This is a genomic window from Pseudomonas petrae, from assembly GCF_021728295.1.
Classification (GTDB): Bacteria; Pseudomonadota; Gammaproteobacteria; order Pseudomonadales; family Pseudomonadaceae; genus Aquipseudomonas; species Aquipseudomonas petrae.
Genome location: NZ_JAKJXE010000002.1, coordinates 171457 through 525710 on the forward strand (window position 1 = coordinate 171457; position 354254 = coordinate 525710).

278 protein-coding genes, 3 tRNA genes, 8 pseudogenes and 1 riboswitch are annotated in these 354254 nt (G+C 61.2%); of the genes and pseudogenes, 135 read left to right on the top strand and 154 right to left on the bottom strand.

Annotated features, from left to right (window positions below):
* Positions 1-229 precede the first annotated feature (229 nt).
* Together L4G42_RS04335 and pgm are read left to right on the top strand one after the other, a co-directional pair.
* The gene (locus L4G42_RS04335) at positions 230-2503 is read left to right on the top strand and encodes an ATP-dependent DNA helicase (protein ID WP_419789338.1); all 2274 of its coding nucleotides are present in this window, start codon (positions 230-232) and stop codon (positions 2501-2503) included.
* A gap of 170 nt (positions 2504-2673) precedes the next feature.
* Positions 2674-4317, top strand: a complete 1644-nt coding sequence (pgm, locus tag L4G42_RS04340) for a phosphoglucomutase (alpha-D-glucose-1,6-bisphosphate-dependent) (protein WP_237252701.1) — start codon at positions 2674-2676, stop codon at positions 4315-4317.
* Positions 4318-5188: 871 nt separating this feature from the next.
* Here the strand turns inward: pgm and L4G42_RS04345 are convergent.
* A complete protein-coding gene (locus L4G42_RS04345; protein WP_237252703.1) occupies positions 5189-5884 on the bottom strand; it encodes a pirin family protein in 696 nt (231 codons plus the stop codon).
* A gap of 382 nt (positions 5885-6266) precedes the next feature.
* On the opposite strand from L4G42_RS04345, the gene L4G42_RS04350 reads away from it, so the two are divergent.
* The gene (locus L4G42_RS04350; protein WP_419789339.1) at positions 6267-8675 is read left to right on the top strand and encodes a UvrD-helicase domain-containing protein; all 2409 of its coding nucleotides are present in this window, start codon (positions 6267-6269) and stop codon (positions 8673-8675) included.
* Positions 8676-8693: 18 nt separating this feature from the next.
* Here the strand turns inward: L4G42_RS04350 and L4G42_RS04355 are convergent, their stop codons facing one another.
* Positions 8694-8957, bottom strand: a complete 264-nt coding sequence (locus L4G42_RS04355; RefSeq protein ID WP_265385837.1) for a DUF1652 domain-containing protein — start codon at positions 8955-8957, stop codon at positions 8694-8696.
* Between the two features lie 408 nt (positions 8958-9365).
* On the opposite strand from L4G42_RS04355, the gene L4G42_RS04360 reads away from it, so the two are divergent.
* Positions 9366-10991, top strand: a complete 1626-nt coding sequence (locus L4G42_RS04360; protein WP_237260581.1) for a methyl-accepting chemotaxis protein — start codon at positions 9366-9368, stop codon at positions 10989-10991.
* Between the two features lie 340 nt (positions 10992-11331).
* Here L4G42_RS04360 and L4G42_RS04365 read toward each other — a convergent pair whose 3' ends face one another.
* From L4G42_RS04365 to L4G42_RS04395, 7 genes are all read right to left on the bottom strand, one after another.
* Positions 11332-12312 carry a 2-hydroxyacid dehydrogenase gene (locus L4G42_RS04365; RefSeq protein ID WP_237252708.1) on the bottom strand — a complete coding sequence of 327 codons (981 nt, stop codon included), beginning with the start codon at positions 12310-12312 and terminating at the stop codon, positions 11332-11334.
* Positions 12313-12327: 15 nt separating this feature from the next.
* A complete protein-coding gene (locus tag L4G42_RS04370) occupies positions 12328-13644 on the bottom strand; it encodes an MFS transporter (protein ID WP_237252710.1) in 1317 nt (438 codons plus the stop codon).
* Positions 13645-13714: 70 nt separating this feature from the next.
* On the bottom strand, positions 13715-14680 hold the full coding sequence (locus tag L4G42_RS04375) for a sugar kinase (RefSeq protein WP_237252712.1): 966 nt from the start codon (positions 14678-14680) through the stop codon (positions 13715-13717).
* Positions 14673-15494 carry a sugar phosphate isomerase/epimerase family protein gene (locus L4G42_RS04380; RefSeq protein WP_237252714.1) on the bottom strand — a complete coding sequence of 274 codons (822 nt, stop codon included), beginning with the start codon at positions 15492-15494 and terminating at the stop codon, positions 14673-14675. The genes L4G42_RS04375 and L4G42_RS04380 overlap by 8 nt, the downstream gene beginning before the upstream one ends.
* 107 nt (positions 15495-15601) lie before the next feature.
* Entirely contained in the window at positions 15602-16585 is a 984-nt protein-coding gene (locus tag L4G42_RS04385) for a LacI family DNA-binding transcriptional regulator (protein WP_237252731.1), read from the bottom strand.
* A gap of 891 nt (positions 16586-17476) precedes the next feature.
* On the bottom strand, positions 17477-18349 hold the full coding sequence (locus L4G42_RS04390) for an ABC transporter permease (RefSeq protein ID WP_237254743.1): 873 nt from the start codon (positions 18347-18349) through the stop codon (positions 17477-17479).
* Positions 18346-19332, bottom strand: a complete 987-nt coding sequence (locus tag L4G42_RS04395; RefSeq protein ID WP_237254744.1) for an aliphatic sulfonate ABC transporter substrate-binding protein — start codon at positions 19330-19332, stop codon at positions 18346-18348. The genes L4G42_RS04390 and L4G42_RS04395 overlap by 4 nt, the downstream gene beginning before the upstream one ends.
* Before the next feature lie 448 nt (positions 19333-19780).
* Between L4G42_RS04395 and L4G42_RS04400 the strand changes: the two genes are divergently transcribed.
* From L4G42_RS04400 to L4G42_RS04435, 8 genes are all read left to right on the top strand, one after another.
* Positions 19781-20461 carry a hypothetical protein gene (locus L4G42_RS04400; protein WP_237254745.1) on the top strand — a complete coding sequence of 227 codons (681 nt, stop codon included), beginning with the start codon at positions 19781-19783 and terminating at the stop codon, positions 20459-20461.
* Positions 20462-20833: 372 nt separating this feature from the next.
* The gene (locus L4G42_RS04405) at positions 20834-21754 is read left to right on the top strand and encodes a DNA-3-methyladenine glycosylase family protein (protein ID WP_237259545.1); all 921 of its coding nucleotides are present in this window, start codon (positions 20834-20836) and stop codon (positions 21752-21754) included.
* Between the two features lie 152 nt (positions 21755-21906).
* The gene (locus L4G42_RS04410) at positions 21907-22446 is read left to right on the top strand and encodes a methylated-DNA--[protein]-cysteine S-methyltransferase (protein ID WP_237254747.1); all 540 of its coding nucleotides are present in this window, start codon (positions 21907-21909) and stop codon (positions 22444-22446) included.
* 82 nt (positions 22447-22528) lie between these two features.
* A complete protein-coding gene (locus tag L4G42_RS04415; RefSeq protein ID WP_237254749.1) occupies positions 22529-23332 on the top strand; it encodes an isocitrate lyase/PEP mutase family protein in 804 nt (267 codons plus the stop codon).
* A gap of 121 nt (positions 23333-23453) precedes the next feature.
* Positions 23454-24071 (top strand): transcriptional repressor LexA, encoded by a 618-nt coding sequence (gene lexA / locus L4G42_RS04420; protein WP_237254750.1) that lies wholly within the window; start codon positions 23454-23456, stop codon positions 24069-24071.
* Positions 24071-24688 carry a translesion DNA synthesis-associated protein ImuA gene (gene imuA, locus L4G42_RS04425; RefSeq protein WP_237254765.1) on the top strand — a complete coding sequence of 206 codons (618 nt, stop codon included), beginning with the start codon at positions 24071-24073 and terminating at the stop codon, positions 24686-24688. Before lexA ends, imuA begins: the two co-directional genes overlap by 1 nt.
* Positions 24689-24695: 7 nt before the next feature.
* Positions 24696-26123, top strand: a complete 1428-nt coding sequence (locus L4G42_RS04430; RefSeq protein WP_237254752.1) for a Y-family DNA polymerase — start codon at positions 24696-24698, stop codon at positions 26121-26123.
* A complete protein-coding gene (locus tag L4G42_RS04435; RefSeq protein ID WP_237254753.1) occupies positions 26120-29221 on the top strand; it encodes an error-prone DNA polymerase in 3102 nt (1033 codons plus the stop codon). The genes L4G42_RS04430 and L4G42_RS04435 overlap by 4 nt, the downstream gene beginning before the upstream one ends.
* 56 nt (positions 29222-29277) lie before the next feature.
* Here L4G42_RS04435 and iolG read toward each other — a convergent pair whose 3' ends face one another.
* Both iolG and L4G42_RS04445 read right to left on the bottom strand, forming a co-directional pair.
* Positions 29278-30276, bottom strand: a complete 999-nt coding sequence (gene iolG, locus L4G42_RS04440) for an inositol 2-dehydrogenase (protein ID WP_237259543.1) — start codon at positions 30274-30276, stop codon at positions 29278-29280.
* A gap of 58 nt (positions 30277-30334) precedes the next feature.
* Complete coding sequence (locus L4G42_RS04445) at positions 30335-31360, bottom strand: LacI family DNA-binding transcriptional regulator (protein WP_237259542.1); 1026 nt, start codon at positions 31358-31360, stop codon at positions 30335-30337.
* A gap of 217 nt (positions 31361-31577) precedes the next feature.
* Here L4G42_RS04445 and L4G42_RS04450 point away from each other — a divergent pair, with 217 nt between their 5' ends.
* Complete coding sequence (locus L4G42_RS04450; protein ID WP_237260583.1) at positions 31578-32429, top strand: urea carboxylase-associated family protein; 852 nt, start codon at positions 31578-31580, stop codon at positions 32427-32429.
* 54 nt (positions 32430-32483) lie between these two features.
* Here L4G42_RS04450 and L4G42_RS04455 read toward each other — a convergent pair whose 3' ends face one another.
* Positions 32484-32885, bottom strand: a complete 402-nt coding sequence (locus tag L4G42_RS04455; protein ID WP_237254759.1) for a hypothetical protein — start codon at positions 32883-32885, stop codon at positions 32484-32486.
* A gap of 301 nt (positions 32886-33186) precedes the next feature.
* Here L4G42_RS04455 and L4G42_RS04460 point away from each other — a divergent pair, with 301 nt between their 5' ends.
* From L4G42_RS04460 to L4G42_RS04470, 3 genes are all read left to right on the top strand, one after another.
* Positions 33187-34197: a zinc-binding alcohol dehydrogenase family protein gene (locus L4G42_RS04460; RefSeq protein WP_237259540.1), complete on the top strand. Its 1011-nt coding sequence runs from the start codon at positions 33187-33189 to the stop codon at positions 34195-34197.
* Positions 34198-34208: 11 nt separating this feature from the next.
* The gene (locus L4G42_RS04465) at positions 34209-35348 is read left to right on the top strand and encodes a mannitol dehydrogenase family protein (RefSeq protein WP_237254761.1); all 1140 of its coding nucleotides are present in this window, start codon (positions 34209-34211) and stop codon (positions 35346-35348) included.
* Between the two features lie 332 nt (positions 35349-35680).
* The gene (locus L4G42_RS04470) at positions 35681-36388 is read left to right on the top strand and encodes a FadR/GntR family transcriptional regulator (RefSeq protein ID WP_237259539.1); all 708 of its coding nucleotides are present in this window, start codon (positions 35681-35683) and stop codon (positions 36386-36388) included.
* A 249-nt stretch (positions 36389-36637) separates the two neighbouring features.
* Here the strand turns inward: L4G42_RS04470 and uxuA are convergent, their stop codons facing one another.
* Positions 36638-37681 carry a mannonate dehydratase gene (uxuA, locus tag L4G42_RS04475; RefSeq protein WP_237259538.1) on the bottom strand — a complete coding sequence of 348 codons (1044 nt, stop codon included), beginning with the start codon at positions 37679-37681 and terminating at the stop codon, positions 36638-36640.
* A 338-nt stretch (positions 37682-38019) separates the two neighbouring features.
* On the opposite strand from uxuA, the gene L4G42_RS04480 reads away from it, so the two are divergent.
* Positions 38020-39309: an MFS transporter gene (locus tag L4G42_RS04480; protein ID WP_237254764.1), complete on the top strand. Its 1290-nt coding sequence runs from the start codon at positions 38020-38022 to the stop codon at positions 39307-39309.
* Between the two features lie 426 nt (positions 39310-39735).
* On the opposite strand, the gene L4G42_RS04485 is transcribed toward L4G42_RS04480, so the two are convergent.
* The 5 genes from L4G42_RS04485 to L4G42_RS04505 all read right to left on the bottom strand — a co-directional run bounded on the left by L4G42_RS04485 (position 39736) and on the right by L4G42_RS04505 (position 44934).
* Positions 39736-40530, bottom strand: coding sequence for an ABC transporter ATP-binding protein (locus L4G42_RS04485; protein ID WP_237254438.1), 795 nt, complete (start codon positions 40528-40530; stop codon positions 39736-39738).
* A complete protein-coding gene (locus tag L4G42_RS04490; protein WP_237254439.1) occupies positions 40527-41558 on the bottom strand; it encodes a FecCD family ABC transporter permease in 1032 nt (343 codons plus the stop codon). Before L4G42_RS04490 ends, L4G42_RS04485 begins: the two co-directional genes overlap by 4 nt.
* Positions 41559-41569: 11 nt before the next feature.
* A complete protein-coding gene (locus L4G42_RS04495; protein WP_237254440.1) occupies positions 41570-42571 on the bottom strand; it encodes an ABC transporter substrate-binding protein in 1002 nt (333 codons plus the stop codon).
* A 143-nt stretch (positions 42572-42714) separates the two neighbouring features.
* A riboswitch (cobalamin riboswitch) is annotated at positions 42715-42911 on the bottom strand.
* 244 nt (positions 42912-43155) lie between these two features.
* A complete protein-coding gene (locus tag L4G42_RS04500; RefSeq protein WP_237259536.1) occupies positions 43156-43878 on the bottom strand; it encodes an aspartate/glutamate racemase family protein in 723 nt (240 codons plus the stop codon).
* 60 nt (positions 43879-43938) lie between these two features.
* Complete coding sequence (locus L4G42_RS04505; RefSeq protein WP_237254442.1) at positions 43939-44934, bottom strand: aldo/keto reductase; 996 nt, start codon at positions 44932-44934, stop codon at positions 43939-43941.
* 276 nt (positions 44935-45210) lie between these two features.
* Between L4G42_RS04505 and L4G42_RS04510 the strand changes: the two genes are divergently transcribed.
* Positions 45211-45768 carry an ATP-dependent Clp protease proteolytic subunit gene (locus L4G42_RS04510; protein ID WP_237254443.1) on the top strand — a complete coding sequence of 186 codons (558 nt, stop codon included), beginning with the start codon at positions 45211-45213 and terminating at the stop codon, positions 45766-45768.
* Positions 45769-46130: 362 nt separating this feature from the next.
* On the opposite strand, the gene L4G42_RS04515 is transcribed toward L4G42_RS04510, so the two are convergent.
* The 8 genes and pseudogenes from L4G42_RS04515 to L4G42_RS04545 all read right to left on the bottom strand — a co-directional run bounded on the left by L4G42_RS04515 (position 46131) and on the right by L4G42_RS04545 (position 53486).
* The gene (locus L4G42_RS04515) at positions 46131-46313 is read right to left on the bottom strand and encodes a con-10 family general stress protein (RefSeq protein WP_237254444.1); all 183 of its coding nucleotides are present in this window, start codon (positions 46311-46313) and stop codon (positions 46131-46133) included.
* A gap of 129 nt (positions 46314-46442) precedes the next feature.
* A complete protein-coding gene (locus L4G42_RS04520) occupies positions 46443-47192 on the bottom strand; it encodes an endonuclease/exonuclease/phosphatase family protein (RefSeq protein WP_272903939.1) in 750 nt (249 codons plus the stop codon).
* 268 nt (positions 47193-47460) lie between these two features.
* Positions 47461-48687 carry an MFS transporter gene (locus L4G42_RS04525; RefSeq protein ID WP_237254446.1) on the bottom strand — a complete coding sequence of 409 codons (1227 nt, stop codon included), beginning with the start codon at positions 48685-48687 and terminating at the stop codon, positions 47461-47463.
* A 290-nt stretch (positions 48688-48977) separates the two neighbouring features.
* Positions 48978-50564 carry an ABC-F family ATPase gene (locus tag L4G42_RS04530; protein ID WP_237254447.1) on the bottom strand — a complete coding sequence of 529 codons (1587 nt, stop codon included), beginning with the start codon at positions 50562-50564 and terminating at the stop codon, positions 48978-48980.
* Between the two features lie 329 nt (positions 50565-50893).
* On the bottom strand, positions 50894-51427 hold the full coding sequence (locus tag L4G42_RS04535; RefSeq protein ID WP_237254448.1) for a GAF domain-containing protein: 534 nt from the start codon (positions 51425-51427) through the stop codon (positions 50894-50896).
* Positions 51428-51577: 150 nt separating this feature from the next.
* Positions 51578-52132, bottom strand: a complete 555-nt coding sequence (locus tag L4G42_RS26215) for a methyl-accepting chemotaxis protein (protein ID WP_419789340.1) — start codon at positions 52130-52132, stop codon at positions 51578-51580.
* Positions 52115-52888 (bottom strand): annotated as a pseudogene (locus L4G42_RS26220) (PAS domain-containing protein); the annotation flags it as partial. The gene L4G42_RS26215 and the pseudogene L4G42_RS26220, both read right to left, overlap by 18 nt.
* Positions 52889-53117: 229 nt before the next feature.
* Entirely contained in the window at positions 53118-53486 is a 369-nt protein-coding gene (locus tag L4G42_RS04545) for an NUDIX hydrolase (protein ID WP_237254450.1), read from the bottom strand.
* A gap of 583 nt (positions 53487-54069) precedes the next feature.
* Between L4G42_RS04545 and L4G42_RS04550 the strand changes: the two genes are divergently transcribed.
* From L4G42_RS04550 to kdgK, 8 genes are all read left to right on the top strand, one after another.
* The gene (locus L4G42_RS04550) at positions 54070-54930 is read left to right on the top strand and encodes a transporter substrate-binding domain-containing protein (RefSeq protein ID WP_237254451.1); all 861 of its coding nucleotides are present in this window, start codon (positions 54070-54072) and stop codon (positions 54928-54930) included.
* A gap of 75 nt (positions 54931-55005) precedes the next feature.
* A complete protein-coding gene (locus L4G42_RS04555) occupies positions 55006-55668 on the top strand; it encodes an amino acid ABC transporter permease (RefSeq protein ID WP_237254452.1) in 663 nt (220 codons plus the stop codon).
* A gap of 12 nt (positions 55669-55680) precedes the next feature.
* Positions 55681-56343 (top strand): amino acid ABC transporter permease, encoded by a 663-nt coding sequence (locus L4G42_RS04560; RefSeq protein WP_237260585.1) that lies wholly within the window; start codon positions 55681-55683, stop codon positions 56341-56343.
* Entirely contained in the window at positions 56340-57131 is a 792-nt protein-coding gene (locus L4G42_RS04565; RefSeq protein WP_237254454.1) for an amino acid ABC transporter ATP-binding protein, read from the top strand. The genes L4G42_RS04560 and L4G42_RS04565 overlap by 4 nt, the downstream gene beginning before the upstream one ends.
* 23 nt (positions 57132-57154) lie before the next feature.
* Entirely contained in the window at positions 57155-57544 is a 390-nt protein-coding gene (locus L4G42_RS04570; RefSeq protein ID WP_237254455.1) for a RidA family protein, read from the top strand.
* Between the two features lie 92 nt (positions 57545-57636).
* On the top strand, positions 57637-58401 hold the full coding sequence (locus tag L4G42_RS04575) for an IclR family transcriptional regulator (RefSeq protein ID WP_237254493.1): 765 nt from the start codon (positions 57637-57639) through the stop codon (positions 58399-58401).
* A 76-nt stretch (positions 58402-58477) separates the two neighbouring features.
* The gene (locus L4G42_RS04580; protein ID WP_237254456.1) at positions 58478-59695 is read left to right on the top strand and encodes an amino acid deaminase; all 1218 of its coding nucleotides are present in this window, start codon (positions 58478-58480) and stop codon (positions 59693-59695) included.
* Between the two features lie 12 nt (positions 59696-59707).
* Positions 59708-60649 (top strand): 2-dehydro-3-deoxygluconokinase, encoded by a 942-nt coding sequence (gene kdgK, locus L4G42_RS04585; RefSeq protein ID WP_237254457.1) that lies wholly within the window; start codon positions 59708-59710, stop codon positions 60647-60649.
* 204 nt (positions 60650-60853) lie between these two features.
* Here kdgK and L4G42_RS04590 read toward each other — a convergent pair whose 3' ends face one another.
* Positions 60854-61129, bottom strand: a complete 276-nt coding sequence (locus L4G42_RS04590; RefSeq protein ID WP_237254458.1) for a peptidylprolyl isomerase — start codon at positions 61127-61129, stop codon at positions 60854-60856.
* Between the two features lie 234 nt (positions 61130-61363).
* On the opposite strand from L4G42_RS04590, the gene L4G42_RS04595 reads away from it, so the two are divergent.
* Positions 61364-62530 carry a PilT/PilU family type 4a pilus ATPase gene (locus tag L4G42_RS04595; RefSeq protein ID WP_237254459.1) on the top strand — a complete coding sequence of 389 codons (1167 nt, stop codon included), beginning with the start codon at positions 61364-61366 and terminating at the stop codon, positions 62528-62530.
* A gap of 183 nt (positions 62531-62713) precedes the next feature.
* On the opposite strand, the gene L4G42_RS04600 is transcribed toward L4G42_RS04595, so the two are convergent.
* The 11 genes from L4G42_RS04600 to L4G42_RS04650 all read right to left on the bottom strand — a co-directional run bounded on the left by L4G42_RS04600 (position 62714) and on the right by L4G42_RS04650 (position 75862).
* Positions 62714-63484: a 3-hydroxybutyrate dehydrogenase gene (locus tag L4G42_RS04600; RefSeq protein ID WP_237254460.1), complete on the bottom strand. Its 771-nt coding sequence runs from the start codon at positions 63482-63484 to the stop codon at positions 62714-62716.
* Positions 63485-63494: 10 nt separating this feature from the next.
* Positions 63495-64886, bottom strand: a complete 1392-nt coding sequence (locus L4G42_RS04605) for a GntP family permease (RefSeq protein WP_237254461.1) — start codon at positions 64884-64886, stop codon at positions 63495-63497.
* A gap of 257 nt (positions 64887-65143) precedes the next feature.
* Positions 65144-66559: a sigma-54 interaction domain-containing protein gene (locus tag L4G42_RS04610; RefSeq protein WP_237254462.1), complete on the bottom strand. Its 1416-nt coding sequence runs from the start codon at positions 66557-66559 to the stop codon at positions 65144-65146.
* A 63-nt stretch (positions 66560-66622) separates the two neighbouring features.
* Positions 66623-68206, bottom strand: coding sequence for an ABC transporter ATP-binding protein (locus L4G42_RS04615; protein ID WP_237254463.1), 1584 nt, complete (start codon positions 68204-68206; stop codon positions 66623-66625).
* A gap of 1 nt (position 68207) precedes the next feature.
* Positions 68208-69230, bottom strand: a complete 1023-nt coding sequence (locus L4G42_RS04620) for an ABC transporter permease (protein WP_237259532.1) — start codon at positions 69228-69230, stop codon at positions 68208-68210.
* Entirely contained in the window at positions 69230-70294 is a 1065-nt protein-coding gene (locus tag L4G42_RS04625) for a microcin C ABC transporter permease YejB (RefSeq protein WP_237254465.1), read from the bottom strand. Before L4G42_RS04625 ends, L4G42_RS04620 begins: the two co-directional genes overlap by 1 nt.
* Positions 70294-72162 (bottom strand): extracellular solute-binding protein, encoded by a 1869-nt coding sequence (locus tag L4G42_RS04630; RefSeq protein WP_237260587.1) that lies wholly within the window; start codon positions 72160-72162, stop codon positions 70294-70296. The genes L4G42_RS04625 and L4G42_RS04630 overlap by 1 nt, the downstream gene beginning before the upstream one ends.
* Positions 72163-72372: 210 nt before the next feature.
* On the bottom strand, positions 72373-72654 hold the full coding sequence (locus tag L4G42_RS04635; protein WP_027898593.1) for a peptidylprolyl isomerase: 282 nt from the start codon (positions 72652-72654) through the stop codon (positions 72373-72375).
* 107 nt (positions 72655-72761) lie between these two features.
* A complete protein-coding gene (locus L4G42_RS04640) occupies positions 72762-73643 on the bottom strand; it encodes an esterase/lipase family protein (RefSeq protein ID WP_237254467.1) in 882 nt (293 codons plus the stop codon).
* A gap of 313 nt (positions 73644-73956) precedes the next feature.
* Entirely contained in the window at positions 73957-75042 is a 1086-nt protein-coding gene (locus L4G42_RS04645; RefSeq protein ID WP_237254468.1) for a 3-deoxy-7-phosphoheptulonate synthase, read from the bottom strand.
* Positions 75043-75631: 589 nt separating this feature from the next.
* Complete coding sequence (locus tag L4G42_RS04650) at positions 75632-75862, bottom strand: DNA-binding protein (protein WP_237254469.1); 231 nt, start codon at positions 75860-75862, stop codon at positions 75632-75634.
* An 81-nt stretch (positions 75863-75943) separates the two neighbouring features.
* Between L4G42_RS04650 and L4G42_RS04655 the strand changes: the two genes are divergently transcribed.
* The 6 genes from L4G42_RS04655 (at position 75944) to L4G42_RS04680 (ending at position 79804) form a co-directional block, all read left to right on the top strand.
* A complete protein-coding gene (locus L4G42_RS04655) occupies positions 75944-76294 on the top strand; it encodes a helix-turn-helix domain-containing protein (protein ID WP_237259530.1) in 351 nt (116 codons plus the stop codon).
* Between the two features lie 192 nt (positions 76295-76486).
* A complete protein-coding gene (gene gacA, locus L4G42_RS04660; RefSeq protein ID WP_065990451.1) occupies positions 76487-77131 on the top strand; it encodes a response regulator transcription factor GacA in 645 nt (214 codons plus the stop codon).
* The gene (uvrC, locus tag L4G42_RS04665) at positions 77132-78955 is read left to right on the top strand and encodes an excinuclease ABC subunit UvrC (protein ID WP_237254471.1); all 1824 of its coding nucleotides are present in this window, start codon (positions 77132-77134) and stop codon (positions 78953-78955) included.
* Between the two features lie 32 nt (positions 78956-78987).
* Positions 78988-79548 carry a CDP-diacylglycerol--glycerol-3-phosphate 3-phosphatidyltransferase gene (gene pgsA / locus L4G42_RS04670; protein ID WP_065990459.1) on the top strand — a complete coding sequence of 187 codons (561 nt, stop codon included), beginning with the start codon at positions 78988-78990 and terminating at the stop codon, positions 79546-79548.
* A gap of 61 nt (positions 79549-79609) precedes the next feature.
* A tRNA-Gly gene (locus L4G42_RS04675) sits at positions 79610-79685 on the top strand.
* 45 nt (positions 79686-79730) lie between these two features.
* Positions 79731-79804 (top strand) — tRNA-Cys (locus L4G42_RS04680).
* A 173-nt stretch (positions 79805-79977) separates the two neighbouring features.
* Here the strand turns inward: L4G42_RS04680 and sodC are convergent.
* Complete coding sequence (gene sodC, locus L4G42_RS04685) at positions 79978-80496, bottom strand: superoxide dismutase [Cu-Zn] SodC (RefSeq protein WP_237254472.1); 519 nt, start codon at positions 80494-80496, stop codon at positions 79978-79980.
* A 233-nt stretch (positions 80497-80729) separates the two neighbouring features.
* Here sodC and L4G42_RS04690 point away from each other — a divergent pair.
* Positions 80730-80816, top strand: a tRNA-Leu gene (locus tag L4G42_RS04690).
* 67 nt (positions 80817-80883) lie between these two features.
* On the opposite strand, the gene L4G42_RS04695 is transcribed toward L4G42_RS04690, so the two are convergent.
* The 7 genes from L4G42_RS04695 to L4G42_RS04725 form a co-directional block, all read right to left on the bottom strand.
* Entirely contained in the window at positions 80884-83550 is a 2667-nt protein-coding gene (locus tag L4G42_RS04695; protein WP_237254473.1) for an excinuclease ABC subunit UvrA, read from the bottom strand.
* 36 nt (positions 83551-83586) lie between these two features.
* Complete coding sequence (locus tag L4G42_RS04700; protein ID WP_237254474.1) at positions 83587-83760, bottom strand: hypothetical protein; 174 nt, start codon at positions 83758-83760, stop codon at positions 83587-83589.
* Positions 83757-84827: a DNA topoisomerase IB gene (locus L4G42_RS04705; RefSeq protein WP_237254475.1), complete on the bottom strand. Its 1071-nt coding sequence runs from the start codon at positions 84825-84827 to the stop codon at positions 83757-83759. The genes L4G42_RS04700 and L4G42_RS04705 overlap by 4 nt, the downstream gene beginning before the upstream one ends.
* A 103-nt stretch (positions 84828-84930) precedes the next feature.
* The gene (modC, locus tag L4G42_RS04710; protein ID WP_237254476.1) at positions 84931-86019 is read right to left on the bottom strand and encodes a molybdenum ABC transporter ATP-binding protein; all 1089 of its coding nucleotides are present in this window, start codon (positions 86017-86019) and stop codon (positions 84931-84933) included.
* Entirely contained in the window at positions 86016-86702 is a 687-nt protein-coding gene (gene modB, locus L4G42_RS04715; RefSeq protein WP_237254477.1) for a molybdate ABC transporter permease subunit, read from the bottom strand. The genes modC and modB overlap by 4 nt, the downstream gene beginning before the upstream one ends.
* Positions 86703-87470 carry a molybdate ABC transporter substrate-binding protein gene (gene modA, locus L4G42_RS04720; RefSeq protein WP_237254478.1) on the bottom strand — a complete coding sequence of 256 codons (768 nt, stop codon included), beginning with the start codon at positions 87468-87470 and terminating at the stop codon, positions 86703-86705.
* A 151-nt stretch (positions 87471-87621) separates the two neighbouring features.
* The gene (locus tag L4G42_RS04725) at positions 87622-88698 is read right to left on the bottom strand and encodes an NAD(P)H-dependent flavin oxidoreductase (RefSeq protein ID WP_237254479.1); all 1077 of its coding nucleotides are present in this window, start codon (positions 88696-88698) and stop codon (positions 87622-87624) included.
* Between the two features lie 92 nt (positions 88699-88790).
* Between L4G42_RS04725 and acuR the strand changes: the two genes are divergently transcribed.
* Together acuR and acuI are read left to right on the top strand one after the other, a co-directional pair.
* Positions 88791-89429, top strand: coding sequence for an acrylate utilization transcriptional regulator AcuR (gene acuR / locus L4G42_RS04730; RefSeq protein WP_237254480.1), 639 nt, complete (start codon positions 88791-88793; stop codon positions 89427-89429).
* 49 nt (positions 89430-89478) lie between these two features.
* Positions 89479-90462, top strand: coding sequence for an acrylyl-CoA reductase (NADPH) (gene acuI, locus L4G42_RS04735; RefSeq protein ID WP_237254481.1), 984 nt, complete (start codon positions 89479-89481; stop codon positions 90460-90462).
* Here the strand turns inward: acuI and L4G42_RS04740 are convergent, their stop codons facing one another.
* The 7 genes and pseudogenes from L4G42_RS04740 to L4G42_RS26230 all read right to left on the bottom strand — a co-directional run.
* Positions 90463-90906 carry an RES family NAD+ phosphorylase gene (locus tag L4G42_RS04740; protein ID WP_237254482.1) on the bottom strand — a complete coding sequence of 148 codons (444 nt, stop codon included), beginning with the start codon at positions 90904-90906 and terminating at the stop codon, positions 90463-90465.
* Entirely contained in the window at positions 90906-91355 is a 450-nt protein-coding gene (gene parS / locus L4G42_RS04745; RefSeq protein WP_237254483.1) for a type II RES/Xre toxin-antitoxin system antitoxin, read from the bottom strand. Before parS ends, L4G42_RS04740 begins: the two co-directional genes overlap by 1 nt.
* A 145-nt stretch (positions 91356-91500) precedes the next feature.
* Positions 91501-92622, bottom strand: a complete 1122-nt coding sequence (gene ada, locus L4G42_RS04750) for a bifunctional DNA-binding transcriptional regulator/O6-methylguanine-DNA methyltransferase Ada (RefSeq protein ID WP_237260588.1) — start codon at positions 92620-92622, stop codon at positions 91501-91503.
* Between the two features lie 109 nt (positions 92623-92731).
* On the bottom strand, positions 92732-93607 hold the full coding sequence (copD, locus tag L4G42_RS04755) for a copper homeostasis membrane protein CopD (protein WP_237260590.1): 876 nt from the start codon (positions 93605-93607) through the stop codon (positions 92732-92734).
* A gap of 4 nt (positions 93608-93611) precedes the next feature.
* A complete protein-coding gene (gene copC, locus L4G42_RS04760; RefSeq protein WP_237254486.1) occupies positions 93612-93998 on the bottom strand; it encodes a copper homeostasis periplasmic binding protein CopC in 387 nt (128 codons plus the stop codon).
* 233 nt (positions 93999-94231) lie between these two features.
* Positions 94232-94750: pseudogene (locus L4G42_RS26225) on the bottom strand (methyl-accepting chemotaxis protein); the annotation flags it as partial.
* A 609-nt stretch (positions 94751-95359) separates the two neighbouring features.
* Positions 95360-95869 (bottom strand): annotated as a pseudogene (locus L4G42_RS26230) (MCP four helix bundle domain-containing protein); the annotation flags it as partial.
* A 641-nt stretch (positions 95870-96510) separates the two neighbouring features.
* Between L4G42_RS26230 and L4G42_RS04770 the strand changes: the two are divergent.
* Complete coding sequence (locus tag L4G42_RS04770; RefSeq protein ID WP_237254488.1) at positions 96511-97833, top strand: OprD family porin; 1323 nt, start codon at positions 96511-96513, stop codon at positions 97831-97833.
* A 239-nt stretch (positions 97834-98072) separates the two neighbouring features.
* Here the strand turns inward: L4G42_RS04770 and L4G42_RS04775 are convergent, their stop codons facing one another.
* The 3 genes from L4G42_RS04775 to gcl all read right to left on the bottom strand — a co-directional run bounded on the left by L4G42_RS04775 (position 98073) and on the right by gcl (position 101795).
* The gene (locus L4G42_RS04775; protein WP_237254489.1) at positions 98073-98975 is read right to left on the bottom strand and encodes a 2-hydroxy-3-oxopropionate reductase; all 903 of its coding nucleotides are present in this window, start codon (positions 98973-98975) and stop codon (positions 98073-98075) included.
* A gap of 223 nt (positions 98976-99198) precedes the next feature.
* Positions 99199-99981 carry a hydroxypyruvate isomerase gene (gene hyi, locus L4G42_RS04780; RefSeq protein WP_237254490.1) on the bottom strand — a complete coding sequence of 261 codons (783 nt, stop codon included), beginning with the start codon at positions 99979-99981 and terminating at the stop codon, positions 99199-99201.
* Positions 99982-100019: 38 nt separating this feature from the next.
* Positions 100020-101795, bottom strand: coding sequence for a glyoxylate carboligase (gene gcl / locus L4G42_RS04785; RefSeq protein WP_237254491.1), 1776 nt, complete (start codon positions 101793-101795; stop codon positions 100020-100022).
* A gap of 108 nt (positions 101796-101903) precedes the next feature.
* On the opposite strand from gcl, the gene L4G42_RS04790 reads away from it, so the two are divergent.
* Complete coding sequence (locus L4G42_RS04790; protein WP_237254492.1) at positions 101904-102812, top strand: LysR family transcriptional regulator; 909 nt, start codon at positions 101904-101906, stop codon at positions 102810-102812.
* 363 nt (positions 102813-103175) lie between these two features.
* On the opposite strand, the gene L4G42_RS04795 is transcribed toward L4G42_RS04790, so the two are convergent.
* The 3 genes from L4G42_RS04795 to L4G42_RS04805 all read right to left on the bottom strand — a co-directional run bounded on the left by L4G42_RS04795 (position 103176) and on the right by L4G42_RS04805 (position 105426).
* Positions 103176-103940, bottom strand: a complete 765-nt coding sequence (locus L4G42_RS04795; RefSeq protein ID WP_237259528.1) for a 2-keto-4-pentenoate hydratase — start codon at positions 103938-103940, stop codon at positions 103176-103178.
* 136 nt (positions 103941-104076) lie between these two features.
* Complete coding sequence (locus tag L4G42_RS04800) at positions 104077-104355, bottom strand: DUF2790 domain-containing protein (RefSeq protein ID WP_237252003.1); 279 nt, start codon at positions 104353-104355, stop codon at positions 104077-104079.
* A 159-nt stretch (positions 104356-104514) separates the two neighbouring features.
* Entirely contained in the window at positions 104515-105426 is a 912-nt protein-coding gene (locus L4G42_RS04805) for a LysR family transcriptional regulator (protein WP_237252004.1), read from the bottom strand.
* Positions 105427-105650: 224 nt separating this feature from the next.
* On the opposite strand from L4G42_RS04805, the gene L4G42_RS04810 reads away from it, so the two are divergent.
* The 7 genes from L4G42_RS04810 (at position 105651) to L4G42_RS04840 (ending at position 112690) form a co-directional block, all read left to right on the top strand.
* Positions 105651-106538 carry a DMT family transporter gene (locus L4G42_RS04810; protein ID WP_122537176.1) on the top strand — a complete coding sequence of 296 codons (888 nt, stop codon included), beginning with the start codon at positions 105651-105653 and terminating at the stop codon, positions 106536-106538.
* A gap of 121 nt (positions 106539-106659) precedes the next feature.
* On the top strand, positions 106660-107361 hold the full coding sequence (locus L4G42_RS04815) for a TetR/AcrR family transcriptional regulator (RefSeq protein ID WP_237252005.1): 702 nt from the start codon (positions 106660-106662) through the stop codon (positions 107359-107361).
* Positions 107362-107401: 40 nt separating this feature from the next.
* Positions 107402-108796 (top strand): DHA2 family efflux MFS transporter permease subunit, encoded by a 1395-nt coding sequence (locus L4G42_RS04820; protein ID WP_237259527.1) that lies wholly within the window; start codon positions 107402-107404, stop codon positions 108794-108796.
* 142 nt (positions 108797-108938) lie between these two features.
* On the top strand, positions 108939-109706 hold the full coding sequence (locus L4G42_RS04825; RefSeq protein ID WP_237252007.1) for an SDR family NAD(P)-dependent oxidoreductase: 768 nt from the start codon (positions 108939-108941) through the stop codon (positions 109704-109706).
* A 37-nt stretch (positions 109707-109743) separates the two neighbouring features.
* Entirely contained in the window at positions 109744-110934 is a 1191-nt protein-coding gene (locus L4G42_RS04830; RefSeq protein WP_237252132.1) for an acetyl-CoA C-acyltransferase, read from the top strand.
* An 85-nt stretch (positions 110935-111019) separates the two neighbouring features.
* Positions 111020-111793, top strand: a complete 774-nt coding sequence (locus tag L4G42_RS04835; RefSeq protein WP_237252008.1) for an enoyl-CoA hydratase — start codon at positions 111020-111022, stop codon at positions 111791-111793.
* 192 nt (positions 111794-111985) lie between these two features.
* The gene (locus tag L4G42_RS04840; RefSeq protein WP_237252009.1) at positions 111986-112690 is read left to right on the top strand and encodes a YebC/PmpR family DNA-binding transcriptional regulator; all 705 of its coding nucleotides are present in this window, start codon (positions 111986-111988) and stop codon (positions 112688-112690) included.
* Between the two features lie 893 nt (positions 112691-113583).
* Here L4G42_RS04840 and L4G42_RS04845 read toward each other — a convergent pair.
* Positions 113584-114867 (bottom strand): leucine-rich repeat-containing protein kinase family protein, encoded by a 1284-nt coding sequence (locus tag L4G42_RS04845; protein ID WP_237252010.1) that lies wholly within the window; start codon positions 114865-114867, stop codon positions 113584-113586.
* A gap of 91 nt (positions 114868-114958) precedes the next feature.
* The gene (locus L4G42_RS04850; RefSeq protein ID WP_122624928.1) at positions 114959-115507 is read right to left on the bottom strand and encodes a TetR/AcrR family transcriptional regulator; all 549 of its coding nucleotides are present in this window, start codon (positions 115505-115507) and stop codon (positions 114959-114961) included.
* A gap of 105 nt (positions 115508-115612) precedes the next feature.
* Between L4G42_RS04850 and L4G42_RS04855 the strand changes: the two genes are divergently transcribed.
* A complete protein-coding gene (locus tag L4G42_RS04855; RefSeq protein WP_237252011.1) occupies positions 115613-116818 on the top strand; it encodes an MFS transporter in 1206 nt (401 codons plus the stop codon).
* 6 nt (positions 116819-116824) lie between these two features.
* Here L4G42_RS04855 and tspO read toward each other — a convergent pair whose 3' ends face one another.
* Both tspO and L4G42_RS04865 read right to left on the bottom strand, forming a co-directional pair.
* Positions 116825-117265 carry a tryptophan-rich sensory protein TspO gene (gene tspO / locus L4G42_RS04860; protein ID WP_237252012.1) on the bottom strand — a complete coding sequence of 147 codons (441 nt, stop codon included), beginning with the start codon at positions 117263-117265 and terminating at the stop codon, positions 116825-116827.
* A gap of 98 nt (positions 117266-117363) precedes the next feature.
* Positions 117364-118299: an aromatic alcohol reductase gene (locus L4G42_RS04865; RefSeq protein ID WP_237260592.1), complete on the bottom strand. Its 936-nt coding sequence runs from the start codon at positions 118297-118299 to the stop codon at positions 117364-117366.
* 47 nt (positions 118300-118346) lie between these two features.
* On the opposite strand from L4G42_RS04865, the gene L4G42_RS04870 reads away from it, so the two are divergent.
* Positions 118347-118796: a winged helix-turn-helix transcriptional regulator gene (locus tag L4G42_RS04870; protein ID WP_237252014.1), complete on the top strand. Its 450-nt coding sequence runs from the start codon at positions 118347-118349 to the stop codon at positions 118794-118796.
* A gap of 85 nt (positions 118797-118881) precedes the next feature.
* Here the strand turns inward: L4G42_RS04870 and L4G42_RS04875 are convergent, their stop codons facing one another.
* The 5 genes from L4G42_RS04875 to L4G42_RS04895 form a co-directional block, all read right to left on the bottom strand.
* The gene (locus tag L4G42_RS04875) at positions 118882-119130 is read right to left on the bottom strand and encodes a hypothetical protein (protein ID WP_237252015.1); all 249 of its coding nucleotides are present in this window, start codon (positions 119128-119130) and stop codon (positions 118882-118884) included.
* Between the two features lie 87 nt (positions 119131-119217).
* Complete coding sequence (locus L4G42_RS04880) at positions 119218-120240, bottom strand: sensor histidine kinase (RefSeq protein ID WP_237252016.1); 1023 nt, start codon at positions 120238-120240, stop codon at positions 119218-119220.
* A complete protein-coding gene (locus L4G42_RS04885) occupies positions 120233-121735 on the bottom strand; it encodes a DUF7125 family protein (RefSeq protein WP_237259398.1) in 1503 nt (500 codons plus the stop codon). The genes L4G42_RS04880 and L4G42_RS04885 overlap by 8 nt, the downstream gene beginning before the upstream one ends.
* On the bottom strand, positions 121732-122166 hold the full coding sequence (locus tag L4G42_RS04890) for a hypothetical protein (protein WP_237259399.1): 435 nt from the start codon (positions 122164-122166) through the stop codon (positions 121732-121734). The genes L4G42_RS04885 and L4G42_RS04890 overlap by 4 nt, the downstream gene beginning before the upstream one ends.
* Before the next feature lie 487 nt (positions 122167-122653).
* Positions 122654-123718, bottom strand: a complete 1065-nt coding sequence (locus L4G42_RS04895; protein WP_237259400.1) for an aldo/keto reductase — start codon at positions 123716-123718, stop codon at positions 122654-122656.
* A 161-nt stretch (positions 123719-123879) separates the two neighbouring features.
* Here L4G42_RS04895 and L4G42_RS04900 point away from each other — a divergent pair, with 161 nt between their 5' ends.
* From L4G42_RS04900 to L4G42_RS04940, 9 genes are all read left to right on the top strand, one after another.
* Complete coding sequence (locus L4G42_RS04900) at positions 123880-124779, top strand: AraC family transcriptional regulator (RefSeq protein WP_237252020.1); 900 nt, start codon at positions 123880-123882, stop codon at positions 124777-124779.
* A 148-nt stretch (positions 124780-124927) separates the two neighbouring features.
* Positions 124928-126202: a lactate dehydrogenase gene (locus L4G42_RS04905; protein WP_237260594.1), complete on the top strand. Its 1275-nt coding sequence runs from the start codon at positions 124928-124930 to the stop codon at positions 126200-126202.
* Between the two features lie 123 nt (positions 126203-126325).
* The gene (locus L4G42_RS04910) at positions 126326-126523 is read left to right on the top strand and encodes a hypothetical protein (protein ID WP_237260596.1); all 198 of its coding nucleotides are present in this window, start codon (positions 126326-126328) and stop codon (positions 126521-126523) included.
* Between the two features lie 880 nt (positions 126524-127403).
* Positions 127404-128567: an ATP-grasp domain-containing protein gene (locus L4G42_RS04915; RefSeq protein WP_237252022.1), complete on the top strand. Its 1164-nt coding sequence runs from the start codon at positions 127404-127406 to the stop codon at positions 128565-128567.
* A 24-nt stretch (positions 128568-128591) separates the two neighbouring features.
* Positions 128592-129677, top strand: a complete 1086-nt coding sequence (locus L4G42_RS04920) for an AraC family ligand binding domain-containing protein (protein WP_237252023.1) — start codon at positions 128592-128594, stop codon at positions 129675-129677.
* 5 nt (positions 129678-129682) lie between these two features.
* Positions 129683-133057 carry an ATP-binding cassette domain-containing protein gene (locus L4G42_RS04925; protein ID WP_237259401.1) on the top strand — a complete coding sequence of 1125 codons (3375 nt, stop codon included), beginning with the start codon at positions 129683-129685 and terminating at the stop codon, positions 133055-133057.
* Between the two features lie 37 nt (positions 133058-133094).
* The gene (locus L4G42_RS04930; RefSeq protein ID WP_237252025.1) at positions 133095-134030 is read left to right on the top strand and encodes a hypothetical protein; all 936 of its coding nucleotides are present in this window, start codon (positions 133095-133097) and stop codon (positions 134028-134030) included.
* Between the two features lie 12 nt (positions 134031-134042).
* A complete protein-coding gene (locus L4G42_RS04935) occupies positions 134043-134930 on the top strand; it encodes a phytanoyl-CoA dioxygenase family protein (RefSeq protein ID WP_237259402.1) in 888 nt (295 codons plus the stop codon).
* A gap of 51 nt (positions 134931-134981) precedes the next feature.
* Entirely contained in the window at positions 134982-135830 is an 849-nt protein-coding gene (locus L4G42_RS04940; protein WP_237259403.1) for an aminotransferase class IV, read from the top strand.
* Positions 135831-136077: 247 nt separating this feature from the next.
* On the opposite strand, the pseudogene L4G42_RS04945 reads toward L4G42_RS04940, so the two are convergent.
* Positions 136078-136281: pseudogene (locus L4G42_RS04945) on the bottom strand (IS630 family transposase); the annotation flags it as partial.
* A gap of 134 nt (positions 136282-136415) precedes the next feature.
* Between L4G42_RS04945 and L4G42_RS04950 the strand changes: the two are divergent.
* Positions 136416-137501: a catalase family peroxidase gene (locus tag L4G42_RS04950; RefSeq protein ID WP_237260598.1), complete on the top strand. Its 1086-nt coding sequence runs from the start codon at positions 136416-136418 to the stop codon at positions 137499-137501.
* Positions 137498-138043 (top strand): cytochrome b, encoded by a 546-nt coding sequence (locus L4G42_RS04955; protein ID WP_237252029.1) that lies wholly within the window; start codon positions 137498-137500, stop codon positions 138041-138043. The genes L4G42_RS04950 and L4G42_RS04955 overlap by 4 nt, the downstream gene beginning before the upstream one ends.
* 92 nt (positions 138044-138135) lie before the next feature.
* On the opposite strand, the gene L4G42_RS04960 is transcribed toward L4G42_RS04955, so the two are convergent.
* The 3 genes from L4G42_RS04960 to L4G42_RS04970 form a co-directional block, all read right to left on the bottom strand.
* Entirely contained in the window at positions 138136-139278 is a 1143-nt protein-coding gene (locus L4G42_RS04960; protein ID WP_237252030.1) for a M14 family metallopeptidase, read from the bottom strand.
* A gap of 155 nt (positions 139279-139433) precedes the next feature.
* The gene (locus L4G42_RS04965; protein ID WP_419789331.1) at positions 139434-139973 is read right to left on the bottom strand and encodes a DUF4880 domain-containing protein; all 540 of its coding nucleotides are present in this window, start codon (positions 139971-139973) and stop codon (positions 139434-139436) included.
* A 447-nt stretch (positions 139974-140420) separates the two neighbouring features.
* A complete protein-coding gene (locus L4G42_RS04970; protein WP_065990584.1) occupies positions 140421-140888 on the bottom strand; it encodes an Lrp/AsnC family transcriptional regulator in 468 nt (155 codons plus the stop codon).
* Positions 140889-141099: 211 nt separating this feature from the next.
* Between L4G42_RS04970 and L4G42_RS04975 the strand changes: the two genes are divergently transcribed.
* A complete protein-coding gene (locus L4G42_RS04975; protein ID WP_237259405.1) occupies positions 141100-144585 on the top strand; it encodes an indolepyruvate ferredoxin oxidoreductase family protein in 3486 nt (1161 codons plus the stop codon).
* 515 nt (positions 144586-145100) lie between these two features.
* Here L4G42_RS04975 and L4G42_RS04980 read toward each other — a convergent pair.
* The 7 genes from L4G42_RS04980 to L4G42_RS05010 all read right to left on the bottom strand — a co-directional run bounded on the left by L4G42_RS04980 (position 145101) and on the right by L4G42_RS05010 (position 154070).
* Complete coding sequence (locus L4G42_RS04980; protein ID WP_237260600.1) at positions 145101-147077, bottom strand: acetyl/propionyl/methylcrotonyl-CoA carboxylase subunit alpha; 1977 nt, start codon at positions 147075-147077, stop codon at positions 145101-145103.
* Complete coding sequence (locus tag L4G42_RS04985) at positions 147077-147898, bottom strand: gamma-carboxygeranoyl-CoA hydratase (RefSeq protein WP_237252033.1); 822 nt, start codon at positions 147896-147898, stop codon at positions 147077-147079. The genes L4G42_RS04980 and L4G42_RS04985 overlap by 1 nt, the downstream gene beginning before the upstream one ends.
* A gap of 17 nt (positions 147899-147915) precedes the next feature.
* Complete coding sequence (locus tag L4G42_RS04990) at positions 147916-149523, bottom strand: carboxyl transferase domain-containing protein (protein ID WP_237252034.1); 1608 nt, start codon at positions 149521-149523, stop codon at positions 147916-147918.
* Positions 149524-149539: 16 nt separating this feature from the next.
* Positions 149540-150703 (bottom strand): isovaleryl-CoA dehydrogenase, encoded by a 1164-nt coding sequence (locus L4G42_RS04995; RefSeq protein ID WP_237252035.1) that lies wholly within the window; start codon positions 150701-150703, stop codon positions 149540-149542.
* A 689-nt stretch (positions 150704-151392) separates the two neighbouring features.
* The gene (locus L4G42_RS05000; protein ID WP_237259407.1) at positions 151393-152292 is read right to left on the bottom strand and encodes a hydroxymethylglutaryl-CoA lyase; all 900 of its coding nucleotides are present in this window, start codon (positions 152290-152292) and stop codon (positions 151393-151395) included.
* A 54-nt stretch (positions 152293-152346) separates the two neighbouring features.
* Positions 152347-152727, bottom strand: coding sequence for a MerR family transcriptional regulator (locus tag L4G42_RS05005; protein ID WP_237252037.1), 381 nt, complete (start codon positions 152725-152727; stop codon positions 152347-152349).
* Between the two features lie 395 nt (positions 152728-153122).
* Complete coding sequence (locus tag L4G42_RS05010) at positions 153123-154070, bottom strand: LysR family transcriptional regulator (protein WP_237252038.1); 948 nt, start codon at positions 154068-154070, stop codon at positions 153123-153125.
* 157 nt (positions 154071-154227) lie between these two features.
* Here L4G42_RS05010 and L4G42_RS05015 point away from each other — a divergent pair, with 157 nt between their 5' ends.
* The gene (locus tag L4G42_RS05015) at positions 154228-155460 is read left to right on the top strand and encodes an acyl-CoA dehydrogenase (protein ID WP_237252039.1); all 1233 of its coding nucleotides are present in this window, start codon (positions 154228-154230) and stop codon (positions 155458-155460) included.
* 68 nt (positions 155461-155528) lie between these two features.
* Here the strand turns inward: L4G42_RS05015 and L4G42_RS05020 are convergent, their stop codons facing one another.
* Both L4G42_RS05020 and xthA read right to left on the bottom strand, forming a co-directional pair.
* Complete coding sequence (locus L4G42_RS05020) at positions 155529-156875, bottom strand: substrate-binding domain-containing protein (protein ID WP_237252040.1); 1347 nt, start codon at positions 156873-156875, stop codon at positions 155529-155531.
* Positions 156876-157153: 278 nt separating this feature from the next.
* On the bottom strand, positions 157154-157966 hold the full coding sequence (gene xthA / locus L4G42_RS05025; RefSeq protein ID WP_237252041.1) for an exodeoxyribonuclease III: 813 nt from the start codon (positions 157964-157966) through the stop codon (positions 157154-157156).
* A gap of 221 nt (positions 157967-158187) precedes the next feature.
* Between xthA and L4G42_RS05030 the strand changes: the two genes are divergently transcribed.
* From L4G42_RS05030 to L4G42_RS05040, 3 genes are all read left to right on the top strand, one after another.
* On the top strand, positions 158188-158838 hold the full coding sequence (locus tag L4G42_RS05030) for a GNAT family N-acetyltransferase (RefSeq protein WP_237252042.1): 651 nt from the start codon (positions 158188-158190) through the stop codon (positions 158836-158838).
* A gap of 66 nt (positions 158839-158904) precedes the next feature.
* Positions 158905-160635 carry an autotransporter assembly complex protein TamA gene (locus L4G42_RS05035; protein WP_237252043.1) on the top strand — a complete coding sequence of 577 codons (1731 nt, stop codon included), beginning with the start codon at positions 158905-158907 and terminating at the stop codon, positions 160633-160635.
* 32 nt (positions 160636-160667) lie between these two features.
* Positions 160668-164324: a translocation/assembly module TamB domain-containing protein gene (locus tag L4G42_RS05040; protein WP_419789341.1), complete on the top strand. Its 3657-nt coding sequence runs from the start codon at positions 160668-160670 to the stop codon at positions 164322-164324.
* Between the two features lie 112 nt (positions 164325-164436).
* On the opposite strand, the gene L4G42_RS05045 is transcribed toward L4G42_RS05040, so the two are convergent.
* A complete protein-coding gene (locus L4G42_RS05045) occupies positions 164437-165432 on the bottom strand; it encodes an aldo/keto reductase (RefSeq protein ID WP_237259408.1) in 996 nt (331 codons plus the stop codon).
* Between the two features lie 126 nt (positions 165433-165558).
* Here L4G42_RS05045 and L4G42_RS05050 point away from each other — a divergent pair, with 126 nt between their 5' ends.
* From L4G42_RS05050 to L4G42_RS05085, 8 genes are all read left to right on the top strand, one after another.
* Positions 165559-166488 (top strand): LysR family transcriptional regulator, encoded by a 930-nt coding sequence (locus L4G42_RS05050; RefSeq protein WP_237260603.1) that lies wholly within the window; start codon positions 165559-165561, stop codon positions 166486-166488.
* An 88-nt stretch (positions 166489-166576) separates the two neighbouring features.
* On the top strand, positions 166577-167077 hold the full coding sequence (gene tpx / locus L4G42_RS05055) for a thiol peroxidase (RefSeq protein WP_237252046.1): 501 nt from the start codon (positions 166577-166579) through the stop codon (positions 167075-167077).
* A 199-nt stretch (positions 167078-167276) separates the two neighbouring features.
* Positions 167277-168617 (top strand): MdtA/MuxA family multidrug efflux RND transporter periplasmic adaptor subunit, encoded by a 1341-nt coding sequence (locus L4G42_RS05060; protein WP_237252135.1) that lies wholly within the window; start codon positions 167277-167279, stop codon positions 168615-168617.
* A complete protein-coding gene (locus L4G42_RS05065; RefSeq protein WP_237252047.1) occupies positions 168614-171709 on the top strand; it encodes an MdtB/MuxB family multidrug efflux RND transporter permease subunit in 3096 nt (1031 codons plus the stop codon). The genes L4G42_RS05060 and L4G42_RS05065 overlap by 4 nt, the downstream gene beginning before the upstream one ends.
* 112 nt (positions 171710-171821) lie before the next feature.
* Positions 171822-174929 carry an efflux RND transporter permease subunit gene (locus L4G42_RS05070; protein ID WP_237252048.1) on the top strand — a complete coding sequence of 1036 codons (3108 nt, stop codon included), beginning with the start codon at positions 171822-171824 and terminating at the stop codon, positions 174927-174929.
* Between the two features lie 8 nt (positions 174930-174937).
* Positions 174938-176416, top strand: coding sequence for an efflux transporter outer membrane subunit (locus tag L4G42_RS05075; protein ID WP_237252136.1), 1479 nt, complete (start codon positions 174938-174940; stop codon positions 176414-176416).
* A 127-nt stretch (positions 176417-176543) separates the two neighbouring features.
* Positions 176544-178634: a putative bifunctional diguanylate cyclase/phosphodiesterase gene (locus L4G42_RS05080; RefSeq protein ID WP_237259410.1), complete on the top strand. Its 2091-nt coding sequence runs from the start codon at positions 176544-176546 to the stop codon at positions 178632-178634.
* 48 nt (positions 178635-178682) lie between these two features.
* Complete coding sequence (locus L4G42_RS05085) at positions 178683-179429, top strand: SDR family oxidoreductase (protein ID WP_237259411.1); 747 nt, start codon at positions 178683-178685, stop codon at positions 179427-179429.
* A gap of 293 nt (positions 179430-179722) precedes the next feature.
* Here the strand turns inward: L4G42_RS05085 and mapR are convergent, their stop codons facing one another.
* Positions 179723-181162, bottom strand: coding sequence for a GntR family transcriptional regulator MpaR (mapR, locus tag L4G42_RS05090; protein WP_237252051.1), 1440 nt, complete (start codon positions 181160-181162; stop codon positions 179723-179725).
* Between the two features lie 234 nt (positions 181163-181396).
* Between mapR and L4G42_RS05095 the strand changes: the two genes are divergently transcribed.
* A complete protein-coding gene (locus L4G42_RS05095; protein WP_237259412.1) occupies positions 181397-181942 on the top strand; it encodes an MgtC/SapB family protein in 546 nt (181 codons plus the stop codon).
* Between the two features lie 226 nt (positions 181943-182168).
* Here L4G42_RS05095 and L4G42_RS05100 read toward each other — a convergent pair whose 3' ends face one another.
* Positions 182169-182345 carry a hypothetical protein gene (locus L4G42_RS05100; RefSeq protein ID WP_237252053.1) on the bottom strand — a complete coding sequence of 59 codons (177 nt, stop codon included), beginning with the start codon at positions 182343-182345 and terminating at the stop codon, positions 182169-182171.
* A 341-nt stretch (positions 182346-182686) separates the two neighbouring features.
* On the opposite strand from L4G42_RS05100, the gene L4G42_RS05105 reads away from it, so the two are divergent.
* The 3 genes from L4G42_RS05105 to glgB are packed head-to-tail and all read left to right on the top strand — an operon-like array spanning position 182687 to position 190312.
* Positions 182687-184723, top strand: coding sequence for an alpha-1,4-glucan--maltose-1-phosphate maltosyltransferase (locus L4G42_RS05105; protein WP_237259413.1), 2037 nt, complete (start codon positions 182687-182689; stop codon positions 184721-184723).
* Positions 184724-184739: 16 nt separating this feature from the next.
* Positions 184740-188060, top strand: coding sequence for a maltose alpha-D-glucosyltransferase (gene treS / locus L4G42_RS05110; RefSeq protein ID WP_237252055.1), 3321 nt, complete (start codon positions 184740-184742; stop codon positions 188058-188060).
* Between the two features lie 2 nt (positions 188061-188062).
* Positions 188063-190312 carry a 1,4-alpha-glucan branching protein GlgB gene (gene glgB / locus L4G42_RS05115; protein WP_237252056.1) on the top strand — a complete coding sequence of 750 codons (2250 nt, stop codon included), beginning with the start codon at positions 188063-188065 and terminating at the stop codon, positions 190310-190312.
* A gap of 221 nt (positions 190313-190533) precedes the next feature.
* Here the strand turns inward: glgB and L4G42_RS05120 are convergent, their stop codons facing one another.
* A complete protein-coding gene (locus tag L4G42_RS05120; RefSeq protein ID WP_237252057.1) occupies positions 190534-190725 on the bottom strand; it encodes a hypothetical protein in 192 nt (63 codons plus the stop codon).
* On the opposite strand from L4G42_RS05120, the gene L4G42_RS05125 reads away from it, so the two are divergent.
* The 3 genes from L4G42_RS05125 to L4G42_RS05135 all read left to right on the top strand — a co-directional run bounded on the left by L4G42_RS05125 (position 190724) and on the right by L4G42_RS05135 (position 195040).
* Positions 190724-191407: a TIGR04211 family SH3 domain-containing protein gene (locus L4G42_RS05125; protein ID WP_237259414.1), complete on the top strand. Its 684-nt coding sequence runs from the start codon at positions 190724-190726 to the stop codon at positions 191405-191407. The two genes, L4G42_RS05120 and L4G42_RS05125, sit on opposite strands and share 2 nt — an antisense overlap.
* Before the next feature lie 526 nt (positions 191408-191933).
* Positions 191934-193661: a gamma-glutamyltransferase gene (gene ggt / locus L4G42_RS05130; protein ID WP_237252059.1), complete on the top strand. Its 1728-nt coding sequence runs from the start codon at positions 191934-191936 to the stop codon at positions 193659-193661.
* Positions 193662-193855: 194 nt separating this feature from the next.
* Positions 193856-195040 carry an acetyltransferase domain-containing protein gene (locus tag L4G42_RS05135; protein WP_237259415.1) on the top strand — a complete coding sequence of 395 codons (1185 nt, stop codon included), beginning with the start codon at positions 193856-193858 and terminating at the stop codon, positions 195038-195040.
* A gap of 37 nt (positions 195041-195077) precedes the next feature.
* On the opposite strand, the gene L4G42_RS05140 is transcribed toward L4G42_RS05135, so the two are convergent.
* Positions 195078-196220 (bottom strand): MalY/PatB family protein, encoded by a 1143-nt coding sequence (locus L4G42_RS05140; protein ID WP_237252061.1) that lies wholly within the window; start codon positions 196218-196220, stop codon positions 195078-195080.
* Between the two features lie 387 nt (positions 196221-196607).
* Here L4G42_RS05140 and L4G42_RS05145 point away from each other — a divergent pair, with 387 nt between their 5' ends.
* From L4G42_RS05145 to L4G42_RS05180, 8 genes are all read left to right on the top strand, one after another.
* Positions 196608-196850 carry a DUF2931 family protein gene (locus L4G42_RS05145; RefSeq protein WP_237252062.1) on the top strand — a complete coding sequence of 81 codons (243 nt, stop codon included), beginning with the start codon at positions 196608-196610 and terminating at the stop codon, positions 196848-196850.
* A 217-nt stretch (positions 196851-197067) separates the two neighbouring features.
* Complete coding sequence (locus L4G42_RS05150; RefSeq protein WP_237252063.1) at positions 197068-197331, top strand: PAAR domain-containing protein; 264 nt, start codon at positions 197068-197070, stop codon at positions 197329-197331.
* A gap of 367 nt (positions 197332-197698) precedes the next feature.
* A complete protein-coding gene (locus L4G42_RS05155) occupies positions 197699-198583 on the top strand; it encodes a manganese catalase family protein (protein WP_237252064.1) in 885 nt (294 codons plus the stop codon).
* Positions 198584-198661: 78 nt separating this feature from the next.
* The gene (locus L4G42_RS05160) at positions 198662-198868 is read left to right on the top strand and encodes a hypothetical protein (protein WP_237252065.1); all 207 of its coding nucleotides are present in this window, start codon (positions 198662-198664) and stop codon (positions 198866-198868) included.
* A gap of 271 nt (positions 198869-199139) precedes the next feature.
* A complete protein-coding gene (locus L4G42_RS05165) occupies positions 199140-200528 on the top strand; it encodes an ATPase domain-containing protein (RefSeq protein WP_237252066.1) in 1389 nt (462 codons plus the stop codon).
* 92 nt (positions 200529-200620) lie between these two features.
* The gene (locus L4G42_RS05170; protein WP_237252067.1) at positions 200621-200986 is read left to right on the top strand and encodes a response regulator; all 366 of its coding nucleotides are present in this window, start codon (positions 200621-200623) and stop codon (positions 200984-200986) included.
* 99 nt (positions 200987-201085) lie between these two features.
* Positions 201086-201427: a hypothetical protein gene (locus L4G42_RS05175; protein WP_237252068.1), complete on the top strand. Its 342-nt coding sequence runs from the start codon at positions 201086-201088 to the stop codon at positions 201425-201427.
* Positions 201428-201526: 99 nt separating this feature from the next.
* Positions 201527-201700, top strand: coding sequence for a hypothetical protein (locus L4G42_RS05180; protein WP_237252069.1), 174 nt, complete (start codon positions 201527-201529; stop codon positions 201698-201700).
* 27 nt (positions 201701-201727) lie between these two features.
* Here L4G42_RS05180 and L4G42_RS05185 read toward each other — a convergent pair whose 3' ends face one another.
* The 3 genes from L4G42_RS05185 to L4G42_RS05195 all read right to left on the bottom strand — a co-directional run bounded on the left by L4G42_RS05185 (position 201728) and on the right by L4G42_RS05195 (position 204369).
* On the bottom strand, positions 201728-202573 hold the full coding sequence (locus L4G42_RS05185) for an alpha/beta fold hydrolase (RefSeq protein ID WP_237259473.1): 846 nt from the start codon (positions 202571-202573) through the stop codon (positions 201728-201730).
* A gap of 257 nt (positions 202574-202830) precedes the next feature.
* The gene (locus L4G42_RS05190) at positions 202831-203199 is read right to left on the bottom strand and encodes a histone-like nucleoid-structuring protein, MvaT/MvaU family (RefSeq protein ID WP_074883334.1); all 369 of its coding nucleotides are present in this window, start codon (positions 203197-203199) and stop codon (positions 202831-202833) included.
* Between the two features lie 204 nt (positions 203200-203403).
* Complete coding sequence (locus tag L4G42_RS05195) at positions 203404-204369, bottom strand: tyrosine-type recombinase/integrase (protein ID WP_237252071.1); 966 nt, start codon at positions 204367-204369, stop codon at positions 203404-203406.
* A gap of 180 nt (positions 204370-204549) precedes the next feature.
* Between L4G42_RS05195 and L4G42_RS05200 the strand changes: the two genes are divergently transcribed.
* From L4G42_RS05200 to L4G42_RS05215, 4 genes are all read left to right on the top strand, one after another.
* The gene (locus L4G42_RS05200; RefSeq protein ID WP_237260605.1) at positions 204550-205557 is read left to right on the top strand and encodes a DNA-binding protein; all 1008 of its coding nucleotides are present in this window, start codon (positions 204550-204552) and stop codon (positions 205555-205557) included.
* A 33-nt stretch (positions 205558-205590) separates the two neighbouring features.
* Entirely contained in the window at positions 205591-208188 is a 2598-nt protein-coding gene (locus L4G42_RS05205) for a bifunctional diguanylate cyclase/phosphodiesterase (RefSeq protein ID WP_237252073.1), read from the top strand.
* 79 nt (positions 208189-208267) lie between these two features.
* Positions 208268-209623: an MATE family efflux transporter gene (locus L4G42_RS05210; protein WP_237259417.1), complete on the top strand. Its 1356-nt coding sequence runs from the start codon at positions 208268-208270 to the stop codon at positions 209621-209623.
* Between the two features lie 55 nt (positions 209624-209678).
* On the top strand, positions 209679-210329 hold the full coding sequence (locus L4G42_RS05215) for a TetR/AcrR family transcriptional regulator (protein WP_237252075.1): 651 nt from the start codon (positions 209679-209681) through the stop codon (positions 210327-210329).
* A gap of 51 nt (positions 210330-210380) precedes the next feature.
* Here the strand turns inward: L4G42_RS05215 and L4G42_RS05220 are convergent, their stop codons facing one another.
* Positions 210381-213074: a glycoside hydrolase family 3 protein gene (locus tag L4G42_RS05220; protein ID WP_237252137.1), complete on the bottom strand. Its 2694-nt coding sequence runs from the start codon at positions 213072-213074 to the stop codon at positions 210381-210383.
* Positions 213075-213130: 56 nt separating this feature from the next.
* Positions 213131-213370 (bottom strand): hypothetical protein, encoded by a 240-nt coding sequence (locus L4G42_RS05225; RefSeq protein WP_237252076.1) that lies wholly within the window; start codon positions 213368-213370, stop codon positions 213131-213133.
* 848 nt (positions 213371-214218) lie between these two features.
* Here L4G42_RS05225 and L4G42_RS05230 point away from each other — a divergent pair.
* Entirely contained in the window at positions 214219-216591 is a 2373-nt protein-coding gene (locus L4G42_RS05230) for a membrane-bound PQQ-dependent dehydrogenase, glucose/quinate/shikimate family (protein ID WP_237252077.1), read from the top strand.
* A gap of 449 nt (positions 216592-217040) precedes the next feature.
* Here the strand turns inward: L4G42_RS05230 and L4G42_RS05235 are convergent, their stop codons facing one another.
* Both L4G42_RS05235 and L4G42_RS05240 read right to left on the bottom strand, forming a co-directional pair.
* Positions 217041-217283, bottom strand: coding sequence for a hypothetical protein (locus tag L4G42_RS05235; protein ID WP_237252078.1), 243 nt, complete (start codon positions 217281-217283; stop codon positions 217041-217043).
* A gap of 421 nt (positions 217284-217704) precedes the next feature.
* Positions 217705-218604 carry a LysR family transcriptional regulator gene (locus tag L4G42_RS05240; protein ID WP_237252079.1) on the bottom strand — a complete coding sequence of 300 codons (900 nt, stop codon included), beginning with the start codon at positions 218602-218604 and terminating at the stop codon, positions 217705-217707.
* Between the two features lie 97 nt (positions 218605-218701).
* Between L4G42_RS05240 and L4G42_RS05245 the strand changes: the two genes are divergently transcribed.
* Complete coding sequence (locus L4G42_RS05245) at positions 218702-219715, top strand: zinc-dependent alcohol dehydrogenase family protein (protein ID WP_237259418.1); 1014 nt, start codon at positions 218702-218704, stop codon at positions 219713-219715.
* Between the two features lie 21 nt (positions 219716-219736).
* On the opposite strand, the gene L4G42_RS05250 is transcribed toward L4G42_RS05245, so the two are convergent.
* Positions 219737-221041 (bottom strand): tyrosine-type recombinase/integrase, encoded by a 1305-nt coding sequence (locus L4G42_RS05250; RefSeq protein ID WP_237260607.1) that lies wholly within the window; start codon positions 221039-221041, stop codon positions 219737-219739.
* A gap of 1271 nt (positions 221042-222312) precedes the next feature.
* Here L4G42_RS05250 and L4G42_RS05255 point away from each other — a divergent pair.
* The gene (locus tag L4G42_RS05255) at positions 222313-222855 is read left to right on the top strand and encodes an NMCC_0638 family (lipo)protein (RefSeq protein ID WP_237252082.1); all 543 of its coding nucleotides are present in this window, start codon (positions 222313-222315) and stop codon (positions 222853-222855) included.
* Between the two features lie 85 nt (positions 222856-222940).
* Here L4G42_RS05255 and L4G42_RS05260 read toward each other — a convergent pair whose 3' ends face one another.
* On the bottom strand, positions 222941-223417 hold the full coding sequence (locus tag L4G42_RS05260) for a hypothetical protein (protein WP_237252083.1): 477 nt from the start codon (positions 223415-223417) through the stop codon (positions 222941-222943).
* 324 nt (positions 223418-223741) lie between these two features.
* Positions 223742-224632, bottom strand: a complete 891-nt coding sequence (locus L4G42_RS05265) for a LysR family transcriptional regulator (protein WP_237252084.1) — start codon at positions 224630-224632, stop codon at positions 223742-223744.
* Positions 224633-224740: 108 nt separating this feature from the next.
* Here L4G42_RS05265 and L4G42_RS05270 point away from each other — a divergent pair, with 108 nt between their 5' ends.
* From L4G42_RS05270 to L4G42_RS05295, 6 genes and pseudogenes are all read left to right on the top strand, one after another.
* Positions 224741-225529 (top strand): class II aldolase/adducin family protein, encoded by a 789-nt coding sequence (locus tag L4G42_RS05270; protein WP_237252085.1) that lies wholly within the window; start codon positions 224741-224743, stop codon positions 225527-225529.
* Positions 225530-225541: 12 nt separating this feature from the next.
* The gene (locus L4G42_RS05275; RefSeq protein ID WP_237252086.1) at positions 225542-226129 is read left to right on the top strand and encodes an HD domain-containing protein; all 588 of its coding nucleotides are present in this window, start codon (positions 225542-225544) and stop codon (positions 226127-226129) included.
* A gap of 107 nt (positions 226130-226236) precedes the next feature.
* Positions 226237-227109, top strand: coding sequence for a bile acid:sodium symporter family protein (locus L4G42_RS05280; protein ID WP_237252087.1), 873 nt, complete (start codon positions 226237-226239; stop codon positions 227107-227109).
* 219 nt (positions 227110-227328) lie between these two features.
* A complete protein-coding gene (locus L4G42_RS05285; protein WP_237260609.1) occupies positions 227329-228735 on the top strand; it encodes a glycerophosphodiester phosphodiesterase family protein in 1407 nt (468 codons plus the stop codon).
* Positions 228736-228756: 21 nt separating this feature from the next.
* Positions 228757-228879, top strand: a pseudogene (locus L4G42_RS05290) (EamA family transporter); the annotation flags it as partial.
* A 224-nt stretch (positions 228880-229103) separates the two neighbouring features.
* Positions 229104-229541 (top strand): GNAT family N-acetyltransferase, encoded by a 438-nt coding sequence (locus tag L4G42_RS05295; RefSeq protein WP_237252089.1) that lies wholly within the window; start codon positions 229104-229106, stop codon positions 229539-229541.
* A gap of 5 nt (positions 229542-229546) precedes the next feature.
* Here L4G42_RS05295 and L4G42_RS05300 read toward each other — a convergent pair whose 3' ends face one another.
* On the bottom strand, positions 229547-230074 hold the full coding sequence (locus L4G42_RS05300) for a hypothetical protein (RefSeq protein ID WP_237259420.1): 528 nt from the start codon (positions 230072-230074) through the stop codon (positions 229547-229549).
* Positions 230075-230212: 138 nt separating this feature from the next.
* Positions 230213-230749 carry an Lrp/AsnC family transcriptional regulator gene (locus L4G42_RS05305; RefSeq protein ID WP_272905097.1) on the bottom strand — a complete coding sequence of 179 codons (537 nt, stop codon included), beginning with the start codon at positions 230747-230749 and terminating at the stop codon, positions 230213-230215.
* Between the two features lie 68 nt (positions 230750-230817).
* Between L4G42_RS05305 and L4G42_RS05310 the strand changes: the two genes are divergently transcribed.
* Positions 230818-231438 carry a LysE family translocator gene (locus tag L4G42_RS05310; protein ID WP_237252091.1) on the top strand — a complete coding sequence of 207 codons (621 nt, stop codon included), beginning with the start codon at positions 230818-230820 and terminating at the stop codon, positions 231436-231438.
* 383 nt (positions 231439-231821) lie between these two features.
* On the opposite strand, the gene L4G42_RS05315 is transcribed toward L4G42_RS05310, so the two are convergent.
* Positions 231822-232652 carry an oxidoreductase gene (locus tag L4G42_RS05315; protein WP_237252092.1) on the bottom strand — a complete coding sequence of 277 codons (831 nt, stop codon included), beginning with the start codon at positions 232650-232652 and terminating at the stop codon, positions 231822-231824.
* A gap of 130 nt (positions 232653-232782) precedes the next feature.
* On the opposite strand from L4G42_RS05315, the gene L4G42_RS05320 reads away from it, so the two are divergent.
* Positions 232783-233685, top strand: coding sequence for a LysR family transcriptional regulator (locus L4G42_RS05320; RefSeq protein WP_237252093.1), 903 nt, complete (start codon positions 232783-232785; stop codon positions 233683-233685).
* A 134-nt stretch (positions 233686-233819) separates the two neighbouring features.
* Here L4G42_RS05320 and L4G42_RS05325 read toward each other — a convergent pair whose 3' ends face one another.
* On the bottom strand, positions 233820-234773 hold the full coding sequence (locus L4G42_RS05325; RefSeq protein WP_237260613.1) for a GlxA family transcriptional regulator: 954 nt from the start codon (positions 234771-234773) through the stop codon (positions 233820-233822).
* Between the two features lie 163 nt (positions 234774-234936).
* Between L4G42_RS05325 and L4G42_RS05330 the strand changes: the two genes are divergently transcribed.
* The 4 genes from L4G42_RS05330 to L4G42_RS05345 all read left to right on the top strand — a co-directional run bounded on the left by L4G42_RS05330 (position 234937) and on the right by L4G42_RS05345 (position 236982).
* Positions 234937-235290, top strand: a complete 354-nt coding sequence (locus L4G42_RS05330; RefSeq protein ID WP_237252095.1) for a DUF3817 domain-containing protein — start codon at positions 234937-234939, stop codon at positions 235288-235290.
* Complete coding sequence (locus L4G42_RS05335) at positions 235287-235724, top strand: CopD family protein (protein ID WP_237252096.1); 438 nt, start codon at positions 235287-235289, stop codon at positions 235722-235724. The genes L4G42_RS05330 and L4G42_RS05335 overlap by 4 nt, the downstream gene beginning before the upstream one ends.
* 95 nt (positions 235725-235819) lie before the next feature.
* The gene (locus tag L4G42_RS05340; protein WP_237252097.1) at positions 235820-236554 is read left to right on the top strand and encodes an SDR family NAD(P)-dependent oxidoreductase; all 735 of its coding nucleotides are present in this window, start codon (positions 235820-235822) and stop codon (positions 236552-236554) included.
* A 137-nt stretch (positions 236555-236691) separates the two neighbouring features.
* On the top strand, positions 236692-236982 hold the full coding sequence (locus tag L4G42_RS05345) for a c-type cytochrome (RefSeq protein WP_419789342.1): 291 nt from the start codon (positions 236692-236694) through the stop codon (positions 236980-236982).
* 50 nt (positions 236983-237032) lie between these two features.
* Here L4G42_RS05345 and pdxR read toward each other — a convergent pair whose 3' ends face one another.
* Positions 237033-238457, bottom strand: coding sequence for a MocR-like pyridoxine biosynthesis transcription factor PdxR (gene pdxR, locus L4G42_RS05350; protein ID WP_419789332.1), 1425 nt, complete (start codon positions 238455-238457; stop codon positions 237033-237035).
* A 287-nt stretch (positions 238458-238744) separates the two neighbouring features.
* Between pdxR and L4G42_RS05355 the strand changes: the two genes are divergently transcribed.
* Entirely contained in the window at positions 238745-239821 is a 1077-nt protein-coding gene (locus tag L4G42_RS05355; protein WP_237252099.1) for a hypothetical protein, read from the top strand.
* A gap of 119 nt (positions 239822-239940) precedes the next feature.
* Here L4G42_RS05355 and L4G42_RS05360 read toward each other — a convergent pair whose 3' ends face one another.
* The 4 genes from L4G42_RS05360 to L4G42_RS05375 form a co-directional block, all read right to left on the bottom strand.
* Positions 239941-240492 carry a RidA family protein gene (locus L4G42_RS05360; protein WP_237260615.1) on the bottom strand — a complete coding sequence of 184 codons (552 nt, stop codon included), beginning with the start codon at positions 240490-240492 and terminating at the stop codon, positions 239941-239943.
* A 92-nt stretch (positions 240493-240584) separates the two neighbouring features.
* Complete coding sequence (locus L4G42_RS05365) at positions 240585-241169, bottom strand: helix-turn-helix domain-containing protein (protein WP_237252101.1); 585 nt, start codon at positions 241167-241169, stop codon at positions 240585-240587.
* 154 nt (positions 241170-241323) lie between these two features.
* On the bottom strand, positions 241324-244512 hold the full coding sequence (locus L4G42_RS05370) for an efflux RND transporter permease subunit (protein ID WP_237252102.1): 3189 nt from the start codon (positions 244510-244512) through the stop codon (positions 241324-241326).
* Positions 244513-244524: 12 nt separating this feature from the next.
* Entirely contained in the window at positions 244525-245658 is a 1134-nt protein-coding gene (locus L4G42_RS05375) for an efflux RND transporter periplasmic adaptor subunit (protein WP_419789343.1), read from the bottom strand.
* A 514-nt stretch (positions 245659-246172) separates the two neighbouring features.
* Between L4G42_RS05375 and L4G42_RS05380 the strand changes: the two genes are divergently transcribed.
* Positions 246173-247135: a LysR family transcriptional regulator gene (locus L4G42_RS05380; protein WP_237259422.1), complete on the top strand. Its 963-nt coding sequence runs from the start codon at positions 246173-246175 to the stop codon at positions 247133-247135.
* 142 nt (positions 247136-247277) lie between these two features.
* Here the strand turns inward: L4G42_RS05380 and L4G42_RS05385 are convergent, their stop codons facing one another.
* From L4G42_RS05385 to L4G42_RS05400, 4 genes are all read right to left on the bottom strand, one after another.
* Positions 247278-248057, bottom strand: a complete 780-nt coding sequence (locus tag L4G42_RS05385; RefSeq protein WP_237252105.1) for an IclR family transcriptional regulator — start codon at positions 248055-248057, stop codon at positions 247278-247280.
* A gap of 118 nt (positions 248058-248175) precedes the next feature.
* Positions 248176-249495 (bottom strand): MFS transporter, encoded by a 1320-nt coding sequence (locus tag L4G42_RS05390; protein WP_237259423.1) that lies wholly within the window; start codon positions 249493-249495, stop codon positions 248176-248178.
* An 87-nt stretch (positions 249496-249582) separates the two neighbouring features.
* The gene (locus L4G42_RS05395; RefSeq protein ID WP_237252107.1) at positions 249583-250782 is read right to left on the bottom strand and encodes a CaiB/BaiF CoA transferase family protein; all 1200 of its coding nucleotides are present in this window, start codon (positions 250780-250782) and stop codon (positions 249583-249585) included.
* A complete protein-coding gene (locus L4G42_RS05400; RefSeq protein ID WP_237252108.1) occupies positions 250779-251720 on the bottom strand; it encodes a hydroxymethylglutaryl-CoA lyase in 942 nt (313 codons plus the stop codon). The genes L4G42_RS05395 and L4G42_RS05400 overlap by 4 nt, the downstream gene beginning before the upstream one ends.
* 327 nt (positions 251721-252047) lie before the next feature.
* On the opposite strand from L4G42_RS05400, the gene L4G42_RS05405 reads away from it, so the two are divergent.
* Positions 252048-252974 carry an SMP-30/gluconolactonase/LRE family protein gene (locus tag L4G42_RS05405; RefSeq protein ID WP_237252109.1) on the top strand — a complete coding sequence of 309 codons (927 nt, stop codon included), beginning with the start codon at positions 252048-252050 and terminating at the stop codon, positions 252972-252974.
* A 105-nt stretch (positions 252975-253079) separates the two neighbouring features.
* Positions 253080-254366 (top strand): CitMHS family transporter, encoded by a 1287-nt coding sequence (locus tag L4G42_RS05410; RefSeq protein WP_237252110.1) that lies wholly within the window; start codon positions 253080-253082, stop codon positions 254364-254366.
* Between the two features lie 90 nt (positions 254367-254456).
* Here L4G42_RS05410 and L4G42_RS05415 read toward each other — a convergent pair whose 3' ends face one another.
* Positions 254457-255404 (bottom strand): LysR family transcriptional regulator, encoded by a 948-nt coding sequence (locus L4G42_RS05415; protein WP_237252111.1) that lies wholly within the window; start codon positions 255402-255404, stop codon positions 254457-254459.
* Positions 255405-255507: 103 nt separating this feature from the next.
* Here L4G42_RS05415 and araD1 point away from each other — a divergent pair, with 103 nt between their 5' ends.
* From araD1 to L4G42_RS05435, 4 genes and pseudogenes are all read left to right on the top strand, one after another.
* Positions 255508-256506 (top strand): AraD1 family protein, encoded by a 999-nt coding sequence (gene araD1 / locus L4G42_RS05420; RefSeq protein WP_237252112.1) that lies wholly within the window; start codon positions 255508-255510, stop codon positions 256504-256506.
* Between the two features lie 69 nt (positions 256507-256575).
* Positions 256576-257894: pseudogene (locus L4G42_RS05425) on the top strand (MFS transporter).
* Between the two features lie 54 nt (positions 257895-257948).
* Positions 257949-259505 carry a UxaA family hydrolase gene (locus L4G42_RS05430; RefSeq protein WP_237252113.1) on the top strand — a complete coding sequence of 519 codons (1557 nt, stop codon included), beginning with the start codon at positions 257949-257951 and terminating at the stop codon, positions 259503-259505.
* 124 nt (positions 259506-259629) lie between these two features.
* On the top strand, positions 259630-261210 hold the full coding sequence (locus L4G42_RS05435; RefSeq protein ID WP_237252114.1) for an aldehyde dehydrogenase (NADP(+)): 1581 nt from the start codon (positions 259630-259632) through the stop codon (positions 261208-261210).
* 122 nt (positions 261211-261332) lie between these two features.
* Here L4G42_RS05435 and L4G42_RS05440 read toward each other — a convergent pair whose 3' ends face one another.
* Positions 261333-262817 (bottom strand): chemotaxis protein CheW, encoded by a 1485-nt coding sequence (locus L4G42_RS05440; protein WP_237252115.1) that lies wholly within the window; start codon positions 262815-262817, stop codon positions 261333-261335.
* Positions 262814-264580, bottom strand: a complete 1767-nt coding sequence (locus L4G42_RS05445; protein ID WP_237252116.1) for a methyl-accepting chemotaxis protein — start codon at positions 264578-264580, stop codon at positions 262814-262816. Before L4G42_RS05445 ends, L4G42_RS05440 begins: the two co-directional genes overlap by 4 nt.
* 547 nt (positions 264581-265127) lie before the next feature.
* Between L4G42_RS05445 and L4G42_RS05450 the strand changes: the two genes are divergently transcribed.
* On the top strand, positions 265128-267383 hold the full coding sequence (locus tag L4G42_RS05450; protein WP_237252117.1) for a putative bifunctional diguanylate cyclase/phosphodiesterase: 2256 nt from the start codon (positions 265128-265130) through the stop codon (positions 267381-267383).
* 105 nt (positions 267384-267488) lie between these two features.
* On the opposite strand, the gene L4G42_RS05455 is transcribed toward L4G42_RS05450, so the two are convergent.
* Positions 267489-268097, bottom strand: a complete 609-nt coding sequence (locus L4G42_RS05455; protein WP_237252118.1) for a dTMP kinase — start codon at positions 268095-268097, stop codon at positions 267489-267491.
* A 123-nt stretch (positions 268098-268220) separates the two neighbouring features.
* Entirely contained in the window at positions 268221-268766 is a 546-nt protein-coding gene (locus L4G42_RS05460; RefSeq protein WP_237259426.1) for a glutathione peroxidase, read from the bottom strand.
* Between the two features lie 287 nt (positions 268767-269053).
* On the opposite strand from L4G42_RS05460, the gene L4G42_RS05465 reads away from it, so the two are divergent.
* Together L4G42_RS05465 and L4G42_RS05470 are read left to right on the top strand one after the other, a co-directional pair.
* Complete coding sequence (locus tag L4G42_RS05465) at positions 269054-270637, top strand: putative bifunctional diguanylate cyclase/phosphodiesterase (RefSeq protein WP_237252120.1); 1584 nt, start codon at positions 269054-269056, stop codon at positions 270635-270637.
* Positions 270638-270824: 187 nt separating this feature from the next.
* The gene (locus tag L4G42_RS05470; RefSeq protein ID WP_108119258.1) at positions 270825-270986 is read left to right on the top strand and encodes a hypothetical protein; all 162 of its coding nucleotides are present in this window, start codon (positions 270825-270827) and stop codon (positions 270984-270986) included.
* A 288-nt stretch (positions 270987-271274) separates the two neighbouring features.
* Here L4G42_RS05470 and L4G42_RS05475 read toward each other — a convergent pair whose 3' ends face one another.
* Positions 271275-272204 (bottom strand): helix-turn-helix domain-containing protein, encoded by a 930-nt coding sequence (locus L4G42_RS05475; RefSeq protein ID WP_237252121.1) that lies wholly within the window; start codon positions 272202-272204, stop codon positions 271275-271277.
* A gap of 295 nt (positions 272205-272499) precedes the next feature.
* Between L4G42_RS05475 and L4G42_RS05480 the strand changes: the two genes are divergently transcribed.
* The 3 genes from L4G42_RS05480 to L4G42_RS05490 all read left to right on the top strand — a co-directional run bounded on the left by L4G42_RS05480 (position 272500) and on the right by L4G42_RS05490 (position 275596).
* Positions 272500-273813: an ABC transporter substrate-binding protein gene (locus tag L4G42_RS05480; RefSeq protein ID WP_237252122.1), complete on the top strand. Its 1314-nt coding sequence runs from the start codon at positions 272500-272502 to the stop codon at positions 273811-273813.
* 54 nt (positions 273814-273867) lie between these two features.
* On the top strand, positions 273868-274641 hold the full coding sequence (locus L4G42_RS05485) for an L-iditol 2-dehydrogenase (RefSeq protein WP_237252123.1): 774 nt from the start codon (positions 273868-273870) through the stop codon (positions 274639-274641).
* A gap of 172 nt (positions 274642-274813) precedes the next feature.
* On the top strand, positions 274814-275596 hold the full coding sequence (locus L4G42_RS05490; RefSeq protein WP_237252124.1) for a YkgJ family cysteine cluster protein: 783 nt from the start codon (positions 274814-274816) through the stop codon (positions 275594-275596).
* Between the two features lie 49 nt (positions 275597-275645).
* On the opposite strand, the gene L4G42_RS05495 is transcribed toward L4G42_RS05490, so the two are convergent.
* On the bottom strand, positions 275646-276602 hold the full coding sequence (locus L4G42_RS05495) for a threonine dehydratase (protein WP_237252125.1): 957 nt from the start codon (positions 276600-276602) through the stop codon (positions 275646-275648).
* Positions 276603-276699: 97 nt separating this feature from the next.
* Here L4G42_RS05495 and L4G42_RS05500 point away from each other — a divergent pair, with 97 nt between their 5' ends.
* On the top strand, positions 276700-277518 hold the full coding sequence (locus L4G42_RS05500; RefSeq protein WP_237252139.1) for an AraC family transcriptional regulator: 819 nt from the start codon (positions 276700-276702) through the stop codon (positions 277516-277518).
* A gap of 12 nt (positions 277519-277530) precedes the next feature.
* On the opposite strand, the gene L4G42_RS05505 is transcribed toward L4G42_RS05500, so the two are convergent.
* Positions 277531-278157, bottom strand: a complete 627-nt coding sequence (locus tag L4G42_RS05505; RefSeq protein ID WP_237260618.1) for a glutathione S-transferase family protein — start codon at positions 278155-278157, stop codon at positions 277531-277533.
* 17 nt (positions 278158-278174) lie between these two features.
* Positions 278175-278390 (bottom strand): DUF6434 domain-containing protein, encoded by a 216-nt coding sequence (locus tag L4G42_RS05510; RefSeq protein ID WP_237252127.1) that lies wholly within the window; start codon positions 278388-278390, stop codon positions 278175-278177.
* Between the two features lie 175 nt (positions 278391-278565).
* Between L4G42_RS05510 and L4G42_RS05515 the strand changes: the two genes are divergently transcribed.
* The 3 genes from L4G42_RS05515 to moaA all read left to right on the top strand — a co-directional run bounded on the left by L4G42_RS05515 (position 278566) and on the right by moaA (position 282134).
* Entirely contained in the window at positions 278566-279915 is a 1350-nt protein-coding gene (locus tag L4G42_RS05515) for a cation:proton antiporter (RefSeq protein ID WP_237259427.1), read from the top strand.
* 317 nt (positions 279916-280232) lie between these two features.
* Positions 280233-281060 (top strand): formate/nitrite transporter family protein, encoded by an 828-nt coding sequence (locus L4G42_RS05520; RefSeq protein ID WP_237252129.1) that lies wholly within the window; start codon positions 280233-280235, stop codon positions 281058-281060.
* Between the two features lie 75 nt (positions 281061-281135).
* Positions 281136-282134: a GTP 3',8-cyclase MoaA gene (gene moaA / locus L4G42_RS05525; protein WP_237252130.1), complete on the top strand. Its 999-nt coding sequence runs from the start codon at positions 281136-281138 to the stop codon at positions 282132-282134.
* An 88-nt stretch (positions 282135-282222) separates the two neighbouring features.
* Here moaA and L4G42_RS05530 read toward each other — a convergent pair whose 3' ends face one another.
* The 27 genes and pseudogenes from L4G42_RS05530 to mrdA all read right to left on the bottom strand — a co-directional run bounded on the left by L4G42_RS05530 (position 282223) and on the right by mrdA (position 311858).
* Positions 282223-283044 (bottom strand): alpha/beta fold hydrolase, encoded by an 822-nt coding sequence (locus L4G42_RS05530; RefSeq protein ID WP_237252131.1) that lies wholly within the window; start codon positions 283042-283044, stop codon positions 282223-282225.
* 860 nt (positions 283045-283904) lie between these two features.
* Positions 283905-284750, bottom strand: coding sequence for a methyl-accepting chemotaxis protein (locus tag L4G42_RS26235; protein WP_419789344.1), 846 nt, complete (start codon positions 284748-284750; stop codon positions 283905-283907).
* A gap of 12 nt (positions 284751-284762) precedes the next feature.
* Positions 284763-285911: pseudogene (locus tag L4G42_RS26240) on the bottom strand (cache domain-containing protein); the annotation flags it as partial.
* 138 nt (positions 285912-286049) lie between these two features.
* Positions 286050-286799 (bottom strand): phosphonate metabolism protein PhnP, encoded by a 750-nt coding sequence (gene phnP / locus L4G42_RS05540; RefSeq protein ID WP_237251027.1) that lies wholly within the window; start codon positions 286797-286799, stop codon positions 286050-286052.
* The gene (phnN, locus tag L4G42_RS05545) at positions 286790-287356 is read right to left on the bottom strand and encodes a phosphonate metabolism protein/1,5-bisphosphokinase (PRPP-forming) PhnN (protein WP_237251026.1); all 567 of its coding nucleotides are present in this window, start codon (positions 287354-287356) and stop codon (positions 286790-286792) included. Before phnN ends, phnP begins: the two co-directional genes overlap by 10 nt.
* Positions 287356-288531 (bottom strand): alpha-D-ribose 1-methylphosphonate 5-triphosphate diphosphatase, encoded by a 1176-nt coding sequence (locus tag L4G42_RS05550; protein ID WP_237251025.1) that lies wholly within the window; start codon positions 288529-288531, stop codon positions 287356-287358. Before L4G42_RS05550 ends, phnN begins: the two co-directional genes overlap by 1 nt.
* Positions 288525-289274 (bottom strand): phosphonate C-P lyase system protein PhnL, encoded by a 750-nt coding sequence (gene phnL / locus L4G42_RS05555; protein WP_237251024.1) that lies wholly within the window; start codon positions 289272-289274, stop codon positions 288525-288527. Before phnL ends, L4G42_RS05550 begins: the two co-directional genes overlap by 7 nt.
* 22 nt (positions 289275-289296) lie before the next feature.
* Positions 289297-290127, bottom strand: a complete 831-nt coding sequence (gene phnK / locus L4G42_RS05560) for a phosphonate C-P lyase system protein PhnK (RefSeq protein ID WP_237251023.1) — start codon at positions 290125-290127, stop codon at positions 289297-289299.
* Positions 290124-291017, bottom strand: coding sequence for an alpha-D-ribose 1-methylphosphonate 5-phosphate C-P-lyase PhnJ (locus L4G42_RS05565; protein ID WP_237251022.1), 894 nt, complete (start codon positions 291015-291017; stop codon positions 290124-290126). Before L4G42_RS05565 ends, phnK begins: the two co-directional genes overlap by 4 nt.
* A complete protein-coding gene (locus tag L4G42_RS05570; RefSeq protein WP_237251021.1) occupies positions 291014-292087 on the bottom strand; it encodes a carbon-phosphorus lyase complex subunit in 1074 nt (357 codons plus the stop codon). Before L4G42_RS05570 ends, L4G42_RS05565 begins: the two co-directional genes overlap by 4 nt.
* Positions 292087-292704 carry a phosphonate C-P lyase system protein PhnH gene (gene phnH / locus L4G42_RS05575; protein ID WP_237251047.1) on the bottom strand — a complete coding sequence of 206 codons (618 nt, stop codon included), beginning with the start codon at positions 292702-292704 and terminating at the stop codon, positions 292087-292089. The genes L4G42_RS05570 and phnH overlap by 1 nt, the downstream gene beginning before the upstream one ends.
* A 26-nt stretch (positions 292705-292730) precedes the next feature.
* A complete protein-coding gene (gene phnG, locus L4G42_RS05580; RefSeq protein ID WP_237251020.1) occupies positions 292731-293213 on the bottom strand; it encodes a phosphonate C-P lyase system protein PhnG in 483 nt (160 codons plus the stop codon).
* A 14-nt stretch (positions 293214-293227) separates the two neighbouring features.
* Positions 293228-293947, bottom strand: a complete 720-nt coding sequence (phnF, locus tag L4G42_RS05585; RefSeq protein ID WP_237251019.1) for a phosphonate metabolism transcriptional regulator PhnF — start codon at positions 293945-293947, stop codon at positions 293228-293230.
* 39 nt (positions 293948-293986) lie between these two features.
* Positions 293987-294775: a phosphonate ABC transporter, permease protein PhnE gene (phnE, locus tag L4G42_RS05590; protein ID WP_074887601.1), complete on the bottom strand. Its 789-nt coding sequence runs from the start codon at positions 294773-294775 to the stop codon at positions 293987-293989.
* A gap of 90 nt (positions 294776-294865) precedes the next feature.
* Entirely contained in the window at positions 294866-295870 is a 1005-nt protein-coding gene (phnD, locus tag L4G42_RS05595; protein ID WP_237251018.1) for a phosphonate ABC transporter substrate-binding protein, read from the bottom strand.
* 62 nt (positions 295871-295932) lie between these two features.
* A complete protein-coding gene (gene phnC / locus L4G42_RS05600; protein WP_237259428.1) occupies positions 295933-296766 on the bottom strand; it encodes a phosphonate ABC transporter ATP-binding protein in 834 nt (277 codons plus the stop codon).
* Positions 296767-297772: 1006 nt separating this feature from the next.
* On the bottom strand, positions 297773-298537 hold the full coding sequence (locus L4G42_RS26245; protein ID WP_419789345.1) for a methyl-accepting chemotaxis protein: 765 nt from the start codon (positions 298535-298537) through the stop codon (positions 297773-297775).
* 93 nt (positions 298538-298630) lie between these two features.
* Positions 298631-299665 (bottom strand): annotated as a pseudogene (locus L4G42_RS26250) (HAMP domain-containing protein); the annotation flags it as partial.
* Between the two features lie 483 nt (positions 299666-300148).
* A complete protein-coding gene (locus L4G42_RS05610) occupies positions 300149-301132 on the bottom strand; it encodes an oligopeptide/dipeptide ABC transporter ATP-binding protein (protein ID WP_237251015.1) in 984 nt (327 codons plus the stop codon).
* Positions 301129-302169 (bottom strand): ABC transporter ATP-binding protein, encoded by a 1041-nt coding sequence (locus L4G42_RS05615; RefSeq protein WP_237251014.1) that lies wholly within the window; start codon positions 302167-302169, stop codon positions 301129-301131. Before L4G42_RS05615 ends, L4G42_RS05610 begins: the two co-directional genes overlap by 4 nt.
* Positions 302166-303065, bottom strand: a complete 900-nt coding sequence (ddpC, locus tag L4G42_RS05620) for a D,D-dipeptide ABC transporter permease (RefSeq protein WP_237251013.1) — start codon at positions 303063-303065, stop codon at positions 302166-302168. The genes L4G42_RS05615 and ddpC overlap by 4 nt, the downstream gene beginning before the upstream one ends.
* Position 303066: 1 nt before the next feature.
* The gene (locus L4G42_RS05625) at positions 303067-304083 is read right to left on the bottom strand and encodes an ABC transporter permease (protein WP_237259429.1); all 1017 of its coding nucleotides are present in this window, start codon (positions 304081-304083) and stop codon (positions 303067-303069) included.
* 122 nt (positions 304084-304205) lie between these two features.
* Entirely contained in the window at positions 304206-305762 is a 1557-nt protein-coding gene (locus L4G42_RS05630; RefSeq protein ID WP_237251011.1) for an ABC transporter substrate-binding protein, read from the bottom strand.
* A 224-nt stretch (positions 305763-305986) separates the two neighbouring features.
* Positions 305987-306541, bottom strand: coding sequence for a D-alanyl-D-alanine dipeptidase (gene ddpX / locus L4G42_RS05635; RefSeq protein WP_237251010.1), 555 nt, complete (start codon positions 306539-306541; stop codon positions 305987-305989).
* A 178-nt stretch (positions 306542-306719) separates the two neighbouring features.
* On the bottom strand, positions 306720-307571 hold the full coding sequence (locus L4G42_RS05640; protein ID WP_237251009.1) for a MurR/RpiR family transcriptional regulator: 852 nt from the start codon (positions 307569-307571) through the stop codon (positions 306720-306722).
* A gap of 495 nt (positions 307572-308066) precedes the next feature.
* Entirely contained in the window at positions 308067-309788 is a 1722-nt protein-coding gene (poxB, locus tag L4G42_RS05645; RefSeq protein WP_237251008.1) for a ubiquinone-dependent pyruvate dehydrogenase, read from the bottom strand.
* 135 nt (positions 309789-309923) lie between these two features.
* The gene (mrdA, locus tag L4G42_RS05650) at positions 309924-311858 is read right to left on the bottom strand and encodes a penicillin-binding protein 2 (protein ID WP_237251007.1); all 1935 of its coding nucleotides are present in this window, start codon (positions 311856-311858) and stop codon (positions 309924-309926) included.
* A gap of 524 nt (positions 311859-312382) precedes the next feature.
* Here mrdA and L4G42_RS05655 point away from each other — a divergent pair.
* From L4G42_RS05655 to L4G42_RS05670, 4 genes are all read left to right on the top strand, one after another.
* Positions 312383-313129, top strand: a complete 747-nt coding sequence (locus tag L4G42_RS05655) for a gluconate 2-dehydrogenase subunit 3 family protein (protein ID WP_237259430.1) — start codon at positions 312383-312385, stop codon at positions 313127-313129.
* A 6-nt stretch (positions 313130-313135) separates the two neighbouring features.
* On the top strand, positions 313136-314899 hold the full coding sequence (locus tag L4G42_RS05660) for a GMC family oxidoreductase (RefSeq protein WP_237259431.1): 1764 nt from the start codon (positions 313136-313138) through the stop codon (positions 314897-314899).
* Positions 314896-316122: a c-type cytochrome gene (locus L4G42_RS05665; protein ID WP_237251004.1), complete on the top strand. Its 1227-nt coding sequence runs from the start codon at positions 314896-314898 to the stop codon at positions 316120-316122. Before L4G42_RS05660 ends, L4G42_RS05665 begins: the two co-directional genes overlap by 4 nt.
* Positions 316123-316794: 672 nt before the next feature.
* The gene (locus L4G42_RS05670; protein WP_237251003.1) at positions 316795-317925 is read left to right on the top strand and encodes an SMP-30/gluconolactonase/LRE family protein; all 1131 of its coding nucleotides are present in this window, start codon (positions 316795-316797) and stop codon (positions 317923-317925) included.
* 91 nt (positions 317926-318016) lie between these two features.
* On the opposite strand, the gene L4G42_RS05675 is transcribed toward L4G42_RS05670, so the two are convergent.
* From L4G42_RS05675 to L4G42_RS05700, 7 genes are all read right to left on the bottom strand, one after another.
* The gene (locus tag L4G42_RS05675) at positions 318017-318358 is read right to left on the bottom strand and encodes a hypothetical protein (RefSeq protein WP_237251002.1); all 342 of its coding nucleotides are present in this window, start codon (positions 318356-318358) and stop codon (positions 318017-318019) included.
* A complete protein-coding gene (locus L4G42_RS26255) occupies positions 318355-319845 on the bottom strand; it encodes an RHS repeat-associated core domain-containing protein (protein WP_419789333.1) in 1491 nt (496 codons plus the stop codon). The genes L4G42_RS05675 and L4G42_RS26255 overlap by 4 nt, the downstream gene beginning before the upstream one ends.
* A 66-nt stretch (positions 319846-319911) precedes the next feature.
* On the bottom strand, positions 319912-322998 hold the full coding sequence (locus L4G42_RS05680; protein ID WP_419789334.1) for a DUF6531 domain-containing protein: 3087 nt from the start codon (positions 322996-322998) through the stop codon (positions 319912-319914).
* A gap of 8 nt (positions 322999-323006) precedes the next feature.
* Positions 323007-325847, bottom strand: a complete 2841-nt coding sequence (locus L4G42_RS05685) for a type VI secretion system Vgr family protein (RefSeq protein WP_237251046.1) — start codon at positions 325845-325847, stop codon at positions 323007-323009.
* 502 nt (positions 325848-326349) lie between these two features.
* Positions 326350-327699 carry an APC family permease gene (locus L4G42_RS05690; protein ID WP_237251000.1) on the bottom strand — a complete coding sequence of 450 codons (1350 nt, stop codon included), beginning with the start codon at positions 327697-327699 and terminating at the stop codon, positions 326350-326352.
* 136 nt (positions 327700-327835) lie between these two features.
* Entirely contained in the window at positions 327836-328060 is a 225-nt protein-coding gene (locus L4G42_RS05695) for a DUF6555 family protein (protein WP_237250999.1), read from the bottom strand.
* A 670-nt stretch (positions 328061-328730) separates the two neighbouring features.
* Entirely contained in the window at positions 328731-329012 is a 282-nt protein-coding gene (locus L4G42_RS05700; RefSeq protein WP_237250998.1) for a hypothetical protein, read from the bottom strand.
* Between the two features lie 430 nt (positions 329013-329442).
* Here L4G42_RS05700 and L4G42_RS05705 point away from each other — a divergent pair, with 430 nt between their 5' ends.
* Entirely contained in the window at positions 329443-331398 is a 1956-nt protein-coding gene (locus tag L4G42_RS05705; RefSeq protein ID WP_237260620.1) for a putative bifunctional diguanylate cyclase/phosphodiesterase, read from the top strand.
* 65 nt (positions 331399-331463) lie between these two features.
* Here L4G42_RS05705 and L4G42_RS26260 read toward each other — a convergent pair whose 3' ends face one another.
* Positions 331464-331955: a helix-turn-helix domain-containing protein gene (locus L4G42_RS26260; RefSeq protein ID WP_419789335.1), complete on the bottom strand. Its 492-nt coding sequence runs from the start codon at positions 331953-331955 to the stop codon at positions 331464-331466.
* Between the two features lie 621 nt (positions 331956-332576).
* Between L4G42_RS26260 and L4G42_RS05715 the strand changes: the two genes are divergently transcribed.
* The 4 genes from L4G42_RS05715 (at position 332577) to L4G42_RS05730 (ending at position 350401) form a co-directional block, all read left to right on the top strand.
* Entirely contained in the window at positions 332577-345440 is a 12864-nt protein-coding gene (locus L4G42_RS05715; protein WP_272905092.1) for a BapA/Bap/LapF family large adhesin, read from the top strand.
* A 175-nt stretch (positions 345441-345615) separates the two neighbouring features.
* Entirely contained in the window at positions 345616-347040 is a 1425-nt protein-coding gene (locus tag L4G42_RS05720; protein WP_272905098.1) for a TolC family outer membrane protein, read from the top strand.
* A complete protein-coding gene (locus L4G42_RS05725; RefSeq protein ID WP_237250994.1) occupies positions 347037-349196 on the top strand; it encodes a type I secretion system permease/ATPase in 2160 nt (719 codons plus the stop codon). The genes L4G42_RS05720 and L4G42_RS05725 overlap by 4 nt, the downstream gene beginning before the upstream one ends.
* Positions 349193-350401: a beta-barrel domain-containing protein gene (locus L4G42_RS05730; protein WP_237250993.1), complete on the top strand. Its 1209-nt coding sequence runs from the start codon at positions 349193-349195 to the stop codon at positions 350399-350401. Before L4G42_RS05725 ends, L4G42_RS05730 begins: the two co-directional genes overlap by 4 nt.
* Here the strand turns inward: L4G42_RS05730 and L4G42_RS05735 are convergent, their stop codons facing one another.
* Positions 350402-350998 (bottom strand): trypsin-like peptidase domain-containing protein, encoded by a 597-nt coding sequence (locus L4G42_RS05735; protein ID WP_237250992.1) that lies wholly within the window; start codon positions 350996-350998, stop codon positions 350402-350404.
* A 404-nt stretch (positions 350999-351402) separates the two neighbouring features.
* Between L4G42_RS05735 and proP the strand changes: the two genes are divergently transcribed.
* From proP to L4G42_RS05750, 3 genes are all read left to right on the top strand, one after another.
* Positions 351403-352905 (top strand): glycine betaine/L-proline transporter ProP, encoded by a 1503-nt coding sequence (gene proP, locus L4G42_RS05740; RefSeq protein ID WP_237250991.1) that lies wholly within the window; start codon positions 351403-351405, stop codon positions 352903-352905.
* Positions 352906-353223: 318 nt separating this feature from the next.
* Positions 353224-353466, top strand: coding sequence for a hypothetical protein (locus L4G42_RS05745; RefSeq protein WP_237250990.1), 243 nt, complete (start codon positions 353224-353226; stop codon positions 353464-353466).
* A 94-nt stretch (positions 353467-353560) separates the two neighbouring features.
* Positions 353561-354235, top strand: a complete 675-nt coding sequence (locus L4G42_RS05750) for an HAD family hydrolase (protein WP_237251045.1) — start codon at positions 353561-353563, stop codon at positions 354233-354235.
* Positions 354236-354254: the final 19 nt, after the last annotated feature.

Here is a 354254-nt window from a genome sequence, read left to right on the forward strand (position 1 = left end):
TGAAACCAGCTCCAGACTGTACGCGTCGATCGTTCCCACGCTCTGCGTGGGAATGCATCCCGTGGCGCTCCGCGCCGAAATCTGTCCGCCAATCCATTTCCGTTTGCCTCGACCGCATTGAGCTGTTATCTGTACGTCCGTCCAGTGTTCCGAACGACGGCCAGCCCTTTCAGTGACTTCCATTTCCAGCATTTCCTCCGATACCCGCGCAGCTTCTGTCGAGCCTGCGGTGGTGGCGGCTGTCGATCCGGAATCGGGGTATCGGGTTGCGGTGCGGGAGTTGTGTGAGTTCACAGCGAAGGCGGGGGATCTGGATTTGCGGTTTACGCCCTCGCCGACGGCGCAGGAGGGGATTGCCGGGCATCGGACGGTGGCGGCGCGGCGTGGGCCTCAGTATCAGCCTGAGGTGGCGTTGAGCGGGGTGTTTCATGAGCTGAGGATTCGGGGCAGGGCGGATGGCTACGATGCTGCGCTGAACCAGCTTGAGGAGATCAAGACCTACCGCGGCGATCTGAGCAGTCTGCCCGCCAACCACCGGCAGCTGCACTGGGCCCAGGCGAAGGTGTATGGCTGGCTGCTTTGCCAGCAGTTGCAGCTGGCCGAGGTGAATCTTGCGCTGGTCTATTTCAACATCATCAGCGAGCAGGAAACCCTCATTCAGCAGCGTTTCACCGCGGCCGAACTGCAGGCGTTTTTCGAAACTCAGGCGGGCATCTTTCTGCAGTGGGCGCGGCAGGAACTGGCCCACCGCGATGCCCGCGACCGTGGGCTCAGCGCTTTGAAGTTTCCCCACGCCGGTTTTCGCACCGGGCAGCGGGCGTTGGCCGAGTCGGTGTACAAGGCGGTCAGCACCGGGCGCTGTTTGATGGCCCAGGCGCCCACCGGCATTGGCAAGACCATCGGCACGGTGTTCCCGATGCTCAAGGCCGCACCGACGCGCAAGCTGGACAAGGTGTTTTTCCTGACCGCCAAGACACCGGGACGCAAGCTGGCGCTGGATGCGCTGAGCGTGATCGGGCGAAGTGCTCCGCAGCTGAGCCTGCGCGTGCTGGAAATGGTCGCCCGGGACAAGGCCTGCGAATACCCGGACAAGGCGTGCAACGGCGATTCATGCCCGCTCGCCAAAGGTTTTTATGACCGGCTACCGGCGGCGCGCAGCCAGGCAATGATCAAACCATGGCTCGATCAGGCGGGAATGCGTGAGGTCGCGCTGCATCACCAGGTCTGTCCGTATTACCTGAGCCAGGAGCTGGCGCGCTGGTCGGACGTGGTGATCGCCGACTACAACTACTATTTCGACCTCAGCGGCATGCTGTTCGGGCTCAGTCAGTTCAATCAGTGGCGCGTCGCGGTGCTGGTGGACGAGGCGCATAACATGGTTGAGCGGGCGCGGTCGATGTACAGCGCGACCCTGGATCAGCACAGCATGAATCAGGTTCGGCAGAGCGCGCCGGAGCTGGTAAAAAAAGCCTTGCAGCGGCTCAACCGCGACTGGAATGCGCTGCACCAGGAGCAAGTCGCGCCATATCAGGCCTACGCCGCTACACCCGCCAAATTTCTCAACAGCCTCAATTTGTGCATCACGGCGTTTGGCGATTACTTCAACGAGCACCCCCACGCGGCCAACGGCGAGCTGCAAAGCTTCTATTTCGAGGCGATCCAGTTCGGTCGTATCGCCGAGCTGTTCGACGAGCACTTCCTCTTCGACATCAGCAAGCGCGAGCTCGGCAGCAAGTCGCTGTCCCGGCTGTGCCTGCGCAACGTCGTGCCGGCCGGTTTCGTGCGTCCGCGCCTGACCGCCGCGATCAGCGCGGTGCTGTTTTCCGCGACACTCAATCCACGGCATTTCTACCGTGACCTGCTGGGCCTGCCCGACACCACGGCGTGGGTCGACGTCGAGTCGCCGTTTCAACGCTCGCAGCTGGACGTCGAAATCGTCAGCCGCATTTCCACCCGCTACACCCATCGGCAGGCCTCGCTGGCGCCCATCGTCGAGTTGATGGCGCGGCAGTTCGAGGCGCGGCCGGGCAATTATCTGGCGTTTTTCAGCAGTTTCGATTATCTCCAGCAAGTCGCCGAGTTGATGGAGCGCAGCCATCCGGCCGTGACGGTGTGGAAGCAGTCCCGGGGCATGGCCGAGGCAGAACGGCAGGCCTTTCTCGAGCGCTTTACGCCGGCCAGTCAGGGCATCGGTTTTGCGGTGCTGGGCGGGGCGTTCGGCGAGGGCATCGACCTGCCGGGCGCGCGGTTGATCGGGGCGTTCATCGCCACCTTGGGGCTGGCGCAGGTCAACCCGGTCAACGAGCAACTCAAACAGCGCATGAGCCTGTTATTCGGCGCAGGTTACGACTACACCTATCTCTACCCCGGCATGCAGAAAGTGGTGCAGGCGGCCGGCCGAGTGATTCGAGGTCTGGACGATCGCGGCGTGGTGGTGCTGATCGACGATCGCTTCGCTGAGCGCAAGATTCAACAGCTGTTACCGGCGTGGTGGCAGCTATGATGTGGGTCAGCTAAATGTCTCAAGGTGTTACGGATCGATAGCCGCGCGCCACGGTCCAACTGCCAGTAAACTGCCGCGCTAATTGCATTTCAGGCTTTCAGGCTGTTTCCCGCTTGGTCGGGACCTTTTCTTTTTGTCATTTCCCTGTTTTTCATCCACGGAGGTTTCGCATGAGTATCAGTCCATTCGCGGGCAAACTGGCGCCTGCAGAATTGCTGGTCGATCTTCCTCGTCTGGTGACGGCCTATTACACCGGCCAGCCCGACGCGTCAGTGGCGACCCAGCGTGTTGCCTTCGGTACCTCCGGGCACCGCGGCAGCTCTTTCGAATTAAGCTTCAACGAGTGGCACGTGCTGGCCATCAGTCAGGCGATCTGCCTGTACCGCCAAGCCAACGGCATCGACGGCCCGCTGTTTCTCGGCGCCGACACCCACGCCCTGTCGACCCCGGCTGCCGCTTCTGCGCTGGAAGTGCTGGCGGCCAATGGCGTCAACGTGATGATTTCCGAGGGTGATGAATACACCCCGACGCCGGCGATCTCCCACGCCATCATTTGCTACAACCGCGGGCGCACTTCGGGCCTGGCCGACGGCATTGTCATCACGCCTTCGCACAACCCGCCGGAAAGTGGCGGCTTCAAGTACAACCCGCCCAACGGCGGCCCGGCTGATTCCCACATCACCAAGTGGATCGAGAACAAAGCCAACGAATTGCTTGCCGAGCGCATCGTCAACGTCCACCGCATCACCCACGAAAAAGCCCTGCGCGCCGACACCACCCATCGCCACGATTACATCAACACCTACGTGGCGGACCTGAAAAACGTCATCGACATGGACGCCATTCGGGGCGCCAACCTGCACTTGGGCGTTGATCCGCTGGGCGGGGCGGGCGTGCGTTACTGGTCGGCCATCGGTGAGCACTACGGCCTGAATCTGGAAGTGGTGAACAAGTTCGTCGATCCGACCTTCCGCTTCATGAGCGTGGACTGGGACGGCAAGATCCGCATGGACCCGTCATCTAACTTCGCGATGCAGAGCCTGATCGGTTTGAAGGATCGCTTCCAGGTGGCATTCGCCTGCGACCCGGACCACGATCGGCACGGCATTGTCACGCCGACCGGTGGCCTGTTGGCGCCGAACAATTATCTGGCGGTGTCTATCGATTACCTGTTTCAGAACCGTCCCGACTGGCGCACGGATGCGGCCGTCGGCAAGACCGTGGTCAGCAGCGGGATGATTGATCGCGTGACCCAGCGTCTGGGCCGCCGCCTGTACGAAGTGCCGGTGGGCTTCAAGTTCTTCGCTGAGGGTTTGTTCGAAGGCTCCTTGGGCTTTGGCGGTGAGGAAAGCGCCGGTGCGTCGTTCCTGCGTCGCGACGGGACGGTCTGGACGACGGACAAGGATGGTTTGATTCCGGCACTGTTGGCAGCGGAAATCCGCGCGCGCAAAGGCCGTGACCCGAGCGAGATGTACAAGGCGTTGACCGATGAGCTGGGCGAACCGGTGTCGACCCGCGTCGAGGCGAAAGCCAATTTCGAGCAGAAGGCGCTGTTGAGCAAGCTGTCGCCGGAGCAGGTGAAGTCGACGGAGCTGGCGGGTGAGAAGATTGAGAGCATCCTGAGCAAGGCGCCGGGCAATGATCAGGCGATTGGTGGCCTTAAGGTCATTACCGAGAATGGCTGGTTCGCCGCGCGGCCGTCGGGGACTGAGGATATCTACAAGATCTATGCCGAGAGCTTCAAGGGCGAGGAGCATCTGAAGCGTTTGGTGGCTGAGGCGCAGGTGCTAGTGGATGGCGCGATAGCGCCTTGAAGCTTTGTGTCGACCCTCGGTATTGGGTTCGCCTGAAATCCGGGTCGGCCTGATGCTCGGGGTACGAAGATCAAGAGCGTCTGCCTAAGGGCAGACATTTCGCCTTCGGCGACTTACTTTTGAAAAGCACCAAAAGTAAGCAAAAGTGCCTGCTCTCGGTTGGGCCATTCCTTCGTCAGGGTTCCCTCACTCCGACGACGCTCCGTGGGCCCGCGCCGAACGGACATCCCTGTCCTGACGGCGCTCTCGCGGCATCCATGCCGCTCGGCCCACTGCGCGTCGTCTGCGTTCGGCCTGCACCCAAGTCGCGATTTGTGCTGTCTGGACTACCGCGTAGAAGATCAACTGCAACAGCAAAAGCTTCCCGGCTAAAGCCGGTCCTACAGTCAGCGCCAATCCCACTGATTGCACGCGTTGCTTTTGTAGGACTGGCTTTAGCCGGGAAGAGGCCGGTTCGTTCACCATCAATTTCGCGGCGTGCCCACTGACGTCTTCCCGGCTAAAGCCGGTCACACTGAATACACGGGGTGTTCTGTAGGACCGGCTTCAGCCGGGAAGCCTTTGATCTGCTTTTGCTCTTGATCTTCAAACACAAGAAGCTCAGACGACACCAAACGCGACTTTGGTGCAGGCTGAACGCAGGTTTCGCGGAGTGGGCCGAGCCGCATGGATGCGGCGAGAGCGCCGTCAGGACAGGGATGTCCGTTCGGCGCGGGCCCACGGAGCGGGACCGGAGTGAGGGAATTCCGACGAAGGAGGAACCAAACCAGGAGCAAGCACCCTTGGTTACTTGGGGTGCTTTTCCAAGTAACTCGCCGAAGGCGAAACGTCTGCCCTCAGGCAGACGCTCTTGACTTACCGCTCTTAAAGATCAGGCAACATCCACCAACACAATCTCGCTGTCTTCGATGGCCGTCACCCGCAACACACGCTCATCCTCAACCGCCACACCATCCCGCGCTTCAGCACGTACGCCGTTGACCTCGATGACGCCCGTCGCAGGCACCATATACGCCCGGCGGCCCGCATCCAGCACGTACTCAGCCGTCTCACCGGCCTTCAGATTCGCCGCCACCAACCGGGCATTTGCCCGAATCCGCAGCTCGATGTCATCGTCCGCCTTGCCACTCGCCAGCGTCACGAAGCCTTCGCGATCGCCCTTCGGGAACGGCTTGGCACCCCAGGACGGCGGAGCACCGACCTCGTCCGGCATGATCCATATCTGGAAAATTCGCGTCTCCTTCGACTCCAGATTGTATTCACTGTGCGCCACACCCGTGCCGGCGCTCATCACCTGCACATCGCCCGCTTCGGTACGGCCACGGTTGCCCAGGCTGTCCTCGTGAGTAATGGCACCCTCACGTACATAGGTAATGATTTCCATGTCCCGGTGCGGGTGACGCGGGAAGCCGGTGCCGGCTTCGATCACATCATCGTTCCATACCCGCAGCTGGCCCCAGTTCATCCGGCTCTCGTCGTAATAGCTGGCGAACGAGAAATGGTGATGGGCGTTCAGCCAGCCGTGGTCTGCGCCGCCAAGGGATTTGAAAGGTCGAAGTTGCAGCATGATCAGTTCCTCCGTAGCAGGGCCGGGCCTGTGGCAGGGCGCCGCTGGTGATGACTTGTCAGTCGATGGAGCAATGTTCTATCAACTAAGTATCGATAAAAAGCGTAAGTTCTGCATGAATGCAATCGGTTAATTCGATACGTACCCGTTTATGCAGGCTATAAACACTCTGCCCTTTGTCGGCTAACTCCCTGACAGCAAAGCATTTCACTGGAGCTGAAAGACGAATGGGGCGACCATAGGCACCCTGTCGATAATGCCGATACCCGGAGCCCGCGTGCCGCACGATTTTTCCGCCGAGCTACCCAACGAGCCAAACCAACTGCCTCCCGACCTGAATACCCCTGAACGCTTGCCGTTCTTTAAGCGGCTCGTTGCCCGCATGATGGGCGGCGGCTTGTCACGCATGCAGGCGCAGCACGTGCCGTCCTGGCACCAGGGCCACGCCGATGGCTACCTCAACGGCCATGCCGAAGGCATGAACGAAGGCTACGCCGAGGGTCATCTGGATGGCATCGAAGAAGGCCGTCAGGTGCTGGTGATTCGCGACACCCGGCCCCTTGAACACCGTGGCCCGAGGGTTGACGACCACCTGTTCGACGACTGGCGCCTGCCACTGACCAACGAGCTGAAAAAACGCATCAAGGCGGACGTCGCCGAGAAACTGCCCGCCCACGCGCAACCGACCGCCGCGCAGTGGAAGATGATTTTCAGCGACACGCCCTCGACCTATGTAATTGCCGGCGCCGGGGCGGGCAAGTCGACGTCTCTGGTGTTGCGCGTGCTGTTGCTCAACCACTACCTGGGCTTCGAGCTGGACTCGATGACCGTGGTGACCTTCACCCGCGAGTCGCGCAAGGATTTCATCAACAAACTCATCGAGATCATGGCGCTGTGGGGCCATGAACTGACCCTGCGTCAGGCCCGCGAGGTGGTGCGCACTTTCCATTCGCGAATCCTGCCGCTGGTGCGCAGCCTGCCGGGTTTCGAGCAATTGCAGGCCTTCGAGAACCTCAGCAGCCAGTCCGGCCAGCTGTTCGACGACAGCGCCGACAGCAACCCCTTCGACCTGCGCATCAATGACGCTCAGCGCCAACAGTTGAATCTGTGTTACCGCGATTTGTACGCCACCAATCCGCGCTTTCGTGAAGTCATGGCGCCCCTGTACCGGCAGTCCCTGCAATTGAAGGAGCTGGACCGCGATCACCCGGACGTGCAGAAGCGCATCACCGTGATGGGCCTGTCGTCCAAGCGCGACGAGGAGCTGTGCGACGTCATCGAAGACCTGTGGATTCGCGCTGGCGCATGGCCGATTCAGGGCGTCGAGCCGATGCGGCAGACCGTCGAAGTCAGCGGACTGACCTTTCACGTCCACGGTTATGCGGCCGAGCTGGATGCGTGGATCGTCCTCGGTTTCGACCCCAGCGAAGACCAACACCTGCGCCGCCCGGACGCCAAGTTGCCGGTGTGGGCTGAATGGGTGATCAAGCGCACCTTGTTTCAGGCGTTCTGCCGCAAGCCGGTCATCTGGCTGGAAAACTACCAGGCCTCGCGCGGCATGATGCAGTCATTGTCCGGCGCGGCAGTGGCCGGGCCGGGGTTCGATTACAAAGTCAAAGGCGAGCTGAGCGCGGCGCCGCTGCTGGACTGTTTTGTGGCCGCTGCCAGTTTCATCGAAAACCTCGGGCTGGACGTGCCGGAGGCGGTGGCGCAAATGAGCTTTTCGGATCAGGACCCCGACCGGTTTTTCTTTGAAGCGTTGAGCCTGTTCTGGAAAGCGTTCGAGAACCACCTGCTGGATCAATCGCCGCCGGTAATGACCTACAACCGGATGTTCTCGCTGTTCGGTGAAAACTCGCCGGAGAACCTCAAGCTGGTCAGCGATGCCGGGCTGCGACCGCTGGCGCATTTGATGATCGATGAGTTCCAGGACGTCTCGCCGCAGATTGTCTCGTGGATCCGCGCCAGTCTGCGCGAGATCCGCAGTCGCGGCCCGGCGCTGCATGTCGGGCGCGGCGCCCAGCGTTCATCGCTGCTGTGCGTGGGCGATGACTGGCAATCGATCTACGGCTGGCGCGGCAGTTCGCCGAAATTCTTCATGGAATTTCCCAAGGAGTTTTCCTCGCCCGCGACCACCAAGGTCATGCTCAGCGATAACTTTCGCAGCCACCAGCACATCATCGACGCCGCCGAACACATCGTGCGTGCCGCGCCGGCGATCAGCGGCAAGAAGGCCCGCGCCAGCGGCCCGGTGCAGGAGCTGCTGCCGGTGACTGTGCTGGACCGCGACGATGACCGATTGCTGGCCAGCCTGACCGAGCATTACCACGCCGGCGACTCGGTGCTGTTGCTGTACCGCAAGGGCAGCGAACGAAGCCGTTTGCCGGAAGCCTTACAGGCCCTCGCCGATGCCGACTACAGATTGCCGCCCCAGGAACGTCGCCTGAAGCAGCTGACCTACCACAGCGCCAAGGGCCTACAGGCCGACGCGGTATTTCTGCTGGGCGATTGTCAGCATCTGACGCAGTCGCCGTACAAGAATCAGGTCTATCAGCTGGCCGGTCTGGGTCGGGAAGGGGATCTGGAAGCGTTCGACAACGCGCAGAAAGATGAAGTATTGCGTCTGGCCTATGTGGCCATCACCCGCGCCGTTCGCCACTGCTACTGGTTCATCGACGCTTCGGGTACCGACGATGCAAGCATTCCGCGTGCCTCGGCGCGGGTTGCAGGAGACAAGGCATTTTTCGACGATCGCCGAGGCGCTGCTTCATTCAGCACTTCAGTCGAATAGGGCAGGACGCCCAGGTGCTCAGGCCCGATTGAGGTACAGCGAGCGCCTTGGGATGAAGGTCTCGACCTCCAGTTCAATGGCCTCGATGATACGTTCCACGTCCGCCGCGTTCATCACGGTGGCGCACGGAATGGCGGCGATGGCGATCACCGTCTCGCCGCTGGCCCTGTCGAACAGTCGGGCCACCATGCTGCCGGGCGCATCCATGTTGGCTTCGAAGCCCACCGGATGAAAATGCCAGCGCATCAGCTGACAGGCGTTCGGGAACGTCACTTTATTCATGAACCCACCTCGTTCAATCGAGCACTTCACAAGCTCCGCAGGGTAGGAAAACGGCAGGTCTGTTCAGGCTTCGGCAGCGATCGACACGTCGCTTGAGCAAGCCTGGCCCGCAGACCACGAGTCAGGTAAAGGTAGCACCGCGTTCTGACAGTGTCGGTAAATAAATCCCGCCCAATCGAGAATTTCATGTTCCGTTGATCTTTGTCATGAAACGCTTATATCCCGGTGCATGCTTGAACAAGGGCTGAATCGTTATAGCTGTCTAAAAGCTCTGGTACAAAGTTAGTTAGCAGAAATATATGTCGCTAAACGCTTAAAGTTGCCGCATGAAAGTTAATGGGCGGCCGATAGCACGGCAAGCGTCAATAAAAAGCTCGACGCAGCATCAGCCTTCCAGAGAGATCATCCATGTCGATAAGAAACATGAACATTGCGCCTCGCGCATTCCTGGGGTTCGCGTTCATTGCCGCACTGGTCATTGGCTTGAGCGTTTTCTCAGTCACCCGGATGGCGGTCATTCGCCAGGCCACCATCGACATGGAGTCCAACCAATTGCCCAGCATCGCCAGTCTGAGCGAGATGCTGGAGAACACTTTGCGGTTACGCATCACCTCCTTCCGCACCCTGGTGAACCGTGAGCCGGCGTCGCTGCGTGAAACCGAGGCGCGCATCGCCGAGCTGATCGGCAAGTTGCAGAACGCCAGGAAAACCTACGCAGCGCTGCCCGCGGACGGCGATGAGCTAACGGTGTACAACCAGTTTGAAGCGACACTCGCAACGTTCCTCGATGTCCAGGCCAAGGTGCTGGATTTGTCGCGTCAGGACAAGACTGACGACATGCGCGCGATGATCAACACCCGTATGAAAGAGGCCACCAACCTCATGGGTGTTCAGATCAATCAGCTGATTGCCATCAACAAGAAAGGCGCCAGTGATGCAGCGGCTGTTTCCAGGCAGCAATATGACAGCGCGAATATCGGCATCATCGCTGTTTCGGTGGTCGCGGTTCTGCTGACGATCCTGCTGGCGTGGCTGCTCACCCGCAGTATCGTCAACCCGCTCACCCGCGCGGTTCGCGCTGCAGAAGAGATTGCGTCGGGTGATCTGACCCGTCCTATCGACGTCGACGGCAAGGACGAAGCGGCGCAGCTGTTGCGTGCCCTGGTGACGATGCAGCGCAACCTGCGTCAGACCATCGAGCTGATTTCCGGCTCGTCCACGCAGCTGGCGTCGGCGGCTGAAGAGCTGAGCGCGGTGACAGAAGAGTCCTCGCGCGGTTTGCAGCAGCAGAACAACGAAATCGAGCAGGCGGCAACGGCGGTCAATGAAATGACCGCCGCAGTCGAGGAGGTCGCACGCAACGCGGTGTCGACGTCCGAAGCATCGAAGCAGTCCAACCAGACCGCGCGGCAGGGCCGTGATCGGGTGATCGAGACGGTGAAGTCGATTCAGGACATGACCCAGCAGATCCAGGCCACTTCCGGGTTGGTCGAAGGCCTGGCTGCCCAGGGCCGTGACATCGGCAAGGTGCTCGATGTGATTCGCTCGATCGCCGAGCAGACCAACCTGTTGGCGCTTAACGCCGCCATCGAGGCTGCGCGTGCGGGGGAGGCGGGTCGCGGGTTTGCCGTGGTTGCCGACGAAGTTCGCGCGCTGGCCCACCGCACCGCGCAGTCGACCACAGAAATTGAACAGATGGTTGCCGGTATTCAGACGCGCACCGGCGATGCCGTGCAATCCATGTCGCGCAACACCGACAGCACCCGCACCACGCTCAGCCTGGCCAGTTCGGCGGGTGATGCACTGGAGTTGATCACTGAAGCCATTTCGCAGATCAACGAACGCAACCTGGTGATCGCCAGTGCATCGGAAGAACAGGCGCAGGTGTCGAGGGAAGTGGACCGCAATCTGGTCAACATCCGAGACCTCGCCGCGCAAACGGCGGCGGGCGCGAACCAGACCAGCGCGGCCAGCCATGAGCTGTCGCGACTGGCGGTGGATCTGAAAGCGATGGTGGCGCGGTTTGTGATTTAACAAATACCTCGGACGCCGGCTCCTACGGATTTTGTGTGCACCGACGATTGCGTGCGTTGCCGAGATCCATTGTAGGAGCGCGCTTGCGCGCGATTGCGATCTGCCAGCGGCAGCCATTTAGCCTGACCCACCGCGTTCGCCAGCAAGCCGGCTCCGGGTTGAATCTTCGGCTCACCATTTCACTGCGTCGAACGCAGATTATCCTGTAGGAGCAATCGGAGGTTACGACGGTCGCGAAGGCGGCGGGCCTGTGACATCGGCGTTGTTTGACCCAATGCTTTCGCGGGCAAGCGCGCTCCTACAGTTTTGGGCCGTGCTCAAACCGGCTCGGTCTGGGTTTTCAACCGCGCCAGACAGCGGGGTTGACCAGGTCCTTCGGTCGCTCGCCCGCCAGTGCCGCCAGCAGGTTGTCCACGGCACAGCGGGCCATGGCCTCGCGGGTCTCGTGGGTCGCCGAGCCCATGTGAGGTGTCGCCACCACGTTGTCCATCTTCAACAGCGGCGAGTCCGGGCTCACGGGTTCCTGCTCAAAAACATCCAGACCCGCCGCGCGAATCTGGCCGTTCTGCAGCGCGGCAATCAGCGCCTGCTCGTCCACCACCTTGCCCCGGGCGATGTTGATGAATATCGTCTCAGGGCGCATCTGCGCGAACTGCTCGGCACCGATCAGCCCCTCGGTTTCAGCGGTCAGCGGCACGGTCAGGCAGACGAAATCAGCCTCGCGCAGCAGGTCTTCCAGGCTGCGATAGCGTGCACCAAACCGCGCTTCCACCGCCGCCTTCGGTGAGTGGCTGTGATAGAGCACCGGCATCCCGAAACCGAAATGGCCCCGTTGCGCCACCGCCTCGCCAATCCGGCCCATGCCGATGATGCCCAGCGTCTTGCCATGCACGTCGGAACCAAAATGCTGCGGCCCGATGTTCTGCTTCCACTGGCCGTCGCGGACCATGTTCGCCAGCTCCACCACCCGGCGCGCCGTGGCCATGATCAGTGCGAAACCGGTGTCAGCAGTGGTTTCGGTCAGCACATCCGGCGTGTTGGTGAGCAGAATGCCGCGACGCGTCAGGTAGTCGATGTCGTAGTTGTCGACGCCCACCGAGACGCTGGACACCGCTTTGAGCTTCGGCGCCAGGTCCAGCAATTCGGCGTCCAGCTTCACGCTCGCGCCCAGCAAGGCATCGGCGTGGGGCAGGGCGTCGCGCAGGCGGGCCAGTCCGTCGCTGGATTTCGGATCATTGATCAGCGTGACCTCGGCCTGGGCTTGCAGGCGTTGCATCAACGGGGCCGAGAGTTTCTTGTAGAGCACAACATGGGTCGTCATCAAAAGGGTTCCCGATCAGGAATGGGCAGGTGCAGGACCAACGCCGGGTTTGTCACTCAGGGGCCGGGCCTTGCTGTCCGGCTTGAGCATCAGCGTCAGCACCACCGACACCAGCAGCGCGCCGCTCATGAACAGGTATGAAGCGCTCAGGGTGCCGGTCACGCCGTTGAGGTATCCAACGAGGTAGGAGCCGGCGAACGAACCGAGTGCCCCGAGGCTGTTGATCAATGCCATGGCGCCGCCCGCGACGTTGGCGGGTAGGATTTCCGGGACGATGGCGAAGAACGGACCATAGGGCGCGTACATGCAGGCGCCGGCAATGACCAGCAGCGAGTACGACCACCAGAAATGTTCGGTGCCCAGCGCGTACGAGCCGTAGAACGCGACGGCGGCCAACAGCAGCGGTGGCCAGACAAACGCTTTGCGCTTCTGGGTTTTGTCGGACGCCCACGACACCAGCACCATGCCGATCACGGCCGCCAGATACGGCAGGGCCGAAAGCCAGCCGGCTTCGACCATGTCCATCTGCATGCCTTTCTTGATGATCGTCGGCAGCCACAGCACGAACCCGTAAACGCCGATGCTCCAGCAGAAATACTGCGCGGCCAGCAGCAGGACGCGCGGGGAGCGGAAGGCTTCGGCGTAGTTTTTAACCGGCTTGATGCCGACCTGTTCGGCGTCGAGGCGCGCCTGCAGTTCGGTCTTTTCTTCAGCGGTCAGCCACTTGGCCTGGGCCGGACGCTCGTCCACCAGACGCCACCAGATAAACGCCCAGATCACCGCCGGCAGGCCTTCGACGATGAACATCCAGCGCCAGCTGAAGTGCGCCACCAGATAGCCGGACACCACCGACATCCACAGCATCGTCACCGGGTTGCCGAGGATCAGCACGGTGTTGGCGCGCGAGCGTTCGGCCTTGGTGAACCAGTAGCAGAGGTACACCAGCATCGCTGGCATCACCGCCGCTTCGACCACGCCGAGCATGAAGCGGATGCCGATCAGCATGTAGGCGTTGGAGACGATGCCGGTCAACGTCGCCAGGCCGCCCCAAAGGATCAGGCTGACGAAGATGAGTTTCTTGACGCTCTTCTTCTGCGCATAGATCGCGCCGGGCACCTGGAAGAAGAAGTAACCGAGGAAGAACAACGCACCAAGCAAGGACGACATGCCCGGCGTAATGTGCAGGTCTTCGGCCATCCCCGACGCGGCGGCGAAGCCGTAGTTGGCGCGGTCCAGGTACGCCAGGCTGTAGGTGATGAAGACGATGGGCATGATCAATAGCCAGCGACGTTTGAGGCCGGCGTGTTTCACGGATTCGAGCAGCTTTTCCATTTCAGGCTCCCTGAGCATGTTGTTTTTGTCGCAGCAGGTGATGGAGGTTCGGTGTGTGTAAAAGCGAGGTTCAGGCGCTCTGTCGTCGCACGCCTCCCGAGACGTTGGCGGCATCGAGTGCGGCGCGGGTGGGCAGGCCTTCCATGTCGCCACGGCTTTGCACGGCCTGGCTACCGACCCAGTTGCCCCGGGCAGTGGCCTGTTCGAACCCGAGGTTTTCCAGCAGCGCGCTGATCACGCCGACCGCAAAACCGTCGCCTGCACCCACCGTGTCGACCACGTTGGCCACCGGCACGCCGGGCAAGAACGCCTCATTGAGCTGGGTGCGGTAATACGCGCCCTTGGCGCCGAGTTTGATGATCACTGCCTCAACGCCCATGTCCAGGTAGAAGCGGGCGATGTCGGCCGGGGTGTCGAAACCGGTGAGCAATTCACCCTCGGCCAGCCCCGGCATGACCCAGTGGGCGTGGCTGGCGAGGTGGTTCACTTCGCGGATCATCGTCGCCTGGCTCGACCACAGTGAAGGCCGCAGATTGGGGTCGAACGACACGCTGCGACCGGCCTCGCGCATTTGCGTCATCAACACATGGGAAAGCTCGCGGCAGGTGTCGGACAGCGCCGCCGGAATCCCCGTGGCGTGCAGATGTCTGGCCTTCAGCAGCTCAGGAACGATGTCGTTGACCGACAGATGACTGGCCGCCGAGCCGCGACGGAAGTACTCGACCACCGGGTCGGCGCCTTCCAGCTCCAGGGATTTGAACTGAAATCCGGTGGGGTGCGCGGCGTCCACGGTGACGTGAGCGCAGTCGACGCCTTCCTGTCGCAGGCTGTCGGTGACGAAGCGGCCCATGGAGTCGTTGCCGACCCGGCTCAGCCAAGCGACCTTGAAGCCCAGCCGCGACAGGCCGATCGCCACGTTACTGTCTGCGCCGGCGATGCGTTTCTCGAAGTGACGCACCTGCGCCAGGTCCCCGGTTTGCTCGGCCACCAGCATGGTCATGGTTTCACCGAAGGACAGAATATCGATCTCAGACATGGCTCAGCGCCTCCGTTTCCGTCCCGCTGGCGTGAGTGGATCGCGACTGGCCAAGGCGGGCGAGCAGGGCAACCTGTTCGCGGGTCACTTCCAGCAGGTTGTCGCCTTGCAGCGGGTATTCAACGGCGCGGGGCAGGTTCACCGGCATGTGCTTGATGAGCTGCTCCCACTCTTGCAGATCCGCCGGCGCGGGCGGCACGGCGATGAGCTTGCCAGTCGCGTTCCTGGTGATCGCCTTGCAGTGCAGGTATTCGACGTAACGACCCAACTGCTGGGCGGCGTCGCTGGCGGATTGTTCCTGCCAGCGCCAGTTGCCGATGTCGAAGGTCATGCCGATGGGCATTTGCAGCGCGGTGATCTGCGCGAAGAACTGCACGAAGGGCTCGATGCGGCCGCCCTGTTCAGTCTGGTCGTTTTCCACCAGCAAATGAACGTCGTATGGCGCCAGGCGATCGGCCAGCGCGGCAACATCGCAGTGCTCGTCAAAATGCCCCAGCGACACTTTGAGCCAGAACGCACCGCACGCGGTGGCGCGTTCAAGGGTCGGTCGAAGATCGGGGTTCGGTTGGCTGTTGCCTTCGAGCCACAACTCAAGGGGCGCCGAGTACAGGCATTCCAGACCTTTAGCCTGAATGGCGCGGGCGAGTGCAGGGAAGTCCTGGTCATCGACGCTGTGGCTGAACAGCTCTTCGCGCAACTCGATGCGCTTGACGCCGGCATCGACGAGCAGAGGGATGAAACTGGCCTGGCCTTGCGCACGTACACGATCGGCACCGAAGGCGCCAAGGCTGATGGCAACGGATGGTAGGGTCATTATTATTGTCCTCTGAAACCGGTTACATTTTTGTTCGAACGAGCGAACCGGGTAAAAGTTCGCGTCGGGGTGCAGGGTCTGACCTGCGGTATCTGTGTCTTCGGGCGTCAGGTCTGTCGTCGGGTCGAGCCACGCGCGATCAACTGCGCGGGGAAGTCGTACAGACGCACCGGCTCCTGATCCCCGCGCAGTCGATTGAGCAGGCACTCGAAGGCGGTGATGCCCATCTCATGGGTGGGTTGCGCGAGGGAGGTGATGCCGCTGCCGACGAGTGGGTACCAGTCCAGCTCGTCGAGGGCGATCAGGCCGATGTCGTTGAACAGGTGGCAGCCCAGCTCATGCAATTGACGGGTGGTGATCAGGGTGGCGACGCCGTTGGCGGTGAACAGCGCTTTCGGGCCGTGCCCTTGTTGAGCGAGGAAGTGGCGCAACCGATCGCGCAACGGCTCGCCGGTTTCGCAGACCTGCCCACGCATGTCGGCGCGCAGGGTGATCAGTTGGTTGAAAGCGTCGACCCGCTCGATCCGCGAACTGGTGCCGTCCTGGGGTTCGGTGACCATGAGCACGTCGCGATAACCGGCGTCATGCAGATGATCCAGCGCCTGTCGGACCGCCGCGACGTTGTCGAGGCCGACGAGATCGCTGTGCAGTTCATCGACCTTGCGGTCCACCAGCACCATCGGCAGTTCGCTGTGCAGTTCGCGCAGTTCGTCGAGGTGATGCCCGAGGGTGTTCACGATCAGGCCTTCGATGTTGTACGAGCGCAGGGCCGCGAGGTGCAGGCGTTCCTGTTCGTCGTCGCGGTCGGTGTTGCACACGACGAGGCTGTAGCCGTGCTTGCGGCAGGCCGTTTCGACGCCGTGCATGACGGCGATGGAGTAGGGGTTGCGGATGTCGGCGACGAGCATGCCGATCAGACGGGTGCGACCGCGTTTAAGGCCGCGGGCCATCTGGTTGGGGCGATAGCCGAGGGTGTCGATGGCCTGTTCGATGCGTTTGGCGATGGCTTCGGACAGCAGTTGGCGGTCATCGCCGATGAACCGCGAGACGCTGGCCTTGGAGACGCCGGCGAGGTCGGCGACGTCGTTCATGGTGACGCGGGTGCGCGTCGGGGTGGAAATGCTATTCACGGCCTGACCCTTATTGGATTTATCAGCAGGCTTATGGGGAGAGCTATTTGGCTCTGAAACCGGTTTCAGGAAACACCAGATTGTGGGGTGGCGTCAATACGCGGTTAAGGGCATCTGCCTAACGGCAGATTGTTTCGCCTTCGGCGAGTTACTTGGAAAAGCACCCCAAGTAACCAAGGGTGCTTGCTCCTGGTTGGGCCCCTCCTGCGTCGGGGTTCCTTCACTCCGGTCCCGCTCCGTGGGCCCGCTGCCATCCGCCATCCATGGCGGGGGGCAGCTCTCGCCGCATCCATGCGGCTCGGCCCAGGGAGCGAAACCTGCGTTCAGCCTGCACCCAAGTCGCGGTTGGTGTCGTCTGGGCTTTTTGCTTATGAAGATCAAAAGCAAAAGCTTCCCGGCTGAAGCCGGTCCTACGGTGGGTACGGGGTGCTTTTAGTGGGACCGGCTTTAGCCGGGAATGGACGCAGAGCGTCCTGGTATGCATACCCACGCGGAGCGTGGGCACGATCATTACGCGAGAGCACGCGGTCCAATCGTAGGACCGGCTTCAGCCGGGAAGCTGTTGATCTTGATCTTCATACACAGTTAGCCCAGACGACACCCATCGCGACTTTAGTGCAGGCCGAACGCAGACGACGCGGAGTGGGCCGAGCGGCATGGATGCCGCGAGAGCGCCGTCAGGACATGGATGTCCGTTCGGCGCGGGCCCACGGAGCGTCGTCGGAGTGAGGGAACCCGACGAAGTCGGGCCAAGCCGAGAGCAGGCACTTTTGGTTACTTTTAGTGCTTTTTAAAAGTAACTCGCCGAAGGCGAAACCCGAGGCCGTTAGGCCGACGCCCTTGATCTTGATCTTAGCCCTTAAAAGTATCCCGCCAGGCCAAAAACCGCCGTTCCAGCATCGCCAACACCCCATCGGTCAACTTGCCCAACACCGCCAACACAATGATCGCCGCCAGCACAATGTCGGGCCGCGACGTCTCGCGCCCATCACTGAGCAAATAACCCAGCCCCTTCGTCGCGGCGATCAACTCCGCCGCCACCAGAAACATCCACGCCAGACTCAACCCCGAACGCAAACCGGTGAACAAACCGGGCAGGGCGGCGGGCAAAAACACATGCACAATCATCTGCCGCTGACTGAAGCGATACATCGTCCCGACCTCCACCAGCTTGCGATCGATGTTGCGAATAGCCGCAACGCCGTTCAGGTACACCGGAAAAAACGCCCCGATGGCAATCAGCACAATCTTGGAGGTCTCGCCGATCCCCAGCCACAGCAGCAACAGCGGCACCCAGGCCAGGCTCGGAATCGAACGCAGGCCGGCGAACGTCGGCTCCAGATACGCTTCCGCCTCGCGGCTGAGCCCGACCCACGCCGCAAACACCAGCGCCAGACCCGCGCCGATCACGAACCCCGACAGCACCCGCGTCAGACTGGCGCCGATGTGTTTCCACAGCGCGCCGTCCGCCAGGTCCGTCAACGTCGTGGCGATCTCGCTGGGCGCCGGCATCTGGTAGGACTGCACCCAGCCCACGCGTACGGCGATTTCCAGCATCAGCAAAATGGACATCGGTACGGCAAGCCCCTTCAACCGGGTCCGCCAATGCCCTCGTGCTCGCCGCACAACCGGTGGCGCGTCCGATGCCTCTTCCTGCAACACCTGCGCCCTGGCGCTGCTTCCGATACCGCCGCCACTGGCTTCGCTGCCCCGGGCATTGCTCATGGCTTGGTGACGACCGCGTTGCCGAAGCCTGGGTCGATCAATTGGTCGATGACCTGGTCGACGTTCGTGCCTTTGCGCACCAGCTCTTCGGAAACCAGAATCGGCGCGGCGGCCTTCGATGCGGTGACGTCCTTGTCGGTCAGCAGCGGGTTGCCGAGGTCAGTGCGGGTCAGCTGCAATTTAGCGACATCCAGCGGCAGGCCTGACTCGGTGGCGAGCAATTGCGCCAGCTCATCCGGATTTTTCAGCGACCATTCCCGGGCTTTTTCGTACGCGCCAAGGACGGTTTTGATCGCTTCCGGGTGCTCCTTCGCATAGCGCTCAGTCACGCTGACGACGCCGTAACTGTTGAAGTCCTTGTTGCGATACAGCAAGCGCGAGCCGGCCTGGATCTCGCTCGCCGCCATGTGCGGATCGAGTCCGGCCCAAGCGTCCACGTCGCCTTTTTCCAGCGCGATACGGCCGTCCGGATGCTGCAGATGCAAGAGTTCGACGTCGTCCTTGGTCAGCTTCGCCTGCTGCAAGGCGCGCAGGGTAAACAGGTAAGGGTCGGTGCCTTTGGTGGCGGCGATTTTCTTGCCCTTGAGGTCAGCGACGCTCTGCAGGGTCGAGTCCTTGCGCACCACCAGCGCTGTCCATTCGGCGCGGCTGTAGACATAAACCGATTTGATCGGACTGCCGTTGGCCCGCGCCAGCACCGCAGAGAGACTGGCAGAGGAGGCGAAGTCGACGCCGCCGCTGTTGAGGTATTCCAGCGAGCGGTTGCTGCCTTGGCTAAACACCCAGCTGACTTTGCTTTCTGGCAGCGCTTTTTCCAGCCAGCCAAAATGCTTGAGCACCAGACTGACCGGCGAGTAGTAGGCGTAATCCACGTGGACTTCGGCCGGTGGCGCCTCGGCAGCCTGGGCCAGCGGTTGTAACGTGAGTGCGAGTGCGCCGGCGATTCGTTTGAAGGAGGTGGGCAGACGGGAAAATGCGGTCATGGGTAAGTGTCCAATCAAGAGGCGGAAGCTGCGCACGGCTGCTTATGACGAAATCAGCAGTCGGAGCGAATCGGCCTGCTAAAAAGGAATATTGCAGGCTTTGTGCCAGTGGCTCTTGCGCCCATGGAGATGCGGATTTACGGGAGTTCATGGCCTTTGATGCTGTCCACGACACAGCACTCTGCTGATCAGATGTTGCTGGGCAAACAGTCGCACCCCCGGTAGGAAATCTCTGCACAAGCCCCTTTCCGAAACCCCACGTATCTGACCGTTCGGCGATTAATTCGGTAAATCAGGTGGTTGCGTGCAACCTCTTGAGCATTTACTCATCTGATGGGCATTCGTTATACGGAAATATTCGCTCGGCATACTGCACCGAGCCGCACGCTGACAAGGACGTTGCATCGGGCGTCACGCCCATCACGAACCATCAGAATTCCATGCCGATATGAGCCTTTCAACACCTCCTCTGTGGTCCCGCGCGATGCAGCGCATAACCTATTTTCTGTTCCCGATCCTGCTGATCGCTTCCGCCATTTTCTGGTTCGCCGCCGGCAAGGGTGTTCACGCCGAGGCCAAGAACGGCACCCAGACTCTGGTGTTTCTGCGCCACGCCGAGAAGCCCGAAACCGGCCTGGGTCAGCTGAACTGCCAGGGCCTCAATCGCGCCATTGACCTGTCCACGGTGCTGCCCAACACCTTCGGCAAAGCCGACTTCATTTTCGCGGCGAACCCCAGCCGCCATGTGGAAGAGGGCGAGCACGATCATTCCTACAGCTACCTTCGCCCGCTCATGACCGTCGGCCCCAGCGCGATCAAGCTGGGCCTGCCGGTCAATATCGACTTCGCCGCGAACGACACCGGTGATCTGGCCGATGAGCTGATGCGTGATAAATACCACGACGCCACCATCTACACCGCCTGGTCCCACGGGTACTTGCCGGAGCTGATCAACAAAGTCGCCCAGGAGGCGTCGGGTGAGAAGGTCAAACTGGTCAATGACTGGGTCGCCGAGGACTTCGATTCCGTGCTGGTCCTGACCCTCAAGTGGAACGACGGCAAAGCCACATTGCAGTACGAAAACTACAAGCAGAACCTCGACGGCGGTCCAGTGGGCTGCCCGAGCTGATGGAGATGCCCCCGATCCCATGGTAGGACCGGCTTCAGCCGGGAGAGGCCAGTGTGCTCACCCTCGATTCTGCGGTGTGGCGACTGACGCATTCCCGGCTAAAGCCGGTCCCACAAGTGATCTCGGTCGATGAGTAGGACCGGCTTCAGCCGGGAAGAGGCCAGCGTGCTCACCCTCAATCCTGCGGAGTGACGACTGACGCATTCCCGGCTAAAGCCGGTCCTACAGTTAGAGCGCGATCCCATGTAGGACCGGCTTCAGCCGGGAAGAGGCCGGTGTGCTCACCCTCAATATGCGTTCCAGCCCGAAAAATTTGTGCGCCTCCATCGATTACGCTAGCGTCAGCCGACCCTGACTGCCGGCGGTTTCTCCATGGTGCAATCTCTCCAGCCCCACGCCTCGCGCCTGATCCCTTTCAATCCGCCGTTAGACTGGCAGCGCATGCTCGATTTCTTCGCGGCGCGGATGACCGCGGGCGTGGAGGCAGTGGTCGATGGTGTGTACATGCGCAACATCGACTTCAAGGGCAGGCACGGTGCCTTGACGGTAGAGCTGGCGCCGGACGGGCAGCATCTGCTGGCGACCGCCCACGGCGAGGTGAGCCAGTACATTGATGAGCTGATTGTGCCGGTTTCACACATGTTCGATCTGTACGCCGAACCTCAAATGATCGACAAAGCCCTCTCGCAAGATCCGTGGCTGGCGTCGCTGGTGCAGCGTCGTCCGGGGTTGCGCGTGCCGGGGGCGTTTTCCGGGTTCGAGCTGGCGGTGCGCACGGTCGTCGGGCAGCAGGTCAGCGTCAAGGGTGCGACCACGATTGTCGGTCGCCTCGTCCAGCGCGCCGGCGTTCAGGTCAGCGCGGGTCTGCATGAACAATTGGCCTGGCGATTCCCGACGCCAGACGCCCTGGCGCAGGCGAACCTGGACAAGATCGGCATGCCCGGCAAGCGCGTCGAAACCCTGCAGCGTCTCGCAGCGGCGGTGGCCAGTGGCGAGCTGTCCCTTGACGTTCGCCATGGCGACATCGGCGATTTGCGGCAACAGTTGCTGGCCATGCCCGGCATTGGGCCCTGGACCGTCGAATACATCGCCATGCGCGCCTGGCGTGACCCGGACGCCTGGCCCGCCGCCGATCTGGTGCTCATGAATCTGATGACCCTGCAGGAGCCGACCCTGCTGCGCCTCCCGCAGCACAAGGTGCGGGCCGAAGCCTGGAAACCCTGGCGCGCCTATGCGGCGATGCACATCTGGAATTCCGCGGCGGATGCAGCGGGCAAGCAGAAGGGCGGTTGACTCGCGAGTTTGAGCGCAAGAACCGGGTGGTTCGGGGAGTGCGCGCGAGTAGTATGTCGGCATTCGACCCGCGCCCGGACGATCTCGGATGATCCCGGGGCGCAGTTCTCCAGAAGAACAGCCAGAGCAAACGCCACAGCAGGAGCCAGACGATGACCTTCACCTACCGTTTCATCGATTCTCCGGTCGGTCAGCTGAAACTGATCGCCAAGGGCCCGCGTCTGGCCGCCGTGCTGTGGGAAAACGACCGCCCGAATCGCGTCCTGCTCGGGGCGATGAGCGAAGATGCCGGCAGCGCTATTCTTGACCGAACCGAGCGCCAGCTCGCCGAATACTTTGCCGGTCGCCGTCAGTGCTTCGAGCTTGAACTCGAATTTCATGGCACAGCATTTCAGCAGAAAGTCTGGCAGGCCTTGCTGAATATTCCCTTCGGCGAAACCCGCAGTTATCTCGACATAGCCCTGCAGATCGGCAACCCCGCCGCCGTGCGCGCAGTCGGTGCCGCCAATGGCAAGAACCCGATTTCCATCATCGCCCCGTGCCACCGGGTGATCGGCAGCTCCGGTGCGCTTACCGGTTTTGCCGGTGGCCTCGACGCCAAGCACCTGCTGCTGACGCTTGAGGGCTATCAGCCCGCACTGCGGGGCAAGCGCGTCATGGCCGGGGCTTCGACCCAGGCGTCACTGTTCTAGACTGGCCCCCACATAGACGCACACGCACCCGCACACCCTGAAAGTAACGATCCGCACAGAAACCGAATCAATGGAGATGATCATGCCCGGTTCCGCTCAGACGTTTCGCTCACTGCACCACCAATCCACCGTTTTGCGCCTGCCCAATGCCTGGGATGCGGGCAGCGCTCGACTGTTCGAAAGCCTCGGCGCCACGGCTATCGCGACCACCAGCGCCGGGGTCGCCTGGGCGCAGGGCTATGCCGATGGCCGTGTGTTTCCGGTCGACATTGCAGTAAGCGTCGCGGCCAGCATCGCACGGCTGATCAACGTGCCGCTGTCGGTCGACATCGAAAACGGCTATTCGGACGACCCGCAAACCGTCGCGGAAAACGTCAAGCGGATGCTGGATATCGGCGCGGCCGGCATCAATATCGAGGACGGTTCCGATGCGCCGGAGCTGCTCGCCCGCAAGATCGAGGCGATCAAAAGCATGGCGGCCCGCAACGGGCTGGACGTTTTTATAAACGCCCGCACCGACGTATACCTGGCGAATCTGGTCGCTGATGAGTTGCGCCTGGAAGAAACCCTGAATCGCGGCCAGTTGTACCGGCAAGCAGGGGCGGATGGCCTGTTCGTCGCAGCCCTGGTAGACGTCGAGCAGATCCAGGCCGTCGTTGCAGGCATCGATCTGCCCATCAATCTGCTGGCGCGACAGGGACTGCCTGCCGCCGATGCGTTGGCCGAGTTGGGCGTGCGCCGTTTGAGCGCCGGGTCGAGCATCGCGCAGACCTTATGGGGTCAGGCCGAGCAACTGGCGCGGGGCTTTCTGCAGGATGGCCGCTCTGAAGCCGTCACGGAGACCAGCCTGGGCTATCCGCAGATCCAGGCGTTGTTTGACCGCTAGAGAGCGCTCATCGAAGGCAATGAAATAAGGGGTGGCGATTCTCGGAATTCGCCGCTCTGTTACAAAAATTGCGGGGGGATCGACAAGAGGCGCTAGCCAGGTTTAGTCGAGAAGAGTACAAATGTGCTCCATGACGACCCTATCCCCCAAACGCGCTGCCATCCTCACGTTCATTCGAGATCGCATCGCCCAGAACGGCCAGCCTCCCAGCCTGGCTGAAATTTCCGAAGCCTTCGGTTTTGCTTCCCGCAGTGTCGCGCGCAAGCACATCGTGGCCCTGACCGACGCCGGCTTGATCGAAGTTGTCGCCAATCAGGCCCGCGGCATCCGGCTGGTGGACACCCGTCCCCGGCCGCAGATGCTCGACATTCCCGTGCTCGGTCGGGTGGCCGCCGGTGCGCCCATCGGCCCCGACCTCGACAACCACGACACCTTCACCCTGGACAGCCGCACCTTCATGCGCGTCCCGGATTACCTGTTGCGGGTGAGCGGGGACTCGATGATCGACGACGGCATCTTCGATGGCGATCTGGTGGGCATCCTGCAAAGCGCCGAGGCCCGCGACGGGCAGATCATCGTGGCCCGGCTGGACGGCGAAGTGACCATCAAGCGCCTTGAGCGCGGCGATGACCAGCTGCGCTTGCTGCCGCGCAACCCTGCTTATCAACCGATCATTGTGCGGCCCGATCAGGACTTCGCCATCGAAGGCGTGTTCTGTGGCCTGGTGCGCCGGGAATGATGGGCGCGGTAGTCAGCCTCGACGCGCTGCTGGACGAGCGACGCATCTGGAAGGGGCGGCAGCAGGTTGCTTCGGTTGCCGCCCAGCCCACCGGCCATGCGGCCCTCGATGCGGCGTTGCCCATGGGTGGCTGGCCGCCTGCGGCGATGACCGAAGTGCTGGTGGCCGCCAACGGCAGTGGTGAACTGCGGCTGATGTGGCCGACTCTGGCGCGGCTCGCTGACAGCGGCGAGCGCATCGTGCTGGTTGCGCCTCCCTATCTACCCTATGCCCAGGCCTGGCAGATGGCGGGCATTGACCTGAGACAGTTGTCCATCATTCACGCCAACGAGCGCGATGCCTTGTGGGCCGTCGAGCAATGCCTGCGTTCGGGCAGTTGCGGCGCGGTGTTGTGCTGGCCGACCAAGGTCGACGACCGTGCCTTGCGTCGGTTGCAGGTGGCCGCCGAAACCGGGGAAACCCTGGCCTTTGCCTGCCGCGGGAATGAGGCGGCGGCCAATCCGTCTCCGGCCGCGTTGCGGATTGCCATCGACGTGCGCCCCAGTCAGTTGCGGGTGCTCAAGTGTCGCGGCGGGCTGGCGCCTTCTTCCCCCGTTCCGTTCACTGCTGACGCTTGAGGTTGCCATGCTCTGGGCCTGTGTCCTCCTGCCGCAGCTGGCGCTGGACGGCGTCATGCGTCGTCGCGAAAACCCTGAAGAACCGCTGGCGCTGATCAGCGGCACGGCGCAGCGCCGGGTGCTGCAGACGGTCAATCCGGCGGCCCGCGCGATGGGCCTGCGTGCCGGCCAGTCGTTGACCGCAGCCCACGCCATGACCCGAGAATTCGCCACCGTCGAATACGACCCGGACGAAACCGAGCGTTGGCATCGGTTGCTGGCGGCCTGGGCCTACCGTTTCAGTTCCCATGTCAGCCTCAAATACCCGCGCGTGCTGTTGATGGAGGTCGAATCCAGCTTCGGCCTGTTCGGGCCGTGGCCGGTGTTCGAGGCGCGACTGCGTCAAGAGCTGACCGAACTGGGCTTTACCCACCGCATCGTCGCGGCGCCCAATCCGCTGGCGGCCCGCATGCTCGCCAACGCCCATGATGGTCTCGCCGTGACCGATGGCGACACACTGCATGAGGTGCTGGCGCAGATGCCGGTCAACCGCATCGGCCTGCCGACCGAAGTGGCCACTGCGCTGGCGCGCATGGGCCTGCATCGCGTACGACAGGTTCAGGCGTTGCCCCGTGACACTTTGGCCCGGCGTTTCCCGGCGGCCGTGCTGCAACACCTCGACACGCTGTTCGGGCGCAGGCCCATGGGGCTGGAGTGTTATGTGCCGCCGGACCGTTTCGATACTCGCATCGAGCTGAATTTCGACGTCGAATCCCATCAGGCGCTGCTGTTCCCGCTCAAGCGCATGATCGCCGACCTGGCGGTGTTTCTGGCCGGACGCGACAGCGGCGTGCAACGTTTCGTGATTCATCTGGAGCACGTGCCGAGCGTGGGCAGCGTTGCCCCGGACACGCAGATCCCCGTCGGCCTGCTCAGCGCCGAGCGAGAAGCCAACATGCTGTTCGAGCTGGCACGGGGGCGTCTGGAGCAAGCCGAAGTGCCGTCGCCGGTACGCGCGTTGAGATTGCAGGCCAAGGACCTGCCGGCTTTCGTGCCCACCCACCGCGAGCTGTTCGACGACCGTCCGCAACAGACCATGCCCTGGGAGCAACTGCGCGAGCGCCTGCGTGCACGGCTTGGGGATGAAGCGGTCGCCGGCCTGGGCTTCAATGCCGACCATCGTCCGGAACACGCCTCGCTGCCCGCTTGCCCGAACAAGCCACTGGCGCTGACCCATAAAGTGCCGCGCCCCGGCTGGCTGTTGCCCGAGCCCGAATTGCTGACAGAGCCCGGTCTGCGCGTATTGGCCGGGCCGGAGCGCATCGAGTCGGGCTGGTGGGACGGCGGCGACGTGCGCCGCGACTATTACCTCGTCGAAACCCGCAACGGCCAGCGCGGCTGGGCGTACCGCAGCGTCGGCGACAGCAGCCTGTTGCTGCACGGCTGGTTCGCATGAGCGGGGGATACGCCGAGTTGCATTGCCTGTCGAACTTCAGCTTTCAGCGCGGGGCGTCGAGTGCGAAGGAGCTGTTCGAGCGGGCCAAACTTCATGGCTATCAAGCGCTGGCGATCACCGATGAATGCACCCTGGCGGGCATTGTGCGGGCATGGCAGGCGGCGAAGGAATGTGAGCTGCCGCTGATCATCGGCAGCGAAATCACCGTCGAGAACGGGCCGAAAATCGTCTTGCTGGTGGAGAATCTCGCCGGCTACCAGGCCTTGTGTCGCTTGATCACCCAAGGTCGGCGCCGCAGCAAGAAAGGCGAATACCGCTTGCTGCACGAGGACTTTCAGCCGCCGCTCACGGGGCTTTTGGCGTTGTGGCAACCGGATCTTGATCAGGACGTCCCGACACGGCGGGAACAAGGCGCCTGGCTGCGCGGGATCTTTCAGCAGAATCTGTGGCTGAGCGTCGAGTTGCACTGCGGTCCGGATGATCGAAGGCGCCTCAACACCTTGCTCGGTATGGCGCGGGCCATGGCGATTCCTGCCGTCGCCAGCGGCGACGTGCACATGCACGCCCGCGGTCGTCGGGCTTTGCAGGACACCATGGCCGCCGTCCGCCATCACACCACCGTGGCGGAGGCAGGGCATCGGCTGTTTGCCAACGGCGAGCGGCATTTGCGACCGGTGTCGGCGCTGGGCGAGCTGTATCCGGCGAGCCTGCTGATTGAAACTGTGAACATCGCCCGGCGCTGCACCTTCGACCTCAGTGAGTTGCGCTACGAATACCCCCATGAACTGGTGCCGCCTGACCAGTCCCCCAGCAGCTGGCTGCGGCATCTGACCGAGCAGGGCGCCAGTCGGCGCTGGCCTCACGGCGTACCGGAGGTCGCCCGCAGCAACATCGAAAAAGAGCTGAAAGTCATCGCTGCCAAGCGTTACGAGAGTTACTTCCTCACGGTGCATGACATTGTCAGCTTCGCCCGCGAGCAGCACATCCTTTGCCAGGGCCGAGGCTCGGCGGCCAACTCAACGGTGTGTTTCGCCCTGGGCATCACCGAGCTGGACCCGTCAAAAAGCAATCTGCTGTTCGAGCGTTTCATCTCCGAAGAGCGCGACGAGCCCCCGGACATCGACGTCGATTTCGAGCACGAACGGCGCGAGGAAGTGCTGCAATACGTGTTCCGTCGATACGGCCGGGGCAGGGCGGCGCTCACTGCGGTTGCCAGTACGTACCACGGTGCGGGAGCCATCCGGGATGTGGCGCGCGTCCTCGGTTTGCCGCCCGACCAGATCAACGCCCTGGCCGACTGCTTCAGCCGCTGGACCGACAGCATGCCGCCCGCCGAACGCCTGCGCGAATGTGGCTTTGAGCCCGAGAGCCCGATTCTGCGACGGGTGCTGACGTTGACCGGCGAACTCATCGGCTTCCCCCGACATCTGTCCCAGCACCCCGGCGGCTTTGTGATTTCCGAGCATCCGCTGGAAACCCTGGTGCCCGTGGAAAACGCCGCCATGGCGGACCGCACCATCATTCAGTGGGACAAGGACGACCTCGATCTGGTGGGCCTGCTCAAGGTCGATATTCTGGCGTTGGGCATGCTCAGCGCGCTGCGCCGGACCTTCGATCTGGTCAGGGGTTATCGCGGTTACGACCTGACCATCGCGACCATCCCCGCCGAGGACAAACCGACCTACGACATGATCACCCGCGCCGACACCATCGGCGTGTTCCAGATCGAGTCACGGGCACAGATGTCCATGCTGCCGCGCTTGAAACCCAACACCTTCTATGACCTGGTGATCGAGGTGGCCATCGTCCGGCCCGGGCCGATTCAGGGCGGCATGGTGCACCCGTACCTGCGCCGCAAGAACGGCGAAGAGGAAGTCACGTACCCGTCCGAAGAACTGAAAGTGGTGTTCGAGCGCACCCTTGGCGTGCCGCTGTTTCAGGAGCAGGTCATGCAACTGGCGATCGTCGCCGCCGATTACTCCCCCGGGGAGGCGGACCAACTTCGCCGTTCCATGGCCGCCTGGAAACGCCATGGCGGTCTTGGGCCCCATCGCATTCGCCTCAGCGAGCGCATGAAGGAAAAGGGCTACCCGGACGAGTTCATCCAGCGCATTTTCGAGCAGATCAAAGGCTTCGGCAGTTACGGCTTCCCGGAATCCCACGCCGCCAGCTTCGCCTTGCTGACCTACGCCAGTTGCTGGCTCAAATGCCACGAGCCGGCGGCCTTTACCTGCGCGCTCATCAACAGCTGGCCGATGGGCTTTTACAGTCCGGATCAATTGCTCCAGGACGCCCGCCGCCACCAGATCGACGTGCACCCGGTGGACGTGCGTTACAGCGGTTGGGACTGTTCGCTGGAGCCGGTGGCCGGCCGGGAATACAACCAGAACCTGGCGATCCGCATGGGCCTGCGCATGATTCGCGGGTTCCGCGAGGAGGACGCCAAGCGCATCGAACAGGCGCGCGGCGTACGTGATTTCAAGGACGTGGCCGACGTGTGCATTCGCGCCGAACTGGACAATCGGGCGCGTGCTGGGCTGGCCGATTCCGGTGCGCTGCGGGGTCTGGTCGGGCATCGGCATCGGGCGCGCTGGGAGATCGCCGGCGTCGAGATGCAACGGCCGTTGTTCGGCGACGACTGTTTTGGCGAAGAGGCTCAGGTCGCGCTGCCGTTGCCGAGTGTTGCCCAGGACCTTGCAGCTGATTACGACACCCTCGGCACGACACTCGGCCCGCACCCGCTGGCCTTGCTGCGGCATAAACTTGCGGCGAAGCGTTTTCGCAGTTCAAAGGATTTGCTGGATGAAGAGCACGGCCGCAGTTTCAGCGTGGCCGGGCTTGTCGTCGGTCGACAACGGCCCGGCACCGCCAGCGGCGTGACGTTTGTAACCCTGGAAGACGAACACGGAATGATCAACGTCGTGGTCTGGCGTGATCTGGCCGAGCGTCAACGCAAGGTGTTGGTGGGGTCGCAGTTGATGCAGGTGTTCGGCAAGTTCGAATTCCAGAAGGGCGTGCGCCACGTCATCGCCCAGCGATTGTTCGACCTCACCCCAATGCTCACCGGGCTTGATGTGCGCAGTCGGGATTTCAAGTGATGCGCATGGCGTTCAGCTTGCCCGCACCCAGGTACGGGTGATGAACACCGCGGGATTCAGATCTCCACCTTCACAGCCCGCCCGGTCTTGATCGACTCAATGGCGCAGTTAGCCAGATGCAAGGCTCTCAACCCGTCGCGGGCGTTGGTGGGCAGGGGGTCGTTGGCGCGCACCGCGTCGATGAACTGGTTCAGCTCGATGCGATACGAAGCGGCATAGCGCTCGAGGAAGAAATTCTCCAGAGGCTCACGCACTTCGGTTTGCGTGGCGCTGTAGCTGCGCACGGTGCTTGGGCGATGGTTGTCGTTGAGGATCATCCCCTTGGAACCGAACACTTCCAGGCGCTGGTCATAGCCGTACACGGCTTCGCGGCAGCAATTGATGTGGCACTGTTTGCCGGAGGCGGTTCGCAGCAAGACCATCACGCTGTCGTAGTCGTCGATCTGCGCGAGCGCGGGCTCCACCAGGCGGCTGGCGATGGCGATCACTTCGATGGGTTCTTCGCCGAGCAGCGTGCGCGCGGTGTCGAAATCATGGATGGTCATGTCGCGGAAGATGCCGCCGGAGTGGGTCAGGTATTCCACCGGCGCCAACCCCGGATCCCGGCTGGTGATGACCACTTGTCGCACCTCGCCGATGTCCCCGCGGGCGATGGCTTTGCGCATCTGCAGGGTGTCCGGGTCGAAACGACGGTTGAAACCGAGCATCACCTTACCGTTCAGGCGCTCGATCTCATCCACTGCGCGGGCGGCTTTGGCGAAGTCAAGGTCAATGGGTTTTTCGCACAGCACCGGTTTACCCAGTTTCACCGCCCGCAGCATCAGGTCGATGTGCGTGTCGGTCGGCGTGCCGATGACAATCGCATCCACATCGTCCCGGGCAATGGCCTCGGCGCAATCGTAGGCCGCGGCGCAACCCAGCTTGCCGGCCAGCGTGTCGACGCCTTCGCGCCATGGGTCAGCGATCACCGACAATTGCACGTTGGGGTTGGCGGCCACGTTGGCCGCGTGAATGTTGGCGATACGGCCTGCGCCGAGGACAGCGATGCGTAGCATGGGTGGATCTCCGGGATTGTTGTTATGGGGTGATCGGCGTAACGGGTGCGGCTGTACATCAATGCGTCAGGTTGAATGGCGTGACCACTTGCACGTGGGAAACGGGAATCGGCACCGCCTTCCACAGGCGATGAAACTGCAGAATGTGCAGAAACGCGTTGCGGGCGTCGACTTGCAGGTTGTGATCGATGATCGCGGCAATCTTTTCTTCCGCCAGCAGTTGCCGGTTTTCCTGATCGAGGTCGTGCCCGATGAATACATCAAGGGGACGATTGAGTGCGGCGAAGGCTTCGACGATCGCGCGGTTGCCGCCGCCGACGCTGTAAATGGCCTTGATCGACGGATTGGCCTGCAGCGCCTGGGTCACTTTTTCAAAAGTCGGCTCATGCACCCCGAAACCTCCGCTGACGTCGACGACGCGCAGATGCGCCGCACGGCTGCGCAGCCAGGTGCGGGAACCCATTTCCCGCTCTTCCTCGCCACGAAACAGCTCACTGCTGATCACCACGGCCACGTCTTGCGCCGCAGCGTCCAGCCAGCGGGACATCAGGTACGCCGCCGTTTGCCCGGCAGTGCGATTGTCCATGCCGATGTAACCGATGCGCTCACTCTGAGGCAGATCGGAAACAAACGTCACCACCGGCACACCCGCCGCCGTCGCCTGATTCACTGCTTCGTTGATCGGCACCTCATCCGCCGCCTTGATGATCAGGCCCTGACTGCCTTTTTCGACGCAACGCAGAATCAGGTCGTGCATCTGCTGCGTGCCGATGGACTGATACAGGTGAAAACGCGGAAAGATACGAAATGGCGCCAGACTGCCGAGCTGCGCAAGAATCGCCTCCTGCACCGCGTCGCTGAAGCGTTTGGGGGTGTGCAGGATAACGTCGATATGAAAGGTGCGGCCCACCGCAGGCCCGGACTTTTCCTGGGCTTCGAGTTCTTCGAGGGCTTGATGAATGCGGCGGTGGGTCTGGTAATGAACGCTGCCGCGCTGATGCAGGACGCGATCGACCGTCGCCTTGCTCACGCCGGCCTGAGTCGCGATCTGCTTGATGGAAAAACGTCTGGCGCGGTCGAGCATGTGAATCCCCTGGCGCCTCTGGATGAGGTCTTGTTGAGGTCGATTCGGGGCCTCGGTGAGGCTGTCGCAATGCTAATCGCTGTTCTATTGCTTGTACAGATGGAAATTAAATTCCAAATAACGGATTGTGGTTCTGCGTGTTGAACGACTCAAAGCGCTTGGCACGGGCTGTGCTGTGCTCAATTCGTCAGATGACAATCATTCGCCAGGAGCACCCATGTACAAAGACTATCCCGCGGCTTATCAGGTCAGCAAAGGCTCGGCTCTGCAGGTCGACACGGCGTTTTATCAGCGCATTCGCGAGGCGCAGGACAGCCGCACCCTGGTCGAGCAGTTCGAAATACCGATCCGCACCGGGCGGGCGTGGAAGGTCAAGGCCGGTCAGGTGTTCCGTGTGACCACACCGGTGGGCCCGCAAGTGGGCGACTTCAACGTCTGGAGCGCCGATGATCCGCGCGAGCGCATGTGGGCCGCGCGCACCCGGCAATTGCAGGGCGCCCACGTCACCACCCACGACCGGTTGTGGTCGAACCTGCCGTTCCTGCGGCCGATGGTCACCATCACCGACGACAGCCTCGCCAGTTACGGCATCGACGAGCACGGCGGTCGGCTGCATGACCTGCTCGGCACCCGCTGCGATCCCTACGTGAACAAGATGCTCACCGGCGAAGACTTTCACCACCACTGCCATTCGAATCTGACCCGCGCCGTGTTGCCCCATGGCCTGACCGAGTTTGACGTGCACGACGTGCTGAATATCTTCCAGTGCACCGGCTTGAACCACGATGACCTGTATTTCATGAAAGCCTGCCCGGCCAAGCAGGGCGATTACCTGGAGTTCCTCGCCGAGATTGACCTGCTCTGCGCATTATCGACATGCCCCGGTGGTGACCTTTCATTGCCAATGTGGGGGCCTGATGCCCAGGACCCGCTGACCGTTTGCAGGCCGTTGGGCGTCGAGATCTACGACATTGATGCGGCGTTGCTGCAAGGCTGGGAGCAACCCAAACGCGCGGCGTACAACGGTCTGCACGGGTTGAAGATCGACAAGGCTGACTGGGAGAAGTAAGGCCGGACTTTTTGTGATGTTTCAGTGAGAGGTCGCGCAGCCATCTCAACGGGTTCAGACATCTCGAAACAAGTCGTGGGCGTTGAGCAGGCGCCAGGCGATTTCGGGATTCTTTTCCAGCCCGCGGCGGATGGCGGCGGGGATCGCGGCGCGAGTCTTGCGGCACATGCCGGGCAGTTCAGCGATGTCGATGACCATGCCACGCATGCTGCGCACTTCGTTGAAGCCCGGCGCGATGTCCAGGCGGATGCCGAGCTGGTCAAACATCCGCGTTTGCAGGCGCTGCAGATCTTCCACACTGGCGATATTTTCCAGGCGTTCGAGCAGGCGCTTCTCTTCCTGACGGGTCAGGCGAAGGATGCGCACGTCCGCCCCGTCCAGCTCCAACAGTCGGTCGCGGTCGCATTGACAGGCGCCGGGCGGGCAGGGCGAGCGGATGGGCAATGGGGAAGTCATGGGCTCCGATCATAACCATGGGCTGTGGGGATTTATAGCCGTGGAGCGGGCAATCGCGGCGAAAACTTGAACGGCTAATTTGGTAAGGCCAATGGTATGTTTATGTAATTGGTCTTGCCAATGGTCGGGCAGCTGTGTAGCTTTTTCCTGCAGCGCCGCACGTGTCATCGCCCAAGCCACGGCAACTGCGGCCCGCGCTTCCAGAATCCATCCGCCACCTCACAACAACAAGATCACTGCCCGGTATCCTGCGGCTCTGGCCGTTTCAGCGGCGCCGGCGTGCCTGGTCTGGAGAGAGAAGATGCTCACCGTCGTCTGCGAAAAACCCGGTTCCCTGCTGGCCCTCGACCGTCCGAAACCCGAACGCGCACCCGGCGAGACGCTGGTCCGCATCAAGCGGGTCGGGGTCTGTGGCACTGATCTGCATATCTTTAACGGCAATCAGCCGTTCCTCGAATACCCCCGGGTCATGGGCCACGAATTCTCCGGCATCGTCGAGCAAAGCGAGGCGGGCAGTGGGCTTGAGCCTGGCGACGTGGTGTACGTGATGCCGTACCTGTCCTGTGGCGACTGCATCGCCTGTCGCCAGGGCAAGACCAATTGCTGCGTGCGCATTCAAGTGCTGGGCGTCCACCGCGACGGCGCGTTCACTGAATACCTGAGCCTGCCCCACGGCTTCGTGCTCAAGGCCGACGGGGTCACGCTGGATCAGGCGGCCATGATCGAATTTCTGTCCATTGGCGCCCACGCGGTGCGGCGCTCGGACGTGCAATCCGGCCAGCGCGCGTTGGTGGTCGGCACCGGCCCGATTGGCATGGCGGTGGCGATTTTCTCCCGCCTGCGTGGGGCGAAAGTCACCGTGCTCGACACCCGCGAGGACCGCCTGACGTTTTGCAAGCAGCACCTGCAGATTGACTCGGCCGTGCTGATCGGCGAAGACGACAAACAGCAACTGGAGCAACTGACCCAGGGCGAATTCTTCGATGTGGTGTACGACGCCACCGGCAACGCCAAGGCCATGGAGCGCGGTTTCGAGTTCATCGCCCACGGCGGCAAATACGTGCTCGTGTCCATCGTTCGCGACACCATCAGCTTCTCCGATCCCGAATTCCACAAGCGCGAAGCGACGTTGATGGGCAGCCGCAACGCCACCGTCGAAGACTTCCGCTACGTCGAGCAATGCCTGCGCGACGGCCTGATCCCTGACGCTGCGCTCAACACCCACCGCATGGCCCTGAGCGAGGTGACCGAGCGCTTCACCACGTTGCTCGACCCTGCCCAGCGCGTCGTCAAAGCCATCGTCGAATGCTAGGAGACGCGGGCATGCGTGCAACCCCATTCACCCCCATTTTGCAGTTCGGCACCAGCCGTTTTCTTCAGGCCCATGCCGATCTGTTCATTTCCCAGGCCCTGGAAAAGGGCGAAGCGCTGGGCAGAATCACCGTCGTGCAAACCACTGGCAGTGCCGACAGCGCGCAGCGGGTGCAGGCGCTGGCCAGTGGCGTGGGATATCCGGTGCGCATTCAGGGCGCGGAAAACGGTCGCACGGTGGATGAAGAGCATTGGTCCACATCGATTGCCGGGGCGCTGCAAGCCGGCCCCGACTGGGCGTTGATTCGTCAGGCGATACGGCACGACGTGCAGGTGGTGATTTCAAACACCGGCGACACAGGCTACGTGCTGGATCCGGCAGACACGGCGTCTTGCCTGGCCGCCGAAGTGCCGGCGCCCCGCAGTTTTCCGGCGAAACTGCTGGTGTTGCTCCATGACCGCTGGCAGGCGAACCCTGATGCGCCGTTGTCGCTGTTCCCCTGTGAGCTGGTTTCACGCAACGGCGATGTGCTGCGCGACCTGATCATCGAGCTGGCGGCAGAGTGGGGCATCGACACCGGGTTTGCCCACTACCTGCGCGACACGTGTCGCTGGGCGAATTCCCTGGTTGATCGCATCGTCTCGCAGCCCATTCAGCCGGTGGGTGCCATTGCCGAGCCGTACGCGATTTGGGCGATTGAACGTCAGTCGGGGCTGGTGCTGCCGTGTACGCACCCTTGTGTGGTCGTGACGGATCAACTTGAGCAGTACGAGCAGTTCAAATTGTTCATGCTCAATCTCGGGCACACCTGGCTGGCCGAGCGATGGTTGAAGGATGGCCGGGCTGAGGGTGAAACGGTGTTTCAGGCGATGAACGACCCGTTGCTGCGCGGGAGCCTGGAGAACGTGTGGGAACGGGAGGTGCTGCCGGTGTTTGCGGCGAAGGGCCAACGGGATCCGGCGCGGGATTATCTGGCCAGCGTTCGCGACCGTTTTCTCAACCCGTTTTTGCAGCACCGGATTGCTGACATCGCGCAGAACCACGAGGAGAAGAAACGCCGCAGGTTCTTGCCGGTGGTGGAGATGGGGCGGGTGATTGCGGGGTTGGAGCAGCCGAAGCTTGAGGGTGCGTTGGCGGTGATTCCCGACTGACACACCACGCAATAAATAGTGGGACTGGCTTTAGCCGGGAAGGCGTCAATTGGCACACCGCAAAATTGAGGGTGAACGCACTGGCCTCTTCCCGGCTAAAGCCGGTCCCACTAAACATCGCCTCCGTGGCGGTGACGCAGAGCGTCAGGGGATGTGTCCCACGCGGGGCGTGGGAACAATCATACCGCGCACTCATAGTGGGACCGGCTTTAGCCGGGAAGGCGTCGGTAGCCACACCGCAAAATTGAAGTTGCTCACCGACTGCAAGGCCACGCCACAAGGCGCCCCAACGCCTGTGATATCCTCCGGCGCATCCTGATGGAACGTGATTGATGACCGCGCCAAGCCCTGCACCCGAACGCCGCCTTTACCAGATCACCGCCGACCGATTGCGCGAGCACATTCGCAAGCATGGCATCGCCCCCGGCGCGCGGCTGCCTCCCGAGCGCGATCTGGCGCAGTTGCTCGGCGTCTCTCGTCCGTCCTTGCGCGAAGCCTTGATCGCCCTTGAAATCGAAGGCAGCGTCGAAATCCGCATGGGTTCCGGCATTTACGTCTGTGAGCACCTGCTGGGCGTCAAAGGCAAAACCCGCACGCTGGGGGAAAGCCCGTCAGAGCTGATGCAGGCCCGGGCGTTGATCGAAGGTGAGAGCGTGATGTTGGCCTGCCTGCACAGCAGCAAGGCCGATTTTCGCTACCTGCAGGGGTGCATCGACAAGATGCGCGAGGGTGCGCTCAAAGGGGTGCCGGCGCTGGACGACGACCGCAAATTCCACCAGCGGCTGGCGAAAATGAGCGGCAACTCGACCCTGGTGCGCATCATCACCTCGTTGTTCGAAGAGCGCTACAGCCCGCTCACTGCCCATGTCAGCGAACATTCCGAAACCCGCGAAACCTGGGCCATGGCCGTGGCCGAGCACGAAGCCATCCTGCACGCCGTTCAGACCCGCGACCTGATCGGCGCCCAGACCGCCATGCGTGAACACCTGCGCAGGTCCGAAGCGCGCTGGCTGGACGGGATGGATGCGGAACTGCGTTAGAGCGAGTGGCTTCGGCGAGGCCCTTGGCGCTTCGTGACACCCCAGGCCCCTGCGCCCTCTGGCTTGACGCTAAAGGCCTGTGAACCGCATGAAACTGTAGGAGCGCGCTTGCCCGCGAACGCGTGGGTACAGACCCTGGAGATGCGTCGGATGTACCTACGATTTCGCGGGCAAGCGCGCTCCTACAGGTCGTGGTGCGTCAGAGGGCGGTTTCCGATCCCGGATATCAAGCCCCATAAGCTACGAGCCTCACGCCATCGTCTTGCGAATCCCTTCCCATAAGCCGTTCAGGTACACCGCCCCCAGCGCCCGGTCGTACAAGCCGTAGCCAGGTTTACCGGTTTCGCCCCAGATCATCCGCCCGTGGTCAGGGCGGTAATAACCCTCGAAACCGGTCTCGACGTAGGCCTTGACGATCTCGGCCATGTCCAGCGAGCCGTCTTCGGAGCGGTGTGCGGTTTCGTAAAAGTCACCGGCTTCGTTGACCTTCACATTGCGCAGATGGGCGAAGTGAATGCGTCCCTGACCGCCGAATTCCCGCACCAGCGAGGGGATGTCATTGCCCAGGTCGGCGCCGAGGGAGCCTGAACACAGCGTCAACCCGTTGGCCGGGTCATCGACCATCGCCAGAATGTGCGCCAGGTCCTCGCGATTCTTCACCACCCGTGGCATGCCAAACATCGAGCGCGGCGGGTCGTCCGGGTGCAGGGCCATCTTGATGCCTGCGTCTTTTGCCACCGGAATGATGCGCTCTAGAAAATACGCCAGTCGCTCGCGCAAAGTAGCCTCGTCGACCTGCGCATATTCATTGATCAGCGCGCGCAGGACTTCCGGCTCGTAGCTGACGTCCCAGCCGGGCAGGTTGATGCCGTCGTCGAGATTCGCCTGCTCGATCACCGCCACGTCGAACGCCAGGGTGGTCGAACCGTCGGGCAGCTCCATGGCCAGGGTCGAGCGCGTCCAGTCGAACACCGGCATAAAGTTGTAGCAGACCACCTTGATCCCGCAGGCCGCCAGGTTGCGCAGGGTCTGGCCGTAGTTGTGGATCAACTGATCGCGGGAAGGCAAGCCACGCTTGATGTCTTCGTGGACCGGCACGCTCTCGATGACCTCCAGCTCAAGACCGTGGGCATTCACCTTAGCCTTGAGGGCGGCGATCTTGTCCAGCGGCCAGACCTCGCCCACCGGGATGTCGTAGATGGCAGAGACCACGCCGGTCATGCCGGGGATCTGGCGGATGTAGGGCAGGGTGACGGGATCACTGTCGCCGTACCAACGGAAGGTCATCTTCATTGCGCAGTCCTTGTTGTTATGGGGGGCAGGCCGCTCAAGGTCGCGAGTGATTCATTGAAAGCTGCCCGAGCGAGGTTTGCGCAGCAGCATAGATTGGTCAGGCCAAATTATGCAAATCCCGACCGTCGAGCCATAAATCGACAAATAACTCGCCTTTCCGATTTCCCTAACCCGGTTTGCGGGTCTAGTATCGGCTGCATTCGGATATTTGGTCAGGCCAATTCTGCGGTTCTCGAAGGAGGCTTTATCCCTCGGTGAACAGCGTGTGAATCAGGGGCTGGGCGCTAGACGAAGCTCTAACGACGTCTTACTCATAAAAATAATTAGGAGGACTCGCCATGCAGAAAGGGCGCTGGTTGGTAATTTTTCTGTGCTTCCTCGCGGTGGCCATCAACTACATCGACAGGGCCAACCTCGCTGTTGCCGCCCCCTACATCCAGAAAGAGCTCGCCCTGGGCTCAGGGCAAATGGGACTGCTGCTCAGCGGTTTCTTCTGGACCTACGCACTCATGCAGATGCCGTTTGGCTGGTTCGTCGACAAGGTCGGCGCGCGCATCGCGCTGCCCCTCGCGGTGGCCTGGTGGTCGCTGTTCACGGCGGCAACGGCGGCGGCCGGCAGCCTGGCGTCGATGTTCGGTTGCCGGCTGATGCTCGGGGTGGGCGAGGCGGGGGCGTATCCGTCCTGCGCAAAAATCGTCAGCCAGTGGTTCGACGTCAAGGAGCGCGGCTTTGCCACCAGCATCTTCGACAGCGGTTCACGGGTCGGCTCGGCGCTGTCCATCCCGCTGGTGGCGTTGATCATTGAACTCTGGGGCTGGCGCGCGTCGTTCATCATCACCGGCGCGGTGGGCCTGATCTGGGTCGTGGGCTGGTTCCTGATCTACAAAGAGCCCCAGGCCGTTGCTGCCATCGAGCAGCATGAGGCGGGCAAGGCGGCGACCCTCGCGGCACGTCCGAAAGTGAAATGGGCGTCGCTGTTTCGCCACCGCACGTTGTGGGGAATGATGTTGGGCTTCTTCTGCCTGAACTTCGTGATCTATTTCTTCATCACCTGGTTCCCGACCTACTTGGTGACCGAGCGCGGTTTCTCGCTGAAATCACTCGGGACCCTGGGCACCATTCCGGCGGTAGCGTCCATCGTCGGCGGCTGGATTGGCGGACTGACCTCCGACGCGCTGTATCGCCGGGGCTGGAGCCTGACCGCTGCGCGCAAGACCTGCATCGTCGGCGGCATGCTGATGTCGTCGAGCATTTCCCTGTCGGTGTTCGTCGAGGGCACTTACGCGATGCTCGGATTTTTCAGCCTGGCCTATGCGAGCCTGGCGTTCGCCGGCGCGAGTATCTGGTGCCTGCCGGCTGACGTTGCGCCTTCGCCTGCCCACGTGGCGTCGATTGGCGGCATTCAGAACTTCGCGTCGAACACCGCCGGCATCTTCATCACCACCTTCACCGGCTTCATGCTGGTGATCGGCAACGGCTCGTTCACCGCGCCGCTGCTCACCGCCGGGGCGTTTGCCCTGCTGGGGGCGTTCAGCTATCTGTTCATTGTCGGCAAGATCGAGCCGTTTTCGACCACGCCGGAGGATGCCGCGCCTCTGGATACGCCAGCGGTCGCACAGCGCACCTGAGTGTTGAGTCGGATCCGGGCATCACTTTTGCGGTGTGCCCACTGACGCTTTCCCGGCTAAAGCCGGTCCTACGGTGTGCGCACGATGTGTAGGACCGGCTTCAGCCGGGAAGCTTTTGATCTGCTCTTGATCTTCCTGCGCAGAAGGTCCAGACACCGCCAATCGCGACTTTGGTGCAGGCTGAACGCAGGTCTTGCGGAGTGGGCCGAGCGGCATGGATGCCGCGAGAGCCGCCCCCGCCATGGATGGCGGATGGCGGCGGGCCCACGGAGCGAGGCCGGAGTGAGGGCATTCCGACGGAGGAGGAACCAAGCCAGGAGCAAGCACCCTTGGTTACTTGGGGATGGTGCGACTTTCGACTTTTCCAAGTCACTCGCCGAAGGCGAAACAGTCGGCCCCCAGGCAGACGCTCTTGATCTTGATCTATCAAACAGACCCCGCGCGCAGCCGCAATAGACGAGCCCCGTCAAACGGATCAACCAACCAGTGCCCCCGCACCCCGAAAACCTGCGCCAGCCGCTCCGGCGTCAGCACATCAAAGGGCGAACCCAACGCCACTAACCGCCCCCCGTCCATCACCGCCAGACGATCACACCCCAACGCCTGATTCAAATCATGCAACGCCACCACCGTCGTCACCGGCAAATCCTGCACCAACCGCAAAATCGACAACTGCTGCTGAATATCCAGATGATTCGTCGGCTCATCCAGCAACAACACCTGCGGCCGTTGCGCCAGTGCCCGCGCAATATGCCCGCGCTGCTGCTCCCCACCCGACAACGTATGCCACGGCCTATGCGCCAAGTGCTGCAAACTCACGTCCGCAATCGCCTGCGCCACAATCCGGTCATCAATCTCGCCCCACGGCGCCAGCGCCGACAGCCACGGCGTACGCCCCAACTCAACCGCCTGCAACAGACTGATCGAATCGCCGGTCTGCGCATGCTGCTCCACCACCGCCAACTGCCGCGCAATGTCCCGCCGGCTCAGCGCCGACAAGCGCTTCCCGCCCAAGCGAACTTCGCCCTGAGACGGCGTCTGAATCCCCGCCAGCAACTTCAACAGCGTCGACTTCCCCGACCCATTGGGCCCGACGATCCCCAGGTTTTCCCCCGGCCGAATCGCCAGACTCACCCCACTGAGCAGTTGCGCGCCCTTGACCGAATAACTCAGGTCACTGCCTTCGAGCATGGCGCCGTGCACCTCCTGACGGGCGTTCATCGAGGACGATTCCCACGGACCAGAATCATGGCAAACACCGGCGCGCCCACCAGCGCAGTGATCACCCCGATCGGCAACACCTGACCCTTGATCAACGTGCGCGACAGAACATCGGCGGCGATCATGAACAGCGCGCCGATCAGGGCGCTCAAGGGCAACAACCGGGCATGGCGCACGCCGGCCATCAGACGCACCGCATGGGGAATCACCAGCCCGACGAAGCCGATGGAGCCAACGATCGACACCATCACCGCCGTCATCAGCGCGGCGGTGAGGATCAGCACGGCCTGCACCCGGCGCACCGGAATGCCCAGCGACGCAGCCGAATCGCTGCCAAATGTGAACGCATCGAGTGCTCGCCGATGCCACAGGCACACCAGCAAACCGAGCACCACGACCGGCACCGACAGCGCCACCGACGACCAGCGCACGCCGCTGAGATTGCCCAGCAACCAGAACATGATCCCGCGGGCCTGCTCGGCATTCGCCGACTTGGTGATCAGGAATGACGTCAGGGCGTTGAACAACTGGGACCCGGCGATGCCCGCCAGGATGATCTGGCCGGCAGCGGTCTGTCCCCGAGAGGAGCGGGCGAGCAGGGCGACCAGCGAGAAAGCGGCGATCGCCCCGGCAAACGCGCCGGTGGACAGGGAGATCGTCCCGGCACCGATGCCGATGATTGCCACCAGCACCGCGCCGGTCGAAGCGCCGGCGGAGATACCCAGCAAGTAGGGATCGGCCAGCGGGTTGCGCAGCAGCGACTGCAGGACCACGCCCGACACCGCCAGCCCTGCGCCGCAGGTGGCGGCAACGATGGCCCGGGTCAGGCGGTAATTCCAGACGATGCCCTCGTCGATAGGGTCGAGGGGATAGCCTGCGGCCCACAGCTTGTTCGCCAGCACCTGAACGATCACCGGCAGGCTGATCGACGTCTCGCCGATCGCCACGCCCGCCAGCACCGCCAGCGCCAGCAACGCGATGGCCCAGGCGCCATGGCCGAATATTCGGGGGACGTTCGACCGGGGCATTCTGACTGACGTCATTGCGCGTGAGTGGCCTGAGCCAGTTGTTCGATGCCGTCAAACAGCCGCACGCTGGACTCCATGGCGCTGGCGTCCATGATCACGATGCGATTGTTTTTCACCGCATCCATATTGCGCGTGACCGGGTCAGAGCGGAGAAAGGCCAGCTTCTTCTCGTGATCGTCAGCCGGGAAGCGGCGACGGTCCATGCGCGCGATGACCAGCACGGTCGGGTTGGCCTTGGCGATGGTTTCCCAGCCCACGGTCGGCCATTCCTCGTCGGAGTCGATGACGTTACGCATGCCAAGGGTGTCGAGCATGAAGTTGGGGATGCCCTTGCGCCCGGCAACGTACGGATCGACGTTGAGGTCCGGGCTGGAAAACCAGAACACCGCCGAGACGGGCGGGTTGGCATGGGTTTTCGCCTGCGCCACAGCTCGGGCCAGCCGGGTCTGGTAATCCGCGATCAGTTGCTCGCCACGGTCCTGTACGTTGAAGATCTGCGCCAGTTGCCGCAGGCTTTTGTACAGCGCGTCGATGCGGAAGGCTTCGAGGCGCGTGCCATCGGCGCCGACCCGGTTGTTCTTGCCCTCGCAGTCGGACGGCAGGATGTAGGTCGGGATGCCCAAGTCGCGAAACTGCTCGCGGGTGCCGACGGCGCCCTGTGGCCCGACCATCCACTCAAACTGCACCGGCACGAAGTCCGGGCGTTTGCCGATCACCGATTCGAAGCTTGGCGCGTTGTCGGCCAGACGCTCGATGCTGTCGTTGAGGGTTTGGTACTGGGGCAGGACGGGGTTGAACCACAGCGACGTGCCCACGACGTTCGGGCCCAGGCCCAGCGCATACAGCATCTCGGTGGCGGCCTGGCCAATGGTCACGGTTTTCTGCGGGACGTGGGTGAAGGTCAGCGCCTCGCCGCAGTTGTCCACGGTCAACGGGTAAACCGTCGAAGCAGCGAGAGCGGCGGTGGGCAATGTCAGGGTGACGAGCAGGGCAGCGAGGCGGCGCAGCGGCATGAACAGCGATCTCCAGAAAGCCTGAATGCTTGGCGAAGCAGGCGCTGGAAAGTCCATCCCGACACACGCCCCGGAAAAAAGGGCGAGCTCATGGTGCGCGCACGACACGCGAACGGGAGTCCTTCCCCGGACACCCCGCCGGTGAATGAATATGCTGGCCGGCAGGTCTCCTGACTGGCGCTTCATCACCGTGCTTCGGCCTTCCCGGGGTCACCCAGTGGCAAACAGGAAGCAGGGCTCAGCGCCTACAGTTGCGGGGACAGTTCCATTTCAGCGCGAAGTCACGCGCCCGTGGATTCCCTATTAATTCCGAGTGGAAACCGGCGGCGGGGATACTAAACGATTCGGCGGGTGGAGGCGAATGCGCTGGCGGGAAGGAACCCTGCGCGGACCAGGCCTGATAGGTCGTCAATGCGAGCATATGCACAGACCCGGCATCTTACGCGATCTGCAGGAGCCGGCTTGCTGGCGAATGCGTGGTGTCAGGCGACAGAAAGGTAACTGACCCGACGCGTTCGCCAGCAAGCCGGCTCCTACAGGGCGCCTGCAGCCATTGATTCGCGTCCTGCCCTTGAAGCGCCGACCTACAACGTGAATGGCCAGCCGACAATCCTCTTCGGCCGTGGCGTCGCGTAGGTCCGCACTTTCGACGTCTTCAATCCCAGACGCACCAGCGATTCGGCCAGTGCCACCGCTGCGGTGACGCCATCCACCACCGGCACGCCGGCGCGTTCGCGGATGAGTTGATCCAGCCCGGCCATGCCGCCGCAGCCCAGGCAGATCACTTCGGCCTTGTCCCGGGTCACTGCTTCGATGGCTTGCTCAACGATAGCCTCGACCGCACGCTCCGGCGATTCCTCCAGCTCCAGGACGCTCATGCCACTGGCTCGCACCGACGCGCAGCGCTCATACACGCCGGCCAGCTTCAGACGATCTTCGATCAGCGGCACCGTGCGGTCTAGCGTGGTGACCACCGCGTATTTATGCCCCAGCAACATCGCCAGGCTCGCCGCCGCTTCGGTGATGTCCACCACCGGCACGTCGAGCAATTCCTGCAAGCCCTCGCGGCCATGCTCGCCGTAGCCGGCTTGAATCACCGCGTCATAGGGCCCTTCGTAGGACATCACCCGGTCCATTACCGCGATGGCGGCCAGATAACTCTCGAAGTTGCCTTCCACCGACTCGGCGCCGAAGCGCGGGGTCAGGCCGATGATCTCGGTGCCGGGCGAGGCCACGCTGCGGGCCTGCTCGGCGATGGTCTCGGTCATGGATTCGGTGGTGTTGACGTTGACGATCAGAATTCGCATGGACAGATCTCGTGCGGGAAACAAGGCCGGGCGTCTGGCCCGGCGTCGTCGCGCACGATATCAGTCTTTCATCGGCACGGGCGCCTGCAGGGCGATGAAGCCCTGATCGCGCAGGGCTCGCCAAAAGCCATCCGGCACCTGTGCGTTGAGCGCGGTGACGTCTTCGATGATCCGCGAAGGGCGGCTGGCACCTGGAATCACTGCAGCCACCAGCGGATTGGCGAGGACGAACTGCAGCGCTGCCGACTTGATATCGACCTGATACTGCCGAGCGATTTCCTGAATGTGCGCGACCTTGTCGAGCATCGCCTGCGACGCCTCCTGGTATTCGAAATGCTTGCCGCCCACCAACACGCCGGAGCTGTACGGCCCACCAACGACGAACTCGGCGTTGTGCTGGCGGGCCTTGTCGAACAACCGTTGCAGCGGCTGGTCATGGTCGAGCAGCGAATAACGGCCGGCGAGCAGGAAGCCATCGGGCTGGGCTTCTTCCAGGTCCAGCGTCAGTTCGCACGGCTCGACGCGGTTGACGCCCAGGCCCCAGGCCTTGATCACGCCTTCTTCGCGCAGGCGGGTGAGGGCACGGAAAGCGCCGGTGCGGGCGATGTTGAAGTGCTCGATCCAGGCATCGCCATGGGCGTCCTGCGCGACGTCATGGACAAACACGATGTCCAGTCGATCGGTGTTCAGCCGTTTTAAACTCGCTTCAATGGAACGCAGCGTGGCGTCGGCGGAGTAGTCGGTGACGATCTTGTTTTTCAGGCCCTCGGCGAACAGACCACTGCGGGTTTCGGTGTCGATCTCATCGGAAATCAGCCGGCCGACTTTGGTGCTCAGGGTGTACTGGTCTCGGGGGACGCCAGCGAGTGCCTTGCCCAGACGCTGCTCGGACAAGCCCGCGCCGTAGACAGGTGCAGTGTCGAAATAGCGGATGCCCTGGTCCCAGGCGGATTGAACAGTGGCCGCGGCTTCCTCTTCGTCGATGGTGCGAAACATATTGCCCAGCGGTGCGGAGCCGAAGCCGAGGCGGCCAATGATCTTGTCGTGCAGACTCATGGAAAGTGTCCTGTGCGGTGGGGCGTGTTTGGATGTGCAGGCTGCATGGCGCCGCGTTCGCTTGATAAAACCAGCGCGATGAAACCCGCGAAGCTTCTTTACTGACTGTTGATTGCCGCAGGGGTTCTTCGGAATGCGCGTCGGTGTGCTTTCACATGCTCGGCGAGCGGCTATCCTCAGCCCATGCAAATCTGGCAACCTGCGATCTCTCTGTGGGCGCGGCTTTAGCCGGGAAGAGGCCCGTGAGTACGCCATCCATGTCCAGCGAGGCCGCCGATGAGCGAGCACATCATTCATTTCCACTGCGGGGTCGATCAGGCCAGCACCGAGCATTTTCGGGATCGCTGCCTGGAAGCCCTTGGCAAAGGCGCGACCGGGTTGCTGCTGAATCTGTCGACCGCCGGCGGCAGCACCGCGCTGGGGTTCACGCTTTACAACTTCCTGAAATCCCTGAAAGTGCCGATCCGCGCATTGAACAGCGGCAACATCGAATCCATGGGCATCGTGATCTACCTGGCGGCTCAAGAGCGGATCGTCTGCCCCCACTCGCGTTTTCTGATCCATCCCATGAGCTGGTACTTCAACCAGAGCTCGGTGGACCACTCACGCATGCGCGAATACCTGCGCAGCCTGGACAACGACCTGCAGCGCTACGTGAATATCTATCAGAGCGAGACTGTGAGCGCCGTGCACCCGCTGGACATCGGGCGCTGCCTGTCAGCAGAGGAGAAGGTGATCCGCGCCGAAGATTCGCTGGCGTGCGGCATTGCCCATCGTGTCGAGCAACTGCAGTTTGCCGAGGACGCCGTGCACTGGACCGTCAGCGCCAGCTAAGCTCAACCCATTGAACCGGGTCGTTGTTGACCCCCGTTGACGCCATTTTTGGCCACATTGAAACGAGAGGTAACTGCCATGCAATCCCATACACCGGACGCTGCACCTGTCGCGCCGCACCCAGCGCCTCAGCCGGGACCTGAAGACACAGAACCCGACGCGGCCGATATGGATCCGGGCAATGAAGACCCGGGCTCCCTGCCAGATCGGGACGCGACTGTGCCGCTGATCGATCCGAATAAATGAGGGAAGGGTTCCGAAAGAAAGCCTGCTTTGGAGCCGCCGATGTCGCCTGACTGAACGCGGCCGAAACAAAAGAGCGAGAGCCTTGGCCCTCGCTCGCTTCACTCACCCGCACGTCATTACGACTTGCCGCCTGAGCCGCCTTTCTTGCCGGCGCCGCTCGCGCCTGCACCCGACTCTTTCTTCATATCGCTTCCCGCATTGCCACTGCCTGAAGCCTGTCCGCCTTTCTTGCCGGCTTCGGACGCTTTCTCTTTATCATTCGCAAAATTGCCAGGGTTCGACTTTCCGGTGTTAGCCATGATCGCAGACCTCTTGTTATTGAGAAGGCGAGACACCTGCCTCGCCTTAATTGTGAGGGGTCGTTCACGCAATGGTTTAACCCATCACTTGGCTTGCAGACCAACGGCGGTGTTGATGAATGCCCGCTGTTACATATGCACTTCGACCGCCAGCGGCAGGTGATCGGACAAATGCGTCCACGGCCGCGTGCCGAGGATTTTCGGATGGTGGCTGGTGGCGTTGCGCAGGTAGATGCGGTCCAGGCGCAGCATCGGGAAGCGCGCCGGGTACGTCTTCGCCAGCCGCCCCTGATTGCGCTCGAAGACCTCGTGGAGGTAGCCGCAGCGCTGCAGACGCTTGTTGCCCTGCAGTTGCCAGTCGTTGAAATCGCCGGCGATCACCACCGGTGCGTCTTCGGGCAGGGAGTCGAGCAGGTCGCAGAGCAGATTCAGCTGCAACTGGCGGTGGCTCTCCAGCAGGCTGAGGTGCACGCAAATCGCGTGCACCTCGGCATGCCCCGGCACTTGCAGCACGCAATGCAGCAAGCCGCGGCGCTCCGGCCCGGTGATCGAAATGTCCAGGTTGCGGTAATGCAGGATCGGGTATTTGGACAGCAGCGCGTTGCCGTGGTGGCCGTCGGGGTAGACCGCGTTGCGACCGTAGGCGAAGTCCGTCCACATGCTGTCGGCGAGAAATTCGTAGTGCGGCGTGTCGGGCCAGTCTTCGTACTTGGCGGCGTGGCGGTCATGGCCGCCGAGGACTTCCTGGAGAAACACCAGATCGGCACCGGTGCTGCGCACGGCTTCACGCAACTCCGGCAGGATAAAACGCCGGTTCAGTGCGGTGAAGCCCTTGTGGGTGTTCACGGTCAGCACGCGCAGTTTGTGGACTTCGCGCAACGTGGCCGGGTCCGGAGGGGTAGCGTTCGAGCCAGCGGGATCGGGGGTCACGCCCTCACTCCTGTTCGGGGGATGTGCTATTCCGACCGGGACGCGAGGCCGCAGTTCAGCTTTTAGGTGGGACGGGCTCTAGCCGGGGGATTTCAACAGCCAGTGAGAGCTGTTGCAGAGTCGCCGGCCTCTTCCCGGCTGAAGCCGGTCCTACTGAATCAACGCGGGCGCTCTGTGGGACCGGCTTCAGCCGGGAAGATTTTATACCGCGCGGGCGCTACACCCGCGTGTCGACCGGCGCCCTGCGCGACAGCACCACCGCCAGCGTCAATGCCGCCACGGACAACAACGCGGCAAAGAAGAAAATCCAGCCATAGCCCATGCCCAGTGCCACGGCGCCCATCAGCGGCCCGGCAATGGCCAGCGCCAGGTCGAAGAACACCGCATAAGCGCTGAGCCCGGCACCGCGGCTGCTGTTGGGCACCTGTTTGATGGCTTCGACGCCCAGCGCCGGGTACACCAGCGACAAACCAAACCCGGTCAGCCCCGCGCCGATCAGGGCGAAGGTGGTGTCGGGTGCCAGCCACAGCATTAACAGACCAAGGGTTTCCACCGAGATGCAGACGATCGCCGAGCGAAAGCCGCCGAAGCGGTTGATCGCATTGATGAACAGCAGGCGCGCGACGATGAAGCAGATGCCGAACACCGTCAGGCACCAGGCTGCGCCTTCCCAGCCACGGGCCACGTAAAACAATGTGATGAACGTCGTCAGGGTGCCGTAACCGATGGAGGATAGGGTCAGGCTCAGGCCAAACGGCGCCACCCGGCCGAACACCGAGAAGAACGGCAGGCGCTCGCCGCGCACCACCGGGATCGCCGGTTTCTTGCGAATCAATAGCAGCGCCCCGGCCGCCAGCACGAACAGCACCACGCCCAGGCTGGCAAAGCCCAGCGCACCGACCATCACCACCCCGAGCGGCGCGCCGATCGCGATGGCGCCGTAAGAAGCGATGCCGTTCCAGGAAATCGAGCGGGCCGTGTGCTCCGAACCGACCTGGCCGATGCACCAACTGATGGTGCCGACGCCGATCAAACCTTGGGACGCGCCGAGGAACAGCCGGGCAATGATCAGGATCGTCAGGCTGACCCCGGCGAAACGCTCCAGCAGGATTGCCGCCAACGTCAGCACGCCGCTCAACGCGATGCCGGACAGCCCGTAAACGATGGCGCGCTTAGTGCCGATGGTGTCGCAGATGCGTCCGGCCACCGGGCGGCTCAACAGCGTCGCCAGGTACTGCGCGCCGATCACCAGCCCCGCGACCACCGCGCTGAATCCCAATTGGTTATGCACGTAGCCGGGCATCACCGCGATGGGCAGGCCGATGCACAGGAAGGCGATAAAGGTGTAGACGACGATGGAGACGATTTGCAGCGTGATCGCCATCGAACTGGCGTCGCTGACAGGCGTATTGGCAGGCGTATCGGGCGGCAGGGCGGCAGACATGGGGACTCTTCGCTGGAGCGGTGGGAGTGCCGCATCATCGCCCGAGAGGTGGGGAAATGAAAGCAGGCTAACGGTTTTATCCGGGGTCAGATAGCGCCCGGACTTGCCCCTTCCCGGCCAAAGCCGGTCCTACTCAGGCATACGCATGCAGTCAGTGGGACCGGCTTCAGCCGGGAAGAGGCCAATTCTGCTGACCCTTCATGGGCGGCAATAGATGCGCACAAAAAAGCCCCGTCACACTGGACGGGGCTTCTTGTTTTCAGCATCACTCTGTCAGGCCATGGCCCTGATCAGAACGCGACGCCCTGGCTGCGCAGGTAATCGTCGTAGGTGCCGCTGAAGTCGGTCACGCCACTTGGGCTCAGCTCGATGATGCGGGTGGCCAGGGACGATACGAATTCGCGGTCGTGGCTGACGAAGATCAGCGTGCCGGGGTAGTTCTCCAGCGCCAGGTTCAGCGCCTCGATCGATTCCATGTCCAGGTGGTTGGTCGGTTCGTCCATGATCAGCACGTTCGGCTTCTGCAGGATCAGCTTGCCGAACAGCATGCGGCCTTGCTCACCACCGGAAATGACCTTGACCGACTTTAGGATCTCGTCGTTGGAGAACAGCATCCGGCCCAGGGTGCCACGAATGACTTGCTCACCTTGAGTCCATTGCCCCATCCAGTCGAACAGGGTGACATCGTCTTCGAAGTCGTGTGCGTGGTCCTGGGCGTAGTAACCCAGCTCTGCCGCATCGGTCCACTTGATCGTGCCGGCATCCGGGGTCAGTTCATTGACCAAGGTGCGCAGCAGGGTGGTTTTACCGATACCGTTCGGGCCGATGATCGCCACGCGCTCGCCCGCTTCAACCTGGAAGCTGAAGTTCTTGAACAGCGGCTTGCCGTCGAAGCCTTTGGCCATTTGGTCAATGATGACCGCCTGACGGTGCAGCTTCTTGGTCTGATCAAAGCGGATGAACGGGCTCACGCGGCTCGAAGGCTTGACCTCGGCCAGCTGGATCTTGTCGATCGCCTTGGCGCGGGAGGTGGCCTGCTTGGCTTTCGAGGCGTTGGCCGAGAAGCGGCTGACGAACGACTGCAGCTCGGAGATCTGTGCTTTCTTCTTGGCGTTGTCCGACAGCAACTGCTCGCGGGACTGGGTCGCCACGGTCATGTACTCGTCGTAGTTGCCCGGGAACAGACGCAGTTCGCCGTAATCCAGGTCAGCCATGTGGGTGCACACGCTGTTGAGGAAGTGACGGTCGTGAGAAATGATGATCATCAGGCTGGAGCGCTGGGTCAGGATGTTTTCCAGCCAGCGAATCGTGTTGATGTCCAGGTGGTTGGTCGGTTCGTCGAGCAACAGCACTTCAGGATCGGAGAACAATGCCTGGGCCAGCAGCACGCGCAGTTTCCAGCCCGGCGACACTTCGCTCATCGGCCCGTTGTGCTGCTCGATGCCAATGCCCAGACCGAGCAACAACTCGCCAGCACGGGACTCGGCGGTGTAGCCGTCCATTTCAGCGAATTCGGTTTCCAGCTCGGCAACGGCCATGCCGTCTTCTTCGGTCATTTCCGGCAGCGAGTAGATGCGATCGCGCTCGGCCTTGACCTTCCACAGCTCTTCGTGACCCATGATCACGGTGTCGATGACGGAGAAGTCTTCGTAGGCGAACTGGTCCTGGCGCAATTTACCCAGACGCACGTTCGGCTCGAGCATCACCTGGCCGCCGGACGGCTCCAGATCGCCGCCGAGGATCTTCATGAAGGTGGACTTGCCACAGCCATTGGCGCCGATGAGGCCATAGCGATTGCCACCGCCGAATTTGACCGAAACGTTCTCGAACAGCGGCTTGGCGCCAAACTGCATGGTGATGTTAGCTGTGGAAATCAATTGCTTATCCTGGATTGTTGACAAGGGGCTGACTGGCGATGGCCTTCGACGCCTGGTGGCGATTGCTCGTGATCCAACCAGCAGCCTGCACGTCACCGGTGACGGCGACATGACCTGATGAAGATGGGTGAACGGGAGCAGCGTCCGATACGGCTTCAGCGGATGACCGAGATGCATCGGCCACGCTTGCTGTACGGGAGAAGACGCACAGGTTTGGGCAGTGCGCCACGACCCCACGAAAGGCTCAAGGGGCGCATGCGAATTCAAGGCGCGGCAGTGTAACACCGTCTTGGTTATCCACCTACCGCCGCTCGCCGGTGAGGATCACCTTATTGGGCGTGCTCGACCTGAGTCCTGACTTTGTTCACCGTAGAGTAATGGGAGAACACGATGCAGCCGATCAGCCGGGAGAACAGGCCCAGGGTTTCGACGAGGTCAGGGTTTTCGAAGGTGCTGGCCTTGGAGTCGAGCAGGCACAGCGCGCCGAACAGCTGGCCATCGGGCAGGGTGATCGGTACGCCGATGTAGCTCTCGATGGCATATTGCTTGACCACCGGGCGACCCGCATAGCGCTCGCTTTTGCTGATGCTGGGGATGATCAGCGCCTTCGGGTTTTCGATCAGCTCGTTGCACAGGGTCGTTTCCAGCTCCAGGACTTCGCCTTCCTGGATACCGATATGAATCTCGTCATAGACCGCGCAGGCGACCCACTCGGCGTCGGTGAACTTGGCAATGCCGGCGAAGCGCATGCCGGTCAGCCGGGTCACGAGCCTGAGGATATTCGTCGTCGCTTCAACCTCGGCGATCGCCGAACGCTCTGCAATGGTCAGCAAGTCCGGGCAGAGCAGGGAATCCAAAGCCATTGTCGGCTCCATATCGATGTGTAGGTGGCGTACCGGCCGGGGCCATGTATACGGCGCAGATTAGCATTTTGTACTGCAACCGTATCCGCCGCTCGGCATGCTGCGACCATTTGCCATGGGGCGGTGTTCAAAAAGCAGGAGCCGATGCCGTCAGAGCTGGTGGGCGAATCGCTGCACCGCCCCCACGACCTGCCGCGCACCTTCCTGAATTTCCACGATCACGCTGCCGGCCTGGTTGGCCAGCGACAGGCCCTGCTCGGCCTGAATCCGCGTGCTGCCCATGTCCTTGACCACGTCATCCACCAGCTTCTGGTTCTGCTGCACCACCGCGACAATTTCCTCTGTAGCCGTGCTGGTGCGACCGGCCAGCTGACGCACTTCATCGGCCACCACGGCAAAGCCACGGCCTTGTTCACCGGCGCGGGCCGCTTCGATGGCGGCATTGAGCGCCAGCAAGTTGGTCTGCTGGGCGATGCCGCCGATGGTTTGCACGATGGTGCTGATCAGTAGCGACTGCTTGCCCAGCGCTTCCATGCCATGGGAGGCGGAAAGCATCTGGTCGGCGATGCCGTTCATGGTTTCCACGGTGTGGTTGATCACCGCCGCGCCGCGCTGCGCCGACACATCGGTGCGCTGGGAAATCTCGAATGCCGTGCCCGCCGCGATGCTGATGTCCGCCTCGCGGCGTACCTGATCAGTGATCACGGTGGCGAATTTCACCACTTTATAAAGCTCGCCCTGGGTATCGTGCACCGGGTTGTACGTCGCTTCGAGCCAGACCTCTTCGCCCCGGCTATTGATGCGCTTGAACCGGTCGGCCACGAACTCGCCGTTGTTGAGGCGTTTCCAGAAGGTTTTGTAGTCTTCGGTGGCGGCAAACTTCGGGTCACAGAACAGGCTGTGGTGCTTGCCGAGTATCTGATCCTGGCTGTAGCCCATTTCCTTGAGGAAGGACTGGTTGGCTTTCAGCACGTGGCCGCCGAGGTCAAATTCGATGACCGCTGTCGAGCGCAGCAGCGCGTTGATGAACGACTCGTTTTCCCGGGCCTTGTTGATTTCGGTGGTGACGTTGGTGGCCAGGCATTTGAGCGCGACGAGACGACCCTGCTCATCTTTCAATGGCGACCAGGTGGCGTGAATCCAGATCAGCGAGCCGCTTTTGCTGATGAAACGGTAGTCGTCGGTCACTGCCGTGCCGCTGGTGGCTGCCGCCTTGAAGTTGCGGAAGCACGGCAGGGTCGCCACATAGGGAGGGACGAACGCGGCCATGGGCTTGCCGACCAGTTCTTCGTGGGAGTAACCGATCGCTGCGCAGAACTTGCCGTTCGCGTCCGTGATGCGCAGGTCGGAATCCACCGTCAGCGACAGCATTTCCTGCATGAGAGCGTCGTGAAAATTTTTGAGCGCCACCAGCTCCGAGCTCAGTGTGGCCACCTGCTTTTTGACTTTGGAATTAAACATCTGCCGCTCCTTGGATAGCCTTTGCTTGATGTCGGCGTTCGAATGCCGAAATTAAGCCCGGTCGTCAGAATGTTTATAGATCATGAGGGGCAGAAGGAGGGCGCTGACAAGGAATTCTGGACAAGAAAAAGCCCGCGATGGGGGGTGCGGGCTTAAAGTCAGTCTTGGAGGAGCAAATGAAGCGTACCGCCCCCGATGTGAAAAACCTGTGAACGCCTCTCAACCACACTTAATAAATAGCCTGGGTCAGAAAGGCCTTCACGATGGACTTTGCCGCAGGGCTGACTTTCTGATCGCCCAGTTCTTTACGGGTGAACCACTTGCAGTCGGCAATTTCGTTCTGGGGGGCAGGGGTGGCGATCATCGTGACCGACACTTCGAACACGTGATGCAGCACGGTGCCGCCTTCAAACCGGCTGATGTACGCCAGATCTTCCAGGATCAGCCCGGTCTCTTCACGTAATTCGCGGGCGGCGGCCTGCGCAGGCGATTCGTCGGCTTCGACCTTGCCGCCCGGCAGGTTCCAGCGGGCCTTGGACTTGCGCACGTAGAGAATCTGGTCGTCTCTGCGGCAGATGACTGTGGCTCGTTGTTTCATTGGCGTTCCTCCACCGTACAACCCGTAAAAACGCCTGCCGTCCATGCATGTTCACGCGGTTGTCATAAAAGCTTCATAAAAACGTTTGAAGCAGTAAGGGTGCCAATGTTCCCTTGACGCTAATAAATCGGCCGGTGTCAGGAAAACCATAGCTGGATTGGGGGGAGTTTCGGGGTAACCGGCCCAACGGCGAGTTGTTCCCCCTCGGGGTGCAATGCCGATACTGCCCAAAATGCCACTACTTACCTGACGCGCTGCTTAGGGTTTTTACCAGGCGGATCGTGCCCCTGGCGCGATGAACGGTTCATCGGTGTAACGCCGTCATGCGCGTTATTGGCGCAGGGCGCACACCGATGGGGCCCAATTCCCACCGCGTGGGGTGATCCGTAGCGCTGGATTCTGTCGGCCCGCGCGAGGTTTCGACCTGGGCGCACCTGCCCTTGACCCATGTTATTGAAAACACCGGTGATTCTTGCGGCTTCTTTTACCGCCTGACTCTGTGGCACACTTTCTGCTGTCCATTCCGTTGTGGCAAGCAACGTTCCGCTATAGCGGAATTAATACAACCGGCGGAGTTTCTCTCATGCGGCGCGGATCCCTTTCTTTGAAAGCTTGTGCATTGGCCCTGATAACGGCAGCGACGTTTGCAACGACGGCGTACGCAGCCGACAGCGCATCGGCCAGCAAACTGGACAGCGTCCTGCAGCGCGGCCATTTGATCGTGGGCACGGGGAGCACGAATGCCCCTTGGCACTTCCAGGGGGCAGACGGCAAGTTGCAGGGTTTTGATATCGACATCGCGCGCATCGTCGCCAAAGGGCTGTTCAATGACCCGAGCAAAGTCGAGTTCGTCGTGCAGTCCTCCGATGCGCGAATCCCGAACCTGCTGACCGACAAAGTCGACATGAGCTGCCAGTTCATCACCGTCACCGCCAGCCGCGCCCAGCAGGTGGCATTTACCCTGCCTTACTACCGCGAAGGCGTCGCGCTGCTGTTGCCGACCAACAGCAAGTACAAGGAAATCGACGACCTGAAAGGCGCCGGCGATGGCGTCACCGTTGCCGTGCTGCAAAACGTCTACGCCGAAGAGCTGGTGCATCAGGCGCTGCCCAAGGCGAAGGTCGACCAGTACGACAGCGTCGACCTGATGTACCAGGCCATCAACTCCGGTCGTGCCGATGCGGCCGCCACCGATCAGTCGTCGGTGAAATACCTGATGGTGCAGAACCCCGGACGCTATCGCTCGCCCGCGTTCGCCTGGAGCCCGCAAACCTACGCGTGCGCCGTCAAGCGTGGCGATCAGGACTGGCTGAACTTCGTCAACACCGCCCTGCATGAAGCCATGACCGGGGTTGAGTTCCCGATGTATGCCGAGTCGTTCAAGAAATGGTTCGGCGTGGACCTGCCGACCCCTGCGATCGGTTTCCCGATGGAATACAAATAACCCGCGCCGCTTGCGTCGCTCACTGAAGGGGGCGGGGACGGCCGTGGTGCCGTCCCGTCCCGGGTACTGCTGACCATGAATTATCAGCTGAATTTTGCAGCGGTCTGGCGGGATTTCCCCAGTCTGCTGGCGGGGTTGGGGCTTGGCCTGGAACTGGCGCTGATCTCCATCGCCATCGGTTGCGTCATCGGCATGCTGGCGGCGTTCGCGATGCTGTCGCGCTACCGTGCCCTGCGCATCGTGGCGTCGATTTACGTCACCGTCGTGCGCAACACGCCGATTCTGGTGCTGATCCTGTTGATCTACTTTGCCCTGCCAGGGCTGGGCATTCGGCTGGACAAGATCCCGTCGTTCATCGTCACCCTGTCGCTGTATGCCGGGGCGTACCTGACCGAAGTGTTCCGCGCCGGGCTGCTGAGCATTCACAAGGGTCAGCGCGAAGCGGGGCTGGCGATCGGCCTCGGTGAATGGCAGGTGCGTGCGTACATCGTGGTTCCGGTGATGCTGCGCAACGTGCTGCCGGCGCTGTCGAACAACTTCATTTCGCTGTTCAAGGACACGTCCCTGGCCGCTGCCATCGCAGTGCCGGAGCTGACCTATTACGCGCGCAAGATCAACGTCGAGAGCTACCGGGTGATTGAAACCTGGCTGGTGACCACGGCGCTGTACGTCGCGGCCTGTTACCTGATTGCCACGCTGCTGCGTTACCTCGAGCAGCGCCTGGCGATTCGCCGCTAGGAGGCCCGGACCATGTACGAACAACCCAGTTGGTTGCATGAATTGTGGATCGCCCGGGAGGCGCTGTGGGCGGGGTTTCTCACCAGCGTGCAGTGCGCGGGCCTTGCGATCGTATTCGGGACGGTGATCGGCGTGTTCGCCGGGCTGATCCTGACCTACGGCAAATGGTGGGCGCGCCTGCCGTTTCGCGCCTACGTCGATCTGATTCGCGGCACGCCCGTGTTTGTCCTGGTGCTGGCCTGTTTTTATATGGCGCCGGCGCTGGGCTGGCAGATCGGCGCGTTCCAGGCCGGTGCGCTGGGGCTGACGCTGTTTTGCGGCTCCCACGTTGCCGAGATCGTGCGCGGTGCGTTGCAGGCCATCCCGCGCGGGCAGCTGGAAGCCGGCAAGGCCATCGGCCTGACGTACCCCCAGTCCCTCGGTTATGTGCTGCTGCCCCAGGCATTGCGGCAGATATTGCCGACCTGGGTCAATTCATCGACGGAGATCGTCAAGGCCTCGACCCTGCTCTCGGTGATCGGCGTGGCCGAGCTGCTGCTCAGTACTCAGCAGGTCATCGCGCGCAACTTCATGACCCTTGAGTTTTACCTGTTCGCCGGCTTTCTCTTCTTCGTCATCAACTACGCCATCGAGCTTCTTGGGCGGCAAATCGAAAAACGGGTGGCCCTGCCATGACACAGACTCAAACCGCGACTGCCGCCCCGGCTCTGTTGAGCATCGAAGGGCTGCACAAATCTTATGGCCCGGTCGAAGTGCTCAAGGGCGTCGACCTGAAGATGAACAAGGGCAATGTGGTCACGCTGATCGGCTCCAGCGGCTCGGGTAAAACCACGCTGTTGCGTTGCGTCAATCTGCTGGAAGAGTTTCAGGGCGGGCACATTCGCCTGGAAGGCCAGGACATCGGCTACAGCGACGTCAGTGGCAAGCGCGTGCGCCATCCGGAGAAGCTCATTGCCCAGCACCGGGCGATGACCGGAATGGCGTTTCAGCAGTTCAACCTGTTCCCGCACTTGACCGCTCTGCAGAACGTAACCCTCGGTTTGCTCAAAGTGAAGAAGCTGCCCAAGGATCAAGCCATCGCCCTGGCCGATAAGTGGCTGGAGCGCGTCGGTCTGCTGGAGCGGCGCAATCACTTTCCCGGCCAGTTGTCCGGTGGCCAGCAGCAGCGCGTGGCGATTGCCCGCGCCATTGCCATGAACCCCAGCCTGATGCTGTTCGACGAGGTCACGTCGGCGCTGGACCCGGAGCTGGTCGGTGAGGTGCTCAGCGTGGTCAAGGGCCTGGCGGAAGAGGGCATGACCATGCTGCTGGTGACCCACGAGATGCGCTTCGCCTATGAGGTGTCCGATCAGATCGTGTTCATGAACCAGGGCCGCATCGAAGAGCAGGGCCCGCCCAAGGCATTATTCGAACAACCCAAGTCAGCGCGTCTGGCTGAATTCCTCAAGAACATTCGTTTTTAAGACGCCAATAAAAGGAGATTTTCATGAGCATTACTCGTTACGGTGCCGGCAGTACCGCAGGTGGCGGCCAGCCACGTCCATTCGCCCGCGCCGTCGAAGCCGATGGCTGGCTGCATGTGTCGGGCCAAGTGCCGGCCGAAAACGGTGAAATCATCAACGGCGGGATCGTCGAGCAGACCCACAAGACGATGCAGAATCTGGTGGCGATCCTGACCGAGGCCGGCTATGGCCTGGAAGACGTGGTGCGCGTCGGCGTGTGGCTGGAAGACCCCCGTGATTTCTGGAGCTTCAACAAGGTCTTCGGCGAGTACTTTTCCCCGGAACACGCGCCGGCCCGCGCCTGCGTGCAGGCCAACATGATGGTCGACTGCAAGGTCGAGATCGATTGCATTGCGTATAAGAAGAAGGCTTAAGTAAGGTCAGGCACGCGCTCCTACAGCCAGGGCCGTGCATGTGAATTGCGTGCCTATTTCAGGAAACAGCCGCCTCAATGGACAACCCCACCATGACCGAAGACACCATCAAACGCCGGGCCCGTGGTTTGGACCGGGCGTTCGATATTCTCGATTTTCTCAAGGAAACCGGCACGCCGTTGCGGCCCAATGAGATCGCCAGCGGCATCGGCAGCCCGAAATCGACGGTGTATGAGCTGGTCAGTTCGCTGCTGGAGCGGCGCATTCTCGAGACTGTCGGCAAAGACGGTCACGTGTACCTGGGCCGGCAGCTGTACTTCCTCGGGCAGGCGCATCTGCGCCATTTCGACTTCACCCGCGAGGCCGAAGTCAGCCTGGGTGAAATCGTCGAGCAGACCCGGGAAACCGCGCAGATGTGCCTGCTCAATGGCCGCAAATACACCGTCGCGCTGATGAAAGAGGGCGCGCGGCATTTTCGTATTTCATCGGACATTGGCGAGGACGCGCCGATCCCGTGGACGGCCTCGGGGCGTCTGCTGCTCGGGCACCTTACGGATCAGGCGATCATCGACCTGATCGACGACGAGGATTTCATCCTTCCGGACGGCAAGCGCCTGCCGATCGAGACGTTTCTGGCCGAGATCCGCAAGGCCCACGACGAAGGCTTTTTTTCCTTCGACAGCATCGCCGACACCTTCACCCATTGCTTCGCCGCCCCGGTGCGGGACAAGCAGGGCATCTGCATCGCGACCCTGTGCATCGTCGCCCCGCGCGCCGACGCCACCGCCCATTACGCGCATTACCGGCGCGTGTTGATCGACAGCGCCAACGGCCTGGCCCGGCGGGTCATCGAATAGCGTCAGCCACGCGCACGCCTCCTGCGCAAACCTGCAGGTGCGTGACGCACACGAACAAAAATTCAGGAGAACAGAGATGAGCATTGCCGCGATTGAAAAAGGCGCCACGCAACCCGGCGACCACCTGGTGCGCGACGTCAGTCTGCCCGCGCTGGTCATCCACGACACGGCGCTGCAGCACAACCTGCGCTGGATGCAGAAGTTCGTCAGCGACAGCGGCGCCGAACTGGCACCCCACGGCAAGACCAGCATGGTCCCGGCGTTGTTTCTGCGGCAGTTGCAGCACGGCGCGTGGGGCATGACCCTCGCCACGGCGGTGCAGACTCGCGCGGCCTATGCCCATGGCGTGCGTCGGGTGCTGATGGCCAACCAGTTGGTCGGCGCGCCGAACATGGCGATCATTGCCGAGATGCTCAGCGACGGGATGTTCGACTTTCACTGCATGGTCGACCACCCGGACAACGTCAAGGCGCTGGGCGAGTTCTTCGCCGCCAGGGGCCTGAACCTGAATGTGATGATCGAGTACGGCGTGGTCGGTGGACGCTGCGGCTGCCGCAGTGAAGCCGAAGTCATGGCTTTGGCCGACGCCATCGCTGCGCAACCGGCGCTGAAGCTGACCGGCATCGAAGGCTACGAGGGCGTGATTCATGGCGACCAGGCCGTGAGCGGCATTCGCGCGTTCGCCACGTCGCTGGTGCGCCTGGCCGTGACGCTGCAGGACAAGGGCGCGTTTGCGCTGGATCGCCCGATCGTCACAGCCTCGGGTTCGGCCTGGTACGACCTGATCGCCGAAGAATTCGACAAGCAGCAGGTGCGCGAGCGCTTCCTGAGTGTGTTGCGTCCCGGCAGTTACGTGGTCCACGACCACGGCATCTACAAAGACGCGCAGTGCTGCGTGCTCGACCGCCGTCACGACCTGAGCGAGGGTTTACAGCCAGCGATGGAAGTCTGGGCCCATGTGCAATCAATGCCGGAGCCGGGTTTTGCGGTGATCGCCATGGGCAAGCGCGACGTGGCATTCGATGCCGGCATGCCCAACCCGATCAAGCGCTACTCCCCAGATGCAGCCCCGGGCGCAGTGCCGGCGAATGGCGAGGATGTCAGTGCGTGCAAAGTGACGGCAGTGATGGACCAGCATGCGTTTATGACCGTGGCGCCAGGATGCGAGTTGAAGGTCGGCGATATCATTTCGTTCGGCACCTCGCACCCGTGCCTGACCTTCGACAAATGGCGCACGGGGTGCCTGGTCGGCGATGATCTGCGCGTCATCGAATCCTTCGATACCTGCTTCTGACAGGAGTCTGCCATGAGTGAAATGGTCAGTCACAGCTATCCGCGCGTTGCGCTGATCGGCGAATGCATGATCGAGTTGCAACAGCACGCCAACGGCACGCTCAAGCAGAGCTTCGGCGGCGACACGCTGAACACCGCGGTGTACCTGTCGCGCCTGCTGGGTTCGGCGGCGCAGGTGGATTACGTCACGGCGCTGGGCGACGACAGTTTCAGCGACGCCATGTGCCAGGTCTGGACGGATGAGGGCATTGGTCTGAGTCGGGTGCAGCGTCTGCCGGGGCGGCTACCGGGTCTGTATTGCATTCAGACCGATGCCAACGGCGAGCGGCGTTTTCTCTACTGGCGCAACGAGGCGGCGGTGCGCGAATGCTTCACCACGCCAGCGGCCGAGCCGGTGCTGGCCGCGCTGCCGGATTACGACGTGCTGTATTTCAGCGGCATCACCCTGGCGGTTCTGGGTGAGGTGGGCAGGGCGCGGTTGTTGTCGACCCTTGGCGATGCCCGGGACCGTGGCGCGCGGGTGGTGTTCGACAACAATTACCGGCCGCGCTTGTGGCGCAGCGTTGAGCAAGCGCGGCAGGCGTATCGCGCGGTCATGCATGAGGTGGATCTGGCGCTGCTGACCGAGGAGGACGAGCAGGCGCTGTTCGACTACACCGACGGCGAGCAGATTTTGCAGACCTATCGGGACCTGGGTGTCAGCGAGGTGGTGGTCAAGCGCGGTGCGCAGAGCTGTCTCGTCAGTGTCGACGACCGCCGTTATGAAGTGCCTGCGCATACCGTGCAGAAAGTCATCGACACCACGGCGGCGGGGGATTCTTTCAGCGCTGCCTATCTGGCGCGGCGTCTGCGCGGGGGCAGTCCAAAAGATGCGGCCGACGCCGGGCATCGGTTGGCGAGCCTGGTGATTCAGCACCCCGGCGCGTTGATCCCGCGCAGCGTGATGCCGGTCTGAAGAAGCTCATTGCGTCCACGCGTACTCTGTGGGACCGGCTTTAGCCGGGAAGGCGTCGGGTGTCACACCGAGAATTTGAGGGTGCCCGAACTGGCCTCTTCCCGGCTAAAGCCGGTCCCACTAACGGATCGCGGACATCGTGTAGGACCGGCCTCAGCCGGGAAAGGGACCGTGAGATCGCTGCAAGGGTTTCGGCTGTACCCCTCAATCCCGATAAAACACCTGCACCAGGTGATACCCGAACTTGCTCTTGACCGGGCCATGCACAACCCGCAACGGCTTTTTGAAGATCACCTGGTCAATTGCGCCGACCATCTGGCCCGGCCGCACTTCGCCCAGATCGCCGCCGCGCTTGCCGCTCGGGCAGGTCGAGTATTTCTTCGCCAGCACGTCGAACGCCTCGCCCTTGGCAATGCGCTGCTTCAGTTGCTCGGCTTCTTCAGCGGTCTTGACCAGAATGTGGCGGGCTTGAGCTTTCATGATGTGCCGGACGTCTCGATAAAAAAGCCGCGCATTATGCCTTTGCTGCGAGATTTCGGGTAATTTCCCACCCCGTGACCGGACGAACGTGCGGATCGGCACTGAGACAGGCCTGACCCGGCTCGTCAAACAGGCCTGACCCGGCCAGTTAAACGACCCGAACGTTGAAACCGGCGGAAGGTCGACACACTGTAGGCCTGCAGTCTCCTCAAACCTCTTGTGCGGTGTTGCCTTATGGATTTTCCGGCGTTGTTGAAGGTGCTTGCCACCCAGGATGGATCGGACCTTTACCTGTCCACGGGCGCGCCCCCCTGCGCCAAGTTCAATGGCGTGCTCAAGCCGCTGGGCACTGAAGCGTTCAAACCCGGCGACGTCGGCCTGATCGCCAACGCCATCATGGACGCCGAGCAGCGCGTGGATTTCGAACGCGATCTGGAAATGAACCTGGCGTTTTCCCTGTCCGGTGTCGGACGTTTCCGGATCAACATCTTCAAGCAGCGCAACGAGGTGTCGATCGTGGCGCGCAACATCAAACTCGACATCCCCAAATTCGAAGACCTGCACCTGCCGCCGGTGCTGCTCGATGTGATCATGGAAAAGCACGGCCTGGTGCTGTTCGTCGGCGCCACCGGTTCGGGTAAGTCGACCTCGCTGGCCGCACTGATCGACCACCGCAACCGCCACGCCAGCGGCCACATCATCACCATCGAAGACCCGGTGGAGTTCATCCATAAACACAAGCGCTCGATCATCAATCAGCGCGAGGTGGGGGTCGATACCCGGAGCTTCCACGCGGCGCTGAAGAACACCCTGCGTCAGGCGCCGGACGTGATCCTGATCGGCGAAATCCGCGACCGCGAGACCATGGAGCACGCGCTGGCGTTCGCCGACACCGGCCACCTGGCGATCTCGACGTTGCACGCCAACAACGCCAACCAGGCGCTGGACCGTATCATCAACTTCTTCCCCGAAGAGCGCCGGCCTCAGCTGCTGCATGACCTGGGCAACAACCTCAAGGCGTTCGTCTCGCAGCGACTGGTCAAGACCACCGACGGTAAACGCCGTGCGGCAGTGGAGGTGATGCTGGGCACGCCGACGATTCGTGACCTGATCCACCGCAACGAGCTGACCGAGCTCAAGGGCATCATGGAGAAGTCCACCAACCTGGGCATGCAGACCTTCGACAACGCGCTGTATGACTTGGCCGTGGAGGGGGCGATCACCGAAGAAGAAGCCCTGAAGAATGCCGATTCGGCCAACAACGTGCGCCTGCGGTTGAAATTGCACAGTGAGGACGGGCCATCGACCATCGCCACTGCGCCACGGGCACCGCAACCGGCCGCGCAGGTGAATGTGAAGGATTGGGGGCTGGTAGACGAGCGGGACGAGCCGGGGAGTTGAGGTGTCCTCGGCGATGATGTCGCGGTGTCATCGATGGCGCCTTCCCGGCTAAAGCCGGTCCTACAGATACCCGCGTACCCTGGTAGGACCGGCTTTAGCCGGGAAGAGGCCCGTTTGAGCAACACACATTCAGAGGTGTAGCGACCGACGCTTTCCCGGCTAAAGCCAGTCCTACTGGATGACCTACCGCGCCAGCCATCCCCCGTCGATATTCCACGCCGCGCCACGCACCTGCGCGCCCGCTTCACTGCACAGAAACAGCGTCAACTCCCCCAACTGCGAAGGGGTTACGAACTCCAGCGACGGCTGCTTCTCCGCCAGCAAGTCATGCTTGGCCTGTTCCAGGTCACCGGTCACGGCGGCACGATCATCAATCTGCTTCTGCACCAGCGGCGTCAGCACCCAACCCGGGCAGATGGCATTACAGGTGACGTTACTGGCCGCCGTCTCCAGGCCGACCACTTTGGTCAAGCCGATGACGCCGTGCTTGGCCGCCACATACGCCGCCTTGCCCGTCGAACCCACCAGGCCATGCACCGAAGCAATGTTCACGATTCGCCCCCAGCCCTTGGCACGCATGCCCGGCAGGCACAACCGCGTGCTGTGGAACACCGACGACAGGTTGATGGCAATGATCTTGTCCCAGCTCTCCACCGGGAAATCCTCCACCGCGTCGACGTGCTGAATCCCTGCGTTGTTGACCAGGATGTCGACGCCGCCAAATTCCCGCTCGGCGTAGGCGATCATGTCGGCGATCTGCGCGACATCGCTGACGTCCGCCGGGTGGTGGCCGACGTTGCCGCCGTACTGCTTGACCTGCTCGATTACCGCCGACGCATCGCCGAAACCGTTGAGCACCAGATTTGCGCCGGCCTTGGCCAGCGTCAGCGCGATGCCCAGGCCGATGCCGCTGGTGGAACCGGTGACCAGTGCGGTTTTGCCTTGCAGACTCATGTTCAATTCCTCATACGATGCCGGTTGCATAGAAAACGCCGATCACCACGAACACCGCCAGTGTCTTGATGATGGTGATGCCGAAGATGTCCTTGTAGGCCTCACGGTGGGTCAGGCCGGTGACCGCCAGCAGGGTGATGACCGCGCCGTTGTGCGGGAGCGTGTCCATGCCGCCGCTGGCCATGGCCGCGACGCGGTGCAACACCTCCAGCGGAATGTTCGCCGCGTGGGCCGCCGCGATGAAGCTGTCGGACATCGCCGCCAGGGCAATGCTCATGCCCCCGGACGCCGACCCGGTGATGCCGGCGAGCAGCGTCACGGTAATCGCTTCATTGACCAGCGGATTGGGAATGCTCTTCAGTCCATCGGCCAGCACCAGGAATCCGGGCAACGAAGCAATCACAGCGCCAAAACCGTATTCCGACGCCGTGTTCATCGCCGCCAGCAGTGCACCGCTGACCGCACCCTTGCTGCCCTCGGCCAGCTTCGATTTCACCGTCCTGAAGGCGAACAACAGCACAAAGACAATGCCCACCAGCAACGCCGCTTCCACAGCCCAGATCGCGGTGATCTTGGCGATGTCGGTCTGCACCGGCGTCGCCATACCCGGCAGCGCCAGGGTGTGGGTCTTGCCGTACCACTGGGGAATCCACTGGGTGAACAGCAGGTTCATGACCCCCACCAGCAACAGCGGCGCCAACGCGATCCACGGGTTGGGCAGCGCGATATCGGCCGGGGTGTCCGGCTCGTTGCGCAGTTCGGTGCCATAGCCTTCGCCCGCGCGTTGGGCCCGGTTGCGCTGGCGCTGCAGAAACAGCATGCCGACGCTGAACACGAACGCCGTGCCGATCAGACCCAGCCACGGCGCAGCCCACGCCGTGGTATTGAAGAAAGTCGAGGGGATGATGTTCTGGATCTGAGGGGTGCCGGGCAGGGCGTCCATGGTGAAGGAGAACGCGCCAAGGGCGATGGTCGCGGGAATCAGCCGCTTGGGAATGTTGCTCTGGCGAAACATCTCGGCCGCGAACGGATAGACCGCAAACACCACCACGAACAGCGACACGCCGCCATATGTCAGCAGCGCGCAGACCAGCACGATCACCAGCATCGCCTGCCGGGTGCCAAGCAGGCGAATGGCAGCCGCGACGATGGAGCGCGAGAAACCCGACAGCTCGATCAGCTTGCCGAACACGGCGCCGAGCAGAAAGACCGGGAAGTAGAGTTTGACGAAGCCGACCATCTTGTCCATGAACACGCCGGTGAAAGCGGGCGCTACGGCAGAGGGATCGGTGAGCAGTACGGCGCCGAGCGCCGCGATGGGCGCAAAGAGGATGACGCTGTAACCCCGGTATGCAGCCAGCATCAGCAGCGTAAGCGCCGCTAAAGCGATGATCACACTCATCGAGTGTCTCCTGTTGTTTTTGTTTTAGGTGCGGCGACGCCGCGCAACAGAAGGTATAGCTACTTTCATGCCATTACGCTAACTGACTGATTTAAAAGCGATTTAGCTAAATTTTTTGAAAGGTAGGGTCTGACGGGTCCCGACAATGAGACTGTCATATAACAACCGGGGCAACTAAACACCGACAGTTAGTGATCGAAACAGCTCTAGAACGGGCATTGGCGAGGAAGATCCCGGATCGTGGACAGTCAGTCCCGTTATTGAGACTCGGCGATCCCCAGCGCCGCCATCTTTTTGTACAGCGTCGAACGGCCCAGCCCCAGCTGCCGAGCTGCGAGAATCACGTTGCCCGCACATTGCGCCAGCTTCGCCTGGATTAACTCCCGGTCGAAATGCTGCCGCGCCTCGCTGTAGGTCTGATCATTGGACGCCGACGATCCCGGGGACGGCGCACTGGCGACCGGCACCAGAGTGCCGATGGCGGCGCGGATGTCGCTGGGGTTGAGTTGCAAGTCGTCGCTGAGCAGCGCCGCACGCTCCAGCACGTTGCGCAGCTCACGAATATTGCCCGGCCATGCATGTTGAGCAAGGGTCGCCAAGGCAGCAGGCACCAGTTCGTGCTGGCTGCGCAGGTCCTCGAGAATGGCTTCGGTCAGCGCCGGGATGTCATCCAGACGCTCGCGCAAAGGCGGCACTTCGATGGGCAACACGCTCAGTCGGTAATACAGGTCAGCGCGAAACTCACCACGCTTGATCGCCGCTTCGAGGTCCGTGGAGGTTGCGGCGATCAGGCGCACATCGCTTTTGATCATCTCGTTGGAGCCCACCGGCTCGTACTCTTTTTCCTGCAGCACCCGCAGCAGCTTGCTCTGCAGCGGCAGCGGCATGTCGCCGATTTCATCGAGAAACAGCGTACCGCCCTCCGCCAGGTGCAATTTGCCGTGGCGCCCCTTGCGGTCGGCGCCGGTAAAAGCGCCAGGGGCGGTGCCGAAGAATTCCGCCTCAAGCAGCGCCTCGGGAATCGCGGCGCTGTTGATGCTGATGAAGGGTTTGTGCGCCCGTGGCGAGCTGTTGTGCACGGCGTGGGCGAGCAGCTCCTTGCCGGTGCCGGTTTCACCGAGCAGCAACACCGGGGAATCGGTACTGGCGCTGCGACGCGCGCGGCGTTTGACTTCCAGGCTGGCGGCGCTGGTGCCGATGAAGTTGGCAAAGCTGTATTTGGCCTGACGGGCGCGCAGCAGCGAGCGGGTCGACGCCAGCTCCTGCTGCATGCTCGAATAGCGCTTGAGCAGCGGCGACAGCGCGTGCAGCTCATCGAACAGGGCAAAGCCGATGGCGCCGATCACCGCGCCGCCGTCGTCATGAATCGGCAGGCGCATGACCACCAGCGGGTCCTTTGCCGTGTCCATCATGTCCAGCAGGATCGGCTGGCCGTTGCTCGCCACCTGACGCAGCAGGCTGCCGGGAATCACCTGTTCACACGGCTGACCGACCGCGCGGCTCGGATCTTCGAGGCCAAAGCGGCGTGCGTAACGCTCGTTGATCCACACGATGCGCGCGTCGCGGTCGACGATGACCGTGCCTTCGCTGGACTGCTCGATGATCTCGAAGAGCGAACGGATCGCCAGTCGCCGAACGCGTCGGTAATCCTTCAGGCTCTCACTGTCTTTCATGTGCGGTTCCATCCATCCTGTTCTTCGGCATCTGGCCGCACAGACTACTGGTTCGGACGAGCTTCAATTGAAACCGGGGTGCGCCGCCGCCAGCAGTTCCCGGGTGTAGGGGTGCTGCGGCGCATCGAATACGTCGTGGCTCGCGCCGCGCTCGACCACCTTGCCGTCCTTGACCACGATCAGGTCATGGGCCAGCGCCTTGACCACGGCCAGATCGTGGCTGATGAACAGGTAGGTCAGGCCGTGCCGTTCCTGCAATTGACGCAACAACGCCACGACCTGTTTCTGCACGGTGCGATCCAGCGCAGACGTCGGTTCGTCGAGCAATATCAAGGCAGGTTTGAGCACAAGGGCGCGGGCAATGGCGATGCGTTGCCGCTGCCCACCGGAAAACTCATGGGGGTAACGGTGCCGGCTTGACGGGTCGATGCCGACTTCCTCCAGCGCGCGAATCACTTCAGCCTCACAGCTGGCCTTGTCCAGGTCGCTGTGAACTTCCAGGCCCTCGCTGATGATCTGTGCCACCGACATGCGCGGGCTGAGGCTGCCGTAAGGGTCCTGGAAAACCACCTGCATCTGCTTGCGCCATGGGCGCATCTGCTTTTGATTCAGGCTGTCCAGCGCATGACCCTTGAAGCGGATACTGCCACGGGATTCCAGCAAGCGCAGGATGGCCTGACCAAGTGTCGACTTTCCCGATCCGGATTCGCCAACGATGCCCAGGGTTTTGCCCCGCTCGATGCTCAGGCTGATGTCATCGACGGCTTTCAGGTATTCGTGATGCCGGTTGAAAATCCCGCCGCCGAGGGAGAACCAGACGCGCAGATTATCGACCTCCAGGACCTTCTCGCGGGTGTCCCGGGGCAACGGCTCGCCCGCCGGTTCCGCGTCCAGCAGCAAGCGGCTGTAAGGGTGTTGCGGGTTCTTGAACAACAGCTGGCAATTGGACTGCTCGACGATTTCCCCGGCGCGCATCACGCACACCCGCTGGGCGATGCTGTGCACCAGATTCAGGTCGTGGCTGATCAGCAACAGCGACATGTTCAGCCGTTGCTGCAGCTGTTTGAGCAACAGCAGGATCTTGCGCTGCACCGTCACATCCAGCGCCGTGGTCGGCTCATCGGCAATCAGCAGCTCCGGCTCGCAGGCCAGCGCCATGGCGATCATCACCCGCTGGCGCTGGCCGCCGGACAATTCATGGGGATAGGCCTTCAAACGCTTTTTCGGGTGCTGAATGCCAACCAACTCAAGCAGCTCGATGATCCGTGCCTGGGCCGCCTTGCCCGCCAGCCCCTTGTGCAGCAACAAGGTCTCGCCGATTTGCCGGGACACCGTGTGCAGCGGGTTGAGCGAGGTCATCGGCTCCTGAAAGATCATCGCGATCTGATTGCCCCGCAACTCGCGCATGACGTTGCCATCGGCGCCGAGCAACTCTTTGCCGCGATAACGAATGCTGCCGGTGCTCAGTGTGCCGGCCTGGGGCAGCAGTTGCAGGATCGAGTGCGCGGTCACCGATTTGCCCGAGCCCGACTCGCCGACCAATGCCAGGCACTCGCCGGCCGGGATGTCCAGGCTCAGGTGCTTGACCACGGTGTCGCCGTTGAACGACACCGAGAGGTCGCGGATTTCGATCAGGTTTTCGGACATCTCAGGACCTCGGGTCGAAGGCATCCCGCAGGGCCTCGCCAATAAACACCAGCAGCGACAGTATCAGCGCCAGCGTGAAAAATGCTGTGAAGCCCAGCCACGGCGCCTGCAGGTTCTGTTTGCCCTGGGCAATCAGCTCGCCCAGGGACGCGCTGCCGGCGGGCATGCCGAAGCCGAGGAAATCCAGCGCGGTGAGCGTGGAAATCGCCCCAGTAAGAATGAAAGGCAGGTAACTCAGGGTGGCGTTCATCGCGTTGGGCAGAATGTGCCGCAGGATGACCTTGCGATCACTCAGCCCCAGCGCGCGCGCGGCCTTGACGTATTCAAGGTTGCGCCCACGCAGGAATTCAGCGCGCACCACGTCCACCAGCGCCAGCCACGAAAACAGCGCCATGATCCCCAGCAGCCACCAGAAATTCGGCTCGACGAAGCCCGACAGAATGATCAGCAGGTACAACACCGGCAGACCTGACCAGACTTCCAGCAGGCGCTGGCCGATCAAATCCACCCAGCCGCCGTAATAGCCCTGCAATGCGCCGGCGGCGATGCCGATCAGCGCACTGACAAAGGTCAGCGCCAAGGCAAACAGGATCGACACTCGCGCGCCAAATATCACCCGGGCCAGCACGTCCCGGGCCTGATCGTCGGTGCCCAGCCAGTTGATCGAGGAGGGCGGGCTCGGCGCGGGTTTGTTCAGGTCATAGTTGGGTGTGTCATCGCTGAACGGGATGGGCGGAAACAGCATCCAGCCATCACCCTTACTGATCAGCTGGCGCACGTAATCGCTGCGGTAGTCCGGCTGAAAAGGCAACTGGCCGCCGAATTCCTGCTCGGTGTGGCGCTTGAACGCGGGGAAGTACAGCCCATGCTGATAACTCAGCACCAGGGGTTTGTCGTTGGCAATCAGCTCGCCGCACAGGCTGAGCACGAACAGCCCGCAGAACAGCCACAACGACCACCAGCCGCGACGGTTATTGCGAAAACGCTCGAAGCGACGGCGTGCCACCGGAGACAATCTGCGCATCACGCATTCCTCGCGCTGAAGTCGATTCGGGGGTCAACCAGGGTGTAGCAGATGTCCCCGACCAGCTTTATCAGCAACCCGAACAGCGTGAAGATGAACAGCGAGCCAAACACCACCGGATAGTCTCGCGACACAGCGGCTTCGTAGCTCATGCGGCCGAGGCCGTCGAGGGAGAAGATCACTTCGATCATCAACGAACCGGCAAAGAATACGCTGATGAACGCCTGGGGAATCCCGGCCACGATCAGCAACATGGCGTTGCGGAACACATGGCCGTAGAGCACCCGTCGCTCGCTCAGACCTTTGGCCCGGGCGGTCACCACGTACTGGCGGGTGACTTCGTTCAAGAAGGAGTTTTTGGTCAGAATGGTCAGCGTCGCAAAGCCGCCAATCACCAGCGACGTTACTGGCAACACCAGGTGCCAGAAGTAGTCGGCGATCTTGCCCAGGGTGCTCAGCTCATCAAAGTTCTCGGACACCAGCCCGCGCACCGGGAACCAGCTCAAAGACGTGCCTCCCGCGAACAGCACCACCAACAGCATAGCGAACAGAAAGGCCGGCATCGCATAGCCGATGATGATTGCCGTGCTGCTCCAGATGTCGAAGTGGCTGCCGTGCTTGACCGCCTTGCGGATGCCCAGCGGGATCGACACCAGATAGGTGATCAGCGTCGCCCACAGTCCCAGCGAGATGGACACCGGCATTTTCTGCAGGATCAGGTCCGTGACCTTGGCGCCGCGAAAGAAGCTGTTACCGAAATCCAGTTGCGCGTAGTTCTTCAGCATCAGCCACAGGCGCTCATGCAGGGGTTTGTCGAAACCGTATTGGTGCTCGATTTCCTTGATCAGCTTGGGATCGAGTCCCCGACTGGCCCGTGACTGACCGACGTTCATGGTTTCGGTGTGGCCGGCGCCGATGGTGCCGCCGGCCACGCCTTGCAGCTTGGCGATGGCTTGCTCGACCGGCCCGCCGGGCGCGGCCTGCACGATGAAGAAGTTGACCAGCAGAATGCACAAAAGCGTCGGAATGATCAGCAGCAGGCGCCTCATCAGGTAGCCGAGCATTACTTGACCTCCGAGGGAATGGCCGAGGCGCCCCGTTGTTGGGCGAACTGTTCGTTGGTCAGGGCCTGGGGGCTGACTTCCCACCACGTGTCGATGGCCTCACTGTTGCTGGCCTGCACCTTGGGAATGCCGAAGCGGTTCCACCACACCGTAGAAGAACCGGGTGGGTAATAATTGGGAATCCAGTAGAAGCCCCACTGCAGCACCCGGTCCAGGGCATGGGCGTAATCGATCATCGCCGGCTTGCTGTCGGCTTTGGCCAGGCCTTCGATCAGGGTGTCGACGGCCGGGTCGCGCAAGACCATGTAGTTGCTGGAGCCGGAATCGGTGGCGACTTTCGAGCCGAAATTGTTGTACAGCTCCATGCCGGGGGAGGTCGAGACGCCGTAGCCGGTGACGATCATGTCGTAATCCCGGGCCATGACCCGGTTCAGGTACTGCGCCGAGTCGATGCGGCGGATTTCGAAATCGATGCCGATCTGCGCCAGATTGCGCTTATACGGCAAGAGGATTTTCTCGAAGCCGCTCTGGCCGTTGAGAAAGGTAAAACTTAACGGTTCGCCCTGGGCGTTGACCAGCTTGTCGCCCTGAGGCATCCAGCCTGCTTCTTCGAGCAACGCCAGGGCTTGCAGTTGTTTGTCACGAATGAAGCCGCTGCCATCGGTTTTCGGGGTCTGGAATACCGTGGTGAACACTTCCGGCGGAACCTGACCGCGCAGCGGCTCGAGGATCTTCAGCTCGGACGCGGTGGGCAAGGCCGTTGCCGCCAGGTCACTGTTGGAGAAGTAGCTGTTCTGGCGCACATAAACGTTGCGCATCATCTGTTTGTTGGTCCATTCGAAGTCCCACAGCATTGCCAGCGCCTGACGCACGCGGCGGTCCTGAAACTTCGGGCGATCAAGATTGAAGACGAAACCCTGAGAGCTCTGCACCGCGCCCTTGGCCAGATGGGCGCGTTGCAGACGGCCCTCGGTCAATGCGGGACTGTCATAGCCGATCGAGTAACCGGTGGCGGAATATTCGCGGTTGTAGTCGTAACCGCCGCCGCGCAGCACCTGACGGGCGACGTCGGTGTCGCCGAAATACTCGACGCTGAAGTGATCGAAATTATAAATGCCGCGATTGACCGGCAGGTCCTTGCCCCACCAGTCCGGGTTGCGTTCGAAGGTGATGCTGCGCCCGGGGTCGACCTTGCCAATGCGATACGGGCCGCTGCCCACCGGAATCTCGAAGCCGCCGCCGTTGGCGAAGTCGCGGTCCTTCCACCAATGCTCGGGAAACACCGGCAACGAGGCCAGATCCAGCGGCAGGGTGCGGCTTTCACTGCTTTTGAAATCAAACCGGATTTGCGTCGGCGACTCGACTTCAACGCCTTTGACGTCCTGAAACTCGGTTCGGTACGACAGGCTGCCCTGGGTCATCAGCAGGTTATAGGTGTAGCGCACGTCTTCGGCGGTGATGGCCGAGCCGTCGGAGAATTTGGCCTTGGGACTCAGGTAGAAACGCAATGACATGCCGTCAGGGGCGCGCTCCATTTTTTCTGCGATCAGGCCATACACGGTGTAGGGCTCGTCCAGCGACCTGACCGCCAGCGGCGAGTACAGCAAGCCATTGACCTGGGCGACGCCGGTGCCTTTGTCGAGGTACGGCATGATGTGATCGAACTGACCGATTTCCTGCGCCGAGCGGCGCATGTTGCCGCCTTTTGGGGCATCGGCATTCACGTAATCGAAATGACCGAAGGTCGCCGGGTAGCGTGGCGCCTCGCCGTAAACGGTCAACGCGTGTTGAGGGGCGGCGGACAAAACCTGAAAACCTGAAAGGAGGACGAATGTTGCGACCATCAACGATGACAAAACAAAACGCATTGCACGAATCCTGACTGACATTGGCGACCAATATCAGGGTTGAAGGTCATGACGGCGCGGGTGGCCGGTCCGGTTTTTATTAATTACCCCGCAGGCAAGGTACCGCAAAGCCGGGGTCTTTGTAACCGGACAATACTGCGCTGGAGCAAGGATCCGATAAACAAACGGCCCGCTTTCAAGGGCGGGCCGTTCGTGCAGCAGCGCGGAGGATCAGTCCTGACGGCTGGTCACTTCCAGGAGGTGATAACCGAACTGGGTTTTCACCGGGCCCTGGACAACGTTCACCGGTGCGCTGAACACCACGGTGTCGAATTCCTTGACCATTTGACCCGGGCCGAAGGAGCCGAGGTCACCGCCTTGACGGCTGGACGGGCAGCTGGAATTGGATTTTGCGACTTCGGCAAAATCAGCGCCGCCTTCGATCTGCGCTTTGAGTTCGTTGCATTTCTCTTCGCTGGATACGAGGATGTGGCGGGCAGTGGCTTTAGCCATTTGGATGACTCCTGTGAAAAAAAAGAAACGAGCGTACCGGAATAAGGGCCGCGTTTCCCGAGAAAGTTCAGGTTCGTGCGCAGCCTCGTGACGGATGACATCGTCGCTCAAAGACCTTTACTGAACAGCAGAGCGGCATGGTCCACGTACAGCTTCACCGGATCGACGTGCTTGCGCACCAGACCGGCGCTCTGGTTGATCGAGTCCACATGGTCCATCGGGTAGTCGGAGCAGATCACCTTGCCCAGGTGGGAGCTGAAGCGGCCGACCAGGCCGTCATTGGACGCGGCTTCCTTCTCGAACAGCAGCGCGTAACTGCGCAGCGCCAGGTGCAACGGATCCATGGCATTGCGGCCTTCGGAAAACAGTGAACCGTCGATGCAGCCGCTCCAGGAATAATAGTGAACGCCGTTGACCCGTTCAGCCCCTTCGCCGCCCCACGTCGATGGCAGCCCTTGGGAAAACTTGCGGTTGAACGCCGCTACGCCTTCGGTCGTCAGCGCATCCAGGGCCTGAATCGGGTCTTGAGGCAGCGTCGAGTTGCCACTCAGCAGCGCAAGGAAGTGGGCGAAACCTGCGGTCAGTCGTGAGGCCACGGCCTCAGGCATTTGCCCTGGCGTCAGCGCCCGACGTACCCGGTCGGCCACCTCCGAGCCGTGATTGGGGCCGCTCACGGAAGTGACCGACGCGACGATATCCGGGCGCAACGCAGCGGCATAGCGGGAGGTCAGCGCGCCCTGGCTGTGTCCGATCAGGTTGACTTTCAGGTAGCCGGTGCGGCGCAGGAAGCGTTCGATCTGATCAATCAATTGCTCCCCGCGGGTTTCGTTATCGTGGACGCCGGACAGCGCCGGCACATGAACCCTGCAGCCGGCTTGCTCCAGGGCCTGAGGGATGGCATGGAACATGTCCACGTTGCCGATACGGTCAAAGCCGAACAGGCCGTGGATCAGCAAAATGGGGTACTTGGAGGTGACTTCCTTGTACATGTCGATCATTCCCTGGATGGCAAAGAGGGATCGAGCTTAACCAGCGGAAGTCATGCGCAGAGGGCCCGGCGGAGTATGGCGATGCGCCGGTTGATGTAGGTTTTGGAGGGCGTTCAACCGCTCCAGACCTTGCGTGCCGGGGAGGCTGGAAAAGGCGCTGGCGTTGCGGTGCAAATGCGCCGGGTGCGCGCGGCGGTTTCCCACGATCGGCGTCTTCGGAGTCACGGGCCGCCGCTGACAGCGACGACATGAATAAGGGAAGCCGGGGACACGACTGGCACCGGCTTCCCGTTTGCGAAAGTTGCTGCAACAGTTACCTGTAGCGCAGTTTGTCCACGGCCTCGCGCAGCAGCCGCTCGGTGGACTCCCAACCCAGGCACGCGTCCGTCACCGACACGCCGTATTTAAGATTGGCACTCAACGGCTGACAGCCTTCGAACAAATGGCTCTCCAACATCATGCCGATCAGCGTCCGGTCACCGGCCAGTCGTTGCTGCAGCACGTCGTTGAATACGGCCGGCTGGCGCAGCGGATCCTTGCCGCTGTTGGCGTGACTGCAATCAACCATGATGCGCGCGGCCATGCGGTGCTTCGCCAGGCTGGCATTCACCGCTGCAACGCTCGCGGCGTCGTGGTTCGGCCCGCCATGACCGCCGCGCAGCACGATGTGGGTGTCAGGATTGCCCGACGTCTCGATAATCGCCGGGCGACCCTGCGGATCCATGCCGAAATGCCGGTGGGCGTGGGCCGCCGAGCGTATGGCGTCGCAGGCCACGGAAATGCCGCCGTCGGTGCCGTTCTTGAAGCCGGTGGGCACGCCGAGGCCGCTGGCCATTTCCCGGTGGATCTGCGATTCGGTTGTTCTTGCGCCAATGGCCACCCAACTCAACACGTCATCGAAGTAACCCGCCGCCATCGGTTGCAACAACTCCGTGGCGACCGGCAGGCCGAGCCGGACCATTTCACGCATCAACTGCCGTGACAGGGCCAAGCCCTCGGCCATGTCGTCACTGCCATCAAGGGCGGGATCGTACGCCAGGCCTTTCCAGCCAACCGTGGTGCGCGGCTTTTCGACGTAGGCGCGCATCACCAGCAGCATCTGGTCGCTGACCTCAGCGGCCAGACGCGCCAGGCGCTCGGCGTATTCGAGTGCGGCGTCGGGATCGTGGATCGAGCACGGGCCGACAACGACCAGCAGGCGCGAATCTTCACCGTTGAGAATGGCGCGAATCGACTGCCGGTGGGCGGCGACCTGTGCGGTCATGGCAGCGTCCAGCGGCAGCTGATGTTTCAGCGCAAACGGCGTGGGCAGGCGTTTCGGGGCAGGGCGGCTGTCATTCAGGGTGACGCCGCTGGCCGGCAAATCAATGAGGGTGTTGCTGACGACGGGCGAATTCATGTGCGGGCTTCCTGGTCGGCGGGCATTCCCGCGCGGACCTACTGGGGTGTTCGACAATTGGCCGGTATGGCTGTGAGTAGGGCGTTGCCACCTGTCAGTGACCGATCGGAGGCGGCAGGCTGTCCCGAACGGAGGTTGCTAAATCGCCAGGCGAAGTCGGTGTCGTTGCGGTAATAGTGGTTGTGGTTCATGTGCGGTTCCTCGAATCAATCAGTCAGAAATGTGTGGCCCAGAAAAACAAAACCCCCGGTCGGGAAGCCGACCGGGGGTGAGAGTTATCTCTGGTGGGCGTCCCGAAGTTCAGGGCGCCGTTTGGGTATCAGGCGCGCCAGTGGCTAAACCAATACCCATAAAAATAAGAAGCAGGAGCGGTAGACGCCGTCGCATTCCAGGCAGCCGCACGCCCAGCCAGACGTGAACCGTCGGCGGCGCTGAACAACTGAGTGGAAAGGGAAGGCAACATGGTCTGTCTCCGTGGAATGCCGCCGAGCTTACTTCAGACCCGTCGGGTTCTTCAATTGGAAATTGCAATGGAAGCGATTGGGGACAGCCTGCCTATAATCAACGCTTAAAACTGCAGAAGGCTGATTCAGTCCTCGGGCACTTCCGAAGACCCGGCTTCAGGCGGTATCACCCCGATCTTCATTCCCAGCAGCACCGCGACTTTGTGCGACTCACCCCGGCGCCCCTTCTTTCGCCCGGACAACACTTGATAGGTCGTCGCGGGGTCCACGTTGTGCTCCCTAGCAAACTCTTGAACCGATTTGCCCTGCTGTTCCAGCCAAGCCTTGGCTTGTGCGGCGGTACGGATTCCGGGCATAGTTCAAAACCGTTCAAGTTCGTTCAAATTATTTCGATTCTATCACTCAAAAGAGTGATGTCAACAAGGCTATGCATCCAAATGAGTGGAATAAGTGCCCGAATTAGGGAAGAGCGCGAGCGCTTGGGGCTCTCACAACGCGCATTCGGTGAAATCGGTGGCGTGGAAGCCAACGCGCAGGGCAAGTACGAAAACGGCGAGCGCACCCCCAAGGCCGATTATCTGGCCCGTGTCGCCCATCGCGGTGTAGACGTGCTGTACGTGTTGACGGGGGCCCGCACGCCGGTGCCCATCGTCGGCCTGAGCGAGAACGAGGAGTGGATGGTGGGCAGTTACCGCAGCCTGGGAAAGGAGGAACAGGACGCCATCTGCCGGTTAACCACTACTCTGGCGGAATACCAAAGCAGCTATGCCCCGGACAAGAAGCTATAAGGCAATCCGAGAGATGCAGCGGTCGGACGTTTAAAGATTTTTATCAAGTTTCGCGGTCGATGGTGATAGCTTGTCGGCAGTGTTGTAGATCATCTGGTACACATGCACAAGCAGTGCTCCAGAGCAGGTCGCTTACTTTCTTTTTGCTAACGTGGCGAGCAGTCGTCATGAATTGTTCGGTGAGGTGTCTGCTTGATTAGGGTGTTGGTTGTCGATGACCATGATCTGGTTCGGACAGGTATCACGCGCATGTTGGCCGACATCGAAGGCTTGCAGGTGGTGGGGCAGGCCGAGTCCGGCGAAGAGTCGTTGCAGAAGGCCCGCGAGCTGAAACCCGACGTCGTGCTGATGGACGTGAAGATGCCGGGCATCGGTGGACTGGAAGCCACGCGCAAGCTCATCCGCAGCCACCCCGACATGAAGGTGGTGGCGGTCACGGTGTGCGAAGAAGACCCTTTCCCTACACGCCTGCTGCAAGCGGGCGCGGCGGGATACATGACCAAGGGCGCCGGTCTGACCGAGATGGTTCAGGCCATTCGCCTGGTGTTTGCAGGGCAGCGCTACATCAGCCCGCAGATCGCCCAGCAACTGGCGCTCAAGTCGTTCCAGCCGCAGACCAGCAATTCGCCGTTCGACCTCTTGTCCGAGCGGGAAATCCAGATTGCCCTTATGATTGTCGGCTGCCAGAAAGTGCAGACGATTTCCGACAAGCTCTGCCTGTCCCCCAAAACCGTGAATACCTACCGGTACCGCATATTCGAGAAGCTGTCGATTAGCAGTGACGTGGAGCTGGCCCTGCTGGCCGTTCGTCACGGCATGGTCGACGCCAGCGCATAAATGACCCAACCGTTTGATCCCAGTGCTTTTCTGTCCACCTGCAGTGGCCGCCCCGGCGTATATCGGATGTTCGATATCGACGGCAAGCTGCTGTACGTCGGCAAGGCCAAGAATTTAAAGAAGCGCCTCGCCAGCTATTTCCGCAAGACCGGCCACGCCCCGAAAACCGGTGCATTGGTCGCGCGGATCGCTCAGGTTGAAACCACCATCACCGCCAACGAAACCGAGGCGTTGCTGCTGGAACAAACCCTGATCAAGGAGTCGCGTCCGCCGTACAACATCCTGTTGCGTGACGACAAGTCCTACCCTTACGTGCACCTGTCCGACGGCGAATTTCCCCGGCTGAGCATTCATCGTGGTGCCAAAAAAGCCAAAGGCCGTTATTTCGGCCCTTACCCCAGCGCGGGTGCGATTCGCGAAAGCCTGAGCATTCTGCAGAAGACCTTCCACGTTCGTCAGTGCGAAGACAGTTTCTACAAGAACCGCACGCGGCCTTGCCTGCAGTACCAGATCAAGCGCTGCAAGGCGCCCTGCGTGAACCTTGTCGAGCCGCAGATCTACAACGATGACGTACGTCACTCGGTGATGTTCCTCGAAGGCCGCAGCAATGCCCTTACCGACGAACTCAATGCGCTGATGGAAAAGGCAGCGATGAACCTCGATTTCGAGCACGCCGCCGAGCTGCGTGATCAGATCGGCCTGCTGCGTCGCGTGCAGGACCAGCAGAGCATGGACGGCGGCACCGGCGACGTCGATGTGGTGGCGGCGTTCGTCAACCCGGGCGGCGCCTGCGTGCACCTGATCAGCGTGCGCGGCGGGCGGGTGTTGGGCAGCAAGAACTTCTTCCCGCAGGTCGGGATCGAGGAGGAAGTGGGCGAAGTCATGTCCGCGTTCCTGGCGCAGTATTTCCTGGGCGGCGGCGAGCGCGAATTGCCGGGCGAAGTCATCGTCAACGTGGTCAATGAGGACTTCCCGGCGCTGATCGACGCGATCGATGCTTCACGGGGCCGCGAAATCATCATCAGCCATCGGGTGCGTGGCACCCGCGCGCGCTGGCAGCAACTCGCCGTGACCAATGCCGAGCAGGCACTGATGGCGCGGCTCGCCAATCGTCAGCACGTCACTGCGCGATTTGAAGCCTTGGCTCAAGTGCTCAAACTCGATGAGCCGCCGCAGCGCCTGGAATGCTATGACATCAGCCATTCCAGTGGCGAAGCGACGGTGGCGTCGTGCGTGGTGTTCGGTCCCGAGGGCCCGATCAAGTCGGATTACCGCCGCTACAACATCGAAGGCATCACGGCGGGGGACGACTACGCCGCCATGCACCAGGCACTCACCCGTCGCTTCAGCCGAATCAAGGACGGCGAGGGCAAATTGCCGGACATCCTGTTGGTGGACGGCGGCAAGGGCCAGTTGAGCATGGCCCGCGATGTGATGAATGAGCTTGCCGTGCCGGACCTGATTTTGCTGGGTGTCGCGAAAGGGGCCACGCGCAAGGCCGGCTTCGAGACGCTTTATCTGAACGATGCCGCCCACGAATTCACGCTCAAGGGCGACTCGCCGGCGCTGCACCTGATCCAGCAGATCCGAGACGAAGCTCACCGGTTTGCCATCACCGGGCACCGTGCGCGACGCGGTAAAACACGCCGAACTTCAACCCTGGAAGGGGTGGCAGGCGTGGGCCCGACCCGGCGTCGCGATTTGCTCAAGCACTTCGGCGGCCTTCAGGAATTGTCCCGGGCCAGCATCGAAGAAATTGCCAAGGCGCCAGGAATCAGCAAAAAGCTCGCAGAGTCGATTTATGCAAACCTGCACAGCGAGTAGAATGCTCGCTCACCTCGTAGCCAGTTGTGCCGATGAATATCCCTAATCTGATCACCGTATTACGTGTCCTGCTGATTCCGATCTTCATTCTGTTGTTCTATCTGCCGTACCACTGGAGCTACATGGCGGCCAGTTCGGTATTCGCCCTGGCAGCCGCGACCGACTGGCTGGACGGATACCTGGCAAGACGCCTTGAGCAAAGCACACCGTTCGGGGCGTTTCTCGACCCAGTGGCTGACAAACTGATGGTGGCCGTTGCGCTGGTGTTGCTGGTACAGGCTCACGCCAACCTCTGGCTGACGCTGCCGGCCGCAGTGATCATCGGCCGCGAGATCGTCATCTCTGCCCTGCGCGAGTGGATGGCCGAGCTGGGTGCGCGCGCGCAAGTGGCCGTGTCGAACTTGGGCAAATGGAAAACCGCTGCGCAAATGCTTGCGCTGGTCATCCTGCTGGCCAACCCGCCGGCGTTTACCTTCTGGGTTGTGTTGGGTTACGTGCTGTTGATGATCGCGGCAGGCCTGACCCTGTGGTCGATGGTGCAATACCTCCGGGCCGCATGGCCGCATCTGCGCACGACCACGGATGAAAAATAAGTATTTTTAAATCAAGGGGTTGACGGGGTCATTTGAGTGTATAGAATGGCGCCCACACAAAGCGGGAATAGCTCAGTTGGTAGAGCACGACCTTGCCAAGGTCGGGGTCGCGAGTTCGAGTCTCGTTTCCCGCTCCAGTTTGTATGCGTTTAGCGGTAGTGGTTGGATCGCTGAGCGTTTGAGGCCGAGTAGCAAAATGGTTATGCCGCGGATTGCAAATCCGCTTACGCCGGTTCGATTCCGACCTCGGCCTCCACATTTAAAGCCCGTAAGATCAACGTCTTACGGGCTTTTTTGTGGGTGGCAAAATGGTCAGAGTTTCCGCAACTCTGACCATCGCTCCCGCAACCCTCTGTGAAGCGATAGCTCACATCCCAAGCCACTGTTCTCTTTCACCGGTTCAGCTGCCCCAGGCAAGTTTGAGTGCCGTCATATAACACCGCATGCCATGCGATCACCGCCACCGCCCAATGGCATAGGCATATCTGAGTGGTTGTCGCCGCCGACATGGATCATGAGCGCGTGACCTTTGACGTCGGAAATCTTCTTCAGGCGTGGTGCGAGCACAGGATATTCCGCAACCCCATCGGCGTTGACGTAAACCGCCGGCAGGTCACCCAAGTGGCCCTCGCCATAGGGGCCCAGATGCTTGCCGGTGCGCGCCGGGTCAAAGTGGCCGCCCGCCGCCAGTGCCGCGACCTTTTTGCCGTCTTTCATGCCTGGGTCACAACTCGGATTTTCATGAACGTGAAAACCGTGCATCCCGGCGGGTAAAGATTTTAGCTGGGGGGTCAACACCAGCCCGTAAGGTGTCTCGCTGATGGTCACCTCGCCAATAGGCTGCGGGGCGCCGTCAGCGCTCACGAGGTTCATCGGGACATTGAGCGATGCCGCCTGAGCGCTTACCGAAAATGCTCCAATCAGACCAAGCCACAAAGCGGATTTCATAGACACCTCATTTAGTTTTACAAAAGAAAGTAGCAAGACATCTGCGACAGCGAGTCACCCTGGTACTGGGAGAGAGCATAGACAGGCTATCAGCTTGCGACGACAAACAAACGTAACCAATTGAATCCGAAAGCTTTGAACTTGCCTCCACGGCTGGGGATGTATATATTCCCCACTCTTGTCAGCTGGCCTCGCGACATGGCTCGCGAAGGTCAAGGTTGATATGTGCTACCGCCCTGATGGTGAAATTGGTAGACACACCGGACTTAAAATCCGTCGTCCGAAAGGATGTGCCGGTTCGACTCCGGCTCGGGGCACCAATCAGAAAAAGGCACTTAAGGGCAACCTCAAGTGCCTTTTCCGTTTCAACACCCCCGCAGAACATCCTCAGCCCCGCAAAACCTTGCGCAAAAACGGCGCCGTCCGGCTCTCCGCCACATCCGCAACCTCCTCCGGTGTCCCGCACGCCACAACATTGCCGCCCTTGTCCCCAGCCCCCGGGCCGATGTCGATCACCCAGTCACTTTGCGCAACCACGCGCATTTCATGCTCCACCACAATCACGCTGTGCCCTGCATCCACCAATGCATTGAGCTGCGTCAGCAGCCGATCCACGTCGGTGGGGTGCAGGCCCGTGGTCGGCTCGTCGAGCACGTACAACGTGGCGCCGCGCTGGCTGCGCTGCAGCTCCGTCGCCAGTTTGATGCGCTGGGCCTCGCCGCCGGAGAGTTCGGTGGCAGGCTGGCCAAGTCGAAGATAACCCAGACCAATGTCACGCAGCACTGTCAGCGAGCGCAGCACGCCGGATTGTTCGGCGAACACGTCCACCGCTTGTTCAACCGTCAGCTGCAACACCTCGGCAATGCTCAACCCGTTCCAGCGAATGGCCAGGGTGTCCGGGTTGTAGCGCGCGCCGTGGCAGGTCGGGCAGGGCGCGTAGACGCTGGGCATGAACAGCAATTCAACGCTGACGAACCCTTCGCCTTCGCACACCGGGCAGCGGCCTTTGGCGACGTTGAACGAGAACTGTCCTGCGTCGTAACCGGCCTTCTGCGCGTCGGGCGTTGCGGCGAACAGTTTGCGCACGTTGTCGAACAGGCCGGTGTAGGTCGCAAGGTTGGAGCGCGGGGTGCGGCCGATGGGTTTCTGGTCGACCTGCACCAGCCGCTTGATCGCGCTCAGTCCGCCGGCGATATGCCCGCCGGTGGGTTGCGGCGCATCGTCTTCCAGACTGGACTCTTCCGCGTCGACCTCCGCGACAGGCCGTCCCAATTGCGCGCCCACCAGCTCCAGCAATGCCTGGCTGACCAGACTGGATTTGCCCGAGCCGGAGATGCCGGTCACCGATGTGAAGCAGCCCAGCGGAAATTCAGCGCTCAGTCCGTTGAGGTTGTTGCGGGTGATGCCTTCCAGGCGCAGCCAATCGGTCGGCTGCCTCCTTGTAGCGCTGAGTTCGGTGTGCTCGGCGAACAGATGCCGGCGCGTTTGCGACGCTTCGATTTCGGCCAGGCCTGCGGGAGGGCCGCTGTACAGCACGTGACCGCCATGCTCGCCGGCGGCAGGGCCGACGTCGATCAGCCAGTCGGCGCGGCGCATGGTTTCCAGATCGTGCTCGACGACGAACAGCGAGTTGCCGGATGCCTTGAGCTGCTGCAACGCCGTGAACAGCGCTTCGCTGTCCGCCGGGTGCAGGCCCGCAGAAGGCTCGTCCAGCACGTAGATCACGCCGAACAGCTGCGAGCCTAATTGCGTCGCCAGGCGCAGGCGCTGAAGTTCACCGGACGACAGTGACGGCGTGCTGCGATCCAGCGCCAGGTAACCGAGCCCCAGATCGGTGAGGGTGCTGACCCGCGCCAACAGATCCTGAGCAATGCGCTGAGCGGCGAGGCGCTTCTCGACGGACAGGTTCGGTGTCGCACGCACATCGGGGGCTGCGTCGTGGGCCGAACCGCCTGCGGTGACCCGCTTGTTTTTCGCTATTGCCCTCTGCTCGCGATCAAGTACAGCGGTTTCGCGATCCTCATCAGCGAAGACGCCCGCTGCCACCGGACGCAAGACTTCGGCCAGCCGCAACAGCGGCATCTGCGACAGCTCGCCGATATCGAGGCCGGCGAAGGTTACCGAGAGGGCTTCGCGCTTCAGGCGTTTACCGGCGCACAGCGGGCACGGGCTGCCGCGCATGAACCGCGAGACGCGCTGCTTCATCAGCGCGCTCTGCGAATGGGCGAAGGTATGCTGCACATAACGTCGGGCACCGGTGAAGGTGCCCTGATAGCTCGGCTCGACCTTCCGCTTGATCGCCAGTCGGGTTTCTTCCGGGGTCAGGCCTGCGTAAACCGGTGCGGTGGGCTGTTCGTCGGTGAACAGAATCCAGTCGCGGTCTCTTTTAGGCAGGTCGCGCCAGGGGGTGTCGACGTCGTAGCCCAGGGTAACGAGGATGTCGCGCTGGTTCTGGCCGCCCCAGGCCAAGGGCCAGGAAGCGATCGCGCGCTGGCGGATGGTCAGCGAATCGTCCGGCACCATCAGCTCTTCCGGGATCTCATAGACCCGACCCAGGCCGTGGCACTCGGGGCAGGCGCCCTGGGGCAGGTTGGGCGAGAAGTCTTCGGCGTAGAGCATTGGCTGTCCCGGCGGATAAGTGCCGGCGCGGGAATAGAGCATGCGGATCAGGCTGGACAGGGTGGTCACGCTGCCGACCGAGGAACGCGTGCTCGGCGTGCCGCGTTGTTGCTGCAGCGCGACGGCTGGCGGCAGACCTTCGATAGAGTCAACGTCGGGCACGCCCACCTGATCGATGAGGCGTCGGGCGTAGGGTGCGACGGATTCGAAATAGCGCCGCTGGGCTTCCGCATAGAGCGTGGAAAAGGCCAGTGAGGACTTGCCCGAGCCCGAGACGCCGGTGAACACCACCAGCGCGTCGCGGGGTATGTCGACGTCCACGTCCTTGAGGTTGTGCTCGCGTGCACCGCGAACCCGGACGAATCCGGGGCGGTTGGCATCTACGGTGAAGGAAGAAGGGCGGGCGTCGTCTGGCAGGTGTGGCGGTGTGGTCATGGGTGAGGCCTTTGAATCCTGAAGTACAAAACGGGTTTACTCCGCGAGGGGCACCTTGGGGGTGTGCCCGGCGTCGTCGTGATCGCCGCCGGTCAGCGGCTCGTCTTCACGCACGTCGTCCGTGCGCTCGCGGTCATCGGCGACGTCAGCGGGGCGTGCGTCCGGGTCATTGAGTTTTTCGCCGGGAATATGAGCGCCGTGGGTGGTCATGCTGTTTCTCCTGTCAGTTCTTCGGATGCTTCACGAATGACCTCGGCGGCCTGCAGGCCCTGGAGGAAACCGGCCAGAGCCACTTCTTCAATACGCAGGCCTTTGCGCTGGCGGATGCGCGGCAGCTTGGCCAGTTCGCCCATCGCGAAGGCTTCCAGCACGGCCGGGTGGATGTAGCATTTGCGGCAGACGGCCGGGGTGTTGCCCAGCAAGCGCGCGACTTCCTTGACCATGGACACGACGTGTTTCTTCGCGTCCGCTTCCGGCTCCCAGTGCAGCTTGCGCAGTGTGGCCAATGCCATGGCGCTGCCGGCCCACGTGCGGTAGTCCTTGGCGGTGAAGTCAGCGCCGGTCAGTGTGTGCAGGTACTGGTTGATGTCCGACGAGCTCACGTGATGGCGCTGGCCGTCGTCATCCAGATACTGGAAGAGGTTCTGGCCGGGCAATTCCATGCAGCGTTTGATGATGTTCGCCAGGCGCCGGTCGGTGACGCTAAGCCGGTGCTCGACGCCGCTCTTGCCGCGAAACTCGAAGTAGATCTTGCTGCCCTTCACGTCGACGTGTTTGTTGCGCAACGTGGTCAGGCCATAAGAGCGGTTGTCCCGGGCATATTGGCTGTTGCCGATACGGATGAGCGTCTGGTCCAGTAGCGACAGCACCGCCGCCATGACCTTCTCGCGGCCCATCCCGGGTTTGGCCAGCTGCGTTTCCAGCTGTTTGCGCACTTTCGGCAGCGCCTGGCCGAAGGCGATCATCCGCGAGTATTTATTCTCGTCGCGAATCTCGCGCCAGCGCGGGTGATAGCGGTACTGCTTTCGCCCGCGGGCGTCGCGGCCGGTAGCCTGCAGATGGCCTTTGCGGTCGGCGCAGATCCACACGTCGGTATACGCCGGCGGGATCACCAGCGCATTGATGCGCTTGATCTCGTCCTCGTCGCGAATGCGTTGGCCGTCGGTGTCGAAATAGGCGAACTTGCCGCGCAGGATCTTGCGGGTAAATCCGGGCTGGCTGTCGTCGACGTAGTGCAGATCTTTGGGCAGGTCTTCGCTGTGGATTGTGTCCGGCATGAAAGGCAGTCCTGAATGCGGGTCTTTCTGCATTGACCGTTGCACTGCGCAGTCGTGCCGAATAAATGCGTGCCTGATGAATGCGATGCGTGATTGATCTGGCCTAGGCCAGCAATGCCACCGACTTGATCTGCGCCCATAGCTGTTGTCCGGCTGCCAATTGCAACTGATCCCTGGAATACCGGGTGATCCGCGCCAGCAGCGGCGAGCCGTCGACATCGAGGCGGACCAGCACGTGGGCGGTGTTGTCGGCAGCGATCTCTTCGATGACGGTCACCGGCAGGCGATTGAGGATGCTGCTTTGAGCGTCGGGTTGCAGGCTGAGGCTCACATCCCGCGCCTGCACCTTCAGGCGCAGCGGCTTGCCGGGGAGCAACGCGGAGTGGGCGACACGGATACTGAGTTCGCTGCGTGGCAGTTGAACGGTAATGAGTTGATAAGCCGCGTCGTAAGTTAGAACGCTTCCCTCTATCACCACGCCCGCGTCGTCGCCCATCGCCAGCGGCAGATCCAGTCGCGCCAGCGTTTCGCCGATGGGGCCGCTGGCCAGCGCTTTGCCGTCACTGAGCAGCACCAGATGGTCGGCCAGTCTGGCCACTTCATCCTGGGCGTGACTCACGTAAATCACCGGTATGTCCAGCTCGTCGTGCAGGCGTTCGAGGTACGGCAGGATTTCGCTTTTGCGTTGCGCGTCCAGCGCCGCCAGGGGTTCGTCCATCAGCAGCAGGCGCGGGCTGGTCAGCAACGCGCGGGCGATGCCGACCCGCTGACGCTCGCCGCCGGACAGTTTGTCGGGCGCGCGGCTGAGCAAATGATCGATGCCCAACAGCGAGGTCGCCTGCTGCAACGTAATGCGCCTGTCGCGCTCGGGGATGCGCTTGAGGCCGAAGCGCAGATTGCCCTCGACGTCGAGGTGCGGAAACAGGCTCGGTTCCTGGAATACGTATCCCAGAGAGCGTTTGTGCGGGGGGAGAAACACGTTGTTGGCGCTGTCCTGCCAGACCTCGCCGTTGACGCTGACCAAACCGCTGGCGGACTTTTCCAGCCCGGCCATGCAGCGCAGGCAGGTGGTCTTGCCCGAACCGGAATGACCGTAGAGCGCAGTGACGCCACGACCGGGCAGGGTCAGGTCGACGTCGAGGGCGAACTCGGCAAACGCCAACTTCAAGCGAACATCGATCGTCGAATTCATGCGCCGCTCCACGTCGAACGGGCCTTGCCGCTGGAGTACAGCGCCAGCAGCACCACAAAGGAAAACACCAGCATCGCCCCGGCCAGCCAATGGGCCTGGGCGTATTCCATGGATTCGACGTGGTTGTAGATTTGCGTGGACACGACCCGGGTTTTCTCCGGGATGTTACCACCGATCATCAGCACCACGCCAAACTCACCCACAGTATGAGCGAAACCCAGAATCGCCCCGGTAATAAAGCCAGGGCGCGCCAGCGGCAGGATGACTGAGAAGAACGTGTCCCAAGGGCCTGCGCGCAACGTGGCCGCCACTTCAAGGGGGCGAGGGCCGATGGCGGCGAAGGCGTTTTGCAAGGGCTGCACCACGAACGGCAGGGAATACAGCACCGAGCCGATCACCAACCCGGTGAAACTGAACGTCAGCGTGCCAAGCCCCAGGTGCTGGGTCAGCTGCCCGATCGCGCCGTTCGGGCCGAGCAATAACAGCAGGTAAAAGCCGATCACCGTGGGCGGCAACACCAGAGGCAAGGCCACCACCGCGCCAACCGGGCCTTTCAGCCATGAGCGTGTGCGCGACAACCACAGCGCGATGGGCGTGCCGACGATCAGCAGAATCACGGTGGTCAGGGACGCCAGTTTCAGCGTCAGCCAGATGGCCGCCAGGTCAGCACTGCCCAGCAGCATTTACAGCTGGTACCCGTAGGACTTGATGATCGCGGCGGCTTTCGGGCCTTTGAGGTATTCCATCAGCGCCTTGGCGGCGGCGTTGTCTTTGCCCTTATTGAGGATCACGGCGTCCTGCTTGATCGACTCATGCAAGTTGGCGGGCACGATCCAGGCCGAGCCGCCAGTCAGCTTGCCGTCCTTGAACACTTGGGAGAGGGCGACGAAACCCAGCTCGGCGTTGCCGGTCTGCACGAACTGATAGGCCTGGGCGATGCTCTGGCCTTCGACGATCTTGCTGTTGGTCGCCTCGGTCAGGCCTAGTTTGTCCAGGGTCTGAGTGGCAGCGAGGCCGTAAGGTGCGGCTTTCGGGTTGGCAATCGAAAGGTGTTCGAACTTGCCGTCCTTGAGCACTTGGCCTTTGTCGTCGACGTAGCCGTCCTTGGCCGACCACAGCGCCAGGGTGCCCAGCGCGTAGGTGAAGCGCGAGCCTTTCACGGTCTCGTTTTCGCTCTCGAGTTTTGCCGGAGTGGTGTCATCGGCGGCGAGGAACACTTCGAACGGCGCGCCATTTTTGATCTGGGTGTAGAACTGGCCCGTCGCGCCGAAAGAAGCGACCAGCGTGTGACCGGTGTCTTTTTCGAAGTCCTTGGCGATGGCCTGGATCGGCGCCGTGAAATTGGCCGCGACGGCCACTTGAACCTCATCGGCGAACGCTGTGCCCGAAGACAGCGCCGCCAAGGCGATGACCAGCGAGGTGAGGGTGAAGCGATTTGAAACTGCGCGCATGGAACGGCTCCGGGGTAGCGAACTGAATGAGGAAGAACGCCAACCGGACGCCGGTCAAACGCTATGCAGCGAAATATATAGCGACTCTTCTCCGCGCGGAAGCCGGATCTTGCCGCGCTCTGTTTTTAAATCGGCGGCTTATATCACCGGCTTAGCGCCCGCCCAGCCGCTCAAGGGCGCCGATGGCCAGCGTTCGCGTGAGTTCTTCCGCCAACAGCGAGTGCTTGATGCCCACTGCCTGACCCGCCCAGAGATTCATGAAGCCGTCGTCTCCGCGGGCTTCGGCCTTGCTGCGCAGCGGCATCAGCGCACCGCCCGCCGTGGGGAAGGCGGGCGCGGCATCGGCCATGGGCCCGATGTCACGCATGATGCGGTTGACGATGCCACGGGCCGGGCGGCCGGTGAAAATATTGGTGACGGCGGTGTGGCTGTCCTGCGCGCGGCTCAATGCCGCCTGATGCAGCGCCGAAGTCTTGGCTTCCGGGGTGAAAAGATAGGCTGTGCCGATCTGAACCGCGGCCGCGCCGAGCATGAACGCAGCGGCAATACCGCGACTGTCGGCAATGCCGCCGGCCGCGATGACCGGAATCGTCACGGCATCGACAATCTGCGGCACCAGCGCCATCGTTCCGACCTGGGTGTGCAACTGATCGCTGAGGAACATCCCACGATGGCCGCCGGCCTCGTAGCCCATGGCGATGATCGCATCGCAACCCCGTGCTTCGAGCCACACGGCTTCTTCAACGGTGGTGGCCGAGGAGAGCACCTTCGCACCCGCGGCCTTTACCCGCTCCAACAAGTCTGCGTCGGGGAGGCCGAAGTGAAAACTGACCACTTCCGGCCGCAGCTCTTCGATCAAGACGCACGCCGCCTCGTCGAACGGCGCGCGGTTGGAGGTGGGCGTGGGTGCATCGAAGTCTGCGCCCAGTTCGTCGTAATAGGGCTTGAGCAGGTTTTTCCAGTCTGCGTCGGTCTGTGGGTCCGGTTCCGGATTCTGATGGCAGAAGAAATTCAGGTTAAGCGGCGCATGGGTGCCCGCGCGTATCCGTGCCATCTCTTCACGGATCTGCGCGCGGGTCAGCATGGCGCAGGGCAGCGAGGGCAGGCCACCGGCTTTGCCGACCGCGACGGCCATCGCCGAGCCGGACGCACCGGCCATGGGCGCTTGGAGGATGGGCAGTTCGATGTCCAGCAGTTTGAGCAGGCGGGTGTCGGGCCAGGCGATCATCGGCAGAGTCTCCATAGCGAAAAGGCAGCTGAAAAGCAGCACATGCAAAGATGCGGTTGATTTAATAGACGCTCGGTCTAATATGCAACCCCATGAACGACATCATTGCAAGGCCCAGACGTCCCGGCCGACCACCCAAAGTGGCACGCCCCGATGACTTCGACACCCGCGAGGCGCTGATCCGCTGCGGGGTCGAGGTGCTGACCGAACAGGGCTTCATGGCCACTGGCATTGACGGCATCCTCAAGCGCGTCGGCGTGCCCAAGGGCTCCTTCTATCACTACTTCGCCAGCAAAGAGGTGTTCGGCCTCGCGGTGCTGGGCAGCTATGCCGGCTACTTCGCCCGGCGCCTGGATCGCTGGCTGCTCGATGAAAAGCTCTCGCCGCTGGAGCGGCTGGCCGGGTTCGTTCAGGAATCGAAGGTCAATATCGCCCGCCACGATTTTCGGCGCGGCTGTCTGGTCGGCAACATGGGCCAGGAAGTGAGCGTACTGCCAGCGGGTTTCCGCGAGGCACTGGAAAAGGTTTTTCTCGATTGGCAGGCGCGCCTGACGGTGTGCTTTCAGGCGGCGATTGCGGCAGGCGAACTGCCGGTGCGCACCGACTGTTCAGAGCTGGCGGCGTATTTCTGGATTGGCTGGGAGGGCGCTGTGCTGCGGGCTCGACTGGTGCAGAACGAGCAGCCGCTCAATACTTTCATCATCGGATTTCTGCGCGGATTGCCGCGCTGATGTTTTCAGGTCTGGTTATAGACGAGCGGTCTAAATAGGAGTGAACGGCATGTTCAAGGGCATCCTGATCAACAAAGACGACAACGGCTACCGCGCTGAGCTGACGGACATCGACGACAGTCAGTTGCCCGACGGCGACGTCACTGTGCGCGTCAGCCACAGCACGCTGAATTACAAGGACGGCCTGGCGATCACTGGCAAAGGCCCGATCGTGCGGCAGTTTCCGATGGTGCCCGGGGTGGATCTGGCCGGCACGGTCGAGGACAGCAACGATCCGGACTTCAAACCTGGCGATCACGTGCTCCTCAACGGCTGGGGTGTCGGCGAAGGGCACTGGGGCGGGCTGGCGCAGAGGGCGCGGTTGCAGGGCAAATGGCTGATCCCGCTGCCGAGCGCCTTTACACCGGCGCAGGCCATGGCCATTGGTACGGCGGGATACACCGCGATGCTGGCGATCATGGCACTGGAAAAAAACGGCGTGACGCCGGACAAGGGCGATGTGCTGGTGACCGGGGCCAACGGCGGTGTCGGCAGCTTCGCCATCGCACTGCTGGCGAAACTCGGCTATCGCGTTGTGGCCTCCACCGGCCGCTTGAGCGAAAGCGAATACCTGACGTCCCTCGGCGCTACGCAAATCATCGACCGCGCTACCCTCGCCGAGCCCGGCCGCCCGCTGGCCAAAGAGCGCTGGGCCGGGGCGATCGATTCGGTGGGCAGTCACACCCTCGCCAACATCTGCGCCAGTACCCGCTATTGGGGCACGGTCGCGGCCTGCGGTCTGGCCCAGGGGATGGACTTTCCGGCATCGGTGGCGCCGTTCATTCTGCGCGGCGTGACGCTGGCCGGCATCGACAGTGTCATGCGCCCGCGCCAGGACCGCCTCGACGCCTGGGCGCGCCTGGCTCGCGATCTGGATGTGTCGCTGCTGCCGTTGATCAACCGCGAGATCGGCCTGAGTGAAGTGATTGAAACCGCGCACCTGCTTATGGATGGTCACGTGCGCGGGAGAATCGTGGTCGACACCCAGCGCTGATCAGCCGCAGGTGAAAGGACGCACGTCGAGCACCCTGACCTGCGTCATGGCGGGGTGCCGAGGATTGAGCAGCAGGTTGCGCGTGTGGGTGATGGTTGCGGAGGGCACGATCAGCCCGAGTTGCTCGCGCCGCTCCAGCCAGGCGCTGCCGAAATCCATGCTGGGCCGGTCCGCCGGCGTGACGTCCCAGCCGGGCGGCAATTGGGTGAGAGCAGGCTGCCAATACAGCGCCGGGTCATCCGGCAACTGCAGGTGAACGATCTGGAAACCCGGCTGCGGCAGGCTCGCGCATTGAATGAGCGTGTCCAGCGCGCAGCCTGACGCGCTCAGCGCCAGGTAGACCGCAGGCTGGTCGGCATGATTCCAGCGCCCGCCGAACTTCGCGGCGCCCATGCCGGACAGATCGTTCGCGGCACTGTCCTTGCTGATCCTCCAGGCCTGCATCAGACAACCCCGCCATGCTGCAAGGCGCTGAGCACCCGGCGTGCCTGGCGCGCGCCGATTTCGGTTTCGCACAGGGCGATGGGCGTCTGGCCGTTGAGTGCGCGGTTGGGGGCGACCATCCAGCGGCGGGCGGTGTTCTGGTCTTCGAAGAGTTCGGCGGCGTGGGTGGCGAGGGCGGCAACCCGGTCAAGGCGTTCGGAGCCGACAATGTCCAGCGGCCGTTGCTGACGCTGGCGGCGTTCCAGGGTGGAGACCGAGGTCGCCAGCAAGGCTTCGAGCTGGCTGTTGCTGAGGCGGAAGGCGTTGCGCAGCACCTTGACCCAACCGGGCGGGAAGCCCGAGCGGATGTAGTCCAGCCGTTCGGTTTCGTTGCGAGCATTGAGCTGGTCGGCGATCAACCAGAATGAGGGGGCGGTGTCGGTTATCGCAGCTTGAAGAGTCGAAGGCACGTCCATGCTCCTTGTGAGATCCGGTGCAGCGACCTTACGCCGCTGTCAGGGTTTCTCAAGCGAGAAGCTGTTACCGGCGTTTGCATGCCTGGCGCTTTTTGCATGCCCGGCTTCATGTGTAGGACCGGCTTTAGCCGGGAAGCTTCTAGCGGGTCTTTGCGACGTTCGCTGCCGGACCGGATGCGTGCTCCGCTGCTCGACCCTCGCGATCAAGAAGCGCGCGCTTGCGCTCCACACCCCAACGATAACCCGACAACGCGCCATCACTGCGCACCACCCGATGACAGGGAATTGCCACGGCAAGGTGGTTCGCCGCGCAGGCCAGGGCGACCGCGCGGCTGGCGGTCGGCGCGCCGATCCGTTGGGCGATTTGCGCGTAGCTCGCGGTCGTGCCCGGCGGGATCTGCGCCAGGGCCTGCCAGACCCGCTGCTGAAAGGCGGTGCCTTGCAAATCCAGCGGCAGGTTCAGGCCCAGCTTCGGCGCCTCGATAAAACCCACCACCTCAGCCATCAGCCGCTCGAAGTGGGCATCGCCGCCGATCAGCGTGGCGCTGTGAAACTGATCCTGCAGGTCTTGCACCAATCGATTGGGGTCATCGCCGAGCAGAATGGCGCACACGCCGCGCGGACTTTGAGCCACCAGAATCGCGCCGAGAAAGCATTCGCCGACGGCAAAACGAATCTCCAGCGACGCGCCGCCCTTGCGGTAGTCCGTGGGGCTCATGCCCAACAGTCCGGCGCTGGCTTCGTAAAAACGGCTGTTGGAATTGAAACCGCCGTCGTACAGGGCGTCGGTGATGCGCCCGCTGTCGGTCAGTTTGCGGCGTACCTTGTCGGCGCGGTGGGCGTTGGCGTAGCCCTTGGGCGTCAGGCCGGTGACGGCTTTGAAGACGCGGTGGAAATGCCAGGGGCTCATGCGGGCGTGGACGGCCAGTTCAGCGAGGGTGGGCAGCCATTCGGCCTCGGCGATCAGTCGGCAGGCTGCTTCGACCACGGCCGCATGCTGCTCAGCCAGACCGGTGCGGTCGCCGGCAGCGCGTTTGCTCGGGCGAAACCCGGCGGCCTCGGCCTCAGCGGCACTGTCAAAGAACACCACGTTTTCCGCGCGTGGCAAGCGTGCGCTGCTGCTGGGGCGGCAGTAGACGCCCGTCGTGCGCACGCCGTAGACGAACTGCCCGTCGGCGCTGGCGTCCCGGGATAACACGGCGCTCCAGCGCGGGTCGAGTTCGACGCTTTCGGAGGACTGATTGCTCGGCTGGCGGCTCATGTTCGGCGGCTCTCTGACTGTTTACTGACCTGTACGTTAACCGCCGCGATGGAAGGCGACACTCCGAGTCTTGCGTTCAAACTCTTGTGCTCAGCGTCTCGCATTCAAATCAGGCCAGCATCGGCGGCAAGGTGCCGAGCAACGACACCGCCGCCAGTGCGCCAGCGCCAAACAGGCATTCCAGAGACACGCTCAGCCTCAGGCGTGCCAAAGGCAGATCAGCGCCATGGGCCAGTTGCCGGTTCAGCGCCGCCAGCACCAACATGCCCCCAACCATTGATACTTTGACGGCGAGCACCAGGCCGAACCCGGCAAAGGCAGGCTCAGGCCAGAACCCGCCGCTGAGTGCACGAACATTGATCAGGCCCGTGGCGATGATGAGCGCCACCAGCCCGTAGCCGATGCCGCTGAAACGCCGCAATACCGCTACGAGGTCGACGCCATGATCAGCCCTCATTAGCAGGGCCAGCATCAACAACCCGCCGAGCCAGGTACCGACGCCGAGCAGGTGCAGCATCTGGTTGAGGATCAGCAGCTGGCCTTTCAGCCCATCGAACATTGCGCCGTGACCGACCGGCGCCAGCGTCAGCAGCAACAGCGCGTTGAGGGTCAGCAGCGCGCGTGGCCTCACCCGGCGATTGAGGATGACAACCAGCGCGTTCAGCAGCAGATGAACGACCCACACGTGACCGAACCAGGTACCGCTCAGCACCAGCCTGACGGTAGACGCATCGATCGCGCTGCTCCAGTCGCTGCTCAGGTAAGCAGCCGTCAGCATCAGCCACGCCAGCGCGCTCGCCAGGGCGCTCGCCAGGGCGATGGCGGCGAGCCAGCCGAGCACTCGACTCAGGCGAGGTCCCGCCGGGCTGGCCTCAAAAGGCAGCAGGTGCCGGGCAAACAACAGGCTGCGGAACGCGCCGACCCCGAACAGCAACAGCACTGCGCCGAAGTGGATGAAGCGGCACAGGATCAGTCCTTCATGCATGGGTTTATGGCGTCACCTGAAAGCGGTAGGTGCCTTCGCTCTTGTGGGTGTCCACCGACACGGCGTGCCATTCCACTTTGTATGTGCCCGGCACCATCGGCATGGCCGGGGTTACGATCAGGACTTTCTGGTCATTGGGGTCGGTTTGGACGTTGCGGGTCTGGATGATTTCAGTCGGCGTATCGGGCGCGTCCAGGCTGATCACCACCTTGGTGAACGTGTCTTCGACGCCTTCGGAGAAGGTCAGGCGCAGCTCTTTGGGCGCGCTCACTTCGCTGTCGGCAGCGGGCTGCTGGCTTTCCAGATGGGCGTGGGCAAAGGCAGCAGTGGAGGTCAGACAGGCCAGCAGGGACAGGCAGGAGAGGGCGTGCTTGAAACGGTGGGCAGACATCGGCGGGACCTTTGCTTGGGCGGCAGTTGCAGCGAATGGATGACGGAATCGACGACGGTCGACTCGGGATGATCGGATCGCTACTAGACCAGAAAGTGCAGAAGGACTCCAGCGATTAAGCCGGGCGCGCCGTCAGGATCGAGACGTCGTTGGAGGGGGAAACAAGGCGGCGGGGTGATGCAGTGATGATGCAGTGAAAGGCTGCGCCGCCTGTGCGACGCAGCCCTGCGCGGTTAGACCTTGAAGAAGCTCACGCGGTCGGTGAGCACGTCGGCCAGGGTCGACAGCTCGCGACTGGAGCGGGCGACCTGATTGGAGCCGACGGCGGTCTCCAGTGCCGAATCGTGGATGCGATTGATGTTGACGCTGACGTCATCGGCCACCGCCCGTTGTTGCGCGGCGGCGCTGGCGATCTGCGCATTCATGTCGTTGAGCGCGCCGACTTCGTGGCGGATTTTCACCAGCGCGGTTTGCGCTTCGTGGGTCTGCTCGACCGTCCGTTGGGCCATTTCGCGGCTTTCGCGCATCAGGTCGGCGGTCTTCACCGCTCCGGTTTGCAACTGAGCGACCATGTCGCGGATTTCCTGGGTCGACTCCTGAGTGCGGTTGGCCAGGGAGCGAACCTCGTCGGCGACCACGGCGAAACCGCGGCCCGCCTCACCGGCGCGGGCGGCCTCGATGGCGGCGTTGAGCGCCAGCAGGTTGGTGCGTTCGGCGATGGAGTTGATCACCGCCACCACGTTTTCGATGGCGCGGCTGTCGCTGGACACCTGGCCCACCGAATCAGCGGCGCTTTCCAGCTTGCGCGCCAACTGGTCCATCGCCTGGGCGGTGCTTTCGACCATGCGCTTGCCGTTCTCGACTTCATGATCGGCCGTCTGGGTCGCATTTGCCGCTTGATCGGCGTAGCCCGCAACTTCTTTTACGGTGCTGGCCATCTGGTTGATCGCCGTGGCCATCTGCTGGGTTTCGCTGGCTTGCAGACGCATCTGCTCGCTGTTGCTGTCGGAACTGGACAGCAGTTGTGCGGAAGAGTGGGTCAACGCCGCCGCGGCCGAACGCACCTCGGTGATGGTCGCCGACAAGTGCAGATTGGTCGCCTTGAGCGCCCCCATCACGCTGTCGGGATAGGTCGTCTCGATCTTGTCGGTCAGCTCGCCGGCCGCCAGACGACGGATAGATGCCGCCACCTGGTGGGGTTCGGCGCCGAGGGTCGACTTGAGGCCGCGGATGATCAGCAGCGACGCAATGATCCCCAACACCACGGCGATGCCGGTGGACAACAGCATCAGCGAGGCGAACTGCGCGGCCGTCACCCGTACCGAACTGATGTGCCCGCCAATGGACGCTTCTTCCAGGTCGATCAGTGCGTTGATGCGCGCGAGCCAGTCTTTGTAGGCGCCGGACACTTGCTCCATCAGCAGCGTCTGGGCCTGGTCGATTTCACCTTGCTGGCGTAGCTTCAGCAGTGTTTCGGTGGCGCTCAGCGCAGTGCGTTCCGCTGCTTTGATGTTGGCCAGCAGCTCTTGCTCACGGGGCGACGCGCCCTTGGTTTGATAGATGCGGTCCATGGGCGCGGCGGACGCCTGATAAAGGCCGTCAAGACGCTCGATGTCACGCAGGTGTGTGGCCAACCCGGCATCGTTGCGCACCAGCACGGCATCGCGCAGGGCAATCGCCCGGTCATGCACGCTGCCGCGGAAATTGATCGCGTAACGCTGTTTGACGGTGGCGTCCTCACTGACGTCGGTCAGGGCGGACTCTATCAACCCGACCCGGTTAACGCCGACCAGTGTGACGAGGATCATCAGCGCGAGGACAAGCCCGAAGCCCAATCCCAGGCGCTTGGCAATTGAAAGATCTTTGAACATAAAGTGCACCTGAATTGAAGGCGTCCGTGATATTAGAACGCTATTACCTGGTGCGCTTTATATCGGAGTTTCCATGGCGTCGCTTAAGTATTTTCACTATTAATGCAATAGGGACCGTTGGTGCTTTCAAAGAGAACTTTTCAGCCGTAGTGCGTTCTTGAGAAGTTCCGCAAGTGGTGGATAAATGACGGGCATAAAAAAAGCCACCGCACTGACGTGAGGTGGCTAAAAGTCTTACCAAAGGAATGATGAAGCGGAGCATGATTCGATTGCCTGATGCTGCGGAGTCATCCGGCAATTGATTCGTGTTCTTCATCGCCGACGACGGTAACACCGGCCGAAAGTTTTCGACTATTACGAAGATTGATAGTGACTATCAAAACTCGTTGGGAAACCCGTTGGTCGGATAGTGCTACAAGATTATCGCCCTTCAACTGGGTGGTATGCCGCCAGTAGAACGTGTATCAACAATAATCAATGTGCTCCTTTGGCTGGAACGGCCGTCCAGTCACTGGCATGTGTGTTTTGTTTCCATCTGCCGCAACGCCCGCTCCAGCGCTGAATCGTCGTGTGAACTTGAGACAGTGCCCCACATGCAGAGGGGCGCACGCGCTGGGCCTTAATCGAGACAGGGGATAACAATGACTTTCGTGAAATGGAATCTGATGACGCTGGCGGTTTCGCTGGGTGTCAGTCAATTGGCAACGGCAGCGGTTGTCAGTGATCAATCGGAGGCCAAGGGCTTCGTCGACGACAGCAGTCTGACTGTTCACCTGAAGAACTATTATTTCAACCGGGACAACAAGAACGGCAAGGACGACAGCAAGGACTGGACCCAGGGCGTGCTGGGTAATTTCAGTTCCGGCTTCACCCAGGGCACTGTGGGTTTTGGCGTTGATGCCTACGGTTATTGGGGCCTGAAGCTGGATGGCGGCGGCGGGACCACCGGCACCGGCAACCTGCCGGTGGACAGCCATGGCAATCCGCAGGATGAATACGGCACGGCCGGCGGGGCGCTGAAGATGCGCATCTCGAAAACCGAATTACGCTACGGCAATCTGCAACCCCAGGCGCCGGTGTTTGCAGCGGGCGGCTCGCGGCTGTTTCCGCAAACCGCAACTGGCTTTAACGTGCTGAGCAGCGACATCGCCAATCTGGAACTCGACGGCGGCCACTTCACCGGCAGCAACGGCCCGGTCACGACCAACAATGATCACGGCATCTGGGCGGCGTATGCCAACGTCGAAGCCAGCAGCATTGATTACGCCGGCGGTAAATACGCGCTGTCCGATAATCTTTCGGTGAGCCTGTATGGCTCGGACCTCAAGGACGTCTGGCATCAGTACTACGCCAATGCCAACTACACACTGCCGATCTCTGATCAGCAGTCATTGAACTTCGACTTCAATATCTACCGCACCAACGACAGCGGCGCCGCCAAGGCGGGTGATATCAGCAACACGACCTGGTCGCTGGCGGCTGCTTATTCATTCCTGACCGCCCATACGTTGACCCTGGCGTATCAGAAAGTGCATGGCGACACGCCGTTCGATTATGTGGCCTTTGGTAATAACGGCGCGGGCGACACCGGCGATTCGATACTGCTGGCCAACTCGGTTCAGTACTCCGACTTCAACGGCCCGGGCGAAAAGTCCTGGCAGGCGCGCTATGACCTGAACATGGCGAGTTACGGCGCGCCGGGGCTGAGTTTCATGGTTCGTTATATCCACGGTGACGATATTGATGGATCCCATATTCCGTCGAACAGCACTTACACCGGTTATGGCGATGACGGCGACCATCATGAGACCAACCTGGAAGCGAAGTATGTCGTGCAGTCCGGCCCGGCCAAGGACTTGTCCCTGCGCATGCGTCAGGCCTGGCACACCGCCAACGGCGATCAGCCTGATGGTGACGTGAAGGAGTTTCGTTTGATTGCTGACTACCCGATCAATATCTTCTGATCGCGTCCCGCATAGTCGCAGAGACTCCGCAGTAAAAAAGCCAGGCTGTCCGAGAGGAGGCCTGGCTTTTTATTGCGTGATTGCTGCCCCTGATGTGTCAACAGGACGGGCCTCTTCCCGGCTGAAGCCGGTCCCACAGGTGCACGCCTTGCGTACCCGCTGACTGCACGCGATGCCGTTAGTGGGACCGGCTTCAGCCGGGAAGGGGCCGGCACGGGCAGCACATCTCACCGCGCGAGTCAGTCAGGCCGGTGATCACCGCGAATCGAAAAATTCGCCATGTGCTCCAGGCCTTTGATCAAGCCCGAGTGATCCCAGCCGCTGCCGCCCAGTGACGCGCAGGTGCTGAACACTTGCTGTGCATTGGCGGTATTGGGCAGGTTCAGCCCCAACTCCCGTGCGCCTTCAAGGGCCAGGTTCAGATCCTTCTGATGCAGCGCGATCCTGAAGCCCGGGTTGAACGTCCCTTTGATCATCCGCTCGCCATGCACTTCGAGAATCTTCGACGAGGCAAAGCCACCCATCAATGCTTCGCGTACCTTGGCGGGATCAGCGCCGTTTTTCGAGGCAAACAGCAAGGCTTCGGCCACCGCCTGAATGTTCAGCGCGACGATGATCTGGTTGGCGACCTTGGCGGTCTGGCCGTCACCGTTGCCGCCGACCAGGGTGATGTTCTTGCCCATGGTCTGGAACAGGGGCAGGGCGCGTTCGAATGTCGCCTGCTCGCCGCCGACCATGATGCTCAGCGTCGCCGCCTTGGCGCCGACTTCGCCGCCCGACACTGGCGCGTCGAGGTACTGCGCGCCGGTGGCGTTGATTTTCTCGGCGAACGCTTTGGTTGCCGAAGGAGAGATCGAGCTCATGTCGATGACCACTTTGCCGGAACCGGTGCCTTCGCTCAGACCGTTTTCGCCGAACAGCACGTCGTTGACCTGCGGGGTGTCGGGCAGCATGACGATGACGAATTCCGCCTCTTGCGCCACTTCCCGCGGGTTGGCCAGCACCGTGGCGCCGCCGTCCACCAATGACGCGGGCGGGGCAATGAAATGCCGGGAAAGAATCAATTGATGACCTGCTTTCTGCAGGTTTTCTGCCATGGGCAGGCCCATGATGCCGGTGCCGATAAAACCGATGTTAGCCATGAGATGTAACCTCTTTGTGATGTCTTGTGCGGTCTCCTGTAGGCGCGTGGCTTGACCCGCGATCGACCGGGAACCGGTCGTACATCAACCCGCGATGTACGTCTGGCACACCGCGCTATCAGATTTCACTGCTGCTGCGCAGCAGATCGCGGGACAAGCCACGCTCCTACAGGGTTTGCATTCCGGGCAATGCCAGGTTGGGTTTCGGATCAGGTATCGGGTATCAAACCAAGTTGTGGGCCTTCATCCACCCAAGCCCCGCCTCGGTCGTGGTCAGCGGCTTGTACTCGCAGCCGATCCAGCCGCGATAACCCAACCGGTCCAGGTGCTTGAACAAAAAGCCGTAGTTGATTTCGCCGGTGCCCGGTTCATGACGCCCCGGGTTGTCCGCCAGTTGCACGTGACGGATCGCCGGCAGGTGGTTTTCGAGGGTGCGGGCCAGGTCGCCTTCCATGATTTGCATGTGGTAGATGTCGTATTGCAGGGACAGGTTGCGGCTGCCGACTTTCTCGCGAATCGCCAGCGCCTGGGCGGTGGTGTTCAGGTAGAACCCCGGAATGTCCAGGGTGTTGATCATTTCCATGACCAGATCGATGCCCTGGGCTTGCAGGCGGTCGGCGGCGTATTTGAGGTTGTCGACGAAGGTCTTTTCGATCAGCCCGTCGTCGAACCCCTCGGGCTTGATCCCCGCCAGGCAGTTGATCTGTGTGTTGCCCAGGACCTTGGCATAGGCAATGGCCAGGTCGACGCCGGCATAGAACTCCTCAACCCGATCAGGGTGACAGGCGATGCCGCGCTCACCCTTGGCCCAGTCGCCTGCCGGCAAGTTGAACAGCACTTGAGTCAGCCGGTTGCGGTCCAGCTCGGCCTTGATCTGCGCAGAGCTGAAGTCATACGGAAACAGGTATTCGACACCGCTGAAACCGGCGTTGGCGGCGGCTTCGAAGCGCTGCAAAAACTCAAGTTCAGTGAACAGCATCGACAGGTTGGCGCATAAACGTGGCATGACGTACTCCTTGTTCGTGTTCGGGATGACCGGCGCGATCAGTCCAGCAGGCTGATGGCGGTGGGGGCGTCGGCGCGGCTCTCGGCCAGGGACTCGAATTCGTTGATGGCGTTGATCTCGGTGCCCATCGCAATGTTGGTGACGCGCTCGAGGATGATTTCCACCACCACCGGCACGCGGTACTGCTGCATCAGGCGGGTGGCTTCGGCGAAGGCTGCCTGCAGGTGCGCCGGGTCAAGCACGCGGATCGCCTTGCAGCCAAGACCTTCGGCAACCGCAACGTGATCGACGCCATAGCCTTCCAGCTCAGGCGCGTTGATGTTGTCGAACGCCAGCTGCACGCAGTAATCGATGTCGAAGTTGCGCTGGGCCTGACGGATAAGCCCGAGGTACGAGTTGTTCACCACCACGTGGATGTACGGCAGCTTGAACTGCGCACCGACGGCCAGTTCTTCGATCATGAACTGAAAGTCGTAATCCCCGGACAGCGCAACGACATGGCGGCTCGGGTCAGCCTTCACCACGCCCAGCGCCGCCGGAATGGTCCAGCCTAACGGCCCGGCCTGTCCGCAGTTGATCCAGTGACGGGGCTTGTAGACGTGGAGGAATTGCGCGCCGGCGATCTGCGACAGGCCGATGGTGCTGATGTAGCAGGTGTCCTTGCCGAAATACTGATTCATCTCCTCGTACACCCGCTGCGGCTTGACCGGGATGTTGTCGTAATGGGTCTTGCGCTGCAGCGTGCGCTTGCGTTCCTGGCAGCTGGCAAGCCATTCGCTACGGTTCTTCAGCTTGCCGGCGGTGTGCCACTCGCGCGCCACTTCGATGAACATCGCCAGCGCTGCGCCGGCGTCGGAAACGATGCCCAGATCCGGCGTCAGCACGCGGCCGATCTGCGTTGGCTCGATGTCGACGTGGATGAACGTGCGCCCTTCGCTGTACACCGACACGGTGCCGGTGTGGCGGTTGGCCCAGCGGTTGCCGATGCCGAGCACCAGGTCGGACTCCAGCATCGTCGCGTTGCCGTAGCGGTGAGAGGTCTGCAGCCCCACCATGCCGGCCATTTGCGGGTGATCATCGGGGATCGTGCCCCAGCCCATCAGCGTCGGGATCACCGGAATACCGGTCAGCTCGGCGAACTCCACCAGCGCGTCCGACGCATCGGCATTGATGATGCCGCCACCGGCCACGATCAGCGGACGCTCCGAAGCGTTAAGCATCGCCAGGGCTTTTTCGATCTGCTTGCGGCTGGCCTGGGGTTTGACCACCGGCAGCGGTTCGTAGGCGTCGATGTCGAATTCGATCTCGGCCATCTGCACGTCGAACGGCAGGTCTATCAACACGGGGCCGGGCCGGCCGCTGCGCATCAACTGAAAGGCCTTCTGGAACACATACGGCACCTGGCCGGGTTCCATGACCGTGGTCGCCCATTTGGCGACCGGCGCGGCGATGCTGGCGATATCGACGGCCTGGAAGTCTTCCTTGTGCATCCGTGCACGCGGCGCCTGGCCGGTGATGCACAGAATCGGAATCGAGTCGGCGGAGGCTGAGTAGAGACCGGTGATCATGTCGGTGCCCGCAGGTCCCGACGTGCCGATGCACACACCGATGTTGCCGGCGATGGCGCGGGTATAACCCTCGGCCATGTGCGAGGCGCCTTCGACGTGGCGCGCCAGCACGTGGTCAATGCCGCCGAGTTTCTTGAATGCGGCGTACAGCGGGTTGATCGCGGCGCCCGGAATACCGAAGGCGGTGTCGACGCCTTCGCGACGCATCACCAGAACGGCGGCTTCGATGGCTCTCATGACGGTCATTTGTTAGTCTCCTGAACTCGATAGTTTTTGTACGTAAACAGCCTGATTTGAATCCGATGTTTTGTGAATGGCTGTTTTTATCGGTTCTATCGGTATCTGGAGTATCGAATGGATCGCTATACAGAATTGCGCAGCTACGTTCTGGTTGCCACACGTGGCAGTTTTGCCGCCGCTGCGCTGGTGGAAGGCGTGACGCCGGTGATCATGGGCCGGCGATTGAGCGCGCTGGAGGATCGGCTGGGCGTAAAGCTGATTCATCGCTCAACGCGAGGCCTGACCCTGACCGATGCCGGCGAGTCGTATCTGGAGAACGCCAAGCTGGTGTTGCAGTCGTTCGAGGAACTGGACGCCAGCATCAGCGAGAACGAAAGCAGCGTGCGCGGGCATCTGGTGGTTTCGGCGCCGGCGGGGTTTGGCCGTCAGCACGTGGCGCCCCATGCGCCAGAATTTCAGGCGCGGTTCCCGGATTTGCAGCTGTCATTCAACCTCACTGACAACGTGGTGGACCTGGTGCGTGAGGGCTATGACATGAGCATCCGCATCGGCGAAGTGCTGGACCCGAACTACGTCGCCATCAAGCTGTACGCCAACAAACGCGTGGTCTGTGGCTCTCCGGCCTATTTCGCCGAGCACGGATTTCCCCAGGTGCTTGAGGACCTGGCGCGGCACAATTGCCTGTCGTTCAACCTGCAGGGCGGGCAGCATCGCGGCTGGACGTTTCAGCGCGAGGGCAAGCCGGTGGCGATCAAGGTCGTGGGCAATCTGTATTGCAACGATGGCGAACTGTTGTATGACTGGGCCAAGCGCGGCCTGGGCCTGAGCTGGCGCTCGACGTGGGAGATTCAGAACGAAGTGGAAAGCGGCGCGCTGGTCACCGTGCTGGACGAATTCGCCTTGCCCAGCTACGACATCCAGGGCGTGTACCCGCAACAGCATTACCTGCCGGCGAAAGTGCGGTTCTTCATCGCGTTTTTGAAAGAGGTGTACAACCGGCCGGGGTATTGGCGGCAGGGGTAAGCCGTAATCCCCGCAGCAGATAATTCAAACGCTTCCCAGCTAAAGCCGGTCCTACAGGTCGTGCGCGGTCGGTAGGACCGGCTTCAGCCGGGAACAGGCCAGAAAGCGCACGATGCTTTTAGTGGGACCGGCTTTAGCCGGGAAGGGGCCGTAACTGGCGCTAAAGATAAGTTGGATGCACCGACGTCTTCCCGGCTAAAGCCGGTCCCACAACTCCGCGCACGCCGCAGCGAGGTGCAGCAACGCAAATTCCCAGTGGGACCGGCTTTAGCCGGGAAGGGGCCGTAACTGGCGCTGAAGATAGGTTGGATGCACCGACGTCTTCCCGGCTGAAGCCGGTCCCACCAATGGCGAGCGAGGCGGTTAAATCAACTCCACCGACACCACCGGCAGCCCACGAATCTCGCCAACCGCCAGGCCCGGCCCGCTGGTCTTGTACATGCCCGTATAGGAACCGGTGGTAATCACCATCTCCGGCGTCACGATCAACCCATTCTGCGTGTGGTGATTGACCAGCCACGGCAGCAAACGCCGAGGGTCACCCGCCGGATTCGCCCCATCCCCCGGCACGATATCCTCGTCGCCATAGGTAAAGCTCAGCGCAGGCTCGACGAACGGAAAGCTGGCGTCGTAATCAATAAACTCACCAATAATCAGCGCCCCATGATTGAGCAGGTCGCCCAAGGCCAACAGCGGCTCTATCTTCGGCCAGGCGGCGAACCGGCTCGACACCACTTCAATGGTCGCGCCCATCGTCTTGATACTGCTCAGCACTTCTTCATCCGAATACGCCTCATCGCGAGGGGTGAACTCGCGGCCGAGACGAAAGGCAATTTCCAGCTCCAGAATCGGCGAGGGGTAGTCGACGCACTCCACCTGACTGCCGCTGGCGAAAATACCGTCGTCCGGCAGCAGCGCGCCATTGATCGGCCCGGTCGGAGACTTGGCGCCGACCTTCCAGCCGCCGACAGACGTCTCGCGCAGACGCAGAATCTCGCGCTGCAGCGCATAGGCACTGGCTGCATCGGCGGGGACGTATTCAGGACGGATTTCGGTGATTTTCTGACCGGCGCCCATGGCGGCAACGATCAATTCGGCAGTGTTCGCTGGGTGAGACGATGGATTCACGCGGGTCTTCCTTCAGGCGATTGATGGAAAGCGCCCCGGTTCCGTTGCTGATCAGGCGAGGAACGGCGGAGCCAGCGTGACTACTCTAACCCTATTTCAGCCGGTCGGCAGAGGCGGGGGTTCATGCCGTAATCAATCAACCGTGCTCGCACGCATCGCCCAGGCGGGTGTATTCCAGCTTGTGGGCCACGCCTTTGCTGTCGACGTATTCCATCTTCGCCTTGACCGGCGCGCAGGGATTGTCGGAGTTGTTGGCACTGGTGACGCGCACCACTTTGGCGATGTCCAGGTCTTCGCTGTAATCGTATTGAGCGGTTTGCTCGGCCGTCGCAGCGGGCGCAGAGGATGTGGCGGGCTCGTTGGCAGACGCAAACAGGCTAACCAGGGAAAGGGCGACAAAGAGGGGGAATTTCATGATGGCGTGCTCGCATCCAGGTGACGTGCGAGCGCGCAGGAGAGTGGCTCGCTGATGGAGCCATCTTAGGCAGCGGGCTGCAGCGGCAGAAATGGTGGCTGTCGATAGCGCCCATCATTGCAGCTGATGAAGTCGTAGTCGCCCCTCGGCTCAACCATCTCAGCCCGGCCCGGCGCTGTACGCCAGGTCCGCGCGCAAACGCTGAACGCAGAAATCAACGAACGAGCGCACCTTGGATGACCCCCGTCGCCCCTCGACGTAGACCACGTAAACCGGCATCGGCGTGACCTCGAAGTCTTCGAGCACCGAGCACAACGTGCCCGCCTGCAAGTGTCGGCGAACCTGATACGACGGCACCTGGGTCAGGCCCCAGCCATCAATGGCGGCATGAATGGACGCAGTGAACGACGTCATCGACAGTCGCGACTGCACCTTTACTTCCTGGTGCTGGCCTTCGATGCGGAAGGTCCACGCGGGGCTGCGGCCGATGATCATCACGGAAACGGTCTCGCGCTCCATGAGTTCGCGGGGATGCTGCGGCGTGCCGTGGGCAGCGAGATAAGCGGGGGAGGCGCAGACCATGCGCCGGACGGTGCCGACCTGAATGGCAGTCATCGATGAGTCTGGCAACTCGCCGATGCGCACCGAGACGTCGATGCCTTCTTCCAGCTGCCCGGCAATCCGGTCCATCAACAGGCCACGGATCTGCACCTGGGGATGCTGACTCAGGTAGTCGGTCATGACCGGCGTGACGTGCAGGTCGCCGAACACTTGCGGCGCGGTAATGGTCAGCAACCCGCGCGGCGTCGCATGAATGCCGGCGGCGGCGCTTTCGGCCTCGTGCAGATCGGCCAGCAAGCGCCGGCAGTCGTCGGCGAAGCGCACGCCGGCTTCGGTCAGGCGCAACTGCCGGGTAGTGCGCACGATCAGCAAGGTGCCGAGCCGCGCTTCCAGCTGCGCGACGGCCCGGGTGACAGTGGCCGTGGACACGTTCAGGTTGCGCGACACCGCCGCGAAGCTGGGGCCTTCGGCGACGGCGGCGAAAAGGGTCATTTCCTGAATGCGGTCCACTGAGCGTCCGTTTTCGAGCCAACGAGAGCGGCAGTCTGCGGCAAATCCGGGCGAGCGGAAAGGTCTGATCCAGGCAGTCAGAAAAACACCCGGGCGGTCATGTTTGCTTGGTGCTCCGGCGACGCCTTCTATATTCTTGCTGACGCTGGACTCCTCGAACCAAAGGCCGGCGCTCGACACGGCAAGGGCCAGACCCGCATTCACGCAAGGCCAAAGGAACGCAGATGAGCACCACCAGCACGCCGCTCTCCGGCGTCAACCAGCCATTGAAGGGCATCGCACTGATTCTGTTTGCGACCTTTCTTTTTTCCAGTCATGACACGCTGTCCAAATACCTCTCCGGCATCTACCCGATCATGATGGTGGTCTGGGTGCGCTATGTGGTGCACACCGGGCTGATGGCGTGCATTTTCATGCCGTCGTCGGGCCTGCGCGTGCTGCGCACCAAGCGCCCGGGCTTGCAGGCGTTGCGCGCGGTGTGCCTGCTGGGCACGAGCCTGCTGTTCACCAGCGGCCTGATGTTCATCCCGATCGCCGAGGCGACGGCGGTCAACTTTCTCGCGCCGCTGCTGGTCACGGCGCTGTCGGTGCCGCTGCTCAAAGAGACCGTCAGCCGCGGTCAATGGATCGCCGTGCTGGTGGGCTTCAGCGGGGTACTGGTCATCGTGCATCCCGGCGGCGAGCTGTTTCGGCCGGCGGTGTTACTGCCGCTGGGCTCGGCGTTCTGTTTCGCCTGCTACCAGTTGCTGACCCGTCTGGTCGCGGCCCATGACAGCCCGACGACCAGCAACTTTTTTGCCGGGCTGTTCAACAGCCTGTTGATGAGCGCCATCGTGCCGTTCTTCTGGCAGTCACCGGAGTGGAAGCACATTCCGTTCATGCTGGCGCTGGGCACCTGCGGCATGGTCGCGCACCTGATGCTGACCCAGGCCTTCCGCTTTGCCGCGCCGGCCATGCTGGCGCCGTTCGGTTATTGCCAGATCGTCTTCGCCGGGTTGTGGGGCTACATCGTGTTCAACCACTCGCCATCCCTCGCCGCACAAGCCGGCATCGCGATCATCTGCCTCAGCGGCCTGGCGGCTGCGTGGCAACAGCGCAAGAAGGGTGGGTGAGGCGTTGAGCCGATGGTTGTAGAAGGCGCAGGCGCTCTGCAATCCCGCCGCTTGCGTAGCGCTTCCGTAACCCGTCGGGGCGGCCCATAATCCACTCCTCCACCGTGGTCGTGAGCCCCGCATGAAAACCGTCGACGACAGTCTCGCTGAAGCGCCCGCAGATACGCGCCCGAACTTAGATGTCCTGCTAGAGTCACCCCGCAAGAGCCGCAAGAACAATCCGGAGAAAACCCGCGAGGACATCCTTCAGGCGGCCGTCGCCGAGTTTGTGTCCCAGGGGCTTTCCGGCGCGCGGGTGGATGCGATCGCCGAGCGCACGCAAACCTCGAAGCGGATGATCTATTACTACTTCAACAGCAAAGAGCAGCTCTACACCGAGGTGCTGGAGAAGCTGTACGGCGACATCCGCAACACCGAGAGCAGTCTCAAGCTGGACGTGCTCGCACCTGAAGAAGCGGTCAGGCGGCTGGTGGAATTCACCTTCGATCACCACGACCGCAACGTCGATTTCGTTCGCATCGTCTGCATCGAAAACATTCACAACGGCGCCAACGTCAAACAGTCCCCGACCATCCGCGAGCTGAGCCGGAACGTCTTGCAGGCGCTGGACGACACCTTGCGGCGCGGTGAGCGGGACGGCGTGTTCCGCCCAGGCGTACAGGCCGTTGACCTGCACATGCTGATGAGTTCGTTCTGTTTCTATCGCGTGTCGAACCGCCATACCTTTTCCGAGATTTTCCAGATCGACCTCGAGGAGGAAGCGGTCAAGGCCCGGCAGAAGGCGATGATCTGTGACGCGGTGATGCGTTACCTGCTGCCGTAATCGGGCGAGCTCCACGCCACGCTTGCCTGAGGACCAAACGATGTCGCAACGCCAATCCACGCTGATCGCCTTGTTGGTGGCCGTCACCTTTTTCATGGAAAACCTCGACGCCACGGTGATCGCCACGGCCATGCCGGAAATGGCCAGAACCTTCGGTGTCGCAGCGGTGGATCTCAACATCGGCATGAGCGCCTACATGCTGGCGATCGCCGCGTTCATTCCCCTCAGTGGCTGGCTGGCCGACCGACTCGGTTCACGACGGGTGTTCGGCGGCGCGATCGTGCTGTTCACGGTGGCTTCGATGTTGTGTGGCATCAGCGACAGTCTGGAAACCTTCGTTGCCGCCCGGGTGCTGCAAGGCATGAGCGGCGCGATGATGGTCCCGGTCGGGCGCCTTGCGGTCATGCGCGCCACTGAAAAGAAGGACCTGGTGCGGGCGATTTCGCTGATCACCTGGCCCGGACTGGTGGCGCCGATTCTTGGGCCGCCGCTGGGCGGTTTCATCGTGACCCATGCGTCATGGCCATGGATTTTCTACCTCAACCTGCCACTCGGCGTCATGGCACTCATCGCCACGTTGGTGCTCATTCCCAGGCGCAACGAAGTCAGCACCCGGCCGTTCGACCTGAAAGGTTTCCTGCTGCTGGGCGTGGCCTGCACCGCGCTGTTGTTCGGGATGGAACGGCTGGGGCAGGGCCATGGCAGTCAGTGGCCGGGCCTTGGGGTAACAGCACTCGGCGTGGTCAGCGGCGCACTGGCATGGCGACACATGCGCCGGCATCCGCAGCCGCTGATGAACGTCGCGGTGGTGCACATCCGCACCTTCAGCGTCAGTCTGCTGGGCGGCTCGGTGTTTCGGATCGCCATCAGCACATTGCCGTTCCTGCTGCCGCTGATGTTTCAGCTGGGCTTTGGCCTGTCCGCGTTCGACGCCGGGCTGCTGGTGCTGGGGGTGTTTGCGGGCAACCTGGCGATGAAGCCCTTTACCAGCGTGATCATGCAGCGCTGGGGCTTTCGTCAGGTGCTGTTGGTCAACGGTTGCATCGGTGTGGCGGCGATTGCGGCCTGCGCGCTGCTCGATCAGGCCATGGGCTGGCCGATGATTCTGCTGATCCTGTTCATCGGCGGTCTGTCCCGCTCCATGCAGTTCACCGCCTTCAATACCCTCGGTTTCGCCGACGTGCCCAAGCCGCAGATGAGCGATGCGTCGACGATGTTCAGCATGTGCTTCCAGTTGAGCATGGGCCTGGGCGTCGCGATTGCTGCGTTGCTGTTGCGTGGCGCGATGGTCCTGCATGGCAACGACGGGCACGCGGTAACCGCTGATTTCCAGCTGACGTTTATTGGCGTCGCGGTAATCGCGGCGTTGGCGCTGCTGGACAACCGCCGGGTGTCGGCCCAGGCCGGCGCGGCGCTGCTGCAACCCAAGGCCTGACCCGCTGGCAACCCACTAGCAAGCGTGAAGCGCCACTGGCCAAAACCACCAGGCGTTCTGCGCGCTTTGACTATTGCCCATCGGCGCGGCAGAGCGGAGTATTTCGCCACTCCAACAATAAAAGTGTAAGGACGACACAATCATGCAGATCGAAGGCAAGGTATTTCTGGTCAGTGGCGGCGCGTCCGGGCTGGGTGCGGCCACCGCGCAGATGCTCATCGACGCAGGGGCCAGCGTGATGCTGGTGGACGTCAACGCCGAGGCGCTCGCGGCTCACGTGGCAAAACTGGGCGGCAATGCCCGCGCCAGCGTCAGCGACATCACCCAGGAGAGCGCGGTTCAGGCCGCAGTGGATGCGACGCTGAGTGCGTTTGGCCAGATCAATGGCGTCATCAACTGCGCCGGCATCGTCGGCGCCGAGAAAATCCTCGGCAAAGAAGGTCCCCACGGCCTCGACAGTTTCAGTCGGGTGATCAACGTCAACCTCATCGGCAGCTTCAACCTGCTGCGGCTCGCCGCCGTGGCCATCGCCGAAAGCGCGGCCGACGCCGGCGGCGAGCGTGGCGTCATCATTAACACTGCATCGGTTGCCGCCTACGACGGCCAGATCGGCCAGGCGGCGTACGCGGCCTCCAAGGGCGCCATCGTCAGCCTGACCTTGCCCGCCGCCCGTGAACTGGCGCGCTACGGCATCCGCGTCATGACCATCGCTCCGGGCATTTTCGAAACCCCGATGATGGCCGGCATGACCCCGCAGGTGCGCGAAAGCCTGTCCGCCGGCGTGCCATTCCCGCCACGCCTGGGCAAGCCCGAGGAATACGCCGCGCTGGCGCGCCACATCATCGAAAACAGCATGCTCAACGGCGAGGTGATCCGGCTGGACGGTGCCTTGCGTATGGCCGCTCGCTAATCGAGGAAACTCCATCATGTCTTTGAACAAACGCCAGATGTCGAACGACGACCCCGTGGTGATCGTGAGCGCTGCGCGCACGCCCATGGGCGCCTTTCAGGGCGATCTCAAAAGCCTGACCGCGCCGCAACTGGGCGCCGCCGCCATCCGCGCCGCGGTCGAACGCGCGGGCATCGATGCCGCGCAGGTCGATGAAGTGCTGTTTGGGTGTGTATTGCCAGCCGGATTGGGACAGGCGCCGGCGCGTCAGGCTGCCTTGGGCGCCGGGCTCAGCGACGCCACGACCTGCACCACCCTGAACAAGATGTGCGGGTCGGGCATGCAGGCGGCCATCCTCGGCCACGACATGCTGCTGGCCGGCAGCGCTGACGTGGTCATCGCCGGCGGCATGGAGAGCATGTCCAACGCACCGTATCTGCTGGAGAAAGCCCGCAGCGGTTTCCGCATGGGCCACGGACAGATCATCGATCACATGTTTCTCGACGGCCTCGAAGATGCCTACGACCGAGGTCGACTGATGGGCACGTTTGCCGAGGAGTGCGCCGGGCTCGAAGGTTTCAGTCGAGAGGCTCAAGACGGTTTTGCGGTCGCCTCGCTGACCCGGGCGCAGGAGGCCATGAAGCGCGGCTGGTTCGACGCTGAAATCGTGCCGGTGGAAGTCACGGTCGGCAAGGAGCGCAAGACCATTCACCAGGACGAACAGCCGCCCAAGGCGAAGCTGGACAAGATTCCGCAGCTGAAACCGGCGTTCCGCGAGGGCGGCACGGTGACGGCAGCCAACTCAAGCTCGATCTCCGACGGCGCGGCGGCCTTGACCCTCATGCGCCAGTCCGAAGCCCGGCGACGAGGGCTCACGCCGCTGGCGGTCATCCATGGCCACGCCGCTTATGCCAATGAGCCCGGGTTGTTTCCAACCGCGCCGGTGGGCGCCATCGACAAGCTGATGAGCAAGACCGGCTGGTCACTGGCCGAGGTTGACCTGTTCGAAATCAACGAAGCGTTCGCCGTCGTCGCGCTGGTCACCATGGCCCGCCTGGAACTGCCCCATCACAAGGTCAACGTCCATGGCGGCGCCTGCGCATTAGGCCATCCCATTGGCGCATCAGGGGCAAGGATTCTGGTGACATTGCTGTCGGCGTTGAAGCAGCGAGGACTGAAGCGAGGGGTCGCGGCCATCTGCATCGGCGGCGGCGAAGCAACCGCCATGGCAGTCGAGCTTGTCGTTTAATATCAATGGCTTGCGCTATGTTTCGCATCTTAAATCTGCGACAACGAGTGACTGGTTGTCGCAATAAGAAAAGGTCTATAAAACAATGAGTTACACAACAATCCTCAAAGAAATCAGAGGTCGGGTTGCGCTCTTGACCCTCAATCGTCCAGAGGCGCTTAACGCCTTGAATGCGCAGCTCATCAGCGAACTCAATCACGCCCTTGATGAACTGGAGCGCGATCCTGGCATCGGCTGCGTCGTCCTGACCGGCTCGGCAAAAGCGTTCGCCGCCGGGGCCGACATCAAGGAAATGGCCGAGTTGAAATACCCACAGATCTACCTGGATGACCTGTTCAGCGACAGCGATCGTGTGGCCAACCGCCGCAAGCCCATCATTGCTGCCGTCTCGGGCTTTGCCCTGGGCGGCGGCTGCGAGCTGGCGCTGATGTGCGACTTCATTCTGGCGGCCGACAACGCCCGCTTCGGTCAGCCGGAAATCAAGCTGGGCGTGCTGCCGGGCATGGGCGGCACTCAGCGTCTGACCCGCGCGGTGGGCAAGGCCAAGGCCATGGAGATGTGCCTGACCGGTCGCATGATCGACGCTGTCGAGGCAGAGCGTGCCGGGTTGGTCGCGCGCATCGTGCCTCAGGAACAGTTGCTGGATGAGGCGCTGAAAGTCGCGGCCGGCATTGCGGCGAAGTCGTTGCCGGCGGCCATGATGGTCAAGGAAAGCGTCAACCGCGCCTTTGAAGTCAGCCTGGCCGAAGGGATTCGTTTCGAGCGCCGGGTTTTTCATGCAGCATTCGCCAGCGAAGACCAGAAGGAAGGCATGGCGGCGTTCATCGAGAAGCGCGACCCGGCGTTCAAGCATCGCTGATTCAGGTCAGGGCGGTGGCGCGTCTCAGGGGTGTCTTCTGGCTCCGGCGTGTATAAAATGCGCCGGTCGCCGCGGTTCACCCCCGGCCTGTCATTATCGATCACCCTATTTTCAGCGTTTATCGTCATCGGCCCGGCGTGCAAGTCGCGACGGATCCGAGCGATTTATCGCCACCGGAACAAGAGAGCAATCATGGGCGCACAGTGGAAGGTCAAACACAAAGAAGCGGCAGCCAACGCCAAGGGGCGTATTTTCGGCAAGCTGTCCAAGGAAATCATGATTGCCGCGCGCTCCGGCGCTGACCCCGACATGAACGCGCGCCTGCGTCTGGTGGTCGAGCAGGCGAAGAAAGCCTCGATGCCGCGCGAGACCCTCGAACGCGCCATCAAGAAAGGCGCCGGGTTGCTCGGCGAGCACGTTCACTTCGAAAAGCTCACCTACGAAGGCTTCGCGCCGCACAAAGTCCCAGTCATCGTTGAATGCCTGACCGATAACATCAACCGTACCGTGTCCGAGATCCGCGTGCTGTTCCGCAAGGGCCAACTGGGCGCCGAAGGTTCGATCACCTGGGATTTCGACCACTTGGGCATGATCGACGCCGTCGCCGCTAAAGACGATGCAGATGCCGAAGAAGCCGCCATCGAAGCCGGCGCCCAGGACGTTGAACAAGGCGATGAAGGCGTTGTGACGTTTTACACCGACACCACCGACCTCGACGCCGTGTGCAAGGCGCTGCCTGAGTTCGGCTTCACCGTTGAATCCGCCAAGATCGGCTATCGCCCGAAAAACCCGGTTGAAGGCCTGAGTGAAGAGCAGATGGCCGAGGTAGAAGCCTTCCTAGAAGCGATCGACAGCCACGATGACGTGCAAAACGTGTACGTCGGTCTGGCGGGCTGACGCTGACTGGCCATTGTAGGACCGGCTTTAGCCGGGAAGGCGTCAGTGAGCACACTTCGAAATTGAGGGTGCCCGCGCTGGCCTGTTCCCGGCTATAGCCGGTCCCACTGAATGATCGCGAGCACAGGGTAGGACCGGCGTTAGCCGGGAAAGCCTCTTGCGTCACACCGCGAAATTGAGGGTGCCCGCGCTGGCCTGTTCCCGGCTAAAGCCGGTCCCACTGAATGATCGTAAGCACAGGGTAGGACCGGCTTTAGCCGGGAAAGCTTCTCGCGTCACACCGCGAGATTGAGGGTGCTCACGCTGGCCTCTTCCCGGCTAAAGCCGGTCCCACTGAATGATCGCGAGCACAGGGTAGGACCGGCTTTAGCCGGGAATGCGTCGGTGGGCACACTTCGAAATTGAGGGTGTCCGCGCTGGCCTCTTCCCGGCTAAAGCCGGTCCTACTGAATGATCGCGAGCACAGGGTAGGACCGGCTTTAGCCGGGAAGGCGTCGCTGAGCACACTTCGAAATTGAGGGCGCTCACGCTGGCCTCTTCCCGGCTAAAGCCGGTCCCACTGAATGATCGCGAGCACAGGGTAGGACCGGCGTTAGCCGGGAAGGCGTCGGTGAGCACACTTCGAAATTGAGGGTGCTCACGCTGGCCTCTTCCCGGCTAAAGCCGGTCCCACTGAATGATCGCGAGCACAGCGTAGGACCGGCTTTAGCCGGGAATGCGTCGGTGGGCACACTTCGAAATTGAGGGTGTCCGCGCTGGCCTCTTCCCGGCTGAAGCCGGTCCTACATTTGCGCGGCGTCCTAATGACAGGGTCTCACTGACACGCCGCAGGCTTAGTGGGACCGGCTTTAGCCGGGAAGGGGCCAGACGTCACACCCCAAAATCTCCAGGGGTCAAAACTGTCGCTCAACCTCCGCGAACCCAGGCCGCTGCATCACATCCGCTTGCACGCACCGCTGCTCCAACTCCCGCAGGCCGGCAGTCTCCACATCGTTTGCCTCGCAACCGTCCAGCAATTCCCCCAGCAATACCCCGAACGCCCGCACTTCAATACGTTCCAGCCTGCGTCCCGTTTCTTCATCCGGGTAGAACGCCGCCGCGCCGAAATCTCCCAGCAGGCTATCCCCACCCTCGTTCCAGAGGATGTTGTGGCCGTACAGGTCACCGTGGTTGATGCCGTGGGCGTGCAAATGTGCGCACGCCGCTGCGATCCCGGCGGCCATGCGCTTCACGGTCGCAACGCTCAGCCGGGTACCGGCATACGTGTCACGGGTGCAGGATTCCAGGGTCGGCGGGCGTGCGAGGGTCACGAACGAGGGAGAAATCAGCGCCATCACCAGACCGCGAGCACCCTGCGGGTGATCCTGAATCTGCCCGAGCACCGGAATCAGATGAGCATGACGCCCGGCCGCAATGCACGCCTGCATTTCGTTAAGCGGTGAGCCGTCGCTGGTGACATCGCCTTTGTACAGCTTCACTGCAACGTCCAGCGCCGACGCGTCGTCATCCGCGCGCAACTGCGCCTGCTGAATCACCCCGGAAGCGCCTTCGCCCAGCACCTGTTGCAGCGCCAGTTGCGGCCAGGGAATCTGCCGGATCGGCTCTTCGGTGTGGATGTCGTTCAGCGGATTGCCGGCAAACGCCAGCCACGCGAGGGCGGGCATTTCCAGTAGCCAGCGCGGCAGTTCGTGGATCTCGTTGACCGCGACCCGCACCAATTCCAGGCGCTTGCAGCGGGCCAGTGATTCCGGCAGTTGCCGCAGCCGGTTGCCCGCGAGCATCAGCTTTTGCAGCTGCGCGCAGTCGCCGATGGCGTCAGGCAGGGTCTCGATGCGGTTGTCGGTCAGCACCAGCGAACGCAGCGCTGGCGGCAACGCGTTGGCCGGCACATCGACGATCTCGCAGGCTTTGAAGCCGACGAAGAACAGCTGCTCGCACTGGCCCAGGCACTCCGGTAGCCGGGTAAACGGATTGTTGGAGCAGAACAGGATTTTCAGGCGCTTGAGACGGTGCAGGTCGTCGGGCAATTCGGTCAGCCGGTTGCCGCTGAGGTCCAGCACTTCCAGCGAATCGGCGAGGCTGAAAATCTCCTCGGGAAATTCGCCGAGGGCGTCGCTGAGATTGAGCCGCGTGATGCCTGCCAGTTTGCCGGCACGCAGGTCTGCAAGGGTGTGCATGGGGGGAAGGGCGCCTGTGATCAATGAGCGCGCATGATACCCAGTCGTCGGGGCCGGTGCTCGGTTGGTCGCGAGCACGACGGGCGGCGGATCAGCTCAGGCAGCGATCCAGCAATTGATGCATGCGCTCAAGGGACGGCGCCGATTCGGCGTACAGAATGCGGTAGACCATGGGCGCGACGACCGCATCGACCAGTTCGTCGGCCGAAGGGCTCTGTTCACCGCGTTCCCGGGCGCGGTCGATGATGATTTGCAGTTGATCGCGGACCATGTTCAGGCACTTGCCCGAGCACAAGGTCGCGCTGCTGGCGACCACGTCGCGCATCATTTCGCGGCCCGGCGCCGAATTGGTTTCTTCGAGGTAGACCTCGACCCAGGTGCGCAGGTCATCGCGCAGGTTGCCGCAATCCACCGGCTCATCGGGGCGCAACCGCTCGACAGCGGCGTCCGCCAGCAATGAGGTCAGGTCGCCCCAGCGGCGGTAAATGGTTGACGGCGTGACACCGGCACGGGCCGCAATCATGGGCACGCTGAGGGCCGAACGCTCTTGCTCCTGGAGCAGATCGCGAACCGCTGCGTGAATAGATGTCTGCACCCGGGCACTGCGGCCGCCGGTGCGAATGCCTTCTTTGATAGCCATGGTGCGGACCCTAACACAAAGTAGTTGCTTTAAGCAGACGCTGCTCGCACACTCTTAACGCTAATTAGTAGCTTTTGTGGCGTGCTTTTTCGGGAGAGTGTACTCGTGTCTGATTCTTTGCAGAACCCGCAAGTCGATGGTCGGGGGCGCAGCCACTTGGGATTTCTGGCCTTCGTGCTGCTGTGCTTCTTCGCCGCGTCCAGTGCGCCCACGCCGCTCTACCACCTCTATCAACAGGCGTGGGGCTTTTCCTCGGCGCTGTTGACGGTGATTTTTGCTGTTTACGCCCTGAGCCTGTTGGCCACGCTGCTGGTGTTCGGCTCGCTGTCGGATTACCTCGGCCGCCGCCCGGTGATATTTATCGGGCTGCTGCTGGAGATCGTCTCGATGCTGCTGTTCATCGCCGCCACCGATGTCAGCTGGCTGATCGTCGCGCGGGTGCTGCAAGGCGTGGCGACGGGCATCGCCACCAGCGCGTTGGGTGCCGCGATGCTCGACAGCGATGCGCAGCAGGGTCCGCTGCTCAGCAGCATCACGCCGATGTTCGGCATGGCACTGGGCGCGCTCGGCACCAGTGCGCTGGTGGAATACGCGCCGCTGCCAATGGGCCTCGCCTATGGCTTGCTCCTCGCGGCGTTCATGGGTCAGGCGGTGTATCTGTTGCGGGTCGCTGAAACGGTGACGCTGCAGCCGGGCGTGATGAAAACCCTGCGGCCGCGGCTCGCCGTACCTGCGCAGGCGAGGGGGACGTTGTTGCTGGTGCTGCCCGCCGACATCGCCGCCTGGGCACTGGGCGGATTCTTCCTGTCGCTGGCACCGTCGCTGCTGACTGCCGCCACCGGTTCGACCTCGGTGCTCAACGGCGGCTTTGCCGTGGCAGCGCTGACCATCAGCGGCGCGATTTCGATTCATAACCTGCGTCTGCGCGCGCCCCGTCTGGCGTTACTGGTGGGCTGCAGTTTTCTGGCGATCGGGGTTTCAGTGATTCTGGCGGCGGTGAATCTGGGCTGGCTGTGGCTGTTCTTCACCGGAACCGTGGTGGCGGGGATCGGCTTTGGTGCGAGTTTTCTTGGTGCCATGCGCCTGTTGCTGCCGTTGGCCCACGCCCACGAACGGGGTGCGCTGATGGCGGCCTTTCTGGCCCTGAGTTATCTGGCGTTCTGCATTCCGGCGCTGGTGGCCGGTGTATCGATCAAAACGGCGGGGCTGGTGACCACCACCAATGTTTACGGTGGGGTGGTGGTCTTGCTGGCGGTGTCGGCGCTGGCCGGTCTGCTGATTCAGCCAGCCGGGCGGGCCAGGGCCGCCTGATCCGCCTTACCGGTTGTGACGCAGAATCGAGAAATTCAGTGCCGCCGCCACGGTCAGCCAGACCAGATAGGGGAACAGGATCAGCCCGGTGATCAGGTCCAGCTGGATCCCCAGCATGACCATGGCGGCAACCACCAGCCACAGCAGGGAGATGATGATCATGCCCGCCATGATCCGGTGGGCGCCGAAGAACACCGGCGTCCACAGCGTATTCAAGGCAATCTGCGCGGCCCACAACGCCAGCACGGTCTGGCTGCCGGGGATCAGGGTCAGGCGATAACCGGCCCAGGCCAGCAGCAGATAAATCGTCGTCCAGGCCACTGGAAACAGCCAGTTGGGCGGGGTGAAACGTGGCTTTTGCAGCGACGCGTACCAGCTGCCCGGTTTGAAGAGGATGCCGGTGCTGGCCGCCGCGCCGCAGGCGATGAGGAAGATGTAGAAAGTCATGTGGGGTCCTTTGCTGAAACCATTCGAAGTGCAGGCCGTGGGGCCGTCTCGGCATTGGATACGTCTGCGCCGGAAAAATCCGTATGAGCGCACAGAGATTAACCGCGAGCCAGATGTGCCCGTGCCCAACCCTCGGCATCAGTGACCGCAATGCCTTGCTGATCATTGAACGTCTGCGTCACGTCCCATGCCACGCCGCGCCCCATGGCGAACACTGCGCGGTATTTGCGCAGGTTGTCGTCGGGCATCTCCTCAAGGGCCGCCAGCAACTGCGGCACGCTGGACGCTCGGCGCTCGAACGTCCGTCCGGTGACGCGCTCAAGCAGATCGGCCAGATCGGCGTAGGTCAGGGTCTCGCCAGCGGTGTACACCACCTGATTGATGAAGCGCGGGCTGTGCAGGACGATGGCGGCGGTCAGGGTGCCGATGTCTTCCGGTGTCGTCACCGTGACCGCCGTGTCCAGGCTGCCCAGTGCATTGACCCGCCCGCCAGGCAGATCAACCACCCCGAACGCCGGATCGAACAGGAAGCTGGTAAACATGCCGGTGGAAATGATCAGCCATTCGGTTCGGGACTGAGTGCGCAGCAAGTCGCGCACATCCAGTTGCTCGTCGAACAGGTCTTGCGGGCTGCCACGCCCAACCACGTCGTAGTCGACCCCGAACTGCCAGGGGATGTAGCGTTTGACTCCCGAGGCGAGGGCGGCCTGCGTCAGCTTGCGCTGGGTGCCCCGGCCGGCGCCAAAGCCCACGCAACTGATCACCGTGTCGAAACGGCCGAGTACCGCAGCAAGTTCATCCACCGAGGCGTCGGCAATGTCAGCCACTTCAATGGCCGCGCCGAGGGACCTGATCGCGGCGATTTCCTTTTGCTTTTCCGGGGAGGCGCTTTCGACACTGGGCTGGCGCAACAGCACGCTGATGCTCGCCGATTCGTCAGCACGCACGGCCAGGCCGCGCAATACGGCAAGGCCCAGTTCGCCGGCGCCCAGGACCAGAATGTGTTGTTTGACGTTTGAAATATCAGCCTGCATGGTAAGCCCCTGTTTGACGCACTTAACGTGAGGCTGGGGATCTTGTCATGGACATCGGCGGGCAAAAAGTAGGCACAGTGGTGATACCGAGCGGCCTGGATGCGCAGGACATCGTGCGACGTTCGCAGAATGCCTGTCGTGCGCTCAGCGACGATGAAGACGGGCTCAAGCGCGATATCCTCGGCCACTCCGGCAACCGGTGGTCACTGGGCGTGGTCCATGCGCTGGGCGTGACCAGCCCGTTGCGCCACGCCGAGCTGCGGCGCCAGCTGCATGGCGTCACCCAACGCATGCTGACCCACACACTCCGCCAGCTGGAACGCGACGGGCTGATCAGTCGTCATGACTTCGGCGAGAAGCCATTGCGCGTCGAGTACGCGCTGACCGAACTGGGCATGGGCTTGCTGGTGCAGATGATTCCGCTGTGGACCTGGGTGGTCGAGCAGGCGGAAGGCTTTACAGCGGCGCGTCGACGGTACGACGCGGCGATGGTATGACGCAACGTATGACGCAACGTATGACGCAACGGTATGACACCGCACCGGTGTGACGTGCCAGCGAGGGAGACGGCGAGCAGTCCGGTCAGGATTGATCCGCCAGTTGGCCAAGACGTTCTTGCACGGCGTCGTCGAAGATCATGTAAAGCGTTTCTACATCTGCCGGGCGCAGACGTTTGCTGGTCTCCAGGCTAAGGATGAAACTGATCTCCATGGCGGCCTCGCGTTCGAGGTCTTCCCTGGTGGTGGCGGCGTTCAACGCGCGCACCAGATCATCGATCGGGCCTTGGATGGGTTTGGGAAGCCGAAGTGCAGCGATTCGCTCTTGGGGCATTGCTCAGTCCTGGGGGTGTCGGGTTTTGCGGCGAACCGAAAGGCGTAAAGCCCTGGAGCCTGGGATCGGGGGCGTATTGTGGCCGAGTTACGACGCAGATCCCACCAGCGGAAACAAAATAGTGAAATGACAGCCCTTGCCTGTGCCCTCGCTGTGGGCGGTAACGCTGCCGCCATGGGCTTCCACCAGTTGCCGAACCACGGTCAGACCGATGCCAAGGCCCGAGCCATTGAAGCCGATGGCCTGGGTGTCCTGCACATAAGCATCGAAGATCACCGGCAATGCCTGGGCTGAAATGCCGATGCCGTTGTCGGAGATGACGACCTTCAAGCCTTCGGCAACCGCCTCGGCGCACAGCGCGATCTTGCCGCCGCACGGCGTGTATTTGGCCGAGTTGGTCAGCACGTTGGTGAAAATCTGCACGATCCTGATGCGGTCGCCGTTGACCGACATGGGCGTGTCGGGAAGGCTCACGTCCATATGCAGGTTTTTCTTGTGCATCATCGGTGCGCAGGCTTCAACGGCCTCCTGGATGATCTCGAGGATGTCCACCTCGGCGCAGGTCAGACGCAATTTGCCGCTGCTCGCCCGGGCGACATCGAGCAAGTCTTCGACCATGCGCGACAAATGCTGCACCTGGCCCTCGATCATCGCGCGCATTTCCGGCAGTTTGTCGCTGGAAGCGCGCACCATGCGCTCGGCGATCAGGCTGATCGGCGTCAGGGGGTTGCGCATTTCATGGGCGACCGACGCCATGGCCGTGCGTTGCTGAGACAGGGCCAGTTCGGCCTGTGCCTGCAGCGTTTGCGCGTGGAGCGCGGAGATCACCAGATGCTGGTTGGCTTCGCGCAGCTCCTGAGAGCCGTCGGCGTGTGCACTGGCAGCGGGTGCTTGCGCCTGCGCCGCCAACGCCGCCAGCACCAGTTTCTGATTGGCTTCCACCAGCAATTCAATGTGCAGGCCAATGCCGGCAGAGGCTTCAGCCTCAAACAGCTCTCGGCGCAGGGACGCCAGGTGCGCCAGGACCTGTTTCTTGTTTTGAGCGAGCAGCTCGAATTCGCGGTCGGCGTCTGCGCCCCCGGCTTCGTCCTTGCCGTGGAACTCACTCATGAAAACCTGCTCGCCGGACGTCCTCTCCAGCGCCGGTAAACCCTGGCGTCAGGCGCGTCGGGCGCCCGCCCAACAGCCCTTCCTGATTGTGCGGGCGGGTGCCTATCTGCAAGCCGTTGTCGTCAATACTGTACAGCCGCAACTCGTCCGAGTGAGCGCTGGCCCGGACCTTGACCACCGCCATGATGCGCTGCAAGCGGCTGTCGAGCTCAATGTAGCGCTGGACGATGATGGCATCGGTAAGAAAGGCCGTGCCGTAAGGGCTGAAGCGCAGATCCGTGTAGCGGTCTTCCAGTTCCGAGGTCATCAACACACTGACCCCGGTGCTGGTCAACGCATTGACCATGCGCGACAGGGATTCGCGGAAGTCTTCGCGAAACGCAGGGGCCACGGCCAGTTCGAACCCGGACAGCGAGTCAATGACCACCCGCGTCGCGTCCAGCCTGCGAATTTCGCTGAGCAACTGCTGAACGATCTCATCGATGGACAGGTCCGGCACGCGTCGGTCGACGACACCCACTTTGTCCATTTGCACCAGTCGCGTGAGTGCGGCGTTACGCAAATGATTGGGTCGCTGCTCGAAGACCGCGATCACGCCCGTTTCGCCGTTGCGCGCACCCTCTTCGAGAAAGGCCGCCGCCAGCATGCTCTTGCCGGAGCCTGAAGGACCGGCCACCAGCAATGAATAGCCCTGGGGCAGGCCGCCGCCGAGCATGTCGTCCAGGTGAGGCACGCCCATCTTCAGCCGCTGCTGCGGGCTGCCGTGGATGGGCTCGGCGCGATCCTGAAGAGTGACCGAGGCCGGCGGAAACACCGTAATGCCCGAGTCGGCGATGCGGAAGGTATGCAGCCCGGGCAGCGTTGGCTGGCCGCGCATCTTCATGATCTCCATCTTGCGCACCATGGAGTTGCGCTGAACGCTCTGGCGCAGCCAGATCAGCCCATCGGCGACGGTGAAGACCGGGTTGCTGTCGAGTTCGTTGAAATACTCGCCCAGCAGGAAGGTCGTCGCCTGCCAAGTGGTCATCAACATGCCCAGCTGTTGCACGAACTGCGGCAGGTTGTTGTTGGGGCTGCCGCCGCTTTCGCTGGCCAGCACGACAGAGCGGAACGAGTCGACGAACACCAGGGCGGGGGTGTGGGTTTCCACTTCGGCGACGATGCGCCGCAAGACTTCATCCAGGTCACCGGCGAGGGCGTCGTCCGCCAGATTGACGTAGCGGATCGAGCGGTTCACCGCTTCTTCGTCGAAAAAGCTGAACTGCTGCTGGTAGCGCAGCATTTTCAGCGGCGGCTCGCCAAGCACCGTGAAGAAAATCGCCGGACGCTCCGGCGTCGCCAATGCGAACATCATCTGATGGGCCAGCGTGGTCTTGCCGCAGCCTGGCGGGCCGGCGATGAGGTTGAAGGAAAACTCCGGCAGGCCGCCACCCAGAATCTCGTCGAATCCCGGTACGCCTGTTGCCAGACGGTTGATTGTGACTTTGGTACTCATCGTGAAGTGTCCTGGGCAGGCGGGCCGCTGAAAGAATGTTCCCACACGTCCAGCAGCAGTCGTGCAGCGAGTAATGGGCCGATCAGAGTGGCAAGTAACGTGTAAAAGGTGTTCAGAACTTCCTGGCTGAAAAAGAGCGCGTCGTCTATCGATTGTTCGGCCAGTAACGCTCTCAATTCTTGAATATCCATGCCCACCACCAGCAGCGTATAGGGGACCCCAAGCAGCGGGTGCTTCGACATGCAGAGGTGAAGGCTGCGGCGATGCAGGGCGGCAACACCTTTAGGACCGATGATGGGAGTCAGGGAGATATTAATGTCCTCGAACATCGAGGTAATGGCTTCAGCGACCTGAGAAACTTCAGCGCTGCCGTTTACCCGACGGGCCAGGCATGCAGCGATTCGCTGGCCTGCTTCGCTTTCAGTAAACATGGGATTAAGTTCTGGTAGGTGTCGGTGGATACTACACCTTCTCGCCAGACCGAACGGAAGCATTTAGTGCACGGCGCTTTAAATGGGTAGTCGGCACGCCTGTCTCCCGGACATGAGTCCAAGCGCTCTGGAAGCCGTGAGATTCAATGTGATCCTGAGTCTGATTGTTAACAATAAACGGTTAGTTCTTTTCCGATGCCTGGCTTTAACGGCAGCCACTTCTGCGTGCCCGTGCGCCATTTGTCAAATAGTCATCACGGCACCGTATCCATATGAGGTAGGAACGTTAAAGTTCCTTAATAACTATTCAAGTGAGTGAGTCGGTAGGGAAGTTGTTGTAGCGCGGGCGAGTGCTCGTTGCTTGATGGCGAATAAGTAAGGGCGAAAACAATCAACTGAATTGTTTATAGATGCGTTCGGATATCAAAAGCGCGTTTCGATGTGCTGACAGTTCGCCCCCTCTTTGCAAGGGGGCGATCGCTTGTATTTATTTCCGCAGCGTGGCGCCGCCGAATATCAGTTGCTGAACCATCGGCTGGTTGACGAAACGGGCCGGGAATATCGGCTCCGGCGTGCTGGCTCGGTCCAGCCGGGCAATCTGTTCAGCATCAAGGTGCAAAGCGAGGGCGCCCAGGTTGTCCTGGGCCTGGGCCAGCGTTCTCGCCCCCATGACCGGCGCGACGACGGCCGGGTTCAGCAGTGTCCACGCCAGAGCCACCTGGGAGGGCGTGGCGCCTATGTCATGGGCGACGTCGACCACGGTGCTGGCGATCTGCAAGGCGCGTTCATTCATATGGCCCGACGAGCTGATCACGCCCTTGCGGGTCGGGGATACGCCGGCTTCGCTCGCTTGCTGCAAATCTTCCCGGGTGTATTTGCCGGTCAGAATGCCGCCGCCCAACGGCGACCACGGCAACACGCCAAGGCCCATCGCCTGGGCCATGGGCATCAGCTCATGCTCGACACTGCGTTCGACCAGGCTGTATTCGATTTGCAGCGCCACCAGCGGCGCCCAGCCCCTGAGGGTGGCAAGAGTCTGCAGCTCGGCGACTTTCCACGCCGGGGTGTTGCAGATGCCGAGGTAAAGCACCTTGCCGGCGCGCACCAGATCATCCAGCGCACGCATGACTTCTTCGGCAGACGTGGTGAAATCCCACGCATGCAGATAGAGCAGTTCGATGCGATCGGTGTCCAGCTGCTTCAAGCTGGTCTCCACCGAACGGGTGAGATTCATCCGGTGATTGCCGCCGGAGTTGGGATCGCCCGGGTCGCGGGCCATGGTGTACTTGGTGGCGACCACCAGACGGTCACGTTTGTGCTTGAGAAACTGACCGAGGATGCGCTCGGACGCGCCGTTGGTGTAGTTGACCGCGGTGTCGATGAAGTTGCCGCCGTGGTCAACGTAGGTGTCGAAAATCTGCCGGGCCTCGGCTTCATCGGAACCCCAGCCCCAGTCGGAGCCGAAGGTCATGGTGCCGAGGGAGAGGGGCGAGACGCGCATACCCGATCGTCCGAGCAGGCGGTAGTGGTCGAGTGCGTTGAGAGTGGGCATGATGGCTTCCTTGATTGGTGGGTGCGAAGGCTTCAAGGCCTCAGTCTGCCGAATACGGTGAACCAGCCCGTAGCCGGATCGTCCCGCGCTCTTGCACGATTATCCGGGCCGACGGTTCTTCGTCTTCCTTTGCACCTTCACTTACCAACAGGGGAGCGACCATGACCTCGTTGCAAACACTGGTTGATCTCATCAGCCGCCATGCATCGGTGGACGGCCTGCATCCGACCGCCATTCCGGGCGTAAGCCTGGCGCGCGCCGCTGCGCCGACCCTGCCGATGCCGGTGGTCTACGAACCGACGCTGTGCCTGATCGCCCAGGGTCGCAAGCGCGTGATCGCCGGCGGCAGGTCCTATGTCTATGACGCCGCCAGCTATTTGGTGGCCTCCATCGACATTCCGGTCATGGGCTCGGTGATCGAAGCCAGCGAGCGCGAGCCGTATCTGTGCCTGGTGCTCAACCTGGACATGACCGCCCTGAGCGACCTGGCGCTGCGACACCCGGCCCCCGCCGACCGAAGCGCCTTGCCGGCGGCCGGTATCGAACTCAACGACACCAGCCCCGAGCTGTTTGACGCAGCGGCGCGGCTTGCCCGGCTGCTGGACACGCCCGAGCACATCGGCGAACTCGCCCCGCTGGCTGTTCGCGAGATTCTCTACCGGTTGCTGACCGGCAGCGGCCACGCCGTGCTCCGGCAACTGGCCAACGCTGACAGCCGTCTTCGGCAGATTGCCAAGGCCATCGCCTGGCTGCGGGGTCATTACACAGAACGTTGCCGGATCGAAGACCTTGCCGACGTGGCTGGCATGAGCCGCTCGACCTTTCACACGCACTTCAAAGCGGTGACGGCCATGAGCCCGCTGGCGTTTCGCAGCCAGCTTCGACTGCAGGAAGCGCGACGGCTGATGGTGGCGCACGCCGTTGATGCGGCAGGCGCGGGCTACCAAGTGGGGTATGAAAGTCCGTCGCAATTCAGCCGTGATTACCGGCGCCTGTTCGGTGTGCCACCGGCAGAGGATGCGCGACGTCTGCGTCGGGAGGCGCCGGTGGAGGTGTCCTGAGTTGATTCAAGGTTCTCACGTCGAGAGGCTCTGCCCGGGGCGTTCACTGTGTCGCGGGAATGCCCCGGGTTTGTATCGCTCAAGTTACAAAAGCGTCCGCCGACACCCTGTTCAGGAAGCCTATTACTCACTTGAACAGGGAAGTGCGATGTCAGCGATTGCTTCGGTCACCTCATCCGCCCAGTTGATGCCGGTGGTCAAGCCGGCGGCCACCGTCGCGCTGAATGACAACGCCGTTGCTGGCGCCACCAGCGCCACGCCGTCGTCTGTCGTCATGCTCGGCGAGGACAACAAGGTCAGCGCCCCGTTGGTCTACAACGTGCGCGGCCTGATGGCAGATGCCAACGTCCCTCCGGCCTGGGAGTACACCCGGCAGGACAAGGTCTCGCTGGCGATGATGGGCAATTTCAGCACCTCCGCCACAGCAGGTCGCTTTCAAGGCCTGGGCGCGACCTTGCTCAGTCAATTGGCCCAGACCGGCCAGAATATTTCCCAATCGGTGCTGCGTTCTTCGACCGGCAAAGCACTGGAGCCTGCAGAGCTCGCTGCCGCCCAGGACCGCCTGCACAGTAACCCGGCCAACAGCATCAGCCTGACGCTGAAAACCGCCAGCGGCAAAACCATCGAGCTGAGCCTTTCCAGTCAGGACGACGGTCTGGCGGTGCAGGCCCAGATAAGCGGCGGCAAGCTCAGCGACGACGAGCTGATCGCGCTGAACGCCATGGCGGACGGCTTTCAGTCGGCTATCGACGGCCTGACCTCCAGGCCGCCAACGCTGAAGCTCGACGCCCTGACCCATTTCGACGCCAAGGCCTTCGCCTCCGTTGATTTGAAAACCAGTTTCAAACTCGAAGACGGCAGCGCCCAGACCCTGGAACTGCACGCCGATGCCGACCAGCGTTCGGTGCGCATGAGTGGCGCGCTGGGCAATCTCGATCTTTCGGTGGACCTGAAAAACGCGGCCATTCGTGGTGACAGCGGCCAGCAGGCCAAGGCGCTTGAGGGCTATGTCAGCCAGATCGAGGCGGCGCGCAAACGCGGTGACGGCGACGCGCAACTGCTGTCGATGTTCGAGGACGCGTTCAAAACGCTGCACAGCCAGTATCCGGACACCCGCGTGTCATCAGCGCCGCAGACGGTCAGTTCTATCGAACTGACCGACACCGATCACGGTTTGTTGACCGGTCTGGGCGACTTCAGCGCGTCGGTCAGCGAGAAGAGCGTCGAAGGCAATCCGGCCCGCCCCGGCGAACTGGACACCTTCGCCTACACCTTGTCGCAAACAACGCAGTCCAAAGGCCGCGATCAGTTGAATCGCACCATCGTTCAGGACCAGCAATCCCAGCTCACGGCCAGTTATCACAAGCCGCTGCCAGGCGGGCAAAAGCTGGCATTGAGCACTGATCCCACCACGCAGAATTAACTGTATTACCAGGTCAGCGATCAGGCGAGCAGCAAAGCCACCATCGGTTATAAAAAAGGTGAGCTGGTCGATGCGACGCTGAGCCAGTCGGCCAGTCAGTCGACGCGTATTGCCAAATACGTGATGGGCCGCCTGGAAAAAGACACCCACACGCCGATCTCCACCTCCAAAACCCAGAATTTCCTCAGCGTCCTGCAGCAGGCCTTGCAGCAGGACAAACAAGCCAGACAGGGCCGCGGGGCCTCGACCCTGAAAGATACCCTGGCCGGGATTCACGCCAAGGTGCTGCTGCAGAGCGAGCCGTCGAAGTTGAATGGCTGATAGCGGTATCGCCTCGGGTTTTGCAGCGCGCCGTCCGACGCATTCCCGGCTAGAGAAGGTCCTGTCGAGATAAAGGAGAGTCAGGAAATATACCTATAGCCGCATTAGCCAGTGTGCTCTGAGCAGAGTTCAGAATTCAGAGTTCCGCATATATAGCGATTGGTGCAGCATCTGTTGCGGGGCTGGCGGATCCTTCTGTAGCGTTTGTGCCTCGGTGACCAGTCGCTATTGTCGCGGTCCAGCCGGGTCAGATCGCCCCGCCTGACCAATAGGTTCTGCTGCACATGGTGTATATCGGGTTGCAGGCGCTGAACCTGGGAATCGTGACGGGGTTGTTGCTTGTCTACGGGCAATTGATCCTTACAGTTGTATCGACTTACCGCTTGATTCTGTCTAGCCCCCCAGCAATAACCTTCAACTCTTCTCCTGTATTGACATTCAGAAACGACCGTGAAATTATCAGTCGTCAGGTAGGATCCTGCACATTGCAGACAATAAAATATAAATGCACAAAGGATTGTCATGTTTTATACCGCCCCTATGAATGCGTGTACTGCTGCGCTGCATTTTCACTCAGATCACTCCTCGCCTCATCAGTCTCCCTCAACACGGTTAAGACGATATTTATCATTGCGTCCTCCGCATCTGCCAATTGTTCGTCGGCTGATGATCGCTCGATACACTCAAAAAAGCCTACCACATAATTTTCATGTTGTGCGCGTACCTGTAGTCGTTCGTTTCGTCGCCGAAACGCGTAAGGTTTATTTGCCAACATGAATCAGTGTCGAAGCATCACTTAACTCGCGCGCCGTTAACGGGTGTCACACTATTCCCTGCACGCTCGACCCTTCTGGGTGGAGTGATTTATTGAAGGTATATTATGAAGAATATCGTGATGATCGGCGGACATGATGAAACTTTTATGCACTATGGTGGCTTAGGTTTTGATTTCACGGTCTTGCAACTGGCTGACTCCGTCGGTCCCAACCTCAAGGCACTGACCGATAAGATTCACCTTGTCAGTGATTTCTCCGAAGCCACCGTGCTTGAAAAAATGGATGAAATCTTAACGACTCAACCTGTTGATTTTATTTTTTCATTCACCGAAGACGGGTTGCTGCCGGCGGCACGCGCCAGCCAGCGTTATGCGATTGCAGGCATGGATTTCGACACATGCGAAACGTGTATCGATAAGGCCTTGATGCGCACCAGACTTGAAGACACCGAATTCGCCGTCAATAGTGAAACCTGCCGAACTCGCGCCGACGTCGAACGTTTTTTCAACCGCCATGCAGGCGCAATCGTCCTGAAAGACCCGAAGGGCTCAGGGAGCGAAAACGTCTTCATCATTAAGGACCCACTGTCTCTGCAGCGTACGCTAGAAGGACTGCCTCAGGAAAATTTTGTCATGCTGGCGGAAGAGTTTCTGAACGGTCGGGAAGTGAGCGTCGAAACACTGACCATCGATTCGCAACACCGTGTCCTGGCGGTCACCAACAAACAGCTCTACCAAACATCCCTTGCAGAAGAGCAGCACATTATCTCACCAGACAATCTCGACAGTGACACGTTCAAGCAACTGAGTCGTTATTGTGAGCGCTTATTAATGGCTATCAACCATACACACGGTCCTTGCCATATTGAGGTCACCATCGCGGATGGGCATTTTCATCTGATAGAGATCAATAATCGAGTGGGTGGCGATTACATTGGGCTGCTGGTTGAACTCACGACGGGCGTTGACCTGTTCAGGGAAACATTGCAGTTCCACAGCTGTGCCGTCGAAAACAACAGTTTAGAACAATCGGTACATTACGAGTTCGCTGGCTCTCATCTTTTTTACGAGCCGCTGGATACAGAGCTTCTCAAGGACTGCTTGCGGGAAGTGGATATTATCAGGTTGGTCATGGGCGAGGCCAATCCACCGCTGGGTAGGCCACACACCAATGATGACAAAGTCGGACTGGTGGTTATCGCCAGCCATGACCGAAAAAAGTTTTACACCGCTATCGATCGTCTGAATCAACTAAGTTTTGCACGCTAACTATTAACAAATGGAGCAGCAGATATGGAAGTCATTTCCCGCAACGATATCGAAACCCTCAACAGCGTTATGGTGAATGGCACCTCTCACGATTTGGGCGTTGTAAAGATATTCTCCCAGCATCCTGCGCTTGCTGAGTTCATTCCGTCCCAAAGTGAGCTGGCTATTAGTTGGGTTCGGCTCGAGAAGGATCAGGAACTGTCGGTTCATCAACATCCCGAAGCGAGCCTGATTCTGATTTGTGACGGTACCGGGATGACCCTGGGGGCGACCGAACGCGGTATTGAAGCTGGTGATATGGTGTTGGTGCCGCCCCATTCTTTGCATGGTTTCAAAGGCACTCTAGAGGGTTTCTGGGCGCTGTCCATCCAATTTAATGGCAAGGCCCTGTACGAAGACACCACACGACCGAACGTCGTCTTCAAACCTCAGGAAAAAGATACTGCGAAGCCCGCTGATGCGCTGATGCGCGATAACGAGGGTTATCTGGAAAGCTTTAAGATCAGCCGACTGGTGTCGCTGGTCAATTCGCCTTTGATCGATCAACCGGATGTGCGCGAAAAACTTCTCGATTGCCTGCAGACCTGGTCTGACATGTTTCAAGACCTGCTGCATATCCGAGTGGCGATGACCCGTGATCCTGCGCACAAGAAAATCGCTATTGAACATTTGGTGGAAGAACTGGGGCATAACAACAACCTGCGCAATCAGCGTGATACCCACCATTCGCCCGTCTCGGATGCCGCCTTTCATTCCATCATGGAATGGTTCAGGCATCAGATGCTCTACAAAAGCGACATGGTCAAGACGCTGTTGATGCATGTAGTACTGGAAGGCAGCGGTGAGATATTTCATAGCGAGGCCGCTCGGGTATTCGCCAGCATGCCTCACTTCCAGGAACACGGTGAAGATGATGGGAGCCACGTCAGCATGGGCGTGGAACTGTTGAACCAGGCGTCGCCAACGGAAATAGAAGAGCTGCGTGAAACCCTGAACGAGGGTTGGAACATGATCATCCTGCTGTGCGATCGATTTGCCGATATCGCCTGTTCGGATCACCTGATGCGCGCAACACCTACCGCTCCTCAACCTGCGCCGGTATATAGCTGATCCTCATGAAGATTGCAGAAATCCTGAAGACGATCCTGTGGTTTCGGACACCTGAGCCTGAACGAAATCGAGATGCACATTCCGTTCACGCTCACCGCTGGCAACGCTGGTGCAAAGCGGTCATACATGATGCGCGGAGAAGCAGAAAAGGACGGCTGCATATCAGGATTTTTGCAGCCCTCAAACGGGAAATGATGTTGGCACTGGTGGCGATCGGGGTGCATACCGCGGCGGCGTTTGGCGCCGCAATCACCCTCAAATCACTGCTGACGCAACTCATGCAGAGTGACTCGCCAGCTCTTTCGAACATCACGCAGGGCGCCACCTGCCTGGCGCTGACTTACTGCGCCTGGCTGGCACTCAACCACACATTCTTTCTGGCTGAGCTGGTCGGTGTCGGCAGTCGTTCTTATGTGGAACAACGGATTTTACTAAAAAGGACTGCTGCACAGAACGACGCTTTCCCACTCAGCCTTACTACATTGTTTGATCGTGAAGCGGCACGTGTCGAATCATCATGGTCAGGATTGGTGACGATCATCCTGGCGCTCGCAACGGTCATCTTCACGTCCACGTTTTTCTTTTTTGCCTTGGGTGTCAGTGCAGTGGCCGCGTTGGCCGTGATTGCCGGCAGTTCACTGACCGTTTTCTGGATTGCCCAGCGATTGAGCATGACCTATGAACAGCTTTCTTTGAACTCCACTCAGCGCATAGAAATAGGGGCATTCGCAACAAAAAATCGGCGCCAGGTCTGGCTGAAAAACTGGAATGCCGAGTTCATTCGGGACTATGCCACCAAACGAAACCTTGAAGAAGCCTCGCTAAAACACGCTGCCCGTCTGGTAGCAGGGATTAGCCTGATCTCGACAATGACGCCTATCGCCGCGCTGTTGAGCTCGGCGCTGTTGCAACTGGTCTACTTGGGCCGCGTCGATGCGCCAGGGGTGCTTGCGGCCATCGCACTGATCGGTGGACTAAGATCGGTCGCCAATATCATCCCGGACATTGTGCAAAGCATCTCTCAAGGGTTTGTCGGTCACAGGCATATAGAGCAGTACCTTGATGGCAGCGAGCCCGGTACACCCCCTCCCGAAATGCCAACAATGCCTTCCACCAAGGCAAAACATATCGCTATCGTCGGTGCCGCAGGCAGTGGCAAGACGTCCCTGCTGAGGAGATGTGCGCAACGTTTTCCAGAGGCTTCCGGCCAGGCAATCTTCATTCCGGACGAACCGTGGATATTTGGCGGAGGTCTTGGCGAAAACGTGAGCCTGTATCGCCGCGACTTATCAGACGAAGAAGTGCGAAACGCCATCGCCTTTGCACGCTTGCCCGAGCAGTTTTACCTCGATTACCTCAATGAACGGAGCCATGGCAGGAATACCCAGTGGGACGTTTCGAGAGGTCAGGGGAAACGCATCGAACTGGTCCGAGCTTTGGTGGCACAGCCAGATTGGATCTACATTGATCAGCCAACCTCAGGGCTAGACGAAACGCTAGCTGCGGAATTGTTGAGTTCACTGCTGCAAGGCCCGTGGCGCGACACCAATGTGATGTTCGTCACGGACAAACCCGAAGAGAAAGACGCCGCCGAGGAAGTCTGGACTGTCTCTGACGGCACGATCACGGGCGTGCAAATCCCTCATGGGGCCCCGTGCTCTCGACTTGCCGCCGCATCGACTGAAATTCCTGTTTCTGTCTGGTCGGCGACGCAGGCAGATAGCTCGACGGCAAACGACCCGACAGAGCAGCCTCACGTCAGCTCCAGGTCAATGATGAGCAGCCTTATTGGTTTTGGTATCGGGACCAGTACGCTGATTGCCTTCACCTTGCTGGCGCTCAAGGAAGTGTTGACCATTGCCGGCGACTACCTTATCGCCAGCGGTCATCTGAGCACTCACCTGCAGGCATCGTTGATCGGACTGGCGGGCGTTTTAGTTGCGAGTGCATTACTGTCAATTTTCGGGGCGTTAATGACGGTCAGGAAAGGTATTGAGGCGGCGTCAGCACAATGCATCCGCTACTTTTCTCATCTTATGAACCCTAGCCTGGATGAGTGCCTGAGCCAGGAAATCAACCGCGACAGCCAAAACAAGTTGACATGGGACCAGCGGCGCGTCGATGAAGTGTTGCCCGTCCTGTTACTGGAAACCATCAGCGCGGCAACCTTGCTTTTCATTACCACGGGCTACGTCGTCCTCAACAGCATCTACGTACTGTTCCCGTTGACTCTAATCGGCCTTTGTTACTGGCGGGGGGCAAGACGCTCCGGCGAGTTGCTGGAAAGGTCCAATATCCGGGAAATCGACGCGACCTCCGTGTTGTTTTCACGCGTTCAAGCGCTGAACTGGGATGGCGGCCGATTTGAAAGCAGCATGAGCAATTCAAGTATCCTCGCCTGGTTGAGCGCCAGCCTGTCCGCTCGGGCATTCGCTTCTTTGGACAACGCCGCGACGCGGCGCTGGTACAGCTACAAACTGGACCTGATGGGTTTTTTTTTCCTGTCCGGTATCGTGGCTGCAACGATTTACTTTCACACCACCGGCACAACCACCATTGCTACCGTGCTGGCAGTGAGTCTCTCCTACAGCCTGATTGCGATCTTTGCCCGCTTGGGCAGATGTGCGGTGGAACTGCGGCAAGTCCTCGACAGTGCCGATCGCCTGGTGGTTGGCGCCTTCCCGGCGACAGCGCCAAAACGCCAACAGGCTGGTGAAAAAGCGCCACTGGTGTCGTTTTCAAACGTCACTTTTATTAACCCGCGCAGCGGAACAACGGTGCTCGAACAATTCGACCAGGTGTTTCATAAGCATGATGTGGTTGTGATCACGGGGGCGAGCGGCGTTGGTAAGTCAACCTTTGCCAATCTTGTGGTGGGCAGCTTGCTGCCAAGTCTGGGGGAGGTCTCTACACTGGGTGGCACTGATGGGTATCTGGCACGACAACATACCGAAGAGGTGCAGTTACTGACATCCAGTCCGATATTCAAACCGGGGTTGTTGGTCGAACATTTCAATAGCCCGTCACGTGAAGCGCTCTATCAGAGAGTGGCGTATCTTGGACTTTCGGATATTATCGAGCGCTTGCCGGATGGTTTCAATCAACAGGTTCCCTGGAGTGGTGAAATACATCTGAGCAAGTCGGAACTTCAGCGACTCGCGCTGCTTGACCTGACTATCAATACCCCGGCCATTGCCATACTCGACGAGGCGACATCGGAGCTAAGCAATGCCGAAGAACTGCAACTCATCAAGAAAGTGATTACTGCGCTGCCGCAAACCTTATTTTTCATCATCACGCACAACCCTGAACTTTCCATGCTGGGAAACAAGAACTTCAATTTCAACCATGAAAAGCGCATGGTTGAAAAAATAGCATAAGCACATCCCCACAAGCCGTTAGATAAGGATCGTTACTATGGAGCTGCACGCGCAGCGGGATGCATTTTGTATCAGTTATGGCGTCTCTCACCCACAACTGCCCTTGAGCGAGATTGCCCACTGGGAAGCAACGCTTAAAGGGACGGTGGATCAGCACAGCGCCCTGCATCAGGAACAGGCCTATGTGGCGCCCGGTTTTTTTTACCTGCCGGTCACCGCGCAGCCAGAGCCGGCGTTCTTGAATCGATTGATACAAGACGCACATACCGCCGACTGGCTATTGGTACCCTCCTTGGAAAAGACCGGCAGATCGCTGCGCCAGCAATACGAAACAGACATCATCCCGGTGCCCTTCATGCAGGTCGCGTATCTGCGCGTTGAGGGGAAACTTGACGATTGCCTGCTCGCGACTATGGGCAGAAAGTCGTATAAAGAAATGGTACGCCTGACCCGGAGGGCTGAGGAATTTTGCCATACGGAAGTGTATCGCCTTAGCGAGTTGCCTGAAGACAGCAACGTACTGAAGGCTTTTTCAACGCTGCAGTCGTTCAACGTGGAAAAATATCAGCACGTCAGGAATTTATACTCACTCGAGGCGATGCAGGCGCTGGCACGCTCAACAGAAGGTTCAAAGTACTACATAAAAATGAACTACGAAAAAGTAAGCAATGTGCCTGTCTATGGCTCCCTGAGCTACGCGGATGAGCGATGCAATGTTTTTTCCCAATTGGTACAAGGTCAAAATCGCAGCCATGTGCCGCAGGGGATTAACTTGTATGTCAGCGATTACTACCAGCTGTACCGAGTGGCTGACGAACTGGGATACAAAATCAGTTGTCTGGGTCGCGGCGCCATTGATATAAAAAAACGTATGGGTTCCAACCGGGTGGTCGACCTGGAAAACTGGCTAATCCCCATCAGAACGAGTCAGCAAAAACAAATGCATGATTTCTCAACCAAGAGAGACAGCTAACAAGGAGTTATTATGTCTTTTTTTGATATAGGTCGGCAGCTCGATAGCGAACATGTCATAGAGAATGGCACCACGATACTGGATTATCCAACGTCGACCTTTGACCTGTCCGGGACACTTCAGCAGACGCTGGTCGATGTCTACAATCTCAGGAATGATTTTTCGCTGAACAAGATTCATGAATGCCTTAGTCGGGAAAAAATCAGTCAGCACCTAGAGGACTCCGGCCATTGGCATGACCCACTACAAACACTGGGTGCGCCCATGATCGAAGCGTACTATAAATTTGTTAATTGGCTTAGCCAACACCTGGGTTTCGATTTCGTGTTCGAACATAACCCGTTAGTTCGGTACCACATCCCCGGGAAACTGGATGATCGTTACAGGCTTCCGGACGGTGAATTATTCACCCACCACTCGGACACCCTGTTGGGTGACTACTTCCAGCAAATCAACATGTGGTTGCCATTTTGCGACGTCAAGAATACAGCGGCACTCAGCGTTTGCTCGAAGCACGCCAGCATCCACACCCTAAAATCTTTCGCCCAAACGCAGGAATACAGATACGACCAATACAAGGACAGCCGGGTCGCTTTTTTCGATTATGCAAGGCAACGGCCACAATTGATCTCAGAGCTTCAGACGGACGCCATGCCAGTCAACCTTCGTTATGGCCAGTGTCTGATGTTCGATCCTCGGGTATTACACGGGACCGCAGAGAACACTGAGAACATGACGCGCGTGAGCATGGACTTCAGGATTCTCCCCGTTGACGACTACGAGTCCATCCTCAAAGAGCTTGAGCTTCAAGGTGGACGTCCGAACAGTTACGAAGGCGAAGGCTTGGTCAAGGGCGAGTTCTACAATGCACTGACTGCACGTGAAGTCGTCACTTACTGAACCCCCGCGTTGCCACAAAGACTACGTTAATCATCAACTAGGGAATGGACCATGACTACGGCGATCGCGTGGCTGGACGGCCAATACTTCCAGGCGGATCAGATGACTTTTTCGCCTGACACTCACTCGCTTTCTTATGCCTCATCGGTGTACGAGGGCATGCGCAGTTACGGCGCAAACATTTTCAAATGCGAGGAACATCTGCAACGTCTGCAACAGTCGGCGCAGTTGTTTAAACACGAGTTGCGCTACAGTAACGCCATGCTGACCGACGTTTGCAATGAACTTCTGGTGCGCAACGAATTTGTAGACGCTTACATCAAAATCGTCGTGTTCTATGACAACGCCGACGTGAGCTTCATGGGGCGTGGCTGTCGCACCAAAGTGGTGATATTTGTCCTGCCATTCGCACCCAAGTCCGCCACCACACCTTACCGTCTGACGATTGCCAATTGGCGCCGAGCTCCCGCTCACTGTCACCCCTATCAGGCGAAGAACTCGTCCACGTATGCGCTCAGCTTCTTGAGCTTTCGTGACAAAAGTGACGCATTCGACGATGTGCTGTTCCTTTCGACGACTGACACCGTCTGCGAGTCGAGTGGATCCAACATCTTTTTTGTAAAGGGAAACCAACTCATTACGCCGACCACCGAAATGGCCTTGGCAGGTATTACCCGTCGCGTCATCATTGAAGAACTGTCTCACACACTGGATTTGCAGGTTGTGCAACGCGATATCTCCTGCTCGGAACTGGGCCACTTTGACAGCGCCTTTCTATGTGGCACCGCCATGGAAATCAACGAGGTCTGCCAAATTGATGACGTCGTTTATGAAAGGAGTTCATGCGTCGCATGGCTGGTCGCGGAATACAAAAAAAACGTGATGCGCGCCTCGTGCTAACCGGCTGGGGGAGCCTATTCAACGTTTTTTATCGGGCGCCAAATATCGAGGACTTACACGTATGCTCGAATCCAGGGGCCTCCCTCGAAGAGAAATATTTTCGCTCAGCCCCTCAATGAAGCCACGTTCAGGGGGGTAGGGCACTTGGGTCGAAACCGGTATCGCCAGCGATTGACTCAGCACCAGCGTAGGCCTTTGATCACAGTGTCATCGGCAATTAGGTGATGCTGTTCAATGCTTGATTCAGCTACTTCGAGTTTGATGTTCTCGAACTATTCCACCCATTAGCCTGTGGGGCCATTGCCCCACGGGCTCGCTGTGTTTTGCTCAAAATATCCTTTCCGTTTGTGATCCAACGGTAGCGCGTCCCTTGCTCATTTCGTAGGACCAGGATCGTGGTAATAGAGCTATCCGGTACGCGGACCGAACTGAAACTGCCGTTACGCCGGTACGCCGAGGTACTGAGAAAAAAGGCGCTGGCGTCGATAGATGCCAAGAAATTGCCTATAAACAATGGAGAGCGACGAGGCGCTCGTCCTACACCATCCGCTGTTTCCCAGAGGCTAGAAGCCCGGAGTGTCATCGATGATCGACCGTGAACCACCGTATCCCCGTAAACCCCCGTTGAGCACGTCCGCGAAACTGGCGGGTCTGGCCGGCATCGGCCTGGTCGTACTGGTCGCCGCCGGCGCGTTTGCCTACGTCAATGGCAGCCTCGACCCGCAGCGACTGACGCCAGCGCGCGTCGTTGACGTGTTCGAGCGCAACAACGGTGTTCACCCCGGTTACCGCCGTAACCACCCGAAAGGCATCTGCGTCGCCGGCTACTTCGAGAGCAATGGCGCCGCTGCCAGCCTGTCCAAAGCTGAAGTATTCGCCAGCGGGCGCACGCCGGTGATCGGCCGTCTGGCCGTGCCCACCGGCAATCCGTATTCTCCCGACAGCGCCGCGCCCCTGCGCAGTTTCGCCGTGCAGTTCACCCAGCCCAATGGCCAGCAGTGGCGCACCGGCATGAACAGCATGCCGGTGTTTCCGGTCGGGACGCCCGAGGCCTTCATCGATCTGCAAATTGCCACCGGGCCTGACCCCAAGACCGGCAAGCCCGACCCTGCAAAACCCCCGGCGTTTTTCGCCGCGCACCCGGAAGCCCAGCCGTTTCTGGCCTGGGTCAAGACCGCCAAGCCTTCGGCCAGCTTCGTCACCGAGACCTACAACAGCGTCAACGCCTTCGTGCTGGTGGACGCCGGCGGCAAGCGTCAGGCGGTGCGCTGGAGTCTGGTGCCGGAATCCACCGATACGGCACCGGCGCCGGATGCCAAGGACTATCTGGACAAGGACCTCAGCGAAAAACTTGCCAGCGGACCCCAGCGCTGGAAGCTGGTACTGACGCTGGCCAACCCTCAGGACCCGACCAACGATGCGTCCAAAGCCTGGTCCGGCGAGCACAAGACCGTGGACGCCGGGACCCTGGTGGTTAATTCCGACAGCCCGCAACTGAATGGCGACTGCCGCGACATCAATTACGACCCGCTGATCCTGCCCAGTGGCATTGAAGGCTCGGATGACCCGCTGCTCGCCGCGCGCTCGGCAGCCTACGCCGCGTCATACATGCGTCGCACCGGTGAAGTCGATCAGTTGAAAGCCGAGCCCGCCCAGGAGAAACAGCCATGAGTACGCCCGTCAAGCATTTCGCCCCACTGGCGCGCCTGCTGCACTGGCTGATGGCGCTGATGGTCATCGCCATGCTGTTCATCGGCGCCGGCATGGTGGCCTCGGTGTCCGAGCGCCACGAGTGGCTGCTGAATCTGCACAAGCCATTGGGCATCGCGATTCTGCTGCTGGTCATCGTCAGGATCATCGTCCGTGTCACCACCCAAACGCCGCCGTTACCCGCTGACTTGCCGGCGGTGCAGGCGCTGGCCGCCAAGCTGTCGCATTACGTGCTGTATGCGTTGATGCTGGCGATGCCGCTGATTGGCTGGGCGATGATTTCAGCCGCCGGGGATCCGGTCATGCTCGGCAGCTCGGTGCGCCTGCCGTCCATCGTCGGCGCCAACCCGGAAACCTTCGCGCTGCTGCGCAAAGCCCACGCCTACCTGGCGTACCTGTTCTTCCTGACGATTATGGCGCATCTGGCCGCTGCGCTGTTTCACGGCTGGGTGAGGAGGGATGAAGTGCTGGACAGCATGTTGCGGGGGAAATCGCGGGGTTAATGCCTGTCGTCACCGCGATTGACGCCATCGCCAGCGGGCACAAACCCGCTGGCGATGGCGTTTCTGCAGGATGATAAATGTCAGCTCACGCCTCAGCGCAGCACTGACACCATCCGCCCCAGCGTGGTCAGCACATCGCGGGCCAGCTGTTTCGAGCGCTGGCCTGACCAGCCGGTGACGATATCAGGTGCGTCATCGTTGTCCTTGAACGGCATTTCCAGCGTCAGCGACAGGCACTTGTAGCGCTCGCCGACGCTGTTGCACGCCAGGTTCATGTTGGCCTTGCCCGGCGCCGATTTCGGATAGCCGTATTGGCTCTGGAAGTCCCGGGTCAAGCCACCCAGCCGCGCGCGGAAATCAGCTTCCAGTTGCGCTTGCTCGTCGGTGTACCCCGGATTGCCTTCGCAGGCGGCGGTGAAGACGTAGGGGATTTCCTCATCGCCGTGCACGTCGAGGAACATGTCCACGCCGTATTTTTCCATCTGCGCTTTGACGAAGAACACTTCCGGGCTGAGCTCGGGTGTCGCGTCCTGCCAGGCGCGGTTCAGGTCCTTGCCTTGGGCGTTGGTGCGCAGATGCCCGTGGAACGAGCCATCGGGGTTCATGTGTGGCACCAGATACAGGTCCGCCGAGGCCAGCAAGGCCTGCAACTCGGGGTCGTTTTCCTGCAGCCGTTCGATGATGCCTTCCATGAACCACTCGGCCATGTGCTCGCCGGGGTGCTGCTGCGCGATGATCCAGATGTTGCGCTTGCCCGCCGCGCCGTCGCCCTTGCGCAGCAGCGGAATGTCACGGCCTTCGACACTCTTGCCGGTGGCCAGCAGCTCGGTGCCGGCCTTGCTCAGCGCCTGATCCACCAGCCAGTCGTGGCGCTCGCGGCTGTAGGGTTCGAAGTAGGCGAACCACACCTGGGTTTCGCTGGGCGTCAGCTCGAAGTTCAACGCCTTGCCGTCGAACTGGCTCGGCACGCGGAACCAAGTGTTCTGATCGTAGGAGGCCACTGCGTTGTAGCCGGTCCAGGCGCGGTTGTAGCTCGACTCGCCGGCGTTGCTCAGGCTGAAGCCGTGGGGCTCGCCGATGTGCAGGCCGTCAACCTTGAAGTGGAACCATTGGAAATGCGGGCTTCGGGTGTCCGGGCGTATCGCCAGCTGCACCGCTTTGGGGTTGCTGGCGTCGAGCACGACGATGTTACCGCTGTCGAAGTCGGCGGAGAGGGTAAGGACGGTTTGAGTCACGGGAAAGTCCTGGTTGCGTGATTGCTAACACGAGGCCATCGGGAAGCAATCAAGACCTGGGCTGATTGCCTCGCTGGGCTGTTATGACAATTACTTTACACGCATCAGGTCGAAGGACGGCGACAGAATATTTCGCCAAAGAGTCAGGGCCGGCTTTAGCTGTAAGCCTCGGCGGTGACCAGCAGGCCGCACAGCAGCATCGTCACCAGCAGCCAGCCGAAATAAACGCGCGGTCTGCGCCGATGCCAGCCGCTGGCGCCCAGAATGGCGGCGGGTGCATACAGCGTGCGCCAGAACTGCTCGCTGTTCTGAAACGCCGCCAGGTGTCGGGGATCGGCATCGAGCCAGTGACGGAACTCGATGCGCTGACTGGCCGTGGCCTGGGGGCTTTGCAGGTGCACGTACCAGCGCAGGGCCTGAAGCAGAATCTCCCGGGCCGGATCATGTTCGGCGGGTTCGCTGACGCAACGCTCAAGCGCCGCGATCATGCAGCGTTCGACGGTGCTGGCATCCACGTCAAGCAGTTGGGCGATATCGGTGTAGGAAAGGTCGTCGAGGCGGCTCAGCAGAAACACCTGCTGAACCCTGCGCGGCAGTCGCTGCAGCCGGCGTCGGTACAGGTCGGTTTCGGCGCTTGCGCCCAGCGTAGGCGCAAGGGCGGAGGCGGTCATCAACGAGTCGAGCGGCTGAGTCATGGCGTCTTGCTCACTGTTTGAATAGCGGCGGTCGCGGAAAACAATGGGGTGTGTTCGGATTTTTTGGAAGCTTTTACTGAATGTGTCAGTTTTTGACAGCAGCGACGGTTCATCGCTCGATCCATTTGCTATGATGCGCGCCATCGAAAGACAGATCACTGTCGAACCTTCTTCATTAGCCTGAAGACGCAACACCCGGCCGAACCCAGACCCGAAAAGGGCATAAAAAAAAGACCCGGCAATAAGCCGGGTCAAAAACCGTGATTAGCCTGATGAGGAGATAATCCGAAAGCCGACCTAAGGCTTCTGGGTTACCAACCAGTCTCGCGACCGGTTGCGCTCAATAATAATCATTCCCATTTGAGAGTCAATGCTTTTTTCGCGCCCCAGTGAAAATAGCTTTTGCCCGTGGGCGGTTCCTGCTTCGCCTCTCAGTCAATCGGCATATCAGTCGATCGGCAATTCTGTCGTGCGCTTCACCACACTCATTGCAATGTTCGAATGCGCCTCCTGCACATGGGGGCTTTGCAACAGGTGGTCGCGCAAAAAGCGCTCGTAGCTGGCGATGTCCTGCACCACCACCTTGAGCAGGAAATCCATGTCCCCGGCCATGGTGTAGCACTCCAGCACTTCGCGAAATCCGGTGATCGCCTCCTCGAACTCCGTCAGGTACTTGCGCCCGTGCCCGGACAGCTTGACGTCGACGAACACGGTCATGGTCAGCCCGAGTTTGGCCGGGTTGAGCAGGGCGACCTTGCGCTCGATGATGCCTTCTTCTTCCAGACGATTGATGCGCCGCCAGCAGGGCGATTGCGAGAGTTCGACGCGCTCGGCGATCTCGGCGGCGGAGAGATTGGCGTCGTGCTGCAACAGACGGAGAATCTTGCGATCGATGGGGCTGAGCTTAACCTGCATGAATTGACCCTTTTTTATTCTTGAATGGGAACGGGCATGCACGATATGAGCAGATTCTCGCCAATTTAGGAAGAAAAAGCCTGCGCCGGGCAGGCAGTATTTTGTCTGTGACCGTTGGGCTGAACCGTCCTGGCGGCGAGGCGCTGGCAAGGCTGCAAAAGCCGTTGGCGCCGCATTCAAAACGCACTAATAAAAACAAAGGAGTGCCTGAATGTCCCTGGCTGATATTCGTCTGGACGATAAGTACCGACTCGCAACCGGCAATCTGTACCTGACCGGAACCCAGGCGCTGACCCGCCTGCCGATGCTGCAGAAACAGCGCGACGAAGCCCGCGGGCTCAACACCGCCGGGTTTATCTCCGGCTACCGTGGCTCGCCGTTGGGCAACCTCGACAAGAGCCTGTGGGACGCCAAGGATTATCTCCAGCAGAACGCCATTCATTTCCAGCCCGGCGTAAACGAAGAACTCGCCGCCACGGCGGTCTGGGGCAGTCAGCAAGTCAATCTGTTCCCCCACGGCAAATACGACGGCGTCTTCGCCCTCTGGTACGGCAAAGGCCCGGGCGTTGATCGCTGCGGCGATGTGTTCAAGCACGGCAACTCGGCCGGCGTCGCCGAAAATGGGGGCGTGCTGATCCTCGCTGGCGACGACCATGGCTGCAAATCCTCAACCATCGCGCACCAGAGCGAACACGCCTTCATCGCCTCGATGATCCCGGTGCTGAACCCCAGCAACGTCCAGGAAATCCTTGATTACGGCATCATCGGCTGGGAGCTTTCACGCTACAGCGGTTGCTGGATGGCGATGAAGACCATCGCCGAAAACGTCGATTCCTCGGCCGTGGTCGAAGTCGATCCGCTGCGCATCCAGACGCACATCCCGGAAGACTTCCAGATTCCCGAAGGCGGCCTGCACATTCGCTGGCCCGATCCGCCGCTCGCCCAAGAGGCGCGGCTCAATACTTACAAAATCTACGCCGCCCGCGCGTTCGCCCGGGCCAATAACCTCAACAAGGTGGTCATCGATTCGCCGCAGCCGCGCCTGGGCATCATCACCACCGGCAAGTCGTACCTCGACGTGCGTCAGGCCCTGGAAGAACTGGGTATCGACGAGGACCTGTGCGCTTCGGTGGGCATTCGTGTGCTGAAGGTTGGCATGAGCTGGCCGCTGGAGCCGGTGTCGGTGCACGGCTTCGCTGAAGGGCTGGATGAAATCCTTGTGGTCGAGGAAAAACGCAGCGTGATCGAGGATCAGCTCACCGGGCAGCTATACAACTGGCCGGTGGATCAGCGTCCTCGTGTGGTCGGTGAATTCGATGAAGAGGGCCGTTCGCTGTTGCCCAACCTGGCCGAACTGACGCCGGCGATGATTGCCCGGGTCATCGCCAAACGCCTTGCGCCGATCTACAGCAGCCCGAAAATCGACGCGCGCCTGCAGTTTCTGGCCGACAAGGAAAAGGCCCTTGCTGCGCCGCTGTTCAACACCCAGCGCACCCCGCATTTCTGCTCGGGCTGCCCGCACAACACCTCGACCCGCGTACCGGAAGGCAGTCGCGCCCTGGCCGGTATCGGCTGTCATTACATGACCATCTGGATGGACCGGGAAACCGAGACCTTCACCCAGATGGGCGGCGAGGGCGTGACCTGGATCGGCCAGGCGCCATTCACCGAGACGCCCCACGTGTTCCAGAACCTTGGCGACGGCACCTACTTCCACTCCGGGCACCTGGCGCTGCGGGCGGCGGTCGCTTCCAAGGTCAACATCACCTACAAGATCCTCTACAACGACGCCGTCGCGATGACCGGCGGGCAGCCCATCGACGGCGTGCTGCGGGTGGATCAGCTCAGTCGGCAGGTGTTCAACGAGGGCGTGCAGCGCATTGCGCTGGTCTCGGACGAACCCGAGAAATACCCGAGCCGCGATCAGTTCGCGCCGATCACCACCTTCCACCACCGCAGCGACCTGGACGCCGTGCAGCGTGAGTTGCGTGAGTTCAAAGGCGTGTCGGTGATCATCTATGACCAGACCTGCGCCACGGAAAAGCGCCGTCGCCGCAAACGCGGCACGATGGTCGATCTGGATAAACGCGCCATCATCAACCCGGCCGTGTGCGAAGGCTGCGGCGATTGCGGCGTCAAGTCGGGCTGCCTGTCGGTGCTGCCGAAGGAAACCCCGGAAGGGCGCAAGCGCGAAATCGACCAGAGCGCGTGCAACAAGGACTTCAGCTGCGTCGAGGGTTTCTGCCCAAGCTTCGTGACCGTGCATGGCGGCAAGCTGCGCAAGCCGCAGTTGCCCAAGCAGGCCCAGGCGTTCGCTGAATTGCCGCAGCCGACACTGCCGAGCCTCACTCAGCCTTACAACATTCTGCTGCCGGGCGTCGGCGGAACGGGCGTGACCACCGTCGGTGCGATGCTCGGTTACGCAGCCAATCTGGAAGGCAAAGGCTGCAGCGTGCTCGACCAGGCGGGTCTGGCGCAGAAGTTCGGCCCGGTGGTCAGCCACATTCGCATCGCCGCGCGGCAGGAAGATCTGTTTGCCGTGCGCATTGCCGCCGGTGAGGCACATCTGCTGCTCGGTTGCGACCTGCTGGTGGCGTCCGGCCCCGATGCCATCGCCAAGCTCAACAGCGCGAAAACCCATGCGGTGATCAACAGTCAGCAGACGCCGACCGCCGAATTCACCCGTAACCCCGACGCCGATTTCCCGGCCGAAGCGATGATGCAGACCATCCGCGAAGCCGTCGGCGCTGAAAAAACGCACTTTGTGCAAGCGACGGACCTGGCGACCAAACTGATGGGCGACAGCATTGCCAGCAACCTCTTTATGCTGGGTTATGCCTTCCAGCTGGGACTGATTCCGTTGACCTCTGCGGCCATTGAAAAAGCCATCGAGCTTAACGGCGTGGCGGTCAATCTGAACCAGCAGGCGTTCCTGTGGGGGCGTCGTGCAGCGTTCGACTTGCGAGCGGTACAGGCGGCCGCCAATCCGCAGACCCAGCCAACGCCGGACCCTGAGCACCTGACTCTGGAAGAGCGCGTCACGCGCAACGTCCACGGCTTGATCGCCTATCAGAATGGGGCGCTGAGCGAGCGCTACCTGACGCTGGTCAATCGTGTGCGGGATGCCGAAGCACGGCTGTTCCCGGGCCAGCCGCCTGCGCTGACAGAGGCAGTGGCGTTCAACTACTTCAAGCTGCTGGCCTACAAGGACGAGTACGAAGTGGCGCGGCTGTACAGCAACGGCGACTTCACCCGTCAGCTGCAAGCGCAGTTCGAAGGCGATTACCGCATCGAGTTTCACCTGGCACCGTCCTGGCTGGCCAAGCGCGACCCGAACAACGGCACCCCGCGCAAACGCAGTTTCGGGCCGTGGATGCTGAAGGCGTTCGATGTGCTGGCGCGCTTCAAATTCCTGCGCGGCACGGTGCTCGATCCGTTCGGCCGCAGCGTCGAGCGTCGTCAGGAACGCGAGTTGATTGATGCTTATGTGGGCGACATCGAGCTGATCCTCGGCCACCTGAGCGCAGGCAACCGGCACACCGCGCTGAACCTGGCGCGCCTGCCGGAGCGCATTCGCGGTTATGGTCACGTCAAGGAAAGCGCCATGAAAGCAGCGGCACTGCAGGCGGCACGGATGCGCCAGAGTCTGGTCAGTGGCGAGGTTGAAGTGCTGAAGCTGTATGAAGTAGCGGCGTGAAGAATGGGAGGAGGTCGTTCAGGCCTCCTCCTATTTCGTGTCGACTGGCGCTTTCCCGGCTAAAGCCGGTCCCACAATTCGAGTTCACTCCTATCTCACTGGCTGCGCGCGATGCTTTAGTAGGACCGGCTTTAGCCGGGAAGAGGCCGGTATTGCCACCCCGATTTCTCGGTGTCATGACCGACGTCTTCCCGGCTAAAGCCGGTCCTACATTCGTGTTCGCGCCGAATCTCCGGTGGATGCACGCGATGCTTTTAGTGGGACCGGCTTTAGCCGGGAAGAGGCCGGTATTGCCAGCCTCGATTTCGTGGTGTCATGACCGACGTCTTCCCGGCTAAAGCCGGTCCTACATTCGTGTTCGCGCCGAATCTCCGCTGGATGCACGCATTGTTTTAGTGGGACTGGGTTTAGCCGGGAAGAGGCCGGTATTGCCATCCTCAATTTCGCGGTGTCATGACCGACGTCTTCCCGGCTAAAGCCGGTCCTGCATTAGATTGCAGCCAGCCAGCGGCAGATCATTCGCCGTCCACCACAGCGGCCAGCTCCACCAGCACCGTCCCTTCCTTGACCATCTCGCCTTCGGCGCAATACAGCGCTGCAACGGTGCCCGCCGTGTTCGCGCGGATGCTGTGTTCCATCTTCATCGCTTCCAGCACCACCAGCGGCGTGCCGATCTGCACCTGTTCGCCCACGCTGACCAACACCCGAACGATGCTGCCGTTCATGGGCGCGGTGAGTCCGCCCTGGTGGCCGTGGCTCGAATCCACTTCGGCAATCGGGTCAACCGGGCGGATCGCGTGCAGGTCGCCCTGCCAGCGCAGGTACAGGGTGTCGGCCCGACGGATTGCAATTGTCTGCCGGCGCACGCCGTCCTGCTCGATCAACAAGCGCTCGCCGTTCAGCCGAACGCCGTGCGGCGGATCACCGCGCAGCACAATGCTTCGGCTCTGCGTACCACACGCCAGGTGCAACGTCACTTCGCCAGGGCCGCCGAGGCGCAGACCGTTGCGGGTCGACCAGGGCGAATGGGTATCGTCGGTTCTGACGGTCACTGGCGCGGTGTTCAGGTACGCCTGCGCCGCCAACTGCCAGAACTCCTCCGTCAAGCCCTCGTCCGGCGGCAGCAGATCGTCCTGATAACGAGGGATGAACCCGGTGTCCAGCTCCGCTTCGGCGAAGGCCGGGTGCGCGATGATGCGGCGCAGAAACGCGAGGTTAGTGCGCAGACCGCCGATGGCGAATTCGTCGAGCATCGCCAGCAATCGCAAGCGCGCTTCTTCGCGGGTCTCGCCCCAGGCAATCAACTTGCCGAGCATCGGGTCGTAGAACGGCGAAATTTCGTCACCTTCCGCCACGCCGCTGTCCACGCGACGCCCCGGCCCCGAGCCCGATTCGCGATACAAGTCCAACGTCCCGGTGGCAGGCAGAAAATCGTTGGCGGGGTCTTCGGCATACAGCCGCACTTCAATCGCGTGGCCGTTCAGCGGGACTTCGGCCTGGGTGATCGGCAGCGGCTCGCCCTGAGCCACGCGAATCTGCCAGGCCACCAGGTCCAGCCCGGTGATCGCTTCGGTCACCGGGTGCTCGACCTGCAAACGCGTGTTCATTTCCATGAAGAAGAAATCGCCCCGGGCGTCCAGCAGAAACTCCACCGTGCCGGCGCCAACGTAACCGATCGCCTGAGCCGCACGCACGGCCGCTTCGCCCATGGCCTGACGCATCTGCGGTGTCAGGCCCGGTGCGGGGGCTTCTTCGACGACCTTCTGATGACGGCGCTGGATCGAACAGTCGCGCTCGTTGAGGTACAGGCAGTGGCCGTGCTGGTCGGCAAACACCTGAATCTCCACGTGGCGCGGCTTGAGCACGTATTTTTCGACGAGCATGCGGGAATCGCCAAACGAGGACTGTGCCTCGCGTTGCGCCGACGCCAGCGCTTCGGCCAGATCCTCCTCTCGCTCGACCACCTTCATGCCCTTGCCGCCACCGCCGGCCGTGGCCTTGAGCAGCACGGGGTAGCCAATGCGGGCGGACGCTTCGCGGAAGGTCGCGGCGTCCTGCGCGTCGCCGTGATAACCGGGCACCAACGGCACGCCAGCGGTTTCCATCAGCGACTTGGCCGCCGATTTGCTGCCCATGGCGTCAATGGCCGAGGCGGGCGGGCCGAGGAAAATCAGGCCGGCCTGTTCCACGGCGCGGGCAAAGCCTGCGTTTTCCGAGAGAAACCCATAACCGGGGTGGATGGCCTGGGCGCCACTGGCCCTGGCGGCCTCGATCAGCTTGTCGATTTGCAGGTAGCTCTCGCTGGCCTTGCTGCCACCGAGGTTCACCGCGATGTCAGCCTCGCGGACGTGCCGCGCATTGCTGTCGGTGGCGCTGTGCACGGCAACGGTGGTCATTCCCATGGCCTTGGCCGTGCGCATGACCCGGCAGGCGATTTCGCCACGGTTGGCGATCAGCACCGAATTCAGCGGTTGTGTGTGCGGGACGCTCATCAGTGCGACTCTCCTTGTGGGGTGCGGGGCTCGACCCGCCAGGCAGGTTCGCGCTTTTGCAGAAACGCCCGCAGACCTTCCTGGCCTTCGGCGCTGACGCGGATGCGTGCAATGGCGTTCTCGCAATAGCGGCGCAGGGCAGGGGTCAGCTCACCGTCGGCGACTTCGCGCAGCAGGTCTTTGCTGATGCGCATGGCCTGGGGGCTGTTGAGCAGCAGGTTGGCAATCCAGTCTTCCAGGTGCTGTTCCAGCTCGGCGGCGGGGTAACACTCGGCCAGCAGGCCGATTTCCCGCGCCCGGGTGCCGTCGAACCGTTCGGCGGTCAGTGCATAGCGTCGCGCGTGACGCTCGCCAATGGCTTGCACCACGAACGGGCTGATCACCGCCGGGGCGAGGCCGATCTTCACTTCCGACAGGCAGAACTGCGCGTCTTCGGCGCCGATGGCCATGTCGCAGCAACTGATCAGGCCCAGCGCGCCGCCATAGGCGGCGCCTTGCACCAGCGCCAGGGTTGGCGCCTTGAACTTGGCGAGGTTGTACATCAACTCGCCCAGTTCGCGGGCGTCGCCCAGGTTGGTGTTGTAGTCGAGGTTGGCCGACTCCTGCATCCAGGCCAGATCGGCGCCGGCGCTGAAGTGCCGGCCGCGTCCGCGCAACAGCAAAAAACGCAGGCTGTCGTCCCGCTGCAACTGGTCCAGGGCGATGATCAGCTCGCGAATCATCTGCGCGTTGAAGGCGTTGTTTTTCTCCGGCCGGTTGAGCCAGAGCGTGGCGAACCCTCGTGGGTCGAGGGCGATGTCGAGGGTGACAAAATCATTCATGGGGCGATTCTCTCGGGTCACATCCGGAACACGCCGAAGCGGGTCGGTTCGATGGCGGCGTTGAGCGAGGCGCTGATGGCCAAGCCGAGAATGTCGCGGGTCTGTGCGGGGTCAATGACGCCGTCGTCCCACAGCCGGGCGCTGGAATACCAGGGATGGCCCTGATGCTCGTACTGATCGAGGATCGGCTGGCGCAGGGCCGCCTCTTCCTCGGCGCTAAACGTCTGGCCGCTGCGTTCGGCCTGTTCACGCTTGACCTGCACCAGCACCCCGGCGGCCTGTTCGCCGCCCATGACGCCGATGCGCGCGTTGGGCCACATCCACAGAAAGCGCGGGTCGTAGGCGCGGCCGCACATGCCGTAATTACCCGCGCCAAAGCTGCCGCCGATGATCACCGTGAACTTCGGCACTTTCGCACAGGCGACGGCGGTAACCAGCTTGGCGCCGTGCTTGGCGATGCCGCCGGCCTCATACTTCTGGCCGACCATGAAGCCGGTGATGTTCTGCAGAAACAACAGCGGAATGCCGCGCTGGCAGGCCAGTTCGATGAAGTGCGCGCCTTTCTGCGCCGATTCGGCGAAGAGGATGCCGTTGTTGGCGAGGATGGCGATCGGGTAGCCGTGCAGATGGGCGAAGCCGCAGACCAGCGTGGTGCCGAACAGCGCCTTGAATTCATCGAAAATCGATACGTCGACCAGCCGCGCGATGACTTCGCGCACGTCGAACGGCTGCTTGGCGTCTGCCGGAATCACGCCGTACAACTCGTCATCCGCATACAGCGGCGCCTGGGGCGGGCGGGTCTGTAGCTGGCCGAGCTTGCGCCAGTTCAGGTTGGCCACGCAGCGCCGTGCCAGCGCCAGCGCATGGTCGTCGCTGTCGGCGTAGTGATCGGCCACCCCGGAGACCTTGCAGTGCACGTCGGCCCCGCCGAGGTCTTCGGCGCTGACCACTTCGCCCGTGGCGGCTTTCACCAACGGCGGCCCGGCGAGAAAGATCGTCGCCTGCTCGCGGACCATGATGGTTTCGTCAGCCATGGCCGGCACATAAGCGCCGCCGGCGGTGCACGAGCCCATGACCACCGCGATCTGCGCGATGCCCTCGGCGCTCATGTTGGCCTGATTGAAGAATATCCTGCCGAAGTGCTCGCGGTCCGGGAACACCTCGTCCTGGCGTGGCAGGTTGGCCCCACCGGAATCCACCAGGTAGATGCACGGCAAGCGATTCTGCTGGGCGATGGTCTGGGCGCGCAGGTGTTTTTTCACGGTCAGCGGGTAATACGTGCCGCCTTTCACCGTCGCGTCGTTGGCGATGATCATGCATTCGACGCCTTCCACCCGACCGATCCCGGCGATGAGCCCTGCGGCCGGGACGTCTTCGCCGTACACGTCATGGGCGGCGAGCTGGCTGAGTTCGAGGAAGGGCGAACCGAGGTCGAGCAGGCTATTGATTCGCTCCCGGGGCACCACTTTGCCCCGGGAGGTATGGCGTTCCTGCGCCTTGGCACCGCCGCCGCGCTGGACGTGATCGAGCAGGCTGTGCAGCGCGTCAAGTTGCTTGCGCATGGCGTCGCTGTTGGCGGCGAATTCCGGCGAGCGAGGGTTGATCTGGGTGTGCAGAGTGGTCATGGGGCCTCCGGCGCTGTCAGCGGGTTTCGTTGAACAGCTCACGACCGATCAGCATGCGGCGGATCTCGCTGGTGCCAGCGCCGATCTCGTAGAGCTTGGCGTCGCGCAGCAGTCGTCCGGCCGGGAATTCGTTGATGTAGCCGTTGCCGCCGAGAATCTGGATGGTCTCCAGGGCAAATTGCGTCGCCCGTTCTGCGGCGTAGAGGATCACCCCGGCGGCGTCCTTGCGCGTGGTCTCGCCGCGCTCGCAGGCCTGGGCCACCGCGTACAGGTAGGCGCGGCTGGCGTTAAGCTGGGTGTACATGTCGGCGACCTTGCCCTGGATCAGCTGGAACTCGCCGATGCTCTGGCCAAACTGTTTGCGGTCGTGAATGTACGGCAACACCACGTCCATGCACGCCTGCATGATCCCGACCGGGCCGCCCGAGAGCACGACGCGCTCGTAATCCAGGCCGCTCATCAGCACCTTCACACCACCGTTGAGCGCGCCGAGCAGGTTTTCTTCGGGCACCTCGACGTCATCGAAGAACAGCTCGCAGGTGTTGGAGCCGCGCATGCCGAGCTTGTCGAACTTGTTGCCCCGCGAGAAGCCGTGCCAGTCGCGCTCGACGATGAACGCGCTGATGCCATGGGCGCCTTTTTCCAGGTCGGTCTTGGCGTAGATCACGTAAGTATTGGCGTCAGGGCCGTTGGTGATCCAGGTCTTGCTGCCGTTGAGCACGAAACGCTCGCCGCGTCGGTCGGCGCGCAGCCTCATCGATACCACGTCGGAACCGGCGTTGGGCTCGCTCATCGCCAGAGCGCCGACGTGCTCGCCGCTGATCAGCTTGGGCAGGTAGCGGGCTTTCTGTTCGGGCGTGCCGTTGCGGTTGATCTGGTTGACGCAGAGATTTGAATGGGCGCCGTAGGACAGCGCCGCGGAGGCAGAACCCCGGCTGATTTCTTCCATGGCGATGACATGGGCCAGGTAGCCGAGGCCCGCGCCGCCGTACTCCTCATCGACGGTGATGCCCAGCAGACCCATGTCGCCGAATTTGCGCCACATGTCGGCGGGAAAGAGGTTGTCTTTGTCGATCTGTGCAGCGCGCGGGGCAAGCTCGGCAGCGACGAAGGCGCGCACCTGGTCGCGCAGCATGTCGAGGGTTTCGCCGAGGCCGAAGTTGAGCGTGGGGTAATTCATGGACTGCATCCCGTGTTGTTATTGGAGGGCTGTCAGGGGGGAAGATGATGTGCACCTTTACGTTAACGTAAGCCTGCACTCATGCTGATGTCAACGGGAACGAGGCGTTGGCCCGGGGAATGAATGAAGGGGGAGAGGTTTACAAATGCCGGATAGCACGAAGGGGAGCCTGGGCTCCCCTTCAAGTTCGATTGCATGCTCGTTTTTATTGTTAGGTGGCCTGTTTTTGTTTTTGGCGACCAGCCTTTTTTGCTTTTCTGAGCGACCCCCAAACGGGGCCAAGAGCAAACGTATTTTTTTGAGCGCTGATCCGCTTCGATCTTTCGATCCGACTCGTCTGGTAGCTGCCTGAACGCAGTTTTATTGTTCTCAGTCCAGTCGTGAGGCCAAGGCCTCAAGTAGAGCGATCCACTCCAAAAAAATCAGTTAGCTGCGTCTCTGTCCGTGTTGTTCTTGTTATGTCAGAGCCGATACGTTTTGTTTTTATTGGGTTATTGCATTTGTTATTTTTGTTGTATGTAAGACATAGCAGAAGCCATGCCAACTTTTCAGAGTTCCCGGATTCCGGGGCTTTGCGGATTTCACCGTCCTGGATTCACTGCTGAATCCATGGCCAGGTGTTTCCGTGTTACCCGTTTTCCTGGACGCGATGGCGGGCAGGGTAACACTCTGTGACAACTTGTCGCACATCAGGCCGACAGACGTGCCTTTGCCACCCGCGAGCCGTTCGCCCGACCGAGGGTGTCGCTGATGCGTTGACCGGCCGCGATAAGCGTGTCCAGATCGATACCGGTCTCGATACCGAGGCCATTCAGCAGGTAAACCACGTCCTCACTGGCCACGTTGCCGGTGGCGCCTTTGGCGTAGGGGCAGCCGCCGAGGCCGGCCACGGAACTGTCGAACACTTGGATGCCTTCCAGCAGGCTGGCGTAAATGTTGGCCAGCGCCTGGCCGTAGGTGTCGTGGAAGTGCCCGGCCAGCTTGCCGCGGGGGATCTGGCCGGCGACCACGTCGAACAGCGTGCGAGTGGCGCCCGGCGTGCCGGTGCCGATGGTGTCGCCAAGGGACACCTCGTAGCAGCCCATGGCATACAGCTCGTTGGCGACTGCCGCCACTTGCTTCGGCGAGATATCACCTTCATAGGGGCAACCCAGCACGCAGGACACGTAGCCGCGAACGCTGATGCCGTGCAGGCGCGCGGCCTCCATGATCGGCAGAAACCGGTCCAGGCTCTCGCTGATCGAGCAGTTGATGTTGCGCTGGGAGAACGACTCCGAGGCGGCGGCGAACACGGCGATTTCCTTCACACCGGCCGCCAGCGCGTCTTCGAACCCGCGCAGGTTGGGCGCCAGTGCGGCATAGGTCACGCCGTCCTTGCGCTGAATGCCGGCGAACAGTTCAGCGGAGCCGGCCATCTGCGGCACCCATTTCGGCGAAACGAAACTGCCCGCTTCGATATAGCTGACGCCCGCGTCGGCGAGGTCATGCACCAGCTGCAGTTTGTCGCTGACGCTGACGGGGCTGGATTCGTTCTGCAGGCCATCCCGAGGGCCGACTTCAACCAGACGCACACGTTGAGGGAGAGACATATCGGCATCGTTCCTGAAAGGTTTGGCTTTAGGTTGTTGGGCTATCGGCTTGAATCAGTTCGAGTTTTCCAGTGCTGCTTTACAGCGTTCCTCTGCGGTGTCGAGCTCGAGCTGCATCTGCTGAATATCCATAAGCTGCTGATCCAGCTGCGCGCGACGCTCGGCGATTTTCTCCAGCATGGTGCTCAATTGTTTGTGATTGCCACCGGCGGGGTCGTACAGGCCGATGAGATCGCGACATTCCGCCAGGGAAAAACCAATGCGCTTGCCGCGCAGGATCAGCTTGAGGGTGACCTTGTCACGGGCCGAGTAAACACGCTCCTGCCCACGCCGTTCGGGGCTGAGCATGCCTTGTTCTTCGTAGAAACGGATGGTGCGGGTGGTGATGTCCAGCTCTCGGGCGAGGTCGGAAATGCTGTACGTGGTGGCAGTCATGGCGGTGCTCGATACGGAAGGCATGGGCGTAACGTAAGTTGGGCTTTACGTTAACGTCAAGCGGCGGATCAATACCTTTACCTTCTTTCCGGCTAAAGCCGGTCCCACTGGATGATCGCGTTCTCACTGGATGATCGCATTCCGATAGTAGGACCGGCTTCAGCCGGGAAAGCGCCAGCAGCTACATCGCAGAGTTGATGGTGTTCACACGGGCCTCTTCCCGGCTAAAGCCGGTCCTACATCAACCGCGTTCTAACTGGATGATCGCATTCCAATAGTAGGACCGGCTTCAGCCGGGAAGGCGCCAGCAGCCACATCGCAGAATTGACGGTGTTCACACGGGCCTCTTCCCGGCTAAAGACAGTCCTACATTGACCGCATGGGCCGCTGAACGCTTATTTCACCGCTGCCTCAAGTGTCTTGCCCAACTTGCGCTCCTGCGCGGTCACCAACTGGCAGAGCTCGATGATCTGCTCACGCATCCAGCGGTTTGCCGGGTCCTGATCGGTGCTTTCGTGCCAGTAGAGATGGGTTTCCACGGTTGGGACGTCGTTCACCGGCAGGTACACAAAATGCAGGTCATTGCGCCGTGCGAAGCGCTCGGGGACGGTCATCACCATGTCAGTTTGCTGCAGCACTTGCGAGGCCATCAGGTAGTGCTGCGAACGCAATGCCACCTTGCGCTGGATACCCATTTTTCCGAGCGCGAGATCCACATAACCCAAACCACTGCGCCGGCTGGAGATGTGAATGTGCGCGACGCCGAGGTAATCCTCCAGGCTGATGGCATCCTTGTTCGCCAGCGGGTGACCGCGGCGCATGGCGCACACGTAGTGGTCTTCCATCAACTTGACGTGGCGCACCTGCGGGTCGGTGTTCAGCGGCGCGTCGACAGCGAAGTCCAGCCGGCCCGCCGCGAGCTCCTTGGTCGTCTCCCTGCGCTTGGACAGAAAGCTTTCGATGGTCACGGTGGGCGCCAGACGCCGCAGCCGCTGGAAAAGCGCCGGCAGGATCACCGCCTCGGTGAGGTCGGTCATGCTGATGCGGTAATTCTTGTTGGCCTGCAGCGGATTGAAAATCCGGCTCTCCTGCACCGACACGCGCAACAGCGAAAGCGCATTGCGCACCGGGCCGATGATGTTCTGCGCCATGGGCGTAGGCACCATGCCCTGGGCGGTGCGCACGAACAGGGGATCGTTGAAGGTTTCGCGCAGGCGTGCCAGGGCGTTGGACACGGCAGGCTGGGTGATGCCGACGATCTGGCCGGCGCGGGTCAGGTTGGCTTCGGTATAGATGGCGTCAAACACAATAAAGAGATTGAGATCGACCTTGCTCAGGTTCATTGCTGTGCGCCTCGTGCAGTTCTTGTTGTTTGGAATGCGCCGAATCATATATCGGTTATGAATGTTTATACACGCCGAGAATAGGTTAGATAAATGGGGATCGCTGTTCTAGCATCGGATCACGACCTGACAACACCTCACAGAAGGCAACTGCCCCATGGATTTCGCTTACTCCCCCAAGGTTCAGGCACTGCGCGAGCGCGTGATCGCCTTCATGGACACTTACGTGTACCCGGCCGAGCCGGTGTTCGAGCGTCAAGTGGCCGAAGGCGACCGCTGGCAACCGACGGCGATCATGGAGGAGCTCAAGGCGAAGGCAAAAGCGGAGGGATTGTGGAACCTGTTCCTGCCGGAATCCGAACTCGGAGCAGGGCTGTCGAACCTCGAATACGCACCGCTGGCGGAGATCATGGGCCGCTCGCTGTTGGGCCCGGAGCCGTTCAACTGTTCCGCGCCGGACACCGGCAACATGGAAGTGCTGGTGCGCTACGCCAATGACGCGCAAAAGCAGCAGTGGCTGGAACCCTTGCTGCGCGGCGAGATTCGCTCGGCCTTCGCCATGACCGAACCCGACGTCGCGTCCTCGGATGCCACCAACATGGCCGCCACGGCGGTGCGCGATGGCGATGAGTGGGTCATCAACGGCCGCAAATGGTGGACGTCAGGGGCCTGCGACCCGCGCTGCAAGATCATGATCTTCATGGGCCTGAGCAACCCGGACGGCCCGCGTCACCAGCAGCATTCAATGATTCTTGTGCCGACTGACGCGGCCGGTGTGAAGATCGTCCGTCCGCTGCCGGTGTTCGGCTACGACGATGCGCCCCATGGTCACGCCGAAGTGCTGTTCGAAAACGTGCGCGTGCCGTACGAAAACGTCCTGCTGGGTGAAGGACGCGGCTTCGAAATCGCCCAGGGTCGCCTTGGCCCGGGAAGGATTCACCACTGCATGCGCTCGGTCGGCATGGCGGAACGCGCGTTGGAACTGATGTGCAAACGCTCCGTGCAGCGCACGGCGTTCGGTCGACCATTGGCACGACTGGGCGGCAACATCGACAAGATCGCCGACTCGCGCATGGAAATCGACATGGCCCGCCTGCTGACCTTGAAGGCCGCTTACATGATGGACACCGTGGGCAACAAGGTGGCGAAAAGCGAGATCGCGCAGATCAAAGTGGTCGCACCGAACGTCGCCCTGCGGGTGATCGACCGGGCGATCCAGATGCACGGCGGCGCGGGGGTGTCCGGCGATTTCCCGCTGGCCTACATGTACGCCATGCAGCGCACGCTGCGCCTGGCCGACGGCCCGGACGAAGTCCATCGCGCAGCGATCGGGAAGTTCGAGGTCGGCAAGTACGTGCCGAAGGAGATGATGCGCAGCGAACATCGGTGACCGACAACGTCGTCGCCAGCCAGCCAGCCGTACGTGGCTGGCACGGATGCAGGCGGGCTTGATCCGCCTCACTCCACCCAAACCTCCACCCGGCGGTTCTTGATCCGGCCTTCATCGCCATCATTGCCCGCCACGGGCATTTCGTCGCCGAACCCGCGCACCTCACGCAGCACCACCTGCTGTTTCAGCAGCTCCCGGCGCACCGCCATGGCTCGCAGTTTTGACAGCAATTGCGCCCGCGCCGGGTCGCTCTTGGCATCGCCAAACCCTACCAGCGTGACCTTCTGCTCAAGCTTGTCATGGGCTTTCAGGTACTCGACCACGCGCTTGAGATCGAGCATCGCCTTGGTGTCGAGGGTTGCACTGCCCTGGGCGAAACGGAAATTAACCGACAGCCGCTCGGCCTCACGCGCCAGATCCTGATACGCCAGCGGCATCTGCGCCGTCGCCCGCACTTTCACTGCTTGAACCGTCTGCGCCACGAAACCGTTCTGCGCGACGATGGACTGGCCCTGTGGACTTTGGGCGAAACGCACAAGCGCCTTGGCCCAGCGCTGCCGGGATTCGGGCGGCAGGTAGAAATACAGGCGGCGCGACAGCGGATAATCCTCGGTGGCAATCAGGCTGACCGTGGGCAGCATCGGTTTTGACTCGCCGTCGATGATCGCCACGGCCTTGGCCTGACGGATGTAGGGCAGGCCGATGAAGCCAATGCCCTGACGGTCCTGGCTGACCTGATCGGACAATTCCTCGCTGGACTCGAACCGCCTGGCATCCTTCGACAACGTCTTGCCGGACTTGGCCAGCACCAGCTCGTTGAAGGTGTCGAACGTGCCGGATTGCTGATCCCGCGCATATAAATGAATGGCTCCGGCAGCGCCGCCCAGTTGTTGCCAGTCGCGGACCTCTCCGGAAAAGATGTTCGCCAGTTGCGCCGTGCTCAGCTCCCGCAGCGGGTTGCCGGGGTGAAGAATTACCGCAACGCCGTCGATGGCGATCACCTGTTCGGCCTGATGACTGCGCAGGTCGCCCAAGGCCGCCAACTCGATGGCCTCGGTGTTTTTGATGGGTCGGGAGGAGGCCGCTACATCGGCCAAGCCGTCCTTCAACGCCACGAACCCCGTGCTCGATCCGTGGGCAGCGATGTCGATTCTGACGTTCTGGCCCGAGGGCAATTGGGCGGTAAGACGCAGCTCGTTGGCGTGCGCGCCGGGTTGTTCCTGAATCGACAATGCGCCTTGCTGCACCAGCAAGCCTTTGACCAGCGCTGGCCCCAGCTGCGCGCCAATCGTATTCGAGCCCTGGATGCGCAAGGCGGGCGAACCGTCAGTCGGCGCGGGCAGGGCAGCCGCGTTCGCTAGGCTTGCGACGGCGAGCAATGAAGAAAGCAGAAGGAAAACGCGAGTGCGCAGCATGTGCGGCATCTTTGTATGACTTGAAGTTGCCGGAGAATAAGACAGCGGGATGACCGCCATATGACAGCTGGCCTGCCACGAACTTCGTAGGCGCCGGCTTGCTGGGGAACACGGTCATTCCGGTGTGGAGATGTCGAGTGACGGCAGGCGTTCGCCAGCAAGCCGGCTCCTACAGCATCGCGGCATTGACAGACCTGTGGGCCAGCCAACGCAACTGTCAGCGCCGTCGCTACCGACGGCCAACACCGCGAGTGGCTGTCCGGTCAGTCGCCAGCTTATTACTCCAACTCAAGCCAGATCGGCGCGTGGTCAGACGGTTTGTCCATGGAGCGCAGGTGATAATCCACGCCCGCCGCCTTGATGCGCGGTTGCAGGCCGTGGGACGCGAGGATCAGGTCGATGCGCAGACCGCGCTTGGGCTCGTCTTCAAAGCCGCGACTGCGGTAGTCGAACCAGCTGAACTGATCGACCACTTCCGGGTACAGATGGCGGAAACTGTCCACCAGACCCCAGCTCTTGAGCTTGCCGAGCCACTCGCGCTCTTCCGGAAGGAAGCTGCACTTACCGGTTTTCAGCCAGCGCTTGGCGTTGTCAGCGCCGATGCCGATGTCGCTGTCCTCAGGGGAAATGTTGACGTCGCCCATCACCACCAGCGGCTGGTCATTGCTGAACCTGGTTTCCAGCAGTTGCTGCAGATCCGCGTAGAAGCGCAGCTTTGCCGGGAACTTGGTTGGGTGATCACGGCTTTCGCCCTGTGGGAAATAGCCGTTCATGACCGTCACCGGATTACCGTTGCGATCGGCGAATGTGCCCCAGATGAAACGGCGCTGGGCGTCTTCATCGTCGTTGTCGAAACCCTTGTGAATCGACAGCGGCGGCTGACGCGAGAGCAGGGCGACGCCGTAGTGACCTTTCTGGCCGTGGAAATGCACGTGGTAACCCAGCGCTTCGATATCGGCCTGGGGAAATTGCTCGTCGGAGACCTTGGTTTCCTGCAAACCAATGACGTCGGGCTGATGCTTCTCGATCAACGCCGCCAGTTGATGCGGTCGGGCGCGAAGGCCGTTGATATTGAAAGACACAATTTTCATGGGCGGCGGTCCTGGCAAAAACAAACCGCGATGCTAGCCGACCTGCCAGGCGACGGCCAGCGCTCGGTTCGCTCGACTGGATCCCCAGCGAGACGTGTGCATTTCTGAACGACGGCCAAGTCCTGGGAACTGCGCTGGCGGGCGGCGACTCGAACCCTTGAAGACCACCACCCGAGCGCACCCGAGCGGCCGCAGCGGGGCTCATCAAAAGGACGAACACCATGCCTGAACTGCCCAGCGAAACGGCGCAGATCCGTCAGCTCGACAGCGGCTACTCCCGCGAAACCCGCGCGCTGCTCTACCTCGCCTACCGTCAGGAGCCGAGCTTCGCCTACCTGTTCGAATCCGGTCGATCCGGGTATGAGCACCGGGTCAAGGCGACCATCCGTGCGCTGGTCAAGCAGCATTTCCTTCAGGAAATGCCGGCGTTGGGGCTGTTCGTCGCGGACCGTCTGGTCGGCGTTGCCCTGATTGCGCCTCCGCAGCGGCGACTGGGCATCACCGAAAGCTGGGCCTGGCGCATTCGCATGCTGATGAGCACCGGTCTGCGCTGCACCCAGCGCTATCTGGAGTATTACGACGCCGTGCTGGCCTGCGTGCCCTCGGAAGCGGTTCATGTGCTGCCGTTGTTCGGTGTTCACCCTGACTTTCAGGGGCGGCACTATGGCGAGCAATTGCTCTTGGCATTGCATGACTGGTGCGCAGAGGACAAGAACTCCCAGGGCATCGTCCTCGACACGGGCAACGGCCACTATCTTGAGTTCTATCAACGACAGGGCTACGAGGAAATCGGCGAGGTGGAAGTAGGACCCGTCCGAGAACACATCTTTTTCCACCCAAACCCCCAGGTTTCATTGGGTTACGTGGCTTGAGCCGCACAAGCTCCTCAATTTCAGCGGGTTCCAGCAGCCCGCGTCGCTCGTGTAGCATTCGCGCCTATGAAGTTTCCCCATCGATACACCAGTGGCTTTCTCCTGATGTTGTCCAGTTGCGCGGCGTTTGCCGATGCGCAGCTGGGAGTCCGGATCAAGCCGTCCAATGCCGCGCTCAAATCCAACATCGAAGGGTATGTGGGCAGCGTCGGCGAGCGCGACGAGCCGGCGCTCGAACGCTTCAGCGTGGGGGCCGTCGAGCAGGCGCAAAAGGCCGCTCAGGCCCTTGGCTATTATCAGGCGCAGATTGACAGCGAAGTCCGCCACGTCGACAACAACCTGCAACTGCTGCTGAACGTCCAGGCCGGCGAGCCCGTGCACCTGCGCAACGTGTCCATCCGCGTGACCGGGCAGGCGACCCAGCTAAAAAGCTTTCGGGTGCCAAAAGGCGATGCCCTGAAGCCCGGCGCTGTGCTCAATCATGGCGTCTACGAGGACGCCAAGCACTTGATCGAAACCCAGGCGGCGCGCTACGGCTTTTTCAATGGCCGGTTCGTGACCCAGCGCCTTTCCGTTGACCCGCGCGCCGGGGTCGCCGACATTGAGCTGGTCTACGACAGCGGGCCGCGTTTCTCCCTGGGCAAAGTGACGTTCAGCGGCGACGCGCCGTTCGATGAAGACCTGCTGCGGCGCATGGTCCCGTTCAAACAAGACACGCCCTACGACTCCGAACTGATCGCCGAGCTCAACCAGGCCATGCAGTCGAGCGGCTATTTCGAAGGCGTGCGGGTCAACGCATCGCCCACCGACGCCCAGGCTCAGGTCATTCCGGTCGACGTGCAATTGCAGACCCGCAAGCCGCGGACCATGGGGCTGGGCGTCGGCTATTCGACTGACGTCGGCCCACGGGTAAAAGCCAACTGGACGCGCCACTGGGTCAATCCACAGGGTCACAGTTATGGCGCAGAAGCGGAAATCTCCGCGCCTCGGCAGAACGTAGGCCTGTTCTACGACATCCCGCTGGACCCGCCCCTGACCGACAAACTGCGTTTCGCCGGCGGCTATCAATATGAAGAAATCGCCGACACCGACAGCCTCAGCAAACTGCTGACCGTCGGCCCCGAATGGCACAGCAAACTGCCCAGCGGCTGGGAGCGGGTGATCTCGCTGAAGTGGCAGCGCGAAGAATACCGGCTGGGCAACGATGAAGGCCTCAGCACCTTGCTCATGCCCGGCGTCAGCTATTCGTACCTGCGCAGCGATAACCGCATCGACCCGCACAACGGCTACCGGCTGCAGTTCGACACCCAGGTCGCCAAAGAGGGGCTGGGCTCGGACGCCAACCTTATCCACGGCACGGTCATGCTCAAGGGGCTGACCACTGTGGCGCAGAACCATCGCTTTCTCGGGCGGGTGCAGGTCGGCGGCAGCGCTACCAACGGCTATACATCGATTCCGCCGTCCCTGCGCTTTTTTGCCGGTGGCGACCAGAGTGTGCGCGGCTATGACTATCAATCGCTGTCCCCGGAAAACTCCGACGGCGACAAGATCGGCGGCCGCTACATGATCGCCGGCAGCGCCGAGTACCAATACTCGATCGCCGAAAAATGGCGCGTGGCCGCGTTCGTCGATCAGGGCAACTCGTTCAATTCCCTGGACCTGCCGAGCCTCAAGACCGGCGTCGGCATCGGTGTGCGCTGGGTGTCTCCGGTCGGGCCGCTGCGCCTTGACCTCGCCCACGCATTGGATGAAGACGGCGGTATTCGTCTGCACTTCTCGATGGGACCTGAACTGTGACGAACAGGAATTTGTTGAAACGCACGGCGGCAATAACGGCGATTACGCTGCTGTCGTCGGTCATCCTCGTGGTGCTGACATTGACGCTTATCCTCGGTACCCAAAGCGGCAGCCGCTGGGCCCTCGGTCTTGTGCCGGGCCTGTCGGTCGAAGGGTTTGCCGGTCGTCTGGGCGGGGCGTGGCAGGCGGATCACCTGGTCTGGCAGCAAGGCCAGAGCAAGGTCGAAGTGGATGCACCGGTATTTGACTGGTCCCCGGCGTGCCTTGCGCGCATGACGCTGTGCATCGACAACCTGCAGACGGCCGACATCAGGCTGCAATTCCCGCCCTCCACCGATGAGGCCAGCGGCGGCCCGATCACGCTGCCGGATCTCAAGCTGCCGCTGGCCTTGCAGCTGGGTCGCGTGCAGATCGGCAGTCTGCACCTGGACGGCACCGAACAGGTTCGCGACGTGCAATTGGCGGCGCACTGGACCGCTGAAGGATTGAAGATTGATTCGCTGCACGCCGGTCGTGATGACATTGCGCTTGATCTGTCGGGCCTGCTCAAACCCGAGGGTGACTGGCCGCTGACCGCCGAAGGGGAGTTGAAGCTGCCGGACGTCAGTGGTCAGCCGTTGTCACTGGCGCTGAACATTCAAGGGGACCTGCTCAAGACGTTAACCCTCAACGCGCAGAGCAAGGGCTACATCGACGCCAGCCTCGTCGGGCAGTTGCAACCTCTGGTGGAGAACCTGCCGGCGGACATCGCCATCACCAGCGAAAACTTCAAGCCGAGCGCCGATCTGCCGGACACCTTGCAGCTCAATCATCTGATGCTCAACGCGAGGGGCAATCTTGCCCAAGGCTACGCCGTCACCGGCAGCGCCAGCCTTCCCGCTGAAAAAGGCCCGGTGGCGCTGGCGTTACAAGGACGGGTCGACGCCAGGGGCGCGGACATTGCGGCGCTTGACCTGACCGCCAGTGACAGCCAGCGCCTCAAGGCGAGCGGCAAACTGGACTGGCAACAGGGCCTGCGCGCCGACGCGAAGATTGACTGGCTCGATTTCCCCTGGCATCGCCTGTACCCGTTGATCGACGAGCCACAGGTCAGCGTGCATACGTTCACCGGGGACGTCTCGTACACCGACGGCAAGTACCTCGGTCATTTCGCCGGCGACTTCAAGGGGCCAGCCGGCCCGTTTACGCTTCAAAGCCCGTTCAGCGGCGATCTGCAACAGATCTTTCTGCCCCAGCTCGAATTGACCGCCGGGCAGGGCAAGGCCAGTGGTCACCTGAACCTGCAATTTGCCGATGGCATCGCCTGGGACACGGCACTGGATCTCAGCGCCATCGATCCCGCTTATTGGGTCGGCGAACTGCCGGGCTCACTGGCCGGTCCGCTGCGCAGCAAAGGCTCGATGCGTAACGAGCAACTGGCGCTGAACGCCGATCTGGATCTGAAGGGGCGTCTGCGCGGCCAGCCTGCGGTGCTGCAGGCAAAGGCCGATGGCGCCGACGAAAAATGGACGCTCAACGCGCTGGACATTCGCCTGGGCGACAACCGGATTCAGGGCACGGGCAGTCTTCAGCAGAAAATCGCCGGACAGCTGGACATCAACCTCGCGCGACTGGGTCAACTGTGGCCCGGGCTGCAAGGGCAGATGAAAGGGCGCGTCGACCTCGCCGGCACGGTGCAGGCGCCCCAGGGGCAACTGGCCTTGCAAGGCACCCAACTGGCCTTTCAGGCGAACACGCTGCAAACCCTCACGTTGGCGGCCAAACTCGACAACGCCCAGCGCGCGACCCTTGATCTGAAGACCACAGGTATTCAAACCGGCGACACCGCGCTGGGCGCGCTGACTGTTAACGGCCAGGGCGATATCAAGCGACAGCAGGTGAAATTCGACCTACAGGGGCCGCTGCTCAAACTGGCCCTCGCGCTGGACGGCAATCTGGACAAAAGCAACTGGCGCGGTCGTCTGGCCAGCGGCGACATCCAGAGCGGCGGCCAGGACTGGAAGCTGCAACAGCCGGCCAAACTGGAGCGTCTGGCCGACGGCAACGTCAACTTCGGGGCCCATTGCTGGGTGTCAGGGCCCGCGAGTCTGTGCGGCGAAGATCAGCGTCTGATGCCGGAACCGCGCCTGCGCTATCACCTCAAGCGCTTCCCGCTGGAAAGCCTGGCGCAGTGGCTGCCCAAGGATTTCGCCTGGAAGGGTGCGTTGAATGCTGACATTCAGCTGGACGTTCCCGCTGCCGGTCCCAATGGCCAGGTGGTCATCGACGCCAGCGGCGGGACGCTGCGGGTCAAGGACAAGAACCAGTGGCTGGACTTCCCCTACGACACACTGAAGCTGACCAGCAGCCTGACCCCGAAGAAGGTCGACACCAGCCTGAATTTTCGTGGCGGCAAGCTTGGCGAACTACTGGCCCGATTGAGCATCGACCCGATCGCCAGGAACAAGCCCGTGACCGGCGACTTCACCCTCAGTGGTCTGGACGTGTCGGTCGCACGGCCCTTTGTGCCGATGGTGGAAAAGCTCAACGGCAGACTCAACGGCAGCGGGCGGATCTCCGGCAGCCTGCTGGCGCCGCAAGTCAACGGCAACGTGACGCTCAATGACGGCGAAGTGTCTGGTCCCGAGTTGCCGGTGAGTCTTGAAAAACTCAACGTGCAGGCCCTGATTGCCGGCGAGCGCGTTGATCTGACGGGCAGCTGGCGCAGCGGCCCGGCGGGTCAGGGCAGCATTGGCGGGCATGTGGCCTGGGCCGAGGTGCTGGATGTCGACGTTGCCCTGAAGGGCACGCACCTGCCGATCACCGTTGAGCCGTACGCCAAGCTGGAAGCGGCGCCGGACCTGAAGATCACTCTGCAGGGTGACAGGCTCGCGGTGTCGGGCAAAGTCCTGATTCCGAAGGGCGAGATCACCGTGCGTCAGCTGCCGCCCTCGACCGTGAAAGTCTCCGATGACACGGTGATCGTCGGCCAGCAGACCAAACAGGGCAAAACCCCGCTGGCCATCGCCATGGACGTGAACGTCGAAGTGGGCCAGGAAACTCTGAGTTTCAGTGGCTTCGGCTTGACCGCCAATCTCGTCGGTCACGTGCACATTGGCGACAACATGGACACCCGCGGCGAATTAAACCTCAACGATGGCCGCTACCGCGCTTACGGCCAGCGCCTGACCATTCGCAAGGCTCGGCTGTTATTCGCAGGGCCGGTTGACCAGCCGTATCTGGACATCGAAGCCATCCGCCAGACCGACGACGTGATTGCCGGCATTCGCCTGAGCGGCAGTGCCGAACAACCGACCACCACGGTGTTCTCCGAACCGGCCATGAGTCAGGAGCAAGCGTTGTCCTATCTGGTGCTGGGCCGTCCGCTGAGCACCAACGGTGAGGACAGCAACATGGTCGCCCAGGCGGCACTGGCATTGGGCCTGGCGGGCGGTTCGTCGACGGCGGGCAAGCTGGCGTCCGGGCTGGGGATTCAGGATTTTGATCTGGACACATCAGGCAGCGGCGACAAGACGGCGGTGGTCGCCAGCGGCAAGATCACCGACAAGCTGAGCCTGCGGTATGGCGTGGGGGTGTTCGAACCGGCCAATACCCTGACGTTGCGCTATCTGTTGAGCAAGAAGGTGTACCTGGAGGTCGCGGGCGGTGTGGCGAGTTCGCTGGACATCTTCTACAAGCGGGATTTTTGACCAGACGAGGCCGATGGGGAGGGAACCGGCTTGCTGGCGGCGGAATGTAGGCGCCAGCAGGCCGGGTTTCACGGGTCACGCAGAGGTTAACGCGGCTACCGACTAACCAGCCTCACCCGTTGACCAGCTTCATCGCCGCATCGGGATAACGGCCGCCTGCGACGGCGTTAACAGGGAACAGGTCTTTGAGCGCCTGCAACTCCGCTGCGTCGAGGGTTACGTCCAGTGCAGCGACGTTCTCTTCGAGGTATTTACGTTGCTTGGTCCCAGGAATCGGGATGACATCATTGCCCTGAGCGAGCACCCACGCCAACGCCAGCTGGCCGGCGGTGATGCCTTTTTCTGCCGCCAGTTGCTCGACCTTCTGCACCAGCAGCAGGTTTTTGGCGAAGTTCTCGCCCTGAAACCTCGGGCTGCTGCGGCGATAATCATCGGCAGCGAAGTCGTCCGGGCTTTTCAGTGCGCCGGTCAGAAAGCCTCGTCCCAACGGGCTGTACGGGACAAACGCGATGCCCAGACGGCGGCAGGTTTCGAGCACGCCGTTTTCTTCCGGATCGCGGCTCCACAGGGAGTATTCGGTCTGCAAGGCGGCAATGGGGTGAACCTTGTGTGCGCGTTCGAGGGTGCTTGCCGACGCTTCGCTCAAGCCGAGAAAGCGTACCTTGCCCGCCTTGACCAGCTCGGCCATTGCGCCAACGGATTCTTCGATCGCCACCCCCGGATCGATGCGGTGCTGGTAGTAAAGATCCAGGGTGTCGATTTTCAGCCGCTGCAACGTGCCATCGATCGCGGCGCGGATGTATTCGGGACTGCCATTGACCCCGCGCGCGCCGGCGTCGCCCGGCGTACGCACGATGCCGAACTTGCTGGCGATGAACGCCTGCTCACGCTTGCCGGCCAGGGCCTTGCCCAAGAGTTCTTCGTTGGTATGCGGGCCGTACATGTCAGCGGTGTCGAGCAGGGTAACGCCCAGTTCCAGCGCCCGGTGAAGGGTGGCGATGGCTTCTTCTGCATTGCCGTCCGTTGTATAGAAATCGGTCATGCCCATGCAGCCCAGGCCGAGGGCCGAGACCTGCGGTCCGTTTTTGCCAAGTTGACGCGTTTGCATGATGGATGCCTTGGTAATCAAGAGAACCACCATTCTTGCGCCTCGACAGCGGCGGGATAAACCGGCTAAAAGTGCTTTCACTATTGGTTATTTCTAAACAATCTGTTAGCGGACCCGGGACGAGCCATGGATAAATTCAATGCGATGCGGGCCTTCACACGCATCGTCGAGCTGGCCGGTTTCGCCAGGGCCGCCGACAGCCTGCACATGCCCCGCGCGTCGGTGACTATCCTGATCAAGCAGCTGGAGGCTCAGCTCGGGGTGCAATTATTGATGCGCACCACGCGACAGGTGACGCCAACGCTGGACGGTCAGGCTTATTACCACCGCTGCGTCAACGTGCTGAACGAGCTGGAAGCGGCAGAATCGGTTTTTTCTTCGGTGGCCAAGGACCCGGAAGGGGTGCTGCGCATCGACATGCCGTCGGGCATCGGTCGACTGATCATCATGCCGCTGTTGCCGGAGTTCACCGAGCGTTACCCGCGGCTGGATATGGAAGTGGGCATGAACGATCGCCCCGTGGACCTTATTCGGGAGGGCTACGACTGTGTGATTCGCGGTGGTCAGCCCCTCGATCATTCGCTGGTGGCCCGACCGCTCGCGCAAATGCGCCAGGTGGTGTGCGCCAGTCCGGGCTATCTGCAACGCAGGGGCACGCCGCATTCTCTCGCCGATTTGCAGCACCACCAGATCATCGAATACTTTTCCTCGACCACGAATAAGCGCTACGGGCTTGAGTTCGTCATTGATGGCCAGACCGAGGCGCCGGACCTGCCGAAAGCCCTGGCGACCAACAGCGCCGATGGCTACCTCGCGGCGTGCAGCGCGGGTTACGGACTGGTGCAGACGCCGTACTACCACGTCGCCGAATTGTTGCGTCGTGGCGAACTGATCGAAGTGCTGGGCGACCTCGGACAACCGCTATTGCCCCTGACCGCGCTGTACCCGGCACACCGGCAGACGTCCCGGCGGGTGAGGGTTTTCGTCGACTGGGTGGTGGACGTGTGCTCGCGTCCGGGGGTGATGGACAAACCGGTAATGCACCGCGTTTCCTGACAACAAAATCGTTTCTGGCGGTAGGTTGCCGCGCTTTTTCATGGTTAACTTCCGCCTTTGCATGCCACCTCAAATAAGGACTCAGCTCATGCCACAAGTGACTCGTAGAGGCTCCCCGGTACAGATCAGCGGCGAACTGCCGGCCATCGGCAGCAAGGCGCCGGCCTTCAAGCTCGTGGCGGGCGATCTGTCCGACGCAACCCTGGAAACCTTCGCTGGCAAGCGCAAGGTGCTGAACATCTTCCCGAGCGTCGACACGCCGACCTGCGCTACCTCCATCCGCAAATTCAACGCCCAGGCCAACGAGCTGAACAACGCCGTTGTGCTGTGCATTTCCGCCGACCTGCCGTTCGCCCAGGCGCGCTTCTGCGGCGCCGAAGGTCTGGAAAACGTGAAGAACCTGTCCACCATGCGCGGCGCGCAGTTCATGCAGGACTACGGCGTTGCCATCGCCGACGGGCCGATGGTGGGCCTGACCACCCGTGCCGTGGTCGTGCTGGACGAAAACGACACGGTGCTGCACAGCGAGCTGGTACCGGAGATCGGTCAGGAGCCGAACTACGACGCAGCGCTGGCCGTATTGAAGTAAGCTCCAAGGCGGCGTATTGCCATCAGCGGGCGCGGCAATATCCCGCAACATTCAGGCGGCCTGACTCAATCAGGCCGTTTTTTATTTGTACGTCAGCACCTTATCCAAAGTAAGCACTAGGTAAATTGCCGGTAAAGGCCCTTTGCCTGGCCGGTATCTGTGCTTATTGTTCAGCTTCCCGAAGACGCTCACGCGCACACTGGTTGATTTATTCATGCAATCGTCTGGCCCCCGTAATTCCCGTCGCTGGCTGATAAGCCTGTTGGTTCTGTTGATCGTCGCTGGCCTGTGCTGGCGCTTCTGGCCGGGTGCTGCATCGCAACCCAACGCCACGGCGCAGAAAGGCGATCAGGCCCAGACCAGCGCAAGCCGCAGCGGCGGCAACGGCAAGGCGGTCGCCAAGCGTCCCGGGTTCGGCGGCTCGACCGTTCCGGTACCGGTGCGGGTGGCAGCAGCGAGCACCGGCGACTTCCCCATCTACTACAAAGCCCTCGGCACCGTGACGGCGCTGAACACGATCAACGTGCGCAGCCGTGTGGCGGGTGAATTGATGAAGATCAATTTCCAGGAGGGCCAACAGGTCAAGGCCGGCGATCTGCTGGCAGTGATCGACCCGCGCAGCTACCAGATCGCCCTCCAACAGGCTGAAGGCACGCTGATGCAGAACCAGGCGTTGCTCAAGAATGCTCAACTCGACGTACAGCGTTATCGGGGCCTCTACAAAGAAGACAGCATCGCCAAGCAAACCCTGGACACCGCAGAATCCCTGGTCGGCCAGTACCAGGGCACCATCAAGACCAATCAGGCGGCAGTCGGTGACGCGAAGCTCAACCTGGAGTTCGCGCAGATTCGTGCGCCGATCTCGGGCCGCATCGGCCTGCGCCAGCTGGACGTCGGCAATCTGGTGGCCGCCAATGACACCACCGCTCTGGTGGTGATCACCCAGACCAAGCCGATCACCGTCAACTTCACGCTGCCGGAAAAAGACCTGGCCGAGGTGCTCAGCCGTTATCGAAGCGGCGGCAAGCTCCCCGTCGAGGCGTGGGATCGCGGGGACCTGAAATTACAGGCCACAGGCGTGCTCGCCAGCATCGACAACCAGATTGATATCACCACCGGCACGCTGAAGTTCAAGGCGCGTTTCGATAACGACAACGAGGCGCTGTTCCCCAATCAGTTTGTCAACGCGCGCCTGCTCGCCAACACCCTGAAAAACGTGGTGCTGGTGCCGTCGGCCGCAGTGCAGTTCGGCGTCAACGGCACCTTCGTGTACGTGATGGACGGCGACAAGACCGTGCGCATTCGCCCGCTCAAGACCGGGCCAAGCGACGAGAACTCAACGGTGATAACCGAGGGTCTGGTGGCCGGTGACCGCGTGGTGCTCGAAGGCACTGACCGCCTGAAAGACGGCAGCGCGGTGGACGTGGTCAACGACAGCAAGGACGTTCCGGCCACGCCGGGGCAGCAGTTGCAGGGCAAGCCGTCCAAGGAGCCCGGTGAGTCAGCGGGTGCCGAGACGGCGAAGAAAGGCAACGTATGAACCTGTCACGCCTGTTCATCCTCAGGCCGGTCGCCACCACGCTGAGCATGCTGGCCATCGTCCTGGCCGGTCTGATCGCGTACACGCTGCTGCCGGTGTCGGCGCTGCCGCAGGTGGATTACCCGACCATCCGGGTGATGACGCTGTACCCGGGCGCCAGTCCGCAAGTGATGACCAGTGCGGTGACCGCGCCCCTTGAGCGTCAGTTCGGGCAGATGCCGGGCCTGACGCAAATGGCCTCGACCAGCTCTGGCGGCGCCTCGGTCATCACCCTGCGTTTCAGCCTCGAGATCAACATGGACGTCGCCGAGCAGGAAGTGCAGGCGGCGATCAACGGCGCGACCAACCTGCTGCCGAGCGACCTGCCGGCGCCACCGACGTACAACAAGGTCAACCCGGCCGACACGCCGGTGCTGACCCTGGCGATTACCTCAAAAACCATGTTGCTGCCCAAACTCAACGATCTGGTCGACACGCGCATGGCGCAGAAGATTGCGCAGATCAGCGGAGTGGGCATGGTCACCATCGCCGGCGGCCAGCGTCAGGCGGTGCGGATCAAGGTCAACGCCGATGCGCTGGCGGCCAACGGCCTGAATCTGGCGGACGTGCGCACGCTGGTCAGCGCTTCCAACGTCAACACGCCCAAGGGTAACTTCGACGGCCCGACACGGGTGTCGATGCTCGACGCCAATGACCAGCTCAAATCCCCCGAGGAGTACGCCAACCTGATTCTGGCGTACAACAACGGTGGCCCGTTGCGGCTCAAGGACGTCGCCGAGATCGTCGACGGGGCCGAAAACGATCGCCTCGCCGCCTGGGCCAACGAAAACCAGGCCGTGCTGCTGAACATCCAGCGTCAGCCGGGGGCCAACGTCATCGAGGTGGTCGACCGGATCAAGGCGCTGCTGCCAAGCATCACCCAGAACCTGCCCGCCGGGCTCGACGTCACCGTGCTCACCGACCGTACGCAGACCATCCGCGCCTCGGTCAGCGACGTGCAGCACGAGCTGATGATTTCCATCGTGCTGGTGGTGCTGGTGACCTTCCTGTTTCTGCGGCGCTTCAGCGCGACGATCATTCCCTCGGTGGCCGTGCCGCTGTCGCTGATCGGCACCTTCGGCGTGATGTATCTGGCCGGCTTTTCGGTCAACAACCTGACATTGATGGCGATGACCATTGCCACCGGTTTCGTGGTCGATGACGCCATCGTCATGCTGGAGAACATTTCCCGGCACCTGGAGGAGGGCGAGACGCCGTTGCAGGCGGCGCTCAAGGGCGCGCGGCAGATTGGTTTCACGCTGATCTCGCTGACCATCTCGCTGATTGCCGTGCTCATTCCGCTGTTGTTCATGGCCGATGTGGTCGGGCGCCTGTTCCGAGAGTTCGCCATCACCCTCGCGGTGGCGATCCTGATTTCCCTCGTCGTGTCCCTGACGCTGACGCCGATGATGTGCGCGCGCTTGCTCAAGCGAGAGCCGAAAGAAGAAGAGCAGGGCCGCTTTTACCGGGCCAGTGGCGCGTGGATCGACTGGCTGGTGGCGGCTTACGGGCGCAAGTTGCAGTGGGTGCTCAAGCATCAGCCGCTGACCCTGCTGGTCGCCGTCGCGACCCTCGGGATTACGGTGTTGCTGTATCTGGCCGTGCCCAAGGGCTTCTTTCCGGTGCAGGACACCGGCGTGATTCAGGGAATTTCCGAAGCGCCGCAGTCGGTGTCGTTCGCCTCCATGGGCCAGCGTCAGCAGGCCCTGGCGAAAATCATCCTCAAGGACCCTGCGGTCGCCAGTCTGTCGTCCTACATCGGCGTCGACGGCGACAACGCGACCCTCAACAGCGGCCGCATGCTCATCAACCTCAAGCCCCACAGCGAGCGGGATGTCACGGCGTCCGAGGTGATCCAGCGTTTGCAACCCGAGGTCGATCAGCTGTCGGACATCCGCCTGTTCATGCAGCCGGTGCAGGACCTGACCATCGAAGACCGGGTCAGTCGCACCCAGTACCAGTTCAGCATGTCCTCGCCGGACGCCGACCTGCTCAATCTGTGGAGCGGCAAACTGGTGGAGGCGCTGGTTCAGCGTCCGGAACTGACCGATGTCGCCAGCGACTTGCAGGACAAGGGTCTGCAGGTGTTCCTCAATATCGACCGCGATGCCGCCAGCCGTCTGGGCGTGACCGTCGCCAACATCACCGACGCGCTGTATGACGCTTTCGGGCAGCGGCAGATTTCTACCATTTACACCCAGGCCAGCCAGTACCGCGTGGTGCTGCAGGCCGACTCGCGCAGTGAACTGGGGCCCGAAGCGCTGGAGCAGATTCACGTCAAGACCACCGACGGCGGGCAGGTCAAGCTGTCGAGTCTGGCCCGGGTCGAACAGCGTCAGGCGCAGCTGGCAATTGCCCACATCGGCCAGTTTCCGGCGGTAATGATGTCGTTCAACCTGGCGCCCGGCGTTGCGCTGGGCAAGGCCGTGGAAGTCATCGAGCAGGTGCAGAAGGACATCGGCATGCCGATCGGCGTGCAGACGGAATTCCAGGGCGCGGCCGAAGCGTTCCAGGCCTCGCTGTCCAGCACGCTGCTGCTGGTGCTGGCGGCGGTGATCACCATGTACATCGTGCTCGGCGTGCTCTACGAGAGTTACATCCACCCGATCACCATTCTGTCGACCCTGCCGTCGGCGGCCATCGGTGCGCTGCTGGCGCTGCTCATCAGCGGCAATGATCTGGGCATGATCGCCATCATCGGCATCATCCTGCTGATCGGCATCGTCAAGAAGAACGCGATCATGATGATCGACTTCGCCCTCGACGCTGAACGCAACCGCGGCATCGACCCGCAGACCGCCATCTACGAAGCGGCCCTGCTGCGTTTCCGCCCGATTCTGATGACTACCCTGGCGGCACTGTTCGGCGCGATCCCGCTGATGTTCGCCTCAGGTTCCGGCGCCGAGCTGCGCCAACCGCTGGGTCTGGTGATGGTCGGCGGCTTGCTGGTCAGCCAGGTCCTGACGCTGTTCACCACGCCGGTCATCTATCTGTATTTTGATCGGTTGGGGCGCAGGTTCCAGCGGCGAGAGAAAACCGAGGTGGCGCTATGACCGGCCAGCCGCAAGCTTCAAGCCTCAAGCTGCAAGCTAGAAGCAGCACTGCGCAGGTCGGGGCTGGTGCGTTCACTTGCCGCTTGAAGCTTGCCGCCTGGAGCTCCCCCCCATGAACCTCTCCGGCCCATTCATCAAGCGGCCCGTAGCGACCATGCTCCTGAGCCTGGCGATCATGCTGCTGGGGGGGATGAGCTTCGGTCTGCTGCCGGTGTCGCCGCTGCCGAACATGGATTTTCCCGTGATCGTGGTCAGCGCCTCGTTGCCCGGCGCCAGTCCGGAAATCATGGCGTCGAGCGTGGCGACGCCGCTGGAGCGATCCCTCGGGGTGATCGCCGGGGTTAACACCATGAGCAGCCGTTCGAGCCAGGGCTCGACGCGGATCATCCTGCAATTCGACATGGACCGCGACATCAACGGCGCCGCCCGGGAAGTGCAGGCGGCCATCAATGCCGCGCGCAACTTGCTGCCCAGCGGGATGCGCAGCATGCCGACCTACAAGAAGGTCAACCCGTCCCAGGCGCCGATCATGGTGCTGTCGCTGACCTCCGACGTGCTGGAGAAGGGCGAGCTGTACGACATGGCGTCGACCATTCTGTCCCAGAGCCTGTCCCAGGTGAACGGCGTCGGCGAGGTGCAGATCGGCGGGAGTTCGCTGCCCGCCGTGCGCGTGGAGCTGGAGCCCAAGCTGCTGTCGCAGTACGGCGTGTCGCTGGATGAAGTGCGCACGACCATCTCCAATGCCAACGTGCGCCGTCCGAAAGGCTCGGTCGAGAACAGCGAGCACAACTGGCAGGTGCAGGCCAACGACCAGTTGGAGAAGGCCAAGGATTACGAATCGCTGATTATCCATTACGCCAACGGCGCGGCGTTGCGGCTCAAGGATGTGGCCAAGGTCAAGGATTCGGTGGAAGACCGCTACAACAGCGGCTTCTTCAATGACAAGGCCGCCGTGCTGCTGGTGATCAACCGTCAGGCGGGTGCCAACATCATCGAAACCGTGGCGGCGATCAAGGCGCAGCTGCCGGCGTTGCAGGCCGTGCTGCCGGCCAGCGTCAAGCTCGACCTGGCCATGGACCGCTCGCCGGTGATCAAGGCCACGCTGCACGAAGCCGAAATGACGCTGCTGATTGCCGTGGTCCTGGTGATTCTGGTGGTGTTCCTGTTTCTCGGGAATTTCCGTGCCTCGCTGATCCCGACGCTGGCCGTGCCAGTGTCGCTGGTGGGCACCTTCGCCATCATGTACCTGTACGGTTTCTCGCTGAACAACCTGTCGCTGATGGCGCTGATTCTCGCCACCGGGTTGGTGGTCGACGATGCCATCGTGGTGCTGGAGAACATCTCCCGGCACATCGACGAAGGCGTGCCGCCCATGGAAGCCGCTTACCTGGGGGCCAGGGAAGTCGGCTTCACGCTGCTGTCGATGAACGTCTCGCTGGTGGCGGTGTTCGTCTCGATTCTGTTCATGGGCGGGCTGGTGGAGAGCCTGTTCCGCGAGTTCTCCATCACCTTGTCGGTGTCCATCGTCGTTTCGCTGGTGGTGTCGCTGACCCTGACGCCAATGCTCTGCGCGCGCTGGCTCAAGCCCCACGTGCCGGGCACGGAAAACCGCCTGCAGCGCTGGAGCCAGCGGGTGAATGACCGCATGGTCGCCGGTTACGACCGCAGCCTGCGCTGGGTGCTGCGTCATCGACGCCTGACCCTGCTGACGCTGCTCCTGACCATCGTCGGCAACGTCGCGCTGTACGTCGTGGTGCCAAAGACCTTTCTGCCGCAGCAGGACACTGGCCAGTTGATGGGCTTTGTGCGCGGTGACGACGGCCTGTCGTTCTCGGTGATGCAGCCGAAGATGGACACGTTCCGCTCGGCGATCCTCAAGGACCCGGCCGTGGAAAGCGTCGCGGGGTTCATCGGCGGTAACGGCGGCACCGGCAACGCGTTCATCATCGTGCGCCTGAAACCGATCAAGGAACGCAACATTGGCGCCATGGAGGTGGTCGAGCGGCTGCGCAAGGAAATGCCCCTGGTGCCGGGCGGGCGCCTGTTCCTGCAACCCGATCAGGACCTGCAACTGGGCGGCGGCCGCGAGCAGACCACCTCGCAATACCAGTACATCCTGCAAAGCGGCGACCTGGAAACCCTGCGCCTGTGGTACCCGAAGATCGTTGCTGCACTGAAGTCGCTGAAGGAATTGACCGCCATCGACGCCAACGACGGCGGCGGCACCCAACAGGTGACGCTGATCGTCGACCGCGACGCGGCCAAGCGCCTGGGCATCGACATGAACATGGTCACCACGGTGCTGAACAACGCCTACAGCCAGCGTCAGGTGTCGACCATTTATGACCCGCTGAACCAGTATCAGGTGGTCATGGAGGTCAACCCGAAGTACGCCCTCGACCCGACCACGCTGGAGCAGGTTCAGGTGATCACTGCCGACGGCGCGCGGGTGCCGCTGTCGACCATTGCCCGTTACGAGCGCAGTCTGGAAGACGACCGGGTCAGCCACGACGGCCAGTTCGCCTCGGAAAACATCTCCTTCGACCTGTCCGACGGCGTCACCCTCGACCAGGCCAACGCCGCCATCGAACGCGCCGTCGCGGCGGTGGGCCTGCCCGAGGACGTGATCGCCAAGATGGCCGGGACGTCCGACGCCTTCGCCGCCACTCAGAAGAGCCAGCCGTGGATGATTCTCGGCGCGCTGGTGGCGGTTTACCTGGTGCTGGGCATTCTCTACGAAAGCTACATCCACCCGCTGACCATCCTCTCGACGCTGCCCTCGGCGGGGGTCGGCGCGCTGTTGAGCATCTACCTCACCGGCGGGCAGTTCAGCCTGATCTCGCTGCTGGGTCTGTTCTTGCTGATCGGCGTGGTGAAAAAGAACGCGATTCTCATGATCGACCTCGCCTTGCAGCTCGAACGCCAGGGCGGCATGACCCCGGTGGAGTCGATCCGCCACGCCTGCCTGCAACGGCTGCGACCGATTCTGATGACCACACTGGCGGCGATTCTCGGCGCCGTGCCGTTGCTGCTGAGCAGCGCCGAAGGTGCGGAAATGCGTCGGCCCTTGGGTCTAACCATCATCGGCGGCCTGATTCTCAGCCAGATCCTCACGCTGTACACCACCCCTGTGGTTTACCTTTATCTCGACCGTCTGCGCCATCGTTTCAACAAATGGCGCGGTGTGCAGACGGATGCTGCCCTGGAAACTCCGCTATGAACGACTCGATGAAAGCGCCTGGCCCACAGCGGACGTTGCCGTTTCACCAGACCTTTGGCGTTGCCTTGTGCGCGCTGCTGCTCAGTGCCTGTGCCGTCGGCCCGGATTACAAGACGCCGGACATGCCGACCCCGGCGCACTTCAAGCAGGCCGAAGGCTGGACCCAGGCCAATCCGAGTGATGCGATGGCGCGCGGCGCGTGGTGGGAGATTTATGGCGACGCCCAGCTCAATGCGCTGGTGGAAAAACTCAACACGTCCAACCAGACCGTGGCGCAGTACGAGGCGCAGTACCGGCAGGCCGCCGCGTTGGTGCGCAGTGCGCGGGGCGCGTTCTTCCCGACGCTGGACCTGACCACCAGCAAAAACCGTTCGAGCCAGGGCACCGGCAGCAGCAGTTCCAGCCTGAGCAGTTCCAGCAGCGGCATTCGTGACACCTACAACGCGCAATTGGGCGTCAGTTGGGAAGCTGACGTGTGGGGCAAGTTGCGCCGCGGGCTGGAAGCTGACAAGGCCAGCGCCCAGGCCAGCCTTGCCGATCTGGCGTCGATGCGCCTGAGCCTTCAATCGCAACTGGTACAGAACTACCTGCAGCTGCGGGTGATCGACGAGCAGAAGCGCTTGCTCGAAGCGACCGTCGACGCCTATCAGCGCTCGCTGACCATGACCCAGAACCAGTACCGCGCCGGGATTTCCGGCCGCGATGCCACCGCCCAGGCGCAGACGCAACTCAAGAGCACCCAGGCTGACCTGATCGATTTGCAATGGCAGCGCGCCCAGTTCGAGAACGCGATTGCCGTGCTGATGGGCCAGGCGCCGGCGGATTTCAGCCTCGCGGCGACCACGTCGATTCCGGCGGTGCCGCAGATCCCGGCGCAGCTGCCGTCGCAATTGCTTGAGCGCCGCCCGGACATCGCCGCTGCCGAGCGTTCGGTGATGACCGCCAACGCCAATATCGGCGTTGCCAAGGCCGCGTATTACCCGGACCTGACCCTGAGCATGAGCAGCGGTTACAGCAGCAGCACCTTCAGCAACTGGATTTCCCTGCCCAATCGCTTCTGGTCGGTGGGCCCGCAACTGGCGATGACCCTGTTCGATGGCGGCCAGCGCGCTGCCGAAGTGGACCGCACCGAGGCGGTCTATGACCAGACCGTCGCGCAGTACCGCCAGACCGTGCTCGACGGTTTCAAGGAAGTCGAGGACTACATGGCCCAGTTGCGCGTCTATGAGCAGGAATCCGGGGTGCGCGACGAAGCGCTGCAATCGGCGCGTGATTCCTTGCGCCTGACCAATAACCAGTACAAAGCCGGGCTGATTGGCTACCTGGACGTGGTTAATGTGCAGACCACCGCGCTGAGCAACGAACGCAGCGTGCTGAACGTGCTGGAAAGCCGGTTGGTCGCCAGCGCCCAGTTGATTGCGGCATTGGGCGGCGGTTGGGATGCCGCGACCGGACTGACACCTGGCGCCGAAGTCTCCGACCGTTAATCCCACCTAAATAGCGATGTGCCACCTTTGCGACGGAGTGACGGGACTTTCACGGGAATTTCGGTACAATCGCCGCCGAATTGATCAGGGCTGAAAGGCCGCACTCCGTTGAGCCAAGAGCCAGCCCATGTTGATCGGCCATTACACCTATTCGCTGGTTTTGATTTCATTGCTGGTGGCGATACTCGCGTCGTATACGACCCTTGATCTGGCCGGGCGCATTGCCGTGGCGCGCGGGCGGGCGCGGGCGCTGTGGATAGGTGGCGGCGCGCTTTCCATGGGCGTCGGCATCTGGTCCATGCATTTCATCGGCATGTTGGCGTTCAGTCTGCCGATCCAGCTGGCGTACGACATCCCGCTGACGGTGCTCTCGCTGATCATCGCCATCTTTTCCTCCGGCTTCGCGCTGTGGCTGGTCAGCCACGACCACGTGCCGCTGCCGCACATCCTCTTCGGCGCCGTGGTCATGGGGCTCGGCACCAGCGCCATGCATTACACCGGCATGGCGGCGATGCGCATGTTGCCGGGCATTGACTACGACCCCGCGTTGTTCGGCCTTTCGCTGTTTATCGGCGTCTCCGCTTCCGCTGTTGCACTGACCATTGCCGTGCGCCTGCGCCGCCATACCCCCTACGTCCGGCTGGCCCGCGCGGGCGCGGCGGTCATCATGGGCTTCGCCATCCTCGGCATGCATTTCACCGGCATGAGCGCGGCGAACTTCCCCGAGGGCAGTTTCTGCGGCGCGACACTCAACGGTCTGCACACCAATGGCCTGGACAAGCTGGTGCTGGTCACCAGCATGGCGGTGCTGGGCATCACACTGCTGACGTCCGTGCTCGATGCTCGGCTGGAGGCGCGTACCGCTCAGCTGGCGCTGTCGTTGAAAGAAGCCAATCGCGAGCTGACGCAACTGGCTCTGCACGACACCCTCACCGGGCTGCCCAACCGCATTCTGCTCGCTGACCGCATCGATCAGGCCATGCGCAAGGTCGACGCCCAGGGCGGCATGTTCGCCCTGATGTTTATGGATCTGGACGGCTTCAAACCGGTGAACGACGCGTTCGGTCACCATGTCGGCGACCAGCTCCTGCGTGCAGTCGCCATGCGTATGCGCGAGAACTTTCATCGCCATGACACCCTGGCGCGGATTGGCGGTGACGAATTCGTCCTGCTGGTCGAGCTCGACGATGCCGAAGAGGCGGTCAGCGTCGCCTCGCGCCAGGTTTCACTGGTGAGCCAACCGTTCAGCGTGCAGGAACATGATCTGCAGGTGACGGTGAGCATCGGCATCAGCCTGTACCCCGGCAACGGCCGCACCCAGCAGGAATTGCTGATGAACGCCGACGCCGCGATGTACCACGCCAAGAACGCCGGCAAGAACGGCTATAGCTTTTTCGATGCATCGATGAACACCAATGCGCGCAATCAGCTGCAGCTGTTGCAGGACCTGCGCCTTGCGCTGCGCGAAGGGCAATTCTGCCTGCATTACCAGCCGAAGTTCTCCGCCGGCACCCACCAGCCGATCGGTGCCGAAGCGCTGGTGCGCTGGAACCATCCGCAGCACGGGCTGCTGATGCCGGACAAATTCATTGGCCTCGCCGAAAAAACCGGTCTGATCATCCCCATCGGCGAGTGGGTGCTGAACGAGGCCTGCCGGCAGATGAAGCGCTGGTACGACAGCGGCTTTACCGACTGGCGCATCGCGGTAAACCTGTCGGCGTTGCAGTTCAGCCATGTCGGGCTGGTCGAGACCGTCGCGGACGCGTTGGCGACCCACGGTCTGCCAGCCAATTGCCTGACCCTGGAAATTACCGAAACCACTGCCATGAGCGACGCCGACGCGAGCATGACCGTGCTGCAGAAGCTCTCGGACATGCACGTTGACCTGTCCATAGACGACTTCGGCACCGGGTACTCCAGCCTCATGTACCTCAAACGCCTGCCGGCCAACGAATTGAAGATCGACCGCGGTTTTGTCCGCGATCTGGAGCACGACAGCGACGACGCCGCTATCGTGTCGGCCATCGTTGCGCTGGGCCAGGCGCTGAACCTGCGCATCGTCGCGGAAGGCGTCGAGACCGCCAGCCAGCAGAATTTTCTCACGCGCCTGGGTTGCGATTCCTTGCAGGGCTATCTGCTGGGCTATCCGCAGCCGGCCGAGCGGTTCATGGCAGACATCGAAGCCGCTCGGCGTCGAGTCAGTGAAATCACGCATTGAGTGTTAATGCCCACCCCACCTCCACGCATTGATCGACTGGGAACATTTATGGATAAAAATCTCCTCATCACCGGCGGCTCCCGGGGTATCGGGGCCGCCACGGCGGTTCTGGCAGCGGCGCAGGGTTATCGCGTGTGCATCAACTATCTGTCCGATCACGCCTCGGCCGAGCGGCTGTGCGGGCAGATTCGCGAGGCGGGCGGTTATGCCATCGCGGTGCAGGCCGACGTCAGCAACGAGGACGAAATCATCCATCTGTTCGCCCGGATCGATTCCGAGATGGGGCGGATCACCGCGCTGGTCAACAATGCCGGCACGGTGGGCGAGGCGTCGCGGCTGGACACGATGTCCGAGTTTCGTCTGCTGAAGATCATGATGAGCAACGTGGTCGGGCCCATGCTGTGCAGCAAGCACGCGCTGCTGCGCATGTTGCCCCGCCACGGCGGGCGCGGCGGCAGCATCGTCAATGTGTCGTCGGTCGCCGCACGGCTCGGATCACCCGGCGAGTACGTCGACTACGCGGCGTCGAAGGGCGCGCTGGACACCTTTACCATCGGGCTGGCCAAGGAAGTGGCAGGCGAGGGCGTGCGGGTCAACGCCGTGCGTCCCGGTTACATCTTCACCGAATTCCACGCCCTGAGCGGCGACCCTCATCGCGTCAGCAAGCTGGAACCGACCATTCCCATGGGCCGTGGCGGACTGGCCGATGAAGTGGCGCAAGCGATTGTGTGGCTGCTGTCCGACAAGGCGTCGTATTCGACGGGTTCGTTCATTGATCTGGGCGGTGGGCGATAGCGATACCGCTGAGGCTACGAGGTGGGGAGGTCTTGCGATTGCCGCCGGACCTGCTGACTGCACGCGTCCTCCCTGCTGAAACGCAATCCCTGTAGGAGCGCGCTTGCCCGCGACACGGCAGGTACATCCGCCATATCTCTGGGGTCTTCACCGGCGCTTTCGCGGGCAAGCGCGCTCCTACGGCCTTCGGCCAGAATCAGAAGCCATCAGCGCTGTCGGCCCGAATCAAAAACCATCACCGCAGCGTCATCATGTTTCTGCCCTGCCCCCGTTTCGATCCTGCCAGCCATGTTCTAGCCAGCCATCATCGAGCGAATGATCTTCCCCAGCGTCTCCATCGCCCGTTCAGACGTTTCGCCCCACGGGCTGCCGTAGTTCAGGCGGATGAAGGGCTTGAAGCGCCGCGTCGGCGAAAACATTGGGCCGGGTGCGATGCTGATGCCCTGGGTGAGTGCGGCCTGGAACACCTTCAGCGAGTCGATGTGTTCCGGCAGTTCAACCCAGAGAAAGTACCCGCCGGTGGGCTGGCTGACGCGGGTCTGCGCGGGGAAATGCCGGGCGATGGCGCCGAGCATGGCGCGCTGCTGATCTTCCAGGCTGTGGCGCAACTTGCGCAGGTGCCGGTCATAACCGCCGTGTTGCAGGTAATCGGCGATGGCGGCCTGGGCGGGCATCGACGCGCACAGCGAGGTCATGATTTTCAGCCGCTCGACCTTCTGCGCATAACGCCCCGCAGCGACCCATCCCACCCGATAACCCGGCGCGAGGCTTTTGGCGAACGAGCCGCAATGCAGGACCAGGCCTTCGGTGTCGAACGCCTTCGCCGGCTTTGGCGCGTGCTGGCCGTAATACAGCTCGGCGTAGACGTCATCCTCAATCAGCGGCACCTCATGCTTGCGCAGCAACTCCACCAGTTCCCGTTTGCGCGCTTCAGGCACCGTTGCGCCGGTGGGGTTCTGAAAACTGGTCATGCTCCAGCAGGCCTTGATCGGGTAGCGCTCAAGCGCCTGTTCAAGCACGACCAGGTCAATGCCCTGTTGCGGGTGCACCGGGATTTCCACCGCCTTGAGCTTCAGTCTTTCAAGCACCTGCAAGCAGGCGTAGAACGCCGGCGCCTCGATGGCCACCAGATCACCGGGCTCGGTCACCGCTTGCAGGCACAGATTCAGCGCTTCAAGGGCGCCGTTGGTGATCAGCAGCTCCTCCATGGGCAACATCTGCCCGGCGACCATGTAACGCAGCGCGATCTGCCGCCGCAGCGCCGGATTGCCAGGCGACAGGTCGCTGACCACCATGCGCGGGTCCATGTCGCGGGTGGCACTGGCGAGGGAGCGGGCCAGTCGCTGTAACGGGAACAGCCCGGCGCTCGGGAAGGCCGAGCCGAACGGCACGATGTTCGGGTCCTTGATGGATTCGAGCACGGAGAACACCAGGTCGCTGACGTCGACTTCGGTGGATTCGCTCACCTGCGGCGCGGGACGCACTTCCTGCTCCGAAGGCTGATGGCCAAGGCCTTGCAGGCGGATGCTGTCGTTGACGAAGTAGCCTGAGCGCGGGCGCGCCCGGATCAGGCCTCGGCGTTCCAGCAGGTAGTAGGCCTGGAACACCGTCGACGGGCTGATGCCGTGGGTCTGGCTGGCGTAGCGCACCGACGGCACACGCTGCCCTGCGGCAAGCACCCCGGAACGGATCAGCTCGGCAATGTCATCGGCAAACTTTTCATAGCGCTTCATGGTGGGCTCGTGCTGAGTGGCTTTTGGGGCGCAGCAGCCATGGGGTGCCAGCGGGCGGGCAGGGCGGATGCCCCGGCTGCAGGCTCGGAATATGCCCGCGGCCAGCGGATTAGTACAGATGCAGGTTGACGTGCAACAACCGGATCAGACGCTAAGGCACGATCAGCACCTCCCGCACTCTCGGCCCCTGCCGCGGTCCATACCGCACTGACGCTGAATGAAGGGAACGCACTGATGAATGCCTGGTGGGAAGAAGTCGTGGAAACACTGCAGGCCGAGTTCTCTGATATCACGGATGCAGGGCAGATCACCCGCGTAACCATACGCCTGGTCATTGCGGCGCTGCTGGGCGGGATCCTGGGTTTCGAGCGGGAACACAAGGGCAAGGCGGCCGGGGTTCGAACGCACATGCTGGTGTGCATGGGCGCTGCGCTGTTTGTGCTGGTGCCGCGCATGGCCGGTGCCGACGACGCTGCATTGAGCCGAGTGGTGCAGGGCATTGTGGCGGGGATCGGCTTTCTCGGAGCCGGGACCATCCTCAAGGGCGATGCGCTCAACGCTACTCAAGTGAAGGGCCTGACCACGGCGGCCGGTTTGTGGATGACCGCTGCCATCGGTATCGCAGCCGGGATGGGCAGGGAAATGACGGCGGTGCTGAGTACATTACTGGCACTGGGGATTTTCAGTCTGATGCCGCGGATTGTCAGGCGCTTTGAATCTCTGGAAGACCGCGCCAAAGACCCCGCCCGCAGCACGGGCGGCGACGCTCAGGAACCTTGAGCGAGGGGTCATTCGGAAACATTGAGGGTGTGGCTGCTGACCGATTCCCGGCTGAAGCCGGTCCTACAGGAAACACGCGCATTGCAGGATCGGCTTCAGCCGGGAAGGGGCCTGTTGGCTCGCTCTCAAAATCGCGGCGTGCCATCCAAAAGCTTCCCGGCTGAAGCCGGTCCTACAGAACCATGTTGCGTCAGTGGGACCGGCTGCAGCCTGGAAAGGGGGTCAATCACTCAGGAAACTTCTCATCCAGAATCGCCGGTGGCTCGCCGCTCGGCGGATCACCCACCGGCGGTTCAATTACCGGGGGCATGAGCGGTGAAGGTGGCTCCTCGGGCTTCGGCACGGGCAATTCGGGATCGTCTATATTCGGGTCGGGCGTTTCTGCGGGAACGGGAATGCTCATGGTCTTCGCTTCCTTGGGTTCGTCGAGAGGGGCGTGTCAGGTGACGTCGCATCACACCCGCCATCACGCGAATATTTCGACGCGCAGCGCCGTGACAATGATTCACTCAATCCGCCCGGTCACTGCGTTACGCCGAAGCCCCTGGCCTGCCATTATCCGTACGGTAACTTGATCAAACGTCACGCAAGCTCTTTGAACTTTTGCCCGACGCTGGCGTTCGGAACCTATGCTGCCACGTCCGGATGCGTTGATCCCGTGGCTCTCTCTTATGTTATGGACAAAGACGCTGAAGCAATGGGCGCCCCGCAGCGGGCGTCCCTGGGCGTGAGGAGTGATGCTCGATGAATGATACTGCTGATCAGCCGTACGGCCCGGATTCCCTGGCCAACGATGTTCTCCACTCTATCCACCCTATACCCCTGACCCAAGCCTTGCAGTTGCCGCGAATCGTGATCGAGGACACCCAGCCGGTGATCGATAACGGTCAGCTGGCGGCCAAGGCCGTTGTCGGTCAGCCGGTCACGGTTACCAGCAAAATTTACGCGGACGGCCACGACAAGATGGCGGTGCGCATTGTTTACCGCGCCGTTGATGAAGACCAATGGCAGTCCGTGCCCATGCGCGAACTGGGCAACGACAGCTGGATCGGCGAATTCACCCCGCCGACCTTTACCCGCTACATCTACCGCCTTGAAGCCTGGATCGATCAGTTCGGCAGCTACCGCTACGAGCTGGAAAAGAAATACGCCGCTGGCGTCACCATCGATCTGGAGCTGGAAGAAGGGCGCCTGCACCTGGTGCACGCTGCCGAGCGCAGCACACTGGAATTGCGCGGCCAGCTCGACAGCCTGGTCAAGCGCTTCGGCGAGGCCACGGAAAACGAGGCCAAAGTTGCACTGCTGCTGAACAGCGAAACTGCCGCCATCATGGCCAAGGCAGACAACCACGCGTTTCTCAGCCGCAGCCTGGAATTCCCGCTGGACGTCGAGCGTGAACTGGCCCAGTTCGCCAGCTGGTACGAGCTGTTTCCACGCTCGATCACCGACGACAAAAAGCGCCACGGCACCTTCAAGGATGTCCACACGCGTCTGCCAATGATTCGCGACATGGGTTTCGACGTGCTGTATTTCCCGCCGATCCACCCGATCGGCCGCGCTCACCGCAAAGGCCCAAACAACTCCCTGACCGCCGGGCCCGATGATGTGGGCAGCCCGTACGCCATCGGCAGCGCTGAGGGCGGCCATGACGCGATTCACCCGCAACTGGGCACCCGCGAAGACTTCCGCGAGCTGGTCGCCGCAGCGGCCGAACACGGTCTGGAAATCGCCCTCGACTTCGCCATCCAGTGCTCCCAGGACCATTTGTGGCTCAAGGAACACCCGGGCTGGTTCTCATGGCGCCCGGACGGCACCATCCGTTACGCGGAAAACCCGCCGAAGAAATACCAGGACATCGTCAACGTCGATTTCTATGCGCCGGATGCGGTTCCAGGCCTGTGGATCGAGCTGCGGGACGTGATCCTCGGCTGGGTGAAAGAGGGCGTAAAGATTTTCCGCGTCGACAACCCGCACACCAAACCGCTGCCGTTCTGGCAGTGGATGATCGCCGACGTGCGCAGCCAGCACCCGGAAGTCATGTTTCTCGCCGAAGCCTTCACCAAGCCGGCGATGATGGCGCGTCTGGGCAAGGTCGGTTATTCCCAGAGCTACACCTACTTCACCTGGCGTAACACCAAGGCCGAGCTGAGCGAGTACTTCACTCAGCTCAACGAATCGCCATGGCGCGAGTGCTACCGACCGAACTTCTTCGTCAACACCCCGGACATCAACCCGCCGTTCCTGCACGATTCAGGTCGCCCGGGCTTCCTGATCCGCGCGGCGCTGGCGACCATGGGTTCGGGTTTGTGGGGGATGTATTCGGGCTTCGAACTGTGTGAATCGGCGCCGGTACCGGGCAAAGAGGAATACCTCGATTCCGAGAAGTATGAAATCCGTCCTCGCGACTTTACGGCGCAGGGAAACATCATTGCCGAGATCGCCCAGCTCAACCGTATCCGTCGCCAGAACCCGGCGCTGCAGACGCACTTGGGCCTGAAGATCTACACCGCGTACAACGACAACATCCTGTATTTCGGCAAGCGCACGGCGGACGGCAGCAACTTCATTCTGGTCGCGGTGAACCTTGACCCACGCAACGCGCAGGAAGCGAATTTCGAACTGCCGCTGTGGGAAATGGGCCTCGCGGACGACGCCGCCACCCTGGGCGAAGACTTGATGACCGGGCATTCCTGGACCTGGTACGGCAAGACTCAGTTCATGCGCCTGGACCCTTCGTACCAGTCGTTCGGCATCTGGCGCATCAAAGCCACAAACCAATAATTAAAAGGATGTGGTCATGGCAAAGAAACCCCGTAACGCTGCCTTTATCGAAGACCCGCTCTGGTACAAAGATGCGGTGATTTACCAGGTCCACGTGAAATCGTTTTTCGATTCCAACGACGATGGCATCGGTGATTTCCCCGGCCTGATCGCCAAGCTCGACTACATTGCCGAACTGGGCGTCAACACCATCTGGCTGCTGCCGTTCTACCCGTCGCCACGGCGCGACGATGGCTATGACATCGCCGAGTACCGTGGCGTGCACAGCGACTACGGCACCATGGCCGATGCGAAAAAGTTCATCGCCGAGGCGCACAACCGCGGCTTGCGGGTGATCACCGAGCTGGTCATCAACCACACCTCCGACCAGCACGCGTGGTTTCAGCGCGCGCGGCATGCGAAGAAGGGCTCCAAGGCGCGGGATTTCTACGTCTGGTCCGATGACAATCAGAAATACGACGGCACCCGGATCATCTTTCTCGACACCGAGAAGTCCAACTGGACGTGGGACCCGGTCGCGGAGCAGTACTTCTGGCACCGTTTCTATTCCCACCAGCCGGACCTGAATTTCGACAACCCGCAGGTCATGAAGGCGGTGATCGAGGTCATGCGTTACTGGCTGGACATGGGCATCGACGGTCTGCGTCTGGACGCGATTCCTTACCTCATCGAGCGCGACGGCACCAACAATGAAAACCTGCCGGAGACCCACCAGGTCCTCAAGCAGATCCGTGCCGAAATCGACGCCAATTACCCCGACCGTATGCTGCTGGCCGAAGCCAACCAGTGGCCGGAAGACACCCAGCTCTACTTCGGTGACCGCAAGGGCAAGGACGGCGACGAATGCCACATGGCGTTTCACTTCCCGCTGATGCCGCGCATGTACATGGCGGTGGCTCAGGAAGACCGTTTCCCGATCACCGACATCCTGCGTCAGACCCCGGAAATTCCGGAGAACTGCCAGTGGGCGATCTTCCTGCGCAACCACGATGAGCTGACGCTGGAAATGGTCACCGACCGCGAGCGTGATTACCTGTGGAATTACTACGCTTCAGACCGTCGCGCGCGGATCAACCTGGGCATCCGTCGTCGCCTGGCGCCGTTGCTGGAACGTGACCGCCGCCGCGTCGAGTTGCTGAACAGCATGCTGCTGTCCATGCCCGGGACGCCGACCCTGTATTACGGCGACGAAATCGGCATGGGCGACAACATTTACCTCGGCGACCGCGACGGTGTGCGCACGCCGATGCAGTGGTCGATCGACCGCAACGGCGGCTTTTCCCGCGCCAACCCGGCCAGTCTGGTGCTGCCGCCGATCATGGACCCCCTGTATGGGTATCAATCGGTCAACGTCGAGGCGCAGGATCACGACCCTCACTCGCTGCTGAACTGGACCCGACGCATGCTCGCCGTGCGCAGGCAGCAGAAAGCCTTCGGCCGCGGCACCCTGAAAATGCTCTCGCCGAGCAACCGCCGCATCCTGGCCTACACCCGCGAGTACACAGGCCCCGACGGCAAGACCGAAATCATCCTCTGCGTCGCCAACGTCTCGGCCGCCTCCCAGGCCGCCGAGCTTGAACTGGCGCCGTACGCCGGGACCGTGCCGGTCGAAATGCTCGGTGGCAGCGCCTTTCCACCCATTGGCCAGCTCAACTACCTGCTGACGTTGCCACCTTATGGCTTCTACTGGTTCTTGCTGGCCGCGGAGAATCAAATGCCCAGCTGGCACGTTGAACCGGCCCAGAGCATGCCGGACTTCCCGACCCTGGTGCTCAAGCAGCGCCTGGAAGAACTGCTCGAAGAACCCCTGCGCCAGACCATGGAGCAGACGTCGCTGTCTGTCTATCTGCCGAAACGCCGCTGGTTCGCCGGCAAGGGCACGGCCATCGACAGCATCCACATCGCCTACGCCGTGCGCTTCGGCACCACGGTGCGTCCGGTGTTGCTGAGCGAAATCGAAGTGACTTCCGGCGGCGAAGTGGTGCGCTACCAGCTGCCGTTTGGCCTGTTGCCGGAAGACGACATCAGCAGCGCCTTGCCGCAACAGCTCGCTCTGTCGCGCGTACGTCGCGGCCGCCAGGTCGGCTTGATTACCGATGCGTTCACCCTCGAACCGTTCATTCGCAGCGTCATCCGCAGCATGCAGGAAAACACCGTGCTGGCGACCCCGGACGGCGAGCTGCAATTCCAGAGCACCTCGCAATTGGCGCCGCTGGGGCTGAACGAAGACGCCGAGGTGCGTTACCTCTCGGCCGAACAGTCCAACAGCTCAGTGGTGGTCGGCAAGAAGCTGGTCCTGAAAATGATTCGCCGTGTCGCGGCGGGTACTCACCCGGAGCTTGAAATGGGCGCGTACCTCACCGAAGCCGGCTACCCGCATATTTCGCCGCTGTTGGGTGCGGTAGTGCGCGTCGACGGGCAGGGCGAGAAAAACCTGCTGATGATTGCCCAGGGTTACCTCAGCAATCAGGGCGATGCGTGGGAATGGACGCAGAACAACCTCGAACGCGCCGTGCGTGATCACATGGCCCACGGTCAGTCGGCGCTGGAGCAGCAAGCCAATGCGCTGATCGAACTGCAAGACTTCGCCGGCCTGCTGGGTCAGCGTCTGGGCGAGATGCACGTGATCCTCGGCGCGCCGACGGACAACCCGGACTTCAAGACCGAAGTCACCAGCGTCAAGGACAGTGAGGCGTCAGCGAAGAGCGTTTCGGCGCAGATCGAGCGTGCGTTGCAGTTGCTCGAGCAGCACCGTGACTCGCTGGAAGCACAGGATCAGCAGCTCATCACTGAATTGCTGGGCAAGCGCAAGGCGCTGCTGGCCCAAGTCAAAACCCTGGCCAGGCAATCGGTCGGCGGCTTGAGAATGCGCGTGCACGGCGACCTGCACCTTGGCCAAATGCTGGTGGTGAAGGGCGATGCTTACCTGATCGACTTCGAAGGCGAGCCGGCGCGTCCGCTGCAGGAGCGTCGGGCTAAATACAGCCCGTTCAAAGACGTCAGCGGCGTGCTGCGCTCTTTCGACTACGCTGCGGCGATGGCCATGCGCAACGCGCAGAGTGCCGACACGTCGGTGCAGGCTGAAACCGCCCGCCAGCAAGTGGCCGAGACGTATTTGAAGCAGGCCCGCGAGGCCTTCCTCGACGGCTACCGCAAGGCCACCGGCCAAGTGGGTCACGACTGGAAAGATGCCAAAGGTGAGGCGGCCGCACTGGCGCTGTTCACCCTGGAAAAAGCCGCTTATGAAGTGGCCTACGAGGCCGAGAATCGGCCGACATGGTTGTCGGTTCCGCTTCAAGGTTTGCGCGGGCTTCTCGACCTGTCTGATGGAGAATGAAAATGAGTGCGTCTGACCAATTCGGTAACGGCAACCACGCAATATTGCCCAGCGCCGTCGACCTGGACGCGTTGATCCGCGCGGAGCATCGCGACCCGTTCTCGATGCTCGGTCCCCACAGCGATGGCGCTGAAGGCCAGGTGATCCGTGCCTATCTGCCCCATGCACTGGCCGTGCGCGTGCTCGCGCGCGACGGCGAACGTGACCTCGGCGAGCTGAGCATGACCGACAAGCCGGGCTTCTTTGCCGGGCAATTTCCGGTGCGTGAACCCTATGTGCTGAAAATCTCCTGGGCCACCGGCGAGCAAATCACCGAAGACCCGTATAGCTTTGGCGAGCAGCTTGGCGAGATGGACTTGTACCTGTTCGCCGAGGGCAACCACCGCGACCTGAGCAGCGCACTTGGCGCACAGGTGAAGAATGTCGATGGCGTCGACGGCGTGCGCTTCTCGGTGTGGGCACCAAATGCCCGCCGTGTCTCGGTGGTTGGCGACTTCAACAGCTGGGACGGCCGCCGTCACCCGATGCGCCTGCGTCACCCGACTGGCGTGTGGGAAATTTTCATCCCGCGCATCGGGCCGGGCGAAGCGTACAAGTACGAGATCCTCGGCCAGCACGGCGTTCTGCCGCTGAAAGCTGACCCGATGGCCCTCGCCACCCAGCTGCCGCCTGCCACGGCGTCGAAAGTCGCTGCGCCGCTTGCCTTTGAATGGCAGGACAATGACTGGATGCAGTCCCGGGGCGACAAGCACGACATTCATCAGCCGCTGTCAATCTACGAGCTGCACGCCGGCTCGTGGCAGTGGCACCATGGTGGCGATGACGAGCCTGATCGCCCGTATGACTGGCGCGAGCTGGCCGACAACCTGATTCCGTATATCAAGGAACTGGGCTTTACCCATATCGAGCTGATGCCGATCATGGAACACCCCTTCGGCGGCTCTTGGGGGTATCAGGTGTTGTCGCAGTTTGCACCGAGTGCGCGCTACGGCAAACCGGAGGACTTCGCCGCATTTGTTGATGCGTGCCACCGTAACGACATCGGCGTGATTCTTGATTGGGTGCCGGCGCACTTCCCGACCGACGCACACGGTCTGGCCCAATTCGACGGGACTGCACTGTACGAATACGCCAATCCTCATGAAGGTTTCCATCAGGACTGGAACACGCTGATCTACAACCTGGGTCGCACCGAAGTCCACGGTTTCATGATTGCCTCCGGTATCCATTGGCTGAAGAACTTCCACGTCGATGCGTTGCGCGTGGATGCGGTGGCTTCAATGCTGTATCGCGACTATTCCCGCAATGCCGGCGAATGGGTCCCGAACCGTTACGGCGGCCGTGAAAACCTGGAAGCCATCGACTTCCTGCGCCACCTCAACGACGTGGTGGCGATCGAAGCGCCGGGCGCGCTGGTCATTGCCGAGGAATCGACGTCATGGCCGGGCGTTTCCCAGCCCACTCAGCAGGGCGGTCTGGGCTTCTCGTACAAATGGAACATGGGATGGATGCACGACACGCTCAAGTACATCGAGCAGGATCCGATCCATCGCCAGCATCACCATTCTCAGCTAAGTTTCGGCTTGGTCTACGCGTGGTCCGAGCGGTTCGTCCTGCCGATTTCCCACGATGAAGTGGTGCATGGCAAGCATTCGCTGATCGACAAGATGCCCGGCGACCGCTGGCAGAAATTCGCCAACCTGCGCGCGTACCTGTCGTTCATGTGGACCCACCCGGGCAAGAAGCTGCTGTTCATGGGCTGTGAGTTTGCCCAGTGGCGTGAGTGGAACCACGACACCGAGCTGGATTGGCATTTCCTGCAGTACGCCGAGCACAAGGGCGTGCACACGCTGGTCAGCGACCTTAACCGGTTGTATCGCACGGAAAAGGCGCTGTACGAGCAGGACTGTCAGCCACAGGGTTTCCAGTGGGTAATCGGTGACGACGCCGGCAACAGCGTCTATGCCTACCTGCGCTGGAGCAAGGAGGGTGAGCCGTTGCTGGTGGTCGCCAACCTGACGCCCGTGCCGCGTGAAGCCTATCGCGTTGGCGTTCCGTTCAGCGGCAAGTGGGCCGAGCTGTTCAACAGCGACGCAGGGATCTATGCCGGTTCCAACTTCGGCAACGGCGGCGGCGTGCGCACCGACGAGATCAAGGATCATGGCCAGGCGTTCTCGCTGTCTCTGAATCTGCCGCCGCTGGGTGTAGTGATCTTGAAACCAACTGTGGAACAGCTGCAGCAGGAGGATTGATGCTTCCTGCCAGTGCGTCGTTTTTTGTAGCAGCTAAGTAGCAGCTGAGTAAAACCTGTGGGAGCGAGCTTGCTCGCGGATCGCTTTAATCAGTCGACTTGTTCGGCTAATGGAGCATTCGCCAGCCGACTCGCTCCCACAGTCGTTTGAGCACTTCCGACAAAGGTTGTGGGACGCTTCCCGGACGAATGTCATCCCTCGCTAATGAACCTGACATCTTTTCAATGGTCTGTTGACCACTGCGCGCGCAGTACGCCCGGGTTACGACCCTTGGCGTCCGGCTGAATTTCGCCCGCGCCAGATGCCTTTTCCAGCAGTTGCAGCGCGTTGTTCGTCGCTGTCCGACCAGGCGTGATTCCCTTGCATGCGGCCCGCCCACCGGCCTTCTTTTCAATTTGTCGAAGATTATCCATGCCTATTTCTCCCTCCAATGCTTCCCTTCGCTTTACCCCTGTGCCGGGCGTTCGACGCCGTTTGCTCAACGCCGGCCTGCTCACCACTTTGTTGACCTCTGCCGTTGCCAGCCCATTGGTGCACGCCGAAACGCAGAGCAAAGACCGCTGGGTCAGTGACACCCTCAGCACCTACGTGCGCAGCGGCCCTACCGACGGCTATCGCATCGTCGGCACGCTGAAATCCGGGCAGAAAGTCGAGCTGATCAATACCCAGGGCGACTACAGCCAAGTGCGCGGCAGCGCTGGCGACAACGTGTGGATTCCCACCGCTGACCTGCAGGAAGTGCCGGGGCAGGCCGAGCGCTTGCCGCAATTGACACAGAAAGCCGCGGACGTCAGCGCGCAACTGAAGACCATCGACGATGACTGGAAAACCAAGGTTCAGGGCATGCAGGAAACCCTGGAGTCGCGCAAGAAGCTGGTCGACGAGCTCGAGGCCCGCACCAAGGATCTGAACGCGCAGTTGGCCAGCGCCCAGTCGGATTTGCGCACAACTCAGGCGAAACTGGGTGACGAGAACAATCAGGTGCTGATGCGTTACATGGTGTACGGCGGCAGCATCGCGGGCGCTGGCCTGTTGCTGGGCCTGATCCTCCCGTCCCTGACCAAGGGCCGCAAGCGCAACGATCGGTGGTTTTGAGTAGGTCAGCCTGCGCCAGTTGTGGGCCTAATCGGCCTCTACTGTAGGAGCGCGCTTGCCCGCGAAGACGGTCTCATATCAACCTGTTTTCGCCTGACACACCGCGCCTTCTGCAGACTCCGGCTTGCTGGCGACCTAGCTTGGTCACTTGCTCATGTGTTACCTGACACCCTGGGTTCGCCAGCAAGCCGGCGCCTACAGATTCATATTCGCGTGCAGCCTGTCGGAGCGGATTTCCGGCAGCCATCTCCGGCCATACCACGCTCTCCCAACTGCCACGACCCCGTAGGAGCCGGCTTGCTGGCGAACCGATTCTGTCAGTCGACACTTTCGGATCTGCCAACCGCATTCGCCAGCAAGCCGCCTCCTACAGTGCTAGATATCGTGGGGACGCACCTTGAGCCCAACGTTCATCTGACAGGGATTCCCGGCAATCACTGGCAACTTTCCCCGCATGCGCTATTTTAGTGCGGAGCATCCTCTGCCCACCGCTGTTTCCCACCACAAGAAAAAGAGAACCCCACCCATGAAGTTCGAACCCTTCGCCCAGTCGCTCGTTGCGATGGCGCTCACCCTTGGTCTGTCCTGCGCCCACGCCGCTTCCGTGGCCCCGGCCGCTGCTGAAAACGGCATGGTCGTCACCGCGCAGCACCTGGCCACCCACGTGGGCGTTGACGTGCTCAAATCCGGCGGTAACGCGGTCGATGCGGCCGTTGCGGTGGGCTACGCGCTGGCGGTCGTTTACCCGGCTGCCGGCAATCTGGGCGGCGGCGGTTTCATGACCATCCAGCTGGCGGACGGGCGCAAGACCTTCCTCGACTTCCGCGAAAAAGCGCCGCTGGCCGCCACCGCCAACATGTACCTGGACAAGGACGGCAACGTCGTGCCGGACCTGAGTTCCAAGGGCCACTTGGCCGTCGGCGTGCCCGGAACGGTTTCGGGGATGGAAATGGCGCTCAGCAAATACGGCACCAAAAAACGCGCCGAAGTCATTGCGCCAGCGATCAAACTCGCTGAAAACGGCTTCGCCCTGGAGCAAGGCGATGTCGACCTGCTCGGCACCGCCACCGACGAATTCAAGGCCGACGCAAAAGACCTGGGTACGATCTTCCTGAACAAGGGCCAGCCACTGCAAGTCGGCGACACCCTGGTGCAGAAAGACCTCGCCAAAACCCTCAAGGAAATCTCCGCCAAAGGCAGCGACGGCTTCTACAAGGGCTGGGTCGCCAAGGCGATCGTCGATTCCAGCCAGGCGGGGAAGGGCATCGTCACCCAGGCGGATCTGGATAAATACGCGACCCGCGAACTGGCGCCAATCGAGTGTGATTACCGCGGTTACCACGTGGTCTCGGCGCCGCCACCGAGCTCCGGCGGCGTGGTCATCTGCGAGATCATGAACATCCTTGAAGGCTACCCGATGCAGGAGTTGGGCTATCACTCCGCCCAAGGCCTGCATTACCAGATCGAAGCCATGCGTCACGCCTACGTCGACCGCAACAGCTACCTGGGCGACCCGGATTTCGTCAAGAACCCGATCAGCCATTTGCTCGACCGCGACTACGCCGCCAAGCTGCGCGCCGCCATCGAACCGCAGAAAGCCGGTATCTCCCAGAACATCAAACCCGGCGTCGCGCCCCACGAAGGCAACAACACCACGCACTATTCCATCGTCGACAAATGGGGCAACGCGGTCTCCGTCACCTACACCCTCAACGACTGGTTCGGCGCAGGCGTGATGGCGAGCAGCACCGGTGTGATACTCAACGACGAGATGGACGACTTCACCTCCAAGGTCGGCGTGCCGAACATGTACGGCCTGATTCAGGGCGAAGCCAACGCCATCGCGCCGGGCAAGTCGCCGTTGTCGTCGATGAGCCCGACCATCGTCACCAAGGACGGCAAGACCGTGATGGTGGTCGGTACTCCGGGTGGCAGCCGCATCATCACCGCTACCTTGCTGACCATGCTCAACGTCATCGACTACGGCATGAACATCCAGGAAGCGGTCGATGCGCCACGCTTCCACCAGCAGTGGATGCCGGAAACCACCAACCTGGAAACCCTCGCCGTCAGCCCTGACACCCAGAAGATCCTCGAAAGCTGGGGCCATAAGTTTGCCGGACCGCAGGATGCCAACCACCTGGCTGCCATTCTCGTCGGCGCGCCGTCGCTGGGTGGGAAGCCCGTGGGCAACAACCGCTTCTACGGTGCGAACGATCCACGTCGCAGCACGGGGTTGTCGCTGGGTTACTGATCCACGGACCTGATGATTTCACCGGACGGGGGCAGGGCGCTCTTGTCCGGTGACGGCGTGCTGTAGTTCTCCACTGGGAAGACCCTGCGCGTGATTCCGGTTGCGCGCAGGGCGCCTCGAAGTGTTATGTTATAACCCGATTTTTGGGTCCTTCAGGGGCCTGTCGGTTATCGCGCTTCGAGAGTCCACCGCGTATGCAAACCCTGTCTGTCACCTTGCAATCTCCCGCCACGTCCAACGCTCATCCCGGCCGCCTGCAATCGATCGATGCCCTGCGCGGCCTGATCATCGTGTTCATGCTGCTGGATCACGTGCGCGAGACCTTCTTTCTGCACCATCAGGTCAGCGACCCGATGGAGGTCGCCAACACCAGCGTCGACCTGTTCATCAGCCGCACCCTCGCGCATTTCTGCGCGCCGCTGTTCGTGTTTCTCACCGGGCTTTCCGCCTGGCTGTATGGCGAACGGCATGCGGGCAAGGGCGCGGTGGCGGGTTTTCTGTTCAAGCGCGGGCTGGTGTTGATCGCGCTTGAACTGACGCTGGTGAATTTCGCCTGGATGTTCCAGTTTCCGCCGACGGTGATTTACCTGCAGGTCATCTGGGCGATTGGGCTGAGCATGATCGCGCTGTCAGCGATGGTGGTATTGCCGCGCGGCGTATTGGCGGCGCTGGGGATGGCGATCATCGCCGGGCATAACCTGCTGGATGACATGCACTTTTCCGTGGGCTCGGCTCTGCACATCCCGTGGGCGATTCTGCATGACCGCGGCTGGATCGAGGTCGGCGACAGCCTGCGCTTGCGCACCTCGTACCCGCTGCTGCCGTGGATTGGCGTGATTGCCGTGGGTTACGCCGCCGGGCCTTGGTTTGGCCGCGACGCGAATGCAGAAAAGCGCGAGATCAACTTGATTGCCTGGGGGTTTGGCGCATTGACGCTGTTTCTCGCACTGCGCGGGATCAACGGCTATGGCGAGAAGCCGTGGGTGGAGGGTGACACCACGGCGCATACGCTGATGAGCGTCCTCAACGTCACCAAGTACCCGCCGTCGCTGCTGTTTATCAGCCTGACGCTGGGCGTCGGCTTGCTGGTGCTGGTCTGGCTTGAGCGTCAGCAAGGGCGGGCATGGCTGCGACCGCTGCTGGCGTTTGGCGCGGCGCCGATGTTTTTCTACCTGCTGCACCTGTACGTGCTGAAGTTGCTTTACGTCGGCGCGGTCGCGATCTGGGGCACCTCCCAAGGCCAGTACTTCGGGTTCACCTCGGTACTGGGCCTGTGGGGCTGCGCTGCGGTGCTCACCGTTGTGCTATGGCCGGCGGTGAGCGGGTTCGCGGCGCTCAAGGCGCGACGACGGGACATTGCCTGGCTGAAGTACTTCTGAGCACGGTCATGTAGGACCGGCTTTAGCCGGGAAGGCGTCAGGCGTCGCGCAGGCTACGTTCCATCCTCGCCAGGCCTTCTTCCAGCATCGGCCGTGGGCAGCCGAAGTTCAGGCGCACGAACTGGCCGCAGTCGTCGCCGAATTCCAGCCCGTCGCTGAGCGCGACTTTCCCGTGTTCGAGGAAGAATTGCTGCGGGCTTTCCAACCCAAGGCCCGAGCAATCCAGCCACGCCAGATACGTGCTCTGGGGCAGGTGCATCGTGATCCCCGGGAAGCGGGTCTTGATGGCCTCGGCCAGGTAATCGCGGTTGTCCTGCAGATACGCCACGACCTGTTCCAGCCACGGGCCGCCTTCGCGATAGGCCACTTCGGTCGCCTCCAGTCCCAGCGCATTGACACTGTCCACCAGCCCCAGACGTCCGGCGTTGAAACGCTGGCGCAGCTCGGCGTTCTGCACCACGGCGAACGCGGTTTTCAGACCGGCGATGTTCCAGGCCTTGCTCGCGGACATCAGCGTCACGCTGCGCGCCGCGATCTCCGGGCTCAGGGAAGCGATCGGCGTGTGCTGGCGACCGTCGAACAGCAGGTCGGCGTGGATTTCATCGGAAATGATCAGCGCATCACGTCGCACGCAGGCCTCACCGATGGCGAGCAATTCGTCGCGTTCGAAGACCTTGCCCAGCGGGTTGTGCGGATTGCTCAGCAGCAGGGCGCCGCGGTCGGGCAGGGCGCGTTCCAGCGCCGCAATGTCGGTGGGGTATTCGCCTCGGGCGTTGGCATGGAAGGGCAGATCGATGCGCGGCAGCTTCCAGTTGGTCGGCGCGTGCAGAAGCGGCGAGTAGTTGGGCGTCTGCACCAGCACTGCGCTGGACGGCGAGACCAGCGCATGGAGCGCCATGTTCACACCGGGCTCGACCCCGGGCAGAAACACCAGATCCTGCGCTTCGATCTGCCAGCCGTAGCGCTCGGCGAGGTGCTTGACCAGGGTCTCCCGCAATGCCTGCTGGGGTACGGAATAGCCCAGCAGCGGATGCTCCAGACGGTTCTTCAGCGCCTGCACGATGGGCGCGGCTACCGGGAAATCCATGTCCGCCACCCACATTGGCAGCACGTCTTCGGGGTACTGGCTCCACTTTTTGCTGCCGGTGTTCAAGCGCTGAAAAACGTTATTCAGATCCATGTTCTGGCCTGTCCTGCTCGAAAAAAGAGGGGATTGTGCCAGAGAATGAGGGGTCGGGTTTGCTGTCGATTTGCCCTTTGTAGGATTAATCCGTAAATGCCGCTGGAACTGTCTTCTTCGTGTCTCCTCCTCTGGAGTCACACTTTGAAATGCCTCATCTTCGCCCGCCTCAGCACCCCTCATGGACGAGTTGATCGATTAATAGTAGGAACGTGCATCTCAATCGTCCGCAAGAAGGTTATCCCGAATGGGGCGCTTGGCCGTTGCGGTGGGATTGCTTATCAGCCTGAGTGCCTGTGCAGCTAACTCTTCATTCCGGCGAGACCCAAACTGCCGTATCCGGCGGGGTATGTAGGGTTGGCGGCGCCCGAAAATATGGAGGTGTGGGTGGAGACGGTTGATGTGCGGGATCAGCGCGGCCTTGCATTTTTTCGCGTGCACGGTGGCGGCGCAAGCTACACGGGTCAGCCGGATGGCTGGCACGGAAGAGGAGGCAAGTTCAAACCCACCAATAACGTCGACTTGCCAGATCAGATTTTGCTGCGTGGGCAATCCTTAGTTGAACCACAAGCCTACAAAGTTTTGATCAAAATACCCCAATGGGTACGCGATGAAATGATCAAGCCATAGCGGGAGTTTTGTTTTCAGCGGTTCAGGCACGTCTTCAGTTGCAGTTCCAAGAGCATCCAAACCACATCAATAAAGTTGACCAAAAACAGCCCGTTCCTCAGTAACTCGGCTTCAAATTCAGGGGCGGCAAAACTAATAGTTGCCAACTCCAATCAACTCAAAGGGAATCAATGTAATTGAACAATCAATCACTCAACCCAACAACGAGCCTCCTTACATGAAAGACATCATCCGCCTAGGCGACCTCACCACTCATGGCGGCGTTGTGCTTGAAGCTTTTTCGCACACCGACCTCAACGGTAAAACCATTGCCGGGGTAGGGCACAAAGTCAGTTGCCCGTTGTGTAAAGGTATTTTCCCCATCGCCGAGGGCAGCAGCACTTACACCGTGGACGGAGTCCGGGTTGCTTTGGACGGCATGAAGACCGCGTGTGGTGCAGCCCTGATTGCCAGCGGGCCCAAGGGCGCTGTCATCGGCTAAACCGGGCGTCTGCGGGCCAGAAAGAACCTGCTCGAAAAATGCCCGAAGGGATCGGCGGCGCAATGCCGTCGATCCAGTGACTCTTCACCAGGCCATCCAAAGCCATGCAATCCGGGCCAAATCGCATGCACATTCCCAGACGTGGCTTCAACTGAGGCAGTCGCCGCTCGTCGGGACACAACCCAGCGTTATTAAACTTTCAGTACTAAACCACTTGTCGGGTGGGGTTCTCGCTTTGCTGAATTCCATCTTCACCGCCCCCTCTTTATATCTGTGCGTTCTGCTTAGTTGACAGATCGCCGTAATAAAAATCTGAACGTGTCGTTAAAACCCTGCTACGAAATTAGCCTGAGAAGGGAGTAACACTATGTTCCTGCACAATAAGCGTCTTCAATACACGGTTCGCGTCGCCGAGCCTAATCCGGGCCTGGCCAATCTGCTCCTGGAGCAGTTCGGTGGCGCCCAGGGCGAGCTGGCTGCGGCCACTCGTTACTTCACTCAAGCGTTGGCTGAAGAAGATCCAGGTCGCAAGGATCTGTTGCTGGACATCTCCACCGAGGAACTGAGCCACCTTGAGATCATCGGGTCGATCATTGTGATGCTCAACAAAGGTGCCAAGGGCAAACTGGCCGAGGGCGTGCAAGCCGAAGGCGAGCTGTACCGCGATATCAACGGTGCCGGCAATGATTCGCACATCACCAGCCTGCTGTACGGCGGTGGCGCTCCGCTGGTCAACTCCGCTGGCGTGCCATGGACTGCAGCCTACATCGACACCATTGGTGAGCCGACGGCGGACTTCCGTTCGAACATCGCTGCCGAAGCACGGGCGAAGATCGTCTACGAGCGCCTGATGAACGTGACCACCGATCCAGGCATCAAGGACGCGCTGGGCTTCCTGATGACGCGCGAAATCGCGCATCAGATTTCCTTCGAGAAAGCGCTGCATTCGATTCAGCCGAACTTCCCGCAAGGCAAGTTGCCAGGCATGCCAGAGTTCTCCCGGACTTACTTCAGCATGTCCAACGGCGAGCCGAATGTACGTGGGCCGTGGAACAGCGACACTGATTTCGAATACGTCGAGAATCCAAAGCCGGCAGTAGATGGGGGTGACGGTACCGCTTCGGTCACGTTGAGCGAGGACGATTCGGTCACGTTGACCATGATGAAAGAGCGGTTGAAGTCTGATCTGGAAGCCGACCCCATGACCGGTGCTGACCTCGGGTCGGGTCTGGCTCAGGGCAAAGCTGAGTAAACTGATAAGGGTAGGGCCGGTGCCTAACTGGCCCAGCCGACGATATGACCCAGGCCACGTACAGCATGGAGATTTCTGATGAATAAGTTATTGGAAGATTCGACGCTCAATGCAGCCAGCGAGTTGTTCAACGACAACGCTCAGCTGGACTTCACTTCATGTTTGAACCGCTTCGAAGCTGAGGCAGCAACGCTGGGGCGTGGATTCAGAACGGCGTTGTTTGTCCAGCAATTTAAAGCCGGACTGTTGCCCAAATCCGTAAAAGGGGTGGAAAGACTCCATTAAGACGCGAAGCTTCTGTGGACGATTTTATAGAAACGCCCTCTGGCTAGCCCGTTTCATCCCGCTACGACTCCATCGATTTTGCCCGCGAAAGCGGGTTTTTTTGTCTCTGGTGAGGGAGCAGCATTGGATCCCGATGCGGTGCATACAGGGCCCTTGGTACGCAACGTTGCGACGGGCTGGACTGATCCGCGATTACCCGCCACTGTATTGGTCTTCGCGCGTGGGCAATGCGTATTTTCAGGCCTGATGCACATCAGGAGAGGGAGCAGATTTGAATCAGCTAAAACGCCTTGAAAGCGGGAACAAGGGCTTCGACGCACTGCTCAAAGGAGGCCTTGTTGCGGGCGCGTCATACATCATTCAAGGACGGCCGGGGTCGGGCAAGACGATCCTTGCCAACCAGCTGGGGTTCAACCACGTCCGGCAAAACGGCCGCGTGCTGTTCGCAACACTGCTCGCCGAACCCCACGACCGGCTGTTTCATTTCCTCTCGACCCTGAGCTTCTTCGACCGCGAAGCGGTCGGCCAGAGCATCCAGTTCGTCAGCGCGTTCGACACCCTCGAGAATGACGGTCTGGACGAAGTCGTCAAGTTGCTGCGCCGCGAGATCAGTCGCCAACACTCCAGCCTGCTGATTCTGGACGGGCTGCTCAACGCGCGCTCCAGGGCAGAAACGCCGCTGGACACCAAGCAGTTCATCTCCGAGCTTCAGGGCCATGCCGCCTTTGCCGGCTGCACGGTGCTGTTCCTCACCAGCTCGCAACTGGACGATGGCAGTCCCGAGCACACCATGGTCGACGGCGTGATCGAGATGGGCGAAGACATGGTCGGGTCGCGCACGGTGCGCCGGATCAAGATGCGCAAGACCCGGGGCAGCGGCGCGATCCCCGGCGCCCACGAATTCGAGATCAACGACCAGGGCATTTCCATTTACCCGCGTCTGGAATCCATGCTGACCCGAACCGGTGCCATGCCCGATCACGCTCACGCAGTCCTGAGCAGCGGCATTGAGGGGCTGGACGCGCATATCGGTGGCGGTCTGGTCCGTTCCTCGGTGACTCTGATCATGGGGCCTTCGGGCGCCGGAAAGACGTCTCTGGGCATCCAGTTTCTGAGCGGCTGCTCCGCACAGGAGCCCGGGCTGTACTTCGGCTTTCATGAATCGCCACAACGGGCGATGACCAAAGCGCGTTCTCTCGGAAAGGACTTCGCGGGGCTGGAAGCGTCGGGCGCGTTGCACATCGCCTGGACACCGGCCTCGGCAGGGCTGATTGATCGCGTCTGTTACGACTTGCTCGACAGGGTCGAGCGGCTGCAGATCAAGCGCGTGTTCATCGATAGCCTCAACGCCCTGAGCCGCGCGGCCGCCGATCAGAGTCGGGTACTGGACGTTCTCGACACATTGCTCGGAGAACTTCGCGCCCGGGGCGTCACGGTCATGGCGGCATGGGAAGCCCATCGGTTGTTCGACGAGCGCGCGAGCTTCCCGGCGCCGGATGTCTCCGGTGTGGTGGATAACCTGCTGCTCGTCCAGTTCGTGCAGCATCGGACTGAACTTCAACGACAGGTTTCGATTCTGAAGATCAGAGACAACGCTTACGATCCCTCGCCACTTGAAGTCGTGATGAGCAACGCTGGAATCACCATGAAGAAGGTCTGAGATATGCGATTCGCAACGTGGGGGTGGCCACAGCCAGTAAGTTGCCTGATCAGGCGGCTGACCCTCGCGACATCGGGGGAAATGCCCCTCTGATGCCGACAATTCTGATCATCGATGATGAGTACCTGATTGCCGATATCCTCAGCTTTGCGCTGGAGGATGAGGGCTTTCAGACGGTCGTCGCCGGGAGCGGAAGCAAGGCGCTGGACATTCTCGACCGCGAGCGCCCCGATCTGATCATCACCGATTTCATGATGCCCGGCATGACGGGTCTGGAACTCGCCGAGTCGATCAAGTCCCGTGGCGTGCACAGGTCGACGCCCATCATGCTCATGAGTGGCGCGCAGGCCTACATGGGTGCCGAGCGCCCGGACCTTTTTGATGAGGTGATTGAGAAGCCGTTTGATATCGAACAGGTCATCGGCAAAATCCACGCTCTGTTTCAAGCCCGCCAGTAAGCCCGCTGGTAACTTAGCCCCGCTTGATCGTTATTGCCGTTGAACGAATCGATTCAGCCCAGGGTCGATACTGATAACGCTTACAAGATGGGCAATGCAATGAATACCTGGTACAGCAAATCGTTGGGTGAAGGCACCGCCGTGTACCGACGGCTACGTGTATTGAACGAACTTCGTCATCACGTTTGTCCCGACGCTTCCTGTCCCTATTCGCTTTACATGGACGCGGTCAGCGCGGAAACCCTCGTGTTGTTTGATCCCGAGCAGAGTGTGCTGGCCACCGCCTTTGGCGCAATGCCTTGTGGTCAGCCGCACCTCAACGGGGTTCGCCTCATCGATCTTGAATACCGTCCGCTGCCTTTCACACTACAAAGTGCGCAACTCTTCAGCTCTCCACGTATCCATCCCCAACCCCGGTTCTACGCCGAATACCGCGCGTGATGAACTGTACCCTTGAATATTAAAACTGATAATAAACGTGAGCATGTTCCAGCGTGAGCGGTGCTGTTTGCTGTCAGTGTTGCTTGCGGGAGAATCATAATGGCCGTGGCCATCGTCAGACTGGAAGGTGAAGACATCCCCCTCGAACATCGACAGTCGGGCACAACCGCTGTCTTCCGGGTCAGGAACGATGAGGGCGCCGTACTGTATTTCGACGATGAAGTTGAAGCGGCCAAGTCGGCCGTTGAGCTAAGCAATGCCGAGCACTCCTGAACAATCAGCGGCCGGGGCTACTTGTATTCAGTGGTTTTTCAGCAGGCTTATTATCGCATCGGCAAACTCTACCGGTGCCTCTTGCGGCACATTGTGGCCCACGCCTTCTATCACTTGCCGCCGTACCGGCCCTGCAAAGCCACGCACTGCGGTACTGCTGTCGCGTTTTGATGAGACGCCATCGTCTGCTCCCGCCAGAATCACCGCCGGCACTGTGATCAGTGGCTTCTGCGCGAGCCGCTCCTGAATAAAGCCATAGTCGGGATCGCCCGCCGCCCGTCCATAGCGGTGGCGGTAGGAATGCACCACCACGTCGACAAAGTCCGGGTTCTCGAACGACTGTGCAGTATCAGCGAACGTGGATTCTGCGAATGGCCATGTCGGCGACCAGAGTTTCCAAAGCAAATGGCAGAACTCACTTCGATGGGCCGTAAGGCCGGCGCGTCCGCGCTCACCGTGAAGGTAATACTGATACCACAGGCGTCGCTCCGTTTCGGGTGCAGCCGGTGTGTTTGCAGCAGCGATGTCATGAATGTTGTAGCCAGGGTCGCAACTGACCAGCCCCGTCACGCGCTCCGGCCACAGCGCGGCCACCACACAAGCGGCGCGTCCGCCCCAGTCGTAACCGGCGAGAATGGCTTGAGGGATATTCAATGCATTCAGCAGTGCCAGCAGGTCGGCGCCCAGTGCTGCCTGTTCGCCCGAGCGGGGCGTGGCCGAATCGACAAAACGGGTAGGGCCGTATCCCCTCAGGTAAGGCACGATGCAGCGGCAGCCAGCCTGGACAAGTTGCGCCGACACGTCGTCATAGGCGTGGATGTCATAGGGAAATCCGTGAAGCAATACGACAACAGGGCCATCGTCCGGGCCCATGTCGCGATATGAAACATTCAGCACGCCGGCAACTATGCTCTTCACGGGATGACTCCGACAGACAAGTAGAAGCGAAGCCCTGAGAAAATGCGGGCTGAAGTGTGACGGTAGTGCTGTTAGGTGATCAATTGCGCGACGGGCAATTGCAAATGAGGGAGCAACCAACGATCGAATCACCGATGCAGCGCCGCGGGCGCGTGCATCGGGAGATCGGCAACAGGGCGGTTGTCAATGCCCCGTCCCCGTTGACAGGCCGATCAGGAAACCCAGGATTCGACGGTGTCGGAACCGTGTTCGGCTTTCCATTCTTTCAAGGTTTTGTGATTGCCACCTTTGGTTTCTACGACTTCACCGGTGTGCGGGTTTTTGTAGACTTTAACGGCGCGGGCTTTGCGAGTGGTCTTCTCGGGGGCGCTGGTGTTCTTGCCCTGTTTGGATCCGGTAGGGTGATCCAGAATCGAAATAATATCTTTAAGGCTCTTATTGTATTCGCCGAGCAGCGTACGCAATTTGCCTTCGAATTCGATTTCCTGCTCCAGGCCTTTATCGCCTTTCATGGCCTCGAGGGCAGCGAGCTGATCGGCAAGGTGACGTTCAAGCTGGCGGTATTCAGCAAGTTTAGACATTGGAACTCCATGTTTCGGTTTGTTGATACTGACGTGCGGCGTTAGCACTGGCGAACATTGGAGCGCACGGTGATTACTGGTGTAACCGTGGACACTGTAGTGCGAGTGGGTGCATGGATGCCAGCACTAACAGCAAACTTTTCTGCCCTGACTGCAAAGCTGCCAGTTCACGCGCCGCAGGACGCTTTAAAACATGCACACGGGTCAGGTGTCGGCCAGCGCTGCAGGCTGCAAGGCCGAGTTCAACGCAGGCTTCAATGCCAGGCCGCCAAACGAGGTGGTCGGGTCTACATAACGCAGCGCCGATTTAATGTCTTTCCAGCCGACGTAATTCATCAGGCTTTTAATATCCCAGCCGTTGCCTGAAGCCCAAGTTGCAAATCCTCGGCGCATTGAGTGACTGCTGTACAGGTCATCTGGTAACCCGGCGTCTTTAAAGATGCGCCGCAACATCGGCACCAGGCTGTGGGAATTGATGGCTTCCACGGACAGGTTGCCCCAGCGGTCGATCCGGCGAAACACAGGCCCTTGGGTCAGCCCGGCCACGGTGATCCAGTTGATGTAGGCGTTGACCGGGCACAAAGCCTTCAACGCCGGGGTGCGAAATGTGCTGCCCTCATGCTGCCGGTCGCCTTTGGTGTACGGCAGATAAAAGCTGATGCCTTCGCCGGCCTGGGCCTGTGTGTTGCCGACGTCCAGCCTGGCGAGCTCGTCGCCGCGGAACCCTCGCCAGAAGCCGATCAGCACCAGGGCGATAGAGCGTCGGTGACGCATCAATGTCTTGTGGTCGCCGCGCTGCCAGGCGGCGTTGGCCTCGTTCTCCAGCCACGCCACCGCTTGCTCGAGGTGACGCAACAGCAACGGCGCCGCCTGTTTGGCTTGCGCGGGGTGGACTACGCGAATGCCTTTGAGCAGTTGCCGCACGGTGGGCGTTTTGGTCGGGTCCGGAGACCCCTGGGTGACGTGCCACTGGGCCAGCGCCGCCAGACGTTGTTTTAACGTGCTGATGGCGTGCTTGTCGGCGTACTCGGCGAGGTAGCGCACGATGCCGTCGCCCGTGGTGGGCAGGTAGCCGCCCCAGACCACTTCGAAATGCTCGATCGCGGCCCGATAGCTCCGGCGTGTATTGGCGCGAGTGCCTGCTGACAGGTATCGATCTGCCTTTTCCATACATCCCTCGGTCGACGTGACATGGGCACTCTGCTGGCTTAGATCGCCGCTTACCTGCCTGAAAAGCGATAAAGCACTATTATCGGTTGTTGTCAGAAGCATTTCCACACAACGTTTCAACTGGTAACGTAGCCTGTAATAACGTGTTACGTAACACGGTACGAAATAGGTGGAGCTGACATGGCACGCGGAGGCATTAACAAGGCGGTGGTAGAGCGCGCGCGACAGGCGTTGCTGAGCAAGGGCGCTTACCCCAGCATCGACGCGGTGCGTGTGGAGCTGGGCAATACCGGTTCGAAAACCACTATTGCCCGGTATCTAAAGGAACTGGACGGCCAGGCGCCGGCCGAAGCGTCGCCGCGAGAGCGCATGAGTCATGAGCTGAGAGCACTGGTTGAAGCGTTGCTCGATCGGCTGACGGAGGAGGGCGCGGAGGTGGTCGCCCAGGCACAGGCGGAGTTCGATCGTCAGCGGGACGCCTGGCGAACCCGGCTGGAAGCCTTGGAGCTGGAGCTCGATACAGCCCGGCGCCAGTGCGAATCTCAGCACGCCGCGCTGACCGAGCAGGGCGCCCAATTGCTAACCACCCACTCCTCCTGGCAGTCGGAACTGACGCGCAATGCCGGTCTGAGCCAGCAGTGCCAGGACCTTGAGCGGCGGGTGCAGGACAAGGACGTGCAAATCCAGTCCCTCGAAGAAAAGCATGTGCACGCCCGCGCGGCGCTGGAGCATTACCGCGAGGCCATCAAGGAGCAGCGCGAGCAGGATCAGCGTCGCCACGAAGCCCAGCTTCAGCAGATCCAGGTGGAGCAGCGAAAACTTCAGGAGACGCTGGTCATCAAGCAGGATGAATCAACGCGCCTGAACCGCGACAACGAGCGCCTGCTCGGCGAGATGCGTCAGCAGGCCCGGGCGTTGACAGACCAGCAAGACCAGACGCAGCGCCTTGCCACAGAACTTCGCACCGCGCAGATGGCCACCGCCAAAGCCGATGGCGCCCGTGAGCAGCTGCAAGAGCAGTTGGCGGTTATACAGGTGGAAAGTAAATCCTTGGCAAAAGTGGTGGCACTGGCCAATGAGCAATTGGCGCAGGCAGATCAGCGTGTTGCTGTTTTAAGCGAAGACAACGACAGCCTGCGTGCTCAGGCGCAGCTCATCATTGCTACACCTGTGCCGATACAGACGTAAGCGACCGACGCGTCTTCAGTTCTGCGGAAAATCATGCCAAAGCAAAGCACCACGCCACTCGTTACGCCAGTCATGCCCCCCACGAGTCCCGCCACCGTGACGTTGGCGCGGGGCTCGTTATTCAAATTTGTGTTCCTGCTGGCGGGCGTCTTTCTCCTGGCCGCTTACTTGTTGGCGTTCCTCGCCCGCGACCTGGACCACACCGAAGAGATCGAAAGCGCGTTCTACAGCGAGAAAGCGGTGCACTCCCTGCAAAAAACCCTGACCGTCACGGTCAAGGACTACGCATTCTGGGGCGATGCCTACCGCTACCTGCATTTGAAAATTGACCCCGACTGGGCGTTCGTCCGTCAGAACATCGGATCGACGCTGTACAGCGATTTCGGATTTCAAGGCGTGTTCGTCATTGATGACGCCGGCCGCACTGTGTATGCCGTGGTTGAAGGGCAACTGGAAAAGGTCGATGCCGACCCGTGGCTGGGGCAGGCCAGGGAACTGCTTCTGGCCAGGGCCAGGGAGGGGGCCGAAACAGAAACCCCTGTCACCGCCTTCGTCGACCTAAACGGCACACCTGCGCTGGTTGCCGCAGCCGCCATCACCCCCGGAACCGATCCAAGCGTGATCCCCGATGGCCGCGTACCCTCGGTGCTGATCTTCGTCGAGGTGCTCGACGACGCCAAGCTGGCCGTTTTGGGCAAGGAATACGGCGTAGACGGGTTGCACGTTGCAACGCCTGACGAGCGCCCTCAGGTATCGATTTTTCCGTTGGGCGAGGGCGGTGCTGCCGGAGCCTTGCACTGGACGCCACCCAGACCGGGGGAGCGTTTGCTCACCCTCGGCCTGCCGCTGATTGGTCTGGCCGCCGTGCTGGTGTGCCTGATGACTTGGGCCATCCTGCGTCGCACCACCGCCGCCGCTCGCTCCCTTGATGACAGTTACGCGTCCCTGCAGAAAAGCGAAAGCGCGCTCGCCACCAGTGAAGCGCGCTTTCGTGACGTGGTGGAAGCCAGCTCGGACTGGGTCTGGGAAATCGACAGCGAAGGGCGGTTCACTTACCTCTCCGACCGCTTTGAAAGCGTGACCGGCTTGAGCCGCGCGCGGTGGATCGGCGCATTAATGGACGACTTGCTGCAAACCGAACTCGGCCTGGTGTCGCAGTGGTTGGCGATCCCGAACCGTCGTCCCGACATCACCATTCAGTGCCGCTACCTGGAGACCTGCGGGCGCGAACGCATCAGTCGCCTCTCGGCGCGGTTGATGCTGGCAGGCGGATTTCGCGGCACGGCCACCGATGTCACCGAAGAAGTGGAAGCCCGTCGGCGCATCGAGTTTCTCTCCCAGCACGACGCCTTGACCGGTCTGCCCAATCGGGTCCGGTTGCAGGAATTTCTCGACGGCAAACTGAAAGCGCTGCCCACCCTTGACCAGCCACTGGTGATGCTGAGCATTGACCTGGACCGCTTCAAACCGGTCAATGACCTGCTCGGCCACGCCGCAGGGGACCGGGTGCTCAATGACGTGTCCAGTCGGCTGTCCGATTGCGTGCGCCATGGTGATCTGGTCGCTCGAGTAGGGGGCGACGAGTTTGTACTCATCCTCAGCGACGCCCGAACCCAGGACGAAGTGGAGTCACTGTGCCGGCGGCTGATCGAGTCCATCGAGCGCCCGGTGCAGATCGACGACCAGGAAATATTCGTCAGCGCCAGCATCGGCATCGCCATGGCGCCCACCGATGCGCGCGAGGCCGCCGAACTGTTGCGTTACGCCGACATCGCGCTGTATGAGGCCAAGGCCAGCGGTCGCGGCACCTGGCGGTTTTACGCTGGGGACATGAACGCCAAGATCATCGAGCGCCGCCGGCTTGAGAGTGACCTGCGCTATGCGATCAAACACGACGAACTGCGCCTGCATTTCCAGCCGCGCTTTCGGATTTCCGACGGCGAGATGGTCGGCGCCGAAGCGCTGGTGCGTTGGCAGCATCCCCAGCGCGGCTTGATTGCGCCGGACACCTTTATCCCCATCGCTGAAGAAAGCGGGCTGATCATCCCCCTCAGCGACTGGGTCATGACCCAGGCGTGCAGTGAAGCCGCGCGCTGGTCGAAACACCTGTTCATTTCCATCAACCTGTCGCCGGCCGAATTCAAGCGCGGCAACCTGCCGGCGCGCATTCAGTCCGCCCTGAAGGCCACCGGTATCGAGCCGTCGCGGGTCGAACTGGAGATCACCGAAGGCGTGATGATCGAGGACGCCGTGGGTGCGCTGGAGGTCATGTTGACGCTGAAGCAACTGGGGGTGCGCATTTCCATGGATGACTTCGGCACCGGTTATTCGTCGTTGAGTTACCTGCGCACGTTCCCCTTCGACGGGCTGAAGATCGACCGCAGCTTCCTGACCCGCCTCAGCGAAAGCGAAGGCGACCGCTCCATCGTGCAGGCCATCGTCGGGCTGGGCCGCGCGCTTTCACTCACGGTCACGGCCGAGGGCATTGAAACTGCGGAACATCTGCAACTGCTCAAGGCAGTGCAGTGCGAGGAAGGTCAGGGGTATTTCCTCAGTCATCCGCTGACCACCTCGGACTTCCATGCGCTGTTGGCGGCGAGAAATACGGCGGCGCTGGACACAAACGTATAAAGTGCGCGCGCTGTTCCGGGCGTGAGGCTTCCATTGCTCGCGCACCGGGCCAATACCGCGTTCTATTTCTGGAGTGTTCATGACCCAACCGCGCGCTGTTTTCACCGAAGGGTCGGTGGTCAGGCACGTGTTGGTGATGTCAAGCACCAGCGCGTTGAGCCTGCTGGCGGTGTTTCTGGTGGACATCTTCACGCTGCTCTACGTCTCGATGCTTCACGATCCGTTGCTGCTTGCCGCGACGGGGGTGGCGAAGGTGCTGATCTTCCTCAACAGCGCCGTCTCCAGCGGTCTGATCATCGCCGCGGCGACGGTGCTGTCCGAGCGGATCGGCCATCGCGCCTCGAAGGCGTCTTCGCGGCTGGTCACGCACTTGATGCTGATGGTGGTGATCGCGTCGGGCGCGGCGGCGGCGTTGCAACTGGCGCTGCTGGTTCCGCTCACCCGTTGGCTCGGCGCGGACGCCAGCACCTACGAAGCCGCGCGGATTTTCATCTGGCTGACCCTGCCGTTCAGCGTGCTGCAATCGGCCATGCAGATGTCGGCGCAAATCCTGCGAACCGCCGGCGACAGCCGCCGCGCCCTGTGCGTCGTATTGTCGGGGGCGTCGACCCTGGCGCTGGCCGATCCGCTGTTCATTTTCGGTTTTGGCCTCGGGCTTGAGGGCGCGGGGATTTCCTATGCGCTGTCGGCGCTGGTGTCCCTCGGCCTGGGCATTTACTGGTTGCGGGCGCGGCTGGCGATGCCGTTTTCCATCAGCTGGCGACTGCTGCGCCTGCACATGCGCAAGGTCATGCAGGTCGGTTTACCGGCGATGGTTGGAAATCTGGCGACGCCCGTTGGCCTGACCTATCTGGTCTCGTCGATCGGCGCCTATGGCACGTCGGCGCTGGCAGCAATGTCGGTGATGGACCGCGTCATGCAGTTGGCTTACTGCGTGTTCTTTTCCCTGCCCAGCGCCCTTGCGCCGGTACTGGGGCAAAACATCGGCGCCCATCGCCAGGCTCGCGTCGCCTCGGCCATCGTTTTCAGCCGCAGGCTGGTGATCGTCTATGGCCTGTTGGTCTGGGCCGTGCTGCTGCTGGTGGCGAATCCGCTGGCTGACACCTACGAACTGGAAGGGGCCGGGCGGGCGATCTTTCTTGGGTTCTGCCACGTCGGCGGCGGGCTGTGGGCCTTGATCGGGCTGGATTTCGTCGCCATCGCCATGTTCGTCACCCTGGGCCGGCCGTGGCTGGTGGCACTGTTCGCCTGGCTACGGGCAACGCTGGGCACGGTGCCGTTCGTGCTTGGCGGGATTCACCTGTTCGGCGCGGCCGGCGCGTTCCCGGCCATGCTCACCGGTAACGCATTGATTGCCGTGACTTCGATTACAATCGCGTCCCTCACGGCCAGGCGGTTTTTCCGGCGCCGGGGCGGCGCCCAGGCCGTGGGGTGAGCAGGCAGTTGCCGCGCTCGGTCAGGCTTCATTCGGATCAACGAGACAAGGTGCTATGACAGACGACGAATCAGGGAATGACTCGCCCGAGGTGGCCTCGCCGAAGCGGCGGCGTGCGCCCAAGGGTGAAATGCGTCGTGCTGCCTTGCTCGATGCGGCGACGGTGATCTTCGCGCGCAACGGTTATTCCAGTGCGTCGATGAAGGATGTCGCGCAGCTCGCCGGCATCACCACCGTCGGCCTGCTGCATCACTTTCCGAACAAGGAAGCGTTGCTCAATGCGCTGCTGGAGCGGCGGGATCAGCGGGTGGTGTCGCGGTTCAGTGAACTGACCATGGAGATGACGCTGGAGGGGTTTATCAAATTCGTGCGGATGAGCATGAGTTTCAGCGTGCAGGACGCTGCCGAGTGTCAGGCGGCGATGGTCCTCAACACGGAAAGCCTGGCCGAAGCGCATCCGGCCTTCGACTGGTACAAGACACGTTTTCACATCACCCACGAACATGCGCGCGGGCATTTGCAGGCGTTGATCGAGGCGGGGGAGGTGCGGCCGGACACTGACGTGAAGACGCTCGCTCAAGAGATCTTTTCGGTCATGGACGGTGTGCAGATCCAGTGGCTCAGAGCCCCGGACGATGTCGACGTGATGGCCGTATTCGAGGGTTATCTGCGCCGTTTGCAAGCCGACCTGCAAGCTCGTCCCTGAGCTTGAAGTGGTTGCTTAACGCCCGGTCAGAACCCCGACCGGATTACCCACTCAGTAAGTTTGCAAAGCGCTGACCTGCACTGCCTTGCGCAGTGGAAGCGGCAGCGGGTTGCTGTCGCGGGTGGTCAGGTGTTCCGGGAACAGCGTGATCAAGGTGCGATCCAGGGGCAGGTCCTCGGAATCAGGCCCTACGAGGATCTTGAACTTGCCGGCGTCGACATCCCAGCTGTCGGTCTTCTCGACGTAATACGCCAGGGAGCGCGAATCGATCGGGATGCTCACGGTCTTGCTTTCGCCCGGTTGCAGGTAAACCTTGGTGAAGCCCTTCAGTTCTTTCTCAGGACGGTCGACCGCCGGGTTGTTTGGGTGGACGTACAACTGCGCCACTTCGAAGCCTGCCTTATCGCCTGTGTTGGTCACTTTGAAGGTGACATCAACAGTGCTGCCTGGCGCCATGACATTGGTCGACAGTTTCAGGTCGCTGTAATCGAACGTGGTGTAGGACAGGCCGTAACCGAACGGATACAGCGGCTTGGCGTGCTTCTTGTCATAACCTCGATAGCCCATGTACAGGCCTTCGCTGTAGGTCATTTCGGTCAGCGCATTATCGCCACGGTAAGCCGCCGGATCCGGGTATGACGCGTAGCTCGGGTTGTCCTCGATCTTCTTGTCGATGGTAATCGGCAGCTTGCCCGACGGGTTGACGTTGCCGAACAGAATTTCGGCCAGGGCCTGGCCGCCTTGCTGACCCGGGAACCAGGCTTGCAGGGATGCGCCGACCTTGTTTGCCCACGGTTGCATGTCAGCCACACCGCCGCCGTGCATGACCACAATGGTGTTGGGGTTGGCTTTGGTGACGAAGCTGATCAGCTCTGCTTGCTGGTCAGGCAGCTCGAAGCCATGGTCCGCACCTTCGCCTTCGTGCTCGTAGTTGGAGCCCGTGGCGATGACGACCGCATCGTATTTGGACAGGTCCTTTGGTGGACGCAACGCTGCCCAGCTCATCTGCACGCCGGTGACGCCACCCAGTGCCGGGATGAAGTTGGCCTGAACGCGTTGGTACTCAAGCTTCACCGTGTACGACTTGCCGGCCACCAGTGCGGCGGTTTTGCCCGACGTGGTCAACGCGTTGACCACGTCCGCCGCATACGGCTTGCCGTCGCTCTGCAGGACCAACTCATCATTGACCCAGAGCTTGTACGGGCCGTCCGCACGGACCTTGAACACCTGGGCGCCGGAAACGGTCGGCTTGATGGTCGCCGTGTAGCGTGCCGAGAACGCGCCAGGGGTCGGGCTGAAACCGGAAACCGCAGTGGTGCCGGCGTTGGTCTCGTTGGTGCCGGTGGTCCAGTTAAGGTTCACGCCGGGTTCAACGCGGGTCACCACCGGGCTTCCGGAGAAGCTGGTGTTGGAGAAGTATTCCGCTTTCACGCCGGCGTTGTTGACGTTATTGCTGCCGACGGCAGGTTGATACCAGGCCGAGGCCGTTGGGTTCAGGCTCAGTTCTGGCAGGTACGTAACGTTGGTGCTGCTGGAAGCCAGCTGCTGCAGACCGCTCAGCTCGGTGACGTAACTGCTGGGCGGCGAGTTGGCGGTGCCGAACGGCGATGCCGGCGCTTGATACGCCCAGTCACCGATGACCGCGATCTTTGCGTCACGCGCCAGAGGCAGCAGCGGTTTGCCGGCCGACGTTTTTTCGTTGCGCAGGAGAACGATCGACTCACGCGCCGTGTTCAGCGAAGCACGCTGGCCGTACTCGGGATGGTCCAGGGTGTTGGCGGTGTTGAGGTGTTCCTGGAAGTCGTAGCTGACGATCGCGCGCAGGTTGCGTTTGACCTTATCGTCGATGACATTTTGGCTCAGCTGGCCGCTCCACACATGCGGCATCAGGTTGGCTTCGGTAAATTGCAGGCCCGACGGCATGTCGATGTCGGTGCCGGCCCATGCGCCTTTAAATGCGTCATGGATCGCGTTGAAGTCACTGATCACGGTGCCCTGATAGCCCCATTCACCCTTGAGCACTTCCGTGATCAGGTGATGGTTTTCACAGGCGTAATCGCCGTTGATCTTGTTGAAGCCGCACATGATCGACGCGACGTTAGCGTTCTTCACCATCGACTCGAATCCCGGCAGGTACAGCTCTCGCAGCGTGCGCTCGTCGACCACGACGTTCAGCCCCTGACGGTTGGCTTCCTGCTCGTTAGCCAGGTAGTGCTTGCCGCTGGCCTGGATGCCTTGCGCCTGAATGCCGTTGACCACGGCCGGCGCCAGCACGGCACCGATGAACGGGTCCTCGCCGCTGGCATATTCCGCCGAGCGCCCGTTGTACGGCGTACGGTACAGGTTGACGCCGGGGGAGAGCATTTGCTGACCGCCGGAGATCCGCGTCTCGTAAGCGATCGCCAGACCGAATTCCTTGGCGCGGTTTATGCTCCAGGTCGCCGCGAGTGCGGACTGCGACGGGTACTGCGCGCCGAATGTGGCGTTGTTGACGTGCACGCCCATGGAGGAGTCGTAGGCGACGGTGCCCTTGATGCCCCATTTGAGCAGCGACGGGATCATGTGGCCGTCGTCGACGCGGGTGAAGTTGATCTTCTCGGACTGATTCATGTTGTCCAGGATCGAACTGACCCGTGCTTCCACGGCGTCACCGGTCGCCGGCGTCACAGCGGCCAGCGCCAGGTTGGCTTGCAGTACACCAAGGGACAACAGGCTCAAGGCCAGGGTGTGTTTGAAAGCTGACATCGGGAATGCGCTCACTGGTCGCTGACGGTGGCCGGACGGCCGGTTGCGTGGGTCGGTCATGGCTTCTGCACCAGAACAGGCGCGTCACCAGTGTCGACCGGCGCATCAAGCATTGCGGATGAGGTCTGGGTGGTCGGTACGGCAACCTTGTCGACGCCGGAAAGCTGGTCGCGCTGATGTTCAACCTGGACGCGAAGTGTTTCTGCCGAGTTCGACGTTTGGGTGTTCGTAGAGTCCGCCGCAACAGCAGCAAAACTACAGGCGCCGAAAAGCACGACGCTGCAAACAGACAGCATGGGTCTATTCATCGATGGTTTCTCGATTGATGGAATTGGAAATTAAATGAACGCGCAAACCCGCCCTGTGAGAACAGGGCGAACGTTAAGTCCGGGGAATCTACTGATTAGTTCAGCGTTTGCAAGATTATTTTTGAAATAGACGAGCGGTGATCGAAAAGGCACGTTCAAGAGGGTTTCGAATCACTCGGTGGCGCTGGTGGTGAGACAAGGAATCGCTTTTTAGCGCAATAATTCACCCAATATGTCCTTAATAACGAATTTGTATTGCCGTTAATTCGACTATAAAGCGTGATTAATTGCGGCATCGAAAACCTAATTGCTATTAGGTTTAGCTTGCTGGTAAGCTCTCTCCGCGCCGAGTAACCCTCGACAATCAAACGACTGCATAGCTGCCTTAGTTGCCGATACATATTCGAGAGCTTTGGCGGCTTATTTCACTTTATTAGTTGATTAACAAGTTGCGCGCAACGCCCTGGTTTTAAGTTGACACCCTATAAAGCCGATGGAGGAATGCTGCGCGGCGCAATAACGCGTGCGCGTAATTAAAAGAGCGGGCCATTGATTAATTAATCGCCACCCCACGCGCTGTTTCTGCATGGACATTCAGCAGCAGCCAGGCAAGCTAGGTCACCGACGACTATCGTCAGCAAATGCAGCTGCTGAGCGGTGCCGGCGCGCTACAAGCCCTGCGCTAGACGCTCGCAAAGGTGTAACAAAGCTTTCCGGGGCGCGGGTTGTGGGCGTTAATATGGGTGGGAACGCATGCGATCGGGTGGCTCGGACATCCCGCTTTCGCCCATTTCCCACACGGGCGCCATCACCGGCCCCAATACGGAAAACCAACAATGATCTTGAGAGTGACTGGGGTGGTGATGGCGATTTTCGCCATTGCCCTGTTGTACATGGGTGCGCAACTGGTGGCCGCCGGCGGCTCGGCGGCGTACTCGATTATCGCCCTCGCGGTATTGGCCTCGGCGGTGCTGCTGATTTTGAAAAATCAATCGGCGCTGACGGTTTATGCGCTGCTGATGTGGGGGATTCTGATCTGGATCGTCTACGAGGTCGGCTTCGACAAATGGCAGTGGATTCCGCGCGGCGATCTGTTTGCGCTGCTGGGGCTGTGGCTGGCGCTGCCGTGGTTGGTGCGTCCGCTGTACAAGGCGCAGAACCCGGGCGACACGCGCCGCTTCCACCCGTTTCTGGGCGGCACCGTTGGCGTGATGATCCTGATCGTGCTGGCGATGATGTTCTACGACCCGTACCCGGTGGCCGGCAAGATCGACACCCCAGTGGCAACGCGCAGCACGGGCGAAGCCGCCAATGACTGGGTGGCCTATGGCGGCACCCACAACGGTCAGCGTTTCTCCAGCCTCGACCAGATCAACGCCGGTAACGTGAAGAAGCTTTCCGTGGCGTGGGAATACCACACCGGCGATCTGCGCGATGCCGCAAAAGACGCCGGCGAGTACACCTTCGAAGCCACGCCGCTGAAGGTCAACAATCGGGTGTACGTCTGCACCGCGCACAACGAAGTGCACGCGCTGAATCCTGAAACCGGCAAGCTGGACTGGAAGTGGGCGCCGGAGAAGAACCGCTCGTACCTGCAGCAGCACCAGACCTGCCGTGGCGTCAGCTACTACGCGCCGGCCGCAACCGCTGCAGCCGATACCTCATCGAGCCAGTGCGCCAAACGCATTATCACTGCCACCGCGGACGCAAAACTGGTGGCCCTGGACGCTGACACCGGCATGCTGTGCAGCGATTTCGGCAACAACGGCGTGGTCGATCTCAGTGCCAACATGGGCGAGATTCGTCCCCACGCGTTGATGCAGACCGCCGCACCGCTGATTGCCGGTGATCTGGTCATCGTGGGCGGTTCGGTGATGGACAATGGCTACAACGACGGCAACCCGTCGGGTGTGATCCGCGCCTACAACGCCGTGACCGGCACGCTGGTGTGGAACTTCGACCCGGCCAATCCGGACATGAACCAGCCCATCGCGGCCGATCAGACCTATCCGCAGGACACACCCGTGGCGTGGGGCACGCTCAGCGCCGATATGAAAAACGGCTTGGTGTTTGTGCCATTCGGCAACGCCTCGCCAGATGAGCTCGGCATCAACCGCGATCCGAACAGCAACACGGAAAAATTCCGCGACACGCTGGTAGCCCTGGACCTGAACACCGGTGCGTACAAGTGGAAATTCCAGTCGTCGAACAACGACCTATGGGACCGCGATAACCCCTCGCAGCCGACCCTGATGGACGTGGGCAAAGAGGGCAGCAAGCAACCGGCGCTGCTGTTGCCGACCAAAGTGGGCAACATCTTTGTGCTGAACCGGCTGACCGGCGAGCCAATTGTCCCGGTCGATCAGGTCAAGGTGTCCACCCAGGGCGGCGTGCCGGGGGAGCATTTTGCGCCGACTCAGCCGGTGTCGAAGATCAACTTCATCCCGGAGCCGCTGAGCGAAAAATCCATGTGGGGCCTGACGCCGTTTGATCAGATGTCCTGCCGCACGATCTACAACAAGCTGCGCTACGACGGCAATCCATGGACGCCGAGCACCGAGCAGGGGTCGCTGATCTTCCCGGGCAACATCGGGGCGTTCAACTGGGGCTCGGTGGCGGTCGATCCGGATCGGCAGATCCTCATCGCCGCACCGGTACGTCTGGCCTACACCTACCACCTGATCAAGCGCACCCCGGAAACCGCCGAGAAGCGGCTGTTCACCCAGGACGGCACGCCGTACTGGAACGAGAACTTCAAGGGTGATTACGCCATTCGCATCAAGCAGTTCGCCTCGGAGCTGGGCGTGCCGTGCATTGCGCCGCCGTGGGGCCGCATGGTCGGCATTGACCTGACCACGGGCAAAACCGAGTGGATGCGCCGCACCGGCACCACCCAGAACCTCAAGACCACGTTCCTGCCGGGCCGCTTCCCGATCGGCTTCCCGATGGGCATGGTTGCCCACGGCGGTCCGCTGGTGACGGCGGGCGGCGTGGTGTTCCATGGCGCCACGGCGGACAACTTCATCCGCGCGTACGACATCAACACCGGTGACGTGCTCTGGGAGAAAGAGCTGCCGGCGGGCGGGCAGGCGACGCCTTCGACCTACATGGGCAGCGACGGCAAGCAGTACGTCGTCATCTCGGCCGGCGGGCATGGCTCGCTCGGCACCACGTTGGGGGACAGCGTGATCGCGTTCCGTCTGGATTGATTGACTGACGTGTGACCAAGGCCGTGACGAAGTTGTGCGTCACGGCTTTTTTTTGTGCGGATGTAGGCGCCGGCTTGCTGCTGAACGTTTGGTGCACCGCCATGAGTGTTTGCCTGACACCCTGCAAACCATTGTAGGAGCGCGCTTGCCCGCGATTGCGGTGGATCAGGTGTGAAGAGGTCGCCTGACACACCGCGTTCGTCCGGATGCGGCCCAGACCAAGCGCGCTCCTACAGGGGATGTCGCCACATCGGGAATGGTCTGCGTGTCCAATGGGTGTGCGGGGTTTTGGCTGCGCCGCGGTGTATACCTCAAACACGGTGCTGCGAATCACGTCTGGCAGTGCCGGATTTGCTGGTTGAAATCACGGTGGCGGCCGCGAGCTGAATCAGCCGTCTGTGTGTATCAACTGCGCCGGGCCGGGTTTATCCCCGTCCCGGCGTTGTCGCTCAAGGGCGGACTGGCGCCTCGGGGGTGTTGGTCACAAGGTGATTCTGGGTCGCGCGGCGCTGCTGGGTGATCAGCACCTGGGGCACCGAGGAGCAGCGGTATTTGATGCCCCGTCGGGTAGGCATCAAGGCAACGCTCTCCATGCACTCTGCTCGGGTCGAATACGCCGTCGGCTGGCTCTCATCCAGACATCCTTCCGCACCGGAACACATAGTCATTACAACCATAAAGATGCTCTTCATTGCTCACATTCCTTTCAGGCAAATCACGGCGCGGGACAGCGGGTGTGTGGCGATTTTGAGGGGAGGTGATGGCTTGTGGCAATGCGGCGGAGATGCATTTCGTCGGGAATATGACGCTTTTGGGTTTTCCGTGAATTTGGGAGTGGTTTGGCAGTCGGTAATTTGACGTCACGCTTTTTAGAGGGGTCTGCTGTACTTAAGTCTGGCGTCAATTCGACGCGCTGGCGTGGGGCTCTTCAATCGTTTTAGACACCGCAATCAAATCCCCGGCGCTGGCATTCAGCGGCGATCGCCGAGCACGTTTCAGTCATTGAATCCAAAGAGCTCTGAACTGAAAGCGACCTGAGTTAGCTGATTCTGACTACCGCTAACGCCACTGCCGTGGCGTATTAAATAAATCAGGCCCCTGTTGAACATGCTCTCAACCAAACCGCGCAACCATGAACTCGATAAAGCTGCGCAGTTTGGGCGAGGCCTGTCGGTCGGGCAGATACAGCAGGTTCAGCGGTCGTACGGGAAGTTGGTAGTCCGCGAGCACCTGGCATAACTGGCCGCTGGCAAAGTCCTGCTCGACAACCACCGCCGGGAGCAGCGCGATGCCCATTCCGTCCAGCGCGGCCTGGCGCAAGGCCGGGCCGTTATCCATCTGCACCCGGCCGTTGACCTCCACATCGTGCACGCCGTCAGCGCCCTTGAACGTCCATAGACCTGCCGCGCTGGTGGGTGAGGATCGCGAGGCATACAGATACGTCAGGCAGTCGTGGCCTTCGAGTTCATCGGGATGCGCAGGCATGCCGCGGCTTTCCAGATAGGACGGGGAGGCGCAGAGCGCCAGGGAGTGGGGTTTGAGGGGTTGCGCCATCAGGAACGCATCCGGGGGTTCACCGATCCGCACCGCTGCCTCGAAACCATCCTCCAGTAAATCAACCTGCCGATCGGTGAAGATCACGTCGAGGTCGACCTTGGGATAACGGCGTAAGTACTCGGCGATGGCGGGCATTAAGCGCTGGAGTCCAAAAGCGTGGGGCAGGGTGACGCGCAGCCGACCTTGGGGCTCGCTACGCGCAGACAGCGCATCGGCGTGGGCGCTCTCAACCAGACTCAGAATTTCGACGCAGCGGTCGTAATAGCGCCGGCCAAACTCGGTCAGGTGCTGCTGGCGCGTGGTGCGGTTGAGCAGCTTCATGCCAAGGTGTTCTTCCAGCGCGCGCAGATGATTGCCCACCATGGTCGGGGTCAGCGAAGCGTCGTCCGATGCAGCCGTAAGGCTGCCTTTATCGACGATCTGCACAAACAGCTGCATGGCCTTGAGCACGTTCATTGGCAAGTTTCCTTTGGCAGTCAGCAAAGTTTTAATCCATTTATCATTTCTGTTGGGCTATTCACAGTGGAGCCACACCTTTACAGAGTGACTTGCCATGCACAGTTATCGCTTCGACACACCTTCACTGGACGGATTGCGTCTACATCAGGAGGCCGTTCCAAAGCCACAGCGCGGTGAGCTGTTATTGCGCGTCCACGCCGTGTCGCTGAACTACCGCGACTTGGCACTGCTGGACGGGCGGATCCTGAAACCCTCTATCGCAGGGGGGATTCCTGTCAGCGATGCCGCTGCCGAAGTTGTTGAGCTCGGCGAGGGCGTCGATGATTTCCAGGTCGGCGACAGGGTGGTGAGCCTGTTCCACCCGCGCTGGTTCGGAGGCCCCAAGGTCGCCGCCCGGGCCATTGGCAGCTACGGCTACGATCAGGACGGCTGGCTGACGGAGTACAAAGTGGTGTCGCGTGAAGCGGTCGTCGCCTTGCCGGATGAGCTGAGCTTTGAGGAAGGCGCGACCCTGCCGTGTGCAGCGGTTACTGCCTGGAATTCCATCAGCGGCGCCACGCCGATTCGGGTGGGGCAAAGCGTATTGACCCTGGGCAGCGGCGGGGTATCCGTGTTCGCGCTGCAATATGCCAAGGCAGCAGGCGCTCGGGTGATCGCCACCACCTCGTCCTCTGCCAAGGCCGAGCGTTTGAAAGCGCTGGGTGCCGATGAGGTGATCAATTATCGGGACGTCGCCGAATGGGGCACCGCGGTCCGGTCGCTTACCGCTGACGTGGGCGTCGATCGGGTGGTTGAGGTGGGCGGACCGGCGACGATCAGGCAGTCGTTGAAAGCCGTCGCCTTCCATGGCGAAGTCGTGCTGGTAGGTTTTCTGGGCGAAAGCGGCGCGGCGCTCGACTATTTCGACCTGATGGGCGCCGGTGCAAGCTTGCGGTCCACCAATGTCGGCGATCGGGCGATGCTCGAAGACACGTTAAAAGCGACGGTGGGTGGCCAGATCAAACCGGTTATTGACCGCGTTTTTCCGTTTGCCGAAGCCCGGGCGGCGTTTGAGCACCTGCGCAGTGGCCAGCATTTCGGCAAGGTCGTGATCAGTCTGGACCGCTGATACTGGCCAGCAGCCGGGTACCTAAGTGCGCTCCTTCATCGGCAAGCGCTTGACCGAGTACGCACGCTTTTCGTCTTCGGAGTTGTAGTAGGCGTTCTGCGTCGTGCTGAGGCTGTTGTGACGCAGATCGACCTGCAGATCTTTCATGTCGCGGTGAGGCGCATCGAAGGTGGCCGAGGTGTGCCGCAGCCAGTGCAAGGATGCAGCGCGCAGGCGGCCGACGTCTTCGTCTGGCCAGTGCTCGGCCTGCATGCGCTGCAATGCACGATCAAACACCTCCTGCAGCAGCACGCGGATATGCCGGTCGGACAAACCGGCGCGGCCGCGTTGGGTGGCAATCAGCGGCGTACTTTCACCGAAGCCGGGCAGGGGGGACAACCCCTGATGCAGACGCCAGCGCTTGAGGTAGTTTTCTACATAGTCGTCACGCACGCTGATCTTGCCGGCTTTGTTGCCTTTGCCCACCACGTGATACCACCAGTTGCCGGCGCCGTCCTTGCGCAGGTCGCCCATGGTCGGCTTCCAGTTGTCACGACCCACCAGGTCGGAAACCCGCAGGTACATGGCAAAAATCGTCGCCACAATAAACAGCGTGCGCTCGTACTTGGCGTCCTCGGCGGCCAGCAGCTCGGCGGTTTCCAGCACGAAATCCCACTGCAGCGAAGTCAGGATGCGTGTGTCCTGGTTATCGGTATTGCGCTCCTTGTATTTGCTCTTCTGTTTCACAGCACGAAACGGGTTTTGCTCGCAGAAACCCTCATCGATTGCGTGCTGAAAGAAGCTGCCGCACACCGCGAAGATCTGCGCGATAGAGCCTTGGGCCAACCGGTACGCGTCCTGCAAAGCGGGCCGGTTTTCTTCCTGGGCACGCTTGCGTTCTTCCTTGGCGACAGTCTGGCTGAACGGTCGCCAGTCGGGATTGAGGACGTAGGTGTCCGTCGCGGTTTTCTTGCGCGCGCCGAGGCGGGTGAAGCGGGATTTGACCACCGGACCCACCCAGGCAGGGTCGGGCGCCAGGCAGAACTCCATGAAGCTCTCGGCCTGGGTGCGGCGCATGGCGAGGAGGGGCGTTCTGGATTTGAGCATCGTCCAGAGCAGCAGTCGCTCGACGTGGGTACGGTAGGAATTGAACGTGGATTCGTTGCCGGCGTAGGACTTGAGAAAGCTGCGCACGGCGCGGTAGCCTTCGATGGCCTGGGTCTCATCGGGGAATTGCTCGAGATAATCACGGATCGCCGGAAGCTCTTCCTTTAAAGAGCTGAAGTTCAGCTCGCCGAACTTCGCGTAGGTTTCGAACAGCGGATGGGGTGACGAAGGCGCGGGCATGGAATTCGCTGGCTGTGGACGCGGAAGGTGCCGGCATGATCGTGCAGGTCGCGGCCATATGCAATATCCGGGTCTGACAGTTATCGGATATTGCATTTGTAGGTGGGGGTGTGTTAGCAGGGCCGCTTGGGTCTATTTGGCATTTGTATGCTGTTTTGGGCCTTCCGGAACAATTTAGGTGATGTCTTCGTGTGCCGATACGTGCTTTTGCGCGCTTTGAGTGAGTTTTGGCACGTCAGCGTGGCGATTTTGTTGAATTTATTTGTGCTGTTGCGAGCGCATTGGTGCTCTGCAGGCCTCGTTTTACGGGGCTTTCGGGCTATTCAGGCGGTGGCGAGCGTTAGGGGTGGCGTTGGAGCGCTGCCAGTTACGCGCTCGAGGCGAATGTCCATGGGGGTCGTCCTGGCATCGGCTTGGGACGGCTGAATCTGGAGTCAAGTTTGAGACCTTCAAGGCTGTCTGCTTAAGATCTTGGTGGTCGGGCGGATGTCGGTGAACTGCAGTGTCGTAGGGCTCGAGATCTGCGCCTGTGAGGAGTGATCTTTGATGCATACCACTGGCGTCGGTCAGATATCGGCGTGCGCTTGATGCGAGGGCCAGACATCGATTCGCTCGTAAGTTGTTCACTATGGATTCGAAGGCTGCATTGGATGATAAGGTGCGATGCAGGAAGGGTTGATCGCGATTGTTGGATCAACGAGCTCGGAGTGATCGGTGATCGGTGATCGGTGATCATCGAAGGTGATGATATCGGCGTAAGACTGCATGCAGTAAACCAAGGATCACGAAATGCAGAAACGCCACGTTCGATTCTCTGGCCCGACGCGCCCCAGCAGCGTAATATCAAGTTACGCATAATGTATATTATGTTAAATTATGAAATACTTTACTTTACTTTATGCAGCAGCCCAACCGCCCCTTGACAGCTGGCTTATAACAGCGGCCGTGATGTCGAATCTTACGCTCTCCAATTCTTGGCGATCCGAGCGCACGCAGCCTCACCCTTGTTTTGCCAACTCGTTCTTTTGCAAAATGTGAGTCAGCCCATAACGTCTTCTCAAGGACCGGGCACGCATTCACGGACGGAGCAAGAATCATGACACTGCACACCGTTGCTACAGCGCGATTCCCAAAGGCTAAATATGGTTCTGCCCGCGTCTTTAACTCGTTCCGGCGCACCTTGGCTTGCGCGGGTACCCCCCATGAGTCTCACATCATGGATGAGGTTCCAAGGCCCGACGACCTTTTAAAACCTCTCATGGAAGATTGTGATGCTTAAATTCCTGGCGTTGTTCACTGCCATCGGCTGTATGAACACCTGTATTGCAGCTGAGACAGATGACCCGGCGAACTCCTTCGCGAAGATTTATGGATCTCTCTGCCTGCGGAACCTGCCAAACCTTGAGGCCCTTCGGGTGAAGCTGGCTCCCATGCCGAAGCTTCCCCCCCAAAAAGCAGCTCTATTTCTCGCAGATGCTCCAGGCGATGCATGGCCTGTTCCAGACGAGCATGGGACATTCATACTGGCCTTACCCGCAGGGAAAAAGCTGTGCGCCATTTATGCTCGCAGAGCTGATGCGAATATCACCACCCGCCTTTTCAAAACACTGGTGGCAAATCCGCCGGCTCCGTTCCATGCGGAGCTGGTAAGAGACGATCACGAGCAAACCGGCGCAAATGGCATGACGCACACCCTCTCCTACCAATGGTCTGTTCCGAACGGCACGCGAAAAATGCTGTTCACACTAACGACTGCGGCGTCTGACACTGCAAATATTCAAGCGCTTGGAACGGCCGCAGTCATTAGTCAGTGAGCGCGTCGGCTCAACGATTGAAACAGTCGACCCGACGCTGATACCGCGTCACTGCCGCGACATCGCAACTTGCCGGGGGAAGTGCCTACCGCTCAAGGTATTCGCTCACTGCGCTTTCCAGCAATTCCACTAGCTCGGGATCCATGTATTGAAAATCATCAGGGATCTCCAAAACGTCGAGAGTGGTTCGAAGCGGATGTAACGCATGCGTCAAGCAAGAGTAGCCGCTCTTGCTGCTCAACTCGTCACCTTTCAATGGACTTGGTTTATGAATGAAGTTAACCACGTATCTTACAGCTTGCATGTTCTGGCAAAAAAATCTGTACCGGATCATTGGCCGCCTTTCCTCACTCTTTGCAGTGGCCACGCTTTTTCTGATGCTTGGTGCAGTATTTTTTGTCCTCCCCATGAAGCCATTTGTCTTGCTGCTCTTTTTCCCAAGGCGACAGACAGGAGTTGAAACCGCGTCCCCACCCTTGCCAGTAGCGCCCTTGAAGATGAGCCCGGGCATCAGCGTCCCGCGCTTCATATCCTGAACCCAGCTCACGAGCTTCGCATCCACTCCGAAACCCTTCCCCATAGGCCCCGGTCAGAGGAACTGTCTTAAACCAAGCGCACCCTGGCAGACACAACATCACAGACACGACAATCCTGATACCGAGGAACTGTTTGGTCACAAAGCACTTCCGTAGAGCAAAAGGCGGAGATCTATAAATGAGATCACAATGCCATCACTTTGTTCGCCACTGGCATGCGCTACCAGCAAATTTTCTGTCGGATGATGGACTGAAATGTTTGGGCGTGGCTGTGATTCTGTATGTTTTCAAAAGATGAGACGCTGCTAGTCGCGAGCTGATTAACGGAGACTGCCGGGGCCCCGAACGTGCTATGCACGTGCCGCTGCCTGCAAAAGCGCCCTCGCCCGCAGCGCGATGGATGATATGTAGCCGCGCCGCCAGACCATACCGATGGGGCAACGGATCTGCTCCGGACGGATCGGCAGCATCACGATGTTGGCTGGCAGGCTTTCCGCTGACACGGCATGGGAATTGACCATGCTCACCAGCGGCATGCGTGACACGGCCAGCAGCAGCGCTGGTAGGTTATTCGCTTCCAGCACCAGATCTGGCAAGGGAATCGCTTCCAATGCAAAGGCGCGCTCGAGTTGCACACGCGCAAACTCCTGCTTGCTTGAGCCGGCCCATTGGTAACCGGCCAGATCACTCATCGAGACACTCTGTAAGACTGCCAACGGATGCTGATCGTTGACCACAATCTGATAGTCGTCTTCCAGCAGGTGCAGCATGTCCAGGCTCGAGTCCATCCGCTCGGGTAACGGCAACAACGCAAGTTCGACATCGCCGTTGGCCACGGCATCGAGCAAGGCGTCGCTGAATCCTGATACAAAATTAACCCGCGCTGCTGGCCGCTCCTCGATCAACCGAGGCAGCAGCGCACTCAGGGCAAAATTCGCCGCCGCCGGGGTTGAGCCGATCCGCAGTAATCCCGCTTGGCCACCGGCAACGTCACGCGCCTCCTGCAGGGCGACTTCCAACTCGCGCGAGATGGCGCGACTGCGCAGCAGAAACGCCGCGCCGGCGTCGGTCACTTCGATCCCGCGAGAAGAGCGCGAGAGCAATTTGACGCCCAACCGACGTTCCAGCCGCTGCATGGATTTGCTCAGCGCCGGTTGTGACACGCCCAGGCGCTCGGCGGCCCGGGCGAGGCTGCCAGCAGTGGCCACGGTGGAAAAATAAACCAGGTCGTCCTCAAGCATCGCCATACCATTTGGTTATTGCAAAGTGGCTCGTATGTTATTTCAGTTTATAGCCTGGCGCGCTCAAGATTAGTTTCCTGTGTGCCTCAACTAATCGGAGCCGCCACCATGAGTAGCCAGAATCCTCTCGCCATGCCACAACCCACAACCAGCCTGCGCGGCCTCGTCAGTGATCCTGAGTGGGCAGCACGGGTGGAATTGGCGGCGGCCTATCGGCTTTACACTCACTTCGGCTGGGATGACCTGGTCTTCACCCATATCTCCTGTCGGGTGCCCGGCGAGGCCAGCCATTTCCTGATCAACCCCTACGGCTATCTGTTCGACGAAATCACGGCCAGCAGCCTGGTTAAGGTCGATTACCACGGGCGCAAGGTTGCCGACTCACCCCATGACGTAAACCCCGCAGGCTTCACCATTCACAGCGCCGTGCACACCGCACGGCCGGATGCCCACTGCGTGATGCACGCTCATTCCGTCAATGGCTGTGCTGTCTCGGCGCAAACCGCCGGCCTGCTGCCGTTGTCGCAGCAGTCGCTGTTCGTGCTCGCCTCGCTGGCTTACCACGACTACGAAGGCGTGGCGCTGAACGAGGATGAGAAGCCCCGCCTGGTCGAGCACCTCGGCGACCGCACCTTCCTGATGCTGCGCAATCATGGCTTGCTGACCGTGGCCGCCAGCGTGGCCGATGCCTTCCTGGCGATGTATGTGTTCGAAGCCGCCTGCATGATTCAGGTACGCGCGCTATCTGGCGGAGTGCCAGTGGCGCCAATTGGCGCCGATGTGTTGGCGGGCATCGCCGCTCAAGCCAAGCAGGTGACCCATGGCCTGGGCGGAGCACTGGCGTGGCCCGGCCTGCTGCGCAGGCTTGACCGCATTGATCCCGGCTTTCGCCTCTGACAGGAACCCCGCATGAAACCGACTCTACAAGCCGCTTTTCATCATATGCGCGACGGTACGCTGGAGGACTGGCGTGTGATTGCAGACGAACAAAAACTGCACGCGCTTAAACTGCCTGACCGCCTGCTTGAACACCTGCGCTTGCTCAGTGGTGACTACGGTGGTTTCGCCGTAGACCGGCTGACCCATAGCCTGCAAACCGCAACCCTGGCGCACCTGGATGGCAAAGATGAGGAGTACGTGGTGTGCGCGTTGCTGCACGACATTGGTGACACGCTCGCCAGCTACAACCACGCGGACATGGCGGCGGTCATCCTGCAGCCATTTGTCAGCACGGAAAATCACTGGATGATCGCCAACCACGGGTTGTTTCAAGGCTATTATTTTTTCGAGCACCTGGGCCTTGATCGTCACTCACGTGAGCGTTTTTCGCACCTGCCTGACCTGTACCAACGAACCGTGGAGTTCTGCGAAAAATACGATGCCGCAGCTTTTGACCCGACCGCGCGCACCCTGCCGCTGGAGTTTTTCGAACCTCTGCTACGCCGAGTCATGGCCACGCCCAAACGCAGCATCTATATGGCATCGAACCGCAGCTGACAACACAGCGCTGCAAGCACGCCTTAACGCCCTCATCACAACAATCGCGCCGCTATGACGGCGTTTGGGAGACTGCCTTGTCTGGTGACCCACTCTCGACGGTATTGATGCCGTTACTGCTGGCCTTGATCATGTTTTCACTCGGACTGGGCTTGGTGCCCGCCGACTTCCGGCAGATCGCCGCACAGCCTCGCGCCTTCCTGCTCGGCTTCGCCTGCCATTTTGTTCTGCTGCCTCTGGTGTGTTTTGCGTTGCTTTCGATGTTTCCACTGCCGGGCGCAATCGCCGTCGGTTTTATGCTGATTGCGGCATGCCCGACCGGTACAACGTCCAATCTGCTGACCTATATCGCACGCGGCGATGTGGCCCTGGCACTCAGCTTTACCGCCGCCGCCAGCCTGATGACCATCATCACCTTGCCGTTGATTGTGACCCTGGCCATGGGGCACTTTCTCGGCGCGCACCAGCAAATCGACTTTCCGGTTGGCTTCATGATGATTCAAGTCTTCGCCATGCTCGGATTGCCCGTCGCCCTGGGCATGCTGGCTCGGCGCATCTGGCCGCGAACTGCGCAGCGCTTCGAGCCGCTGGCGACAAGGTTTTCGACCTTAGCGTTTGCAATCATTGTGATCGGCGCGCTGATGAAGAACTGGGCCTTGTTCGAACAGAACTTTAGCGTCGTGGCGCCACTGGCCCTGATGCTTAATGTGCTGATGCTGATCCTCGGTTTTGCAGTGGCCAAACTGGGCCGCCTGGAACGCCGCCAGGCGGTCACGATTGCCATCGAAACCGCGATGCAGAATGCCACCTTGGCCATTGTCATCGGCAGCACGGTGTTGCAAGACGATGCGCTGGTGGTGCCAGCCGCTATCTACGGCGTACTGATGTATGTGGGCGGCCTGATTTTCGCGCTTACCGTGCGCAGAAGCACCCCACCTGTTGCGCCAGAAAAAGCAGATGGGCTTATCGCTCCACGCTAAATCTCTATCCGCTGAATGCGCGACTCTGCGTCTGGCGCCTACAGCGCCGACACGATCCTTGAGCGCGGCTACCAGCACTCACACTTGCAGCAAAACCTGCGGAGCTTTGAAATGTCGAACACCACGCCGGACTTCACCCCATGCGCTGTCACCACGCTGTCATGCCCCAAAGCCAACATCCGTGGATACCCTCCCCCTACCCTTATTTAAGGACGACACATGCACACTCGCTCAAGCCCGCCACCGGTCAAAACGCTGCTTGCCCGATTTATCGTTGTCGGATGCAGCCTGCTGGTGAGCGCTTGTGACAATGTGTCTGGCATTTCAGCGGGCGGCAGGCCAGCCGCCGCTGCTTCGTTCAAAACCCTTGATGGTGCTCCGCCCCTGGTTATCGGGCATCGCGGCCTGCCGGGGCTGTATCCGGAGGAAACCCAGGCGTCTTATGAGCATGCGGCCGATGCGGGTGCAGATTCCCTCGAACTGGATCTGCACATGACCAAGGACTGTGTATTGGTGGCTCGACACAACCCCTGGTTGAGCGACAACACCAATATCAGCGACGTCGCGAAGACGAACGCCCAGGTTGCACGCCGCAAGCGCACTGTTCCAGGGGTATGGGTCAATGTCAGGTATCCCGCCACCGCAGAAAATGGCCCGGCTCGATACCTGAGTGACTTGACCGATCCCGCCGACCCAAAATCAGTGTTGAAATCCCTGGTCGTTGATGGCGAAGACCACACCAATGACTGGTCAATCAGCGACTTCACACTCGCCGAGCTCAAGCAATGGATAGGCGGCACGACTTTCGATGCCCGCGACGAGCGCCCGACCGAGCTTAACGGCAAGTTGCCGATCTTGAGCTTTCAGGAAGTGATCGACATTGCAAAAGCCAAAAGCGCAGCCACAGGCCGCGTTATTACGACCTACCCGGAAAGCAAGAATCCGATCTGGAACAATGCCCAGGCCATTGCCAATGGTTGCGGCGCACCGGGAACACATCCGTTCGAAGCGGCTATTCTCAAGACCCTTAAAGACAACAATCTAAATCGCAAGGACGCACCGGTCTTTGTACAAAGCTTTGACCCCGGCAGCTTGAAATACCTGCGCTCTATCGGCCTGCAAACCAAGGCAGTTCAGTTGGTTGATGGGAACGGCATAAACTTCAAGACCGGCGAAACACTGTTCATCACGGACAAACCCAACACGTTCGTCAGCGGCCGCCCTTACAGCTGGACCATTGCTGGCGACCCACGCTCCTTCGGTGCGCTGCTGACGCCAGCTGGATTAGCCGAGGTCAAAACCTACGCCGACGGCATTGGTCCGTGGAAGCCACAAGCCATGTTGCTTACAGCCGCTTCAGCGCAAACCGCGTCGTCCCAGCCGGGCCTGCCCCAGGTCGACACCCTCAAGCAGACCAGCCTGATCAGCGATGCTCACAAGGCAGGTTTGTTCGTCCATATATTCACCTTCCGCAACGAAGCGAAGTACTTGGCAGGTGCCTACAAGGGCAATCCAGCGGCCGAATACATGACCTTTTCCCGAGCCGGTGTTGACGGCGTATTTACAGACTTCACGCCTGATGCCGTTGCTGCGCGCAGTACCTACCTGAGGGAAGTAGCGCGCTAAAGGAAGTCATCTCGCGGCAACTATCCGGTGGCTGCCATCCTGGTGGACTGGATTGGGTTCGGCCACCGGCTGGGAATAATTCAATGGATTGGTGTGAGTGCGATCTTGATCGCGGCAACGGGCATGCAGCGTGGCTGGGAATGACGTTCGGTGATCCGAGCCAAGGCTGAGTCGGTTTGATTGCGCATGCAGATGCTCCAGACGCTGCGATGCAACGCAGTTCCCACGCACGCTGATTTATCACGAACCGGAGAACAGCCACTGCCAACGCGGCAAGCGTGATTGCCTCATAATCGCAAGCATGCGTAACTCACTCAAGATGGGCCGGTCAGAGGCTCATGACTAACCCAAGGTCGAAGAGTAAAACCATGAAAACGAATCTCATCGAAGTTGGGAATGAGCCCATTCCCGAGCTTGAGGAAGCGATTAACGTCGGGTTGAATGCATTCAATGATCAGATCACTGGCTCAAATGATCGCAGTCCACTGACAGTTATTGTCAGAGACCCCATTACGAAACAAGCCTTGGGAGGAATTATCGGAAGATCGTCTCTAGGGTTAGCGTTTCTCGATCTCTTTCATCTTCCAGACTCTCTCCGTGGATCGGGTTTAGGGACGAAAGTCCTGAAAGCCTTTGAGGAAGAGGCGCGCAGCCGAGGATGTCGCTCTGCGGTGCTTTACACCATCAGCTTCCAGGCACCTGGCTTTTACGAAAAAAACGGGTGGACACGTTTTGGGGAGATAGCCTGTGACCCGGAGGGTGCGAGTCGTGTTTTTATGAGCAAAAAGCTCTGCGGGCCAGACTAAGATCGCTACCAGTAGAGATATAGCTTGTTACAACGCGTGATCACCGCACGCTTACGGATTGTCGCTGTTACACGACGCTTCACCGTTAACCATGACCTCAGCCCTGCCCCGCCCAAAATGAAGCGCAGAATCGCTTGTACGGGTGAGGACTGCACTGCCCTCTGGGTCGGCTTGGCCTCACACACGGCTAATTCTGTTTTCTGATCAGCCTGATAGCCCACGAAGTCGAAAGCGTAGGACGCATGTGGCCAACCGTATCTGTGGTGCAGCCGCCGCAGGCCAGCGATAGTAATGACCGGTTCCAACCAGAGCGTGAGTCGGCGCGGCGACACACTGGTTGCTCCTTCCCAAAAGAGATACTTCTTAGCGTTGCTGCACGCAGCCTCGAAGGCGCCGGCCTGATGAGTCACCAGCCCGCTATCGACGGCGTCAATGAAATCACGCGCGTCGACTTCGCTGAGTTTATCAAGAGCGCTTGCGACAAACCCTCCATATGCATACTCGCGGTGATCACAGAAAACAGTACGAGCCATTCGCTGTTGTGCGTGGGTGCTACCCCAGCCTTGATTGGCAATGAAGCATGGGCACCGGTTTTTTAGGCTTGCAAGGAAGGAGCAAATGTTCGTTTTCAGCCAGTCTCGGAAGGCATCAATCCTCGATGCTCGTTAGCTCTATGCAGGCAGGGGGCCGCGCTCAAGATAGGTGCCTAATGCGATGAACGTCTTCACAGACTTGAAGCCGTCCAGGCGATGCAGTTGGCCCAGCATATTTTCCAGTTCCGCAGAGTTCTCGCTGCGCACCTTCAAAATCATTGCGGTGTCACCCGCAACGGTGTGAATTTCTTCTATCTGCGGGAAAGCGGACATCTCCAGCACGCGCCGAGTGGTTTCCCAGTTGCTCGTTTCAAGATGCACAAACGCAAGCAGGTCTCGACCGACCATCGGGCCATCCAGGAGCGCAACCGTCGCTCGAATTACACCTCTCTGCTTCAGGCGCTTCACCCGCTCATGGATAGCAGGCGCAGAGAGATGCACTTGCGCGCTCAGCTCTTTGTAACTGAGCTCGGCGTCCTGCGCCAAAACGCTTAATAGCTTTCGGTCGATTGCATCAAGTTCTACTTGGTCTCCGCGCGCACGCCGAACCGCCTTCGTATCTTCCTGCCTGGTATTTCTCCGCTGATGACAGAACCATATTATGTAAATCGGCAGGTAGGCGGAACATTATTCTGCGTTCCGTTCCATAGACGACATCGGATTCGGGAGTTCAAGGGGGGTAGATGAACATTAGCTTGATGGCCGCATTCTGGGCCGTTTCTTTGATGTTGGTGTTAACGCCGGGCGCTGACTGGGCCTATGCCATTTCGGCAGGCATGCGTGGACGTCGAGTGGTGGTACCAGCGGTCGCCGGCATGATGTCAGCACATTTGGCCGCCACATTGGTGGTCGCGGCTGGCGTAGGCGGCTTGGTGACCCGCACTCCGGGCGCGCTGTCGTTTCTGACGGTAGCCGGCGCAGCCTATTTAGCCTGGATGGGCATCGGCATGCTGAGGCATCCCAGCGCGCCGACTGAGGTTGAAGTGGAAAAGTCGGCCAGCCAATACCGCTGGGCCCTGAGAGGCGCCTGCATGGCAGGGTTGAACCCAAAGCTATTCCTGTTTTTCCTGGCTCTTTTGCCGCAATTCACGAGCCTGAGTGCAGAGTGGCCTGTGCCCGTTCAAATCATCTGCTTGGGGCTGCTGCACATCGCTGGCTGCAGTCTCGTTTACTTAGCTGTCGGATTCGGTGCCGAAGTAGTCTTGAGCAGTCGACCCATTGCAGCCAGGCGCGTCAGCCAGTTATCCGGGTTCGTGATGATTCTACTGGCCGTCGCGCTGACGGCTGAGCGCTTGGTCGTCTAGCAAAGACAAAGTGGCCGACAACGGACGTTTGGTCGATTAGATGTGTGGCCAAACGCGAAACATCGATTACTGCAAACAGGTTTGGAGGCATCACGGAGGCGCACAACCTACGGAATCCTGGGAGGCTGGTTGAGCACTGCGCATGGTTTGGCTTATAGCTTGATAAAATTTCAGGCGTTGAAAACGCAAAAACCGGGCAAGCCCGGTTTTGCGAAGCATTTGTGAATTACCCACCGAAGCTACCCCTACCCCTACCCCTCACTCGATAGCGGATGTCGTGCGATCTCACTTTAAGTTTTCATAGGCCATTTGCATCAGTCAGCAGTGAAATCAGCACATGTTTCATCAGTCATTTCTCCAAGATCGCACAGGCCGACGTAGACTTAGACTTCGAAGTCGGTCGAGAGAGACAGCTCTTTCCACTCGGCCAGTTCTGCCTCGACGAATCTGTGTTTCTCGCCGATTCGCGCCACGGTATCGCTGCCCAGCGCCAAACGCTGTGGTGGCTTTGGAGCGTTGACCAGTGCCAGAATTGCCTCGGCGAACTTCACCGGATCGCCAGGCTGTGCATGGTTGGCAGCCTCAGCAAATTCACGCATCTTGCCGACGGTCTCGTCGTAGTCCGACAGTTCGAGTGCGGTCTTGATCAGCGACTGCGCGTCAAGGAAGTCTGTGCGGAAGAAGCCTGGCTCTACGACGGTCGCGTGGATGCCCAGCGGAGCCAGCTCCTGGTGCATCGCCTCGGTGATGCCTTCTATCGCAAACTTGGTGGAACCATAGACGCCCCAACCTCGATAGGCTTGATAACCGCCCACGGAAGAGATGTTGATGACATGGCCACGGCGCTGACTGCGCATGTGCGGCAGTACCGCACGAATGACGTTGAGCACTCCGAACACGTTCGTCGAGAAGAGTCGTTCGGTTTCGCTGGCACTGGTTTCTTCCACCGCGCCCAACACACCGAAGCCAGCATTATTGATCACAACGTCGATACGACCGAAACGTTTGATGCCTTCTGCGACAGCCTGATGGGCTTCTGCTTCGCTGGTGACATCCAGACGCACTGCCAGCAGATTCGGGTGATCGCCCAATCGATCGGTGATGTCCTGCGGTTTACGAGCGGTTGCGACCACAGCATCGCCGGCACGCAGGGCGCGTTCTGCGATGAGGGTGCCAAAACCACGGGAAGCTCCAGTAATGAACCAAGTACGCATTTCAACTCCTCCTATTAGCGACCCTTGCGTTATTGCTGGGGTTTCTCGATGAGTTGACGGTACTGTAAATCTGCACCATTGCTGTGATAATCCCACAAAATCTGGATGACTTTGTGAACGGTGCTCATCAATGAAAGTTTCCTCAACTGCCGATCTCGCGATCTTCCTCTGCATTGCGCAGCACCTGAATTTCAGCCGGGCTGCGGTAGAGCTTGGCGTCACTCCCTCCGCTTTAAGTCATTCACTGCGAGCACTGGAGAATCGATTGGGCGTGCGTTTGTTCAATCGAACAACTCGCAGTGTCGCACTGACTGAAGCGGGAGAACGACTTTGCACACGGCTAAAGCCCGCTTTCCGAGACATTGATGACGCACTCGAAGACCTCAACAGATTCCGCGACAAGCCCTACGGGAATCTGCGCCTCACCGCGGGTCGCCAGGCGTGCGAGCTGGTATTGCTGCCAATCGTCAGCACGTTTCTTCAAGCGTACCCAGATATCAGGCTGGAGGTCATGGACAGCGATGCGCTGGTGGACGTGGTCGCTGGTGGTTTTGATGCGGGAGTACGTTTCGGCAATCGCTTGGAAGCCGACATGCTATCTCTGCTCATCGGGCCAAACATGCGTTCGGTGGTCGTGGGCTCACCGGCACTTTTCGAGCGGCACGCCACGCCACAAAAGCCCGAAGACCTTCACGATATACCCTGCATTCGTCATCGATTCCCCAGCGGCTCGGTGTACCGGTGGGAATTCGAACGCGGCGGGATCCCCCAAGCGCTAGAAGTCAGCGGCCCACTCACCCTGGGTGACGTGAGCTTGATGGTAGGCCCGGCATTGAAAGGGGTTGGCCTGGCTTATGTGTTTGAAGAAATGGTCAGCGATCACCTCGCCGACGGACGTCTGATCCAAGTGCTAGCGGACTGGTGCCCTTATTATCCTGGTTTGCAACTGTACTACCCAAGTCGCCGCCATGTGCCGGCGACACTCAAGGCGTTTATCGACTTTGTCCGTTCCGACCGTCAGTTGAAGACGTAAATGCAGGACGCGTCCGCTTCGTCTTGGCAGCACGGTCGAATAAGACAGGGTGCCCTGCCGATCGCCCTAATACGTGGCAGGATTCGGGCAACCAATGTTCCCGGGAATATCGAAATGTGTCCTCAAACCAAAGGTCAACCGCCGTCAGTGAGATTAAATCCACGACGATATCGTTGAGGACTTATGCCCAGCTGTTGCTGAAACCGCTCGCGCAATGTGGTCGACGAACCGAATCCAACCGTGGAAGCGATCTGCTCGACTGAGTAGCGTGTCGTTTCCAAAAGCGTCTGCGCCCGGCGCACACGCGCGTGCGACAACCACTGCAGCGGCGTGACACCCAGTATCTGGCTAAAACGCCGGCTTAATGTCCGGGTGCTCATTGCGCCTTGCAGCGCGATTGTCTGAAGTGATAACGGCTGATCCAGGTTTTTGTCTAACCATGCGAGTAACGGACTCAAGGCTAAATTCGTTTCCGGTGCATGATGGACGATAAACTGGGCTTGCCCTCCCTCTCGCTCAAGTGACACAACGGCGAGGCGCGCTGCCGCTGCCGCTGCTGCGACAGCGGCACCGAAGTCACAGCGCACCATGTGCAGGCATAAATCCAAACCTGCCGCCGCCCCCGCAGATGTCAATATCTGACCGTTGTCGACAAACAAGACGTTCGGGTCGACGTTAACATTGGGAAATAGCCTGGCCAGATCCGAAGCCGCTCGCCAGTGAGTCGTAGCTCGTAACCCATCAAGTATTTCGCTGGCCGCCAGGGTGAAGCTACCGCTGCAGATTGACGCAATTCTTGTTCCTCTCGCTTTTGCCTTTTGCAACGCCGATATCAATGCAACGGACACCGGCGCCGAGCAATCGTCGGTGCCGGGTATCATGATGGTGTCAGCATTTTCCAGTTCCTCCAGCCCCCACTTCACCGTGAGTCCAAATCCTTGAGTCTCGACATACGAGCGCTCCGCGCAAACACGTACGTCGTAAGCAGGCGCGCCAGAAGGCAGTGCCGATCGAGCGAACACCTCGTACGGAATTGAAAGGTCGAACGAGACGACGTTTGGCTGAGCAACAATGACGACCCGATGCATCCATAGGCTCCTGTAAAAACTGGATTCTGGGCTGAATTTCTATGTTAAGACAGAGATTGGCTCAATTTCTTCGAACAATGTCTTTCAGGCCAGTGTTTGCGCACCGTCATCCCTTTTAATGTAGGCACCCGGTCAGGAGACTGATGACACGAGCGTATTAACAGTGGACGCATTCAGCACGAAATTCGACGACATCACCTATCAGCAAAAATCACTGGATCGCTTGGCGTTCGCGTCTCTCGTTGAGACCTCAACCCTTGCAGCGTTGGTGTTCATCGCCGTGCCGCTTAAGCACTACGCGCACTTGCCGGTAGCAGTGTCATGGATCGGGCCGGTGCACGGCCTGGCATTCATCTTCTATGTCTGGCTGCTCAGCACGAAAGCCCACGACCCTATCTGGACACGGCGCGATATCGTTCGCCTCTGCATTTCGGCCGTCATACCGTTGAGTGGTTTCTTCAACATCGGGTTGTTCAGGAGAAGGAAAACCACGTTGTTGTCAGGAACAGCCCGATGATTTATCTGTTTCTCAAAGCAGCCCACGTGTGGGTTGTGCTGAGTTGGGTAAGTGGGTTGCTGATGCTGTCATTGGTCCTGGCGGGTGTGCAGGGTTCAATAGAAGCCGGCTCACCGACCGAGCGTCGTATCCTGATTTCGACAAGGAACTGGAACCAGGCTGTGACAGCGCCGTCCATGATTTTGACTTGGGTGATCGGGACGATCCTCGCGATTAAAGGCGGGTGGTTTGGCGCTCCATGGCTGATCGCCAAGGTGATTGGCGTCGTGGCGCTATCTGGCGTGCAGGGTGTACAAACGGGGCTGCTAAGAAGGCTGACCGGCAACGGTCTCAGCCCTCCCCCAAGTATGGTGCGCGCTATGCCTGTGATAACTATTGCAATTGCCGGATTAATCGTATTTCTCGTCATCACCAAGCCCGCGTTCCTGGCTTAACACCGAAATTCACTTTTTATAATTTCTCAGGCGTAGGCCGTCCAGAAGCGCTGACGCCTGTTAGTGAGTCAAAAAATGCTCAAGGAAACTAATGCATGCCGGAACGAAAGAAACTGCTACTGACGGGAGCAAGCCGCGGGATCGGTCATGCGACGGTAAAGCATTTCAATGCCGCGGGTTGGGAGGTGTTCACCGCCTCTCGTCAAGATTGGGTCGCCGAGTGCCCTTGGGCAGAAGGACTGCTTAATCACATTCATCTGGATCTGGAGGACATTGCCAGTGTCAGGGACAGTGTTGCCGTAATCAAAGACAAACTAGGGGGGCGCCTTGATGCGCTGGTTGATAATGCGGGTATATCGCCAAAAAGGCCCGATGGAGGACGGCTGGGTGTACTCGAAACCGACTACGCAACGTGGTTGAAGGTCTTCAACGTCAATCTGTTCTCCACGGCATTGCTGGCCCGTGAGTTGTTCGGAGAGTTGAAAAATGCGCAGGGCAGCATCATCAACGTAACGTCCATCGCCGGTTCTAAGGTTCACCCTTTTGCAGGGGTTGCTTATGCAACGTCCAAAGCGGCGCTTTCGGCTCTGACTCGTGAAATGGCTTACGATTTCGGGCCTCACGGCATTCGGGTCAATGCAATTGCTCCCGGCGAGATCGACACGGCGATTCTTTCTCCGGGCACAGCCGACATTGTTGAACGGCTTGTACCGATGATGCGTATGGGGAAACCAGAGGAAGTTGCTTCCTTGATTTACTTCCTCTGCACCAGCGGCGCTTCTTATGTAAACGGTGCTGAGATACACGTAAATGGCGGTCAGCATGTCTGATTACGATTAATCCCAAGTGTGATGCCGATACTGGTCTCACAGTCGTAAAGCAACACATCAGCACCAGCATCACAACGGGACGACAGATGAGGCGGCCACCGACCTCCAATGCTGTCTATCAAACTGCAACGAGATCACTGATGAAACTACAGGTAGCAGCTTTATTTTTATTGACAGTGTCGACGGCTCACGCGGCTCAGGAACCCGAAGCTGTTTTCAATCGGACATGCACCATGTGTCACAGTGGTCAATTGCCTATGGCGCCCAAAAAAGGCGATCAAGAGGCTTGGAAACCACGGTTGGAAAAAGGCACGGAGGTTTTGGTGAAGCACGTAACGGAAGGCTTCAGAGCCATGCCGGCTCGGGGCATGTGCATGGATTGCACCGCCGACGACTACAAAGCGGTGATCGCCTGGATGTCGAAGTAGATCGCACCCTTCCATGATTTTACTGACCACCCGCCACCTGCGGCATTTGATTAACCTCTGATAACTTGTGCGAGGCGGACTACCATTTGCTCGGCTTGCTGCTTGTCGACTACGTTCGTAAAACTCAGCAGCAAGCCGCGCTCGGCCGTGGGGGTCAGGTACCAATTGGACAGTGCCTCCACTCGAAGTCCGGCATCTTTTGCGCGTTGTGAAATGGCTTGGTCGTCCGCGCTCGGATTCAGGCGCGCCACCAGATGCATACCCCCTACCCCGTGATCAATCGAGAGGCAATCACTCAGTTTTTCGAGCAACGCTTCGACCAGCAATTGGCGCCGATTCGAATAGAGGCTGCGCATTTTTTTAAGGTGCCTTCCAAAATGCCCCTGCTCAATGAACCTGGCGGTCGCCACCTGCCAAAGCTGAGGACAATGGCTGTGCATTTTATCGGCGATCTCCGAGACACGAGGAACAAGTTCGTTAGGCACCACCAAGTACGCAAGTCTCAAACCAGGCAACAAAACCTTGCTGAAGGTTCCGCAGTACAGAACTCGATCCTGGGCATCCAGACTTTTAAGCGCAGGCAACGGCCGGCCTTGATATCGATATTCACTGTCGTAGTCATCTTCGATAATCCAGCTCCCATTTCGACTGGCCCAATCCAGTAGAGCCTGACGCCGGGGCATTGCCAACGCTACGCACAGAGGGCTTTGATGGGTTGGAGTTACGACCGCGAAGCGAGCGTCGGGTGCATGCTGAACACCGACGTCGACGACCATGCCATCGCTGTCCACGGGGACTGGCACCAGCTCTGCCCCTGCTTCTTGTAGAAAAAGGTTGGCCGCAACGTACCCAGGATCTTCCACCCAGCACCTGTCCCCTGGCTGCAGCACACTACGGCAAATCAGGTCCAGACTGGCCCGATAGCCTGCGACGATGAAGATCTGCCCTGGCGAGCAGAATATTCCTCGCGAAACCCCTAGATAACCGGCGACCGCAGACCGCAAGGCAGCATGTCCCCTGGCGTCGGGGTATATCGCACCGTCCAGAAAAGAATTCCGGCACTCGAACGATACGATACGGTTCCACAGCTTGCGGGGAAAAGCGTCCAGCGCGGGCAACCCCATTTGAAAGGGCAAAGGCGGCTCTCCCGAATGCACCAGAGAGGTTTGAAGTAATGAATGGGGCAGCGTGTTTGCTGCTACCGGCGCGGGCTTTAAGAGAGGCGAGACAATGGTGCCGGCAGCACCGCGGCCAACGAGATACCCCTCGTTGATCAGCTGCTGGTAAGCGTTTTCGACGGTACCCCGGGCCAGGTTCAGCTCCGACGAGAGTGCACGTATTGATGGCACGCGATCCCCCGGCTTCAATCGACCATCGGCAATCGACGTACGTATTCGCAAATAAATCTGTCGATAAAGCGGCGGCGTTTCTTCTCTATCAACAACGATCTTTTTCACCCAACTTGTCCTATTCATTTAGCCATTTTTTGGCCCTATAGAATAAGGCATCAAGGCCGTACGCTGTGATCCGTTTTCATCAGCACCGCGCCTGAGAGAGATCAGGATTCAAACAGCTCTGGATAGACTGATTGCTGCGTCGGGCAGGCGTTTTTGCCTTATTCAGGTCCTGATTGCACTTTCGGTTCATTCCCGCAAACAGCGCGCCCGTTATACCTCTACCCCCGCGCGCGTAGGCGGTTTTTCAGTTTCTTTTTCACAGAATATCGGGGCCAGAAATAACCTCGACAGCAGGAATAAAAGCAATGCAAAGCTCCTCAAACCCAGAGTCTATCCATACAGGTAACGGTCTCCTTTCCGAGAGTGACGCCACCCTGGCAGTCTGGATACCTGCTGTAATGGCGGCGGGCTATCCTTGGCTTCTCGACGCGTTTCATTGGGCGGTTGCACCTTCGGGTGCGGCTGTATCGAGCGGTGATATATCGGTGGGCGCGTTCGCTCTGGCCTCATTGATACTGATCTTGGCGTTTGCAATGCCGTTGCTCAGCCTGACGATTGCGGGGCGGCCACAGCACTCCTCAACAACGACCGCTGCAAATATCCGCGCGCGCCGATTCGCTTTGCTGACCGTGGCGGCGCCGACAATTTACGTATTCTTCGGGGTGCTTTCCTACATGGCGGGAAGCAAGGTGCCTGACACATGGATCTGGACACCTGCCTGGCTGCTATTCGGGTTTCTCGCATCCCGCAACACAGCCGCCGTCATCCGCCCACCGGCCCGTGGGTCTGCACGCTTGCGGGTTGCCCATGGGGTAAGCGGCGCCCTGGCCGCGCTGTATGTTCTGTTTCACATTTTCAACCATCTGTTCGGGCTGATCAGTCCTGAAGCACATGCCGCGGTAATGGACATCGGGCGCACGGTTTACCGGGCAAAGCTGGTTGAGCCATTGCTGGTGACTGTGATGCTATTCCAGATATTTACCGGCTTGCGCCTCGTCTGGACATGGAGCGAAACGTCCGTAGACCGTTATCGCATGTTCCAGATCGCCTCTGGCGTGTTCATGTCGATCTTCATCCTGGGCCACATGAACTCGGTTTTTTTCTACGCCCGAACCTGGCTTGATATACCCACTGATTGGTCGTTCGCTACTGGGGCGCCGACTGGGCTCATCCATGACGCATGGAATATCCGCCTGCTCCCCCACTACGCGCTTGGAGTGTTCTTCGTGCTTGCGCATTTGGCTTCCGGACTGCGTGTAGTCATGCTGACGCACGGAGTGAAGCCCGTGGCCGCGAATAGGCTTTGGTGGGTGGCTGTCTGCCTTAGCGCCTTCATTTCGGCAGCGATCATGTGTGGTATGACTGGCATGAGACTGGTCTGATCGACCCAACATTTTTTTGAGTCTTCTCTTCGATTCCGCTGTTGTTGCACAGAATCAAACTGGAAACGTCACTTCGATTTTGCCCAGCCTGCAAAGGCTGGGCAGCGAATCATTGCTGATCAAACGGCTGCGACAGACGTTACTTCAAACAAAATATCTGGGTGATACAAGCGTTTCACCTCCAGGAGTGTCGATGTCGGCTTGCAACCGGCTTCTGCCAGGCGGGTCGTGATTTTTTCCATAGCGGCGAAGAATTGTTCAATATCTGTCGTGTAATAAGTGACGCTTACTACATTTGCCAAGGTCGCTCCGCCTTCCGCCAACACACGCTCCAGGTTGTCTACTGATTTCTCCAACTGGGCACCCATATCGCCTGGGTGCAGGATATTGCCATCTGCATCGACAGAACTCTGTCCTGATACATAGAGGGTACGGGCGGAAGCGCTTATAACTCTGCCCCACACAAAGCCATGAGGTTCATTCCACGTCCAGCCTTTCGGCGTGAGTATCGAGCGACTCGCCGTCGGGGTGCCGTCAGGGGCAATAACGGACTTGACCGTTAGATGTTCGCTCGCCGCCATGGTTTTTTTTGACAAGAGCGCTATGAACGGCATCGCAGCGACTGTCAGTAATCCTTTCATCCAAAGTCTTCTGACATTCATAGGTGACATGTGAATTTCCTGTTTGGTGATGTGGCAAAGCCTCAACCACTTCATGCACGGGTAGGTAGGGTTGCTGAGTTACATCGAGTGGTCACGGCGAGCTAGTCTTGGACCGGACCGTTGAGCGGGATGGCTGGTGGCGTTAGGACGAATAGAGCCCTGAACGGTGTATTGCCAGGATTTGCAAAGCCATGTGTTTCTGAAGTGGTAAACGACAAGCTATCACCCTCCCGAAGATCGAAAAACTCGTCGTTTACACGAACGGTTCCCTGCCCCCCAGTGACCACCAGCAGGATCGAAGTGTCGCCATAGGTCAAGTCGTCGATTTGGTCACCGGGGGCTAAATCCAGTTCGTAGGCTTCCACATGCTGAAACGGGCGCGGGGTAATCAGATACTTCTTCGACGCTTCACCCCATTCAACGAAAGACCGCTCCTCCTTGCGGACAACACGTGAGCGTGGAGCCGCTTCTTCATCGCTGACCAAATCGCCGAGGGAAAGGCCAAGCGCTTTGGCAATCCGAACCATTGTGGCTAATCCTGGCGAGGCTTTGCCGTTCTCGATCTGGCTGATCATGCTCGCACTTGTCGCCGAATCATCGGCCAGACGGCGGACGGTAAGCTTGCGCATCTTGCGGAAGGTTCGGATTTTCAGGCCTAAACTGCCTGCGGATTCAGTCTGGAGCATTCTGGGACCCACTAAACACCTTGTTAACCCATATTGAACATTTTGTTCAATATGTTTGTCAAGGTGCTCCGTCCCTCGAAGGTTGTCTTCAACGGTCGTAACCGTCGAAGACAAAGTACTTCATCCGCTCCGTCCATGGCTGCGAGGCGGATGGTTACTGTTCATACGCGTGTCCTTGTTGTAACTCCAGCTTCACGGCCTTTTCTGTCTGGAGCGCCTCACCACGCGTCGCCAGTTTACGCAGGGCCACATAGAACACCGGGGTCAAAAACAGGCCAAATAACGTAACGCCCAACATGCCGGCGAAGACCGCAACGCCGGTGGCCAGGCGCACTTCACTGCCGGCCCCGCCGCCAATCAGCAGCGGTACCGACCCTGCGATAAAGGCCACAGACGTCATAACGATCGGGCGCAGTCGCAAATGACACGCCTCCAGTGCTGAGTCGACGATACTTCTCCCCTGCATTTCAAGTTCACGGGCGAACTCGACGATCAAAATCGCGTTCTTGCAGGCCAACCCCATGAGAACCACCAATCCGACCTGCACGAACACGTTGTTGTCTCCACCACTCAGCCAGACCCCGACCAGGGCAGAACACATGCAGACCGGTACGATCAGAATAACGGCCAAGGGCAATGTCCAGCTTTCATACAGAGACGCCAGGACGAGGAAAACCAGCATCACCGCCAACGGAAACACGATCAGCGCAGCGTTGTTCTGACTCACCTGCTGGTAGCTCAAATCAGTCCATTCCAGTTCGATACCCCGAGGCAGCACTCGCTTGGCAATCTCAGTCAACTGAGTGATGGCTTGGGCAGAGGAGAAAACTTTCGGGTCTGCGTCCCCGATCACATCCGCCGCCGGCACGCCGTTGTAGCGGATCACCGGGTCGGGACCAAACGTGGGCTCGATGGTCACCATCGAACCTACCGGGACCATTTCACCACGGCCATTGCGGGTACGCAGATTACCGATGTCCTGGGCCGTCTGGCGGTGCGAAGTATCGGCTTGGGCCATCACGCGGTAAACGCGACCAAATGCGTTGAAGTCGTTAACGTAAACAGAGCCCAGATACGTCTGCAAGGTATCGAAAAGGTCCGTCAGGGATACGCCCTGGGCCTTGGCCTTGACCCGGTCAACCTTAACCTCCAGTTGCGGAATGTTTGCCTGGTAGGAACTCACGGGATAGGTAAAGCCCGGGGTTTGCGCGATCTCCGTCAGGAATGCGTTCAACGCGTTTTGCAGAGCGCCATAACCCAGGCCCGCCCGGTCCTTCAAGTACAGTGAATAACCTGATCCATTACCCAGTCCCTGAATCGGCGGAGGCATCAGTGCGTAGGCTGTACCCTCTTTAATCGCGGCGAACCTGGCATTGAGTTCGTCATTGATCGCAGCTGCACTGCGGCTTCGCTCGCCGAACGGTTTCAGGATGATATAAAGCGCAGTCAGGTTCGGCGTATTGACGTTCTGCAAAGCGTTCAGCCCCGCGTAAGCAGCAACCATATCGACACCCTCTACACCTTTGGCAATATCGATCATCTGTCGAGTTACGGCATCAGTACGCGACAGTGACGATCCTTCCGGTAGCTTGGCACCTGCAAAGAGGTAGAGCTTATCCTGCGTGGGGATAAACCCGCCGGGCACTTGCTGGAACAATACCACCGTGCCAACGAGCAGCAGCGCATACACGAGGAACACGCTACCGCGACGTCCCAACGCCGACGCCACTGCGCCCGTGTAGCGTTCCGAGCTGCGCAGGAAAAATCGGTTAAACGGCCGAAACAACCAACCCAATGTCGAATCCATGAGCCGTGATAACTGATCCTTAGGGGAATCGTGCCCCCGCAGCAGTTTGGCGGCCAGCGCAGGTGACAAGGTCAGAGAGTTCGCTGCCGAAATCACCGTTGAAATCGCGATGGTCACCGCGAACTGTTTATAGAACTCACCGGTGACACCGCTCAGGAATGCCATCGGGACGAACACAGCACAAAGCACCAGAGAGATCGCAACGATCGGCCCCGAGACTTCGCGCATTGCCTTATATGCCGCATCTCGGGGGCTCAAGCCCTCCTCTATATTTCGCTCGACGTTCTCGACCACAACGATCGCATCGTCGACCACGATCCCAATCGCCAACACCAGTCCGAACAGGGTCAGGGTGTTGATCGAATAACCGAGCAGATAAAGAAACGCGAATGTACCCACTACAGAAACGGGCACTGCGATCAGCGGAATGATTGAGGCGCGCCAACTCTGCAAGAACAGGATGACCACCAGGACCACCAGCACCACCGCCTCAAACAGCGTGTGCTGCACGGACTTGATGGATTCGCGAACAAACACGGTCGGGTCCCACACAGCTTTATAGGCAATATCCTTGGGAAAGTCCCCTGCCAACTGGTCGAGCCGTTTATAGACCTCATCAGCCACACCCAGCGCGTTGGCGCCTGGCGACAAGAAGATCCCGGCAGTGGTCGCGTTTTGTTGATCCTGCAACGCACGCATCGTGTAGTCGCCGGCGCCGAGTTCGATTCGGGCGACATCACCCAATCTAACCACCTGACCATTTGCGCCTGCCTTCAACACGATGTCGGCGAACTCACGCTCGGTTCGCAGGCGTCCGCGGACATTGATCGAGATCAACATATCGGTGGCTTTCGGTGAAGGTTCCGCTCCCAGTTGCCCGGAAGACACCTGGACATTCTGCTCACGCACGGCGTTTAGGGCATCACTGGCAGTGAGACCGCGGGAGGACAGTTTATTGGGGTCAAGCCATAGGCGCATGGCGTAGTCGCCTGAACCATACAGACCGACGTCGCCAATGCCTCTTATGCGAGACAACTCGTCCTTCACATGCAACGTCATGTAATTACGCAAATACAAAGAGTCGTACGAATTCCCCGGAGAGTAGAGACTGACGTACATCAGGGGCGTGGGTGATTGTTTCTGAGTGGTAACCCCATATTGGCGTACTTGCTCCGGTAACCGCGATAACGCCTGGCTCACGCGGTTCTGCACACGCACGGCGGCAGTGTCCGGGTCGACATCGGGTAAAAAAGTAACGACCACCTGCAGGCTGCCATCCGACCCGGCAACCGACTTTAGATACATGATGCCTTCCACCCCGTTGATCGCCTCTTCCAGTGGCGTTGCCACAGACTCGGCAATTTCCTTGGGGTTAGCCCCTGGATAGGTGGCACGGACGACGACGCTTGGCGGTACAACCTCCGGATATTCGCTGATGGGCATTAACGGAATTGCGATTAGTCCCGCAACGAACGTAATAATGGCAAGCACGATGGCAAAGATCGGACGATCAATGAAAAACCTGGAAAAATCCATGCTCGGCCTCCCTTAATGCTTGGCAGCTGTAATGACGAGTTGTGACGGCTTTAGTGGCATGCCTGGGTAATAGATGCGCTGTATGCCTCCAACCACCAGCTTGTCACCTGGCTTGAGCCCCGATTGGACGATGCGCAAGCCATCTTGAGTCTGGCCTAACACGATGTCTTTGCGTTCGGCGGTGCTGTCGGCACCGACGACATAAACGTATTTGCGGTCCTGGTCCGTCAACACCGCCTTGTCGTCGATCAAAATAGCGTCGGTCTTGTGTTGAGCTGACAGTTGCACGCGTGCAAAGAGACCTGGCGTGAACTCGTGATTACTATTGGAAAGTGTCGCCCGTAGACGGATAGTGCCGGTGGACGGGTCCACTTGATTGTCGAGAAAGTCGACAGTGCCGGTGTGAGGAAAACCTTGCTCGTTTGCCAGCCCTACGCGTACGCCGAGTTGTTCGGTTTGACCCTGAGCGCTACGCGCTTGTTGGCTGTAGCGCAAGTAGCTGTACTCGTCAGGGTCAAAATAGACATACACCGGATTTTGCGACACCACCGACGTCAGCAGTGTTTGATCGGCGACGGCGAGGTTGCCCACCGTCAAGGCCGCTCGACTGACACGACCATTGATGGGGGACCGGACTTCGGTGAACTCAAGATCGAGTTTGGCAAGCGCTACTGCGGCTGCGGCGTCCTGAACATCTGCCTGGCTCTGATTGAAATTAGCCCGCCGCGTATCAGCCTCTTCTCTGGAAATAGCATTGGCTTGCACCAACACTCTGGCGCGACGATCTTGCGCCTCATTCATTACCACCGACGCTCTGGCCTTCTCCAGCCGAGCCAACGCGCTGTTCAATGCCGCTTGATATTTGCGGGAATCAATCTGAAAAAGAGGATCGCCCTTCCGAACCTCGTCCCCTTCCTTAAAAGCAATCTTCTCCACATAGCCCGTTACGCGTGGACGTACCTCAACTGAATCAACTGCGCTGATTCTTCCATTGAACTCATCCCACTGCCGAATGGAAGTTTGGGTGACAGTCCTAAAATCAACTTCGGCAGGGGCGCTACTCACTGCAGTCTCTTTCGGCTCATTGCAACCAGAAAGATTCACAGCCAGCACCAGCGTCCCCAAGCCTGCGATCCTCCTGCACATAGAATAGCGGGTGACGTATTTCGCCCTAATTTGGATGAGCGCTTTCATCGAGCCATTTTCCCTTGCGATAAGCGGCGCGCGGATCCAGCAGCTCACTCATCGTCAGATACGTGGCGAATGAGGTGCTGAAAGACGCGCTGCTGAACTAAAAAGCTCATAGCTAAGTTCAATTACCCATTTATTTTTGTCGTTATGGAGTAACGCTGTTGTACTAGAGCGGAGATAAATGTTTTTGGATAAACAAGTCGTCGAGCGTCCGATGTCGGACCAACCGCTAACCAAATGTCTGACAGCTTGCATCTCTGAGGTTTTTCAATGCGAGCCTGGGGACAAATCCACCAATGCCCAACCCGACCCCGTGAGCAGGCTGCCCAGACGCCTGGCCGACTGCCCGCCTACGCCATATAAATGCAAATGGTTATCGATCTAGCAACAGGTGGCGAAACTTTAACCTATCCGTGGTATGGGATAAAGTAGCTCCATTCGTTTTTACTATACGGTTGACAGTACAATCATGGCGTTTGACCGATTGCAGGCAATACGGGCTTTTTGCAGGATCGTGGAAGTAGGCAGCTTCAGCGCTGCAGCGGATTCGCTTGGCATGCCTAAAACGACGGTTTCAGGGCATGTGCAGAATCTGGAGGCCCAGCTTGGGATCAAGCTATTGCATCGCACGACCAGAAAGGTTTCATCAACGTCTGATGGAGCGGCCTACTACGAACGCGCTTTGACGATATTGAACGACCTGGACGAGCTTGACGCGTCTGTCGTCCAAAATCGCAATCTGGTTCATGGCCGGGTCAAATTGGAAATGCCCTCCCCTGTCTGCACGCTTTTGATCATTCCTGCCATGCCGGAATTCATGGCCAAATACCCAGACATCCAGCTCGACATTGGATGCAACGAGCGCGTCGTCGACCTGATGCACGAGGGCGTAGATTGTGCTCTTCGTGGAGGCGGCGTTGAGGACAAAGATCTGATTTGCAGGCCGATAGGCCAAATGCGCTTTTGCCTGTTCGCCTCTCCCGGATATCTCTTCAGCGCCGCTCCGATCACTCAAATTTCCGACCTCGTCTTGCATCGTTATTTGGGCTTTAAATTCCCGACCTCCGGACGGCAATACATCCCAACACTTCGCCGTGGAAATGACAGTTACAAGATAGAACAGTCTTCAGCGATCTATTTAAATAATGGAAGCGCCTGTCTGGCGGCCGGTTTGGCAGGATTAGGGATCGCTTTTGCACCCAGAGCTGAAGCCGCCCCTTTCTTCAAAACCGGCGAGCTTGTGGAGGTACTGCCCGATTGGGAAATGGAAAGCCTGCCCATCAGCCTGGTCTACCCCTACACGCGCCATCTATCAACACGAGTTCGAGTGTTCGCCGATTGGGCAACGCAGCTTATGGCGAGCAACGCACTATGGTCCTTTGAGGAAACCGACGGACGCGTTCAGCATCCGGTGGCTGCCCAGCCAAAGTGAGATCGCATGGTCGGTCTGTCACGGCCATCACAGCTGGATTGCCATGATGAGAGGCGGCCAGCCACTCATCAGAGAGGGACGGGTGATGGGTGCCATTGGAGTAAGCGCGGAGACTCCAACGCTATAAGCGGTAAAGCGTTGCTCACCGTTGGCTCATCGATTCGGACAGCCGCTTTAGTGCCGACTGCAATTCACGGTCATTGCCACCCAGCGCGTTGCTGGCGATTGCAGCATTGCGTAACAGGATCGTAGCAGCATGTTCTATGTGCTCTTTCAACAGACGTTCGGACGGGCCGGAGAGCGTCAGCGCCCCTTTCAATTCGAACCCCATCGAAAACACCGGCACCGAAACCGCCGTAGTTTCTGGATCGCGCTCGCCGAATGAGCAGGCCCAATGGCGCTCGCGCACCTCGGTCAGCGCGGGGTCCAGAACACCGGAGAAAGCACGCAGTATCTTGCCGGAAGCGCCGGCATGCAGTGGGAAGCGGGCGCCTTCGAGTACCGACACCCTGACTGCTCGTTTGGGCTCGACCCGAAAAAGCACGACCCGGCTGCCGTTTTCCAGCACGTAAAACGACGAGGTTTCACCACTTTCTTCGGTGATGGATTCGAGCAACGGGTGAATCACGTCGCGCAAGCGGAATGATGTCTGGTAGAGCTGTGACAGGCGCAACGGTTCAGGCCCCACGGAGTAGCGTCCATCACTGGAGCGGCGAAGAAAACCGGACTTTTCCAGCGAGGTGATCAGACGCAGGATCGTGCTTTTATACAGCCCGGTGCGTCGTGAGATCTCGGCCAGGGTCAGGCTGTCATGCTCGCTATCGAACGCAGCCAGGATGGCGAAGGCGCGGTCCACCGCGGCGACTCCTCCCTCTGCGCTGCTGCCAGGGTCGGAGGGATTCTTTTCGGATTCGGTATTCATAGACACTCATTGTCGATTTACGCTCGCGGGCGGCCGGTGGCTTCATGGCCAGGCAGGTCGCCCGCAAGACAATATCAGAGGTCCACGCCACCTTTAGCAAAAAGCTGCGGCCCGGCCGTCACTCTTCGCGCAGGAACAGCCGCAGTGACAGCACCATCGCCGCCGCGACGAACATGATGCAGCCCATTACCATCAGGCCTGCGTTGAACGAACCGGTGTAGTCCTTGAGGAACCCCATCAGGTAAGGCCCGACAAAACCACCGAAGGCCCCGATCGAGTTGATCAGCGCAATCCCGCCCGCAGCCGCCTGCCCGCGCAGGAACTTGCCTGGCAAGGTATAGAAGATGGTCTTGCCGGCAATGGTCCCGATCAAGGCCATGGTGATGCCAGCCAATGCTGGCACCAGCGCGTTCATTTGCAAGGCAAACAACAGCGCCAGGCCCGCCAGCAGCATCGCCAGGGTCAGGTTGAAAATCCCTTTGCCAGTGCGGTCCACGTGTTTGGCCCAAACCAGCAGCGCGATGGTGGAGAAGAAGTAAGGAATCGCTGCCACCCAGCCAATCATGCTGATTTCAACACCATGGGCCTCGAGCATTTGCGGCAGCCAGATGCCGATGCCGTAAGAGCCCAGGGTGAAGCTGAAGGTGATCGAGCTGAGAATCCACACGCGTGGATCTTTGAGTGCGGCCTTGAAGCCATGGCTGTGTTGGCCCTTGGTCTGCTCCTCCGCCAGCATGCCGGTCAGCACTTCACGTTCGTCAGCCGTCAGCCATTGGGCTTCGGCGGGATGGTTGGTCAGGACTTTCAGGGTGATCAGCCCGAGGATGCACGCCGGAACGCCCTCGATCAGGAACATCCATTGCCAACCTGACAGGCCCAGGAGGCCATGCATCTGCAGCAGCCAGACCGACAGCGGGCCGCCCACCAGAAACGAGATGGGTGTGGCCACGGTAAACCAGGCCAGTACCCGAGTGCGGTACTGCGCCGGGAACCACAGGGTCAGAAAGAAGATCACCCCAGGAAAGAAACCCGCTTCGGCGATGCCCAGGATCAATCTCACGGCGTAGAAGCTGTAGGGCCCGACGACCATCGCCGTCGCGGCGGCCGCCAGTCCCCAGGTGATCATGATCCGCGCCATCCACAAGCGGGCGCCAAACCGATACATCGCCAGATTGCTCGGCACTTCGCAGAGGCAGTAGCCGAAGAACATGATGCCCGCCCCGAGCCCGAACTGCGTGGCGCTCAACCCCAACTGCTCTGTCATCTGCAGGGCGGCGTAACCGACGCTGGTGCGATCCAGGTAATTGAAAAAGTACGCAAGCGCGAGCAGCGGAATCAGGCGCCAGGCGGCCTTGTGCAGGACGCGGGTCTGCTCGGCATCGAGCGGACGCACAGCGCCGGTTGTGCTGCTGTGCGGGGATGTCGTGACAATCGCCATGACCGGTTTCCTCAACATTTATTTTTATAAGGCTGACGGCGGGAAGCTCCGTCAGCGAGTTGATTCAAGAATCCGTTTGAAGGCGTGTCAGCGAACGATTCCACGAGCACGCAGCGCGTCGACATCCCCCGACGCATAGCCCATCTCTTCGAGCAACTCGACCGAGTGGCTGCCCAGTTGCGGCACGTTCAGGCGGGTATCGAAACGTCGGCCATTCATCTCGAACGGCAGCATGGGCACCTTGACCTGCTCGCCATTTTCCAGCATCAGATGCGCCAGCCCGCCCGACTCATTCAGGTGCTTATCTTCAAACAGATCCTGCGGTCGCTGAATCGGTGAGAACGGCAGCCCGGCCTGTTCGCACATCGCCATGACCTCCTGTTTGCTGAACTGGGCCAGCCGCTCTTTGACCTGGGGCAGAATCCGCGCCCGGGCCTGAACCCGCTGGGTGTTTTTCGCAAGCTCGGGATCACGACCCAGCGCTTCGAAGCCGAAGGCCTGGCAAAAGCTGGCCCACTGACTGTCGCTGACCACGCCCATGAACACCTGCTCGTCGTCGCGGGTATTGAACACGTCATAAATGGCCCACGCCGACAGTCGGCTCGGCATCGGCGCCGCCGGTTTGCCGGTGGTTGCCATCTGCATCATGTGCTGGCCGACCAGAAAGGCCGAGTTCTCGAACAGGCCGGTCTGCACGAATTGGCCTTCACCGGTGTTCTTGCGCTGCCAAAGGGCTGCAAGGATCGAAATTGCGCTGAACATCCCTCCCATCACATCGTTGACCGATGCACCGGCACGCAGAGGACGCCCCTCAGGTCCGGTCATGTAAGCGAGCCCCGTCATCATCTGCACCACTTCGTCCAGCGCGGTGCGATGCTCGTAAGGGCCTGGCAGAAAGCCTTTCATGGAGCTGTAAATGATGTCCGGTTTGATCGCCTTGACCTGTTCGTAACCCAGACCCAGTTTTTCCATGGCACCGGGGCGAAAGTTCTCGGTGACCACGTCCGCGCTTTCGATCAACTTGCGCACCGCCGCCATGCCTTCTTCGGTCTTGATGTCGACGGCAAAACTTTTCTTGTTGCGGTTGTAGGTCATCCAGTAACCGGCACCGGAACCGGTAAGGCGCCGTGTGTTATCCCCTTCGGGAACCGGCTCGACCTTGATCACGTCAGCGCCAAGATCCGCCAGTACCAGCCCGCAGGTCGGGCCCATGACCATGTGAACGAATTCGACCACTCGCACGCCGGCCAGCGGCAGACTCTGCAGGTTTTCATTGTGCGGGCTCATCGCGCGCCTCCCGCGTAATGAAAGTTCTTGCCCACGCCAGCGTCGGGAATGAAGCCATATAAAGGCTCGCCGGGCAGCCCCTGCATCAGCCACTCACGGGCGGCTACCAGCTTGTCGATATCGACACCGGTGCGCAGTCCCATGGATTCGAGGAGGTAGACCAGATCTTCGGTGACGATGTTGCCCGATGCGCCGGGTGCGTAGGGGCAACCGCCAATACCACCCTGCGAAGCATCAATGGTGGTGACGCCGACATCCAGCGCGGCCACCACATTGGCCAGGCCCTGCCCGCGGGTGTTGTGGAAATGTGCACTGCCCGCCTTACTGCCGATTTCGTTGCGCAAGCGAGTGAACACGCGGCGCACTTGAGCAGGGTTGGCATAGCCGACTGTATCGGCCAGCCCAACCTCGTCCACTCCCAGTTCGGCCATCATCAAGGCCATGCGAATCACGTCGTCTTCCGGCACTACGCCCTGGATCGTGCAACCAAATACGGTCGATAGCCCCGACTCGACTTCCACATGAGGAAAACGCTCATTGCGCAACGCAACCACGGCGCGGACTTCGTCGTACACCTGCTGATGAGTCTTGCGAATGTTGGCCAACGAATGCGGCTCACTGACGGAAATCGGCAGGGTGATTTTCTGCACTCCGGCGTTGAACGCGGCTTGCGCGCCTTTCAAATTGGGCACCAGCGCGGTCACGAAAACATCCGGGCGCTTGCGCAGATGCACGACCAACTCGGCGGCGTCGGCCATTTGCGGCAGCAGTTTGGGCGACACAAAGGAGCCGACCTCGATTTCCCGGAGCCCTGCATCGGCCAATGCAGTCAACCATTTGAGCTTCAGCTCTGTGGACATGGTTGCACTGACGCTCTGCAGGCCGTCACGCGGGCCGACCTCGCTGATCAGGATATCTATGTTGTTCTTATGGTTCATCGCCGGGTCTCCGGAGTGGAAATACTGTCTGTTCTGCTGAGCAGAACGCTGTTCCGAAATAATCATGAGCCGAAGGGACAGCACTGTCAACGCCGGTTATCCGGCAAGCTGAGTTCGCGCAATTGGGCTGGAGGTCTTTCACTGGGTGAGGCGACTATCGCCTCCCGTCTACGAACGTTGGTGGGTTGACAGCTTAAAAAATAAGGCCGACATTTGTTCTATCAGAAAGCATATCGTTCTGTCAGATAGAACAATAACAAGATAGAGCGGAGCAGCTCTCACCTGCAAGATCGGTGAATGCTTTGTCCGTCCTAAGGAGTCGATCCCATGAGCCTGTATGCCCCGCCTCGCGATTTACCGACGCGTGTGTTCACGACACTGCCGGAAAAATTCTGGAAAGACGGAGACTCCGACTGGGTCCGCGCCAACAAACCCGGGCAGAAGGTCAAAAGCTTTCTCGAAGGGCCTTCGTTTGATCGGCAAGGCAATCTTTACGTCACGGACATCCCCTACGGACGGATTTTCCGCATCGATCCGCAGGGGAACTGGACGTTGATCGCGCATTACGATGGTTGGCCCAACGGCCTGAAAATCCATCGTGACGGCAGCATCTTCGTTGCCGATTACAAGCAAGGCATTCTGACCCTCGATCCGGAGACTGGGGCGCTGGCGCCCTTCCTCACCCACAGCCGCAGTGAAGGCTTCAAGGGGGTGAACGATCTGTTCTTCGACGCTAACGGCACGCTCTACTTCACCGATCAAGGCCAGACCGGCCAGCAGGATCCCAGTGGTCGGGTTTACGCCTACGACCTTCACACTCAAGTGCTGACTCGCTTGATCGATAACGGCCCGAGCCCCAACGGATTAGTGATGGACCTAGCGCAGAAGGCGCTGTTCGTAGCGATGACTCGAGGCAATGCAGTCTGGCGTCTGCCGATCCAGCGTGATGGCGGCACTGGCAAGGTCGGTATTTTCACGGCCATGGCGGGCGGGGTCAGCGGCGCCGATGGCATGGCGCTGGATTCGGAGGGCAATCTGTATGTCTGCGATGCCGGCAACGCCTGCGTCTGGGTATTTGATCCCCATGCGGTGCCGTTATACCGGATTCGTTCCTGTACCGAAGGCCGCACCCTGACCAACCTGGCGTTCGGTGGGATAGGCAATCGCCAATTGTTCATCACCGACTCGTCCACTGGCTCGATTCTGGTGGCTGACCTCGAACACAGCGGCCAACCGATGTTCTCTCACAGCTAAATCCAATTGATCTGAATCCTGTGTGCGCCGCGCACGGGTTTCGTTCGGCCCGAGAAAAGCGGGACACCGTCGCCCGCCCCTAAAAAACCAATAAAAGGGATGCTTATGTTGATCTTTCTGAGCTACGCCATGATCGCCAGTTTCATGTACCTGATCATGAGCAAGCGCCTGTCACCGCTGGTGGCGTTGCTGCTGGTGCCGGTCGTGTTCGGCTGCTTGAGCGGCTTCACTACACAACTGGGCGCGATGATGTATGACGGCATCAAGATGCTTGCCCCCACCGGCATCATGCTGACCTTCGCGATTCTCTATTTCTGCATGATGACCGACGCAGGCCTGTTCAACCCGCTGATCAAGGTGCTGTTACGGCTGGTCAAGGGCGACCCACGCAAGATCGTGGTCGGCACGGCGGTGCTCGGGCTTTGCGTGGGTCTGGACGGTGATGGCGCCACCACGTACATCATCGCCACTGCGGCTTTTTTGCCGCTCTACCGGCTGACGGGTATTCGCCTGCAAGTCATGGCGACCGTGCTGTTGATGGCAATCGGCGTGATGAACATTCTGCCTTGGGCCGGCCCTTTCTCCCGCGCAGCCAGCGCGATGCACGTGGACATCACCGAGCTTTTCCTGGAAATGGTGCCGGTCATGATCGCCGGGGGCGTCTGGGTGATATTTGCTGCATGGTGGCTGGGGCGCATGGAATATCGGCGCCTGGGGTTGGTCAGCGTCCGCGAGGATGAGGTGCTCAAAGGTTATGCGCACATTCGTATGAGCGACCCGAAGTTCCTGTTCAACGTCGTGCTGACCGTCGCGTTGATCAGTTGCATGATGCTCAATCTGATGCCCTTGCCGATTCTGTTTATGGTCGCCTTTGGCCTGGCATGCCTGGTCAACTTCCCGACGCTGAAACAGCAGAAAGAAGTCATCGCCCGGCATGCCGACAATGTCATGGCCGTGACCCTGCTGATCTTCGCTGCGGGCATCTTCGTCGGCATCATGGGCGGTACCGGGATGATCAAGGCGATATCCGACAACCTGATCACGCTCCTGCCGCAGCAGGCCGGGCATTACATGTCAGTTATCACCGCCCTGCTGAGCATGCCGTTCACCTACGTCCTGACCAATGACGCCTTCTACTTTGGCGTGTTGCCAATCCTCGCCGAAACCGCAGCGCACTACGGCATCGGCCCCCATGAGATGGCGATTGCTTCGCTTATCGGTCAGCCGGTTCACCTGCTCAGCCCACTGGTGGCATCGACTTATCTGCTCTGCGGTCTGCTGGACATCGACTACGGCGACAACCAGCGGGTTTCGCTGAAATGGACCTTCGGCACGGTGGTGGTGATGCTGTTCGCTGCCATCGCCATCGGCGCAATCACCATCGTCAATTAAGTTACGAGGGAGGGCTGTACAGACGGTGTTGATGATGAGTTGGTTGAACACCGAAATGCAGAGAGTTCTTCAACGGATCACGAACTCGATCTACTGACCCTCCGATGACAAGTCCAGACTCACCCCAGTCATCTCTTCAATCAGCAACACCATCGACGCCGTGTACTCCACGTTCGATCGAGTCACGATTTCATAGGGCTCGCTGGTGGACTGGATGGTCAGCGCCAGCTTGACCAACATGCCGTGGTCCAGCGCCGTTTGAGCAACATCGTTCGGCATGACGGCCACCAGATTCGGGTCTTTGAGCAACAGTGACAACGTCGTAAATGTCGAAGACGTCTCGATCGCGTAAAGCGGAAAGCTCAGCCCCACCTGGCGAAACTCGCGCTCCAACGTCAAACGCATGGGCATATTGACCGGGAAAACTACCCAGCGGCTGTCCATCAAGTCGTCCAGCTGCAGCTTCGGCGCATGGGCCAGGCGATGCACCGGATTCGCCACCACCACCAGCGGTTCCTGTGCGCGGAAGCGTGTTTTATAAGCGCCCGGACGTGGGCTGACGCTGGTTCGGCAGATCGCTACATCCAACCTCCCCTGATCCAGCAAACTCAACAACCGCGAACTGGTGTCTTCGACGATGGAAATCGACAACTCCGGCTGTTTGTCACGCAGTCGCGCCAGGCTGTCCACCAACGCCGGCACGGCCCCCATGATCGTGCCGATCGCCAGGCGCCCGCCTTGCCCTTTGAGGATGCCGACCATTTCTTCGCGAAGGTGCTCAAGGTCAGTGTGAATCAAGCGGGCATAACGAATCACACAGCGGCCAAGATCGTTGGCCTCCAGACCCTTGCTCGTGCGCTCGAAGAGGCTTGAACCGAAAACGGTCTCGATTTCCTGCAATGCCTTGGTGGCGCCCGGTTGAGACAACGCCATGATCTCGGACGCCTTGCGCACCGAGCCATGCTCGTCGAGGGCAATCAACAGCCGCAGCTGCTTGAGGCGCAGGCGAGAAACCATGGATGAGAAGGACGGCAGCATGGGTATACCTGGAGGTTATCGCTTGGGTCGTAACTCTCATTAGGCAGCAGCCGGATGGAAATTTAAAGTGGCCTCAACGATAACAATAAGCAGAGGCCTCACCATGCGTTTAATCCAGTTTGAAGATTCTACGGGCCTGCGCCTTGTCGGCGTGGTCGAGGGCGACTCGATTCAAATAGTCAATGGTGCATCGAGCACTCGCACCCTTGCCCTTGCCGCTATTGCCAACGGCCACAACCTGCAGCAGGAAGTACAGAGCGTGGGCACGGTCCTGAGTGCCGAAAGTTATACCCAACTGCTTGAAACCCGCCGCGTCCTGCCGCCACTGGACCATGAAGACCCGGCGCACTGCCTGATCAGCGGCACCGGCCTGACTCACTTGGGGAGCGCCTCGACTCGCGACAAGATGCACCAGAAAAAAGCCGACAATCAGGCTGCGCTGACGGACACCGCGCGGATGTTCCAATGGGGTATCGATGGCGGCCGTCCGGCGGCAGGTGCTGTGGGCGTTCAGCCAGAATGGTTCTACAAGGGCGACGGTTCGATTGTGGTACGCCCGAACCAGGCGTTCCAGTCACCTGACTTCGCCGAAGATGCGGGTGAAGAACCAGAGCTGACCGGCCTCTACGTCATCGGCCATGACGGCACGCCGTACCGCCTGGGCTTCGCCCTGGGCAACGAGTTCTCCGACCATGTCATGGAGCGTCGCAATTACCTGTATCTGGCGCACTCCAAGCTGCGTAACTGCGCCTACGGGCCAGAGCTGCGCGTCGGTGATCTGCCCCGACATTTGGCGGGCACCAGCCGGATCTGGCGCGACGGCAACGTGTTATGGGAGAAAGAGTTTCTCAGCGGCGAGGACAATATGTGCCACAGCCTGGAGAACCTTGAGTATCACCACTTCAAGTACACCCAGTTCCTGCGCCCGGGTGATGTGCATGTGCACTTCTTCGGCACGGCCACCCTTTCGGTCGCGGACAACGTCAAGACTCAACCGGGTGATCGGTTCGAGGTCAGCATGAACGAGTTCGGAAAACCGCTGTGCAACACCCTCGAAATCGCCGCCTCAGCGTTCAATATTGGAGAAATAAGATCGCTGTGACAGGGCAGGCCCTTCACCGGGCCGTTAGCAAGGAATGCATTTCATAATAAACATAAGAGTGAGATGAACATGACCACTGGCAATGTACAGGTCGTCACGCCTGCTGCTTCCACGAGTGCCGCGAGCGCCCGTCCCACCACGGTGCGGTGGAGGATATTCCTGCTCCTGCTGCTCCTCTCGGCCATCAACTACATCGACCGGGCTTCGCTGTCCGTTGCGCTGCCGTTGATCTCCGCTGATTTCAACATGACACCGGCGCTGGAAGGTTTGATGCTCAGCGCGTTCTTCTGGTCGTATGCGCTGATGCAGATCCCTGGCGGCATGCTGCTCGACCGCTTTCAGACCCGCAACATTGTCGGCATTGCCACCATTGGCTGGGGCCTGTTCCAGGCCTTGGCAGGCGGCGCACACAACTGGATCACGCTGCTCATCACGCGTATCGGGCTGGGTGTCGCAGAGTCGCCGATCACGCCGGCCGGGGCCAAGCTCAACGGTGCCTGGCTCACGCCCAACGAGCGCGGTCGCGGTGCGACCCTCGTCGATGGCGGCGCACCGCTGGGCACTGCATTGGGCGCCATCCTCATCGCGGGATTGATCACCTGGTTTGGCTCCTGGCGGATCGCCTTCGTCATCGCCGGCGTTGGCACCATGGGGGTGGGCGTATGGGCATGGTGGTACATCAGAAACCACCCCAGCGAACACCCTAAGGTCAATGCTGCAGAACTGGCTTACATCACTGACGCCAATGAGGCGGCCAGAAAAGCCACGGGTGGCCGTAAGGCGATCCTCAAGAATTGCTCAAGAGCCGTTCCGTGCTGGCCATGTTCGCGGGCTTCGCTTGCTACAACAGCGTGTTTTACGGCCTGCTGACCTGGATGCCGAGTTACTTGCACCAGGCCCATAACCTGGACATCAAGGCCATGGGCGGCGCGACCTTTCTGATTTTCATGTGCGGGTTCATTGGCGAACTGTTCGGCGGCTGGGTGGCCGACAAATGGAAAGCCGCCGGCGGTCAACCCAACACCGTCATGCGCAGCATGTTCGCAGGCTCCGCGGCCATCGCCGCCATGTGCATTCTCGCCGTGGCTTACACCAGTGACGCCATGGTTGTGATCTCGCTGCTGTGTGTCGCGCTGTTTTTCATTCGTTGGTGCGGCATGTACTGGTGCCTGCCCGCGATCCTCGGCGGCCAGTCCAAAGCGGGTGTGTTGGGCGGAAGCATGAACTTCTGCGGGAACATGATCGGCGTGATTGTGCCCATCCTGATTGGCCTGATCGTGCAGTACACCGGTTCTTACTTCCTGGCGCTGATCTTCTTCGTCGTCATGGCGTCCGGGTTGATGCTGTTCTCCAGCTTGATTGATTACCGCGAGCGTGGATTGGCCTGACCTGCCCTGCACTCTCCACTCCTATTGCGCTAACTGAAAAGCGAGGCAACCGTCATGCAACTCATCACTACAACAGGCAGCGAATCTGCAGCCAATGCCGTGATCAGACTCAACGCGCTGGACGATGTTCTGATCGCGCGGCAACCGCTGGTCAAAGGTCTGTTGCTTAAAGCCGAAGGTATCGAGGTGCTTGAGCCTGTGCCTTCCGGTCACAAAGTGGCGGCGCGTCATATCGACGTGGGCCAACCCGTGCGCCGCTACGGTCAGATTATCGGTTTCGCCAGCCAACCCATCGAAGCGGGACAACACGTGCATGTCCACAACGTCGCAATGGGCGATTTCTCTCGGGATTATGCGTTCGGTGTCGACGCTAAAGGCAGTCCGGCCCCCACAGCAGAGACGTTCATGGGCATCGTCCGCGCGGATGGCCGTGTGGCGACTCGCAACTACATCGGCATTCTGACGTCGGTCAATTGCTCGGCCACTGTGGCGCGGGCGATTGCCGACTATTTTCGCCGCGACATTCACCCTGAGGCACTGATTGAATACCCCAACGTCGACGGCGTTGTCGCGCTCACCCACGGTGTGGGCTGCGCCGTCGACCCGGGTGGCGAGGCACTGGCCATGTTGCGCAGGACGTTGGGTGGCTATGCCGTTCACCCGAACTTTGCCTCGGTCCTGATGATCGGCCTGGGTTGCGAGACCAACCAGATTCCCGATCTGCTGGCCGCCCAAGGCCTGACCAGCAGCCATTCGCTGCGCACGTTCACCATTCAGGGCACGGGTGGCACGTCAAAAACCATTGCCAGTGGCATCGCGCAAGTCAAGTCACTGCTGGCAGAAGCCAACAACGTCAAACGCGAGCCCGTCAGCGCCAGGCACCTGATCATCGGCCTGCAATGCGGTGGATCGGACGGCTACTCGGGTATCACTGCCAACCCTGCGTTGGGCAATGCAGTCGATCGCCTCGTGGCGGCAGGTGGCACCGCCATTCTGTCGGAAACGCCGGAGGTCTACGGCGCCGAGCACTTGCTGACCCGCCGCGCGGTCAGCCAGAAGGTCGGTGAAAAACTCATCGCCCGTATTCACTGGTGGGAAGACTACTGCCAGCGTATGAATGCCGAGCTGAACAACAATCCTTCAGCGGGCAACAAAGCCGGAGGCTTGACCACCATTCTGGAAAAATCACTGGGTGCCGTCGCCAAGGCGGGCTCCACCGATCTGGTGGATGTCTATGAATACGCTGAAACCGTCAGGGAACATGGCCTGGTGTTCATGGACACCCCCGGCTACGACCCGATCTCTGCCACCGGCCAGGTCGCCGGCGGGGCCAACCTGATTGCCTTCACCACGGGGCGCGGTTCGGCGTATGGCTGTGCGCCCTCGCCGTCCATCAAGCTCGCCACCAACAACCGTCTTTGGGAAACCCAGGAAGAAGACATGGACGTCAACTGCGGTGGAATTGCCGACGGCACCATGACCATTGAGGAACGGGGTGAGTACATCTTCCGCATGATGCTGCGCATCGCCTCGGGCGACAAAAGCAAAAGCGAACAGCACGGCTATGGACAGAACGAGTTCGTGCCGTGGCAAATCGGTGCGATCACTTAACACCTTTCATTCACCTCGGCACTCCGGCACTCCGGCTCCCGTCGTCCGGCACGATGCGGAGCCGCTTCGTTTAGCGGGTGTCGAGCCTCGACGTTTCTTCACTCATCCCATCAGGAACCCTGACATGACCCAGATTCTCGGTCTGAACTACATCGGTGGACAGCGACTCGGCGCCGGCAGTGTGCAATTGCAAAGTTTCGATGCGACCACAGACGAGCCACTCCCAGGCCATTTCATCCAGGCGACCCAACACGAAGTCGACGCGGCAGGCAAGGCGGCCGCTGCTGCCTATCCGATTTATCGCAATCTGCCAGCCTCCTGCCGCGCCGAATTTCTGGATGCCATCGCAGACGAGCTGGATGCCTTGGGCGACGATTTCGTCAGCATCGTTTGCCGTGAGACCGCGTTGCCTGCCGGGCGTATCCAGGGCGAGCGTGGTCGCACCAGCGGGCAGATGCGCCTGTTCGCAAAGGTGCTGCGTCGTGGTGACTTTTACGGGGCGCGCATTGATCGCGCCTTGCCGGATCGTAAACCCCTGCCCCGCCCGGATTTGCGTCAGTTCCGGATCGCCGTGGGCCCGGTCGCCGTGTTCGGCGCGAGCAACTTCCCCCTCGCGTTTTCCACTGCCGGGGGTGATACCGCTTCTGCCCTGGCGGCGGGCTGCCCGGTCGTGTTTAAAGCGCACAGCGGCCACATGGCAACCGCCGAATGGGTCGCAGACGCGATCATGCGTGCAGCCGAGCGCACCGGTATGCCCGCCGGTGTATTCAACATGATCTATGGCGGGGGCGTCGGCGAGTGGTTGGTCAAGCATCCATCGATTCAAGCCGTGGGGTTCACCGGCTCTCTCAAAGGCGGCAACGCCTTGTGCAAGATGGCGGCGGAGCGTCCCCAGCCGATTCCGGTATTCGCCGAGATGTCGAGCATCAACCCGGTGATCATCCTTCCCCAGGCGCTCAAGGTGCGTGGCGACACCATCGCCAACGAGCTCGCCGCCTCGGTAACCCTGGGTTGCGGGCAGTTTTGCACGAACCCCGGGCTGATCATCGGCGTGCAGTCGGCCGATTTCACCGCGTTTTTAGAGCGCTTCACTGCGCGAATGAACGATCAACCGGCGCAGACCATGCTCAACGTCGGGGCCCTCGCCAGCTATAGCAAGGGGCTGCAACACTTGCTCGCTCACCCGGGCGTGAAGCATCTGGCGGGAAGTCCGCAACAGGGTAAACAGGCTCAACCGCAGTTGTTCAAAGCCGACGTCAGCTTGCTGCTCAACGGTGACGAGCTGCTTCAGGAAGAGGTATTCGGGCCGGCCACGATCGTTATTGAAGTCGCCGACGAGGCGCAACGGGTCGCGGCGCTCAATGGTCTGCGCGGGCAGTTGACCGCCACCGTCCTCGGAGAAGCGGGTGAGCTGCTGGAATACCGCTGGCTGACCGAGCTGTTACAAGAGAAGGTCGGACGGATTCTGTTGAATGGCTATCCGACCGGCGTGGAAGTCACAGAGACCATGGTGCATGGCGGACCGTACCCGGCGACATCGGACGCGCGCGGGACGTCGGTGGGCACACTGGCCATTGACCGTTTCCTGCGCCCGGTATGCTTCCAGAATTACCCGGACGCCCTGCTGCCACCTGCGTTGCAAGACGCTAACCCGTTGGGGATTCAGCGGTTGGTTGATGGGGAACATACGAATGGGGCGCTGTGACGCCAAGACGTGGGGCGCAGTGGCGACAGGGTCGTCAGTGCGCTTGCGCTGAGTAATCTTCGTCATTGGGTGATCAGTAGAGCGCTCTGAAAGCAAGGGCCACTTCAAGAAACGCCTCTTGCTCAGCCGGCGCGGCGTTGGTTTTCTTCCTGCGTGCCGGTCATCTCAAGCGCCTTGACGATGTTGCTCAGATTGATCAGCGTCATCCAGCGGACCTGATCACCCTTGCCGATACTCACCAGGCTGCGCATGCGGTCGTTGACCGACCCCCTGCCCCTCGCTCCGTGCTCCCAACCCTCGGGATGCTCGGAGGCCGGGTGGGTGAAGGTTTCTATAGAGTCGGTACGGTTGACCACCAGCCCGAAGCTATTCAGCTCGCCTCTGACCAACAGTACGCGCTCCAGCGTATTGCCGGGAGGCGTCGCGCCTTCTATCAGGCTGCTCAGGCAGACCAGCGGAATCTGTTCGCCACGCAAATTGAAACTGCCCAGCAAATGGGTCTCCTGCTGCGCAAACCGGACAAAGTGCTCTGGCATATCCAGGATTTCCAACACTTGATCAAGGGGCACCACGAACGGCTGGGCCGCCTGGAACACCAGGCATGTCTGGTTCATCTGCGCGAGACGAGAGCCCAGCGCCTCCTGGTTCGGCGGGCTGGTCTGATAGATTTTGGCGAAACTCAGCGTCTCCGTGCGCTCCAGCAACTCGCGATATTCAAGCAACAGCGCTTGCTCTCCGTTCTCCAGCCCGATAACGCCGGCAAACAGCCCAGGCTCTCGTAACCCATAGCGGGGCAGCGGCAGGATTTCATGAGCACGCTTGCGCACAATCGAAATCATTCGGTCATAGGCCAGACCGACGCGGTAGCCTTCTCGCGAGGTCAACACGAGCAGTTGGTTCTGGGCCTGCGCAGTCGCCATGCAATCAATGCCCAGTATCCGGTTCAGGCTCAGGGCAGGCACATCAACGCCACGGCGGTTCACGACGCCCAGGCAATAGTCCCCGCCCAACTTGCTTGGCAGCATGTCCGGTCGGTCCACCAGCTCGGTAATGGCTTTCGCGTCCACCGCATAGCGCTTGCCTTCGCACTCAAACAACAGCAGGTGATGCAGCTCCCGGGAGGGGTCCTGAACCTGCATCGTGTCGGCGACATCCCTGGAGTGCGCAGTCAACACCTGCGGCAAGCCACACAGCGCTTCCAGATCGAGCCGGTAAATCATTCGCTCATTTTCCACCAGCACGAGTTCTGGCAGCAGAGCGACCACGGTGCCCTCCCCGCCCAGACGGCACAGGTTCCGCGCCTCGACTTTCATCACATCACTGACGCCGCTGACCGCAATGCCCAAGCGCCGGCCTTGATGATTGACGATGGCAACCATCTCCAGCGGATCATGCCGGGAGACGTCATGCTCACCCAGCAACGATCGCAGCTCAATCAGTGGCAGCGCCATCCCGCGCAGGCTGAACATGCCGAGCAATGCACCGCCTTGCAGCGGATGAGGCTGCAGCCGGGTGGGCCAGTTGATCACCTGCTCCAGTGCCTGGGCGTCAATCGCAACTTCCAGCTCGCCGAGCTTGACTACCCCGAAAGCAAGGGCGTCGCTCATAGGCTTTCAACCTGGCCTGGGGCGCTCAAGCCTTTGCCCAACCCGGTCGCCAACTTGATACGGTTGAGTTCGCCGATCAGTTCAGATACCCGCTCAGCCAGATGATGCTGTTCTTGCGTGGCCGCGCCGATGGTCGTCATCGCTCCGTTGGTCTTTTCAACCCCGGCAACGATCCGCTCGAACGCACTGCCCGCGCTGCGGGAAATCTCGCTGCCTGAATTGATGCGGCGGACCGTTTCCTGAATCAATTTGTTGATTTTAGTGGTGGCTTGCGAGGATTTTTCAGCGAGCTTGCGCACTTCGTCGGCCACCACTGAAAAGCCCAGACCATGCTCACCCGCCCGCGCCGCTTCAATCGCGGCATTGAACGCGAGCATGTTGGTCTGACCGGCGATCGTGCTGATCACCTCAATGATTTCCTGGATGTCTTCTGCCGATTTACCGATGGTGTCCATCGCCGCCGACGCCTCGTTCAGGGTCTGGGAACCGCGCTGGGCTTCATCCTGAGTAATGCGTGCCTGATCATTGGCGTCGCCAGTGGTTTTGACCACTTCGGCAATGGCCTCCATCAGACGAGTGACTGACTCATCCATTGCCTGGGTCTTGGCTTCAATGGCTTCTTCCAGCTCGACCTGGACGGTAATGTCGGTGGCGAACTTGACCACCTTATAGGGTTGCCCCACCGCATTGAACACAGGGTTATACGTTGCCTGAATCCAGATTTTCTGACCGTATTTGCTGAGGCGCATAAAGCGCCCGGTGAAGAACTTGCCGCTGCTCAGCGCGCCCCAGAATTCACGATAAGGCGTGGTCTTGACGTACTCGGGTTCGCAAAACAGCGAATGATGCCGGTCCTTCAATTCCTCCATCCGGTAACCCAGCAAATCCAGGAAGTTAGCGTTGGCCGAGAGAATATTGCCGCTCAGGTCGAACTCGATCACGCCCTGGGCGCGGTTGATAGCGTTGACCTTGCCTTCGTGCTCCATCGTACGAAGTTTGGTGTCTGTCACGTCGGTAGCAAACTTGAGGATTTTGTAGGTACGCCCCTGGGCATCAAGGATCGGGTTATAGGACGCTTGAATCCAGACATCCCGACCGTCCTTGCTCAGGCGCTTGTACTCGTTGGAGTCGTACTCCCCCTTGCCAAGCTTCTCCCAGAACTCGCGGTAAACCAGGGAGGCCGCGTATTCAGGTTCACAGAACATCCGGTGATGTTGGCCCACGACTTCTTCCAGGGTGTAACCCATGGCCGAGAGAAACTTACTGTTGGCGGTTAGCACATACCCTTCAGGCGTGAACTCGATCAGCGCCTGGGAACGCTCAATCGCCTCGATTTTGCTTTCCCACTCGGCATTGCGATTGCGCGCCTCAGTGACATCGCTGGCAAATTTGACGATCTTGAATGGCTTGCCGTTGTTGTCCATCACCGGGTTGTAAGTGGCCTGCAACCAGATCTGGCGGCCGTCCTTGGCCTGACGCTGATACTGGCCGGCGTCAAAATTGCCGGTCCCCAACTTCTCCCAAAACATCAGGTATTCCTTGCTGGTCGCATAGTCGGGCATGCAAAACAGCCGGTGATGGCGCCCACGAATTTCTTCGAGGTCGTAACCCATGCAATCGAGGAAGTTCTGGTTGGCGTACAGCACGTTCCCCTGCAGATCGAATTCGATCACGGCCTGGGAGCGGTCGATCGCGCTCAGCAGGGAGTTCAAGTCAGCGCCGGCCTGGGCCAGTTCTGCGGCTGGGTTCACATTATTGTTCATGGGGCAGGTCCGCTAAATGATGGTGAGTGGGCGGGACTCCTTCCCTGAAAGTGATAAGCAACCGCTGCTCACTGACTGTGAGACTCGCTCAGGCCAGACACACGGGGGGCTTATGTACGACTTGACGCCTCAGATACATCGATCGGCAGAGAGTACTAAAAACTTTAGCAAAAGTTGTACATTTGTTTATCCTTGTACAGGTTTGAGCATTCAGGCAGCGGTGCGGCACCCTACCAAAGACTGGCGGTCTGCCCGCTCAACGCGTGGTAAGGTTTTCGGGCACAGGTGCCATGGAGCGACATTCCTATCGGCTCAAGGTACTATGATGTCGTATTGGAATCACGGAAAGGCTTCATTCCCTCATTCCCTCGTGTCGCGCAGATCGTTCGCCATGTTGCCCTATTGAACGTCAGCAACACGCCGATACCGAAACTGCCAACCGGCTTGCCAGGGGCTGCAGTTCTCCCACCCAGCCGCTCCTGGTTGCTCGATTTCTACGCCTGTCGAACGTCCGCCTGGCACTTCGTCCCTCTTTCAGGTAATGCATATGCCCAAGGCTCACCTCGGTTTAAAGAATCATGAAGTTCTGGGGCATTTCCTGGACGCAGCCTCTCACCTGACCGGGGCGGTGGGCGCCATCCTGATATTACGAGACGAAGAGCTGTGGCACACGGTAGCGACCTGTGGCGCCGCGCCGGCGGTGCGCGCAGACGCAATCACCGGTGGCTGGTTAAAGATGGTGTTGTCCTACGGGGACGTTGTCGACGTTGGCGAGGCCATGCCCGCCGACGCTGCGCTGCCTGCCGGGCTTGATCAGGTTGTCAACGAGTCGCTGGTCTGCGTTGCCATCAGAGATGGCGACGCGGTCCTGACCGGTGCGGTACTGATGACGATCCCGCTTCCCCATAAACGACTCAGCGCCGCGCATATCTATGGCGTGCAAACCCATGCAGCCGATCTGTACGACTCCCTCAAGACGAACCCGACACAAGCGGCCGGCGGATCAGAGGTCATTGAGCGCCTGCGCTTGCTGGAGTCAGTGGTGGTCAACGCGAAGGACGCCATCCTGATCACCGAAGCAGAACCCATCGATTTGCCAGGACCGCGCATCGTGTACTGCAATCCGGCGTTCCTGACCACTACCGGCTTCAGCTTCGAAGAAGTCATCGGAAAGACGCCCCGGATTCTGCAATGTGCGGAGACAGACCGTGCCACGCTTCAGCAGATCAGGGCGGCGTTGCAACGCTGGGATCCCGTCGAGGTCGAGCTGATCAACACGCGTCGAGACGGGACCAAGTTCTGGGTGCAGCTGAGTATCGTACCGGTCGCCAACGAGAAAGGCTGGTTCACCCATTGGGTTTCCGTACAACGCGACATCACCGAACGAAAAGACGCAGAGCAGCTCTTTCGGCAAGCCCAGCTCGACCGTGAGGAGCGCCTGGCGCTTGAGTCGCGGCTGATCGAGCGAGAGCGCATTCAGGACGAACTCTCGTACGCCGCGTTCCATGACGAGCTGACGAGGCTCAAGAACCGGGGCTATTTCATGGCCCGCATCCATTCTGCCCTGAGCAATGGAAACGTCGGTGACCCCGGCGCGGCCACGGTGTTGTATCTGGATCTGGATCGCTTCAAATACGTCAACGACGGCATGGGGCACCATGCCGGCGACATCTTGCTCAAAAGCGTTGCACAACGCCTGAGCGAATGCATTGATCCCAGTGCGGTGATCGCCCGCATCGGTGGAGACGAGTTCGCGATACTGCTGACCGACAAAGGCCACCAGGAACAAGCAATCGAGACCGCCAAGCGAGTGACCCACGCACTCAGCTTGCCTACCGCCATCGACGGGCAACAACTCTTTATCTCCTGCAGCATCGGCATTGCGACGCTGGATGTGCAACACAACACCGCCGAAGACCTGATCCGTGATGCGGACGTGGCCATGTACGCCGCCAAAAAGAAGGGCCGTGGCAGCTGGGCCGTTTTCGACCTGTCAATGCGCCAGGCATCGATCGACATGCTGGTGATGCAGAATGCGCTCAAGCACGCGATTACCCGCGATGAGTTCTATCTGGTGTATCAACCGATATTTTCCATCACCACTGAGAAGATCGTGGGCGTTGAAGCATTGGTAAGGTGGCGCCACTCGACCTTGGGTAATATCGCGCCGGATGTGTTCATTGGCGTGGCCGAGGATATTGGCGTCATTCGCGATATTGGCGAGTGGGTCATGCGCAACGCGTGTCGCGAAGTCAAGAAATGGGGTGACGCTGCCGGGCCGAGCACTATCAAGCTAAACGTCAACGTATCGGGTGTTGAACTCAACCGCAGAGATTTCGCCCTTCAGGTCGCCGAAATCATTGCAGAGACGGAATTTGATGCCCGTGCCTTGCAGATCGAAATCACCGAGTCAGTGTTCCTGCATGAACCGGAGATGGTGGCCAAAACGCTCGAAGACCTTCGCGCTCAGGGCATCCGGATCGCGCTGGACGATTTCGGTACCGGCTACAGCTCTCTGGGCTACATCGACCGATACCCAATCGACGCCATCAAGATTGATCGGTCATTTGTCTCGCGCATGATGAAACACGAGCGCAGCGTGGCCATCGTCCAAAGTATCCTGTCTCTGGGCGAGGCACTGGACCTGGCGATTGTCGCTGAGGGCGTCGAGACGCCTGGCCAACTCGACCAGCTCAGGGAGTTGGACTGCCCTTATGCTCAAGGTTTTCTGCTCAGTCCACCGGTGCTGGCCGAGGATGTTCTGGCGTTGCTGGTTGCGAGCAGGCGCCAGGCACTTCCCTGATGCCTCAGTTACTTGAATATGCCGTGGCTGTCAGCCTATACAGGAATTTGTGCGCTCACTAAACACCTCGTGAGGTCGGCGCCAGCGGCGTGTCGCGCGGAATCTTCAGAGGACTTTGTATATTGCCGAAACCACCTGCAGGGTTGCGTCTTCGATCAGCCCTTCGTTTCGGCACAAGACCCAGCCGTTATCTGAAACCGCCCGCTCAAACGCCTCAGTGCAAACAGCGTGTTCCTCCAGCGTATGAATCACCGTACTGCTCAACCCACGCCGGCGTGCCGCTGCCCTCGCCCATGAAATCTCAGCCGCAGTGACGACACCGACATGCAAGTCCGGGACTCGAACGTCCAGGTCAATGTTCAACTGCAGAATTTCTGCGAACGGGATTAGCCGGCGAAACGCGGCATCCGAGGGGTACCAGCGATCAATCAGGATGATGCTGTCGGCTGGCTGTTTGGTCAGCACGTACCTGGAAATCCAGCCACGGCTGGCGGCCAGGCGCTTACAGACCTCCCACTCGAGATCCCGGTCTGGATGTCTGACCAGTCGGTTGACGAGCGCCATTGTTTCACCCCGATGGGGGTCACTTTTGCTCTCGCACAGCCGGATCACTTTCGTGTTGTCGGCCCTCAGTGATGTCGTGACGGCCTCCAACAGGGTGGTTTTACCGACACCCTTTGGCCCATCCAGGGAAACAAACAGAGGACGATTCATGCTTCACACGACGATCGATAGACGACTTTTTTCTTTGCCCTGCCCGTTCACAGAGGCCGCTCGGTGCGGCTCTGTGAATCGAGTGCAGGACGCTCGCGCGCAGGCGTTATGCCGGCTAAAACGTCAGGCGCTCAGGGCCTCATCAATGGCGGCGGTCAGACGTGGATCATCTGCTGTCACATCCGGCGCAAAGCGGCCGATCACCTTGCCGTCACGCCCGATCAGGAACTTCTCGAAATTCCACAGCACTTCCGTGCCTGCGCCGCTTTCAATACCGTAGCCCTTGAGGCGTTCACGGAACGGCCCGTCGCCGGTGGCAGCGGGCTGGGCGGCGGTGAGTTCGCGATAAAGCGGATGCGTATCGTCGCCAGCGACAGAGATCTTCGAGAACAACGGGAAGTGCACGTCGTAGGTGGTCGAGCAAAACGACTGGATGTCGCTGTCGCTGCCAGGCTCCTGCTCCTTGAAGTTGTTGGCCGGAAAGCCCAGCACTTCAAGTCCGGCTTCTTTCTTGCCCTGGTAAAGGCTTTCAAGCCCTTCGTATTGCGGCGTCAGCCCGCATTTGGACGCCACGTTCACCACCAGCAGCACTTTGCCTTGATACTGGCCCAGGTTGGCTGGCGTGCCATCGATTTGCTTGAGGGGAATGTCGTACAGAGAATCGGTCATGGGTGGCTCCTGTTTGCTGGGTTGATTCGCCTTGGGCTGACCATCACAGGCTGGCCTGCAGAGAGGCCTTAACGCGTGCGGCCGATGATTCATTCCTGAATCCCAAGTGTCACCCTAACCGCGAGGCACCCGGGCGTCGACCGGTAATGCGGCCCTCCCCCCGCTTCCGGTCAGGCACAGACACCATTTCGGCGTCTGGGCATGATTCTTCGATAAACGGTACGAACCTATCTGCGAAGATGGCAGTCTGACATCACAATTATCTTTTTGGCCCTGCGAGGCCTGCCATGACTGACCTGCACCGCCGCAACCCTTATCGCCTGCCTGTACTGCTGCTGATCGCACTGTCTACCGTGGTCGGACTTTCCATCCTGTGGGAATTCAGGCTGGAAGCCTGGGTCATGCACTGGCTCGCCCTGCCGTATGACGCTGACTTTGAAGATGCCGAAAGGTGGCGATTCGTACTGACCGCCACGGGGTTTTCGCTGATTTCAATGCTCATCCCGACCATCATGCTCAGGCGCCTGATCGCGAACACGCGATCAAGCTATCGCCGACTGAAGCAGGCACAAGCGAAGACTGAAACCCTGGCCACCTACGACTCGCTCAGTGGGTTGATCAACCGGCGCATCTTCATGGAGATGGTCCGGAACCAGCTCGGTTTGAAGCGGCCTGCGGCGGTCATGCTCATCGATCTGGACCACTTCAAGGCGGTCAATGATCAGCACGGCCACGCCGCCGGCGACATTGTGCTGGTGGAGATTGCGCGCAGGCTCGAAGCTATCGCGGACGACAACGGCGGCGTTGCGGTGCGCCTGGGCGGTGATGAGTTCTGCCTGCTGTTTCTCAAGTTCAAACACCAGACAGAGCTGGGTCAGATCGCCGAGGCGGCAGTGTTTCAGCTCAGCGCGCCATTGTCGTCCGCCGTCGAGCCTTCGGCGTTGGGCGCCACCATCGGCATTTCACGGTCGTGGACGGACGCGCAGGATGCCTCGGCATTGCTGCACTGTGCCGACACCGCAATGTACCGCGGTAAGAAAGACGGGCGTTCGACCTACAACTTCTATGACAGCGAATACGAGAAGCAGCGCCGGGCCCAGGCCGACCTTGAACTGGCACTGAGACGGGCAGTTGAAGCTGACGAAATCGTGCCCTTCTTTCAGCCGATCGTGGCACTCCCTTCTCAGGAGGTGGTGGGTTTTGAAGTCCTTGCGCGCTGGCCCAAGCCCGACGGCAGCACTGCAGCACCGGCCGACTTCATTCCGGTGCTTGAGCGCCTGGGATTGATCCCGGCCATGACCCGCTCGCTGATCAAGCAAGCCTGTCGCGCCGCCAATCGCTGGGACGATCACTTGCGTTTATCCATGAACGTCAGCGCGGGCATGGTGACCGACGCGCTGTTTCCCGATCAGCTGCTGGAGCAACTGCGGCAAGAGCATTTTGCGTTTCATCGCTTCGAAGTCGAAATCACCGAGGAAGCCCTGGTCGGCAATCTGGAGGTGGCGCGACAAAACCTGAGCAAGTTGCACGAGCACGGTATTACGGTCGCCCTGGATGACTTCGGCATCGGTTATTCAAGCCTGTACCACCTGACCCGCCTGTCCATCGACAAGATCAAAATAGACCGGTCGTTCTTTGAACCCGGGCAGACCGATCACCTGCCCATGGTCGAAGCGATTCTGGGCATGGCGCGCAGCCTGAAAATGCAGGTCACGGCTGAGGGCGTCGAGGAATTTCACCTGCCCCATCTGCCGTCCTGGCTGGCCAACAGCGGATGCAATTACGCCCAGGGCTACCTGTATGGCCGTCCCAAGCCGGCTTCCAGCCTGTTTTGCTACACCCATTCATCGTTTGCGCAGCAGGCAGGCTGAGGATTCACCGGCATTTGCTCTGCCCATATCGTCTGCCCGCGGCGCCTGGTCATCGCTGTTCACGCATCCCGGTTTGAAATGCACTGAACGCTGAACGCGGCACTGACTCCAAATCTTGCCCCGACGCTCACGGCCAACGAGTCCCGTCGGCGGGCATACGAATCATCTGCCAGATCAAGGAATCCCCATGACCGATCCACGTAACGTCGCCCACGACAAAAAAGTGCAGCAAGAGAAAAAGAACCACGGCGAAGAAGTCGCACCGGATGCCGTGCACGCGCCGCAGCCAGGCATGAAGCCCGCGCTCAAGCACGACGATGATGCGACCGAGCAAGACGAACAGGCGTGAATCAGCCGTTGAACCGAGCTTGATAGCCCGTTTGGCGGCGCTGACTGACGTCAGCAGCCGCTCTATCGGCTCCCCGTGTTACTCGCCCCCGCCCCCTCTCCCCCAAAAAAACGCCTGTTGGCCTGCGCAAACTGGCGACTCTTGAGCAGATCAGCACCCCGTTAGTCAGCAAGGCGCTGAACCGCTATCGACTGGTTTTAGAGGTTCCGGGATTGGCAATCGACGCTTCGTCGCACTGGGCACCGATGGTTTCGGGTAGTCGGACACCCGCGAAGCGCTGCGCCGGCACTACGAAACCTTCGACGTGTTCAAGTTGAACAATGTCGCCGCAGTCCCTCGTCGGTAGTCCGTCGGCGTCTGCTTCATCTCGAAGCGAAAGTGTCGGTTGAAATTCGACAGGTTGATGTAACCCACTTCAAAACAGACATCAGCAACGGACATCTGCGTTTGCAGCAACAACCGGCAGGCTTTCTGGATGCGCAGCTTGCGCATCAGGTCGATAAAACCGTGGCCTGTGGCGCGCTTGAAGAACCGTGAAAATCCCGGCTCGCTCATGTGCAGTCGCTCGGCGATCACTGACAGCCTGATATCCCCCGTGAGCTCGCGTTGCAGGTAGTCGAATGCCCGGTGAACGCGTTCAGCGCTTTTGGCATCCAGGGCCGGCGCATAACACGAACTCGCCAGCGTGCGGGCTTCACGGGTAGGCGCTGTGCTCAGGGTATTGAGCAGTTGGAGAAACAGCAGCAAGCGCGGCAACCCCTGCGCCATGCCGATGCGTTCAAGCAGCTCCGCGGCCTGCACGGCGGTCCCGCCGGTAAATTCCAGCCCGCGACGGGCGCGGTCAAACAACCCCTGCAATTCACCCAGCTCAGGCATCGTCTCGCGTAGCCCCAGCAACGTAGCGCCGTCAAATTGAAGCACAACGTCCCGGCCCTGCAGGTGCTCCCCCGGCGCCAGGTCGCCCATCCAGTCATGGGGTAAATCGGGGCCGATCAGCGCGACATGGCCGGGGCCGAAGGCGCCGATGTAATCGCCCGCGACCAGTTTGCCGCTGCCTTTGCGGATGAGATGAATCTCGTATTCGGGATGGTGGTTCCAGCGTGCGAGCGGATAGGGATAGTCGTGCTCGTACCAGCGAAAACTCTGCTGGGGCGCCGGCAGGATGATTTCCAGCTCGGCAGGCAACTGCTCGAATAAGGCTGTTCGGCTTTCAGGCATGGTCTGCCCCTTTTTTGTCGTTATTGGCACACGCGTCTACGCACCATACGCGCGTTGCATCCCCCTGCTCCACCTCGCCTGTCACTGCGCGCTGATACTTTTTTAGCCAGGCTCAAGGCTGGTCTATTCGGTTAAAAAAGCATCGACGCCACATCCTCAGCGCGTTTGTTGCAGGGCGTGCAAGGTGCTGTAATCGACATGCCACTGCTCCGAAGTGACACGTCGGATGCCCCGGCAGTGGCTGAAAACAACAACAATAACGATTCCGCGCCACTGGCGTGGAGTGGAGATCACCATGAAGATCACGCATCACGCGCTGCTGCTGTCTGCCGGTCTGTCTCTGGCTGGCGTCAGTCATGCTGCCGAGACGATCACCATCGCCACCGTCAATAACAACGACATGATCCGCATGCAGCGGCTCTCCAAGGTATTCGAAGAACAGCACCCCGACATCAAGCTTAATTGGGTGGTGCTCGAAGAAAACGTCCTGCGCCAACGGCTGACGACCGACATCGCCACCCAGGGCGGTCAGTTCGATGTGTTGACCATCGGCACCTACGAGACGCCGTTGTGGGGCGCAAAAAACTGGCTGGAGCCGATGAAGGACCTGCCGGCCAGCTACGACCTTGACGACATCATCCCTTCTGTGCGCCAGGGTCTGTCGGTCAACGGCACCCTGTATGCGTTGCCGTTCTACGGCGAGAGCACGGTGACCTACTACCGGACCGACCTGTTCAAACAAGCCGGGCTGAGCATGCCCGAGCACCCGACCTGGACCCAGCTCGGCGAGTTTGCCGCCAAACTGCATCACCCGGACCAGGGTCAGTACGGCATGTGCCTGAGGGGCAAGGCCGGCTGGGGTGAGAACATGGCCCTGCTGACCACGATGGCGAACGCCTTTGGCGCCCGGTGGTTCGACGAACAATGGCAACCCGAGCTGACCAGCCCCGAGTGGACCGCCGCTGCCAACTTCTACGTCAACACGCTGAAAAACTACGGTCCGCCCGGCGTCTCCAGTAACGGCTTCAATGAAACCCTCGCGCTGTTCAACAGTGGCAAATGCGCGATCTGGGTTGATGCCAGCGTGGCAGGCTCGTTCACCACCGACAAAGAACAAAGCCGGGTCGTGGACAGCGTGGGGTTTGCACCTGCGCCCGTTGAAGTGACCGACAAGGGATCCTCCTGGTTGTACGCCTGGTCGCTGGCAATCCCGGCGACCTCCAAACACAAAGACGCCGCCAGGGCCTTCACCACTTGGGCCACGTCCAAGGAATATATCCAGCTGGTCGCGCAGAAGGATGGCATCACCAACGTACCGCCAGGCACCCGCACCTCCACCTACAACGACGCCTATCTCAAGGCTGCGCCGTTCGCCAGGGTGACACTGGAAATGATGAAACACGCTGACCCGGCGCACCCGTCGGCCAAGCCTGTGCCTTATGTCGGCATCCAGTATGTGACGATCCCGGAATTCCAGGCCATCGGCACGTCGGTGGGCAAACTCCTCTCGGCGGCGCTCACCGGTCAGACCTCCGTCGAGCAGGCCCTGACTGCCGCGCAGTCGACGACGGTGCGGGAAATGAAACGCGCCGGTTACCCGAAGAAATAAAGGCCTGCCGGCGGGCATCTGCCGCCTCTCTCTGCATGACGGATGACGATTTCAATGAAACGACTCGAAGGTAAAAGCGCACTGATCACTGGCTCAGCCCGGGGTATCGGGCGGGCCTACGCCGAAGCCTACATTCGCGAAGGCGCGACGGTGGCAATCGCCGACATCAATCTGGAGCGCGCCACACAGACGGCCACCGAGCTGGGCGCCAGTGCCTACGCGGTGAGGATGGATGTCACCGATCAATCGTCCATCGACGCTGCCATTGCGGCCGTCGTGGCCGCCACCGGCAAGCTGGATATCCTGATCAACAACGCCGCATTGTTCGATCTGGCGCCCATCACGGACATCACCCGCGAGAGTTACGAGCGGCTGTTCTCGATCAATGTGGCCGGCACGTTGTTCACCCTTCAGGCGGCGGCGAAGCAGATGATCGCCCAGGGTCATGGCGGCAAGATCATCAACATGGCGAGTCAGGCCGGCCGGCGCGGCGAGGCACTGGTGGGCGTCTACTGCGCGACCAAGGCTGCCGTGATCAGCCTGACCCAATCCGCCGGATTGAACCTGATCAAGCACAGGATCAACGTCAATGCGATCGCCCCGGGGGTCGTCGACGGCGAGCACTGGGACGGCGTGGATGCGCTGTTCGCCAAACACGAGAACCGGCCGTTGGGCGAGAAGAAAAAGCTCGTCGGCGCGCAAGTGCCCTACGGCCGAATGGGCACCGCCGAAGACCTGACCGGCATGGCAGTTTTCCTCGCGTCGGCCGAGAGCGACTATGTCGTCGCCCAGACCTACAATGTCGACGGCGGCAACTGGATGAGTTGAGGCCCAGGAGTGATCTGCGGGACATCGGGGGGTTGTTTTGCATCGGGCCTTGCGCGACCCAGTGGAATTGGAGGTGCCGAAACGGGCCTCTTCCTGGCTGAAGCCGATCCCACTGACTGATCGCGTACATCCAGTTATGATTCACCGATCAACGAACAGGGATGCAGGTTACATGGACATCAAAGAATCAGAAGCACCCTCCACAGCCATTGGCCTCGCGGTAGACCCCGACGTCCGTTTCGAGTGCGTCGGGTGTGGCGAGTGCTGCCGTGGCCGCTTCGTGCCCTTGACCCTCGCCGAAGCAGTAACCTGGCTCAGACGCGGCCATTCGGTGGGGGTATTGCTGGAGGCATTCGACGATTCACTCTGGCCGCTCGCATCGCCCGAGTACGCCTACAACGCCGGGCGGTCGGCGCCGGTCACCGGCGGTTCAGGCACGTTGCGGGTGACGGTGATTCTGGCGGCCAACGCGATCCCTGAATGCCCGAACCTTCAAAAAGACGGGCTCTGTTCGGTGTATCTGGAGCGGCCGCTGGTGTGCCGGATCTACCCGATGGAGATCAGTCCTTTCATTGCGTTGCAACCCGGCGCCAAGGACTGCCCGCCGGAAAGCTGGCAGCAGGGCAGCCTGCTGGCGTCGGATCAAGGGCTGGCGATGCTGGTCCAGCAATCGCGCCAGACCGACCGCGATGATGCCCGGCGCAAAGTGGCGGTGTGCGAAAGCCTGGGCCTGACCATTGCCGGCTGGAAAGGCAACGGTCTGGTGATTCACCAGCCCTCGGTCGAAACGCTGCTTGCGGCGTGCGAAAGGTCCGAGGTCAATGCCAGCCTCGCTGCTCAACCCTGGCAGATCAAGGCAGAAGACCCGGCATTAAGGGAGTATCTGCACGCTCAGTCCGTGCCCCTGGCGGACTCGCCCACCCACGATTACATCTTCCACCCAATACCCCGCTGACCGGCTCCGTGCTGAACCGCTTGTGGCTTGTGGCTTGCCGCTTGCCGCTTCAGCCTATCACCCGCGCATACACCGACCGGTCCACATTCCCGCCGGACAGAATCACCCCGACCTTTTTCCCTGCCATGGCCTTGCGCTCCTGAATGAGCGCCGCCAGTGCAGCGGCCCCTGCACCCTCCGCGAGGTTGTGGGTGTCGGTGTAGTAGACGCGCATGGCTTCGGCGATTTCTTCCTCGCTGACCGCGACGATGCGTTCCGCCCCTGCTTGGTAGATAGCGAAAGCCGCAGGAATGGGTCTGCGCACGGCGAGGCCGTCGGCAAAGGTGTTCGCCGACGGGGTTTGCAAGATGGTGCCTTCCTCGAACGACCACTTGGCGGCCGCCGCCTCGGTGGAGACCACGCCAACCACCCGGGTCTGCAGGCCCAGCGCGTCGCGGGCGGCAATGACGCCGCAAATGCCGGACCCACAGCCGATGGGTACGTAGACCGTGTCCAGATCCGGAGCGGCCATGAACAACTCCAGCGCATACGTGGCCACGCCCTTGAGCAACTCGATGTGGAATGGCGGGACCAGGTAGTGCCCATGCAGGTCCGCCAGCCGCGCGGCCTCTTCCCGGGCTTCGTCGAAATCCCGACCACATTCGATCACGGTGCCGCCGAGGGCCCGCATGGCGTTGTTCTTTTCTGGCGAGTTGCCTTCCGGCACCACGATCGACGCACTCATGCCCAGTGCAGTAGCGGCCAGCGCCAGGCTTTGACCGTGATTGCCCCGCGTCGCCGTGACGATGCCTCTGACGGTCGGATAGGTGCACTTGAGCCAGTGCATGAACGTAATCCCGCCGCGCACCTTGAACGCACCGGTGGGCGTGTGGTTTTCATGCTTGACCCACACCGTGCTGTTTAGTCGCTCAGCCAGTAACGGCCACGGGTACTGAGCGGTCGGCGGCATGACCTCGTACACCTGGCGAGCGGCCTGTTCAATATCGTCGCGTGTCAGCCCATGCATAGGGTGTCTCCTCGGAAATTCGGCCCAGTCTAGGCAGAAGCTCGCCGCGCCGGCTTTCATAAAACTGACCTGACTTTTGCCCAATCACTTCATTACTATGAAGGCCATGAGCCCGACAAAACGCCCGCCTCACCCGCCCCCGTCTGAACCGGTTCGCCGTGTCGAGGCTGGCCCGTGGATGATTGAATTGCTCCCCGCCGCCAGTTACGCCACGCGCTATGTGGCGACCCAGGCGGCGATCGGCTTTGCCTTCGAAGGCCAGCGTGGCCTGCACGCCATCGGCAGCGACCGCGTGCAGCCCTTCGACGCGGTGCCCAACGGCCTGGCCTTCGTGCCTGCCGGTTGCGACGTGTTATCGGAGTCGCCCACGGGCGGTGAATACCTCCGGCTATTGCGCACGGACGGGCTTGCTCTGTCAGGGGATCACGCCTTCAACAACCGGATTGATGCCCAGGCGATCGCCGTCGCGATGACGATACGCGCAGCATTGTTGCAAAGCTCGGCGGCGGATGATTGGGAGGGCTGGGCGCTGGCCCTGGCTGAACGGACCGCCAACAAGAGCGCTTTCGACGCGCCGCTGCAAGGCTCGATCAACGGCAGCCGGATGCGCAGACTCGATGAGTTCATCGACGCCGGCATCGACGGCCCGCTGGGGGTGCAGGCGATGGCGCAGATGCTGGGGTTGTCCGAGGGTTATTTCATTCGGGCGTTCAAGAACACTACCGGCAAAAGCCCGCACAGCTACCTGATCGACCGACGCCTGGCCAAAGCCCGAACCCTGATGCGCGATTCAAACGCGAGGCTGGCAGAGATCGCCCATGGCTGTGGCTTCAGCTCCCAGGCGCATATGGCGACTGCCTTTCGCCAGCGCATGGGCATCAGCCCGGCGAAGCTGCGCAGCCAGTTGTCGCCGTAACTGACCACGCGTTCACCCTCCATGCCGCTGCAGCACCGCGTTGATGACGGGATGACCATCAATGACCCCGAGGGATGCGTAAAACTCGGGTCGCGACCTTCCCAGATGCTCCCGAGCCCCACTCCACTGGCTGACCACGCAGGCGAGTATTTCGACGGCGCCGGGCGCATGGGGATGCCAGGCGACCGAGTTGTAAAACACATCGCTGAACACCTCCCACTGACTGTGGAGTTTGCTCCGGGCGCCTGCGACCAAGCGGTTTAATTGATCAGGATCGGCGTCGGGCAGCCACCGTTCCGGGTAGTCGATCAGGCCGATGGACGCGTAGCAGTTGCTGGTGAGGTACGCCAGGGCCCGGAGCTGCTGGGCCCGTTCAAGGGCGTCTTGAGACAAGAGGCCGGACAGCGGAAAGGCTAGGCCCAGGTGCGTGAGGATGGCCGCGCTCTCCGTCATCACTCCGCCGCCGGGGATCACCAGCGTCGGCACTTGCAGCAATGGGTTCAAGCGTTTCAGCTCGTCCTGCCCCGCGCCGGCGTCCCACGAACTGGCGGCCACCAGGCGGTATTCGGCGCCGCACAGCGTGAGCGCCATCTCGGTGGCGGCCGAGCCGGATCCGTCGGCCCCAAATAATGTGAACATGCGTTCTCCCGCTCTCGTCAGGCTGTATTGCCGTGGCGCCGCTGCCATTCATCCGCAACATCGCCCAGCGTCTTGGCGCTGTCGTTGCGTATCCAGGCCATGAAGTCGCGGTCGAATTTGAAGGCCGGCCCGCACTGCTCGGTCATGAACCGGCGCACGTTCTGGGTGTTGCGGTAATCCTGGGTGACAGGGGTGTCTCGGGAAAGCGATTCGCTGTGCCAGTCAAATGCCATGGGGGCTCAGTCCAAGTTAAGGGGTGGCGCACAGTTTAGTCGGCAAACGCGCCGCGGTACGACCGAACGTCAAGGCGCCTCGCCGGTCGCGGGATCCATTCCACATTCATGTCAACTATCCCTCCCTCCCGCAGTCACACAGTCATTCCCGCCCATTGACTGATGATGTTTCCGCATGAGTTTCATTCTTTGCATGACCGTCTTCGGTGTCCTGCTGATGCTGCTGGCACTGACTTCTTCTTACCTGCGATGGCTGCCGGTCACGACGTCGGCGGTGTGTCTGGCGTTTGGCGCCGCGATCGGGCCCTGGGGCCTGGACATCGCGCAGCTCGACGTTCGCGACGCGCGCCACTGGCTTGAACGCCTCACCGAAATCGCCGTGCTGTTCTCCCTGTTCAACACCGGCATCAAGCTGCGTCTGCCGCTGCACCGGGGCGCCTGGTATTCGGCGTATTTGCTGGCCGGGCCGGTGATGCTGGCGACCATTGCCGGCGTCAGCCTGACCGCGCATTACCTGTTCGACCTGTCATGGCCGATCTCACTGTTGCTCGGCGCCATGCTCTCGCCCACCGACCCGGTGCTGGCCGGTCTGGTGCAGGTCAACAGCGCCCAGGACCTGGACCGGGTTCGCTTCGGCCTGTCCGGTGAGGCCGGGCTCAACGACGGCACCGCGTTCCCCTTCGTGATTTTCGCCCTGATGTTCATCACCCACGGTGCGTCGGATTTCGACTGGACCCAGGGCTGGCTGCTGAAGAACATCATCTGGGGCGTACCAGTCGGTCTGATGCTCGGTTACGGCCTGGGCCGTGGCGTCGGTCATCTGATGATCTACCTGCGCATCAAGAACGCCGACAGCACCCTGTCGCCCAACGACTTCCTCGCCCTGGCCCTGATCGCCATTGCCTACGTCACCGCCGAGGGCCTCGGTGCCTATGGCTTTCTGGCGGTGTTCGCGGCGGGCATCGGTCTGCGTCACGCCGAATCCAACGCCACTCAATCGGAGGTCCCGTCGGAACATGTAGCCATCCCGATGGTGGGGCATACCCACAGCGATCCAGAGTCGGCCATCTTGGGCGATCGCGATGCGCTCTCCGACAGTCAGCTCGCCGCCGGCGTGATGATGGGCGACATGATGGTCTTCGGCAGCCTGGTGGAGCGCGCCATGGAGGTGCTGCTGATCACCCTCCTCGGCGCGGCACTCGCCAGCTACTGGGACTGGCGCGCCGTCGGCCTGGGCCTCGCGTTGTTCTGCGTGATCCGGCCGCTGAGCGTCTGGCTGCTGATCAGCGGCAAATTGCTGACCCGGCCGCAAAAAGCGCTGGTGGGCTGGTTCGGCATACGTGGCATCGGCACGCTGTATTACCTCTGCTACGCGCTGACCCACGGCCTGCCCACCGAAGCGGTAGACACCACCATCAGCCTGACGTTGTCGGTGGTGGCGCTGAGCATCCTGGTGCACGGCATCAGCATTCAGCCACTGCTGGAGCGGTATGAGCGCAGCATCGCCCGGGACGGCCAGGACTAGCCATGGACGGGGCCGCATTGATTTCCAGAGGCGGCCCCGTGACTGAAAAGCCCGTGATAGACAGCGTCGATGACCCTATCGGAACAAGCGATTGGACGCTCAAGACCCCGATCGGTAGCGTGCTCACTAATTGATCAGGTCTTTTGAGCGCCCTCTGGCATGCGGTTTAACGTCGCAGCTTCGCGCCCATCAGAGATCGGCGCCCTGTCGGCTGACACCCCGCGCACCAAGACTGGATGCTTGACCCCCCTCCTTCATCTACGCGTCACGGCTCATAGCGTCGCGGCGCGGTCCATTGCTTGCGAGCCCGAGAGCCTATGTCCACCCATACACCGCAGCAGATCGCCGAGATCACTATCGAAGCCGGCGTAAAAAAGTCCCACCTGCCGACCCTGGCCATCCTGGTGCTGGGTTTTCTGGCGGGGGCATTCATCGCCCTGGGCTTTTTGCTGGACATCCATGTCAGCACGATGATCCCGGCGCCATGGGCCTCACTGGGCAATCTGATGGGCGCAGCGGTGTTCCCGCTGGGTCTGATTCTGGTGATCCTGGCCGGCGGTGAGTTGCTGACCGGCAACATGATGAGCCTGCCGACCGCGATGTTTGCCGGTCGTATTCCGCTGTCCGCGGTGGCACGCAACTGGGCGCTCGTGACCCTGGCCAACCTGCTGGGCGCGCTGTTCGTCGCCTATTTCTTCGGCCATGTACTTGGCCTGACAGAAGGCGCGTACCTGGCGAAAACCCTGGCCATCGCCAAGGCTAAGGTCAGCGCGGATTTTGCCCAGGCATTTATTTCCGGCATCGGTTGCAACTGGCTGGTCTGTCTGGGGGTATGGTTGTCGTATGCGAGCAAGGACGTGACCGGCAAGATCATCGGCATGTGGTTCCCGATCATGGCGTTCGTCGCGATCGGCTTCCAGCACGTGGTCGCCAACATGTTCGTGATCCCTGCGGCGATCTTTGCCGATGCCCTGAGCTGGACCGAATTCGTTGAAAACTTCGTCGCGGTGTTCCTGGGCAACGCCGTGGGGGGTGCAATTTTCGTCGGGCTCGCGTATTACGTGTCCTATTCGAAAGTCATTCAGGCTCCGGCAACCGGCGTCACTGCTGCGGCCATCGAGCAGCAGACCGGTAGCCAGATTTAACGCTGCAGCCGCGCGCCTCCTTTCCCGGGGCGCGCACCCTGTTTCTGCCACGCGTCACGTTGTCGAGAGTAATCAATGTCAGATCGAGTCCTGATGGACAGCTATTCACGCAAGGTCGATTACGTCCGCATGTCGGTGACGGATCGATGCGATTTCCGCTGCGTGTATTGCATGGCCGAGGACATGACGTTCCTGCCGCGTCAGCAGATTCTCTCCCTCGAAGAAATCCATCAACTGGCCGAGCGTTTCGTGGCGCTGGGCACCAAGAAGATTCGTCTGACCGGCGGCGAGCCACTGGTGCGTTCCGGCATTGTTGGGCTGGTTCGCAGCATCGCTGGTCTGCCCGGCCTGCGCGAACTGTGCATGACCACCAACGGCTCGCAGCTCGACAAACTCGCCGTGCCGCTGTTCGAAGCCGGCCTCAAGCGCCTCAACATCAGCCTGGACAGCCTCGATCCCGCGCGCTTCAAGGAGCTGACCCGCACCGGTGATCTGAGCAAGGTCATTGCCGGCATCGACGCCGCCAACGCGGCCGGTTTCGAGCGCACCAAGCTCAACTGCGTGGTGATGCAGGGCCGCAACGACCACGAGATCAATGATCTGGTCGCCTTCGCCATTGATCGCGGCGTTGATATCACGTTTATCGAAGAGATGCCCCTCGGCACGATCAGCGAGCACAGTCGGGCCGAGTCGTTCTATTCCAGCGAACAGGTGCGCGAACGCATCGCCGAGCGCTACACCCTGGTGCATTCCACTGAAACCACGTCCGGGCCTTCGCGCTACTGGCGAGTGGCTGAAGCGCCACACATCCGCATCGGTTTCATCTCGCCCCACAGCCACAACTTCTGCGCGACCTGCAACCGTGTGCGGGTCACGGTGGAAGGTCGTTTGCTGTTGTGCCTGGGTAACGAGCATTCGGCCGATCTGAAAGCCGTGCTTCGGGCCAATCCGGGTCAGCCGGACAAGCTCGAGAAAGCCATCGTCAACGCCATGCAATTGAAGCCGTGGAAGCACAACTTCGAGCTCAACGATGACGTGCAGGTGGTGCGCTTCATGAACATGACCGGCGGCTGATACGCACGGGTGCTGAGCTGATCGGGCGTTTATGAAGCGCCTGGCAGCCTCACGTCTTGAGACCGTCAGTCCTTGCTGAACAGGCTAATCAGCCCTTGATGAAGCCCAGCAGAATCTCATTGATCTCTTCCGGCTGCACCGTGCACATGCCGTGGGCGCCGCCCTTGACGACGTGCAGCGTCGAGCCTTTCACCAGCTCGTGACTCTTGTAGCCGGACGCGACGATCGGGACGATCTGGTCGTCATCGCCGTGCAGGATCAGGGTCGGCACGTCGATCTTTTTCAGGTCTTGGGTGAAGTCGGTTTCCGAGAACGCCTTGATGCAGTCGAACTCGCCCTTGATGCTGCCGAGCATGCCGATGGACCAGAACGAGTCGATGGCGCCCTGGGAGGTTTTCACACCGTCGCGGTTGAAGCCGAAGAACGGCACGGCCAGATCCTTGAAGAATTGCGAGCGGTCGGCAGTGAAGCCGGCGCGGATGCCGTCGAACACTTCCATGGGCAGGCCTTCGGGGTTGGCGTCGGTTTTCAGCATGATGGGTGGCACGGCGCCGATCAGGACGGTTTTGGCGACGCGGGCGGTGCCGTGACGGCCGATGTAGCGGGCGACTTCACCGCCGCCGGTGGAGTGGCCGATCATGATGGCGTCTTTGAGGTCGAGGGCTTCGAACAGTTGGGCGAGGTCGTCGGCGTAGGTGTCCATGTCGTTGCCTTCCCAGGTCTGGCCGGAGCGGCCGTGGCCACGGCGGTCGTGGGCGATGACGCGGTAGCCGTGCTGGCCGAGGAAGAGCATTTGTGCGTCCCATGCGTCGCCGTCGAGGGGCCAGCCATGGGAGAAGACGATCGGCTGGCCGGTGCCCCAGTCTTTGTAGAAGAACTCGGTGCCGTCTTTCAGGGTCAGGGTAGTCATGTGACGCAATCCTCGGGAACTGTGCTGGGAAGGTTCAGCGTAGTCCCGGATCGCGGATGTGCATTGTCGATATGTGCTGGTTTGAGCGTGGCAAGGTTTCAAGCCAGATCAAGATCAAGGGCGTCTGCCTGGGGGCAGACTGTTTCGCCTTCGGCGACTTACTTTTGAAAAGCACCAAAAGTAAGCAAAAGTGCCTGCTCCTGGTTGGGCCCTTCCTTCGTCAGGGTTCCTTCACTCCGGCCTCGCTCCGTGGGCCCGCGCCGAACGGACATCCATGTCCTGACGGCGCTCTCGCCGCATCCATGCGGCTCGGCCCACTGCGCGAGACCTGCGTTCAGCCTGCACCCAAGTCGCGATTGGCGATGTTTGGACGTTTTGTGTTTGAAGATCAAAAGCAGATCACAAGCAGATCAACGGCTTCCCGGCTGAAGCCGGTCCTACAGTCGTAGCCAATTCCACAGGGTGTACGCGGTGCCTTTAGTGGGACCGGCTTTAGCCGGGAAGAGGCCAGTGTGTCCACCGGCAATGTCGCGGCCTGACATCTGATCGTGCCCACGCTCCGCGTGGGTATGCATCCCGGGACGCTCCGCGTCCATCCCCGGTTAAAACCGGTCCCACTGACTGCACGCGCTACTGTTAGTGGGACTGGCTTTAGCCGGGAAGGCGTCGGTAATCACACTAAAAATTGATGGTGCACCCGCTGGCCTCTTCCCGGCTGAAGCCGGCCCTACCAAATCGCGTGCATCCAGCTTGGCCACCACCCATTTCACTGACTGCACGCGTTGCTCTTGGTGGGACCGGCTTTAGCCGGGAAGAGGCCGGGGTGGCCACCGGCGATGTCGTGGCCTGATAAAGGTGCCTCAGGCCTGGTTGCCACCGCGGCTCAACGCACCCAGACGGCCGGATATCGACTGCATGCCTTTGCCCAGTTCGCGCAAGGTGCCGGCATCCCGTGCGCCTTGTTCACTGGAGGCATGAATGCGCACCGCCAGCTCATTGATTTCGTGGGTGACATGGCTCTGCTCCTGGGCGGCCACCGCGATCTGATGCGCGCGCTGCACGATGTCATCGAAGCTGAAAACGGTCGTGCCCAGTGTGGCGGCGACATTGACAGCCTGCTGCACCGACTCATGGGTGCGCTGTGCGCCGTTCTGCATGGTCGAGACCGCCGCACTGGAGGCCTGACGCAGTTGCGCAATCATGTCCTGAATCTCGTTCGCCGAGGCCTGGGTTCGCCCGGCGAGGGTGCGCACCTCATCTGCCACGACCGCAAAGCCACGCCCCTGCTCGCCTGCGCGCGCCGCTTCGATGGCGGCGTTCAGGGCCAGCAGGTTGGTCTGTTGGGAGATCGATTTGATCACCTCCAGCACGCTGCCCACGCGCTCGATGTCATCGCCCAATTGGGTGATTGCGCCCGCCGCCCCGGCAATGTCCGTTGCCAATACTTCGATGGACTGGCTGTTGCTGTTGACCTGATCCTGGCTTTTCTGCGCATCGACCAGAGAACGGCGGGCGGTGTCGGAGCAGTCCGTGGTGTTCTGGGCGACTTCGTTGGCACTGGCCGACATCTCGGTGATCGCGGTCGCCAGCAAGGTGTTGTCCTGGCGCTGGGATTCGGCCCGCTCGGCGAGCCCATGGGACAGCTGCGCCAGCTCGTTGGACTGGCGTTCCAGGGACACCGACTCCTCGGCGATCCGGTGCAGCATGTCGCGCAGGGAACCTGCGTATTGGTTGACCGACTCACGCAGCGCCCCTATCTCGTCGGCCCGCAAAACGGCCAGTTGAGTATCGGTCTGACCGCCTTGGCCCAGACTTGAGATCTGTGCAGTGGTTTCCTCCAGTTGCGCCAGCAGCCGCTTGCCTGCCAGCCAGGCCAGACCCAGCAGCACGCCTAACAGCGGCAACAGGAACAACAGAATCTGTCCGGTGAGGCGGTTGGCCAGGCCGACGACGCGGGCTTCCGGGGTCACCAGACCAATGCGCCAGCCCGTGCCGGCCATGGTGGCCAGCGTTACGTAGGCCGGGCCGTTGAGCCGGCCATCGTGTTCAATCCTCAGGGTCGAGAGAGCCGAGGCGTTGCTCGCGAGCTGATCAGCCACCGGCTTTAACCAGGGCTGCTGCTGGCTCAATCCGGTCATGGTCAGAAGGCCCTGGGTGCCTTTCGCATCGGGGAAATAAAGCACATTCCCTGAAGGATCGACCGCAAATGCGTAGCCGTCCGTGACGCCGCCCTTCTCTTTGAGGAAGGCCGCCAGACCGTCAAGCTTGAGGTCGATGGTCGCGACACCGGCGAACGCGCCTGCCGCCCGATAAGGCACGCTGCAGGTGGTCATCGCCACGCCACTGACCGGGTCCTGGTAAGCATCGGACCAGACGCAACGCCCTGCGGGTGCGGACTTGGCCCCGATGTACCAGGACTCAGCCTGATAAGGCGGCGTCTTGGCCTGGTTGTATTCGTCCGAAAAGTCCAGCCGATTGCTGGCGTTACGCGCCCAGAAAAAGCTGCGACGCTCGGTGCCTGGGGAAAAGGCGTTGGGCTCCGGCCACAAGCCCCCACCGGCGATGGCGGAATCCCCCTGGCTGTCGATCAAACCGGGAAAATTGCTCATGTACAGGGTTTCTTCGTGGGGCAGCGTCTCCGCCAGCAGCGCCATGGCAGCAGCGGTCCCCTCGATGCGGCTCAATGGCAACGCCAGCTGACGGGTAATGGCGCTGGCTGACTGCTCCGCCGACTCGGTACCGGCAGCCACCAGTTGGGGTTTGCCCCCCAAGGTCATGACCGCGAAAATCGCCACGGCCGTCAGAACGAGCAATGTCAGGATTCCCAAGGTCATTCGTCCAGCAATACGGCGGGGAATCAAAGACATGGTCAAACTCCGAAGAAAATGTAGGGCTACATTTGCAACGGCCGTGACGGGTAAAAGTTGAAGCTGAACCGAGGTTTCACCGACAGGGGCGACAGATGGTCATGCACGGCCTCGCATAGGCCTCCCCACCTGGCCTGTTCACACCCTCATTGCGTCCCGAGCCACCCGAACATGTTCGGGCAGTTCAGCCCCATGCTCCATCAGCCACGCATCCAGCGTATGCCCCACATGGGTCAACACGGCCTGATGGGGCTTGAGCGCTTCAATGATCTGCAGCGCCACATTCACATCATTGTGGTTGCGCGGCGTGTGCGGTTGGGGCGGCATGGAGCAGTCGAGGACCAGGACGTCGAGCGCCTCGCGCTGCAAAAAGGTCTGGGTGTCGTGGGGCAAACCGACGGTGTCGGTGAGGTAAGCGATGCGCCGGCCGCCGCCTTCGAGCAAGTAACCCAGCGTCGGTTTCGAGTGCAGCAGCGGCAGTGCGGTGACGTGGAGTTCGCCCAGCACGCGGCTTTCAAATGGCATGAAGGGTTGGCTGAAGTCGAGGATGCCGGGGTGTTTGTACAGGTCTGACAACCCTTCGGCGTCGATCGGGCCGTGCACCGGGATCACCAGTCCCTGGCCCCAGCGCAGGTGCAACAGACCCTGGGCATGGTCGGCGTGGTAGTGGGTTTGCAAAATCCCACTGAGGCTGCGCGGCGGGAAGCGTTCGGTCAGGTCGGGCAAGCCGCTGTCGATCAGCCAGCGCTGTTCGCCCAGTTCCACCAGCGCGCAGCACGGGCGTCGACGCAGGCGTTGGTCGGCATGGGCGGCGCGACAGGCGGCGCATTCACAGCCGTACACCGGCACTTGCCGCGCATCGCCCGTGCCCAACAGGGTCAGGCGCATGCGTGGGCGCGCGCCAGTCGCTGCAACAGTCGGGCGACTGTTTGCTCCAGCGCGCCGGAGTTGTCGAGCACGATCAACGACGGGTCGCTCACCTGCAGGTCGTCAGCGAATTGCGCGTTGCGCGCCAGTCGGGTTTCGATGTCTTCGGCCGATTCCCGCGCCCGACTGAGCAATCGATCCCGCAACACCGCCTGATCCACCGTCAGCAGCACCACCCACAGCGACGGATACCGCGACCGCGCTTGAGGCAGATGGCCGCGCGAGCCGTTGACCAGTACGTCGTGACCGTCGGCCAGCCATTGATCGATCTCTTTCGGGATGCCGTAATGCAAGCCGTTGGCCGACCAGCTCAAGGCAAATGCGCCCTGGGCCTGCAGCTCGTCAAAGCGCTCGACGCTGACGGCCTGGGCCGCTTCGCCCTTGGCTTCCGCCGAACGGGTGATGACCCGCCGCACGATTCGGCAGTCCCGCGCAGCCAATGCCTCGCGGGCCGCGTCCAGCAGGCTGTCCTTGCCCGAACCCGACGGCCCGATGAGATAGATCAACCTGCCTGCCATCAGAACACCCTCTTCGCTTGTCGCCAGACTTGTTGAATGATCGGCAGTGTGCCCAACGCTCGGGCGTGGATCAGGTCGGCGCGCAGACCGACGCGGATCTCCCCGCGATCCTGCAAGCCCGCCGAACGGGCCGGTGCCAGGCTGACCGTGGTCACCGCGCGTGCCAGTCCGGCGCCCGTCGACGCATCCGCTGACACCTGCGACTCATCCAACTGGGCGCCCAGGGTGAACGCCGCCTGCAACAGGCTGGCCGGATAGTAATCGCTGGAGAGAATATCCAGTAGCCCTTCTTCGGCCAATGTCGCCGCCGCGATGTTGCCCGAGTGCGAGCCGCCGCGAACGATGTTCGGCGCGCCCATCAACACGCTCATGCCCAGACGGCGGCAGCCCTGCGCCGCTTCAAGGGTGGTCGGGAACTCGGCGATGCTCATGCCGTAGGCCGCCGACTCTTCCACGTGGGCCAGGGTGGCGTCGTCGTGACTGGCCACCGACAGGCCCCGCGCCAGGCAGATGTCGACGATGGCCCGGCGATAACGGTCGCTGTAGGTCTTCGAGTTGGCGACCTGCTCGACGATGAATGCGTCCATCTGCTCGCTGCTCAGGTGGTACTTGCCCATGTAGTACTCACGGTACTTGGATTCCAGGGCGAACTGGCGCTGGCCCGGCGAATGGTCCATCACCGACACCAGCTGCACCAGCGGTTGCTCGACCAGGTCGCGGAACACGCTGAGGGTGTCGGGGTGGCACACTTCGCAGCGCAGGTGCAGGCGGTGCTCGGCACGGGTCATGTCGGCGGCGTTCGCCTTGGCGATCGCGTCGACCATGCCCGGCAGTTGCTGCATGCGCTTGCCCTTGGGATTGACGTCGCCGATGGACAGCGCGTCGAACACCGTGGTGATGCCCGCCGCGATGATTTGCGCGTCGTGGCTCATCACCGCCGAGGCCGACGGCCAGTCCACACCCGGGCGCGGGCTCAGGTGTTTTTCCAGATTGTCGGTGTGCAGCTCGACCAGTCCCGGCAGCAGGTAATCGCCGTTGAGGTTCTGCGCCTGGGACAGCTGGCTGATGCTGTCATCGACTTCGCTGATCAAACCGTCACGCAGCACGACGGTGCCGGCGAAGACGTGTTCGGCGGTGACGATCTTGGCGTTGGTCAGGATCTGTTCGTTCAGCATTGTTCGGTCTCCTTCGGGCTCGATGCCATGGATGCCATTGAGGCCTGCGGGTCAAGGTCGGGCGGGGTCATGTCCAGATGACGGTCGGACACTGCTTCCCGGGCCAGTCGGTCGTGGAAAATGCCGATCACCGCAGCGCCGGCGCTCTTCGCTTCATTGATCAATTCGAGGACCACCTGACGGTTGCCGTCGTCCAGCGACGCGGTCGGCTCGTCCAGCAGCATCACCGGCCACGGCACCATGAAGCCGCGAGCGATGTTGACGCGCTGCTGTTCGCCGCCGGAAAACGTGCCCGGCGCCAGTTGCCACAGCCGCTGGGGAATGTTCAGCCGAGCGAGCAGATGCTCGGCGCGTGCCTGGGCGTCTTCACGCTTCCAGCCACGGGCCAGGCCCGGTTCCATGACCACGTCGACGGTGGCGACGCGGGGAATCACCCGCAGAAACTGGCTGACGTAGCCGAGGGTTTGCTGCCGCACCTGCAACACATCCCGGGGCGCAGCGCCGACCAGTTCCAGCCATTCGCCCTGGTGCTGCACGCGAATGCTGCCACCGGCTGGCAGGTAGTTGCCGTACAAGGTGCGCAACAGCGTGCTTTTCCCGGCGCCGGAATGGCCATGGAGCACCAGGCATTCGCCGCCGCTGACGGAGAAATTCAGGCCGCCCAGCACGTTGAGTACCACGCCATTCTGCTGGTGCAGGGTGAAGGTTTTCGAGAGGTCACGGACCTCGATCAGAGCGTTCATCAAAGGCATCCCGAAAGGCGGATCATGGCTGCAGCACCGAAGACACCAGCAGCTGCGAATACGGATGTTGCGGGTCGTCGAGGATCTGGTCGGTCAGGCCGGTTTCCACCACGTGGGAGCGGCGCATGACCATCAGCCGATCGGCAAGCAGGCGGGCGACTGCGAGGTCGTGGGTGACGATGACCACCGCCAGGTCGAGTTCGCGCACCAGCCCGCGCATCAGGTCGAGCAAACGCGCCTGCACCGACACATCAAGGCCGCCGGTGGGTTCGTCCATGAACACCAGCCGTGGGCCGGACACCAGATTTCGGGCGATTTGCAGACGCTGCTGCATGCCGCCGGAAAAGGTCCGTGGCAGGTCGTCGATGCGCGCCGGGTCGATCTCCACCTGGTTGAGCCAATCCAGCCCCGCCGCCCGCAGCGCCTGATAATTGCGCACGCCCTGGGCCATCAGCCGCTCGCCGATATTGGCGCCGGCCGACACCGCCATGCGCAGGCCGTCGCGGGGGTTCTGCTCGACGAAGCCCCATTCGGTGCGCAGCAAGGTGCGACGTTCGGCCTCGCTGGCGCTGTACAGGTCCAGCCATTGGCCGGCGCTTTTATGGCTGTCAGCGAGGCGGTAATCGATGACGCCGCTGTCGGGCGGGCAACGGCCGCTGAGCAGTGACAGCAGCGTCGATTTGCCCGAGCCGGACTCGCCGACAATGCCCAGCACCTCACCCGGATAGAGCTCGAAACTGACGTCCTGACAGCCTTTCTCCGGACCGTACAACTTGGTCAGTCCGCGCACTTTCAGCAGTGGCTGGGTGCGGTCGCTAACGGCATCACGGTCGATCTGTTGAGCAGCATTCATTGCGCGGCCCTCCCCTGACTGACCCGCTGCGCGCAGTAGTCGGTGTCCGAGCAGACGAAGCTCTGGGTGCCCTGATCGTCGAGGATCAGCTCGTCGAGGAACGAATCGTGGCTGCCACAGATGGCGCAGTTGTGTTCCCACTTCTGCACTTCAAAGGGGTGATCTTCAAAATCGAGGCTGGTGACGCGGGTGAACGGCGGCACCGCGTAAAGGCGCTTCTCGCGACCGGCACCGAACAGCATCAGCGCCGGGCTCATGTCGAGTTTCGGGTTGTCGAATTTGGGGATCGGCGACGGGTCCATGACGTAGCGCTCGTCGACGGTCACCGGGTAGGCGTAGGCCGTGGCGATATGGCCGAAGGTGGCGATGTCTTCGTAGAGCTTGACGTGCATGACGCCGTAATCATTCAGCGCGTGCATGGTGCGGGTCTCGGTTTCCGACGGTTCGATGAAGCGCAGCGGCTCGGGGATCGGCACCTGATAGACCATGATCTGGTCGGCGTGCAGCGGCGTTTCCGGGATGCGGTGACGGGTCTGGATGATCGTCGCTTCGGGGGTGCGCTCGGTGGTGGCGACGCCGGCGGTGCGGGCAAAGAAACGGCGGATCGACACGGCGTTGGTGGTGTCGTCGGCGCCCTGATCGATGACTTTCAGCACGTCTTCGGCACCGAGGATCGCGGCGGTCAGTTGCATGCCGCCGGTGCCCCAGCCATAGGGCAGCGGCATTTCGCGGCCACCGAAGGGCACTTGATAGCCGGGAATCGCCACGGCCTTGAGCAGGCCGCGACGGATCATGCGTTTGGTCTGCTCATCCAGATACGCGAAGTTATAGGCCTCGTCTCGTGGGGCCTGTGGTTGTGGCTGTGGACGTGGCTGCGTGGCGGCGTTCATTGGGCCTGCTCCCTAGAGGGCGTGCGCAATTTGCGGATCAGTTCCAGTTCGGCCTGGAAGTCCACGTAGTGCGGCAGTTTCAAGTGCGAGACGAAACCGGCGGCCTCGACGTTGTCGCAGTGGGCCAGGACGAATTCTTCCTGCTGGGCCGGCGAGACGATTTCCTCGCTGTACTCACCGGCGCGCAGCGAGCGGTCCACCAGCGCCATGCCCATGGCTTTGCGTTCGGCGTGCCCGAAAGCCAGGCCATAGCCGCGGGTGAACTGAGGCAGCTCGGTGGCGGAACCGACGAACTGGTTGACCATCTCGCACTCGGTCACTTCGATGGCGCCGATGGAGATCGGAAAGCCCAACTCTTCCGGCTCGATCCACACCTCCACCTCTCCCACCCGAATCTCCCCGGCAAACGGGTGATTGCGGCCGTAGCCGCGCTGGGTCGAATAACCCAGCGCCAACAGAAACCCTTCATCGCCCCGGGCCAGCGCTTGCAAGCGCTCGGCGCGGCTGGCCGGGTACTCCAGCGGCTCGCGGGTGATGTCGGCGACTGACGCGCCGGTGTCCTGCTCTTCCTTGATCAGGCCTTCTTTGGCCAGTAGGCCCAGCACCCGGGGACAGTCCTGAACGGCGGCGTCGGCCTGAGATTCAGGGCCGGGGAATTCGCCTTCGGCCAGCAAGGTGAAATCCAGCAAACGGTGGGTGTAATCGAAGGTCGGGCCCAACAGCTGCCCGCCCGGCACGTCCTTGAACGTGGCTGACAGACGCCGGTTGAGCTGCATGGCCGAGGTGTCGATCGGCAGACTGGCGCTGAAGCGGGTCAGCGTGGTGCGGTAGGCGCGCAGCAGGAAGATCGCTTCGACCAGATCGCCGGCCGACTGCTTGATCGCCAGCGCCGCCAGTTCGGCGTCGTACAGCGAGCCTTCGGTCATCACCCGAGCGACGGCGAGCGGCAGTTGCTGACGGATCTGTTCAACGCCCAGTTCGGCAACCGAGGTGTCGCCCCGGCGCTGTTTCGCCAGCAGTTTGTGGGCATTATCGATGGCCTGTTCGCCACCCTTGACGGCGACGTACATCAGGCCACCCCTCTTGACGGCTGGGGCTTGAACAGCACTTGTGTGCTGCGCGGCAGGCCGAGCAATTCGCTGCCGGCGACGAAGAACACGTCGATGCCGCGCGGGAAGTCATTGCGCGCTTCGCGCTCCTGCCAGAACGCTTGCTGCAACGGCAGGCTGACGTGGTTTTTGCTTTCGATGCCCGGTCCATGCCACGCCAGTTGCGTGCCGCCCTGCAGACTCGGCAACTGGACCAGCAGCGTGCAGGACTGATCGGGGTAGCGATCGTTGCCCAGGTCGAAACCGCTGAGGTCGTGCAGCTGGCTGTCGTCGAGCAGCGCGAAGCGGGCGTTCTGCCGGTCGCTGACGATCGGGCAGCCGCAATGGAAGGTCAGGTTGGCGCGAATGGCCTGGGTGTCGAACTTCGGCGCGAGCCACAGCGGCGTGTCGATGTCCAGCAAGGCCAGGCACAGTGCGTGACTGGCTGCGGCCAGGCCTTCGAGGTGCGGCGGGGTTTGCGTGGCGAGCAGGCTCTGGGCGACACCGGGGCCGGCCAGCGCCTTGAGGGCGGCGCGAAAACTGCGCTGGGCATCCAGCACCGGATCGGCGAATGCCGGCTGCAACAGCGAAGCGGGCAAGGATTCAGTTGCGAGAGACGTGCTCATCAGTTTTCTCCTCTGACCAGGGTGAAGAAGTCCACTTTGGTCGCGGCGGTTTCGGCTTGTTGTTGGGCCCGGCGCAGGTCTTGCGCACGGGCCAGCGGGTCGATCAGGTCGCTGATCCAGTGCGCCTGCCGGGCGCCCTGCAGATGCGCGTCGGCCAGGGCGGCGAGTTCGGCGTGGGCCTTGTCGCGCCCGGCCAGGTAGCTGAAGCCGGTGCGGCCGTCAGCCAGGCGCACCACGCAACGGGTCACGGTCATCTCGCCGACGTTGAACGGCGCACCGCTGCCGCCCATGCGGCCGCGCACCAGGGTCATGCCGATTTCCGGCGCGCGGATCAGTTGGTAGTCGGCGTCACGCAGGGCGGCTTCGTGGGCCAGCAGTTCGGCGCGGCGGCTGCGCGCGAGCACGCCAATCCAGTGCTGGCGGGCGGACTGTTCGGGGGCTGAAGCGTCGGACGCGGTGAAGGAAACGGGTGTGGCAGTCATCGAGGGCATCTCCGTCAGGTGACGATCTGATACTGGAAGCGGTCGGAGCGGCTGGTGGAATGGGCAATCTCCACCGGGTTTCCGTGCGCGTCGTGGGAAAGGGTCAGCACCGTCAGGGCCGGCAAGTGGCGCGGCATCAGCAGCACGCTGGCTTCTTCGCGACTGGGCAGGCGCGCGCCGATCAGGCTGAAGGTGCGGGTCAACGGCAACTGGCGTTCAGCGAGGAACTGGCGCACCGAGCCGCTGACGTAGTCGGCGATCAATGACGCGCGGGTGGCGCAGTAACGGTGGCGAATCAGGCAGACCGGCTGGCCGTCGAGGCGGCGCAGGGTTTGCAGTTCGATCAGCGGCGCATGGGGTTCGAGGCCCAGATGCCCGGCCTCCTCCGCCGTCGCCGTGCAATGCCGGCGTTGCAGCAGCACCGCTTCGACGCCATGGCCCAGCGCCGCGAGGGATTCGCTGTAGGCACTGCCGGCAGCGACCGGGTACACCAGCGGACGCCCCAGCACCTGGGTGCCTTTGCCCTGGCGGCGCAGCAAGCTGCCTTCGCGCACCAGTTCGTCGATGGCCCGGCGCACGGTGTGCCGGTTGACCTCAAAGCGCGCCGCCAGCTGGACTTCGGCGGGCAGGTATTCGCCGGCGGTGTAGCGGTCGAGTTCACTGCGCAGGGTCTGCGCCAGTTCGCGGTACATGGGTTCTCGGTGAAGCCGTTCGGATTGTCTAGACAACTGCATGGCTAAAAAAAGGGTTCGCACCCTCTCCTGTCGTGGTCGTTAGATGAACTGCTTGCGCAGGCGCTGAGAGAAGATGTCGATGACGCTCACCACCACGATAATCACCAGCAGCACCGAGCACGTCTGGGTGAACTGGAAGGCGCGGATGTTTTCCCAGAGGATCACGCCGATCCCGCCGGCACCGACCATTCCCACCACCGTCGCCGAGCGCACGTTGGATTCGAAGCGGTACAGCGCGTAGGAAATCCACAGCGGCATGACTTGCGGGATGACCCCGAAGATCACTTCCTGCAAGGCACTGGCGCCGGTGGCACGCACGCCCTCGACCGGGCCTGGGTCGATCGCCTCCACCGCTTCGGCGAACAGCTTGGCGAGCACGCCGGTGGTGCTGATCCACAACGCCAGGACGCCGGCGAACGGGCCCAGACCGACAGCGACCACGAAGAGCATGGCGAAGACCATTTCGTTGATCGAGCGGAAGGCGTCCATGACCCGGCGCAGCGGCTGGTGAATCCACCACGGCGTGATGTTGTCGGCGCAGAGAATGCCCAGCGGCACCGAGCATACGATCGCCAGCAGCGTGCCCCACAGGGCGATCTGCACCGTGACGATCATTTCCTTGAGGTACGCGCGCCATTCGTGGAAGTCAGGCGGGAAGAAGTCGGCGGCGAACGTCGCCATGTTGCCGGAGTCGCGGTACAGCGCCAGCGGGTTCATTTCCGCGCCGTGCCAGGCCCAGGCCATCATCGCCAGGAACAGGCCCCAGCCCAGGTACTGCGGCCAGCTGCGCTTGCCGGCGGCTTCGATGTAAGCAGCGTGAGTGGTCATAAAGAGTCCGGTTGCGAACGGGTGAAGCGTCATGACTGGCGCGCCGTGCCTGGACGTGGTTTACCCACACAGGCAAGCGCGCCTCGTGCATCAGCCCGCCTTCGCGGTGCCTTGTTTTTCCAGCTCGGAGATGCGGTCCTGCAGCTTGGTCAGCCCGGCCTCGATGTCTTTCAGGCGAGTGGCCTTCTCGTCGGCGCTGAGGGTGGTGCTGGCCGTGGTTTCGGTCTTCTGCTTGAACAGCTCGAGCTGGCGAATGGTCAGCAACTGGTCGTCCGAAGACTTGAGGAACTTGCCCATCTGCATGTTCTTGAGCACGGCCTTTTCTTCGTCGGTGTCGCCGTAGTTGGCGAAGAAGTCGCGGATCTTGTTCTTGTCTGCGTCCGACAAGCCCTTGCGCCATACCATCGGGTCGGCCGGGATCAGCGGCGATTTCCAGATCACCTTGAGCATCGCGGCCTTGTCGGGCTGGGTGACTTCCAGGCGGTCCCAGCTTTCGGTGTTGAAGGTCGCGACATCCAGTTGCCCTTTGGCCACGCTGAGGGCGTTGACTTCATGGCTGGAGTTCAGCGTGCGCTTGAAGGCCGTTGCCGCATCGACGTGGTTCTGCGCGAACACGTAGTAGCCCGGCACGAGGTAGCCCGAGGTGGAGTTCGGGTCGCCGTTGCCGAAGGTCAGTTCCTTGGCGTGCTTGAGCATGTCCTCGACCGAATTGATCGGGCTGTCCTTGCGCGCAATGATCACGCTCCAGTAGCCGGGCGCACCGTTGGCGGCGGCGGTCTGGGCGAAGATTTCGCCGCCGGAACGGTCCACCGCTTCCATGGCCGCCTTGTTGCCCAGCCAGGCCACGTCGACCTTGTTGAAACGCATGCCCTGAATCAGGCCGGCGTAGTCGGAGGCGAAGGTGGCGTTGACTTTAAGCCCGGTCTTTTTCGTCATGTCGTCGATGAACGGCTGCCAGACGCTCTTCAGGTTCTGCGACGACTCGGTGGACATGATGCCGAAGTTGATGACGTTGTCGTCGGCCTGCGCAGTGCCCATCAGGCAACCGGCAACGACAGCGGCAGACGCGAACACGCGCCCGATACGGTTCAACATGGGGAACTCCCGGAGCTGGGTTGGGTGGTTGGGGTGTTGTGGTTGTCGGTGCCTCGGCGGAATCAGGCGCGGGCCATCAGCAGCTGGGGCGGTCGTTCGGCGTCCCGCGCGCTGCCGTCGAACATCAGGCTGGTGTCAGCGTCGGCGCCGTACAGGTCGTTGAGGAACTGGCTGTTGAGTTCGCTGCCATTGCCGTCGAAGTGAACGCGCCCATCCTTGAGTGCCACGGCACGCGGGCAGTACCGCACGGCGTAATCCACCTGATGCAGGGTGACGACGACGGTCTTGCCGTCCCGGCGATTGATGTCGGCGAGGATTTCCATGACCTTTCGCGCGGATTCGGGGTCGAGGGAGGCAATGGGTTCGTCGGCGAGAATGACTTCGGCCTGCTGGGTCAGCGCGCGGGCGATGGCCACGCGTTGCTGCTGGCCGCCGGACAGGGTCGAGGCCCGCTGCGGCGCCAGATCGGCCAGGCCGACGCGGTCGAGGTTGGCCATGGCGCGAGCCTTTTCCTCGGCGTTGAAAAGACCCAGGCTGCCACGCCAGCGCGGCATGCGACCGAGACAGCCGAGCAGCACGTTGTCGAGCACGCTGAGGCGATTGACGAGGTTGAATTGCTGGAAGATGTAGCCGATGTCGGCGCGCAGGCGGCGCACTTTGCCGTTGAGCCGGCCTGAGGCCTGCACTTCGCGGCCCAGCACCTGGACGCTGCCGCCGTTGGTGCGATCGCAACAGGCCAGACCGGCCAGCTGCCGCAGGAGGGTGGATTTGCCGGAACCGGAAGCACCGATCAGCGCGACCATTTCCCCGTGTTGTATAGACAATGCGAGGTCAACCAAAGCGGTCTTTCGGGCGAATGTCTTGTTCAAGCGGTCGACGTGGATGGCTGCGGTCATGGGCTTCTCTGGTCTTGTGATTCCAGCGTCCTGCCGGGGGTGAATGATCAGCCGCACGACCGTCCATGGCCGCGTTCGGTGCGAGTGACATTAGGGGCAGCCTGTGGCAGTTCCATGAATCGAAGATGACCGCGGGGTGGCAGTTCGGAGACGATTTGATGCGGGATTTTTCGGGGGTTTTGTGGACAGGTTGGCGTTGGGCGGCGGTTTAGCCGCTGTGCGGGGTAGACAAGTTGCGCAGATGTTGAAGGCTGGATGGCGGGGTTAAAGGAGGGGCTGAAACAAAAAATTCGCGCCGTCTGTCCATTGGCACAACGCGATGCAGTCAGTGGGACCGGCTTCAGCCGGAAAAGCGTCGGACGTCACGCCGCAGAATTGAGGGTGTACAGACTGGCCTCTTCCCGGCTAAAGCCGGTCCCACTATAGAAATGCACTTCGCCCAGTGGGACTGGCTTTAGCCGGTAAGGCGTCGGATGGCGCTGCAAGATTGAGGGTGTGCAAACTGGCCTCTTCCCGGCTGAAGCCGGTCCTACAAAAATCCCGCATCCCGTCGGTGAGACCGGTGACGCGGAGCGTCAGGGGATGCATTCCCACGCGGAGCGTAGGGAACGATCAACAGATGTCACGCCGCAGAATTGGGGGTGCTCAGACTGGCCTCTTCCCGGCTAAAGCCGGTCCTACCAAGGAAGCGTTTGCTCTGCTTTTGATCTTCATACGCAAAAGGCTCAGTCACCGCCAATCGCGACTTGGGTGCAGGCTGAACGTAGACGACGCGTAGTGGGCCGAGCCGCATGGATGCGGCGAGAGCGCCGTCAGGACATGGATGTCCGTTCGGCGCGGGCCCACGGAGCGTCGTCGGAGTGAGGGTATTCCGACGAAGGAGGAACCAAGCCAGGAGCAAGCACCCTTGGTTACTTGGGGTGCTTTTCCAAGTAACTCGCCGAAGGCGAAACCCGAGGCCGTTAGGCCGACGCTCTTGATCTTGATCTTGATCTTGATCAGGCGTTTAGATCCGAAACGTCCCCACCAGATGCTGCAACCGCGCCGTCTGGTGTTCCAGATGCGCACAGGCATCGAGGGTAGATTTCAGGTTATCGACGCCCTCCTGATTCAACGTGTTGATCTCATTGATATCGACATTGATCGACTCAACCACCGCCGTCTGCTCCTCGGTCGCCGTCGCCACCGACTGATTCATGCCATCGATCTCACCGATCCGACGGGTCACGCTCTCGAGGCGTTCGCCCGCCTGATTGGCGATGGTCACACTGTTCTCGCTCTGGCGCTGGCTCTCGGTCATGTTGATCACCGCGTCGCGCGCGCCGACCTGCAATTCCTCGATCATGCCCTGCACCTGCTGCGCCGAATCCTGGGTGCGGTGCGCCAGATTCCTCACCTCGTCCGCCACCACCGCAAAACCACGACCCGCTTCCCCGGCCCGCGCCGCTTCAATGGCAGCGTTGAGCGCCAGCAAGTTGGTCTGCTGGGAGATACCGGTGATGACTTCAAGAATCTGCCCGATGTTGGCCGTCTTGTTGTTCAGGGTTTCAATGTTGGCGCACGACTCGCTGATCTTCTCGGACAGCTGGTTCATTGCCTTGATGGTCTGACTGACGACGCCTTGACCTTCGCTGGCCAGTTGCGTGGCTTCGCTGGAATGCTGTGAGGCCAGCGCAGCGTTCTGGGCGATTTCCTGGGCGGCGGCGCCGAGCTGGTTGATCGCGGCGGCCACGCTACTGGTGCGGCTGCTTTGCTGATCGGAATTACCCATCGACGAATTGGAAGCGCCGACCACACGGGCCGCGACTTCGCCCAGTTGCCCGGCGGTGGACGCCACTTCGCGAATCGAGCCGTGAATACGCTCCACAAATCGGTTGAACGACTGCGCCAGCGCGCCGAATTCATCCTGAGACACGATGGCCAGACGCTTGGTCAAATCGCCCTCCCCGTCGGCCATGTCCTGCATCGCCCGGCCCATCTGGTGCAACGGCTGCATCAGGACGCGGATCAACAGGCCCAGCAGCAGCATGATGATGGCCACGGCGATGACCATGGCGAAGATCGCCGAAGAACGGAATTCGCTGAGCATCGAGTAGGCCGCGTCGCGGTCGAGCACCAGCGCCACGTACCAGTTCGCCGACGACAGCCCTTCCACCTTGGTGAACGAGATGATCTGCGCCTTGCCGCCGGATTCGATTTCCGCCACGCCCGGCGCGATGGTCGGCGCGCCGTTCGGATAGGCTTCGCTGACGTTCTTGAGGACCAGCTTGCTGTCCGGGTGAATCAGAATCTTGCCGTCGGCACTGACGATGTACGCATAGCCATGGCCGCCGAAGTTCAGCGAGTTAATGGTCTTGCTGATCGCGTCCAGGGAAATGTCCGCGCCCGCGACGCCGATCATCTGCCCTTGCTGACGCACGGGTGTGGCCAGGGTCACTACCAGTTTGCCCGAAGACGCGGCGATGTACGGTTCAGTCACGATGATGCCCTGCGCCGCATCGGCCGCCTTGTACCAGCCACGGGCACGTGGGTCATAGTCCGCCGCGCGATTGCCCGCCGGCACGGATAACATCACGCCGTCCTTGCTGCCGAAATAACTGAGCTGGAAATTGTCCGGGTACACCGGCAAACCGATCACCCGCTGCAAGCTGCCCGGCGCCGGCCCGTCAACCGCGATCTGCTGGGCCATGGAGTTGAGCAACTGCGTGCGGCTGTCCAGCCAGGTTTGAATGTTTTGAGTGGTGAGACTTCCCAACTGTTGAAGTTCGGAGGCGACGCTGTTCTTTAAGGTTTCGCGCTGGCGATAGTCGTTCACCAGGATGAAACACGAAAAAGCAACTACCACTATCAGAGCAGCGGCCAACAGGATCTTCCTGCTGAAACCCAGACGTTTGATCATATGCGTGTGTCCATAACAGAGATGACAGCGACGAGAGTGCGATGCCGGTAGGTGCGCTGCGCCGTGCACGGGTACTGCACGCAAGAGAAGGCACGGCCTGAAAGATGTTTCGGCAGCGAACGCAGGGAATTTAGGACCGGTTGTCGATGAAAATTGGGTGTTGTTCTTTGGGTGGGAAAATAGTTGAACTTCAATTCAAATGCGGGGCGTTAATTCACGCAGTGGATCCAATAAAGACCATTTTTATATAAGGCTTAGACCGAGGAAGTTAATTGCCGCAGAGAGTGGATAATCCGAATTGCTAGCCAACCAAAGACCCGAGCGCGCACCCGATTCCCTGTAGGCGCGCGCTTGCCCGCGAATGCTTTCCGTCAGGCAGTGAGGCATTGACTGACCCACCGTATTCGCGGGCAAGCGCGCTCCTAAAAGGGTCCGAGGGCAGCCAGCGACGACCCATTCTCGCCAGTAAAGCTGCTTATCCCCTCACGACTGCAAATGACAGCGCACCCGCTCGCCTTCCGTCGCGCCCCTCGACGGCAACAGCGCTTGGGGTTTCTCGCACCCCGCCGTCGCTTTCGGGCAGCGATCCCGGAAGAAACACCCGCTCGGCAGCGTCCGATTGCCCGGCAGCTCGGTCGGCGCCGACACCTGCCCATGGTCCACCGCCACCCCCAGACGCGGCACCGCCTCCAGCAACAGCTGCGTATACGGATGACGGGGCCGCTCCAGCACCTCCGCCGCCGTACCCAGCTCCACAATCTGCCCCAGGTACATCACCGCCACCCGGTCGGCCATGTGCCGCACCACCGAAACGTTGTGGGAAATCAAAATGTACGTCAGGTCCCGACTGCGCTGCAGCTCGGCCAGCAGGTTGAGGATCTGCGCCTGCACCGAAATGTCCAGCGCCGAGGTCGGCTCGTCGAGCACGATGATGTCCGGGTTGGACGACAACGCCCGGGCAATCGCAATCCGCTGACGCTGCCCACCGGAAAACTGATGGGGGAAGCGGTCCAGGTACTCCGTGCGAATGCCCACCTGCGCCGCCACCTTCGCGGCAATGGCACGCATCTCGTGGCGCGGCGCTGAACGTTGAACGAACAGCGGCTCGGTGATGATTTTCCACACCGGCAGCCTCGGGTCGAGGGACGATTGCGGGTCCTGAAACACAATCTGCACGTTGCTGCTGCGTTCCTTGTCGCTGTTATAGACCCAGTCGAGTCGCCCCGATGTCGGCTTGATCAAGCCCATCAGCAATTGCGCCAATGTGCTTTTGCCACAACCGGATTCCCCGACCACGCCGAGGGTTTCACCGCCGCGGACCTGCAGATCAATGCCATTCAGGGCATGGGCCAGAGCCTTGGGACGACCGAGCCAGTCCTTGCCCATCGGGTAATGCACGCGCACATCTTGCAGGCCGAGGATGGTCGGGCTCTCGCCGGGCGATGTCTGAAGGGCTGAGCGGATCATGGCCGCGACTCCTGTGCGGTGACATGTGAAGGAGCGCTCAACCAGCAGGCGCTTTTGCGGTCGGCGGCGGCGTCGATGACCTGCATCGGCGGACGCTGAAGGCATTTGGGCATGGCGAAAGCGCAGCGATCGCGGAACGTGCAGCCCTCCGGCAGCGCCGAAAGATTGGGCACCTGGCCGGGAATAGTCATCAGGTCCTGGCCCGGTTCGACCTGCTCCGGCAACCCACTGAGCAAGCCTTGGGTGTACGGATGCTGCGGGTCGGCCATCACCTGCGCGGTCACGCCCTGCTCCACCACCGCGCCGGTGTACATCACGTAAACCCGGTCGCAGAACTGCGACACCAGCGCCATGTCATGGGTGATCAGCAGAATCGCCGTGCCCCGTGCGCGGGCCTTCTCCCGCAGCAGCAAGAGCACTTGCCGCTGCACCGTGACATCCAGCGCGGTGGTCGGCTCGTCGGCGATCAGCAATTGCGGATCGCAGGAAAACGCCAACGCAATCATCACCCGCTGGCGCATGCCGCCGGACAGCTCGAAGGGGTAGCTGTTCATCACCTGCTCGGGGTCGGCGATGTGCATGTCCCGCAGCAATGCGATGGCTTTGGCCTTGGCGTCTGACTTGCTCAGGCCCTGGTGATGAATGATCACGTCGAGCATCTGCCGACCGATGCGGCGGGTCGGATTGAGCGCGGTCATGGGTTCCTGAAAGATCATCGCGGCGTCGCGACCCCGCACACTCAGCAGGTCCTTCTCTTTGGCGGCGAGCATGTCGCGTCCCAGAATGCTCAGGCGCCCACTTTTCACTTCATAGGACCGCTCCGGCAGCAGGCGCAGGCTGAGCATCGCAGTAACGGACTTGCCCGAGCCGGACTCGCCGATGACCCCGACGATTTCGCCGGGATTGACGTGCAGCGAGACGCCGTTAAGGGCCTTCACGGTGCTTTTGTAGGCCGGAAATTCGATGCGCAGGTCGTCGATGACCAGCACCGGAGCCTGCTCGGAAAGGGGGGGTTGGACAGATGCCTGCATGGTCATTTCCCCTGCTGCCGTGGGTCGAGCAAGTCACGCACGCCGTCGCCTAAAAGATTGAAACCGGTCGCCGTGATCAGAATTGCCACGCCGGGAAAGGTCGAGTACCACCATTGATCGAGGATGTAGTTGCGGCCGGTGGCGACCATGGCGCCCCACTCCGCCGTCGGCTGTTGCGCGCCGAGGCCGATGAAGCCCAGCGCCGAGGCCATGAGAATGGCGCTGCCGATGTCCAGGCTCAATTGCACCAGCAACGGCGGCATGGCGTTGCGCGCCACGTGCCAGATGACCATATGCCAACGCCCGGCACCGAAGGTTTCGGCGGCTTTGACGTAACCCATCTGGCGAATGCTCAGGGCCTGGCCTCGGGCCAGCCGCACGTAGAACGGAATCCGCACCAGCGTGATCGCCAGCATGGCGTTGAACAGGCTCGGGCCCAGGGCGGCGGCCAGGGCCATGATCAGCACCAGCGACGGCACCGACAACATGATGTCCATCAGGCGCATGATCAGGCCGTCGAAGCGCCCGCCGATGATCCCGGACATGCAGCCCAGCAAGCCGCCGGCAAAACACGAAGCAAAGGCTACGAACAGGCCGACGCCGACGGATTGCCGGCTGCCGTACAGCACGCGGCTGAACAGGTCGCGGCCGACTTCGTCGGTGCCGAACCAATGGGCGGCAGACGGCGCGGCCAGGCGCTGGGTCAGGTTCAGGGCATTGGGATCATGGGACGCAAGCCAGGGCGCGAAGGCCATCACCAAAAGCACCATCACGGTGATCAGCAGCCCGGCCATGGTCAGCGGACTGCGGCGGATCTGGTGGGCCAGCCAGGCCCATTTGTCCTGCCAGCGCGAGGTGCCCGGCAGTGGCGCCACGGCGGGCGCAGTGATCGGGGTAGTCATATCAGTTGACCTCGCCAATGCGCGGATCGATCAAGCGGTACAGCAGATCGATCGCCATGTTCAGCAGCACGTAAATAAATGACACCATGATCGCGAAGCCCATGACCGCCGGGAAATCCAGCGACTGGATCGACTTGACCACATAGGCACCCATGCCCGGCCAGGCGAACACCGTTTCGGTGAGTACCGCGCCGTAGAGCAAATCGCCCAGGGTCAGGCCCAGTACCGTCACCGAGGGAATCAGCGCGTTGGGCAAGGCGTGGCGCAGAATCACCGCCCACTTCGACAGCCCGTAGGCCCGCGCGGTACGGATGTAGTCTTCGCCGAGCTGGTCGAGCATCGCCGAACGGATCTGCCGCGCCACTACGCCCAGGTTAACGAAACCCAGGGTGATGGCCGGCAAAATCAGGTGCTGCAGCGCGTTGAAGAACAGCGCGGTGTCGCCGGCCAGCAGCGTGTCGATCAGGTAAAAACCGGTAACGGTGCGGGGCGGGTCCAGCCCCTCGTCAAGACGCCCGCTGCCCGGCAGCCAGTTCAGGTGACCGTAAAACAGGACGATCAGGCCCAGGCCGAGCCAGAACGCTGGGGTCGAGATCCCGGTCACCGCCAGGGTTCGCGCGACCTGATCGATGAAGCGGTTGTGGTACACCGCCGAGAGCACGCCCAACGGCACGCCCACCAGAATCGACAAAGTCAGCGCCGCCAGGGCCAGCTCCAGCGTCGCCGGGAAGAACGCCTGCAAGTCTTCGAGCACCGGGCGATGGGTGCGAATCGATGTGCCAAGATCGCCGTGCAGCAGGTCGAGCATGTAGCGGCCGTATTGTTGATAAAGCGGCAGGTCCAGCCCCAACTGGTGGCGGATGTTTTCGACGATGGCGTCAGTGGCGCGGTCCCCGGCGATCAGCCGCGCGGGGTCGCCCGGAATCAGGTGCGAAATGGAAAAGGTAATCAGCGATACGCCGAACACCACCAGCAGCAAGCCGCCCAGGCGTTTGCGCAGCATATTCAGGAAGGCCATGGGGCACCTCGGTCACGCCGTCAATCAGAAACGCGAAACAACTCGCGAACACAACGCTGCTTCACAGGACCCCGCCTCCCTTGCAGGGCCCTGTGAATCACAGCGATTTACTGGATAAAGGGTTACTTGGTGATCGTGCCGACGTTGAACACCTGTTCCAGCATCGGGTTGAACACGTAGCCCTTGACCTTCTCGCTCATCGGCAACGTGTAGGCCTTCTGGTAGAGGTAGGCGTAGACGCTGTCGTTGAGCACGATCTTCTGCGCCTGCTGATACAGCTCGGTGCGCCTGGCCATGTCGTTGGTGGTCGCCGATTCACGAATCAGCGTGTCCACCGCCGGGTTGTCATAGAACGAACGGTTGCCGGCCAGGCCTTTCAGCTTCGAGTCGAAGAAGAAGTTCATGAACATGTAGGGGTCGGCGAAGTCCGGGCTCCACGAGCCGATGGCGATGTCGAAGTCCCCGGTGCCCAGGCGCTCACGCATGCTGGCGTTGGCGAGTTTTTCCAGCTTGAGGTTCACGCCCAGCGGTTGCAGGCCGGCTTGCAGGGTCAGGCCGATCGGCTCCCAGTTCGGGTCTTTGTCGGAGTACATGAACGTCAGGTTGCTGACCTTCGGCGAGACTTTCGCGAGGTCCGCCTTGGCCTTGTCCATGTCCTGCTTGAACGCCGGCAGCTTCTCGTCATAGGCCCACATGCCCTGCGGGATCGGGCCATTGAGCGGCTTGGCCTTACCTTTCAGGATGCCGTTGATGATGCCGTCGTAGTCCAGGGACTCGACGATGGCACGCCGCGCATCCGGGTTGTTCATCGGCGCTTTCTGGGTGTTGAGGTACAGCAGCGTCACCCGCAGCGACGGGTAGTCGCCGACGACGATGCCGGATTTCTTCGCCAGCGCTTCGAGCTGGTCTTCGGGCATGTCTTCGATGATGTCCAGGTCACCGTGTTCCAGCTGTAAACGGCGCACGGACGCCTCGCCGATGATCTTCACCACGACTTTTTTCAGGGTCGGCTTGGGACCGGCGTAGTAGCTGTTGTGCTCCATGGTCAGGGTCTGGCCTTTCTGCCAGTTGACCAGCTTGAACGCGCCCGAACCTGCGGTGTGGTTGGACAGGTACGCGTCGGCGCCTTCGGCTTTCTTGGCCACGTCCGGGTTGATGATGGCCGCGCCGTTGTGGGCCAGGGTCGATAGGAACGGCGCATACGGTGCCTTCAGGGTGAAGCGCACGGTCAGCGGATCGACCACCGACACCGCCATGTCATCGGGGAACGCACCGGACGGACCTTGCTTGAGCTTCATCACCCGGTCGAACGAGAACTTCACCGCCTCGGCATTGACCTCGGCGCCGTCATCGAACGTGTTGCCGGGCTTGAGCTTGAACTCCCAGGTCAGGTTGTCCGCCGAGGTGGTCCAGCCGCTGGCCAGCTCCCCCGCCACTTCGGTGCTGCCCTTGCCGTTTTCGACCTTGTAGGTGACCAGCCGCTGGTACGCCGGGTAGGTCACGGTCCAGTCGTTGTTGTCGATGGTCACGGCCGGGTCGAGGGTCTGCGGGTCGGACGGTTTGCCGATCATCAGGGTGTCCTGGGGCACGGCTGCGCTGGCCGATTGCCAGGCGCCAAGGCCCATGGCGGTGCAGAGGACTGCCATCGCCAGCGTGCGTGGGGTAAGGATTGATTTCATGCCGGTTCCTTGATCGTTCGATGTCTGAAAGTTCGTCAGGTTTGTTATTGAAGCTATACCGGGCAGTTAAAGCTCACAGGCCTCGGGCCTGCGAAATGGCGCGCCCTGCTCTTGCGAGATCGGGTGGCGCCAGATTCAGCCGGGATTCGTGGTCGTCCCGGTCGGTTGTTCGTGTGTCCTGTCTTGTAGTACGTGTTGCGTGGTGCGTGTCACGTGCTGCGGATTCAGTTAGCGGGCTGGATCGAGCCGTCGTCGATCAGCGGATAGTCCTCGGCGTCAGGCAGTTCGTAATGCCACCACTCGCTGTCGATGTAGGTGAACCCTGCCGCCAGCATGATCCCCAGCAACAGCAGGCGGTTGCGCTGTATGTCGGCGGGCAGGTCGGCGAAGAATTGATGGGACTGCTCGCGCATGTCATCGAAGCCGGTGCCCATGTCCAGGGCGTTGCCGCTGGCGTCGATCAGGGTCAGGTCCACGGCCACGCCTCGGGTGTGATGCGAGCCCAAGGCGGGGTCGCGCACGTATTCCGGGTTGGGCAACGCTTGCCAGAGCAGGTACTGCGCGTAGGCCGGGCGATACGCGTCGAAGAGGCGCAACCGCAACCCGGCCTGTCGCGCCAGGGTGCTGGCCTTGCGCAGACACTGCTCGGCGTCGCGGTGCAGCAGGCAGCGCGGGTCCTGATAAATCTGCTTGCCGGCGAGGTTGTCGACGCCGGCGTAGATCAGGTCGATCTCGACCTGCAGCGCGTGGGCGTCGACTTCGACGAGGGGGCTATTCACGTAACGACACTCCAGATCAGCGTGTTCATTCATCATGCATTGAGGGTGGAGCTTCCCGGCTGAAGCCGGTCCTACTATTAGCGCGAGTCACTCCGTGGGACTGGCTAACTCCCGTAGGACCGGCTTCAGCCGGGAAGCTGTTGCCTTTGTGAAACCGGCTTCAACCGGGCAGTCCGGTCTATTCAAACTGGCCAAACAGTTGTTGCAGCTCACGGTTTTTCGCCAGGCGCTCGTCGAGGCGGTCGCCGTATTTATCGGCCACCGCCGACACCATCAAATTGAACAGGCAGGTCAGCGGCGCCAGGGAATCCCAGAACTGCCCCACATCGGAATTGAGCTGCAGCAGATCACTCGGGTAATCCCTGGCCCACGGGCAATGAAAATCGGTGATAAAGGCCAGGTCTACGTTCTGCTGGTGGGCGACTTCGCAGAAGGTCCGGGTAACGGCGGAATAGGTGCGGAAGTCGGCGATCACGGCGTACGGGTTTTCGAATTGGGAATTCAGCGATTCGGCGTAGGTGCCGGACAAACCGTCGACGTAATACACCTTGGGCCGGATGTACTCCAGGTGACTGAAAAAGGCGTTGAGGATGCCACGCGTGGTCTGGATGCCAACGATGAACACCGCGTCGGCGCTGTGAAGGCGTTCGACGATGCGGCCGAAGGTTTCACCTCGGGCCAGGGCGTAGACGCGCTGAATGGCGTCCAGCTCACGGTTCATCGAGCGCTCCAGCGCATCGCGCTGGGTGTTTTCTTCACGAAACGCACCGAGCCGATCGGTGATCACCCAGGGGCTGACGCTGTCGCCGCGCAGGCTCTGTTTGACGTCGTCGATGTTGCGATAACCCAGCGAGCGCAGGAACCGCCCGACCGAAATGCCGGTGGTGCCGGTCTGCTGGGCGATGCTGTCGGCAGTCTCGAACGGCAGCTTCTGCGGATTGGCCAGCAGGTAGCCCGCGATGCGCTTGCCGGTGGGCGTCAGGTCGCTGAACCGCTGCTCCAGAGCATCGAGGAAAGGGCTTTTTTCCATGGGAATTCCGCTGATGAGATCGATCTGCGCAGGCCGCCGAAATGTTATCCAGCGGTCATTTTGCTACAGGATGTTAGCAACATAACATCGTGTTTCGCAGGCTTACAACGCTTTTTTTCAGGAGAATTCAGGTAGGGAATTTTCGTGATTCAGGGTGGTGCGAGGGTGAGAAAAAATGCGCGATTGAGGGGCGAAAATGAAGGCTGTGGCAGGTTGTAAGTGGGTGATTGGAGTACCGGCCTCTTCCTGGCTGAAGCCGGTCCCACAGGGTGCGCGGTGTAATTGTGGGACCGGCTTTAGCCGGGAAGAGGCCTGTGTGAACACCCTGACGTTTGCGGTGTATCGACTGACGCCTTCCCGGCTGAAGCCGGTCCCACAGGGGTGCGCGGTGTAATTGTGGGACCGGCTTTAGCCGGGAAGAGGCCTGTGTGAACACCCTGACTTTTGCGGGGTATCAGCTGACGTCTTCCCGGCTAAAGCCGGTCCCACATGGGTTCAGCGAAGGTTGGTCTTCGCCAGTTCCAGCACCATGTCCGCTTTACCGTTCATCACAGCCTTGAGCATGAACAGGCTAAAGCCTTTCGCCTGGGCCAGTTTGATCTTCGGCGGCATGCCCAGCTCCTGCTTCGCCGTGACGACATCCACCAGCACCGGACCTGGATGTTCGAAGGCTTTCTTCAGCGCGTTCGGCAGGTCCGCCGAGTCTTCCACGCGAATGCCCAGAATGCCCGCACCGATGGCGATGTTGGCAAAATTGGTGCTGTCGAAATCCGTGTCATGGGGCACATACCCGCCCGCCTGCATTTCCATCGCGACGAAGCCCAGGGAGCTGTTGTTGAACACCACCAGCTTGATCGGCAGGTTCAATTGGCGAATCGACAGCAAGTCACCCATCAGCATCGACAAGCCGCCATCGCCGCAGAGCGCCACCACTTGCCGCTGAGGGAATGCCGCCTTGGCGCCCAGGGCCTGGGGCATGGCGTTGGCCATGGAGCCGTGATTGAACGAACCCAGCAGCGAGCGCTTGCCGTTCATGGTCAGGTAGCGCGCGGCCCACAGCGTCGGCGTGCCGACATCGACGGTGAAGATCGCGTCCGGGTCGGCGTAGGCGTCAACCAGTCGCGTCAGGTATTGCGGATGAATCGGCTCGCCATGGCCCGACGGCGTGGCCAGCTCGTCGAGTTCTTCACGGGACTTGGCGTAGTGGTCCAGCGCCTTGTCCAGGAACTTGCGGTCGGTGTGGGCCTTGAGACGCGGCAGCAGTTCGTCCAGGGTTTCGGCGATGCCGCCGGCCACGCCGAGGGCCACCGGCACGCGACGACCGATCGCCGTGGGGTCGATGTCGATCTGAATGACCTTGGCTTTTTCCGGGTAGAAATTGCGGTACGGGAAACTGCTGCCGAGGATCACCAGCGTGTCGCAGGCCATCATCGCGTGATAGCCGGAGCTGAAACCGATCAGCCCGGTCATGCCGACGTCGAAGGGGTTGGCGTATTCGATGTACTGCTTGCCGCGCAGCGCGTGAACCACCGGGGCAGACAACTTCTCGGCCAGCGCGACCACCTGATCGTGGGCCTCGGCACAGCCGGCGCCCGCGAGAATCGTCACGGCTTTGGATTTGTCCAGCAGGTCGACCAGCCGTTGCAGGTCGGTTTCTGCCGGTATGACCCGCGCCGGCGCGTGATCGACCCACTCGGGTTTGATGTCCGGTGCCGCGCTCAGGGCGACGTCGCCGGAAATCACGATCACCGCAACACCGCGCTGACTGATGGCCGCACGCATGGCCCGCTCCAGTACGCGGGGGAACTGTTCGGGCGTGCTGACCGTTTCGACGAAGTGGCTGCACTCCTTGAACAGGTCGGTGGGGTGGGTTTCCTGAAAGTAATTCAGGCCGATTTCGGAGGACGGGATCTGCGCAGCGATGGCGAGGACCGGCACGCCGCTGCGGTGGCAGTCATACAGACCGTTGATCAAATGGAGATTGCCCGGACCGCAACTGCCCGCACACACCGCCAGCTTGCCGGTGGACGCTGCTTCCGCCCCTGCCGCGAACGCCGCGACTTCTTCGTGACGGGTGTGCATCCACTTGATCTTGCCCAGGCGCTGGAGGCTGTCGGTCAGACCGTTCAGGCTGTCGCCGCTGACGCCCCAGATCTTCGAGACGCCGGCTGCGGCGAGGGTTTGGGCGAGGTAATCGGCGATGGTTCTGCTGGACATGGGGCAAGTTCCTTGTCGAGTCGAATGAGCGCGCGAGGCCGGAACAGACATCACGCGTGGTCTCAAATCGACCTATAGCGCCGGGGACAGTTCAGTGCGTCTTGGGGAAACGCACCCGCCCGCAAGCGCCAGATCTCACACCGGCGGCTGGCCCGGCGCCTTGCTCGGCTCGGCGATCTGCACCTTGGGGTTGATCGGCGTTGCACTCGGCGTCGCATATTGCTGTTTCAGGTGGCCGTCCGGATCCAGCAGCCAGGCATCCAGAATTTCCCGCACCACGGGACCTGCCACGCGTCCGCCCGCCTCGCCGTTCTCGATCATCACGGCGACGACAATCCTGGGATTGGCCGCCGGGGCAAAACCGACGAACAAGGCGTTGTCGCGGTGGCGTTCCAGGGTCTTGTCGCGGTTGTAACGTTCGCCCTGCTTGATCGCTACCACCTGCGCGGTGCCGCTTTTGCCGGCAATGCGGTACTGCGCACCTTGCGCGGCCGCACGGGCGATGCCGCGCGGGTCGTGCATCACCGCTTGCATGCCGTTGTTGACCTGATCCCACTCGTGGGAGTCACGCAGCACGATGTTCGGCATCGGGTGCTCGTCCACCGGCGCCACACCGCCGATTTCCTTGGCCAAGTGCGGACGGTGCCACACGCCTTTGCTGGCGATCAGCGTCGTCGCCTGGGCCAGTTGCAGCGGCGTCACCTGCATGTAGCCCTGGCCGATGCCGAGGATCACGGTCTCGCCCGGGAACCACGCCTGACGGCGGGTGATGCGCTTCCACTCTTTCGACGGCATGAGGCCCGCCGACTCTTCGAACATGTCCAGGGAGACCTTCTGGCCGATGCCGAACATGGTCAGGTAATCGTGCAGGCGGTCGATGCCCAGCTTGTGGGCCAGGTCATAAAAATAGGTGTCGTTGGAGCGCATGATCGCCGCATACAAGTCCACCCAGCCATCGCCGCTGTGGTTCCAGTTGCGGTACTTGTGGTCGAAATCCGGCAGCTGGAAATAGCCCGGGTCGAACACCCGCGTCGACGGCGTGACGACGCCGCTGTCCAGGCCGGCAATCGCCACTTCCGGCTTGATCGTCGAGCCCGGCGCATACAGCCCGCGCAGCACGCGGTTGAACAGCGGCCGGTCGACTGAATCGCGCAGCGCGGAATACTCCTTGAAGCTGATACCGGTGACGAACAGGTTTGGGTCGAAGCTCGGCTTGCTGACCATCGCCAGCACTTCGCCGGTGGCCGGATCGATGGCAACCACCGAGCCGCGACGATCGCCCAGCGCGTGTTCCGCCGCCTCTTGCAGCTTGATGTCCAGGCTCAGGGTGATGTTTTTGCCGGCCACCGGATCGGTGTGCTTGAGCACCCGCAAGACGCGGCCCTGGGCGTTGGTTTCCACTTCTTCGTAGCCGACATGACCATGCAGCTCGCTCTCGTAGAACCGCTCGACGCCAGTCTTGCCGATGGACTGCGTGCCGCGGTATTCCACCTGATCCAGCTGCGTCGCTTCCTTCTCGTTGATCCGTCCGACGTAGCCGATGGAGTGCGCGAAGTGCTCCGCCAGCGGGTAGTGGCGAACGAACTGCGCCTCGACGTCCAGCCCCGGCAGCTGGAATTGGTTGACCGCCAACAGCGCGATCTGCTCTTCCGTCAGCTCATACAACAGCGTCACCGGCACGAAGCGGTGGGGCGAGTTTTTCATCGCCTTGTCGAAGATGATCCGGTCCTCGTCCGGCAGGTTGAGGATCTGCATCAGTTCGTCGATCACCGCATGCCAGTCCCCTGCGCGCTCGCGGGTCATGGTCAGGTTAAAGCTGGGCCTGTTGTCGGCGAGGATCACGCCGTTGCGGTCGAAAATCAGCCCGCGCTCCGGCGGGATCGGCAGCACGTGGACGCGGTTGTTTTCAGAGATGGTCGAGTGGTAGGCGAATTCGGTGACTTGCAGGAAGTACATGCGGCACACCAGCGCGACGCTGAGCATGGCCACGAAAACGGCGCAGGCGATCAAGCGCTTGTTGACCAGCCGGGTTTCCTTCTCGTGGTCTTTTAAAGGTATTGGATCGGGCATTTCTGCAGCTACTCGGTGAACAGATGGACGGCACAGTCAGCACTCCGCGTGGATATGCGGGACGCAAATGGCGTGCACGATACCAAGAAGTCGCCCTGCCAACGGGCTCAACTTTATGAAGATTCTGTCAGGTTGAGGCGGCCGCCGGCTCCGATGCGCAGTCCATATGGGTGGCTCGGGGAGAGATGACGAGAGCCCAGGACTGTTCGATTGTTACCCGAACGCGCTGCGACTGTTACGCGATGGGTAAGAGTCATTTACCGAATTCACCCACTGCAATACTTGGTAACACATCTATCATGGCACTTGGCGTGAAAAAATGCGGATCAGTTACGGCAACTCCCCGCTCAGCGTGCGCTATTCGCCCGCTGGCCTGCCAGAGATCCAATGTCACACCCCGCCAAGAGCCACTTGCCGTGCACATCGTATGCGCGGCAATACCCGTGATAAAGAACGCAGAGCACAGCCCCGGCACGGACCCTTTCACAATGGCCTGTGGGGGCGTGGTTTTGCAGGAGCCCTGAATGACAGAAAAATCCAAAGGCCTCACCCGCCGCCAGTTGCTGAAAGGTTCAGCCACGACGCTGGCGGTGGGCGCCGCTGCCACGGCCCAGGCCGCCACCGTCGTCGGCGTTCCGCAGTGGGTGCCCTTCGACCACAACGGTCCGATGCACTACGACACCCCCGGCTGGCAATTCTTCACCGATGCCGAGGCCTCTGCGGTGGAAGCCATCGTGGCACGGCTGATCCCCGCCGATGACCTCAGCGTCAGCGGCAAGGACGCCGGTTGCGCGGTGTTCATCGACCGTCAGCTGGCGGGCGAGTACGGCACGTTCAGCCGTCTGTACATGCAGGGCCCGTTCGTTCAGGGCACGCCGATGCAGGGCGACCAGTCGGAACTGGTACCGCGCCAGCGTTATCGCCTCGGCCTCGCAGGCCTTGAAGGCTATTGCCAGAAGCAGTTCCAGAAAAACTTCAGCGCCCTGACCGCAGAACAACAGGACAAGGTCCTGACCGGTCTGGACAAAGGCGAGATTACGCTGGAAGTCATCGACGCGAAATTGTTCTTCCAGCAAGTGCTGGGCAACACCATGGAAGGCTTCTTCGCCGACCCGGTCTACGGCGGCAACCGCGACATGGTGTCGTGGAAAATGATCGGCTTCCCTGGTGCCCGCTACGACTACCGCGAGTACATCGGTCTGCATAACCAGAAGCTCAATCTGGTGCCGCTCTCGATCATCGGCAGCTCCGCCTGGACCAAGAAGGGTTAATTCGACATGGCCAAAAAACTACCTTCCACGGACGTCGTGGTCGTCGGGCTCGGCTGGGCCGGATCCATCATCGCCAATGAACTGGCTGACGAAAATCTGAAAATCATCGGCTTCGAACGCGGCCCGTGGCGCGACACCGCTGCCGATTTCAACGTCGCCTCGGCGGCAGACGAACTGCGCTACAACCGCCGTCAGGACTTGATGGCGAGAACCCGGCAAAACACCACGACCATGCGCAACAGCCTGACCGAGACAGCGCTACCCATGCGCAGCTGGGGCTCGTTTCACCCCGGCAATGGCATCGGCGGCGCAGGCAATCACTGGGCCGGCATCACCTTTCGTTTCCAGCCCCACGAATTCCGGCTGCACAGCCACCTGACCGAGCGTTATGGCAAAGAGCTGTCGCCTGAATTGACCCTGCAGGATTGGGGCACTGACTGGGACGAAATGGAGCCTTACTACGCCAGGTTCGATCGCCTGGCAGGCATCTCCGGCAAGGCCGGCAACATCAAGGGCGTGATCCAGGAAGGCGGCAACACCTTCGAAGGCGCGCGCTCCGAGGAATACCCGAACCCGCCGACGCAACAGACCTACGCGCCGACGCTGTTCGCAGAAGCCGCGAAAAACCTGGGCTACAAGCCGTTCCCGGTGCCTTCGGCCTTGCTCTCGCGCCCGTATGTGAACTCCCTTGGCGTGGCAATGGGTGCCTGCACCTTCTGCGGTTTCTGCACCAACTATGGCTGCGCCAACTACTCCAAGGCCAGCGCCATCACCACCGTGCTGCCGGTGCTGGTGCGCAAGCCAAACTTCACCGCGATGACCAACTGCGAAGTCCTGCGCGTGACCATGGACAGCAGCGGCAAACGCGCCACGGGCATCGTCTACATGGATTCCAGCGGCGAAGAATGGGAACAGCCGGCCGAACTGGTGGTGATCAGCGCGTTCATCTTCGAAAACGTGCGCCTGATGCTGTTATCCGGCGTCGGCCAACCGTACGACCCGGTGACCAACACCGGCACCACGGGCCGCAACTACGCGTACCAAACGGCGAACAGCGTGCGCATGTTCTTCGATGACAAGAACTTCAACCCGTTTATCGGCGGCGGCGCCATCGGCATGGGCATCGACGAGTTCAACAACGACAACTTCGACCATTCGGGTCTGGGTTTTGTCGGTGGCGGCAGCACCCGCGTGACGCCGATCGGCGCTGCGCCCATCGACTCCCGCCCTCTCCCGCCCGGCACCCCGGCCTGGGGTTCGGAGTGGAAGAAAGCCACGGTGAAGAACTACGCCAGCACCATGTCCATCGGCTGTGAAGCAAGCAGCTACGCGACGCGCACCAACTATCTGTCGCTGGACCCGACCTATAAAGATCCGCTGGGTCGCCCGCTGCTGCGCATCACCTTCGACTTCCCGGAAAACGATCGCAAAATGGCCGCGTACGTCACCGGCAAGGTCGGCGAGATCGCCAAGAGCATGAACCCGCGGCAGATGGTGCCCAGCTCCCAGCAAGGGCACTGGAACAGCGCGCCGTATCAGTCGTCGCACATCGTCGGCGGCTTCATCATGGGCGCCGACCCGAAGAACAGCTCCGTGAACAAACACCTGCAAGTGTGGGGCGTGCCGAACCTGTTCGTGGTCGGCTCATCCGCCTTCCCGCAGAACCCCGGCTACAACCCGACTGGCACCGTCGCGGCACTGGCCTTCAAAGCGGCGGATGCCATCCGCACCCGCTACCTCAAGCGTCCAGGGGAGATGATCAGCGTATGAAAACTCTTCTGACGGTCTGCGCAGGCGTTATCGGCTTGTCTGTTTCCCTGGCTCATGCCGCAACCGGCGCCGATTCCTACAACATCGTGGAAAAAGGCCGCTACCTGACCACCCTGGGCGACTGCACCGCGTGCCACACGGTCCCGGGCAAACCGCTGTTCTCCGGTGGCGTGATCCTCGACACACCTTTCGGCAAGCTGGCGGGCGCCAACATCACCCCCGACCCGGCCACCGGTATTGGTCGCTGGGCCTTCGAGGACTTCCAGAACGCCATGTCCAAAGGCCACGGTCTGGACGGCAAGCGCTTGTATGGCGCCATGCCGTTCACCGCGTACACCAAGGTGCTGCGTGAGGACAATCTGGCGATCTTCGCGTACCTGAAGACGGTGGATCCGGTGGAGAACAAGGTTGAAACCAACCAGCTGCCCTTCCCCTTCAACGTGCGCACCAGCCTGATCGGCTGGAACCTGATCAACTTCAAAGAAGGCGAGTTCAAGGCCGATCCGCAGAAGTCCGAACAGTGGAACCGCGGCGCGTATCTGGTGGAAGGTCTGGGCCACTGCGGCACGTGCCATACGCCGAAGAACCTGATTGGCGGTGACAAGAACGATCAGTTCCTCGCCGGGGCCAATCTGCAGAACTGGGTCGCGCCGAACATCACCTCCACTGGCCACGATGGCATTGGTGCGTGGAGCGAGGCGGACATCGTCAAGTACCTGAAGACCGGCGCAAACCGTTTCGACATCGCGTCCGGGCCGATGGCCGAGGAAGTCGAGCATTCTTCGCAGCACTGGAAGGATGAGGATTTGCTGGCGGTGGCGGTGTACTTGAAAGACGGTGCCAAGCCGGTTGAGGCAGCCAAGCCGGTTGCGGCGAACGATGCGGCGATGGTGGCGGGCAAGGCGATTTATGCGGATCGCTGTTCGGCGTGTCATACGCCGACGGGTGAAGGCGCGGCCAATCTGTTCCCGAAACTGGCGATGGCGCCGTTGGTCAACAGCAACGATCCGTCGTCGCTGATTCGCGTGGTGCTGGCGGGCAGTCGTGCCGGTGCGACCGATGCTGCGCCGACGGCTCCGGCGATGCCGGCGTTTGGCTGGAATCTGTCGGATGAGAATATCGCGGACGTGCTGACGTATGTGCGTAATACGTGGGGCAATGCGGCGCCGGCTGTGTCTGGATCGGATGTGAAGGATGTGCGTGAGGGGTTGAGGGCGAAGTGACGCTTCACCGCAAGATCAAGAGCGTCTGCCTAAGGGCAGACGTTTCGCCTTCGGCGAGTTACTTGGAAAAGCACCCCAAGTAACCAAGGGTGCTTGCTCCTGGTTGGGTTCCTCCTGCGTCGGAATTCCCTCCCTCCGACGACGCTCCGTGGGCCCGCGCCGAACGGACATCCATGTCCTGACGGCGCTCTCGCCGCATCCCTGCGGCTCGGCCCACTGCGCGAGACCTGCGTTCAGCCTGCACCCAAGTCGCGATGGGTGTCGTCTGGACCTTCTGTGTACGAAGATCAAAAGCGCGTTTAAGCAGATCAAAGGCTTCCCGGCTAAAGCCGGTCCCACTGGCTGCATGCGTTGCTTTTAGTGGGACTGGCTTTAGCCGGGAAGAGGCCCGCTCGGGCACCATCAATCTTGCAGCTCAACGCTTGGTGATCGTTCCCACGCTCCGCGTGGGCATGCAGCCCTTGACGCTCAGCGTCCATTCCCGGCTAAAGCCGGTCCCACTGGCTGCATGCGGTGTTTTTAGTGGGACCGGCTTCAGCCGGGAAGAGGCCCGTTTGGCACCGATGTCCTCGGAGGATGAGCTGGATACCAACCCATCATTCACTTGTACGATGTCTTATCACGAGGTATTACTAGCGCCCCGTAAAAAAATAATAGAACGGAGATCGCTACATGGACTCATCCCTGTCCGCCTTGCCCGAGCACGCTGAGACCCTTGAGCGCTCAAGCGGTAACACGCGCCGCAGCTTCCTGAAAAAGTCCCTCGCCGTGTCCGCCACGCTGGCCGCCGTTGGCAGCGCCGCTCTGCCCCGCCTCGCTTCTGCCGGCGAGCCCCTGAGCCAGCGTTACCCGGATCCGCTCATTCACATTCTCGACGACAGCTTTCTCGAACTGCGTGTCTTCAACGCCAGCGTCGAAAAACTCGCCACCGGCATGCGTTGGGCCGAAGGGCCGGTGTGGGTCGGCGACGGGCGCTACTTGCTGGTCAGCGACATTCCCAACAACCGCATCATGCGTTGGGACGAAATCACCGACACCTTCACGGTGTACCGCGAGCATTCCAACTTCTCCAACGGGATGTGCCGCGATCGCCAGGGCCGCCTCATCGTCTGCGAAGGTTCCACCACCACCAGCGAAGGCCGGCGCATCACCCGCACGGAATACAACGGCACCATCACCGTGCTGGCCGACAGCTTCGACGGCAAACCCTTCAACTCCCCCAACGACATCGTCTGCAAAAGCGACGGCTCAATCTGGTTCAGCGACCCGCCCTTCCAGACCAGCAACAACTACGAAGGCCACAAAATCACCCCGACCCAGCCAGACGCGGTTTACCGCATCGATGGCGAGAGCAGGAAAGTCACCCGGGTGATCGACGACCTCGCCGGTCCCAACGGCCTGTGCTTTTCGCCTGACGAAAAGACCCTGTACGTCGTCGAAGGTCGCGCCAAGCCGAACCGCCTGATCTGGGCCATCGCGGTCAAGGACGACGGCACCCTGGGCGAACGCCGCAAACACATCGAAGGCCTGGACTACGCTGCCATCGACGGAATGAAGTGCGACGAAGCGGGCAACCTGTGGTGCGGCTGGGGCGGCAACGGCGACCCCAAGGCCGACCTGGAAAAACTCGATGGCGTGCGCGTGTTCAATCCTCAGGGCAAGGCCATTGGGCACATCTCGCTGCCGGAGCGCTGTCCTAATCTTTGCTTTGGCGGACGCGAAGGGAATCGGTTGTTTATGGCGAGCAGTCACTCGATTTACTCGCTGTTTGTGAATACGCGTGGGGCTACGTTTGTGGTATGAGGGGCTGGCTGCATCACAAGACGGTCAAACGACCGTCTACCTGCGCACTGCTCTTGGGCTAAAGGGGACCGCCCCCTGTAGGGTTTAAGTGTCACGGTCTGGAAATATGAAGATGTCCAAGTTGGAATGCCTCGCTCAGCTCCACTTCTTCATTAATGTCCCCATCGCTCAAACACTTGCACGGCTTATTCTCTAGTGCCGCGCACACCAGATCGTATAGCGCCAACGATTTAAAATTGACCTCAAGCCATAGTGTACTGTGGTCATCATGGCTCAAGCGTGCGTCGTAATCCGCTTCAGTTTTAGAATTTTGATCTTTCAAGTACAAAAACCCTTGATCTGCCCGAACGCAAGACTCACTCGCTTTTAAAGAATCCATAATGCGCTGGGCTGTAAGATCGTTAGAAAAAACTAATCTATATTCATGACTCATGAGCCGTGCGGCCTCCCTCGAACTGTGGGTAAATCGATGGGATTGCGAATGCCGATATGACTCTTGTTTGGATCCGTCGTGACGGTGCCGTGATCATCTAGAGCGTTTCCTGAAGGATCCACTTTATGAATATGTGCGTTATTTCCAGACTTGTAACCACAAGGTTTCTGGTTCCCATACTTATGAACTTTTACGACGGAACCATCCGAGTGCTTCCACATTTCATTCACTCCGTTGTCCGTCACCTTTAAGAATCTTGCGTCATCCAGGCCTACTCCCGCGCGGAAAGTGCTCCAGCCTTTCATACGAGGTAGATCTGAGGAAGCTGAAAGTCCCAGCGGGTCGATCCAACCCGTGGGATTTGGCACGTAGTGGTAGAGGTTCAGCCCACCACTGTAGCCAATCGGATCCTTGCTGATAAACCGCCCGACCCTCGGATCATAGTACCGATGGCGGTTGTAGTGCAGGCCGGTTTCGTGGTCGTGGTACTGGGCCTGAAATCGGATAGGGTTGGTCAGGCCGACTTTCTGGGCGAATTCAGAGCGCTGTTCTTGCGCTTCGCCCCACGCTTTGTATTGCGCGCTCCAGGCGGTGTGGCCGTTTTGGTCAGTGATTTCCTGCGGCGTGCCGAGGTGGTCGCATTGGTACCAGGCGAGGACGTCGATGGGTAGCGCGACCGGTTTGTAGGTCCAGAGCGGGTCTTCTTTGAAGTTGTAGCGACCTTGGTAGGTCGGCTGGCTCACGAGGCGGATGGTTTCGTGGCGGATGGCCTGGGCCACCGGGACAAAGGTGCCGGGCTCGTGGATGTAGTGGACGGTTCGGCCGAGGGCGCCGGCGTATGGCGGCGGGCTGCTTTCCCACGCGAGGTTGTCGCCGTCCCAGCCGTAGAGGGTGAAGCCGCAGCCGAGCTCGCGCTCTTTGCGGGCGTGTTCGTTTTCGTTCCAGCCGGTGCCGGCTTCGGGCCGTGGCCTGTAGTGCGCCTTCGACAGTTTGTAGAGGCGGCGTCCGAGTGGGTCGTAGCCGAAGTCGACGGTGAGGCGCGGATCGCAGAAGTGTACGAGGCGATCGAAGAGGTCCCAGTGCAGCTCGCTGCGCAGGCCGTTGGTCCAGCGCTCCGTCTGGTTGCCGCGTTCGTCGTACTCGTAGTGGTTACCGGCGTAGTCGCGCAGCAGGTTGTCGACGAGTTTGTGGCGGGCAGGTTCGGGATCTAAAGGCCGGCGAACTGGCACTGCGCTTTCGTTGAGCAGGTTGCTTGCCGGATCGAAAGCGAAGGTTTCGGTGCCCAAGCGACTGGTGGCGCTGAGCAGTCGGCTGACGGGGTCGTAGCGATATGAGAGCGGACCGCGACGGCTATCATTGATGTCGGTAAGTTGGCCGGCGGCGTCGTACTGGTAAGCGCGTTTAATCAGAACGGACTTGTCGTCGCTGCGTCCGAGTCGCTGTTCGTGAAGGCGTCCCGCTGGGTCCCATTGCTGGGTTTGCAGCAAGTTATTGCCTTGATGGCGGGCGACTTCGCGGTGCAGGTCATCGCGTTCGTAACTGAGCAGTTCGTGCTAGTCGAGCTTCAGACCCAGCAGATGACCACTGCCATAGGTCAGCCAGCTGACGCGATGTCCGTCCGGGCGAATGGTGGCGACGCGGTTGTTGAGCGCGTCGTACTCGTGCTGCCAGACGGCAACCAGGGGCTTATCCAGATTCGAATAATGCTGGTGCTCGCGCAGCAAGTTGCCGGCCGGATCGTGAAACCATTGCAGGCGGCTGGCGGCGTTGGTCGCCATGACCAACTGGCCATTGCCGTCGTAGGCGAAGGTTTCGCTCTGGGACTTTTCGCCGAGCGTGGCGCGGCGTTCGGTGAGACGGCCCATGGGGTCGAAGGTCAGTGCAATGGTGCGCTGGCCGTTGACCGTCTGAGCCAAGCGTCCCGTTTCGAGATCGTATTGATAGCGGGTCGAGCGTCCGTCGAAGCCGCGCTCTTCCAGCAGCCTGCCCACAGGGTCGTAGTGAAAATGGGCGCGGCGTTCGTTTTCGTTTTCCAGCGCTACGAGGCGGCCAAGCTTGTCCCAGCGATAGCGCAAGGTCTGTTCGGCGGGGTCGACGCGTTCAGCGATAAAACCGGCGGCGCTATAACGCCAGGTGGTGCAGCGTTCGAGGCCATCGGAGTGGGCCAGCAAACGACCTTCGGCGTCGCGGCTAAAGCGTTCCTCGGTGTGGTCCGGATGCTTGATCAGCACCAACTGGCCGGATTTGTATTCGTACGTGGTGCTGTGGCCAGCGGGATCGGTGAAGCGAATCATCTGGCCGCGTTGGTCGTAGTCCCAAGCGCTCACCTTGCCGGAGCAGTCGGTGTACCTAACGAGTTGTCCGGCGTCGTTGTAGGCCAGCTCCTTCGTATTGCCGTTGGCGTCCTTGATCGCCGTAGGAAGGCCAAACGTGTTGTAGGCGTATTCGGTAACGTTCTCTAGCGGATCAATCGCTTCAACGAGATTTCCGCGATGGTCATAGTCCCGTTTCCACAACCCACCCTCGCCATCACTGATTTTGATCAGGTGACTCTTATCGTCGTAGGCGTAATTCATCACGCTGTGATCAGCGCGGGTGTGTTCCGTCAGATTGCTGAGCTTGTCGTAGCGGTAACGGTCGGTACTGCCATCGGTGTGGACGTGACGAATGATATTTTTCGCCTGATCACGAAAGAACCACTCGGAACGGCCATCGGCATGACAAATGCGATAGGTGTAACCCAGGCTGTCGTAGTAGTGCCGGGTTTCGTGGCCCAAACCGTCAGTGACGTAGGTGAGGCGGATGGTTTCATCCCACGACAGCCGGGTGTCGAAACTGCCGTCGTCGGCCCACTCACGCACGGCTTTCGCGTCGGGACCGGAGCCCTGCCATTGCAGGTTCAGCCCACGATTAGTGCGGTCGGTGTACCGAGTGATGAGATGGTTTTGATACTGATAACGCCACGCAGCGCCGTTCTCGTCCTGAGCCAGATCAAGGTCGCCATAATCGTCGTACTGATACGCGCACAGCTGACGTTTGACTTCGCCGTCCCGTATTTCCCAGAGACCCGTCAGACGCCCCTGATCGTCGATCAAGGTGCCAAGGCGAAGATGGACTTTGTTTACATCTTTCTCCGAGTAAGTCACCAGTTCGGAGAGCACCAACTGTCCATCATGACGATGCTCGTGATGCAGCATCACCCCGGCGCCATTGGGCAAAACCTTGTTGATCAAAACGAAGCGCTCGCCCCGGCGAACATAGGTTTCCCTGTGCTCAAGCCCCCGCATCAGCACTAACCGATCTTTGCTGAGGCGAATGACGGTCAGATTTTCAATAGCGTTGAAGTGAAACAGCTTGACCTTGGGCAGAGGGAATTCATGGCTGCGGCCATCGGCGTCGTGGAAGACCAGGCCGTCGCCAACGAGATCAAAGCGTGTAGTAAACGGCGTGATCCAGCGTGCGCCGATGATGTCCTGATCGTAAGCATCGAGACTTGAGCAGTAGGTCCGCGTCCACTCAAGGGGAAACGGTCCCGGCAAACTGAAGTCGGTATGACTGACCGATTCAGAACCCATCGCAAAACTGATGCTGTTACCCGTAGCAGCACAGGCACAATTCTTCTGCTCGTTGGGCCGGCCCTTTGCAGGTTTCTCGTGCTGAACAACTTCGAGCTTGCCTTCGCCGGCCTGGCGCTTGGCCTGATTAACAACTCCGGGCTTAATGTTGAAGGACTGCCCACGCACATTGCGCGCACGCCAGGTGACCACCGCACCCGCCAATGTCTGCAGCAACGCCCCGATCGAGTGCTGAGCCCCAGGATCCGCCAGACGAGTAATCTGCTTCCGAAGCTCGGGAGCCAGGTCACGCAATAAATCGGCCTGTCGGACCACCTCTTTTTTTACTGCTTCAGGCACGAAATGTTCAATTGCGCCATTAACCGCACCCTTGCCCGCAGCAACGCACACATCCGCAGCCGCTGCGAAAATATTGCCAATCGCAGCTTGAGGATCGTAGGCCCAGAGATCGCCAGCGGCCTGAACCAACTGCTCGGCCTCAAGCAAATCGGCCTTGGCGTTCAGCTTCGGGTTGACCAGCTTTTCAAGACCAGCAGCGATCTCAAGCAGCACGCCTTCGCCCAGCTTCCCGGCGTCAGCTAGAATCCCGGGAAGCTTGCCCTGCGCCTGGGTGACAAAGTCATCAAGCGTCCCAACAATGTCCGCATTCAGGTGCCCGATCAGCACCTCGATCAGCGAATCACCCAACACCAACTTGCCCGCCTGACGCATCTCCTGACGCACCAGAAACAACGTCGGCCGCAGGCTCATCCGCGCTGCCGCCATGGTCGGCGGCGTCGGCAAGACGCCAATTAAATTGATGCCCAAACTGACCCAATCCAACGGATCGCGCTTCTCACTGGTCGCCAGCCGAACGATGTCATTCAGCGCATCAACCAGCGCCATGATGTTGCCCACCACAGGCAAAAAACCCGCAGCGCTTTTGATCCGGTCGAGCGAAACAACCCCACCGCTGATGTCCTGCAGCCAGGCATCGACATTGGCCGCACCCGCCCCAACGTCCTCAATCTGAATCTGATCAAGCGGAACAATCGCAACCTGAGCTTCGCGCTTTACAACCTCCATACCCGCGCTCATGACAACTTCTCGCCGTCCAACAGGCCCGGCACCTCAAGCAAGCCTTCGTCCACCGTCGGCACTGGCAGGCTCGCAAGCTTCCCGCTTTTTATGACCCCAGTGAGAAGGCTTGAAGCGATCGGCAGAGCCGCAGTAGCAAGCGCTGGCAAACCTAAACCCGCCGCGCCAGTGTCAACCGCGGCCGTCATCACCTGCGCAACATCCCAGTTCTTGCTCGGCAGCCCCTCAGTCACCGACGCCTCTAACTGTGCCGGAACATCCCCCGCACTTGGCGGCATGACCGGCCATTCGGGCTTGCCGATGAAGCTGTCTTCCGTCCAGGTGTCCGCCGGGTCCTTGCCGAAGACCACTCTTCCAGGCCCGGGTGCAGCACCGGGAACAGTCGCGAACCCCTTGGCATCAAGGGATCCTTTGAGCCGCTGGCCCAAAGCATCGATCACCTCAAACCCGCCGCCCTGAATACCTTGCTGACCCGCGTACTGGTTGAACAACTGAAGGTCGCCCTCGCCCGGTTTAGGTGGCTCGGGGAACACGCCCGCGAGGTTTTTCGCCGAGGTGTAGGCAAAGTTGGCCGCGTGGGCGGTGTACGGCCCAGTGGTGACGTGGGTGATGCCGCCCGCGTTGTAAGTGGTGGCGCTGCCGCCGCCCTGGATCACCAGCTCGGTTTTAGCGGTCAGGGTGATGCGCTCGGCGTTGGCGGTGATGTTGAGTTTGGCCAGCAGGTTGATGCTGTCCTTCAGGGCGCGCACGTCGATGTCGCCGGACGCCGCAACCAGACGCCAGCCGAGGCTTTGCACGAACAGGCGCATGCCTTGGCTGGCGCTGGCCAAGAAGCGTTTACCCACGGAAAAGCTGGTGTGTCCCGTGCTGCTCAACGCCAGGTGTTCGCCGGTGGCGATGTGGCTTGAACGTGGCGTGGTCAGGGCGATGCCGGCCGGGCTGGCGAGGACCAGATGCGGTTCGGTGAACTCGGGAAACTCGTTGGCATTTTTGTTCGCCGGGCCGCTGCCGAGCACGCCCTGATGCTGGGCGTGCAGGGCTTTGGCGACGTCATCTTGATCGCCGGGCTCTTGGGCCTGCAATTCCTTGGCCTGCAGCGCGAAACCGTCCTGTTGATCGGCGGCAGTGGCCAGGCGTTCGGCGGTTTCCGGCAGGTCCTTGTGGTGCTTCGATTCGTTGGGACGCGGCTCGGTGGTGATCAACAAACCTGCGGCGGCGCGCACGGCCCCGTGGCGATCGGTGCGCAGCTCGAAACCTTCGCCCCGGGGCTGGCCGCCGGCGGGCCGCGGATGGGTCAGGTAGCCGAGATTGATGGCACTGGCGCCATGGTCGCTGCGCAGGGCAATGCTGATCTCGCTGGTGGTGTCATCGATGCGCAATTCGTTGGCGCGGCTGCCCTTGTATTCCTTGCTCTTGACCGTGGCCACGGTCCTGAAGTCCGGCAGTTTGTACGGCGGCAAGTGGGCGCCGTGGTACAGGCAACCGGTGATGAGGGGCTGGTCGGGGTCGCCTTCGAGGAAGGTGATCAGGACTTCCATGCCGACCCGCGGCAGGTTGATCGCACCGAAGTTCTGACTGGCCCAGTTCGACGCCACGCGCATCCAACAGCTGGTCTTGTCGTTGTGCTGGCCTTCACGGTCCCAGAAAAACTGCACCTTCACCCGGCCGTGCTGATCGCAGTAAATCTCTTCGCCTTCGGGCCCGGTGACCACGGCGCTTTGCGTGCCCAGCACCTTCGGTTTCGGATGCTCCAGCGGTGGCCGATAGTGCACGTCCCACGGCATGGCGCTGAAACGGTTGCGATAGCCCTGATGGAAATCGCTTTTCAGGTCAGTGACGTCGCTGGTGATGACCTCTTCAAGCACCTGCGGCTGCTTGCCCTCGTGGAAGACCTCGGTCAGCAGCCACAGGTCATTCCACACGGGGTTGGCGTGTCCGGTGAGGGCGAGAAAGTGGCCGCTGACCAGCCGTGGCTGATCACTGCTGCCTTCGGCCAGCCGATAGTCACTGCGGTGGCGCTCGAGTGCGCGATTGGCCAGATGCCGACCACGTTCGCGATCGGCGAAACGGCCAGGATAGTCGTAATCTTCGAGGTCCGGGACGGCCGCACTTTGGGCTGTGCTCTCCAGCTGGAACTTCGGCTTGGTGAAGTCGTAATCACGCCGCGTGGTGCGGCTGGTGCGGGTGTTCATGCGCAGGCCGAAGCGCTTGATCACCCGGGCGCCGGCGACCAGTCCGGTGTCCTGCTGATAGAGCACCGGCGCCAGTTTCGGGAACACCGTCTGGTCGTCGCCGAACACCAGCAAATGGCCCTTGGCGCTGTGCTGAAAATGAAAGTGAATGCCTTCCTCTTCGCACAGGCGCTGGATGAAATGCAGGTCAGATTCGTCGTACTGCACGCAGTAGACGCGCTCGGGGTAGGTCGCACCGAGCTGGAACCGGTAATCGATGGAGAGAATGCCGTGCTCTTTCAGGACCTGGCTGATGATCTGCTGGACCGTCATCTGCTGGAAAATGCGCTGGTTGATCCGGTGCGCCAGGTAAGCCAACTGCGGTCGCAGGGAAATCCGGTAGCGGGTCAGGCGCTTGCCCGCATCACCCTGGGCGATGCTGTAAACCAGCCCGTGAACCCCGGTGCCGTCCTCGGCCAGCTGCAGAAACGTCTGCCCGTGCAGCAGGCTTTCAAGGTCGAGCGCGGCCTTTTCGCTGACCAGCTCCAGCTCGAATTCAAACGGTTGGTTGAGGCGCTCGCGGCCGGTGAAAGACAGCACTTGAAACAGCTTGTCCTGCCCATTGAGGGTCAGGCTGAATTGGGCTTGGTTGGCCGGTGCGAACATCCCTTGTTCCTTATGCGCTGTTGCGGCAGACGTCGATGCAAAGGGAGCGATCAGCGGCTGCGAATGCGTGGAAGGACAGCGAACCGCCTCGCCTTTGCTGGCGTCGGTGGTGCTCTCCGCGGTCTGGAAATCGCGATCGATCAGGGTCATTCGCGTATCCAGAGGACGACGGAGATATCAAGGCCCGTGCCAGAAGGACCGCGGGCCTTATGGCCCAAGGGTTTGCGGGGGATTCTTGCGGGGTCAGGGTGATGTTCGGTTAGAAATCCCGGGGAATGTGCGCAAGAAGTTGCGCACCCCTGCGCAAGTTCTTGCGCACTCCTCTGCAGACCACGAACGACGTGGCCTGCAGAGCGTTGAGCGGGCAATCAGCGCCAATAGACTGCGCAACTTATTGCGCATGATGGCGATGGGTAATTACAGGGCAGTGGGAGGTGCGACAGGGTTTTCAAAGGTCCGGCAGGGATCGGCGGCGTTGCGCCGCCGATCCCATGGCGCCCGATCAGTACTCGGCGTCGGCATCCGCCAGATGGGTGTTGAACGCAGGTCGCGTCCCGCCCACTCGCGCGAGGAAATACAGCGCCACCCCCACCAGCATCAGCGCCCCGGCACGCAGCCAGGTTTCGGCACTCTGCTGCGTCAGCAGGATCAGGCACGACACGATCGCCAGCACCGGCACCCACGTCGGCACGCGGAAATGGTCAGCGTCGACCACGTCACGCCGCAACACCAGCACCGCCAGGTTGGTGCTGATGAACACGAACAACAGCAGCAGGACCACGGTTTCCGCCAATGTTGCCAGCGAGCCGGTCAGGGTCAGGATGATCGCGACCACCGACGTGGCGACAATGGCCACCCACGGCGTCCGGCGTTCCGGCAGCACGTTCGACAGCGCGTTTGGCAGCAAGCCCTGGCGCGACATGCCGTACGCCAAACGGCTTGACATGATCATGGTCAGCAGCGCGCCGTTGGCCACGGCGACCAGCGCAATGAAGGCGAAAAGCTTTGGTGGAATGCCCAGATGCGAAGCCTTGACCACTTCCAGCAACGGTGCCGAGGAATGCACCAGTTGCTCGATGGGCATGACGGAGGCGGCTGCGATGCCGACCCCCATGTAGATCGCCCCGGCAATCAGCAGCGCACCGAACAACGCGCGGGGGTAGACCGTGCGCACGTTGCGCACCTCCTCTGCCAGATTGGCCGAGGTCTCGAAGCCCACAAACGAATAGAACGCCAGTAACGCCGCCCCGAGCACGGCCAACGCCGGGTTGACGCCCTCCTTGAATTGCACGGCGCGGGACAAATCCGCGTCGCCGGAGCGGAAAAACCACACGGCCGCGATGATCACCAGCAGCAGGCCCGAGACTTCAATCACCGTCATCACCAGATTGGCGGACAGTGATTCCTTGATGCCGCGCGCGTTGAGCAAGGCGATGACCACCAGGAAGATCAGCGCCACGATATGGGGTGGGAGGTCGATGAAGGGCGCCATGTAGTCGCCAGCGAACGCCAGAGACAGCCCCGCCGCGCTGGTCACGCCCGCCGCCAGCATGCAGAAGCCCACCAGAAACGAGATCAAGGGCGACTTGAATGCCTTGCCGGCAAACACGGCTGAGGCGCCGGCGTGGGGGTATTTGGTGACCAGCTCGGCGTAAGAGCCTGCGGTCAGCATGGCGAAGCACAGCGCGATGAGCAGCGGCACCCAGATCGCCCCGCCCACTTCACCGGCGATGGTCCCGGCCAGGGCGTAAACCCCGGCGCCCAGTACGTCGCCAAGGATGAAAAGCAGGAGCATGGGGCCGGTGACCGCGCGTTTGAGTGCTCGGCTCGGTTGTGGCGAGTGTGATGTCATGGGCTGGCTCCGGCGATGTGGCGGTGTTCGGGCTTTGAGTTTAAGGCTGACCCGGTTGGCGGGATTTAAGGGGCTGATTTATCGACAACCCTTCACCGTCAATAAATCTGTCCCCGCTTTGCGGAGAACGTCTGACTTAAGCCGGCTTCCAGCTCACCGCATCTATCCCCAGTCGCTCGGCCTTGGGCTTGGACAGTTTGATGGCTCTGTCGCTCCGGTATTTGGGGATGTCGGCGACACCGGCATCCACCGCAGCCCAGTGCCACGCCTCAGCGTTGTCCATTTGCGTGGCGCACACGTAGAACCATCGTGGCTTGCCATGGAAAAGGTATTCGATGCGGTAGTGTTGGGTATGTTGCATGGTCTTGATCTCGTTCACAGGGTCGATTTCGTTTCAGGTTTCCGGCTTGGGTGGACGACTGACTCACCGCAGGGGGTAGAGCTGCAGACTAGGGATCCGCCGGTGGCGCTGTGGACCGAATGTGGGTGCCCGGGGCCGAGGGTTGACGGAGGTGCATGATGTGGGCGCGGCCGGTGGGGTCCGCCCACCCATCCGCCGTAAAGCCCATCATCAGTCGCGGTGCAGCCAATGAGTCCGATAACGCCGGGGTCGGACGGGAACAGGTCAGGTTCTTCTCAGGGGATGACCGCATTGAAAGTCTCCATATCGAGGCCTCAGGCTTTCAAGGGGCGGCTTCGTGCCGCGTTCTAACTGGGTGGTGAAGGCATTGATACAAGGGATGCCAATAAACAGGCCTTACAACGGCCCGGTAAAAAGTTGACCGTATGAGATCACTGGATGTTCATCCTGAATTTAAAATTTCGGGACGAGCGGCTGAGTGCCTGTTTGAACCCTTTATTTGAACTCGCCCATCAACCAAAGAGATGCATTGAGTGCATCAGCAGACGCAACTCATTCGTTCGAATAGGTGCAGAGCGTCGACAACTAACGCTACGCGCCACTCATCCGCAACTCATCAAAGCTTCTCAACGATCAAACGTCGAAGGCCATCGGATTAGTTGACCGTCAGTTATGGCAGGCCCACGGATTCACCTGCGGCAATGCGCTCGGCATGATCACGTCCGCGTTCGAGCCCGTGCTCGACGGTCCATTCCGAACCTGGCAGACGTTCCATATGCTCAACCACCCGTTCTCCATCCGCGGCATACACGCATACCAGTACTTCGACTACGTCGCCATTGGCACGCGCCCGGACTTCCAGCTGACAGCCGTTCTCCGCCGCTTCGGTATAGTTCTCATCGCTCGCCGGTAACTGCGTCCACTCGTTATAAACATCGCCGCGCGCAAACATGAAAGTGCACCTTGTTCTGATCGTGATTGAGGATGGCCAATAGCATTGACTGGGGCGGCAGCGAATGATTCCAGCGACCAAACCCGATCGGAGCGCCGCTTTGATTCGGCCCCATCCGCCGCTTTGCCCGTTATGCCGCTCGTCCACCAAGGCTGAGTGAAGCTAAACCATGCCCTAGGACATTCACTCCAGGCGTTAGTCAGTGTCACAGCAACTCGACACGTAGCAAGCTGGCTCACGTTTCGCCTCACGCTTCCCTAAAGGCCCCGCCAAAAAAGACCCACGATGACAAAACTCCCGAGCGACACACCCCCTGCCGTTACAGAATCTCACTGGGCCGCCGATAGCCCGGAACAGTCATAACGTTTTGCAGCGCTGCAAGTTGTGGGGTTGTCGTTTTTTTGAAATGGCGCGCGTTGGGTCCTTATTTATGAAATTTACGTTTCTAGATCGATTGAAGGCGCTGCTCTGCGTCCAGCAAGACAATACGCGACTGATGGAAGCGCAATACATTGCGCTGTCCAGACAGCTGCCCATGATGTACGTGATCCTGCTGATCAACACCCTGGCCCTTGCGGCCACCCATTACGGCATCGCTCCGCTATGGCTGACGGTCTACATCCCGCTGCTGTTGACGCTGGTGGGTGCCGTGCGAGCGGTCCTCTGGTGGCAAAGCCGCCGTCAGCCCATCACCACTGAGCAGATCTTCAGAAAACTGACCCGCACCAACCAGCTCACGGTGGTCATCGCGCTCGGCTTCACGGTCTGGGCGCTGCTGCTGTTTCCCTATGGCGACACGTACACCAAGTCCCACGTGGCCTTCTACATGGCGATCACGGTGATCGTCTGCATCTTCTGCCTGATGCACCTGCCCTCCTCGGCGATGATGACAACGGCAGTGGTCAACATCGCCTTCGTGGCGTTTTTTGCCAATGCCGGCAACGCTACGTACACCGCCATGGCCGCCAACGTGTTCCTCGTCTCGCTGGCCATGATCGTGGTTCTGCAGAACCATTACGGCGAGTTCACCCGGCTGGTGAACATGCAGATCCGCACGGAAAAGCTCAGCGATGACAATCAACGGCTGGCCAACGAAGACAGCCTGACCGGCCTGCCCAACCGACGACAGTTTTTCACCTTGCTCGACCATGCGCTTGAACACGCCCGGGACGACGCCACGCGGCTGGCGGTGGGGATGATCGATCTGGACGGGTTCAAGCCGATCAACGACTCCTATGGCCACGGCGTGGGCGACAAGCTGTTGCGCCAAGTCGGCCAGCGGCTGCGGGCGTTTGCCAGTGAGCAGCTGCACGTGGCCCGGCTGGGCGGCGATGAGTTCGGGTTGATCGTCGTCAAGGCCGGTGACGAAAGCGACCTGATCAAACTAGGCCAGTCGCTGTGCCGCACCATGCGCCAGCCCTTCGTGATCGGCGACATTCAGGTCAGCATCAGCGCCTCCATGGGCCTCGTGGTGTTTCCGGACCTGGCGAGCACCTCGACCGAGGCTTACGAATTCGCCGATTACGCCCTCTACACCAGCAAGCGCGAAGCACCCGGCGAGCTGTGCCTGTTCTCGGCCAGTCAGCATCAGCGCCTCAAGCGCGACATGCTCACCGAGCAGGGCCTGCGCCAGGCCAACGTTGCTGAAGAACTCACCCTGGTGTTTCAGCCGATCGTCGACATCCGCACCTCGCGCACGGTGGCATTCGAAGCGCTGGCCCGGTGGATGAGTCCGAAGCTGGGCAGCGTCGCGCCGGGGCACTTCATCGGTGTGGCCGAGCGGATTGGCCTGATCAACCGACTGACGCCGTCGCTGCTTGAAAAAGCCCTGCACGCGGCGCAGTTGTGGCCTGCCGATGTCAGGCTCGCGTTCAACCTGTCGGCTCACGATTGCTCGTCGATGGACGCTGTCGAACAGCTGATCGAGGTCATCCGCCAGAGCGGTTTCGACGCCTCGCGGCTGGACCTCGAAATCACTGAAACCGCCGTCATCAAAGACCTCGTGCAGGCACAACGGGCGATCAACGCGTTCCGTAAATTGGGCTGCGGCATTTCCCTGGACGACTTCGGCACCGGATATTCGAGCCTGAGCCAGCTTCATGCCCTGCAGTTGACCAAGCTGAAGATCGATCGCTCGTTCATCACCGACATTCACCAGAACGCCGCGAGTTTCAAGATCGTCAAATCACTGCTGGCGCTGAGTCAGGACATGGAATTGCAGTGCGTCAGCGAAGGCGTTGAAACCGAAGCGGAGCTGGAAGCGTTGCGGACCCTGGGCTGCACGCTGGTTCAGGGCTACCTGTTCTCACGGCCGATGCCCCTTGAGCAGACCCTGGAGTGGGTCGGCTCAACGCCGAGCGTGACGGCGGCGGCGATCGCTTTGTGAGTGTGTTCGGTGAAGGGAACAGCAGCGCTTGTTGCCGCTGACAGGATGGCAACGGGCGTTGCCGATCAGGCGCTGTGCCGGACTTTCATCATGGCCAGGCCAATGAAACGTCGCGAGTCTTCCTGAAAGTCTCGCACCTGGGCGGCGAACTGCTCTTCGCGGATGTCCTGGTGGCGCGTGCTGAACGAAGTGGCGACGTCGGCGATGACCTGCGTCGTGTCGTTGAGGGTCTGGTGCAGCGTGCCCAGAATGCCGACCGCACTGCGATTTGAAATGATCACTTCGCGATTATTGCCGGGGAACGTCCTGCCCGAAGACGACTGATCGTCAGGATCCAGTCTGTCCGGGGCGCCCAGCAGGGTGTTGCCGGAGAACAGATAATGCATGTCCACGCCAGCATCACACACGCGCTGAAGGTAATCGGCCTTGGGTGATCGGTGGCCACTTTCGTAATGACCCTGGGCGTTAGGTTCGACGCCGCCAATTTTGGCGAACGCGATTTGCGTCAGGCCTAACCGTTTGCGTTCTTTTCTTAAACGCATGCCAAGCTTTTCCATGAGCAAACTCCTGCTGAATTAACGCCACACGATGGACCGGTGGGTGCAATGGGGGGCTGGAGTGCGAGCTTCCTGGGTTAGCGAAATAGCCTCGTACGGGGGGAACTCACCACCTTACGGCGTTTGCAACATGAGCGAACAAGTATTTGGCCGGCATCCCTGTGTGCGTTTTTCAAAAACGCCTTCTCCTTCGATCTTCTTTTATCAGATAAAAATGGGGCATCTCCCCACCGGTCGGGCATCCAGGTGAATGGGCCTCTCAAGAGAGGCCAAATCCCGTTAGCCCTTGTTAGTCCTTGATTAACCGAGCCGGTATAACGCAAACGTTTTCCACCCCCATACGGAGAAATTTGCGTAAGCGTGCCGACGACCGGTAGATCGACATCTAACTCAAGATATATCCATCTGAATCAACGGATTACGAAATCCTTAATTTGCCATTTAGCGAATCGTCAAACTATTTTCCATTGATATTGGGTGGATCCAATCTAGATTACTGGCAAACGGCTTTCATCCAAATAAGAAACAAAGTTGCGCCTGGTTCAATGAATCAGGCGGCTGGTATGACACGCCATTAAACGCGTTGTTGTAGTGCTAAAAGCGAAGAAAAGGACTGTCAGAATGGACAATATTGTTGTAGCCAATAAAGCAACCTCCGAACTTACTGCCAAAACCTGGGGAGATCTTTCACTTAATTCACCGTCAGTTGTTCAAATGCCCGTTCCACCCAGCCAAGTTGCTTCGGTCTCTCGCAATGGGCAAGACCTGGTGGTGAATTTGAAGAATGGCGAACACATCAAAGTCGCCAACTTTTTCAACACCGCGCCGGATGGCCCCAACAGCGACATGGTGTTTCAGGCCGAAGACGGGACCCTCTGGCAGGCTCAGTACGACACCCAGTCCTTCAACGGTTTTACCTTCGACGAAGTCAACTCCCTCGATGAGCTCATCGCAGACACCGGCGTGGTCAGCGGTGCGACCCCGACGTGGGCGTTCGCCGGTCTAGGCCTGTTGGGCGCCGGCGGTGCGGCGGCAGCGGGCGGCGTCGCAGGTGGTGGCGGCGGTGGGGGCGGCGGTGGAAACGCTGCTGACACCTCTGCTCCCGTGGCCCCGGGGAACCTGCTTGTCAGTGCCGACGGCACGTTGCTGACCGGCACCAGTGAAGCGGGCGCGACCATTCAGGTTCGAAACAACGCGGGCACCCTGCTCGGCAGCGGCGTCGTGGCGCCGGACGGTAGTTTCAGTCTTACCCTCAATCCGCCGCAAACCACCGGCCAGCCGCTGGTAGTCAGCGCCACCGATGCCGCAGGCAATGTGTCGCCCCCCGCTCAGGCAACGACGCCCGATACCGACGGCGGCCAACCCGGGGGTGAAACGCCTCCAGGGCCAGACATTACACCTCCCGGTGCGCCGGCCAATCTGGCGGTCAATCCCACTGGCAGCGTGCTGACCGGCACTGGTGAAGCGGGCGCGACCATCCAAGTGCGCGCCGCCGATGGCACGTTGCTCGGCAGCGCTGTGGTCAGTGCGGACGGCACCTTCAGCCTTACCCTTAGCCCGGCGCAAACCGACGGCCAGTCGTTGACCGTCAATGCGGTTGACGCCGCCGGCAACGTCTCCCCGCCTGCTCAAGCGCTGGCGCCCGACATCGACGTCCCACCGGGCGGCGACACCACCGCGCCCAATGCACCGGGCAACCTGGTGGTCAGCGCCGATGGCACGCGCATCACCGGCTCCGGCGAAGTCGGCGCAACCATTCAAGTGCGCGCCGCCGATGGCACCCTGCTGGGCAGCGGCACCGTCGGGACGGACGGTACGTTCAGTCTTGGCCTCAATCCGCCGCAAACCGACGGCCAGTCGCTGACCGTCAATGCAGTCGACGCCGCCGGCAACGTCTCCCCACCCGCCCAGGCACAGGCGCCGGACATCGACGTCACGCCACCCGGCGGGGATGTCACGCCGCCCGATGCACCGACCGGCATTGCCATCAGCGGCAACGGCTCGATCGTCAGCGGTCGTGGCGAAGTCGGCAGCACCGCGAGCGTCATCGATGCCAACGGCAACGTGCTCGGCACCGCCGTCGTGGGCACTGACGGGCTGTTCAACATCACCCTGAACGCGCCGCAAAACGCCGGTCAGTCGCTGCAGGTCACCCTCACCGATGCCGCCGGCAACACCTCCGCCAACGTTCCAGTGCAGGCACCGGACACCACGCCGCCGGCGGCGCCTTCGGATTTCGTCCTGTCGGCTGACGGCCTGACCCTCACCGGTCGAGCCGAAGCGGGCTCTCGCGTGCTCGTGCGCAATGCGTCGGGCGCGGTCATCGGCGCCACCCGCGCCGGTCTGGATGGCACGTTCAGCGTGACCCTCGACACCGCGCAGACCAACGGCGAGAAGCTCAACGTCAGCGCCACGGATTCGGCCGGCAACTCTGCCTCGGCCGAGCTGACCGCCGCCGACACCACGCCACCCGACCAAGTCACCGATGTGGTGATCAGCGCGGACGGCACGCAGGTCTCGGGTAAAGGAGAAGCCGGCGCGACGGTGACCCTCGTCGGCGCCAATGGCACGCCCATCGGGACTGTGGTTGTCGGCGCCAATGGCACCTTCGCCACGACCCTGACACCGCCGGTCAACCCCGGCGATCTGGTGCAAGTCACCCAGACCGACCCCGCAGGCCTGCCGTCCCCCGTGCTGGTAGTCACGGCGCCTGACGCCAGTGGGCCGGCGACGCCTTCCGGTCTGGTCATCAATGCCGACGGCACCCAGCTGACCGGCACCGCGAGCGCCGGGTCGGTAGTCCAGGTGCGCGATGCCAACGGCGTGCTGCTCGGCAGTGCGACGGTTGGCAGCACCGGCAGCTTCACCGTCGTACTCAACCCGGCCCAGGCCAATGGCGAAGTGGTCGACGTGGTCGCGGTCGACGGTCAGGGCGAAAGCTCGGTCACCGTTCCCGTGACCGCGCCCGACATCACCGGTCCTTCTGCCGCCACTGATCTCAGCGTGGCCAACAACGGACTGACCCTCACCGGCCGGGGCGAACCGGGCTCGGCCGTTTCAGTACGCGACGCCCAAGGCAATGTCATCGGCACCGGCGTAACGTCCGCGACCGGCAACTTCACCGTTAACCTCGCTTCCGCTCAAACCAATGGTCAGGCGCTGCAAGTGGTCCTGAATGACGCCGCCGGGAATCCATCACCCGTCGCGCCAGTCAACGCACCGGACCTCGACGGCCCGCTGCAACCGTCCGCCATCAGCATCGACGCCAGCGGCACCACGCTGACGGGTACCGGCGAGGCCGGGTCGACGATCACCGTCACCGGCGCCAACGGCATCGTGCTCGGCACCGCCGTTGCGGCCGCGAACGGCCAGTTCAGCGTGATCTTGAACAGCCCGCAGAACAACGGACAAACCCTGTTGATCAGCGCCAGCGACAGCAGCGGCGGCGCACCCGCCACCGTGAGCTTTGTCACGCCCGACACCCAGGCGCCTGCTGCGTTGACCAACCTTGCCCTCGACGGTACCGGCCTGACCCTGACCGGGGTCGGTGAAGCCGGTGCCACCGTAACGGTGCGTGATGCTGCGGGTAACGTCATCGGCAGCGGCCAGGCCGGCCTCGATGGCAGCTTCTCCCTGACCCTGAGCGCGGCGCAAACCGACGGTCAGCTGTTGCAAGTCACCCAGGCCGACAGTGCGGGCAACCAGTCGGTGCCCGCCTCGATTACTGCGCCGGACCTCAGCGCGCCGGCACCTGTGACCAACCTTGATCTGTCGGCCAACGGTCTGATCGTCACCGGGAACGGTCAGATCGGCGCCACCGTCACCGTCAAGGATGCCCTCGGCGGCACGCTGGGCAGCGCCGTGGTCGGCAGTGACGGCCGCTTTGAAGTCACCTTGTCCAGCGCGCAGATCAACGGCCAGACCCTCAGCGTCACACAAGTCGATGGGTCGACGCTGGCCTCTCCCGCTACGCCATTGCAGGCAGCGGACATCCAGGCGCCCGACGCCCCGACCGCCCTGACCTTGAGCGCTGATGGACTGACGCTGAGCGGCCAGGGTGAGCCCGGCGCCACGGTCAACGTGCGGGACGCCAATGGCAACCTGCTGGGCACCGCCACGGCTGATACGACCGGTCGCTTTGACGTCCTGCTCAACTCGGCCCAGGACGACGGCCAGGTGCTGCTGGCCAAGCAGACCGACGCGGCAGGCAACATCTCCCCTGCTTCCTCCTTCACCGCGCCGGACACCACTGCGCCGGACGCACCCACCGGGATCAGCATCAGCAATGACGGCCTGACCGTTTCCGGGACAGGCGTTGCAGGCGACATCGTTCAAGTGCGCGATGCCAGCGGGACCCTGCTGGGCTCGGCCACCGTCGCCACCAACGGCAGCTTTGCGGTGACGCTAAGTCCGGCTCAGCTGGACGGGCAACTGCTGAGCGTGACCCAGACCGACGCCAGCACCCTGCCCTCGCCGCCCGCCTCTGTCGCGGCGCCCGACATCACTGCACCGCCTGCTGTCATCGACCTCACGCTCGACGGCAATGGCCTGCTGACTGGCACCACGGTACCCGGCGGCTCGGTGAAAATCCTCGACGCCAATGGCGTTCAGATCGGCGCTGCCGTTGCCGGGGCTGACGGGGTTTTCACCTTTAACGTTGCGCCGATCCTTAGAAACGGCGAAGCGGTGCAAGTGGTGGCGACCGACGGTGCCAACGACGCGCTGGCAACCCAGGTGCTCGCACCTGACACCACCCAACCGGTCGATGTGACGAATCTGGCGATCAGCCCGGACGGCGCGAGCGTTTCCGGCATCGGCGAGCCCGGCACCACCGTCACCGTTCGCGGACCGGGCAACCAGCAGCTCGGTACTGGCACCGTTGGCCAGGATGGCACGTTCGTCATCGGCCTCAATCCGCCTGCCGCAAGCAACACCAACGTGGACGTCATCAGCACCGACGCCAGTGGCAAAGCGTCAAACGCGGTCACCCTCGCAGGGCCGGACGGCACGCAGCTGGCGACCCCCAGCGGCATGTCCATCAGCGCCGACGGTTTCATCATGACCGGCGCCGCAACGGCGGGCAGCACGGTCACCATCCTTGACAGCAACGGCGTCAGCCTGGGCAGCGGCAGGGTCAACAGCCTGGGCCGCTTCAGCATCCTGATGCGTTTCGCCCAATTGAATGCACAGACCTTGCACGTCGTCTCGACCGATGACGCAGGCCACACTTCGGTCACCGCGCTGGTTGTTGCCAACGACCTGACGGCGCCCGAAGCCCCGGCGGGTTTGACCATCAACGCCGATGGCAGCTCCGTCACCGGGCGCGGTGAAGCCGGTGCGACGGTGACCATTACAAACAGTGGCGGTACCGTGCTGGGTACCGGCATCGTCGCGGGCAACGGCGTCTTCACCCTCGCGCTGACCCCGTCGCAACTGGACGCGCAACCCCTGACGGCGACCCAGGTCGATCAGGCGGGCAACGTCTCACAGGTCGCCAGCATCATCGCACCCGACCTGACGGCGCCCGACGCTGCGACGGGTCTGACCATCAACAACGTCGGCACCGTGGTCAACGGCCTCGGCGAAGCCGGCGCGACCGTGACCATTCGTGATGCCGCAGGCAACATCCTCGCCACCGGCCTCGTCAACCAGAGCGGCCAGTTTCAGGTCACTCTGCCGAACGCCGTCACCACCGGCGCCCCGCTGACCGTCACCCTGACCGATGCGGCGGGCAATGTCTCGGCCGGTGCAAGCCTGACGACGGTGGACACTACCCCGCCGGCCCTGCCGCAGAACCTGCTGATCAGCGCCAACGGCAGCACGCTCACCGGTACCGGCGAGGCCGGCGCAACGGTGAAAGTCCTCGACGCCAGCGGCACATTGCTTGGCACCGCGCTGGTGGCCAGTGACGGCACCTTTACCGTGACCCTCGCCCCTGCGCCGAATAACGGCCAGGCCCTCGACATCAGCCAGACCGACCCGAGCGGTAACGTCTCGCCGTCGGCAAACCTCACGGCGCCGGACATCAGCCCGCCCGCCGCCCTCACCCAAGTGTCGGTGAACGCCGACGGCCTGACCGTGACCGGCCGGGGCGAACCCGGCGCCACGGTGTCGGTGCGCACGTCCGGCGGTGCCCTGTTGGGCACGGCGCTGGTGGCCGCAAATGGCGCGTTCAGCGTCACGTTGAACGCCGCGCAGATCAACGCCGAAGTCTTGACCGTCACCCAGGAAGATCCGCCCGGCAACGTGTCGACGGCGGTGAACGTGACGTCCGTCGACCTCACTGCACCGGACAGCCCAGGCGCCCTGCTGCTCAGCGGCAGCGGCGTGCAACTGGCGGGGAATGCCGAAGCGGGCAGCACCGTCACTGTGCGCGATGCCTCCGGCAACGTGCTGGGTTCAGGCGTCGCCGGGGCCAATGGGGTGTTCCAGGTCAACCTGTCCAGCCCTCAACTCAACGGCCAGAATCTCAGCGTGACGGCCACTGATGCGGCCGGTAATGTCTCGGCGGCGGCGCCTTATCAAGCCGCCGACACGACCGCGCCCGCCGCTGCCAGCAACCTGGCCGTCAGCGCCGATGGCCTGACCCTGGGCGGTACCGGCGAGGCCGGTGCAACGGTGGTCGTGCGCGATGCCAGTGGCAACGCGTTGGGCACTGCGACCGTGGCGGCCAACGGCAGCTTCACCGTGGGCCTTAACCCAGCGGCAGTGGCCGGCGGCACGTTGACCGTGGTTCAGACCGACGCCGCCGGCAATCCTTCCGATGCCAGCACAGTGGTTGCCCCCGGCAATCTCGCGGAACCTGCGCCGCTCAATCTGGCCCTCAGTGCAGACGGGCTGACCCTGAGCGGTACCGCCAACGCCGGCAGCACCGTCAGCATCCGCACCGCATCCGGTGTGCTGCTGGGCACGGCGCTGGTCAATGGCGACGGCACGTTCAGTGCGCAGCTCAATGCCGCGCAGCTCAACGGCGAGTCGCTCTCGGCCATCGCCACCTCCAGCGACGGCGTCAACTCGCTGGCCACCGGTTACCTGGCCGCGGACGTCACCGCCCCGGGGGCGCTCACCGATCTAGCCCTCAACTCCAACGGCCTGACCCTGACCGGCCACGGCGAAGCGGGCGCGACGGTCACGGTGCTGGGCGCTGGCGGGGTTATCCTCGGCGCCGGCCAAGTGGGCGCCGACGGCAATTTCTCGCTGACGCTGAACGCGCCGCAAATTGCCGGCCAGTCCCTGAGCATCAGCCAGACCGGCGTCGCCGGTAATGAATCCGCCAGCATCGCGCTGACCGCCAGAGACCTGATCGCCCCGAATGCACCGCTGGCCCTGGCGGTGACGCCAGACGGCGCGGTGCTGTCGGGCACCGGTGAGCCCGGCGCCACGGTGAACGTGTACAACGCTCCCGGGACCCTGGTCGGCTCCGGCAGCGTGCGCATCGACGGCACCTTCCAGCTCAACCTCACCACCCCACAAGCCAACGGCGAACTGCTGGCGGTAACCCTGACCGATGCGGCCGGGAATATTTCCCTGCCCGCCAGCCTGACCTCGGTCGACACCACGGCGCCGCTCGCCCTGACCCAGCTGAACATTTCCAGCGATGGCGCGACGCTGATCGGCCGCGGTGAAGCCGGGGCGATTGTCACGGTGACCAACAACCTCGGCACCGTGCTTGGCACCGCAACGGTGGGCAGCACCGGGGCGTTTACCCTGGTGCTGGTCCCTGCGCTGACCAACGCCGAAGTGCTGACGCTGGTGCAACGCGATGCCGTCGGCAACGTGTCACCGCAAGCCAGCCTGACCACGCCGGACTTCACCCCGCCCGATCAGCTCGACAACGTGAGCATCAACGCGGCAGGCGCAGTGGTGACCGGTACCGGTGAAGCCGGCGCCACTGTCACCGTGCGCGATGCCGGCGGCACCCTGCTCGGGACCACGCTGGTGCTGACGGACGGCACGTTCAGCGTCACCCTCTCCACCCCGCAGATCAACAACCAGGTACTGAGCGTTCAGCAGGCCGACCCACCCGGCAACGTCAGTGTGCCCGCGACGGTCATCGCCCCGGATTTGACGCCCCCAGCGGTCGCCACCGACCTGCAGTTCAATGCGTCCGGCAGCGTGCTCAGCGGCAGCGGCGAAGCTGGCGCGGGGGTGCGCATTACCTTGGCCGATGGCACGCAAGTCGGCACCGGCACCGTGGGCGTCGATGGCAAATTCCTGATCACGTTGACCCAGACGCAGAACACCGGTCAGCCCGTGTTCGTCGTGCTCACCGACGCTGCCACCAATGCCTCGGCAGCGGCTTCCGTTGCTTCACCCGACCTGACGCCGCCCGCAGCGGTCACCAACGTGCAAATCGATAACACTGGCGTGGTGGTCAGCGGCCGCGGTGAAGCAGGTGCCAGCCTGTTGATCACCGATGCCGCCGGCGACATTGTCGGCACGGGCGTGGTCGGGGTGGATGGTAATTTCGCGGTCTCGCTGTCGGTGCCGCAAATCAATGGCGAGCTGCTGTCGGTGGTGCAACGCGATGCCGCGGGCAACCCGTCCGCCGGCGCGCCGGTCACGGCACCGGACACTACGCCCCCGGCGCTGCCTGTGGTGACCACGCTGAGTGCCAACGGCCTGACGCTGAGCGGTACGGGTGAAGCCGGCGCGACGGTCAAAGTGACCAGTGCCAGCGGCGCCAGCCTCGGCAGCGCCACGGTGCAGGCCGACGGGACATTCAGCGTTGCGTTGAGCGCCGCCCAGCTCAATGGCGAGAAGCTCAATCTGACCCAGACCGATGTTGCCACCAACGTCTCCGGCACGGTGGTTTACCAGGCCGCCGACGTGACCGACCCGGCGGCGGTGACCAACCTCTCGGTCAGCCAGGACGGTCTGATCCTCAGCGGCAGCGGAGAAGCCGGCGCTACGATCACCGTTTCGGTGGCGGGCACGCCGGTGCTTGGCACGGCCATCGTGCGGGCAGACGGCACGTTCAGCGTTGCGCTGTCGACTCCGCAGCTCAATGGCCAGTCGCTGTCGGTGGTGCAAGTCGACGCAGCGCAAAACGATTCGACGCCGGTCGCGCTCATCGCGCCGGACAGCACGCCGCCAGCGGTGCCCGTCATCACCTCGCTTACCGGCAACGGCACCATCCTGCAAGGCACGGCCGAAGCCAACAGCGTTGTGACGGTGACGTCCGCTAACGGGACATTGTTGGGGACTGCCCAAGCCAATGCCGGGGGGCAGTACTCGATCACGCTGAATCCGGCGCAGACCAACGGGCAATACATCGCGGTCATCGCGACGGATGCGGCCAACAACCACTCGGCGCCGCTGACCTACCAAGTGCCGGATACCCAGGCGCCTGATGCGGTCAGCAACCTGACCATCAGCGCCGATTATTTGCTGCTGGCGGGGCGTGGTGAAGCGGGCGCGACGGTGACCGTGAAAGACGCCTTGGGCGCAACCGTCGGCAGCGGGCAAGTCGCGGCCAATGGCACGTTCGTGGTCACACTGGTTCCCGGCATCACGGCCAACAGTGTTCTGACGGCCGGCCAGACGGACGCCAGCGGCAATGCCTCCGGCACCATCGACCTCACCGTTCCTGTGACGCCTCCAACGAATGCGCCGACCAATCTGTTGGTCAGCGCCGACGGCCTGAGCGTCACCGGCAGTGCCGCAACCGGCACCACCATCACGGTATACAGCGCGACGGGCGCCGTGCTCGGGACGGCGGCCACCAATCCGGGCGGCACGTTCAGCGTCACCCTCAGCACCGCGCAAACCAATGGCGAAAGCCTTGGCGTGACGGCCAGCACCGGAGCAGGCGGCGCATCACTGCCGGCTGCGGTGCTGGCCGCTGACACCACGCCGCCGGCGGTACTCAGTGATCTTGCGGTCAGCGCCACCGGCACTGTGGTGACCGGTCGTGGCGAAGCCGGGGCAACGGTGACCATCACCACCGCCGCCGGTGCGCCCCTCGGCACTGCCGTGGTCAATGCCAGTGGGACCTTCAGCGTGACGCTGAGCCAGGCCCAAGCCAACGGTCAGGTGCTCAACGCGTATCAGACCGATACCGCCTTGTTGCAGTCGGCCACGTTGCCGGTCACCGCACCCGACATCACCGCACCGAATGCACCGTTGCAACTGACCCTCAATGGCGCAGGCACCGTGCTGAGCGGCATCGGCGAAGCCGGCGCTACCGTTACGGTGCGCAGCAGCCTCGGCGTCGTACTCGGCACTGCAACGGTCGCACTGGATGGCACGTTCAACGCCAACCTGTCGGCGGCGCAACTCAATGGCCAGGTGCTGACGGTGAGTCAGCGTGACGCCGCCGGTAACGTCTCGTTGCTCGCCAACCTCAGCGCTGTCGACACCACGCCGCCCGCTGCGCTGACCAATGTGGCGCTGAATGTTGCGGGCCTGCAGGTCTCCGGCTTCGGCGAGGCCGGCGCGACCGTGCGCGTGACCAACGCGGCCGGTACGCTGCTCGGCACCGCGGTGGTCAATGCGGCGGGCGGGTTTGTCGTCTCGCTCTCCAGCGCCCAGTTGAACGGTCAGGTGCTGAGCGTCCAGCAAGCGGACGTAGCAGGTAATGCGTCGGTCGTCGCGACGGTCACCGCCCTCGACCTTCAGGCCCCTAATGCACCTTCGGCCCTGTTGTTGGCCGCCAACGGCCTGACCCTCAGCGGCAGCGGTGAGGCCGGCGCGACCGTCAATGTGTTCAACGCCACCGGCACCCTGCTCGGGACCACAACGGTGGGCGCAGGCGGGACGTTCAACCTCACCCTCAATGCGGCACAGCTGGACGGCCAGGCGCTGACGGTGCGTCAGGTCGACGTCGCGGGCAACGTGTCTGCTGCCGCCAGCCTTCTGGCTGCGGACATCACGGCGCCGGGCGTACCGACAGCGGTGGCCGTGAATGCCAGCGGCTCGGTGGTCACGGGCACCGGTGTTGCCGGTTCGACAGTGACCGTGCGCAATGCACTGGGCGCGGTCCTCGGCAGCACGACAGTCGCCGCCAACGGCAGCTTCTCGGTGGCGCTGAACGCCGCTCAGATCAACAACCAGGTGCTGAGCATCACCCAGGCGGATGCCGCGGGTAACGTATCGCTTTCGGCAAGCGCTATTGCGCCTGACCTGACACCCCCTGCTGCACCCGGTGCGCTGCTGGTCAGCGTGGATGGCCTGACGGTCATCGGCAGCGGGGAAATCGGTTCAACGGTGCAGATCAAATCCACCGGCGGCGCAGTGCTCGGGACGGGCACCGTCGGGGCCACGGGGGTATTCAGCGTCACCCTCGCCCCTGCGCAGATCAACGGCGAAACCCTGCTGGTCAGCCTCACCGACATCAAGGGCAACCTCTCGGTGGCGGCCAACGTCACCGCCCCGGACATCGACGTCAACGCCCCAGTGATCGCCAGCGATAACCTCGCCACGGCGTCGGTCACGCTGGTGCCGGTGAAGACCACGCAGAATTTTGCGGACTCGTTCACCACACTGCTGGCCGGGTTCTCCAAGGCGTTTGTGTTCACGGTCAACAGCGGCACCAGCCTTGACCCGACCCTGACGCTGACCACCGGCAGCCTGGTGTCCCTGCTCGACGGCGTGGTCTACACGCTGCAGGTCAAGAACGCCAGCGGCAACTGGGTCACCCTGGACGTCAACGGCAACGGCGGCCTGCTCGACCTGGTGGCGATCACCGGCCAGGGCGTGCGGGTGAATATCGGCGACTTGCTGGGTGGCGATTACCGGCTGGTCGTGTCGAGCACCGGCATCGGCGTGTTGACAAGCGTCACCACGCAGCTGCAGCTGGATGTCACCAGCCTGACCCAGTTCAACGGGGTGGCCGGTGCCGCCGTGACCGGCAACGTCATCACCAACCCGGGCATTGATGGCCAGGCGGATGTGACCGGCCCGGACAACGGCGCGGTGCTGCAAGTACTGAAAAACGGCAGCTACGTCACCGCCAGCGCCGGCGTGACGGTGCAAGGCCTATACGGCACGCTGACCATCGACGCCAGCGGCAACTACAGCTACAGACCTGATGGGGCGGTCACCAGCGTCGGCAAAGTGGATGTCTTCAGCTATCAGCTGGGGCATCCGAACGGCCTGAGCGACACGGCCAATCTGTATGTGCGCATCGACAGCCCGCAGGCCACCGAAGTGTGGAGCGACAGCAACCTGGCCAGCCCGGCCTTCCTGGTCGACGCCACCAACGACATCGCGGTCAGCGACATCACCCTGGTCAACAAGGAGGTCATCACCAACTCGACGTTGGGCAGCTTTAACGTGCCGGTACTCGGCGGCGGTAACGGTTCGTGGAACACCAGCGTGGCGGCCGGTACCGTCAGTGACCTGACGGTGGTGGTCAACTCGAGCAACCTGCTGAGCCTGCTGGGGTCGCTGACCGTCGGCCTGTACAAGCTCAACACCACGACCAACCAGTACGTGCTGGTAAAAAGCTATGGCGGCAGTTCGCTGGCGAACCTGGGCGGCGGCAACTACGGCATCCGCTTCGACGACCAGACGGCGGGCAGCTATCAGGTGAAAATCAGCTCGGCCGGCATCGGTGTCCTGAGCACCGTCAACGCCAGCCTGATCAACGACGCTACGTACACCAATCAGTTTGTCGTCGGCAGCTACACCACGGTGGCGGGCAATCTGCTCAGCGACATCGCCGGCGGCGGGGCTGACGTGCTGGGCTCGGCGTTCACCGTGCTCAACGTGCTGGCGGCAGGCAGTTACGTGACGCCGGGTTACAACGGCACCACGATTGTCGGCACCTATGGCTCGTTGCTGGTGCAGGCCGACGGTCGCTACACCTACACCCTGACGCCGGGGCAGACCGATGCGGTCATCGGCCACGAAGACGTCTTCACTTATCAGCTCAAGCACCCCAACGGCACCACCGACACGACGACGCTGACCATTGATTTGGGACAGGCCGGTGCCATGGCCAGCACCTCGTTCGCCGCGCTGTCCACCGTAGCGAATGTCGATGATCACAGCGCCACCGCCGTTGCCACCACCGGCGCCGAGCTGATTCAGGGCACGGCGGGCAACGACACCCTGGACGGGTCCCATGGCGGCGCGGTCACCCTCCAGGGCGGCGCCGGCAACGACACGCTGATCATCGCCGACCAGCATTTCGCTTCGGTCGATGGCGGCACGGGCACCGACACGCTGCTCTGGGCGGGGGGCGATGCCACCATCAACCTGGCTGATCTGCAGAGCCGGATCCACAACATCGAGGTGCTGGATTTGAACCACACCAGTGCCGTCGCGCTGACCATCAGCCTGGCGGACCTGGTGTCCATTACCTCGGCGGACAACAGTACATTGATCATCAAGGGGGGCAGCGAAGACAGCGTGCACATGAGCAACACCTGGGTCGCCGGCGGTGCGCAACAGGCCGATGGCGTCGATTACACCCAGTACACGCCGCAAGAAGATCCAACCCATCATCTGTGGGTGCAGAACGGTATTCACGTCGTTTGATCAGCCCGCCCTCTGGCGCTGCCAGTGGCGGGGTTCAACCGGCCGAATCATGGGATCGGCCGGTTGATTCACTAAACAAGGAAGCTCTGTATTCGTACAGTAAGGAAGCCATGTGGAGCGCGTTCGCAAGCAGAAATGGCCGGCGGTCGTCCTGACCCTCGGCCTGTGTCACCCGATGTTTTCCGTTGCGCTGGCGGAGGATCAGATCGATCCCGGCCTGCGCAGCATCAGCCCTTCGCGCCTGCAATCGCGGCCGGAGGATCAGCGGCGCAAGGGCGATGGCCCTGCAGGCAGTTACAAAAGCAGTGCTAAAGGCAGTCCCGGGCCCGGGGCGGTCATGGTCAAGGAAGACAGCCCGACCCTGGGCCTCGAACAGGCGGTCAGACTCGCCGTTGACTGGCACCCCAGCATCAGCGAGGCGATCGGCACCTTGTATCAACAGGCCGAGGGCATCAACGTGGCCGAAGCCGGTTACTACCCGCAGATTTCCGGCGGGATAAAAGGCGGATACACCAGCGGCTACGGCAGCGACGACGGCAGCCAGTCCGTGAGCATTTCCCTCAAGCAGATGCTCTACGATTTCGGCAAGGTCTCGAACGCGGTCGAGGCCGCCCGCGCCAAGGCGGCGCGCAGTCAGGCGAGCATTCTGCTGGCGATCGACCAGGTCAGCCGCGACACCGCGTTCGCCTACATCGAAGTCCAACGCTATCAGCGACTGGTGGACATCGCCCGGGAGCAGATCCGCGGCATCGGCGACATCGTCGAACTGGCCAGGCAGCGCAGCGACATGGGCGCCAGCACGCGGTCCGATGTTGTTCAGGCGCAGTCCCGCGCCGAGGGCGGCATGGCCACGCTGCAAGAGTACAAAGCGCTGTACGCGCGCTGGCAGTCGACGCTGACCAACCTGCTCGGTCGGCAGACCCCGCCCCAGGTCAGCGACACCTTCAGCACATCGATGACCGACGCCTGCACCGCATCAGTGAGCACCGACGCCCTCCCCGCCGTGCTGCAAGCCGCTGCCCAGCGCACCCAGGCCCAGGCCCAGGCCGAACTGGCCCAGGCCAAGGCCGAAGCCTACCCGACGCTGTCGTTGCAGCCCTCGATCAACCAGTTTCTGGACGACCATTACGACGACCAGAACTCGACGATCAATCGCACCCAGGCCGGGATCTTTCTCAATCTGGAAGTACCGATCTATCAGGGTGGCGCCATCAGCGCCCGCAGCCGCGCCGCCAACTATGCACTGACCGCCGCCGATTCCGCCGAAGACGCCGCACGCTTGCAGGCGCGGCAAGGGCTGGGTGAAGCGCAGGCACAGACATCCGGCCTGACGCGCCGGCTCAGCTCGCTGGAATCCCGGCAGACCAGCATCACTGAAGCCCGTGAGTTGTACGGCCGGCAGTACCTGGAACTGGGCACCCGGCCGCTGCTCGACCTGCTCAATGCCGAGCAGGAAATCCACCAGTCGCGTTTCGACCTGGCCAACACCCAGGCTGACCTGCGTCGCCTGCAAATCGATTGCCTGTACAACAGTGGCGCGCTGCGTCGCGCGTTCGGCATCGATCACAGCACCATCCAGCACGTGGAGATCCTGCCATGACCGAGACCATCGTCATCCCCGAAGCGCCTGCGGCAGGCCCTAATCGTCCGGATTATTCGCCGTGGCTGGAGGCGGTCCTTAACGTCGCCCGGCATTACCGCCTCGACGTGTCACCGGAAAGCATTCGTCTGGCATCGGCCAATAGCGAGGGCCGCGTCGAAGAAGTGGTTCGCTACATGGCGCGTCAGGCGGGCTTGAGCGTCAAGTTCGCCCACTACGACCGCAAAAGCCTGTCGCGCTGGCGTACGCCGCTGCTGGTGCAACTGCGCGACGGCCAGGTCGGCGTGATCGAAAGTGTCAGCGAGCAAGGTGAACTGGGCATCGCCTACAGCGGCGATCAAGGCCTGCAAAGCCGCATCGACCCAGCGGAGCTTGCCGAGCAGGCCCTGCGCACGGTGATCCTGCGGCCCATTCAGCCCCTCAGCGATGTGCGCACCGACGACTACATCAAGCCCTACGACGAGCACTGGTTCAGGCGCATCGTCCTCAGCGACCTGCGCCCTTACCGGCAGGTGATGCTGGCATCGCTGGTCGCTAACCTGCTGGGCATGGCCGGCGTGCTGTTCTCCATGCAGGTCTACGACCGGGTGATTCCGGCCGAGTCGCTGCCAACCCTGTACGTGCTGTTTGGCGGCGTGATGCTGGCGCTGGTGTTCGACTTCGTCATGCGCATCATGCGTCTGCGCATCACCGACGTAATGGGCAAGCGCGCCGACCTGCGGGTGTCGGACCTGATCTTCGGCCACGCCCTGCGCCTGCGTAATTCGGCGCGGCCAAAATCCACCGGCTCGTTCATTTCGCAGCTGCGCGAGCTGGAGCAGATCCGCGACCTGATCACTTCCAGCACCGCGACGGCGCTAGCGGACATGCCATTCTTCTTTCTGTTCCTGCTGGTGTTCTACCTGATCGGCGGGCCATTGGTGCTGATCCCTTTGGTCGCGCTGGTGGCGATGGTGCTGCCCGGCGTGCTCGCCCAACGCAAGCTCGCGCGGCTGGCGAATGCCTCGATGCGCGAAGCCGCACTGCGCAACGCCATGCTGGTGGAAACCGTGCAGGGCATGGACGACATCAAGGCGCTGCAGGCCGAGCAACGTTTCCAGCAGCAGTGGAATCATTACAACGCTGCGTCCGCCGACAGCAGCCTGAAACTGCGTTCGCTGACCAACAGCCTGGTGGCCTGGACCCAGAACGTGCAGGGCGCGGTGTTCGCCGTGGTCATCGTGTTCGGTGCGCCGATGGTGATTGCCGGCGACCTGACCACCGGCAGCCTGGTGGCCGCCTCGATGCTGGCCTCGCGGATGATGGCGCCGATGGCGCAACTGACCCACGTGCTGACCCGCTGGCAACAGGCGAAAGTGGCGCTGCAGGGGCTCAATCGGCTGATGCAGATGCCGGTCGATCACCCCGAGGGCAGCCAGCGCGTGCATTTGCCCGCCATTCGCGGTGACTACGTGTTGCGTCAGGCCGGTTTCAAGTACAGCGAAGAAGCCTCGCCAGCCTTGAGCGGCATCAACTTGAACATTCGTCCGGGCGAGCGCGTTGCCATTCTCGGGCGCAACGGAGCGGGCAAGTCGACGCTGCTGCAAGCGCTGGCGGGTTCGATGGATTTGTCCAGCGGCGAGACCACCGTGGATGGCATCTCCCTCGCTCACCTGGACCCGGCCGACCTGCGCCGGGACGTCGGTCTGATGTCGCAGCAGGCGCGGCTGTTTCACGGCACGCTGCGGGACAACCTCACCCTTGGCGCGGGCCAGGCCAGCGATCAGGAAATCATCGCCGCCCTGTCGGTGACCGGCGCGCTGGAGTTCGTCCGCCAGTTGCCCAAAGGCATGGACCACCTGATTCTCGAAGGGGGACTGGGCCTGTCCGGCGGTCAGCGGCAGAGCCTGCTGCTTTCGCGGCTGCTGATTCGCCAGCCCCAGGTGCTGCTGCTGGACGAACCTACGGCGTCACTGGATGACATCACCGAACGCCAGCTGCTGGAAAAACTCTCGACCTGGTGTCAGGGCCGCACGCTAATCGTCGCCACGCACCGGGTCAGCCTGCTGCAACTGGTGGAACGCATCATCGTGCTGGACAACGGCCGCATCGTCATCGATGACCACCGCGACGCCGCCCTCACCCGACTCAGACAGCCGCAAGGAGCGCAGGCATGAACGCACTGACCACCGAACAAACGCCTCGGCTTGGCGACCAAGTCACCTACCTCGACGGCCAAGACGAGCGCAGCCTCGCCGGCGGCGTGCGGGTGATCTGGACCTGTGCGCTGATGCTGGCGTGTTTTCTCGCCTGGGCGGCCTGGTTTCAGGTGGTGGAAGTGTCCACCGGCACCGGCAAGGTGGTGCCCAGTTCCAGGGAGCAGCTGATTCAGTCCATGGAGGGCGGGATCATCAAGGAGCTGAACGTCAGCGAAGGCACGCTGGTCGAGCGCGGCCAGGTGCTGGCGCAGCTGGATGCGGTGAAGAGTGAATCGAACGTCGGTGAGAGCGAGGCGAAATACCGGGCGGCGCTGGCCAGCGTCAATCGGTTGCAGGCCGAAGTCAGCGAGAAACCGCTGACCTTCGACGCCTCGCTGGACAAGTACCCGGAGCTGCGCCGTGCCGAGACCGATCTGTTCAACGCGCGGCGCAGGGGCCTGAGCGAAACGCTCACCGGCATAGAAAGCTCGCTGAAGCTGGTGCGCAGCGAACTGACCATCACCGAGAACCTGGCGAAGATCGGCGCGTCGAGCCGGGTCGAAGTGCTGCGCTTGAACCGCCAGCGCTCCGAGCTTGAACTCAAGGCCACCGAGGCGCGTTCCGAATACATGGTGCATGCCCGCGAAGACCTGGCCAAAGCCAATGCCGAGGCGCAGATGCTGTCGGCGGTGATCCGCGGCCGCAGCGATTCGTTGTCACGCCTGACCTTGCGCTCGCCGGTACGCGGCATCGTCAAGGACATCGAAGTCACTACCATCGGCGGCGTCGTGCCGCCCAATGGACAGCTGATGCAGATCGTCCCGCTGGACGAGCAACTGCTTATCGAAACGCGCATCTCGCCCCGAGACATTGCTTTCATTCACCCCGAGCAGCAGGCCAAGGTGAAAATTACGGCCTATGACTATTCGATCTACGGCAGCCTCGACGGCAAGGTGGTGACCATCTCGCCGGACACGATTCAGGATGAGGTGAAGCCGGAGATCTTCTACTACCGGGTGTTCATCCGCACGGACTCGGATGTGCTACGCAACAAGGCGGGCAAGACTTTTGCGATCGTCCCCGGGATGATCGCCACCGTGGACATCCGCACGGGTGAAAAGACCGTGCTGGATTACCTCATCAAGCCGCTCAACCGCGCCCGCGAAGCGCTGCGCGAGCGTTGATCAGTTGACCGCGAGATGGGCCGCCGCTGGCGTGACCGACTTGAGTTGCGCCATGTAACGGGTCCACTCGCGGTTGATTTCGTTGTAAGGCATGAAAATGCTGACCCGTGGCTGGTTGGCCAGGTCCGGGCGTTTGATCTTGGCCAGGTCACTGGACGTCAGCAACGCCACGGTGATGCCAACCACTTTGCCATCTGCCGCGAACACCGGTCCGCCCGACATGCCCTTGGCCACCGGGCCATCATGGGTGCCGTACATCACGTTGCCTTCTTTTGCGTCCAGGCGAACCATCGCCGGCAGCGCATGCCCTGTGCCTTTCACCGACATGTAGGCGGAGTTGTAGCCCACTGAGGTGAGTTCTTCACCCGGCTGGTACGAACGCCACATCGGGACGGAGTCGGCCTTGTGCTTGAAGAACTGTACGTCACCTTGCCCCTGGAACACCGCGCCCGAGATGTAGGGAATGTGCTTGACGGTGACAGCGTAATCTTCATTCCACTGGATCGCGGTGCCCATCAACAGATAGGGCAACGGCGCACCGGAGTGGACGACGAAGGCTTGGTCAAAGACAGGATCCTGGGTAAACGCGGTTGGCATTCCGTTGCACCCGCTGATCAGCACTGAGGCTGCAACAAGTGACTTGAAGGGGCGCATTTTCTTTCCGTGGGTATGAATTGAAGACGCTGTGAATATGTCATTGCGCCATCACTCAAGCAATAGCCTGAGCCTACCGTCCGTCTAGTGGTGATAAATGAAGTTAATTGGATCCAGTCTTTTCAAATCTATCAATCGATAGATTTGGTCGATCAACCCCTCATTTGTACTAAATTCAAAAAAAACGGCGGCCGTTCTGAATTATTTACGGCTTGCTTCTATCTCATCGACAACAGCCTGCCTCTGTTGCGACAGCACTTATTCCGTCGGAATCCACGTGCTGTCGCTGGACAGAACGCTGTTCGCCACAACGTCGCAACGCCACACTTCTAGCTCCCGGGACTTTTATGAGATCACGCAAGAAAACCGTCAACCCGATCGGGTTGCAAGACATCACTATTGTCGACGATGCCAAGATGCGAAAGGCCATCACGGCCGCCGCCCTGGGCAACGCAATGGAATGGTTCGACTTCGGCGTCTACGGCTTCGTGGCCTACGCACTGGGCAAGATCTTCTTCCCCGGCGCCGACCCCAGCGTGCAAATGATCGCAGCCCTCGCGACCTTTTCTGTGCCCTTCCTGATTCGCCCCATCGGCGGCGTGTTCTTCGGCGCCATCGGTGACAAGTACGGGCGACAGAAAGTCCTCGCCGCGACCATCGTCATCATGTCCCTCAGCACCTTCGCCATCGGGCTGATTCCGTCGTATGAATCGATCGGCATCTGGGCGCCGATCCTGCTGCTGCTGGCGAAGATGGCCCAGGGCTTTTCGGTCGGTGGTGAATACACCGGCGCTTCGATCTTCGTGGCTGAATACGCGCCGGACCGCAAACGCGGGTTCCTCGGCAGCTGGCTGGATTTCGGCTCGATCGCCGGTTTCGTCCTGGGTGCCGGCGTCGTGGTGCTCATCTCGTCCGTGGTCGGCGAGGAGAAATTTCTCGAATGGGGCTGGCGCCTGCCGTTCTTCCTCGCCCTGCCCCTGGGCATGATCGGCCTCTACCTGCGTAACGCGCTGGAAGAAACCCCGGCGTTCCAGCAGCACGTTGAAAAACTCGAACAGGGCGACCGCGAAGGCCTGGCCCACGGCCCGAAAGTCTCGTTCAAGGAAGTCGCGACCCAGCACTGGCGCAGCCTGCTGACCTGCATCGGCGTGGTCGCGGCGACCAACGTCACGTACTACATGCTGCTGACGTACATGCCCAGCTACCTCTCGCACAACCTGCATTACAGCGAGAATCGCGGCGTACTGATCATCGTTGCCATCATGGTCGGCATGCTGTTCGTCCAGCCATTGATCGGCTTCCTCAGTGACAAGATCGGCCGTCGCCCCTTCATCATCGCTGGCAGCATTGCCTTACTGGTGCTGTCAATTCCGGCGTTCAAACTGATCAACAGCGGCCAACTGGGCCTGATCTTCGCCGGTCTGCTGATGATCGCGGTGATCCTCAACTTCTTCATCGGTGTGATGGCCTCGACGCTGCCGGCGATGTTTCCCACCCACATCCGTTACAGCGCGCTGGCCAGTGCCTTTAACGTGTCGGTGTTGATTGCGGGCCTGACCCCGACCGTGGTCGCCTGGCTGGTCGAAACCACCCAGGATCTGTACATGCCGGCGTACTACCTGATGGTGGTCGCGGTGGTGGGCCTGATCACCGGCCTGACCATGAAGGAAACGGCGAACAAGCCTTTGCGTGGCGCAGCGCCCGCGGCATCGGACCTCAACGAAGCCCGTGAGCTGCTGCAGGAGCATCACGACAATATCGAGCAGAAGATCGAAGACATCGACACGCAGATCGCCGAACTGCAAGCCAAGCGCGAGAGCCTCGTTCAGCAGCATCCGCGTATAGATTGATCGAAAGCGCCGCACGTCGATGGCCGCCGCATTGTGGTGTGCCATCCTGACGGCTTCCCGGCAAAAGCCGGTCCTGCGTGATCGCGGTGTGTCAGTGGGACCGGCTTTAGCCGGGAAGAGCGGCTTGTGCACCGTTGGCATTGTTGGGTGGCGCCCTACGCCTTCACGGCTAAAGCCAGTCCTGCACTGCCGTTCGCGGTCATCTGGCAAATTCGTCGGAACCGCCGCGCCCCTCTCCCGGTCAGGTCTTGCATGAGCATTCAACCGCTTCTCGCACACGCAGAGATGCGGACAGAGAACTGAAAGGCAGCCTTCCCCATGACCGACATCATTGATCACTTGCCCCCCGTGCTACGACCGCAAAGCGAAATGATCCTGGCCGACATACGCGCCTCCGGCTCGACCATTGATCTGGTCAAGAACGGCGCTCAGGCCAACGGCTTCGTGCTCGGTTTGCGGTGCTGCGGCGGGATCGATGCGCAGCAGGCCGAGCAGCTTTCCGAACTCTACGACGGGGTCGTAGAGTCGCGGTTGAAGCGGCTGACACTCGGGTTGTCCTGAGCCGCCTTTATGCCGCTTGCCTGAACGCCTGGCGCATCCCTTTTATGTTTAGCCATTGTCAGCGGATGACATGTTTACCAACGGAGCCAACACCATGCGATCCAATACTTCCTTCCTTTTCGACCTCGACGGCACCTTGACCGATAGCGTTTATCAGAATGTCACGGCGTGGAAAGAAGCCCTCGATGCGGAAAACATTCCGCTGGCGATGTGGCGAATCCACCGCAAGATCGGCATGAGCGGCGGTTTGATGCTGAAGATGCTGTCCCGGGAAACCGGGATGGAGATCAGTGAGGCGCAGGCCGAGCGGTTGAGTAAAAGGCACGCCGAGGCGTATGAGAGATCCCAGGATCAGATCATCGCGCTGCCCGGCGCGGTGGATTTGCTGAAGACGCTGGATGATGAGGGCTTTCCCTGGTGTATCGCGACCAGCGGGGAGATGTCGACCGCGCGGATTAATCTGAAAGCGTTGGGTCTTGAGCCGGAGCAGATCAATCTGATCACGCGCGATGATGTGAAGAACGGCAAGCCGGACCCGGATTTGTTTGTGACGGCTGCGAAGAAGATTGACGCGAAGATCGAGGATTGTCTGGTGGTCGGTGATGCGATCTGGGACATGTTGGCGGCGCGGCGTTGCAAGGCAACGGGGATCGGGCTGCTGTCGGGTGGCTACGATACGAGTGAGCTGGAGCGGGCCGGGGCGTTGCGGGTGTATGAGGATCCGCTGGCGTTGCTCAATCATCTGGATGAGATCGCTACGCGGGAGTAGTGCTCGGCAGCGCTGTCGC

Coding starts and splice junctions, on each gene's coding strand:
- L4G42_RS04865 (WP_237260592.1), bottom strand. CDS start 118,299: ATGCAGGCTGATATTTCAAACGTCAAACAACACATTCTGGTCCTGGGC.
- L4G42_RS05505 (WP_237260618.1), bottom strand. CDS start 278,157: ATGTTCACATTATTTGGGGCCGACGGATCCGGCTCGGCCGCCACCGAG.
- L4G42_RS04485 (WP_237254438.1), bottom strand. CDS start 40,530: ATGAACGCCCGTCAGGAGGTGCACGGCGCCATGCTCGAAGGCAGTGAC.
- proP (WP_237250991.1), top strand. CDS start 351,403: ATGAGATCACGCAAGAAAACCGTCAACCCGATCGGGTTGCAAGACATC.
- L4G42_RS04580 (WP_237254456.1), top strand. CDS start 58,478: ATGAGCATTGCCGCGATTGAAAAAGGCGCCACGCAACCCGGCGACCAC.
- L4G42_RS05745 (WP_237250990.1), top strand. CDS start 353,224: ATGACCGACATCATTGATCACTTGCCCCCCGTGCTACGACCGCAAAGC.
- L4G42_RS04845 (WP_237252010.1), bottom strand. CDS start 114,867: ATGCACACCCTTGCAGACCTGCGTGCCGGCAAACTGGCAGGCATCACG.
- L4G42_RS04430 (WP_237254752.1), top strand. CDS start 24,696: ATGCTCTGGGCCTGTGTCCTCCTGCCGCAGCTGGCGCTGGACGGCGTC.
- L4G42_RS05075 (WP_237252136.1), top strand. CDS start 174,938: ATGAAAGCGCCTGGCCCACAGCGGACGTTGCCGTTTCACCAGACCTTT.
- L4G42_RS04900 (WP_237252020.1), top strand. CDS start 123,880: ATGACCTCGTTGCAAACACTGGTTGATCTCATCAGCCGCCATGCATCG.
- phnN (WP_237251026.1), bottom strand. CDS start 287,356: ATGGCAGGCAGGTTGATCTATCTCATCGGGCCGTCGGGTTCGGGCAAG.
- L4G42_RS05370 (WP_237252102.1), bottom strand. CDS start 244,512: ATGGATTTTTCCAGGTTTTTCATTGATCGTCCGATCTTTGCCATCGTG.
- L4G42_RS05695 (WP_237250999.1), bottom strand. CDS start 328,060: ATGCAACATACCCAACACTACCGCATCGAATACCTTTTCCATGGCAAG.
- L4G42_RS05070 (WP_237252048.1), top strand. CDS start 171,822: ATGAACCTCTCCGGCCCATTCATCAAGCGGCCCGTAGCGACCATGCTC.
- L4G42_RS04695 (WP_237254473.1), bottom strand. CDS start 83,550: ATGACCACACCGCCACACCTGCCAGACGACGCCCGCCCTTCTTCCTTC.
- L4G42_RS04940 (WP_237259403.1), top strand. CDS start 134,982: ATGACTACGGCGATCGCGTGGCTGGACGGCCAATACTTCCAGGCGGAT.
- L4G42_RS05445 (WP_237252116.1), bottom strand. CDS start 264,580: ATGAACAATAATGTGAACCCAGCCGCAGAACTGGCCCAGGCCGGCGCT.
- L4G42_RS04470 (WP_237259539.1), top strand. CDS start 35,681: ATGACCGCGCCAAGCCCTGCACCCGAACGCCGCCTTTACCAGATCACC.
- L4G42_RS05020 (WP_237252040.1), bottom strand. CDS start 156,875: ATGCTGCGCACTCGCGTTTTCCTTCTGCTTTCTTCATTGCTCGCCGTC.
- L4G42_RS05730 (WP_237250993.1), top strand. CDS start 349,193: ATGAACGCACTGACCACCGAACAAACGCCTCGGCTTGGCGACCAAGTC.
- L4G42_RS04395 (WP_237254744.1), bottom strand. CDS start 19,332: ATGACCGCATTTTCCCGTCTGCCCACCTCCTTCAAACGAATCGCCGGC.
- L4G42_RS05155 (WP_237252064.1), top strand. CDS start 197,699: ATGTTCCTGCACAATAAGCGTCTTCAATACACGGTTCGCGTCGCCGAG.
- L4G42_RS05245 (WP_237259418.1), top strand. CDS start 218,702: ATGCACAGTTATCGCTTCGACACACCTTCACTGGACGGATTGCGTCTA.
- L4G42_RS05175 (WP_237252068.1), top strand. CDS start 201,086: ATGAATACCTGGTACAGCAAATCGTTGGGTGAAGGCACCGCCGTGTAC.
- pdxR (WP_419789332.1), bottom strand. CDS start 238,457: ATGAATAGGACAAGTTGGGTGAAAAAGATCGTTGTTGATAGAGAAGAA.
- L4G42_RS04870 (WP_237252014.1), top strand. CDS start 118,347: ATGGACATCGGCGGGCAAAAAGTAGGCACAGTGGTGATACCGAGCGGC.
- modA (WP_237254478.1), bottom strand. CDS start 87,470: ATGCGCGCAGTTTCAAATCGCTTCACCCTCACCTCGCTGGTCATCGCC.
- L4G42_RS05340 (WP_237252097.1), top strand. CDS start 235,820: ATGCCGGAACGAAAGAAACTGCTACTGACGGGAGCAAGCCGCGGGATC.
- L4G42_RS04770 (WP_237254488.1), top strand. CDS start 96,511: ATGACTTTCGTGAAATGGAATCTGATGACGCTGGCGGTTTCGCTGGGT.
- L4G42_RS05470 (WP_108119258.1), top strand. CDS start 270,825: ATGACCGATCCACGTAACGTCGCCCACGACAAAAAAGTGCAGCAAGAG.
- L4G42_RS04810 (WP_122537176.1), top strand. CDS start 105,651: ATGAGCACCACCAGCACGCCGCTCTCCGGCGTCAACCAGCCATTGAAG.
- L4G42_RS04495 (WP_237254440.1), bottom strand. CDS start 42,571: ATGCCGCTGCGCCGCCTCGCTGCCCTGCTCGTCACCCTGACATTGCCC.
- L4G42_RS05630 (WP_237251011.1), bottom strand. CDS start 305,762: ATGAAATCAATCCTTACCCCACGCACGCTGGCGATGGCAGTCCTCTGC.
- L4G42_RS05265 (WP_237252084.1), bottom strand. CDS start 224,632: ATGCTTGAGGACGACCTGGTTTATTTTTCCACCGTGGCCACTGCTGGC.
- L4G42_RS04375 (WP_237252712.1), bottom strand. CDS start 14,680: ATGTCTGAGATCGATATTCTGTCCTTCGGTGAAACCATGACCATGCTG.
- L4G42_RS05125 (WP_237259414.1), top strand. CDS start 190,724: ATGCCTATTTCTCCCTCCAATGCTTCCCTTCGCTTTACCCCTGTGCCG.
- L4G42_RS05725 (WP_237250994.1), top strand. CDS start 347,037: ATGACCGAGACCATCGTCATCCCCGAAGCGCCTGCGGCAGGCCCTAAT.
- L4G42_RS05610 (WP_237251015.1), bottom strand. CDS start 301,132: ATGATCCGCTCAGCCCTTCAGACATCGCCCGGCGAGAGCCCGACCATC.
- acuI (WP_237254481.1), top strand. CDS start 89,479: ATGTTCAAGGGCATCCTGATCAACAAAGACGACAACGGCTACCGCGCT.
- L4G42_RS04390 (WP_237254743.1), bottom strand. CDS start 18,349: ATGAGCAATGCCCGGGGCAGCGAAGCCAGTGGCGGCGGTATCGGAAGC.
- pgsA (WP_065990459.1), top strand. CDS start 78,988: ATGAATATCCCTAATCTGATCACCGTATTACGTGTCCTGCTGATTCCG.
- L4G42_RS05380 (WP_237259422.1), top strand. CDS start 246,173: ATGGCGTTTGACCGATTGCAGGCAATACGGGCTTTTTGCAGGATCGTG.
- imuA (WP_237254765.1), top strand. CDS start 24,071: ATGGGCGCGGTAGTCAGCCTCGACGCGCTGCTGGACGAGCGACGCATC.
- L4G42_RS05480 (WP_237252122.1), top strand. CDS start 272,500: ATGAAGATCACGCATCACGCGCTGCTGCTGTCTGCCGGTCTGTCTCTG.
- phnC (WP_237259428.1), bottom strand. CDS start 296,766: ATGACCGCAGCCATCCACGTCGACCGCTTGAACAAGACATTCGCCCGA.
- L4G42_RS05270 (WP_237252085.1), top strand. CDS start 224,741: ATGAGTAGCCAGAATCCTCTCGCCATGCCACAACCCACAACCAGCCTG.
- L4G42_RS04920 (WP_237252023.1), top strand. CDS start 128,592: ATGGAAGTCATTTCCCGCAACGATATCGAAACCCTCAACAGCGTTATG.
- L4G42_RS04525 (WP_237254446.1), bottom strand. CDS start 48,687: ATGTCTGCCGCCCTGCCGCCCGATACGCCTGCCAATACGCCTGTCAGC.
- L4G42_RS05355 (WP_237252099.1), top strand. CDS start 238,745: ATGCAAAGCTCCTCAAACCCAGAGTCTATCCATACAGGTAACGGTCTC.
- L4G42_RS04625 (WP_237254465.1), bottom strand. CDS start 70,294: ATGCTCGGCTACCTGATGAGGCGCCTGCTGCTGATCATTCCGACGCTT.
- L4G42_RS05680 (WP_419789334.1), bottom strand. CDS start 322,998: ATGGAGGTTGTAAAGCGCGAAGCTCAGGTTGCGATTGTTCCGCTTGAT.
- L4G42_RS04875 (WP_237252015.1), bottom strand. CDS start 119,130: ATGCCCCAAGAGCGAATCGCTGCACTTCGGCTTCCCAAACCCATCCAA.
- L4G42_RS26245 (WP_419789345.1), bottom strand. CDS start 298,537: ATGGGTAATTCCGATCAGCAAAGCAGCCGCACCAGTAGCGTGGCCGCC.
- phnK (WP_237251023.1), bottom strand. CDS start 290,127: ATGAATGCTGCTCAACAGATCGACCGTGATGCCGTTAGCGACCGCACC.
- L4G42_RS05235 (WP_237252078.1), bottom strand. CDS start 217,283: ATGAAGAGCATCTTTATGGTTGTAATGACTATGTGTTCCGGTGCGGAA.
- glgB (WP_237252056.1), top strand. CDS start 188,063: ATGAGTGCGTCTGACCAATTCGGTAACGGCAACCACGCAATATTGCCC.
- L4G42_RS05360 (WP_237260615.1), bottom strand. CDS start 240,492: ATGTCACCTATGAATGTCAGAAGACTTTGGATGAAAGGATTACTGACA.
- L4G42_RS05570 (WP_237251021.1), bottom strand. CDS start 292,087: ATGTACGTCGCCGTCAAGGGTGGCGAACAGGCCATCGATAATGCCCAC.
- L4G42_RS05275 (WP_237252086.1), top strand. CDS start 225,542: ATGAAACCGACTCTACAAGCCGCTTTTCATCATATGCGCGACGGTACG.
- L4G42_RS05315 (WP_237252092.1), bottom strand. CDS start 232,652: ATGCGTACTTGGTTCATTACTGGAGCTTCCCGTGGTTTTGGCACCCTC.
- L4G42_RS04885 (WP_237259398.1), bottom strand. CDS start 121,735: ATGAGTACCAAAGTCACAATCAACCGTCTGGCAACAGGCGTACCGGGA.
- L4G42_RS04505 (WP_237254442.1), bottom strand. CDS start 44,934: ATGAGTCTGCACGACAAGATCATTGGCCGCCTCGGCTTCGGCTCCGCA.
- L4G42_RS04600 (WP_237254460.1), bottom strand. CDS start 63,484: ATGAGTCTGCAAGGCAAAACCGCACTGGTCACCGGTTCCACCAGCGGC.
- L4G42_RS05670 (WP_237251003.1), top strand. CDS start 316,795: ATGGACTCATCCCTGTCCGCCTTGCCCGAGCACGCTGAGACCCTTGAG.
- L4G42_RS04435 (WP_237254753.1), top strand. CDS start 26,120: ATGAGCGGGGGATACGCCGAGTTGCATTGCCTGTCGAACTTCAGCTTT.
- L4G42_RS04350 (WP_419789339.1), top strand. CDS start 6,267: ATGATGGGCGGCGGCTTGTCACGCATGCAGGCGCAGCACGTGCCGTCC.
- L4G42_RS04975 (WP_237259405.1), top strand. CDS start 141,100: ATGTCCCTGGCTGATATTCGTCTGGACGATAAGTACCGACTCGCAACC.
- L4G42_RS04650 (WP_237254469.1), bottom strand. CDS start 75,862: ATGCCCGGAATCCGTACCGCCGCACAAGCCAAGGCTTGGCTGGAACAG.
- L4G42_RS05240 (WP_237252079.1), bottom strand. CDS start 218,604: ATGAACGTGCTCAAGGCCATGCAGCTGTTTGTGCAGATCGTCGATAAA.
- L4G42_RS05035 (WP_237252043.1), top strand. CDS start 158,905: ATGAAGTTTCCCCATCGATACACCAGTGGCTTTCTCCTGATGTTGTCC.
- L4G42_RS05385 (WP_237252105.1), bottom strand. CDS start 248,057: ATGAATACCGAATCCGAAAAGAATCCCTCCGACCCTGGCAGCAGCGCA.
- L4G42_RS04550 (WP_237254451.1), top strand. CDS start 54,070: ATGCGGCGCGGATCCCTTTCTTTGAAAGCTTGTGCATTGGCCCTGATA.
- L4G42_RS04905 (WP_237260594.1), top strand. CDS start 124,928: ATGTCAGCGATTGCTTCGGTCACCTCATCCGCCCAGTTGATGCCGGTG.
- L4G42_RS04640 (WP_237254467.1), bottom strand. CDS start 73,643: ATGTACAAGGAAGTCACCTCCAAGTACCCCATTTTGCTGATCCACGGC.
- L4G42_RS05565 (WP_237251022.1), bottom strand. CDS start 291,017: ATGAACGCCGCCACGCAGCCACGTCCACAGCCACAACCACAGGCCCCA.
- L4G42_RS05400 (WP_237252108.1), bottom strand. CDS start 251,720: ATGAACCATAAGAACAACATAGATATCCTGATCAGCGAGGTCGGCCCG.
- L4G42_RS05085 (WP_237259411.1), top strand. CDS start 178,683: ATGGATAAAAATCTCCTCATCACCGGCGGCTCCCGGGGTATCGGGGCC.
- L4G42_RS05105 (WP_237259413.1), top strand. CDS start 182,687: ATGAATGATACTGCTGATCAGCCGTACGGCCCGGATTCCCTGGCCAAC.
- treS (WP_237252055.1), top strand. CDS start 184,740: ATGGCAAAGAAACCCCGTAACGCTGCCTTTATCGAAGACCCGCTCTGG.
- L4G42_RS05045 (WP_237259408.1), bottom strand. CDS start 165,432: ATGCAAACGCGTCAACTTGGCAAAAACGGACCGCAGGTCTCGGCCCTC.
- L4G42_RS26260 (WP_419789335.1), bottom strand. CDS start 331,955: ATGGAAAAGCTTGGCATGCGTTTAAGAAAAGAACGCAAACGGTTAGGC.
- L4G42_RS04615 (WP_237254463.1), bottom strand. CDS start 68,206: ATGTCCGAAAACCTGATCGAAATCCGCGACCTCTCGGTGTCGTTCAAC.
- L4G42_RS05410 (WP_237252110.1), top strand. CDS start 253,080: ATGTTGATCTTTCTGAGCTACGCCATGATCGCCAGTTTCATGTACCTG.
- L4G42_RS05255 (WP_237252082.1), top strand. CDS start 222,313: ATGCTTAAATTCCTGGCGTTGTTCACTGCCATCGGCTGTATGAACACC.
- L4G42_RS05655 (WP_237259430.1), top strand. CDS start 312,383: ATGACAGAAAAATCCAAAGGCCTCACCCGCCGCCAGTTGCTGAAAGGT.
- L4G42_RS04360 (WP_237260581.1), top strand. CDS start 9,366: ATGTCGATAAGAAACATGAACATTGCGCCTCGCGCATTCCTGGGGTTC.
- L4G42_RS05660 (WP_237259431.1), top strand. CDS start 313,136: ATGGCCAAAAAACTACCTTCCACGGACGTCGTGGTCGTCGGGCTCGGC.
- L4G42_RS04515 (WP_237254444.1), bottom strand. CDS start 46,313: ATGGCTAACACCGGAAAGTCGAACCCTGGCAATTTTGCGAATGATAAA.
- L4G42_RS04890 (WP_237259399.1), bottom strand. CDS start 122,166: ATGTTTACTGAAAGCGAAGCAGGCCAGCGAATCGCTGCATGCCTGGCC.
- pgm (WP_237252701.1), top strand. CDS start 2,674: ATGAGTATCAGTCCATTCGCGGGCAAACTGGCGCCTGCAGAATTGCTG.
- L4G42_RS05310 (WP_237252091.1), top strand. CDS start 230,818: ATGAACATTAGCTTGATGGCCGCATTCTGGGCCGTTTCTTTGATGTTG.
- L4G42_RS04460 (WP_237259540.1), top strand. CDS start 33,187: ATGCTCACCGTCGTCTGCGAAAAACCCGGTTCCCTGCTGGCCCTCGAC.
- phnG (WP_237251020.1), bottom strand. CDS start 293,213: ATGACTGCCACACCCGTTTCCTTCACCGCGTCCGACGCTTCAGCCCCC.
- kdgK (WP_237254457.1), top strand. CDS start 59,708: ATGAGTGAAATGGTCAGTCACAGCTATCCGCGCGTTGCGCTGATCGGC.
- L4G42_RS05095 (WP_237259412.1), top strand. CDS start 181,397: ATGAATGCCTGGTGGGAAGAAGTCGTGGAAACACTGCAGGCCGAGTTC.
- L4G42_RS04815 (WP_237252005.1), top strand. CDS start 106,660: ATGAAAACCGTCGACGACAGTCTCGCTGAAGCGCCCGCAGATACGCGC.
- L4G42_RS04985 (WP_237252033.1), bottom strand. CDS start 147,898: ATGAATGATTTTGTCACCCTCGACATCGCCCTCGACCCACGAGGGTTC.
- poxB (WP_237251008.1), bottom strand. CDS start 309,788: ATGTCCAGCAGAACCATCGCCGATTACCTCGCCCAAACCCTCGCCGCA.
- L4G42_RS04935 (WP_237259402.1), top strand. CDS start 134,043: ATGTCTTTTTTTGATATAGGTCGGCAGCTCGATAGCGAACATGTCATA.
- L4G42_RS04405 (WP_237259545.1), top strand. CDS start 20,834: ATGGTGCAATCTCTCCAGCCCCACGCCTCGCGCCTGATCCCTTTCAAT.
- L4G42_RS05065 (WP_237252047.1), top strand. CDS start 168,614: ATGAACCTGTCACGCCTGTTCATCCTCAGGCCGGTCGCCACCACGCTG.
- L4G42_RS04465 (WP_237254761.1), top strand. CDS start 34,209: ATGCGTGCAACCCCATTCACCCCCATTTTGCAGTTCGGCACCAGCCGT.
- L4G42_RS04800 (WP_237252003.1), bottom strand. CDS start 104,355: ATGAAATTCCCCCTCTTTGTCGCCCTTTCCCTGGTTAGCCTGTTTGCG.
- L4G42_RS05215 (WP_237252075.1), top strand. CDS start 209,679: ATGACAGACGACGAATCAGGGAATGACTCGCCCGAGGTGGCCTCGCCG.
- L4G42_RS04700 (WP_237254474.1), bottom strand. CDS start 83,760: ATGACCACCCACGGCGCTCATATTCCCGGCGAAAAACTCAATGACCCG.
- L4G42_RS04455 (WP_237254759.1), bottom strand. CDS start 32,885: ATGACTTCCCCATTGCCCATCCGCTCGCCCTGCCCGCCCGGCGCCTGT.
- L4G42_RS04825 (WP_237252007.1), top strand. CDS start 108,939: ATGCAGATCGAAGGCAAGGTATTTCTGGTCAGTGGCGGCGCGTCCGGG.
- L4G42_RS04630 (WP_237260587.1), bottom strand. CDS start 72,162: ATGCGTTTTGTTTTGTCATCGTTGATGGTCGCAACATTCGTCCTCCTT.
- L4G42_RS04705 (WP_237254475.1), bottom strand. CDS start 84,827: ATGCCGGACACAATCCACAGCGAAGACCTGCCCAAAGATCTGCACTAC.
- L4G42_RS05390 (WP_237259423.1), bottom strand. CDS start 249,495: ATGGCGATTGTCACGACATCCCCGCACAGCAGCACAACCGGCGCTGTG.
- L4G42_RS05205 (WP_237252073.1), top strand. CDS start 205,591: ATGCCAAAGCAAAGCACCACGCCACTCGTTACGCCAGTCATGCCCCCC.
- L4G42_RS05170 (WP_237252067.1), top strand. CDS start 200,621: ATGCCGACAATTCTGATCATCGATGATGAGTACCTGATTGCCGATATC.
- L4G42_RS05120 (WP_237252057.1), bottom strand. CDS start 190,725: ATGGATAATCTTCGACAAATTGAAAAGAAGGCCGGTGGGCGGGCCGCA.
- L4G42_RS04370 (WP_237252710.1), bottom strand. CDS start 13,644: ATGGAAAAGCTGCTCGAATCCGTGAAACACGCCGGCCTCAAACGTCGC.
- L4G42_RS04445 (WP_237259542.1), bottom strand. CDS start 31,360: ATGCTCGACCGCGCCAGACGTTTTTCCATCAAGCAGATCGCGACTCAG.
- L4G42_RS05490 (WP_237252124.1), top strand. CDS start 274,814: ATGGACATCAAAGAATCAGAAGCACCCTCCACAGCCATTGGCCTCGCG.
- ggt (WP_237252059.1), top strand. CDS start 191,934: ATGAAGTTCGAACCCTTCGCCCAGTCGCTCGTTGCGATGGCGCTCACC.
- L4G42_RS04930 (WP_237252025.1), top strand. CDS start 133,095: ATGGAGCTGCACGCGCAGCGGGATGCATTTTGTATCAGTTATGGCGTC.
- L4G42_RS04655 (WP_237259530.1), top strand. CDS start 75,944: ATGAGTGGAATAAGTGCCCGAATTAGGGAAGAGCGCGAGCGCTTGGGG.
- L4G42_RS05325 (WP_237260613.1), bottom strand. CDS start 234,773: ATGCATCGGGTCGTCATTGTTGCTCAGCCAAACGTCGTCTCGTTCGAC.
- L4G42_RS05015 (WP_237252039.1), top strand. CDS start 154,228: ATGGATTTCGCTTACTCCCCCAAGGTTCAGGCACTGCGCGAGCGCGTG.
- L4G42_RS05405 (WP_237252109.1), top strand. CDS start 252,048: ATGAGCCTGTATGCCCCGCCTCGCGATTTACCGACGCGTGTGTTCACG.
- L4G42_RS05440 (WP_237252115.1), bottom strand. CDS start 262,817: ATGAGCGACGCCCTTGCTTTCGGGGTAGTCAAGCTCGGCGAGCTGGAA.
- L4G42_RS04400 (WP_237254745.1), top strand. CDS start 19,781: ATGAGCCTTTCAACACCTCCTCTGTGGTCCCGCGCGATGCAGCGCATA.
- L4G42_RS04835 (WP_237252008.1), top strand. CDS start 111,020: ATGAGTTACACAACAATCCTCAAAGAAATCAGAGGTCGGGTTGCGCTC.
- L4G42_RS04480 (WP_237254764.1), top strand. CDS start 38,020: ATGCAGAAAGGGCGCTGGTTGGTAATTTTTCTGTGCTTCCTCGCGGTG.
- L4G42_RS04575 (WP_237254493.1), top strand. CDS start 57,637: ATGACCGAAGACACCATCAAACGCCGGGCCCGTGGTTTGGACCGGGCG.
- L4G42_RS05455 (WP_237252118.1), bottom strand. CDS start 268,097: ATGAATCGTCCTCTGTTTGTTTCCCTGGATGGGCCAAAGGGTGTCGGT.
- L4G42_RS05335 (WP_237252096.1), top strand. CDS start 235,287: ATGATTTATCTGTTTCTCAAAGCAGCCCACGTGTGGGTTGTGCTGAGT.
- L4G42_RS04970 (WP_065990584.1), bottom strand. CDS start 140,888: ATGCAGGTTAAGCTCAGCCCCATCGATCGCAAGATTCTCCGTCTGTTG.
- L4G42_RS04645 (WP_237254468.1), bottom strand. CDS start 75,042: ATGAATTCGCCCGTCGTCAGCAACACCCTCATTGATTTGCCGGCCAGC.
- L4G42_RS05150 (WP_237252063.1), top strand. CDS start 197,068: ATGAAAGACATCATCCGCCTAGGCGACCTCACCACTCATGGCGGCGTT.
- L4G42_RS04365 (WP_237252708.1), bottom strand. CDS start 12,312: ATGACGACCCATGTTGTGCTCTACAAGAAACTCTCGGCCCCGTTGATG.
- L4G42_RS04450 (WP_237260583.1), top strand. CDS start 31,578: ATGTACAAAGACTATCCCGCGGCTTATCAGGTCAGCAAAGGCTCGGCT.
- L4G42_RS05735 (WP_237250992.1), bottom strand. CDS start 350,998: ATGCCAACCGCGTTTACCCAGGATCCTGTCTTTGACCAAGCCTTCGTC.
- L4G42_RS04570 (WP_237254455.1), top strand. CDS start 57,155: ATGAGCATTACTCGTTACGGTGCCGGCAGTACCGCAGGTGGCGGCCAG.
- L4G42_RS04595 (WP_237254459.1), top strand. CDS start 61,364: ATGGATTTTCCGGCGTTGTTGAAGGTGCTTGCCACCCAGGATGGATCG.
- L4G42_RS05135 (WP_237259415.1), top strand. CDS start 193,856: ATGCAAACCCTGTCTGTCACCTTGCAATCTCCCGCCACGTCCAACGCT.
- phnP (WP_237251027.1), bottom strand. CDS start 286,799: ATGCGCCTGACCCTGTTGGGCACGGGCGATGCGCGGCAAGTGCCGGTG.
- L4G42_RS04385 (WP_237252731.1), bottom strand. CDS start 16,585: ATGAACGACGTCGCCGACCTCGCCGGCGTCTCCAAGGCCAGCGTCTCG.
- L4G42_RS04850 (WP_122624928.1), bottom strand. CDS start 115,507: ATGGCTATCAAAGAAGGCATTCGCACCGGCGGCCGCAGTGCCCGGGTG.
- moaA (WP_237252130.1), top strand. CDS start 281,136: ATGTCAGATCGAGTCCTGATGGACAGCTATTCACGCAAGGTCGATTAC.
- xthA (WP_237252041.1), bottom strand. CDS start 157,966: ATGAAAATTGTGTCTTTCAATATCAACGGCCTTCGCGCCCGACCGCAT.
- tpx (WP_237252046.1), top strand. CDS start 166,577: ATGCCACAAGTGACTCGTAGAGGCTCCCCGGTACAGATCAGCGGCGAA.
- L4G42_RS04555 (WP_237254452.1), top strand. CDS start 55,006: ATGAATTATCAGCTGAATTTTGCAGCGGTCTGGCGGGATTTCCCCAGT.
- copC (WP_237254486.1), bottom strand. CDS start 93,998: ATGTCTGCCCACCGTTTCAAGCACGCCCTCTCCTGCCTGTCCCTGCTG.
- L4G42_RS05200 (WP_237260605.1), top strand. CDS start 204,550: ATGGCACGCGGAGGCATTAACAAGGCGGTGGTAGAGCGCGCGCGACAG.
- L4G42_RS05225 (WP_237252076.1), bottom strand. CDS start 213,370: ATGCTGTCTGTTTGCAGCGTCGTGCTTTTCGGCGCCTGTAGTTTTGCT.
- L4G42_RS04510 (WP_237254443.1), top strand. CDS start 45,211: ATGAGCGAGCACATCATTCATTTCCACTGCGGGGTCGATCAGGCCAGC.
- L4G42_RS05395 (WP_237252107.1), bottom strand. CDS start 250,782: ATGAGCCCGCACAATGAAAACCTGCAGAGTCTGCCGCTGGCCGGCGTG.
- L4G42_RS05295 (WP_237252089.1), top strand. CDS start 229,104: ATGAAAACGAATCTCATCGAAGTTGGGAATGAGCCCATTCCCGAGCTT.
- L4G42_RS26235 (WP_419789344.1), bottom strand. CDS start 284,750: ATGCTGCACCGGATCGCCGAGGAGTCGGTGTCCCTGGAACGCCAGTCC.
- L4G42_RS05705 (WP_237260620.1), top strand. CDS start 329,443: ATGAAATTTACGTTTCTAGATCGATTGAAGGCGCTGCTCTGCGTCCAG.
- L4G42_RS05690 (WP_237251000.1), bottom strand. CDS start 327,699: ATGACATCACACTCGCCACAACCGAGCCGAGCACTCAAACGCGCGGTC.
- L4G42_RS05465 (WP_237252120.1), top strand. CDS start 269,054: ATGACTGACCTGCACCGCCGCAACCCTTATCGCCTGCCTGTACTGCTG.
- L4G42_RS05460 (WP_237259426.1), bottom strand. CDS start 268,766: ATGACCGATTCTCTGTACGACATTCCCCTCAAGCAAATCGATGGCACG.
- L4G42_RS05665 (WP_237251004.1), top strand. CDS start 314,896: ATGAAAACTCTTCTGACGGTCTGCGCAGGCGTTATCGGCTTGTCTGTT.
- L4G42_RS05510 (WP_237252127.1), bottom strand. CDS start 278,390: ATGGCATTTGACTGGCACAGCGAATCGCTTTCCCGAGACACCCCTGTC.
- L4G42_RS04380 (WP_237252714.1), bottom strand. CDS start 15,494: ATGACCCTACCATCCGTTGCCATCAGCCTTGGCGCCTTCGGTGCCGAT.
- L4G42_RS05475 (WP_237252121.1), bottom strand. CDS start 272,204: ATGCCTGAAAGCCGAACAGCCTTATTCGAGCAGTTGCCTGCCGAGCTG.
- L4G42_RS04410 (WP_237254747.1), top strand. CDS start 21,907: ATGACCTTCACCTACCGTTTCATCGATTCTCCGGTCGGTCAGCTGAAA.
- L4G42_RS04790 (WP_237254492.1), top strand. CDS start 101,904: ATGGATCGCTATACAGAATTGCGCAGCTACGTTCTGGTTGCCACACGT.
- L4G42_RS05435 (WP_237252114.1), top strand. CDS start 259,630: ATGACCCAGATTCTCGGTCTGAACTACATCGGTGGACAGCGACTCGGC.
- L4G42_RS05700 (WP_237250998.1), bottom strand. CDS start 329,012: ATGTTTGCGCGCGGCGATGTTTATAACGAGTGGACGCAGTTACCGGCG.
- L4G42_RS05195 (WP_237252071.1), bottom strand. CDS start 204,369: ATGGAAAAGGCAGATCGATACCTGTCAGCAGGCACTCGCGCCAATACA.
- L4G42_RS04560 (WP_237260585.1), top strand. CDS start 55,681: ATGTACGAACAACCCAGTTGGTTGCATGAATTGTGGATCGCCCGGGAG.
- L4G42_RS04830 (WP_237252132.1), top strand. CDS start 109,744: ATGTCGAACGACGACCCCGTGGTGATCGTGAGCGCTGCGCGCACGCCC.
- L4G42_RS05140 (WP_237252061.1), bottom strand. CDS start 196,220: ATGGATCTGAATAACGTTTTTCAGCGCTTGAACACCGGCAGCAAAAAG.
- L4G42_RS05010 (WP_237252038.1), bottom strand. CDS start 154,070: ATGAACCTGAGCAAGGTCGATCTCAATCTCTTTATTGTGTTTGACGCC.
- L4G42_RS05415 (WP_237252111.1), bottom strand. CDS start 255,404: ATGCTGCCGTCCTTCTCATCCATGGTTTCTCGCCTGCGCCTCAAGCAG.
- L4G42_RS04355 (WP_265385837.1), bottom strand. CDS start 8,957: ATGAATAAAGTGACGTTCCCGAACGCCTGTCAGCTGATGCGCTGGCAT.
- L4G42_RS05450 (WP_237252117.1), top strand. CDS start 265,128: ATGCCCAAGGCTCACCTCGGTTTAAAGAATCATGAAGTTCTGGGGCAT.
- L4G42_RS05000 (WP_237259407.1), bottom strand. CDS start 152,292: ATGTCTCTCCCTCAACGTGTGCGTCTGGTTGAAGTCGGCCCTCGGGAT.
- L4G42_RS04535 (WP_237254448.1), bottom strand. CDS start 51,427: ATGGCTTTGGATTCCCTGCTCTGCCCGGACTTGCTGACCATTGCAGAG.
- L4G42_RS05685 (WP_237251046.1), bottom strand. CDS start 325,847: ATGTTCGCACCGGCCAACCAAGCCCAATTCAGCCTGACCCTCAATGGG.
- L4G42_RS05615 (WP_237251014.1), bottom strand. CDS start 302,169: ATGACCATGCAGGCATCTGTCCAACCCCCCCTTTCCGAGCAGGCTCCG.
- L4G42_RS05280 (WP_237252087.1), top strand. CDS start 226,237: ATGCCGTTACTGCTGGCCTTGATCATGTTTTCACTCGGACTGGGCTTG.
- phnL (WP_237251024.1), bottom strand. CDS start 289,274: ATGAACGCTCTGATCGAGGTCCGTGACCTCTCGAAAACCTTCACCCTG.
- L4G42_RS05160 (WP_237252065.1), top strand. CDS start 198,662: ATGAATAAGTTATTGGAAGATTCGACGCTCAATGCAGCCAGCGAGTTG.
- L4G42_RS04490 (WP_237254439.1), bottom strand. CDS start 41,558: ATGCCCCGGTCGAACGTCCCCCGAATATTCGGCCATGGCGCCTGGGCC.
- L4G42_RS05100 (WP_237252053.1), bottom strand. CDS start 182,345: ATGAGCATTCCCGTTCCCGCAGAAACGCCCGACCCGAATATAGACGAT.
- L4G42_RS05675 (WP_237251002.1), bottom strand. CDS start 318,358: ATGAGTCATGAATATAGATTAGTTTTTTCTAACGATCTTACAGCCCAG.
- lexA (WP_237254750.1), top strand. CDS start 23,454: ATGTGCTCCATGACGACCCTATCCCCCAAACGCGCTGCCATCCTCACG.
- uxuA (WP_237259538.1), bottom strand. CDS start 37,681: ATGAAGATGACCTTCCGTTGGTACGGCGACAGTGATCCCGTCACCCTG.
- L4G42_RS05530 (WP_237252131.1), bottom strand. CDS start 283,044: ATGACTACCCTGACCCTGAAAGACGGCACCGAGTTCTTCTACAAAGAC.
- L4G42_RS05210 (WP_237259417.1), top strand. CDS start 208,268: ATGACCCAACCGCGCGCTGTTTTCACCGAAGGGTCGGTGGTCAGGCAC.
- L4G42_RS04345 (WP_237252703.1), bottom strand. CDS start 5,884: ATGCTGCAACTTCGACCTTTCAAATCCCTTGGCGGCGCAGACCACGGC.
- L4G42_RS05430 (WP_237252113.1), top strand. CDS start 257,949: ATGCAACTCATCACTACAACAGGCAGCGAATCTGCAGCCAATGCCGTG.
- phnD (WP_237251018.1), bottom strand. CDS start 295,870: ATGTTGAACCGTATCGGGCGCGTGTTCGCGTCTGCCGCTGTCGTTGCC.
- L4G42_RS05365 (WP_237252101.1), bottom strand. CDS start 241,169: ATGCTCCAGACTGAATCCGCAGGCAGTTTAGGCCTGAAAATCCGAACC.
- L4G42_RS04775 (WP_237254489.1), bottom strand. CDS start 98,975: ATGGCTAACATCGGTTTTATCGGCACCGGCATCATGGGCCTGCCCATG.
- modC (WP_237254476.1), bottom strand. CDS start 86,019: ATGAATTCGACGATCGATGTTCGCTTGAAGTTGGCGTTTGCCGAGTTC.
- L4G42_RS05005 (WP_237252037.1), bottom strand. CDS start 152,727: ATGACTGCCACCACGTACAGCATTTCCGACCTCGCCCGAGAGCTGGAC.
- L4G42_RS05250 (WP_237260607.1), bottom strand. CDS start 221,041: ATGCCCGCGCCTTCGTCACCCCATCCGCTGTTCGAAACCTACGCGAAG.
- L4G42_RS04590 (WP_237254458.1), bottom strand. CDS start 61,129: ATGAAAGCTCAAGCCCGCCACATTCTGGTCAAGACCGCTGAAGAAGCC.
- L4G42_RS04620 (WP_237259532.1), bottom strand. CDS start 69,230: ATGCGCAGATTGTCTCCGGTGGCACGCCGTCGCTTCGAGCGTTTTCGC.
- L4G42_RS04965 (WP_419789331.1), bottom strand. CDS start 139,973: ATGACTCAGCCGCTCGACTCGTTGATGACCGCCTCCGCCCTTGCGCCT.
- L4G42_RS05300 (WP_237259420.1), bottom strand. CDS start 230,074: ATGGCTCGTACTGTTTTCTGTGATCACCGCGAGTATGCATATGGAGGG.
- L4G42_RS05720 (WP_272905098.1), top strand. CDS start 345,616: ATGTTTTCCGTTGCGCTGGCGGAGGATCAGATCGATCCCGGCCTGCGC.
- phnE (WP_074887601.1), bottom strand. CDS start 294,775: ATGACCACTCACGCTGCTTACATCGAAGCCGCCGGCAAGCGCAGCTGG.
- ddpC (WP_237251013.1), bottom strand. CDS start 303,065: ATGACTACCCCGATCACTGCGCCCGCCGTGGCGCCACTGCCGGGCACC.
- L4G42_RS05520 (WP_237252129.1), top strand. CDS start 280,233: ATGTCCACCCATACACCGCAGCAGATCGCCGAGATCACTATCGAAGCC.
- L4G42_RS04500 (WP_237259536.1), bottom strand. CDS start 43,878: ATGCGAATTCTGATCGTCAACGTCAACACCACCGAATCCATGACCGAG.
- L4G42_RS04740 (WP_237254482.1), bottom strand. CDS start 90,906: ATGCAGGCCTGGAGGATCAGCAAGGACAGTGCCGCGAACGATCTGTCC.
- L4G42_RS04980 (WP_237260600.1), bottom strand. CDS start 147,077: ATGAGCGTCCCGCACACACAACCGCTGAATTCGGTGCTGATCGCCAAC.
- L4G42_RS04895 (WP_237259400.1), bottom strand. CDS start 123,718: ATGCCCACTCTCAACGCACTCGACCACTACCGCCTGCTCGGACGATCG.
- modB (WP_237254477.1), bottom strand. CDS start 86,702: ATGCTGCTGGGCAGTGCTGACCTGGCGGCCATCTGGCTGACGCTGAAA.
- L4G42_RS04545 (WP_237254450.1), bottom strand. CDS start 53,486: ATGAAACAACGAGCCACAGTCATCTGCCGCAGAGACGACCAGATTCTC.
- mapR (WP_237252051.1), bottom strand. CDS start 181,162: ATGAAGCGCTATGAAAAGTTTGCCGATGACATTGCCGAGCTGATCCGT.
- L4G42_RS04610 (WP_237254462.1), bottom strand. CDS start 66,559: ATGAAAGACAGTGAGAGCCTGAAGGATTACCGACGCGTTCGGCGACTG.
- acuR (WP_237254480.1), top strand. CDS start 88,791: ATGAACGACATCATTGCAAGGCCCAGACGTCCCGGCCGACCACCCAAA.
- L4G42_RS05550 (WP_237251025.1), bottom strand. CDS start 288,531: ATGCTGAACGAACAGATCCTGACCAACGCCAAGATCGTCACCGCCGAA.
- L4G42_RS05500 (WP_237252139.1), top strand. CDS start 276,700: ATGAAGGCCATGAGCCCGACAAAACGCCCGCCTCACCCGCCCCCGTCT.
- L4G42_RS05220 (WP_237252137.1), bottom strand. CDS start 213,074: ATGTCAGCTTTCAAACACACCCTGGCCTTGAGCCTGTTGTCCCTTGGT.
- L4G42_RS04950 (WP_237260598.1), top strand. CDS start 136,416: ATGATCGACCGTGAACCACCGTATCCCCGTAAACCCCCGTTGAGCACG.
- L4G42_RS04415 (WP_237254749.1), top strand. CDS start 22,529: ATGCCCGGTTCCGCTCAGACGTTTCGCTCACTGCACCACCAATCCACC.
- L4G42_RS04915 (WP_237252022.1), top strand. CDS start 127,404: ATGAAGAATATCGTGATGATCGGCGGACATGATGAAACTTTTATGCAC.
- L4G42_RS05185 (WP_237259473.1), bottom strand. CDS start 202,573: ATGGGCCCGGACGATGGCCCTGTTGTCGTATTGCTTCACGGATTTCCC.
- L4G42_RS05080 (WP_237259410.1), top strand. CDS start 176,544: ATGTTGATCGGCCATTACACCTATTCGCTGGTTTTGATTTCATTGCTG.
- mrdA (WP_237251007.1), bottom strand. CDS start 311,858: ATGCCCGATCCAATACCTTTAAAAGACCACGAGAAGGAAACCCGGCTG.
- L4G42_RS05050 (WP_237260603.1), top strand. CDS start 165,559: ATGGATAAATTCAATGCGATGCGGGCCTTCACACGCATCGTCGAGCTG.
- L4G42_RS04995 (WP_237252035.1), bottom strand. CDS start 150,703: ATGAATTACCCCACGCTCAACTTCGGCCTCGGCGAAACCCTCGACATG.
- L4G42_RS04605 (WP_237254461.1), bottom strand. CDS start 64,886: ATGAGTGTGATCATCGCTTTAGCGGCGCTTACGCTGCTGATGCTGGCT.
- L4G42_RS05230 (WP_237252077.1), top strand. CDS start 214,219: ATGATCTTGAGAGTGACTGGGGTGGTGATGGCGATTTTCGCCATTGCC.
- L4G42_RS05640 (WP_237251009.1), bottom strand. CDS start 307,571: ATGGAAAAAAGCCCTTTCCTCGATGCTCTGGAGCAGCGGTTCAGCGAC.
- L4G42_RS05485 (WP_237252123.1), top strand. CDS start 273,868: ATGAAACGACTCGAAGGTAAAAGCGCACTGATCACTGGCTCAGCCCGG.
- L4G42_RS04840 (WP_237252009.1), top strand. CDS start 111,986: ATGGGCGCACAGTGGAAGGTCAAACACAAAGAAGCGGCAGCCAACGCC.
- L4G42_RS05750 (WP_237251045.1), top strand. CDS start 353,561: ATGCGATCCAATACTTCCTTCCTTTTCGACCTCGACGGCACCTTGACC.
- copD (WP_237260590.1), bottom strand. CDS start 93,607: ATGCATGAAGGACTGATCCTGTGCCGCTTCATCCACTTCGGCGCAGTG.
- L4G42_RS04565 (WP_237254454.1), top strand. CDS start 56,340: ATGACACAGACTCAAACCGCGACTGCCGCCCCGGCTCTGTTGAGCATC.
- L4G42_RS05715 (WP_272905092.1), top strand. CDS start 332,577: ATGGACAATATTGTTGTAGCCAATAAAGCAACCTCCGAACTTACTGCC.
- L4G42_RS04955 (WP_237252029.1), top strand. CDS start 137,498: ATGAGTACGCCCGTCAAGCATTTCGCCCCACTGGCGCGCCTGCTGCAC.
- L4G42_RS04635 (WP_027898593.1), bottom strand. CDS start 72,654: ATGGCTAAAGCCACTGCCCGCCACATCCTCGTATCCAGCGAAGAGAAA.
- iolG (WP_237259543.1), bottom strand. CDS start 30,276: ATGCTACGCATCGCTGTCCTCGGCGCAGGCCGTATCGCCAACATTCAC.
- L4G42_RS05375 (WP_419789343.1), bottom strand. CDS start 245,658: ATGTGCAGGAGGATCGCAGGCTTGGGGACGCTGGTGCTGGCTGTGAAT.
- L4G42_RS05625 (WP_237259429.1), bottom strand. CDS start 304,083: ATGGCCTTCCTGAATATGCTGCGCAAACGCCTGGGCGGCTTGCTGCTG.
- araD1 (WP_237252112.1), top strand. CDS start 255,508: ATGCGTTTAATCCAGTTTGAAGATTCTACGGGCCTGCGCCTTGTCGGC.
- sodC (WP_237254472.1), bottom strand. CDS start 80,496: ATGAAATCCGCTTTGTGGCTTGGTCTGATTGGAGCATTTTCGGTAAGC.
- L4G42_RS04725 (WP_237254479.1), bottom strand. CDS start 88,698: ATGATCGCCTGGCCCGACACCCGCCTGCTCAAACTGCTGGACATCGAA.
- L4G42_RS04880 (WP_237252016.1), bottom strand. CDS start 120,240: ATGAGTGAGTTCCACGGCAAGGACGAAGCCGGGGGCGCAGACGCCGAC.
- L4G42_RS05180 (WP_237252069.1), top strand. CDS start 201,527: ATGGCCGTGGCCATCGTCAGACTGGAAGGTGAAGACATCCCCCTCGAA.
- L4G42_RS04820 (WP_237259527.1), top strand. CDS start 107,402: ATGTCGCAACGCCAATCCACGCTGATCGCCTTGTTGGTGGCCGTCACC.
- L4G42_RS04910 (WP_237260596.1), top strand. CDS start 126,326: ATGGGCCGCCTGGAAAAAGACACCCACACGCCGATCTCCACCTCCAAA.
- L4G42_RS04925 (WP_237259401.1), top strand. CDS start 129,683: ATGAAGATTGCAGAAATCCTGAAGACGATCCTGTGGTTTCGGACACCT.
- L4G42_RS05320 (WP_237252093.1), top strand. CDS start 232,783: ATGAAAGTTTCCTCAACTGCCGATCTCGCGATCTTCCTCTGCATTGCG.
- phnF (WP_237251019.1), bottom strand. CDS start 293,947: ATGCAGTTGTCTAGACAATCCGAACGGCTTCACCGAGAACCCATGTAC.
- L4G42_RS04990 (WP_237252034.1), bottom strand. CDS start 149,523: ATGACCACTCTGCACACCCAGATCAACCCTCGCTCGCCGGAATTCGCC.
- L4G42_RS05030 (WP_237252042.1), top strand. CDS start 158,188: ATGCCTGAACTGCCCAGCGAAACGGCGCAGATCCGTCAGCTCGACAGC.
- tspO (WP_237252012.1), bottom strand. CDS start 117,265: ATGACTTTCTACATCTTCCTCATCGCCTGCGGCGCGGCGGCCAGCACC.
- L4G42_RS05495 (WP_237252125.1), bottom strand. CDS start 276,602: ATGCATGGGCTGACACGCGACGATATTGAACAGGCCGCTCGCCAGGTG.
- L4G42_RS05285 (WP_237260609.1), top strand. CDS start 227,329: ATGCACACTCGCTCAAGCCCGCCACCGGTCAAAACGCTGCTTGCCCGA.
- L4G42_RS05515 (WP_237259427.1), top strand. CDS start 278,566: ATGAGTTTCATTCTTTGCATGACCGTCTTCGGTGTCCTGCTGATGCTG.
- uvrC (WP_237254471.1), top strand. CDS start 77,132: ATGACCCAACCGTTTGATCCCAGTGCTTTTCTGTCCACCTGCAGTGGC.
- L4G42_RS05190 (WP_074883334.1), bottom strand. CDS start 203,199: ATGTCTAAACTTGCTGAATACCGCCAGCTTGAACGTCACCTTGCCGAT.
- gcl (WP_237254491.1), bottom strand. CDS start 101,795: ATGACCGTCATGAGAGCCATCGAAGCCGCCGTTCTGGTGATGCGTCGC.
- ada (WP_237260588.1), bottom strand. CDS start 92,622: ATGAGCCGCCAGCCGAGCAATCAGTCCTCCGAAAGCGTCGAACTCGAC.
- hyi (WP_237254490.1), bottom strand. CDS start 99,981: ATGCCACGTTTATGCGCCAACCTGTCGATGCTGTTCACTGAACTTGAG.